General features: G+C 33.4%; 328 protein-coding genes, 6 tRNA genes, 2 pseudogenes, 1 riboswitch and 1 other annotated feature (1 of these 338 only partly in view). Of the genes and pseudogenes, 35 read left to right on the forward strand and 301 right to left on the reverse strand.

Annotated features, from left to right (window positions below; translation table 11 throughout):
- From DWZ69_RS02010 to DWZ69_RS02185, 38 genes are all read right to left on the reverse strand, one after another.
- The coding region (locus DWZ69_RS02010) for a glycoside hydrolase family 76 protein (protein WP_147364247.1) at window positions 1-3,264 on the reverse strand (3,264 nt) is incomplete at its 3' end.
- Between the two features lie 252 nt (window positions 3,265-3,516).
- Window positions 3,517-4,410 (reverse strand): polysaccharide deacetylase family protein, encoded by an 894-nt coding sequence (locus DWZ69_RS02015; RefSeq protein ID WP_158561140.1) that lies wholly within the window; start codon window positions 4,408-4,410, stop codon window positions 3,517-3,519.
- 33 nt (window positions 4,411-4,443) lie between these two features.
- Entirely contained in the window at window positions 4,444-5,304 is an 861-nt protein-coding gene (locus DWZ69_RS02020; protein WP_118000883.1) for an RsiV family protein, read from the reverse strand.
- A 25-nt stretch (window positions 5,305-5,329) separates the two neighbouring features.
- Window positions 5,330-5,818, reverse strand: coding sequence for an RNA polymerase sigma factor (locus DWZ69_RS02025; protein ID WP_243002625.1), 489 nt, complete (start codon window positions 5,816-5,818; stop codon window positions 5,330-5,332).
- 306 nt (window positions 5,819-6,124) lie between these two features.
- A complete protein-coding gene (locus DWZ69_RS02030) occupies window positions 6,125-7,444 on the reverse strand; it encodes an IS30 family transposase (RefSeq protein WP_158561141.1) in 1,320 nt (439 codons plus the stop codon).
- A 688-nt stretch (window positions 7,445-8,132) separates the two neighbouring features.
- Entirely contained in the window at window positions 8,133-8,354 is a 222-nt protein-coding gene (locus DWZ69_RS02035) for a type II toxin-antitoxin system MqsA family antitoxin (RefSeq protein WP_336302302.1), read from the reverse strand.
- Window positions 8,355-8,362: 8 nt separating this feature from the next.
- The gene (locus DWZ69_RS02040) at window positions 8,363-8,596 is read right to left on the reverse strand and encodes a DUF4258 domain-containing protein (RefSeq protein ID WP_243002626.1); all 234 of its coding nucleotides are present in this window, start codon (window positions 8,594-8,596) and stop codon (window positions 8,363-8,365) included.
- A 59-nt stretch (window positions 8,597-8,655) separates the two neighbouring features.
- Window positions 8,656-8,811, reverse strand: coding sequence for a hypothetical protein (locus DWZ69_RS12005; RefSeq protein ID WP_158561142.1), 156 nt, complete (start codon window positions 8,809-8,811; stop codon window positions 8,656-8,658).
- Window positions 8,812-8,836: 25 nt separating this feature from the next.
- Window positions 8,837-9,130 (reverse strand): AAA family ATPase, encoded by a 294-nt coding sequence (locus tag DWZ69_RS11960; RefSeq protein WP_147364248.1) that lies wholly within the window; start codon window positions 9,128-9,130, stop codon window positions 8,837-8,839.
- 84 nt (window positions 9,131-9,214) lie between these two features.
- On the reverse strand, window positions 9,215-10,918 hold the full coding sequence (locus DWZ69_RS02050; RefSeq protein ID WP_243081029.1) for a recombinase family protein: 1,704 nt from the start codon (window positions 10,916-10,918) through the stop codon (window positions 9,215-9,217).
- 114 nt (window positions 10,919-11,032) lie between these two features.
- Complete coding sequence (locus DWZ69_RS12010; protein WP_158573348.1) at window positions 11,033-11,197, reverse strand: hypothetical protein; 165 nt, start codon at window positions 11,195-11,197, stop codon at window positions 11,033-11,035.
- Window positions 11,175-12,023, reverse strand: coding sequence for an ATP-binding protein (locus DWZ69_RS02055; RefSeq protein WP_118435954.1), 849 nt, complete (start codon window positions 12,021-12,023; stop codon window positions 11,175-11,177). Before DWZ69_RS02055 ends, DWZ69_RS12010 begins: the two co-directional genes overlap by 23 nt.
- Window positions 12,023-12,523: a replication initiator protein A gene (locus DWZ69_RS02060; RefSeq protein WP_118435956.1), complete on the reverse strand. Its 501-nt coding sequence runs from the start codon at window positions 12,521-12,523 to the stop codon at window positions 12,023-12,025. The genes DWZ69_RS02055 and DWZ69_RS02060 overlap by 1 nt, the downstream gene beginning before the upstream one ends.
- Window positions 12,524-13,083: 560 nt before the next feature.
- A complete protein-coding gene (locus DWZ69_RS02065) occupies window positions 13,084-13,461 on the reverse strand; it encodes a protein-export chaperone SecB (protein WP_118435958.1) in 378 nt (125 codons plus the stop codon).
- 10 nt (window positions 13,462-13,471) lie between these two features.
- On the reverse strand, window positions 13,472-13,735 hold the full coding sequence (locus DWZ69_RS02070; protein WP_118232044.1) for a hypothetical protein: 264 nt from the start codon (window positions 13,733-13,735) through the stop codon (window positions 13,472-13,474).
- A 1-nt stretch (window position 13,736) separates the two neighbouring features.
- Window positions 13,737-14,315 carry a hypothetical protein gene (locus DWZ69_RS02075; RefSeq protein WP_118435960.1) on the reverse strand — a complete coding sequence of 193 codons (579 nt, stop codon included), beginning with the start codon at window positions 14,313-14,315 and terminating at the stop codon, window positions 13,737-13,739.
- Window positions 14,316-14,370: 55 nt separating this feature from the next.
- Window positions 14,371-14,898: a macro domain-containing protein gene (locus tag DWZ69_RS02080; RefSeq protein WP_199640859.1), complete on the reverse strand. Its 528-nt coding sequence runs from the start codon at window positions 14,896-14,898 to the stop codon at window positions 14,371-14,373.
- 84 nt (window positions 14,899-14,982) lie between these two features.
- Complete coding sequence (locus DWZ69_RS02085) at window positions 14,983-15,459, reverse strand: NUDIX domain-containing protein (RefSeq protein WP_118435964.1); 477 nt, start codon at window positions 15,457-15,459, stop codon at window positions 14,983-14,985.
- A gap of 150 nt (window positions 15,460-15,609) precedes the next feature.
- Complete coding sequence (locus tag DWZ69_RS02090; RefSeq protein ID WP_347497434.1) at window positions 15,610-15,870, reverse strand: inorganic pyrophosphatase; 261 nt, start codon at window positions 15,868-15,870, stop codon at window positions 15,610-15,612.
- A 52-nt stretch (window positions 15,871-15,922) separates the two neighbouring features.
- On the reverse strand, window positions 15,923-16,354 hold the full coding sequence (locus DWZ69_RS02095) for a GNAT family N-acetyltransferase (protein ID WP_118435966.1): 432 nt from the start codon (window positions 16,352-16,354) through the stop codon (window positions 15,923-15,925).
- Window positions 16,355-16,384: 30 nt separating this feature from the next.
- Complete coding sequence (locus tag DWZ69_RS02100; protein ID WP_207721430.1) at window positions 16,385-16,870, reverse strand: NUDIX domain-containing protein; 486 nt, start codon at window positions 16,868-16,870, stop codon at window positions 16,385-16,387.
- 48 nt (window positions 16,871-16,918) lie between these two features.
- Entirely contained in the window at window positions 16,919-17,656 is a 738-nt protein-coding gene (locus DWZ69_RS02105) for an HAD family hydrolase (RefSeq protein ID WP_158573349.1), read from the reverse strand.
- 65 nt (window positions 17,657-17,721) lie between these two features.
- Window positions 17,722-18,282 carry an NUDIX hydrolase gene (locus DWZ69_RS02110; RefSeq protein ID WP_118435972.1) on the reverse strand — a complete coding sequence of 187 codons (561 nt, stop codon included), beginning with the start codon at window positions 18,280-18,282 and terminating at the stop codon, window positions 17,722-17,724.
- Between the two features lie 9 nt (window positions 18,283-18,291).
- A complete protein-coding gene (locus DWZ69_RS02115) occupies window positions 18,292-18,756 on the reverse strand; it encodes an adenylate kinase (RefSeq protein ID WP_118435974.1) in 465 nt (154 codons plus the stop codon).
- Between the two features lie 25 nt (window positions 18,757-18,781).
- Entirely contained in the window at window positions 18,782-19,294 is a 513-nt protein-coding gene (locus DWZ69_RS02120; protein WP_118435976.1) for an NUDIX domain-containing protein, read from the reverse strand.
- A 37-nt stretch (window positions 19,295-19,331) separates the two neighbouring features.
- The gene (locus DWZ69_RS02125; RefSeq protein ID WP_118435978.1) at window positions 19,332-19,814 is read right to left on the reverse strand and encodes a GNAT family N-acetyltransferase; all 483 of its coding nucleotides are present in this window, start codon (window positions 19,812-19,814) and stop codon (window positions 19,332-19,334) included.
- A 64-nt stretch (window positions 19,815-19,878) separates the two neighbouring features.
- A complete protein-coding gene (locus DWZ69_RS02130) occupies window positions 19,879-20,631 on the reverse strand; it encodes a radical SAM protein (protein ID WP_118435980.1) in 753 nt (250 codons plus the stop codon).
- A 126-nt stretch (window positions 20,632-20,757) separates the two neighbouring features.
- Window positions 20,758-21,111 (reverse strand): NUDIX domain-containing protein, encoded by a 354-nt coding sequence (locus DWZ69_RS02135; RefSeq protein WP_158573357.1) that lies wholly within the window; start codon window positions 21,109-21,111, stop codon window positions 20,758-20,760.
- Window positions 21,112-21,795: 684 nt separating this feature from the next.
- Window positions 21,796-24,429, reverse strand: coding sequence for a pyruvate, phosphate dikinase (ppdK, locus tag DWZ69_RS02140; protein WP_118435983.1), 2,634 nt, complete (start codon window positions 24,427-24,429; stop codon window positions 21,796-21,798).
- A 236-nt stretch (window positions 24,430-24,665) separates the two neighbouring features.
- The gene (locus tag DWZ69_RS02145) at window positions 24,666-26,042 is read right to left on the reverse strand and encodes a glycoside hydrolase family 30 protein (protein ID WP_118435985.1); all 1,377 of its coding nucleotides are present in this window, start codon (window positions 26,040-26,042) and stop codon (window positions 24,666-24,668) included.
- 601 nt (window positions 26,043-26,643) lie between these two features.
- On the reverse strand, window positions 26,644-28,041 hold the full coding sequence (locus DWZ69_RS02150) for a glycine--tRNA ligase (protein WP_118435987.1): 1,398 nt from the start codon (window positions 28,039-28,041) through the stop codon (window positions 26,644-26,646).
- 57 nt (window positions 28,042-28,098) lie between these two features.
- A complete protein-coding gene (locus DWZ69_RS02155; protein ID WP_118435989.1) occupies window positions 28,099-28,728 on the reverse strand; it encodes a hypothetical protein in 630 nt (209 codons plus the stop codon).
- Window positions 28,729-28,789: 61 nt separating this feature from the next.
- Complete coding sequence (gene recO / locus DWZ69_RS02160; RefSeq protein WP_118435991.1) at window positions 28,790-29,533, reverse strand: DNA repair protein RecO; 744 nt, start codon at window positions 29,531-29,533, stop codon at window positions 28,790-28,792.
- On the reverse strand, window positions 29,478-29,663 hold the full coding sequence (locus tag DWZ69_RS02165) for a hypothetical protein (RefSeq protein WP_022165701.1): 186 nt from the start codon (window positions 29,661-29,663) through the stop codon (window positions 29,478-29,480). Before DWZ69_RS02165 ends, recO begins: the two co-directional genes overlap by 56 nt.
- Before the next feature lie 160 nt (window positions 29,664-29,823).
- Complete coding sequence (era, locus tag DWZ69_RS02170) at window positions 29,824-30,726, reverse strand: GTPase Era (RefSeq protein ID WP_118435993.1); 903 nt, start codon at window positions 30,724-30,726, stop codon at window positions 29,824-29,826.
- 9 nt (window positions 30,727-30,735) lie between these two features.
- On the reverse strand, window positions 30,736-33,660 hold the full coding sequence (locus DWZ69_RS02175; RefSeq protein WP_118435995.1) for an insulinase family protein: 2,925 nt from the start codon (window positions 33,658-33,660) through the stop codon (window positions 30,736-30,738).
- Window positions 33,661-33,787: 127 nt separating this feature from the next.
- On the reverse strand, window positions 33,788-34,186 hold the full coding sequence (locus DWZ69_RS02180) for a DUF1284 domain-containing protein (protein ID WP_118000065.1): 399 nt from the start codon (window positions 34,184-34,186) through the stop codon (window positions 33,788-33,790).
- A complete protein-coding gene (locus DWZ69_RS02185; RefSeq protein WP_118000067.1) occupies window positions 34,167-34,730 on the reverse strand; it encodes a biotin transporter BioY in 564 nt (187 codons plus the stop codon). Before DWZ69_RS02185 ends, DWZ69_RS02180 begins: the two co-directional genes overlap by 20 nt.
- A gap of 251 nt (window positions 34,731-34,981) precedes the next feature.
- Here DWZ69_RS02185 and DWZ69_RS02190 point away from each other — a divergent pair, with 251 nt between their 5' ends.
- Window positions 34,982-35,959, forward strand: coding sequence for a biotin--[acetyl-CoA-carboxylase] ligase (locus tag DWZ69_RS02190; RefSeq protein WP_118000069.1), 978 nt, complete (start codon window positions 34,982-34,984; stop codon window positions 35,957-35,959).
- A gap of 116 nt (window positions 35,960-36,075) precedes the next feature.
- Here DWZ69_RS02190 and DWZ69_RS02195 read toward each other — a convergent pair whose 3' ends face one another.
- The 10 genes from DWZ69_RS02195 to fucO all read right to left on the reverse strand — a co-directional run bounded on the left by DWZ69_RS02195 (window position 36,076) and on the right by fucO (window position 45,587).
- Window positions 36,076-36,444 carry a hypothetical protein gene (locus tag DWZ69_RS02195; protein ID WP_022165594.1) on the reverse strand — a complete coding sequence of 123 codons (369 nt, stop codon included), beginning with the start codon at window positions 36,442-36,444 and terminating at the stop codon, window positions 36,076-36,078.
- Window positions 36,441-39,140 (reverse strand): hypothetical protein, encoded by a 2,700-nt coding sequence (locus tag DWZ69_RS02200; RefSeq protein ID WP_118435997.1) that lies wholly within the window; start codon window positions 39,138-39,140, stop codon window positions 36,441-36,443. The genes DWZ69_RS02195 and DWZ69_RS02200 overlap by 4 nt, the downstream gene beginning before the upstream one ends.
- Window positions 39,130-39,474, reverse strand: coding sequence for a hypothetical protein (locus tag DWZ69_RS02205; RefSeq protein ID WP_022165592.1), 345 nt, complete (start codon window positions 39,472-39,474; stop codon window positions 39,130-39,132). The genes DWZ69_RS02200 and DWZ69_RS02205 overlap by 11 nt, the downstream gene beginning before the upstream one ends.
- Window positions 39,475-39,477: 3 nt before the next feature.
- Window positions 39,478-39,882, reverse strand: coding sequence for a hypothetical protein (locus tag DWZ69_RS02210; protein WP_118000073.1), 405 nt, complete (start codon window positions 39,880-39,882; stop codon window positions 39,478-39,480).
- Window positions 39,883-40,029: 147 nt separating this feature from the next.
- Entirely contained in the window at window positions 40,030-40,170 is a 141-nt protein-coding gene (locus tag DWZ69_RS12015) for a hypothetical protein (RefSeq protein ID WP_022165590.1), read from the reverse strand.
- Window positions 40,171-40,345: 175 nt separating this feature from the next.
- Window positions 40,346-41,659 (reverse strand): hypothetical protein, encoded by a 1,314-nt coding sequence (locus DWZ69_RS02215; RefSeq protein ID WP_118435999.1) that lies wholly within the window; start codon window positions 41,657-41,659, stop codon window positions 40,346-40,348.
- A gap of 16 nt (window positions 41,660-41,675) precedes the next feature.
- Window positions 41,676-42,683, reverse strand: coding sequence for an ATPase, T2SS/T4P/T4SS family (locus DWZ69_RS02220; protein WP_118436001.1), 1,008 nt, complete (start codon window positions 42,681-42,683; stop codon window positions 41,676-41,678).
- Window positions 42,684-42,733: 50 nt separating this feature from the next.
- Window positions 42,734-42,916, reverse strand: a complete 183-nt coding sequence (locus DWZ69_RS02225; RefSeq protein ID WP_118000080.1) for a hypothetical protein — start codon at window positions 42,914-42,916, stop codon at window positions 42,734-42,736.
- A gap of 434 nt (window positions 42,917-43,350) precedes the next feature.
- Window positions 43,351-44,256, reverse strand: coding sequence for a Precorrin-6B methylase 2 (locus DWZ69_RS02230; RefSeq protein ID WP_118000082.1), 906 nt, complete (start codon window positions 44,254-44,256; stop codon window positions 43,351-43,353).
- A gap of 182 nt (window positions 44,257-44,438) precedes the next feature.
- Window positions 44,439-45,587 (reverse strand): lactaldehyde reductase, encoded by a 1,149-nt coding sequence (gene fucO, locus DWZ69_RS02235; RefSeq protein WP_118436003.1) that lies wholly within the window; start codon window positions 45,585-45,587, stop codon window positions 44,439-44,441.
- 176 nt (window positions 45,588-45,763) lie between these two features.
- Here fucO and nth point away from each other — a divergent pair, with 176 nt between their 5' ends.
- On the forward strand, window positions 45,764-46,396 hold the full coding sequence (gene nth, locus DWZ69_RS02240; protein WP_118000208.1) for an endonuclease III: 633 nt from the start codon (window positions 45,764-45,766) through the stop codon (window positions 46,394-46,396).
- Between the two features lie 91 nt (window positions 46,397-46,487).
- Here the strand turns inward: nth and DWZ69_RS02245 are convergent, their stop codons facing one another.
- Complete coding sequence (locus DWZ69_RS02245; RefSeq protein WP_118436005.1) at window positions 46,488-52,946, reverse strand: Ig-like domain-containing protein; 6,459 nt, start codon at window positions 52,944-52,946, stop codon at window positions 46,488-46,490.
- Window positions 52,947-53,304: 358 nt separating this feature from the next.
- Between DWZ69_RS02245 and DWZ69_RS02250 the strand changes: the two genes are divergently transcribed.
- Window positions 53,305-54,027: a family 43 glycosylhydrolase gene (locus DWZ69_RS02250; RefSeq protein WP_118000088.1), complete on the forward strand. Its 723-nt coding sequence runs from the start codon at window positions 53,305-53,307 to the stop codon at window positions 54,025-54,027.
- Window positions 54,028-54,057: 30 nt separating this feature from the next.
- The gene (locus tag DWZ69_RS02255; RefSeq protein ID WP_118436007.1) at window positions 54,058-55,326 is read left to right on the forward strand and encodes a hypothetical protein; all 1,269 of its coding nucleotides are present in this window, start codon (window positions 54,058-54,060) and stop codon (window positions 55,324-55,326) included.
- Window positions 55,327-55,569: 243 nt separating this feature from the next.
- Here DWZ69_RS02255 and DWZ69_RS02260 read toward each other — a convergent pair whose 3' ends face one another.
- The 20 genes from DWZ69_RS02260 to pcrA form a co-directional block, all read right to left on the reverse strand.
- Window positions 55,570-56,943, reverse strand: a complete 1,374-nt coding sequence (locus DWZ69_RS02260; protein ID WP_118436009.1) for a sodium-dependent transporter — start codon at window positions 56,941-56,943, stop codon at window positions 55,570-55,572.
- A gap of 152 nt (window positions 56,944-57,095) precedes the next feature.
- Window positions 57,096-57,353: a heavy-metal-associated domain-containing protein gene (locus tag DWZ69_RS02265; RefSeq protein ID WP_022165582.1), complete on the reverse strand. Its 258-nt coding sequence runs from the start codon at window positions 57,351-57,353 to the stop codon at window positions 57,096-57,098.
- A 63-nt stretch (window positions 57,354-57,416) separates the two neighbouring features.
- Complete coding sequence (locus DWZ69_RS02270) at window positions 57,417-58,184, reverse strand: SDR family oxidoreductase (protein ID WP_118436011.1); 768 nt, start codon at window positions 58,182-58,184, stop codon at window positions 57,417-57,419.
- A gap of 193 nt (window positions 58,185-58,377) precedes the next feature.
- Entirely contained in the window at window positions 58,378-58,587 is a 210-nt protein-coding gene (locus DWZ69_RS02275) for a hypothetical protein (protein ID WP_243081030.1), read from the reverse strand.
- 153 nt (window positions 58,588-58,740) lie between these two features.
- Window positions 58,741-59,037, reverse strand: a complete 297-nt coding sequence (locus DWZ69_RS02280; RefSeq protein WP_118000096.1) for a hypothetical protein — start codon at window positions 59,035-59,037, stop codon at window positions 58,741-58,743.
- A gap of 354 nt (window positions 59,038-59,391) precedes the next feature.
- A complete protein-coding gene (locus DWZ69_RS02285; protein WP_118436013.1) occupies window positions 59,392-59,763 on the reverse strand; it encodes a hypothetical protein in 372 nt (123 codons plus the stop codon).
- Entirely contained in the window at window positions 59,760-60,380 is a 621-nt protein-coding gene (locus tag DWZ69_RS02290; protein ID WP_118436014.1) for a methylated-DNA--[protein]-cysteine S-methyltransferase, read from the reverse strand. Before DWZ69_RS02290 ends, DWZ69_RS02285 begins: the two co-directional genes overlap by 4 nt.
- Before the next feature lie 49 nt (window positions 60,381-60,429).
- Window positions 60,430-60,888 (reverse strand): hypothetical protein, encoded by a 459-nt coding sequence (locus tag DWZ69_RS02295; RefSeq protein WP_118436016.1) that lies wholly within the window; start codon window positions 60,886-60,888, stop codon window positions 60,430-60,432.
- Window positions 60,867-61,217, reverse strand: a complete 351-nt coding sequence (locus DWZ69_RS02300) for an arsenate reductase family protein (protein ID WP_118436187.1) — start codon at window positions 61,215-61,217, stop codon at window positions 60,867-60,869. Before DWZ69_RS02300 ends, DWZ69_RS02295 begins: the two co-directional genes overlap by 22 nt.
- A gap of 32 nt (window positions 61,218-61,249) precedes the next feature.
- Window positions 61,250-61,702, reverse strand: a complete 453-nt coding sequence (locus DWZ69_RS02305; RefSeq protein WP_118000105.1) for an 8-oxo-dGTP diphosphatase — start codon at window positions 61,700-61,702, stop codon at window positions 61,250-61,252.
- Window positions 61,656-61,874 carry a hypothetical protein gene (locus DWZ69_RS02310; protein ID WP_022165574.1) on the reverse strand — a complete coding sequence of 73 codons (219 nt, stop codon included), beginning with the start codon at window positions 61,872-61,874 and terminating at the stop codon, window positions 61,656-61,658. Before DWZ69_RS02310 ends, DWZ69_RS02305 begins: the two co-directional genes overlap by 47 nt.
- Window positions 61,875-62,173: 299 nt before the next feature.
- The gene (locus tag DWZ69_RS02315) at window positions 62,174-62,728 is read right to left on the reverse strand and encodes a hypothetical protein (protein ID WP_118000107.1); all 555 of its coding nucleotides are present in this window, start codon (window positions 62,726-62,728) and stop codon (window positions 62,174-62,176) included.
- 3 nt (window positions 62,729-62,731) lie between these two features.
- Complete coding sequence (locus DWZ69_RS02320) at window positions 62,732-63,010, reverse strand: helix-turn-helix domain-containing protein (RefSeq protein WP_118000109.1); 279 nt, start codon at window positions 63,008-63,010, stop codon at window positions 62,732-62,734.
- A gap of 206 nt (window positions 63,011-63,216) precedes the next feature.
- The gene (locus DWZ69_RS02325; RefSeq protein ID WP_118436018.1) at window positions 63,217-64,725 is read right to left on the reverse strand and encodes a hypothetical protein; all 1,509 of its coding nucleotides are present in this window, start codon (window positions 64,723-64,725) and stop codon (window positions 63,217-63,219) included.
- 210 nt (window positions 64,726-64,935) lie between these two features.
- Complete coding sequence (locus DWZ69_RS12320) at window positions 64,936-65,058, reverse strand: hypothetical protein (protein ID WP_278286624.1); 123 nt, start codon at window positions 65,056-65,058, stop codon at window positions 64,936-64,938.
- An 80-nt stretch (window positions 65,059-65,138) separates the two neighbouring features.
- Window positions 65,139-65,429 (reverse strand): hypothetical protein, encoded by a 291-nt coding sequence (locus tag DWZ69_RS02330; protein WP_118000113.1) that lies wholly within the window; start codon window positions 65,427-65,429, stop codon window positions 65,139-65,141.
- Between the two features lie 408 nt (window positions 65,430-65,837).
- Window positions 65,838-67,208 carry a 23S rRNA (uracil(1939)-C(5))-methyltransferase RlmD gene (gene rlmD / locus DWZ69_RS02335; protein WP_118436020.1) on the reverse strand — a complete coding sequence of 457 codons (1,371 nt, stop codon included), beginning with the start codon at window positions 67,206-67,208 and terminating at the stop codon, window positions 65,838-65,840.
- Between the two features lie 82 nt (window positions 67,209-67,290).
- Window positions 67,291-67,545, reverse strand: a complete 255-nt coding sequence (locus DWZ69_RS02340) for a hypothetical protein (RefSeq protein ID WP_118436022.1) — start codon at window positions 67,543-67,545, stop codon at window positions 67,291-67,293.
- Between the two features lie 27 nt (window positions 67,546-67,572).
- Complete coding sequence (locus DWZ69_RS02345; RefSeq protein WP_022164518.1) at window positions 67,573-67,809, reverse strand: hypothetical protein; 237 nt, start codon at window positions 67,807-67,809, stop codon at window positions 67,573-67,575.
- 68 nt (window positions 67,810-67,877) lie between these two features.
- Window positions 67,878-70,199: a DNA helicase PcrA gene (gene pcrA, locus DWZ69_RS02350; RefSeq protein ID WP_118436024.1), complete on the reverse strand. Its 2,322-nt coding sequence runs from the start codon at window positions 70,197-70,199 to the stop codon at window positions 67,878-67,880.
- A gap of 369 nt (window positions 70,200-70,568) precedes the next feature.
- On the opposite strand from pcrA, the gene DWZ69_RS02355 reads away from it, so the two are divergent.
- Entirely contained in the window at window positions 70,569-71,150 is a 582-nt protein-coding gene (locus tag DWZ69_RS02355; protein ID WP_118436026.1) for a DUF1836 domain-containing protein, read from the forward strand.
- 180 nt (window positions 71,151-71,330) lie between these two features.
- Here DWZ69_RS02355 and DWZ69_RS02360 read toward each other — a convergent pair whose 3' ends face one another.
- The 3 genes from DWZ69_RS02360 to DWZ69_RS02370 form a co-directional block, all read right to left on the reverse strand.
- On the reverse strand, window positions 71,331-71,642 hold the full coding sequence (locus tag DWZ69_RS02360; protein WP_118436028.1) for a YerC/YecD family TrpR-related protein: 312 nt from the start codon (window positions 71,640-71,642) through the stop codon (window positions 71,331-71,333).
- A 229-nt stretch (window positions 71,643-71,871) separates the two neighbouring features.
- Window positions 71,872-72,747 (reverse strand): Hsp33 family molecular chaperone HslO, encoded by an 876-nt coding sequence (gene hslO / locus DWZ69_RS02365; protein WP_117998718.1) that lies wholly within the window; start codon window positions 72,745-72,747, stop codon window positions 71,872-71,874.
- 16 nt (window positions 72,748-72,763) lie between these two features.
- Window positions 72,764-73,510 (reverse strand): class I SAM-dependent methyltransferase, encoded by a 747-nt coding sequence (locus tag DWZ69_RS02370; RefSeq protein ID WP_118436030.1) that lies wholly within the window; start codon window positions 73,508-73,510, stop codon window positions 72,764-72,766.
- Window positions 73,511-73,679: 169 nt separating this feature from the next.
- On the opposite strand from DWZ69_RS02370, the gene DWZ69_RS02375 reads away from it, so the two are divergent.
- Window positions 73,680-74,648, forward strand: coding sequence for a hypothetical protein (locus DWZ69_RS02375; protein WP_118436031.1), 969 nt, complete (start codon window positions 73,680-73,682; stop codon window positions 74,646-74,648).
- A 147-nt stretch (window positions 74,649-74,795) separates the two neighbouring features.
- On the opposite strand, the gene DWZ69_RS02380 is transcribed toward DWZ69_RS02375, so the two are convergent.
- Window positions 74,796-75,305: an SEC-C metal-binding domain-containing protein gene (locus DWZ69_RS02380; RefSeq protein ID WP_117998338.1), complete on the reverse strand. Its 510-nt coding sequence runs from the start codon at window positions 75,303-75,305 to the stop codon at window positions 74,796-74,798.
- A 190-nt stretch (window positions 75,306-75,495) separates the two neighbouring features.
- Here DWZ69_RS02380 and DWZ69_RS02385 point away from each other — a divergent pair, with 190 nt between their 5' ends.
- Window positions 75,496-75,696 carry a hypothetical protein gene (locus tag DWZ69_RS02385; RefSeq protein ID WP_022165650.1) on the forward strand — a complete coding sequence of 67 codons (201 nt, stop codon included), beginning with the start codon at window positions 75,496-75,498 and terminating at the stop codon, window positions 75,694-75,696.
- 296 nt (window positions 75,697-75,992) lie between these two features.
- Here DWZ69_RS02385 and DWZ69_RS02390 read toward each other — a convergent pair whose 3' ends face one another.
- The gene (locus DWZ69_RS02390) at window positions 75,993-77,267 is read right to left on the reverse strand and encodes an adenylosuccinate synthase (protein WP_117998341.1); all 1,275 of its coding nucleotides are present in this window, start codon (window positions 77,265-77,267) and stop codon (window positions 75,993-75,995) included.
- Between the two features lie 214 nt (window positions 77,268-77,481).
- On the reverse strand, window positions 77,482-78,297 hold the full coding sequence (locus tag DWZ69_RS02395) for a MerR family transcriptional regulator (RefSeq protein ID WP_022165893.1): 816 nt from the start codon (window positions 78,295-78,297) through the stop codon (window positions 77,482-77,484).
- Between the two features lie 339 nt (window positions 78,298-78,636).
- On the opposite strand from DWZ69_RS02395, the gene DWZ69_RS02400 reads away from it, so the two are divergent.
- The 4 genes from DWZ69_RS02400 (at window position 78,637) to gltA (ending at window position 82,773) form a co-directional block, all read left to right on the forward strand.
- The gene (locus DWZ69_RS02400; protein ID WP_243081031.1) at window positions 78,637-79,494 is read left to right on the forward strand and encodes a cation transporter; all 858 of its coding nucleotides are present in this window, start codon (window positions 78,637-78,639) and stop codon (window positions 79,492-79,494) included.
- Between the two features lie 133 nt (window positions 79,495-79,627).
- Entirely contained in the window at window positions 79,628-80,014 is a 387-nt protein-coding gene (locus tag DWZ69_RS02405; protein WP_118436035.1) for a hypothetical protein, read from the forward strand.
- A 522-nt stretch (window positions 80,015-80,536) separates the two neighbouring features.
- Window positions 80,537-81,388 carry a sulfide/dihydroorotate dehydrogenase-like FAD/NAD-binding protein gene (locus DWZ69_RS02410; protein ID WP_022165896.1) on the forward strand — a complete coding sequence of 284 codons (852 nt, stop codon included), beginning with the start codon at window positions 80,537-80,539 and terminating at the stop codon, window positions 81,386-81,388.
- On the forward strand, window positions 81,388-82,773 hold the full coding sequence (gene gltA / locus DWZ69_RS02415; protein ID WP_118436037.1) for an NADPH-dependent glutamate synthase: 1,386 nt from the start codon (window positions 81,388-81,390) through the stop codon (window positions 82,771-82,773). The genes DWZ69_RS02410 and gltA overlap by 1 nt, the downstream gene beginning before the upstream one ends.
- Window positions 82,774-82,822: 49 nt before the next feature.
- Here the strand turns inward: gltA and DWZ69_RS12020 are convergent, their stop codons facing one another.
- The gene (locus DWZ69_RS12020; RefSeq protein ID WP_158561022.1) at window positions 82,823-82,987 is read right to left on the reverse strand and encodes a hypothetical protein; all 165 of its coding nucleotides are present in this window, start codon (window positions 82,985-82,987) and stop codon (window positions 82,823-82,825) included.
- A 152-nt stretch (window positions 82,988-83,139) separates the two neighbouring features.
- Here DWZ69_RS12020 and DWZ69_RS02420 point away from each other — a divergent pair, with 152 nt between their 5' ends.
- Both DWZ69_RS02420 and DWZ69_RS02425 read left to right on the forward strand, forming a co-directional pair.
- Complete coding sequence (locus tag DWZ69_RS02420; protein ID WP_243081032.1) at window positions 83,140-83,556, forward strand: transcriptional repressor; 417 nt, start codon at window positions 83,140-83,142, stop codon at window positions 83,554-83,556.
- A gap of 56 nt (window positions 83,557-83,612) precedes the next feature.
- Window positions 83,613-84,158, forward strand: a complete 546-nt coding sequence (locus DWZ69_RS02425) for an NADH peroxidase (protein ID WP_117998361.1) — start codon at window positions 83,613-83,615, stop codon at window positions 84,156-84,158.
- A 227-nt stretch (window positions 84,159-84,385) separates the two neighbouring features.
- On the opposite strand, the gene DWZ69_RS02430 is transcribed toward DWZ69_RS02425, so the two are convergent.
- The 28 genes from DWZ69_RS02430 to DWZ69_RS12035 form a co-directional block, all read right to left on the reverse strand.
- The gene (locus DWZ69_RS02430; protein ID WP_118436039.1) at window positions 84,386-85,381 is read right to left on the reverse strand and encodes an Rpn family recombination-promoting nuclease/putative transposase; all 996 of its coding nucleotides are present in this window, start codon (window positions 85,379-85,381) and stop codon (window positions 84,386-84,388) included.
- A gap of 221 nt (window positions 85,382-85,602) precedes the next feature.
- The gene (locus tag DWZ69_RS02435; RefSeq protein WP_147364251.1) at window positions 85,603-86,262 is read right to left on the reverse strand and encodes a hypothetical protein; all 660 of its coding nucleotides are present in this window, start codon (window positions 86,260-86,262) and stop codon (window positions 85,603-85,605) included.
- A 1-nt stretch (window position 86,263) separates the two neighbouring features.
- Window positions 86,264-86,536 carry a hypothetical protein gene (locus DWZ69_RS02440; RefSeq protein ID WP_118436043.1) on the reverse strand — a complete coding sequence of 91 codons (273 nt, stop codon included), beginning with the start codon at window positions 86,534-86,536 and terminating at the stop codon, window positions 86,264-86,266.
- Between the two features lie 159 nt (window positions 86,537-86,695).
- The gene (locus DWZ69_RS02445; RefSeq protein ID WP_118436045.1) at window positions 86,696-87,796 is read right to left on the reverse strand and encodes a hypothetical protein; all 1,101 of its coding nucleotides are present in this window, start codon (window positions 87,794-87,796) and stop codon (window positions 86,696-86,698) included.
- Between the two features lie 229 nt (window positions 87,797-88,025).
- Window positions 88,026-90,410, reverse strand: coding sequence for an AAA family ATPase (locus DWZ69_RS02450; protein ID WP_118436047.1), 2,385 nt, complete (start codon window positions 90,408-90,410; stop codon window positions 88,026-88,028).
- A gap of 14 nt (window positions 90,411-90,424) precedes the next feature.
- Window positions 90,425-91,552, reverse strand: coding sequence for a metallophosphoesterase (locus DWZ69_RS02455; RefSeq protein WP_118436049.1), 1,128 nt, complete (start codon window positions 91,550-91,552; stop codon window positions 90,425-90,427).
- 112 nt (window positions 91,553-91,664) lie between these two features.
- Complete coding sequence (locus DWZ69_RS02460) at window positions 91,665-92,270, reverse strand: hypothetical protein (protein WP_118436051.1); 606 nt, start codon at window positions 92,268-92,270, stop codon at window positions 91,665-91,667.
- 43 nt (window positions 92,271-92,313) lie between these two features.
- Window positions 92,314-92,496, reverse strand: coding sequence for a hypothetical protein (locus DWZ69_RS02465; RefSeq protein WP_117998382.1), 183 nt, complete (start codon window positions 92,494-92,496; stop codon window positions 92,314-92,316).
- 290 nt (window positions 92,497-92,786) lie between these two features.
- Window positions 92,787-92,966 (reverse strand): hypothetical protein, encoded by a 180-nt coding sequence (locus DWZ69_RS11965; protein WP_147364252.1) that lies wholly within the window; start codon window positions 92,964-92,966, stop codon window positions 92,787-92,789.
- Window positions 92,967-93,261: 295 nt separating this feature from the next.
- Window positions 93,262-93,405 carry a hypothetical protein gene (locus DWZ69_RS12025; RefSeq protein WP_158573350.1) on the reverse strand — a complete coding sequence of 48 codons (144 nt, stop codon included), beginning with the start codon at window positions 93,403-93,405 and terminating at the stop codon, window positions 93,262-93,264.
- An 8-nt stretch (window positions 93,406-93,413) separates the two neighbouring features.
- On the reverse strand, window positions 93,414-93,977 hold the full coding sequence (locus tag DWZ69_RS02475) for a leucine-rich repeat domain-containing protein (protein WP_118436055.1): 564 nt from the start codon (window positions 93,975-93,977) through the stop codon (window positions 93,414-93,416).
- Window positions 93,978-94,759: 782 nt separating this feature from the next.
- Complete coding sequence (locus DWZ69_RS02485; RefSeq protein ID WP_118436056.1) at window positions 94,760-97,972, reverse strand: leucine-rich repeat protein; 3,213 nt, start codon at window positions 97,970-97,972, stop codon at window positions 94,760-94,762.
- A gap of 28 nt (window positions 97,973-98,000) precedes the next feature.
- Window positions 98,001-98,153 carry a hypothetical protein gene (locus DWZ69_RS12030; RefSeq protein ID WP_158573351.1) on the reverse strand — a complete coding sequence of 51 codons (153 nt, stop codon included), beginning with the start codon at window positions 98,151-98,153 and terminating at the stop codon, window positions 98,001-98,003.
- A 150-nt stretch (window positions 98,154-98,303) separates the two neighbouring features.
- Window positions 98,304-100,481 carry a leucine-rich repeat domain-containing protein gene (locus tag DWZ69_RS02495; protein ID WP_118436060.1) on the reverse strand — a complete coding sequence of 726 codons (2,178 nt, stop codon included), beginning with the start codon at window positions 100,479-100,481 and terminating at the stop codon, window positions 98,304-98,306.
- 572 nt (window positions 100,482-101,053) lie between these two features.
- Window positions 101,054-101,893, reverse strand: coding sequence for an Ig-like domain-containing protein (locus DWZ69_RS02500; RefSeq protein WP_117998411.1), 840 nt, complete (start codon window positions 101,891-101,893; stop codon window positions 101,054-101,056).
- Window positions 101,894-102,093: 200 nt separating this feature from the next.
- A complete protein-coding gene (locus DWZ69_RS02505; protein ID WP_118436062.1) occupies window positions 102,094-103,509 on the reverse strand; it encodes a leucine-rich repeat protein in 1,416 nt (471 codons plus the stop codon).
- Entirely contained in the window at window positions 103,510-104,313 is an 804-nt protein-coding gene (locus DWZ69_RS02510) for a leucine-rich repeat domain-containing protein (protein ID WP_118436064.1), read from the reverse strand. It lies immediately after the preceding gene.
- Window positions 104,314-104,557: 244 nt separating this feature from the next.
- Window positions 104,558-105,103 carry a TIGR01440 family protein gene (locus DWZ69_RS02515; RefSeq protein WP_117998418.1) on the reverse strand — a complete coding sequence of 182 codons (546 nt, stop codon included), beginning with the start codon at window positions 105,101-105,103 and terminating at the stop codon, window positions 104,558-104,560.
- 319 nt (window positions 105,104-105,422) lie between these two features.
- Window positions 105,423-105,953, reverse strand: a complete 531-nt coding sequence (locus DWZ69_RS02520; protein WP_118436066.1) for an ECF transporter S component — start codon at window positions 105,951-105,953, stop codon at window positions 105,423-105,425.
- A 159-nt stretch (window positions 105,954-106,112) separates the two neighbouring features.
- Entirely contained in the window at window positions 106,113-107,603 is a 1,491-nt protein-coding gene (glpK, locus tag DWZ69_RS02525; RefSeq protein WP_118436068.1) for a glycerol kinase GlpK, read from the reverse strand.
- A gap of 287 nt (window positions 107,604-107,890) precedes the next feature.
- Window positions 107,891-109,516 (reverse strand): serpin family protein, encoded by a 1,626-nt coding sequence (locus DWZ69_RS02530; protein ID WP_118436070.1) that lies wholly within the window; start codon window positions 109,514-109,516, stop codon window positions 107,891-107,893.
- A 10-nt stretch (window positions 109,517-109,526) separates the two neighbouring features.
- On the reverse strand, window positions 109,527-110,507 hold the full coding sequence (locus DWZ69_RS02535; protein WP_118436072.1) for a hypothetical protein: 981 nt from the start codon (window positions 110,505-110,507) through the stop codon (window positions 109,527-109,529).
- Window positions 110,504-111,193 (reverse strand): hypothetical protein, encoded by a 690-nt coding sequence (locus tag DWZ69_RS02540; protein WP_117998433.1) that lies wholly within the window; start codon window positions 111,191-111,193, stop codon window positions 110,504-110,506. Before DWZ69_RS02540 ends, DWZ69_RS02535 begins: the two co-directional genes overlap by 4 nt.
- The gene (locus DWZ69_RS02545; RefSeq protein WP_118436074.1) at window positions 111,190-111,699 is read right to left on the reverse strand and encodes a sigma-70 family RNA polymerase sigma factor; all 510 of its coding nucleotides are present in this window, start codon (window positions 111,697-111,699) and stop codon (window positions 111,190-111,192) included. Before DWZ69_RS02545 ends, DWZ69_RS02540 begins: the two co-directional genes overlap by 4 nt.
- Before the next feature lie 410 nt (window positions 111,700-112,109).
- Window positions 112,110-112,889 (reverse strand): peptidoglycan DD-metalloendopeptidase family protein, encoded by a 780-nt coding sequence (locus DWZ69_RS02550; protein ID WP_117998442.1) that lies wholly within the window; start codon window positions 112,887-112,889, stop codon window positions 112,110-112,112.
- A gap of 63 nt (window positions 112,890-112,952) precedes the next feature.
- The gene (locus tag DWZ69_RS02555) at window positions 112,953-113,981 is read right to left on the reverse strand and encodes a SpoIID/LytB domain-containing protein (RefSeq protein WP_118436076.1); all 1,029 of its coding nucleotides are present in this window, start codon (window positions 113,979-113,981) and stop codon (window positions 112,953-112,955) included.
- Window positions 113,982-114,265: 284 nt separating this feature from the next.
- Window positions 114,266-114,460 (reverse strand): hypothetical protein, encoded by a 195-nt coding sequence (locus DWZ69_RS02560; RefSeq protein ID WP_117998453.1) that lies wholly within the window; start codon window positions 114,458-114,460, stop codon window positions 114,266-114,268.
- Between the two features lie 123 nt (window positions 114,461-114,583).
- Window positions 114,584-114,748: a hypothetical protein gene (locus DWZ69_RS12035; protein WP_158561026.1), complete on the reverse strand. Its 165-nt coding sequence runs from the start codon at window positions 114,746-114,748 to the stop codon at window positions 114,584-114,586.
- Window positions 114,749-114,848: 100 nt separating this feature from the next.
- On the opposite strand from DWZ69_RS12035, the gene DWZ69_RS02565 reads away from it, so the two are divergent.
- Window positions 114,849-115,280: an AsnC family protein gene (locus tag DWZ69_RS02565; protein ID WP_117998457.1), complete on the forward strand. Its 432-nt coding sequence runs from the start codon at window positions 114,849-114,851 to the stop codon at window positions 115,278-115,280.
- A 374-nt stretch (window positions 115,281-115,654) separates the two neighbouring features.
- On the opposite strand, the gene DWZ69_RS02570 is transcribed toward DWZ69_RS02565, so the two are convergent.
- From DWZ69_RS02570 to DWZ69_RS02630, 14 genes are all read right to left on the reverse strand, one after another.
- Window positions 115,655-117,643 carry a reverse transcriptase domain-containing protein gene (locus DWZ69_RS02570; protein ID WP_118024986.1) on the reverse strand — a complete coding sequence of 663 codons (1,989 nt, stop codon included), beginning with the start codon at window positions 117,641-117,643 and terminating at the stop codon, window positions 115,655-115,657.
- A 168-nt stretch (window positions 117,644-117,811) separates the two neighbouring features.
- A complete protein-coding gene (locus tag DWZ69_RS02575; protein WP_118024987.1) occupies window positions 117,812-118,561 on the reverse strand; it encodes a hypothetical protein in 750 nt (249 codons plus the stop codon).
- Window positions 118,562-118,822: 261 nt separating this feature from the next.
- Window positions 118,823-119,368: a hypothetical protein gene (locus tag DWZ69_RS02580; protein ID WP_118024988.1), complete on the reverse strand. Its 546-nt coding sequence runs from the start codon at window positions 119,366-119,368 to the stop codon at window positions 118,823-118,825.
- Between the two features lies 1 nt (window position 119,369).
- Window positions 119,370-120,416: a hypothetical protein gene (locus tag DWZ69_RS02585; RefSeq protein ID WP_118024989.1), complete on the reverse strand. Its 1,047-nt coding sequence runs from the start codon at window positions 120,414-120,416 to the stop codon at window positions 119,370-119,372.
- 17 nt (window positions 120,417-120,433) lie between these two features.
- Window positions 120,434-121,726, reverse strand: coding sequence for a DNA cytosine methyltransferase (locus DWZ69_RS02590; RefSeq protein WP_118024990.1), 1,293 nt, complete (start codon window positions 121,724-121,726; stop codon window positions 120,434-120,436).
- A gap of 9 nt (window positions 121,727-121,735) precedes the next feature.
- Window positions 121,736-122,617 (reverse strand): hypothetical protein, encoded by an 882-nt coding sequence (locus DWZ69_RS02595; RefSeq protein WP_118024991.1) that lies wholly within the window; start codon window positions 122,615-122,617, stop codon window positions 121,736-121,738.
- Between the two features lie 10 nt (window positions 122,618-122,627).
- Window positions 122,628-123,101 (reverse strand): ASCH domain-containing protein, encoded by a 474-nt coding sequence (locus DWZ69_RS02600; protein WP_118024992.1) that lies wholly within the window; start codon window positions 123,099-123,101, stop codon window positions 122,628-122,630.
- Window positions 123,102-123,266: 165 nt separating this feature from the next.
- Window positions 123,267-123,875, reverse strand: coding sequence for a hypothetical protein (locus DWZ69_RS02605; RefSeq protein WP_118024993.1), 609 nt, complete (start codon window positions 123,873-123,875; stop codon window positions 123,267-123,269).
- A gap of 138 nt (window positions 123,876-124,013) precedes the next feature.
- Entirely contained in the window at window positions 124,014-124,172 is a 159-nt protein-coding gene (locus DWZ69_RS12040; protein WP_158573352.1) for a hypothetical protein, read from the reverse strand.
- A gap of 12 nt (window positions 124,173-124,184) precedes the next feature.
- On the reverse strand, window positions 124,185-125,270 hold the full coding sequence (locus DWZ69_RS02610) for a plasmid recombination protein (protein WP_118436078.1): 1,086 nt from the start codon (window positions 125,268-125,270) through the stop codon (window positions 124,185-124,187).
- Between the two features lie 349 nt (window positions 125,271-125,619).
- Complete coding sequence (locus DWZ69_RS02615; protein ID WP_118024995.1) at window positions 125,620-125,865, reverse strand: complexin-2; 246 nt, start codon at window positions 125,863-125,865, stop codon at window positions 125,620-125,622.
- Window positions 125,866-126,232: 367 nt separating this feature from the next.
- The gene (locus tag DWZ69_RS02620; protein ID WP_118025088.1) at window positions 126,233-127,570 is read right to left on the reverse strand and encodes a virulence-associated E family protein; all 1,338 of its coding nucleotides are present in this window, start codon (window positions 127,568-127,570) and stop codon (window positions 126,233-126,235) included.
- A gap of 167 nt (window positions 127,571-127,737) precedes the next feature.
- Window positions 127,738-128,790: a site-specific integrase gene (locus DWZ69_RS02625; RefSeq protein ID WP_118024996.1), complete on the reverse strand. Its 1,053-nt coding sequence runs from the start codon at window positions 128,788-128,790 to the stop codon at window positions 127,738-127,740.
- Between the two features lie 3 nt (window positions 128,791-128,793).
- Window positions 128,794-128,994: a DNA-binding protein gene (locus DWZ69_RS02630; protein WP_117900690.1), complete on the reverse strand. Its 201-nt coding sequence runs from the start codon at window positions 128,992-128,994 to the stop codon at window positions 128,794-128,796.
- A gap of 165 nt (window positions 128,995-129,159) precedes the next feature.
- On the opposite strand from DWZ69_RS02630, the gene DWZ69_RS02635 reads away from it, so the two are divergent.
- A complete protein-coding gene (locus DWZ69_RS02635) occupies window positions 129,160-129,651 on the forward strand; it encodes a helix-turn-helix transcriptional regulator (RefSeq protein WP_118024997.1) in 492 nt (163 codons plus the stop codon).
- Between the two features lie 381 nt (window positions 129,652-130,032).
- Here DWZ69_RS02635 and tuf read toward each other — a convergent pair whose 3' ends face one another.
- The 7 genes from tuf to asnS form a co-directional block, all read right to left on the reverse strand.
- Window positions 130,033-131,220: an elongation factor Tu gene (gene tuf / locus DWZ69_RS02640; RefSeq protein ID WP_117998461.1), complete on the reverse strand. Its 1,188-nt coding sequence runs from the start codon at window positions 131,218-131,220 to the stop codon at window positions 130,033-130,035.
- Window positions 131,221-131,345: 125 nt separating this feature from the next.
- On the reverse strand, window positions 131,346-133,463 hold the full coding sequence (gene fusA / locus DWZ69_RS02645; protein ID WP_117998465.1) for an elongation factor G: 2,118 nt from the start codon (window positions 133,461-133,463) through the stop codon (window positions 131,346-131,348).
- Between the two features lie 323 nt (window positions 133,464-133,786).
- Window positions 133,787-134,257, reverse strand: a complete 471-nt coding sequence (gene rpsG / locus DWZ69_RS02650) for a 30S ribosomal protein S7 (protein WP_117998469.1) — start codon at window positions 134,255-134,257, stop codon at window positions 133,787-133,789.
- 158 nt (window positions 134,258-134,415) lie between these two features.
- Window positions 134,416-134,829, reverse strand: a complete 414-nt coding sequence (rpsL, locus tag DWZ69_RS02655) for a 30S ribosomal protein S12 (RefSeq protein ID WP_022165471.1) — start codon at window positions 134,827-134,829, stop codon at window positions 134,416-134,418.
- Between the two features lie 206 nt (window positions 134,830-135,035).
- Window positions 135,036-137,306 (reverse strand): HAMP domain-containing sensor histidine kinase, encoded by a 2,271-nt coding sequence (locus DWZ69_RS02660; protein WP_117998472.1) that lies wholly within the window; start codon window positions 137,304-137,306, stop codon window positions 135,036-135,038.
- Between the two features lie 16 nt (window positions 137,307-137,322).
- Window positions 137,323-138,015, reverse strand: a complete 693-nt coding sequence (locus DWZ69_RS02665; protein WP_117998475.1) for a response regulator transcription factor — start codon at window positions 138,013-138,015, stop codon at window positions 137,323-137,325.
- Window positions 138,016-138,114: 99 nt separating this feature from the next.
- Window positions 138,115-139,500, reverse strand: a complete 1,386-nt coding sequence (gene asnS, locus DWZ69_RS02670) for an asparagine--tRNA ligase (RefSeq protein WP_117998478.1) — start codon at window positions 139,498-139,500, stop codon at window positions 138,115-138,117.
- Window positions 139,501-139,798: 298 nt separating this feature from the next.
- Between asnS and DWZ69_RS02675 the strand changes: the two genes are divergently transcribed.
- Entirely contained in the window at window positions 139,799-141,154 is a 1,356-nt protein-coding gene (locus DWZ69_RS02675) for a sodium-dependent transporter (protein WP_117998481.1), read from the forward strand.
- Window positions 141,155-141,440: 286 nt separating this feature from the next.
- On the opposite strand, the gene DWZ69_RS02680 is transcribed toward DWZ69_RS02675, so the two are convergent.
- The 9 genes from DWZ69_RS02680 to DWZ69_RS02720 all read right to left on the reverse strand — a co-directional run bounded on the left by DWZ69_RS02680 (window position 141,441) and on the right by DWZ69_RS02720 (window position 148,316).
- Complete coding sequence (locus DWZ69_RS02680; protein ID WP_117998484.1) at window positions 141,441-142,874, reverse strand: sodium:alanine symporter family protein; 1,434 nt, start codon at window positions 142,872-142,874, stop codon at window positions 141,441-141,443.
- A gap of 260 nt (window positions 142,875-143,134) precedes the next feature.
- Window positions 143,135-143,578: a hypothetical protein gene (locus DWZ69_RS02685; protein WP_117998487.1), complete on the reverse strand. Its 444-nt coding sequence runs from the start codon at window positions 143,576-143,578 to the stop codon at window positions 143,135-143,137.
- Window positions 143,579-143,678: 100 nt separating this feature from the next.
- Window positions 143,679-144,611 (reverse strand): thiamine pyrophosphate-dependent enzyme, encoded by a 933-nt coding sequence (locus tag DWZ69_RS02690; RefSeq protein ID WP_117998490.1) that lies wholly within the window; start codon window positions 144,609-144,611, stop codon window positions 143,679-143,681.
- Entirely contained in the window at window positions 144,611-145,804 is a 1,194-nt protein-coding gene (porA, locus tag DWZ69_RS02695; RefSeq protein ID WP_117998493.1) for a pyruvate ferredoxin oxidoreductase, read from the reverse strand. The genes DWZ69_RS02690 and porA overlap by 1 nt, the downstream gene beginning before the upstream one ends.
- A 1-nt stretch (window position 145,805) precedes the next feature.
- Entirely contained in the window at window positions 145,806-146,108 is a 303-nt protein-coding gene (locus DWZ69_RS02700) for a 4Fe-4S binding protein (RefSeq protein ID WP_022165480.1), read from the reverse strand.
- Complete coding sequence (locus DWZ69_RS02705) at window positions 146,108-146,680, reverse strand: 2-oxoacid:acceptor oxidoreductase family protein (RefSeq protein ID WP_022165481.1); 573 nt, start codon at window positions 146,678-146,680, stop codon at window positions 146,108-146,110. The genes DWZ69_RS02700 and DWZ69_RS02705 overlap by 1 nt, the downstream gene beginning before the upstream one ends.
- Window positions 146,681-146,905: 225 nt before the next feature.
- Complete coding sequence (locus DWZ69_RS02710; protein WP_117998496.1) at window positions 146,906-147,232, reverse strand: hypothetical protein; 327 nt, start codon at window positions 147,230-147,232, stop codon at window positions 146,906-146,908.
- Between the two features lie 30 nt (window positions 147,233-147,262).
- Window positions 147,263-148,099, reverse strand: a complete 837-nt coding sequence (locus DWZ69_RS02715) for a hypothetical protein (protein WP_117998499.1) — start codon at window positions 148,097-148,099, stop codon at window positions 147,263-147,265.
- 25 nt (window positions 148,100-148,124) lie between these two features.
- Entirely contained in the window at window positions 148,125-148,316 is a 192-nt protein-coding gene (locus DWZ69_RS02720; protein WP_022165483.1) for a helix-turn-helix transcriptional regulator, read from the reverse strand.
- Window positions 148,317-148,616: 300 nt separating this feature from the next.
- On the opposite strand from DWZ69_RS02720, the gene DWZ69_RS02725 reads away from it, so the two are divergent.
- Entirely contained in the window at window positions 148,617-148,946 is a 330-nt protein-coding gene (locus DWZ69_RS02725) for a helix-turn-helix transcriptional regulator (protein WP_117998502.1), read from the forward strand.
- A 291-nt stretch (window positions 148,947-149,237) separates the two neighbouring features.
- The gene (locus DWZ69_RS02730) at window positions 149,238-150,602 is read left to right on the forward strand and encodes an MATE family efflux transporter (protein WP_117998506.1); all 1,365 of its coding nucleotides are present in this window, start codon (window positions 149,238-149,240) and stop codon (window positions 150,600-150,602) included.
- Window positions 150,603-150,781: 179 nt separating this feature from the next.
- On the opposite strand, the gene DWZ69_RS02735 is transcribed toward DWZ69_RS02730, so the two are convergent.
- The 40 genes and pseudogenes from DWZ69_RS02735 to DWZ69_RS02930 all read right to left on the reverse strand — a co-directional run bounded on the left by DWZ69_RS02735 (window position 150,782) and on the right by DWZ69_RS02930 (window position 194,616).
- A complete protein-coding gene (locus DWZ69_RS02735; RefSeq protein ID WP_117998510.1) occupies window positions 150,782-151,501 on the reverse strand; it encodes a queuosine precursor transporter in 720 nt (239 codons plus the stop codon).
- Window positions 151,502-151,660: 159 nt separating this feature from the next.
- Entirely contained in the window at window positions 151,661-152,389 is a 729-nt protein-coding gene (locus tag DWZ69_RS02740; RefSeq protein ID WP_118436079.1) for a radical SAM protein, read from the reverse strand.
- Window positions 152,390-152,671: 282 nt separating this feature from the next.
- Window positions 152,672-156,499, reverse strand: coding sequence for a DNA-directed RNA polymerase subunit beta' (gene rpoC / locus DWZ69_RS02745; protein WP_118436081.1), 3,828 nt, complete (start codon window positions 156,497-156,499; stop codon window positions 152,672-152,674).
- A gap of 18 nt (window positions 156,500-156,517) precedes the next feature.
- Window positions 156,518-160,351 (reverse strand): DNA-directed RNA polymerase subunit beta, encoded by a 3,834-nt coding sequence (locus DWZ69_RS02750; protein ID WP_117998522.1) that lies wholly within the window; start codon window positions 160,349-160,351, stop codon window positions 156,518-156,520.
- 355 nt (window positions 160,352-160,706) lie between these two features.
- Window positions 160,707-161,072, reverse strand: a complete 366-nt coding sequence (gene rplL, locus DWZ69_RS02755; protein ID WP_022165489.1) for a 50S ribosomal protein L7/L12 — start codon at window positions 161,070-161,072, stop codon at window positions 160,707-160,709.
- Window positions 161,073-161,149: 77 nt separating this feature from the next.
- Window positions 161,150-161,644: a 50S ribosomal protein L10 gene (gene rplJ / locus DWZ69_RS02760; protein ID WP_022165490.1), complete on the reverse strand. Its 495-nt coding sequence runs from the start codon at window positions 161,642-161,644 to the stop codon at window positions 161,150-161,152.
- Between the two features lie 59 nt (window positions 161,645-161,703).
- Window positions 161,704-161,862, reverse strand: a sequence feature (ribosomal protein L10 leader region).
- A 101-nt stretch (window positions 161,863-161,963) separates the two neighbouring features.
- Window positions 161,964-162,668 carry a 50S ribosomal protein L1 gene (gene rplA / locus DWZ69_RS02765; protein WP_022165491.1) on the reverse strand — a complete coding sequence of 235 codons (705 nt, stop codon included), beginning with the start codon at window positions 162,666-162,668 and terminating at the stop codon, window positions 161,964-161,966.
- Window positions 162,669-162,750: 82 nt separating this feature from the next.
- On the reverse strand, window positions 162,751-163,176 hold the full coding sequence (gene rplK, locus DWZ69_RS02770; RefSeq protein WP_022165492.1) for a 50S ribosomal protein L11: 426 nt from the start codon (window positions 163,174-163,176) through the stop codon (window positions 162,751-162,753).
- Window positions 163,177-163,294: 118 nt separating this feature from the next.
- On the reverse strand, window positions 163,295-163,816 hold the full coding sequence (gene nusG / locus DWZ69_RS02775; RefSeq protein ID WP_022165493.1) for a transcription termination/antitermination protein NusG: 522 nt from the start codon (window positions 163,814-163,816) through the stop codon (window positions 163,295-163,297).
- A 24-nt stretch (window positions 163,817-163,840) separates the two neighbouring features.
- Window positions 163,841-164,041 carry a preprotein translocase subunit SecE gene (gene secE / locus DWZ69_RS02780; RefSeq protein WP_022165494.1) on the reverse strand — a complete coding sequence of 67 codons (201 nt, stop codon included), beginning with the start codon at window positions 164,039-164,041 and terminating at the stop codon, window positions 163,841-163,843.
- An 18-nt stretch (window positions 164,042-164,059) separates the two neighbouring features.
- On the reverse strand, window positions 164,060-164,209 hold the full coding sequence (gene rpmG, locus DWZ69_RS02785) for a 50S ribosomal protein L33 (RefSeq protein ID WP_022165495.1): 150 nt from the start codon (window positions 164,207-164,209) through the stop codon (window positions 164,060-164,062).
- 257 nt (window positions 164,210-164,466) lie between these two features.
- On the reverse strand, window positions 164,467-165,180 hold the full coding sequence (locus DWZ69_RS02790) for a ComF family protein (protein WP_117998529.1): 714 nt from the start codon (window positions 165,178-165,180) through the stop codon (window positions 164,467-164,469).
- An 11-nt stretch (window positions 165,181-165,191) separates the two neighbouring features.
- Window positions 165,192-167,462, reverse strand: a complete 2,271-nt coding sequence (locus DWZ69_RS02795; protein WP_118436083.1) for an ATP-dependent RecD-like DNA helicase — start codon at window positions 167,460-167,462, stop codon at window positions 165,192-165,194.
- Window positions 167,463-167,530: 68 nt separating this feature from the next.
- Window positions 167,531-168,532, reverse strand: a complete 1,002-nt coding sequence (locus DWZ69_RS02800) for a rod shape-determining protein (RefSeq protein WP_117998536.1) — start codon at window positions 168,530-168,532, stop codon at window positions 167,531-167,533.
- A gap of 502 nt (window positions 168,533-169,034) precedes the next feature.
- The gene (spoIIID, locus tag DWZ69_RS02805) at window positions 169,035-169,316 is read right to left on the reverse strand and encodes a sporulation transcriptional regulator SpoIIID (protein ID WP_022165499.1); all 282 of its coding nucleotides are present in this window, start codon (window positions 169,314-169,316) and stop codon (window positions 169,035-169,037) included.
- Window positions 169,317-169,393: 77 nt separating this feature from the next.
- A pseudogene (locus tag DWZ69_RS02810) lies at window positions 169,394-169,645 on the reverse strand (ATP-binding cassette domain-containing protein); the annotation flags it as partial.
- Entirely contained in the window at window positions 169,635-171,476 is a 1,842-nt protein-coding gene (locus tag DWZ69_RS02815; protein WP_117998542.1) for an aminopeptidase P family protein, read from the reverse strand. The gene DWZ69_RS02815 and the pseudogene DWZ69_RS02810, both read right to left, overlap by 11 nt.
- A complete protein-coding gene (locus DWZ69_RS02820) occupies window positions 171,463-172,011 on the reverse strand; it encodes an inorganic diphosphatase (protein WP_117998545.1) in 549 nt (182 codons plus the stop codon). Before DWZ69_RS02820 ends, DWZ69_RS02815 begins: the two co-directional genes overlap by 14 nt.
- 127 nt (window positions 172,012-172,138) lie before the next feature.
- Complete coding sequence (locus DWZ69_RS02825) at window positions 172,139-173,062, reverse strand: DMT family transporter (protein ID WP_117998719.1); 924 nt, start codon at window positions 173,060-173,062, stop codon at window positions 172,139-172,141.
- Window positions 173,063-173,106: 44 nt separating this feature from the next.
- Complete coding sequence (locus DWZ69_RS02830; RefSeq protein ID WP_022165503.1) at window positions 173,107-173,733, reverse strand: hypothetical protein; 627 nt, start codon at window positions 173,731-173,733, stop codon at window positions 173,107-173,109.
- Window positions 173,734-173,760: 27 nt separating this feature from the next.
- Window positions 173,761-174,750 (reverse strand): WYL domain-containing protein, encoded by a 990-nt coding sequence (locus DWZ69_RS02835; RefSeq protein ID WP_117998549.1) that lies wholly within the window; start codon window positions 174,748-174,750, stop codon window positions 173,761-173,763.
- 11 nt (window positions 174,751-174,761) lie between these two features.
- Entirely contained in the window at window positions 174,762-175,259 is a 498-nt protein-coding gene (gene greA / locus DWZ69_RS02840) for a transcription elongation factor GreA (protein ID WP_022165505.1), read from the reverse strand.
- A 161-nt stretch (window positions 175,260-175,420) separates the two neighbouring features.
- Window positions 175,421-176,782: a citrate/2-methylcitrate synthase gene (locus DWZ69_RS02845; RefSeq protein WP_117998552.1), complete on the reverse strand. Its 1,362-nt coding sequence runs from the start codon at window positions 176,780-176,782 to the stop codon at window positions 175,421-175,423.
- 20 nt (window positions 176,783-176,802) lie between these two features.
- On the reverse strand, window positions 176,803-177,681 hold the full coding sequence (locus DWZ69_RS02850) for a diacylglycerol kinase family protein (RefSeq protein ID WP_117998556.1): 879 nt from the start codon (window positions 177,679-177,681) through the stop codon (window positions 176,803-176,805).
- Between the two features lie 106 nt (window positions 177,682-177,787).
- Entirely contained in the window at window positions 177,788-178,597 is an 810-nt protein-coding gene (proB, locus tag DWZ69_RS02855; protein WP_117998559.1) for a glutamate 5-kinase, read from the reverse strand.
- 102 nt (window positions 178,598-178,699) lie between these two features.
- Entirely contained in the window at window positions 178,700-179,578 is an 879-nt protein-coding gene (locus tag DWZ69_RS02860; protein ID WP_117998562.1) for a YitT family protein, read from the reverse strand.
- A 139-nt stretch (window positions 179,579-179,717) separates the two neighbouring features.
- Window positions 179,718-179,936 (reverse strand): hypothetical protein, encoded by a 219-nt coding sequence (locus DWZ69_RS02865; RefSeq protein ID WP_117998565.1) that lies wholly within the window; start codon window positions 179,934-179,936, stop codon window positions 179,718-179,720.
- A 22-nt stretch (window positions 179,937-179,958) separates the two neighbouring features.
- Complete coding sequence (locus tag DWZ69_RS02870; protein WP_117998568.1) at window positions 179,959-181,188, reverse strand: transglutaminase domain-containing protein; 1,230 nt, start codon at window positions 181,186-181,188, stop codon at window positions 179,959-179,961.
- 30 nt (window positions 181,189-181,218) lie between these two features.
- A complete protein-coding gene (locus DWZ69_RS02875) occupies window positions 181,219-182,994 on the reverse strand; it encodes a tetratricopeptide repeat protein (RefSeq protein WP_117998571.1) in 1,776 nt (591 codons plus the stop codon).
- A 156-nt stretch (window positions 182,995-183,150) separates the two neighbouring features.
- The gene (locus tag DWZ69_RS02880; protein WP_158561027.1) at window positions 183,151-184,416 is read right to left on the reverse strand and encodes a glycoside hydrolase family 16 protein; all 1,266 of its coding nucleotides are present in this window, start codon (window positions 184,414-184,416) and stop codon (window positions 183,151-183,153) included.
- 198 nt (window positions 184,417-184,614) lie between these two features.
- Entirely contained in the window at window positions 184,615-185,604 is a 990-nt protein-coding gene (locus DWZ69_RS02885) for a 2-hydroxyacid dehydrogenase (protein WP_117998577.1), read from the reverse strand.
- 100 nt (window positions 185,605-185,704) lie between these two features.
- On the reverse strand, window positions 185,705-186,391 hold the full coding sequence (locus DWZ69_RS02890; protein ID WP_117998580.1) for a V-type ATP synthase subunit D: 687 nt from the start codon (window positions 186,389-186,391) through the stop codon (window positions 185,705-185,707).
- A 283-nt stretch (window positions 186,392-186,674) separates the two neighbouring features.
- Window positions 186,675-188,051 (reverse strand): V-type ATP synthase subunit B, encoded by a 1,377-nt coding sequence (locus tag DWZ69_RS02895; protein ID WP_117998584.1) that lies wholly within the window; start codon window positions 188,049-188,051, stop codon window positions 186,675-186,677.
- 1 nt (window position 188,052) lies between these two features.
- Window positions 188,053-189,825: a V-type ATP synthase subunit A gene (locus DWZ69_RS02900; protein WP_117998587.1), complete on the reverse strand. Its 1,773-nt coding sequence runs from the start codon at window positions 189,823-189,825 to the stop codon at window positions 188,053-188,055.
- A 24-nt stretch (window positions 189,826-189,849) separates the two neighbouring features.
- Window positions 189,850-190,167, reverse strand: a complete 318-nt coding sequence (locus DWZ69_RS02905; protein WP_022165518.1) for a V-type ATP synthase subunit F — start codon at window positions 190,165-190,167, stop codon at window positions 189,850-189,852.
- Window positions 190,160-191,128 (reverse strand): V-type ATPase subunit, encoded by a 969-nt coding sequence (locus DWZ69_RS02910; RefSeq protein ID WP_117998589.1) that lies wholly within the window; start codon window positions 191,126-191,128, stop codon window positions 190,160-190,162. The genes DWZ69_RS02905 and DWZ69_RS02910 overlap by 8 nt, the downstream gene beginning before the upstream one ends.
- Window positions 191,129-191,154: 26 nt before the next feature.
- Window positions 191,155-191,748, reverse strand: coding sequence for a V-type ATP synthase subunit E (locus tag DWZ69_RS02915; protein ID WP_117998591.1), 594 nt, complete (start codon window positions 191,746-191,748; stop codon window positions 191,155-191,157).
- 40 nt (window positions 191,749-191,788) lie between these two features.
- Window positions 191,789-192,277: a V-type ATP synthase subunit K gene (locus tag DWZ69_RS02920; RefSeq protein WP_022165521.1), complete on the reverse strand. Its 489-nt coding sequence runs from the start codon at window positions 192,275-192,277 to the stop codon at window positions 191,789-191,791.
- A gap of 2 nt (window positions 192,278-192,279) precedes the next feature.
- On the reverse strand, window positions 192,280-194,292 hold the full coding sequence (locus tag DWZ69_RS02925; protein WP_117998593.1) for a V-type ATP synthase subunit I: 2,013 nt from the start codon (window positions 194,290-194,292) through the stop codon (window positions 192,280-192,282).
- A 15-nt stretch (window positions 194,293-194,307) separates the two neighbouring features.
- Entirely contained in the window at window positions 194,308-194,616 is a 309-nt protein-coding gene (locus tag DWZ69_RS02930; RefSeq protein WP_117998595.1) for a hypothetical protein, read from the reverse strand.
- Between the two features lie 402 nt (window positions 194,617-195,018).
- On the opposite strand from DWZ69_RS02930, the gene DWZ69_RS02935 reads away from it, so the two are divergent.
- The gene (locus DWZ69_RS02935; RefSeq protein ID WP_117998596.1) at window positions 195,019-196,125 is read left to right on the forward strand and encodes a fibronectin type III domain-containing protein; all 1,107 of its coding nucleotides are present in this window, start codon (window positions 195,019-195,021) and stop codon (window positions 196,123-196,125) included.
- Between the two features lie 321 nt (window positions 196,126-196,446).
- Window positions 196,447-197,172 carry a class I SAM-dependent methyltransferase gene (locus DWZ69_RS02940; protein WP_158561028.1) on the forward strand — a complete coding sequence of 242 codons (726 nt, stop codon included), beginning with the start codon at window positions 196,447-196,449 and terminating at the stop codon, window positions 197,170-197,172.
- 151 nt (window positions 197,173-197,323) lie between these two features.
- On the opposite strand, the gene DWZ69_RS02945 is transcribed toward DWZ69_RS02940, so the two are convergent.
- Window positions 197,324-198,166, reverse strand: coding sequence for a DegV family protein (locus DWZ69_RS02945; protein WP_117998598.1), 843 nt, complete (start codon window positions 198,164-198,166; stop codon window positions 197,324-197,326).
- 145 nt (window positions 198,167-198,311) lie between these two features.
- Between DWZ69_RS02945 and DWZ69_RS02950 the strand changes: the two genes are divergently transcribed.
- Window positions 198,312-198,830, forward strand: a complete 519-nt coding sequence (locus DWZ69_RS02950) for a TetR/AcrR family transcriptional regulator (RefSeq protein ID WP_117998599.1) — start codon at window positions 198,312-198,314, stop codon at window positions 198,828-198,830.
- A gap of 271 nt (window positions 198,831-199,101) precedes the next feature.
- Here the strand turns inward: DWZ69_RS02950 and DWZ69_RS02955 are convergent.
- The 19 genes from DWZ69_RS02955 to DWZ69_RS03045 all read right to left on the reverse strand — a co-directional run bounded on the left by DWZ69_RS02955 (window position 199,102) and on the right by DWZ69_RS03045 (window position 220,558).
- Window positions 199,102-199,172, reverse strand: a tRNA-Trp gene (locus tag DWZ69_RS02955).
- Window positions 199,173-199,219: 47 nt separating this feature from the next.
- Entirely contained in the window at window positions 199,220-200,575 is a 1,356-nt protein-coding gene (radA, locus tag DWZ69_RS02960; RefSeq protein WP_118436085.1) for a DNA repair protein RadA, read from the reverse strand.
- A 71-nt stretch (window positions 200,576-200,646) separates the two neighbouring features.
- Window positions 200,647-201,060, reverse strand: a complete 414-nt coding sequence (locus DWZ69_RS02965) for a hypothetical protein (RefSeq protein WP_022165531.1) — start codon at window positions 201,058-201,060, stop codon at window positions 200,647-200,649.
- Between the two features lie 123 nt (window positions 201,061-201,183).
- The gene (locus DWZ69_RS02970) at window positions 201,184-203,712 is read right to left on the reverse strand and encodes an ATP-dependent Clp protease ATP-binding subunit (RefSeq protein ID WP_117998601.1); all 2,529 of its coding nucleotides are present in this window, start codon (window positions 203,710-203,712) and stop codon (window positions 201,184-201,186) included.
- 115 nt (window positions 203,713-203,827) lie between these two features.
- Window positions 203,828-205,414, reverse strand: coding sequence for a cadherin-like beta sandwich domain-containing protein (locus tag DWZ69_RS02975; RefSeq protein ID WP_118436087.1), 1,587 nt, complete (start codon window positions 205,412-205,414; stop codon window positions 203,828-203,830).
- Between the two features lie 46 nt (window positions 205,415-205,460).
- A complete protein-coding gene (purD, locus tag DWZ69_RS02980; RefSeq protein WP_118436089.1) occupies window positions 205,461-206,732 on the reverse strand; it encodes a phosphoribosylamine--glycine ligase in 1,272 nt (423 codons plus the stop codon).
- A gap of 124 nt (window positions 206,733-206,856) precedes the next feature.
- On the reverse strand, window positions 206,857-207,450 hold the full coding sequence (purN, locus tag DWZ69_RS02985) for a phosphoribosylglycinamide formyltransferase (protein WP_118436091.1): 594 nt from the start codon (window positions 207,448-207,450) through the stop codon (window positions 206,857-206,859).
- 122 nt (window positions 207,451-207,572) lie between these two features.
- Complete coding sequence (purM, locus tag DWZ69_RS02990; protein ID WP_117998605.1) at window positions 207,573-208,598, reverse strand: phosphoribosylformylglycinamidine cyclo-ligase; 1,026 nt, start codon at window positions 208,596-208,598, stop codon at window positions 207,573-207,575.
- Between the two features lie 155 nt (window positions 208,599-208,753).
- A complete protein-coding gene (gene purE, locus DWZ69_RS02995) occupies window positions 208,754-209,254 on the reverse strand; it encodes a 5-(carboxyamino)imidazole ribonucleotide mutase (protein WP_022165537.1) in 501 nt (166 codons plus the stop codon).
- Window positions 209,255-209,493: 239 nt separating this feature from the next.
- Entirely contained in the window at window positions 209,494-211,497 is a 2,004-nt protein-coding gene (locus DWZ69_RS03000; RefSeq protein ID WP_199640860.1) for an aminopeptidase, read from the reverse strand.
- Window positions 211,498-211,538: 41 nt separating this feature from the next.
- A complete protein-coding gene (locus tag DWZ69_RS03005; RefSeq protein WP_118436093.1) occupies window positions 211,539-211,901 on the reverse strand; it encodes a hypothetical protein in 363 nt (120 codons plus the stop codon).
- 45 nt (window positions 211,902-211,946) lie between these two features.
- Window positions 211,947-212,402: a VanZ family protein gene (locus tag DWZ69_RS03010; RefSeq protein ID WP_118436095.1), complete on the reverse strand. Its 456-nt coding sequence runs from the start codon at window positions 212,400-212,402 to the stop codon at window positions 211,947-211,949.
- A 20-nt stretch (window positions 212,403-212,422) separates the two neighbouring features.
- Window positions 212,423-213,103, reverse strand: coding sequence for an orotate phosphoribosyltransferase (gene pyrE / locus DWZ69_RS03015; RefSeq protein ID WP_118436097.1), 681 nt, complete (start codon window positions 213,101-213,103; stop codon window positions 212,423-212,425).
- Between the two features lie 237 nt (window positions 213,104-213,340).
- Window positions 213,341-214,342 carry a glycosyltransferase family 2 protein gene (locus DWZ69_RS03020; protein WP_118436099.1) on the reverse strand — a complete coding sequence of 334 codons (1,002 nt, stop codon included), beginning with the start codon at window positions 214,340-214,342 and terminating at the stop codon, window positions 213,341-213,343.
- 129 nt (window positions 214,343-214,471) lie between these two features.
- Window positions 214,472-215,374 carry a dihydroorotate dehydrogenase gene (locus tag DWZ69_RS03025; RefSeq protein ID WP_117998608.1) on the reverse strand — a complete coding sequence of 301 codons (903 nt, stop codon included), beginning with the start codon at window positions 215,372-215,374 and terminating at the stop codon, window positions 214,472-214,474.
- On the reverse strand, window positions 215,374-216,141 hold the full coding sequence (locus DWZ69_RS03030; protein WP_117998609.1) for a dihydroorotate dehydrogenase electron transfer subunit: 768 nt from the start codon (window positions 216,139-216,141) through the stop codon (window positions 215,374-215,376). The genes DWZ69_RS03025 and DWZ69_RS03030 overlap by 1 nt, the downstream gene beginning before the upstream one ends.
- 91 nt (window positions 216,142-216,232) lie before the next feature.
- Entirely contained in the window at window positions 216,233-217,150 is a 918-nt protein-coding gene (gene pyrF / locus DWZ69_RS03035; RefSeq protein ID WP_117998610.1) for an orotidine-5'-phosphate decarboxylase, read from the reverse strand.
- Between the two features lie 40 nt (window positions 217,151-217,190).
- The gene (locus DWZ69_RS03040; RefSeq protein WP_118436100.1) at window positions 217,191-218,468 is read right to left on the reverse strand and encodes a dihydroorotase; all 1,278 of its coding nucleotides are present in this window, start codon (window positions 218,466-218,468) and stop codon (window positions 217,191-217,193) included.
- Between the two features lie 263 nt (window positions 218,469-218,731).
- Window positions 218,732-220,558: a DUF2079 domain-containing protein gene (locus DWZ69_RS03045; RefSeq protein WP_118436102.1), complete on the reverse strand. Its 1,827-nt coding sequence runs from the start codon at window positions 220,556-220,558 to the stop codon at window positions 218,732-218,734.
- A 211-nt stretch (window positions 220,559-220,769) separates the two neighbouring features.
- Between DWZ69_RS03045 and DWZ69_RS03050 the strand changes: the two genes are divergently transcribed.
- Window positions 220,770-221,648, forward strand: a complete 879-nt coding sequence (locus DWZ69_RS03050) for a DegV family protein (protein WP_118436104.1) — start codon at window positions 220,770-220,772, stop codon at window positions 221,646-221,648.
- A gap of 144 nt (window positions 221,649-221,792) precedes the next feature.
- Here the strand turns inward: DWZ69_RS03050 and DWZ69_RS03055 are convergent, their stop codons facing one another.
- From DWZ69_RS03055 to DWZ69_RS03070, 4 genes are all read right to left on the reverse strand, one after another.
- Window positions 221,793-222,446 carry a DUF308 domain-containing protein gene (locus DWZ69_RS03055; protein WP_158561029.1) on the reverse strand — a complete coding sequence of 218 codons (654 nt, stop codon included), beginning with the start codon at window positions 222,444-222,446 and terminating at the stop codon, window positions 221,793-221,795.
- A 352-nt stretch (window positions 222,447-222,798) separates the two neighbouring features.
- Window positions 222,799-226,554, reverse strand: coding sequence for a phosphoribosylformylglycinamidine synthase (locus DWZ69_RS03060; protein ID WP_118436106.1), 3,756 nt, complete (start codon window positions 226,552-226,554; stop codon window positions 222,799-222,801).
- A gap of 138 nt (window positions 226,555-226,692) precedes the next feature.
- Window positions 226,693-227,463, reverse strand: a complete 771-nt coding sequence (locus DWZ69_RS03065) for a TIGR03915 family putative DNA repair protein (RefSeq protein ID WP_118436107.1) — start codon at window positions 227,461-227,463, stop codon at window positions 226,693-226,695.
- A complete protein-coding gene (locus tag DWZ69_RS03070) occupies window positions 227,463-228,770 on the reverse strand; it encodes a putative DNA modification/repair radical SAM protein (RefSeq protein ID WP_347497449.1) in 1,308 nt (435 codons plus the stop codon). Before DWZ69_RS03070 ends, DWZ69_RS03065 begins: the two co-directional genes overlap by 1 nt.
- 269 nt (window positions 228,771-229,039) lie before the next feature.
- Between DWZ69_RS03070 and DWZ69_RS03075 the strand changes: the two genes are divergently transcribed.
- Together DWZ69_RS03075 and DWZ69_RS03080 are read left to right on the forward strand one after the other, a co-directional pair.
- Window positions 229,040-229,843: a zinc dependent phospholipase C family protein gene (locus tag DWZ69_RS03075; protein ID WP_117998617.1), complete on the forward strand. Its 804-nt coding sequence runs from the start codon at window positions 229,040-229,042 to the stop codon at window positions 229,841-229,843.
- A gap of 10 nt (window positions 229,844-229,853) precedes the next feature.
- Window positions 229,854-230,147, forward strand: a complete 294-nt coding sequence (locus DWZ69_RS03080; RefSeq protein WP_022165774.1) for a helix-turn-helix transcriptional regulator — start codon at window positions 229,854-229,856, stop codon at window positions 230,145-230,147.
- A gap of 33 nt (window positions 230,148-230,180) precedes the next feature.
- Here DWZ69_RS03080 and DWZ69_RS03085 read toward each other — a convergent pair whose 3' ends face one another.
- From DWZ69_RS03085 to gatC, 13 genes are all read right to left on the reverse strand, one after another.
- Window positions 230,181-231,275: a glycoside hydrolase family 25 protein gene (locus tag DWZ69_RS03085; protein ID WP_158573353.1), complete on the reverse strand. Its 1,095-nt coding sequence runs from the start codon at window positions 231,273-231,275 to the stop codon at window positions 230,181-230,183.
- A 96-nt stretch (window positions 231,276-231,371) separates the two neighbouring features.
- Window positions 231,372-232,559, reverse strand: coding sequence for a bifunctional phosphopantothenoylcysteine decarboxylase/phosphopantothenate--cysteine ligase CoaBC (coaBC, locus tag DWZ69_RS03090; protein ID WP_118436193.1), 1,188 nt, complete (start codon window positions 232,557-232,559; stop codon window positions 231,372-231,374).
- Between the two features lie 36 nt (window positions 232,560-232,595).
- On the reverse strand, window positions 232,596-232,991 hold the full coding sequence (panD, locus tag DWZ69_RS03095) for an aspartate 1-decarboxylase (protein ID WP_118436111.1): 396 nt from the start codon (window positions 232,989-232,991) through the stop codon (window positions 232,596-232,598).
- Window positions 232,992-233,340: 349 nt separating this feature from the next.
- On the reverse strand, window positions 233,341-234,183 hold the full coding sequence (gene panC / locus DWZ69_RS03100) for a pantoate--beta-alanine ligase (protein WP_117998621.1): 843 nt from the start codon (window positions 234,181-234,183) through the stop codon (window positions 233,341-233,343).
- Between the two features lie 218 nt (window positions 234,184-234,401).
- A complete protein-coding gene (gene panB, locus DWZ69_RS03105; RefSeq protein ID WP_118436113.1) occupies window positions 234,402-235,229 on the reverse strand; it encodes a 3-methyl-2-oxobutanoate hydroxymethyltransferase in 828 nt (275 codons plus the stop codon).
- Window positions 235,226-236,065: a Rossmann-like and DUF2520 domain-containing protein gene (locus DWZ69_RS03110; RefSeq protein ID WP_118436115.1), complete on the reverse strand. Its 840-nt coding sequence runs from the start codon at window positions 236,063-236,065 to the stop codon at window positions 235,226-235,228. The genes panB and DWZ69_RS03110 overlap by 4 nt, the downstream gene beginning before the upstream one ends.
- A gap of 593 nt (window positions 236,066-236,658) precedes the next feature.
- Entirely contained in the window at window positions 236,659-237,840 is a 1,182-nt protein-coding gene (locus tag DWZ69_RS03115; protein WP_118436117.1) for an FKBP-type peptidyl-prolyl cis-trans isomerase, read from the reverse strand.
- 245 nt (window positions 237,841-238,085) lie between these two features.
- Window positions 238,086-238,949, reverse strand: a complete 864-nt coding sequence (locus DWZ69_RS03120; RefSeq protein WP_117998628.1) for a phosphoribosylaminoimidazolesuccinocarboxamide synthase — start codon at window positions 238,947-238,949, stop codon at window positions 238,086-238,088.
- 353 nt (window positions 238,950-239,302) lie between these two features.
- The gene (purB, locus tag DWZ69_RS03125; protein ID WP_118436119.1) at window positions 239,303-240,733 is read right to left on the reverse strand and encodes an adenylosuccinate lyase; all 1,431 of its coding nucleotides are present in this window, start codon (window positions 240,731-240,733) and stop codon (window positions 239,303-239,305) included.
- A 121-nt stretch (window positions 240,734-240,854) separates the two neighbouring features.
- Window positions 240,855-242,297: an amidophosphoribosyltransferase gene (gene purF / locus DWZ69_RS03130; protein WP_199521859.1), complete on the reverse strand. Its 1,443-nt coding sequence runs from the start codon at window positions 242,295-242,297 to the stop codon at window positions 240,855-240,857.
- 197 nt (window positions 242,298-242,494) lie between these two features.
- Window positions 242,495-243,928 carry an Asp-tRNA(Asn)/Glu-tRNA(Gln) amidotransferase subunit GatB gene (gatB, locus tag DWZ69_RS03135; protein ID WP_117998726.1) on the reverse strand — a complete coding sequence of 478 codons (1,434 nt, stop codon included), beginning with the start codon at window positions 243,926-243,928 and terminating at the stop codon, window positions 242,495-242,497.
- An 11-nt stretch (window positions 243,929-243,939) separates the two neighbouring features.
- Window positions 243,940-245,412 carry an Asp-tRNA(Asn)/Glu-tRNA(Gln) amidotransferase subunit GatA gene (gatA, locus tag DWZ69_RS03140; protein ID WP_118436121.1) on the reverse strand — a complete coding sequence of 491 codons (1,473 nt, stop codon included), beginning with the start codon at window positions 245,410-245,412 and terminating at the stop codon, window positions 243,940-243,942.
- Window positions 245,413-245,477: 65 nt separating this feature from the next.
- On the reverse strand, window positions 245,478-245,771 hold the full coding sequence (gatC, locus tag DWZ69_RS03145; RefSeq protein ID WP_117998631.1) for an Asp-tRNA(Asn)/Glu-tRNA(Gln) amidotransferase subunit GatC: 294 nt from the start codon (window positions 245,769-245,771) through the stop codon (window positions 245,478-245,480).
- Window positions 245,772-246,161: 390 nt separating this feature from the next.
- Here gatC and DWZ69_RS03150 point away from each other — a divergent pair, with 390 nt between their 5' ends.
- The 5 genes from DWZ69_RS03150 to DWZ69_RS03170 are packed head-to-tail and all read left to right on the forward strand — an operon-like array spanning window position 246,162 to window position 253,110.
- Complete coding sequence (locus DWZ69_RS03150; protein ID WP_118436123.1) at window positions 246,162-248,078, forward strand: hypothetical protein; 1,917 nt, start codon at window positions 246,162-246,164, stop codon at window positions 248,076-248,078.
- A 45-nt stretch (window positions 248,079-248,123) separates the two neighbouring features.
- On the forward strand, window positions 248,124-249,098 hold the full coding sequence (locus DWZ69_RS03155) for a glycosyltransferase family 2 protein (RefSeq protein WP_022165753.1): 975 nt from the start codon (window positions 248,124-248,126) through the stop codon (window positions 249,096-249,098).
- Window positions 249,099-249,106: 8 nt separating this feature from the next.
- Window positions 249,107-251,419 (forward strand): polysaccharide pyruvyl transferase family protein, encoded by a 2,313-nt coding sequence (locus tag DWZ69_RS03160; protein WP_118436125.1) that lies wholly within the window; start codon window positions 249,107-249,109, stop codon window positions 251,417-251,419.
- 12 nt (window positions 251,420-251,431) lie between these two features.
- Window positions 251,432-252,409: a lysylphosphatidylglycerol synthase domain-containing protein gene (locus DWZ69_RS03165; protein ID WP_117998634.1), complete on the forward strand. Its 978-nt coding sequence runs from the start codon at window positions 251,432-251,434 to the stop codon at window positions 252,407-252,409.
- A gap of 53 nt (window positions 252,410-252,462) precedes the next feature.
- Window positions 252,463-253,110 (forward strand): phosphoribosyltransferase, encoded by a 648-nt coding sequence (locus DWZ69_RS03170; RefSeq protein ID WP_199521860.1) that lies wholly within the window; start codon window positions 252,463-252,465, stop codon window positions 253,108-253,110.
- Between the two features lie 126 nt (window positions 253,111-253,236).
- Here the strand turns inward: DWZ69_RS03170 and DWZ69_RS03175 are convergent, their stop codons facing one another.
- From DWZ69_RS03175 to glnA, 4 genes are all read right to left on the reverse strand, one after another.
- Entirely contained in the window at window positions 253,237-253,992 is a 756-nt protein-coding gene (locus tag DWZ69_RS03175) for an NYN domain-containing protein (protein ID WP_117998635.1), read from the reverse strand.
- 256 nt (window positions 253,993-254,248) lie between these two features.
- Window positions 254,249-255,463, reverse strand: coding sequence for an LL-diaminopimelate aminotransferase (locus DWZ69_RS03180; protein WP_118436126.1), 1,215 nt, complete (start codon window positions 255,461-255,463; stop codon window positions 254,249-254,251).
- A gap of 31 nt (window positions 255,464-255,494) precedes the next feature.
- Window positions 255,495-256,043, reverse strand: a complete 549-nt coding sequence (locus tag DWZ69_RS03185; RefSeq protein ID WP_117998637.1) for an ANTAR domain-containing protein — start codon at window positions 256,041-256,043, stop codon at window positions 255,495-255,497.
- 14 nt (window positions 256,044-256,057) lie between these two features.
- A complete protein-coding gene (gene glnA, locus DWZ69_RS03190; protein WP_022165746.1) occupies window positions 256,058-257,389 on the reverse strand; it encodes a type I glutamate--ammonia ligase in 1,332 nt (443 codons plus the stop codon).
- A gap of 207 nt (window positions 257,390-257,596) precedes the next feature.
- Between glnA and DWZ69_RS03195 the strand changes: the two genes are divergently transcribed.
- Together DWZ69_RS03195 and DWZ69_RS03200 are read left to right on the forward strand one after the other, a co-directional pair.
- Window positions 257,597-258,484: a L,D-transpeptidase gene (locus DWZ69_RS03195; protein WP_158573354.1), complete on the forward strand. Its 888-nt coding sequence runs from the start codon at window positions 257,597-257,599 to the stop codon at window positions 258,482-258,484.
- Between the two features lie 63 nt (window positions 258,485-258,547).
- On the forward strand, window positions 258,548-259,222 hold the full coding sequence (locus tag DWZ69_RS03200) for a ribonuclease H family protein (protein WP_118436130.1): 675 nt from the start codon (window positions 258,548-258,550) through the stop codon (window positions 259,220-259,222).
- 204 nt (window positions 259,223-259,426) lie between these two features.
- Here DWZ69_RS03200 and DWZ69_RS03205 read toward each other — a convergent pair whose 3' ends face one another.
- From DWZ69_RS03205 to DWZ69_RS03260, 12 genes are all read right to left on the reverse strand, one after another.
- Entirely contained in the window at window positions 259,427-260,080 is a 654-nt protein-coding gene (locus DWZ69_RS03205; RefSeq protein WP_118436132.1) for an HAD-IA family hydrolase, read from the reverse strand.
- Window positions 260,081-260,228: 148 nt separating this feature from the next.
- Window positions 260,229-261,020 carry a hypothetical protein gene (locus tag DWZ69_RS03210; protein ID WP_118436134.1) on the reverse strand — a complete coding sequence of 264 codons (792 nt, stop codon included), beginning with the start codon at window positions 261,018-261,020 and terminating at the stop codon, window positions 260,229-260,231.
- A gap of 167 nt (window positions 261,021-261,187) precedes the next feature.
- A complete protein-coding gene (gene aspS / locus DWZ69_RS03215) occupies window positions 261,188-262,945 on the reverse strand; it encodes an aspartate--tRNA ligase (protein ID WP_118436136.1) in 1,758 nt (585 codons plus the stop codon).
- Window positions 262,946-263,667: 722 nt separating this feature from the next.
- Window positions 263,668-269,256 carry a hypothetical protein gene (locus DWZ69_RS03220; RefSeq protein ID WP_118436138.1) on the reverse strand — a complete coding sequence of 1,863 codons (5,589 nt, stop codon included), beginning with the start codon at window positions 269,254-269,256 and terminating at the stop codon, window positions 263,668-263,670.
- A 14-nt stretch (window positions 269,257-269,270) separates the two neighbouring features.
- Window positions 269,271-273,608 carry a cadherin-like beta sandwich domain-containing protein gene (locus DWZ69_RS03225; protein ID WP_118436140.1) on the reverse strand — a complete coding sequence of 1,446 codons (4,338 nt, stop codon included), beginning with the start codon at window positions 273,606-273,608 and terminating at the stop codon, window positions 269,271-269,273.
- A gap of 2 nt (window positions 273,609-273,610) precedes the next feature.
- On the reverse strand, window positions 273,611-275,731 hold the full coding sequence (locus DWZ69_RS03230; protein WP_118436142.1) for a transglutaminase-like domain-containing protein: 2,121 nt from the start codon (window positions 275,729-275,731) through the stop codon (window positions 273,611-273,613).
- 17 nt (window positions 275,732-275,748) lie between these two features.
- Entirely contained in the window at window positions 275,749-276,735 is a 987-nt protein-coding gene (locus DWZ69_RS03235) for a DUF58 domain-containing protein (RefSeq protein WP_118436143.1), read from the reverse strand.
- A 28-nt stretch (window positions 276,736-276,763) separates the two neighbouring features.
- Window positions 276,764-277,711, reverse strand: coding sequence for a MoxR family ATPase (locus tag DWZ69_RS03240; protein ID WP_118436145.1), 948 nt, complete (start codon window positions 277,709-277,711; stop codon window positions 276,764-276,766).
- A 153-nt stretch (window positions 277,712-277,864) separates the two neighbouring features.
- Window positions 277,865-279,949 carry a DUF4430 domain-containing protein gene (locus tag DWZ69_RS03245; protein ID WP_118436147.1) on the reverse strand — a complete coding sequence of 695 codons (2,085 nt, stop codon included), beginning with the start codon at window positions 279,947-279,949 and terminating at the stop codon, window positions 277,865-277,867.
- 149 nt (window positions 279,950-280,098) lie between these two features.
- Window positions 280,099-280,282, reverse strand: a riboswitch (cobalamin riboswitch).
- Window positions 280,283-280,397: 115 nt separating this feature from the next.
- Entirely contained in the window at window positions 280,398-282,752 is a 2,355-nt protein-coding gene (gene feoB / locus DWZ69_RS03250; RefSeq protein WP_118436149.1) for a ferrous iron transport protein B, read from the reverse strand.
- 434 nt (window positions 282,753-283,186) lie between these two features.
- The gene (locus DWZ69_RS03255) at window positions 283,187-286,321 is read right to left on the reverse strand and encodes a CotH kinase family protein (protein ID WP_118436151.1); all 3,135 of its coding nucleotides are present in this window, start codon (window positions 286,319-286,321) and stop codon (window positions 283,187-283,189) included.
- Window positions 286,322-286,554: 233 nt separating this feature from the next.
- Window positions 286,555-286,833 carry an acylphosphatase gene (locus DWZ69_RS03260; protein WP_199521861.1) on the reverse strand — a complete coding sequence of 93 codons (279 nt, stop codon included), beginning with the start codon at window positions 286,831-286,833 and terminating at the stop codon, window positions 286,555-286,557.
- Window positions 286,834-287,025: 192 nt separating this feature from the next.
- On the opposite strand from DWZ69_RS03260, the gene DWZ69_RS03265 reads away from it, so the two are divergent.
- Window positions 287,026-287,877 (forward strand): patatin family protein, encoded by an 852-nt coding sequence (locus DWZ69_RS03265; protein WP_118436195.1) that lies wholly within the window; start codon window positions 287,026-287,028, stop codon window positions 287,875-287,877.
- A gap of 165 nt (window positions 287,878-288,042) precedes the next feature.
- On the opposite strand, the gene DWZ69_RS03270 is transcribed toward DWZ69_RS03265, so the two are convergent.
- From DWZ69_RS03270 to DWZ69_RS03290, 5 genes are all read right to left on the reverse strand, one after another.
- On the reverse strand, window positions 288,043-293,118 hold the full coding sequence (locus DWZ69_RS03270) for a glycosyl hydrolase family 18 protein (RefSeq protein WP_118436153.1): 5,076 nt from the start codon (window positions 293,116-293,118) through the stop codon (window positions 288,043-288,045).
- Window positions 293,119-293,420: 302 nt separating this feature from the next.
- Window positions 293,421-295,130 (reverse strand): InlB B-repeat-containing protein, encoded by a 1,710-nt coding sequence (locus DWZ69_RS03275; protein ID WP_118436155.1) that lies wholly within the window; start codon window positions 295,128-295,130, stop codon window positions 293,421-293,423.
- A 58-nt stretch (window positions 295,131-295,188) separates the two neighbouring features.
- Entirely contained in the window at window positions 295,189-295,680 is a 492-nt protein-coding gene (locus DWZ69_RS03280) for a GtrA family protein (protein WP_118436157.1), read from the reverse strand.
- 41 nt (window positions 295,681-295,721) lie between these two features.
- Window positions 295,722-296,651, reverse strand: coding sequence for a glycosyltransferase family 2 protein (locus DWZ69_RS03285; RefSeq protein WP_117998656.1), 930 nt, complete (start codon window positions 296,649-296,651; stop codon window positions 295,722-295,724).
- Between the two features lie 86 nt (window positions 296,652-296,737).
- Window positions 296,738-298,096, reverse strand: a complete 1,359-nt coding sequence (locus DWZ69_RS03290) for an MATE family efflux transporter (protein ID WP_243081034.1) — start codon at window positions 298,094-298,096, stop codon at window positions 296,738-296,740.
- Between the two features lie 122 nt (window positions 298,097-298,218).
- Here DWZ69_RS03290 and DWZ69_RS03295 point away from each other — a divergent pair, with 122 nt between their 5' ends.
- Complete coding sequence (locus DWZ69_RS03295) at window positions 298,219-299,013, forward strand: polysaccharide deacetylase family protein (protein WP_118436159.1); 795 nt, start codon at window positions 298,219-298,221, stop codon at window positions 299,011-299,013.
- Window positions 299,014-299,078: 65 nt separating this feature from the next.
- On the opposite strand, the gene DWZ69_RS03300 is transcribed toward DWZ69_RS03295, so the two are convergent.
- From DWZ69_RS03300 to DWZ69_RS03325, 6 genes are all read right to left on the reverse strand, one after another.
- A complete protein-coding gene (locus DWZ69_RS03300; RefSeq protein WP_158561033.1) occupies window positions 299,079-299,885 on the reverse strand; it encodes a M15 family metallopeptidase in 807 nt (268 codons plus the stop codon).
- A gap of 120 nt (window positions 299,886-300,005) precedes the next feature.
- The gene (locus DWZ69_RS03305; RefSeq protein WP_117998661.1) at window positions 300,006-300,740 is read right to left on the reverse strand and encodes a hypothetical protein; all 735 of its coding nucleotides are present in this window, start codon (window positions 300,738-300,740) and stop codon (window positions 300,006-300,008) included.
- Entirely contained in the window at window positions 300,741-302,144 is a 1,404-nt protein-coding gene (locus tag DWZ69_RS03310) for a HAMP domain-containing sensor histidine kinase (protein ID WP_117998662.1), read from the reverse strand.
- A 54-nt stretch (window positions 302,145-302,198) separates the two neighbouring features.
- Window positions 302,199-302,852 (reverse strand): response regulator transcription factor, encoded by a 654-nt coding sequence (locus DWZ69_RS03315; protein ID WP_118436161.1) that lies wholly within the window; start codon window positions 302,850-302,852, stop codon window positions 302,199-302,201.
- Window positions 302,853-303,088: 236 nt separating this feature from the next.
- The gene (locus DWZ69_RS03320; protein WP_117998664.1) at window positions 303,089-303,373 is read right to left on the reverse strand and encodes a hypothetical protein; all 285 of its coding nucleotides are present in this window, start codon (window positions 303,371-303,373) and stop codon (window positions 303,089-303,091) included.
- A 1-nt stretch (window position 303,374) separates the two neighbouring features.
- On the reverse strand, window positions 303,375-304,043 hold the full coding sequence (locus DWZ69_RS03325) for a peptidoglycan recognition family protein (RefSeq protein ID WP_117998665.1): 669 nt from the start codon (window positions 304,041-304,043) through the stop codon (window positions 303,375-303,377).
- A 131-nt stretch (window positions 304,044-304,174) separates the two neighbouring features.
- Here DWZ69_RS03325 and DWZ69_RS03330 point away from each other — a divergent pair, with 131 nt between their 5' ends.
- The gene (locus DWZ69_RS03330; RefSeq protein ID WP_117998666.1) at window positions 304,175-304,852 is read left to right on the forward strand and encodes a TIGR00266 family protein; all 678 of its coding nucleotides are present in this window, start codon (window positions 304,175-304,177) and stop codon (window positions 304,850-304,852) included.
- Between the two features lie 315 nt (window positions 304,853-305,167).
- Here the strand turns inward: DWZ69_RS03330 and DWZ69_RS03335 are convergent, their stop codons facing one another.
- From DWZ69_RS03335 to DWZ69_RS03450, 23 genes are all read right to left on the reverse strand, one after another.
- Window positions 305,168-305,638, reverse strand: coding sequence for a flavin reductase family protein (locus tag DWZ69_RS03335; RefSeq protein WP_118436163.1), 471 nt, complete (start codon window positions 305,636-305,638; stop codon window positions 305,168-305,170).
- Between the two features lie 59 nt (window positions 305,639-305,697).
- Window positions 305,698-305,979, reverse strand: coding sequence for a hypothetical protein (locus DWZ69_RS03340; RefSeq protein WP_118436165.1), 282 nt, complete (start codon window positions 305,977-305,979; stop codon window positions 305,698-305,700).
- 33 nt (window positions 305,980-306,012) lie between these two features.
- Window positions 306,013-307,773 (reverse strand): Na/Pi cotransporter family protein, encoded by a 1,761-nt coding sequence (locus DWZ69_RS03345; protein WP_118436167.1) that lies wholly within the window; start codon window positions 307,771-307,773, stop codon window positions 306,013-306,015.
- Window positions 307,774-307,795: 22 nt separating this feature from the next.
- Complete coding sequence (locus DWZ69_RS03350; RefSeq protein ID WP_117998670.1) at window positions 307,796-308,458, reverse strand: response regulator transcription factor; 663 nt, start codon at window positions 308,456-308,458, stop codon at window positions 307,796-307,798.
- 353 nt (window positions 308,459-308,811) lie between these two features.
- Window positions 308,812-310,107, reverse strand: coding sequence for a [FeFe] hydrogenase H-cluster maturation GTPase HydF (hydF, locus tag DWZ69_RS03355; protein WP_118436169.1), 1,296 nt, complete (start codon window positions 310,105-310,107; stop codon window positions 308,812-308,814).
- 96 nt (window positions 310,108-310,203) lie between these two features.
- Window positions 310,204-311,652: a [FeFe] hydrogenase H-cluster radical SAM maturase HydG gene (gene hydG, locus DWZ69_RS03360; protein WP_347474991.1), complete on the reverse strand. Its 1,449-nt coding sequence runs from the start codon at window positions 311,650-311,652 to the stop codon at window positions 310,204-310,206.
- A 47-nt stretch (window positions 311,653-311,699) separates the two neighbouring features.
- The gene (gene hydE, locus DWZ69_RS03365; protein ID WP_117998673.1) at window positions 311,700-312,785 is read right to left on the reverse strand and encodes a [FeFe] hydrogenase H-cluster radical SAM maturase HydE; all 1,086 of its coding nucleotides are present in this window, start codon (window positions 312,783-312,785) and stop codon (window positions 311,700-311,702) included.
- A 364-nt stretch (window positions 312,786-313,149) separates the two neighbouring features.
- Window positions 313,150-313,824: a phosphate signaling complex protein PhoU gene (gene phoU / locus DWZ69_RS03370; protein ID WP_117998674.1), complete on the reverse strand. Its 675-nt coding sequence runs from the start codon at window positions 313,822-313,824 to the stop codon at window positions 313,150-313,152.
- A gap of 3 nt (window positions 313,825-313,827) precedes the next feature.
- Window positions 313,828-314,577, reverse strand: coding sequence for a phosphate ABC transporter ATP-binding protein PstB (pstB, locus tag DWZ69_RS03375; protein WP_022165870.1), 750 nt, complete (start codon window positions 314,575-314,577; stop codon window positions 313,828-313,830).
- An 87-nt stretch (window positions 314,578-314,664) separates the two neighbouring features.
- Entirely contained in the window at window positions 314,665-315,516 is an 852-nt protein-coding gene (pstA, locus tag DWZ69_RS03380; protein ID WP_118436171.1) for a phosphate ABC transporter permease PstA, read from the reverse strand.
- Window positions 315,516-316,346, reverse strand: coding sequence for a phosphate ABC transporter permease subunit PstC (gene pstC / locus DWZ69_RS03385; RefSeq protein ID WP_118436199.1), 831 nt, complete (start codon window positions 316,344-316,346; stop codon window positions 315,516-315,518). The genes pstA and pstC overlap by 1 nt, the downstream gene beginning before the upstream one ends.
- A 147-nt stretch (window positions 316,347-316,493) precedes the next feature.
- Entirely contained in the window at window positions 316,494-317,369 is an 876-nt protein-coding gene (locus DWZ69_RS03390) for a substrate-binding domain-containing protein (RefSeq protein ID WP_117998677.1), read from the reverse strand.
- Window positions 317,370-317,593: 224 nt separating this feature from the next.
- Window positions 317,594-318,184, reverse strand: a complete 591-nt coding sequence (locus tag DWZ69_RS03395; protein ID WP_117998678.1) for a hypothetical protein — start codon at window positions 318,182-318,184, stop codon at window positions 317,594-317,596.
- A 228-nt stretch (window positions 318,185-318,412) separates the two neighbouring features.
- Complete coding sequence (locus tag DWZ69_RS03400) at window positions 318,413-319,474, reverse strand: leucine-rich repeat protein (protein ID WP_118436173.1); 1,062 nt, start codon at window positions 319,472-319,474, stop codon at window positions 318,413-318,415.
- 124 nt (window positions 319,475-319,598) lie between these two features.
- Window positions 319,599-320,024, reverse strand: a complete 426-nt coding sequence (locus tag DWZ69_RS03410) for a hypothetical protein (protein WP_118436177.1) — start codon at window positions 320,022-320,024, stop codon at window positions 319,599-319,601.
- Between the two features lie 34 nt (window positions 320,025-320,058).
- Window positions 320,059-320,496, reverse strand: coding sequence for a GatB/YqeY domain-containing protein (locus DWZ69_RS03415; RefSeq protein ID WP_117998681.1), 438 nt, complete (start codon window positions 320,494-320,496; stop codon window positions 320,059-320,061).
- Window positions 320,497-320,655: 159 nt separating this feature from the next.
- Complete coding sequence (locus DWZ69_RS03420) at window positions 320,656-321,993, reverse strand: leucine-rich repeat domain-containing protein (RefSeq protein WP_158573356.1); 1,338 nt, start codon at window positions 321,991-321,993, stop codon at window positions 320,656-320,658.
- A 195-nt stretch (window positions 321,994-322,188) separates the two neighbouring features.
- Window positions 322,189-324,180: a YgiQ family radical SAM protein gene (locus tag DWZ69_RS03425; RefSeq protein WP_117998682.1), complete on the reverse strand. Its 1,992-nt coding sequence runs from the start codon at window positions 324,178-324,180 to the stop codon at window positions 322,189-322,191.
- 149 nt (window positions 324,181-324,329) lie between these two features.
- Window positions 324,330-326,765, reverse strand: coding sequence for a DUF4125 family protein (locus DWZ69_RS03430; protein WP_118436181.1), 2,436 nt, complete (start codon window positions 326,763-326,765; stop codon window positions 324,330-324,332).
- A 14-nt stretch (window positions 326,766-326,779) separates the two neighbouring features.
- Entirely contained in the window at window positions 326,780-327,589 is an 810-nt protein-coding gene (locus DWZ69_RS03435; RefSeq protein WP_117998684.1) for a metal ABC transporter permease, read from the reverse strand.
- On the reverse strand, window positions 327,582-328,286 hold the full coding sequence (locus tag DWZ69_RS03440) for an ABC transporter ATP-binding protein (protein WP_117998685.1): 705 nt from the start codon (window positions 328,284-328,286) through the stop codon (window positions 327,582-327,584). The genes DWZ69_RS03435 and DWZ69_RS03440 overlap by 8 nt, the downstream gene beginning before the upstream one ends.
- Before the next feature lie 105 nt (window positions 328,287-328,391).
- Window positions 328,392-329,453 carry a metal ABC transporter substrate-binding protein gene (locus DWZ69_RS03445; RefSeq protein WP_243002551.1) on the reverse strand — a complete coding sequence of 354 codons (1,062 nt, stop codon included), beginning with the start codon at window positions 329,451-329,453 and terminating at the stop codon, window positions 328,392-328,394.
- 77 nt (window positions 329,454-329,530) lie between these two features.
- On the reverse strand, window positions 329,531-329,947 hold the full coding sequence (locus DWZ69_RS03450) for a transcriptional repressor (RefSeq protein WP_117998687.1): 417 nt from the start codon (window positions 329,945-329,947) through the stop codon (window positions 329,531-329,533).
- A gap of 188 nt (window positions 329,948-330,135) precedes the next feature.
- Between DWZ69_RS03450 and DWZ69_RS03455 the strand changes: the two genes are divergently transcribed.
- Complete coding sequence (locus tag DWZ69_RS03455) at window positions 330,136-330,687, forward strand: hypothetical protein (protein WP_117998688.1); 552 nt, start codon at window positions 330,136-330,138, stop codon at window positions 330,685-330,687.
- 136 nt (window positions 330,688-330,823) lie between these two features.
- Here the strand turns inward: DWZ69_RS03455 and DWZ69_RS03460 are convergent, their stop codons facing one another.
- From DWZ69_RS03460 to DWZ69_RS12155, 40 genes and pseudogenes are all read right to left on the reverse strand, one after another.
- Complete coding sequence (locus DWZ69_RS03460; RefSeq protein WP_117998731.1) at window positions 330,824-331,642, reverse strand: Cof-type HAD-IIB family hydrolase; 819 nt, start codon at window positions 331,640-331,642, stop codon at window positions 330,824-330,826.
- Window positions 331,643-331,937: 295 nt separating this feature from the next.
- Window positions 331,938-333,674: a proline--tRNA ligase gene (locus DWZ69_RS03465; protein WP_117998689.1), complete on the reverse strand. Its 1,737-nt coding sequence runs from the start codon at window positions 333,672-333,674 to the stop codon at window positions 331,938-331,940.
- A gap of 375 nt (window positions 333,675-334,049) precedes the next feature.
- Window positions 334,050-334,925, reverse strand: a complete 876-nt coding sequence (gene rfbA / locus DWZ69_RS03470; protein ID WP_117998690.1) for a glucose-1-phosphate thymidylyltransferase RfbA — start codon at window positions 334,923-334,925, stop codon at window positions 334,050-334,052.
- A 2-nt stretch (window positions 334,926-334,927) separates the two neighbouring features.
- On the reverse strand, window positions 334,928-336,679 hold the full coding sequence (locus DWZ69_RS03475; RefSeq protein ID WP_117998691.1) for a glycosyltransferase family 2 protein: 1,752 nt from the start codon (window positions 336,677-336,679) through the stop codon (window positions 334,928-334,930).
- Window positions 336,669-337,763, reverse strand: a complete 1,095-nt coding sequence (locus tag DWZ69_RS03480; protein ID WP_117998692.1) for a DegT/DnrJ/EryC1/StrS family aminotransferase — start codon at window positions 337,761-337,763, stop codon at window positions 336,669-336,671. The genes DWZ69_RS03475 and DWZ69_RS03480 overlap by 11 nt, the downstream gene beginning before the upstream one ends.
- A 6-nt stretch (window positions 337,764-337,769) precedes the next feature.
- Complete coding sequence (locus tag DWZ69_RS03485; protein ID WP_117998693.1) at window positions 337,770-339,056, reverse strand: ATP-grasp domain-containing protein; 1,287 nt, start codon at window positions 339,054-339,056, stop codon at window positions 337,770-337,772.
- A 1-nt stretch (window position 339,057) separates the two neighbouring features.
- Entirely contained in the window at window positions 339,058-341,874 is a 2,817-nt protein-coding gene (locus tag DWZ69_RS03490) for a CDP-glycerol glycerophosphotransferase family protein (protein WP_158561034.1), read from the reverse strand.
- A gap of 188 nt (window positions 341,875-342,062) precedes the next feature.
- Entirely contained in the window at window positions 342,063-343,082 is a 1,020-nt protein-coding gene (gene rfbB, locus DWZ69_RS03495; RefSeq protein ID WP_022164778.1) for a dTDP-glucose 4,6-dehydratase, read from the reverse strand.
- A 156-nt stretch (window positions 343,083-343,238) separates the two neighbouring features.
- A complete protein-coding gene (locus tag DWZ69_RS03500; RefSeq protein WP_117998695.1) occupies window positions 343,239-344,951 on the reverse strand; it encodes a S8 family peptidase in 1,713 nt (570 codons plus the stop codon).
- Between the two features lie 119 nt (window positions 344,952-345,070).
- Window positions 345,071-346,255 carry a leucine-rich repeat domain-containing protein gene (locus tag DWZ69_RS03505; protein ID WP_117998696.1) on the reverse strand — a complete coding sequence of 395 codons (1,185 nt, stop codon included), beginning with the start codon at window positions 346,253-346,255 and terminating at the stop codon, window positions 345,071-345,073.
- Between the two features lie 159 nt (window positions 346,256-346,414).
- The gene (locus DWZ69_RS03510; RefSeq protein WP_117998697.1) at window positions 346,415-347,458 is read right to left on the reverse strand and encodes a leucine-rich repeat domain-containing protein; all 1,044 of its coding nucleotides are present in this window, start codon (window positions 347,456-347,458) and stop codon (window positions 346,415-346,417) included.
- Between the two features lie 115 nt (window positions 347,459-347,573).
- The gene (locus DWZ69_RS03515; RefSeq protein WP_117998698.1) at window positions 347,574-347,852 is read right to left on the reverse strand and encodes a hypothetical protein; all 279 of its coding nucleotides are present in this window, start codon (window positions 347,850-347,852) and stop codon (window positions 347,574-347,576) included.
- A 111-nt stretch (window positions 347,853-347,963) separates the two neighbouring features.
- Window positions 347,964-349,406 carry an ISLre2 family transposase gene (locus DWZ69_RS03520; protein ID WP_117998699.1) on the reverse strand — a complete coding sequence of 481 codons (1,443 nt, stop codon included), beginning with the start codon at window positions 349,404-349,406 and terminating at the stop codon, window positions 347,964-347,966.
- A gap of 100 nt (window positions 349,407-349,506) precedes the next feature.
- The gene (locus DWZ69_RS03525) at window positions 349,507-350,640 is read right to left on the reverse strand and encodes a leucine-rich repeat domain-containing protein (RefSeq protein WP_117998700.1); all 1,134 of its coding nucleotides are present in this window, start codon (window positions 350,638-350,640) and stop codon (window positions 349,507-349,509) included.
- An 18-nt stretch (window positions 350,641-350,658) separates the two neighbouring features.
- Window positions 350,659-350,952 (reverse strand): hypothetical protein, encoded by a 294-nt coding sequence (locus DWZ69_RS03530; RefSeq protein WP_118436183.1) that lies wholly within the window; start codon window positions 350,950-350,952, stop codon window positions 350,659-350,661.
- Window positions 350,953-350,976: 24 nt separating this feature from the next.
- Entirely contained in the window at window positions 350,977-351,885 is a 909-nt protein-coding gene (locus DWZ69_RS03535) for an MBL fold metallo-hydrolase (protein WP_118436185.1), read from the reverse strand.
- A 15-nt stretch (window positions 351,886-351,900) separates the two neighbouring features.
- The gene (locus DWZ69_RS03540) at window positions 351,901-352,893 is read right to left on the reverse strand and encodes a leucine-rich repeat protein (protein WP_117998702.1); all 993 of its coding nucleotides are present in this window, start codon (window positions 352,891-352,893) and stop codon (window positions 351,901-351,903) included.
- Window positions 352,894-353,298: 405 nt separating this feature from the next.
- Window positions 353,299-354,798, reverse strand: coding sequence for an ATP-dependent Clp protease ATP-binding subunit ClpX (gene clpX / locus DWZ69_RS03545; RefSeq protein WP_117998703.1), 1,500 nt, complete (start codon window positions 354,796-354,798; stop codon window positions 353,299-353,301).
- A 215-nt stretch (window positions 354,799-355,013) separates the two neighbouring features.
- The gene (locus tag DWZ69_RS03550; RefSeq protein ID WP_117998704.1) at window positions 355,014-356,444 is read right to left on the reverse strand and encodes a trypsin-like peptidase domain-containing protein; all 1,431 of its coding nucleotides are present in this window, start codon (window positions 356,442-356,444) and stop codon (window positions 355,014-355,016) included.
- Window positions 356,445-356,544: 100 nt separating this feature from the next.
- Window positions 356,545-357,876, reverse strand: a complete 1,332-nt coding sequence (locus DWZ69_RS03555; RefSeq protein WP_117998705.1) for an LCP family protein — start codon at window positions 357,874-357,876, stop codon at window positions 356,545-356,547.
- Window positions 357,877-357,904: 28 nt separating this feature from the next.
- Window positions 357,905-358,927, reverse strand: a complete 1,023-nt coding sequence (gene galE / locus DWZ69_RS03560) for a UDP-glucose 4-epimerase GalE (RefSeq protein WP_022164769.1) — start codon at window positions 358,925-358,927, stop codon at window positions 357,905-357,907.
- Between the two features lie 17 nt (window positions 358,928-358,944).
- Window positions 358,945-360,210 (reverse strand): CdaR family protein, encoded by a 1,266-nt coding sequence (locus DWZ69_RS03565; protein ID WP_117998706.1) that lies wholly within the window; start codon window positions 360,208-360,210, stop codon window positions 358,945-358,947.
- Complete coding sequence (cdaA, locus tag DWZ69_RS03570; RefSeq protein ID WP_243002552.1) at window positions 360,185-361,069, reverse strand: diadenylate cyclase CdaA; 885 nt, start codon at window positions 361,067-361,069, stop codon at window positions 360,185-360,187. Before cdaA ends, DWZ69_RS03565 begins: the two co-directional genes overlap by 26 nt.
- A gap of 148 nt (window positions 361,070-361,217) precedes the next feature.
- Window positions 361,218-362,180: a hypothetical protein gene (locus tag DWZ69_RS03575; protein WP_117998707.1), complete on the reverse strand. Its 963-nt coding sequence runs from the start codon at window positions 362,178-362,180 to the stop codon at window positions 361,218-361,220.
- Window positions 362,180-362,617, reverse strand: coding sequence for a hypothetical protein (locus DWZ69_RS03580; RefSeq protein ID WP_117998708.1), 438 nt, complete (start codon window positions 362,615-362,617; stop codon window positions 362,180-362,182). The genes DWZ69_RS03575 and DWZ69_RS03580 overlap by 1 nt, the downstream gene beginning before the upstream one ends.
- A gap of 183 nt (window positions 362,618-362,800) precedes the next feature.
- Complete coding sequence (locus DWZ69_RS03585; protein ID WP_117998709.1) at window positions 362,801-363,397, reverse strand: histidine phosphatase family protein; 597 nt, start codon at window positions 363,395-363,397, stop codon at window positions 362,801-362,803.
- 105 nt (window positions 363,398-363,502) lie between these two features.
- The gene (locus tag DWZ69_RS03590) at window positions 363,503-364,369 is read right to left on the reverse strand and encodes an aldose 1-epimerase family protein (RefSeq protein WP_117998710.1); all 867 of its coding nucleotides are present in this window, start codon (window positions 364,367-364,369) and stop codon (window positions 363,503-363,505) included.
- 214 nt (window positions 364,370-364,583) lie between these two features.
- Window positions 364,584-365,438, reverse strand: coding sequence for a cysteine ABC transporter substrate-binding protein (locus DWZ69_RS03595; RefSeq protein ID WP_117998711.1), 855 nt, complete (start codon window positions 365,436-365,438; stop codon window positions 364,584-364,586).
- 212 nt (window positions 365,439-365,650) lie between these two features.
- Entirely contained in the window at window positions 365,651-366,397 is a 747-nt protein-coding gene (locus DWZ69_RS03600; protein WP_117998712.1) for an amino acid ABC transporter ATP-binding protein, read from the reverse strand.
- Between the two features lie 11 nt (window positions 366,398-366,408).
- The gene (locus tag DWZ69_RS03605; RefSeq protein ID WP_117998713.1) at window positions 366,409-367,086 is read right to left on the reverse strand and encodes an amino acid ABC transporter permease; all 678 of its coding nucleotides are present in this window, start codon (window positions 367,084-367,086) and stop codon (window positions 366,409-366,411) included.
- Window positions 367,067-367,726 carry an amino acid ABC transporter permease gene (locus DWZ69_RS03610; protein ID WP_022164761.1) on the reverse strand — a complete coding sequence of 220 codons (660 nt, stop codon included), beginning with the start codon at window positions 367,724-367,726 and terminating at the stop codon, window positions 367,067-367,069. The genes DWZ69_RS03605 and DWZ69_RS03610 overlap by 20 nt, the downstream gene beginning before the upstream one ends.
- Window positions 367,727-368,232: 506 nt before the next feature.
- Entirely contained in the window at window positions 368,233-368,979 is a 747-nt protein-coding gene (locus DWZ69_RS03615) for a Fic family protein (RefSeq protein ID WP_347474992.1), read from the reverse strand.
- A pseudogene (locus DWZ69_RS12375) lies at window positions 368,980-369,168 on the reverse strand (helix-turn-helix transcriptional regulator); the annotation flags it as partial. It lies immediately after the preceding gene.
- A gap of 124 nt (window positions 369,169-369,292) precedes the next feature.
- Window positions 369,293-370,210 carry an FAD-dependent oxidoreductase gene (locus tag DWZ69_RS03620; protein ID WP_117998715.1) on the reverse strand — a complete coding sequence of 306 codons (918 nt, stop codon included), beginning with the start codon at window positions 370,208-370,210 and terminating at the stop codon, window positions 369,293-369,295.
- A gap of 238 nt (window positions 370,211-370,448) precedes the next feature.
- The gene (locus DWZ69_RS03625) at window positions 370,449-371,738 is read right to left on the reverse strand and encodes a chloride channel protein (protein WP_117998716.1); all 1,290 of its coding nucleotides are present in this window, start codon (window positions 371,736-371,738) and stop codon (window positions 370,449-370,451) included.
- Between the two features lie 417 nt (window positions 371,739-372,155).
- Window positions 372,156-372,228 (reverse strand) — tRNA-Phe (locus DWZ69_RS03630).
- A gap of 6 nt (window positions 372,229-372,234) precedes the next feature.
- Window positions 372,235-372,308: transfer RNA gene (locus tag DWZ69_RS03635), tRNA-Met, on the reverse strand.
- 42 nt (window positions 372,309-372,350) lie between these two features.
- Window positions 372,351-372,432, reverse strand: a tRNA-Tyr gene (locus DWZ69_RS03640).
- Between the two features lie 205 nt (window positions 372,433-372,637).
- A tRNA-Thr gene (locus DWZ69_RS03645) sits at window positions 372,638-372,710 on the reverse strand.
- Between the two features lie 204 nt (window positions 372,711-372,914).
- A tRNA-Val gene (locus DWZ69_RS12155) sits at window positions 372,915-372,975 on the reverse strand; it runs 64 nt beyond the window's last position.

The raw sequence follows: 372,975 nt of genomic DNA on the forward strand, positions 1-372,975 counted from the left end.
CCTGTTAACCTTACCTACATCGCTTCCTTCTCCAATTGCTACTGTTGAAGTTTCACTCTGTGTTGTAGGCGCCATTGTTGTTGGTGCCTCTGTTGTTGGGGCTATTGTTGTAGGTGCCTCTGTTGTTGGGGCTACTGTAGTAGATGCAACCGTTGTTGGTGCCTCTGTAGTCGGAGCTACCGTTGTTGGTACCTCTATCGTTGGGGCTACTGTTGTTGGTACCTCTGTCGTTGGAGTTACCGTTGTTGGTCCCCCTGTCGTTGGGGCTACCGTTGTTGGTACCTCTGTTGTTGGCGCAACCGTTGTAGGCGCTGCTGTTGTAGGTGCCTCTGTCGTTGGGGCTACTGTAGTAGTTGCCTCTGTTGTTGGGGCTACTGTTGTTGGTTCTTCACTAAATAAGAAATAATCAATATTTCCAACATATGTCTTTCCGCTGTCAGGAGTAAATTTAAGATATACCTTATGAACTCCTGCACTTATCTCTTTTTCCAAAGCAAACTTTTTTTCAACATATGTATCCCAACTATCTTCAGCAGTTTCAGTCAGATACAATTCTCCAACAGGTGTCGTATCCAAACTATCTAAATATAATGATACTTTTCCTGTGGCAATCCTACCTCTTACAGAGTAATTCATTATAATACTCTTTGCGGTTTTGGTAAACCTTACACTATCATATCTTGCCCATTCACCGTCATTGGTATTTCCTAGGTATGTATCATAATTAATTGTTCCATTATAGTCATCTGTTCTCTCTGCTTCAATTTTTGAAAATGCATCTCTATATGCACTATCCGCAAGAATAGTTCCGTCAGGCACTATCCATTCTCCATTTACGGTTTCCATATGGAAAGTTTCCCCTAAGCCACCTATAGTAGTTGAAGTTGAAAGAACCGCCTTGTCGCCATTTGGATCAACACACAAATACTTTCTATTTGCAATTGACCTAATAGCAAAATGTTTATTTTTACTTGTATCTTCCTTGTATCTTTCTATAACAAATTTTTCTCCGGTATATATTGCGGAGGTGCTTGCTGTAAGATATGCTCCTTCACTTACCATACATATATATTTTCCTGACACTAATGATTTGAAAGAAACTGTTCCATCATCATTTTTAATTATTTTAAACTGTTCCCACTCATCTCTATTATCACTTGTTGCAACAATTGTTGTATCACTGCTTCCGTTTTTACACACTGCATACTGATTTGATGCATCTGACTTTAGGAAAAAGTATCCCTGATCATCCTTTGTTGCCTTAGTAAATTTAAAATAATCAAAATTACATACATGTGGTGTATCTGACTTAAACACTATGTATACGTTCTGTACTCCGGTAATGCGGGCTGTATCAATTGTCACTTCCTTCCAGTTCTGCCATGTTCCTGTATTTTCAATGCTTGCCTTTGCAATAAGTGGTCCTGTTGTGCTTCCAAGCCTAAATTCCAGTGTTCCTTTTGCATCTTCTTTTTCAGTTTCTCTTGAATATTTAAATGTAAGTTTTGACGCACCTGTCTCACCAAAATCAATATTGTAGTAAGCAGCATAGTTGCCGTTCTTCACACCACCAAGACTTCTGCCACCACTTGTTCCGCCGGAATTTTCTGAAATAAGCCCTTTACAATAATCTAAATCTTCTGCTTCAATATTTGAATAAGCATCTCTTTGTAAACTATCTGCATATGTTGGCATGTTCGCCATAAGTGAAATGGCGTTATATGCCGCAAATGAATCCCATGTTGCGTCTTCAGATGCTTTTCCCTGCCATGCACATTGCATAATTCCTTTTGAATTACTATTCATCCATGCAACTCTTGCATTATCTTTAAAGAATGAAAGATACTCACCCTTATTAAAATCTACAATGAATTTTCTCATATACCTCATGAGAATTCCTCTCATACCTGAAAGGTCACCTGAATTTGTATTCTCTTCTTTTAAAATATTGTTATAGCATAAGTTTTTTACTGTATTTGCCATGACATTGCATGCATCATCATAATACTGCTGTGTTCCATATTTTTCATAAAGCATGATTGCTGCTCCAAGGAAAGTTCCCTGATTATAAGTAGAACGCCAGGCGTTTCCTGCACTATCCCATACATGTCCTGCATCATCGCCTTCACGTACATACAGTGAACTGTTTCTCCATGCATCAAATACCCTTTTAGCTTTTGTATAGTAACTGTCATCGCCCGTGGCAATTGCCAGATAACATGCACCTACTGTTGCAGGTCCGTTAATGCATGACAATGTTCCGTCGCCTCTACCATTTTCATGAGACCATCTGATCATTCCGTCTGTTCTTCCTTCTGTTCCTCTTTTATACATAAAGTCCCAGTTTTTCTTGGCAATGTCTAAATAACTCTGATCACCAAACAACAAATATGCTCTTACGGAATCAAGCACTGCCCAGGCTATATCATCATTAAAATCATTATTTGACCAATAATCTCCATTTCTTGCTATAAAATCCTTATATGTATTTTGAAACATATCCCTGTAAATTGATTTTCCTGTTGTTTCATATCCATCAAGCATAGCCTCCATAACTTCTGCAATTCCCCAGAATCCACCACCTAAGCTGTCATATCCGGTTGTTGAATTTTTAACATAATATTTGTTCTTAAATGCTTCTAAAGCTTTGTCTGCCATTGCTTCAGTAAATGATGAATTCTCAGCATCACTCTTTTGTATTCTCCAAATCTGGCGAGGCTCATAATCTACACTTTTTGCCTTTGTCCATAATCTGACCTGTGCGCCATCCTTATTTTTTTTGTCATCATCACTAATAATTTCAGCATATTCTTCTTCACCATTATCATTTTTTACAGCTGAAACAATATAGTAACATCCGGAATATGTTCCTGATGTAATTGGCACTAACTTCCATCTGTAGTTATCGGAATTATCATTGCCATTTAAGTCCATATTATCACCACTGTTTTTACCGGTTATTTTTATACTTTTACCGGATACTACATTGGTAATATTATAATAATCCCCTGTTTCCTTTAATGTCCATCTTGCCAAATCGCTCATTGCATCTGTGTTCCAAACCACACAATTTGCATAAAATGTTGAAAGGTCGGTCTGTGTTATTGCCTTACCATTATATGCCGATACAATTGTATAAGTTGCACCATTAGTTATTCCTGCAGTTGCAGCTTTTACTTCAACATTTTGACCAAAATTCATACCTACCCCAAACGTGCTAACCATAACTACTGTTAGCAAAATTGAAATAAATCTTTTTAGCATGTTTCCCTCCTATTTTTACTCTTTTTTGTAGGTTATCACCTTACAAATTAAGGCTCAATGTAATATAAAATTTGGTTACCATTTCTAAAAAATGCACACCAATTTTAAGTTGGGACAGATAATACTTTTAGCCTTTATTTAATTGTTTTTGTATCTGGTTCTATCTGGTTATTTATCTCCTGTGAAAAGTTAATTTTTTGCATATAAAAACCACAATGCTAAGTTTTTAATTTAACATAACGGTTCATATATCTAGAAGAATTCAAAATATGGCTTTCTATTTTCTAGTTTGTAGCCTTTAGCCTCTGCCATTTCAGATACTGTAACTAACTGATATCCCTTTTTTAGTAGTTTTGGAACAATCTTTTTTACTGCATCTACTGTCCATCCATGAATGTCATGCATCAACACTATATCTCCATCATGAGCATCATTCATAACAGACCTTATTGTTTCCTTTTTGCTTTTTGTCTTCCAATCCAATGTATCCACAGACCAGCAAACCATAGGTGCATTTACATATTTACTTACCTTCTTATCCCTGATTCCTGCTCCGTAAGGTGGTCTCACAAATTTAGTTCCATGTCCAACATGCTTCTTAATCAAATCATTAACCCCTTCCACTTCCCATTTGATTTTTTTCGAGGATAATGTTAGCAATGACTGATGATCCATCGTATGATTTCCCATGTCACATCCTAATTCATCCATTTTCTTTAAAATTTCTTCCACCTTTATATCGTTTCTGGAAAGACTTGTACCACACATAAAAAACGAAGCTCTAACTTTATATTTTTCCAATGTTTCCAGCAATTCCAATGTTCTCTCCCCCGGCCCGTCATCGAAGGTTAATGCAATCATAGGTTTATTAGGATCAATTACTCTTTTATTATCTTTTGTTGTTTTCGCTTCGGTTTTACCGTTTTCTTTCTTTGTTTCAGTTGAAGCCTTTTCACCATTAGCTGCAACATTCTTTGTATTTTCAACAACTCCACCATTAACTCTTACAACTATTTTACTCCCTTTGTTTTTTTCTATTAAAGTATAACCGCCTACTCCGATTACTAAACACAATATTAATAACGTGGATACTACACGCATTTTAAGTTGTCTTATTCTCTTTTGTTTTTTTTCATCTCTTGTCATCTTTTTCATCTCCATCATCTGTATTTATGTTTCTTAATTATTTAAAATATTTTTTACTATATCTTTTGATATTACAAACTTAGGCGTACCTGTACATCCTGGTCCTACCTCGTACTCATCAAATGCAATTACTATATTTCCCTCATTATTTATATAGTAGTTTTGATTGCCTGATATTTCTTTAAATCCTGTAGAAATACCATTATCTTTAATAAAATATACAACGTCTTTAGTCAACATTTGTCGTTTCATTTGTCGTTTTATATCATTACTTATAATCTTTATATAATCAGATTTTTTCTTAAACATATCTTTTAGACTAACAATCTTTCCACTTGATTTATCTATATTGTAATATCTATGAAATTCGTATCCACTTGCTCTGGTTTCATTTATTGTAAATGCTATTGTAAACCACTTATCATTATTAACAACAATTTTATAATCCATATATAAATCACTAAATCCACTTGAACCTAAATCTGCTTTATATTGATTCACTATCTTGTTTGTATATTTTTTTATATCATTATTTAACTTTTCAACTGTTTTTTTGTTTTTAATATCTCCATTAGAATCTACTTTTGCCATATTAACTTTGATATTTTTATCTTTATCATATTTTCTAACTGTTATTACAGTAAAAATATTTCCCACCAAAGGTATATTTTCCAAAGATGATGCCAATGTTTCATTTGTATTTGGCATAATTACAACTAACAACAATGCAGCAACAGAAATCATCCATCTTGCAATTATAACTTTTTTCCTTTTTCTTTTTTTATCAATCTTAGCATACTCTAAAACTTCATTTAATTTCATTTTTTCATCATCAGGAACTTCGACTCCAATATATTGACTTTTTAGTTTTTTTAACATTTCATCATTTACCATCTTAATTTCTCCTTCATATCACAATTTATTTAACTATCATATACTCTTTTAACTTCTCAAGTGCCCTATATATCCTACTTTTTACTGTACTTAAGTTTTCACCTAAAATGTACGCAACATCATTTAAACTCATTTCTTCAAAATATCTTAACACAATTACAGCCCTTTCTTTATCTGTTAATTTGTTCAACGCCTGTTTCAATTCAATCTTATTATCTTCAATCTCAAACATATCTTTTTCATCTTTCATTTCACTTACAATATCTCTATCCCAATTAAACCTGTTTTTTTTAATATAATTAATTGCTTCATTTATAATAATTTTGCATATCCATGTGTCTGCATATTTTACCTGACGTAATTTTTTCGAATTATATATAGCCTTATACGCTCCTTCTTGTACTATATCCTGTGCATCATTTTTATTTTGAGCATAGCTATATGCTATATGATAATATTTGTCATAATTATTTATAAGAAGTTTGCTAATTATATCTTCTTTTTTCTCTTTCAATTTTATCTCCTTTACGCTTTATACTATTTAGACTATTCAAAGTACCAAAAAGTTTCATTTTTTTATAAAAAGAATGCAAAACTAACTTCTGGTTTGCTTTTTCCATTTTCATTTTGCAGAACTAACTTCTGGTTTCGTCATTTTTTGCATGTTTATCTGTTGTTTTTTCCCTTTATCAATTCTATAATTAAGTTAAATCAGTGGATTTTTGAGCATACTAACCAGGCTCCCAGAAATCACAGTGCAAGAGTAACTTCTGGATGCCTGTGGATTTGGCTATCCTTTTCGTATCCTCCTGCCTGTTTTTTACATCAATAGATCAGGCTTCAGGTGGATCTCATCCGGCAGGATGATTTCCAGCCCAAGCTTTTCCATTGCATTTTTATCAAATGACTTCAAGGCCTTATTTATTGGTGTCTCACCATTAAATTTTGGTCTTGATGTGCTATTGATATGATTTACCATTAACTGAACCTTTTCCTGTGTAAGTTCATCAAATGATGTTTTCTTTGGCAATACATATCTTATGTATTCATGATTCTTTTCAAGTTCACCTTTTTGTTCTGAATGTCTTGCCTCACAATAGTATAATCTTGTTCTTTTTTCTCCGTTTATTCCTTTTTCGAACTTTTCAGGATCTGCAAACTCACTCCCATTATCCGTTAGAATAATCGGAAACAATTCCTTAAATTCTTCTATTCCTATTGTTTCTTCTATATAATCAATCACTCTTACTGTGTTTGACATTTCCTTACTGTCTATTAGAAATGCCAACATCAGATTGTTCTCCGGCCACAGAAATGTCTGTAATAGCTTTCCGCCTTTTACACCTTCCACTGTGTCCATCTGGACTATTCTTGTTCCGGGATTTTCTTCAATATATTTTAAAAAGTCATTATGTCTATGACCTAGCTTCTTTCTTGAACTTACCTTTGGTGTTTTCTCTTGCTTTGTTCTTTTCTTGTATCTTACAGTTCTGTGCATGTCTATGTTTCTTGCTGATAAATAACATTTATCAATATATTCATATACCGTTCTCATGCTGCATGGAATTTCTTCTTTATGATTCTCATATATATGTGCTATGGGCTGTCCCATTTTTATTAACGGACTTATTAGTTCATCCAGTTCTATGAGTTCTGCCTTTGTTATGTCTATTCCTTCTCTTGAACTTTTTAATGTTTCAAGATACTCATGATGTGCACAATTCGCATTATACAGATATTTACCATATCTGCATGTGGAAGATTTTTCACATGCATTACAAACATATGGTGCCTTGTGTTCTATTGGACAGCTATGTGGTTTGTATGCATCACACAAGTCCATGCACTTATAACACTTCTTACATTGTATTCTACAATGATATCCTTTTTTCTTATTACACAGATTTCTTTTTTTACACTTTTCTTTGTATTTACAGTCATTTACTCTGTTGTAGTTTCCTGCAAGTTTTGTTCTTTCTTTAAAATATCTATGTTTTCTTATTTCTTTGGATATGGTGTCCGGTGAGCAGCCAATAACGTCAGCAATTGCTGCAAAGCTTAAATGATTTTTTAATCCTAATTGAATCTCCTGTCTGTTTTCCCAGGTTAAGTGTTGTCCTTTTTTTCTTTTTTCAGGCATTTTTCCTCCAATCCCAGGAGGATACATACCTATTATATCATTGCAGAACTAACTTATGGGTTAGTTGTATAAAACAGAACTTTGAAATTCATTTAAGTAAAAATACTTTTTTATAATTATATCTGTCATAGGGCAATCTCTTTCATTCTGTTTCGGGGCAAAGTTTTTATCCTGTGTAAATTCTTTGTCCTTCAGAGATTTCCCCTATCCATTCATGTTTCAAACATAAAATAGATTGCTTCAGAGTAATACCCTTTAACTCTGTATTACATTTTCTGTTCCTCATAAAATTATGATTTTATGTGTAACTCAAGACCCTTGAAAGCCCTTAAAATAAGGTATTTCTCCAATTATTAAAAACTGCTGTCAATAGCCTGTTTTAAGCCTATTTATTAGCAAAAAAGACCCTGACGGTCTGTATTTCTACAGAACCATCAAGGTCATTCTTTATGCTTGGACACTCTCACAACTCATGTGAGTTTTATTTTTGCCTACTGGCACTATTGATTCAGTTTTACATTACTGATTCAAATTGATTCATTACTGGCTGAAAACTTTGCCCCAAAAGTGGATAAAAGTGTTTGCCCTGTAATACTTACTAGTGTATTTATTACTTGTTAGCAATAGCTGCCTGAGCCGTTACATATCATAGGCTTACTACAGCCACTCCTATTTCTGCTTTATCTTTTTATGCTACCTTTGAATAATCTAGCACTGCAATTTCCTGCATCATTTGCTTTGCTAAATTAACCATCTTTTCTAACTGTTCTGCTACTTCGTCTGTATAATATTTTTCTCCACACTGCTCACATTCTTCACAAGGAACATTTTTAATTACAATGATACTATTTTTGTAATTAACAACATGAGTTGTAGTACTTTGTTTAACTGTATCACATTTGCAAAACATACACATATCTATTTCCTCCTTGTCTTTAAATCTTTTTCAAACTTGATTGTATTTGGAAAGTATGCTGTAATAATATAAATATATTTTCCATCACTTCCAGCAACAACATATATTATTTTATCATTTATAGTATATCCAAAAATTAAACAACTAGGATGTGGAAAATCATCTGGATAATCTTCAATTATTTCACCTTCCAAAACACATTTTTTAACATCTGCTCTTGAAATGTCTCTTTCCAAATAAGTCTACGACTTTTGTTCTATATTTACATTATACTTATCCGTGTGTTAAATATCAATTAAACATTTTTTCTTTTCTCCCCCCTTTTGTACACAATAGTAATGCTATATTCTGTAGCTGAAATATATAGTTCAGAAATCCACTGTTCACCCTTGTTTTCAACTAATATATCTTTAAACTCACAATCTTCTTTGTCTACAAAATATTTTTTCATTATTTTGCTATGTTCCTTTTCTTCATCAGATATTAATAGGAAAACACATCCTCCATCTTCTTCTAAGCTTCTTTCGCTTCCATAATTCAAATCTACGGGTTAGTACATTTTTCCCCATTACTTCTATACCATACATATCATCTCCATCGTCATTTCTTCCTATATAGTACAACAAAAAATACTCATCTTTTACACTTTTCTTTTTTATCGAATTTTTCAATCTATCTTCTCTATCCATTCCTAATATGTCCAATATAGTGGTTTTACCTGAACCATTTTTACCTACTAATACAGAAATATTACTTATATTTTCTCCCATAAGATATTATAATTTTGATTTTACACTATTTTATGTGAAAAAAAACTCCTGCACACCATTTCCGGTATACAGGAGTTCATTATTTTAAGTAATTATATTCCTTTCACTTATCAGTGTATTACTTGTTCGCAATAGCTGCCTGTATTGAGTGGCAACCTTGTGGGAGTCGTTTTCTAAAAAAATAATAGTGTTATCTTTTTCGTTTCCTTCCACTTTACATAGCACCGGTTCTGTGGATGTTCTAAGTCTCCATTCAAAATAATCATCATGAACAACTATCTGATCTATGAATGTTTCCACTATGTCTTCAGGAATATCTCCACTGATAACATCATACTTTTTTCCCAGCAAATCCGTAAGTAATTGAATCTGCGTTTTTACATTTGAAACTATTGCGGAATTTTTCACATCACGCTTCAATAGCTCTGAATCAATGTACCCAATCTGCTTTTTGAAGGCTCCTTTCTTTTCCTCATAAACTTCTTTGGAAATATCTCCTTCAACACGAAGTTCAACAAGATTGGAAAGTTTTTCTTCATATTTCTTTCGTTTTTTATTTAATTCTTTTACTTCATCAGTATAATCTACAACATTTTCATCTTTAATTGTTGCATTTAACATTTCTATTGCTCTATTAATAATTTTGTCTCTTTCTTTCCATAAATCATTAAATAGCCAATGTGCAACTATCTTTAATTTCCACTCTGGAAACATCTTGGTTGTACAGCAACCTGTTGTATCTAATCCTTTTTTAAGTCTGGTACGATATGATCCATGATTTTTCTGTTTATAACATTCAAAGCCATATCGTATTCTGCCATCCTTGTATTTATGCCATTTTCTACGTTCAAAATTAGAACCGCATTGGCATTTTAGTATTCTTGCATAGGCACTTTTTGGTGGATTAATTGCATGCTTTCCTCGCAGTCTGTTTACAGTTTTCGCATCTAATCTTCTCTGACAATCATTAAACAATTCTTCCGAAATAATTGGCTCATGTTTTCCCGTAATTTCAATTTTATCAACCTCGTCATAATTGTTGATTTTCTTTTGTTCAAGATAGTCAGGAACATATTGTTTTCTATAAACAATTTTTCCACAATAGAATGAATTTCTAAGTAAGCGCGAAATTGTTCCCGGTTGCCAATGCGTAAGCCCTGTGGAAGTAACTCTTCCTCTTTTCTCAAGCTCATATGCTATCTGCTTACATCCCATTCCATCATGATACATATTAAATATCATTTTTACTGTTTCAGCCTGTTCCGGATTCACAACCAGCTCTCTTCCAACTCTGTCATATCCAAGAATATTTCCATTGCCATACAAGACTCCGTTTTCAAAAGAAATCTTCTGTCCTGCCTTAACTCTTACAGATGTTTTTTTGCTTTCATTCTGTGCTAATGTAGCCATCAATGTAAGTCTTAACTCTCCGTCTGTATCATCAGACGTTCTAATATTATCTTCTGTAAAATAAACCTCTACTCCGTAAGATTTCAGTTTTCTTGTTTCTTGTAACGTATCTACAGTATTTCTTGCAAATCTACTAACTTCACGAGTTAGGATTAATGAAAACATGCCATTTTTAGCATCCTCCATCATCCTCAAAAAGTTTTTTCTCTTTTTAACAGATGTTCCTGTAATTCCTTCATCAATGTATCTTCCAACAAGTTCCCATTCAGGATTCTGTGTCAAAATATTGTCATAGTACTGAATCTGATTTTCAAGAGCATTAATCTGTGCTTCATGCTCTGTTGATACTCTGGCGTATATTGCAACTTTTCTCTTCATAATTTACTCCTATCCACCAGGTTATCAAATATAGATTTTAGCATAGTATAGCATCATAACCTGGTTAATTCAATATTTACAAAGCCAAGGTGCAAAACATCTTGGCTTTTTGAACTATTCGTTATCATATTTTATTTCCACTGCTCTAACTAATTCTTCCGGTATGTTTTTGTCCCTGCCAAGTTCTTTTATTAAACATAAGGCAAGAATGTCCACTCCTTTGTTTCTATCCTTATCGTTAAATTTAACTTTAAATTCATTCTGAATTTTTGTTCTCATTAGTGCCCTCATCAATTACAAGTAATTCTGTAATTCCTCTTGAATTATGTTCAATAGAATCTTCCTGTCGCAGATTTCTATTTTCCATTCCAATAGGGATACAAACCTTTCGCAGCCTGTCATAAATTCTTTTATATGTAATATTCTCGTCAAAATTACATTTATCCAAATTTAGATTAATTGTTATTATAATTGGCTTCTCAGCTGCAGTTCTCTCATCAATAACCCAATAAACATTTTCTAACGAATAGTCCGTATTTCTCTCTGTACCAATATCATCAAGAATAAGTAAATCGTAATCACACAATTTTTCCACATAAGCATTTTTATCTGCGGCACTAAAAATGTCATTTCTGATTTTTATAAAATTCGTCATCTTCACTGTATAACCTTGATTTGTTAATGAGTTAGCTATGCAGGCAGCCATATAACTTTTCCCACTGCCAACATCTCCAATAAACATCAAACCATAATTCTGCTCCATCATGGTCTCCCACTTTAGAACGTATTTTTGTGCAATTTCCATTTTAGAATTTCGACCATCATCATTGTCAAAATTCCAACTCCACATTGCCTTATTGCTAAAGCAATCGTTTTTCAATTTTGTTACCTGCTCCTTTCTCTTTCTCTCTTGCTCTTTATTAATTTTATCCTGCTTGGCTTTTTCATCGCAATCACATCTGCAACGAACCAACCTTGATTTTTTGTCCCAGAAATTAAAGCGTTTTGTTATTGGTTTTCCACACACTTTGCAATATTCTATTTGTTCTGATTGGTTGTTTTTTATTTGTTCTAATTCATTGATATTATAATTTTGTTTTTCCATTACAATCTGTCTCCTTGTCTATATTTATAATTATTTTCTATATTATTTTTATTAATATATTTATTAGTATTAGGATTACTTAAGGTTGTTCCTTTTGATTCCTTAATGTCATATTTATCGTTTTCTTTAGTACCCGTATTAAATTTGTTTAAGTCCTTACTTACATTTTCTTTATATGGTTTAATCTTTACATAAATATGATTAGGATTTCCTTTGCCTGAACTTTTCCTCTCTATTAATCCTTTTTCTTCTAACATTTTCAGTGCAGCATAAATCGGTGGTTCCGACCTGGACAGTTTTTCTGCCATATGCTTTACTGTGTAAATTACATACACTCTTCCCTGCTCATCAATCATATCGTTTTGTTTCGACAATGAAACTCTTCCAAGCAAAAGAGTATATACTGAAATAGCCAAGCTTGATAAACCTTCATTCCAGATAAATCTGGGACATGGATCAAAGTCCGCTAATCTTGTTTCTTTTTTTATGTATTGTTTCATTTTTCCCTCCTGTGCTTCGTATTTTTTAGTGGTGTAAATATATATTGCAAGATACGCATTTGTGGCCACAAATGCATTCTTGTTAGGGACACCCTAATACCCTGATAACAACAAACGCCAAGAGTAAAACCTACTTTTTCTGTAGATTACTTCTTGGCGTTTTTTATTGTTATTAAATTGTCTTTCCCAGGTCTGACCTAATTAGTTTAACATAAAGATTTTTTTATTCATAAAACTGTAACTGCTAAAATTTTTTTATTTTCACAGTGGGAATGTGAAAATAATAGTTTTATAAAATGCACTTCCCGACATAATGTCGCAAAGTTAAAGTTTGTTCTGCTAAACTTTTTGTTTGTTATTAAATCTTTATGGCTATATTTTACTCTATTAATATTGCAATGTCGAATTCTAGGATGGTCTATTTTTGTAGAAAAATTCATCTACTATGGTTTATTTTTTAGAAATAATAAAAAAATGGGCTAACCAAAATCTTTTAGGGTCCCCCTAAAAGTTGACCCTAAAAGATTTTGGTTAGCCTTTTAATCACTAAGGCCTATCTATTAATTAAATTTTTGTGTATTAATTGGTGGTAATACAATAGGTGCCATACCTGGTTGAGACGTCAATAAAGTAACTTGACTTCGAACAAACGGAAACATAATTGCAATTGTATTCGCATTAATTATTGTTTCCTCATTCCCATAATCATCAGAGCTATAAATAAACTCTGCATTCGCTTCAACCTCCAATTTCATATCCTCTTTCAAAATCATTGTTTTTAATGAAACTCTATATATATGCTCATCTATTTTATCTATTTTTTTTTGAAGATCGATATTGTATTCCCCATCTGCAATTATTGAATCTCTAGAAAAACTACAATTACTAAAATAAAAGTTTTTCATTTTTAAATTTGATTTCATTTGATTAATGTTCATTTCTACCTCACTATGCAGCTACAGCAATATCTTGCTGCAAATCAATTACTTCATCACATGATATTTCTACACAATTAACTTTTGCAATATTGTTGCTATATGACACATTTTCCTGATGTCCTTCCGGCAAGAAAATTTCTTCATCCTTCTGGTTAATAAAACTCATACCAAACAACGATTCAAACGTATCCGGAGTTGAAGATTTTTCGAAAGAAATATCATAACCAAACTGTTCTTTAGCATATTTTTTGAATGCTTCCATCATATCTTTCATATTAATTACCTCCTAAACGAATATTACTAATTATGTTTGTATCTTTCACGCAGTATATTGTTTCTATTCCAAAAACAATATCAAGCGAATCAGCAAATTGTATCGCATGTTCATATAAAGGCTGCGGGCGCTGTCTAAAATTCCCTATTACTAACTTACTATTTTTTTCATCAGCAAAAAAAGAGATTAACATTGCTCTCAACTGTATACATCTTTCAGTATCATCTTCTATGTTGTCAATTAAAATACGATAAGAATCGTCCAATACTTTCACAGTAAATTTTTCAAATTCATCTAGATTATCTTTAACTCTCAAATCAAAAATGTCATTCTTGGATATTTTTTCAATATCAGCTAAAATGATAGTAGGATTAATTTTTTTGTATTGTGTTTTTTTTATTTCTGAACATTTTCTTTTTGCAGCCCACCATGCTTTCCCTTTTATGTCGTAGAAATACACTCCTTTACCACACCAACTTGTTGCATCACCTTTTATAGAAAATCCCTCTTTAACAATATTCTCTGCTGAGTGTTGGTCTGTACCATGGCTTAAACTGTAATAGCTTTCTGTATATTCCATTACTTTCTCCATATGCCTAGTAGTTCATTTATTATACTTCAAAATATCAAATATTTCAAATACATTCTTCAAATTGCTTTATAATATCTATATATGCTCTATATGTCTTATTGTCAAAAAGTACCCATGTTATATTTAAATTATTTATATTGTTAATACTAATATAATCTACAACTGTGTCATATGCAATCTTTGCAGCTTTATTTACAGGATAGTTATATTTCCCCGTAGAAATAGATGGTATAGCAATATTATGAATTTTATACCTTACTGCTAGTCTTAATATACTTCTATAAGATTTTTTTAACAAATTTTCTTCATTATGATTTCCACCATACCAAACTGGTCCTACTGTATGAATTATATATTTACAATCAATATTATAAGCTTTTGTTATTTTAGCTTCTCCTGTTTTGCAGCCTTGTAATAAAATACATTCTTTTAACAAATCAGGACCAGCTGCCTTATGAATAGCACCATCAATGCCACCACCACCTAGTAATGTATTGTTAGCAGCATTAACAATTGCATCATACCCTATCACTTTTGTAATATCACCTCTTATTGCACTAATCATAAACATTGCCACCTTCAACAATATACATAATATTATTATGTATATTAACAAACAATTAATTCCTACTATGATAATAATATAAAATGAATATTATTTCAATTTACTTATTTTTATCCTCCACAAATTCTTATTTATAAATATCCTCTGTTTTTTTGCTTCTTTAATTAATTGAGGTTGAATTAAAGGATAAGTCAAATTTTCAACTAAGTTATCCGTAATTAAAATTTTCTCTATTTCACTATGTATTTCTTGAAAAGAAAATACCTCTGCAAAGAAAAGCATGCCAAATGTTTCATCGTTTATATTTTCCATCATATTTGTTTGTCCTTTAACCGAATACGCACAGATTGGTTTGATGGTAAAATCTGTCGCACCCGTTTCCTCCATCAATTCCCGCTTAGCAGTAGCTAAAATATCTTCGCCACTTTCCCTATGCCCGCCTGGCACTTCATAAGTATCTCTTTCTTTATGTTTACAAAATATCCATTTACCATTTGTTTTAGAAATGATAACTGCAAATTTTAGAAATTTATCATCTATACTATCATAAAATTTTACTTCTACCATTTATAAACTCCTCTGTAGTTTCTTATTTACCCAATCGCATAATTCTAATTTTTCTATTTATTTTATTAGTTCAAAAATACTTATGTTTACATTATTGTTTCAGAATCAAAGTACTGTTCTGTAAACAAAACTTTTTCCCATATTTGTTCTTTAGTAAATATCATATTTTGAGGTGCAACGACCCATTTTTTCCTCTACATCATTATTGCGATGTATTATTGCAATAATTCTTCCAACAAATTCCTTTACAGGTTCATCTACACCTATAATATACGCATCTTGTTCTTCTCCATCTGGAGCAATTATTCCTTCAATATATCCATAATTAATCGGATAATGCATATCTTTATGCTTAGGATGATAACTTCCAAGTGGTCTGTCAACCACTACTTTTACAATATCGCCAACCACTATATTTACCTCCTCTAACTTCAATTCTCCTACCGTAGTAATTTGCTATTATCTACAAATTCTTCATCATATAGCGTTCCCGATACTCCACATAGCCATGTTTGGGATAAAATATTTTTGATTCCTCAAAGCCATCTCCTCCCAGATGAATTCTTACCACTTTCTTTCCTTGATTTGCTATATAATTTTCTGCCATTTCTAACAAAGCACTTCCAATACCTTGTCTTTTCAAATTGTATTTTACAAACAAACGATGCAGCCAAACCTCATCGGTGTCTCTTATAGAATTATATCCAATACTTCCTATAACTCTGTCTTGTTCATTAATAGCCAACCAAAACATATCTCCTGCATCCAAGTAGTTCCTTTTAATATCCAATAAATCCTCATTTAATCCCGGAACTCGACCTAAAGCATTTTTTGCTTCTAATATCATAAAAATCATATCATCACGATACTTGTCTTCATACTTAATTATTTTCATAATACTTTCCTTTAATCTTGTTATTGTCTATTATCGTAATTCCTCAATAAAAAGCTGCATTCTTCTTGTTACCAATTCATTAGATTTCATATTTTTCAAAGTATCTTTATCTACCCACTTATAATCCTGTGTTTCTCCTTGTTGAAGAATAATGTTAGACTTGTCCCAATCCGTAATCACAATATAATCAACATATATTGAATGATGATTATGTTGAACAACCCTTCCTAGCTCCACTAAATTTGTTTCATTTATTCCTGTTTCTTCTCGCAATTCTCTTATTGCACATTCAAGTGGATTTTCTCCTTGCAATGCTGAACCTCCTGCTGTAGCTTCCCAATATTCACCATAATGCTTATTTTTGTCTCTTTGCATTAACAAATATGTACCATCTGTATGTTTAACAATAACCTCACACACTAAATGGTACATTCCATCTGGTACGGCTTCACCTCTTATTAATGTTTTATCTTTAATTTTATTTAAATTCATGTCATATGCATCCCAAAGTTCCATAATTCACGTCCTCGTACATATTACTAATATTCTAGTTTATTTCCTATTCTATATTGTTTCAATTTTTTCTATCAATTCATCCCAATTATTAATTTTAAAATAATCAAAATCTATCTCGTCTCCCTCGTTTTGACCCTCAAATGAGTTCTTTTCTTCTGTTTTTCCTTCATACAAAACTGGAAATATTCCTGCATTATGTGCTCCATAAATATCCGCTTTTACACTATCTCCACAATACCACACTTCTTCTGCATTTAGTCCTGCTCTATTCAGCGCTATCCCAAATAGCATTTTATTTGGCTTTTTAAATATATAATCCCCAGAAGTAATTGCAAACTCCAGTTTGTTATTCGGAAGTAATCTGTTCAATCTGTCTTTCAAAGATTTTCCAGACCAACACATATTACTAATGACTCCACTCCTAATGTCATTTTTATTCAGATAATCTAATATTTTATTTGCATTTGGCATAATATCACATTCTGATACACCATTCCATATAATGCTTTCTGCCTCTTCCAATGAAACAGATAATTCAATGTTCATGTATCCATATACTAATCGCAAAAAATTTTTCTCACAAATATCAATTCCATTGCCACACTCATTTATCTTTTTAAATGTGCTATTTACTATTTTATTAAATTCTTGAAATGAAATATTTTTAGGATTACTTTTTATGTATTGGTATATTGCTTTATTCCCCATTTCTGCATTATGTCCAATCTCATACAATAATGTATGTCCATAATCAAATAATATCATCTTCGGTTTCTGTATACTCATCTTTATATTCTCCATATATTAAATCTAAAAGTCTTCTCCATAAATCTTAATTTAGTAATTCTTATCTAAATATCAACTATTTCTTTTACACGATGCAACACCGGCAATTCTCTATTGGCTATAATTTTCCCTAATCTTGTATTTGACCTATATTCATACTCTCTAACAGCTTCTTCATAAGATAATTTCAATGTTGATAAGTGAAAATTATTTATTTCATCTTCTGTCAGTTCTTTTTCACCAAAGGATTCAACTTTGCACAAAAAATAGTTATTAATATTATGTCTATGAATCAGATTATAATAATCGCTTACAACTCCGATTTTGCAGATTACATCTACTTTTACACCCAATTCTTCTTTAAGTTCTCTTTTTATTGCATCCTGCAATTCTTCTCCTTCTTCAACACCCCCACCTGCTGTTTCTATAATTGTTGCCTGTCCGAAATCATCATTTCTTTCAGCTCTTACAAAATAAAAATTTCCATCCTCATCATACACTATTGCCCTGGCAATATTTCTGTTATGATCAATATATTCCATTTGCCATTGGTCATCCTGCAACTCTATATTAAGTTCCGTGGTATGAATTGTAATATTCTTATTTACATTCTTTTTCAATTTCATCAAGTATTTTTACTTATCTTCTCTACAAGCAAATCTAATTATTTTTTTATATTTGTATCGTTCTAATATTTTTTCTATTTGAGGCAATGTATCTTTTCTAAAATCCATAATCCATTTTTGAAAATCAGGGTCCAATTTTGTTTCTATCCACGGAATATCATCACGCTTTACACCAATTCTTGATTTAACTCCTTCTAAGCAATCTTTAGTTTCATAGTCGAAGAAAAATATCGTGTCCGCAGCTTTTATTCTTTGCTCAATAGTTGATATATAATTTCCATCAAGAATCCATTCTGATTGACTTATTATTCGATCTACCGCGCTAATCAATTCTCCCCTACTAATATGCGTTTTATCTTTCTTCCAATATATATTATCCATATGAAAAAGTTCTATTTGCAAAATTTCTGACAACTGTTTTGCAAAATAAGTTTTCCCGCTTCCCGGACATCCGATTATAATTATTTGTTTCAATTTTTTTACTCCGTATTATGTATAATTATTTAACAAGCATATCGCTAATAAATTTTATTTTACTATCTATATTTTCAAAAGTACTAAAATGGTGCTTACCATCAAATTCCAACATATCACAAACTCTTTTCTTTATATCAGGAGCAGTAATTTTTTCTTTTGCAATGTTTGGAGTAAACCATCCTACTTCAATACTTTCATCTGATACATTTTCATTTCCATCTATATATTTACAAATAAATGTCAAATTCACAACAGGAGGTAAAATCATTCCTTCAAGGGGACCATATCCATCTTTAGTATTCAATCTCTGATATAGACCAACAAACTTTTCCGGCTCGACAACAATGCCACTTTCCTCAAATATTTCTCTTTTTAAGCCACTTATTATATCCTCTCCCTGTTCTACCACTCCGCCAGGGATTTCCCATCCTCTACGTTTTGATTTAATCAATAAAACTTCATCGCCTTTATATACTAATCCTGCAACAGATATAAAATGTAAAGGTAAGTTTCTTGTTTTTAACCATTCGTCCATCGCTTCTCTCCTTTTCGCCTCCTAATACTAAATTTCTCTACAATTCCTTTTTCATATATCCACATGTAAATGGAAAAAAATCATATTTCTTTGTTCCAATATGTATTGCTCCATTCAACTCATACCATTTACGAAGAACTCTGTTTTCTTCTACAATAGCTATATTAATAATTCTACAGCCTAATTCTTTTGCTATATTAAAGGAATGAGCTAATAATTGTCTTCCAATGCCCTTATGTCTATACTCTGGCAATACTGCAAGATTATTAAGTTCACATTCTCCATTTCCTTGTAACAAAAGTGAATAATATCCACACAAAGCACCATCTTCTTCAAATACATACATTGGCCTATGCTCTCCATCCATATGCCAATACAATCTATCTTGCGTAGTCGCAAAAGCTGTAAACCTAGGAGCATTTTCCTCCGTAAAACCATATTCATCTGCAACTGTCAAAAAACTTTTTTTAATAATTTCCACACATACTGGTATTTCTTCACCTCTTACTTTTCTTATCATTGCCACACCTCATAAATTCTAAATTTGTTTTACTATTTCTTAAAAAAAGAAATGTATCTTTATTCTAAACTTTGTATTCCTCAATTATCTCCATAATTGATTTTTCATAAATATTCCCATTCAACACATCCCCATTTTCTGAAAAACTAATTGTTCTAACATCTATTGGATTCTCCTCATATGGATTTATATATTCCTTGTTCTTATCGAAGTAATCACTTAGATATTTCACTGCATTTCCATTTGGAAAAATAACATTTCCTTTTGCCTGTGGAATATTTAAATCCTCAAATTCAGAAATAATTTTCTTTGTCTTTTTGTTATATTCATTATCATCTTCTTTGCTCACAAGCCAAGCAGGATTTAATTTAATTTCTACACCACTCTCTTTTATGCACATTGCAAAATATTTCACTATATCAAGCGGTATAGTCTCTTGATGAAATGAATCAACAGATAATAACACTTTTTGAACTCCACTATATGACAACATTTGCGCCACTTCTCTTACTCTTTCTTTGTCTTTAGAAAAAAATCCGTTAGTGATTATTGCCCTATCCTTTATGTTCATTTCTTTAGCAGTTTTATGAATGTTGCAAACCACTTCCGGATATATCAAAGGTTCTCCTCCAAAAGTCATTAAAGATTTAATATCATAGTTATTACATATATCAATAACTGCTTGCACTGCTATGTCTCCATCTATGTGTTTTCCACTTGATTTATGTTCTCCCTCTGAACAATGTATGCATCTTCCTGTGCATGCCATTGTTACAACAAACTCTATTCTGTTTAAATTTTCTAAATACTTGTTCATTCTTTTTTACCTCATTTGCTAATAGCCCTAATTTTCAGCCTATATTTCAAAATCTAGAGCTTATGACAAGCTTACAACTGCAACACACTACAATTTTGTTGTATTTAAATCATAATATGAATATTCTTAATTTAATGTTCCTAATTTAATTTTACTATCTAATTCCCATAACGCAGTTTTATTACTATCATATCTAAGTCTTTTTAATGCAGTTTTATAATCAACCCATTCATATTTTGTATGCTCTTGAGACAATTCCAAAATTGTTGTATCCATCCTAGCAGCAAATGTATATTCAGGAATAACTAAACAATTTTCACCCCATATTTTTCTTGCTTCTTTAAAACAGTATGTTGGTATGCTATTTTGTGTATCAAGTACAGAATATTTACAATCCATACCTATGTTTGCTTCTTCATATGCCTCTCGTTTTGCAGATATTATTATAGTTTCATCCTCATCTTCTCCACCACCTGCTATAAATTGCCTTTCATATCATTTCTTTTAAATATGAAATATTTTACATTGCCGTTTTCAATATGATATGGAATGACTAATACCTAATATTTTGCTCTTGCCAATATATGTTCACCTCCCTAAATTTTAATTTATCATCTACCCAATTTTCTATTTTATACACAGTGCCATTAGTGTTTTATCACGCTATACTCGTGTTATTATATTTCGCTCAACATTTATACAGCTATATTCTACCATATCTATAATCAAATTGATATTTCATTATTTTATCAATTACAAAATTTCAGTTCAAATTATTTAGAATATTTGTGTCCAATTGACATCTCCTCAAAGCAGATGCACCCGCCAATACAACATTTGAGATATAGAGGTTTTAGGATTCTTCCTAACAAGAATGTATTTGTATATACAAATGCGTATCTTGCAATAGACCCGCCTCCATTTTCTTAATCTACTTTTGACAACCTGGATTTAATATTTTTCTTTTTTCAAACATACAAAAAGGGAACCATACTTTAAAAGTATGATTCCCTGATTATTTTTTATCAAACCGTAATCGTTACGTTGATGTCTTCCCATTTACCCGCTTTTTTCATGTTTTTATCGAACTTTTTGTACTCTTTCAAGTAGTCCTTAGAAATCGTGAAATTGCCGATGTTTAGGGGCTTTTGACACCATAAACGATTATTTCCCACTTTCTGCAATAGCTGCCTGAGCTGCTGCTAATCTTGCGATAGGTACACGGAATGGTGAACATGATACATAATCAAGACCAATCTTATGACAGAATTCTACTGAAGATGGATCTCCACCGTGTTCTCCACAGATACCTACGTGAAGGTTAGGGTTAACTGGCTTACCAAGCTTGATAGCTGTTTCCATTAACTTACCAACACCAACCTGATCTAACTTAGCAAATGGATCGTTTTCGAAGATCTTAGCATCATAGTAAGCATCTAAGAACTTACCAGCATCATCTCTTGAGAATCCGTATGTCATCTGTGTTAAATCGTTTGTACCGAAGCAGAAGAAGTCTGCCTGCTTAGCGATTTCGTCAGCTGTTAATGCTGCTCTAGGGATTTCGATCATTGTACCAACCTGATATTCAAGTTCAGCACCTGCTGCTGCGATTTCAGCATCAGCTGTTGCTACTACGATATCCTTAACATATTTTAATTCCTTAGCATCACATGATAATGGAATCATGATTTCAGGCTTAACTGTCCAATCAGAATGTTTCTTCTGAACATTGATAGCTGCACGGATAACTGCCTTAGTCTGCATCTTAGCAATTTCAGGATATGTAACTGCAAGACGAAGTCCTCTGTGTCCCATCATAGGGTTGAATTCGTGAAGTGAATCAATGATAGCCTTGATTTCTTCTACTGATTTGCCCTGAGCGTCTGCTAACTTCTTAATGTCAGCTTCTTCTGTAGGTACGAATTCATGAAGAGGTGGATCTAAGAATCTGATTGTTACTGGACATCCTTCAAGAGCTTCATATAAAGCTTCGAAGTCTCCCTGCTGATATGGAAGAATCTTTTCAAGAGCTGCTTCTCTTTCTTCTACTGTATCAGAACAAATCATTTCTCTAAATGCAGCAATTCTGTCTTCTTCGAAGAACATATGCTCTGTACGGCAAAGACCGATACCTTCTGCACCAAGTTCTCTAGCTTTCTTAGCATCTGCTGGTGTATCAGCATTTGTTCTAACCTTAAGAGTTCTGTACTTGTCAGCCCATCCCATAATACGTCCAAATGTTCCAGCGATTGTAGCATCAACTGTTTCAATGATACCATCATAAATATTACCTGTTGAACCATCGATTGAGATGTAATCTCCTTCATGGTATTCTTTTCCAGCTAATGTGAATTTCTTGTTTTCTTCATCCATTGTGATATCTCCACAACCAGATACACAGCAAGTACCCATACCACGAGCAACTACGGCTGCGTGAGATGTCATACCACCACGAACTGTTAAGATTCCCTGTGAAGCCTTCATACCTGTAATGTCTTCTGGAGATGTTTCAAGACGAACTAAAACAACCTTTTCTCCTCTTGCATTCCAAGCTTCAGCATCATCTGCTGTAAATACAACTTTACCACAAGCAGCACCAGGTGAAGCACCAAGTCCCTTACCAGCTGGTGTAGCAGCCTTAAGAGCAGCAGCATCAAACTGTGGATGAAGTAATGTATCTAAGTTTCTAGGATCGATCATAGCTACAGCTTCTTCTTCAGTTCTCATACCTTCATCAACAAGGTCACAAGCGATCTGTAAAGCAGCCTGAGCTGTTCTCTTACCATTTCTTGTCTGTAACATATATAATTTTCTATTTTCAACTGTGAATTCCATATCCTGCATATCTCTGTAATGGTTTTCAAGTGTTTCACAAACCTTTACAAATTCTTCGAATGCTTCTGGGAATTCCTGTTCCATCTGAGCGATTGGCATTGGTGTTCTAACACCGGCAACAACGTCTTCACCCTGAGCATTCTTTAAGAATTCACCCATAAGCTTCTTTTCACCAGTTGCTGGATCTCTTGTAAATGCAACACCTGTACCACAGTCATCACCCATGTTACCAAATGCCATTGACTGTACATTAACAGCTGTTCCCCATGAATAAGGGATATCGTTGTCACGACGGTAAACGTTAGCACGTGGGTTATCCCATGAACGGAATACGGCTTTAACAGCACCCATTAACTGTTCCTTAGGATCATCTGGGAAGTCTTCGCCAATTTTTTCTTTATATTCTGCCTTGAACTGTCCAGCTAATTCCTGTAAATCTTCTGCTGTAAGTTCAACGTCCTGCTTAACACCTCTGTCAGCTTTCATTTTGTCGATAAGTTCTTCAAAGTATTTCTTACCAACTTCCATAACTACGTCTGAATACATCTGAATGAATCTTCTGTAGCAGTCCCAAGCCCAACGAGCATTTCCTGATTTTTCAGCAATAGCTTCTACTACTGTCTCGTTAAGACCAAGGTTAAGGATTGTATCCATCATACCTGGCATTGAAGCTCTAGCTCCTGAACGAACAGAAACAAGTAAAGGATTTTCCTTATCACCGAATTTCTTTCCTGTGATTTCTTCCATCTTAACGATGTATTCGTTAATCTGTCCCTGAATTTCTTCATTGATTTCTCTGCCGTCCTCATAATACTGAGTACAAGCTTCTGTTGTGATTGTGAATCCCTGAGGTACTGGAAGTCCTAAGCTTGTCATTTCTGCAAGGTTAGCACCCTTACCACCAAGAAGTTCACGCATGTTAGCATTACCTTCGCTAAAAAGGTATACCCATTTGTTTGCCATGTTTCTTTCCTCCTAATTAATTAGTATTTTATGTCATGAGTCCTATGGAATATGGCCATCATAAGTAACTCATACACTCTATTTTTGATGCCGCCCAGTCTTTTTAATAATATTCCTGTGTAAATTTACAGGCTGAAAAAGGGCGCATTTGCACCTAAAGTTAATTATAACATACGCACTTTTATAGTCAATAAAAAATTCCACTTTTTTCCTTTGTTATAAGGGGTTTTTGCGTATTATTTGTCGACTATAAATGTTGTAATTGAATGTGCAGGTACTTCAGTATTAATACCCTTACCATCCACTGCCACTGCAAGTCTGTGACGTTTGCTTAGTTCATTTTGAACTACAACAATAATCTGTCCGTTGGGATTCTTATACGCAACAGAATAAATTCCCTTGTCTGAATCATTTAAACAAAGTATTCTTTTTGCTCCCGGCTTAATATATTTTGAAAAATGTCCAATATAATAATATGAAATATTGTAAATAACTTCATTTGTTTCTGTATTTAACATAATTGGTGCTTCACAATAATTTCCTACATAGTTAGGACCACCCTTTTCGTCTAATACAAGATTCCAGTCAATCCAACCTTCTGTATAGTTATTGAAATCATTTATCATGTTGTGACCATAAATCTCACCATGTTTCCAAGCACCTATCCCTGCCTTAGAGCTTGTGTTTCCTGAATTGTTTACTAATTCAACACAACCTTCTGTAAAAATAAGATGCTGCTTAGGATATATTTCGTGTGCCATTGTAAGAATTTCAGATTTATCCGAGCCATACCAATGGTAAGCAATTCCCCAAATAATATCTTTTGCGTTCTTATATGCCAATGTTTCACGAACACGTCTAAACATTATGTCTCTGTTATGATCTAAAATTACAATCTTAACTTTTTCTTCAAGACCTTCTTTTTTCAACTCTTCATACATATAGTCAACAGCAAGCATTGCTTCCTCTGTTGGATCATATTTACATGAAGCCCATGTCTGTTTAGCCTCTGGTTCATTTTGAACACTGATTGTTAAAATATTAATTCCTCTGTCAAGCATTCCCTTAACATACTTAACCATATACTTAGCCCATGTTCCATAATACTTTCTTAAAAGTCTACCACCATGGTTCATGTCCTTATTGTTTTTCATAAATGCTGGTGGACTCCAAGGAGCACAGAGAATTCCAATGTCTTCTCCTGCCTCTTCGCTTGCCTGTTTTATGAAAGGAACTACATATTTGTCTTCTCTTTCCATATGGAAAGTTTTAAGTTCAACATCTTCATCCTCTACGTATGTATATGGTTCTAATGAAAAGTCACATCCATTAATAGATGTTCTTCCTAAATTGTAAGCTAAACCTGTTTCCTTATTAAAATATGCTTTTAAAATTTCTTTTCGTGCTTCTTCACTTGCGTTTTCCATAACGTACGCTGCCGCTTCTGTAAACGCTCCTCCAAATCCTAAATGTGTCTGAAACTCCTGGCTACTGTCTACAACAACTGTATCCATTCTGAAACTAAAATAATCTCTTAATTCCTGTTCACCTAAGTTTCTCCATTTTACGTCATCACCTTGGACTGTCTGAATCATTTTGATTGTTGGTTCCATTAAACTACCTCATTTCGTAATAAAATGCATAACTTTCGGCATGTTATGCATTAGCATATTTTCATGTATAGTAGGTAACTCCAAAGTATTCTTTCAATTTCCCTGTATTGATTAGATTGAGTAATTCTTCTAATCCTAATCGTGCGAATCGTTACAGTTTTGCACTATCACAATCCTGTAAAAATTATAACATTTTACCCCTAAATGTATATTGTAATATTTATACAAATAATTTTTATTATTTTTATGAAAGTTGTATAAAATCGTTTCAATATGCTATTTTATGGGATTTTTGATTTTTCTCTTTATGTTGCTTCACACCTGTGTGATTAGCTTTTTGATATAACGCAAAATAAAAAAAAGATTTCTTCGCTACACAAAAACAGACAGCCATATCTTTACTGTTGATTTCAAAAAATCTTAAACAGTTTCGATATTAGCTGTCTGCTTCTGCTAGTGTTATCTTTAATATTAATATCTTAAATATTTTTATCTTTAATATTAAACATCATCTAGTATTCTCTATCGTTTAATATTATTTAAGCTATTTATTTTTCAATATTTAAGATATTTATCATTTACTTTCTTTATGACTTATTATTTAAAATGCCATCTTTTCTTCAAAGTATGCTTTTAAATCTTCAATCTTAATTCTTTCCTGTTCCATTGTGTCACGGTCACGAACTGTAACCGCTCCATCTTCTTCTGAATCAAAGTCGTATGTTACGCAGAAAGGTGTACCGATTTCATCCTGACGACGATATCTCTTACCGATAGCTCCTCTATCATCGTATTCACAGTTGTAATATTTGCTAAGTTCAACAAATACTTTTTCTGCACCTTCATTTAATTTCTTTGATAATGGAAGAACTCCAATCTTAACAGGTGCAATTGCAGGATGAAAATGAAGAACTGTACGTGTGTCAGGCTTTTCAGGTGTTCCAATTTCTTCTTCATCGTATGCTGCACAAAGGAATGCTAATGTTACTCTGTCTGCACCAAGTGATGGTTCAATAACGTATGGCACATATCTTTCATGCTTTTCATCATCAAAGTATGTTAAATCTTCTTTTGAAGTTTCCATGTGTCTTGATAAATCATAATCAGTTCTATCAGCAATACCCCAAAGTTCGCCCCAACCAAATGGGAATAAGAATTCAATATCAGTTGTTGCCTTTGAGTAGAATGATAATTCTTCTTTTTCATGGTCTCTTAATCTCATTTCGTCTTCCTTAATTCCAAGATTAAGTAACCAGTCACGACAGAAACCTCTCCAGTATTCAAACCATTCTAAATCTGTATCAGGTTCACAGAAGAATTCAAGTTCCATCTGTTCGAATTCTCTTGTTCTAAATGTAAAGTTACCCGGTGTGATTTCGTTTCTAAATGACTTACCAATCTGACCAATACCAAATGGAATTTTCTTTCTTGATGTTCTCTGTACATTCTTGAAGTTTACAAATATACCCTGAGCTGTTTCAGGTCTTAAATATACTGTATTCTTAGCATCTTCTGTAACACCCTGGAATGTTTTAAACATAAGGTTAAATTCTCTAATGTCTGTAAAATTATGTTTTCCACATGATGGACAACAAATATTATTTTCATCAATGTATGAAGCCATCTGCTCATGTGACCATGCATCAACTGATTCTTCAATTTCAATTCCGTTGTCTGCCATGTAATCTTCAATTAACTTGTCTGCTCTAAAACGTTCGTGACATTCCTTACAATCCATTAATGGATCAGAGAAACTTCCTAAATGTCCTGATGCTACCCATGTCTGTGAGTTCATAAGAATAGCACAATCAACACCAACGTTGTATGGATTTTCCTGTACGAATTTTTTCCACCAGGCTCTCTTTACGTTGTTTTTTAATTCAACACCAAGATTTCCATAATCCCAAGTATTAGCTAAACCTCCATAAATTTCTGAACCCGGATAAACAAATCCTCTACTCTTTGCCAATGCTACAATCTTATCCATTGTCTTTTCCATTATAAAATCCTCCATTTTTATGTATTGTTTATAAGCCATTTAGCTTTACATTAACATTTAATATACAATGTAACTCTTTTCCTTGTCAGAAGTTGTTACAATTCCATCTTCATCTACTTTGCAATTTGAGCTAATGTATTTTACATCACTGCCAATTTCCACTTTGTATTTTGAATCTACTATTAGAATGTTGGCATTGCTCATTTTCTTGATTTCTTTTGCCTTTAATGTTTCCTTTTTGTCAGGAGAAGTAAATTCACCTTTTATTTTGCAGTCACCTCGCTCTTCAATTGTTCCTGCATAAAAAGTACCCTCTTCTGCTTTGTTGTAATTCTGTATATATGAATTAAAATCATACACCGTAGCTAATTTTAAAATCAAATAAGCTTCTTTATCTTCAACTTCAAACTTATCCACTGAAATAGCATCATCAACTGATGCTGTACTACTACTGTTGTATTTTTTCACTTCATCATTAATGTATTTTTCAAGCGCATCTTTGTCATAGTCTTTGTCAGCGAACTTCTCTGTTACGCCGTAACTGACTGCGCCATCCTCATCAATGTAAATTGCATTAACGCCACTGTCTAACTTAATGTCCCCAACCTTTTTTCCACAGGCTGTAAAACTTAAAGCCATGGCAAGCACTAATGACAACGCACAAACCCTCTTTAAAATATATCTCATAATGTCCCTCCTGTATTTTTGCATACCTAAATAGTAATTTTAAACTTTATGAGAACTAATTTCAATATAAATTTTCCAGAAATTCTAAAGAATTAAATTTTTTATGAATTATCTTATTTATGTAGCTCTCAATTACCTGTTTTAGTTGCGCTAATACTTCTTCTTTTACATTAAATGAGAAAAGCTTATTTATTTTTGCTGTTACAATATACTGTAATGCATATACAGTTGACGGATTAAGAATCTTGTTTTTGCGTATTTTGCCATGGCAATTACTGCAAATTACCGAATTGTGTTCCAAATCAAAGTAATCAAGATTTTCTGTGTTACCGCATTTTCCACAATTAAAAACATTTGGATACTCACCGTTAATAACCAACGTACGCAATTCATATATACATCGAATCAGGTCAATGGGAATGGCTTTTTTGCCTAGCTGTTTCATTGCAATATACAAAAGCTCTAATGTATCTTTCGCCTCTATGCCTTCTCTTCCATAATAGTCGGCAAGTTCTAAAAAATACATTCCCATATACATACTGTCAATATCATTCATGGAGTTGCTGAAATACTCATTAATTTTCATTGCCGTAACTGTATATGCATTTCTCCCTCTATACAATGTAAACTCTCCAAAAGCCATTGGCTGACTGCCACCAAGAAATGGGCTTGTAGGCTTTCTTGCACCTCTTGCAAAAGCTGTTATTTTACCAAACTCTTTTGTGAGTATTACAAGTCTTTTATCGTATTCACTTATAGGTGTCGCTGAAATCACCATACCTACCGCTGTTATTGTCTCTACCATTTCTTTCGCCTTCTATTTTTGAAATAAAATTTTCTCTTGCTTTATTAATTTTTTTCTCTTTAGCATACTGTAAATAATCATCTATTTTTCCTGTGGATTCAAACATTCTCCAACTCTCTAAATTATCCATCTTATCCTCCCTGTAAATAGTTGTATGATTATAGTGTCAAAAGATAGGATTATGAGAGTGCTTTGCACATAACAATCCGTTTAATTATAATCACAGTGTTTTGACACCCGCATCTATATAGTTAGGATTTACAATAGAAGATTTTGTATGCATTATTTAATTATCTTTCTTCCTTGTAGCCATAATTTTTCATTAGCAATTCACTGTCACGCCAGTCTTTACGGACTTTTACCCAAAGTTGTAAATTTACTTTCATGTCAAGCTGCTGTTCAATTTCGTATCTGGCATTTGTGCCGATTTTCTTTAGCATGCTGCCTTTTTTACCAATAATAACTCCCTTGTGAGAATCTCTTTCGCAAACGATAGTTGCCTCAATATCATAAATGTCCTTGTGACGTCTTTTCTTCATTCGCTCAATTGTTACAGCTATACCATGTGGAATTTCTTCATCTAATGCATGAAGGGCTTTTTCTCTTATAAGTTCGGCAACAATCTGTCTCATTGGTTGGTCTGTAACAGTATCTTCATCGTAATACATTGGTCCTTCAGGAAGATATTTAAAAATCTGCTCAATAACTGTATCCACATTATTTCCTTTAAGAGCTGATGCCGGAATAATTTCATCAAAATCCATTATCTTTCTGTAGGCATCAATAAACTTAAGAATTTCTTCCTGCTTTACTGTATCTGTTTTGTTGATTACTAAAATAACAGGAACGTCAATGTTCTTTAACTGTTCTGCAATGTGCTGTTCACCTGCTCCAATAAAAGTATCAGGTTCAACTAACCACATAATTAAATCAACTTCTTTTAATGTTTTTTCTGCCACATTAACCATGTATTCACCAAGTTTATTTTTTGCCTTATGAATTCCCGGTGTGTCCAAGAAAACAATTTGCCCTTTATCACATGTATAAACTGTTTGAATTTTGTTTCTTGTTGTCTGTGGTTTCTTTGATGTAATTGCTATTTTTTGTCCAATGATTTGATTCATTAAAGTTGACTTACCTACATTTGGTCTACCAATTAATGCAACAAATCCTGATTTAAAATTCTTATCCATTTGTACCTCTTATCCTAATTCCTTTACTTCTTTTAAAATTTCCTGGTCTCTTGTTATTGCAGTTTTTCCACCAACTACACAAATGTAATTTTTATCCAACGCCTTCTTAAATTTAGGTGCCAGACTTCTTATTTTTTCAACAGTTGTTGTAAGCACTGCTTTTCGTTCATTAACTAATGTTTCAAATTTAACCTGTGCCATGTAGCTTGCAAATTCTCTTCCACTTCTGTCAGCCGCACTCATTGGGGTGTCTATGCCACTTATTGTACCGATAATATATTTTCTCATTTCCCTTTCACTTGCCTGGAAATTCCCAATATAGTTGGGTGCATCTAAGTAAACATCACTTGTTCTCTTACAATTTGGATCTCTGTAAGATGTAAACATAATGTCGCCTCCTCTGCTTACAGAGCAGCCACAACCATAAGCACCACCTAATACTCTAATGTTATTCCACAGGTATTCGCTACTCATAATGCTTGATAAAACCTGCATACTACCGTCGAATTGTTCATCTGTGCTGTCCTTGTAATTACCACAACGTGCCACATACTGAACCTGACCTGAAGTAGTGAAGCCTTCATTCTTTTCGTTCTTTTCAAAAGTCCAGCCGTCAAATGATTCTTTAAAGTCTACAGGCTCATTCATTTTACGCTGAAGATTTGAAACTAAAGCTTTTACTTTTTCAAAGCTTTCCTTATTTCCTGCGTAGTTAATAGTTATGTTATCTTTTCTAAATACATATTTAACCGTATCAGAAATCTTCTTCGCTATTTCTTCCTTCTTATTATCAAAATCATCTAGCAGTTCTTCAACAAACTTGTAAAAAGCAATGCCTGATAATAATTCCCTAATATATGACTCGCTGCCATAGTAAGACATGGTTCTCATTCTACTTGCAACATTACCTGACTGAATAATTGACTTATTTAGTCTTGACTTTGTTTCTTCTAAAATTTCTTTTAGACGTTTGTAATCATCAAATTTTGTTTTTGTAAGAACTTCTTCAATTATGTTTACTGCTTTCTCAAGGTTGTCGTAAAGGGCTTTTGTATGAACTTCCATCTGGTATTTTGATGTATTGTTATAACTGTTTACATAAATTCCCGTTCCAAAACCTAAACCACCAAGATTCATATCAATGTCAGTATTTAAGTCTGTGTAAGTTCTTTCTGTATCCATGTAACTTAAAACATATTTAAACAAACCTACATATGGAACATAATCAATTGGCAATTTTTCGAAATTAAATGTCACATCCAAATATCCAATACCATTAGTAAATAATTCATTATATACTGCCGTAAACTCAGGCAACTTTTCTTCCTTGTAAATAAATGGTCTTGGACTTTCATTAATGTCTTCAATTTCCAGTAAAGGTATTGTCTCAAGTTCCTCCGGTGTTGAAGGTGTTTCCTGATAATTCTTTAATTCCTTTGTTTTAATAATTAACGCTTCAATCTCTTCATCTGTCATCGAGTCTTTTAAACTCTTAAGTTTTACTTCTAACTGCTTTTCTTTTTCCTCTGTTAAACCTTTTTTAGGTTCCATAATTACAGTTGAACGATGATTATTGTTAATCATGTATTTTTCTATAATTTTTTCAAAATAATCTGTGTCAATTTTTTCTCTTAATAAATCAAAAATCCTGTTTGTTTCCAAACTTGCAAATGGATTTTCTTCATTATAAATCCAGGCACCCATTAGATTAAGTCCCCAAATTAAGCCTTTTGGAAAACCTCCAAAATCTGCTTCTTTTTCTTTAAATTCCAAACTGTTAAGACCTGCACGTAAAGCATTTTTGCCAATACCGTTCTTAACAATTTCTTTTAATGAATTATTGATTATTTCATTAAATCTGTCACTGTCCTTTTGATTAGCATATTTAGCTGTAATTGTATAAATTGGCTGTAAAACATCATCCTCGTATGAGCCTGAAATATCTTTTCCAATTTTTGCATCAATTAAAGCCTGCTTAAGTGGGGCTCCTGGCATTTCCATTATTGCATATTCTAAAATCTGAAAAGCGATACTTAACTCTGTATCTAAGTTGTCGCCAATTACAAAGTTGGAAATTAAGACTGCACTTTCATCTTCGTTCTCACTATCTGAAATTGCATATTCCTTTGTAACTGTTACCGGCTTATCAAAAGGCTTTTGATATTTTATTTCTGAATCAACTTCTAAATAATCGTATTTTGATAAATAATTTTCATCTATCCACTGTAATCTTTCAACTACATCCATATCTCCATACAAATAAATATAGCTGTTTGATGGATGATAATATTTTCTATGGAAATCTAAATACTGTTCATATGTTAATTCAGGTATAAAATCAGGATCTCCACCTGACTCATTACTGTAGCCGTTGTCCGGGAATAATGATTGAAGTGAAACTCTTGCACCTAAACCGTCAACTGATGAGAATACTCCCTTCATTTCATTATATACAACACCGTTTATTGTAATGTTATCATCTTTATTTTCTAATTCGTAATGCCAGCCTTCCTGCTTAAAGATGTTTTCTTCCTTATAGATATTCGGATGAAAAACAGCATCCATGTAAACATGCATAAGATTGTTAAAATCTTTGTTGTTGTAACTTGCCACAGGATAAACTGTTTTGTCAGGATATGTCATTGCATTAAGGAATGTGTTAAGTGAACCTTTAACTAATTCCATAAATGGTTCCTTTACCGGAAAATCGTCTGAACCACATAAAACAGTATGTTCTATAATATGTGGAACTCCTGTGTCATCTGTTACCGGTGTTCTAAAACCAATATTAAAAACTTTATTGTCATCATCGTTTGATAAGATAACAACTCTTGCACCTGTTTTTTTATGTTTTAGTAAGTATGCATTTGAATTAACTTCTTCAATATGCTTATTTATAATAATTTCGTATTGTTGTAAGTCTTTTACTTCCATTGTCTACCTCTCTTTGTCAAAAATCTCTAGTGTATATACTAACATATTTTTTATTTTCTATCCATTATATATAAAAAATCTCTCCATACAGATTGGTTGTCTTCTGTACAAAGAGATTTTCTTAATATTATTTATTTTTGTTGTAAGAATCACATATATCTGACCATCGACATACTCCGCAAACTGCCCGTAACTTATTAACATCAATAATGCACTTGTGAACCATCTCTGTTAATTGGTTCCATGTAAGGTCACCTTTTTGTTTTTTCAGTTCATCCTCTATTGCTTCGTATGTGCGTCTATCATTACCTGAAACTGATTTTTCCTGAGTACATATTCCATTTTCATTATTAGGACAGTTTTCGCATATATCATCTGCCCCTTCTGTTAGTTCAACATAAGGATTCTTACTTAACATTTCATTATGAATTTTTGTCATATTTTCCACAAATCCATTGCTATACCCTTTTCCTTCAAAAAACTGAAGGCATAATAAATGGTGTGGTCTAATTGAATATCTGCACATATTTCTTAACTCTGTTTGCAATAATTGTTGCTACAACTATTTTTGCAATATCTGGAATAATGTATGGAATAACACAGTATGTTAAAGCAACTGCTACTGTATTATTTGTTACAACCATAAACCAAACTGTTCCTATTGCAAAACATGCTACATCGCCTAATACCATTGCAACTACTGTAATAACAAGTTTAACAACTTCGCTTTTTCCATTTGCTAAATTCATTAATAAACCAATAATAATTGCTGTTAAAATAAAGCCTACGATGAAGCCGCCTGTTGGACCTGCGATTACTGATGGGCCGCCTGTTAGTCCTGCAAATACAGGTACACCAATTATTCCAAGTAAAATATAAACCACAACTGCTATTGTGCCTCTCTTAGTGCCAAGTAAAGCTGCTGTTACAAAAACTGCAAAAGTCTGTAAAGTAAATGGAACAGGACCTGCAGACACGCTAATCCATGAACAAATTGCCATTATTGCTGTAAATACAGCTATTAGTACCATATCCTGAACTGATAAAAATTTCTTCTGTGTGTTACTCATAATTTCCTCCTAAATACATAACATTTTTTTGCGACTAAGTCATTGTAAGTCAGTTTCTTTTGATTGTCAACCTATTTTGTTATTTGGGTGACGTTTCTTTTCTGTTATGTTGAAGCCCCAAAAAAATAATGTTATACTTGTTTCTAGTTCTTATTAATTTATGGAAGGAGCATGTGTGCCTATTAAACCGGCAATGAACTAAAGGATTAAACAGCAATGCAAATGGTTAAATAGCAACACACGAAAATATTATGAGTGTAAAAGATGAAGTTCTAAAAGAACTTGAAAATAACAAAGGTGACTATATTTCAGGTGGCCAACTTGCTGACAATCTGGGTGTCAGCCGTAATTCTGTCTGGAAGGCAATTAAAGCATTGGAAAAATCAGGTTACGAAATCAATGCCATACCAAACAAGGGTTATTGCCTTGCAGAAAAAAATGATATTTTATCTTCATACAGTATTAAACAACATTTAAAAAATCCCCATTTGGATATATCTGTTTTTTCTTCTGTTACATCCACTAATACCATTTTAAAGGAAATGGCTGAACAGGGTGCAAAAGAAGGTACTGTTATTATTGCTGAAGAACAAACTGCCGGTCGTGGAAGAACCGGAAAACAATTCTATTCTCCTAAGGGTACCGGAATTTATATAAGTATTCTTCTTCGACCTGATATACCCGCAGAGGAATCATTATTTTTAACTACATCTGCTGCCGTTGCCACAGCTAGAGCTATTGAAGATGTAAGTGACAAACGTGCCCTTATTAAATGGGTTAACGACATTTACCTTGAAGATAAAAAAACCTGTGGAATTCTTACTGAAGGTGCCTTTAACGTGGAGACCGGAAAACTTGATTATGCCATAGTTGGAATCGGTATAAACGTTTGCATTCCTGATGGTGGTTTTCCTGACAACATTAAGGATATTGCCACTGCAATTTTTGACAAACAAACAGATTCCATTAACAAACGTAGTATTTTGATTGCCAATCTCCTTGACTATTTTATGGAATATTACAAGGATTTCAAATCAAAATCCTATGTAAAAGAATATATTGAACGTTCAATGATTATCGGTAAAACTATTACCGTAATTGAAGGTTCTAAAACTTCCGTTGCCAAAGCAATTGATATTGACAAAAACTGCCGTCTTAAAGTTCAATTTGAAGACGGTACTACTAAATGGCTGTCATCCGGAGAAGTCAGCACAAAAATTCATAAATAAATATTTGTAGATGGTATTTTTGCATACCACAACTGCACATTATTTATTACGTTTTCTAAAAAGAACTATTTGATATTATTTTTGATATTATTTTTTATATAATATTGTTCATATTTTTATTCATAAATGGCGCATTTTCTTACGGAAACTGTGCCATTTTTTCCTGTTAAATATTCAAACTTTTCCAGAACATACACGTCTAACAAGCCTTCTTTGTAATCCACTCCCATAACCTTTACTGATATGTCGCCTTTTGCCTTTAATGATATGCAAACATTTTGAACAAAATTTGCAATCATGTCTTTATCTGATTTTATTATTTTCTGTTCCTTAATCTGGCTATCTTTTACAGTTTGTTTAACTGCTGCTGCAACAACTCTCTCCAACTCATCTTTTCTGTCCTGCTTACTTTCAACTGAAAGAATTGTAAGAGCCGTAATTAAAATAACCACTATAAATCCTGATACAATAACTGTCTGTTTCATAGTCCTAATTTTCCTTTTATTATACTTGTTAAATTCTCACTGTTTTTGTAATTGTTTTCCTTTACCTTGTCTCTAATATTGTTTCTTTTGCTATCAGAAATTTCTATATAATACTTTGCCTGACTGCTATTTGTTCTTTTTATAGAATCTTGCAACTTGCCACTTAAGCTTCTACTCCATTTGGAATTAGCATCTAAAGTTCCAATATATTTTTCAGATATAAAGCGTACTCTCTGCCCACTTAAATCTGTATTTAACACATAGACTTTCATTGTTCCATAGGCTGTCACTTTTTTATCTGCCGAATTAGTTACAATCTTAATTGTATATTCTTTTATTTCATTAGTATTCAGGTAATTTTCTGCCTGTATGTCATTGCCTGTAACCAAGGCTGTATCCATATTTCTTTCTTTAATACTTACTACTTTTAAAACATATTTATAACCTGTATGTAAGTCATCATCTACTTTTACTTTCTTTAAAATCTCGTCTTTATTTAAAACTATCTTTTGACCGACCACATAATAACGGTCTGTGGTAGTAATGTATATTTCCTTCACAGTTATTTTTTCCCATATTGCATGTAATGTTAAATCTGCATTTCCACTATAAATACTTCCCGGACTATACTTTATTCCGTTACCATTTTCACTTGTGTTCCAATGTTTTTGTGTATTTAATTCATAACCTGCTCTTTCAACATTTTTTGTACTAAGATTAATATTTTCATTCCAGTATTTGTGCTGACTATTAGGCATCCCCGTCACTATATCCTGACAGTTTTTTTCATACCTTATGGAATACTGCCGGCTTATAATAATCCAATTGTCCTCATAGCCACTTACTTCGTCTGTAGGACGTAATATTTTAGAACTACCATTACTTGTGCAGGTATATTTTTCTTCTCCATTTGCATAATATAATTCATCACTCCCCTTTTTATTTCCATAACCTACTTTTATGATTTTTGTACCGGGAGCTTCTTCTTCCGAATTAATTTTTGCAATAAAGCCACTTTTTCTACTTAAACTGCCCGTAATTTCCACATACTTATTTTTCTTTAAATATACATTGTTATTATCATTAAAATAAATACTTCCTTTGATTTTTAACAAACCATTTACATATATTCCCTGACCGTTATTGCCTGTTTTGTTTCCGTATATTTCACCGCTTTTAAAAGTCACATCACCATTATTTATATGAATTCCACCACCACTTTTTACCCCTTCATTATTAGACAACGTGTTTTTTGAGAAAATGACTTTGTTAGCAACTACAAGACCACCGCCTTTTCCTTGTGCGTAATTATTATCAATAACAGAATCTGTTATTTCTACATAGTCATTGTCGATACCTACTAACTTGCTTGGAAAATTAATGGCTCCGCCATCATTTACACTTTCATTTTGAGAAATATTTGTATTTTTAATTATTATTTTTGAAGAACCTGAGCTTCCACCATTTCCACAGGATATGCCGCCACCATTATCCTTAGTTAAGTTATTAGAAATTGTTCCACCATAGATTTTTGTTTCTCCGCCGGCATTCTTTCCACTACCACCGTTGCACCTGATTGCTCCGCCATTACCTTTGGCATTGTTTGAACTTATTAAAGGACCTTTTCCATTTTTTCCAATAGTTAAATTTGCCCCATATCCTGAAAATATGGCTCCACCTGATAAACCTGCACTATTCTGTTTTATTGTGCCGTTCTCAACTGTACAATTTGAACTACCACTTACAAATATTGCTCCGCCCTCTTCTTCTGCTACACAATTAGATATTGTTCCACCATTAATTTTGATGGTACAACCATCCATGCCAAAAATGCCACCGCCTTCTGTATATGATTTGCACTGATTAATTACAGCATTATTATTTATTGTTACACTTCCTTTCTTCACTCCAATGGCCCCGCCGTCAGAACCTTCACAGTTTTCAATAGTTCCATTTAAAATTAAAGTTCCAAAAGTGCAAATTGCAGAACCGCCGTCCTCTTCCTTATTATTCATTACATTTTTCACTACGCAATTACTGTTTATTGTTGCTTTAGTTCCGCTTTTTAAATAAAGCCAGCCTGAGCTTCTCTTTTTAGTAGAAAAATTACTTTTGTTTCCACCTAAAGTTAAAGTCTTACTTTTTATGGCCGTAACACCCATGTCTATCTCGGCAGTTCCACTTAAAGTCATACAATATTTAGGATACTCGCCTCCATTTATTGATTTTTCTCCATCTGATGTTCTTTTTAATGTTACATTGCTATCATAGGCATAAATTTTAAATTTCCCCTTACTAATTGCTATGTTCCTTGTTATTGTTATTGATTTTTTTACACCCACGTAAACCCATGACTTTGTAAATTTTGTAAGCAATACATCTCTTAGTTCATCCTCAATTGATACAATATACGGATCTTTTGCCGTACCTGAACCAGCTAAAGCATACACACTATTAAAGAAAAATGCTGTACTAAAGCCTAAAGCCAAAATAGTCACTATACTAATTTTGATACCAGTCATTTTCATACAGTTTATTATATATTTTTTTAAATTCGCCTTTTTGTTTTCTATTATTTCTAATAGATCCACCTTTATTCTTTTTAACAAATTCATTCCCCAATTTATATTTACATTTCGATTTTTTCTTTTATCTTTTCTTTTACTTTTTCTTTGTTTTTCAACTTTATCTGGCATACCCCTCAATCACCCCCTGCTTGCTTAAGCCATTACCAAACAGGCTAAACACCGGCATTGTAATGCTGTATTTTAATATTACAAGTCTGCTTGGCTGTTCATTGTAAATAGTCAAATCTTCTATCTCCAAAGTGTATCCTTTTTCGCCTGCCTCACTTTTACACTGGCTTATAACCTGGTCATTACAGTTACTATCCTCTATTCTATTTACAGCCACATTATAAAAATCTCTTGCATTAGATACCTGATTGTTGCTGCTAATAAAAGAAGCAAACAATATGCACCCTAAAGTTATTGCAATTACAATCGAAAACATTTCTATTGCTACTCTCATATTTCACTCCACTATTACGTTTATGTATTTTGTGCATGCAAGTCCATTGTCTGACTTAACAACACATTTCAGTTTATAAATTCCCTTTTTTTTAAAATCTATATTTCCGTATACTTTGATTTTGTTTGATATGTCTTTTCCTGTATAATCTTTTGCTTTAATATATTTCGAATAATCAAATTCCTTACTTAAATACTCAAGATATATAACCTCCTGGCCTTCAATAACAGGATATTTGTCTTTACTTTCTTTTAAAAATTTTTCATTGCTTTGACTTTTTTCATTTTTGTATTCAGGTGTTATTTGGTTCCATTTGTTTTTACATAACCCACAGGTTATTACAACAACCATAATTCCAATTAGACCATATAAAATTATTTCTCCATGCTCGCTTAAAAAATTCTCCATACCTAATCACCTTGCACCTTATACTTTTTAATAATCATCTTTTGTTTTTTCAAAAAACAACACTTTATATTTCTTCCTAACTACTAACATCTTCTATTTTCTCATCTTTTATTTCCTTATCTTCTATCTTCTTAAAATGCTAATATATTACTTTCCAATAACAGAATTTATCTCATATTCATCCATATTTCCTACTGCTGCCATGGCTGCCAAAATCAAAATAATAAGTAATACCGATATAATTCCGCTAATTAATGTTTGTCCATGTTCTGATAAAAATTCTTCCATATAACCTTTTCTCCCTTCTCCTATTTTTCAAATATCTTTAACAAAACTATCCTGTTACTTTTTCTAATATTTGGTAAAATCCTGTTATTATAATCACAAATAAAACTCCATATATTATGCATTGACCTGCCTCTGATAATAATATTTTCATTTGCTCACCACCTTCCTTAACACCTTAACCATTGATAACATTTGCCACTGACGAGGTAAACACAATAATCATTAAAATCATGTCAATCATAATTTTCACTACGCCAACTGTCATTGGAACTGCTGTAAACATTGCTGCCGCTCCTATTTTGTCATTATTCTTCATCTGTTCACCCTGTTGTGTAAGCTTATTGTTCCTGTCAATAATCGAATTAATCTGTTTATCCGACTGCTCTTTTCCTAACTGATTCATTGAATAAAACATTTTAAGAGATGATTTAATATCCTCCAATTCCAGTTCCCGTAAAAAGTTATCATAAGGCTCAATCCCTACCGGATATTGCTCAAAATCTATTAGTAGTTTTCTAACTGGTCTTTTTAAAACAAAAGGTAGATTTCCATAAGAATTTTCTATTGCCGACTGCACTGTCTCATTCTGTAAATTAATTGCCACTTCTCTTATCCAGTCCGGAAAAACCTTCTTGATTTCATTTTCCAAAGTTTTCTTTGCTTTTTTGTATGTAAGTCTTTCCATAATACTTAATTTTTCTTTGTCATAGTACGCCTTCTCAACTAAAATATAATATTTTACAACCATATTATCCTGCAGAGATTGTTTCTCCTTTATCCAGTCAAAATTTAATTTTTTCATAATAAGCAAATAAGAAAATAGCATCAATAAAATTACAACAGTTGAACAAATTTGATAAACAATATGATTAGTATATCTGTATTCTGCCGGAATTAAATATGCCATAAAACCACAGGTTATTAGCGTTGAAAAAATGGATATTATTACATTCCTTTTTACCCTGTTTACATTTTTTATAAATAGAGATGTTCTATCCCCCCACTCTTTTATATCTTCTAAAAGAATGTCTAAATAATTTTCATATTCACCGCCATGCTGTTCTATTTTAATCAGAAATTCATGTAGGGACCTTAATCGTTTACAATCATATTCCCGTCTTATAATCTCTAAGGATTCTTCATATATTTTGTCAGTCATTTTTGAATCTATGTTTACTATAACTTCCTCAATGATTTCTTTCATTCTGTTTGAACTTACCTTCTGCGCATCTGACAGGGCAAGTCGTATTTTCGGTTGTTTCTTAAAGGAATAAATCATCTGTTCCATGTAAAGAAGCACATCATGGAATTTTCTTAAATAACCTTCCCTTTTTCTTTCTTCTTTTTGAAAAAAGAAATTAAATGCTATGGCTGCCAACAGACAAACAGCTATACCCAAAGGATCTAGTTTATAGACTAAACACACAATAATTACTACTGCCAGAATCTTCGCCGAATCCTTTATTATCTGCAATATTTTTTCTTTCACTCATTTCCTCCCTTTTCTATCTTATAAATGGATTATCAATACCTTGTAATTTAAACTTTCGCAATATATCTTCCGGTATATCCTTAGTTAAAATTTTTCCATACTCATATATCATAACTTTTTCATTTTTTTCGTTATGTCTTGATAAGCACATAACCTGTGCTATGTGTCTTGTTATTTTTTCTCCCTGTTTAACATTTGAATGTAACACTACACCAATATCTATGAAAGAATACACATCATTCTCATTTATGTTTTCTCCCATATTTCTTAATCGGTCAGGAATTTTACCGGCATCATCAAGATGAATTGTTGTTAAACAGTGAACTCCTGCTGATATATTTTCTAAAAGATATTTAACTTCTTTTCCTCTTGCCTCAGCCAGTAAAACCCAAGTTGGCAACTGTCTCTTGCTTGCCTTCAATGCCTCTGCATAACCAAAGTTTTCACTTACTTTTATTTCAACACAATCTTTATCCGGATTTATTGCCGCATATCTAAGCTCCAAATTATCTTCTATCGTGTAAACTCTTTCATATGCCGGTATATAACCGGTTAAATATTTTATGTATTCTGTTTTTCCCACTCCCGGAAGCCCTCCTACAATCACTGTACAATGAGCTTTTATTGCATTCTCCATAAATGCGTCAATCTCCTCTGTGCAATATTCTTCCGAAATTAATCTGTCCTTATTAATTCTTCTTATTGCCGGAGTTTTTCTAATACTAATACTTATTCCTGTATTCGTCACAGAGTCGTGTAGTATGGATATTCTTAAATTCTCTGTTTCCGCTTCTAATAAAGGGTTATTTTGATTAAACTGAACATTCATTAGGTTGCTTATTCGTGTATAAAACTGTTTTATAAAAATATCATCTAATTTGAAATTGTTAACTTTATATCTTCCTTTTTCCAAATGATTAATCCATAATTCCCTACTCCAATTAATGTCCGTTATATTATCGTCTAATATATATTTTAATAAATCGCCAAAGGCTCTATCCGGTAATGACAGTTTTCTCATCTTTCTACTCCTGACCTCTTAATATTAATTGTTACACAAATGCTATTTCTTTAATTTCCCGAAGGAATCTTCCCGGCTACTGAACCAAATGTTACAGATGATGAGTAGCTCTCTACAACGTCCTTCACTGCATTACTGATAATCGGTCCTATTACATAGGCAACACCAACTAACAGTAGAATACAAACTGCGATAAAAATCGTTTTTCCGTGTTCTTGTAGGAATACATCCATATATATCTACCTCCTTTTTTATTCCAAATAAATTGCCCTTAGGGGATTGATTTTTATAATAGACTAACCAGCTATAAAAATCACATTTTCCTTGCTTTGTTTCATCATATACACTACGTTGCTATTTATTCGGTGTTTGTATATTATCACGTTTTATTTATATAGTCAACATATTTTTATGTTTCTTTTTTTCTAAACGCACTTAATTTAGAACAAAACCAATCACTGGCGTAATTCTTTGCCCCCGCTATGCCTCCGTTCACAACTATTTTCTTCTCGCACCAGGGTGCCTCCCTAGTGGACATTCATTTATGTAATAAGAATTTATGAAGGAATTTCTTATTACACAAAAAAACTGTGCATCAGCTAGTTACATAATTCTTTCACTAACTAATACACAGTTTTTATAATTTTATATTTTATTATTTTGTAATTTATTTTTCACCTGTAATAATCCATGGTGATGGTTGTGCCACAAATATGCTGTTCTTGTCTGTTTTTGATACTGTTATCTGCATTACCTCAGTTACATTAATTCCATGTTTTTCAAGGATGTATTTAATGTCTGATAAAATATCCAACTCCAATGTGTAGAACATTAATTTAATGTTAGGATTAATTGCAAGCAAACTTATAATATCATCCTCAATATGTTCTTTAGTTGCAACAATAAAAGCAATTCTTGGTGTTGGCAGATTCTTTAATGTTTCCTCTTTCAAATCAGAGATAATCTCAATGTTATGTACACCAAATTTGTCCACATTTTCTTCCATTGTTCTGTATGAACCTGCATCTCTTTCATCAGCAATAATAACGCCTTCATAAGCAACCATTGAGGATTCGATAGCTATACTTTCTGAATTTACCATTAACGCTACATCACTTACGTCTAATTCCAACTTATTCATAATTACTGAACGGATTTCGTGACCAACGTATTTTACAGTTCCCATTGAAAAATTATCATTCTTCATACCGAAAATCATTGATTCTCTTGTATTTTCATTAACTATAAAAATAACTGTTGGGCCTGAAATTCCATCATCCATTAAGTCGCTTACCTTACAGTGTTTCATTTCTGATGGTTCATAGCCTGTACCATAGTACATTTCATAATCACCATATCCTGCTTCCCAACATTTATATAACATATTGCTGTGTGTTTCATCTGCAAAAATTAAAATCATTTTGTGTGTAGCGATTGTTGCCAAAATGTTACGTCTTTTTCCACATGTGTTTAACATTTTAATTTTTTCAGGACTAACTTCCTTCAAATCAGCTACATACTCCATCCACTTCAACATTTGGGATGTTGTAAATTGTACTTTGTTATTTTCCATTATGTTCCTCTTTCTATTGCCTTGTCTTTTATGTAATTTCATTTAACCATCAACATGCAACTCTTTCTCATTTTTCGAAGAAGAGTTGCATGTAATGCTTCCTGTTCACTCACTACCTTATGGTAAAAATTATATTTACTTCTGCCCTCTATACTATTAAGGTCCAATAATGAGTCGCGAAATTATAATAATGACTTATATAATTCCTTAATTTCTTCTACAGATGTATCTCTTGGATTGCCCGGTCTGCATGCATCATCATAAGCTGACTGTGCTAAGAAATCTAAATCTTTTGGATCTACAATTTCCTTTAAGTCTACTGGAATTCCTACATCCTTTGATAACTGTTTTACAGCATCAATTGCTGCTTTTCTGTATTCTTCAACAGACATTTTTTCAGTTCCTTCAACGCCCATTGCTGCTGCAATATATTTATACTTGTCGCCTGTAGCTTCTGCATTATATTCCATTACAGTTGGCAAAATAATGGCATTTGCAACACCATGTGGTGTATCATAAACAGCGCCTAAAGGATGTGCCATTGAATGAACTATTCCTAAACCTACATTTGAAAATCCCATACCGGCAACGTACTGACCAAGAGCCATACCTTCTCTTCCTTCAGGTGTGTTTTCTACTGCCCCTCTTAAACTCTTTGATATAATTTCAATTGCCTTAAGATGCATCATGTCGGTCATTTCCCAAGCAGCCTTTGTTGTAAAGCCTTCAATTGCATGTGTTAATGCGTCCATTCCTGTAGCTGCTGTAAGTCCTTTTGGCATTGATGACATCATGTCCGGATCAATAAACGCAACAACCGGTATGTCGTGTGGGTCTACACAAACCATCTTTCTATTCTTTTCAGTATCAGTGATTACATAATTAATTGTAACTTCTGCTGCTGTTCCTGCTGTTGTTGGTACCGCAAAAGTAGGTACAGCCGGCTTAGTTGTAGGTGCCACGCCCTCTAAGCTTACAACATCTGCAAAATCAGGGTTATTAATAATAATTCCTATAGCTTTTGCTGTGTCCATTGATGAACCGCCACCAATGGCAATTATGTAATCCGCACCTGATTTCTTAAATGCTTCAACACCTGTTTTTACATTTTCAACTGTTGGATTTGGCTTGATGTTAGAATAAACTTCGTATACTAAATTTGCTCCTTCCAAAACATCTAAAACCTTCTTTGTTACACCAAACTTAATTAAGTCCGGGTCTGAACAAACAAATGCTTTTGCAAAGCCTCTTCCTTTTGCTTCTGTAGCTATCTCGCCAATAGCTCCTGCTCCGTGATAAGATGTTTCATTTAAAATAATTCTATTTACCATATATACTCCTTTCCGTGACTAAAAATCACTATGGTACGTTCTTTTTTATAAATATAATTATAACACTCTTTTTAAATAAAAAAACTAAAAATACTGTGAAATATTTATTAAAGCTATGGTATAATTCAATGTACAAAAACAAGATTTATATATTTATTTTCACAAAGGATTTTATTATGAAAAAAAAAGATTTAGCTTTAGAAGTTATTAAAAGATTAGAAAAAGAATACCCTGATGCTGATTGCACTCTTGATTACAACGATGCCTGGAAGCTGTTAATTAGCGTTAGACTAGCTGCACAATGCACCGATGAACGTGTCAACAAAATCGTGCCGGCTCTTTACGAAAAATATCCAACTATTGAAGCCGTTGCCGATGCACCCGTTGAAGAGATAGAAAAAATAGTTAGACCTTGTGGTCTTGGCAAAAGTAAAGCAAGAGATATTAGTCTTTGCATGAAAATGCTAAAAGATGAATTTGACTGCAAAGTGCCTGACAATATGAAGGATCTTTTAAAATTACCAGGTGTAGGAAGAAAAAGTGCTAATTTGATTATGGGTGATGTTTTTGGAGAACCTGCAATCGTTACAGACACACACTGCATTAGATTATGTAATAGAATTGGACTTGTAAATGGAATTAAAGAACCTAAAAAAGTAGAAATGGAACTATGGAAGATTATTCCTCCTGAAAAAGGAAGTGATTTTTGTCACAGACTTGTTTACCACGGAAGAGAAGTCTGTACAGCTAGAACAACACCTCATTGCGAAAGATGTTGCCTTGAAGATATTTGTAAGAAAAACATATAATTTATTATTTGTTAATTAAGATTAACATAAAAAGGAATGCCCTTTTAACCTTATGGTTTTAGGACATTCCCTTTTTTATATATAAAGGAGTCTACTTTACAATAATTACAATCTTTGCTTTTTTCTTATTATAAGTCTTTGCTGTAACTACTGTCTTTCCTTTCTTAATAGCAGTAATTCTTCCCTTCTTGTCAATCTTAACAATCTTCTTGTTCTGAACTTTGAAGGTTACTTTACCTGCACTATTTTTAGAAAGTTTCACTTTAAGTTTCTTCTTTTTGCCCTTTTTGATTTCAATTGACTGAGCCTTAAACTTAACGTATTTTGGTGCTTTCTTCACAGTAATATTGCAAATTGCTGTTGCTCCTTCATCTGTATATGCAATGATAATAACTTTGCCCTTCTTCTTAGCCTTAACTACGCCCTTGGCATTTACTGTTGCTATCTTTGCATTGCTTGACTTAAACATAACCTTTGACTTCTTGCCGGTAAGTTTAACTTTAATCTTAAACTTCTCTTTCTTTCCAAGTTTTTTCTTAGTTACATTTAACTTGATTTTCTGTGAAACGCCCTGCTGCTTTGCAGTAGTTGTTTCCTGCTGATTACTAGCTGTTGTAGTCTGATTGCCTGTTGTCTGCTGACTACCTGTTGTGGTCTGATTACTTGTTGTCTGCTGACTAGCTGTTGTAGTCTGATTGCTTGTTGTCTGCTGACTACCTGTTGTTGTCTGATTACTTGTTGTCTGCTGACTACCTGTTGTTGTCTGATTGCTTGTTGTCTGCTGACTAGCTGTTGTAGTCTGGTTGCTTGTTGTCTGCTGACCACCTGTTGTTTCCTGGTTGCTTGTTGTCTGCTGACCACTTGTTGTCTTTTCAGCCTTTACAAGATTTGTAATTGCCTGTTCAATAGCCTTAACAGCATCGTCCATTTCTTCCTGAGTACATGTATTAGGAAGATTTTTTGCAAAAGTAATTGTGTTCTGAAGATTTGCCCAGCTTTCCTGAGTATAATCACTTTGAACTAAATTATTTACCTTTTCGTTAACCTTGTTTAACTCAGTTTTATTAACACTATATGTAGGGTCATCTTCTAAAATAATGTCATCATAATATGCCTTGAAGTCGCCCTTGTTTCCAGTATATGAAAGTGCAATACCTACAATCTTTCTTCCATTCATACTTGATGCAGGCATTTCGTAAGTGCAATCTGTCCACTTTCCAACTGTTAATGTCTGTGAAGGTTTTGCAATAATCTTAGAATTGTCATCACATAACAATACTACTCTTGTGTTCTTGCCAGCTTCATTTGCCGCATAAACTGAATATGAAAGTTTTAAGCCCTTCTGCATATTAATCTTTGTTTCAGACATTCTGTATAAATAATTTGCATTATCCTTACTAGCATTACCACCAATTGTTACCATGTAATCACCTGTTTTTGCAAGTGTATTTTTCTCAATAGTAGTTGTTGCTGTTACGCCATCATTTTCTAGCTGTGTATCATTTTTGAAACATGGATCTACTGCATAGTCTCCATTATACTTGCTGTTTTCTGCCGGACATTTTACATACTTACTTTCAAAACTATTTCTGTAGTAAATTGGTCCTTCTGACTGTGGTACAGGATTTTCCTTAACAGCTTCTCTTTCTCCCTTAACCATCTTGATAGATTCTCCAACTGTTCTTAACTGGAAGTCCTGTGAACACCAATATCCATCACAACTTGCAGTTACGAACCATTGATCCTTAGGAATATCAAAATAATCACTGGCATTCTTAGCAATAGCTGTACCTTCGTCATATTCATCAAACATTGCTATATAGAATGATGGGATTCCCATTTGTTTAAGTTTGTATGCCTGATACCAGAAGTTCTGTCCCGCATTTCTTGGCATTGCATTTGGCTTATCGTTTGGATCTCCATGCCATAATGCCCATGAGAATCCTGAGAATAGTACAGGATAATAATCTACATTATTAGCCTTACACCAAGCCCAATGTTTCTCAATAAATGAAGAATATAAACTATCTATTGATTCTTTTGTACTAATGTTAGATCCAACCATCCAAGGTGAAATCATGTCAACCTGTTTAAAGATATTTTCATATTTTGCCATTGTTGCTGTATTTGTACTCCAATCTCTTCCAACACCAAAGATTACATAACATCCCCTCTTATGGAAGAAATCAATCATTTCCTGATAATCAACAACTCTGTCAGGTCTTCCTGATACTGCAGTTCCCCATAAGCAAACTACAGGTTTTCCATCAACTGTTGCATAAGCATCTGAATTAGTCATTTGAAGCTGTTTTTCAATATTGTATACCCAGTCAAATTTAATATCCTCTACCCAGCTACTAATTGTTGTGTCATCTGTTTTATCTTTAATCTGGTCACCACCACTAATATCATACATAATGTAGAACAGACTGTTATTATTTTCAGCGGCTGTTTTCATCTTGTATAATAAAGTATCCTGTGGATCATTATATAATGTACGACCCTTAATTGTTCCTGCAAATCTCTGAATTGCAGCACCATCAATTCCGTACTGATTCATCCATTTGAAATGTGTGTTAATTACATTTTCATTTGTTGAATCATATAACTTAGTTGGTTCTCCACTTCCAAGATTATCAAAACCTGTCTGTGCTAATGCACTTTCATCATAATCCTTTACATATGGGAAGTAGTCGATTGAAATATGGTCTTTTCTTGGCCAGCTTGTTCCATCTTCCTCTGCCTTACCATAATCATAATGTCCCCAACTTGTTTTCTGTGTTCCTGTTCCGAACCATGCCTGATATCCTGCGAAACTCTTTCCTGTAAATTCAGCATGTTCTGTTTTTCCTCTTCTGTTAGTAATTGCTTCAGTATCAGGATTTACTGATTTCTTAATTACTTCGACCTTTGAAATATATGTTCCGGCTTGTCCGTTACCATATATTCTAAAATCATATGTATTAAACTGCGCATGTCTAAATGAAGCATCACTTAAGCAAATTGTAGTTGTAACCCATTTATTAGTACCACCACGCATAACTGATGCTGTTTTGAATTTAGTGTCACTTGTTTCAGCTGCTAATGTACCATCATATAAAGTATTGTACTGCATTCCGAAATATGCATTAGTATTATCGAAATATGTTATTCTAATCATTAAGTTACTGTCATTTTCTGTAACTACATTACTATCAACAGCAAAGTGAATATATTTGTACTGACCTAAATTAACACATTTCTTACCATCTTTTTCAATAAACCAATCTGTATAATTACTATTAGTTTTTAATTCACCACATTTCATATTGATGCCTGATGGTGTATCGCTGTCAAAATTGTATGATGCAACAGGTTCATCACTTTCTTCTACATCTGTAGAAACCTTCTTTATTAAACCAAATGAAATATCATCTACATTAACACTACCCTTACCGGATGTTTCAAAAACAAACTTCATATCTGTAATATTATTCCAAATATCAGATGTGTTTGTTACTTTAGTATTTCCATCCATTAATGTTGTCATGTCAAATGTAACTTCATTGAATGATTTATTATTTGCTAAAGTAACTTTGTTGTTCTGTATTTGCTGTCCTGCTTCAGGCACAACAGTATATGTTTTGTTTCCACTTACTATTGTTAATGCAACTGATTTGGCAGTATTAGTCTGATTGCTAATTTTTGCACTTATAGTTTTAAAGTTACCATAAGAAATCTTTTCGCTTTCATATGTAACAATTGGTCCAACTGAAGATGTTCCTGCTCCAGTGTAAGCTAACTTAACTGATGCCTTTCCTTCTGCCTTATTTGTTGAATCATATGAATAGGTTCCATTGGTTGTCTTCCATGCAGGTCTATAGCCTAAACATCTGTTATCATCGTCATCATTATTAACTTTTACGTTAGTTGGATCGTATACCCACTCATCTTCATCAGCATAAATCCAGTCATTTGCTGTAAAATATGTAATGCCTTTTGCTGGATTTAAAGTTGTATCAACTTCTTCAATTGTTTTTGTTCTAAATGGTGATGCTGGAATTCCTGCACTATTCATTAAGTTAGCATTGCAATTAAAGTTATTAAAAGCATATATTACTTCTTTTGGATTTTCTACACGGTCACTATACACTTTTACCCTGTTCTTACTAACAATTTCAGCCTTAGCATTTACATAAATTCCATCACTTCCTGCAATTGTGAATCCATGTAATGTATTTCCTGAATTTTTAATTATAGACAAACCTTTTCCTACACAATTAAATGTAATATAAATTGCATTACCTTTAATTTCTTTTGCCTTGTATACCGGTGCCGTGTAAACATCTCCACCCTTATAAACCATATTCATTGCAGCCTTAGCAAATCTTTCACCAACAGGTGTTTTTGTACGTGGGTGAATTGGGTCTGAAGACACTTTGTTTTTAACATGATACAATGGGCAATCATAAATTGTAAGCATTGCCATATTGTTCTTTATGTTTTCTTTAAATGCTCTTTCCATTGCACTAGCTAAGTATCCTAAATGTTCTGTACCTGTATTATAATGATGTGGTGCTACCTGTGTGAATATAAATGGCATTGAATTATTTTCAAATCCAAATTTTTCACTCCAGCTCTTCTTTAATAAAGACAATTCTCTATCGTAAATTTCTGATCTACCACTATTACTTTCTCCCTGATACCAAATTGCACCTGCAATGCTGTAATTTGTTATAGGTCCAATTTTCTGGTTGTAAAGTGTTGACATTGTTCCTGCTGTATCTGACCAGAAATCCTCTTCATAGTAAAGTCCTCTCTTTTCTAATTCCTTTACTAATGTTGCATCTCCCTGAATTGCCTCTCTTGGAAGCCATCCTTCTATTACAGTACCACCAATTGGTGTATTTAAAACAGCAACAGGTACATTTAACTGAGACTGTAATTTCTTTGCAAAAGCATAAGCTACGGCTGATGTTTTATTTACAGCATCCTTATCATTTCCGCTTCCCCAGTATGCACCTTGAACGTCATATGTTGGATCATATAGCTGAGTTCCTGTCTGTCCATATGGGTATGTAGGCTCTAGGAATATACGGATATTGTCATTTGTAGCATTTGCTAAAATGTTTTCGCTATCCATATCACTTCCTACATTCAATGCCATATTTGACTGACCACATGCTAACCAAACTTCTCCAATTAATATATTATTAATAGTTTTTACTGAATCCCCATTATCAAGGATTTCCATTTTATATTTAGTATAACTTCCTGCCTGCTTGTCTAATTTTGTTTTCCAGGATCCGTCAGTTCCTACTTTAACTTCTTTGCTTGTTACAGCTGTACCATCTGCTTTTGAAATCTTAACAGTAATCGTGTTACCAGGTTTTGCTGTACCCCAAACTGATATATCCTTATTCTGCTGTAACATCATTCCATCACTGAAAATAGAAGGTACAGTACATATATTTGTGCTATCAACAATTTTAACATTGCTAATCTTCATATTAATTTCATCAGAAATAAATGTATGTGCAAAGAAAACTCTCATATAGTTTATCTTTGATAAATCTATCTCACCATCTTTACCATTTTCATAACTTGAGAAGTCAACAGTATATGTAGCTTTTCCATTCTTCCAAGCCACTTTTCTAATGTACCACTGAACCATGTCCTTGTCGGCACTTCCACTACTTGATAACTGGATGAAAGCATAACCACCATTATCCATTAATGGTGCTACATTTCCAGGATCTGTTGTATTTGATAATTCCGCATCGAACTTTAATTGTAATTTTGCAGGATTGTGCTTTGATGCATCAATAGGTGTATCAAGCTTCTTCTCTGCTATAACAGTAGTATCCTTCTTTGTAGTTATATCGCATGTAAAAGGAATGCTTCCTACATTATATGTTGTGTCCCAATTTTTAACTTCCGGTGTTTCTTCTTTTTGTGCAGCTCTTGATGTATCAACAATACATACGTCCTTTAATCTGAATGACTGGTATCCTGTATCGCCTGCAAGATATGCCAAACAAAGTCTGAACCATGTAATTTTTGACTTATCAAACGATGCTTTCTTTGTTCCTGTTGAAAATGGAATCAATACATCGTTCCATTCTCCCGGAACTAAATCCTTGCCATCTGCTCGTTTTAAGCCTTTTACCTTCAAATTTAAATAACTTTCAGTATTTAGTTGTGCATTAGCCAACTCTAAGAATCCTAGGCCGTTACCCTCCTTGAAAATATCTAATGGGGCTCTTATTCCTTCAATTTGTTTAACGTAAACTTTCATGCTTAATGCAAGTTTACTGTCATCTACACTGGATAAATCTATGTTTAAATTTCTAGTATATACCTGATAAGTCACTGTGCCATTTGTATTTTCAATTCTAGGCACTTGGATTTTTTCGTATATTGTAGATAAAACATAGTTATCTGTAATATCTTTTGCTGCAACATCTGTGCAGAATCTGCTTGTATCAAAAATCAGTGTGGTTGCAATAATTGCCAAAACCATTGAAGCTAAAACTACTAATTTCGATACCATAGTATTTAACTTTTTCATTTTTCCCTCCTTCTTTTTTATGATTGTTAAATTACTAGATTGTATATTTTTTCTACACATTTGGCGATTTGTACATCCGTTTTGTTTCATCAAAGAAACATATGTCAACTTTTGTAACAACATGTATTTTAATATACAATATAATATTTTAGTTTAATAAAGCGTTAAATTATAATACATTTTTCATTATATTCTTATATAATTTTTTGTATGAAATGCTGTTTTATATCAAATTTTATATAGAAAACGTTTTCCATATAGAATTTTGTATTGTTCAATTTTTTTATTCAACTTATACTTAACGAGTTGTTAAATATTATTATTTTGTCGATTACAATCGGCAGGTTAGGAGGGAGAAATGAAAAAACAACTTTTGAGTATTGCACTATCTTTAACGCTTATTGTGCAAACTTTTCCAGCCTTAGGTAGTACAACTATTCAGGGCAATAACACTTTTAATGCTATCAGCACTAATTTAACAAACGAAACTGAATACAAGGCCGGTAATCCAATCATTACAAATATTTTTACCGCTGATCCATCCGCTCATGTTTGGGAAGAGAATGGTAGAATTTACATTTACGCTTCGCACGATATGATGCCGGCAAAAGGTTGTGGAAACATGGATAAATATCATGTTTATTCTTCCGACAACATGGTTACATGGAAGGACGAAGGAGAAATTCTTTCAGCTGCTGACGTATCATGGGGACGTAGCAAAGGTGGTTTAATGTGGGCTCCTGATACTGCACATGTCGATGACACATACTACTTCTATTTTCCACATCCAACTGGAAACGATGATTGGAACAGCACTTGGAGAATTGGTGTAGCGACAAGCAAAAAACCTACTTTAGATTTTACATGCAAAGATGACGGATATGTAAAAATGAAAGACGGCAGTCCTTATGTAACAAAAATTGATCCTTGTATTTTTAAGGATGATGACGGTTCATACTATCTTTATACCGGTGGTGGTTCTAAATGCTATGTTGCCAAGTTATGTAGCGATATGCAGACCTTAGCAGAAGATCCTGTAGAAATTGATGAAACTCTTGAAGATTTCCATGAAGGAATGTGAGTATTTAAAAGAAATGGAATTTATTATGCAATGTATGCTGACAATACATCAGGCCATAACTTAATGAGATATTCTACTTCAAATTCACCTTATGGACCTTTTAAAGATGGTGGTGTTATTTTAGATGCAACAAGTTGTGACACTACACACGGTTCTATTGTTGAATACAAAAATCATTGGTATATGTTCTATCACAATTCTGATCTTTCAGGACGTGGTAACTTACGATCTGTTTGTGTAGATGAAGTATTTTTCAATGAAGATGGTTCTATTCAAAAAGTAAATCAGACAAAAGATGGCGTATCTGCTGTTGGTCCTATTGTTCCTAATGAATACGAATCTTTACATAAGACATATGACAAATCAGAATTTGTAGAGAAAACTGATTACGGGCTTACAAATGTTGAAGTTAAAAACGCCAACTTTAATGGTAAAACCATTTCAGGTTTTCACATTGACAATGCCACTGCAAACACTGGTTATTTTTTAAGATTCGATCCTACTACAACTTGGAACGATTACACTGGTGTTGCAACATGTATAGTTGACTTAAATCCTGGAACAAACAATACAATTAAACTTACAGGCAGCATGGGCGGTGTTAATATTAACGGATTCTCTGTATCACTCCTAGATCAGACAATTCCTGAAACTACTACAACTGCACCTGCCACAACAGTTCCACCTACTACAACACCTACTACAGCACCTACTATTACACCAAAGGCTACAACTGAGAACCCTGGCACTTCTCAAACTACATCAGCCACTGAAAGTAGTTCATTGGAATCAGTTACATCTACCAGTAGTAATGTAACTTCAGATGTAGTTACATCCAGTGATGAAAATGCTTCTTCAGACGTTGCTACATCCGTTGATGAGAATGCTTCTTCAGACGTAGTTACATCTAGTAGTGAAAATGTTTCCTCAGACATAGCTACATCTGATAATGAAAGCGTTTATTCAAATGTGACTACTAAGACTGATAAAGCTACCTCGAAAATTGTTGTAAAGAAATCAAAGGTTAAGAAAGCTGTTAAAAAACGTAAAGCTGCAAAAATTAAAATTACTTTAAAGAAGGTTTTCAAAGCTAAATATCTTGTTAAGGTATCTACTTCTAAAAAGTTTTCAAAGAAAAAAACTGTAACTAAAATTGTCAAAAAAGCTTCTTTTGTTTTCAAAACCAAAAGGTTTCGCAATAAGAAAAAGTTATACGTTAAAGTTAGAGCCTTAAAAAAAGTCGATAACACTATAATTTACAGCAAATGGTCTAAACCAAAGAAAATAAAGCTTAAATAACAAGAAAGAATGTTGTTTGCGACATTCTCCGCAACCAGTGCGTGTTGTCATACAACTATTTTCTTTTTGCACCAGGGTGCATCCCTAGTGGATTGTTTTTTATATAATAAGAAATTACGAAAGAATTTCTTATTATATAAAAAAACAGATTACAGAGTAACTTCTCCATAATCCGTTTTAACTTATCTATTTATTTTTTTTAACCTATAAATTTATTGTTTTAAATCTGCCTGTATATTACTTTTAACCTACAAACTTATCGTAAATTCCAATTGCAAATATAAAAATAATTATTAAAGGCAATACATATGTTAAATAAGCTCTCATCCAATTATGTATTTTTACACCTTTTCCTGTATTTGCTTCTTCCTTGAAATTGTTCCAGCCCCAGCCTGATTTTCTTGTACAGAATAAAAGGAATACTAATGAACCAAGTGGAAGTAAAATATTACTTACTAGGAAATCTTCCAAATCAAGTATTGCTCCACCAAAAACATCTAACCATTTCCACTGCCATACGTTGTATCCAAGTACACATGGAAGTGATAATAAAGTAATAACGATAAAGTTTATAAAACTTGATTTCTTTCTGCTCCAGTGTGTAAGCTCGCTTACGCATGCAATAATATTTTCAAATACAGCAAGCACTGTTGAAAATGCTGCGAATGTCATAAATACAAAGAACAAGCTTCCCCACATTCTTCCTAATGGAATATTATTAAAAATATTTGGAAGTGTGATAAAAACCAAACTTGGTCCCTGAGTTGGATTAACATTAAATGTGTAACAAGCCGGGAAAATTATTAAGCCCGATGTAAGTGCCACAAATGTATCAAGACAGGCAATGTTAACTGACTCCCCTAACAATGAATGGTCTTTTCCAATATAGCTTCCAAAAATTGCCATGGCACCAATACCTACACTTAAAGTGAAGAATGCCTGATTCATTGCCGAAACAACGGTGTTCATAATTCCTGCTTCTTTCATTCTTCCAAAGTCTGGAATTAAGTAAAAGCTTAACCCTTCTTTTGCTCCATCCATAAAGAAACTATTTACAGCAAGCACTACCATAATTAAAAGTAATGCCACCATCATAACCTTTGTTACTTTTTCAAGTCCATTCTGTAAGCCTCTTGAACAGATAAAAACTCCAACTGCTACAACAATTACCATGCACACACCCATGGTTACAGGTTGTCCTAACATTTCATTAAATACATTTCCAACCTGCTTTGAATCTAAACCTTCAAATTTTCCTGTAGCTGTTAAATAAAAATAATATAGCATCCAACCTGCAACTGTTGTGTAAAACATCATAAGTGCATAGTTACCAAATAACGCTATATATCCATGTATGTGCCATTTTGTTTTTGGCTTTTCCAATGCTTTATAAGCTCTTACCGGTGTTTTCTGGCTGGCTCTACCTATGGCAAATTCCATTGTCATAATAGGAAGACCAAGTAAAACTAAAAATATTAAATATATTAATACAAAAGCTCCACCTCCACCTTGTCCTGCAACATAAGCGAATTTCCATACATTACCAATACCAATGGCACACCCTGCTGAGATTAGCAAGAATCCCAATCGTGATTTTAATTTTTCTCTTTCCTGCATCTTTTGTCCCTGTTTTAACAGTAACTGTTAAATTGCCACAAGGGCATCCTTTCTTTGAAATTTTCTATTATATGAAAAAAATCCTCTAGCGCAAAAAAGCGCCAAAGGACATTTTAACATTAATATTAATTTCTGTCATTATTTTTTAACTCTTAATTTCTGTGGAATAATGAAAAACCTTTCTTTTCATATTCTTCTGTATTAATAGATGTCATTGTGTAACCAGTATCAGCAACAACCTGCTTTAACTTATCTTCGTCTAACTGACCTTCTGAAATAATTTCTGTAGTCTTATTTGCATGTGAAGAATTAACCTTCTTTACCTTGAAATTATTTCTAATTGCATCATTCATGTGGCTTTCACACATGCCACACATCATACCATCTATTCCTAATGTTGTCTTAATCATAATAACCTCCTAAACATTCTTTATGTAGGAAATTATATACCCCCTATGGGTATATGTCAAATGTTATTTGCCTTGTTTTCTTTTTTGTTGTTTTGCAACAATTTTCAGCAAAATACATTCTGGTAAAAGTTTCTGTCCTGTAACGGCAAGCTTCATTTTTAAGGATGGCACTATTATTGTCTTTCTATACTTCATTCCTATTAAAGCTTCCTTAACGCAATAATCTGCTGTAATTCCCTTTAATGCAAAAACTACATCTGCATTGTCATTAAACTCTGTGTCAACAGGTCCCGGACAAAGAGCGCCAACATATATATTGCTTTTTCTTTCCTTTAATTCCTGTACCACAGCTTTGGTAAGGCTAACTACATACGCCTTTGTTGCATAATAAGTAGCCATGTAAGGGCCTGCCGGAAGAAGTCCTGCTGATGATGCCACATTCAAAATTCTTCCATGTCCCTGCTTAAGCATTTTCTTAAGGACTTTCTTAAATAAAATATGCATTGCTTTAATATTTACATTAATCATTGAAAGTTCTTTTTCAAGTTTTGTGTCACTGAAGTTTCCACAGTCACCGAATCCTGCATTATTAATAAATACATAAATATCTTCATCTGCTATTTCTTCAAGTAACTCGTAGCAACCTGATTCTTTTGACAAATCTGCCGGAATTATTCTACATGGAACGCTAAGACTTTCGCTTAACTGTTCTAATCTCTCCACTCTTCTTCCTGTTAAAATAAGTCTGTAGCCCATATTCGCAAATCTCTTTGTAAACTCCATTCCAATACCTGATGTTGCACCTGTTATAAGGGCTGTTTTAATTTTCATAAAATTTACCTTCTTTCTGTTATTTAAGTTTTCTACTAAAATAATTATTGTTCCTCTTCTCTAAGAATTATTTTTCATCTTATTTAAGAATTATTTTCTATCTTCAATAATAAATATTTTTCCTCTACTTAAATAATTTACCACATTTCGTCTAAGATAACACCCTATGAATAATTTTTTATTCTGAAATATGTTATTTCTTTTCATCTAACAACATTACGCCTTGTTTTGGATTTGTTTTTATTGCCCCTACAATTGGATGTGGCACATATAACTCCTCTAAATAATCAACGTCCTCTTTTGTTAATTTTACATCTAATGCACCTACTACATCATCAATATAACTTTTCTTCGTTGCACCAATAATAGGTGAGGCTACGTCTTTTGCCCAATGCCATGCCAACGCTACCCTGTGACATTTTGCAGTTATATTTTTCTGCTGTGCTTCTAATCTTTTTTACAAGATTAAAAGTTTTCTCACCTTCATATTCAGCATCAACTGAAATAACCATTCTTGTATATTTGTCTGAACATAACTTTGAATAAATTTCCTTATCTAAGTAACTTTCAGGTATTTCTGTTCCCACTGTATCAACATAGGATATAATGCTTTTTCTATCTTCGCCGTATCTGCTCCCGTTTTTGTTTTCTCATTAAAAATCTTTGATGCCCCATAACTAAAGCTGTTCGAATTTGATGCTAAAAATGATGGCACAATTACAATGACGAATATTACGAAAACAGGTATCATTACTTTTCTTACAACATTTCCGAAACCTTTAAATGATGGCACAAATGGTCTGTATTCAAATTTATCAAGCCACTTATAAGTAGCCAAAATAAGACATGGCATAATTTGTGCAAATACGGACAAATATTGTTAGAGATACAGAAGCAAAATACACTGCTAAAATAACCGACCATTTTAGGTTTTTCTTATGCAATTTTTATACTGAAGCATTGGCTGGTATGTTAATTAACTTATTTCAGAATCCAAACAAATGCGACCAAACAGAATTGTTTGAGTATTTTTCAGTTATTTTGTATAACTCACTACCAGCTGTAATTTGTTCCCAAAATACTGAGAAGAGTGATATGTAAGATTTTTTTCTGCACAATAAAAGAGGTAATTACAATTTTCATAATCAAATCATAATTACCTCTTTTTTCAATATTTAACTTATATAATCACAAATACTTTTTATATTTATTTTTCTCTAACCCAAACTCTTCTCTTAGGGCTCCATGGACCATATTTCTTTCCAACTTTTGCACGAACAGAAATACCATAGTATTTATCACCTTTTAACTTTTTTGATACATAAGATGTTTTCTTAATTGTTTTTACTTTACCACCAATTTTAACCTGATATTTCTTTGCGCCTGAAACTTTTTTGAATTTTGCTCTAACTTTCTGACTTTTCAATCCTTTAGTTTCTGTTACATTAACACCATTAACTGGTTTCTTTTTAATAGTAAGTGAAATTCTTTCCGGACTTGGGCAATTATGCCAATCAAAGTAAGAATAAAATGACATCTCTGCAACTACTCTGTACTTTCCCGGTTTAACATTTTTCATATTCCATACTTGGACAAATCCACTTTTCCATCTACAACTTCAACGCCATCCTTAATAAGCCGTCTAGCCTGCTCATCTTTTCCGCCAAAGGCAAAAGCTCCCGAAAGTTCTCCTTTTGAATTAACCACCCTAAAGCAAGGTATGTTTTCCGGGTCTGGATTCTTGTGTAGTGCGTTGCCAACAGCTCTTGCCATTTTCGGTTCTCCTGCCATCTCGGCAATTCTGCCGTAACTTGCTACATGACCCTTCGGTATCTTTTTTACAGCTTCATATATTCTCTTGGTTGGACTGTCAGTGATAATATCGTAACTTTCAGCTATCATTCTTTTTACTTCTTTATCAGGTACACTTCCATCTAAAATTATAGTATTCCAATGTTCCTTGTTCTGATGGTAACCGGGGATTACGGATTCATAAGTCTGCCTCCAAAAATCTCTCCACTGGGGGTCTACCTTTACATTCAAATTCACAAAGCCATCTTTCTCGTACACCCAAAGGAATGCCTTTTTGCTGCCTTTAACTCTTATAAGTTGCCAATTAATGTCTTTGAAAGGTGTGTCTAAATATGTATTTTCAAATGTTAAACCAAAATCTGTTGCCTGTTTTCTTGTTTTCATGGTTGCACCTCTTTTTTATAAACCTTTCTTGAAGTTGCTCTATTTTTTATTAATCTAAATCCTCTTTTTTTATAGGTCTTTTAGAATCAAACAAAGCTACATAATACACTGTGTCTCCTCCTGTTATCTTGGCGCTTCTTAGAAAGCTTATACCATTTTTCCAATATGCATCTTCTCCAACATATTTTACTTTAATGGCGTATTCACATTCAATTCCATTAACAGCTTTATTATATGCAATATCCTTTATAGTTCCTGCTTTCTCCATTCCACCATCTTCTTCCCAGTAAAAAGTGATACCTTTAGATAAATATCCATCTGCATCTATGTATTTTACTCCACCATATTCAATGACATCATCCGAATTAACAGTATATGATTTTATACTTGCTCCATCTTTATTTTCTGAAACTTTAAATCTATTTTTCAGTAATTTATATTTTGAAGCTTTCTTTACCAAAGCAAATCGAACACTAAAAGCTTTCTTTACAGAAGTTTCTCTGTCCACTCTGCTTCTCTAAATCCAGTCAATACCTGACCTTCACCCACAACTAACGGACGTTTTACTAACATACCATTTGTCGACAATAACTGTATTTGTTCATCCTCGCTCATTGTTGGTAGCTTATCTTTAAGATGCATTTCTTTATAAAGCATCCCACTTGTGTTGAAAAATTTCTTTAATGGCAATCCACTTTCGGTGTACCATTTTTTCAATTCATCATAAGAAGGATTCTCTTCTACAATATGACGTTCTGTATATTCTATACCATGCTCATCAAGCCACTTTTTAGCCTTCTTACATGTTGAACATTTTGGGTAACAAATAAATAACATTTTCTTCACCATCCTTTTCATTATTTTGTTTACTATTTTAGTTCGTGTTTCCATTGACCATTTTCCACAGTGTAATGGAACTCACTAATATCATCTTCCAGAAAAACTTTCAGCATATCATCCATATCCATTGCAAGATTTCCTTTTTTCATCTCCTCCAGTGGAATCCATTTTACTTCTCCTTCCTCAGAAGATTTTAGCTCTCCACTAAACTTATTTGTCTTATAAAAAACAACTATGTATCTGCTGCCATCTTTTTCCATCCAGTCCTTTATCCCACAAATTCGTGGATTTTCTATTTTCAAACCTGTTTCTTCGTATACTTCACGTATGACCGAATCCACAAAAGATTCGCCCTTTTCAATATGACCACCCGGAAATGTTAAGCCTCCCCAATCGTTGTCAACTTTATCCTGTACAAGCACATTGCCGTCGTCATCATACACCATACACATGTTGGTAAGCGTTACCTGCTCCGTTCTCATTTGCTACTCCTGTTCTTTTGTTATAATTTTTTTGGATATCCAGTAAATCTTCATTAAGTCCCGGCACTCTTCCTAAAGCATTTTTTGCTTCAAGAATCATAAAAATAAGGTCATCTCTATACTTATCTTGATATGGAATTATCTTCATTATTATTTTAGCTTTATCCAGCATTAGCGTCCTCTCTTATTGCTATTTATAATCTTATTGTAACATTCATATGGGTGAATTAAGCCACACATACTCTTTTAAAACAGTATAACATAAAGTAATATAATGGCTGTTATTTTTCTTCAATTTCAAGTAAATTTAATAATAATTTTCTATTCCCATTGTTCAATAGATTTTATCCATTGCGATATCTACATAGTAGATAAATTTATATCTGCTCTGTAACAATCACTATTCTTTTTTGTTTCCATCTTGACAATTGTAAAATAAACTGCTATCATTTAATTAAGAAATGGGTTTTCTCACTGAGTAAGGTCTTGTGACTGGAAAAGGTTGCTCGTTTCTTTTTTTATATTCATAATATCGTATAAATATTTCTTTCCATCTCTAGCATGACGCACTAACATCGCCACATGAAATACATTAAATCTCAATATCTCACCATCTTCACCAAATACAGGTAATGCGAATCTTGATTCATACCTATACCAACCATATTTTGCATCGTTATTATGTTTTTTCTTTTTATTTGGAAAATATTTTAATCCCGATGAAATTTTAATTAATTCGGGAATACCTTGTACTGCATTGGCTTTAGCCTTAGCATTTGCACCCTTTAAAATATTAGTATATTCTGAATGTGCATACTCATCTGGCAAATCTGCTCCTATATAAACCACTTCGTTAGTAGCTACTATTGTGTACAATTCCCCAACATATCTCATCAAATATTTTTCAACATCTTTCCAACTAATGGATTTTTTCCCCTTAAAAACAATATCATTAATTATAACAATGTTATTTCCATTTAAATCTTTAACAATAGATACATTTCTTGAATTTTGTTTTTCTTCCATAAGCTATTTGTTCTCCTTCACACTTTTTAATTCATCATAATAAGCTTTATACCGATATGCAGTTCTCCTACTAATATCGCCTTCTTCTACAATTTCGTTAATAGTCATACCACTCTCATATTTACCGGCAAAATCATTATAAGCAGCCATCCATGCCTCGTTATGTTTCTTTCTTCCACCGTAATTTCTGTTTCTATAATATTCCAATTCCGACAACAACTTCTTGTTCTCTTCTTCCAGTTCCTTAATGCGTTCTAATGCTTCCTCCAATGTTTTTATCATGACTATCTCCTATTAGTTTATTTTGTGCCACTTTGATATTTGTCACAACAATAACATTAATTTTATTTAGTGTCAATTTTGATTTTTGACATTTTTTTAAGTATTTCACAAAGAAAACAACCATTCATTTTCAACTTTTTTGAAAACGAATGGTCGCCCAAATTACTTACTAAATCTATATTTTTCTTTTATGTGCTCTAACATTTTTACATATTAAGTCTTTTTATCATTCTTTCAATCATCTCTCTCCCTGTAACAGTTTTTCGATTTTGAAAACTACCTATCCATTCTTTTAAATTATTCACATATTCATACATTACTTCAACGTATGACTCGTATACAGCATTCGGAAAATCCGCCTCTGCGTCATAAATAATACTTTCATATGCATCAACTAAACTTTCACATGCGCTATCAATATAAAAACTATAATCGTCTTCATACCCTTCACAATATTCGCATTTTTCAAATAATTCCTTAATACCAGGTACTTCTTTTTCCTCTTCATCGAACGATTTTTCAATAGCTTCTGCAAATGCTTTTTGACATTTTTTTTGGATTTGTTCTTCCCAACTTTCGTCTGGTTTATTAACTGAAGTCTTTAAATCATCAATTTTTCTTTCAACGTACCCTTTCGTATTGCCTGTACAATAGACATCCGCAAATGCCTCACAAGATTCAAAAAATACATTTTTCAAGAATGCTGCAATTGAAAATGTTAATTCTTTATAGCATATTTCTGTGGTATCTATTAATTCTTTTTTTACGTTCTCATATAATCTTTTAACCTCAAATACTGCTCTTGACAGTTCCTCCTTACATGCAGCTTTTGCTTTCGCTTTTATGTAATAACCCGAATCATTGTAATCATCAGCCTCACACTCAATAGAACCGTCATATTCATATAAGCCTTCTTCTTCGTTTTCAAACGCTTCATCTACAAACTCTTCTAAAATTTCACTTATGTTATCCACAAATTCGCTTATCTCATCCAAATCAATATTACTTAATGCTTGACTATCATTCGATTTTTCTTGGCATTCCGATTCTGAATCAAAAATATCATTAAAGATATCAAATTTACTATCCGCCTTGTTTTCTTTGTTCTCTGCTATTACTGACAAATTCTTTTCTTCTGCGCCTACTATCTTCCTATATTTCTCATCAAATTGACAATTTACAAATGAAATGGATTTTGATTCAAAATCAACAGGCTGTTTTGCCTCTATCACAACCTCAACTCCATCAATAATTCCAATATACTTTGTATTACCTTTAGATATCGGCACTGGAAATCTTTTACCACACAAATAAATTTCTTTTGCGTTCTCATCAAGTAAATCGTATAAATCGTCCTGATCAAAAGCTACATAGTCAACATTCTTTGCATATTTCATAGCATCAGGATATTCCTTAAGCAGCTCTAATTTACGCTTTCTTTCTTCAGCCATACCTTCTTCTTCAGATGTATTTTCATCATATTTTACATCTAAAACTTCACAAATTTTCTTTTCAACATCCTCTTCGTTTGGATTAATTGCTGCGATTTCTTCTGCAATAGTATTTTCATACCTGTCCTGAAGCCATGTTACAAGCCTTCCATCATTAAAGTATTCCAATACTCTTGATAATGAAAAATTATCACGTAATTCTTCCATACTTCTTACTTCAACACCATCTTCCATTTCTAATGGAAATCTAACTTTTTTTGCCATATTTATTCCTCCGTATCTTTGACACAAATCATTAACTTTTACATTTTCATTGTAGTTTGACACAAGGACATAATATGTCATTGCACTATTTTTCTCAAAAATTAGTATGTTGATTGTACATTTCGTCTGTTAAATCTTCTCCTTCTTCAACACCCCCACCTGCCCTTTCAATCAATGTTGCTTTTCCAAAATCATCATCACGTTCTGCTCTTACAAAAAAAATTGTTCTTTTTCATCATAAACAATTGCTCTAGCTATATTTCTATCATGATTAATATAAGCAAGTTTCCATTCTGTATCCTGCAAATTTATTTTTAATTCAGTGTTTTGCATTGCTATCTCCTCATTTCATCTAGCATTAATCTAATTTTTTATCCTGCACCCATCTACATCTATTTTTTCCATAATTACCACTATTGGAAATTATTATTTTTCTTATCTGCAATTGTAATCACATTTGCCAAAATCAAAACGATAGCATACACACACAATATTACAAGCGTTGATGGCATAACATCCATTAACGCTGTCCAGTCTTTTTTATTAACCCAATTTAATGCCATTTTGTACTGAACCAAAAGTGTAGCTATCACAAATGCTAACGAGCAGACTGCTGATAATACCGCCCTATCATTTTCTTTAATTTTTAATATCCAACCACCAATACAAAATATAATGCTGATTGCTCCACAAATAATCCACATATTTCATTCTCAGTATATCGAAATGACTCATTAATCATTTATTAATATACCTTCTCCTCCTTGTTCTTTCATCCCCAGTAAAGTGACTTTTCTCATCTCTTACAATCACCATTCCACATATCATTATTTCTTGAAAATGATTTATAAAATTGCCTCTCTATCTTTCTGCATCCATCGGTAGCTCCCACCTAAGTGGGAGCTACCGATGGATTTCCAAATCCACCACATCTAAATCAATTTTACCAATCAATCACCAGATTGACCACACCTGTAAATCAGATTTTATATTATATAAATAATCAACGGAAAATATCTATTAATTTTTAATATAATCTATTTTTCCTTACAATGATTTAATAGTGTTTTCCTTTGACTTAATTATCCTTCAAATCCACGAAACTCCTTTATTTATCGGCTAAGTTTAACCACCGTTTCCACATGCACTGTATTAGGAAACATATCCACTGCACATGCCTTTTCTACTCTATATCCCTGCTCCTGTAACATTTCTAAATCTCTTGCAAGGCTTGTAGGTTTACAACTTATGTAAACCAAATTATTTACACCAAAATCAATTATTTTCTGCAATGCTTTTGGATTAATTCCATCTCGTGGTGGATCAAGAATAATCATATCCGGCTTGTCCTCAATTTCATCTATAACTTTCAAAACATCACCGGCGATAAATTCACAGTTATCAAGACCGTTTAAGCCTGCATTAACTTTTGCCGCCTCAACGGCTTCTTCAACGATTTCAACACCAACTACTTTTTTAGCAACAGGTGCGATAATCTGGGCGATTGTTCCTGTCCCACTATAAAGGTCAAACACTGTCATATCTTTAGTGTCACCAATGTACTCTCTTGCTTTAGAATAAAGAACTTCTGCTCCTAAAGAATTTGTCTGGAAAAATGAGAAAACTGAAATCTTAAATCTTAATCCAAGCAACTCCTCATAAATATATTCATCACCAAATAAAATTCTTGTTTCGTCACTTTGAACCACATCAGCTAAACCGTCATTAATAATATGTATTACTCCGCAAAGTTTTGCTGACAAATCAAGGTTCTTTAAAATTTCAACTAACTCAGTCCAGTTTGCCTTCTCTTCCATTTCCTTGTCCGATGTTGTGACCACCGCAACAAGTAACTGTTTTGTAATTGTTGTTCTTCTTACCAAAAGGTGTCTTAAATATCCTTCATGACGTAATTTTTTGTAAAAAGGTAATTCTTTACCGGCACAAAATTCCAACACAGCATCAAGAATTTTTCTGTAATCACTATCTACAATTTGACACTCATCAACTGTCACAATATCATGGAAACTATTGCGCTTATGCATTCCAAGAGCAAGTGGACCATCTTTTACTTCATCTCCAAAAGAGAATTCCATCTTGTTTCTATACTCCCACTGCAATGGACTTTGCAAAATTCCCTGAAATTCGTATGACTCATTAATTGCGTTATCAAGAATTCCCTTAACTGTATCTTTCTTTAATTTTAACTGGTTGTCATAGCTCATTGTTTGATAAGAACAGCCACCGCAAAATTCAAAATGCGGACACTTTGGAGAAACATCTTCAAGTTCAGATTTTTCAACAACTTCCTTTAATCTTCCAATGGCATTTCCTGATCTCTTTTTTGAAACTACGAATTTGACAGTTTGTCCCGGTACTGTTCCTTTAACTACTGCCATTCCTTCTTCTCCACAATCAACTTTTCCCTTATTAGGAAATGTAAGTCCCACAACTTTTCCTGTGTATTCAACACCTTTTTTCATCTATATAATCTTGCATAATCCACCATTCTTTACAGACAATGGATTACTCTCCTTTCTCTAAAATCCTAAAGTATAAACTAATTTAATACTTTTTAACTTTTACTAATTTATTTACTATTTTCAACTGATTCCCCTTATCTGATTTTTTACTAATTTCTTCTCTTAATTCTTTTTTAACTAATTTGGTAACTAATTTTTGAGAATTTACCAAAATTGACTTTTTTAAACTTAATCCTTTATTTTTACAAAGAAAGAGTTTCAAAATGATACTTTCAAATAAAAAATCTATAATAAAAATTCTTCCATAAGAAACATACCAATATTGAAACTCTTTCATAAAGATTAACTATTCAAAGAAAAACGATTAATCTTCAAAATCATCTTCATCTTCTTCATCTTCATCAAATAAATCATCAAAGTCATCTTCGAAATCATCATAATAATCTTTGTTAATTAATCTATAAATTCCATAAGCTGCACCTGCTACTGCTGCAATTGCTGCGATAACACCAAGAACAACTGCTACGATTTTGCAAGTTTCCTTCTTCTCATCTTTTCCAATGAGTTTTCCGATTTTTACACCCTTCATTAATTCGTCCATATTATTCACCTCTTTTTGTTTAATTTCGTTTTTAATAGTAATATTATATCATCAATCATGGTCTTTTACTACACTTTTTTAAGTTTAGCAAATGATGCCATCATAACCTTTTGACCTACTAAATCAAAATTAACTGTTACCTGATAATCTCTTGGTCCATCCTCAATTCCAAGCACTGTTCCTTCACCAAACTTCATGTGCTTCACTCTATCTCCCACATGATAATCTATGTCAGCTTTGGTTACTACAAACTCTTTTCCAAAGCTAGGTTTGCTACTTGGTTTACCATAAGCAGGCTTCTTGGACATAGCTCGATATGAGTTATCTTTCCAATCACTTCCATATCTCTTAGAACTTCCCATATAACCACCGCCATGACTTAGTGAACCTTCATAACCGCCAAAGCCACTAAATGAAGGTTGCTTCTTCTCAACACCTGCTGCTCTTGTATCTGTCACATTCTTGCTATTAACAATCATTGGTGGAATTTCCTTAACGAATCTTGATACAATATTATATTGCATTTCTCCACGAACCATACGCTTCTTTGCGTAACTAATTGTCAAATGTTTCATGGCTCTTGTTATTGCCACATAGCAAAGTCGTCTCTCTTCTTCTAATTCCTGTGCATCATCAGCCATAATGCTCATATAGCCTGGGAACAGACCATCTTCCATGCCACATAAAAATACATACGGAAATTCCAATCCCTTTGCACTGTGAACTGTCATTAGCACAACATAACTACTGTCTTCATCAAGATTATCGATTTCTGCCACTAAAGCAACTTCTTCCAAAAATTCTGATAAAACAGGCTCATCAGTATTTTCTTCATATTCAATAATTTTATTAATTAATTCTTCAATATTTTCAATTCTGCCATTTGCCTCGTCAGTATTTTCAGCAACCAAATCACCCATATAGCCTGTGTCTGTCAAGATTGCATTTACTAATTTTAGAATATCATTCTCGTATTCTTCTGTCTTATAACCTTCAATTAAATTAGTAAATCCTTTAATTTTCGAAACTGCTCTTGAAAGTCCCGGAATATTCTCAACTTCTAAAAAAGCATCATACAAATCCATTCCGTATGCTCTTGCGTAATCCTTCACACGCTCAACAGTTGTTGCACCTATTCCTCTTTTGGGAACATTTATTATTCGCTCTACTGCAATATCATCTGTTGGATTACTTATAATCCTTAAATATGCAATAATATCCTTAATTTCTTTTCGCTGATAGAAATTCTGACCACCAATAATCTTATAAGGAATGTTCTTCATCATTAATTTTTCTTCCAAAGCTCTTGACTGTGCATTAGTTCTGTACAAAATTGCATAATCATTATAATCTGCTTTTCCGTAATCTACTTTTTCTTTTATCTCACTTGCAACCATTTCTGCTTCAGCATAACCGTCTTCTGCCTGATATAAATCAATCTTATCTCCCTGCTCATTGTCACTCCAAAGAGTCTTGTCTTTTCTTCCGGCATTGTTATGTATAACCGAATTGGCAGCTTCTAATATGTTCTTTGTAGAACGGTAATTCTGTTCCAGTTTGACCACCCTTGCATTTGGAAAATACTTTTCAAACTGCAAAATATTTGTAATATCAGCCCCTCTGAATTTGTAAATAGACTGGTCATCATCACCAACTACACATAAATTCTGATTCTTAGAAGCCAACTGTTTAATAAACGCAAACTGTGCCGCATTAGTATCCTGATACTCGTCCACCATAATATACTGAAGTCGATTCTGATACCCTTCCAAAACTTCCGGACACTTGTTAAACAACTGCACTGTTTTCATTATTAAATCATCAAAATCCAACGCATTATTTTTCTTCAAGGCTTCCTGATATTCATCATAAATCTTAGAAATATTCACCATCTTGAAATCATTTCTTGCCATTGCCGCCACATCACCTGTGGTAATAAGCTTGTTTTTAAAATCAGATATCTTTCCAAGCATAGCATTTTCTTTGTAAATCTTTGTGTTAAGGTTAAGTTCCTTAATAATATTCTTCATTAATCGTTTCTGATCATCTGTATCATAAATTGTAAAATCTGTGCTATAACCAATTCTATCTATATATCTTCTAAGAATTCTCACACAGGCTGAATGGAAAGTGCTAACCCAAACCTGCTCAGCACCAAAACCAACAATCTTATTTACCCTACTTCTCATTTCCGCTGCCGCCTTGTTGGTAAATGTAATTGCCATAATGTTGTATGGATTCACACTTTTTTCTTCTATTAAATATGCAATTCTATGAGTAAGAACTCTTGTTTTTCCTGAACCTGCACCAGCCAGAATCAACAACGGACCATCTGTGTGAAAAGTTGCCATCTGCTGCATGTCATTTAAAGTATCATATATTTTGTTCATTTATAAACCTCGTCATATAAAAATCAAACAAATGTTTGTCTCTCTATTCTAACATAATCCTAATAATAAATAAATTCATTTTTTACAATTTAAATTCTTTCTTTTTGTTTTTTTCTCTAATCATATCCCCTAATTATTTCCCATTTTTCTCTAATTATTTTATTTAATCAAATTATATAATTTCACATAACCCTTTTTTGTACCATCTCTCCATATTTTGAAAAGCATATTAATACATATTTTTTTACTTTATGCATTATTTTTATACTTTTTTCACATCTTGTATTTATTTTTTGCATGATGAGTTTTATTTTTTGTATCTTGTAGTTTTCATTACTAGGTATTATACTATAGAGAGGAGGAGATGTTATGCATTCAGAAGATTTTATTAAAAAGATACTAGATGATATAGACACCTTTAATATTGATGATATTCCAAACATTGATTTATATATGGATCAGGTAACTACCTATCTTAATGATAAATTTGCCAATACTAAAAGGCACGAAGATGACAAGCTTATGACTAAAACAATGATTAATAACTATGTCAAGAGTCGTCTGCTTCCATCACCTGAAAAGAAAAAATACACTAAGGACCATATGATGGTTCTCATTATGATTTATTTTTTCAAGAATATTATTTCCATCAATGATGTAAATAAACTTATTACCCCATTGCTGGATTCATATTTTCACAATGAGGAAATTCCTCTTGAAAATATAATAAATACTTTTTTAACTTTTGCGAAACAGTGTAATTTAACTGACACTATTTTAACTGAATATAATGAATGTCGTGAAATTTTCAAAGACGCAGATGTTAAGGACAAAGAATATCTTGAGACAATGGGCTTGATTACAATGTTAAGTTACGATACTTTTGTTAGAAAAATTGTTATTGAAAAACTAATCGACTCATTACCTGATACAGAAAATACTGAAAAATAATACAAACGCAACAATCCCGTAAACATACATTTCACCTGTACGTTTACGGGATTATTTTTTAATAAAGAACGTTGCTTTCCATATTATATAATATACAAAATGCATTGCCACGCATACTCTTTATTCTACACAGCAAACATGCCATCACGCATATGCTTTATTTTACATTTCAACATTTGCCTAATTGTTTTTATTTTCAGCTTCTTTTTCATGTACACGTTCAAGAACCAAATCATATCCATCGTTTCCATAATTAAGTGAGCGATTAACTCGGCTAATAGTTGCTGTTGATGCTCCTGTAGCATTTGAAATATCAAGATATGTTTGTCCTTCTCTTAATAATTTTGCTACTTCATATCGCTGTGATATTGATAGTAATTCATTAATTGTACACACGTCTTCAAAAAAAGTATAATACTCTTCCTTATCTTTTAAGGTAAGTATAGCTTCAAATAAATGATCTACTTCCGTTCTTCTAATATTCTTACTCATAATATACCTCTCAATTGTCAGGTTTCTTTACTTTTAGATTTTAGCACTCTAAAGTTTGAAAGTCCAGTATATATTGTTATTTTGTTGCAAGTATTTTGCTGCAAGTCCAAACTTAAAATTTGAAATTAACTCTCCAAATTTCACGGTAGAATTTTATTTTACTATCTACTGCCTATCACCCAAACTATTGAATCACATAAATTACCTAAACTGTATTTAGTCACCTAAATTATCTGAACTGTTTTCTCAAAGTCTGTAATTCTTCAACACTAAACTTGTATGTTGTGTTGCAGAAGTCGCATTTGACTTCAATTTCCTTACCGTCATTAATAATTTCATCCATATCTTTTTTGCTAATGCCTGCTAAAGCTTTTGCAATTTTTTCCTTACCGCAGTTACAAACAAAACCTGTCTCAATTTTATCTGTAAATTCAACATCCATGTCACCCATTACTTCTTTTAAAATATCCTCAGGTGTCATTCCTTTTTCAAGCATTTCTGTTACTGAACTAATGTTGTTTACTCTTTCTTCTAATTTATTTATTACTTCTTCATCAGCAAATGGCATAAGCTGGACAATAAACCCACCTGCCTGTTTTACTGTATTATCCTTTGACATTAAAACACCTAATCCTACAGCAGAAGGAACCTGTTCTGATGACGCAAAATAATATGTTAAATCTTCAGCTACCTCGCTTGTTCCCAAAGGCACCTGACTAACATATGGTTCTTTTAACCCCATGTCCTTAATTACTGTAAGTGTTCCGTATCCAATTGCTGCACCTACATCAAGTTTTCCTGCGTAATTTGCAGGAATAAGTACATTAGGATTTCCTACATAGCCTTTTACATTTCCTTTTGAATCAGCGGTAACTGTCACTCCGTTAATTGGGCCGTCACCCTTCATCATTAAAGTAAGCATGTCCTTTTCCCCCTTCATCATTACACCCATCATTGCACCGCCTGTTAATAATCTGCCAAGTGCTGCTGTTGCAACTGGACTTGTATTGTGGTGCTGTCTTGCTGTTTCAACCATTTCTCTTGATGTAATGGCAAATGCTCTAATCTGTTTATCTGCTGCTACTGCTCTAACTATATAATCCATTTTGTTGTTCCTTTCTTTATTTAGCATTACTTTTTCTAACTACCACGTACACTCTGTCATTTTCTTCAGTTCCTTCATTATCAGTAAAAGCTTCATATATTTTTTCTAATTTAAGTCCTGATTTTTCAACTGCTTTTTTCATTTCATTTAAAGTATACCCTCTTTGAAAATGCTCCTCTTCATATTTGTCATATCTGCCATCTTCAGCCCTAACAAATACTGACAAATAATATTCATTAATATTTGTCTCTTCATCAAAATAATTTTCCCAAATAAAACTGCTGTCTTCCCTGTCCTCAGCTATGGTTTTCTCACCAATATCAGAAAAATACTTCTTTGTTTTTAAATCAAAAACAAATACTCCGTTATCTTCTAAATACTCATTAACTCTCTCAAGAACTTTAGTAAAATCACCATAATCTGTAATATAGTTCATTGAATCACCAATGCTCACCATTGCAGGCACTGCATATGGAAGTTGAAGATTAGTTGCATCCTGTAAAACATACACGATTTCTTCCTCTTCCTTTTTACTTTCAGCAATTTCAAGCATTTCCTGGGAAAGATCTATTCCTATCATATTATAACCTTTTTCGTGAAACAGCATTGTACCCGTTCCTGTTCCACAACCTATTTCAACCAAAGTGCCGTCTTTTGCACCATATTTTGCTAATAACTTTGCTGCATAATCACACCATTGATGATAATCTACATTGTCCATAAATTCATCATAAACCTGTGCGAATCCACCGTATGCTTCCATTTTATTCTCTCCGATTTCCTTATATTTAATTTTTACAACATAGTGATTTTACCAACAATCACTGCTAAACGCAACCTTGATTAATGCCACCTGCTCATTTATACTATTTAAAGAATTAGGAATAATATTTATGTTACTATTTTCTTTAATTAATAATAGGAGAACTTCAATGACAGTTAGTATATATAATAAAATTAAAATATCCTCAAAAAAACAATTTGAAAAATACATTTTACTTTTAATTGCTTGCATTATTATTTTTTTAAATTGTCCATTTATATCTGTTTTTCACCCAACAGAAATAAACGACATAAGCACAGTAACTTCAAAAGACAAATATGTTAAAATTACCACATCAGATTTGCATTACACCGGTTATACCTTCGAGAAAATCGGTCACAAAAAATATGGCTATTACTACACCATAAAAAATAGCAAAAGTCTTTTTGTGCTTCTTCCGGTTGACTCAACTCCCAAAGAAACTTTAAGTAATTATTCTTTTAAGGGAAAAGTCACTAAACCGAACAGAACTTACAAAAAGATGCTCTCTATGTTAATTAAAGATTTAAACTGGAACGAAGCTTCAATGAATGATGTAAATAAAGATTTTTTCATTAGCAATGCAGACTATAATATTATTCCCTACATTATTTTATTTTGGCTTTTAATTTTTATTTTGCTTACTACTATATATAAGCTTATAAATTATGCCTTATATTTTGCAAAGCCTTATACTTACAACGTCTGTCCTTTTAAAAGTAAAGATGAACAGCGCTATTTAATTAAAAATGCCAATATTGAACTTAACAGCGACAATTACATTCAAATTAACAGTATGTATATAACAGAAAATTATCTTGTGGATTTAACCATTCCAAGAATTTATGTTATTCCACTTAACGATATAATTTGGTGTTATCGTGTGGGGAAATTTGCTTTTAATTCTAAAAAGACTGCCACTGAATTTTCACTTGTACTTACTTCTTTTGATGGAATTACAACAACACTCAGGCACAAAACCAGTGACGAAGCTTTGGAGCTTTTAAATACAATTCGTGCAACAGAAGCCAACATTATCATTGGTTTTTCTGACTCAAAAAAGCACGAAGTAAAACAAATTATTGCATCTAATAAATAAAAAAAGATAATCTAGTTTCGGTATTTCAGTATTCTCTATAAATCAGACTTTTAGGTCCGGACTTTTGAAATCCTGTTCGAAATTAAATTATCTTTTTTATTAATTGTCTAATATAAATTTTGTACTCTTTTATCTAATAATCTTAAATTATCTTCCACAACAATGTTTATATTTCTTTCCTGAACCACATGGACAAGGATCATTTCTACCAATCTTCTTTTCCTTAACGATTGTTCCTGAACGTTTTTCTTCCTTGTATAATTCCTTCTGTCTTTCAGGTGTAATGATATCGTTCCATTCTTCTAATTCGTATAACCACTGTGCCTTAGCAGCTACCATGTTCTTATATAATAATTCAGGTTCATAATCTAATGAAACTTCTGTTGTTTCAGTAAGCTGGTCCATTGGATTTTCTTTTTTAAGGCTTTCGCTAATACCATCTAAAAATCCTACCATTGTAAGAACTTCCATGTCGTACTTCTTTGCAAGTTCTTCAACTGTGCCTGAAACTACTGTGCCATAATTTTTAAGAATATCCTTATATACTTCCTTTTCCTGTAAAAAATATGCATTCCAGAAATCGTTGTACTGCTGCTGAGTCTGTTCCTGATTGTATGCTATTTCTCTCCATGTTTCTAATAAATACTTATCTGCCATTTTTTCCTCCAAAAGTAATTATTTTAGTTTATCCTCTGATAGACATTCAACTTATTAGATTATACTTATTTAAAACAATAATTGCAATATATTATTGGTCTGTTATAATCTTTTATGTTGAATAATTTTAATATAAGCTTCTATTTTTTAGGCTTATATTGTAGTAGAAAGGATTCGTTAGGTACATAATATGGAAAAATTAAAAAGAATCATGGCACTGCTTGGTGTTATTGTCGTCGTTGTATGTGCATTACTTACTTTAGTGTTTGCATTGTTGGGATATAGTACACTTTGGAAAGCTTCAGCCTATTGTATGGTTGTAATTCCGGTGATTATTTATGTTATGATGTGGCTTGCAAAGCTTTTAGAAAATCGTGGAAACAAAAGATAGGCATTGAGCCTCTGTACTCATAGACCTTCGGTCTATTTCGTCAGCGGCTTTCGCCTTTGATTGATAAACTTATACAGATAGGCATTGAGCCTCTGTACTCATAGACCTTCGGTCTATTTCGTCAATGGCTTTCGCCTTTGATTGATAAACTTATACAGATAGGCATTGAGCCTCTGTACTCATAGACCTTCGGTCTATTTCGTCAGTGGCTTTCGCCACATCAAATAAAAAACACAGCCGAAAAATTGTGCAAGCACATTTTTCGGCTGTGTTTTTTATTTGGCGAGGCTCAATGCCTATCTGTATATGATTTCATGTCTGCCTGGTCCGTTACTTACCATTGTGATTGGAACTCCGAGTTCTTTTTCGATGAACTCGATATATTTACGGCAATTCTCAGGTAATTTGTCATATTCTGTTATTCCACGTATATCTTCTTTCCATCCTGGAAGTGTTTCGTATACTGGTTTTGCTTTCTTTAACTGTGACGTTACTGGGAAGTCTTTTGTTACTTCTCCGTCGATTTCGTATCCTACACATACTGGGATTTCATCTAAGTAACCTAATACGTCAAGAACTGTAAGTGCTACTTCTGTTGCGCCCTGCATTCTTACACCGTATCTTGAAGCTACTGCGTCAAACCATCCCATTCTACGTGGACGACCTGTTGTGGCACCGAATTCGCCACCGTCACCACCACGACGTCTTAATTCGTCTGCTTCTTTACCAAAAATCTCACTTACGAATTCTCCACCACCTACTGCTGAAGAGTAAGCTTTTACTACTGTAATAATATCTTTGATTTCATAACATGGGATACCTGCACCAATTGCACCATAAGATGCAAGTGTTGATGATGATGTTACCATTGGGTAAATACCAAAATCAGGATCCTTTAATGTTCCAAGCTGTCCTTCTAAAAGAATTGTCTTTCCTTCTTTGATAGCGTTGTTTAAGAATAATGAAACATCTGCTACATAAGGTTTTACAATATCTCTGTATTCATGTAATGTTTCTAATAATTCATCAGGATCGATAAGTGGCTTGTGATACATGTGTTCAAGAAGAATATTCTTCTGTTCTGCAATTCTTACTACTTTTTCTTTTAATGTATCTTCGTCAAATAATTCTGATACCTGGAATCCAATCTTTGCATATTTATCTGAATAAAAAGGAGCGATACCTGACTTAGTTGAGCCGAAAGCTTTTCCTCCAAGTCTTTCTTCTTCGTATGCATCAAAATCAATGTGATATGGCATAAGAATCTGTGCTCTATCTGAAACTAAAATATGTGGCTTTGGCACTCCCTGTGAAACGATATCATCAATTTCCCTCTGAAGATATGGAATATTAAGTGCTACACCGTTTCCAATAACACATGTTGTATGCTGATAAAATACTCCTGATGGAAGTAAATGTAATGCAAACTTTCCATATTCATTTATTATAGTGTGTCCTGCGTTACTACCACCCTGGAATCTAACGATGATATCTGACTTTTCGCCAAGCATATCTGTAATCTTACCTTTTCCTTCGTCACCCCAGTTGGCACCAACAATCGCTCTAACCATTTGGTTTCCTCCTACTTTGTGTTGTTCGTTAATAATTATCTTTCGCTGCTTACTAGCAGACCACTAAACATTATACTATCTAGCCGAAAAAAATGCTAGTGCATTTTAAATATAATCCCTATTTTCAAAATTAAAATTTTAAATTTCACTCTCCACCTCACAGTATAATTTACTTTTACATAAATCCTATTTAATTCACACTCTATTTAAACCTTTATTTAATAGGAAGCTGAATTTCCGTTAAACATTCATCATCTATTGATGTTTCATAATCATCAATATGACAAAATTCTATAGGATCACCTACTATTTTCATATGATGCTCTTTTGCAAAAGTTATTAATTTGTCTACAGCAATTTTTGTTCTGGTGGAAGGTCCCTTATAAAATATTGACAAATATTTTCCTGCCGGCAGAGAATAATTACTATTGTAAAGCAATGTATCTGAATAAAAAAATACGCCTTTGGTTTCAAAGGAATTACCATCATCACTTACTTTTGACGTATCTAACACGTAGCAATCACATGCACCAATTGTGTCAACTTTGTTTTTGTGAGACTGCATGTATTTTACAAGATAGTAATCCACATCATCATCGTCAAGATTTGACTCGCTTATCATTACGCAATGGCGTTCATCAAATTCTTTTACCCTTATATTGCCTAAGTCTGTATGGTTTATATTTTCCTCTAACGATTTTATTCTCGCCTCAATACTTACCTTCTTTTCAAATAACTCAACAATACTTTTATTTACTATATTAAGTTCCTCTGATAAAAGCATTTTGGTTGTTTCCACATTTTGATTCTTATCAAATTCCTTAATTCTGTCTGTGGAAAAGCTAAGTCCCAACAGTTCTCTTATCATTGTAAGTTGCCGGATATCCGATAAAGTATATACTCTGTAGTTGTTTTCCTGATTTCTGGTTGGTTCCAAAATTCCAATTTTTTCATAATATCTTATTGAATCAGCGCTTACGTTAAAAAGTCTTGATACTTCCCCAATGTTAAAAGTCTTCTTTCTCTTCATATTTATCCTTTTCCAAATTTGCTTCTATATCTGTTGTTTTAATAAAAATTCTTCTTATAACATTTTCCAGCACTCTTTTTTATAGCTGCTCTCTAACATTAGCATAATACCAATGTTTTTATGAAATTATAATTATATTTTCTTTTATTTTAGCACTTTAGTATAACAATTATATGTGTTGACATTTGTATTATACCAGACTTTATTATATTTATGAATTAAATTTACATAAACATAATTATTTGTGTAATCGTAATTATTTATATAAAGTAGTTATTTATTGAGAAAGGATTTTAACTTATCATGCATGATAAAAAATATAAAATGGAAAACAAAATTTTGAAACTATCACTTACAGGAACAATTATTTTTACTGTAGTAGAAGTAATCGCTGCAGTTTTACTGGGTTCAAAAACCGTTATAGCTGATGGCATTTTCGACTTGTTTGATTTAATGCTTCTGCTACCAATGTTCATTCTTGTTCCATTTTTGTACAAGCCTGTTTCCGAAAACAAGCCTTACGGATTTTCTCAGATAGAATCTCTACTTGTTCTTTTAAAATACACTGTACTATTAGTTGTGGTTATTAACATGATTGTTTCAAACATAAAGATTTTATTAAACGGCGGGCACACCGTAGACGCCTTCAGTGTTTTAATGTATGAATCAACTCTTTGCTTTTTCTGTATTTTAATGCTTCTATTCTTAAGGCACCTAAGCCGAAGCTATTCTTCACTTATGATTCAGTCGGAATTATATTTATGGAAGGTAGATGTTGTAAGTACACTTGGTATATCTGTTGCTTTTTTATTCCAGCTATTGCTTGCAAATACAAAACTGAAATTCATAATTCCATACATTGATTCTTCTGTAGCCATTGTGGTTTCACTGTTTTTGTTAAAAGAACCTGTTGTTCAGATTTTTAAAACTTTAAGAGAGCTTGTTCTGTTCTCACCTGAGAAAAAAATTATGGATGAAATTCGTATCGTTGTTAAAGAAGACATTAAAACTTATGATTATAGCTTAGATTTTCTTGACGTTACTCAGACTGGTCGAAAAACCTGGATTGAAGTATATGTGAAAAGTAAATCTGATATTATAAAAGTTAAAGATTTTAAAAATATTCAGGAACACATTACAAAAGATTTAGAAAATAAGTTCGACCAGATTTCCGTTGAAATAATTCCCGCAATATAATATTGCGTTCATTTAGAACTACTTTATTTAGAAGTGCCTAAAAAAATTAGTTTATTAAAAAAGTATGGATTATTTTTAATTATAGTGTTATATTTGTTGTAATTTATTTTAACTTATCGGGAGGCGAGGTAATATGAAACAATGCAATAGAAAAAATCTCATATGTTATCTTATTTGTATTAGTCTCGTTTTCTCATGGGTTACTTTCGGTATTTCAAATACCAGCGAATTATTCTCATCATCTTCCAAAGATGATTCTTGTACTTTTCAGGTAATTAAAGATGCATTACCTGCAACAGTATCTACAAGAAGCGAGTCAGGAAGTTCAGCCTCACTTGCACGTTTACGCAATGCAAACAATACCTTTTCAGGATTTGGCGGTATTTTTGCAGTTCTTTTAACTTCACCCTGCTACAAATTTTTTGTGGTATTACTTTCTCTAATACTGGTTAATACTGCAATTATATATAGTAGGACTACAATTCTAAATTATATTCACCAAAAGGATGGTAAGAAGTAATATGTACAGCCTTTTTGTAAGGTTTTATTTTGGTACAAAAAAATAAGGAGGTACATATTATGGAAACAGGTATTATCGTTGCAGTTATGGCTGTTATCGTTGTTGCTGCAGGAATTTATGCATGGTATATCTCAAGAGACTAATTTTTATACCTGGCATAATTTTATAGGTTAGATATTATGCCGGAATGTAAAGCTTTTTTCATATTATATATATGATTGTTAATGTAGTAAGCACAACAATCCAATTAAGATTAAAATGTCGGGGGACCATCTTAATCTTTTAATGAAATACTCACTGGAATATTTGAAGTTTTTAAGTGTGGGGGGAGACTAAAAGACTTTCATATTCCTTTGAGTATTTTTTTTTTCTGCTATTTTTTCTGCTATTTTTTCTGCTATTTTTTGTTTATACTGATATTTTTTATAATTGCTATAATCACAACGCTATGATATACTGTAGAGTGACTTTTTATGAGTTTGAGATTAAGTTTTTAAGAACATTAAATCGGGAGGAATACAAATGTACAAGATTGTCAAAAGACAGCAATTAAACGATACTGTTGTACGCTTAGATGTTCAGGCTCCTTTTATAGCTAAAAAGGCTAAAGCCGGACAGTTCATTATTTTCAGAATTGATGAACATGGTGAGCGTATTCCACTTACTATTGCTGATACAGATGCAGAAAAAGGAACTGTATCTATTATTTTTCAGATTGTTGGTCAATCAACAATGCTTTTATCACAGTTACAGGAAGGCGATGCTATTTTAGATTTTGTTGGTCCACTTGGTGCAGCAACAGAGTTTGGTGATGCAAAGAAAGTTTGCGTTATCGGTGGTGGTGTTGGTAATGCCATTGCTTATCCTTCTGCAAAAGCTTTATTTAACATGGGAGCTGACGTAGATGTTATCGCCGGATTTAGAAGCAAAGATATTGTTATTTTAGAAGATGAATTCAAGGCTGTATGTAACAGACTTTTCATTACTACAGATGATGGAACTTATGGAGAAAAAGGATTTGTAACCAACAAATTACAGGAATTAATCGATGCCGGTAATAACTACGATTTAGTTATTGCAATCGGACCAATTCCTATGATGAAGTTTGTTTCAAAGGTTACAGAACCATATAACATTAAGACATTAGTTTCACTTAACCCTATTATGATTGACGGAACAGGAATGTGCGGTGGTTGTCGTGTTACTGTTGGAGGCGAAATCAAGTTTGCCTGCGTTGACGGTCCTGATTTTGATGGTCACAAAGTTGATTACGATGAATTAATGCAGCGTAATTCTACTTATAGAGAATTTGAAGCTCACGATAAAGAACACTGCCGTATGTACAAGGCAGCTGATATGGGAGGTGCGAAATAATGCCTAATATGACTTTAACAAAGGTACCTATGCCTACACAGGAACCTAATGTAAGAAATAAAAACTTTGACGAGGTTGCTTTAGGATACACTGCTGAAATGGCTATGGAAGAAGCAACAAGATGTATTAACTGCAAGAATAAACCTTGTATGAGTGGTTGTCCTGTATGCGTTAGAATTCCTGAATTTATCGCACAGGTTGCTGCAGGTAATTTTGACGAAGCTTACAATATTATAACAAGTACAAATGGTCTTCCAGCTGTATGTGGTCGTGTTTGTCCACAGGAAAATCAGTGTGAAGGAAAGTGTATCCGTGGTATTAAAGGTGAACCTGTTGCCATTGGTCGTTTAGAAAGATTCGTTGCTGACTACCATATGGCTCACAGCAATGATGACGCCGTAAAACCTGAATCAAACGGTATTAAAGTAGCTGTTATCGGTGCAGGTCCTGCCGGACTTACATGTGCAGGCGACCTTGCAAAACTTGGTTATGAAGTTACTATTTTTGAAGCTTTCCACAAAGCCGGTGGTGTTTTAGTTTATGGTATACCGGAATTCAGACTTCCTAAAGATATTGTACAGAAGGAAGTTGATAACCTTACAAAACTTGGTGTTAAGGTTGAAACTAACATGGTAATCGGTCGTGTACTTTCAGTTGATGAAATTATGGAAATGGGATTTAAGGCAGTATTTATTGGCTCAGGTGCCGGTCTTCCATCATTTATGGGTATTGAAGGTGAAGCTTTAGTTGGTGTATATTCTGCAAATGAATATTTAACAAGAGCTAACCTTATGAAAGCTTACTTAGATGATTATGATACACCTGTAATTAAGAGTAAAAACGTTGCTGTAGTTGGTGGTGGTAATGTTGCCATGGACGCTGCAAGAACAGCTCTTAGACTTGGTGCTGAAAATGTATACATTGTATATCGTCGTGGTATGGAAGAACTTCCTGCACGTAACGAAGAAATCGAACATGCTGAAGAAGAAGGAATTATCTTTAAAACATTACATAACCCTGTAAAACTTAAAGGTGATGAAAACGGTCGTGTATGTAAGATGGAATGTGTTAAGATGGAACTTGGCGAAGCTGATGCTTCAGGTCGTCGTCGTCCTCTCGCCATTGAAGGAAGTAACTTCGATATTGATGTTGACACAGTTATCATGTCAATCGGTACAAGTCCAAACCCACTTCTTAGAACTACTACAGAAGGTTTGGAAGCAAACAAATGGGGTTGCTTAGTTGTTAATGAAGATACTTTAGAAACAACAAGAGACAACGTATTTGCCGGTGGTGATGCCGTAACAGGTGCTGCTACAGTAATCCTTGCAATGGGAGCCGGAAAACAGGCTGCTGCAAGCATCCACGAAAAATTAAGTAAATAATTTATTTTAAAATAACATTATTAAAAAAGGTTTCGGACTTTAACATATGTTAAAATTCGAAACCTTTTAAATTGAGTAATTCCCCTACACAATATTTTGCATAGGTGAATTTTTTTGCCGTATCTGCATTTACCCCCAAATTAATCTGTGGCACAAAAGTTACTACCATTGCTATAGTAAATACTACTGCAATCATTTTCTTCAATCCTTTCATAATAAAAGCCCCCTTTTATTAGATAACAATATTCAATTTAAAACGTTCAATCCTTATTAATTAAGTTATATATATAAAACGTTTTTAAAACAATAAACATATTCAATAAAAAAATATAAATAATTGTTGACAAATAGTTTTTTTCTGATAAAATGATAATAGTTACTATTATTGATAAGGAGAAAGACATGGTTAAGAAAAGTTTTCAACGAGAAGCCATCAGGCAAAATCTTTTATCCAGATACGACCATCCTACTGCTGATATGGTTTACAACAGCGTCAGGGAAGAACTTCCCAACATTAGTTTAGGAACAGTTTATCGTAATCTGAGATTTTTGGTTGACCAGGGAGATGCCCTTTCCCTGAAACTGGGTGATGGACGTGAACATTTTGACGGTCATGTTGAACCCCACTACCATTTTATTTGTAGTGAATGTGGTGCTGTGGAAGATATATTCATGGATGAATTAAACATCTGTGAACAGGCTTCCAAACATTGTTCCGGTGAAATTCACGGACACCGCACCTACTTTTATGGTTTATGCAATAATTGTAAGTCCAAACATTAATGGTATACCCATTTATATTAATATTATTAAAGTTTTATTTTTAGGAGGAAGAGAAAATGGCAAAATTTGTATGTTCAGTATGTGGTTATGTACACGAAGGAGATGAAGCACCAGAAAAGTGCCCAGTATGTGGTGTTCCTGCAGATAAGTTTAACAAGGTAGACGAAGGTGAAAAGACATGGGCTGCAGAACATGTAGTTGGTGTTGCACAGGGAGTAAGCGAAGATATTTTAGCTGACTTAAGAGCAAACTTTGAAGGAGAATGTTCAGAAGTTGGTATGTACCTTGCAATGGCTAGAGTGGCTCATAGAGAAGGATATCCTGAAATCGGATTATATTGGGAAAAAGCTGCTTACGAAGAAGCAGAACATGCTGCAAAATTTGCAGAATTGCTTGGTGAAGTTGTAACAGACTCAACAAAGAAAAACCTTGAAATGCGTGTAGACGCAGAACACGGTGCAACAGCAGGAAAATTTGATCTTGCAAAACGTGCAAAAGCTGCAAACCTTGACGCAATCCATGACACAGTACATGAAATGGCAAGAGACGAAGCAAGACACGGCAAAGCATTTGAAGGATTACTAAAGAGATACTTTGGTTAATTACGAGCCGAGCAAATATAAAATAAAAGTAGTTGGAAGAGGATGCTTGCATACTCAAACAACTACTTTTTATTTTATAATTATTGGGCGACAGCCCACATCGAGATGTGACGAAGTGGAATCGAGCTGGAGATTGCTCGTAATTATAAGCTAGAATCCCAGCAAATATAAAATAGAAGAGTCCTTATAAGAACTCTCTTACTAGAAAACACTATATGATAATAACTCTACTTGTAATATTTCTTCACTGCCTGAACAGCTTCATCTTTTGACAAATTAAATTTTTCTTCCACTTTCTTTTCAATTATATCTGTTGTTGCACCTAACTCTTTTGCCACTTCTATGAGTGCCTTTATACCTTCTTTTATACCCTCTTGTATACCTGCCTGCATTCCTTCCTCTATGCCCTGCTGCTTGCCCTCAAGAACCATGTCTTCTAATGCCTTACACATATTAACTTTCTCCTTATTTTTCTCATACTGCTTCATATCTATCTCTACCTTTCCAAATGTTTTTATCATTCTAGCAGATTCAATGTCCATATGTAAATAATATTCATGATTGTTTTCCAAAATTTCTTTAACTTTTGCCACGCTGTCTGATGCATTGATAAACTCTAACACTTTTCCCAGTTCGGTTTTAAATTTTGAGAAGTCCTTTATGTCTTTTGGCTCTATTATATTGATGTGATAATCATTTACATATCTTAAAATATCCAGATCTGTTTCTTTAAACATTTCATATAAACTTTTCGGTCCATCCCAGGCTTCATTGCCCCAATATAGCACCAATGTTATAACAGGTGTGATTTTATCACTCTTTGTTATTCCTGACAGATATTCTGCCGGGCTTAATTTATCTTTTTTCTTTTTGTGATCTTTTTCTATCCTGTTGACCTGCCCTGAATAATTCAATGCATCATAAAGTATGTTTCTTACAGGCATTGCATAATGAACCTCTGACTGATTCTCTATTCCCAAAAGAAAATATGTATAATGGTTGTCACTTTTTATTACACACTTTTTAATAATGTCTCTATACTTTTCAACAAAAGTGTTTTTATACTTCTCACTGTAGGGAAGGGCTATTTCGCTTATGCTTTCTTCTTTTAAGTTTTCTGACTTTATAACCTGCTTTCCATTGTATAAATAATAATTAAACACATCTGCAAACTTTTCATTGTCTGACATGTACTTTTTTGCTAACAAATCCTGTTTTCCCATACCATAACCTTTCTTTACTCATCTAATTATTGTTTCTTGTTTCATTTTATCACAAATTGTATAAGTATACATGTGATATAGTATTTCTCTTAGTTTGTCAACATATTATTTTATATTAGCAACATATTATACAAGAGTTTGTGTTTTTTACAAAAAAATACCTGCCACATTTCTAATATGGCAGATATTTTAGGTTATCTTTCTATTTAAAATATAAATTGTTATTCTGTTGTTTCATCTTTCTCATCACTATGTACATCTTGCTTTTTACCCATTTTAATGCACAATATCAAAGAAACAACGTATATCGCCAATGGTATTATAGTATATAACAGCAAACTAATTATGCTCATATCTATTTCCATCATCCATTTTATATTCATTTCCGGTAATAAATTCCATATATAATAATCACTTCTTCCTATTGTAACATGCATAGGGAAAATATCATATAATAATTGTGTAGAAATTACATTTGATAATACTCCTATTGATATTACAAAAATGCTCAATACCATTTGTACATTTTTAATTATATAGCCTTTATGAGATGTATATATTTTGGTAATGAATAGTATTGATATAATTAACGGTATAATCAGACACGTACTATTCCTTAAAATATATAGTAGTCCTACAATCACATCTAACATCGACAATATTGCATCATAACTTATCATATATACCATATACAAGATAATCCTGATTATTATACACGCTATGGTTAAAATCAATGGTATATATTTTTCTTTTCCAAGTTTTCTTAATTGATGTTTTTCTATCTTCTGAACTTTTTGCTTTTGAATTTCTTTTTCAATGCTTTCTTTATCTATTGCCTTTCCACAATGAGGACAAGTTGTTGCAAATTCAGAAACTGCCATATTACAATTCGGGCATTTGATCATCCTCTTCGTCCTCCATATTCTTTTCCAAAAGTTCTATTATACGTTGATTCTGTTCCTGTGTAACTTTGTCCGGAAGACTTAGCACATAAATATATCCAAATATTCCAAGCCAGAAGCACCATGCCCACGCATGAACTTCATCTCCATATCCTTTCATTGCAGCCACTTCAGACATTTTATATGCCAACACAATATTAGCTACAAAAATTGCAATTATCACACCATAAATAAATATTATTAGTTGTTCCATATTTTTTCTCCTTTTTCTATTGTATTTTATTGATAAAACTATTTTAACATATGACATATACTGTTTTTTTCAACAACTGACCCCTACAAAATCATTCAACTAAAATATTATTTGCTATTTTTGTAGGTAAACCTTTTATTGAAACTTTTGTTTTTCCGACTACATATTATCTTTGCATAAATCATATACTTTATTATAGTCACTGAATCGTTCAGTATGTTTTATCTGTTGCAAATATTTAATTGCCACAAAGCCATTATCATCAGCATACAAACTCAGTTGTGCCTGTATATAACAATATGTATCATAATCGCTATTTTTAATTTCTTCAGCTTTTTTCTCTACTTCAGATTTATGATTCTTAGCTAAATCTTCTGTTAACACTCCATTGTCAGAAAATTTTTCTAAATCCATACTTACCTGCTCTTCTTTTGTTGGTGGTGTTACAGCCTTGTATATTGCATGTCCGCCAAAAATTATTACAAGCGCCGAGGCAATTATGGCAAAGGTTTTTATAGATTTTTTTCTTCGTCTTTCTTCTTCTATTTTTTTGATTGCACGTTGTTCTTCTTCTATTCTTTGTTTTTCAAGTTCTTTTTCTTTCTCAGCTTTACGTCTTGAATCAAACTGTGATTGTAAATATTTTTCATCTACTTTTTTATTCCACCATTTCACTGTTTTTCCACAATTATAGCATGGCTCCTCTACTTTATCAGTCTCATTGTAATTATAAGCTCCACATCCACATACATCTATTTTCCCCAATTTTTGTGGAACATAAATTCCATGTTTCAGAGTTATCTCAGGAATGTTTTCGTAAAACTTTAACTGCTGCAAGCATTCTTCATTTAATATCTCTTCGGCAAATTTCATATTACTTTTTTCAAAATGTTTAGTGCCATCTGAAGTCCATACACTTCCATCTTCATATACAACTTTTGTACATGTAATAATTATCTTTCTAGTATATGCATTCTGAAAATATATAGGTTCCCTGCCTCCGAACTCTTCTCCTCTGGCAACTACTTTGTCCTGATATATATACTCAATGGGTTCTCCTAACTCATGATTTTCTATGTCAAAACATTTAACATTAATGTATGTTGCCAAAATATTTTTCATCCCAATATTTCTTAACTTGATCTGTGCAAATATACTGTTTTTAACATTGTCTTTTGTCAATGCATATTTTTCAATAAACAATGGGCAATCCGGCATGTAATATTTTTCATAAATATATAACTGTTTATAATGTTCCATTTTTATTCCTCCCTTTTGCATATATTTGATGATAATATTTTAACATATGACATATACCGTTTTTTTCAACAACTGACCCCTTAGTACTTTTACACATTTTAGCAAGTGCATTTTTCTAAGATATATTGATATTTTTTTATAGGAATTTCTTATTCGCTATTTTTCATATTAGCTAACCTCCTTTTTTATTCTTATACTATACCTTTAAATACTTTGTTGTATTAACTTCCTACAGTTCCACTATATTTCCTGAAAGCATATTTTTATATTTATTATCACAAGTTACAAAAATAACCTGGTTACCGGCATCAGCAAATTTCTGAACCAACTTACACGCTTGCTCTGTTCTGTTTTCATCCATCTCTGTAAATGGGTCGTCAAAAACTACAAGACCGCCTCCATTAGGAAATAAATGTTCAAGTATTGCCAGTCTAAAGGCAAGGGCAATTGTATCTTTTGTACCCTCTGAAAGAATTTCATAAGTCATGTGATTATTACCACTTTGAATATTCACATCCATATTTTCATCCATAGACTTAAGATTAATTCTGCCATCAGTAATTACAGAAAGATACTCTGCAAACCTATCCTGAACATCAGACATTGTACTTTCGCCAGCCATATTCTCACGAGTCGCTTTAAGAACTGCTAAAATATGATTCCATCTTTCGCAGTCATCCTTAAGTTTCTGAAATTCTATTGTTGCATCATCAATTTGAGTTCTCAAATCCTCAGGTGCCACATCACCAAGCTCTTTTTCATGCTCACTGAGAGCTTCCTTTGCCTCTTCAATCTGGTTGGTAGCATCTTCAATATTGGAATTAAGTGTTTCTTTGTAAACTTTGGCATCTTCAATATCACGATACTTCTTTGGAATGTTTTCAACGTCACCCTGTTGCGAATCGATCTCTGCAAGTTTGTCTTCTGCTTCTTCAAGTTTTTTCTTCATGCAATCAACAGGTGCTTCGGCATCGTATTCTCCTTCTATGGAATTGCACTTCTGTTTTAACATTGCTTCATAAGAATCTATTGATTCAGAACCGCAAAGTTCCTTAATCTTCTTATCAAGTCCCTCCAGTTCTGAAGACTTTTCCTTATGATGTTCATAATCTTCATCAAGCTTATCAAGATCTATGCCTTCTATAAGATTATCATAATCTTTCTGAGCAACACTTAAATTATGATATGCTTCTGTATACTCCTCTCTCTTAGTTCTAAGTTCATCAAGATCCTTTACTTTGCATTTTGAAAGAAGTACTTCTCTTTCCTTATTATTTTCATCAAGCTGTCGCTTAACATTTTCCACATCTACGCCCTTTGCTGCAATTGTCATACTCATAACACCTGGAACTGTAATCTCTACAGTTTCATTAATATCAAATTCACCGGCAGAAATATCTACGTCCTTGCCTGTAGCAACTGATTTGACCTGAATGTCGGTGTTTCCAAGCTTCTTAATATTAGCTACAAGATTAAGATTAGAAAGCTGTGCTTGCAAACTGTTAATATCTGACTCAAGATCAACAAGCTTTTTATCATCTTCAGCGGTTATTTCTGTCTTCCCTTCGATTGTTTTTTTTGCCTCATCAAGACTATCTTTTGCTTCCTGGATTTCTTTATACTGCGAAATTATAGTCTGAGCCTTAGCAAGCGTCTTTAAATGCAAAGCTTCTTCATAGTCTTTGAGAAGCTGTGGATATTCCTTTAAATCTGCAGAAATTTTGTTTCTCGCCTTTAAATACTCATCCTTAAGTTTCATATTACTATTATAAGTAGCAAGCGCTACTTCATAACGCGCATACTCTTTCTCTTCATTCTTGTAATTTTCCAGCTTTTCTTTAGCTTCATTGATTTTGTTATTGTCATTATCAATAGCTTTTTCAGCAAGTTCACTCTTCTGCAAAGTACCCTCAAGTTCTGCTTTAGTATAATAAGCCTCCAGAATAGCTCCTACACCTTGAACCCATTTATTTTCAATTCCTCGTTTTTTATCAGGACCATCATTTACAAAATCCCAATGTCCACTAAGTGCATCAATCTTTTCCTGAATAATCTTTTCAATTTCTTCCGGAGCAATCCCTTCTGTTGATGACATTCCTTCGGACGCAATAATAGAAACCAAATCCTGTTTTACAAGTGCTTTTTTGTCTAGCTTGTTTAAAATGTGTTCAACCACATTTGCCTGACTTTTTTGAGATGCAAAAACCACATCATCATAAAGCCCCCTCTTGTAAACCAATTCACCATCAATTATCTCTCTAATCTTTTTCTCATTTGCAATAATTCCGTCGTTTGAAGACTCTAGTTCACACATCTCTGAAGCCCCCCACTTCTTCTGAAGGGTATACAGACCATCATCTGTAGCGAACACTAACGTTCCATCTACAACATCTCCCTTGGAATCAGAAGGCATAAATCTTGCAATGAAATCTTTGTCTTCTTTCTTACTCCTACTAAGCTTAGAGTCTCTATATAAAGTCTGATAAATAAGCTCAACCATGGTACTTTTACCAGTCTCATTATTACCAACCAATACATTTAGTCCTTCTTCAAATTCAACCTCTTTATTCTTAATACCTGCAAACTGTCTAGTTTTAACTGATTTAATATTCATATGTACAACCTCCTCTATTTCAATGATTTCACAATATCGTACGCCATCTGAAGCTCCACCGGATCATCCAATAACCCTTTCAAAAATTTGGCTGCAAAACCAATCTCTGAAAATTCATTTTCAATCTTTTCACTGGTAATTTTCTCACTTAGATCATTATCATAAATCATGTGATCCAAGAATCTACTAAGTTGAGCCTCGTAAATTGCTTCTTTTTTCTGATATTCAGATGCATCTATACTTCCGGAGATTGTCAGTCTTACAATTGAGTTGCTAGAATAATCTTTTACCAATTCTTCGATAGTCTTTTCTAAAGACTTATTGTCTGTAGCATTAAAAGCCAACTTCTCATCGTAGTATCTTATTCTTCCGGTTACTACACGCTTAGCCAGAATTTTCTTAATTCCATCATTGTTCTGCAATGTAATCACAAAGGCATTACCTTCTGTATTATTGTGCAAATCAAGTTGTTCATGTGTTCCGGCATTAAAAATAGTATAGCCGGTCTTTTCCTCATTAGCTGGAATTGCAGGTTCTGTCACATGAGCATGTCCCAATAACCACACATCCATTGGAATACTGTCAAGCTCAGTTCTAGTCATTGGAAAATACGCCCCTTCTGTATCAATTGCAAGTCCTTCCAAAGCGCCATGAGCAATACCAATATTATACTTGCTCACACCATCAATATTCTCTTCCTTTATCCAATCCAAGCGATTAGTGTCACTATGCTTACTATCGCAATAAGCAGGATAAAAAGCAGCCGGTCCATCACTACTATCAAATTCATACGGCTGATATTCATTAAGTACAATAATATTGCTATGAGCATCTGCCATAGTCATAAAATCATTCCACAGCTGTTCATTACCTGAATAAAAATCGTGATTTCCGGGAAGCACCAAAACATTCTGATTAAAACCTGCAAGAATCTCAACTACACGTTTAACATCCTTTTTTGTTATTGCATAAGTATTATCAAAAAGGTCCCCTGTAATAACAAAGAACTCACATTGCTCTTTTTCTGCAGTTTCAATCATATCCTTAAGACAAGTGAATCTGCTTTCTACCAACAGATTTTTAATACTGTATTTATCAAATTTTCTTCCTATGTGATTATCACCTGTAACAAATAACTTCATTCCGCTATCCTCCTACTATCTTCTATTTTTCGTCATTTTATTAACTAGCTCTTCCAGACTACTGCACTCGCGTGCATCCAGTATGTATTAAAGGCTGTCTGAATAATTAATTTCAATTTTTATTAAAAATCAATTCTACCGGGTCATCCCATCCCGGACTCTTATCTGTCATTCCCTCATATCTTATATAAATCGTATCTCCTTTTCTTTTCATAAATTCTTCCAATGGCATAATATAAGGATCGGGACCAGATATTTGTCTTACTCTACTGCATACAAATTCGTATTCATCTTTTGCCTCATCTTCGTTACTAAAATAAATATCATAAGACGAAACTTCTTCTTCCTCTTGCATTGTTACCTTGCCATTATTTCTCTCTATAATAACATCATGTGAAAGACCACAATAACAATCAAGTATTGTCGCATATACTTCATAATGAAAATTTCTAAATATTTCCTTGTCCGCTTCCGATTCCTGCAGCTCTGCAAGTTCATCTATATAGCTATTTATTTCTGCCACAAGGCTTAGAACAGTATTCTCAAGACCTCCTGATGCTTCATCAAATATTATGCTTCTATTCTCTGAGTCATATTCGTCAACACTATAAAAAACATATTTCTGATTTAGTATTTTGTGTTCCAAAATTTCCTTTATTATTTCAAATTCTTTGTCAGTATTTGCATCCAACCTAAAGTCACAATAAACTTCTGCCATATTTTTATCTCTCCTTATCTCGCATTTTTCCGTTCTTAACACTTTATTTTTCATATTTTCCTAAATTGATTCTTTCCCTTGCAGCAATTTCAATCAGTCTGTCATCTGATGCACTTTCTACATCCGACAAGCCACCCATTGCCATACCAGCACCTCCAAACATAGCCGTACCATAATAATCTTCCAAATCATTTCTTAAAGCATCGTAATCCATATCTTTGTTCATAACTTTCTCCCTTCTTCCATATTTTCCCTCTGTCTCATAGTAATATTTTACCATGTTTTTTGTTAGTTTTTTTCAAAATTTGACCTTTTTGCACAATTTTTTTCATATAAATTTTCACTAATTGATAAATACCTTTTATGTAATAATTATTTCAACAAATTACTTATTACATAAAAAACAGTCCTACAAAATTTTTCAACTCTGTATTTCTTCTTTTCATAAATGATAATAAATAAAGAAATGCCTGTTTAAATTCTGTAAAACTGTTTCTTACGTTGTATAGTTATATTCTATTTTTTAACTTTTCTTGTTTTAGACCAACGGCTATGAATTTTTCTTCCATTAACTATAGCGTAGGTTCTTATTTTAAATAAATAAGTTCCTTTGGATTTCAGCCTGCTTACATCAGCCGTCATTCCTGTAGCACCTTTTTTCTTTTTGCTCTTTTTTATGTTTTTAATTGTTTTCACTTTTTTAAATTTTCCTTGGGTGCCTTTTCTCATATACACCTCAACGCCTTTGCTGTTGTCTTTTATTACTCCCCATGACAAAATCCATATGGTTTTGCTTTTTCTTAAAGTTAATTTAGGCTTTTTAGGCACGCCTCTAACATATGTTGACCAAATGACTGACCAGGTTACTTTATTATTTTTTCCATGACAATTTTACAGAATGGTAATTCAGTTCTTTTACACTTTTTATTTTGAATTTGCCTGATGGTGTAATATCAAAATATCATTTCGTAATTTTAGTATTATTCCTGCCTTACGTTGTCTGATTTCCTGAATCTTCTGTTGGGTTTATATCAGATGTACTATTTGGGCTTGTTTCTGTTGGTCCAACCGGTGTATTTTCCTTAGTTTCAGATGTTTCAGACTCACCAGATTCTGTTGATGTATTGTTAGTCACTTCCGTTGTTACATTACCGCTTGCCTCTGTTGTTGTATTATCTGATGTCTCTCCATCATTGTTTTCAAATTCATAGGCATACCTTTTTTTGCCAGTTCAATATTGGGATTTTTTATTGTCATAGTAGTTAATTCAGGGCAATTAGCAAAAATTTGATCCTTTATCTCTGGTACCTTACTTGGAATTGTGATTTCTTTAAGTTTTGCATCACATTGAAACGCATAATTTTCAATGTATTCAATACTTTCAGGCAGGTAAACATATTCAAGTTCTCTTTTATAACTCATCCCTGATGTCTCAATTCCTTCAACTCCATTACCTATTATTACAGTTTTACAGCCTAACTCCGGCAACATAGTTTTTTTAATAATAACACCTTTATTACCAACAAAATAGAATCCAGCCGTATAACCTACCACATTTTCCCCACCATCAGGCCATGATTTTGGAAAATTTACTGCATATCCTGTTGTTACGTCTTTCATATTATTACATCCGTAAAAAGCATTATCTTCAATTGTTCCACATGGAATTTTATCGTAACCTCCATTTGGATTTGCGTTAGATGGCAAAAAATGTATACAGATTCAAGTCCCGTACAATTAAAGAATGCCTAGTCAGACACTCTGCTTATATGCTTAAGTAATACTATTTCTCCCCTCCTGCCACGCATAACCTCTTATTAAGTTCTATAAATATAAGATCTTTCGTGTTATTTTACGCTTGTATTTTATATATAAATTATATCACACCATACCACTATAGTCATTTTTACTGCAACTATTTATATATAAAAATACCTGCCACAATTCGAATGTGACAGGTATTTCAAACTGATTTTTCATTTTATACATGTTTTTTCTTTTTTATTTTACCCTTGCTAATAAAAGAATACTTATGTTGTTCTCCCTTGATGGTTTTAACTTTATGTCTTTCCTCTCAACCTAAGTATCTACCTATATAGTATCTATAAATACTAAATTATAATATCCTGGTTTCAAGTCCGTACTAATATAACCATATGCATCAGTAAAACTCTCTCCCACTGCTATATCAGGTGAATATACTGTTCCTGTTTCAACTACACTACCATTTGAATCATATAATTTCCATCCAACAGGTACATATGAACTATAATTTGATCCATTAGCATCGTAAGTTTTCTTTCCTGAAACAAATAATTTAACACTAAACTCATTATCAGAACTATAATAATCTTTTTCATATAATATATGGCGTTTTTTTCAACAACTGCCCCCTCACACATCATTTTTTCCACTCATTCAACTTTAATAAAAAATAGCTGATTGAGAACACAATATTGTTATATGAACTCAATCAACTACTTTTTTCTTTACTGTACTATAAACGTATATCCATTTTCTTTTGCCCAGGTTTCTGCAAACGAACCTTTCACTCCCTTTATTTCCGTTAGGGCATTACAATTTAAAAATGTACCTTCACCTATAGCAGTAACGCTACTTGGAATTGTTATACTTGTTAAATTAATGCATCCTAAGAATGCTATAGTCCCGATACTCGTTACACTCTTTGGAATTACTATACTAACAAGACTGATACAACCAAAAAATGCACCATTAGCAATACTTGTTGCCCTATCTGGAACTATGGCGTTTCTTAATTTTTTACAATTTTTAAATGCATTATCTCCTATACCCACCACATTATTTGATGTTTTTATACCTATTTGTACATCAGATGTAATAATTTCAGTAAGATCTGTACATTCATCAAATGCGCTATTTCCTATATAGGAAACCTGTTTGTTAATAGTGATACTTTCCAAACTACTACATTCAGAAAATGCCAAATTCCCTATATCTGTTACGCCTTTTGCTGTGACATTAACTAAACTTTTACAACCTTTAAACGCAACTTCTCCTATGCTTGATACAGTATTTGGAATTGATATATTCCTCAAATTACTACAGCAATAAAAAGCGCCAGTTTCAATTCCTGTTGCATTATCTGGTGTTGCTATTTCTGTGATACTATCTGAAACTATAACTCTATTCAAACTAGTACATTGATTAAATGCATAATGTTGTATAGTTGCTACACTATTTGGAATCGTAACGCTAATCAATCCACTACATCCCGAGAAAGTGCCATCGGATATACTCGTTAAGCCTTCCGGAATTATTATACTTTCCAAATTAATGCAATTTCTAAATGCATCATTTCCAATGTAAGTCATTGTTTTGGGCATATCTATATTTTTTAAATTAGTACATTCTTTAAATGCCAAGCCACCTATACTTATAACACTATCTGGTAAGGTTATATTTCTTAAATTAGTACATTTATAAAATGTTGTTCCACCTATACTTGTCAGGCTCTCTGAAATTGTTATATCATCTAAATTGCTACATTGAGAAAATGCTCCTGCACCTATATCGGTTACACTGTTTGGTATTGTGATACTTTTCAAACTGCTACATTCAGAAAATGCTCCTTCACCTATATCGGTTACACTGTTTGGTATTGTGATACTTTTCAAACTGCTACAAGTTCTAAATGCTCCTTCACCTATTTGAGTTACCCCATTTGGAATTATCACTTTTTGCAAATTATAACAATTCTCAAACGCTCTCAGACCTATACTTGCACCACCATCTAAATCTGTTTCTTTTGCAAATTTATTTGAATTTGTTATACTCTTCAAACTACTACAACCCCTAAACGCACTATATCCTATATTTATTTTTCCATCCGTTAATGTAATATTTTCTAATTTACTACATTCACAAAAAGCTACATCTCCTATACTTGTCACACTCTCTGGTATTTCTATATCAATTAAATTTCTGCATTGAGAAAATGCTCCATCCCCAATACTTATCAAATTATCGGGAAGTATAATCCTTGACAACTCACTGCAATAATCAAATGCACCACTTTCTATCTTCTTTAAACTATCAGGAAGCGTCATGTTTTTTAAGCTGCTACATCCACTAAATGTGTTTTTTTCTATACTTGTCACACCTTCAGGAAAATCAATTTTTATTAGTTTATAACATCCTTCAAATGCACTTTCTCCTACCCTTGTCAGACCATTGGGGATTGTTATATCAGTTAAATTTGAACAGTACTTAAATGTACCATTTTTTATATTTGTCACTCCTTTTGGTATGATAATTGAATATAATAATTTGCATCCACTAAATGCACTTTCTCCTATATTGGTTACACTTTCAGGTATAGTAATTTCACTTAATGTACAACATTCATTAAATACATTATCTCCGATGCTTTTTAAACTATTTGGAAGAATAATTTTTTTCAGACCATTACATTTATAAAATGCTTCATTCCCTATACTTACAACCCCATCTGGTATTGTGATACTTTCTAATTCGCTATATCCAACAAATGCACGTTCTCCAACAGCAACAACTTTTTTCCCATTGATTGTATTTGGTATGACTACATTACTGTCATATCCTTTGTACCCAGAAACTTCTACACCACCATACACTTCTTTTGTTTTAAATGGTGTCGCCTGAGTTGTAGGTTGTTCTGTCGTAGGTTGTTCTGTTATGGGTTCCGTTGGTTTGACTGTCGTAGGTTGTTCTGTTATGGGTTCCGTTGGTTTGACTGTTGTAGATTCTGTTGGTTTGACTGTTGTTGGATGTTCTACATTATTATTTGAATCCTTAATGTACGGTAATTTGACCGCAACATCTCTGTTATAATCAGTCATTCCCAAATTTGCCAACGATATTTTAACTTTGCCACCTATTACTCTATCCATCAAAACAAAATTTAATCTCAAATAAGTATTTGCATAATCTTTAATTTCATCTTCAGAAGATGCACCTCTATTACTATTTATTACATAACCTACAGTAGTATTTTTGTTTTTAGTATATTTTGCTCCCTCAAAATTAGACTGTGCTGTATAGTTAAAAAAAACACTTGATATTTCATATTTAATAATTGGAGATTTACTCATATTAAACCATATTGTGCCCTTTTCACTCATATTTGCCACAACTTCAAATCTATACATATCTGTATTTTTATTATATATTAAGCTACATTCATAAATAAGATCATTATGATATATTTGCACATATTTATTTTCAAAATTATTACTTGCTAGCCCATTTGAAATAATAAAATTTTTCAACTTATTGTAATAATCAGTAATTGACAATTCTTGTTTCGAAGGTTTAGTTATTGGTTGTTCCGTCTGCTTTGTAGTTGGCTGTGGTCTTATATGTTTTGTAAATTTTTTCCTTATCGTAACCCTGCATCGATACTTTTTCTTTCCTACTTTTGCAGTAATTGTTGTTTTGCCGGCTTTCTTCCCCTTAACCTTACCTTTTTTTGTAACTGTAGCAATATTTCTGTTAGATGAACTCCATCTTACTTTATTTTTGTTATTTTTTAACTTCAAAGTAACTGTCTTTCCTACATAAATAGTTACAGTTGTCCTACTTAATTTTACTTTTTTTGCTGCACTTACATCCATTGTTGGTATCATCGATATTGACAAAATTAATGTTAGTACAATAGCTATTTTTTTCTTTATCTGTTTCATAGTTTGACATTTCCTTTCTCTATTTTTCCTAATACTTCATAAGTTCGTTTACTTGTAATCCCTTTTCACAAAGTACACGAACAGCTTCAATAAATGATGGCAATTTTTGTTCTTTTTGAAAATCTTCTATCCTTTTTACTAATTCTAAATCTTTTTCTCCAAATTTAACTTGCTTAGCCATATTACTACCTCTTTCTACAATTTCAATGATAAAACTATTATACCATACACTCTTTCCCACTTTTTTCAACAACTGACCCCTCTCTAACCAATTTTCCCACAAAAAAGATATGCTATCTACCACTTTGATAGATAGCATATCTTTTTACTTTTATCCTTTCATTTTCTTTACCTTAGACCATCGGCTGTAAACCTTTTTGCCATTTACAACTGCGTAGGTTCTTACTTTAAAGAAATATGTAACTTTTTTATCCAAAGAACTACGGCTACCGGACATACCGGTTATACCTTTTTTGTTCCTTTTCTTTTTAAGTTTATTAACTTCATTTACCTTTACAAATTTACCTTTTTTGCTGGTTTTCATGTACACCTGCAATCCTTTGCTGTTATCACCAATTATCCCCCATGTCAGTGTCCATTTACTTTTGGTCTTTTTTATGGACAACTTAGGTCTGTTAGGTGTACCCTTTACATAAATTTCTTTAGTACCTGACCATATGACTTTACCATCATTTGAAGTAGTTTTTATTTTGTAAAAGTATTTCTTTCCGGCCTTAACTTTTGAATCGGAATAAACACCACTTTTCAGTTTCTTAACCGATATGTATTTTCCCGACTTCTTTTCAGCCCTATATATCTCATAATCCTTTGATGTGTTTATCTTTTTCCATATCAATCTGACTGTATGATAATTTTTCTCTTTTACACGGCTTAATGAAAGTTTTTCTTTTCTGCCAGTTTCGCCGGATGTCACAACTTCAAAAGATTGTTTTTCGGTTATAATTGTAGTAGAAAATATTTTATCGGTAGTTAAATCTGATGTTGATTCTTCCGAAAAACTCTCATTTGTTTTGCTTTCTTCTGTTGTTGTACTGACATCTGCAGATGTAACATTGACAGTTGTTGAATTCATAGTAGTTTCTTCTGTTTCAGTTGTATTTTCAGTCGTTTCTACTTTTTGGTCTGTTACAGTTTCTGATATTTTAGGAACAGTAGTGGACCCTGCTGTAGTCTCTGATGTAATTGAATCAGTGATAAGTTCTGGCGTTGTAATCTGACTTGTAGTTGTAATCGTTGTAGCCTGAGTAGTTGATTCCGTAGTAGTTGTTTCCTCTTCCTTATCAATATCAATACTGATAAACTCGATCCCATTTTCTTCAGCATACTGCTGTGCTGTAGAATTTCTAAAGCCATATATTGTTTTCAAATTCATAGGCATACCTTTTTTTGCCAGTTTGATATTAGGATTTTTGATTGTCATAGTAGTCAATTCAGGGCAATTATCGAAGGTATGATTTTCTATCTTGGGTACCTTACTTGGAATTGTGATTTCTTTAAGTTTTGCATCATATTGAAACGCATAATTTTCAATGTATTTAATACTTTCAGGCAGGTAAACATATTCAAGTTCTCTTTTATAACTCATCCCTGATGTCTCAATTCCTTCAACTCCATTGCCCATTATTACAGTTTTACAGCCTAACTCCGGCAATATATCTTTTTTAATAATAACACCTTTATTACCAACAAAATAGAATCCATCCGTATAACCTACCACATTTTCCCCAACATCAGGCCAGGTCTGATATTCAGAACTTTCAAATTTTATTAAGGTAATTCCATGTTCTTTTGCATATGATGCTAAACCTGATCTAAAATTTGCATGTATTTCTTCTACACTATCGGGCCATGATTTTGGAAAATTTGTTGTATATGCTGATGTTATTTTTTTTATATTATTACATCCATAAAAAGCATTCTCTTCAATTGTTCCACATGGAATTGTATCATAATGTCCATTTGGATTTGCGTTAGATGTTAAAAAAATGTATACAGATTCAAGCCCCGTACAATTAAAGAATGCATAGTCAGACACTTTGCTTATATGCCTGAGTAATACTATCTCTTTCAAACTTTTACAGTTTGCAAAAGCATTCTTGCCTATGATTTCAAGACCATTTGGAAGCTCAACTTCTTTAATATTTTTATAGTTTTTAAACATTCCATCAGGTATATTTGTAATTTCATTGTCCATGACAACTTTTAAAACCTTATCAGAGATTTCTGCCTTTTGAAGGTCATCAAACTGTTCTATATCTATCTCTCCCGTACCTGTAATACGCAGTGTTCCATCCTTTTCCAATTGAAAATAAGTCTGTGGACCACATTGACCTTTGATGTTTTTGTAAATTAAAGAATCTTCTGTAGTATTTTCCGATGTATTCTCTTCTTCTGCCTTTACAAAAGATGTAGGAACTACTCCTGCTACAACCATACTTAATATTACTAAATATGTAATTGTCTTTTTACAGCTCTTAAATATGTTCATAATCTTTCTACCCTCCTGCCACGAATAACCTCTTATTATGTTCTATAAATTTGAGATTTTTTGTGTTATTTTACGCTTATTTTTTATATATAAATTATATCACACAATACCACTATAGTCACTTTTACTCCAACCTAATATGTTATTTATATATATAAAACAGTCACAATTCGAATGTGTTAGATGTTTCAAAACTTTCATGCTTAGACAACAACTTTTTATTTTAATTTTGCGACAATCTCAATCGAAAATTAGGAAAGCTGATTTAAGCTGGTGGTTGCTCATAAGTTGTATAATCAAAATACTCTTGAAATATCAATAACCATCTGCTACTATAATATTACAAAAGGTACTACCGATAGACGGTTAGTCCTGATTGTTTTGGTTAAAAAAGTAACCGCCACTATTTTCAGGCTAGATGGCGGTTACTTTTTATATTATCTGACAGCAGTGCTCTACGAAATAGCCAGTGGGGATATGAATGAGCTTGACTGTCACGTGGAGTGTATATTTTTGAATCAATTCTCATGTCTTCATAAATATCTCTTAATTTTTAATATGATTATAAAATTTTAATAAAATCCTAAATCTGCTGATGTTACACCCACGTTATATGATAACATGATTTGTTCAAACACAGTCAACGCTAATCTTGCTGATGTAGTAGTTAATTTTTCTGCAGTATCTTCCAATGTGTATGACATGTTTGTATCATAAAAGATTACAGCTGACTCTTCATCCATTAACAGTTTGTACATTATACCATTACCATAATACTGTGAATCTCCATCATAAAAAGTAACACTGCATGTACTGTCGCTTACACTTTCAATATCGAAATATACCATAATGTTCATATTAGATCTATCATATCCACTTAAATTATTTATCCTAATAATATCTGTGCTTGGATAATATTTAACCTGTGTATATACACACATATTAGTGCTTTCATTAATTGCATCTAAATAATAATATGAGCCGTTTGAATCACTACTATACTTGCCGTATTTTTTGCAGGCATTTGCTATTTTCTGTTTTACCGAAGTCTTTGTATATGTAACAACAGGTTTCTTATTATTCGCTTTTTTGACACTTTTTTGTTTAACAGTAATTTTGCATTTTAGTTTCTTATTTCCAACTTTCGCAGTAATAGTTGCCTTGCCGGCTTTCTTACCTTTGACTTTTCCTTTGCTACTTACTGTTGCAACTTTCTTGTTAGAAGATGACCATTTAACTTTTTTTCTATTACCTTTTACCTTAAGTTTAACAGTTTTTCCAACATAAATTGTTGCTGATTTTTTGTTTAGTTTTGGTTTTTGTGCTGCATTTGTATTTGTTGTTGGGATTAATATAAGTGACATCACTATTGCAACTACAAATACTGATAATTTCTTCATGTACTTCTCCATAAGCTTTTTCTCCTTTTCACTTATTCTAAAGTAGTATATCTGGCTCGTCTAACATACTACTTCTTGCACTTACTTGTGCCCATTTCATTACCATATATATTACTTTAGAATCTTTTTATAATACGTTTCCGATAACGTAATTATATCACAGCACTATATACCATTTTTTCTCAAACTGACCTCTTGTTCTCTCTTATATTCTATTTTTTAACTTTTCTTGTTTTAGACCAACGGCTATGAATTTTTCTTCCATTAACTATAGCGTAGGTTCTTATTTTAAATAAATAAGTTCCTTTGGATTTCAGCCTGCTTACATCAGCCGTCATTCCTGTAGCACCTTTTTTCTTTTTGCTCTTTTTTATGTTTTTAATTGTTTTCACTTTTTTAAATTTTCCTTGGGTGCCTTTTCTCATATACACCTCAACGCCTTTGCTGTTGTCTTTTATTACTCCCCATGACAAAATCCATATGGTTTTGCTTTTTCTTAAAGTTAATTTAGGCTTTTTAGGCACGCCTCTAACATATGTTGACCAAATGACTGACCAGGTTACTTTATTATTTTTTCCAGTTGCCTGTATTGTGTAAAAATATGTTTTACCAGGTTTTACCTTTGAATCAATAAATATGTTGCTTTTTGTTTTTCCGATTAATTTGAACTGACCATCTTTTTGTGCTTTGTATATTTTGTAACTATTGCCATTCTTTATTTTTTTCCATGACAATTTCACAGAATGGTAATTCAGTTCTTTTACACTTTTTATTTTGAATTTGCCCGATGGTGTAATATCAAATGGTGCTTTAGTAGTTTCAGTATTATTTCTGCCTGATGTTGTCTGGTTTCCTGGCTTCTTACCTGTGGTAGCACTAACAGGTGTTATCTGACTTTCTGCATTTTTATCCGTAGTTGTAACTACTGGTGTTGTCTGACTTTCTGTAAACTCTACATTTTTATCTGTAGTCGTAATTTCAGGTGTAGTCTGGCTTTCTATATTTTCTGTTGTACTTATATTAGATGTTCTATTTTCAGTTGTTACAGTTGGCTTAACTGATGTATTATCTTTAGTTGTAGATGTTTCCGATTCACCGGATTCTGTCGCTCCTGTTGATATATTACTTTTTGTCTCTGTTGTTCCTGTTGATACATCACTGCTTGTCTCTGTTGTACTATCTGTCACTCCTGTTGTTCCATCACTGTTAGTCCCTGTTGTTGTAGCCGATGTTTCTGTTTCTCCATCATTGTTTTCATAATCTAAATCTATGCTTATAAAATCTATTCCGTTTTCTTTTGCGTAAGTCTCTGCTGTAGAATCTTTAAAACCGTATATTGTTTTTAAATTTACTGGCATATTTTCTTTAGCGATTTCAATGTTTGGATTTTTAATTGTCATTGTTGTTAATGACGTGCACTCATCAAACGCTTTTCCAGCGATTTTTGTTACTTTACTTGGTATTGTAATTTCTTTTAATTTTGAATCACCTCTAAAAGCACCGTATTCTATTCTTTCAATACTTTCAGGTAAATAAATTTCCTCTAAATTAGTATAGTTTTTGAATCCTCCTTCCTCTATTGCAGTTATATCACCACATACAATAACTTTTTTTGAATTACAGGATATTTACGTATCTATTACCCCCTCATTATTTATAATAGAAAGTTCATCACCGAAAATAACATAATTTATACTATCCGAAGGAGTAGATGCAGCGCTAAGTTTAATTTTTTCTACATTCTCACCTGTATATTGCCATATTTTACATCTTTTGTTGCCATAAGCTTTTTCTATTGTTTCAGGCCACTGCTGTGGCATTTTAGACGGTTGACTAACACCTGTTAATACTACTTTAATATTGTTACATCCATAAAAAGCATAATCACTTATGGTTCCTGCTTCGTAATTTGTATAACTTTTCGTGTAAGTACATAACAACATATACACACTCTCAAGACTTGTGCAATTAAAAAAAGCATAATCATCTACTGTCTTTAGCCAGCGCGGTAGAATTATTTCTTTCAATGCAGTACAGTTTGCAAAGGAGTTCTTCCCGATTGTTTCCAAATGATTTGGCAATTCAACCTCTACAACTTTTGTATAATTTTTGAATATTTCGTCAGGAACATTTTTAATATCTTTCTCAAGAACAATTCTTATTGTTTTATCCTCCAAATGTGCATCCTGCAAATCCTGAAACTGGTTAATATCTATGTACCCACTACCTGTAATTCGTAATGTTCCGTCTTTTTCTAACTGAAAATATGCTGTAGGTCCACACTGACCTGATATTTTATTTTCTTTTGCCTTTACCAAGCTATTAGGTAGTGCATATGTAACAACCATACATACAATAAGCAGATAAGATATCATTTTCCTATTTTTCAATATTTTCATCTGTTCTTTACACGATGTATTCTTAAAATACAACCGCCTTCTCCCTTCTTTTAATAATAAAGAATGTCGCTTGCGACATTCTACGCAACCAATGCATGCCCGTCCGCAACTATTTTCTTTTCACGCCAGAGTATATCCCTAGTGGAACGTTTATTTATGGAATAAGAAATTCCGGAGAAATTTCTTATTCCATAAATAAAAAGCAATTCTGTATCATTATTCCTTTAAGTTAAGTCTACGAATTGCTTTCTAAGTAAATTTATTTAATTAAAACTTTTTACATTAAATCTTTGTTATACACTGCTCTTTCTCCGCCAATGAATTTTGGTCTAACTCTTGCAGCAAGAACGTTTGCTTCACCGATTTTGTTATGTTCTAACTTAACAGGAACGGCAACCTTCTTAATGTGCATGCCGATAAGTGTTCCACCTATGTCAATTCCTGCATCAGCTCTGATTTCTTCAACTGCAACAGGATTTGCAAATGTTTTGTATGCAGTTGTTCCAAAAGAACCACCTGCCTTTGGTTGAGGCACAACATTAACTATGTCTGAAAAAGGTACTGCATCTCTCTCAACGATAATTGCTCTGTTAAGATGCTCGCAACATTGGGCTGCTAAATATATGCCCTTTTCCTGTAAAACCTGATAAATTCCCTTAAATACAGCCTGTGCCACTTCAAGGTTTGAATTAGTTCCAATTTTGTCTCCGCAAATCTCACTTGATGAACAGCCTACTACGAAAATCTGTCCCTTTGTAAGTCCTGCTTTTTCGACAATCTCTCTTGTAACTTCTTCTGCCTGTTTTGTAAGTTCAGTATACATTCTACGCCTCCTAAAGTTATAAAAAATAACTTTTTAATCTTAATATCTTTTTATATTTTATACCAATATTATATTATTTACAAATATATTTTCCTTTAATAAGAAAGTAACTCCATAATATTTTCAACATTTTCCATGTTTAATCTGCTATTTATAATTACTAAAACTTTTTATATGCTTAACAAACTGTTTCTAATTACACATTTTTATATCTGGTACTCCACAATATTTCTCCCTAACGTAAAAGCAAAGGTTGAAATAAATTCAACCTTTACCTTAAAGTTTTATAAAAATGGTTCTCACCATTGGGGGACTTTATCTACACGTATTTTTTAAGTAAGTTTGGAACTTTTGCGCCTTCTAAAACTCCGATTGCAATGTAACCAATTACTAAGCATGTTCCAGCCTGAATGGCGTTACTTGGAATTGAAGCTGCTGCTGCAAGTCCATATCCTAATATTGTGCTTTCATATAAGAAATAACCAAATACCATAATTAATTCTGCAACTACACCACTTACAATGTAAGCTACAACTTTGTTAATATTTGTTTTCTTAAATGCTGTAAAAATTAAATATGCAACAAGTGCCATTAAAAACTTAATGATAAATGTTCCCGGTACATAAGTTACATACTGTGCTAATAGATCAGCTAATGCTGAACCGATTCCAGCTGCAAGTGCTCCATAAACACCACCAATAAGCCATGCACTTAATAATACAATGGTATCTCCAATATTTATATAACCTTGAGTTCCAAATGTAGGATATCTGATAATTGAAGTTGCAACATAAACTAATGCCGCAAAAAGTGCTGTTAATACAATCTTTGATACTACTTTACTATTCATAATTTTCCTCCTAATGTAAGTAATTCATATATGGTTAATATGAATTTTATATCTGTTCTGATTATATCAGCATATGGTATCATTAATATAGTCATTTTATTAAAAACTTATAAGACCAGATTGTTATTGTCAAAACAACAATCCGGTCTTACTTTTATCTTATTCTTCACTATAAATAATTGCACACTTTACAGCTTTGTTCCAGCCCTTTAGTTTTTCCTGAACGTCTTCTTTACTCATCTGTGGAACAAACTCCTTATCTATTGACATGTTTCTTTTTATCTCTTCTTTGTTTTTCCAATAACCTGTGGCTAAACCTGCCAAATATGCTGCTCCCAGCCCTGTAGTTTCTATCACTGAAGGTCGCTTAACTTTCTTCTGGGAAATATCTGCCTGAAACTTCATTAACAGATTGTTAGCACAGGCACCGCCGTCTACTTTTATTGTATTAATTGGCTGTCCCATATACTGTTCCATTGCCTGTAATACATCGTTAGTCTGATATGCCAAAGACTCCAAAGTTGCCCTTACAAAATGTTCTCTGCTTGTACCTCTTGTTACTCCAACTACCATGCCTCTTGCATCCTGTTTCCAATATGGAGCACCCATCCCCGTAAATGCGGGAACTACATAGACACCGTTTGTATCCGGAACTTTTGAGGCAACATCCTCGCTCTCTGCTGCACTGTCAACCAAATGCATCTGGTCTCTAAGCCACTGAATCGCTGCCCCAGCCACAAATACACTGCCCTCTAAAGCATACTCAACTTTATCTGTTGATGCGGCTATTGTTGTGATTAATCCATTTTTTGATTTAACAATTTTGTCACCTGTGTTTGCAAGCAAAAAGCACCCTGTGCCATATGTATTTTTTACGTCACCTTTTTCAAAACAACACTGACCAAACAAAGCTGCCTGCTGGTCCCCTGCCACACCACTTATTGGGATTTTTGCATCTAATAGTTCCGCTGTTGTGTACCCGAAAATTCCACTTGACGGCATAACCTTTGGTAGCATTGATTTCGGTATATTTAACAGTTCAAGCAACTCTTCGTCCCACTTTAAATCATTGATATTATAAATCATGGTTCGACTTGCATTTGTATAGTCTGTTGCGTGAATTACACCGCCACTTAATTTCCACATAAGCCATGAGTCAATTGTTCCAAAAAGAAGCTCGCCTTTTTCAGCCTTCTCTCTCGCTCCTGCTACGTTATCAAGAATCCACTTAATTTTCGTTCCCGAAAAATAGGCATCAGGTACAAGTCCTGTTTTAATTTTTATTGTATCTGTCAGTCCATCTGCCACTAATTTATCCACAATGTCAGAAGTTCTTCTACACTGCCAGACAATTGCATTGTAAATTGGTTTCCCAGTGTTTTTGTCCCACACAACGGTTGTTTCTCTTTGATTTGTAATGCCTATTGCTTCAATGTCAGTTCCGTCAATTCCTGCCTCTCGCATTACCTCTCCCATTGTTAAAACCTGTGTCATCCAAATTTCTTCTGGGTTATGCTCAACCCAACCTGCCTTTGGAAATATCTGTTCGAATTCCTTATTTGCCTGACAAATTATATTGCCTCCTTTGTCAAATAAAATTGTTCTTGAGCTTGTTGTTCCCTGATCAAGCGCCATTATGTACTTTCCCATTTTGTCCTCCATGTATGTAATTTTATTCATTTATTTTCTATATTTTCATTATTTTCCGTACAATAATATCTCTTCTATTTTATCTTTTTTATGGCACTATTACAAGAAGTTTACAATATATCTGTGGTCAATCGAGTAGGCTGACTCCTACTCGATTGCAGATAGCAGGCATCTCAAAGCATAGCTTTTCGATGTTCTTACGCCTGACAAATGATATTTCGTGCAAGCACGATATCGCTTGTCAGGCTTTTGCTACAAAAAAAGACGCAACTTAATGCGCCTTTTTACTATTTCAATGTTGGATCAACTACTTTTCCAATAAAAAGTATTTCTCCTGTTTTGTTATTTTTTATTATGTAAGCAAACGGTCTGTCCAGCAGTATTTTATTTGAACACGTTCTAATTGATGTTGCTTTAGCAACAGCTGCAGTTACGGCGGCCGCTTTCGTTCCGTCAGTATTCATTTCAATGGCTGTGCTATGAATTATCTCATCCACATATTTGTTACTCGAATCTGCGTCATCAAACATTGGATTTAATGCAGGTATGTATTTGTTAAAAATTTCTTTTACTCCGGCACTTACTAATGAAGACTTTATATTATTCTTCCAGGCATATTCGAATTTCGGAATTCCTATTTGAACCTGATCTTTTTTCTTTTTCTTCAAAAGTTCCTCAATATTAAGGTTTTCCAGTTTAAAACTTCCTTTTGCTTTTGGCAATATACCAATAAATGAGTATTTCTTATCTTTTTCATAAGTTTTTTCAAAAGCTAATGCATAGTCATTTTCGTAATAACTATTGCTTTCCTCTTCCATCATTTCAACGTTTACTTTTTTTCCGTTAAATTTTTTAAATTTTTTGCTCTTAACATCTGATGTGTCAAATTTCCATGTCCACTTTCCGTTAAAAAGCGTTGCATTTAATATGTATGCATAGGCACTCTTGTCAATATTATCTATGATTTTATCAATCATGCCATCTGTGTTGTCATTCACCCATTTGTTAATTTGATCCGCCCCTGTATTGTCAAATGGAATTTCATTAGTTGTGGCATAGTAGTATTTTTTCACTGCATTTTCAAAAGTATCACTTAGTTTAATTCCACTTTTGTGCCATATTGAATTCGCTATTTTTAACGTGGAGTTATCTTTTGCGTCCATTATTTTTTTAGCATAATCGTTGTATTTATCTAATTTATTTCCGAGATATTTTTCGACTTCACTTTTGGGAGTTACATAAACCTGCTGGTTTCTTTCTACATTGCTAGGACAAAAAACATTTCCTTTTGCTCCATTAAGAACCATTCCAAGAGCCATGTTTATTGAAGTAGGACTTATTAATGTATTTTTATCAGAAGCATAGTAGTCATTAATAAATATGCCCTGCTTCAACTGAGAACCACCCACGCTCTCCCCCTTGATTTTCAATGGTTTCTTAACTTTTATTTTAATCTGGTATTTTGTCTTTTTGACTTTGGCTGTTACTGTTGTCTTACCTGTTTTTAACCCTGTCAAAATTCCCTGCTTAGAAACTTTTGCGACTTTTTTCTTTGAGCTTTTCCACTTGATTTTTTTTGCTTTCCCCATACCTTTAAAATAAAGCTGCTTTGTTTGATATACTCGTATGGTTTTAGTTTTTTTGCTACTTTTAGTTCCTGACTTGTAGAGATATATCTTATTCGTTTTGCTTCCCTTGTTTGCTGGGCATTTCGTTGTTGTAGTTTTCGTTTTGTTTCCCTTGTTTACAGGACATTTTGTTGTTGTAGTTTTCGTTTTGCTTCCCTTGTTTGCTAGGCATTTTGTTGTTGTAGTTTTGGCATTTACATTTTGATAGCCTACGTATGGCATTACAGTTAAAAGCATGCCTGCCACTATTATCATTGCCGTTATTTTTTTCATTGTTCTTTTCATACGATACCTCCTATTTGAATTTTACAGTATTTGATGCATACGTGCTGCTCTCTTTCACTGTTCCTTTAACCGTTTTCTTGTATCTGCTTATTTTCACAACCATTTTGTATTTTCCTTTTTTCTTCAATTTAAAAGTTTTATTTATAAAAGCTATATTGCTTTTTTTCGTTTCAACATATTTTTTACATACTTTAAATCCTTTTTTGTTTTTCCGTTTTATTATTACTTTTATTTTTGTTTTGTATGTATCTTTGTAGCTGTTCTCCGAAAAAATAACAATATTGCTTTTTCCTTTTTTGTCAATTCGAAAATCCCTGTTTAAAAGGATCTGACCTAAATGTTGTTTGGATTTAGTATTTGTTATGTCCTTGTTGGTAATATTAGCTGGGATGTATTTATTATTGTTACCGTCATTATTCTTGTCATTATTACCGTTGTTGTCAATGCCACCATTATTATTCTGGTCGCCATTTCCGTCATTATTAATATCACCACTATTATTGTCGTTACCACCAATGCCACTATTATTCTTGTCACTACCATTATTGTTATTAATGTTGCTGGCAGTTTTTTTGTCATTTTCCGACGGCACGACTTTTTCAACATTTAAAGGTATTGTTTTAACAACTTTTTTCTTATTGAAAATAAAACTTAATTTATACTGACCAGCTTCTTTTTTTAAAGGAATACTTGTATACTCTGTCTTCCCTTTTGGAATTTTGCTTTTATTAGAAGGTAGTTTGTACCTTTTGTTCTCACTGTCAGTTAGCATTATACCTTTTAACTGTATTGTTTTTGAATTCTTGTTTTTTATTCTTATAACAATTTCAGAAGTATTTGTGTCAACATAACTGTTTATTAGTTTTATTTTTATGGCATTGCTCTGTACTTTGCTAGTGCCTGCTTCTTTTGCTTTTACACTGTCAAATGAAAAAGTAAAAACAGTAGTAAATGCCAGCAAAAATATTATTAGTCCTGTAATTTTTTTCATTTTCGTGCCTCCAGTTCAGAAATAATGTTTATGACAAATTCTTCGTCTGCATCTGTTCCCTGTACCTCAACTGTGTGACAATATTTGTCATCAGTGTACATGGCAGTTATATTTTCAGCTCCAAAAGATATCAAAACTTCTTTGGCACCTACTGTTACAGTTTTCGTTTTTTCAGCTTTTGCTTTAATCTTAGCTGTGTCACTTACCAAACTTTCCGTATAACTAATCGTTCCACTGTCACTTACAAAATGTTGAACCGACAATTCTTCTGAAAAATACTCGCTTTCTTTTTTGTAACCGTCAGGGGTGCTACTTATCATCATTCTGCTTCCTTTTGCAACCTTACTATTATCATTTTCAGTTTGTGTAAAGTCCACATTGATAAAATTTTCAGTTTGTGTAACTACCATCTGCCACAAATTTATGTCAAAAGCTTTTACAAAAGTAACATTGACAACAACTAAACATAAAACGAAAGTTGCAATTTTTGAACAATATCTTGTACACCTTTCCATTATCATGTTTCCGCCAAACTTCTTCTGCGCCCTACTTATTCTTCTTATTTTCTTTTCAAATCTATAAGAAAAATTGTGCGTATTGATAATGTCAGAAATTTGCTCCATTGTCTCCTGATTATGTAAAACAAGTGCCTGTTTCAATACGTCATCATTTAGTTTCACTTTCATTCCTCCTCCAACATAGACTCCAACAATTTTCTTCCTTTAAAAAGTTGTTGCCTTACATTTGTTTCACTTAAACCTGTGATTTCAGCTATTTCTTTTCCCGAATATCCCATCACATACTTAAGTGTTAATAAAGACGAGTATTTGTACGGCATTTTCTCAATGGCAAATTTAACAACATTAACCATTTTCGCCTCTGAAACTCTCACTTTTTCCAGTTCAATGTCTGTGTCCTCATCTCTCTTTTTTCGTTTGTTGTATATTTTCATAGCTTCTCTTTTTGTAATTAACACCACAAAATTTTTCGTTTCACTGCTATATGTATCAGAAATTTTCGCTATGTTTTTTGCCACACGAAGAAACGCTTCCTGAACTGCATCTTCCGCATCTCTTTCATTTTGCAAAATTTCATAAGCTATGTAATATAGCAAATTTCTATACTTGTAATATACCTGTTCAAACTTGTCTTTTTGTTCTTCATCTACTAATGCTAAATATAGCGCTATCATTTATTCCTCCGTTTTTTGAAGCTTCTATACATAATAATCCTGCGTTTTTCTGAAATGTTTTTTTTTCAAAAAATTTTTCCATTTTTTTCCATTTGTTTTTTTCCATTTGTTTTTTTGTTTTTTCACTGTTTTAAAAAAATTTTAGGGTGGTTGAATGCAAAACTAACTTCTGGTTTGCTTTTTCCTTTTTCGTTTTCCAGAACTACTTTCTGGTTTTGCTTTTTCTGTTTTCTTTTTATAGAACTAACTTTTGGTTTTGTTTTTTCATTTTTGTTATGCAAAACTTACTTCACTTAAATGTATTATAACAGAAAATGCCGACCACTAATGAAAGATTTGTAATCTTACATTTATGGTCGACATATAGAATTTTTTACAAATATTTTTTTACAAATAATTTTTTATGGCACTTAATCTTCGTAATTAATGTAATTTAAAGGATCTATTGGATTTCCATCTTTTGCGATTGCAAAATAAATGTTGTCCCCTTCCTTTGAATAGTATCTTGTTGGTTCATTAACATACGCAATTGTCTGACCTGCTTCAACATAATCTCCTGCTGCGACTTCCGGATTAATAACCTGACCGTAAGTTGCAATGTAGCCGTTTCCGATCGCCTGATTTATGCAAATTCCCAATTCTTCATCTTCATCAAGAGTTGTCACAACCCCATCCGCTGCTGCTTTAATTGGCTCGCCTTTTTTGCTACCAATTACAATTCCCGGATTAGTTCTATATTCACCTAAAGTTGAAAAATACACTGTACTTTCCATATCATAAGGCATTACAATATTTCCCTGTACCGGCCACAACAACTGACTGTTTTTATTAAATTTCAGTTTTTTAATTTGAGCCGCAGCTTCAGATGACAAACCATACATGTATTCATCTTCTTTTACATTTGACTCTGTGTTGGCTTCAACTACCTGATTGTTTGCTACAATCTCGGTTTCACCTTCTGTACTTCCCCTATAAGTGCTATCATCAGCAACTCTGTCACCTTCAGTAGTTTCCTGAATTTTGTCCTGAGCTACCTTAACATTTTCCTCTGCCGTTGTCGCGTCATTGTTTGCTTCTCTTAAATTTACAACATTGTCCCTGCCTTTTTGACCAATGAAATATGTTCCACTTGCCACAGCCGTTAATGCTACAACACAAACAATAACTGCAGTTATAAATTTCTTATCCATACTTATCACCTCACTGATAGTATGACCTGTAAAATGAAAGTTATTCAAAAAATGAAGATTTTTTCAATTATCTACTATAGAACAGTCATAAAACTTTCGTAAAATTTCTTTCCAGTTTGCCCCTTCCTTCGCTAAATGATTCCCGAAGGATAAACTCATTCCAAAGCCATGACCTATGCCTTTTGTAGTAACTCTAATTCCCTTTTCGCACTCATCAATTTGCAAACTGGTTGATTGAAGCCCCAATGCCTTAGCAAATAAATCCCCACTTATTTTCGTATCACCAATTTTTGCCCATAATAAATAACCCTGTTCATCAACATTTTTACAGTTAATAATATTAAGAAGATCCTTTGAATCCATTTTGGAATAGTCAAACTTCTCTTTTTTATCCTTATATACCACTATCCCATTTTTGTTAAGAGTATCTATAAACTCTTTTACTGTAAAATATTTTATGCCTATATAATCGTTTTTCTGCAAATCACTTTTACACGCTACCTCCTTTAGATAACCATAGTCCTGCCCCAATATTTTTTCGCCACTTCTGGTATTGCCATTACTAGTCAAATGAAACAAAGGCAGAACAATTTTTCCGTTACTTTTTAAAACTTTCCCTCTCGTACTCTTCATTATGCTATCCCAGTAATGGAGATTTTCTTCCAGGCACCTGCTTTTACCAAGCCCTGTTAAATTATAAAAAAATCCTCTAGGAGTATTTGCTTTTTCGCCACAAAACTTTCTGTACCAAATTTCTTCCAACTTACAGTATGGAATATACGACAAACCCAGTTGCGTAGCCTCAATGCTTTGAGAATTTTTTATACAATAATATATATACGTTCTAATCACAACACTCTGTGCTTTTATTAACTCACTGGAAAACTCGCTTTTCTCCATCTGTGCCATTAAAACACATGGTATAAAGTCCTCTACATCCATTTTTATTGTATATCCGTCATTTTCAATTATAACAGTTCGTCCACTTTTGAATCTCTCGGTTGTTTCTTTATTCGCCATTTTCACTATTACTGTTATTATAACTGGAAATACAATCAAAAAAATCAAAATCCATTTATATTTTTTGACCATAATTTTTTAAAGTATTTTTTTATATTATATGATTTTTTAAAATATAAATTACAAAAAATTGCTACCCCATCACAACAATGAAATAGCAATTTTATCTTTAACTGCAAATTTGAATATTACCGACGCCCTTGCCTTTAACATCCCACATTACAGTGTAGCTTCGATATTTAATTTTGTCCGACCTTTATGTTGATTTAAGTATAACACAAAGACAGGTTTATTTTGTTTTGAAGGTTGTTAAGAAAATTAGTAATTAGCTTTCTTTTTTATTAATAATTCCCTATCTATTTCTTTCGATATATTTTATAGCCTTTATCAAATAACTCATCTATATTTTCCTGTCTCACAGATACTTTTCCTGTACCTCTGGTTGCATCAATAATAATAACCTTCTTTTTATCTTCACCTGCAAACTCTTTGAAAAACATAACATGATTTTTATTCAGTTCTCTTATATAATTATCCTGATTGCTTTTCATCTTTATACTACCTTCTATAAAATTTTATGTTAATTATATCTTTTTATCAATTTTATGTAAACAATTATAAAATTCTTCCATGTCCTACTCTACTTACCCTGTAATTACTGCATTATATTCCATCTAATGGTTCTCCCTAAATTTTGCAAATACCTCTGCAGCACTTCTTACATTACCTGCTTCTGCATCTGTGTAGCCTCTTTGTAACTTTTCGTGAATTTCTTCATCTGTCATTATTGCAGTATTTACTGATATCGGAATTTTAGGTAATATTACTATTTTCTCCATCTTCAAACACCTCCTGTATATACATAAAGTAACGCTTTTGGTGTTATTTTACAATATTTAACAATTATATTCCTATATAAATCATTAGGAGGAAAAAACAGTGAAAACTAATAAATCACATGATATTAACGAATGTTTCTATTTATATTATAAACATAATCAAGGCAGAACTATTAAAGTTTTAGCAGAAGAGGTATCCTTAAGCGAATCAACCGTTTACAGAAGAATAAAACATACGAAACAAATTATTGTAAATAATTATTCTGGAATGACTTTAAAAATTCCTTTAAGTCATTTAAACATTGCAAAACCTAATAATTTTATGCTTGCTACTAATTCTTTATATCTAACATCGCATAAAATATGTAATTTAACAATATATGATCCTTCCTATGGAGAAATAAAAATGTATGAAAAAATCTATTACGATAACTCAGTAATGAAATATAAGTTTTCTCAATACTCTTTATTTTATAAAATATTGGCAGATCTATTTGCAAGAATAGATTCTAACGATAATTCAAACTTTTAAGAAATTGATTCGTCGATTGAATTGATAAGTTGAGAGGTAACTGCCAAAGAGCCTAAAATAATGGCACTAAAGAAAAAAAGTCAAACAAAGTGGTACCATTTTAGTACCACTAAAAGAAAAGGAACTTAGGGAAATCCCCTAAGTTCCTTTATTTATAGGCTATTCGCCATTATATCGTATTATTCGATAATTGTAGCTACCTTACCTGAACCTACTGTTCTACCACCTTCACGAAATTATCTCATCATTGTTTAGTGTTTTTTATTTAGTTTTCATTGCATTTCCTGCTTATTTTGGTTGTCTGTGCTGTCATTATTTCTATTTGCAAAGAAAAATGACGACTGTTTGACGACTAAGTTAAATAATATCCTTCACTAAATCTTTTCTAAATCTATATCCACATATTTTTCTAACCTTTTCTTTAATCTCTTACACCCTTTATCACCTTCTATCTGTTTTAAAAAAGATACTTTTCCGATAATCGCCATTCTTCTATAAAACACATTTTTCTTTAATTCTTCTAGTTCTTCATCAGATTCACTGGATAATTCACTATTTAAAACATTTACTTTGTCCATATATTTTAAATATTCTTTTGCAATACTATATATATACTTCTTTCCAACTGACAAATAATTGCCATTAATCCCCTGTACAATATTTACACCAACGTATCTAATAAAATTACATTTACTATTGAAAGTTACAAAAACACTTTTCTTAACATTCAATATTAGATTAACTTTCACTAATTCATCTGTTACCATTTTGTTTATCTCATGATATAATTTTTCATCTATAATTTCTTTGCTAGATATCATAATATCATCAGCATATCTACTATATGTAATCCCTTTTTCCTCTAGTTGCCTTGAAATTGTATCGTCAAATTTTTTTAAATACATATCAGATAAAACAGGAGATAAAGTGAGTCCCAAAGGCAATGTATTTTCATAAAAGCAACTGTTAAATATCCTTTTCAACGCACCAATAAAACGTTTATCTATTCCAAATATATCTACTAAACATTTGTACAAATTTTCTTCCTTTATACTTTCAAAGAATTTTTTTATGTCATACTTAATAAAACTTTTTCCTTCGATATGTTTATTAACGCACTCTTTTATACTTTTCCCTTTTTGATATGCATATGAATTATCATTAAATCTATAATAACTATAGATTTTTTTTAATATATATTCATGTATTTTCTTAGCATTATCTCCATCATTATTATTTATATATTTTATAATTTCTCTTTTCTTCTTATTTTTTTCAATTACAATTTTTTCATAATATTTATCTTTGTCATTATTTATATCCTGTAACAAATCCAACTGACTATCGGATAATTGTAACAATGTATATGGATGATTTCCCACTTCTATTTTCCTTATAATTTTGCCTATTGGTTTTTCCATTAAATAAACAGAATGAAACTGTGAATATAAATAATATATATGCGCAAACTTTACAATATGCTGGATTATTTTTTCTATTTTATGTTTTGAAACAGTATTTATATTAATTTCATCAATTGTATTTAAATCTTTATTTGTCTTTTCTGAAAGAGAGTTAATAATTATACTCTTAACTTGTTCAATAATCTTATTAATATCAAATACAGAAAAATTTTTTTCTTTTATATCATTCTTATATTCAATAGAAATTACCGATATAGTTATATAGAATAATATTTTTATTGATATATTAACATCAATTTTATTATTCCTTATTTGGTAACATATTTGATAAGGATTATCTGGCATCATATTAGAATCTAAATATTCTATAAAATGTTCATCACTTTCATTGAATATTTCATCATTTCTAATATCATCCTCGATATTTTTAGGTAATTGATTATTTACAAACTTATAATATTCTAAAATATAATCTGTGGCAATTGCATTTCTTTCAACTGCAGGTCTGTATTCTAAACACTCTATTTTGTCTGAATGTTTCATTAATACAACATCTCGAACAAAATATCCAACATTACTTTTGTTGTATATATCGCTTTTTTTGGGAATATATACCTTTATTTTATTAAAAAAAGCGCTATTTGCAAAAATTCCCAATTCTGCTGCTGATGACATTGTATCTAAAAAAATATATGTTTGAGCAGAAACTGCTGCACAGATTTCCTCCATCAATTGAATATCAATGGTATTATCTTTTATATTTTTTTCTGTCAAAAAATCATCAATAACTAATGGCAAAAATTTGTTCTTATGTATTTCATATATTTTTTCTTGTAAAATCAATCTTCTATCGCTTTTATTATTTTTATTATAATACGGTCCACACAAAAATAATATTGGTCTTGTAATTTTTATATTTTCTAATAATGTATACTCCATAATTTCTCCTAAAAAAAAGAATCCTACTGTGGTTAAAGAGTAAATAAATCATTATGCACGCTCAGCGAGCCACGCTGCGAGCGGTTAAAGCGGGTGTAATGATTTATTTACTCTTTAACCACTCTCGAAAAAAAACTATTTATTTACCTTCTTCGTCATAGACGAATGCTAGGATTCTTTGTTAATTATATTATTATAATCATCTTCTGTCAAATAATACTTACTTTTATTTATTTCTTTGTCTCTCTTTACATCTAAAATATATTTTTCATTGTCCTCATCATACTTCCATCCTTTTTGTAATAATATTTCCATATCTTCATTATTTGAAAGCAATACAATAAGTAATCTCATTAGTCCATTAACATATGTCTTATCGTTTTCTCTCCATAGAAATAATGTATTACTTTTTTCCTGTATTAAATTTATTAACGTAAAAAATTCTTGATATGTAATTTCAACAGAACTGTCTTTTGGATTAATTTTTCCATCTTTTTCTTTGTCTATCTCCACAGTTTTTTTTATGTAATATTCAACCCCTCTATACATAAATTTTTCTTGGTTTACTATTTGTTTTTCTTTGGTTTTACTGTTCTCTTTCTCTTCAATTTTTATGTTAGCTTGTTCTTTTAATATATCAATAACAAATTTACTTCCTTCACGAATTGCTATATTATATAGTTCCTCATATATTTCGTAAATCGAAAAAAATGTATTAGAACCATCTTTAATAATATAAAAATATATTTCTCTATTATTTGCTTCTACTCCAAAATCGAAAGTACACTTTGGTTGTAAAGTCCTTATTCTGTCTATTAAGCGATATTCTTTCTCGTCTGCAATAAAATAATTTAAGTTTTTATACTTATTAATCTCTCTCTTTCTATCCGTCCTAATAATTGGTATGAATCTATTCAAATTTATACTCCCATCTATTCTTAATATTTTTCTGCATATATTTACTTAAAATCAAGTTTTATATTCATTTTGCCACTCTATTTGTTCTAGTGGAAAAATATTTCTATTTACCGATTTTATTTTTAATTAGCATTATCCAATGTATGCTTAAAAAATCATAAAATTCTACTACTCTCGCTACATCTTTTGTAACATTTTGTCAATACCATTTTATTATACCTGTTTTTTATATTGCATTACTACTCTCTAAGCCATATATAACTATTTCATAACCTTGTCTTTACCAATATAAAACCTTTCATTTAATTTTAATTTTCTAACTAACTTATTATTTTCTTCTATTAAAGCATTATGTATTATTTTATCTTTATTGTAGTCATTAATCTTCATGTCAAACCAAAAATCTGAAGTAATAGCAATTCCTGTAATATCATATTTTATCTGATTTGCCAACAATGGATATATTGCTAACATCCTATATTTATTCACTTGTAAGACTTCTAAATAATTCTCTTTTTGCAAAAGTGCAGTTATTCTTATTGCGTCTTGTGAACCATATGCATATATTGTAGTTAAAAGTTTATTAAAATCTTCCACTGTAACATTTTCAACCTTATTTTTATTATCGTTTCCCTTATTCATAAGGTCTAATATTGTATATGGAATCTCCGTCATTCTATCTATATGCAACCCTGTCTTTCTACTCATTAATTCATTTTTTAAATTTAATCTAATTCCCAAATACGTTATAACAAATCCTAAAATAGTTATTATACTCTGTATTACAAACATAACAATCTGTTCCATTTCATTTTCTCTCCATTTTTTGTGTACTTTCCTCTTTCAAGAATTTCTTCTCATCTATCATTTTATACTTTGATAATATTTTATATAATTTTTCAAATTCTTCATTTGCTAATGTCTCCTCCATACATTCCTCATTATTCTTCTTATATGCCAAATATATTTCCTTCTCATTAATATATAATTTTCTATCATAAATATTTTCTGCTTTTTCCATGCATAAATCAATCTTGCTTAATTCGTCAATATCCTCCAATATTGCATTATTTTTTTTATATTTTCTATCTTTATTTTTTTTACTTACTAATTCTTTTAATGCAACATATTGAGTATATATGTATTTTTCATTATCATTAGATATTATAAGTCTATTTTCTAACTTTGATATTTTTTCTTCCAATTTAGAAATCTCATATTCATATACTTGATTTAGACAAATTCCTCCTTGTCCTCGATACACATATTTGGCAAAAACTATAACAAAAAAAGACCCTATAATAAATATCATTGCCACTAACTTTACAAGCCGCCCACTATCATCTGTTAACTTCCCTCCTAATAAAGCGACAATTATTGAAATAGCAAATGAATTAAACAAGTTTATAACATCCTCATACAAATTTTTTTGCTTATGTAAAAAATCATTTCTTAATAATAATTTTTCAATCTGATTATCTTTTTCTAATTTGTCGATTGGACCTCCTTCTCTGTAGTACAAATTTATAATTCTTATTAAGTTTATATAATAAAGATTACTTTCCTTATAACAATACGTGTACTTATCTATTTCAGCAAATAATTCATCATCACAATATTTTATATTATGATACCCTTTTTTTACAATTTTTACCCCAGCAAAAACAAATAGGATAATCTCTTCTATTATAACTAATAAGCACAAAGTAATGGCTAATAATGCAACTATTTTTATATTTTCCAATTGTATATTAATTATTTGTTCTTTATTTAAGTAAATTATTATTGCACAAACTACTGCAATAAAAAACTCTACAATCGCTGATATACGCAATCCTCTTTGTATTTTTTCCATATTTTTCCTCCTCATTATTATGCCATCATTCGTTTATCTTCTCCAACATTATGAACAACTACATATGCTTTTTCTTCCTTCTCCAACTGCTCTTTAGCAAATTCTGCTATTGGTTCTGCAACAGCCAATGCCAATCTTACCGGTACAGCATTTCCAATTTGCTTATAAACTAAATCTAGTTTCGAATTTGCGTTTCTATTACTTGTACCTCTGCTAAACTCATACCAGTCTGGAAATGTTTGAATTCTTGCAATTTCCTTAACTGACAATCTTCTATTATTCTCTTCTCCATCACTAAATATATATTTGTCCTTACCTACCTTTGCCATAGGTTCTCCACCCGGATGTATAGGTGCCTGTCGTCCTGATGCTTGAATTGTAAAACTTGGCTGACTCCACATTTTTTTTCTATTACGTGACATAAAAATAGTTGAATAAGATCCAACAAAATAATCACCTGGATTTTCTTCCAAATCTCCTATAGCATCACGTAATGTTACAACCTCTTCTAATCCATCAACATTATATCCGTGTGTAGCTTCAGGATGAACATATTCAAAATCTATATCATTCCTTACTCCAACCAAGATTACTCGTTCTCTAATCTGTGGCACTCCATACTCTGCTGAATTGAGAAGTTTATGATAAATTTTATACCCAGCTGCTGCAAAATCCTGAACAATCTGTTTAAATACTTCTCCTTTTCCAAGAGTCATCATTCCCTTAACATTTTCAGCAACAAATATTTTAGGTTTACTCTGCATCAAACAACGAATAAAATGCAAATATAAGAAATTTCTTTTATCATCTACTAATCTAGGACCAGCTTCTGAAAATCCCGGACACGGAAATCCACCTAACACAATATCTGCTTTTGGAAATTCTTTAATTTTTCTTATATCACTTTTGTCCATATAAATATATTTGCCAGCATTTTGAGCATAGGTTTGTCTCGCTTCGTCAAAGATATCATTTACATATATTGTATTAAAGACATTGTTATTAATATTTTCATCAAAAACTCTTTTATCTCTAAACGCGTCCTCCATTACAGGCTTACCCATCACTGCTTGTAATCCTGCTAGTTCAAATCCTAAATCTAATCCTCCACATCCTGAAAATAATGATACTAAATTCCACTTTTTAGAATCATAGCTAAGTTTGTCAAATTCAATTTCTTCACTGCAATTTTCAAATGCTTCTCTCTCTTCTTCTATTTTCTTATTAAGTAATTCTCTAACTTCATTTACATTATACTCTGGTGCAGGCTTAAATTTACCTCTACCACGCTCTTCTAAAATAACAGCCATGTCTTCTCCTCAACTTATTCTATCTGTTCCTGCATTGTCTTCATCAATATCATCTGTATTTTCTATATTCAACGTTTTCATATAGTGTATTAATCTATTCGCGACCTCATTTCCTTTAACAGTTAAAGGATGGTCAAAACTTAACTCAGGAATTAATTTATTATGTTTAGCACTCCAATTTACTTGTACAGAAAGTGGTCTATTACCATCCCATTTTTTGGCAAATGATCTATAATTAAGTGCTTTGCAAGCAAAATAAATATCAGGATGCATTTTTACATAATCCTTTATAGGAATCATCTTATCAATTATATCCTGTGCCGAATTAATGTTCTCATCCATTAATAAATAATTTGCAACACCACTATTCTTGATTACTTTTCCATTAACCATAGCATTTCTTTTATCTTCTGCTAAATTACTTCCTGCATAAACATCAATTACTTGATCCTCCGTTAACTTCATTTTTCCAGACAAATCACCACTGATTTTATTTAATAATTCAAATTTCCATCCTAGTGTTATTGCACCTTTTTCGGTTCTTTTAAATTTGTTTTTGTATATTAACATTCTCTCTTCAAATCTATTCATAATAGATGTGGTTGAATCTTCAATAATCTTTGCCCAATTTTTTCCAAATAATTGCTCTGCTCTTTCAGCGCTCATTTTATTTTCTATAAAATCTGCATTTTCCTTTTTATATGATATTTTTATTTCTTTTTCATCTAATGATGATTTTGCCAAAACATAAATATCTGTCTTCGGCTCTCCTTTATGACACGTTGGTTTTCCTGATAATTCAACTACATATTTTCTATCTTCAAACTCAAATTCGGTTCCTTCTACCATAAAAGATAAAATTTTTCTTTCTGCATCGCCAAAATCTCCCATAATGTACCTCCTAGTATTCTTGTCTACATATATCTTCTTTACTAATTTTATCAAATGAATTAACTTTTAATTTACCTATTTCTGAAGCATTTGTCTCTATAAATTCAAACAATTTTGGATAATTTTCTAAATAATAATACATTTGTGGACATACAAATTTTGAATCAAACTTTCGTAAAGTTTCTAAATTAATTTCTTTGGTCATTTGAAAAGACAATATTGGCATCGCATATGTGTGTTTTTCTAAATATTCGTCTATTCTTTCAGAAACTTCACCATCATCTTTATACTTTTCTTTCCATGTATTAATATCAATTTTTCGTCCTAAACGGATCTTTCCAACGATTTGCTTCATTGGACTACTCACATACATATAAGCCATTATTTCCTCATCTGGAAATGTTCTCCTATATTCAAATATTTTGCTTCCATCCTTAATTAAGTTGTACCATTTAGGTTTAAAGCTTAATAACATTGTTCGCATAACAAAAAATTATTCTCCTTGTAAAATACATACTTTAATTATATTATATAGTATTTTCGAACGCAAGTTCTATTTTTCCACAAAGCACTCACCTCATATATCCAGTATCAATTCGAAACTTATTCTTATATAATTTGCTTCTTTTCAACTCATACTCCAATTTCACTATCTCTTTCGATATATTTTATATCCTTTGCCCAATAACTCTTCAACGTTTTCTTGTCGCACAGAAACTTTACCTGTACTTCTAGTAGCATCAATAATAACAGCTACTTTTTGATCTTCACTTGCAAACTCTTTAAAGAACATAACATGACTTCCAATTTTGGCAAATACATCTCCTTGTTGTATCTCTTCTATTCTTTCTACAATATTAGCATAATCAGGTATTACTCTTGTTGAAATTTTTTGTGGTAAATTCCAACATATAGTCAGCAGACCTGAACAATCAACTCCAACACAATCGTAACTTATTCTTCTAGATTTGTCCTCTGGTACATTGCCTGCATATTTTCCTGAATCAAGTCCATTTTCAAACTCCTCTAACGTAGAATCTAATCCCCATCCATATGGAATTCCTATATTCTTTTGATTAACTTTCCACCAACCACAATTAAGTTTTTCTCCCTTCCATGTGACATCAGGCGAATCAACCTCTATACCATTACTATCTATTCCATGTTTTACATTTTTCTCCGTAGCATACCATTCATAATTTGCATATTCCAATGCTTTATTTATAACTTTTTTTCCCCATTCGCTTGTTTTATTCATATTTATTACCTCAATAATTTTATTCTGTATAATCTAAATATATCTACATTTTATCATAACACCCTCTCCAAATAAACATAATTCTTTTGCAAACCAACTACCTTTAGTAGTCCCATTTGTACTAGAACTATCGTATTTCTAACGAGTAAATCTTTTATTCTCTCTTTCCTCCTTCCCCATCTCTACAATCCTTTCATAATCTTCATTCCTAACAAATCTTCTAAAATATTCCAGTATAAACTCTGACTCTTCCAACTCATAGATTCTTTCAGTTTTTTCATCAATCTCCTGATCCATGCACTTTACTCTTCATCTAAGAGTTTCGTTTACTTCTGCCAGCCTTTCTCTGTCTTCATTTGCCTGCTCCAATTTCTTCCTCAATTCTATTGATTCTGCAAAGCAGCTTTTTGCCATTTTAACTATTCTTTTAAATATCTTATTTAAGCCTGCAAGAAACGGCATAACAATCTTTTCTCTATAAGATTTTGCACTCATCAGTCCTTTAGGCTCTTCCGGACCTTTTGCCACCTTATTTTCAAATTCCTTAATGTCTTTTATTCCCCATTGTGCCACGGCATCAGCTTCTTTTATTTCTTTATATGTTTCCTCCAGCTTCTTATCTGCGATTTGTTTTTCAGCAGTCTTTTTAAGGATTTCATTATTCAGATTTTCAACCTCTTTTACTGCTTTTTCATATTTTTCATTTTGCTTTTTTACCTTATATTTCTTAACTGCCAAATCATTATTGCGACCTTTTTCCTTTCTTTTCAGAAATTCTCCAATCCATATGAATGACCTGCCCTCTGCATATTCTCTTATTCTGCCCTGCAGTACTTTTTCAAGAAATTCCTTTGTGCATACTTTTCGCTTTGATACCTGCTTTGACATTCCCTTTTTAAATCCGTCAGCTACGGGAACTGCCACCACGTGCATGTGTGGACTTGCCTCATCATAATGTACCACAGCATTTGCTACAACAAGGTTTGGTGCTTCCTTCTGTAACAGATTAAGCATTTCCTTAAAGGCTGCATCCATCCTTCTTCGCTTTTCAGGATTCTTATCCCAGAACTCCTTTTCTCCTATCTGAAAAATAAGTTCCACTGCCATGTCTTTGTTTGACTTTGCAGTCTTTTCAAAATAATCATCAATCTTTCTGTCGTCCCTTGTCTGCTTTTTGTTGTATTCCCTGACTGCTTCGTCAAACTGTTCCTTATATACTTTTTTTACATCCTGCACTAATTTATCCGTACCCCATAAAATTACAATGTTCTCCTTATCGTATTCCAAGGAGCGGTACTTTCGTAAATTGTGCTTTGCAACACCTGAGAGTTTTGCCTTACTGTTAATGGCACTGTTCTTCTGACTCAGGTGTGCTGAATATGATAATCCTGCCATAATCCCACTCCTTTTTTCTTTTATTGTTTTGATACGTGCGGTGACACCTGCACGTTGTTAGTCTTTAGTAGTCTGCCCGAGGCTGTTGAAAACGGGTGGATCTTATCAATTTGGCTCTGCCATAATTGATAACCCCCTAGCAGTTCTGTCATAGACACAACTGCGGGGGCTCTGCCGAGGGCTTTAACTGCTACCTTTACGGCATCAATTTTGCTCACCGTTTTATAAAATATTTATGTGTGAGCAGACGTAACATCCAATCCGTTTTCTCTTTCCGTCGTTTTTATAACCGGCTTGATGTTACCATTACCTGCGGGTGTCACCCACAGGTCTTAATCATCAAAGGCAACTACCAACGGAAATCCTCCGGTATTCCTTTACGATTAAGATAAGCTACCCTGTTACTCTCTCTTTCTTCATCCGTACCAGCCGTTAAGCTCTTCGTATATAAATCTCTAGTAATAAGCCTGTCCATCTTTTCAACCAGTCCTTCACTGATTTCCTCACGCAAATCTTCTCTGTCATAAATAAAATACTGATACAGCATTCTGAACAAATCTTCATCTATCATCATTTTCTTATTTTTCTTTTCCATTTTTTCTCCAATCTAACCCAAATTGTAAACACCTAATAAAACAATTTATTTTTTTAGTTTTCTCATCACTGTTTACAGTTTGCCGTTTACATTAAATCCATATTTCCCGTAAATAAAAGGATTGCTCACTGTTTTCATATAAACAGTCCGATTTTTCAGTCAGTGTTACTGTTTACAAATTAACTGCCATTTCCAAAATCTCAGACTGTTTACATTCACTGTTTACAAATATTAAACATCTTACTGTCACTTGCACTCCTGTAATATTCAGCCTCGTGACTTCAGGTCCCGAGGTTCCAACTCCAAAAGGAAGTGACATCATGTCACTAACTTTTACTTTGCGACATCATGTCGTGAAGTTTCAATTCTACACATCAAAAGGCAGCTGAACATTTTCATCTACTTCCACAAATTCATCAATATGTTTTCTCTTCCATCCTCTCTGGGTTCCATACTTTTTAAATCGATGAGTTGATATTGATTCCCAATCATTTGAAAATTCATTTCTCATAATTGCTCCGATTTCTTTTGATTCATAAGGCTTAGGTTCTTCATTTTCATGGTGAAATGCCAGTTCATAAATCATTGAGGAACATACATAATCCTCTTTCGTTGTTTCAAGGAAATTTCCAATTATGCCAACCTTTGTGTCTTCCGGCATACAGTTCTTCTGCATTTCAATCAATTCTTCCGTAAGTTCCTTATTAAATACAAGTTTTGTATTTACACCCCTGTGATACATGTCCATGATTTCTGCCCAACACTGTTCCATATAACTTCTTGTTTCATTCTCATCTTCAAGGGGATGATGCTCTGCCTTATCCTTATCAACAAATACAGGTATAAATCTTCTGTTACCTGACCTGTCAAAAGGTAAAAAGTCAGCATTGTTGGACGAACCCACAAATATGCACTGTCTTGGTCTGTCTTCCGGATGTGTTTCATAGGGAACCTTATATGTTTCACTCTGACGGCTTAAAAATGACTTTATTTCCTCAACACTTCTTGCGTTGCAGGTTGCAAGCATTTCTGCCATTTCAATAATCCAGTGTCCCTGTATCTTTCTGAATACATTTTCGTCATCAAGTTTTCTCAAATCATCTGAAAACCATTCGTTTTCCATTGTGAGAAATCTTAAAAAACTGGATTTTCCTGCTCCCTGTCCGCCAACTAAACAGACCATATATTCAAACTTACATCCGGGATTATATACTCTTTGTACCGCTCCCATCATCATTATTCTTGTAGCCTCGTAAATATAATCGCTTTCCTCTGTCCCAAGATATTTTGGAAGAAGATGTCTTACTCTCACAACTCCATCCCATTCAAGACCTTCAAGCTTTTCAATAATGGGATGGTAATGATTGTTGTTACTAACTATATCAACGGCTCTCTTAACATTCTTATCTCTGGTAATTCCATATCTCTTTTCCATACGGAGAAGAATGTTGTTAAAATCTGTATCCGTAAATGATTTAGAACGTCTGCGCCAGTCCATTTTCTTAACAATGTCTGTCTGACATGAGAGTTCATTTCTCTTAATTGCCCCTTTAAATTCAGGGTCATTTTCCAATACAATAATTGCATTACTAATGGTCTGTCTTGTTGTACCATCCTTTCTCTTTTCAAGGCTTTCGTAAACAGCCTTAATTTCGTTATTTAATTCTTTATTATTTTCCTCTGCATTAGAGGAACCATTATTCATGTAATAATTCATAGCAATTTCCTCCTAACATATAATTATTAATCTTTAAATTTTAATAACAAACCTCTTGTTGTCGGAAGAAACACTTGCTATAATTCAATTGTCAGTTAAATGTAGCAAGGGAATCTTCCCGGTTACAACCTGCCCCTAGCTTTGTGCCGGGGGCTTTAATTATGATTATTGTCAATTAAATCAGCGACACTTCTCGCTTTATTAGGATACAAGTGTCCATATGTATTAAGGGTAATTCTTATGTCTTTGTGACCTAACCTTTCTTTAATCAGCAATGGTTCCACACCTTTTTCAATAAGGTATGCTACATGACTGTGTCGCAAGTCATGGACCCTTATTCTCTTAACACCTGCTTTTTCTATTTGTCTGCGCATTTTATTTTGTACTGCCCGACATCCTACCGGAAATAACCTTACATTATCAGGTAATCCATATTGTCTGTCGCACCATTCCTTTATTTCCTCTTTTAGAAAAACCGGAATTTCAACAACTCTTACAGACTGCTCTGTTTTAGGTGTTGTTATCATATCCTGACCATTTGCCCTAAAATAAGTTTTTGAAATATTGATTCTGTTATTATAAAAATCAATATCCGACTTTGATAAAGCAAGCAGCTCACCTTCTCTTATTCCTGTCCAAAATAAGATTTCAAACATGATGTAATATCTGTCTAATTTGTCAACCGTACTTATAAACTTCTTATATTCGTCAACAGTCCAAAAGGTTAAGCTTCGCTTATCATCTTTTCCCATTCTTTTGACCTTTTTACATGGATTATTAGTCAGGTCGTAGATTTTTGTTGCATGCGTAAATAAAGCCGTCAACTGGTTTTGAATCATTCTCATATATGATTCCGATAGATTCTTTTTATAGATTTCATTCTGCCATGCTATAATCTGTGCAGGTTTTATGTCTGACATTTTCATATCTCCAAAATATGGTATAAGATAACTGTCAATCATATATCTCTTATTTTGCTTTGTTCTTGATTTAAGCTCATTTTCCTTATCCTGAAAATACTGCTCCACAAATACTTTCATACTCATTTGAAGATTTCCCTGCTTCTTTAGATTTCTGTCACATTCATATTGTTTTGCTTCTCTTTGTGTCTTAAATCCACGTTTTTTCTTCTGTTTATTCACACCATAAACATTAGGTTCATACCATTGCGCAACCCATTTTCCTGTTTCTTTGTCTTTAAATGCCATCACTTAGTTCTCCTTTTCTGATTCTTTTAATCCAAATAATTTCTGCTCCAAATAGGCTTTCGGAATTTTTCCTGCAACTACAAGATATCCGCCTTTAGCAAGTTCTTTATTTAAATCTCTTATAACTCTATATGCATGACTGTTAGAACAATGTAGTAACATTCCAACATCATTTACATCTAATAAATACTTTTCATATATCATACACCCATCTCCTTTCTGCATACGTTTTTCGTACGGTTGTGTCCACATTATAATGTACGAACTTCGTACTGTCAAGTGTTTTTCGTAATTATTTTTATTTATAGTGTACTTTTTTCGTACACTATGTTATACTATATAAAAAATTAGAAAGGTTGGTACCTGCAAATGGGTGATGGAAAAAACCTAAAAAAAATCCTTGATGAACAGAAAAAAAGTGTAAGATGGCTGGCAAAAGAAACCACAATCAGCCCTACAACACTTTATTCTATTATTCAAAAAGACACTGCTATCAGATTTGACTTTGCACTTAGAATAGCTAATGTCCTTAATGTTGAAGTTTCTGACATATGTTCCGATTCAGCCCTCAAAGCTGAAAACTGGTCCGATGAAAGCAAGATTATATTACCTGAGCTTCCACATGGATTTGATAAAGTTCTGGACGGAAACAGAATCAAAACTTATTTAAAGAATTCTCTTTATCCATTAATGGAATTGTTTGGAAAACAAAGTATGCCTAAATTAGATGAACATTTAACTAATTATTATCAGCTAACTGATGAAGGCAGACGTGATGTAGATAGTTTTATTGAAGCTCAACTTCAAATCAAAAAAGATCCAAAAAGGGCTGCAGATGTAAAGAAAATTACAAGATGGTAAGTATGAACTCCGAGTAAATTCGGAGTTCTTTTTTGTTTGCAACAAGTCCTCATTCTTACTTTTAGGTGAATTTTGACGACACTTTTGACGACACTTTTCTGAAATTCATCTTGTAAGAACGAAAAAAAGGCATCCCCGAAAATTTCGGGAATGCCTGCGAACCCTATAAATAAAGGAAAACCACGGTTTCGTGTAAACACGACCGTGGTTTTCTTTATTTATAGGGAGCTTGCGCTCTATTCCGAGAACACCTCTATTTCACTGACGCTTCATCTCGGTCGGGACTGTCGTCCCATAAATAAGCAAAAGAAAGTCCATTTGAATGCAAGCACTCAAATGGACTTATTTTACTTATTTATTGTTCTCTTAGTAAAACGAAAATTATTCAATAATTGTAGCAACCTTACCTGAACCTACTGTTCTACCACCTTCACGAATAGCGAATCCAAGACCCTGTTCCATAGCGATTGGGTGAATAAGTTCAACTGTGATTTCTACGTTGTCACCAGGCATGCACATTTCTGTACCTTCTGGTAAGTTACAAACACCAGTTACGTCAGTTGTTCTGAAGTAGAACTGTGGTCTGTAGTTGTTGAAGAAAGGAGTATGACGTCCACCTTCATCCTTTGTTAAAACGTAAACCTGAGCAGTAAACTTCTTATGGCATGTTACTGTACCTGGCTTAGCAAGAACCTGACCTCTTTCGATCTGGTCTCTGTTGATACCTCTTAAAAGAGCACCAATGTTATCACCAGCCTGAGCTTCATCAAGAAGCTTTCTGAACATTTCGATACCTGTGATAACTGTCTTCTGTGTTTCTTCCTTAACACCGATGATTTCAACTTCATCGTTTAAGTGAAGTGTTCCTCTTTCTACTCTACCTGTAGCAACTGTACCACGACCTGTGATTGTGAATACGTCTTCTACTGGCATTAAGAAAGGCTTATCTGTATCTCTTTCTGGATCTGGGAAGTATTCATCTACTGCATCCATTAATTCCATAATCTTGTCTCCCCATTCTGATGATGGATCTTCAAGAGCCTTAAGAGCTGAACCCTTAATGATTGGTGAATCTTCGAAACCATATTCGTCAAGAATTTCTGTAACGTCCATTTCTACTAATTCTAATAATTCTTCATCGTCTACCATATCACATTTGTTCATGAATACAACGATTTTTGGAACACCTACCTGACGTGAAAGTAAGATATGTTCCTTTGTCTGAGCCATAACACCGTCAGTAGCAGCTACAACAAGGATAGCACCGTCCATCTGAGCAGCACCTGTGATCATGTTCTTTACATAGTCAGCATGGCCTGGGCAGTCAACGTGAGCGTAATGTCTCTTATTTGTTTCATATTCTACGTGAGCTGTTGAGATAGTGATACCTCTTTCTCTTTCTTCTGGAGCCTTATCGATGTTAGCGAAATCTACAGCATCATTTCCTTCTACTCTTTCTGATAATACCTTAGTAATAGCAGCTGTTAATGTAGTTTTACCATGATCGACATGTCCGATTGTACCAATATTACAATGTGGTTTTGTTCTTTCAAACTTAGCTTTTGCCATTTTTGTAATCCTCCTAATTTGATTAAATATTATAATTTTACTATACGACCGCAATGGTCTTATTCAAAAGGCTATCCCCATTATATTTTATAATGGGAATATTTTCAAGCCTTATTTTGTTTTTACTAGTTAGCCTTTGAAGCGACAATCTTGTCCTGAACTGACTTTGGAGCCTGTTCATATTTTTCAAAGAACATTGAGTAGTTACCACGACCCTGAGTCTTTGAACGAAGGTCTGTTGAGTAACCAAACATTTCTGAAAGTGGAACGAATGCTCTTACGATCTTTCCTCCACCAAGGTCATCCATGCTTTCGATTCTACCACGACGTGAGTTAATGTCACCAATAACGTCACCCATGTATTCTTCAGGCATTGTTACTTCAACCTTCATGATAGGTTCAAGTAATACTGCATCACCCTTGTTCATAGCATCCTTGAATGCCATTGATCCGGCAATATGGAATGCCATTTCTGATGAATCGACTTCATGATATGATCCATCGTATACAGTAGCATGTACACCAAGAACTGGGAATCCAGCGATAATACCTGTCTGTGCAGCTTCTTCGATACCTGCTCCTACAGCTGGGATGTATTCCTTAGGAATGTTACCACCAACTACAGTAGATTCAAACTTGAATGTTTCTTCACTGTTTGGATCCATTGGTTCGAATTTAACTTTACAGTGACCGTACTGTCCACGACCACCAGACTGCTTAGCATATTTGCTATCTACGTCTACAGCCTTAGTAAATGTTTCTTTGTATGCAACCTGAGGTGCACCAACATTTGCTTCAACCTTGTATTCACGAAGAAGTCTGTCAACGATAACTTCCAAATGAAGTTCACCCATACCAGCGATAATTGTCTGACCAGTTTCCTGATCTGTATGAGCTCTAAATGTAGGATCTTCTTCAGCAAGTTTTGCTAAAGCTTCACCCATCTTACCCTGATCATTCTTTGTCTTAGGTTCGATAGCAAGCTCGATAACTGGTTCTGGGAATTCCATTGATTCTAAGATAACCGGATGCTGTTCATCACAGATTGTATCACCAGTAGTTGTAATCTTGAAACCTACAGCTGCTGCGATATCACCTGAGTAAACTTTATCAAGTTCTGATCTTGTGTTAGCGTGCATCTGTAAGATACGACCAACACGTTCCTTTTTATTCTTTGTAGCATTTAATACATATGAACCTGAGTTTAATGTACCAGAGTAAACTCTGAAGAATGCTAATTTTCCTACGAATGGGTCTGACATAATCTTGAATGCTAATGCAGCAAATGGTTCGTCATCTGATGACTTACGTGTTACCTCATTACCATCTTCGTCAGTACCTGTGATGTCAGGGATGTCTGTTGGAGCTGGCATAAATTCGATTACACCATCTAACATCTTCTGAACACCTTTGTTCTTGTAAGCTGAACCACAGTATACAGGAACTGCTTCACAAGCGATTGTAGCTCTTCTTAAAACTTTCTTAAGATCGTCTACTGAAGGTTCTTCACCTTCTAAATACTGCATCATAAGGTCATCATCTAATTCACAAATCTTTTCGATTAAGTTATCATGCCATTCATTAGCAAGATCCTTTAAATCATCAGGGATTGTTGTGATTTCGATATCTTCACCCTTATCATCTTTATAGTAATATGCATCCATTTCAAATAAGTCGATTAATCCAATGAAATCGTCTTCTTTTCCAATAGGAATCTGAACTGGGATAGCATTTTTGCCCAAACGATCAATGATTGTCTGAACTGAATAAAAGAAATCTGCACCCATCTTGTCCATCTTATTGATGAAAGCCATACGAGGTACATTGTATGTGTCAGCCTGACGCCATACGTTTTCTGACTGAGGTTCTACACCAGCCTTAGCATCGAATACACCTACAGCACCGTCTAATACACGAAGTGAACGTTCTACTTCAACAGTGAAGTCAACGTGTCCCGGTGTATCAATGATGTTGATACGATGTTCTTTTGCTCCAGCCTTTGGTTTATGATGATCTTCTAATGTCCAATGGCATGTTGTAGCAGCAGAAGTAATTGTGATACCTCTTTCTTTTTCCTGTTCCATCCAGTCCATTGTAGCATTACCATCATGAGTATCACCAATTTTATAGTTAACACCAGTATAGTATAAAATACGCTCTGTTAATGTTGTTTTACCAGCATCGATATGAGCCATAATACCAATGTTTCTTGTTCTCTCTAATGGATATTCTCTTCCAGCCAAGATTTTTTCCTCCTCTTTTTAGTCTAAAGCTTACGCTTTTAGTATGTCATACATTTCTGTATATTAATCAAATTTGTTATTGTCGCCCGTATTGCTAGCTCGATTTTGCTTTGTTTCGTCTCTCGCCGCTCTTCTAAAAAAGAATAGCTAGCTCGATTCTGCTTCGCTACATCGCTAGCTTCTTCCTAAAAAGGAATCGCTAGCTCGACTTCACTGCGTTTCGTCTCGCTAGAGTCTGGCGACTCATAACCTCTGCAAAACAATTATGTATTTGTGCAAGCACAATACATACTGTTTTTTGAGGTTGCGATTCTTGTAGATAACTAGAATCTATAATGTGCGAAAGCCTTGTTAGCTTCTGCCATCTTATGCATGTCTTCACGCTTCTTAACTGATGAACCAGTGTTGTTAGCGGCGTCCATGATTTCATTTGCTAATCTTTCTACCATTGTCTTCTCGCTTCTCTGGCGTGAGTACAATGTAATCCAACGAAGTCCTAAAGCCTGTCTTCTTTCAGGTCTAACCTCAATAGGTACCTGATAAGTAGCACCACCAATACGTCTAGCCTTAACTTCTAAAGCTGGCATAACATTATTCATAGCTTCTTCGAATACTTCGATAGCATCTTTTCCTGTTTCTTCAGCAATCTTATCGAATGCTCCGTAAACGATCTTCTGAGCTACACCTTTCTTACCATCTAACATGATGTTATTGACAAGCTTTGTAACTACGATGCTACCATACATAGGATCTGCTAAAATTTCTCTCTTCTGAGTATGTCCTTTACGTGGCATGTTACTTCCCTCCTTAATCAATTTTAAATTAAATCTTCGGTACTCACAAAAGTTGTGTCTTGCTCACGGCTTTAGACTGTATATCTACATAATTCTAATAACCGTTACAAATCATTCAACCTGTGACTGACTATTAAAAGTCATCCTACTTATTGAGCCTATTTTTTAGGTCTCTTAGCGCCGTACTTAGAACGTGCCTGGCGTCTGTTAGCAACACCTGCAGTATCTAATGTACCTCTAATGATATGATATCTTGTACCTGGTAAATCCTTTACTCTACCACCACGGATAAGAACAACACTATGTTCCTGAAGGTTGTGACCTTCACCTGGGATATAACTTGTTACTTCGATACCATTAGATAAACGAACTCTGGCGATTTTTCTAAGAGCTGAGTTAGGCTTCTTAGGTGTAGCAGTCTTAACAGCTGTACATACACCACGCTTCTGTGGAGAAGCTGTGTCGTTCATCTTCTTATTTAAAGAATTGTATGTCTTTAATAAAGCTGGTGCTGTTGACTTCTTAACCGCTGACTTACGTCCTTTTCTTACTAACTGGTTAAATGTTGGCATTCCTTTTTCACCTCCTGTTATTAGAATTACGTGTTTCTTCTTTACACTAACATGTCGCAAAGGGGCATAATTACACCTCCACGCATGCTTTTCCATTATAGAAAAAGGGGCTGAACTTGTCAACCCCTTAATTTTTATTAAATTTTGCATTTAATTGTATGCCCATATTTTTATTTAATTCAACATTTAATTGTATGCCCGGATTTCTATTTAATTGCTATTACAACTTTAAATAAATCTCCATCAAGAATTATTTCCATTGTTCCATCGTGTCTTTCTATAATAGTCTTTGCAATTGATAGTCCAAGACCACTTCCCTCTGTACTTCTTGACTGATCGCCTCTTACGAATCTATCCATTAATTCGTCCGGGCTTATGTTTAATGCTTTCTCGGAAATATTCTTTATTCCAATAACAATTTCTCCATTATGTTCTTCAACGTCCACGTAAACTCTTGTGCCTTCCATTGCGTATTTAAAAATATTTCCATAAAGATTTTCAAACACTCGCCACATTCTTCTGCCGTCGGCATTTATATAAATAGCTTTATCCGGGATAGTTTTTACTACTGTTAAATTTCTTTGGTTAAACTTCTCGTTATACTCTCCCAGACTTTGGTTAATTAATTCCACAATATTTATTTTTTCTTTGTGGAGTTCAATTGCACCTGATGTTAGCTTTGAAGCTTCCACCAAATCTTCTGTCAGATTCTTCAGTCTTTGAGATTTTTTGTCTAAAATATCAAGATACTTATTAGCATTTTTGCTGTCAACGCCTTCTGTTTTTAACAAATCTACATAATTTATTATAGATGTTAATGGTGTTTTCAAATCATGAGAAACATTCGTTATTAAATCTGTTTTCATTCGCTCACTTTTCATATTTTCTGCAACGGCATTCTCAATTCCATCACCGATATTGTTAATTGTATCTTTTAATTTTCTATTTGAAGGATATTTAAAAGTCCCAGTTATTTTGTGGTCAACTTCTCCTTCTGTAATTTTTTCTGCCTCGTTTATTATTTGTTTTTTTTCTTCGAAATATTTAATTAAATATTTGCAAACCAATAGAATTGGTATTATCCAGAAAAATAACATTCCCCAATATTCATAGGATTGAACAAACAGGAAAGCAATTATGTTCCAAACCAAACATACAATTCCCGCTGCTGTTACCTTCGCCCACATTTTTCCATTATTTATAAAGCCTAAAATTATTATTTTGATTTTGCTGTAAATCCAGTATAGTAAAGTGCTTTTAATTAACATTCTGGATTTTATTCTTCTGGCAAAGCTTTCAGCACACTGTATAAATACCTCAATATAAATCAGACAGAAGAAGCCGCATAGCACTACATAGCCGATAACGCCTGTTAAACCTGATATTGGATTTTGGAATGCACCTTCACAAATAGACATTGCCATGCTTATACCAACCATTATCATTATAACTGTCAAAACATCTGCCCAGATTTTATCAAATTTGTTTGTATAAGGTATGTCTCCTTTTCTCTTATGACCTGCAATAATTAATAGCATAATAAACGGAATTAATGATAAAAGCATACATGCCACACATATAACAAGCCCTGTTATGCACAATCTTTTTTGCGCTGAAATTTCTTTAGCACTCAATGCTTTCTCAGCCTTTATAAGTTCATGCTCCAACGAAAAACCATCTTTGTCATTTCTCTTAAAGCCTATTTTCACTGTGAACTTGCTGTCATTTAAGCTGTTTGTATGTAAGTCATCATCATACGTAGGAAAATATTCTTTAAAAAGAGATTTATAGCTTTCTTCCTGCAAATAATTATTTGCAACAATTGTTGCTCCTTTTGAATTTGCAGTTACAATATCCATATACTTATTTTCTTCTGATATTGTCTGGTCTTTTTCCTGATTTGTAAACTTATAAGTTTTTCCATTTAACACATATGTAGCCTGAAATTCAACATTCTCACTTAATATGTATTCATCATCAATTCGTGTTAAAGCTTTATCCTGTTCTTTTTTTGACTTATTACCTAATTCATTTAAAGCATCACATTCATCTACAATACTAAAATATAGATTTGCGGTATCTGCAATTTTCTTATAATATTCATACTCTTCTTTCTTTCTGGCGCTGGAATTATATTTCAATTCTTCCTTTGTATTTTCTGCCATTATAGCATAGAAAGAAAGTTTTTCCTCTGACTTTGCAATTTTTACAATATCTGAAACTTTAATTGTTTTAAGCTTGTAAGCTTTGGCAACCACTTTGTTAGGATCCATGAAATTTTCTCTATAAATCCTATTGTCCACAATTTCTTCAATTACCCCTGAGGTAACGCTTGCGTAGTTTTCTGTATACCTATGTAAACAATTCTCTTTGCTGTCATAGTACCTTAAATGATAAATTCCATAGCTGCCACTTGCTATACTGACAATCGCTAATGCAAGTATAGCTAAGTGTAATAAAATTCTTTTTGTTTTCATAATTTCCACCTATCCTTTACATTTTCTCGATTTTATATCCAACGCCCCAAACTACTTTCAGATATCTTGGTTCCTTTGGATTAATTTCGATTTTTTCGCGGATATGCCTGATATGTACTGCTACTGTATTATCTGCTGCAATGGCTTCTTCTTCCCAAACATTTTCATAAATTTGTTCGATTGTAAAAACACGTCCCTGATTTTTCACAAGAAGCAATAAAATCTTATACTCATAAGGTGTTAGTTTCACACTTTCCCCGTCAACGGTAACTTCCTTGCTGTCATCGTTTACCTCAAGTCCACCTACTGTATACACATTACTTTTTTGCCCTGCCATTGTGCCAAGTTTTGTGTAACGTCTAAGTTGTGATTTTACTCTTGCTATTAACTCTAAAGGGTTAAAAGGTTTTGTAATGTAATCATCAGCTCCAACATCAAGTCCTATAACTTTATCTGAGTCTTCTGACTTTGCAGATAAAATAATGATTGGTATACCACTTTTCTCTCTTATTTTTAATGTTGCCCTTAAGCCGTCAAGCCTTGGCATCATTATGTCAATTAACAATAATTGAATATCTTCTTTTTTGAGAATTTCAATTGCTTCCAAACCATCATAGGCTTTGATTACATTGTAGCCTTCTTTGGAAAGATAAATTTCAACAGCCTCAACTATTTCTCTGTCATCATCGCAAACTAGTATGTTGTACATTTTCAAGCCCTCCGCCTTTACACTATTTCTTTGTGTGTATAAAGGATATAATTTATTTTTTAATATATTTTGTGGAAATTTCTTAAGATTCTCTTAAGATTATAATTCACAGTTATTAACTGTACGTGGAAATGGAATTACGTCCCTGATATTTGACATGCCTGTTAAGTACATAATCATTCTCTCAAATCCAAGTCCAAATCCTGCATGTCTTGCTGTGCCGTATTTTCTTAAATCTAAATAGAATCCATAGTCTTCTTCATTAAGACCTAATTCCTTCATTCTGTTTTTAAGAACAGCCAAGTCTTCTTCTCTTTGGCTACCACCAATAATCTCGCCAATGCCTGGAACTAAACAATCCATTGCTGCCACTGTTTTTCCATCTTCATTTAACTTCATATAGAAAGCCTTAATTTCCTTTGGATAATCAGTTACAAAAACAGGTCGTTTAAATACTTCCTCTGTTAAATATCTTTCATGTTCTGTCTGTAAATCTGTTCCCCAGCTTACTTTATATTCAAACTTATCATTATGTTCTTCTAAAATTTTAATTGCTTCTGTGTAAGTTACGCGACCAAAATCAGAATTCATTACATGATTTAATCTGTCAAGCAGTCCCTTATCCACAAATGAATTAAAGAAATTCATTTCCTCAGGTGCATTTTCAAGTACATATTTAATAATGTATTTTATCATTGCCTCTGCAAGCTCCATATCGTCTGCTAAATCTGCAAAAGCTATCTCCGGCTCTATCATCCAGAATTCTGCTGCATGTCTTGTTGTATTTGAATTTTCTGCTCTAAAGGTTGGTCCAAATGTGTATATCTTCTTAAATGCCATAGCATATGTTTCGCCATTTAACTGACCTGAAACTGTAAGGTTTGTTGGCTTGCCAAAAAAGTCTTCTGAGAAGTCCACATCACCCTGATCTGTTTTTGGAACATTATTTAAGTCCATTGTTGTAACCTGAAACATTTCTCCTGCCCCTTCACAGTCACTACCTGTAATTAACGGTGTGTGCACGTAAACAAAGCCCTGCTCCTGAAAAAACTTGTGAATTGCATAAGCGCATAAAGAGCGCACTCTAAAAACTGCCTGAAAAGTATTTGTTCTAGGTCTTAAATGTGAAATTGTTCTAAGGTACTCGAAAGTATGTCTCTTTTTTTGTAATGGATAATCAGATGTACTTTCTCCTTCAATAAAAACTTCATCTGCCTGAATTTCAAAAGGCTGCTTTGCATTTGGTGTTTCAACTAATATACCTTTAACAATTAAAGCTGCACCAATATTTACTTTTGAAACTTCCTGAAAGTTATCCATTTTGTCATTGTAAACCACCTGTACAGGCTGAAAAAATGTACCATCGTTTAAAACTATAAAGCCAAAAGTTTTTGAATCTCTGATACTTCTAACCCAGCCACCAACTGTAACTTCCTTATTAATATACTCTTCTGTGTTCTTAAATAACTCTTTTACTTCTACCATTTTATTTGCCCTTTCTCTTATATATAAATTGTATATTACTCTTTTTTGCTAATGTATTCTCTGTTTACATTAAACATATCGTTATATATATTATTTTGCAAATAACCTATGACTTTTTCCACGCATTTTATAGGTTTTTATTTGCAATAAGTTTTTCACACATATACCAGCACACATTTTACATTATTTTCAATGTATAGTAAACATATATTATTTATTGTTGTGTCATTTGTTCTTTTATTGTATAATTCTAACATTGTTTTTAAGTTTTTGTAAATTAAAGTGGAGGATTTATATTATGGAAAAAAGAGGAAACTTTTCAAACAAAATAGGATTCGTACTGGCTGCTGCCGGTTCCGCTGTAGGTCTTGGAAATATTTGGAGATTTCCATACCTTGCAGCTAAATACGGTGGTGGAACATTTTTGCTAGTATATCTTATTTTAGCAGTAACTTTTGGTTTTTCTTTGATGATTGCTGAAATTGCAATCGGTCGAAAAACCGGTTTAAGTGCAATTGGTGCTTTTAAGGCATTGGACAAGCGTTTTGGGGCAGTGGGATATCTGGCAGCTATTATCCCAATTATTATTTTCCCATACTACTCAGTAATCGGTGGTTGGGTAATTAAGTATCTTGTAACATTTTGTAGCGGTGGTGGAATGGCTGCTGCAAATGATAATTACTTTGGTACATTTGCTGCAGGAACCGCCGAACCACTTATATACTTTTTCATATTCATTGCTTTTACAGCTTTAGTTGTTTGGTTCGGTGTTGAAAAAGGTATTGAAAAAGTAAGCAAAGTTATGATGCCAATTTTGGTTGTTCTCACAATATTTATTGCAATTTATGGTCTAACAATCGACGGAGCAAAAGATGGTCTTATTTATTACATAAAACCACGTTTAAGTGATTTTACTTTTAAAACTGTTATTGCCGCCATGGGGCAGTTGTTCTACTCCATGTCACTTGCAATGGGTATTATGATTACTTATGGTTCTTATATGAAAAAAGAAAACAATCTTGAAAGTTCAGTAAGACAAATTGAGATTTTTGATACAGCAATTGCATTTCTTGCCGGATTAACGATTATCCCTGCTGTATTTGCTTTTTCAAGTGGCGACAAGGCTGCTCTTGGAAAAGGTCCATCACTTATGTTTGTCACATTACCTAAAGTTTTTGACAGCATGCCTTTTGGTAGCGTTATTGGAACAGTATTTTTCGTATTAGTTTTATTTGCAGCATTAACATCTGCTATTTCACTTATGGAAACTATCGTTTCTATTTTCAGTGATAAACTTGGCTGGTCAAGACATAAAGCCACATTGATTGTTTTCATTTGTGCAGTTGCAATTGGCGTTTTACCTTGTCTTGGTTTTGGAGTTTTAGATTTCATTCACATTGGTGCAATGACAATACTTGATATTATGGACTTTGTAAGTAATAGTATTTTAATGCCTATCTGTGCATTGTTTACATGTATACTTATTGGCTTCGTTGTTAAACCTAAAGCAGTTATTGACGAGGCTACAAGAAACGGCGAGAAATTCAAATCAAGAAACCTTTTTGTAGTTGTGATTAAATGGGTATCACCTATATGCCTTGTTTTAATTTTAATCAGCTCAATTCTTGATGCACTTGGAATTTTTACAATCTAATGATTGCCAGAATTTAATATATGAAACATTTTAGGTAATCATTTTGTCAAAAAGTTATACCCCGGTTGTGCCTGCACAATAGCGGGTTAATAGCTTTGGAACATAAAAAGCAGTTAAATCAAATAAGTTATGTTTAACAAACATTTCTTAAATTGATTCAACTGCTTTTTATTTTTTACTTTATTTTTTGTAGCCTGTTTTTTCTTTTTTACTTTATTTTTTGTTGCCTGCTTTTTTGCTAACTGCTTTTTTCTTGCTTTTTATTTTCATTCCTTGATTTAGGATTTTATTTTTTCTTTTTTGCCGCCTTCTTTTCTTTATCCAAAATAGGCTGGAATCGTTCAACTTCTTTTGCAATAACCTTGCTCATTACAAGAAGACAAATCAGGTTAGGTATTGCCATTAAGGCATTTGCTATATCCGAGAAATTCCATACAACCTGTAATGTTGTAGTTGCCCCCACAAATACAACTAACGAGAAAATAATTCTGTACGCCATATTATATTTATGTGTTCCAAATATGTACTCAAAAGCCTTTTCTCCATGATACTCCCAACCTAAAATTGTTGAAAATGCAAAAAGGGCGATTCCTATTGTTACAAGTATGGCTCCAACTTCACCTAAAGCCGATTTGAAAGCCAAAATTGTAAGAGCTGCACCCTGTACTAATTCCCCGTCATCTCCAACAGTTCCAAGAACTCCTGATGACGCAATACAAAGACCTGTAATTGTACAAACTACAATTGTGTCCCAAAATGTACCTGTCATGTTAATGTAACCCTGACGAACAGGATCATCTGTTGTTGCTGCGGAAGCTGTTATGGCTGCTGAACCCATTCCTGCTTCATTTGAAAATACACCTCTTGCAACACCATATCTCATTGCATTCATTACGCCCGCAGTAATCACGCCGGCTCCACCACCTGCTACAGCCTGTGAGCTAAATGCCATTTTAAATATCATTACAATACCTGATGGCAGGTTCTGTATATTCATAACAACAACAATTAAACCTGCAATTATGTAAAAAATAGCCATCAGGGGAACTACAATTGAAGATACCTTTGAGATAGTCTTAATACCACCTACAATAATTACCAATGCTAAAACTGTTAAAACCACACCTACTATTTTCTCATCAAAATTAAATGTACTCTTTAATGATTCTGAAATTGAATTTGCCTGTGTCATGTTTCCAATACCGAAAGATGCTATAACCGCAAACACTGCAAATAACATTCCTAGAAAAGCCCCTATTTTTTTGTTTTTGAAGCCTTTCTTCATGGTGTACATTGGACCACCTGACATTTCTCCCTTTTCATTAACCTCTCGATACTTTATGGCTAACATACATTCACTGAATTTTGATGTTAAGCCAAAGCATGCTGAAATCCACATCCACACTAAAGCTCCCGGACCACCTGATACCATGGCTGTGGCAACACCTACAATGTTACCTGTTCCTATTGTTGCCGCAAGAGCCGTTGTTAGCGCTGAAAAAGGGGATACATCGCCTTCACCTCTCTTGGTTGTTCTTGCCTCTTTACTTAATGTGCTTTTGATGGCAAAGCCAAGATTTCTCCATGGTCTGAATTTTAATCTTATTGTAAGAAAAATTCCTGTTCCAACAAGTAGCACCAACATCACCGGCCCCCAAACAAAATCATCCACTTTCACAAGTGTGTCTGAAATCCAGTTACCAACACTTTTCCAATCCATAATTTTTTCCTCCTACTTTTTATTTTTCCAAATTCCAACACCATATTTTATTAATACAAATTTGAAATTTACAGTTACCATTTTAATCACTAAAAAAAAGAGCTACTTAAAAAAGTAACTCTAAAGATTCGTAATCATAATCAATTTGAAACTCTCCCCATATCTAATGTATGCCTTGCCTGCATTAGATATAACCTTGGGTTCTCTAGAGATTCCTCCACCTTTAGTTTCGCCATTGATTAAAAGATTTCATAGGATATTTATTTTTTATTTAAGTTATTTAAAAACTCTGTAATATGTTCCCTGTCGGGTTTTGATTTTACCAATACTACAGCTATTAAAATAATAAGTAATACTGTAACGATACCGCATAGAAGCATATTATCTTTTTGCATATTATATAACGAAAATCCAAATCTTACAACTATAAGTATTGCCGCCACTATTACTAAAGTATACAAATAAAAGCCATAAGTAAACTTTCCTGTTAGTGTGCTACCTTTATCGTTGTCGGAAATTTTTCCCTTGAAGATAACAGGAACAAGCCCTTCGCCCTGCTTTTTCCCGTCATCTCCTAAAGATATTTCTAACTTTATAGCCGGATGTTTTTTATCCTGCTGCACTACTTTTATATTGTTCTTTTTTCCTTTGGACTTCATTACTTTAACAGTGCCTTCACTGTTTCGGTTATAGTTAAAATCCACAATCTGTCTCCTATTATTGCCTGTTAGTTTTAAATTTTAAAGAATATTATTAAAAATATTTCCATTTAAAGCTTTAAAAATACATCTCTAAGTAAATTCATTATCTGCTACATTTAAATAATAAGTCTTCCCATCTTCTATCAACTTCCTTCTGGAATTTCTCAATAAGATGTTCATTTTCAGGCTTAAATAAATGTTTGAATCTGCCCTGTGGTCTCAAAAAGTCTTCAATTGGAAGTCTGTTCTTTGGTTCATAGTTAAGAATCCACTTGCCGTCTACAACTTCATATAAAGGCCAATAATTTGTTTCTACAGCTAATCTGCAGATTTCCATAATATCATCTTTCTGATATTTCCAACCTGTTGGACATGGTGCACATACATTTAAGAATGCAGGACCCTCTGTATAAATAGCTCTTTCAGCTTTTGTATGAAGATCCTTAAAGCCTTTGAAATATGTAGTCTGTGCAGCATATGGAACATCATGTGCTGCGATAATTGCCGCTAAATCTTTTCTGTACTGTTCCTTACCATTACACTGACTACCAACAGGTGTAGTTGTTGTATCAGCGTACATTGGTGTAGCTGATGAACGCTGTGTACCTGTATTCATATAAGCACCGTTGTCATAACAAACGTATGTATAATTTGTACCACGTTCCATTGCTCCTGATAATGACTGAATACCTATATCATAAGTACCACCATCACCACCAAAGCAGATAAACTTATAATCATCTTTTAACTTGCCTTTTCTTTTCATCGCCTTGTATGCACCTTCAACACCACTCATTGTTGAACTTGCATTTTCAAAAGCACTATGAATGTAACTGTCTTCCCATGCTACATATGGATACTGGAATGATGATACATTTAAGCATCCTGTTGCACATCCTATAACTGCCTTGTCGCCTTCATGAAGCCCACGAAGTACATTTCTTGCACAAATTGTTGCTCCACAACCGGCACACATTCTGTGACCTGGAGCAAAACGTTCAGGCTTATTCATTGTTTCTTTAAAATTGTAACCCATTATTTTGCCTCCTTATCTCTAAGTCCCATATATCTGTATGTAGGACCGGTCTCACCTGTTTTTGCAATTTCTTCAAGAGTATCATAAACACCTCTCATATCGCCTACAGTAACATCTCTACCACCAATACCATACATAATATTGATAGCTTTTGCAGTACAGCCATTTGTGTACATAGCCTGCATTGTTTCAGCACCTACAGGACCACCGTTTGTTGAAAATGATTCACATCTGTCCATAACTGCAACAGCTTTACACTTCTTAAGTGATGTTGCAATTTCTTCTCCTGGGAATGGTCTAAATGATCTTATTTTTATAATTCCAACCTTTTTGCCAGCCTCTCTCATTTCATCTACAGCTTCCTTTGCTGTACCTGCTGCTGAACCAATAATAACCATTGCATATTCAGCATCATCCATTTTATATTCTTCAATCAAGCCATACTTACGACCTGAAATTTTTTCAAAATCTTTTGCTACATCTAAAATAACCTGTTTTGCATTTTCCATTGCATGAGCCTGTGCTTTTCTTGATTCCATATAGTAATCAGATACAGCATAAGGTCCAACTGCAAATTTTTCTTCAGGATTTAAAAGATAATCAACAGGTTCTCTTTCGCCAACAAATTCTTTTACAGTCATGTCGTCTAAAATTTCCATGTTCATAACTGCGTGGCTTGTAATAAATCCGTCCTGACAAATCATAATTGGAAGCATAACATCTTTATTTTCAGCGATGTTAAATGCCATAACCATGTTGTCGTAAGCTTCCTGATTATCTTCTGCATATAACTGAATCCAGCCTGAATCTCTTGCACCCATTGTATCCGAATGGTCGCAGTTAATGTTCAACGGTCCTGTTAAGGCTCTACAAACTGCTGCTAAAGCAACAGGTAATCTACTTGATGCTGCAACTCCTAAAACTTCCCACATAAATGCAAGACCAGCTGATGATGTAGCAGTTAAAGCTCTTGCTCCTGCTGCTGAGGCTCCCATTGCTGCACTCATTGAACTATGTTCAGATTCTACAGTAATAAACTCTGTGTCAACTAAACCATTTGATACATAGTTTGAAAAATACTGAGGAATTTCAGTTGATGGTGTAATAGGGAATGCCGGAAAAACATCAGGATTAATCTGTCTAAGTGCTGTTGCTACAGCTTCATTTCCTGATAAAAATACTTTCTTATGCATACTATTTCACCTCCATCTTAATTGCATTAAATGGACATGCCTTCACGCATATTCCACAACCCTTGCAATGATCTAAATCTATTGCCTGTCTCTTATAATCCTTTACAGGAATACAGCTGTCCGGACAAACCGGTACACATAAAAGACATTGTTTACATTTTTCTTCGTCAATTACAGGTGCTACACTTGTCCAATCTCCTGTAATAAACTCTCTTGTTGTGCCTGAACCGACAATTGTGTTACCTCTTGTAACATCCTGCCAGGCAACGTCCTGACCTAATTTTGTTATATCTGTCTTTGCCATTATTTAACCTCCCTTAAAGCTGTTCTAAGTGCTTCCATGTTTCCTTTGATTACTTCAGGCTTCTTGGCAAATTTGTGCTTAAATGAGCCTTCCATTTCGTTAAGGAATGTTTCATCTTCAATAACTCCTGTAACTTTTACAATTGCAGCAAGCATTGGTGTGTTAGGGAAGTTCTTTCCTAAAGTATCCATAGCGATTTTCTTTGCATCTACTGTGTATACTTTTCCTTTGTAACCTTTTAAGTGTGGAATAATCTCGTCTTTACTTCTTGATGTATTAATAAGTATTGCTCCATCTTCTCTTAATCCGGCAGTAACATCAACAATTTCTAATAAAGTTTCATCAACAACTACTACATACTGTGGATCATAAATATTTGAATGTACGCGAATTGGGTGGTCACTGATTCTGTCGTAAGCAGTGATTGGAGCTCCCATTCTTTCAGGTCCATATTCTGGAAATCCCTGTGCATTTTTTCCTGTTTTGAAAGCCACTTCTGCTAAAAGAAGGGCTGCTGTTTTGGCACCCTGACCGCCTCGGCCATGCCATCTGATTTCAAGAGTATCTTTCATATTTGTTATTCCTTCTTTACTATTTTTTCGTGTTAATGCATTAAAGTGCATTAATATTAATTATAAGTCAAAGGTTTTGTAGTTTCAACTAGAGATTTGGGAAAATTTAGAATATTTTGTTTATTTTCTCTGATGATTGTTGGTTAAATTAGATATGGAAAGAAAAATACCTTTAAAACAGTTTTTTCTGCTTTAAAGGTATTTTGGGGTTATGTAATTGTGTAACTAAATTTCCTGCATATCGTCATTAAACAATGCCATAATGTTAGACATTCTTGCATCTGTAAATTCTTCATCATCTAAATTACTTGGTCTTACTACTAGTTTTTCATAAAGATATTCTATGCCACCTCTTGCATACGAATTAAACAAATCCATATTTTTTGTATACTGATATTCAGTTTTCGGACTTGTGTCAAAAGCTTCTCTTACTTTTTCTTCTGCCAATGATTCTGCCTTAGTTATTGCATAGTCAGCCTTTAACCACTCGTTATGTATGTTAGTCAGGCTTACATTATCTTTTAACAAATTTTCAAAATAGTCATATACCATATCAACTATAATTAAATCTTCACTTCCTTCTTAAATGGCAGTGATAACTGTTCCTTTTTCCTCGTTTGCAATAAACGTAAAAATACTTCTCTCGTTCTGTGCAACTTTTTCGCTTATGTTAAGGAGACTGTAGGCTGTTAAAGGAAGCATCGGAAAACGACCCTCTGCTACAATTTCCTTATAGTCTTTTTCGGTAAACATACTTTCAAAATATGGTATTTTGTATGACTTTTCTATAATTTCATTATTTACATCATTGTTGTAAATAAAATCTTTAAAACTGTCATCAATCTTGTTAATTGCGTGCTTTATTATTTCAAAATTATTCTGTGCCGATACAAGGAATCTGATTTCCTTTAAACGCCCCTCAACACCTGTAAAGGCGTTAATCATTTCACTTGGCAAGGCACTTCCGTATTCTTTTATGCTTTTGTTAGCAGAAACAAATTTGTCCATGCATTGGTTAAAGCTGTCATAAGAAATTGCATCAGCAAACTTTTCATATTGTTCTCTGACCTTATCTGCATCTTTTTCTTTTAAATCTTTTACGGAAAATTTAATTCGTTCCCCATCTATTAAATATTTATTACCTGCACAATTCCACACTGATGAATTGTCGTATGTTCCTATTTCTTTATCCAATAATATTTCCAATAAAAGTCTTTCTTCAGGAAATACTGGTCTTATATCAGTTGTAATTCTTCTGCCCTTGCTACCACAACACTCACATGTTTTGTCATACAATGGAACTTTGCAGTTTTCACACCAGTATATATCTGATTTTTCAAGTTCTGTTCTATCCCCACAAACCGGACAAACACTACTCTTTGTTCTAATGTTGTCTTTCGTGCATATATATTTAAGCAATATTTCTTCCCCTGTTTTTATAATGTTATTTAAACGATTCCGGTGACACATTCAAATAAGAACATAATTCCAAAAATTCCGATGCTGTAAAAACCACATCGGTCTTAGATAATTTAAAGCCACTAACTCCCGTGTCTTTTGAAATCTGCTCTATTGAAATATTATTCTGTTTTATGTATTCAACTAATTTTTCTGAAACATTATCTTTCTTTTTCATTTATGCCACCATCTGTGTTCTATTAAAAAATAAATGCTCCTATCGTCGCGCTTATTTTTCTGCTCTTTTATAGATTTTATTTTTCTTTTTGCTTTGCAAAAAAAAGCACTTCATGCTTCCAAAAATAAAATTAAGGTATGAGGTAAAAATAAATGCTCCTATCGTCGCGCTTATTTTTCTGCTCATACCTTATTATATTCTCTGTAGTCGAGAATTTCAATCTTTTGTTTCTTGTTTTGAAAGAATAGTTTGACGTAGTTATACGCATCATTTATTATAAGGAAAGAGGTGTTTTTTATAATGAAAAATGAAAATATTGCAAAGGTGCTTAAAGCGTACCGAAGAAGAAACAACTTAACAGTTCACCAGGTTTCTATTTTGCTTGAAAACCAAAATATTAAGGCTGCCGACAAAACTATATATGGCTGGGAAAGTGGTCAGACGCAGCCTAATGCTGATACTTTGCTTACGTTGTGCGACATATATAATATTCACAACATTTTAGGAACTTTTGGTTATAATCGTGATTTAAATTTTAATATAACAAAGCATGAGGAAGAACTGGTTAAGCAATACAGACGCAATCCTAAATTGCAAAAAGCTGTAGACAAATTGTTAGATATTGAGTAATTGTTTTTCTTTTAATACGAGAATTTCAATGGGAAGATTTTAATCTGAATATACATCTTAATGCAAGATTTTCAATATTAAGATTTTAATGTGAATATAAAAATCTCAATATAGGTATTTTAGCAACAGAATATAAACATTTAAAAGAATTAAAACAACGTTTTAGTTCTTTTTTTTCGGCATATTGTGTAAATAGTGTTATAATATTTCTACAACGATTTTTCATATACACTATTCTTATAGTATTTATTTTCAAATTTTTTTATTATACTTGGGAAGGAAATTTTTATCATGAAACGAATAGATTTTGAGAATGGTTCTGTTACAGGAAATATTTTAGGTGCTGCATTACCTATGCTTGTGGCTCAGGTTTTAAGCCTCCTTTACAACATTGTTGACAGAATATATATTGCAAGAATTCCACATGTGGGAACAACAGCTCTTGGTGCTGTTGGACTTTGTTTTCCAATTGTTGTAATTATAACTGCATTTAGCAATCTTTTTGGAAGTGGCGGTGCACCTCTTTTTTCTATTAAACGTGGCATGGGTGACTCAGAGAGAGCTAGAACTATTATGAATACCTCTTTTTCAATGCTATGTGTTAGTGCCTTTCTTATTATGACTCTTGGCATGGTTTTCGCAAAACCTCTATTAGTTATTTTTGGTGCTTCAGAAATCGCCCTAAAATATGCTTATCCATATATGATGATTTATCTTATTGGTACTTTACCATCAATGATTTCAACAGGTATGAATCCTTTTATTAATGCCCAAGGTTATGCCACTACCGGTATGTTGTCAGTTGCCGTTGGTGCTGTATCCAACTTAATATTAGATCCTATTTTTATATTCGTTTTTGACATGGGTATTAAAGGTGCTGCCATTGCAACTGTGATTTCACAGATTTTCTCTGCTTTATTTGTATTTTATTTTCTTGAGAAAAAAGCTGAACTTAAAGTTAGATTTTTAAAAAGAAATGAATTTAGAAACTCCATTGACTACGCAAAAAACATCGTCAGTCTTGGTACAGCAGGCTTTATTATGCAATTAACCAACAGTCTTGTTTCTATTTGTTGCAATCATGTGTTGTCAATTGTTGGTGGAGACGTTTACATTTCCGTTATGACAATTGTGGCAAGTCTCCGTCAGATGATTGAAACACCTATTTATGCAATTAATGAGGGAACTTCTCCTATTATTAGTTATAATTATGGTGCAAAAAGACCAAAGCGTGTCAAAAAAGGCGGTGCTGTTTTAATGACTCTTGTAATTGCATACACAATTGTTTTATGGAGTGTTATTATCATTGCACCCAAATATCTGATACTTTTATTTACATCAGACACTAATTTAATGGCAGATGCAATACCTGCTTTAAAAATGTATTTTGCTGCATTTATTTTTATGGATTTACAATATATAGGTCAGACAATATTTAAGTCTCTTAACAAAAAGAAACAGGCGATCTTCTTTTCTTTATTAAGGAAAGTCATTATCGCAATTCCTTTAACTTACATACTTCCTTTTATGATGAAGCTTGGTCCACAGGGTGTTTTCATTGCGGAGCCAATCTCCAACGTAATCGGCGGTAGCATCTGTTTCACAACAATGCTACTTACAGTATTGCCTGAACTGAAAAAAATGGAAGCCAATTAATTTTGACTTCCATTTTTATATTTATATTTAATACAATATTATTTATATAGATATCTATTTCTATATGTATCTATTTCTGTGTGTATTTTTTTCTGTATGTATATATTTCTGTGTGCATATTTTTCTATATACATATTTATTTTATTTGTTATTATAAATTTCTATGCTATTTTAACACTCTACTCTTGTTTAGCCTCTACCTTTTTCATTTCTGACTTATGCATTCTTCTTGCCAAATAAACAAAAGGTGTATCAAGTAAACTTGTCACAATAAAAATAACATAACTTGATATTACAATATTAAGAATAGTTTTAACGCTATGTACTCCCCAGAAGGCAGCAAAAGTAAATAATAAGTTATTTAAAAACTGAGAAATTAATGTTGAACCATTGTTTCTTAACCAAAGAAATTTTTCCCTTGAGCCAAATTTCTTTTCAGTCCAATCCCACCATTTGTGATATGCCCACACATCAAATTCCTGTACAATTGCGTATACAAGCATGCTGGCAATCATTAATCTTGGTGTATTTGAGAATATTGTTTTCATTGCAGGCATTGCAAAATCTGATTTTGCAGGTGTGTAAAGTAACCACCACTGTGACAAAACTATAAAAAGTATTGATGTAGCTATACCAATATGAACTGCTGTTTTTGCCTCTTTCTTTCCATATATTTCGCTGATAATATCAGTCACAAGGAAAGTTGATGCAAATAGTACATTTCCTAAAGTCATTTCCATTCCAAATGCAATAACTACGATTAAAACTTCAATGTTTGCTGCAATTGTTGCTATTGATGTAAAACAATATAACCCCTGCTTCCCAAACACTTTTAAAAAAATTAGTGTGCTTCCATAAATAATTAAAACTGAAAGTAACAATAAAACTTCATTAGACATAATACTTATCCTCCTCTTTTTTGTAATTTACAGCCATCGCATTAATTTCTCTGCGAGCCGGTATAATGTCTTTATTTTTTCTGTGATTTTATCATCTGCATATTTGCATTTTTTTCACAGCAAAAAAACAATTTATTATTTTCTATTTTTCACCTGTATCTACTCTTTGTTTTCTCCCACTCCGAAATCAGTGTTATTTAACAAAATATCCACTCTTTTATTGTTCTTATACTTAGGATAAACTTCATTCAGAAATTCTTTAATGACTTTTTCATCAGGCTTAACAGGCATACCGTTTTCAATCATAATATTTACACATATACGTTTAAAATATTTAAGCCCTATCTCGATATCATTAATCATGGATTCTGCCGTCTGCCCTGTTATTCCCTGTAGCAAATTTATTTCGTCAAAATATTTAGCAATTTCCTTAGGATTTTTCTCTTCAATTCCTTTTATCAAAATATTTTCCCTTAAATTGTAGTCAAAAGTTTCAAGACCTAATTTAATAATGCATTCTACACCAATGTTTTCAAATTTTTTCTTAAATTCCTTTACATCATCTTTATGCATATAATGACATTCAAAATGAATTGTTTTAATATTTTTCTCTAAACAAATCTTCTTAATTAAAGAAATTGTCTTTTCATCTAAATCAACAAAGCTACCAGAATTAATAACTTCTAATTCATTATAAAGTCCTGTAACCTGCTCTAAAGCTTCTTTGTTAATCTTGTAGTTCGCCTCAATATCCAAACTGCTGTCTAAATGATAATCGCAAAATCTGCACTTACGCCACTTGCATCCATCCCCTACCAGCATAACAATTTCTCTTGAATTTTTATCTTCTATTACTGAGTATCTTACAGGATTAAATCCTTCTACCATAACCTTAAACCTTTCTATCATGCAAGAAAGAATGTCGCTTGCGACATTCTACGCACCGAGTGCCTGTTGCCGCGCAACTATTTTCTTTTCGCACCAGTGTGCATCCCTAGTGGAACGTTTTTCATATAATAAGAAATCACAAAGGAATTTCTTATTATATAAAAAGAGTGCCTCTAGGGCACTCTTTTAAAACCACATGTGTGATTGTCTCCCTAGTTTTATTTATAGACAGGATGGTTTCGAACTGTCTTATTTAATTAGTGTCAGATTAATAATCCTCTACTATTCTTCTGTAACTTCAATTGTTTCAGAAACTTCTAATGTTTCATTTCCTTCTGTATCTTCAGAAACAGCTAAAACTTCTTCGTCTTCTGAAACTGATAAAACTTCTTCGTCTTCTGAAACCTGATTCTTATCAGTGCTTAATTTTACTGAACGATATCTTTCAATACCTGTTCCGGCTGGAATTAACTTACCAATAAGTACGTTTTCCTTAATACCAACAAGTGGATCAACCTTACCGCTAATAGCAGCTTCTGTAAGAACTCTTGTTGTTTCCTGGAATGAAGCCGCTGACAAGAATGAATTTGTAGCAAGTGAAGCCTTTGTGATACCAAGCATAATCTGTGTACCTGTTGCTGGTTCCTTACCTTGTGCTTCAAGTTCTTCGTTTACTTCATTGAAATTAAGAACTTCAACAGTTGTTCCAGGTAAGAATTCTGAATCTCCTGCTGTGTCTACCTTAATCTTCTTAAGCATCTGACGTACAATAACTTCAACGTGCTTATCATTAATTTCTACACCCTGTAAACGGTAAACTCTCTGTACTTCACGAATCATATAATCCTGTACAGCACGAAGTCCCTTAATCTTTAAGAGATCGTGTGGGTTGATACTACCTTCTGTAAGTTCGTCACCTGCTTCAAGCATTGTACCATCAAGGATTTTAATTCTTGAACCATAAGGAATAAGATATGCCTTTGATTCTCCTGTTTCTTCGTTTGTTACAACAACTTCACGTTTCTTTCTTGTTTCTTTAATTTCAGCTCTACCACCGAACTCAGCAATAATTGCAAGTCCCTTTGGTTTTCTAGCTTCAAATAATTCTTCTACTCTAGGAAGACCCTGTGTAATATCATCACCGGCAACACCACCAGAGTGGAATGTTCTCATAGTAAGCTGTGTACCAGGTTCACCGATTGACTGAGCAGCAATAATACCAACTGCTTCACCAACCTGTACTCTCTGGCCTGTAGCCATGTTTGCACCATAACATTTAGCACAAACACCTACATGTGACTTACATGTAAGAATTGTTCTAATCTTAACTTTATCAACACCTGTAGCAATAATAGCTGCTGCTCTCTTAGGTGTAATCATATGATTTGCTTTAACAATTACATTTCCATCTGCATCATACATTGTTTCTGCTGCAGTTCTGCCTGTAATTCTTTCTTCAAGGCTTTCGATAACTTCGCTACCATCCATTAATGATTCAATTTCCATATATGGAATTGCCTTGCCTTCACAACAATCAACATCACGAATAATTAAATCCTGTGATACGTCTACAAGTCTTCTTGTAAGGTATCCTGAATCGGCTGTTCTTAAGGCTGTATCTGACATACCCTTTCTAGCACCATGGGCTGAAATAAAGTATTCCAATACGTCAAGTCCTTCACGGAAGTTTGACTTAATAGGAAGTTCGATAGTCTTACCTGTTGTATCAGCCATCAAACCACGCATACCGGCAAGCTGTTTAATCTGCTTGTCAGAACCACGGGCTCCTGAGTCAGCCATCATAAAGATGTTGTTGTATTTATCAAGCCCACCAAGAAGGGCTGTTGTAATCTGGTTATCGGCTTCCTGCCATGTTTCGATTACTTCTTTGTATCTTTCCTCGTCTGTTAAGAAACCTCTGCGGAAATGCTTTGTAATCTGATCTACTGTCTTTTCAGCTTCTGCTAAGATAGTCTTCTTAGCTTCAGGTACTGTCATATCTGAAATAGATACTGTCATGGCTGCTCTTGTTGAGAACTTGTAACCCATAGCCTTGATGTTATCAAGAACTTCTGCAGTCTTTGTAGCACCATGATTGTTGATTACTTTTTCAAGAATCTGCTTTAAGCCTTTCTTTCCTACGTGGAAATCAACTTCGAACTTAAGGTAATCTTCATCAGTTTCTCTCTTAACAAAGCCTAAATCCTGTGGAAGAATTTCATTGAATAAGCAACGTCCAAGTGTTGTTGAAATAACGCCTTCAACTTCTTCTCCCTTACCGTTAAATACTTTTCTCTTAACTCTAATCTTCTGATGAAGAGAAATATCACCATTTTCATAAGCTAAAATAGCCTGGTTTTCATCACTAAAGTAATGTCCTAAAACGTCAATAGGTTCACATACTACAATTCTGTCTCCAGCGTCATATCTGATATAATCATGTGTACCTAACTTACCTGCATCTAATGCTTCCTTAATTTCTTCTTCTGAACTGTAAAGCTTATCACCTGCCTGTGAGACAATTTCTTCATCCTTAGAATGATCAACCATTTTATCCATTGTTAAATAGTAAATTCCAAGTACCATATCCTGTGAAGGAACCGCTACAGGAGCACCATCTGATGGCTTCAACAAGTTGTTAGGTGAAAGAAGTAAGAATCTACATTCTGCCTGTGCTTCTACTGAAAGTGGAAGATGGACAGCCATCTGGTCACCATCGAAGTCGGCATTGAAGGCTGTACATACTAATGGATGTAACTTAATAGCTCTACCTTCTACTAATACAGGTTCAAACGCCTGAATACCTAATCTATGAAGTGTAGGGGCACGGTTTAACATAACAGGATGTTCCTTAATTACTTCTTCAAGTACATCCCAAACTTCTGTCTGAAGTCTTTCTACCATCTTCTTAGCAGCCTTAATGTTATGTGCTGTACCCTGTTCTACTAATTCTTTCATAACGAATGGCTTGAATAATTCGATAGCCATTTCTTTTGGAAGACCACACTGATAAATCTTAAGTTCAGGTCCTACTACGATAACTGAACGTCCTGAGTAGTCAACACGCTTACCAAGTAAGTTCTGACGGAAACGCCCCTGCTTACCTTTAAGCATATCTGAAAGTGACTTAAGAGGTCTGTTACCAGGTCCTGTAACCGCTCTACCACGTCTACCATTATCAATTAAAGCATCAACAGCTTCCTGAAGCATTCTCTTTTCATTTCTGATAATGATTTCAGGTGCGCCTAATTCAAGAAGTCTCTTTAGACGATTGTTTCTGTTGATAATTCTTCTATATAAGTCATTTAAGTCAGATGTAGCAAATCTACCACCCTCTAACTGAACCATAGGTCTGATATCTGGAGGGATTACAGGAATTACATCCATAATCATCCATTCAGGCTTGTTTCCTGAGCTTCTAAATGCTTCAAACACTTCAAGTCTCTTAACAATCTTAGCCTTCTTCTGACCTGTAGCTTCGAATAATTCAGCTTTTAATTCTTCAGCTTCTTTTTCAACATCGATGCTCTGAAGCAATTCTTTAACTGCTTCAGCACCCATGCCTACTCTAAACTTTCCACCAAATTCTTCATAAGCTTCTCTATATTCTTTTTCTGATAAAACCTGCTTATATTCTAATGTTGTATCCATTGGATCAAGCACTATATACGAAGCAAAGTATAATACCTTCTCTAAAATTCTTGGTGAAATATCAAGGATAAGTCCCATTCTTGAAGGGATTCCTTTAAAGTACCAAATATGTGATACAGGAGTTGCTAAAACAACACAACCCATACGTTCACGACGTACACTTGATTTTGTTACTTCAACACCACATCTATCGCAGACTACACCTTTATATCTGATTTTCTTATATTTACCACAATGACATTCCCAGTCCTTATTAGGTCCGAAAATCTTTTCACAGAATAAACCGTCCTTTTCAGGCTTTAATGTTCTGTAGTTAATTGTTTCCGGTTTTGTTACTTCGCCTAAAACTTCTTTGTCGCCTACTTTTCTAGTAGCCCACTTTCTGATTGTTTCCGGTGAAGCAAGACCGATTTTAATTTTATCGAATGCAAGCTGTTCACTTACGTTTACATCTGCCATGATCAAATCTCCCTTCTATTAATTTTCCTGACCGTCTTCAAATACTGTTCCATCAGCATTAACTGTCTGAAGTTCTTCTCCAACAAATTCCTGTGTATGATATCCAGCCTTAGCAAAATCCTGGCTGTCTTCTTTATTCTGACTATAATTCTTGCTGTCGTTATTTAAGATAGCATTAAAGCTTGTTTCACCATAATCAATGCTTTCCTTTAATTCAACAACATTGTTATCTTTGTCTAATACGTTAATATCAAGTGCTAATGCCTGAAGTTCTTTTACAAGTACCTTGAATGATTCAGGAACACCTGGCTGAGGGATGTTTTCACCCTTAATAATTGCTTCGTAAGTCTTAACACGTCCTACAACGTCATCTGACTTAAATGTTAAGATTTCCTGTAATGTGTATGATGCACCGTAAGCTTCAAGTGCCCAAACTTCCATTTCACCGAATCTCTGTCCACCGAACTGTGCTTTACCACCAAGTGGCTGCTGAGTTACTAATGAGTAAGGACCAGTTGAACGAGCATGAATCTTATCATCTACTAAGTGGTGAAGTTTCAAGTAATGCATGAAACCGATTGTTACAGGGTTATCGAAATATTCACCTGTTCTACCGTCTCTAAGTCTAACCTTACCATCTCTAGCAATTGGAACGCCCTTCCATTCTTCTCTATGATCAAGGTGTTCTTCTAAATACTGCATAACTTCCGGTTTTAATACGTCTTTGTACTTAGCAACAAAGTCTTCCCATTCTGTATTTGCATAATCGTTTGCAAGTTCAAGAGTATCCATAATATCATACTCGTCTGCACCGTCAAATACAGGAGTTGCAATGTTAAATCCTAATACCTTAGCTGCAAGGCTTAAATGGATTTCCAATACCTGTCCAATATTCATACGTGAAGGTACACCTAATGGGTTAAGTACAATATCAAGTGGTCTACCATTTGGTAAGAATGGCATATCTTCAACTGGTAATACTCTTGAAACTACACCCTTGTTACCATGACGACCAGCCATCTTATCACCTACAGAGATTTTTCTCTTCTGTGCAATATAAATACGAACTGATTCGTTTACGCCTGGAGCTAATTCGTCTCCGTTTTCTCTCTTGAATACCTTAGCATCAACAACGATACCTGTTTCACCATGTGGAACCTTAAGTGATGTATCTCTTACTTCTCTTGCTTTTTCTCCGAAAATAGCTCTAAGTAATCTTTCTTCTGGTGTAAGTTCTGTTTCACCCTTTGGTGTAACCTTACCAACAAGAATATCACCTGCTCTTACTTCAGCACCAATTCTAATGATACCTCTTTCATCAAGGTCTTTTCTTGCTTCATCACCAACACCCGGTACATCATTTGTAATTTCTTCAGGTCCAAGTTTTGTATCTCTTGCTTCTGTTTCGTATTCTTCTATATGAATTGATGTATAAACATCATCCTGAACTAATCTTTCACTAAGAAGTACAGCATCTTCGTAGTTATAACCTTCCCATGTCATGAAACCAATAAGTGGGTTCTTACCAAGAGCGATTTCACCGTTTGATGTTGAAGCACCGTCAGCGATAACTTCGCCTGCTTCTACATGGTCACCCTTGAAAACAATGTTTCTGTGGTTATAGCAGTTACTCTGGTTACTTCTTGCAAACTTTGTTAAATGATATGATTCTTTTTCTCCATTATCATCATACTTAATAACAATTTCTCTTGCTGTTGACTTTTCAATTACACCTGCACGTTTTGCAACAATACAAACACCTGAGTCAACGGCTGCCTTTCCTTCCATACCTGTACCAACTACAGGAGCTTCTGTAGTGATAAGTGGAACTGCCTGACGCTGCATGTTTGATCCCATAAGGGCACGGTTAGCATCATCGTTCTGTAGGAAAGGAATCATTGATGTAGCTACAGAGAATACCATTCTAGGAGAAACGTCCATAAGATCAATTCTCTTTCTGTCAAACTGTGAAGTTTCTTCTCTGAAACGACCTGATACGTTCTTATTAATGAAGTAGCCGTTTTCATCTAATGGTTCGTTAGCCTGTGCTACTGTATATGCATCCTCTTCATCTGCTGTAATATATACAACTTCATCTGTAACTCTTGGGTTTTCAGGATCTGACTTATCAACAACTCTGTAAGGAGCTTCAATAAATCCATACTCATTTAATCTTGCGAAAGATGCAAATGAGTTAATAAGACCGATGTTAGGTCCTTCAGGTGTCTCAATAGGACACATTCTTCCGTAGTGAGTATAGTGAACGTCTCGAACCTCAAATCCGGCACGATCTCTTGAAAGACCACCAGGTCCTAATGCTGATAAACGTCTCTTATGTGTCAACTCACCAAGTGGGTTATTCTGATCCATGAACTGTGACAACTGTGAGCTTCCGAAGAATTCCTTAACAGCTGCAGTTACAGGTTTAATGTTAATTAATGTCTGTGGAGAAACTCCTTCAAGATCCTGTGTTGTCATTCTTTCACGAACAACTCTTTCCATTCTTGAAAGACCAATTCTGTACTGGTTCTGAAGTAATTCACCTACAGCACGAATACGTCTGTTTCCTAAGTGGTCGATGTCATCAACACTTCCGATACCGTATTCAATGTTTAATAAGTAGTTAATTGATGCAAGGATATCTTCCTTTGTTATATGCTTTGGAACTAATTCGTGTGCATTTCTCTTAATAGCATCCTTTAACTCTTCTTCTGTTTCATTTTCTGCTAAAATTTCAGCAAGTACAGGATAGTAAACATTTTCTAAAATTCCTAATTCCTTGCAATCAAAATCAACATAAGCGTTAATGTCAACAGCCATGTTTGATAATACTTTTTCATTCTTAACGTCTGTCTGAATCATTACTGATGGAACAGCTGCATTCTGAATGTCTGTAGCAAGTTCTTTTGTTACTTTAGTTCCAGCTTCTGCTAAAACTTCACCTGTTGTTGTATTAATAACATCTTCTGCTAAAAACTGACCAACAATTCTGCTCTGGAAAGCAAGTTTCTTGTTGTATTTATATCTACCTACTCTGGCAAGATCATATCTTCTTGCATCAAAGAACATGCCTGAAATAATAGCTTCAGCACTATCAACACTAAGTGGTTCACCTGGACGAATCTTCTTATATAATTCTAAAAGACCGCTTTCGTAATCATCACTTGAATCCTTTTCAAAAGTAGCAAGAAGTTTTTCCTCTTCACCAAATAAATCAATAATTTCTGCATTTGTTCCAATACCTAATGCTCTAATAAGAACTGTTACAGGAACTTTTCTTGTTCTATCTACACGTACATAGAAAACATCATTAGAATCTGTTTCGTATTCTAACCATGCACCACGGTTAGGAATTACCTGTGATGTGTATAATTCCTTACCTACCTTATCGTGTCCAATAACATAGTATATACCTGGTGAACGAACTAACTGGCTGACAATTACACGTTCTGCACCGTTGATTACAAATGTACCTGTTGCAGTCATAAGTGGTAAATCACCCATGAAAATATCATGTTCTGTAAATTCACCTGTTTCCTTGTTGTGGAGTCTTACTTTTACCTTTAAAGGTGCAGCATAAGTTGCGTCTCTTTCTTTACACTCTTCAATAGTGTACTTTTTATCTTCTTCACATAATTTGAAGTCAATAAATTCAAGACTTAAGTTTTGGGCATAATCCTCAATAGGGGATATATCATCCAATACTTCTTTTAGACCTGTAGTAAGAAACCATTCATATGAATCTCTTTGAACTTCAATAAGATTTGGCATTTCAAGAACTTCTTTTGATCTTGAATAGCTCATACGAATACCTTTTCCTGCCTTAACAGGAGTGATTCTGTTCTTCTCCATCGACGTTACTCTCCTTGTCTTAATATAATTAAAAATTTTGTTGCTATCACTTAATTTTATTAGTTCTTTGGTTTTTATGTAAACCAAAATGCTCTCATTTGGGCGCAATACGCCCTTTAATGCATAGCATATTTGAATTTACCATTTTTTTCTTAAAAAGTCAAGACTTTATTTTTTTTGACTTCCCTAAAAATCGCAAATTAAAATTTGCAAAAATTATCATTCTACTCAATTGTATCTATTTTATGTGAGGGATTACTCCCAAGCTTGGCAAAGAGTCTCTTTTATACGTAAAAAGGGAACCGGATATTCTCCGATTCCCTTAAATTCTCTTTTTTATCAGATTAGTTTATAACTACTTAAGAGTTACAACTGCTCCAACTTCTTCTAACTGGCTCTTAAGTGCTTCAGCTTCTTCCTTAGAAACACCTTCCTTAACTACCTTAGGAGCTCCGTCAACTACTTCCTTAGCTTCCTTAAGTCCTAAACCAGTTGCATCCTTAACTGCCTTGATAACCTTAACCTTCTGATCACCAACTTCTGTTAATTCAACGTCGAATTCTGTCTTTTCTTCAGCTGCTCCGCCTTCTGCACCTGCTGCTGCAACTACAACACCTGCTGCTGCTGATACACCAAATTCTTCTTCACATGCCTTTACAAGGTCATTTAATTCTAATACTGTTAAACCTTTAATTACTTCAATGATTTCTTCTGTTGTCATTGTAAATTCCTCCTAATTATTCTAATTTTATTGAATGTTCATAAACTTATGTCCATTGTTTAATTGTTTCTTAATTTCTATGCTGCTTCTTCGTCTTTTTCAGCAATCTGCTTAATAACACGAGCGAAGTTTGTAATTGGTGACTGCATAGAACCAAGTAATTTTGAGAGAAGTACTTCTCTTGATGGGATAGATGCAATCTGAGCAATTCCTGCCTGATCATAGTAAACACCATCTACTACACCACCCTTGATTTCTAAAGCTTCAGCTGTCTTAGCGAATTTTGCTAATACTCTAGCTGCTGCTGTAGCGTCATCTTTGCACACTGCAATAGCAGTAGGTCCTTCAAGATGCTGAGCTAAATCTGCAAATTCAGTATCCTTAATTGCAAAATTAATCATTGTGTTCTTGTATACTTTGTATACAACACCAGCTTCTCTTAACTGCTTACGAAGTTCTGTATCTTCAGCAACAGTTAATCCACGATAATCAACTACAACTGCTGTAGCTGCGCCATTAAGTAATTCTGAGATTTCTTCAACGATAGGTTGCTTTAACTCTACTTTTGCCATGAATGTTTTCCTCCTTATTTATTTTAGGTCGTCAACTTCATTGCACGAATTTATATTTCTTATAATATAAGAAACCTCTCTGCCTAAAGACAGAGAGGTATAAAGTCTTGTTTGTTAACTTAATCCCTCGGTAGGCGACAATCATTCTCGCACTTACATTCGTAGCTGATAAATCAGCGACAAATACCTACTGTCTTCGGCAATTGGTTTTCAACCACTTGTGCATATTAGCACAATATTATTTTATTGTCAACTAAGTTTACAATATTTTGTCAGTGTGCATTAGAAACACTTTCTAATGCAATTAGGCAAAATCTAATTAAGCATTAGCACTTGTAAGCTTTGTTGGGTTAACCTTTACTCCAGGTCCCATTGTTGATGTAAGTGTAACAGTCTTAAGGTAAGCACCCTTAACTGCTGCAGGCTTAACTTTAATGATAGCATCCATTAATGCGTTGAAGTTTTCTGTAAGCTGTTCTTCTGTAAATGAAGCCTTACCAACTGGAACGTGAATAATGTTAGCCTTATCAAGTCTGTATTCAATCTTACCAGCTTTGATTTCTTCAATAGCCTTTGTTACATCCATTGTTACTGTACCTGCTTTTGGGTTAGGCATTAAGCCCTTAGGTCCAAGTACACGACCAAGTCTACCAACAACACCCATCATGTCAGGTGTAGCTACAACTACGTCAAAGTCGAACCAACCTTCATTCTGGATCTTTGGAATTAATTCTTCGCCACCTACGAAATCAGCTCCTGCTGCTTCTGCTTCATCAGCCTTAGCACCTTTAGCGAAAACTAAAACCTTAACAGTTTTACCTGTTCCGTTAGGTAATACTACAGCACCACGAATCTGCTGATCTGCATGACGTCCGTCACAACCTGTTCTGATGTGACATTCTATTGTTTCATCAAATTTTGCAACTGCACTTTTCTTTACTAAAGAAATTGCTTCTTCTGTATCATACTGAGCAGCTCTATCAATAGTCTTTGCTGCATCAATATACTTCTTACCTCTCTTCATTTAAACCTCCTCGTGGTAATAACGGATATACCTCCCACGTTTTTTCAATTCTTTTTTCGATTAAATTATTGCCTTTAGTCGATTAGTCTTCAACCTTAATTCCCATGCTTCTAGCAGTTCCTGCGATCATGCTCATAGCTGATTCAATGTTTGCAGCGTTAAGATCCTGCATCTTTGTTTCAGCAATCTGCTGTAAGTCTGCTTTAGAAATTGTAGCAACCTGTTCTTTTAATGAATTGCCTGCACCCTTTTGGATTTTACAAGCCTTCTTTAATAAAACTGCTGCAGGTGGAGTCTTTGTTACAAAACTAAAACTCTTGTCCTGATATACAGTGATAACTACAGGAATAATCATTCCAGGCTGATCAGCTGTTCTTGCGTTGAAGTCCTTTGTGAACTGAACGATGTTTAATCCCCACTGTCCAAGTGCTGGACCAACTGGTGGAGCTGGTGTTGCTTTGCCAGCTTCGATTTGCAATTTAATGTATCCTTCTACTTTCTTTGCCATCTTTCGGCACCTCCTAAAAATTGTGGTATTATCGGGAACCCCTCCCACTGCTTCACGATGCACCGTGAAACATTCTTCTATAAGTGTAATTATACACTTTCATAAAACCTAAATGGCTTTATTTCAACTTTTTAACTTCGTTAAAGTTTAACTCTACCGGAGTTTCTCTACCAAACATGTCCACATTAATTGTGACTGTCTGTCTTGTTTCATCAATACGTTTGATTTCTCCGGCTGTTCCGGCCCAAACGCCTGCGATAACATTAACCATTTCTCCCTCTTCAAAATCAACGTTGATTCTTTCGTTAGTTTTGACACCAAGAGTCATCATTTCATCTTCTGTAAGAGGAACTGGCTTTGACCCCGGACCTACGAATCCTGTAACACCTCTGGTATTTCTTACAACATACCATGTGTCATCATTCATAACCATGTTTATAAGCACGTATCCAGGGAAAAGTTTCTTTTCCGAAACTTTCTTTACTCCATTTTTCAATTCTACCACTTCCTGTGTTGGAACTGATACTTCTAATATCTGATCCTGCAATTTTCTATTTTCAATAGATTGCTCGATATTAGTCTTTACTTTATTTTCATAACCTGAATAAGTATGAACTACATACCAATTTGCCTCTGCCATTTACTCACCTCTTATATATTCTTATTAACCAATAATTCCATTAAGACCGAACTGTATTAACTGATCGATCAAACCAATAAGAACTCCCATAATAAGAGTGACTATTACAACAACAACAGTCTGTCTTACGATTGATGCTTTTGTTGGCCAGATAATTTTTGAAAATTCAGCTTTTAAACCAGTAAACCAATTTTTTAAGCCTGATTTTTTCTTTGCTTCTGCCATAATCCCACCTCCAATAGACTATTTTGTTTCTTTGTGTAATGTGTGCTTCTGACAGAATTTACAATACTTCTTTGTTTCAACTCTATCTGGATGTGTTTTCTTATCCTTAGTTGTATTATAATTTCTCTGTTTGCATTCTGTACATTCTAATGTAATCTTTGTTCTCATGAGTTTCACCTCCGCTTTATTCTATCCTAAGGGTACTTCTTTGTAATATTTAGCAATAAATTATTGCAAAAAAAAAAGACCCCCTCTTCTCTTGCTACATAAATATATCATATCATTTTATTTACGTCAATAAGTTTTTACTTACATTTAGAGAAATTAGTTTTCAGCAAATAATTTTATACTTGTATTCTGCTTACTTACATTCAGAGCATCTTTTTTCAGTTTATATTTTTCCTTTGTTTTTTATCTTCTATTAATTATTTGTCAATGCCTGTTGCTATGCACATAAAATAAACATCTTTTACACCGGCACTTTTTAGAAGTCTGCTGCATGCGTCCATTGTGCTGCCTGTTGTGTATATGTCATCTACAAGCAAAACTGATTTCACCCCTTTTAATGTTTCAGGTTTAATTGCAAATGCATTCTTAAGGTTACTGCTTCTTTGACTTCTACTTAATCCTTTCTGAGGTTTCGTATCACTTACTCGTATTAGTGATGTCTTGTCTAAAGTTATATTAGAGTAGTGACTTAAGTATTTTGCAAACTCCTCTGCCTGATTGTATCCTCTCTGTTGCACTTTACCCTTGTACATTGGAATTGGCATAATTCTGTCTATTTTCCATTGTTTTAGTTTGCTCCTATACTTTCTGTTTCCTACATAAGCAAAGAAATCCCCATAACACCTTTTGTTATCATATTTAAATCTGTATAAAGTTAATTTCATTTCTTCTACATATTGAAACACGCAGACGCCTTTGTTAAATTCATGCTTGGTTTTTGCACAGTCCTGACAATACAATGCATTATTACTTGTTAGCTGCTTACCGCACATTTGACAGGCTGGCGTTTTTACTATTTTAATTTTATCCCTACATTCTTTGCATATTCTTTGATTCATTCCTATAACCTGATTGCATATAGGACAAACATTTGGATAAAAAATTTTCTGTATTATTTTTCTATATTTCATGTTCCCCTTATTTATTGTTCTTCATTATAATAATTAACAAGCTGCCATTTCAGTCCCGAGTATCTTCTATGCTGATCCTCATTTGCAATCATTGCCGAAAATGTTTCTTTTCGACCAACAATACAAACACACTTTTTTGCTCTTGTAACACCTGTATATAGAAGATTTCTTGTCATAAGCATTGAGACACCTGAAACCAAAGGCATAATAACTGCAGGATACTCGCTACCCTGTGACTTATGAATAGTTATTGCGTACGCAAGTTCTAATTCCTCAGCCTGTTTAGAATCATATATAACGTATCTGTCATCATCAAAAACAACTTCCATAGTGTTAGTTGTATTATTAATAGTAGTAATTATTCCCATGTCGCCATTGAAAATTCCAGTTCCACTATCATATATTCTTCCACCCTCACTTCGCTGCTCCCATTCAAGCTGATAATTATTTTTTATCTGCATTACCTTGTCGCCTTCTCTAAAAATAATGCCTGCGATTTCTCTTTCACGTTTATTTTCATCCTGAGGATTAATGTATTTCTGCAGTTGTTCATTTAAAGAATTTACACCTAAAATTCCACCACGCATAGGTGTCAAAACCTGTATGTCCATTGGTTTTGCTTCTACATATTGAGGTAATTTAGACATCATAAGACCAATTGTAGCATTTAATGCCATCTGTGCATTTTCTCTTTCTATATATAAGAAGTCGCCCATGCTATTATCCAACGCTACCTGTTCACCTTTATTAATCTTATGGGCATTGGTTACAATTCCACTTTCCCCTGCCTGTCTGAAAACTTTTGTAAGTCTTACAACGCTAAATTGTTCCGACTCTATTATATCCCTTAAAACGTTACCCGGACCAACACTTGCAAGCTGATTAATATCACCAACAAAAACAACTCTTGTTCCTATTGTTATGGCCTTCAGCAACGCATGCACAAGAAAAGTGTCTACCATAGACATTTCATCAACTATGATTACGTCTGTTTCCAAAGGATTTTGTTCATTTCTGCCAAATTTTGCATCAATTTCATCTCTGCCTGTTTCCTCTGATGCTCCACCTGAAATTTCCAATAATCTGTGTATTGTCTTAGCTTCATGACCTGTTGCCTCATTCATTCGTTTTGCTGCTCTTCCTGTTGGTGCCGCAAGACTAACTTCCAACCCATCAGCTTCAAACATTTGTATAATGGCATTTATTGTAGTGGTTTTACCTGTACCCGGTCCACCTGTAATAATTGTAATACCATTGTTTTGTGTTTCTATTACAGCTTTTCTTTGCAAATCATCTAATTCTACTCCTGAAAGTTTTTCAATTGTATCTAACTTAACACCCATTATATAATCATCTTCCGGTGTAGAAATATTTAATTCCAACAACATTCTGGCAATATTTAATTCTGTGTAATAGTATGTAGATAGAAATACTGCATCTTTTTCTTCAATATTTTTTAGTATTAATTTTTTCTCTAAAACCAACTCCGTAAAACAATTATCCAGTAAATCCATATTATAAGTTCCGTCTGCATTAAGATACTGATCCCTTAAGCCTAACAGATTAATTGTTTTCTCAACTAATTTTTCTTTTGGTAAATACGTATGTCCTGATAACGATGCATCCGACAGGGCATAGCACATGCCACTTTTAATACGAATAGAAGCATTTACTTCCACACCTGCACGACGTGCAATTTCATCTGCCGTTTTAAAACCAATGCCTGATAGGTCATCTGCCAACTTATAAGGATTAGTTTTTATAATGTCATAAACTTTCTGACCATACATTGTGTAAATCTTATTACTTAATGTAGGACTGATTCCATATCCCTGAAGGAAAATCATAACATCACGCATGTCTTTTTTCTCTTCAACCTGCTCACAAATGTCCATTGCTTTTCTTATGGTAATGCCTCTTATCTCTGCAAGTCTTTCAGGTTCTTCTTCTACTATTCTAAGAGTATCCTCGCCAAATTTATCAACTATACGATTAGCAAGCACTGCACCCAAACCTTTAATTGCACCTGAACCAAGATATTTTTTCAACGACAATTCATCTGTTGCAGGAATTACTTTATAAGAAGTTACTTTAATCTGTTCTCCATAAATATCGTGAAAAACTTCTTCTCCCTCTATTTCTAAATATTCACCTTCTGAAATATATCCAAAATTACCAGTGCATTTTATTTCTTTTTTTCCATAAGATAAAGTTAAAACCGTATAACCATTCTCTTCATTTCTAAAAGTTATGCTTTCTACATATCCACTTAATGATTTCATATTGTTCCTTTTATCAAAACAAGGCTGCCCCTATGTTTCTTTGGACAGCCTTTATGTTTAATTTTATTTTACTTTATTTTTTCTGCATCTTCTTCGTCAATATATTCTAAATACTGACCTGTACCTATGGCTACAGCAGTCATTGGATCTTCCGCTGTCATAGTATTAATACCTGTCTTTGCTTCAATCAACTGATCCAAGCCATGTAATAAACAGCCACCACCTGTTAAAACAATCCCTCTTACAGCAATATCTGCTGCAAGTTCCGGAGGTGTCTGTTCAAGCACACGATGCACAGCATCTACAATACTTGTTGTTACATCGCTAAGAGCTTCTTCTGTTTCCTCTGATGTAACTTCTATTGTTTTTGGAAGTCCTGTAACAAGATTTCGTCCACGCACTTCCATCTTCTTATTTTCTGATTTGTTATAGCATGTACCAATTCCAATTTTTATTTCTTCAGCAGTTCTGTCACCGATTAAAAGATTATGTTTCTTTCTCATGTATCTTACAATTGCCTCGTCAAAGTCGTCACCGGCAACTTTAACTGATGTACTTACAACTGTACCGCCTAAAGAAATAACAGCAATATCTGTTGTACCTCCACCAATGTCCACAATCATGTTTCCACATGGCTTCTTTATTTCAATACCAGCTCCAATTGCTGCTGCTAAAGGTTCTTCTACAACGAAAACTTCTCTTGCTCCAGCCTGAAAAGCCGCATCCTGAACTGCCTTTGTTTCAACTTCTGTTGCACCACTTGGAATACAAACACAAATACGTGGTTTTCTGTATGAACGCTTTCCAACTGATTTCTGTATGAAATATCTAATCATTTGTTCAGTAACTGAATAGTCAGAAATTACACCCTGCTTAAGAGGTCTTACTGCAACAATATTGTCAGGTGTACGTCCAATCATTAATCTTGCTTCTTCACCAACAGCCTTAATCTTTTCTGTATCGCGATCTATAGCCACAACTGATGGTTCTTTTAAAACCACGCCTTTTCCTTTAATGTAAACAAGTATACTTGCTGTTCCTAAATCTATTCCTATATCTGTATTAAACATTTAGTTCTCCTTTGGTCATTCATTTTTCCATATATAAAATATACTTCTATATTTTAGAATATCCACACTAAAGTAAAGTATAACAACTTTTTTTTATAATGTATATGTTTTATTTCCAATTTTAATGGAAAAATCTACACAGTTTTTCATCAGCATTTTCCGATTTTTTATTATTTTTTATTATTTTCGCCGATTTTCGAGTTTTTTTACATTTTGTTCATATTTTATTCATATTCGTCCCTTACTATAACAGAGTACTACCTAGAGTGGTGCACATAGTTTGTATACGTCATACCCTATAATGACGTATTTTAAGTTTTTCATACTCAACCTAGCGGGTGAGATTCCCGCTAGGTCCCCCGTAAACAACAGCCATATGCCTAGCATATGGCTTTAATATATTCAACACGTTAACCAAGCACATAAAAAGAAAAACACAGCAAAAAAGATGCTCCCATACTTTTTGCTGTGTTTTTCTTTTTATGTATCCTGGGAACCCAAATTAGCGAGAAGCAGCAGATTTATCTTTTAAACTTCTCTCACGCTTATATTTCTCTCTTGTTGCAATCCCACCACGTATATGTCTTTCGCATTTATTTTTCTCTAAAATTTTTCTTACTTTAGCTGCTAAAGCAGGATCTATTTCTACTAACCGTTCTGATACATCTTTATGCACTGTAGACTTGCTAACTCCAAACTTCTTTGCTGTTTGCCTTACTGTGGCTTTTGCCAAAACCAGATATTCTCCTGCAGCCACAGCTCTCTTTGCAATATAATCATTCATGGGGCTTCTCCCATATATTCGTTTGTTCTATATTATGATTATTAATTGCAAAATATAACTAAACCGTTTATTTATTCCTACGCAAGCTTGTAAACCACATCTGACTGCTCAGATACTTCTTTGGAATGTGTAACTAGAATTATGCATTTATTCTCTTTATGTGCCAATTCCTTAAAGATTTCTATAATCTCTGCCTGAGTTTCCTTGTCTAAATTTCCGGTTGGTTCATCAGCTAAAATAATTTCCGGTCCATAAGACAATGTTCTCGCAATAGCAACCCTTTGCTGCTGTCCTCCCGACAATTTTAAAATTCTTCGTTTAATGTTTCTCGTTCAATGTTTCAAGCCATTTATTTTCTTCCGCTGTCAGGTAAGGTTGCAAAGCATCTGTTATTCTTCTGTTATACTCAAAAATAAGTTCCTTTTCTTTTTCTGTGAGCATTGTTTCATCTATTAGTTCTATATCATAAGGAACTAAAGTTAATGTTTCAAAGCATAAAAATTCTCCAAACTCATTGTTTTCTTTTTCTTTACAAAGAATCAGATTTTCTATTCTTATGCCAAATTCATTTTCAAGATAAATTCCAGGTTCGTTACTTGTAATCATTCCAGCTTTCATTTCAGGATTTAGTTGCGGATTATTAAGTATTCTATATCTTATTCCGTTTGGTGGTTCGTGTACACTTAACAAATAGCCTACACCATGACCTGTTCCATGGTTATAGTCAAGCCCTAAGTCCCAAAGTGGTTTTCTTGCAAGAATATCAAGAGTTACTCCTGAACTGCCTTTTTTAAATACAGCATCTCCCAGTGCCAAATGGCCTTTCAAAACCGCTGTGTACATTCTTTTCATTTTGTCACTAACTTCACCAAGACTAATTGTTCTTGTTATATCAGTTGTGCCTTCTAAATAATGTCCACCAGAATCAATTAAAACAAGTCCTTTGTCTGTAATGGTATAATTTGTTTCTTCTGTTGCACTGTAATGAACAATAGCTCCATGGTCGTTGTAACCTACGATGGGTTCAAAACTTGGTTCCACATAACTTTCTGTTTTTGTTCTAAAATATTCCAGCTTTTCGCCCAACATTACCTCATCCATAGGCTCTTTTCCTACATTGTGTTTTAACCAGTATATAAATTTTGTCATTGCAATTCCATCAAGCAAATGTGCTTTTCGAGTATTTTTGATTTCAGTAGAATTTTTTATTGCCTTCATTGTTAGTGCCGGTGACATTCTGTTGTATATCCTATTATTATTTTTCAGAGTCTCAATTATTCTGTAATTAGCTGATGACTTATCAAGCCAGACTTTTTTATCTTTTAACTGTTTTAAATCATTATAAATTTCAAAATAATCTTTTATATTAACTTTATTCTCTTTAAGGTATGACTCTGTTCCTGCTGTCAAACTTTGTTTCTGTATATATAAAGTTACATTATCACCTGTTATAGTTAGAAAGCTTAAAAATACAGGCGTGCATTTTACATCATTTCCTCTCAAATTAAGTGTCCAAGCAATATTTTCCAAACATGTATCAACTAAAATATCGCAATCATTGGCTACTATTTCTTTTTGTATCTTTTTTATTTTTTCCTTTAGCGATTCTCCTGCATATTGTTCCTGTAAAATCCAAACAGACTCATGAGATATTTCAGGTCTGTCTTTCCATATATCTCCAATTAAATCCAAATCACAAACTACATTAATATTCGGTAGTTTTTCAATGTGTTCTGCAAGGTCAGATGGTATTGTTCTGCCGTCAAATCCAACTGTCGTCCCCCAGTTTTCTTTATTTTTTTCTCTGGATAATTTATGGCAACTTTCTTTATTTTTTTCTATTGTTTCTCTATTATATTCTTCAATAAACTGTACAGCTGTAGGTACTCCATTTTCTCCCTGCTTCATAAGTTTATAGCTGTCATTTAGCTGACTTTCAGCCTGAACAAAATATCTTCCGTCTGTCCATAAATACGCCTTGTTCTTAGTTATTACTGCCGTACCTGCTGACCCTGTAAAGCCGCTTATAAATTCTCTTGTTTTAAAATAGTCTCCTATATACTCCGAACCATGAAAATCACAAGTAGGCACAACATAGATGTCTATGTCATGCCTACTCATTTCACTTCTCAGGTCGGAAAGTCTTTTATTTATTGTCATGACTTTCTCCTTCAAATTCTTCGTTATATAAGTCGATACATTTGCAAATAATCTTTGCCGCATCAATTGGGCCACCAAATTCATCAACTTTTGTTTTCTTACCTTCTAATGACTTGTAGATGTTAAAGAAGTTTCTAATTTCATCAAAAATATGTGATGGTAACTGTTCAATGTCAGTATAACAATTGTAAGTTGGATCTCCATATGGGATAGCAATAATCTTGTCGTCCATGTCATCACCATCAATCATATACATTACTCCGATTGGATAACATCTTACAAGTGACATCGGTTCAATAGGTTCCGAACAAAGCACCAATACGTCAAGTGGATCACCATCTTCATCTAATGTTCTTGGAATAAAACCATAATTGGCAGGGTAATGAACTGATGAATAAAGTATTCTGTCAAGAATCAGAAGTCCTGTTTCCTTATCTAATTCATATTTTTTCTTGCTTCCTTTTGTAATCTCAATAGTAGCAATAAAATCCGAAGGTGAAATACGTTCCGGATCAATGTCGTGCATAATGTTCATATCTTCCTCCTTCTGCAATAGCTAAGCATGTATTCTTGCTGTTTGCAACTCTTTATAACATTATTAATAATGATTATATTTTATCACAGTAAATTCCATATAAAAAGAGATTTATCCATATATTTCCTTACTTATTTTCACGATTTACCACGTAAATTCCTGCACACACGAGAATAAGTGCAATTACTGTCTGGATTCCTAACTGGCTCTTCTCCTGCAAAATTATAAATGACAGTACAACGCCAAATAAAGGATTCATAAATTTATAAGCTGAAATCTTTGATACGTTATTGTATTTAAGTAAGATACTCCAAATTGTATACGCTGCCGCTGAAATGAATCCCATATAGCAAAGAAGTACCCAGCTATATGGTGCCACACTGTTTAATCTACCTCCTGCTATGAGACCAATTGTTGCCATGACAACGCCACCAAAGAAAAACTGATAGCCACTAAGCATTACAACATCGGTAGTCTTTGAAAATCTTTTAATAAAAGCAGACGAAAACGCAGATGATATTGTAGAAATCAAAATAAAGCCTTCACCTAAAAGAGTAAAACTCAAATCAAAACCATTTCCAACAACATTTACGATTACAATTCCTAAAAATCCTAAAACACTACCTATAATCTTTTTCCCTGTTAATTTTTCCTGTTTAAAAATAAGACATGATATAAGTATTGTTATAAAAACCGCCGAACCGTTAATAATGGAAGACTTCACTCCTGTAGTATGAGCAAGTCCTATATAAAACGGCACATACTGCAATATTGTCTGAAACACGCTTAACGTTGCTATTTTTCCAGGACTTGATGGCTTGATAAATTTTCTGTTTATTATACTGAAAGTTATTATTACCATTGCCCCTGCAATTGCAAATCTTGTTCCGGCAAATAAAATCTGAGAAGTTGTCTCTCCACTTTCTATTCTAAAAAATTTGTAACCTAGCTTTATACACGGAAAGGCCGAGCCCCAAAGCAAACAACATACCCCTGCTAAAAGAATTACTATTGGCGTCCATGATAATTTGATTTGTTTGTTATTCTCCATTGTATTACCGCTTTGCATAATTTTATTATTTTATCCTTCCGTTCTTATTCATTTCTTTCTACTACTGTTACTTTATCACCATATTTTTTTAGAATCTCCAAGCTGACTTTTCTATAGCTTTCCAATATGTCTCTTCTAAAATTTTTTTTCATTATACCGCTTTTCATATATCTTTTATTAAATAAATTTCCGTTTTTGAAATCCCTGATCATAAGTTCAGGTCTTCTGTCTATAAAATATATTTCATCTGCCATATCAAGAAATTTAGACGGTACCATGTTTTTTACACCAATACCGCTTATCTTCTTAAACTCAGGATTAATACTGTCAAATCTTTTGATGTTAATAGATGTAAACACATCAATGTCATTATCTAATAACAGTTCAATTATTTCATAAATATAACCATGATTTTTCGACCTCATGCCCATTTCATCCAGCACAACTATGTCCGGTTTTTCTTCTAATATCTGTTTATACGAAAAACCTTTTCCGTTATAAATTGCGCTATCTATATGATTTTTTTCTTTTATTAATTCGATATTTCTATGACCACCATTTAGAAAGCCAATTAAAACTTTTTTACCTTTTGCCTGCTCCGCCATTGCTTTTTCAAGCATGGCATAACTTTTTCCGGCTCCCGGTGTATAACTTGTAAATATTTTTAGCATTTAACTCTCCAATTGTTTAATTATTAATTACTTATATTGTTCCTTAAGTCTCTCGGTTATTTGTTTAACTTCATCAACTACACTTTCAGGTTCAAGTATTTTGGCACCATCTCCAAGTCCTATTATCCAACCTAAAAACATGTTGCTTACTTTTACGTTTACATTCACAACAAATTGGTCCACGCCTTTTGGAATAATCATAATATCCTGACCAAATCTGTCAATTACAACTCCAATAAGTTTGTTGGCAAACTGTATTTTCACACGTTGTTCATCACCTGTAAACATACCAAAAACTTTCTTTGCATATTTTGCTGCATCAAATTCCTCGAACTCTTCTCGTCCGTCTCTTGCTTCATCTAGTATTTCTATTTTTCGCATTTTATCAACACGGTAATGTTTTATGATTCCACTATTTCCATCAAATGCAACCAGATAATAATTTTCATCATCCCAAGCCAACGACCATGGACTAATATCATTCTTGTGACCGTTCTTTCGCAAAACCATCTCCTTTGAAAGATTCCACTCATAATAGTCAAATTTTATTTTTCTGTTTTCGTTAATTGCAAGATTTAATTCATCCACATTGTAGTAAACATTTTCGTAATTTGTTTTTATACGATTACTTACAAAAACCTGTCGTTGTAACTGCTTTGCCTGATAAACACTGGCTAAGTTTTCTATTTTCTTTATTAACTCACTGGACTTTTTTGCAGATATAAATTTTGACGCCTGAACAGCATCAACTAACAGTTTCAATTCCGGCAACTGAAAATCACGATCCAAAAGAGTATAATAATAATTTCCATCTTTCTTCTCTTTTGAAATTTCATAACCATATTCTTTTAGGGTATTCAAATCAGCATAAACAGTTTTTCTTTCTGCCTTTATGCCATGCTCTGCCAAATAGTCTATAATATCAGATGTTGTTACACCATGTTCCTCATCTGTTTTGCTTTTAAACAAGTCAAGCAACACTAAAATTTTCTGTTTTTGATTTTCAGATTTTGCCATATTCCTTCTCCTTAGTAAGTTCTTATAGTATCTGTTTCTTCTTCTCCGGTATTTACGATTTCTTTTATGACTACATAATAACTATAGCTGTCATTTACTTTTATTTCAACTCTATCTCCCACTTTGTGTCCCATAATTGCTGCTCCAATAGGTGATTCATTACTTATTCTCCCCTTAACAGAGTCCCCGCGCATTGTACTTACAATCTTAAAAGTTTCTTCTTCATCATCTTCCTCAAAATAAATCTTTACAGTATTATTTAAGCCTACTTCATCATCTTCTGACTGGTCCGAAATAATTGTTGCTGTTTTCAAAATTCTTTCAAGGTATCTAATTCGTCCTTCGTTTTTATTTTTGTCTTTTTTTGCTGCATAATATTCAAAATTTTCACTTAAATCTCCCTGGGCTCTTGCTTCTTTTACAGCCTCAATTGCTTCTTTTCTAACAACCAATTTTCTATGTTCTATTTCTTCTTTAATCTTATCTACATCGCTTTGTGTTAATTTCATTTTAATTTCCTCCACTTTCTTAATCTCTATCATTAAACACTATTAAACACTTAATCTATATTGTACTATTCATTGCCGGCTCTGTTTTCGGCTTTACACTTTCACAAGCCTATTATAAAAGCCACACTATATAAAATAGCATGGCTTTAAACTTTGTCAATTTATCTTTCGCTAATACTCTTATATTCATTGAAATCACAGTTGCTTACATAAGCAGGTCTCATAATCTTATCAGCATTAACTAACTCTTCTATACGATGAGCACTCCAACCTACGATTCTTGCAATGGCAAAAATAGGTGTAAACAATTCTTCCGGTATATCAAGCATACTGTACACCAAACCACTGTAAAAGTCTACGTTTGCACTAACACCTTTGTACATTTTTCTTTCTTCAGCAATTACTTCAGGTGCTAAATGTTCAATCATGCTATATAAAGCAAAATCTTTCTGTCTACCTTTTTCATTAGCAAGTTTCTCAACGAATGACTTAAATATTTCAGCTCTTGGATCAGAAATTGAGTATACTGCATGGCCCATTCCATATATAAGACCTTTTTTGTTAAATGCTTCTTTATTAAGTATTTTTCTTAAATATTCTTTAACTTCTGTTTCGTCCTTTGTGTTAGATACATTTTTCTTAATGTCCTTAAACATTTCAACAACCATTATATTAGCCCCACCATGACGTGGTCCTTTTAAAGAAGATAGGGCTGCTGCAATAGTTGAATATGTATCTGAACCTGATGATGTAACTACCCTTGTTGTAAAAGTTGAGTTGTTTCCGCCGCCATGTTCCATATGAAGAACTAACGCCAGATCTAAAACTTTTGCCTCTAAGACTGTATATTTTTTGTCAGGTCTCAAAATTCTAAGCAAATTCTCACTTGTAGAAAGCTCCGGCTTTGGTCTGTGAATATACAAACTCTTGTTTCTCTTATAATGATTATATGCCTGATATCCATATACAGATAGCATTGGGAATAATGCAATTAACTGAATACACTGTAAAATAACATTTTCTAATGAAGTATCTGAGACATTTTTATCGTATGATGCCAATGTAAGAATACTCTTGGTTAATGAGTTCATAATATCTGAACTTGGTGCTTTCATAATAACATCTCTTACGAAGTTAGTTGGAAGTCTTCTACAGCCTGCTAACATTTTCTTAAATTCCTTCAACTCGTCTTCACTTGGTAAATTACCAAACAGTAACAAATAAGCTGTTTCTTCAAAACCATATCTTCCTTCTTCCATAAATCCCTTAACTAAATCTTTAATGTTGTATCCTCTATAATACAAACTTCCGGGACACGGAACACTTTTACCATCTACAATTTTCGATGACTCAATTCTTGAAATATTTGTAATACCTGTTAAAACACCTTTTCCGTTTAAGTCTCTTAAACCTCTTTTTACACCATACTTTGTAAATAATTCTTTGTCTACACTATCGTTTTCTAAGCACACTTTGCTGTATTTTTCTGTAAATTCATAAATATCTTCTTTTTTTAATGTCATAAATACCCCTCTTACTTCTTTTAGTATATAAAATTAACTGCATCGTGAATTACTTTAAAGTCTATTATTGCATGGCCATTTTCTTTTTCACCGTCTAAGGACCAGTCAATATCTGTAGAGTCTGTAATTCTTGCTTTTTTTATTTGTTCTAAAGTTATTTTACCTGTAAATTTCTGTGTCAGTATTTTTACTACTAAATGACAAAATTCGGCAATATTCTTTGGAAACTCAACTAGCATAAGTTCGAATACCCCATCGTTAAATTCTACTAAATTTTCATCAAGTTTCATGATGCCGCCAACTTTGGTCGCATTATTTATTGCCACAAATATATATTTTCCTTCATAGGTTTTGTCTTCTAACTCGATTTTTAGCTTGAGACTTCTTATATGAAACAACTCTCTTGCTCCATGCAGAATATAAGCAAAATGCCCTAATCTGTTTTTCATCTGCTGGGGAGTTGAATAAGATGTCTTTGTAAAAATACCGGCTGATGCTGTGTAAACAAAATAACGGCCGTTAAACATACCCATATCTAATGGTTTTGCTGTTCTATTCACAATATATTCTGCTGCTTCCTTTGGGCTCGTCTTTAAGCCTAAGCTTGTAGCAAAATCATTTGTAGAGCCTGCCGGTATATAGCCTAAAGGTGTACCGCTTTCTGATTCAATAATACCCTGTATTACTTCGTTCAAAGTTCCGTCACCGCCCATACAGACAACCAAATCCGCTTTTTTGCTATATTCTTTTGCTATGTTTGTTCCATCTAATCTTTTTTTAGTAAATTTAATACCAACCTTATAGCCTGCATTTTCAAAAATTTCCACAGACTCATCTATAAAGTGTTTGTTCTTTTTTAATCCTGCTTTTGGATTAATTATAAATAACAATTTTTTCATATTAAACTCCTTAGTAACTTCTCTACTATAATATATATTTGTATGTACCCTTATTAATTAAAATTTAAAATTTTGTGAACTTGATGTTTTTTATCATAAGTAAAATTTATTCAAGCTCCAACTGTTTACTCTCTTTAGCTACAAAAAATGTTCCTACCTGATGGCCTTCTAACACTCTGTAAATATTCTCTGCATCACCACCATTTAAAACCATTGTGTCAATGCCTGCTTCCGTTGCAATTTCAGCCGCATGTAACTTAGTAACCATGCCTCCCGTTCCAAATTTTGAACCTTTTCCACCTGCAATCTTATATAATTCATCTGTAATTTCAGTAACTACAGGTATAATCCTTGCATATTCATCTTCGTTAGGATTTCCTGTATATAATCCGTCAATGTCAGTTAAAATTAAAAGTGCATCTGCTCCAATTAATTTTGCCACTATGGCTGACAAGCTATCATTGTCACCATATACAATTTCTTCTATGGCAACTGCGTCATTTTCGTTGATTACAGGAATTGCACCTAAGTTAAATGTTTCTTCAAAAGCATTTATAAGATTTTCTCTACATTCTAAGTTGTCAACATCTCTTTTGGTAATTAAAAACTGTCCTATTGTGTGACCATATTCTCCAAACATCTTGTCATACATAAACATTAATTCGCACTGGCCTATTGTAGCAGCTGCCTGCTTTCCTGCTGTTGTGTTAGGTCTCTCTTTTAAGCCAAGCTTACCGGCACCAACTCCAATTGCTCCTGATGTAACTAATGCTACCTGCTTGCCTGAATTAACAATATCAGAAATAACTGTCACCAGTTTCTTCATCTGTCTTATATTAGCTTTTCCTGTGTCATGTGCTAATGTGGATGTTCCCACTTTTATAACTATTCTCTCCACATCTTTCAAAGTTGCCATTTTTATCCTCCCCTTAGTCTAATAACCTTTCCGTTTATTTTAAAACAATATCGTCTTTTTGTAAATTAATAAAAATTTACTTTTGTCGCATATTTATGCATTCTATACTTCGTTAGTAAATTGTGATTTGAACCCTTCTCCAAATACCTCATTAGCTGTTGTTACTATCATAAATGCATCAGGATCAACTTCTTTTAAAATATTTCTTACTTTTACTAACATTTGTTTTCTCATTACGCACATAATTATTTCTGTTGATTTGTTAGTATAAGCACCCCTGCCCTGAAGCATTGTTACTCCTATGTCTAATTCCTGAAGCATTCTTACTGATATAATTTTTCTTTGTTTACTAATTATATAAACAAGTGTTGCTTCGTCACCAACGTAAATTGCCTTATCCATTGCCAGTGAAGAAACATAAATTGCAATTGCTGCAAAAAGAGCAACTTCCACGTTATTAAAAGCAATGGCTGACGCAATTAAAATTGCCACATCAATAATCATGTATATCTGACCTGTTTTCATATGTGGATGCTTCTGCTTGATAATTTTCACAATAATATCAAGCCCACCTGTTGTTGTATCCATTCTGAACAACACCCCCATTGCAAAACCAAACAACGCACCACCAATAACTGAAGCAAGCATTAAATCGTTAGTTACTGCGTCAATTTTAAATATTGCAGGGAGCGCGTCAATTGCAACTGATGAAACAATCAGTGAATATAAGGTTGATAAAAGAAATTTCTTTCCAAATTTCCATGCCCCTAAAATCATTATTGGCACGTTAATTATAATAATTAACACACCAACTCCCGGCAGCATTGGAAATACTTCTTTTAATATAATGGCTATACCGGAAATTCCTCCAGGTGCCAACTGATTGGGATTTAGAAAAAGTCCTATTCCCAAACCATACATAATTGCTGATAATGTAATAACAACATATCTTATAATAAATTTTACTACTTTATTCTTCATCTTAAATCTCCATCTAAATATAATTCTATTTTTCTTAATCCCTTCCGGTTAATTCTTCTAATATTAAACTAAAAGGCTTATTATTAGAACATCCACATTCTATGAACAAATCCTAATAATAAGCCTTAAAAATAACTAATTACATTTTATCGTCATCAGGTAATTCTATTGTTGGCATGCAACAAGGCATTGGATTTATTGAATTTTCAGCACTTCCTCTTGTAACTGACTTTTCTTCTCTTATTTCCTTCGGATCTTCTTCCACTTCGTTTACCTGCACATTAATATGGCCATCGCCTTTTTTCACGCTTCCATCAAGCATTGCCACTATGTCTTCTATCATTTTATCTTTGTCCATAAGAATACCTCCTATTTATGTACTAATTCTCGATAACAAAAGTATCTGACCAGTTCGTTTTTCTTAACTTGCCTTTGATTTTTTTTGTTCCACGGTAACGTACATAATATACCTTATCGTTTTCTAAATTATTTAACTGAACAGTATTTCCTGTTGTAGTAACAGTTTGTCCACTTTTGAACTTTTTATTTACTGAGTATTCAACTGTGTATTTTGACTTTTTTGCAAGTTTTTCAAATTTCAATGTATTATCTGTAAAACTTAAAACCTTACCTTGTTTCATTGCATACTCACAAATCTGACTTTTTTTACACATCTTCGCCTTGCCACTTCCATAAGCATTGGCTGCCATTAAATACTTGCCATAAAAAGTATCCGTTTTGTACTGTTTAAATCTTTTATGATTCTTAAATTTATCACCTTTTAAAAAGTAATGATATTTATAGTTATTCTGCAAATAAGTTGCATCCCATGTAGAATCAATGTTGTAATAATATTTGCCAACTTTTACAATATTCCATCCATGAAGCTGATTACTTGAATACCCTGGAATTAATCTTGTTTCAAGTCCTAGTTCTTTAAAGAACTTGTATGCCAAAAGGGCATATCCCTGACACACAGCTTCCTTGTTAAACAATGCGGCATAGGCTGTGTAATTAATTCCTTTGCTTGTATTTTTGGCATAGGTTACACTTTTGCAAATATAATCATATACTTTTTTTACCTTTTTGTAGTCACTGGTTTTCTTCTTCAGTTTTAATTTCTTTATAATAGATTTTACTCTTTTATCAACTTGGTTTTGTTGTTTAAGAGTAATTCTATATTTAATATTTAATCTAAAATCGTAATAATAGTATTTCTTTCCATCATTCACTACTGTATTGTAATAATACTTTGCAGAACTGCTTTTAAAATTCCAATACATGTAGTCTCCGCTGTTGCTGTCGCTTGTTTCCCTTATCATTCTTTTACGGATTTTTTCAAAAACAACATTGGCTGAGCTTTCAGTTGTTTTTATGTACAATTGAATATTAGAATTGTGAAGCAAGGCTTTTTTTCTTGCCACATCACCTGCCTGATTAATTGTTAAATACTGCTTTTTGTTATTAACAAGAAGCTTAACATTCTCCTGCGCCGGTATCACAGCAAATTGTTCTTTTTTTTCAGCCGCTCCTGCACTGACAATCCCACTTAAAGACAGCGAAATTGCCAACACAGCTATTATTACTTTTTTATAAATTCTATTAACCATTAGCAGCTCCTTTTAGATGCTGGGAACTTTTTATTTTGCCAGTTTTTTAAACTTTGTCTCGTATGTTACACCACCATATCTAAGCTGTCTTAACATTTTCTTGCCACCCTTTAAAACATAATTATTTTTCTGGTTATGGTATTTCTTAAGTTTGAAATGTAACTGGTATGTTCCTATTGTTATCTGTGTAACCTTATTTTTGCTACTAATTACAGTATCATATCCTAATGTCTTATTATTCTGATCCTTAATTCTTAAGCAAGGTTCTCCTTTAAACAATACAGTTGAAATATAAATTTTGAAAATCTTCTTCTCACCATTTACCGTACCTGTATGTTTCCATGTTCCTGTCCAAAATCTTACTTTGTGTTTAAACTTCTTCATTTGGTTATAAAGAGTTGCGGCCTTCTTGTTATTGCCTTTAATTGAATTAAGCATTGTCATAGCTTCGTCATACTTACCACTCTCTCCAAGTTTCACAGCCTGAGCATAAGTTGAGTCACTTAAGTTAGCTCCATTTGTGAATTTTGAAATACTGTTGTAAAGTTTTAAACCTTCCTCTGACTTACCATTATTAATTAAGGTTTTGGCATACGCATAACCATAAGTTCCATATTCACTAGCGTATGACTTGTCCTTTGCATAAACATTCTTAATAGTATTCCATGCGGTAGTATAATCCTGCTTTAAGTAATATACTTTTGCCATGCCGGCACTTGCCTTATTTACTAATGTAAAATCTGATGCCACATTGGCACTATTCTGGAATAACTTCATTGCCTTGTCGTAATCTTTGCTTTCAAGTGCCTTATTTCCATCATAGTAATCTACAAAAGCTCCTGCCATTTTACCGTATTCTGAACTCTTGTCTGTCTTATAACTTTTTGTAAAATATTCTTCTGCCTTGGTTTCATCTTTTGAATCTAAAGCCTTAAGACCTAAGTTATAATAAGCCTCTGCCAAATATCCTTCACTCTTTAAGAATCCATCCAAATCAGAAAATGACTTAGCTGCCTGTTCGTACTTCTTGTTATCAAGTAATTTCTTTGCTGCCTTGTATTTGTTATTAGGTACTGAAAATACTGCAAAGCCACCGCCTACTGCCGCTAAAATTGCTACAACCACTACACCTGTAATGACATATTTTTTCTTTACAGATTTTCTTCTGTGGGCTTTCTTCTTTTCCACACTCTGACGTCTTTCTTCTGCATTCTTTAACAAAAGATATTTCTGTTCAGATGTTTTTAAAATCTTAGCTGAATCCTTATACCATGAAATACGTTTTAGAATTTCAATGCCGTTTCCCATGTTAATGTAGTCTTCTTTTGCCAAATCTTCTTTTGCTATAACATAATTGTCTTCATAATCTTTAAGTTTTGCTTTTGCAAAAATATCTAAATTATCAATCTCGCCTGTGCTTTCCCATACAGATTCTTCCTTTGACCAAACGCCACCGTTTTCAAAAATAATTCTGTCAATCTGTATTTTAATATCCTTTGTATTTTTGTTAAGCTTAATTAATATATCATTTCCTTTTGACTGTAAATAACCTAAAGCTAAATCAGTATAACTTTGATTTATTGTTTCCTCTTCGCCTTTTTCATTTGTAACAATCAGTCTTAAATTAATTTCTTTGATCGTTTCCTGAAATATATTTGCAAATGTCAAAGTCAAAGAAACTGATTCTTCATCTACCTCCGGAGTTATTTTTCCTTCCTGAAAAATAATAGGGCTACCATATGTCCATAGGTTCTTCTCCAAGTCTTTTGGAATATTTGTCTGTTCAATGTTCTTATTCTCTTCCATTTTTATGCCTCCTATATCAATTTCTCATTTTACCATATTTGAATGTAAAAAAAAAGAACTACCACCAAACATTTTTCAAATGTCTTAGTAGCAGTTCTCTATGATTTACTCAAATTTACTTTTTATACAATTATTAACTTTTAAGCTGAAAAAGGTTTATTTTTTAATCTTTACCTTCTTTGCTTTTGACCATGCGCCGTAAATTTTCTTGCCCTTGTAAACCTTGTACGCTCTAACCTTTACATAGCATGTTTCTTTTTTTCTAAAACCTTTAAGTGTAACTTTTGTCTTTGTTGTCTTTTTATCTACATAACCCTGGAATTTCTTATTGTCACATGTACGAACAATATAACCCTTTGCAGTTTTAACTTTCTTGATTGTTACCTTAACTTTTTTGCCTTTAACATTTTTTATTGAAATTGAAGCCTTTGCAGGTTTTGCCTTTGCAGCTTTCTCTGCTGCAGCCTGCTCTTTTGCCTTTTTGTCTGCTTCTTCCTGTTTTTTCTTTTCTGCGGCAATTTCTGCAGGACTTTTTTCTTTGTAGTATCTTACATAATCGACTTCCATTGTTCTGTTCCAGCTTGTATCATAAGGCGGATTTCCCTGTGCAAGATTACCTCCACAAGCTACGTTAAACAATAAATAGTAATCGTCATTTAAAACACTTCTCCGTCCTGCATAAGTGCCAGTATTTAAATCTGCTGTTGAGAATGTTTCGTTGAAATCTGTTATTCTTACATACCTGTCTGTCCATGTGCCATATACACTTAACAACTGACCATCAATGTAGAAAGCACAAATCTTTCCATCTCTGTAACATCCATATGTATGCCATTCTGTTTTGTTATCAACATTTTTGTTTGTGTAAATGTACTGATCAGCTCCATTCCATTTTGGATAATGAATTGTACTTTGAATATCTGATCTTGTATTGAAAGCTTCCATTATGTCAATTTCACCACATGCAGGCCATTTCTTGCCATTAGTTCCAAGCATCCAAAATGCCGGCCAAATTCCCTTTGATGATGGAATCTTTATTTTTGCTTCAACATACCCTAATCCAATATTAACTTTTCCTGTTCCCGTAATTCTAGCCGATGTCCAATTGTATGTGGTTCCATTAGCTTTTGTTTTTTCAGTTTGCGCTTTGATTTTCATAGTTCCATTAGAGACAGAAACATTTTCTGCCTTGTAGTATTCTTTTTCATTGTTTCCCCAGCCACGGTTTCCATATTCTATACCGTTACCAATTTGTGGTGTCCAATAAGCATCATTTAATGAAGTTCCATCAAATTCATCTGACCATGATAGCTTAAAATTATTTAAGTTAACATCTGATGGTACAGAGTCTGCTGCTGAAACACCAACACACATTGCAAGTGTTGCAACCATTGAAGCTGCTAACAAAACTATTTTTCTCATTATATGCCTCCTAAAATCTAAAACCCTTTCGTAAAAAGAGAGTAACATATAAAAATGTTTTTTTCATTATTGTCTAAAAAACGATACCCTTTTCTAAAAAAAATGTACCTTATCTAAATATAAAAAACCGGCGATTTCAGATGCTCTGTTTTTAATAAACAGTGCTAATCCTCGTCTCCGGTTCTTCATAAGTGTATGTTATTTTACAATGTTACTTTCAATTAAATTGCCTTCCATAAAAGATTTTGCATTCTCCATTGTTGTGTAACTAATTGCCTCTAATGCTTCATCTGTTAGGAATGCCTGATGAGAAGTTACAATTACATTTGGGAAAGACAATAATCTTGAAGTAATTGATGACTCTAAAATATCATCTTCTCTGTTTTCAAATACATTGTCCGTTTCCTCCTCATAAACATCCAAACCTATGCTGTGGAATTTATGCTCTCTTATTCCCTTTATTAAGTCTTCTGTATCAATTAAGGCTCCTCTTGATGTGTTTACTAAAACAACATTATTTTTCATTTTCTTAATTGTCTTTTTGTTTATCATATGGTAAGAATCATCTGTTAAAGGACAGTGAAGGGATATCAAATCACTTCTCTCTAACAGTTCGTCCAATGTTACATACTCAACAAAATCAAGGTCAGGGTTTTCATATATGTCATAAGCAATAACTTTCATGCCAAAACCTTTGCATATACGACACATTGCTGCGCCTATTTTTCCTGTACCGATTATACCTGCTGTCTTGTTATGGAAATTAACACCTGTTAATCCTACCAGACTAAAATTATTCTCTCTTACCTTAATGTATGCCTTATGAATATGTCTGTTACATGCAAGAGCTAAAGCCATTGCGTGTTCAGCAATTGCCTCCGGCGAATATCCCGGCACTCTAAAAACTGTTATACCCACCTGATTACATGCCTTAATATCCACATTATTAAAGCCTGCACATCTTAGGAGAATCAACTTAACCCCATTTTCAGCCAAAGCTTTTATAACATTTTCACTTAAATTAGAATTTACAAATGCACAAACTCCTTCAAACCCTTTTGCATATTTTGCAGTTGCCTCCGAAATATCTGAATCTGTGTATTCTATTTCTATGTTCTTATATTCTCCGGCTACCTTGTCAAAAGACTCTTTGTCATACTTCTTTGCATCATAAAATAAAATCTTCATAATATGCCTCCTACTGCCTCTTTCATAGATTTGTACTTTGTCTGATGATTAAACCCTGGTATTACTACCTTAACCTTACAAAGAAAAGTATAACATTTTTCTATTTTTTGTATGTTGCAAATGCAACATTATCCATGATTTTCTTTTCTTGAATATTTTCTTCAATCATCATATCTTTAACTTTCATTAGACGAATTTGTGTGCTTCGTTCATTTTCATCTAATTTCATTGTTATATATTTTATATTGTCCAAAGCTTCAGGAATTATTACATGCTCAAGCGCATTTACCCTTCTTCTCGTTTTTTCTATTTCTGATGCCATTAGCTGACAGGATTTTTCTACCTGAGCAAGTTTTAACATATCTTCAAACACAGAAGATAATGAATATACTGCATCGTCTAAGTCTCCTGCTGTAAAAGCATATCCGTAAGAGTAAATGTCATTTCCCTTAATATCATTTTTTGTCTGAAATTCAGGAATTTCGACACTCATAACGTTTTTAAACTGCTGCTTTATTTCTAAAGTTTTCCCAGTAGCCATTAATGCGGTGTTTAACACCTGTTCACTCATGCCCGCTCTTGCTACCGCAAATTCCATATTAGCAGCTTTTAATCCTTTTTCAACCTTTAATCTTAAGTCCATGTTTTCTTTTATTAAATCCATAAACTGACGGACAAGTTCGTCTCGTTTATCTTTTAAAAGTTTATGGCCTCTTGTGGCTGACAAAAGTTTCTTTTTTTGTTTTGTTAGTTCCATACGGGTTGGATTCACTCTTGTTCCTGCCATACTCTACCTCGCTTTAAAATCCACTACTTCATTCAACATTCCTTTTCAAGCGATATTCAATTTAACGAAAGCACGCTCCCGCTGCTTCCACCTCGTAGCGGTTCTATCAAGCCGACTTCGCTGCCTTGATGAACCGACGGGTTCCAAGCACTTTCTTTTAAATTTGAATATTGCTTGAAAATATATTGTTGAACGTAACTATTTAATTTGGTTTTAAAATAATCATGCTTATACTTTTTAATATCATTGCTATATGATTTGATTGGATTTTATTCTACATTCTCTATTTGTTGCCTTTGTAGTATTTTTCTAAATATTTGTCGTCTATTCGTTTTAGTTCTGATTTTGGTAGCATTGATAATAGTTCCCAACCTATGTCCATTGTTTCTATTATGGTTCTGTTGGTATCGTAGCCTTGTGATACATATTTTTTCTCGAACTCATCTGCAAACTTGGCATATATTAAGTCTATGTCGGATAAAGCTGCCTCGCCTAAGATTGTCATTAGTTCTTTGGCATCTTTTCCTCTTGCATAAGCTGAGAATAACTGGTTCATTACGTTGCTGTGATCTTCTCTTGTTTTTCCTTCGCCGATACCTTTGTCTTTTAATCTTGATAGAGATGGTAAAACATCAATTGGTGGTGTAATGCCTTTTCTATATAATTCTCTGCTTAAAATAATCTGACCTTCTGTGATATATCCTGTTAAGTCAGGGATTGGATGAGTCTTGTCATCTTCTGGCATTGTTAAAATGGGTATCATTGTTATACTACCGTTTGAGCCTTTTCTTCTTCCTGCGCGTTCATATAAAGTTGCCAGGTCAGTGTACATGTATCCCGGATAACCTCTACGTCCCGGAACTTCTTTTCTTGCTGCTGAAACTTCTCTTAAGGCATCAGCGTAGTTTGTAATATCTGTTATTATTACAAGAACATGCATGTCTTTTTCAAAGGCTAAGTATTCGGCTGCTGTTAGTGCCATTCTTGGTGTGGCAATACGCTCAACTGCCGGATCATTTGCCAGGTTCATAAACATTACTGTTCTGTCAATTGCCCCTGTTTCCTTAAAGCTGTTTACAAAATAATTTGACTCTTCAAATGTAATACCAACTGCTGCGAATACTACTGCGAAAGGTTCATCTGTTCCTATAACTTTTGCCTGTTTTGCAATCTGCGCTGCCAGGTTAGCATGTGGCAAACCTGAGGCTGAAAAAATTGGTAGTTTCTGTCCTCTAACCAATGTGTTCAAACCATCAATTGCAGAAATACCTGTCTGAATAAATTCTGACGGATAATTTCTTGCTGCCGGATTCATTGCAATACCATTAATGTCTTTTCTTTCATCAGGTAGAATGTCCGGTCCTTTATCTATTGGATTTCCAAGTCCGTCAAATACTCGACCAAGCATATCCATTGAAACTCCAAGTTCCATGCTTCGTCCAAGAAATCTTACTTTACTGTTAGAAAGATTAATACCTGTAGAAGCTTCAAACAACTGAACTAATGCGTTAGTTCCATTTACTTCCAATACTTTACAACGACGGGTTTCACCGTTTGCAAGTTCAATTTCACCTAATTCGTCATAGGTTACCCCTTCAACATCTCTAACTAACATTAAAGGGCCGGCAACTTCCTGAATAGTTCTATATTCCTTTGGCATATTAGTCTTCCTCCTTACTTAAAGCATTTGCGATTTCAAGAGATAACTGATTATTAATTCTGTCAAATTCACTCTCAATATTATCTTCGTGTGTATATTTAAAACGACCAATGGCTTCTCTTACAGGCATTTTTATAAGGTCATTTATATTTGCACCTTTGTTTAGTGCATCCATTGCCTCCTCATAAAATCCCATAACCAATTTCATCATCATGTTCTGTTTTTCCAAAGATGTATAAGTGTCAACTTCATGGAACGAGTTCTGATGTAAATAATCCTCTCTTATGGAACGGGCAGCTTCCATTTTCAAACGGTCAGGTGCAGACAAGGCATCCATACCTACCATTTTTACTATTTCTTCCAACTCTGCTTCTTCCTGAAGTAAAGTCATTAACTTTTGTCTTAAAATAAGCCAGTCCTTATCAACATTTTCCGTAAACCATGAACCAATACTGTCAATATAAAGTGAATAACTTGTAAGCCAGTTAATTGCCGGGAAATGTCTCTTGTAAGCCAAGGCTGAATCAAGTCCCCAGAATACTTTTACAATACGAAGTGTAGCCTGTGATACCGGTTCTGAAATATCACCACCTGGAGGTGATACGGCTCCAATAACTGACAAGGCTCCGTCTCTGCCTTCTTTTCCAAGTGTTACAACGTCACCTGCTCTTTCATAAAACTGTGCAAGTCTACTTCCTAAGTATGCAGGATAGCCTTCCTCACCGGGCATTTCTTCAAGTCGGCCTGACATTTCACGAAGAGCCTCTGCCCATCTTGAAGTTGAATCAGCCATAAGGGCTACTGAATATCCCATATCTCTAAAATATTCTGCAATTGTTATACCTGTATAAATTGAAGCCTCTCTTGCCGCTACAGGCATATCAGATGTGTTTGCAATTAAAACTGTGCGCTCCATTAACGATTCGCCTGTTTTTGGATCTTTTAACTCAGGAAATTCATTAAGTACGTCAGTCATTTCATTTCCACGCTCACCGCAACCAATGTAAACTACAATGTCTGCCTCTGCCCATTTTGCCAGCTGATGCTGGATTACTGTTTTACCACTACCAAAAGGTCCGGGAACTGCTGCCACACCACCTCTTGCTATAGGAAATAATGTATCAACAACTCTCTGTCCTGTAATTAATGGCTTGTTAGGATTTTTCTTTTCCTTGTAAGGACGTCCCTTTCGTACAGGCCATTTTTGCATTAATGTGATTTCCTGCTCACCTTTTTCAGTTTTAATTGTGGCAACTACATCTGTAACAAAATAATTTCCTGACTTTATGCTTGTTACTTCACCTTTCACTCCGTATGGAACCATTATTTTCTGTGTAACCACAGGAGTTTCTTTTACTGTACCTAAAATATCCCCTTCTTCAACTACATCTCCAACCTTTGCAGTTGCTTCAAAATCCCATTTCAATTCACGTTTAAGAGATGGTACCTGAACTCCTCTTTCTAATAGGCTACCCGACACTTTCATAATGTCATCTAACGGTCTTTGTATACCATCATATATACTTCCAATTAGTCCGGGTCCCAATTCTACAGACATAGGCGCTCCTGTTGAAACTACAGGTTCACCGGGACCAAGCCCTGCTGTTTCTTCATAAACCTGTATTGACGCCTGATCACCATGCATTTCTATAATTTCACCAATTAGTTCTTTGTCACTAACACGAACCACATCAAACATATTGGCATCACGCATTCCATCAGCAATAACCAATGGACCTGCCACTTTTCTGATTACTCCCTTGCTATATTCCATATTCTGTCCTTTCCGGTTCAAATATTATTTTCCAAAAACAATATCTGAGCCAATTGCCTTTTCTACCGAATCCTTAACTCCTTTAACTCCTGCGCCTGTGTTGCCTTTAACTCCCGGAATTAAAATAATTGCCGGAGTAACTAATTCACTAAATTTTTCAATTTCACTTTTTATTTCTTCCGCCAGCGATTCAGTAATATATATTATCGGATAGTTTCCATTTGCCAGCTTTTTAAGTATTGCTTCCGCCTTTGCCTTTTCATCCACCGGGTAAATATCAAGCCCCAATGCCTGAAAACCATATATACTATCGTAATCGCCCATTACTGCTACTTTAAGCATACATTTCCCTTACCCTTTCTTTTATAAAGTCATTGTCAAAACCGTTTAACTTTCCTGACATGATAATTTTCACTGTTTTAATTTCATTTTCTCTTGCAATAACATACGCAACTATTGGACCAACGGAAAAAGAATTATATTTTTCACTTTTTATATCTTCAATAATTTTGTTATCGCACCAACATTCGAAAACTGATTTTGATTTTTTTAGTGCTATAGCAAGATCTCCAAAGCCTGAATTTTCCAAGTATTCAAGAACACCTTCAAGGCCACCGTCAACTGCTTTTATTAAATCAGTTATGCTTACTCCGTTACATGGAACAAGGCATTTTTTTACAAACTCGCTGTCCTTTCCTGTTGCTGCACATCTTACGGCAATTTTGATATTAGCAATTGTTACCTGAGAATCTGCGTATTTTCTAATTAACTGATTATCAGACTCATTGCCAGCCTTTTTTATAGCCTCTAAAGTTGCCTTATCAATTAACACATCACACAACTGACCGTTGCCTGATTTTAAAAGAATCTCCGTTGCTTCTTTTGCAACTCCTGCCATGTTATCAGGTAGTTTGCCGTATTCTCCCTGACGGATTACATCCTTTAAGAATTCAGGTTCAATCTTACAGCCTGCCATAAAAATATTTTCCGTTTCATCTTCTGTGCAAACCTGTTTTATTGCTGCCTTTAAATTGTGGAACTCATCCTTGATTGTCAGTATGGAAACTACTTTTTCATCTTTTACCAAATCATCCAAAACTCTTTTTGTCTTCTCTGATTCTTCATTAAGCATATGTTCCAAAGTTTCATCTAAATGACCTTCTCCCCAACCTTTGTCTCTCAAAAATGTCATGCACTGGTCATAGGTTTCCAAATTCAACAAAGCCTGTATGGTGTCATTGCCAAACAAACTACTTTCAAGGGCTCGTATTCTTGCAACACCGTAGGTATAATCCATTTCCATAGTGTTTCCTCCTAATATATTTTCTCCTATCCAAATAGTTCTCTGTTAGCTATGTCTTTTAACCTGTCTAGCTGACCATTAAACAAAGCTTTAATCTGACAGTTTTCTTCAATGTCTCCGTAAACAAGAACAAAGCCGTTTTCTACATTGTCCCTGCTATCTTCAATGGTAATACTGCCATTTTTTTCTTTTGCTATCTTCTCTATTTTCTTAACAAAATCTTCAGGCATTCTGTCTTTGTCGCTTGTGCTAATGTACATTACACCCGTGCCACTTTGCACATTTTTATTAAATAACTTTTCAAGAAAATCAAAATATTCTGTTGCGTCTAAATTTTCTATTTTGCAAATTGCACTTTCGATTACATCGTTTATACATTTTTGTTTATTATTTAGAATTGCATTTCTTTCTCTAAAACCGGCAGAAGATTTTGTTTTTTCTTTGTATAGCTTTCTTGAGGCAAGAGATTTTTTTTCAAATCCCTTAATTTCTTTTTCAATCTCAATTTTTGCCTCTTCCATCTGTGCATTACAGAAATCATCTGCTTCTTTTAAAATAGCATCTGCTTCTTCTTTAGCACTTGCCTGGATTTCTTTTATAATATTATTCAATCCACTCATACACTTCTCCCATTTACTCTAATATGTTAATGTGTAATTTTTATAATGCGATACCGTTAATTGCAAGGAATGAAATAAGTAATGCAAGAATTGCATAAGTTTCAACCATTGCAGGGAAAAGCATTGCCTTTGCAAACTGTTCCGGTCTTTTTGCTATAATACCAATACTAGCGGCTGCTGTTTTGCCCTGATGTTTTCCAGAAACAAGACCAACAATTGCAATTGGTAAACATGCTGCCAAAATTTCAAGTCCCTGTAACGCTGAAATACTTACTGCATTTCCACCGATAATTCCGATTTTTGATAAAGTTACGAAGCCGATTAACAAACCATAAAGTCCCTGAGTACCAGGTAGTAACTGCATTACTAATACTTTAGCAAACTTTGATGGATCTTCTGTCATAACGCCTGAGGCAGCCTGACCTGCCGTACCTACTCCAATTGCTGAGCCCATACCTGCCATTAGCACTGCAAGAGCCGCTCCTAATAAAGCATAAAATAAACCTAAATTATTAAAAAATTCTCCCATAACTAATTCTCCTTTACTTTCACGTATTTTGTATTTTCCTTAAATGGCTTAAACTCTCTACTTCCACCTTCAAAGAATTTTCCGAAAAATTCCACATACTGAAGTCTGTTTGTATGAACATAAGCACCTAATAAATTAATTGCCATATTAAATGTATGACCAATAATGAAAATAACAATAAACATTATCACACCAACTACCGACTTGCCGCCCATGGCTGCCATTGTATTAATAACCTGTGCAATTACACCTGTCGCAAGTCCCAAAGCCAAAAGTCTTGAGTACGATAACAAATCACTAAGCCAGCTTGTTGTATCATAAAGACTATATGCTCCAAGTAGTAATCTCTTAACAGGGTTCTTTGCCCTTCTTCCTGCCATTAAAAGTATTCCAACCATGCCACCAATAGCCATAACCTTTGCCAGCATATTAGCCCAAGCCGGAAATACTATTGTTGTTCCTGCAAGAGATGCAAAAATTGATGTTGGCACTAACAATAAAATTAAGCCTATTAAAAATACATACCAAAGCACTACGTCACATACAAATGACATAACATCTTTTTGTTTTAGCATCATGTAGCCTTTAATTCCAAGGCCAACAAACAAATGTATAATTCCGAAAATCATGCAATAAATCAACATTCTCATTGGTTGCTCTATAGGAGTAAACCACAATGCGGGTATTGTTATTTTTACACCAAAGAAGGTGCTACCAATAACAGTTATTGCATCACCAAAATATCCACCAAAAAGTATGCCCCATATTAAAGTTGAAATTCCACAGTTCTTAAACATTCGTAATGTTTTCCCCATGGATTCTTCCATGTTAGGAAACTTTTTAAGCGCCCATAAACAACCAAGAAACATAAGCAAGCCGTAAGCTGCATCACTTAACATTATTCCAAAAAAGAAATAATAGAAAAATGCCGTAATTAATGTTGGATCAATTTCTGTTTTTGTTGGATAACCAAAAGAAGTTACAACTCCTTCAACTGCTCCTGCTGTTTTACTGTTAGATAAAAGAACAGGTACATCTTCGTTATCCTTTGGTGCTTCCACATCTATTGCCACAGTGTAGTCATTTTCCAAGTTCATTCTTAAACTTTCAATCTCTTTCTTTGGAATAAAACCTGTAACAAAAAATGTATGTTTTGTTTGAAGAATTTCTCCCAAAGCTCTATATTTTTCGGCTCTGATTGTGTAATAATCTGAAATTTCCTTTAGTTCAATTCTTCTTTCACTATATTCTTTTATTTTATTTTTGATTTCCTGTATTTCATTATCAAGAATAGTAATAACTTTTTCTCTCTTTTTTACCGATTCTTTTGGAAGATGGCTGGTCATAATAGGTGGTCTGTTAAAGCCCACCCCCCTAAGTGCCTTCTCCGTTTTTTCTTCGTCCTGTTTCAGAAATACTACTGCTATATAAGTTTGAAACTTATCTGAACTAAAAATCTGAGCGTACGTGGACTTTGGCAGTTCCTCCAAGCTCTCTAATCTGTTAATCAGTTGATTCTCCGTATAAGTTCCTAAAATAGTTCCAAGTAAAAATCCTGTTTTCTTTGTTCCTTTATAATTCATTGGAACATCAAGTTCTGCCCATGGCTTAAGGGCTTCTATTTCGTCATAACGTCTTGCTTTTTCAGCAATCTTTTCATCTACCGCTTTATTTAACTGAATAATATCTTTTGCCACACTCATTATTTCCTGTTGATTCTCAGTAGACTTCTTAAATTCACTTATTCCAATTTCTTTCTTTCCTTCTAAACTTGAAAACATTGATGTTTTTTCCGGATAGAATTTTTCAAGAATGTTAAGTGCATTTTCCGCTAATGCCGCATTCCTTTGAAAAATTGAAATCTGTGTTGCTGTATTTACTTTTTGAAAAACAGAGTCTTTATTTTCAGTTTCATGTATTTCCAGACAGCCTTTTCTCTGTAAAAATTCAAGAATTTTCTTTCTATCCTTTTTTAAAGCACAAATGTTTATTTTGCGCATTTCTAAAACTGCCATAATACCTCCTAACTTTTAAGCCAATGCCTGTATTACTGCTTTAATTGCGTTGTCCTTCCTTTCTTTTGCCAAATCTCTAAGTTCCATTACCTTCATTTGGATTTCCTTGTCCATTTCCAAATCATAGTTTTTGCATTCTGAAACTACTTCATCCATTGCCTTCTTAGCTTCTTCCTGTGCTTTCGTCAACTTTTCTTTTCTAAGTTGTGCCTTCATTGAATCTAATTCTGCTTTCCTTCCTGCTGCGTTATCCTTTGCCACCTGAATCTGCTTCTCCGCTTCCATCTCAGCTACTCGTACAGCATCAATAGTTTCCTTTATCATACTTATCCCTTCCTTTCTAAAAATCCTTCGCTTATACTCCTCCTAAAGTTACCTTATAAATTTTATAATAGTCTGTCTCTTTTTTATATACAAGTTCCAATTTACGTCAATTGTATATAAACCTTACATATTGTATATTTTGTCTTTTATCCGTACCAAATTCTTGTTTTATTATATCATAATTTAGTTTTTTTATGTGGTTATTTTTAATATTATGGGAGAATTTATGTGAGTTTAAAAGCCTACCTATATAATTTTTAAGCCTATATTTTCTTTATTTTCCGCCAAATTGTAACATTTTCTTTCTTGTTTGTAATATTTTTGTAATATTTGTCTTGATTTTGTAACAAGTATGTGTTAGTATATGGCTAATTCATTTAAGAAAGAAGGTTAGGAATTAATATGAGCAGAAAAATGCATATCATACCATCACTAACAATGTCGTTAGTTCTTATGACATGTGTAATTACAAAAGCAAATGACAATTCTAATAATACAAATATTTTAATTAACGAAAATGTAACGGCTACAAGCCATACTGATGGAGTAACAACTCTCACAAACATTGAAGCAACCACTAATGAAAATACTACAACTAATACGTATGACACCTTTGCCCCTAAAACTTATGTTAAAGGCATTTCCGATACAAAAACCGGAATCAAAATCACTTGGAAAAAGGTCAATGTTTCAAAGTACAAAATTTACCGAAGCAAAAAAAAATCAAAAGGCTACAAGCCTGTAAAAACTATTAAAAGTAAGAAAACTACAAGTTACACAGACAAAAGTATAAAGAGTAACACAACTTATTATTACAAAATAAAAACATATAGTCCAAACACTAATACTTCAGTTTCTAAGCCTGTAAAATACAAGACATCTTACAAGAAACTGAAAATCAACTTTAATAAACAGTTAAAGAAATTAATTACCAATAATGTAAACAAACATTATCCATGTAATGTTTTAGTGAAAAAATATGTTGAGTCATCTGGCACAAAAGTTAAAACTTCAAAGGAAGTTACTAATTTCAAATTACAGGGCAGTCCTACTGCTAACAGTTGGAAAAACGGCTACGCAAAAGTTTCTTATAATTATTCATTAAAACAAAGCACTTATAAGAAATCAGGAAAAGTCAAATCCACTACATATCCTGTTAAATCATCAGGTTTAACCCACACTGCTGTTACTTCTACTAATGATATTGATTCATTAGATGCGGGAGATATCATTGCCTATAGTAAAGGCGGCCGGGCAACACACGTTGCTGTCTATATTGGTCGCTTTGATTCTAAATCAGACCTTGTTGAATATTTAAACACTGAAGTTGGTATTAAATGTTCAAAGAATACAAGTTGGATTAAGTCATGGAATGGCAACTGCAAGCACTGGGTTATCCAGGGTGGTATGGGAAATGGTAATCAGGTTTATATTTGCAACAACGCTAACACTACTACAACCGGTAGCGGAGCAAGCACAATTTCTCATTCAATTTCATTGTTGAAATAACACCAGTGTATTACTCAATAATAATAATAATAAATGTTAAGTAACTACACAATTTTGTAACTATATTCATAGTTTCATAAAAGTAAAAAAGAACCACAGCAATAACTATATCCGGAATTTTTTCTAGTTATGGTTATTCCCTTGGTTCTTTTTTATATGCTGTTTTTTATGCATTATTTCTTTATATATATATATATATTTTTTTTTTTTTTTGGCAGATTAGTTCTTTATACATTATTTTTTGCAGATAACTTCCTATTTCATAAAGAGAAAACAAATGCTACAATAATATATGAAAATGTTAGAAAAGAGGTATTTGTGATGAATAATGAATATGAACAAGCTGAACCTAAAAAGAACATTGACGAAAAAATAGAACGTGATTACGACAGGTCTATTAACATGTGGAATGATGTTTATTCCAAATGCCAAATCATAGATTTAAAAGGTAAGTCTCTTTCTGTTGAGCCAATGTTCGATATATGTCTGGATATTTTTGCAAGCAAATGCAAAAACATATTAGATTTTGGTTGTGGTACAGGGGATGTTCTTTTCCAATGTTATGAATTTGGAAACATGGATTCAGGTCTTGGTATTGATTTATCTGAAACAGGCATCAATTTTGCCAAAGAATTTGCAACCGTAAACAAATACACTAACCTTAATTTTGAGATGGGAGATATTTCATATTTTGATAATTATAACGGCAAACCTTTTGACGGAATCATACTGTCAAACGTTCTAGATGTTATGCCAAAAGATATTGCCTTAAAGACTTTTAAAGGTCTTACAAAACTTCTCGCCCCAAAGGGACTTATGTTTGTAAAATTAAATCCATTTTACGAAAAGACAGATATGAAGCAGTGGGGGTTTACTCAAATTAAAGATAATCTTTTTGAAGAAAACGGTATTCTTCGCTATAGAGAATTAGACACTGCCTCCTGGAAACAAAGTTTTGAGAAGCACTATGAAATCATAAGATATCTGGAATTTCCATATCCTTGGCAGGAAGGCATGAATCGCCTGTTTTTATTACAGAAGAAATAATTTACATAAAAGTACCGATCCTTAGTTATATGAACATGTATTGAAATCAGCATATCCATACCTAATAAGGGTCGGTACTTTTTATTATAATATTCTATTATTCCAATCTTCTAAAATTCTTATATTGCACTATCTCAATTCTATAAAACTCTTATATTTCATAGGCTAAAATTATGCCACCCATTTCAGCATAAAAACTACATAACCCACTTGTTGGCATGGTTTCTACCTTGCCAACTTCTGTGTGTTCACGTAAATTGTCTAACAAGAACTGAACTTTTTCTTTGTTAAAGCACTGACTTATAACAAGATTGCCACCCTTATATCCATTGGCAAGCATATCCTGAACAGTCTTTTTGTAAATAGCATCTTTTCCTCTAATTTTTCTTAACAACTCGATTTTTCCTTCACTTGAACCCTGACCTAAAATCTTAATGCCAAGCATTCCTGCAAGTTTGCCACTTAAGGCACTTACACGACCATTTTTTACAAGATTGTCGATTGATTCCAAAATAAAGAATGTTTTAATTTTTGTTTTATACTCTTCAACTGCTTCAACTATTTCTTCAAAAGATTTTTCTTTTGCGATCAGTTCCTGAATCTTTCTTACAATAAGTGTTAAGCCGGCTCCTGCTGACTTCGAATCGAATATGTGGATTTTCTTTTCAGGCTCATCTTCTAATGCCATGTGTTTTCCAACTGACGCACTACTATAACTGCCTGACAACTCACCTGAAATAGTAACCGCAAACACTTCATCTGCCTGCCTAAAAGCATTATACCATTCCTCAGGACTTGGTGCTGCACTCCCACTTGTTCCATGATATGATTTCATGTCTTCCATAAAAGATTTAATGTCCAAATTAAAATCGTCTACATATTCCCTCTCCCCTACTCTTAATCTAAGTGGAACTCTATCCATGTATATATTATTTTCAGTTTTATTTTCTATTACCAAATCGCAACTTGAATCCACGATTACTGCATATTTCATATTAGTCTCCTCTCGACAGCAATATTATCTTTTCTACAAAAAATATGTGATGTAGTATTCATTACTACATACTATTGTACTATTATCTTTGTTATGCTACAATTTACATAAATGTCAAAAATGTAAACTTTTGAAAGGAATTATCATGAATAAATTATCTATTAGTAATTACACAAAACGAAATAAATTCACACGAATGTGTATAGGCGAGGCAATGGTTGCCCTTATGAAAGAAAAATCATATAGTAAAATAAAGATTTTAGATTTAGCTGTAAAAGCAGGCGTTTCAAGAATGACATTTTATAAATATTATCACACAAAAGACGAAGTTCTTAATGATTACCTTAACGAAATTATTTCCGGGTATATAGATATTTATGATACAAGTACTTCAAGTACATTTCCAAACTACGAAAATATATTAAATGCTCTAATATATTTCGACAAATATTCTAATTTTTTTGTTGCACTATGTAACGCCGGATTATATTCTCTATTAATCAACGCCACTAATGAATATATGGAAAATATAGTAGTTCCTAAATACGGAATTTCATTATACAAAGCCTACTATTTTGCCGGAGCCATTTTAAATACATTTATTAAATGGGAAGAAAATGGCAAAATAGAAAGCCCTGAAAAAATTGCTCATCAATTGTGTTAATTCACAACTAATAAGCAATTTATAAATTGCAATTTATTTATTATTCCGTTAAAATCCTCTCAACTTCTTAATTTCTCTTTAAAGCAATATTGTAATCGAGTAGGCTGGCTCCTACTCGATTGCAGCCAGCAGATATCTCAAAGCATAGCTTTTCGATGCTCTTACGCCTGACAAATGATATTTCGTGCAAGCACGATATCGCTTATCAGGCTTTTGCTACAAAAAAAAGATATTATTTAAAGGAAACTCTAAATAATATCTTTATAAATAACAGGGGCACTAGGAATCGAACCCAGCTCTGGAGTTTTGGAGACTCTTATTCTACCGATGAACTATGCCCCTATTGCGTTTAAGCACAAGTATATTTATACCATAACGCACCTAATATGTCAAATATTTTCTCCAGCTTCTTTTATGTTTTTTACGCCTACTAATTCAATTCCTTCAACGTCTTTTAAAGATTTCACTGATACTGCCGGAAGTATACAGCGTTTGAAGCCCAATTTTTTAGCTTCCATAACTCTCTGTTGTACATTTGATACTGCACGAACTTCTCCCGAAAGACCTACTTCTCCAAACACTAATGTTGCCGGATCTATTGCCCTGTTTTTGTAACTACTAATTAGTGCCATTACCAATGCTAAATCCATTGCCGGCTCATTTACTTTCATACCCCCAGCCACATTAACATAGGCATCGTAGTCGCCCATTTGTATACCCATTCTCTTTTCAATAACTGCCATAAGCAAATTAACTCTGTTATAATCCGTTCCAACTGCTGTTCTTCTTGGCATACCGAAAGCTGTATGATTAATCAATGCCTGCACTTCAACCAAAATAGGTCTTGTTCCTTCCATTAAACACGCAACCACTGAGCCTGACGCGTCAGTAGGGCGTCCCTCAAGCATAAATTCAGATGGATTTAAAACCTGTCTTAGTCCTTCCTCTCTCATTTCAAAAACACCAATTTCATTGGTTGAGCCGAATCTGTTTTTTACACCTCGCAAAATACGGTACGCAGCATGTCTGTCTCCTTCAAAATACAAAACCGTATCTACCATGTGCTCTAAAACTCTAGGTCCAGCCACTACACCTTCTTTTGTAACATGACCAACAATAAAAATCGGAATGGTCAGTCCTTTTGCTATTTGCATTAATGTGTTAGTGGATTCTCTTACCTGACTAACACTTCCCGGTGCTGAACTAATATCTTCCCTATAAATTGTCTGAATAGAGTCAATTACTACTGCATCAGGCTTTGTTTCCGTAACAACTGCTTCAATATTATCAAGACTTGTTTCTGATAATAAACTTAAATTATTGCTGAACTCTCCCATTCTGTTTGCCCGAAGCTTAATTTGCTTTAAAGATTCTTCTCCTGAAATATATAATATTTTCTTTCCTGAAGCTGACATGTTTCTACAAACCTGAAGAAGCAATGTTGATTTTCCAATACCAGGATCACCACCAACTAAAATTAAACCTCCCGGCACAACACCACCTCCGAGAACCCTGTCTAATTCACTAAAACCTGTGCTTATTCTTTCTTCATCATCTGCCTTAACTTCATTGATTGTTACAGGCATTGAACTTGTTACATTTCTTCTTATTGTTTTATTTTTAGGACCTTTGGGCTCTTCCACAAAAGTCCCCACCTCTTTACATCCAGGACACTGACCTAGCCATTTTGCTGATTCATATCCACATTCTTTACAAAAAAATACTGTCTTATCTGCTTTTGCCATTTACTTCCCCTTATTCTATTTTTGAATATTAAGAAAGGCCCTTACGGACCTTTACTTAATCATATATTTAATTACGCTGCAACGACCTTAACTGTTGTCATTACACCTTTCTGTAAGTCTACATCAAATGTAAGCTTTCCACCAATATCTGTCTTTGAAACTCCAAGATCTTTATCATTAACAAATACTTTGTATTCCTTGTTTGCTTCTAATTCTAAAGTAATCTGAGTCTGTCCCATTCCATCTACGAAGAAACTTACTTCATCAGCAGTCTCCTTAAATACGTTTACTGCTGTTCCCGGAAGTGATTCATATACGAATGTTCCGTTTCTTTCTAATTTGGTAATTTCATTCCATGTTTTTACCTTATACATATCTCCTGAAACTTCAAAATCTGACACCTTCTTCTTTGCATCTAATTCGTAATTTCCAAAGCTAATTGTTCCATTGCTTTCTTTCTTTATTAATTCCTTAATGATTGCCATTTCTTCCTCCTGTAATTATTCGCCGATGCGATTTATCTTAAAATCATTCTATCACACTTACCATATTTTTTCATTAGCTTTCTAGTGTAATAGTCTTGATTTTTTTTATTCAATTAGGGAATTTTAGTCCCTCCATTTTTTCTCTGATTTTTTCTCTGACTCTTTCTTAGATTCTTCCTTAGGCTCCTCTTTTACTTTGAATGCAACCTTATTGCTCTTATAGCCAACAGTTACTTTATCTCCTGCCTTCACTTTTTCGGCAAGTACCTCCTCAGCAAGCATATCCTCAACCTTATTCTGAATCATTCTTCTAAGTGGTCTTGCGCCAAACTTCTTGTCGTAACTTTCTTTTGCAAGATAAGTTTTAAGAGATGACGTGAAAGATAAAGCTATATCCATCTGTTCTTTAACCTGCTTTGCAAGATTTTTAAGCATTAATGATACAATACTCTTTACTTCGCTTTCACTTAATGTATGGAATACAATAATGTCATCAATTCTGTTTAAGAATTCAGGTCTGAACATTAGCTTAACTTCTTCCATAACATTTGCCTTCATCTTTTCGTAGTCGGCTTTTTCTGTATCACCCTGACTGAAGCCTAAATGCTTAGGATCTACTATTCTATTGGCACCGGCATTACTTGTCATTATGATAATTGTATTCTTAAAACTTACTTTTCTTCCTTTAGAATCCGTAATATGACCATCATCTAATACCTGTAAAAGTACATTAAATACATCCGGATGTGCCTTTTCTATTTCATCAAAAAGCACTACAGAATATGGGTTCTGTCTAACCTTATCGCTTAACTGACCGCCATCTTCAAATCCAACATATCCCGGTGGTGAGCCAATTAATTTTGACACACTATGTTTCTCCATGTATTCAGACATATCAACCCTGATAATTGAGTCTTCTGTTCCAAAAACTGCCTCTGCCAAAGTTTTAGACAATTCAGTTTTTCCAACACCTGTAGGCCCTAGGAAAAGGAATGAACCAATAGGTCTGTTAGGATTTTTAAGTCCTACTCTACCTCTTCTTACAGCCTTAGCAACTGCACTTACGGCTTCTTCCTGCCCTATCATTCTCTTGTGTAAAACTTTTTCCAAATCAAGAAGTCTCTTCTGCTCATTTTTCTCAAGTCTTGTTACCGGTATACCTGTCCACATTGCAACAACTTCCTCAATTGAGTTTTCTGTTATAATAGGGCGAAACTCTTCTTCTGTGCCTTCCCATTTTGCAATTGCCTTGTTTAACTTGTTCTGAGCCTTGTCCAGCTGCTTCTTTATTTCTGTTGCACTCTTAAAATCAGCATGTCTTACACACATTTCAAGTTCTAAGTTAAGTTCTGCAACATCAATTTCCTTATCTTTTACAGACTTTGGTTTTGGAACTTCCCTAATTCGCATTTTTGAACATGCTTCATCAATTAAATCTATTGCCTTATCAGGTAAATTTCTGTCGTTAATATATCTTGATGATAATTTTACCGCTGCCCTAATTGCCTCATCTGAGATTGTAACGTTATGAAAATCTTCATAAGCAGATTTTAGACCTTTTAGTATTTCCACGGCCTGTTCTTCAGTTGGTTCCTCAACTGTTACCGGCTGAAACCTTCTCTCTAAAGCTGCATCTTTTTCGAAATATTTTCTAAATTCAGAAATTGTAGTTGCCCCAATCACCTGCAAATTGCCCTTAGTTAATGAAGGTTTCAAAATATTTGACGCATCCATTGAGCCTTCTGCTCCACCGGCACCTACTATTGTATGAATTTCATCTATAAATAAAATTATGTTTCCTGAATTTTGTACTTCATCAATTATGTTTTTTAATCTTTCTTCAAACTCACCTCTGTATTTGGAACCAGCTACTGCTCCTGATAAATCAAGGCTGAAAATTCTTTTGCCAGCCATTGTTTTGGGAACTGTTCCTTCACAAATACGCCATGCAATGGCCTCAACAATTGCAGTCTTACCAACGCCAGGTTCACCAATTAAGCATGGGTTGTTCTTTGTTCTTCGGCTTAATATCTGGATAATTCTTCCTATTTCATTTTCACGTCCAACTACAGGATCAAGTTTGTTCGCCTTTGCCTCGGCTGTTAAATCCCTACCGTACTTTTCCAAAGTAGGTATGGGACTTGCCTGAGCTGCACTTCTGCCCCTCTTTGCAGGCTTAATGTAGTTTTTAACTTCGTTTGCATCTCTATTTGTCAAATTAAGAATATCCACACAAACTTTTTTTAAGTTAATGCCGAAGCTTGCTAATATGCAATGTGCTTCACAATCAGGATCAGCTAATATTGCCAAAAGAATATGTTCTGTTCCTATTTGTGGAATCCCCTGACTTGCAGCTTCCTCAGCAGCTCTGCCAAGTAATACGTGTGCTCTGTTTGAAGGCATTATATTTTTTGCTCTGGTTTTTGAACGTACCCTTGATTTTATTTCCATATCGTCTTCGATTGCGTTAATAATATCCTTGTACATTAAGTTGTAATTATATAAAATATTGGCAGCCACTCCATCTGTAACTTTTGCAATACCTGCCAAAATATGCTCTGTTCCAATGTAATCCATTCCCAAGTCAATTGCCACATCTTTTGCATATCCGATTGCTTCAATTGTCTGTCTGGTAAATCTACTACTTTCCATATGCATCCCTCCATATTAGTCTAGGATTTTAATATACTCTAAAAATGTGTACATTATTTTACAATTTTTTAAATAAAGGGCAATTCTCATGAAAGAATTGCCCTTTAATCTTACGTTAATCTAAATCGATAAATTCGAAATCATCATCATCGTCATCGTCATCAAAATCAATTTCTGAATCATCGTATGCATCGATTTCTTCTGATTCATTTACCTCTTCAGCACTGTTTTCTGCGCTATCATTAATCTGTTCTGCATCAGTAGTAATTGTATTATCATTTGGAAGTTCCTCTACAGGTTCATCAATTTTCTTCGCTACTTCGTTTGCTATCTCTGCTTCTAAAGCTTTTTCGATATCAACAAGTTCATCTGAATCAATGTCAACTTCCTTTAATTCTTCAACTTCTTCAGGAGCTTCTTTTACTTCTTCTTTTGAAGGTTCAGCAACTTTCTTTGCTTCTGCTTCCTCTTCTTCAATTGATACTCCTGAATCAATATCATCTTCGTCTTCTTCGTATTTTTTCTTTTTGTTTTCTTTTTTAGCTTTCTTTTCAGCCTTCTTCTGGGCTTTCTTTTCTTTCTTTGGATCTTTTAATTCATCCTCTGAATATGTCTTTTTAATCTTCTTTTCTTTTTTACTTATACCTAAATTAATAGATACAAAAATTAAAATAATGATTACTACTGCTAATCCGCATAAAACTTTAATTAAAACATTGTACTTATCAACTAACTGGTTGTACTGTTTCTGTAAATTATTATATGCCTTAGCCGCTGCCTCTGACTGCTGGTTTGCGTCTGATGATGTTAAATATCTCTGGAAACATTTTTCGTTATCATCGTAGCTGTATAAATTAGTATCACCATTCCAGTTCATTGCATACACAAGATACATACCTTCATCTTCATCAAGTACCCATGCTTTAACTTCCTGATCAATAATTGTAACTTTCTTTTTATCGTAAGCTTTTACAATTCCGTCTACCTTCTTAGGCTGTACAATTGTGTACATTCTGCTCTTTATTTTAATATTGCTCATTGGGTAGAACTTTTTCTGGCTCTTATCATAAATATAAAAACCTGATGTTTCATCACCCTTTAAATAAAAAGCTGTTAATTCCTTAACGTCTCCCTTAATGCAAGTATAACTGTTTCCATTATACTTTGCTGTACTCTTTGAAAATCCTTCAGGAATTTCTGACTTTTTAAATGATTCTGAAATAGTAAATGTATTCTTTCCAACCTTTACTGTAGAATCAGTTGCAGTTTTCTTTGAAGTTTTCTTTTTTTTACTGCTTGGTTCTTTATATGTTGCATCTTCTGCTTCTGTTAACTTCTTTGTGTTCAAAGTATATTTCTGAACAGCTCCTGTTGATGATGTAACATCAACTATTGTTAAGTTATCACCGGTATCCATTATAGTATTGATACCATCTTTTTCTACTGACCACTGTGATGTGCTGTCCTTTGCAGTTGCCTCGATCTTAATTGACTTTACTGTTGACTTAACTGTTAAGTTATATTCGTATGTAGTTGAATTAAAATCTAAAGGCACCTCTGTCTGATTTCCTGAATTGTCAATCGCATAAACCTTTAAATCTGACAAGTCAGTTGTTTCATCAGCGCTAACTGTAAAAATCATTGTAATCATCATAGCAGACATTGCCGCTATCATAATTAACAGGCTTTTTAACTTCTTCATTTTTATTTCCTTTCTTCTCCTGTATTTTATACAAGCTTTTTAATTATTATGCTTCATCAATTGCTTTACCAATATCATTACGCATATATTTATTTTCAAAATCAATAAGTTTTGTTGCTTCGTAAGCGTTTGCTCTTGCCTCTTTTAAGTCTTTACCTTTTGCTGTAACACCAAGAACTCGACCACCATTAGTTACTATTTTTCCATTATCTAATTTTGTTCCTGCATGGAAAACATAATAACCTTCCTTGTTTTCAAACTTCTCAAGACCTTTGATTTCAAATCCTTTTTCGTAAGAAACAGGGTAACCATCACTTGCAAGTACAACACAAACTGCTGCGTTATCTTCAAACTGTAAATCAATCTGATCTAATGTTCCATCAATACAAGCTTCAAATACATCAATAATGTCATTCTTCATTCTTGGAAGAACTACCTGTGCTTCAGGATCACCAAATCTTGCATTGTATTCTAATACTTTTGGTCCATCTTCTGTGAGCATTAAGCCAAAGAAAATAATTCCCTTGAATTCTCTTCCTTCTGACGCCATGGCATCAACTGTAGCCTGGTAAACATATTTCTTACAAAACTCGTCAACTTCTTCTGTATAGAATGGACTTGGTGAAAATGTTCCCATACCCCCTGTGTTAAGTCCCTGGTCGCCATCTTTTGCTCTCTTATGGTCCTGAGCTGATGTCATAATCTTAATTGCTTTTCCATCAACAAAAGAAAGAACTGAAACTTCACGACCTGTCATAAATTCTTCAATAACAATTGTGTTACCTGCATTACCGAATTTTTTGTCTAACATTAATTCCTTAACGCCATCCATTGCTTCTTCTTTTGTATTACAAATTAAAACACCTTTTCCAAGAGCTAATCCGTCAGCCTTTAAAACAATAGGATATTTTGAAGTTTCAAGATACTTCATTGCTTCTTCTGGTGTATCAAAATTTTCATAAGCTGCTGTAGGAATATTATATTTCTTCATTAAGTCCTTTGAAAATGCTTTTGAACCTTCTAATATAGCTGCATTTTCTCTTGGACCAAACACTCTAAGTCCTGCTTCTTCAAACTTATCAACAATTCCTCCAACTAAAGGATCGTCCATACCAACAACTGTTAAATCTATTTCATTATTTTTTGCAAATTCTACTAATTTGTCAAATTCCATTGCACCGATGTTTACACATTCTGCGATTTGTCCTATGCCGGCATTTCCCGGTGCACAATATATTTTGTCCACCTTTGAACTTTTGGCTACTGCTGTTGCAATGGCATGTTCTCTTCCGCCGCTTCCTACAATAAGAACTTTCATTTAAAACTCCTCTCTTTTTGTTTCCCATACGTTTTACAAAAAGCGTATCACGAAAGCACGCTCCCGCTGCTTCCGAAATATATTTTTTGATAAATGTAAACCTAAAAGTGTACTATATTTGTGTTTACAATAAATTGTTTGCAATTGCGTTGATGGCTTGTGGAAGTATTTTCCACTCTGCCTGTTCCATTACACGTTTCTGCAAAATTTCAGGTGTATCGTCAGGTAAAACTTCTACTGCCTTCTGATAAATTATTGGGCCAGTGTCTGTTCCTTCATCTACGAAATGAACTGTAGCTCCTGTAACTTTTACTCCGCGTTCTAATGCTTTTTCATGTACATGTAATCCATAGAAACCATTTCCACAGAAAGATGGTATAAGTGATGGGTGTACATTTATAATTTTATTTCTATATTTTGCTATTAATTCCGGTGGTAATACTACTAAGAATCCGGCTAACACAATTAAGTCTAAATTGTATGAATCAATTTTTTCAATTAATGCTTTGTTGAATTCTTCTCTTGTTTCGTAATCTTTTACACAAACACATTCTGCTGCAATGTTGTTTTCTTTTGCTCTTGTTAATGCGTATGCGTCTTTTTTGTTACTTATAACAACTTCTAATGATGCATTAGTTATTGTCTTGTTTTTTACGGCATCAATAATTGCCTGTAAATTAGTTCCACCACCTGAAACTAAAACTCCTACTCTAATCATAATAACCTCTTTTGATTAAATGCTGTTTGTTTCAATTATGTGTCAATTACAACTATCTCAAGCTAATTCAAAACTAATCTGAAATTAATTTAAAGCTCGACTAAAGTTAATTTTAACTTATTTTAAACTAATTCTACGCCCTTTTCGCCTTCAACAACTTCACCTACTACGAAGCACTTTTCTCCTGCTTTTGTGATGGCTTCCATTGTCTTATCTACGTCAGCTTCATCAACAGCTAATAACATACCAATCCCCATGTTATATGTGTTGTACATCATTTCTTCTGCAATATCACCAGTCTTCTGAAGTAATTTAAAGATTGGTGGAATTTCATAAGAATCTTTCTTAACTACTGCCTTAACATTTTCAGGAAGCATTCTTGGAATGTTTTCATAGAAGCCACCACCTGTAATATGGCTGCAACCATGAATCTTAACACCTGCGTCCTTAATTGAGTTAAGGGCTTTTACATATATAATTGTTGGAGCAAGTAAAGCTTCTCCTAAAGTTGTTCCTAATTCATCATAGTATTTGTTAAGTGACTCTTCTGTCATGTCAAATACTTTTCTTACTAATGAGAATCCGTTACTATGTACACCTGATGAAGCAATTCCAATAAGTTTGTCTCCAGGCTTAATGTCTTCTCCTGTAACTAAATCCTTCTTATCTACAACACCTACTGCAAATCCTGCTAAATCATAATCATCTTCAGGCATAAGTCCCGGATGTTCTGCTGTTTCTCCACCGATTAAAGCACATCCTGACTGTTTACAACCTTCAGCAACACCTTTTACAATCTCAGCAATCTTTTCAGGATAGTTTTTACCACATGCAATGTAGTCTAAGAAGAATAATGGTTCTCCACCACCACAAACTATATCGTTTACGCACATAGCTACACAATCAATACCGATTGTATCATGTTTATCTAAAACAAAAGCAAGCTTAATCTTTGTTCCTACGCCGTCTGTTCCTGATACTAAAATTGGTTCTTCCATATTCTTAAAAGCACTCATGTCAAATGCACCGGCAAAACCACCAATACCACCTAAAACTTCAGGTCTTACTGTTTCTTTAATAGAACCTTTAATTAATTCTACTGACTTGTAACCTGCTTCAATATCTACGCCTGCCTTCTTGTAATCCATTTTCTTACTTCCTCCTAAATGTTGATTTAAAATAATAATGTTGTTTAAATAATATTCTTGTTTCAATAATATTCTCTAAGCAATTATGACTTAATGGCTCCAACGCCTTAATCTCTTAATTTATCTCAGAAAATATTACAAGGTTATATAATGCCTTAGTATGCTTTATATCCTACTTCTTTTAATTTAGCGTCTTTTGCTACTACTTCAGATTTCATTTCATCTGCGTAATTTTTTATTTTTTCTAAAAGAGCATCATCTGATGTTGCTAAAATCTGTGCTGCTAAAATACCTGCGTTCTGACCACCGTTAATTGCAACTGTTGCAACAGGTACACCTGATGGCATCTGAACTATTGAATATAAAGAATCAACTCCACCTAAATCTGATGTTTTCATTGGAATTCCAATTACAGGCATTTTAAATAATGCTGCACACATACCAGGTAAATGAGCTGCTTTTCCAGCTCCTGCGATAATAACTTTGATTCCTCTTTCTTCAGCACCCTTTGCCCATTCAAAGAAAATATCAGGTTCTCTATGAGCTGAAATAATTGTCATCTCATATTCAATACCAAATTTTTCCAACATGTCTGCTGCCTTGCTCATGATAGGCATGTCTGAATCACTACCCATTACAATACCAACTTTTGCCATTTTGCTCTCCTTTTTCTCATAAACTTTGTATAGTTAAATTTATAGTTAAATGCTTGTTATCTAATAAACAACAAGCAAAAATCATCTTTTATTTTATCATAAAACCACTATTTCGAAAAGATAATATAATGTTTATTACAAGATATTTTCTTTATTTTTGTATACATTTTCGTTTAAATGTATTGTTTTCTTTATTTAATTTGTTTTCCCTATTAATTTGTTTTCTTTATTTTTAAATTTTATTTAAGTGGTTCATTTAACAATTCGCAACCTGCTAAAACAAATCTGCCATCTCTTATTATGTCAATTTCTTCTCCGTCTCTAGTTACAGCAACAATTTCTCCTAACTCATCATAAGGAATTGTTATATCTGTATGGCAACTGAAATATGCCTTGTCAATATCTGTTTTTCTAAGGGCTGAAACTTCGTTTTCTTTTGCAATAATTTCTTTTCCATTAGGATTGTGAAGTTCCACATCTTCCTCGAAAGAATAGCATGTATCACCTACTGCAAAATGAGGGCCCATTTTTTCAACAATTAATATTGGAAGTTTGTACACTACATCAAACTTATTTGCAATTGCATAAGCTGTAGTATTCGTTCCAATGGCAAACTCTCCAATAGGAAGTGTTTCGTGGTTGTACATTACATTCTCTTTAATGTACTTTTTGTTTTCCTCTTCTGTCTGGAAATTTTTGCAGGCATAGTCTGCAATCATTCCATCTTCAAATTTTATTTCTAAATCTTTATATTTCAATTCACCTAAATAAACTTCACTTACATGTAATATACCATTTGTTCCCTTTAGAACAGGTGATGTAAATACTTCACCTAAAGGAATGTTTACGTCGGCAAGACAATTTTCAAAATTAGTTTCTTTTTCAGGATTGTTAAGTTCATGTAGTTTTACATTAATATAGGTTCTGTTATCTCCTTTGCCCACAACCCTTACATAATCTGCTTTGTCTAATTCATCAATTATTTTATTCTGAATTATTTCGTATTTCTCTGAATCAAGTGTATTAATCTTCACTGTTGCATCAAACATTTCCTTAAAGTTGTGGCCAAACTCAGGGATTGGAAAAGCAATAATTGTAAAACTTCTCTGGTCTCCCGGAATATGTTCCTGCACGATTCTCTGGTATTCATTAATATAGCCTGCACTTAATTTCTGCTGTTCCTTTGTTAACTTGTAAGCTTCTTTTTTGCTTTCAGGCTCAAATGGATTTTCACCAAATATTTCTATAACAGCCGGGCCTGCCATCTTTAGTGCCAAATCTTTTCTGTTTTCAAAAGCCTGTTTTGCCACTTCTAACTTGCGCTTAACAAAAGCCTTATCAAGATATAATGCCTCATCAAACTTATGGTCAAACCAATACTGTTTATTGCACATTGTGCTTCCATATCCTAATGGATAAATTATTGGTTTAAGCCCCATTTTTTCAAAATCTAATATTGCTGATTTAATAATCCTCTCAAAACCAATATTATATCTAATATCTACGGTATCCTTAATTGACAAATCTTTCCCTGCAATAACGAAGCCTTTTCTATAGCCTTCTGTGTAAACATGCGCCAAACTATCAATCTCACTTTGGCTCAAGCTGTTAAGATACTGTGCCATTCCAATTTCATTTGCACCAATATGCTCTCCATACATGTACAAATATCTAATGTCATTTAAATCACTGTTCATTACAATATCAACTGCAAAAGTTCTTTTCGGATTAACTCTCCAGTCAACCATGTCATCAACAAAAATTTCTGTATTATCTTTTTCAAATGAATACACAGCCTCTTCTATGCTTCGATATTCTAACTCTTCAGAATTTTCAAAATAATAGAATAGCTCTATAAATAACTCAATTCTTAAAGTTACAATTTCAATTTCCTGTCTATACACATTGCCAATTAAATCTCTGATTTTTTTGTAAACATAGCATAGAATTCTGCCGTATTCTTCTCCCAGTTCTTCACAGGCAAACTTTGGATTAGCCAAAGATGTTTCATAATTTTCTTTATAAATGTCTTCATAAAGTTCGTAATTTAATTGTTCTAATTGCTCTGTGGTATATTCCTTTAATCTGCCACTTTCAATTTCATCTTTTACAGAATTTAATTTCAAAATAAATTTAGCAACCTTACTAAAATATTCCTGATATTTTTCATTGCTAATATTTTCTGTTGAAATTTCTTTTATTCTTTCAATTGCAATCTCATAACGCTCTCTAACTATATCCATTTCATTCCTCTTTGCTTAGTTTTATTTTTTAATAAGTTGAATTATACATAGATTAAATAAAGTCCTAAAATAAAAATCCATATTACGGCATTTCCTATTGTACCTATGTATGTATATCTTAAAAATCTGTTTTCTTCACTAAAACTCTTTAAACCTACTGCGAACCCCCAGGCTGAAACAATGAGAGAAACAAAAACCATAAGTCCTACGTAAACACCTGCCTTGCCTTTTAACGCTATTGATATTGCCACTGCAAGCACAATTATTAAAAGACTAATAAGGCCCATAACTGTAGACTTCTTGCCACCTTTTGTATATTTTCTAAGTGGTATATGTTTCTCTGGTTTGTCCCCTTTTTCATCTAATTTTATTTTTTTCTTTTTATCCCAAAATTTTATACTCATATCTTTACTTCTTATAAGCCGGCTTTTATCTAAGTAAAAACAAGCTTATATATGTTTCCTTAATTTAGTAAATTTCAAGAAGATATATCCTAATAAACCTCCTATAGTATTAAGAAATATATCATCAACATCAAATGCTCCTACTTTTGTAACTAACTGTGCTGTTTCTATTCCTATACTAAAAAGCATTGCTAAAAATGTAACACTTAAAAAATTTTTAAATACACTTCTTTTTGATACCATTGGAAGTAAAAATCCAAATGGCATAAAACATACAACATTTCCTAAAAGATTAATTATTGTTATATTCCATCCATAAGTATGACGCATATTCCAAAAACGTGTAATCTCTTTAAATAATGTGAGATTATATCGGTACTGATCACTAACCATGGTTCTGTCTAGCGTTTCAGAAAAAAACATAAAATAAAGCGCCAATATCATGTATGCCACAAAAAATATTCTTCCAAAAATGCGAACTTTTCTAGTTGCCTTTGTCACTTTTTTATTCTCCTAATGGATTATTTTGCACCATACTGTGCATAGTATTTGTCAATTGCTTCTTTTATTTCATCATCAATTACAACTTTTCCATTACATTCCTTATTGTAAAGATGCTCTACAACATCAGACATTGTAACAATTGCATTTGTTTCAAATCCATAAAGGTCTTCTACTTCGTCAAGAGCGCACTTCTCTCCGCCCTTACCAACTTCCATTCTGTCAAGAGAAACCATAAGACCAACAATTGTCACATCTGCTGCACCTTTTACCTTTGGAACTGTTTCTTCCATTGACTTACCTGAAGTTGTAACATCTTCAATCATTACTACTCTGTCACCATCTTTTAAATTGCTACCAAGGAAGTTTCCTTTGTCTGCACCATGGTCCTTTTCTTCTTTTCTGTCTGAACAATAACGGATTTCTTTTCCATATAATTCATTAAAAGCAATTGCTGTTACAACTGCAAGTGGAATTCCCTTGTATGCAGGTCCGAAAAGCACATCAAAGTCATCACCATATCTGTCATGAATTGCCTTTGCATAATACTGACCTAATCTGTGAAGCTGTGAACCTGTTACATAAGCTCCTGCATTCATGAAAAATGGAGACTTTCTACCACTCTTAAGTGTAAACTCTCCAAATTTTAAAACATCACTTTCTACCATAAATTCTATAAATTCCTTCTTATATGCTTCCATTATATTAATTTCTCCTTTATCTTTAGGCTCTTTGACCTTTTTATTTCAACTTATCTGATATCTTCTGCTAATTTTGATATAATTTTCTCAATTTAGCATTAGCCAATATATCCTTTTTATCTTACCACGAAAAGCTAAGTTTCACAATGCGTTAAAAATTGTATTTTTTCTAACAAACAAAAAAGAACCATAAAACTTATTTGTCTTACAGTTCTTTTTTTACTTTATTATATGTAATTATTTAATTTTCTTTATATCCTCTCCATTTGTTTCACCAATTATAAAATGTGGTCTTTTCTTAACTTCCATGTATGTTTTTGACAAATACTGTCCCATAATGCCCATACAGAAAAGTTGGATTCCACCGATAAAAGTAATTATGCAGGCAAGTGATGGCCAACCGTCTACGGGATCACCCCATATTGCTTTTCTAACTATAATTAAAACAATTGCAATAAAAGAAACAAATGTAAACAGTAATCCTATAACTGATGCAATTTGTAGTGGTGCATTGGAGAAGTTGAAAATTCCGTCAAGTGAATATTTAAATAATTTCCAAAAATTCCACTTTGTTTCTCCTGCTGCTCTCTCAACATTTTCAAATGGTAACCACTTTGTCTTAAAGCCAATCCAACCAAAAATTCCTTTTGAGAATCTGTTCTGTTCTCCCATTGCCACAATGGCATCCACCATTTCTCTTTTCATTAATCTAAAATCTCTTGCTCCGTCCACTACGTCAGCATCAGAAATTTTGTTGATTAATTTGTAAAATTTGCGGGCGAAAAAAGAACGGATTTTTGGTTCTCCCTGTCTTGTAACTCTTCTTGTTGCAACACTGTCATATTCACCGCTTTCAAGGTAAGTTACCATTTCAGGTAAAAGTGCCGGTGGGTCCTGCATGTCCGCATCCATAACCGCAACATAATCACCTGCTGCATTGCAAAAACCTGCATACATTGCAGCTTCTTTTCCAAAGTTTTTGGAAAATGATAAATACACAACTCTGTCATCTTCCTTAGCCATCATCTTTAATATTTCAAGAGTTTTGTCCTTTGAGCCATCATTTACAAACAAAAATTCAAAATTATATTGTGGCATTTTGCCCGTAACTTTTTTCAATTCTTCATGTAATATTCCAAGTACTTCTTCTTCGTTATAGCATGGAATTATTAAAGATATTATTTTCTTTTTAATTTCATTTTTCTTTTCGATTTTATTTTTTTCTTTTAGTTCTTCCATTTTAAGCCCTTCCATTTTCTTTTTGATTAATTGTATAATTTAATTCTTAATTTTTTCTTATTTTTTTATTATTTCTTTATTATTTTTCCTTATTATTTTCTTGTTTTTGTTTTCTTTTTTCTTTTGCAATTATTTTACTAAGCCAATAAGACTGTTAATGTCTTCAACATTATGGCGTTTCATGTAGTCTTCAATTCCCTCAATTACATCAATTGTTGTATGCGGATTATTAAAATTAGCTGTTCCAACAGATACTGCTGTAGCTCCTGCTAAAATAAATTCCATTGCGTCTTTTGCATTTGTAATTCCACCCATACCGATAATTGGAACCTTAACTGCATTTGCCACCTGATATACCATTCTTACGGCAACCGGCTTAATGGCCGGGCCTGATAAACCACCTGTCTTGTTAGCCAAAACAAATTTCTGTCTTTCAACATCGATTTGCATACCTGTTAATGTATTAATCAAAGATAGTGCATCTGCTCCACCGGCTTCTGCCGCTTTTGCCATTTCTGTAATATCAGTTACATTTGGGCTAAGTTTCATAATAACAGGCTGTTTAGCAACTTTCTTTACTTCCTTTGTAATAGCTTCAACAGCTTTTGGATCCTGGCCAAAAGCAATTCCACCATGTTTTACGTTTGGACAGGAAATGTTGATTTCTAACATATCCACCTCTTCATGACCAAGCTTTTCTACAACGTCTATATAATCTTCTGTTGTTCTTCCACATACATTTACGATAATGTTTGTGTCATATTTCTTTAAATAAGGAATATCTCTTTTTGCAAACAAATCATAGCCTGGATTCTGAAGTCCTACTGCATTAAGCATTCCACCATAAGTTTCTGCAATTCTAGGTGTTGGATTTCCTTCCCATGGCACATTTGCCACACCTTTTGTTACTACGGCACCAAGTCTGTTTAAGTCAACAAACTCGTCATATTCTGCACCTGAACCAAAAGTTCCTGAGGCAACCATAACAGGATTCTTAAATTCTACACCTGCAATATTTACTTTTGTATTCATTATAAGTCTACCTCCTCTGCTAAAAATACCGGCCCATCTTTACAAATACGTTTGTTATTAACATTTGTGTGATGGTCTTTGTTTGTTGATTTACAAACACATGCCAAACATGCACCTATACCACATGCCATTCTTTCTTCTAATGAAAGCTGACATTCGATTTTCTTTTCAAGAGCATACTCTTTAATTGCCTTTAACATAGGTGTTGGTCCACATGCGTAAATAACCGCCCCTTCAACGTTCTGTTCTTTTATTGCATCAATAACAGTTCCTTTTGTTCCTGTGCTTCCATCTTCTGTAGCTATAAAAAGTGTACCATTGCTTTCTAATTCTTCAGTTAAAAATAATTCATTTCTATAACCGGCAACTATTTGAACTTCAGCAATATCTTTTAATTCCTTTGCTAATTCAACCATTGGTGGAATTCCGATTCCACCACCTATTAAAATAGCTTTCTTACCTGCTCTTTTTACAAATCCATTTCCTAATGGTCCAATAATGTCTATCTTATCTCCTGCTGTATAAGTTGAGAACTCTTCTGTCCCACCACCTACAACACGATAAACCACACGAAGTGTACTCTCTTGCTTGTTTACCTCACATATACTAATTGGTCTTGGAAGTAATTTTGTCTTGTCGTTACAATACATGGAAATAAACTGTCCGGCTCTTGCCTCTTTTGCAGCTTTTGTTTTAATTACCATGCTATAAATATCTGTACCAATAGATTCCTGGCTTACTACACTTGCAGTTTCCTTTTCTCTCATTCCTATCTCCATTCTTTCCAATTCCCCATAACAAAAACAGTTTAGTTTAAGCTGTTAATTGTTATACGGTTATTTTTAATTTTTTATTGCATTAAAAAATTGAGTTAATGTCTTCAATCATGTCAATTACTGCCTGTCTTGATGCGTCTGCGTAATTTTCAGCGCCAAACTTAGCATACTTGTCCTGCTTATAAGCGCAGATGATTCCTCTTGATGAGTTTACAATTGCTCCTAAACCATCTTCGTTAAAATATGGCTTAAGACCTTCTGCAGTACCACCCTGTGCACCGTAACCAGGCACTAAGATGTAGCTCTTTGGCATAACCTTACGAAGAACCTTACCCATTTCAGGATATGTAGCTCCAACTACTGCTCCAATGTAGCTATAGTCGTTACCCATGTGGTCTTCACCCCATTTTGCAACCTGTTCACCAACCCATTCGTAAAGTGGTCTTCCGTCAATTAATCTGTCCTGGAATTCTCCACTTGAAGGATTTGATGTTTTTACTAAGATAAATAATCCCTTGTTTTCTTCTTTACATACATCAACGAAAGGCTTGATGCCGTCAGTTCCAAGATATGGATTAACTGTTGCAAAATCTTCATCAAATAATGAATACTTCTTGCTTCCCACCTGAACTTTTCCTAAATGTCCAACTGCATAAGCGGCTGAAGTTGAACCAATATCTCCACGCTTAACATCACCAATTACTACTAAATCTTTTTCCTTAGCATAATCAACTGTTTTCTTAAATGCCTGAAGTCCCGGCACACCAAACTGTTCATACATTGCAATCTGTGGTTTTACAGCTGGGATTAAATCATAAGTTGTATCGATAATTCCCTTGTTGTACTGCCAAATTGCTTCTGCTGCACCCTCTAATGTTTCACCAAATTCATCAAAAGCTTTCTTTTGAATGTGTTCAGGTACATAGCTTAACATTGGATCAAGTCCAACTACTACTGGTGCATTTGTTTTTTTGATTTTGTCAACTAACTTATTAATCATCTTATATCTCCTTTATGATGTATATAATTATTGTAAAATTTTATTTATTTTCGTAAACGATTTTTCCGCCAAGTATTGTAAATTCTACCTGACCGTTTACCTTGTAGCCGTTAAATGGTGTATTCTTTCCCTTTGAAGCAAATGTGTTTGCATCTATTTCGTATTCTGTGTCAGGATTAATTACTACTACATCTGCAACTGCATTTTCATTTAAAGTTCCCTTATTAGAGCCTAAAACTTTTGCAGGATTATAGCTCATCTTTGCAGCCATTTGTAATGGTGTAATATGTCCCTTTTTAACTAAGTTTGTAATTGTTAAGGCAACTGATGTTTCAAGTCCAACAATTCCAAAAGGTGCATGTTCTAAATCTTTTGCTTTTTCTTCCGCACTATGTGGAGCATGGTCTGTTGAGATTACATCCATTATGTCATCTGACAAACCTTTAATTAATGCTTCCATGTCTTCTCTTGCTCTAAGAGGTGGATTCATTTTAAAATTGCTGTCATTACCTGTAATATCATCTGAACACATTGAGAAATGATGTGGACAAACTTCTGCTGTAACCTTTATGCCTTCTTCTTTTGCTCTTCTTACCATCTCAACGCTGTCTTTTGTTGAGCAGTGGCATAAGTGAAGGGTTGCATTAGTTTCTTTTGCAAGCATAATGTCTCTCATCGCGATAACATCTTCTACTGCATTACTTATTCCCTTAACACCTAATTCCTGTGATTTGTCACCAAGATTAATAACTCCGCCTTCAACTAAATTAATATCTTCGCAGTGAGCCATAACCGGTATGTTAAGTCTTGCGGCTTCTTTCATTGCCTTTCTATAAACGCCTGAATTCATTACTGATTTTCCATCTTCACTAATTGCACAAATTCCGGCATCTTTTAACTTGCTAATGTTTGTAACTTCCACACCTGCCATATTCTTTGTGACAGCACCCACAGGAAGAACATTAGTAAGTCCTACCTTCTTACTTTTGTTAATTACATATTCAACAGTTTCCACGTTGTCAATTACAGGCTTTGTATTTGGCATACAGCATACTGTTGTAAAGCCACCTTTAGCAGCAGCCCTGCTTCCTGTTTCAATGTCTTCTTTGTATGTAAGTCCCGGGTCTCTAAAATGTACATGTAAATCGATTAATCCCGGCATCACGTAACATCCCTGTGCATCAATTTCTTTGTCTGCATCACACTGAATGTTTTCTGCTTTCTTCTTAATTAAACCATCTTCAATTAAAACATCCATTACTTTGTCCATGTTTTCTGAAGGATTTAAAACTCTTCCGTTTTTAATTAAAATTGTCAAGTATACACCTCTGCTTTCAAATAAAAATCATAACTTGTAAGTTACTTTATTTTTGCCTAGTTACACAAATTAAAGTATACCAAAAAAATAAGAATACGTGAAGTGCCTAGCGTACTTATTTCAAATCATTGTAAATCATTAGATTTTGATTCTAATTTTTAAAATAGTATTCGTATGCCCACTTCCACATATTCTTATCTTTGTATTCTTATTTTTCTATTCTTGTCTTTGCTTTTTTGTCTTTATATTTTTATATCCATCTATTATTGCTTTTTGTGATATACACTTATCAGGTTATCTTCATGATATATAAGTTCATATTTTCCTGTTGCCAGAACTTCGTCAAACTTTTCCTTTTCTTCCTGTCCTCTTTCGTCAACAACAAGATATTCCATTTCTTTAACTTCCTCTAAATGAGTCTGATCATACACATCAAGATTTCTTGATAAATGTGGCATAAAGAATCCTGAAACTGCAACAGATGCCGTTCTCGGAACCATCTCAATACCTTTATTAATTTTTTCTATTTTAGCTTTATCTGTACTATATTTTTCACCGTAATAATTAATCCTTGGATATGTTGTTCCAAAAAACATAATGCTTGTACAAATCACAGAAATGCCAGCTACAGTTCTTGCTTTTTTATAATCCATTTCGGAAATGTTCATAATTGCCAAATACATAAATAACGCAATCACACCAAAGTTATACTGAAAACCAACATCATGTAAATATAAATATGTTGTAAAAACATTAAACACCAAAAATGGTGCCATTAAAATATATCTTGAGTATTTCTTTCCTGTTGCAAACAACATTGTCGCCATCGGAACAATCATCAAAAGTAAATACTGTATTTTGTCCATACCTGTTGCGTCAGTATTTGAAATCATCTGGGCAATTACGTATGCCGGATTTGTAATTATTGTTTTGAAAACCTGTCCTAAGCCGCCATTTGGATCTGCATATAAATTTGCAAATCTGTCGTCTAGAACTCCTAGTCCATAACTGTTTACTACTGATAATGCTACCACAAAATAAATAGCTGACAAAATTATCATTATAATTCCACGTTTCTTATCCCTTCTTGAAAATAAGAAATATGCACCCACAATCATTATATATGCTGCTGCATCTTCTTTTACCAAAAATACTAATAGCATGCAGATAATTGCCGGTATGTCTTTCTTTTTCTCAACAAAATAAATTGTCAGCAATAAGAAAAATGTTAAAAAGCAATTTTCATGTATGTCGTAAAATGTTCCACCTGCCGTAGCCGGATACAAAGCATAAATTAATGTAACTGCAACCGTAATCCAATTAGACAACTTATAGTGTCTGCATAATAACACTATTGGAATAATCGGTAATGCCACCATAATCGCCTGTATAACCTGAACAGTTATTGCACTTGGAAAAATCATGTATATTGGTAGACCTATATAAAATATAGGTGAGAAATGTACTCCAAAATGTGACAATAATGTATTTCTTTCAACTGTTGTTGTCATTTTTCCTGTCTGCTTCATGTACTCATACATCTGAGCAAAAATCCCAAAATCATAAGTTGAATTACTATATGATTTATATCTTAAAATTGTAATCATCGATATAAATATAAATAAAGAAATTCCTATTATTGCAAATAATATGTTAGATATTTTTCTATTTAACTTCATATATCCAAACATCTGTATCACTTCATCTTTTATATATAAGAAAGCTAATACTGTAATAAAACATAACATGCACAAAAAGCACACATTACCGATTTCATTTTTATTTGCAGTCTCCCATGTTACCTTATAACCGGAAATTGCACACAATATTGCATATATGTAAACACTAAAAAACATTAATATTTTTGCAATAAATTTTTCTTTGTAATATACAATTCCTACAATAATTGTTAATAAGCCAATCACTACTATTAGCATTGGGAAATTTACTTTTGAAACTCCATCCAAACTACTTATGCTTCCATATGTTCCTCGAAATATAGATGTTAATCCCCATGCAGTCAAAATGCTAATAAAAAATCCTTCTATTATCTCTTTTTCATTTTTTAGTAAAGTTTTTAATTTATCCATATAAACCCCTCCGATTATTATTGCCTATAATTGTATCATAAAATCATTTATAAAAAAATAATGTAGCTAATTTTATTTTTTGCCATCTTTTCAATAAAATTTGTTAAATAACTGTTAAACTTTCTTTATTTGATTTAAATGTATTGAATTATCTTTTCTAAGTGGTATATTATATAGTATTGAATACTACATGAAGGAGTTATTGGAATCTATGTTTAAAATAGTTAGCGATAGTGCCTGTGATTTATCTCAGGCTTATATAAACGAAAACGATATTGATATTGTACCTTTGTCAGTTTCATTTGATGGAGAACAGTATTTTTTAGATGGAGTTGATATTACTCGAAATGAATGCTATCAAAAAATGGTAGACAACCCAAAGACTTATCCTAAGACATCTCTACCAAGCGTGGACCTTTATTACAAAACTTTTGAAAAATATGTAAAAGAAGATATTCCTATTGTATGCTTTACTATTTCTTTAATATTTAGTGGTTCATACAATTCTGCAAGAAATGCAAAAGAACTTATTCTCGAGGAATATCCAAATGCTGAAATTCATATTATTGACTCGAAGCAAAATACTGTTACTCAAGGCCTTATTGTTGATCAAATGGTAAAAATGAAAAAGAACAACTTGCCTTTGGAGACAGCATTAGAAAAAATTGAAAAAGTCATTGCATCTGCACGTATTTTCTTTACAGTCGGTTCACTTGATTATTTACAAATGGGCGGTCGAATCGGCAAAGTTGCAGCAGCAGCCAGCAAGATTGATGTGAAACCAGTTATAATTATGAAAGACGGGGATATTGGTCTTGGTGGCATAGGTCGTAACAGAAACAAATTAAAGAAAAAAGTATTGGAAGTTGCCGATAAATATTTAACAGAAAACGGAAAAGATAACTTTGTTATCTCAGTTGGATATGGCTATGATGCTTCTGAAGGTGTAAGTTTTATGAACCAGTTAGAAGAAACACTTAATGTAAAACTTCAAAGCGAAACTAACGTGGCAATCGGCATTGTTTCAGGTGTACATACAGGTCCTCACCCAATCGGTCTTGGAGTTGTAAAAAAATATGAGACAGTTTAAAAAATGTATTTTTATATCATCATCTTTTTTAACACTGTACATATTAATATAATATTAAATTTGATTTTTACAAAAAGGACAGAGTCTTATTTTAACGACTCTGTCCTTTTTCATTGTATGTCTTAATCTAATATTAATCGTATTCTATTGTACTATTTCATCATCGTCATCATTATCCTCTACAATTTCCTCCTCAACAATTTCATCGTCTACGATGTTTGCAATCTGGCTGATTGTCCATCTTTTAATTTTTCCTGAAACTGTTAAGGTTGTAATTAAATCAATCAATCCTGTTACTGCCAAAATGATTCCTGAAACCTGAATAAAGAAATCTCCCGCTGTTGTTGTGCCATTATCATTATGATCCATAGGCATCATCAAAACTGATATTCCTAAAATAATACATATTATTGCAAAAATCATCAACGGAATCCAATGGCATCTCATCCTTTTCAAGTCTAAAGAGTTCTCCACCTTCATTAATCCACTAATAATTATTATAATTGCGATAACATATGTGATAATTGATAAAATCCAATCCATACAACATAAAACCACTATTCCACCAATTATTAAAGCTATTGATGCAACAAGTTCATATTGATAATATTTTCTGATAGAGTTTGTTCTTTTGTATTCTATAAAATATCTTATACCCATAATAAACAAAATCACTGCAAGAATTATACATGCTGTTTTAACAATTTGTTTTGGATACAACCACATTAAAACTCCAAGAACAATACTAATTAGTGAAAATAAAATCATTTCCCATTTTAAATTTTTAAAATAATTCATAGCATTTCTCCTATTCTTTTCTGTTGTTATAACTATTTGTTTTATAACCATATTTTCTACGCTTTTATAAAACATATTCTAACATATATTTATATCTTATTAAAATGAAACTTCTGTGACATTTACCAGAAAGCAAGCTTTCGGCAAAGCCATGCAGCTCGATTTCACTTCGTTCCATCTCGCTGTCGGGCTGTGCCTTTTAGCTGCCCTTACAAATGCAAAGCCATGCAGCTCGATTTCACTTCGTTCCATCTCGCTGTCGGGCTGTGCCCTATATAAACAAACAACGGAACTCTCTTTCGAAAGCAAGCTTTCGACGAGCGTCCCGTTGTTTGTTTATACATGGCTTTGCTTACGCAAAGTAGTGTACGCCTGATTCAAAGACTTTGAGGTCTTGTTCTCCGTAGATGTTTGTTGCTACGGATGTTCCTTTACGTTCAATATGAGCCATCTTACCGAAGCATCTTCCGTCTGGGCTTGTGATACCTTCGATTGCCATATATGAACCGTTTACGTTCCATTCTTCGTCCATTGTTGGCTGTCCCTGCTGATTTACATATTGTGTTGCTACCTGACCATTTGCAAATAACTGTTCAATACATTCTTTTGGTGCTACGAAACGTCCTTCACCATGTGATGCTGGATTTACATATACACCACCGAGTTCAGCTTCCTGTAACCAAGGTGACTTGTTTGAAACAACCTTTGTGTATACCATCTTTGATACATGACGGTTAATTGTGTTGTATGTTAATGTTGGAGCATTAATATCCTGTCCTGTAATCTTTCCGTTTGGTACTAATCCTAACTTAATCAATGCCTGGAAACCATTACAAATACCAAGTGCTAAACCGTCTCTTTCATTTAATAATTTATGTACAGCTTCTTCAATCTTTGCATTTCTAAATGCTGTTGCAAAGAACTTAGCTGAGCCGTCAGGTTCATCACCTGCACTAAATCCACCTGGGAACATAATAATCTGTGCCTGATTAATTGAATCTTCAAATATTTTAACAGAATCTCTAATGTCTTCCGGTGTAAGGTTCTTGAATACCTTTGTAATAACATTTGCGCCAGCATTTTCAAATGCTTTTGCTGTATCATATTCACAGTTTGTTCCTGGGAATACAGGAATAAATACTGTTGGTTTTGCAACTCTGTTCTTGCATACATAGATACTTCCCTTATCGTAAATTGGTGTATCTAATACTGTCTTATCATTATGGCTTCTTGTTGGGAATACTTTTTCTAATGGTTTCTCCCAAACCTTAAGTGCTTCATCCATTAGAATTACTTCTTCGCCATACTTAAACTCAGCTTTATCTGTTGTTTCACCTAATAATACATAACTTGCTGTTACATCACCAATTTTATCTGCAGGTACTTCAGCAACAATATCACCGAATGCAGGTGCAAATAAATCTGCACCTGGAATATTTCCACTGATGCTTACACCAATTCCGTTACCAAATGCCATCTTACTTACAGCCGGAATTACACCCTTAGCGTCTAGGGCATAAGCTGAAACAATCACACCATTCTGAATCATCTCATGAATCTGGTCATACAACTTAATGATTTCTTCATATACAGGCTTGTCATACTGATCCTTGCTGATTTCAAATTTAACAATCTTATTTCCTGCCTTCTTAAATTCAGGAGTGATAATATCTTTTTCTTTAGCTACATCAACTGCAAATGAAACTAATGTTGGTGGTACATCTATATCATTAAATGTTCCTGACATACTATCTTTACCACCAATTGATGGAAGACCAAATCCCATCTGTGCATCAAATGAACCAAGAAGTGATGCAAATGGCTGACTCCAACGACGTGGATCTTCTGTCATTCTTCTAAAGTATTCCTGATATGTCATACGAATCTTCTTGTAGTCACCACCATTTGCAACAATCTTTGCAATTGAATCTACTACTGCATACATTGCTCCATGATATGGACTCCAACTTGATAAATATGGATCAAATCCATAACTCATCATTGTTACTGTATCGCATTTTCCTTTAAGCACTGGAAGTTTTGCAACCATTGCCTGTGTTTCTGTCTTCTGGTATTTTCCACCATGTGGCATAAATACTGAACCTGCACCGATTGAACCGTCGAATTTTTCAACTAATCCCTTCTGTGAACATTCATTTAAGTCAGCAAGTGTTTCTAACCATTTTTCTTTTACGTCTGCTACTTCAGGTTTCTTGAAGAAGTTTGCATCCTTTTCAGGCATATCTACTTCAACTGTTGTTTCCTGATGTGCACCGTTTGTATCTAAGAATGCACGTGAAAGATTTACAATTTCCTTTCCTCTCCATTCTAATACTAATCTAGGATCCTCTGTAACTTCTGCTACTACTGTAGCCTCTAAATTTTCTTCATTAGCATATTCTAAGAATTTTTCTACATCAGAAGGATCAACTACTACTGCCATTCTTTCCTGTGATTCAGAAATGGCAATTTCTGTTCCATCTAAACCTGCATATTTCTTTGGAACTTTATCTAAGTTAATATGAAGTCCGTCAGCCAACTCACCAATAGCTACTGAAACACCACCGGCACCGAAATCATTACACTTCTTGATAATGTGACTAACTTCTTCTCTTCTAAATAATCTCTGTAATTTACGTTCTGTAGGTGCGTTACCTTTCTGTACTTCAGCACCACATGTTTCAATAGATTCTTCTGTATGAATCTTTGAAGAACCTGTTGCTCCACCACATCCATCACGTCCTGTTCTACCACCTAAAAGTACGATAATATCTCCTGGATCTGATGTAAGTCTCTGTACTGCACGTCTAGGAGCTGCTCCCATAACTGCACCAATTTCCATTCTCTTTGCAACATAATCAGGATGATAAATTTCTTTTACTAAACCTGTTGCAAGACCAATCTGGTTACCATATGAACTATATCCATTTGCAGCTCCCTGAACAAGTTTCTTCTGTGGAAGCTTACCACTTAATGTTTCGCTCATTGGCTTAGTAGGATCTGCTGCACCTGTTACACGCATAGCCTGATATACATATGTACGTCCTGATAATGGATCTCTAATAGCACCACCTAAACATGTTGCAGCACCACCAAATGGTTCAATTTCTGTAGGATGGTTATGTGTTTCGTTTTTGAAGTTTACTAACCATTCTTCTGTATTTCCGTCAACTTCAACAGGAACTACAATACTACATGCATTGATTTCATCTGATTTTTCCTGATCATCTAACTTGCCTTCCTTCTTTAACTTTCTCATTGCAATAAGGGCTAAATCCATAAGGCATACAAATTTGTCTTTTCTTTCTCCAAAAACATCTTTTCTTGTTTCAAGATATTCTTCATATGTTTTGACAATTGGTTCATTATAAAAACCATCATCGAACTTAACATCTGTAAGTTCTGTATTAAAAGTAGTATGACGACAATGATCTGACCAGTAAGTATCTAATACTCTGATTTCTGTCATTGATGGATCTCTGTCTTCTTCAGATTTGAAATAATTCTGAATATGTTTGAAATCCTTAAATGTCATTGCTAATCCAAGTGAATCGTAAAGTTCTTTAAGTGGAGCATCATCCATGTCCTTGAAACCATCAAAAATAATAACATCTGCCGGTTCCTCAAATTCTGTTACCAAAGTTTCAGGTTTTTCTAATCCTGTTTCTCTTGAATCTACAGGGTTGATACAATATGACTTAATCTGTTCAAACTGTTCCTCTGTAATATCTCCAACTAAAACGTATGTTGTTGCAGTCTTTATTTCAGGATTCTCATCCTCGTTTAAAAACTTAACACACTGTACAGCAGAATCAGCTCTCTGATCAAACTGTCCCGGTAAAAATTCTACGCTGAAAATCTTTGATTCAGCTTCATCATAAGGAAATGTTTCTTCATAAACATCATCAACCGGTGGTTCTGAAAATACACATGTAAGAGCTTTCTTATAAGTATCTTCTGTAAGATTTTCTACATCATATCTTACTAATTCTCTTACTTCTTTTAATCCGTCAATCCCAAGATATCCCTTGATATCTTCTGTTAATTCCTTTGCTTTTACAGCATAAGGTTTCTTTTTTTCCACATAAACACGCTTAACTTTACTCATAGATTCCTCCTGATTAGTTCTATTCTGTTTTCCTTTTGTAATGTGTTAAACCACACCCGCTAGTATATCATTAATAAGAAAAAAAGTGAAGAGTGACGAATAAAGTAAAGATTTTGTGGTTATTCGGTATACTTTTGCTTATTTTTCCTTTACAAATTCGGTCATATTTTCTCTAAACCATATTGGAAGTTGTGTTCGCTGACATTTAGGATTCTTCCTTGCATCGATTCCAATAGTATCAAAAAATATCTTCCACAATTCTCTATACTCATCGTTATACTGTAAGTCTTTGGTCAATGCCTCCACATCCTGTCCTTCAACAATAATCGTATCTGTTTCATGCTTGTGTACTGCTGCTTTCTTTCTTTTTGAATCATATATTATCCAATCTTCTTCCGGAAATCTGTCCTGAAAATGATTAATTATTAACGGAACCACATCGCATTTTGGTTGTATTCTACTGTAAAGGACCCCACCCTTTAATTCATCAAACCTTACAAATCCCTTAAACAAATGTGCTTCATTAACTGCCTTTCTACTTAATTCAGTAACCCGTAACACATGAGGATTCGTTAGCATTTTCGTCACTCTGGCTCCGACTGCATATCCTAATTTTAAAAATCCAAATATTTCATTGCCCTTGTCATTATCAAAATGCATACAGGCTCTGTAAACCATCATGTATGCTTCAATGGAAATCTTTATTCTTATGGATTTTGCCACTCTAACAGACTTGTCTAAATCAGTATCAATTGTTATAAATTCTGAAAAAAAAGTTGCCGAATAATCCTTTCCCGGATGTATGTTAACTATGCAGCCTTTGTTCATTAATACCCAGCCGTCATAAATTGCCGTCATTATCCCATCAAAAGTATCATCGCATACCAATGTTACATTTTTATTCTTCATTAAGCTTTCGCCTCCAAATCCAACAACGTCATCTGCCTGTACGTTGTATCTTCTTCAATTGAAAATAATTGCTTTCTGTCATCTGCTGCTATAGACCTTGCAATAAAATCTTTATCCAGTCTCAGTGGAAACATTGTTTTACCATTGCATGTAATAAAATATGCAGCTCTTTTCAGTACAACTCCCATACGTTTCAAACTATCAAAATCAATAACACCATATCTTCTTGCTGACATAATGCGCCTTGCAGACTTCACTCCAAGTCCCGGTACTCTCAATAATGTATAATAATCTGCTCGCATTATTTCAACAGGAAACAACTCCAAATGATTAACTGCCCAATCACATTTCGGATCTAGTACCACATTAAAATTAGGATGATTTTCATTCAGTAATTCCTTCACATTAAATCCGTAGAATCTAAGCAGCCAGTCTGCCTGATATAATCTATGCTCCCTTAATAACGGATTAGGTCCAACCAGTGCCGGTGCATCAATATTGTGGTTCACATCTACAAAAGCTGAGTAAAAAACTCTCTTCATCTTAAACTGTTTATACATATATTCAGTTACTGACATTAACTGATAATCAGTTTCCGGTGTTGCCCCTATAATCATCTGCGTGCTTTGTCCTGCTGGGACGAACTTTGACTGCTTCTTTCTTCCTGTTTTTGTAATCAAACTATACCCATCACCTGAAGACGGTATAAGGTTTCCTGAGCCAATCTGTATCTGTTTCATAGACATAAGCATATTCTTATGACTCTTATTCGGTGCTAATTCCTTAAGACTCTCCTTTGTAGGCAACTCCAAATTAGTACTCATTCTATCTGCAAGAAATCCTATTTTCTCAATAATTTCAGGAGAGGCTCCCGGTATTGCCTTTACATGAATATATCCAAAGAAATGATGTTCGTTGCGTAATTTCCACAAAGTTTCATATACAAGCCCCATTGTAAAATCCGGGCTTTTCAAAATTCCTGAACTTAAAAATAATCCTTCAATATAATTGCGTCTATAAAATTCCATGGTAAGCTTACAAACTTCATTGGGTGTAAAACTGGCTCTTGGAACATCATTTGACTTTCTGTTAATACAATACTTGCAGTCATAAATACATTCATTTGTATAAAGTATCTTAAGTAGCGATACACAACGGCCATCTGACGCAAAAGTATGACATATTCCACACGCATGAGCATCTCCCATTCCTTTTCCCTTATTGGAACGGTCAACACCACTACTGGTACATGCAACATCATACTTGGCCCCATCTGTTAAAATCTTCAATTTTTCAGATAAATCCATATTCTGCTGTATATTAATGTTCCTCACCTCGTTTCAATCGTCTTAAAAATTAATAGTTGCGATCAGATAAAATTAACGTTTCCTATTATCTTAAAATTAGCAGTTGACTTTTTTTCGAACATTTGTTCTATCGTTATGATAACACTTTTAAAAATTAATTGCAACAGTCAAAATATGGTTATTCGAAATAATATTTAGTTATTTGTATTTTTACATTTCAAATGTGTTAAACTGTAGTTATAAATATTTTTACATAGGAGGTGTTCATTATGCCAGCACTTTACGCACATAACAAATTTGGCAAACTTGTTATTCCAAAGTTGCCTTCAACAATAAAAGAAACTGTGAGAAAGTATCCTAATGAATTTAGAATGGGATTACAGGGACCTGATTTTTTATTTTTCTATTTAACCAGAAAAGATATTACTAAGATTGGCGTTACAATGCATCACAGCGATGTGTATCCTTTTATGGAACATGCCGCAGAGATTATAAAAGAACTTGGAATTACCAGCCCTGAATATAGTTATATGTTAGGATTTATATGCCATTTTACTTTGGATAACGCCTGCCACCCATATATAAACAAGTTTATGAAGGAAACAGGTTGTGGACATGTGGAAATAGAAGGGGACTTGGAGCATTTGTTAATTACCAAAGATAGCTTCAATCCTGAAAGTTATCCTATTTACAAATTAGTCCCTGCAACGTATAAGGTAGCTATTGCCATGGATTCTTTATATCATTATGTTTCTCTTGAAGATATTTATCATAGTCTTCATATGATGAAAAAGGTCAAAAAAATATTTGTTGCTCCTAATTGTTTGAAAAGAAGCCTTTTGGACCTATCCATGCACGCAACTTTTCATTATAAGCAGTTAAAAGGACATGTGATTTTTCCTAACGTCAATATGCAATGCCGAAAAGAAAGTGAGATTTTGTGTAATATTCTATACAATTCAGTAGATGATGCTGTTAATTTAATTAACGACTTTACCATTTCCACTTTAAGTGGTAGTATTTTACCTACTGAGTTTCTCAGAGATTTTAATGGAAACCACTTTTCATTTTAGGAGGACACCAATGATTAAAGATTTACCGGAAAAGTTACGACTACTTAGATCAGAAAATAAATATACTCAAAAACAATTGGCTGAACTTTTAGATGTTTCGCCTTCAATTGTTTCTGGATATGAAACAGGAGAGCGAACTCCCAGTTTGGAGAATTTAATAGCCCTTGCACAACTATATGATTGTAGTACAGACTATCTTCTTGGATTACACCATGAAGAACCATCAATTACAATCGATGCACAAGGGCTTACCATACACCAGATTACAGTGTTGCAGGATTTAATTTCTGTTATGAAAGAGTAGATTTTCTTATCTACTCTTTCATTTACTGTTTTTTTATTTTATGTAGGCGCTTTTAACCTTGCACCATTTTTTTGAGTAAACTTTTTTAGTTCCATTAAGTTTATAGGCTCTGGCTCTAAAATAATATTTTTTCTTGGATTTTAAACTTTTTATTGTAGTTCTTGTCCATTTAATATATTTTGACTTTTTACCATGGAAGTTTTTCTTTGTTGAATATTGTATCTGATAACCTTTTGCCCCGGAAACCTTCTGGAGTTTTAATTTAGCTTTTTTCTTACCGGCAGTAACTGATACTATAGGCGCTTTAGCCGGTCTGGTTACCTTTGTAACTTTTATGACAGGTGCTGCATTTAATTTTACGTTTCTTGCATTGTAAGTTGTTGTTCTAACTTTATCAAACCAGAAATTCAAATCAACTTTTCCTCTTATACCACTTACAGTTCCTTTATCACTACACTGCCACATCTGATAAACACCTGTGTATGTTGTACCTATGTTGTTGTACTGTGCCACCCATTTAAACCAAGTTTGGTTGCTTGCTACAGATTTATCAATATAGTTAGTCCACCAGTTAAGATTAGCATAAATTCCAACCTCGTATCCCTGATTATGTATTTCCCTAACAAATGTATTAATAATATCAGTTAATTTACTTTTTGATAATTTTGCCTGGTCATCTTCTTCCACATCAAGATAAATAGGAAAATTCAGTTTATGATTTTCAACCAATCTAAGAACATGCTTTGCTTCACTTTTTGCCTGAGAAACACTTTGAGCATAAGAATAAATATATACACCATAAGGAATATTGTTATCTTCGCATCCTTTTACATTTGTTTCCCAATATTTGTCATCCTGACTTGTGTAGTTGTCTCCAAAACCACATCTGATAATTGCATAATCAACATCTGATGCAGCAACTTTTTTCCAATTAATATTTCCATTCCATTTGCTAACATCAATGCCCTTCATTGTGGCACCTTCCATTACTTTGCCGTTACCATCTACAAACTTACCGTCAGAGTTTTTGGACCATGCCTTCGTAGCAGCGCTAACATCATTAATTACAAACGTAAAAGTGGCCATAAAGCATGCCACTACAGTGAGTATTCTTACTAATCTTTTCATTGTAATCTCCTTTTGTATCTTATAATTCATATGGTACAACCTAACTATGATACAAGTATGTGAGTCCATAGTCTCATGCTTTACAGCCACCTGGCTTTATATTCTGTTATTTATTTCAGTTAAAATTTCGTTTGCCACCTGTTCTTTTGACATAATTGGCAACTGTCTGCTTTCATTCTCTGTTATTAAAGTAACAACATTTGTGTCTGTTCCAAATCCTGCCCCTTCAACTTTAAGATTGTTAGCACAAATCATATCAAGATTTTTCTTTTTAAGCTTGTTCTTAGAATTTTCAAGCATATGCTCTGTTTCCATTGAAAAACCACAAAGGAACTGGTTCTTCTTTCTCTTTGACATTGTTCCAAGAATGTCGTCGGTTCTCTCAAGTTCAATGGCCATTTCCCCATCATTTTTCTTAATTTTTTCATCAGCTACTGTCTTTGGTCTGTAATCAGCAACTGCTGCACTCATTATAACAATATCCTGACTGTCAAATTCTTTATCAACTGCATCAAACATTTCTTTTGCACTCTTTACATCAATAATTTTTACAAAGTCAGGCTTTTCAATATATGTTTTTCCAGTAACAAGTGTTACTTCAGCACCACGTTCCATCGCAATCTTTGCAAGGGCATAACCCATCTTACCTGTTGAGTGATTGCTGATAAATCTAACCGGATCAATGGCTTCCATTGTTGGTCCTGCAGTAATTAAAACTTTTTTTCCTGCCATATCTTTTTCCATGGCAATATTCTTCATTATATAACTTTCAAGAACTGTAGGTTCAGGCATTTTTCCTGCCCCTGTGTCTCCACAGGCTAAATATCCACTTGCCGGATCAATAACTTCGTAACCGTAATTTCTTAATTTTTCCAGATTATCCTGAACAATAGGATTTTCAAACATATTTGTATTCATTGCAGGTGAAATTACTTTGTGACACTTGCATGCCATAATTGTTGTTGTAAGCATATCATCTGCTATACCATTTGCAATCTTTCCAATAACATTGGCACTTGCAGGGGCTACCATAAATATGTCTGCCTGCTTAGCCAAAGATACATGTTCAACGCTAAATTCAAAATTTCTGTCAAATGTATCTACTAAACATTTATTTCCTGTTAATGTCTCAAATGTAATTGGATTAATAAAGTTTGTAGCATTTTTTGTCATTATAACATGTACATTAGCGCCTTTTTTCACAAGACTGCTTGCAAGGTTAGCAATTTTGTACGCCGCAATACTTCCTGTAACTCCTAATACAACTGTTTTGCTCTTTAAAATTTTTTCCATAATAAATTCACTTTCATAAAAGAAAAATTATTTTTCTAAGTCAAATAATTTTCCATGTTTTTCGTAATTTGTTACTCTTGTAATCTTATTGTCATCATCTACAAATACAACTTTTGGCTTGTTGTCTTTTATTTCTTCCGGTGTCATTTGAGCATAGCACATAATTATAATCTTGTCACCTAAGCTTACCATGTGCGCTGCTGCACCATTTAAACAAATCATGCCGGAACCTTTTTCACCTGCAATAACGTATGTTTCAAATCTGTTTCCATTGTCAACGTCTGCAATTTGAACTTTTTCATATTCATATATTCCTGCTGCTTCCATTAATTCTTCATCAACAGTGATACTTCCTACATAGTCAAGTTCTGATTGAACAACTGTAGCTCTGTGTATTTTACTTTTTAACATATTAACTTGCATTTTTTACCTCTTTACTTATTTATTTGTATATTTTAACTTTGTGCTCCTTAGCCACGCAGCTATAAGCCACGCCATCAGCTCGTAACACTTCGTGTTCCTTCGTGCGTGGCTTCCTTCGACATTTCCTTAGCCACGTAGCTATAAGCCACGCCATCAGCTCGTAACACTTCGTGTTCCTTCGTGCGTGGCTTCCTTCGACATTTCCTTAGCCACGTAGCTATAAGCCACGCCATCAGCTCGTAACACTTCGTGTTCCTTCGCTGAGGGGCTGCGCCCCATACCCCTAAAATAATTTTTTCATGTTTGCAAGGGAGCTTGCACATGTAAAATTATTTTAGGAGTGCGTGGCTTAATCCAAAATCATGTTGTCGATTAATCTTGTTTTTCCGATGTATACAGCCATTGCAATAAGCATTGGTGCTTTTATTTCTTTCTGCTGCTGCATTGTAAGTCCGTTTACGGCTTTTACGTAATCAATTTTTGCCATTGGTTCTGTTTCGATGTTTTCTTTCATTTTTGCAACTACAACATCAGCGTCTTTTTCTCCTGCATCAATTAATTCTTTTGCTAATTTTACTGTTTTGCTAAGAATTAAAGCTGCTTTTCTTTCTTCTGGTGAAAGATATGTGTTTCTTGAACTTTTTGCAAGGCCGTCTTCTTCACGAACAATTGGACAACCTACTACGTTAATGTCCATGTTTAAATCCTGAACCATGTGTTTAATAATTGCAAGCTGCTGTGCATCTTTCTGTCCAAAGTATGCGTTGTCTGGCTGAACAATGTTAAATAATTTTGTTACAACTGTACATACACCTCTAAAATGAACAGGACGGCTAAGACCACATAATTCTTCTGTTAAAACTGACATATCAACATATGAACTAAAGTCTTCATGATACATTTCTTCCGGTTCTGGATGGAATATTAAATCAGCTCCAAGGCTTTCGCAGAATTTACTGTCTTTTTCTAAATCTCTTGGATAGCTGTCTAAATCTTCTGTTGGTCCAAACTGCATTGGATTAACAAAAATACTTACTACTACTTTGTCATTGTTTTCTCTTGCCTTTGTAATAAGGCTTCCATGACCTTCATGTAAATATCCCATTGTAGGAACGAAACCTACTGTTTCTCCATTTTTCTTCCATTCTTTTACTAATTCTCTAACTTCTTTTATTGTACCAACAACCTTCATTTTATTAAACCTCTCTTTATATCTTCATTTACACTTTGTGTGTATTATTTTCAAACTAACCGTTTCTTAATATAATACTTTAAAAGTAATTAGTAAAGTAAGTTATGCATTACTTTTAAAATAATTTTTCTCCTTTGTGTAGGCATAGGTAAAATAGAACCTGTCTGCACTTAAATAATTAATTATTTGTTATCCTATACTTAATTTTCTATAGTAAATTAGTATAATTTATTAATTATTTCATCATCAATTTTGTATGTGTTCTCTTCGGCAGGGAAGCTCTTATCTTTTACAGCCTTGATATAATCGCTGAATGCACCTTTCATTACTTCACCTACATTTGCAAACTGACGTACAAATTTTGGAACATAATCAGTAAACATTCCAAGCATATCCTGGTAAACTAAAACCTGTCCGTCACAGCCTGCTCCTGCCCCAATTCCAATAGTTGGTATGTCAAGAATTTCTGTAACTTTTGCTGCAAGTTTTGCAGGTACTGCTTCTAAAACAACCATTGATGCACCTGCTGCCTGAACTGCTTTTGCATCTTCAATTAACTTCTTTGCTGCTGCTTCAGTTTTTCCCTGAACCTTGAAACCACCAAATGCATTAATTGACTGTGGTGTAAGACCGATATGTGCACAAACTGGAATTGATGCTTTTACAATTGCTTCGATTTGTGGTGCAACTTCCACGCCACCTTCAAGTTTTACCATATTAGCGTGACCTTCCTTCATAAGTCTGCCTGCGTTTACAACTGCATCGTAAACTGATGTCTGATATGACATAAATGGCATATCGCAAACTAAAAGAATATCTTTGATTCCTCTTGAAACTGCTGCGCAATGGTGAATCATGTCTTCCATTGTTACCTGAATTGTATCTTCATATCCAAGCATTGTATTTCCAAGTGAGTCACCAACTAAAATTGTGTTTACACCAACTTCTTCCATTAACTTTGCTGTTGAGTAATCATAGCAAGTCAACATTGTAATTTTATCTCCGTCCTGTTTCTGTTTTAATAATGTATTTACTGTATTCTTCATTTTAGAATATCCTCCATTTCACTGTAATCTCTATCTTTATTTTTATTTTTAGCAACGTCTAAAACCTGTCTTGACACTGCTTTATAAATTTCTTTGCTGTTTCCACTTAATGTTTTCAAATGTTTCAAAACTGTTGTTGTGTCATTTCGCTCAATTGGACCGGTTAATGCAGCACTGCAACCATCATTCAAACAATGTTCAACATTTCCTCTAATAATCGGGGCTAATGCAGTATCGGCTGAATCTTTGTCAAAGCCACATTCAAGTAACAACTGCTCACTTAAACTAATAAGCCCAACAACAAGATTACTTGCAATTGCCGCTGACGCATGATATTTAACTTTGTTTTCCTTGGAAATAACACAAACATTGTTTCCAAAACTTTCAAGCCATTGTTTTACAAAGTTAATTTTTTCTTCTGATCCTTCTACTGTGAAATAACTTTTTGACAACTCTTTGTAAGAACTATATTTGTCGCTCACTGCAAAGAGTGGGTGAATAGAAACTCCAAAACCACCACGTTTTGAAATATCCGAAAAGACTTCTGATGATAATGCGCCACTTGTGTGACAAATAATTTTTCCACTTAGACTAAAATGTTTTATACTACTCCAAACCTTTCCAATTACACCGTCCGGGACCGTAATAAAAACAATCTCACTATCCTTTACTAACAATTCAACATCCGTATAACATGCCGAATTAGTAAACTTCGATGCTTCTTTTGCATCTTCTGTAAATTCACTGTAATAACCAATAACTTTCTGATTATTATCTGCTAAATATTTTCCCAGAGAAAATCCAACTTTCCCTGCTCCTATAAATCCAACTTTCATGGGCATCCCTCCTTTTAATATTTTTTGACTTATGTCAACTAAATATTATAGTTTTGGGACAATGAGTCTCATTCCTTCAAGATATAAGCTACGCTCCAATCTTTATAGTGAAAAATATTTTATTCATCAGTATAGTTTCATTTCGAATACCATCCGCGAAATAATTTAACACAATTAGGAAATTAATGCAAATCTTTTTGGCTATTATCTAATCACATTTTTTCATTATAACAAATACACTGTTATATATAATGTAATAAAAATTCCATTAAACTTTCCTATAACGTACTAAAGATTATCGTTTGCAACATTTCACGTAACCAGTGCGTATTGTTTCAACAACTTTTTTTGCATCAAGATATATCCACAGCCGAAGGTTTTTTATCAAATAATAATTTCGATTCTTTTTAATAACTAAAAAGACATCTGTAACAATATCTTTATACTGCTACAAATGTCTTTCTATTTTTAACAATTTAATTTTCTTTGTGTTTGTACTATTTCAAAACTTTAACTTTGATTTTAATTTACTATTGCATACAAAAAGAGCCATTGAAAAACTTCAATGACTCTTTCATATATTTACTTCTTGTTTATTTTTTTGTTGTTTCAGCTGCCTTTGTTGTTTCTGTTGAAGCTGCTGTTGTAGAAGCTGCTGTTGTTGTTTCAACTGTTGTAGTTGGAGCTGAGCCCTTCTTTGTCTTAACATTTTCACAGATGATATCTCTAACCTTCATTAATAAAATATTAAGTTTAAGAGTATCTTTTACTGTTGATTCTCCGTAGTTCTTTGCTAATGTCTTAACATCTGCTCCGTAGTATTTCTTAGCATATGCATCGCCTTCGCTCTTGTAAATCTTGTCTCCATCAAGACCTTCTTCCTTAGCAATAGCGTAAATTACCATTCTACTCTTGATAGCTTCTTTTGACTGCTTATGCCAATCACTTTCTGACATGCTGCATGCTTCTAAGTATGTCTTAATGTCTTTAATACCGTATGATGAATACTGAGCTACAATCTGTGATTCAGCCTGTGATTCGTACTGTGTTAACTGTTCCTTATTGTATTCTGAAACCTTACAGTCAGCAACATAATCCTGCCATAAGCCGTTCATAATCTTGTTGTACTTTAATTCTTTTTTCTGATATTCTTTGTAAGCCTTAACTGTTGTCAACTTGTCTGATGAATAGTTTTTCTTAACAAATTCGTCATTTAATTCAGGTGTGTTTGTTTTCTGTAAAGCTGTAATCTTGTATGTAAACCATACTGACTTACCAGCTAACTTAACTTTCTTACTATTAACTGTTGTTGTTCCTGTGTAGTTTGAAGGGAAATTTAACTTCTTAGTAAATGTATCTCCAACCTTGTGTCCTTTAAGTGCATCAACAAAACCATCAATCATCTTGCTTCCACCAACTGTCTTAGCTGACATATCTGCTACCTGATCTGTTGCTGAGCCACCGTCAAATGCTACCTTCTTACCTTTTGATTCAATCTTTCCTGTATAATTAAATACTACAGATGAATCCTTCTTAACAGAACCTTTTTTAATCTTTTCTGTTGTCTTATGTGATGATAAATCCTGATCAATTGTCTGCTGTAATTCACTGTCTGTAACCTTAATATCATCTTCGTAAGCTGTTAATCCTTTGTATTCAGCTAACTTAATTGAGCCTAAATCTGTCTTTACTGTTCCTGATGTTGTGCTACCACAACCTACAAGACCTAATGCCATAGTTGCTGATAATGCAACTGCTAAAATCTTCTTATACATCTTATATTTTTTCTCCTCTTCTATTTTTTGTGTTAAAAGCAAAATCAGTCGTACGCCCTAACACGCATACAACTGATTCTATCACAATAACCTTATTATTTAAAGTCTATTTTCAAAAAACGTTTTAATTCACAAAATTATCACACTTTTTTACTTTTGAAATTAGGAAGTTCTATTTAACTTATATCCCCATTTACCTGATAATCTGCATAAAACTATTTTCAAAATAATTTCCAAACAAAATTTTAAACTAATTTCTTGCCTGTAATCTTTTCATAACCTTCTAAATAAATAGCAATTGTTTTATCTTCTACTTCTTTTGGAAGTGTCCAGTTATGATTGTCGTTTGCTTTTAACCAGTCACGTGCAAACTGTTTGTCAAATGATGGCTGACCATGTCCAGGTTCATAAACATCTGCAGGCCAGAATCTTGAGCTGTCAGGTGTAAGCATTTCATCACCGATTACGATGTTTCCATTTTCATCAAGACCAAATTCAAACTTTGTATCTGCAATAATAATTCCACGTTCTAATGCATAGTCTGCACACTTCTTATAAAGAGCAATTGTGTATTCTTTTAATTTTGCAGCATATTCTTCACCCTTACCTGGGAACTGTTTTTCTAAAACTTTAATGCTTTCTTCATAAGAAATATTTTCGTCATGATCACCAATTTCTGCCTTTGTTGAAGGTGTGTAAATTGGTTCAGGAAGCTTATCTGATTCTTTTAAGCCCTCAGGAAGTTTTATTCCGCAAACTGTTCCATTTTCCTGATAGCTTGCCCAACCGCTACCTGTAATATATCCACGAACGATACATTCGATTGGAAGCATTTCAAGTTTCTTACACATCATGCTGTTTCCATCAAATTTTGGCTGTCTGAAAAATTCAGGCATATCGTTTACGTCTACTGAAATCATGTGATTAGGAACGATATCTTCTGTCATGTCAAACCAGAACTTTGACATCTGTGTAAGAACTGTACCCTTCTTTTCAATTACATTTTTTAAAATTACATCAAAGCAACTAATTCTGTCAGTTGCTACCATAATTAAGCTGTCTCCGTTGTCATAGATTTCTCTTACTTTTCCTTCTTTAATTGGCTTCATCTTTTTCCTCTCCTTTACACTCTCATTCACCGAAGGTAACTATTGTCGAAAGCACGCTCCCGATGCCAAACGCTGGTAGCAGTTCTATCAAGCCAGCTACGCTGCCTTAATGAACCGACCGCGTTAGAGCACTTTCTCCAATAGCTTACCTTCGGCGAATGTTTTTATAAATCAATAGTCTTTTTGTAAATCCACGAAGTGCTCCGTTACTTGGTAACTTTCGCCCTTCTGCACACATGCGGATTCTCGAAATTTTCTTTCGAAAATTTCTCCATCCTTATGTGTTTTCAGGTTGTTAATAAAACAACTTTTCTCAGCAAACTGGAAAAGTTATTTTATTTCAACCTTTGGATTTACACGTTTATTTCTGCACTTAATCCTAAGATGTCTTTATTTGCATCTAAGATTGGCTTTATTTCTTCTGCTAAGAATTCATCTACCTGTTCAGGTGAACGTCCTACATACTTGCTTGGATCCATTGTTTTCTGAAGATCTTCAAGTGACATATTAAATGCGTCATCATTTGCAATAAGTTCAAGTAAGTTGTTATCAAGACCTTTCTGCTTAACATTTGCTCCGGCTTCCATTGAAAGTTCACGAATCTTTTCGTGTAATTCCTGTCTGTCCCCGCCAGCTTTTACAGCATCCATCATAATATTTTCTGTTGCCATAAATGGAAGTTCGCTCATAAGTCTCTTTTCAATAACCTTATCGTATACAACCAAACCGTCTACTACGTTAAGATATAAATCTAAAATTCCATCAATTGCAAGGAATGATTCAGGCACACTAAGTCTCTTGTTTGCTGAGTCATCTAATGTTCTTTCAAACCACTGTGTAGCTGATGTAATGGCTGGATTTAATGCTGTAACCATTACATAATTTGCAAGTGATGCAATTCTTTCGCTTCTCATAGGATTTCTCTTGTAAGCCATTGCTGATGAACCAATCTGATTCTTTTCAAATGGTTCTTCAATTTCCTTTAAGTGCTGTAATAATCTAATGTCATTAGAGAATTTATGAGCACTTGCTGCAATACCTGCTAAGATGTTAAGCACTCTTGTATCCATCTTTCTTGAATATGTCTGACCTGATACAGGGAAGCACTTATCAAATCCCATTTTGTTTGCAATTTTCTTTTCAAGTTCTTTGATTTTTTCATGATCACCTTCGAAAAGTTCTAAGAAACTAGCCTGTGTTCCTGTAGTTCCCTTACTTCCAAGAAGCATCATGTTATCTAAAATATAATCTAAATCATCTAAATCTAATTTTAATTCCATAAGCCATAATGTAGCTCTTTTACCTACTGTTGTTGGCTGAGCAGGCTGGAAATGTGTAAATGCTAAAGTTGGCTGTGATTTGTACTTGTCAGCAAACTTTGCAAGTTCATTTATAACATTAATTAATTTCTTACGAACTAACTTAAGACCTTCTGTCATAATGATAATATCAGTGTTATCCCCAACGTAACATGATGTTGCACCAAGATGAATAATACCTTTTGCCTTTGGACACTGTTGTCCGTAAGCATAAACGTGTGACATTACATCGTGGCGAACTAATTTTTCTCTTTCTTTTGCAACATCATAATTAATGTCTTCAGCGTGAGCTTTTAATTCATCAATCTGTTCCTGTGTAATGTTAAGTCCAAGTTCCATCTCTGATTCAGCAAGTGCAATCCATAACTTTCTCCATGTTTTAAACTTCATGTCAGGTGAAAAAATGTACTGCATTTCCTTACTTGCGTATCTTTCTGACAACGGGCTGTTATATCTGTCGTTCATAAAAACCTCCTTGATTTTTAAATAGTTTGTATATATTAAATTTCTTTAATACCGAATAAATATTTGTCTGTGCCGGCTGATTTACAAATCAACTTAAGCCTTATATTTTAGTAAATATATTTTATTTCTTATATTCACCACGAATATCTTCCTTAGGTGGTTCAAGGGGATATTTTCCTGTAAAACATCCCATACATATTTCCTGTCCTCTTGAAAGTTCCTTCAAGCGTTCCACTTTAAGGTAACCTAAAGAATCTGCTCCAATAACATCATTGATTTCTTCAACTGTTCTGTTATGAGCTATTAACTGTTCCTTAGAAGGAATATCTGTTCCAAAATAACATTCGCTAATAAATGGTGGAGAGCTTATTCTCATATGTACTTCTGTAGCACCTGCTTCTCTTACCATCTGTACAATTCTATCACTTGTAGTTCCTCGTACAATTGAGTCATCAATCATAATAACTCTCTTGCCCTTAACTACTTCTTTTAACACGTTAAGTTTTACACGAACACTTGACTCACGACTCTTTTGCTGTGGCTTAATAAATGTTCTTCCAACATAACTATTCTTTACAAAAGCTGTTCCGTAAGGAATTCCTGCCTGCATTGCATATCCCATTGCAGCAACATTACCTGATTCAGGTACACCTACAACAATATCAGCATCTACAGGGCTGTCCATTGCTAAAAATTTACCTGCCATAATTCTTGAATCGTAAACACTTACTCCATCAAAGTAACTGTCAGGTCTTGCAAAATAAATATATTCAAATATGCATCTTGCCTGATCTTCCGGCTTAACACAAAGTGATTTGTCTGACTTAATACCGTTTTCGTCGATAGTTACAACTTCTCCCGGTTCTACATCTCTAACAAATTCTGCATCAATTGTGTCAAGTGCACAGGACTCAGATGCCAAGATGTAGGCATTGTCTCTTTTTCCAATACATAATGGCTTAAATCCGTATGGATCTCTGGCGCCAATTAATTTTCTTGGACTTGAAACTACCAATGCATATGCACCTTTTAATTTTTTCATTGCATTTACAACTGCTTCTTCTGCTGTTTTACTTTTGATTCTTTCTCTTGCTACTAAATAAGCAATAACTTCAGAATCAATAGTAGTCTGGAAAATAGCACCTGTATACGCTAACTCATCTCTAAGTTCATTAGCGTTAATTAAGTTACCATTATGTGCCATCATTAATGTACCTTTTACATAATTAATAACTAATGGCTGTGCGTTGCTAATTACACTGTCTCCGGCTGTAGAATATCTAACATGTCCTACACCGATATTACCCTTTAGACTTTGAATCTTTTCCTGATCAAACACTTCATTTACAAGGCCCATTCCCTTATATAAGTCTACTTTTCTTGGGCCACTGGTATCTGATACAGCAATACCACAACTTTCCTGTCCTCTGTGCTGTAGTGCAAAAAGACCATAGTATATGGAAGAAGCCACGTCATTTCCGTCAAAGTCATACATTCCAAACACACCACATTCTTCGTGTAATGCATCAGGTTCCCAACTCATACTTACATCTCTCTGATTCATTATAATCTCCCTTGAAAATAAAAAAATGAAGGTAAAAATGAAAACATATATTATATGTATTTTTTCATTTTCCTCCTTCATATTAAAATTCGCTATTGTGACATTTAGAAAAAAAACGCCACGCGTACATTATAAAACGAAGAAAAGAGAAAATCAACACAGATTTTCTCTTTCCCACACTTTATTACTTTATTTAACTAAATAAGTTCTTTTAATAATTTGTTTACAACACCCGGATTTGCTTTGCCCTGTGTTGCCTTCATTGTCTGACCAACTAAAGCTCCAATAGCTTTTCCTTTTCCTGAACGGACATCCTCTACTGCCTTAGGATTTTCTTCGATTACTTTTTTAACGATTTCTCTTAAAGCATCCTCGTCATTATCCTGTTTCATACCATGTTCTTCAACATATTTTTCAGGATCAACATCTGACTTGAACATTTCTTCAAAGACTTCCTTAGCAGCACCACGGTTAACTACGCTATCTTCAATTAACTTAATTAATTTTGAAAGGTTGGCTGCTGAGAACTTAATCTGGTCAGGATCAATTGACTCTTCCTTGCAAAGTCTCATTGTTTCACCCATGATCCAGTTACTAACTTCTTTTGGTTTATTTCCAAGAGCAACTGTCTCTTCAAATAAATCTGCAAGTGGCTTGTACTGTGTAATAATATCTGCGTCATATTCAGGAAGTTCAAATTTCTCAATGTATCTTGCCATCTTTTCGTCTCTAAATTCAGGCTCACGTGATTTTACTTCCTGTAACCATTCTTCACTGATTATAACAGGTACTAAATCAGGATCAGGGAAGTATCTGTAATCCTGTGCATCTTCTTTTGAACGCATAGCGTAAGAATACTCTTTTGTATCATCCCAACGTCTTGTTTCCTGAATTACTTCCTTACCAGCTTCTATTAAGTCAATCTGTCTTTCTCTTTCGTTTTCTATAGCTCTTGCAATTGCCTTAAATGAGTTAAGGTTCTTCATTTCAGTTCTTGTACCAAATTCACTGGCACCAACTTCTCTTACTGAAAGGTTTACGTCAGCTCTCATTGAGCCTTCGTTAAGCTTACAGTCAGAAGCTCCAAGGTACTGAATAATCATACGCAATTTTTCAAGATATGCTACTACTTCGTCAGCACTTCTCATGTCAGGTTCTGACACGATTTCAATAAGTGGCACACCTGAACGGTTTAAGTCCACTAATGAACAATCGTAAAAGTCATCATGGACTAACTTACCTGCATCTTCTTCCATATGAATTTCATGAATTCTAACCTGCTTTTTCTCACCATCATCACCTTTGATTTCAACATATCCATTAGTACAAATTGGTTTGTATAACTGTGAAATCTGATAGTTCTGTGGATTGTCAGGATAAAAATAATTCTTTCTATCAAACTTCCCGTTTCTTGTAATGTCGCAGTTTGTAGCAAGTCCAACTGCCATTGCATATTCTACTACCTGTTTATTTAATACAGGAAGTGAACCCGGCATACCTGTACAAACAGGGCATGTATGTGTATTTGGTGCTCCACCAAACTCTGTTGAACAGGAGCAGAAAATTTTTGTTTTTGTTGCTAATTCCACATGAACTTCAAGTCCTATGACTGTCTCGTACGCTTTTTCCATTGCTGCTCCTCCTAATCTCTGTTCTTTGCTACTTTGCATCTTTCATAGTCTCTTGACTGTTCATATGCATAAGCTGCTCTGATAATATTATTTTCTTTGAAACAATCTCCAATAATCTGCATGCCAATTGGAAGTCCCTTACTGTCTGTCCCACAAGGAACACTGATTCCCGGAAGTCCTGCTAAGTTTACTGAAATTGTATAAATGTCACCTAAATACATCTGAATTGGATCTGATAAGCTCTCACCAAGTTTTGGTGCTGTTGTTGGAGCTGCAGGTCCGATAATAACATCATATTTTGCAAAAGCTTCATCAAATGCCTTCTTAATTAAAGCCTTTGTTCTTAATGCTTTTAGATAATATGCATCATAATATCCTGAACTTAATACGAAAGAACCAAGCATAATACGTCTCTTAACTTCCGCACCAAAGCCTTCGGAACGTGTTTTCTTGTACATGTTGTGTAGTCCTTCGTACTCAGGTGTACGATAACCGTATTTTACACCATCAAATCTTGCAAGGTTTGAGCTTGCTTCTGCTGCTGCGATAACGTAATATGCAGGAATTGCATAATCTATTAAATCTAAGTCAAATTCTTCAACAACAGCTCCCTTTTCTTTAAGAACTTTTACACCATTAAGAATTGCTTCTTTAACTTCGCTGTCAAGACCTTCACCAAAATAGCCCTTTGGAATACCAATCTTTAAACCTTTTACATCATCTACCAAGGCACTTGTAAAATCATATGATTCTCTTTTTACTGATGTAGAATCTTTTGGATCATAGCTTGCTATTGTCTCTAAAATTGTTGCACAGTCTGTAACATCCTTTGCAACTGGTCCAATCTGATCAAGTGATGAACCGTAAGCAATAAGACCGTATCTTGATACTGTACCATATGTTGGCTTAATACCTGTTACACCACAAAATGAACTTGGCTGTCTAATTGATCCACCTGTGTCTGAACCAAGGGCATATGAACATTCTTCTGCTGCAACGGCTGCACAGCTACCACCTGATGAACCACCTGGTACATGTTCATTGTTCCAAGGATTTTTTGTTACCCCGTAATGAGAAGTTTCTGTTGTACTGCCCATTGCGAACTCATCCATATTAGTCTTTCCTATTATAATGGCTCCTGCTTTTTCCAAATTCAAAACAGCCTCAGCTGTGTATGTTGGATTAAAGTTTTCTAATATTTTTGAACTACATGTTGTTAAGACTCCTTCTGTACACATGTTGTCCTTTATTGCCACAGGCACACCTGCTATAGGTCCTGTAAGCTCTCCTGCATCTATTTTTGCCTGAACTTCCTTTGCCTTAGTTAATACTTTTTCTTTTTCTAACACAGTTACATAACTGTTTATATCGCTTTCCACTGCTTCAATCTGTGCAAAAGCATCAAGAACGGCATCTTCAACTTTCACTTCACCGCTTTTGATTTTTTTACCTAATTGAACAGCTGTAAGATTCATTAAACTCATATTTGTTCCTTTCGATAAATTACATTAATTCTTTCTGAAACTTTAATTTATAATTTTCCTTATTATTAATCAAATGTTTTTGGTACAACAAATGCGCCATCTTTTTCTTCCGGTGCATTCTTTAATATATTCTCTCTATCGTCACCATTAGTAACAACATCTTCTCTGAAAACATTGTTTACAGGGAATACGTGACTCATAGGTTCAACGTTGCTTGTATCAAGTTCATTAAGTTTGTCAATGTAATCAAGCATTTTTCCCATATCTTCTTTTGCTTTTTCTTTTTCCTCGTCGGACAATTCAAGCTTCGCTAAAATACCAACATATTCAATTGTTTCGTCTGAAATAACGTTAGCCATTGAAACCTCCTTCTATCTTAATACCTCTGTTTTGGGTAAAATTTACATATAGTCTATATTTTACATAAAAACAATGCAAAAATCAATTAGCTACAAAATATAACTAATAATCTTCACAATATGCTTTAAAATTTGATGGCAATATGTGTTATTGCTGCTTTTATTGACTTTTTATTACAACTATCTTATACTTTGTTTGTTATTTATTTATACCTATTTAATATTGATTATTTCCTATTATAATATGTTTAAAAAAATAACATTTGACTTAAGCAAAATTACTTAATAATTTTTCATCAGGTGTTTGCAAATATTTATATATCTGCAAACCCTTTTAATGCTGTCAAAAAACAATTTAATATTTTTATAACACGAAAGGATTTATAGCATATGAAAAGTTTTCTTAAAAACATGTCTGATAGAGATGTGAAGATACTGATTTACGCTGTTTTTGCAATAACAACTGTTTTCTTTGCCTCAACACTATCACTTCCGTATGTACTTGATGAAACAGGTACAGTTGCCAATACAGCTTTTATGGCAGGAGATGATTGGAGCTTTTGTGTACAAACAATGGGAGGTTTTTATTACAAATATGCATTTTCTGCTTTATATTATCCTATTTATATAGCATTCAGAAGCAATCCTGTTTATATGTACAAGGCAATGATATCATTTAACATGCTTATTATGAGCTTTATACCTGTTATTTCATATCACATTTGCAGAAAGCATTTAAAAATCGAATCAAAAATACAGGCATTATTAATATCCGTACCTGCAGTTGGTATTTCTTCAATTTGGTTATATGCAATGTATGCCCGTTGTGATGTTATGCTTATATTTTTACCATGGCCAATTTTACTTGTAATATTAGAATTATCTTCAACAACAAGTAAAACTGTTAGAAATGTTCTTTCAGCAGTGTTGGCATTTGTGACAGTATATGCTTATATGACACATACAAGAGGTGTCGTTTTAATTATTGCGGCATTTATGACTGTAGTTTTAATTTCTGCAGTTTACAAACACAAAACAGTTAATTATTTTATATACGTTCCTGTCTCAGGAGTTTTAATGGTTATCGACAAATTCCTGGCCGCTTTCTTTAAAAATGGCGTTTATGGAATTTATGGTACAAGACATGGTAGTATTGATGTAATCGACATGGAAACTCTTGGTAAATTATTTACACTTAAGGGCATGTTAATCGAACTTAAATTAGTTGCCGGCTGGTTATTTAACCTTTTTGCCTCAACTATGGGACTTGTTATCATTGGCTTCTTTGCAGCATTAATAATATTATTTATTAATTTGAAAAAAGCTAACAGAAGCAAAAATATAGGTGAAACTATTTTATCTTTATTTTCCGCTTTATGCTTAATGGGAACTTTTGCGCTGGGAGCATTATTCTTCTTCCCAAGTGCATACGAACTATTTACAGGAGTTGAACTTAAACGAGCTGATCGTATTGTTTTCGGTCGTTACACAGTTGGTGCTGTGGGACTTATAGTTTTAATTGCCCTTTATTCTTTAGTTATAAAGAAGGGAATTATTATTAAGTGGAAGGCTAAAGTTTTAGCTGTAGTGTCTTACGTTTTAGTATTTGTTTATTTTATAAAGAAAGTTAGTCCTGTTTTGGCTACTGTTCCAAAAACAAATACAAGATACTTCATTTCATTAACAAAGTTCTTCAACGTGGAAGACGGAATCACAACCGGTACTTACCCACAGATGACGGAAGCTTTCACAAAAGCAGGCTTCCTATCATTAGGTTTGTTACTTGTAATATTAATACTTACAAGTATTAACAAAATACAGGTTATTTACAGCGCTACTGTTTTAATATTTGTTCTCTCCGCTCTTAACTACAGATATGTAGCTTCAGAAGTTAGAGGTGGACGTGATGAATTAGTATATGAAAGAACTCACAACATCATTGACTATATTGCAGAAATTGATGAAAAAACAAACGTGTCAGAAAAATATCCTGATATTTACTATCATAAGAGTGCATATTTGGTTAAAACATATCAATTTGGTCTGCCACAGTTTAATATAGGAACATTAAAATATTTACGTGACGACAAGAAACAGAAGGAATTTATTGTTATATGTGATAAAGCCAGTGTTAATATTGCTATTGAGGACGCTAATGATATTTACGGCGACAATGATAAGTTCTATACTTTTAATACATTTAAGAATATTGTAGGTGTTCCTGATACAATTCTTGTAAAAGGAAAAAATTTAGCTAAATTTTTAAAGAGCAAAGGTTACGCTCTTTCAGAATATAAGGTACAATAGATTTAAAGTACAGTAGAATATAAAAATACAGTAAGGAGATTTGAAATGAAATTAATTATTCAGGTACCATGTTATAACGAAGCAGAGACTCTGGAAATTGCGCTTAATGATTTACCAAAGCACATTGACGGAATTGATGAGATCGAATACCTCATTATTAATGACGGTAGTGCCGATAACACTGTGGAAGTTGCAAAAAAATGGGGTGTTCACTATGTAGTAAACTTTAAACAGAACAAGGGCTTAGCCAAAGGATTTATGGCAGGTCTTGATGCATGTTTGCGAAACGGTGCAGATATTATTGTTAATACTGATGCTGACAACCAGTATAACGGTGATGACATTGAGAAATTAGTAAGACCTATTTTAGATGAAAAGGCAGATATCGTTATTGGTGAAAGACCTATTGATAACACAGCTCACTTTTCTCCTCTTAAGAAGAAATTACAGCACTTTGGAAGCTGGACTGTTCGTGTAGCTTCTAAATCAGACATACCTGATGCTCCAAGTGGTTTTAGAGCATACAGCAGAGAAGCTGCTTTAAGATTAAATGTTGTAAATGAATACACATACACACTTGAAACTATTGTCCAGGCAGGAAGAACTAAGATGGCAATGACATCTGTTCCTATTAGAACAAACCCTGAACTTAGAAAATCACGTTTGTTCAGCAGTATGTTTGGATATGTAAAAAGATCTATGGTAACTATTGTCCGTTCATTTATGATGTACAAGCCATTAAAATTCTTTGGAATCATTGGAGGCATCCTTTTCGCATTAGGACTTGCACTTGGAATCAGATTCCTTGTATATTATGGCATGGGTGCAGGTAGCGGACATGTTCAGTCACTTATTTTAGCAAGCACATTTTTACTTATGGGTGTACAAACATTTATTATTGCACTCCAGGCAGACATTATTGCTGCTAACCGCAAGATTTTAGAAGATGTTCAGTACCATGTAAGAAAAATCGACTATGATAATGATGCTAAAAACAAAGAAGACAAAGAAAGCAAATAGGAGTAATCATGAGAGATATAACAATTGCTATTACAGCAGCAAGCTACAGCGGCAACAAAGGTGCCGCTGCTATGCTACAAAGTTCAATTAAACAGTTACACGATGTTTACGGAGACAGACTAAATATTAACTTAATGTCTGTTTATCCAAGCGAGGACAAGAAACAATTACCTTTTGACTTTATTAATATTACAAGCACAAAACCGGAACAGCTTTTATTTATAGCTTTTCCACTTGCTATACTCTATAAGCTTTTTAAATGGTGTCCACCTATTAAAAAGCTTCTTTTAAAAAATAAAATATTAAAAACTTACACAAACACAGACCTAGTTGTTGACGAAGCAGGTATTTCTTTTGTTGACAGTCGTGGTTTTGTAATGAATACTTACGCTTTTGTTTGTGCAGCAGTTCCACTTTTAGTTGGCACTCCTGTTGTTAAGTATTCACAGGCTTTAGGTACATTCAAGAATCCTTATAACAAATTCCTAGCAAAATGGATTCTTCCAAAGCTTAAGCTTGTTTGCGCCAGAGGTCAGAAAACATACGATAACCTTATGGGTATTGGCGTAAAAGACAATGTTAAGTTATGTGCTGACGGTGCTTTCTCAATGGAAGACAGCGAATACTGGAACAACGAAATCAATAGAATCTGTAGCGAAGACAGTTTTTACAATGACAATGTTGTTGGCCTTTCAATTAGTTCTGTAGTTGAGAAGAAATGCGAAAAAATGGGGATTCCTTACAAGGATACAATGGTTTCCTTTGTAAACTACTTAAACGAAAGCGGTTATAACGTAATTCTTATTGCAAACGCGGCAAGAATTAACAGTGAAAAGTCAAGAAACAACGACCTTATGGTTGGAGATGCAATTTATAACGACGTTTCTAACAAAGACAAAGTTCGTTGGTACCATGAAGAAATGGATGCAGAACAGATTAGAGCTTTCATTGGAAAATGTAGATTTTTAGTTGCTTCAAGATTCCATGCAATGATCGGTTCCCTTGAACAGAAAGTTCCTGTTCTTCTTATTGGTTGGAGCCACAAATATCAGGAAGTTCTTGATATGTTTGAACTTGGTCAGTACGCAATAGACTTTTCAAAATTAGAATTATCAGAATTAAAGAAAAGTTTTGAGGACTTTGTTTCTCACGAAGATGATATTAGAGCTAAACTTAACAAAAACCTTGATTCTGTTTTAGCAAGTTCAAGAAACAACATTAAATATATTAGCGAAATTATAGATGATGTAACAAAAAATCCAAAAAAAAAATGTAAATTATTAGATTTTAACAATCCTGATAAATACATTGGTTCTCACATTGGCTGTAAAAAAGGTTATTCAACAAACGAAGACATTCGTGGCAACGCAGCTTCAGGCGGTATGGTTACTGCTCTTCTTTGCAATATGTTAAAGAACAAAGAAATTGACGGCGCCTGGGTAACTAAGACAGCTTTTGAAAACGGCGAATTAACTTACAAAACATACATTGCAACTACAGAAGAAGAAATCAGAGATGCTTCATCAAGTGTTTATATGAACATTCCTATTCTTAAGCACATTGATGTAGTTAGAAATTTTGACGGAAAAGTTGCTGTTGTAATGACACCATGTATGTTAAGAGGTTTAGATACAATAATGAAAAAAGATCAATCACTCAAAGATAAGATTGTTCTTAAACTTGGTTTGTACTGTAGTGGCAACCATTCTCCTAAGGCAACTACCCTCTCAATGGAAAAGTCAGGTGTTACAAGTGAAAATGCCAAACGTCTTTACTACAGAAGAGGACATTGGCGCGGAATTTCCAGTGTGATCTACAATGATGGCAGCACAAAGGAATTCTCTTACTCAAAAACAATTTGTTCCTACAAAAATGCCTATTTCTTTGAAAAAGATAGTTGTATGACATGCCAGGATCACTTTGGTGAATGTAGCGACATAAGCTTCGGTGACATTTGGCTTAAAGAAATGAAGGGTAACCCTATAAAGCACACAAGCTGTGTTATTCGTTCACAGAAAGCGTATGATGCTCTTAATCAGGCTATTGCTGATGGAGATATTTACGCAACACATATTAGTGACAAAGACATGGTTAGAAGCCAGAAACGTGCTCTTGTATTCAAATTTAACCTTGCAAAAGCAAAGAAAACAACTGCAAAATTAGATACAAGTGATAAATGCAAATGGAACCACAAACTTGCATTAAAGTTAGCTGAACATAACAAAAAATATTCAGAAGAACATTATGATAAGTTAGCCAAAGTTCCTACTAAAGTAATTTATTACTACATGTGCTTTATTCGTGTGCTATTAAGTTTTTAGGAGTTTTAACAAATGAAATCAAATAAATTCAACAAAAAGAATATAATGAAAATCTGCAAGATACTTTTTTTAGTTCTTGTAGCAATATTCCTTGCAAAATATTTTTATACAAGTTGGGATGATATCAAAAAAATCGACTGGGGCAAATTCAACTGGGGCATATTTATTTTATCAATATTCCTATACTTTGCTTACAAAGTTACATTAGCTTCATTGTGGCACTACATTACAAAATTAAATAAATGTAGCATTAAATACACTAAAGCCGTAACAAGCTATCTTTACTCAATTTTAGGTAAGTATATACCGGGAAAAGTATTTATGCTTGCGGCAAGAATTCCGGGATATCAGGAAGAAGGCGTTCCAATGCGAAAGGTTACAATATGTTTCTTCCTTGAAAACATTTGTACACTACTTGGAGCAGCATTTTTATTCTTAATTTCACTGTTCTTCTTTCCAAATGAATTATTAGCTAACTACAAATGGGCAACTATTGGTTTAGTTATTCTGTTTTTTATTTGCATTAATCCTAAAATCATTAATTTCTTCCTTTCAAAGCTTGGAAAATTAATGAAGAAAGATGATATGGAAATTACAATAACTTACCCACAAATGATTAAAGTTGTTCTACTATTCATTTGTAACTGGTTGATCGTTGGTACAGGTTTCTACATTTTGGTAGTTTCACTTTACCCTAGCGTTGGATTTTCACAGTGGCTATATGTTGGTGGAATTTACGGTTTATCAGCAATTATCGGTATTCTTGCAATTTTTACTGTTTCAGGACTTGGTGTAAGAGAAGGCATCTTAATCGCCGGATTAATTCTTATTATGCCAAAAGAGTATGCAGTAATTATTTCAATAGTTTCAAGACTTTGGGCAACAGTTGCTGAACTTATATTAATTTTAGTAGCTTTTATAGCTAATAAAATTATTGATATTAAGTCAAAAAAAACTAATCCTACACTTGAAAATCAGTCAACAAAATAATAAGATAGTATTATATTGTTGAACGGATTTTAAAAAAGATAGGAGGCGGTTATATGATACAAAGCAGAATAGTTAAATACTACGCAAAAAAAGATCCTAACATCGCAATTAAGGTAATTCCGGGACATTTTGTTTCAACACATTCACACCTTAACAATTACCTTGATATGACAACCATGAAGACACGTCAGAACGAGGCTGAACGAATAGCCATCGCAATGAAAGATTACTACAATGTGATGGGCAAGCCTATTGACACAATAGTCTGTATTGAAGGCTGTGAAGTCATTGGTGCATTTCTTGCAAGTGAATTAAGCAGAGCAGGAATTTTATCAATGAATGCTCACAAAACAATTTATGTTGTAACACCTGAATTTAACAATAATGGTCAGATGATTTTCAGAGACAATCTGAAACCTGAAATTGCAGGCAAAAACGTACTTTTGCTTCTTGCTTCAGCTACAACAGGCAAGACAGTTCGTAACAGCATAGAATGTATTCAATACTACGGTGGAATTCTTCAGGGAATTTCTTCTATCTTTAGTGCTGTTGATTCTATTGACGGACATAGAATTGATGCATTGTTTAGAGCCGATGACATTCCAAATTATGAAGCGTATACTCATAATGATTGTCCTCTTTGTAAAGCCGGCAAGGCTGTGGAGGCAATTGTCAACGGTTATGGATACAGTGAATTATAATTTTATACAAAAAGATTTTTTATAACAGAAAAGCTTAGGTTGTTAACACCTAAGCTTTTTGTCATTATATAAAAATATTGTTTTTCATATAAAATGTTCTCATATAAATTGCTTCCAAATAAAATACTATGCTTTTTCTTTCCACAAACCGTCAGCTTTTAATTTGTTCCAATCTGCTTCTAGAATTTTTGGCTTTTTACCATGGTATTTCTTTTCAGTCATATTCAAATACTTATTATTCATTAAATCGTCTAATGCAGCCTGAATTCGCTCTCTAGACACACCACTGTGTGCTGAAACGTTCTCAACAGTTTTTGAATAAGTTGCCATTTTGCGTCTTTTCTTTAAAATATATAAAGACTGTAAAATTGCGTCATAATAATATTTTCTTTCCTGATTTGATCTTGGCATCTCCACATATGAATTTGCTGAAGCTTTAAGCTTGTTGCTAAGTGAATGTTTTACACCATATACAATAACTTTTTTCTTAAGCTCTCTTAAATATTTTATTGCTAAATTAAAATGTGCATCCCCCGTAAATATTATAAATACTTCTGGTGAATTCTTCTTAGCAGCTTCACGATATATCGCATCCAAAATAATAAAATCTGTAAAGTCCTTGTCCACACCATCTTTTGTGCTGGCCGTATGGACAACATTTTTTGATAACTTTTCTAATCTTTCTAAATCTCTTTCAATGGAACTTCCATGAAAATCTCCGAAAAATGTAATTGACTTAACATTATATTCTTCTTTAAGTTCCTTGTACCATTCCTCAACGTTTGGACGCATTGCAAAAATATTTTTGTATCCATAATACCAGTGTTCGTAATCTACAAATACTGCTGCGGTACTTTTATTGCTAAATAATCCGCCTAACATGTTCTCCTCCTTTCTGTTTTTCTAGGCAAAATCTCATTTACCTATTATATTGATGTGCCAAACACCTATTATATTATAACAGAAAAAAGAAGCTAGGCAACATATAAGTCCTTTTGAGGCTAATGATGCTGAAAGCTCCTTTGCCATTTTCACCGAAAAGAAACAGCTATGGGCCCATATCAATGCTCATAGCTGTTTTGCTTTTAGGAGAGTTTTTTACCTCCCCTTAATATTTAGTCTATTTAATTATTCAAAATTATAAACTCTTAATTCTTTCAATTGCTTTAAGTGTATTTTCGTAAGTACCAAATGCTGTCAGTCTAAAGTATCCTTCTCCACTTGGTCCAAATCCTGAACCTGGTGTACCAACTATATTTGCATTTGTAAGAAGATGATCAAAGAACTCCCATGATGACATTCCATCAGGTGTTTCAAGCCATACATATGGTGCATTTACACCACCACTTACTGAGAAACCTGCGTTCTTTAATCCATCCATAATAACTTTTGCATTGTTCATATAGTAAGCAACCTGTTCTTTTGTCTGAGCCTTTCCTGCTTCTGAGTAAACAGCTTCTCCTGCTCTTTGAATAATATATGGGGCTCCGTTGAATTTTGTTCCATGTCTTCTTGCCCATAATGAATTTAACATAACGCCATTTGATTTTAATTCTTTTGGAATAACAGTGAAGCCAAGTCTTGTTCCTGTAAATCCGGCATTTTTAGAAAAACTTCTAAGTTCAATTGCACATGTTTTTGCTCCATCACATTCATAAATTGTGTGAGGCACATCGTCTTCTGAAATGTATGCTTCATAAGCTGCATCGTAAATAATAACTGCACCAACTTTATTAGCATAATCAACCCATTCCTGAAGCTGTGATTTTGTAATTGTAGAACCTGTAGGGTTATTTGGAAAGCAAAGATAAATAATATCCGGTGTCTCCTTTGGGAGTTCAGGTGCAAAATTTGTTGCCTTTGTACATGGCATGTAAATTACGTTGCTCCATCTTTCCTGTTCTGCTATGTAATCACCTGTTCTGCCTGCCATTGCATTTGTATCTACGTATACAGGATAAACCGGATCACATACAGCAATTTTATTATCAACTGAGAAAATATCACCAATATTTCCTGAATCTGACTTTGCTCCATCACTTACAAAAATTTCATCAAGAGCAATGTCAACACCTCTTGCCTTGTAGTCATTATCTCTAATTGCACTTCTTAAAAATTCATAGCCTAAATCAGGGGCATAACCATGAAATGTTTCTGCATTTGCCATTTCATCAACAGCCTTATGCATAGCGTCAATTACAGCAGGGCAAAGTGGCTGTGTTACGTCACCTATTCCTAAACTGATTACATCCTTATCAGGATTTGCTTCCTTGTAAGCAGCTACTTTTTTTCCAATATTAGAAAATAAATAACTTCCAGGTAATTTTAAATAGTTCTCATTAATTTTGTACATTTTTTTCAGTCCTCCTAAATATAAAATTAATTTAATCTTTATACATAATTTTCAGAATTGACTCTGCAGTTTCTACCATAGTTCTGCCACTATCCATGGCAGACTTCTGAACGTATCTGTGAGCTTCATTTTCTGACATATTATTTTTCTCCATTAATACTGCCTTTGCCTCATCCACAATGCTTTGCTCTTCTTTTGTTCTTTTTGGGGGTGATTTCTTTTTTCGTGAAAACTTTGCGTAAATATTATTTTGCATCATTTCAACTGAATTAAGAAAATCTCGAACTTTTATAGGCATCTCAACCATTGCCACTCCTCTTTCATCTTCAAGAAGTTTCTGTCTTGATGCAACCAAAAGCATTTCGAATCGTCCTTCAACATAATCCAAAATATCCGTGTACGGCATATCTGGCATTCTAAATCCACTGATAATTACTCCCTCGCCCAATGAATCTGCCAAAGTTATTGCTTTTGCCCCTGTGCTACAATGAAACACATTATCATAACCATTGTGCACAAGTAAATTACGAATAGCCTTGCTGTCTTCATTTTTTGGGAACACTACTATAATTCCTGCCAACTTTGCCTCCTACACTAAATGCGGTCCAAATATCTGTTAATTTCCCAATCTGTTACCTGTGAAGTATATTCCATCCATTCCTGTTCCTTTGCATTAATGTATTTTTTGTATACTTCTTCTCCAAGTACCTCTTTCATAAATGGCGATTTTCTCATTTCTCTTACAGCTTCATAAAGGTTCTTTGGTAAATTTTTAATACCAGCCTCTTCTCTTTCTGCATCTGTCATTGAGAAAATATCTTTTTGAACACTTTCCTTTGGTGTAAGTTTTCTCTTAATTCCATCTAAACCTGCTGCTAAACATACCGCAAATGCAAGATATGGGTTACAAGCACAGTCAGGGCATCTAAGTTCAATTCTTGTACCTGTTCCTCTTGCAGCCGGTACTCTAATAAGTGGGCTTCTGTTTGTTGCAGACCATGCAATATATGTAGGTGCTTCAAATCCCGGCACAAGTCTCTTGTATGAGTTTACAATTGGATTTGTAATAGCTGACATTGCACTCATATGTTCCATAATACCTGCTATGAAACTGTATGCTTCTTTGCTTAATCCATTTTCATCACTTGCATCTGCAAAAATATTATTTCCATGGCTATCCCATAAAGACATATTAATATGCATTCCTGAGCCACACATGCCATACTTTGGCTTTGGCATAAATGAAGCATAAAGTCCATGTCTTTTAGCAATAGTTTTTACAGTAAGTTTATATGTCATAATTCTGTCTGCTGTTTTTAATGCTTCACCATATTTAAAATCAATTTCATGCTGAGCAGGGGCTACCTCGTGATGAGATGCTTCAACTTCAAATCCCATTTCTTCTAAATTAAGAACCATGTCTCTACGTGCATTTTCACCTAAATCTGTTGGTCCTAAATCGAAGTAACTTCCATGTTCATGACTAATTGTTGTTGGATTTCCATTATCATCTGTATGGAATAAGAAGAATTCACATTCAGGACCTACATTAAATGTATAGCCCATGCTTGCTGCTTCTTTAATTACTTTCTTTAAAATATATCTTGGATCATTTTCAAGCTGTTTTCCATCCGGCTTGTAAACGTCACAAATAAGTCTTGCAACTTTTCCCTGATGTGGTCTAAATGGTAAAATTTCGAATGTATCATAATCAGGATATAGATACATGTCAGATTCCTCGATTCTTGCGAATCCTTCAATGGATGATCCATCAAACATTATCTTGTTATCTAATGCTTTTGCTAACTGACTTTTAGTAATAGCCACATTTTTCAATGTTCCAAAAAGGTCAGTAAACTGGAGTCTGATAAATTCTACATCCTCAGTTTCTGCTATGTTTAAAATTTTCTGTTTAGTGTATCCCATTTTTTACTCCTTCCAAAATAAAAATTTTTAATAAGATTAAGGGACAAGGTAACTAATATACCTTTTTGCGCTTACCCGCGATTTTAATTATAAACTATATTTTCCCTGTTTTCAAACTATATTCACTTTCCATATATATTCTATTGCAATTAGTTTAATTAAATTATAAAATATATCCTGACAAAAGAAAAAATGGAGAAAATATTAATGATAAATAGAAATAGAAAACAACTAGGGCTTGCAGCCTTTATTACCATAATTGTAGTAGCTCTTTTTTTGGCATTTACGCATGCCCCTGAAAGCAATAACAATGTTGCCGATAATGATTCTAACAATAAAATAATTACAGCAAATGATAAATTTACAGGCAATTTTAATCTAAAGGAAACTACTACAGAAGTTGAGTCTACTACGGCAAAAATGAAAGTTCACAAACTTTCAAAAAACAAAAAAGCAGCCAAAAGACTACTTAAGAAAACTGCCAAATACCGAAAGAAGTATAAAGACCGTTTACCATACATGATTACTGTTAATAGGGACGAAAACTTTGTTACTGTTTACACATTAGATAAAAACGGTGAATGTACCATACCATACAAAACATTTTGGTGTTCAACAGGTCTAAATCCTGAAGATACACCTCTTGGCACATACTCAATATACCAAAGATATGATTGGCGTTTAATGGTTGATGGAACTTACGCCCAGTATGCTGTTAGAATTTACGGACAGATTATGCTCCACTCTGTTCCTTACACTTCCGACTCTTATGACTCATTAGAGTATTGGGAATATAACAAAATCGGAAAACCGGCGTCCCTTGGTTGTGTCAGATTACAAGCTGGAAACATCAAATGGATATACGATAATTGTCCTGATGGAACAATTGTTACAATTTATAGTCAAAAGGGTGAAAAACCACTTATAAAAATAAAAAAAATTAAGAAGATTAAAAAGAAAAACAAAAACAGAAATTGGGATCCAACTGATCCACAAGAGAACAATCCTTGGTTAAAAAAAGAACCTGAGGAAATTACAACTGTTGCAGAAACAACAACTGCTGAATCGAAATTTAAAATAAATAACTCATTTTAAAATCATAGCGGTGTCTTTTACATTTGGCACCGCTTTAATATTATATTAGAAAGGGGATTTTGCATGGCAACTAAATATTACGCAGTAAAAGTTGGAAGAACTACCGGAATTTTTGAAACATGGGATCAATGTAAGGCCAGTGTAAATGGCTATCCGGGTGCTTTATACAAGAGCTTTAAAACTAAAACTGAAGCTTACAACTATATGGGTTGGAACGGAGAACAAATGGATATTTTCAATATGAATACTTTTGACCAAAATGACACTACTCCTATTGAAAATGAAAAACCTGTAGATAATGATATTCCTTTATCAAGTAGCACAAAAGCTGTGGCCTATGTTGACGGAAGCTTTAACTCAGTTACAAAGATTTTTGGATATGGTGTCGTTTTATTTCATAACGGCAAAGAAATTAAATTATATGACAGAGGCAATGATCCAAGCCTTGCCACAATGCGAAATGTTGCCGGTGAAATATATGGTGCCATGGCAGCAATGAAATACGCAATAAACCATAATATAAAATATCTATCTATTTATTACGACTACATGGGAATCGCCAAATGGTGTACCGGTGAATGGAATGCCACTAAAGAAGGCACAATCGCCTACAAGAAATTTTATAATAAAGCAAAAAAACACGTAAATATCACTTTTTGTAAAGTCAAAGGACATTCCGGCGACAAATACAATGATATGGCTGATGCTCTGGCAAAAAAGGCCTGCGGTGTGGAATAATCTTTTTGGAATCCACTCCAATTATTTGTTAGAAAGTCAAAAAGGTCTGTTAAATATTTAGTAAGACTCTAAATATTCAACAGACCTTTTTATTATTCATTCAATTATACAAGCCGTTATTTTACCTTCGCCTGTATAATTGTAAGTAATCAACTTTAAGACACATCCCAATATGTACATAAAAGTTGATTTACAACTTCTCTTTTATTCCTGTACAAACTTCAACAATTCTTCCGGCTTGTCAATAATAGCCATTGGCTTCAAACTTTCAAGTAGTGAACGTTCTCTAAATCCCCAACTACATGAAATACAATCCAAACCTGCATTCTCAGCTGTGGCTCTATCCACCTCTGAATCACCTACATAAATTGCTTCTGACTTCTCTGCCCCTAATAATTTAAGTGCCTGATTTACACTGTCAGGTGCCGGTTTTTTCTTAATGCCTGCTTCCTCATTTTCCCCAATAGCCACCTCAATATAATGTTTAAAATAAATATCATTTAATTCGCGAACTGCTTCATGGGCCTTATTTGATACTATTGCCATCTTAATTCCCATATTATGTAATTCTTTTAATAATTCCATAATTCCAGGATATGCACATGTTTTTATCTGACAGTGTTCCTGATAATAATCCTTCTGACACTTAAACATTTCTTCAAACTGTGGATTATCCTGACCATCCGGAACCGAACGCTCAACTAAAAGTCTTAATCCATTTCCTACATGCTGTCTGACAGTATCTACACTGTCTTCTTTCAATCCATATTTTCTCTGCATGTAATTAACAGAATCCGCAAGATCCTCTATTGTATTAAGTAACGTTCCATCTAAATCAAAAATAATTGTATTGTACATTGTTTCCTCCTAAAGTTATTATTATTTTTCTTTATATTCAATATTTAAAAATTAATTTCTAATCAACAATACCTTTATTTACTCCCCTGTTTGCTTTTTATTTCTTTTTTGAGTATAGCAGAAAAAGGTTCTTCGGTAAACTCGTTTTCTATTCGCTTTTTCCATTAAATTCTATCTTTTCAATCTTGGATATATCCAAAAGATTTTTGAACTTTAAAATGTACTGATAGCTTTTAGACTTACCCTTATATACCTCTGAGCTTTCGTGTGCATTTGTGCCAATGTCTTTCTTTGTGTTGATAAGTTCTTTCTTTCCTTTATCGGTGTAAACAACAAGACTCATTCCTGCACTCTTTTCTTTTGCTGAAATTGAAACGCCTAAAGGTGAAATTTCTACTGTTGTATCCCCATCCTTATAAGTTTTTACATAATTTGTGTCTTTAATATTAAAATTATATTCTTTTCGTGTTTGGTAATCCCCTAATTTCACATAGAAATCCTTATCCTTATCTTTAATAAAATCCATATATGCGTATAAAGTATTGCCTTTGATTTCATAAGTTGTATTATTTGATGCACCCACTTCAAAATATAGTCTTTGATTTTCACCAAATCCTATACCTGAGCATTGCCCTGAATCGTTTAAGTTAATTTCCGGTACACCGTTCTCTTTTTTTATTTTAAATAGTAAATAGCCTACCCCTGTTTTGCTATCATACAATTGCTGGTCTAATTCTATAGAATATTTCCCTATTTTTTTAATTTCATGAGGTGATTCTAACAATTTACCAGCTACATTGGAATCTTGTCCTTTAAAGAAAACCGAAAATATACTTTTGTTTCCAACGTTATATGTAATAATTTTTGTAATAACCAGAATTGCAATTAAAATAATTGCTACACTTCCAATAATTTTTATAGTTTTTTGTTTATTCTTCATTAAATTTTCTCCCTCAATTTCGTGGGAATTTCCTATTACAAAAAACAAGTTGCCTGAATCTGCTAATGCTGCTTTAATTCAACATTTCTATGCATATCAAACAACCTGTTTTTTAATATTTATAGTTTATACTTCACTTTTAATTAAAGCTTATATATCTATTTAATTTACTGTCTAACTTTAATATGTGTTTCTCTTAACTGCTGTTCTGTAACTTCGCTTGGAGCACCACACATTAAGTCCTGAGCATTACCATTCATTGGGAATGGAATAACTTCACGAATGTTTTCTTCATTTCTAAGAAGCATAATCATTCTGTCCACGCCTGGTGCCATACCTGCATGTGGTGGAGCACCAAACTGGAATGCATTGTATAAAGCTCCGAATTTTTCCTTTAAGTCATCTTCTGTGTAACCTGCAATTTCAAAAGCCTTAACCATGATTTCCATATCGTGGTTTCTAACTGCACCTGATGATAATTCAACACCGTTACATACAATGTCATACTGGTATGCAAGAATATCTTCAGGATCCTTTGTCTCCAGTGCCTCAAGACCACCCTGTGGCATTGAGAATGGATTATGTGTGAAAATCATCTTCTTTTCTTCAGGATCATATTCATACATTGGGAAGTCATTAATGTAACAGAACTTATATGATTTCTGATCAATTAAGTCAAGTCTCTCACCAAGTGCTGTACGAATCTGTCCTGCATAAATTGATGCAGTCTTTTCTGTATCTGCAATAAAGAAAATTGTGTCTAATGCTTTAAGACCAGCCATTTTTCTAATTTCATCTTTCATTTCAGCAGGAATAAATTTGTCAATTGGTCCCTTATATGAACCATCTTCTAATACTTCTAAGTAACCAAGTCCACCCATACCAATGCTCTGTGCAAACTTAAGCAACTTCTCGTGGAAGCCTTTTGATAACTTCTGTTCAACCTTAATTGCACGAACTGTCTTTCCGTGGAAAGGCTTAAATGTACATCTTTGGAAGAAATCAGTTACATCGATTATTTCTAATGGGTTACGAAGATCAGGCTTATCTGTTCCGTACTTAAGCATAGCTTCTTTGTAGCTGATAATTGGGAATGGAGTCTGTGTTACTTCATAACCTTCAGGTGCAAACTTGTTAAATGCGTCTGCTAATACTTCTTCACCAACTCTAAATACATCTTCCTGTGTTGCAAAACTCATTTCAAAGTCTAACTGATAGAATTCTCCAGGAGATCTGTCAGCTCTTGCATCTTCATCTCTAAAGCAAGGTGCAATCTGGAAATATTTATCAAATCCTGACACCATAAGTAACTGCTTATACTGCTGTGGTGCCTGTGGTAATGCATAGAATTTTCCTTTAAATTTTCTACTTGGAACAATGTAATCTCTTGCTCCTTCAGGTGATGATGCACAAAGAATAGGAGTCTGAATTTCTAAGAATCCCATTTCTGTCATCTTCTGTCTTAAATAAGAAATAACATTTGATCTGAAAATCATGTTATCTTTTACTTTTGTATTTCTAAGGTCAAGATAACGATATTTAAGTCTTACGTCTTCTCTTGTTTCCTTTGATGTCATTACTTCAAATGGAAGCTGTCTGTAAGTCTTACCAAGTACCTTAACTTCCTTTGCTTCTAATTCAATTGTTCCTGTTGGAATCTTTGGATTGTATGTTTCTTCATCTCTATGTTCAATAGGTCCTTCTACTGAAATACAATCTTCCTTACTAAGTCCTTCAAGAAGTGATGTGTCACGCATAACTACCTGCATTACACCATACATATCTCTAAGGTCAATAAATGATACTCCACCATGGTCACGAATGTTTTCAATCCATCCGGCAATTTTCTTTGTTTCACCAACGTTTACTTCGCTAAGCTGGTCAATTGTCACATCACGATAGATGTTGTTTGTGTTTACGTCCATTAGTTTTCTCCCTTCAAATTGTTAATGAGTGTTTTTGTTGTTTAATTGCCTGTATGTAACAGAAAGATGAAACTCAACTTTGCTTATATATTTATTTGAAGTTTTAAGTTTAATATTATTAAATTTAATATTATTTAAAGCAAGAAAGATTCATCCCTTTTCAGAATGAATCTTTCTTAATTATATCTATATCATTCATCCTGAAAACAATTATTCAGGACGAACATGTTGTCCGCGGTACCACCTGATTTACTGCCATGCAGCCACTCTCTGGTTTAAAAACCTTCCGATTATCGCTCGGTGACGGCTCTCCTACTAAAACACATCTGCTTCTACAACTATTTCCAATTCTGTTTCAAAAAACTGTATTCAAGTTATCCGTTATAAATATTATCCGGATACTCTTAAATATCCAATTAAATATGTTCTTTCAGATTGCAGCTCCGGAGTGTTATTCACATTAATTCATTCTACAGAAATTCCACCATCTTCTGCTCTCTATAAGCGATAATTAAAGCTACTTCTCTCTTTCAACGCCATTAAAACTGATTATATTATAATAAAAAAACATTGTCAAGGTATGCAATCCCTGTGTAGCGGTCCTTAAATGTCCCACCACACAAAGGAAAACCACATTCTTCCCTGACAATGTTTTTGTCTGTAAAATTCATTTAGCTTTTCAATTGATTTTTACATTTTAACTTTAAAATTATTTTTAATTTTTACTTAAAAGTTACCTTTTTAGCCTTACCCCATTTTCCGTAAACTTTCTTGCCTTTTATAATTCTATAGAATCTTGCTTTTACATAATATTTCTTATTTGGTTTAAGTTTCTTATAAACAAAGCTTATTTTCTTTGTTCTAATTTTGATAACTTTTTTACCTGTAAATTTCTTGTTTGTAGCTATTCTTACTTCATAGCCTTTTGCACTCTTAATTTTCTGTAACTTTATGGAAATCTTCTTTGATGATTTCTTCTTTACAGCCTTTTTAACTTTAACAATCTTATTTATAACTTTCTTTGTTACCTTAGGTGCTTTTGTAGTAGGTGTCTTTTTGCCTGTTGTTACAACCTTAGATGTTGTTTCAGCTGTTGTGCTAACTACCGATTCTGTAGTTGTGTTGTCTTCTGCGCTTGTTGTTTCCACTGGTGTTACATTATCTTCCGTACTTGCCGGTTCTGTAGTTGTGTTGTCTTCTGCGCTTGTTTCTACCTTTGTTATATCATCGCCTGTTGTTTCCACTGGTGTTACATTATCTTCCGTACTTGCCGGTTCAGTAGTATTTGATGTCACATTTTCTGCAGTTGTATCTGCTGATGTTGCCTTTTCAGTTGTTGTTTCTTTCTCAACTTCAATTTCCACTGTCTTACCTTCTGTTTCGAAGCCATTTAACTCAGCTGTAATCTTAATAGTATGTTTACCCGGTTTGTCAAAAGTATATGTAATTGTAGAAGCTGCAGGATATTTGTTATATAGTCCACCGTCTACATAAACATTGTAAATCTGTCCTAATCTAATCTGTTCTAAATCCTGTTTCCACATAACTGAAACAACATTTTTATTCTGCTTAGCAACAGCAACACCTTTTACTTCTAAAGGTTTAGCCCACTCTACATTAATTACTGCCTGTGACATAAGAATTGGTGTTTTACCTTCACCATCAACATAAGCTGTAACAAAATATTTTCCTGCCTTGTCAATATTTACGCTGGCATTACCGTTTTTATCTGTTACAACATTCTCAAGTGTTTCCATTTCTCCTGTTGTAACATCAATAATTGCTACTTTAGCCCCTTCAATAGCATGTGTATTTGCATCAATTTTAGACTGTTCACAAGCTCCGTACCATGCATAATTATATCCCTTTAATGATAAATTAAATGACTTATCAGTTGTAATTTCATTAGTGCTTAATGTAATTGTTGAAAGGTCATCACTGTAAGATGCATCTTGTAAGAAATAGAAATCTGCTGTATCTCCATCGCTTACTTTTGCCTGGTCTACAGTGTAGCCTGTATAGTATCCATCAACCAATGTATCATTATGTGGATATTTTTCATTAACTGCATACATAAATGTTGACGCATCTTTTCCGAATGCTTTTGAAACCATAGTTCCATACTGGTTTGCACTAACTACAAGGTACTCATCTGCTGTACTTTCAGTAAATTTGTCACCGTATAACTTTTCATGTTCAGCAACAAGTACGTCTAATGCTGATACACTATCCTCTACTGAATCTGTAAATCCATAAGATTCAGCTAAATAGCCGTTTACCACAATAGTGTCTGAAACTGCAATATATTTATTTTCTGATTGAACTCTTACTGTTACTCTTGCATTTTCATTTTCTAATATACATTTATCAAAGTTTTCATTAGAAATTTCTGCCAAACCATTTAATAAATCTTCTGTGCTATTATCACTTAAAATTAATTCTTCATATTTTGAAGTAATTTCCTTTATGTCCTGTTTAGCATTTTCACCACAGTCATCTAAATCTTTTCCTGTAGCATATTTGTATAACAAGGCATCATTATTATCAAAAGTATAGCAGTCTTCTTCTTTAGTATTACTTGCCACTGTACCGCATGTAACACCATCTTCTGAGATACCATAGCAATTCTTAGCTGTACCATATTTTAATGAACCTACAACTGAACCAACTGTAGTGCTGTTTACTTCTGTTGTTACTTTTCCAAGAGAAATACAGTTTTCAATAACAGATGTTGTAGAACCATTTCCATAACCTACAATACCACCAATTGTGCCACCTGTTTTGCTTTCAACAGCTCCTGTATTAATACAGTTTTTAACAGAACCTGATGACATTTCTGCTACTATACCACCTGCAAATCCTACAGTTGAATATACTTTACCTTTGTTTACACAGTTTTCAATATTACTGTTTGTTCTGCCAACAATACCTGCTGCATTTCTATTTCCTGTAATATTTCCTAAGTTCTGTGAGTTTTTAATAACTGTTGTTCTTGCATAACCTGCAATACCACCAATATAATTCCATGTTCCTTTTTCGTAATCTTTAATAGATACATTTACATTTGATGTTATGTTTGTGAGTTCTGAGCTGTCAGCATAAGCTACAACACCACCTGTGTATGCAGATGAAACTGATACTGTAGAAAGAGCTGACACTAAAACTTCACCATCTACTGAAAGGTTAGTTATTTTTGCTCCCTTTATGTAACCGAATAAACCGCCATAAGCTCCTGTTGCTACCTTGGCTTTTTTCTCAAATCTAAAATTATAAATCTTATGATTATTTCCTTCAAAGTTTCCTCCGTAGTAAACATATTCTGTTCCACCGTTGAAATAACCAATCTGTGGGAAATTATGGCTTGCAAGGTCAATATCCTTTGTTAATTTTCCATTAATTGTTGATGTTGACTTAGCTGCCACTGAATTTACTTCCTGTGCGAACCATGCAAGTTCTGCACCGGTGCTAATTAAATATGTACCATCTTCATCTTTTTGTGGTTCAGTAAATGTCTGACCGTCCCACGCATTTTCAGTTGCCTTCTTTAATACAACATTAACTGTATATGTACCATCTACAGTTTCAGTCTTTGAACCTAATGAGAATGTGCTGTTTGAAACTACATAGCCCTTTGCATCAATTGTATAATAGTATTTTCCATAACCAAGTGCTGTAAAGTTAGTAACGTCTTCATCAGCATTCTTGTCATGAACATTTATGTCATAATCTTTAATTTCATTTCCCTGTTCATCTGTAACTTTAAAATTAACCCCGTATGTTACTTTTCTTTTTACAGGAACGCCAAAATCTGCAATTGTAGAATGCTGACCTGTTACATTAACTGCATTAAAACATGTGCCTGCACCTGCATCTGTTAATGTATACATAAATGCCCATGCATTTGCATAACTATACATGGACTGTAAATTAACAAATCCATTATTTATTTTGTACTCTGTCTCTTCTTTACCTTCTTCAAATGTAACATCTTTTGGTACTGTAATTTCCAGTGAACCATTATCTGCAACCTGATACTGTGAAATTAAACCAGTGTACTGATTGTTGTCTTCATCATAACCTACAACCTGTAATATTACCGGATTAAAAATTCCTGAGATTTTAGGAATTGATCTGTATAATCCGTTAAAAGTAATTTTTACTTTGTCACCTGGCATAATGTCTTCACCTGGATTTGACATATTTTCATAATTGATTTTGATTTTTGCAGCTCTTACTACCTGATAGTCAACAGAGCCATTATTAGAAGTAACCTTAATAATATTGTTTCCATCTTCAAGTTTAACATTATACGTGCCATCTTCATTAGCTGTTATTTCTTCACTATCACCTAAACTACTGTTCAAATCATCTGTTGTTTTAACAGGTGTAACTTCAACTTTGGCAATTCCACTTTTCGCTGTTGGAGCAATGTTCATAGTTCCTTCTTCTTTGTCAAAGAAAAATGTGTCATAATTCCAACACCAATTTTTACCGTTATTATTTTTTACACCAACGTCTAAAATATCAGAATCCTTATCTCCAACATTAATTACAACAATACCTGTTCTCTTTGGAGAAATTGCAGGGTAAAATCCGCAACTTGCTGAACCTTCCACATCAATTGCATTGTATGTAACAGCAATTACTGCTATGCCGTCTTTTACACCTGTAATATCTAACCAGTTGCCTTTTCCATTAGTTCTGTTATCTTCTACTTCCTTAATGTTAATGCAGTCTTCCCCTGATAATACCTGATAATTAAAGTCAGGCTCTATCATAATATTTCCTGCATCGCTGTTTATAATTTCCCAAACTCTGTAAGCTCTAAGTCTGAATGTATCATTTACATTTAGATTTTTTACATTCTTATCACTTACATTCATAATTAAGTTTGCTTCATCCCTTTTAATAACTGTGCTACCTAGCTTGCTAAAATCATGACTGGTAACATCTTTTCTGTCTAAATCAACTGAAATCTTAGCTGACTCTTCACTACCAAGGCTCATATAGCCTGCCTTAGTTACATAACCGTCTTTTGATACACGATAAGAATAATTTCCATTTGATTTTGGCACATAGAATGACCAGGTTACTGTTCCATCTGAATTTGTTTTCTGCTTATAGCTTTCAATTTCCCTGTCATTAAAGTTATTCATCTGGAAGAAAACCTGCGCCTTTGCTTCATCAGGTACTGTAATCTCTGATGTAATTCTTTTAGCCACTGCTGCATTCCATGTATCTACAGAATAACCTTTATTTACTGTCTTGTTTATTCCATATCCATACATAAGATCATAATTGTCTGCAACATCATCATTTGGATTTGAAAAATAATTATAAAGACAGGCATTGCCCTGCGCAATAAGCATATAAGGATAATATGTAATATTATTTTTTACAATAGGTGTGCCCGGTGTTGCAATACAATTATAATATGGACATACTACCTGCGTTGTGTACTGGTCTTCTGTTAAATAATTAGTTCCATCGTATTTACTGTTTGAACCAACATTTGCACATTTAATATACACTGACTTTGAGTCATAACCTGACTGGGTAACGTTTGATGCCATTGGAATATTAACATTCATACCACCCATTGGCACAGTATAGTCATCTGTGCTTTCATCATAGCCATAAGCTCTGTATGAATATGTGGCTCCAAGTAAAGAAGTAGTGTATACTCTATACTGGCCGCTGGCATCTATACCATTGTCAGTAATTTCTATTTCATCATCTTCATTAAATGTATCATATCCATCTCCATCATGACCTGTTGTTTTGTATAATTTAATTTTGGGATTTTTATTTTTTCCATTATTATCCTGTCCAACATAAAATGTCATGTTATATACTGTTGTTTTAGGATCTTCCACTGTTAAATCCACAGTGTAAGTTTCCTTAGAAAATTCTCCTGTTGACTTACAATACGCCTTCCAAGTGTACTTATATCTGCCTGGAGTGTTTTCTGTTACGGCATATTCTGACAAACTACTTGCAAAACCTATTACGATTTCTGAGAAGTCTGATGCTTCTGACCATTTTCCACTTTCTTCATCGTAAACACTTCTGCTTTCATAATAAACCAGACTATGTTTTTCACTATCTGTAAATTTTGCTCCTAAATTTGGCTTGTAACCATTGTAAATATAAGTTGTATCCTCAACTTCACTTTTCACATTTTTACTTAATGTAATACAAGCCGCCGTTGTTTCTTCTGCACTTGCAATTGTCACGTTGTTAAATGACATCCCTGATAGCATTGATAATACTAACAGTAAAGCAAGTAGCTTTTTTCCTACATGTTTCATCTCTTTCTCCTTTTTTATTTTTTTATTTTTAAGCTTTTAATAGCTGAAAAATCACCATAAATTTTCTTTCCACTAACAATTCTGTATCCTCTAATTTTGTAAGAATACTTTTTGTTAAGTTTCACTTTTTTGTCTAAATATGTAATCTTTTTGTTAGTGGTTACTGTTTTAACAACTTTAAATTTCTTACCTGTTTTTTTGTAAATTACATATCCGCTACAGTTTTTGTTTCCCTTCCATTTAATTTTTATGTATTTCTTCTTTGCTTTAGAAAGCTTCACTCTCTCTGTTTTTCCTAGCTTTGACTTTGCCTGTATAGCAGAAGCTTTACCTAAAATTATTCCCATCTTGCTATTTGAAATTTTTATGTATGGAATAACTTTATATTTGTAAGTTTGTCCAACTATAGCTGTTGTGTCTTTGAAATTTAACTTTGTTATGTTTGCAACTTCCACATACTTTCCTGCTGAATTCAATTTGTAAACTAAATATCCATCAGCCTGTTTTAAACTATTCCAACTTATGTTTATTGTTTGGAATAACTTATTATCCCATTTTGTTTTCAACGGATTTTGGCTGAAATATTTAGCTGCTACCTGTTTGAAAGTTGCCTCAGCTTTTGTTAGTTTTCCGTAGTTGCTAACAAGAAATTCTAATGAACTATCTAAACTGTTATAAGCATTTCTTGCATTAAAAATTGCCTGTTTGGAATTTATTGTAATATTGTCGCCAATTAAGTTGATTTTGTTTACAACATTTGATGCCTGCTTTTCCCCTGCCTCGTCAATGACAGTTATGTCTACTGTGTCAATTAAAGGCTCAAATTTTTCATAATTCTTTAATTCATCGTTATACAAAACATGTTCAAATGACACTTCTATGTCTGTCATGTTGGCTGTTAATTTTTTGTTTTCCACAGTAACGTATTTTGTAATATCTCTTGTTTTTCCATTTGAATAAAAAGCCGTAACTTCCATACCTGTAGAGTCAAATGTTTCACCAGCCTTATAAACTAATTTGTCAGGCTTCTTTGTAACCATTATTTTGGTTATTTTACTGCCAAGAGCCATCATATATGCCGAGTCATTTTTGAAATACATTGTTCCGTATTCATCAGTTATCAAACTACATATTGCATAGTTTGCCTGTTCACCCTTTGGTGAAAACAAAACATTGTAGTCATTTTCGTCTTCGTACTCGCTGTCCCTTGTTATAATTGCTGAGCTTTGACCCGGTTTATCTTTCAGAACTCTTACCTTACCTGGCTCATAGTTATCTATAAAATAAACATAGGTATAGCCGTCCTGTTGTTCATAGCCTGTTGTGGCAAGTCCACTTGTCTGTGGATAACCTCTTGTTAAAAGGCTGTAAGCTATGCTCATATTCTCTAAATCTATAACTGCAATGTGGTGCCCTGAGTTTACTCCAAACTGCTCGTTACCCTTTACACCAACATATGCCCGCCTGTTTGCAATTACAGGTGTGGATGTACTTGCGCTACCAAGGTCTGTTTTCTTAATCTCTTCTATATTTCCTTTGGAGTCAATTTTTGCACAACAGAAATCTCCTCCTTTTGATGTAAAATAAAATCTGTCAGTATCTTTATCATAGGTAATGGTGCTTCTCACATCACCTCTAATGTCACTGTATTTTGAAATTACTTTTCCTGTTAATGGATTTAATACAAGCAGTGAGCCATTTCCTGTCTCGTCTGCACTGGCTCCATCATCTGTTCCAACTACCAGATAATTATCATTAACATAACTGCCTGCCCAGTAAAACCCACCTTTTGAAGTATATGTCCAGGTTGCTTCTTTGCTTTCAGTCTGATTACCTGTATTTTCATCTGTAGCAGAAAGACAAACATAATTAGCAACGCCTGTTTCACCATTCCAAAATCCCGTGTACACATAACCATCGTGATATGTAATTGGCGAATTAGGTTGACCATGTAACGGATCTTCATAAACCCACAAAGATTCCAATGTATCCGCATTAAACACCTGTACGGCACCACTTGCCAGTGCCACAAAAATCATTCCATCTCCATAAGTTGGTGGTGTAATATTAAAAGCTGAAGTTCTAATCATGTGGCCACTTTTAATTACCTCTCCTGTAATTGTATTAATTTTTACAACTGATGTTGCTGTAGTATAAACCAAATCTTCCCCCACAAGAATTGGTGAACTTGGTGCTCCACTGCCATAGCCCTTGCCTACTTTTTTTGCCCAATACAACATTGAGTTTTTGTAATCTGTAGCAGTTAATGAATCTGTTACTGCATTATTGTCACTATTACCTCTGAAATTACTCCACTGAGATTTAATATTTTTGTTTATTGTTTCATTATTCTGAGCTTCCCTTAAAATTCCATTAATACTTGAAACTTCCCCTGCTTTAAAAGTTCCATTTTTAGATACATAGCCATTTTTTGTGATTACATAGGAGTACTCTTCGCCCTGAAGTAAATTCTCAAGAGTATATTTATCTTCAGTAACTTTTTCACTAACAATTGTTTCTTTATTTGAATTTTTTACCTGTAAAACACTTTCTTTCGTCAATTCAAAATCTACACTTACAAGTTTTGTTTTATTAATTTTTAAGATGTATAAATTACTTTCACAGCCATCCTTTTCAAGCTTTATTTCTACATTGTTTTCTGTGCTAACTGTGTAATCATTGCCACTCTCTGTTTCTTTTCCATTTATGTAAACCTTGTATTGATTTTTCATATAAGGAACTGCCGTTAAAGTAATTTCCTTTAAACTTTCAGGTATGTTTATTTCATATTCATTTGTGTTTTGGTCAAACTGTGGTTGTAAATCAATGTCGTTATCCCTACTTTTTACAGACAGATTTTTCAATGACAGCTTCCTTATAATATTAAAAGTGTAATTTTCTTTTTTATTTTTATAAGTTGCTGTTATTGTAAATTGATTTCCACCTGCTCCTGTTTCAATTATCCTGTTAAGTTTCTTTCCAAGTTCATCGTCTCCAACAATTGAAACTACCCTGTTTTCTCCATTTATGTCTGTATAATTTACTACTATCTCTGCGTCATTAATTCCACTGTTGTCTAACGCTGCTCTCACACAAACTGAGTTCTCATAATCGGGTATTGTAATGTTATATTCATTTCTATTGTTTTGAAACTGAGAATCCAGGCTATACTTTAATGCGTTATCTGAAACACCATTACTTATTTCTATGTTTTTTATAATGTTGCCGGTGTAGTCTTCCACATTTTCTGTAGTTACATCAGGATTTTTTGTTCCTGTTTCAGTATTAGTCTCCTGACTGCCCGTACTTTCCTGTGGTGTTGTACCTGTTTCACCTGTATCTTTTTCAGTAGATGTTTCCGTTACTTCCCCGCTGTCATCACTTACATTTATTACTGCAATAGGCGGTGCCACACAGGCATTTCCTGATGACAAATTATAATTTTCATAAAGGGATGTAGATGACACATAGTAGGTTCCCGGCTTATCAAACGATAAATTAATCTGACCCTTATCATCTGTTGTGCCAAACCTTTTCCAATTATCATTGTTATAATCGGCTACTGCCTGAGACTGTTTGCAATACACAACATCTTCCCCCGGCATCTTTTCTCCCACAAAAGTTGAGCTCCCATCATTTGCCGCATTAGTTGCAGTGCCTCTCATTGTAAGGCTGATGTTTTCATTGGTTTTAATATTGTATATTCCTGAGTCGACACTATTTGTACTTTCACTTGTAAAATAAGCAAATGCCCCTGTGTGGTAAAAGTCCCAATCAGAAAACATTGCCACATCAATTTCCATACCATCTTCTAACAAAATATAGTCTGATGTAGAACCCCATCCTGCTGCCTGTAATGGATAAGAATGATTTACATAATACATAAGGTTTTCATCATGGCCCCAGAATCTTGTCATGTACAGACTTGTGGCAGAACCTGATATGCTCATTGCATCCTGAGTGCTGTCATTAGGAATGAATTTTTCTCCATTAGGCAAATAATATTTTTCCAACATTTTTATAAACAAGTGTAGTAATGTTGGCTGTTCAACAATCTTATCGCTGTTATATCTTCCGCCATCTTCAAATGAATCTGCTTCATATCTGTAATAGTCTTCCAAACCATACTCTGCCAAATCAAAATAGCTTATGGTTACCGGAACATGACAAAGAACTGTTTCATTATCATCATTTCCCGTTACAAATTTTCCATCTTCACTTAAAGTAAAATAAACGGTAACTGTTTTCTTACTGCCTTCCGTTTCAGCCGCTGACACATTACTGTAACCGGAAAAGCATGTTGTAACTACTAATATTAAAATTAACAGCAAAGAATATATTCTTTTTTTCATTACTACCTCCTATTTGTAAAGCTTCCATATTTTGAAACAAACTTCCATCTGAACTTTTGAACCGGCTTTAAACCTGCATACATATTAAACCTTACATTATTAACATAAGCTTTAACTTTGTTCACTTCATTCACATATGTTTCTTTGTTACTGTATCTTGCCTTTTCATATAAATTGACAATTTCTAAATATGTGTTATTGTCTCCTGACTGATACTTAGCTAATGTTTTTTTATACTCACTTATGTTGCCACATTGAACTTTTGCAAATATACGCAATGTGCTAACCATAAATGAAACATAATTAATAACTGTTCTGTTATTGTCCCCATTTTCAAAGCTCTGTCTGATTTTTCTTCTTAGTATATAGAGCCTGATTTCATAAGCTACCACAAAAAGTATTAACAAATTCAATAAGGCAACAATAGAATAAATTAATTTCTCCTCTTTATTATCTTTAACCTTTTTTTCTTCTACTTCATCATCTAAATGCTTATCCTTATTTACGTTTTGAATTGTCTGCTTATCACCACTATTAGAATCATTATTGTTGCCTGAAATACTATCATTTGTTCCCATTAAATCTCTATATTTACTGTTAGTTTCAAATGGAATCCAGCCGATTCCATCCTGATAATACTCTGCCCAGCAATGATAATTAGATTGTTTAATGTTAATTGTTTGATTTGCCTTAACATTTTCTATATCTTTTTTGGTAATTAAATAACCTTTTACATATCTTGATGGAATTCCAAAATACCTAAACATTAAAACTGTAGCTGTTGCAAAATCTTTATTATTACCGGTTTTGTTTTTCTCTAAAAACTCTGTAAGAAAACTTCTATAATCTTTTATTTCTTCTGACTTTTCATCATAAGCTATATTTTTATTAAGAAAATTTACAATTGCAGATTTTGCATCACCATAAGATTTTCTTTCAGTATTGTTTTTCAAGTATGTACTTAATAATTGCTTTTCAGTATTAGTTAATTTTAAATAATTCTCATATACAAATTGATTGTAATACTTTTCCTTTACCATATAATCTGTTTTGGTTTGTAATCTATTTAATTTATCAACCATTTCAGAAAAATTATTAACTATGTTTTCACTTACAATAAATGTATAGTTTTTCTTTCCATAAACACCTTTTGACTCAAGACTTTCATCGCCAATTCTGTTTTTATTTTTTAGTTTTTCATTATCAGTAATATATTCATAAGGCGTGTATATGTATTTAGATGATGCCCCTACAACACTAACTGTCATTTTGTTTTCTGACTTTTCTCCAAGTAACTCCTGTTTTCCATTTGCTAACTGGCTTTGTCCATAGAAGCTGTCTTTATGTAACCAATAAAATAAATTTGAATATTTGTATAAAGTCTTTTTGTCTGTGCTTTCCCAGCCTTTGTCTGTAAAATCACCTGCCACAAATCCTTTTAAATAATAAACCTCAGGCTTAGACATTTTCACTTTTAAGGCTATGTTGTTCTTTCTGTTGTATCTAAAGTTATCTATTTGTTCTGTTAAAATAGAATTTACTTTCTTTATACTGTTTGCCTTACCACCATTCTCATTCCATAAAATATTGGATATGGGATTTATTAACACACCTATTATTAGCACTGTGCCAACTACTATTATTTGTGCTTTCCACCTAATGGTTGCCTTACCAATTGTTTTATTTAAATAAATTGCCATGTTTGCAAATAGAACAATGGTCATCCAAATTGTACTTTTGTTATTTCCAAACACCCCCTGTAAAACCAAAATACTAATTCCAACAATAAATAAAGGTAATAGTCTTTCGCTGCTTATCAACACATGCAGTGTTAAAATTAACAGCAAAATAAGTACAAGAAATATTACATCCATACTTCCATTAGAAGTCAGCTTATATTGTGAAGTTATCACTCCGAATTTTTCTCCAACCATATTTCCAATTTTATTTAGAAATACTTTTCCATTCAGACCAAAGGATGTGATTTTAAAATCTAATAAAGTTATCAAAAATCCACCTGTTCCTATTAAAAGAATAAGTTCCAAAACGTTTCTCAAAATAGCTGTTGATTTACTAGCTTCCGTATTTAATTTTTTTAAATCAACTGTACTTTGATTTCTCATTTTTTCACCTTTCTGTGTTAGTTAGAAACAACAATCACATTTTCATAATATAGTTTTTGTTCCTGTAGCTTCTTTTCAAAATCCACAAAATAATCCTTATTGCTGTCAACATCTAAAACTTTCAAAAGATTTCCTGTTAAGTCTTTTTGCTCTGTTATTTTATAAGTTATCCATTTTCCTTTGCTACACCAGGAAACACTATGAGATATATTTTTTTCAATTAAACTTTTGCTAAGGGAAAACAAGCGTTGTCCTAACTTGTCCCAAGCTTCATAGCTTTCCTGTTCATCTACATTATTAAAAAGTATCATTACCAGGTCTTCTGTCTCTTTTGACATTTTCTTAACCATAGGTGTTTCATATTTACCTGTTAATTTCCAATGAATATTTTTTATGTTATCTCCCTTAACATACTCTCTAATATCGTACATTTCACCGGAAGAAGCACTGTTACTTTCCACAAATTTCCATGAATCTATGGCAGTTGTTCCACTACTTTCTTTTATTTTTATATTTGTTGTCTCTGGCAAAATAAACATTTTACATATATTGCCTAATATTCTTCTGTTTGAAAAAATCCCCCACAAATCAACTATCTCTATATTCTCAACAGCTATGTTTATGCAACCACAATATTCCCTGCTAAGTCCTAATGGGATTTTCTCTGTTTTCTTCATGCCCATAAAAGTGCTAATTGTTACGGCTTTTTCCTCTCCGGTAAACTTATTTTTTATTTTGCAGTTAGCCTTAATTTCACTTAAAGGCAATAAATACTTTAATTTAATTATTAATTTTCCTTTTGTTTCTTTTTCCTTACCGGCAATTCCCGGAAACTTTAAATCTACACTAAGTCTCTTAAGGGCAAATCTGCCATACAATAAGGAAAACACTTCTAATATTATTAGTACCAATGCAATTGTGAGAAATAATGATTTTTCACACAAAATTCCCAACAGCAAAAGAAAAATTAAAAATAATATCCATAAGATTTTTTTTATTTTCATAAGGTTCCTATCTTTTTTTAATGTTGTTTTAAATATTAATTGTCACACTGTTTAGAATTTCTTTTATGACTTCCTTAGAATTTTCATCATCTAACGGACTATTATTAAACACCATTCTGTGGCAACACACATCTTCAAATACATAGTCAACATCTTCCGGCACAACGAAATCTCTGCCTTTCATTAAAGCTCTCGCCTTTGCCATTTTGCAAATTGCCAAAGCTCCTCTTGGGCTTACACCTAGACTTACCAGTTCATATTCTCTTGTTTTTTCCACAAGACTGCTTATATATTCATAAATTTCCTGAGATACGAAAATATTTTCTGCAAGGTTTTGTATGTCAATTAATTGTTCTCTTGTGACTACTGTTTTAACTTTTTCTAACGGATTTTCATGGTGTCTGTCTTTCATAATTTCTATCAGACTCTCTCTACTTGGATAGCCCATGTTAAGTCTTACCATAAATCTGTCCAACTGAGATTTTGGAAGACTTTGTGTACCAATCCAGCCTGTTGGATTCTGAGTTGCAATTACAACAAATGGATTACCTGTTTCTCTTGTGACTCCGTCCACTGTGATTTTTCTTTCTTCCATTACTTCCAACAATGCCGATTGAGTTTTACTTGAGGTTCTGTTAATTTCATCTGCCAACAAAAGATTTGTCATTGCACACCCTTCCATATACTCAAAACTTCCGCTTTCTTTGTTATAAACTGTAAAACCTGTTATATCTGAAGGCACGCTATCCGGTGTAAACTGCATTCTTTTATAATCAAGTCCTAAAACCTTACTAAAAGTTAAAGCTAAAGTTGTCTTTCCCACTCCCGGCACATCTTCCAATAAAACGTGCCCTTTGGAAATTATTGCCATTAAAACTTTTTCCACAATTTGATTCTTTCCTTTAATTACTTTTTCAGCTTCAGTAATTATGTCTTTTAACTTTTCATTTATTTCCTGATTTGTTTTTTCAATCATACTTATGTCCTTTCATTAATTACACCCAATCTTATTCTTTTATTTGAGATATTTTCACCTGTTGTGCTTCATTACTTTTCAAATAGGTTTTATATATTTTTTCATCTTATTACTTCAAGACACTTTTCCTTTAATTCTGAATAAAGCTCTACTTTAATATGTAATATCGTACTTGTCTTTTATTCCATAGGATGTGCCTGACTGATTATATCCACCAATATCTTTGCCATAAGCCAACGTATATCTAATGAGAATATTGTCCCCATCCTTTGGCTTATATTCTGACATGCCATACTCCTTAAATTCACCATTTACGCAATATGTCCAACCTGAACCCTGACAAAAATCAAACTCTGACAGACTATCCATATCGTATACATATTTTCCGGTTGCAGGATCTATATTAAACTGTAAACCGTCTTCTTGAATTTCTTTCTTTAGTTTATCGTCAATTTTCCAACCTTTTAATATCCCTGGTCTGCCAATTGACTCCAAATAAAATCCTGTGCCTGTTGTCCCTGTGTTAGTAAATGTAAAGCCACTTCCATCCATTGCTCTTTCAAACACATCTGCTGCACTGTCACCATAATAAATGTCAACTTTCTTAGGTTTAAGTAAAACGCCTAAATGTATAACCTTTGCATCTATGCTGACCGTTGCAGTTCCTATTACTGTTCCCTGATCTATGTATGTACATTTAACTTTATAAGTAAATACTTTATATCTTCCCTGATTGTCGGTTAGCTTAATTTCCAAATTATTAATTCCATTTTGTAAATTAAGTAAATAACCAACATATTTTGCAGACCAGCGATATTGAATCTTTTTGCCATTTAACTTAACTTCTATTCCATCATAGTAAATCCTGTTATCTTTATAGTCCTTGGCGCCAATGTACAACGTAAAAGTTTCTCCATTAATATCCATTCCATCTTTTATATTTATGTACTCAAGAATTGGTTCTGTATCTTTTGTAGCCAATGGCACATATTTAACCGTGTATGTTTTATTTATTGAAACACCACCTGTGTCCACTGCTTTCAGTCGTATGGTGTTGTTTCCAATTTTTAACTTCGTACTGTAAGCATTTTGGCTACCTTCAATAATATCTCCATTGACAATTACTGAAAGTTTCGCCTTACTACTTCCATTTCTAACAAGTGCAAAAAAGCTTATTTTATCTGCATTAACTGTCTGATTTTCCAAATCTGTTTCGATTCCGAAACCTTCCTGATACTTTAAAACAATTTTAAAAGTTTTTGTTATTTCATATTTGCCATACTTTCCTTTGGCAATAATTTCATTTTCCCCTTCTTTTAATACAACAGAATATTTACCATTTTCTCCAGTTATATTTTTGCCATTTAAACTAAGAAACATTTCTCCATTATTGTTTCCCATTTTTGCCAGTGCAAAAAATTTAAAAATCGGTGATGATACTGTTTGATTTTTCAAATCCGTAGATATAAAAAGATTTTCTGTGTCTACGTTTACTGTATATTTTTTCTGTGCATTTATTTCCTGACCATCTTCAGTTCTGTATGTAATGCTAATTCTTATTTCATTTGCGCCCTCTTTTAGCACAACTCTGCCATCAAAATTAGTTACAACCATTTCATTTACATAAACCAGTTGTTGCTCAACTGTAAGACTATCTATTAAATGCTTTATCTTAAATGAATATTCATAAGTTGATATTGTTTCTCCATCCTTAATGGTTGTGGAAAAATATTCTTTCTTAACTTTTTTATTTTTTACGTGGGATACATATTTTCCGCCGTCTTTTCCCGGCCCGGTATTAGAAGGGTTGCTTCCTCTTGATTTTTTGGAAGTGTTATTTAGATTTGTGTTCTTATTACCTATATTTTTTGTATTCTGATTGCCTTTATTATTATTGTCGTTTCTATTATTCTCTACATCGTTACTTCTGTTATCAGTATTGTTACTACTATCGTTATCTGACTTATCACTTTTATTGGCAGTATTGTAATCGCTGTTGATATCTGACTTATTACTTTTATTATTTGTGTCTTCCTGATTTTGTGAATTATCTATATCATATAGATTCAGATTACTGTTTTCATAAACTTTGGACGTATCTGCCAGTTTATCTTTCATTGGATTGTCCGGCACATCCCCCCGATTATTAATTACATTAAATGTAGTAACAATAACAGCAATAACCGTAATTATAACGACTATATTATTTATTAAATTTTTGTATTTTTTCTTATCCATAGTCGCTCCTGATTACTTTTATCATAACAATTAGCTAAGTTGTAAATTCTCTTACATAGATTAAATCTCTGCTTATCAAAAACTATATTTTTGAAATAATTTACTATAAAAAGGCAACAAAAAAACACATCCTCCTCACCCGGAAAATATATTTAAACCACATATATGGCAGGTCTCCTGACTCAGCTTCATCCTTAAAAGCGCCTTCCCAGTTTCCCAGTGACATAATTGCTTTCTCGTCTGCATTACAGTAGTGGTGACTGCTTCGGGTTCTAACCGAATTCCCTTTTAATCGACACAAACGTTTTATTTACCTTAGAACCTGTTAGATTCTGTAAGTAAATAAAACCTTTTGCCCAACCATATACTGATATTCAATTAAATTGTTTTTATAATAGCATTATTTATCCTATATTTCAATGGACATAACTTACACAAAAATGTATATTTATACAATCATAAGCACCATCTTAAACAAAAATGCTATTATCCAGGCAATTACACATTGTAAAACCACAAATCCTATTGCCCATTTTCCGCCTAATTCTCTTTTTACAGAAGTAACAGCGGCTACACATGGTGTATAAAGTAAAGTAAATACTAAAAATACTATTGCACTTTTCACATTAAACATCGATGTTATGGCTCCACCACCTAACAATACTTTTAGTGTACTTACAACACTTTCCTTTGCTGTAAATCCTGTGATTAATGCTGTTGATGCTCTCCAATCTCCAAATCCTAATGGTGCAAATATTGGAGCTATCACTCCACCTATCATTGCAAGCATGCTATCTCCTGCATCTTTTACTAAGTTAAAATGTATGTCGAATGTCTGTAGGAACCATATTATCATTGAAGCTAAAAATATAATTGTAAATGCTCTTGTTATAAAGTCCTTCGCCTTATCCCACATTAATCTTAAAACACTTTTGGCACCAGGTAATCTATAGTTTGGAAGTTCCATTACAAATGGTACCGGTTCTCCCTTGAATTTAGTTTTATCTAAAATAACAGCATATAAAATTGCCACAATTATTCCTGTAAAATATAAGCCTACCATTACCAAAGCTGCATTGTGACTGAAAAACGCAGCTGCGAAAAATGCATAAATAGGAATCTTTGCTGAACAACTCATAAATGGTGTAAGTAAAATAGTCATTTTTCTGTCTCGCTCTGATGGCAATGTTCTTGTTGCCATAATTGCAGGAACTGAACAACCAAATCCAATTATCATTGGTACAAAGCTGCGTCCTGACAAACCTAATTTTCTAAAAGGTTTATCCATTACGAAAGCTATTCTTGCCATATAACCACTATCCTCAAGTAATGACAAAAAGAAAAACAATACAACTATTATTGGAAGGAAACTAAGTACACTTCCCACACCAACAAAAATTCCGTCAATTACTAATGATTGCAATACTTCGTTAACATGTGCCCCATTCATTGCATTTTCACATAAGTTGCTTAAATAGGTTATTCCCATATTCATAAGGTTTTGAAGCCATGCTCCTACCACACTAAATGTTAACCAGAAGATCATTGCCATAATAACAATGAATGATGGAATTGCTGTGTATTTTCCTGTTAAAACCTTATCAATTTTTTTGCTTCGTATTCTTTCCTTACTTTCCCTTGGTCTGACAACTGTCTGTTTACATATTTTGTCAATAAATGAAAAACGCATCTTTGCCAAAGCGGCATGTCTGTCCATGCCACTTTCTTTTTCCATTTGGATAATAATATGCTCTATCATTTCTTTTTCGTTTTGATCTAAATGAAGTCGGTCAATTACTTCCTGATCACCTTCTATAATCTTACTTGCTGCAAAACGTATTGGGACTTCATTTTTATGGGCGTGGTCATCAATCAAATGCATAATTGAATGAATGCCTCTATGTACTGCACCACCATCTTCTCCCTCAGAATCACAAAAATCCATTCTTCCCGGACGTTCTCTGTAAATTGCCACATGCATTGCATGCTCAATTAACTCATCCACACCTTCATTTTTTGCCGCTGAAATTGGCACAACAGGTATTCCTAAAGAAGCCTCTAACTTATTTACATCTATTGCTCCTCCATTGGCAGTAACCTCATCCATCATGTTAAGTGCAAGAACCATAGGAATATTAAGTTCTATTAATTGCATTGTCAAATAGAGATTTCGTTCAATATTGGTAGCATCCACAATGTTAATAATTCCTCGTGGTCTGTCATCTAGAAAATATTGGCGGGACACTACCTCTTCACTTGTATAAGGTGACATTGAATATATGCCCGGCAAGTCCACAACCATTGTATTTTCCTGGCCTCTAATTGGGCCATCTTTTCTGTCTACAGTAACTCCGGGAAAGTTTCCAACATGCTGATTTGCTCCTGTTAGTTGGTTAAACAATGTTGTTTTACCACAATTCTGATTTCCTGCAAGACCAAATGTAATTAACTGACCTTTAGTTATTTTTTCTCCTCTTTGTTTAACATGATAAATTCCCGGCTCCCCAATATGAGGATGCGTTGTTTTGTTATATGTTGCATTACTCTCTTTTTGATATTGTTGCTCTATGACCTTTTCATCTACAAGTTCTATATCAATACATGCAGCATCATCCTTCCTAAGAGTCAATTCATATCCCCATATTCTATACTCTATAGGATCTCCCATTGGAGCTGTTTTCATATATTCAATCCCTGTTCCTTCAATAAGTCCCATGTCCAAAAAATGCCTTCGAAGTTGTCCTTCTCCACCAACATGTATAATTTGACCATGTTCCCCTTTTTTTAACTCAGATAATTTCATAATTTTCTCTTTTCTTTCCGTAAAATAAAATTACAGTGCCTATTTTATTTCCTCTGCTATTATGCTGATAAAACTTAAACACACACTATAATAAGTATAAAACATATTTTTTGTTTTACAAATACATATACAATAATTCATTATATTTTTCCAAAATAATATATAATTAACTTATCAATATGGACTTTGCTTTTCCAAAATTACTTAATCGCTGTAAATTTTTTGTTAATTATATTTTAAGTTATATAGTATTATTGTGCAAATACCTATAATTAATAACTTTCCATGGGTAGAAAGCATAAAAAACTACACCACAAAAATAACACCTTTCATAAAATTTCAGGAAACAATAGGCAAATAAGAAAGTCTACGGCTTTAGTGTTTCTAAAACCATAGACTCTTTGTTAATAAACTAAATTTCCATATTAAGTAGTTTATTCATTATTTTTTGCCTTCTTTTTATCAGTTTTCTTTTTTGTAGTCTTCTTTCTGCTATGAGATGTCTTTTTTACTGTTTTCTTAGGTTTTACAACTTTAACCTTTTTAGAAAATGTTCCCTTTGCTATTTTTGTTTTTCTGGCTTTCAAAACAATTTTTTTAAGTTCCTTATTTTTTGCAAACATCGTTTTTGTTAATTTTGCTACGTTCTTGCCAATTGTAATTTTCTTTACATTTGTTAAATTAGCAAATGCTTTATTTTCAATGGCAGTTACCTTGAAAGTTTTATTGCTAATCTTAACATTTCCGGGAACTTTAACACTCTTTACTTTTTTATTCTTTACGCCTACAAATGTTACTGTATTTTTCTTGCCTGTATATGTTACCTTGTAAATGTTGCCCTTAACATTGTACAGACTACCTTTCTTTACAACATTCTTAGATTTGTCTACAACATTAACTATGCATGTTGAAACGTCGCCATCTTTTACCATAACAACTGCAGTTTTTCCTTCTGCAACAGCATGTATAACTCCACCTACTCCAACTTCTGCAATAGACTCATCAATTCCGATAAATGATGGAAATTCACTATAAATTGCATTGTCAGGTGTACTTGTAATGTTTAGTTGTCTGTATTCACCAACATTCATTGTAATTTCATTGTCATCTAATAAATAACTTTCATAGTCAAAGTCACGTGTTTCCTGCTGGTTGCATACATGAACTTTACATGTTGCCTTAACTCCGTTATCTGTGCTTACAGTAACTACTGCGTCACCTGGTGCTACTACATTTAGCATACCATCATCTACAGTTACAACATTTTCATCACTTGATGACCATTTTAAATTAGAGAATGTTGTGTCAAAAGGTGCAACTGTCGCAATTAAAGTAGCTACACCTATATCTGTTGAAATATTCACTTTTGTTTTATTTAAGTAAATTTTCTTTGCTTTTACAACTTCGTTTTCAGGTATATATTTTGCTGTTAATGTAATTGACTTTGGAACAGCATCATATGTATCAAAATCACCTTCATAGTCATAACCTTTTTTCTTAATATCTTCTAATTCAGCCTTTGTCTCATCATCTAAATCGTCCGTACTCAAGTCTGGATGGAGTATTATGTATTCATCATAAGTAAGATGATATTTTGTTGTCCAGCCTGCAAACTCATAGCCTTTTTTCTTAGGGACTGTTGGTACATTGCTTAATTTTTTGCCAATGTATTCTTTACCAGTGTAAATTGTTTTACCGTTTGCTACATATTTTACTGTACAAGGTGTAGGTGACAAAGTCTTAATATTGTTATCAACCCAATTAAGTCTTTCCTTTATCCAGCTTCTTAATCTTTCAACTTCCTGGTCATAAGTTAAATTAACAGCAGAATCACCCTCGTTGTAATTAATAGGTGATATACCCCATTTTTCAAAATTGTATAAAGCTGACTGTTTAACTTTCTCCTTATATTTATCAAGCTGTCCACCGTCTTTTATAAGTTCTTCAACAGCAGCCTTTAACTCTGGCCAGCTATCTACAACTTTTTTAGAAAAGCTTTCATCTTCAAATAATCTTTCCAACCACATATTGCTGTTTTCTGTCCAGCCTGTAGTTGAAAATTCACCATATTCTGTTGAGCCCCATGCCACATAATCAAAATCCCAAAGTGGTCCCCAGAATAATTTGCCGTTTCTTGGTTTGTATAAATATGTACTTGTTGAAACATATCCATCGCCATTCATGGAAAATTCCTGAACTAAATAATAATAAACTGTTGATGCCACGTCCATCAAATCTGAATATGAAACACCCTTTTCATTTTTGAAATTCTTTCCGTAGATAGCATCTTCAACACTTTGGACATAATTTTTTATGTAATTGTATTGTGTTTCATTGTAGTAATCTTCAAAGGAAGGGCTTTCAATTAAGAAAGTGTTGCTCTTCTTTGTTTTAAAAGATTTTTTTTCTTCATTACCATAAGGTTCAAGTGATAATAAATAACCACCTGTTATAAATGGTTCCTGTGTTTCATGCATTGCATCTTCATTTGCTTCTAAATCATCAATGTTTACTCTAGTTTTCCCAACTCTTACATGTTCACACAAGAAATAGCTTCCATAATATTCACCATTCATTACCACGTCAACGGGTTCACTTTTTGGTGTAAATGGCATATTCAATTGACTGCCAAGCCAATATGTAATCTTATTTCTTAACAAACTATTGTCATAATAGTTTGCAAGTAAAACCCAATGTTTATTCTTGCCCATACCAAGTAAATCAGCTTTTTTGTCTAACTTAATCTTGTAAGGTTTCTTGTCCACACCCCACGTGGAATTTCCTCTACCTCTAATATATTCTAACTGATAAGTTCCGCCCTTTGCTTTTTTACCTGTATATTCACATGTGTAATTATCAGGAACTGTCATTGTCATGTTGCCATAACATTCTGCACTGTGGTCAGATGAACCATTCATTTCAGCAATTGTTCCCTCTGATTCATCAATGTTAAAGTAAATTGTTGGAACTGTGCTTTCAACAAATTCAATAGAACTAATATGAAATTTAACATTATCTGCAGAAGCATCTAATACTTTAAGTTGAACTGTATGCTCACCTATTAAGTTCAAACTTGAAATATCTATTGAAATATTCTTTGGGTTTCTCCAATCATTTTTCTTCTTCTGTCTGTTAAGAACTGTTTTGGCAATTGGCTCACTTGCACCATCAACATAAATTCCTAACGTTACTGTTGTTCCTTTTTCTGACATAGCATCCAGACTAATTCTGTCAATTTTTGAACCATTGAAATTAAGTGTCTTATCAAGAACAATCTGATTTTCTAATAAGTTTTCTTTTGTACCACTGAAAATAACTGATTTTGATTTTTCATCTTTTGTCATTTTAATTGTATTATTATCATTTTTAAGTTTTCCCTGATCTAACAGCACTGACATATACTGTCTGAAGTAATCACCCTCAATTTTTAGTTCATCCTTTTTGTCTGTGGCTGTTACATTGCCATTAACGTCTGCTTTTGTGGTTACATTGCTAAACACTGTAGCAGGTGCGACCATACAAACAGACATCAATATTGCCACCGCTTTTACTACTTTTTCCCTTCTCATATTTTTATTCCTTTCAGTCTTATTTGGCTGATTGCTTCCTTTATTTACAATCAACCATCTACTTATCAAATCACACCATACTGTGAGCCTTTAAATTTTGATGCAATTGTGATGCACTATCATAATAGCACCCCACTCTTTATTGTCAATATCTGTAACGTTTTTATTTTAAATGTTATTGTATATTTTTATTTTCTCTGTTCTTTCGTTGTTTGTGCTTTTCACTTTTTTGCCTATTTTATCTGGAAACAGCTTTCTTCCTTAACTTTCATATCCGTCACTTCCGCCTCATCCACTCTAATAAAATAATCCCCCTGCTTTATTCTAAAAATATACATTTCAACATCACGATAATCTCCCTGTACTTCCATTTCCACGTTGCCATCGTATAAATTTCGGACATAACCTGTTAAGTTCATCTTATTTGCCTCTGTATAACAAAAATATCTAAAACCTACTCCCTGTACTCTGCCCTTAAAAATAATATGTTTTCTAACTAATTTTATTTCCATTTTTATCTTCCTTTCATATTCTAAACTGCAAAATCATCAAAATAGCATACTTATTTTTCTTTTTCATTTTAACATTCTTCCCTATTTGTGTTAAGATACTCTTGATTACAGTGTATCAAAGTCATTCCACATCTGTGCTTGTACTATGATGGGGATATGACTTTGAGACACGACTTTAGAAAGGATTGTGTTATGAAAACAGGACTTGTACTAGAAGGTGGTGCCATGCGTGGCATGTTCACTGCCGGCGTTTTAGACGCCATGATGAATAACAATATTACAGTAGACGGAACAATTGGTGTTTCAGCCGGAGCAACTTTTGGTTGCAATTTCAAATCCAAACAAATTGGTCGTACTATAAGATACAATATGAAATATTCTAAGGATCCACGCTATGTTGGAATTCGTTCTTTAATTAAAACAGGAGATTTATATGGAGCCGATTTTTGTTACAGAGAAATCCCCGAAAAGCTGGATGTTTTTGATACCAAAACCTATCAGGAAAATCCAATGGCTTTTTATGTTGTTGCAACAGATGTAAATACAGGAAAACCGGTATATCACCTTTGCCCTACAGGAGAAGCTGATGATATTGAATGGTATAGAGCTTCAGCATCAATGCCCTTAGTTTCACGTATTGTAAAAATTAATGGTCTTGAACTTTTAGATGGTGGTATTTCAGATTCCATACCAATAAAGAAATTTAAAGAAATGGGCTACGAAAAAAACATATTGATACTAACCCAGCATGACGGCTATCGCAAAACCAAAAGCAGTATTCTTCCATTATTAAAAATGAAAATGGGTAAAAAATATCCCAACCTTATTCACGATATGGAAATCAGACACAATGAATATAATAAAACATTGGACTATATTAAAGAACTTGAAAAAGAAGGTTCTGTTTATGTTATCAGACCTAAAAATCCAATTACAATTAAACGAACTGAACGTGATCCCAACAAGCTTAGACTTCTTTATAATGTAGGCTACAAAGAAGGGCTTGAACATATTGAAGCAATGAAAAAATTTCTAAATCAATAAAATATATTTTAAAATTTCTTTTCGCACCAAGGTGCTTCCCTGGTGGAACGCTTTTTATCTAATAGAAATTCCAGTGGAATTTCTTATTACACAAAAATCACAGGTAATTTCACTTTTGTGAAATCCCTGTGATTTTTTTATATGGCTTACATTATTTATGTATAACTATTTTATCTTCTGCCATACATCCCACTGACCTGACTTTTCAGGATTTTCTCCCTTTGTCCACCATTTTGCTCTATATACGTGTCCGTTATATGAAACATAATCGTCTCCTAAATATATAGTTGATGCATCCCAAGTTGGATACTGACTAGGTTTCTGTGTTGTTGTTTCAGGTGCCTTTGTTGTAGGCTGCTCTGTTGTTGTCTCAGGTGCTTTAGTTGTAGGTTCTTCTGTTGTTGTTTCAGGTTTCTTTGTTTCTTCCTGATTATTTCTTAATGATGCAAGGAATGCTCCATTTTCTTTTGCAAAAGAGTTATTGTTCTGACTTGAATCCCAGTTAATTGACCATGTCATAATTCCTCTTAAGCCCGGATACTTATTATTAAGTTCTGTAAATGCACTTTGAAGATCCTTATTTGCAATCTGTCCACTACCTGCCGCACTTACTGATGATGGAACACCAATGACAACCTGATCTGGTCTAAGTGGAGCAAAGTATGTTGAAGCATCTGTTGAATTTGTATAATATGCACCTACATGGAATCCCTTTAAGAGCATTTCACACATTGCAACTGTGCTTTCCTTTGTACCCATGCTATAAGAAGTTCCATCAAGTCCTGTAATAGGTGCTGAATTATATAACTGTACATGTACATATGATGTTTCGTTTCTTAATGCATTAATCATAGGTAAATATACCCCTGCTCTGCTATCACAGTATTGATTAATTCCACCATAGAATGAGTAACCTAACTGTACATAAAATGTTTCAGGTGCCCATGATAAAATGAAATCATCACCATAGCTACTACAAATAGTTCTAATTGCTTTAATCATATTTACAATCTTTGGAGATGTAGGATTGTTAATGTCCCTATCATTTCCACTTTCAAACTGTACTGAAGACTGTTCTAAATCAATATCAATTCCATCAAATCCATATTCATCTACAATAGATTTAATGTCACTTACAAACTGATTTACCGCACTCTGTGATGTTAATGAGAAGTAGCCTTCATAACCACCAATTGATAATACAATCTTCTTGCCCTGTGCCTGAAGTTCCTTAACATCTTTCTTGAAATCTGCTTTTGTATAATCAGCTGTTAAACCTGAAATATTGAACTGCATTTTTCCGTCTGTGCTACCTGCACTTACAGGTTCTGCAAATGAGATTTTAATTACATCCCAGTTTTTATCAACATCTCTTAGTTTAATAAATGGATTTCCACCGTTATTCCATGTATGATAATAACCAATTAATAATTTTGATGAAAGTCCTGTTGATGGTTTTACATCTGTACCTGTTGACTGTTCCGGTTTAGTTGTAGTTTCTTCCTTCTTTGTTGTTGTCTGCTCAGGTTTCTTTGTTGTAACTTCTGCCTTTGTTGTAGGTTCTACTACAGGTTCTGTTACCTTTGCTGTAGTTGTTGGTTCCACAACAGGCTCTGTAGTTACCTGTGTTGTTGTATTTTCAAGACCTGTTACTACTACTTCAAGTTTCTGACCTGCTGTTTCTTTTCCGTTATAAACAGCCGTAACCTTAATTATATGATTTCCGTTAGTTGCAAATGTATAATTAAGCTGAGTTGCAGTATTGTATGTTCCAAATAACTGGCCGTCTACATATATGTTATATGTCTGACCCAAAGCCATCTGTTCATTAGTCTGTCCCCAGGCAAATGTTACATCTCCCTTGTTCTGGGAAATCTTTGTTAAACCAATAACTTCAATTGGCTGTTTTCCGTCAACTGTTGTAACTTCTTCTGCCTTCTTGGAAGTTGTTGTTTCCTGTGTTGTTGTAGGTTTAACTGTTGTAGTCTGTTCTGTTGTTTTAGTTGTTGTTTCTGTAGCTTTTGTTGTTGTAGGCTGCTCTGTTGTTGGTAGTTCGTCCATTGTCTTATCCATAGCCTTAGCCCACGCATAGTTGTTAGTTGCATCCCAGTTAATTGACCATGTCATTACACCCCTAAATGACTGGTACGCTCTTGGTGCAGTAAAACTTCCTGATGATGTTCCGTTCACAAGTGCTTTTACAGCAGTATTAATTACATCAGTTGATACATAGCCACTTCCTGCTGCTTTAGCAGTTGATGGTAAGCCCAATGCTACCTGATCAGCTCTTAATCCGTTCTCTAATAATAAAGTTGCAAGTGATGTTAAGAAATCTGCAGTTCCAACCTGTGCATTAAATCCGTTATAACCAATCATACCACCTGAGTTATAGAACTGTGGATAACAGATTGTAAGAATATCCTTAATCTTGTATGCAAGTCTGTAGTATGCTGATGTTGCTGCTGTTCCATTTGGATTTGTATCCTGGAAATAATATGTTTCCGGTGCCATTGTTATAATAAAATCATCTCCGAAATGATTATGTACTGTTCTTAATGCTTCAGCAATATAATCTGTTCCTGATACTGCACTACCTTCAAAGTCAATATCAACACCTTCAAATCCATATTCCTCAATCATTGAAATAAGGCTCTTTGCAAATTCATCTGCTGCTGCCTGATTTGTAATATAAGTAGTTCCTTCAGCGCCACCTACTGAAATAATTACATGCTGTCCTTTTGCTTTTGCATCTTTGATGTCCTGAATAAACTGTGCTTTTGTATAGCCACCTAAGGCATTGCTTAAATCCTTATCAAGCTCAAAAGTAACCTTACCAGGTGTTGTTGATGAGTTTGCAAAAGATACACAAATCATGTCATAGTAACTTGGAACATCTGAAATCTTTAATGCTGTTGAACCATTAAGGAAGTTATGCCAATAGCCTGTTACCATGTGCTGTGGAAGTTTTGAATTAACTGTGTAATTATTTTCAACAGTTGTTGTTTCTTCTACAGAACTTCCTCCCTTAGTTGTTGTTTCGATTTCTCCTGCTACTAAATCACTTCTAAGTTTCCACAATGTAAATGCTTCTGTTGGTGTCCAACCTGAATTTGAAGTATGTGCAAATGTACATTCATATACATTTCCCTGATACTGAACAAGGTCTCCTATGTTGTAAAGAACACTGTTTGGTGACCATTCAGGATATGCACCTGTTGAAGCCTTCTTTGTTGTTGTCTGTTCCGGTGCAGTTGTTGCAGGCACTTCAGGAACTGTTGTTGCCTGTGTTGTCTTGCTTGTTGTTTCAGGCGCTTTTGTTGTTGCCTGTGTTGTTTTACTTGTTGTTTCAGGTGCTTTTGTTGTAGTAACTTTTTCTGTTGTTGTTTCTACAACACCGCTTTCATTATTTTCATATAAAACATTTCTTGAAATAATGCTACCACTTGAAACCGCTTTCTGTCTAAGTGTAACTGACTGAATATTGGATAAGCTTGCAGTTCCTTTACCTGACTTAAGTGTAAATGTTAATGTATCACCAGGTGCCACTGCTTTTGAACTCCATTCAGGTGGTGTAATTACTGTATTTCCATTTTCAGTTGTAATTGTTCCACCTGCACTCCAGTCTCCTGTTAAAGTTTCACCGTTAATTGTTTTAATTTCTAATGAAGGATAGCTTAAAGTCTTGCCAAACTTTTCTGCCCATGGCATAACCGAAATATCTTTTGCTCCACTTGGAAGTGTTACTTTTGCATTTGTATTCTGCAAATTCAAAGTATATGACTCTCCTGAAGCCTGCACATCTAATTTAATGCCATCCATTTTTGGTGTAGTAATTTCATTAGTTGGAAGTGCCTCTGAACCATATAAAGATTCCTTCATTGCCTTAGTAACTGAATTTGTACTATCCAATGATGCCATCCATGAAATAAGTCCGCCTAAATGTTTACTCTTTACATATTTTCCTTTTTCAGCTACTGATTCTTCAGTATCACATGTAAAGAACATACCTGTTGACTCACTATAAAAATAGTTTGCCTTTGCTGTATCATCCCAATATTTCTTTAAGTTATACTTGCTTATTAAAGAGTTAATGTCTCCGTATGCATAAGTTACGCCATTTTCTCCTGTTGCGTCTGCATATAAGCCCGGATTCTTAGGATCTCTTCCTGTTTCCTTTTTAACTTCTTTCCAACCTCTTGTGTAAGGTGCAATACCAACTACAATCTTTGAATAATCAATGCTGTCACCGTATTTATTTTCAAGATACTTAATGCATGAATCAACTGAAAGACCTGCGTCCCCTTCATCATATGCAGGATTTGTATAAAGCGCTGTCTGGTGAGCTGTAAAACCTCCCCAGGCACCATTTAAGTCATATGTCATCATATTTGCAAAGTCTACAATTTTTAATACCTTTTCGTATTCTATTGCAGCCATCATCTTTGGTGATGCTGACATTGCCACTGATAATTCATAATACTTTCCATCAGCTTCTCCATAGCTGTCTAATGCATCTCTAATTGCCTGTAATAACAGTGTATAATTCTGTGTGTCTGCTGCTGAGCCCTTGCATCCCTTATCAATGGCAACGCCATTGCCTTCAGGATCAGGATCTCTGTCCGCTGTTGGATATTCCCAGTCAATGTCTACAAAATCATATCCATAGTAATGAACAAATTTTGCAACATTATTTGCAAAGTTCTTTCTTGTCTTTTCTGACGCTGCAAGTTTTGGGAAATCCCCTGATCTTGTCCAACCACCAACAGAAATACCAATCTTCATGTTAGGATATTTTTGTCTTAATAAAAGCATACCTCCTAACACGCCTGCGTATTTGTTGTCTGTGCCAACTGAATATCCTACATTTGGATTTTCATAGTCCGCCCATGTGTCTGTTGTGATTAAATCACCATTTTCATCTGCATCCATAAATGCAAAATTCAAATGTGTTATTAAACTACCGTCAATCTTATCAGGTGTAAAATTTTTCTGACCTGAATAAATTGACCAGTCACCGTAATACATTACGTTACGGTATGGTGCCTTATTTGCTTCGGCTTTTTGTGCTGCTACCTGTGATGCCTTTCTGGCTTCCTCAGTAACTTGTGCTTTAGCTGCGCTATAACCATACATAAGGTTTATTACCATTACCAATGTTAAAGCGATTCCGCTAATTCTACGAAGCAAACTTTTTTTTGATATAGATTTTTTGAAATTCATTGTACCCTCCCATTTTTTCATAAATCTAAAGCTTCTCCTCCACTAAAAATTCTAGACTAAAAACATTTTTAAGAAAACGTAGGCTTATTTTATTGGGTACTCTTTTTTCTAAAATCATTTTTGAAAATATTTTCATCCACAAACTTTATGTGAATATATTCTTGTTAAGTTCACTGGCATTGCACGTGATAATGTAATAAAAAAGAACCAATATTGAAAAAAAACATTTCAATACCAGTTCATTTTTTTAATTTTAAAATGTCAATAGTTTATGCACAAACGTTGAAAAAAATGACACAAATGTTGATTTTTTAGAATTGTTTTTATTGTAAATCGTATATTTTTGCTTCCGTAAAGAAATTTGTGTACATGTTTGGATTGTAAAATCCTCTATGCCATAAGAATACTTCTTGGTTTATATCTACAATTGGTCTGGCATTTCTAACAAATGAATTTCCTGTTAATTCAGAAAAAAATTCCTTGTTTAACTGAATTTCTTCCTCATCATAATTGTAAATTTCTATTTTATCAAATCCATTTTCTTCCCTGCCTAAAACTATCCTGTTATCTCCTATAAAGGATGCCCCCAATTGGTACTTAGGATTCCACAATGGATTTCCACCGTTGCATATTTCCAAGGATTTATCTGTGTCATATAGATTATAGACCGAATTCTTTGTTGCAAAGTCATATTTAAAAGTAGCATACAATATCATAGGCTTTTCAGGTTCTGTTACCGCAACATCTAATAAACGTTGAGACTGACCTAAAGGCTTACTTACTATAATATCAAATTGGTCTGAAGGAATATTTGCTTTTCCTAACAATGTTTTATTATCAGAATTATATATTTCATTTGTATCCAAATTCATAAATCCCATTCTAATATTTGCATCTTCTGCATCAGGATTAGATGTCATACAAATTCTAATAACACCATTTGTTGTTGTAGGCATAAATTTACAATAATACTGCATTTTTGCTGTTATTATTATTTTTTCTGCACTCCATTTTGTTCCATTAGGTGAATAACGGTACGCCCAGCTTTTATTACTTACTCTGTAAAAAATATAATATTTATTCTCATATTCAATAATCTGACTATAACAGGTTTTACCTGATGATCTAAGAACCACATCTGTGTCAAACCTATGTATATTCTCCTGCTCATTTGATATTCTCACATGTATCTCATTATCATCATTATGACCGCCGGAATAGACGCACATAATTCGACCGTCATTCATAACAGTAACCGCCACTCCATTATGGTCATCAACTTCCGAAATTTTTTTAAGTAAAGTTTTTGTGGTTTTATGACTTACATTATTATATTCAGCTACTCCGCTATAGCCTTCGCTTGTAGTAAAGCCCCAATATACATTGTCTTGCAAATTATTGTAGGATATAACTTGTGGATAAGACCACCAGCTCCAAATCATGTCACTAGCGCCTTCCCTGTTAATATTCAAAGCTTCTAATTGCCACTTTGCGTATAGTCTTATGTTACCTCTTGTGCCTTTTTTTAGCTTTTTAACTTTTTTAGTTAACTTTTTATCCTTGTACCAGCCTACAAAAGTATAATTCTCCTTTGTTGCCGGATATAATTTTACACTCCTCTCACAAGTATATTTCTTCTTATTTCTATAATCATTTACACCACCATTAGAAGTGTATGAAAGCTTATATTTAACAGCCTTCCATAAAGCATAAATCCGTTTGTTTCCCTTAGAACCTTTTTTTATTTTTCTAATACGCTTTGCATAATTTTTGTCCTTATACCATCCCTTAAAAGTATAGCCCTTTCTTTTAGGCGAATATAATTTTGTATTTTTAGTTGATTTATATTTTTTAGTATTCTTCTTATTATTGGTTCCGCCTTTTAAAACATATGTAATCTTGTAGGTTTTAATCTTTGTTTTTGCCGAGATGTTATTACTAAAACCTAACACTAATGCCAAAGTCAGCACTATTACTGTATAAAATCCTATTTTATTTTTTATTTCATTTATAATTACTTGTTTTTCACTCATTTTTCTTCCTTTCAAAAACCGCTCTGCCAACTGACAGAGCGGATGTTATTTTAATATTCTATTCTTCTTCGTTTTTGTCTTTTTTGAAAATAACCAGCTTGCTAAATACGTAGTTTAGTAAAACTACAAAGAATGACATTGCTATCTTACAAACACTGCCTCGTAAGCCGAAGATTGCCTGATCAAATCCATGGTCCACAAGGAACGGAACGCCGAAAATTTCTATTAAACCTGTTAGAATTCTGGCTGATAAAAACAAACCAAGTTCTTTCATAACAAATTTAAACTTCCAGGAATAACTTCTAAATACCCATATTTTATTTGTAATATAAGCAAATATTACAGCAACTGTCCACGCTACAATATTTGCAATAAATACATCTATTGTGTTTGCTGATATTTTCAAAAGTCCTGACAGGCTTTGTCCCGGATGGCAAATCGTAATCATTATGCTATATGTAACCCAGTTGACTACTGTTGTAGCACCGCCCATTATAAGATACATTATTATCTCTTTGTATTTATTAAATAATTTTATTAATGATTCCATTAAATTTCTCCCAAGTATATAGTTTATTACACCCCCACTAACTATTTTCCAACTTTTTTTGATATTAAATAACGAGGTCTTCCCTTTACTTCCTCGTAAATCTTTGCAATATAGTAGCCGATGATTCCTAAACTCATCATTATGATACTACCTATCATCAACACCAAAAGTATAACTGTTGTAAAGCCTGCAACTGCATGTCCCATACAGAATTTTACAATTGTCTGTATTCCCAAAATAACTGCCAAAATAAAAACTATCACTCCAAGAATTGTTACAATCTGCATTGGTGCTGCTGAAAATGCAACTATATTTGTAATTGCATACTTTACCAATGACCATGTTGACCATTTTGACTCGCCTTCTTCACGCTCTCTTACATCAAATTCAACACTTGTTGTCTTGTACCCAATCCATGATGACAATGCTCTAAAGAAAGCATTTTTTTCAGGCATATTCAGAAGTGATTCTACTGCTTGTCTATCCATCAATTTAAAATCAGAGGCTCTTGACATATCAATCTTAACAGCCTTAGAAATTAATTTGTAGAACAAGCCTGCGCTCATCTTATGTAAGAAACTTTCCTTACCTCTGCTATGCTTAACACCTTCAACAACTTCGTAGCCCTGCTGCCAAAGTCTATACATCTCCACTAAAACCTCTGGTGGATGCTGTAAATCACAATCCATAACTGCACAACAGTCGCCATTAGCATTAGCAAGTCCTGCAAAAAGCGCTGATTCCTTTCCAAAATTTCTTGAAAAATGAATTCCAACAATATGCTCATCTTCTTTTGATACTGCTTCAATCTGATTCCATGTATCATCCTTTGAACCATCGTCCACAAAAATAATTTCGTATGGAATAGATGCTCCATTTAAAATAGAACCTATAACATTTGCAGCTTTTTTTATTATTTTTTCCTCGTTAAACGCAGGTAAAATAATAGATAATAAACCTTCTTTTTTCATTGGTTACTCTTACTCCTGTTCCTATACTCAAAACCTGTACAAGTATAACACACTAAAATTGCTCTGTACATATTAAAACCCTATTTTTACACATACTCTTTTTTCCGAATAATAAAATACGTTCCTATTACCAACAGGCTTGTCACTACCCATGTAAACGGATAAACTGCCATTAATATTTCAAATGAACTAAACATTTTGAATATTGTATTTATCCACACAATTCTTAACACACATGAGCCAAAAACTGTAAGCACAGCTGGTGTCATGGAGTGACCTATACCTCTTAAAGCACCACCTGTCACCTCATATAATGGTGGCAAAGCTGTTAAAAGACCTACTCTTATTAATCTCGCCACACCATACACCATTGCATCTTTATCTGTTGTGTATATGCCAATGAAAAATTCTTTTCCGAGAACAAAGACAATACTCATGCAGGCTGTGCATACCATAGCAAGTACAAGGCTTACTCTCAATATTTTTTTGCATCTGTCATATTGCTTTGCCCCATAATTCTGACTTGTAAATGTTATACACGCCTGTGTGAAAGCACTCGTCACAAAATAAGTAAAAAATTCATAATTTACTGCAGCCGCAGAACCTGCAATTCCTGCTGTCCCAAAACTGTTAATTCCAGCCTGAATACAAACATTTGACAATGAGAATACCATTCCCTGAAGCCCTGCCGGTGCCCCAATTTTTACTATATTGATTACCTCATCTTTGTTAAGTGATAATTTCTTTATATCCAGTCTGATTGTTTCATCTGCATGAATTAAGAAGAAAATAATCATTGATGCACTTATTGCATTTGCCGTAACTGTGGCAATTGCCACACCTGCAACTCCAAGGTCGCACACAATTACCAAAAACAAATTAAGGGCAACATTTATAACACCTGATACTAAAAGACAATATAATGGCTTTTTTGTATCACCAATACTTCGAAGCACAGCAGAACCAAAATTATAAACCATAAAAAACGGCATGCCACAAAAATAAATTCTAAGATATTCCACCGCCAAAGGTAATACATTATCAGGAGTATCCATCATACTTAATATTGGTGCTGCCACTACATTCCCTATGAATATTAAAGCTATACCACAAATAATTGCTAAGGAAATTACCGTATGTGCTGCTCTGTTTGCTTTTTTCTTATTACCCTGTCCTATTGCATTGGCAATAACAACATTGGCCCCAATGGAAAATCCTACAAACAAATTAACTATTAGGTTAATAACCGGACTGTTGCCACCAACGGCTGCCAAAGCCTCGCTACCTGCAAATCTTCCTGCAACAGCAACATCTGCTGAGTTAAACAACTGTTGCAAAATACTACTTGCTGCCAAAGGAAGTGCAAATAATATAATTTTATCTGCAAGGGAACCGCGTAACATGTCCACCTGCTTTGACTTCTTTTGTTTTACTCTTCTATTCATTCTAAACCTCATTTTTCTCTATGCTAATTTTTCCTATAACATTATAGCATCCCTGTCAAGAGGCACTCATATTCCCTTGATTTATGCATAAACTGTAGTAATAAGTTTTTTGGAGAATTGTTATGTCTAATTCACAACAAGTTTCCTTATTAAAGCGAAGTATTTTATGGCTTTGCGTTCTAATTGCAGTCGTTGGTCTTACATACTACTATCAGGAAAATCTGTTTAAGGACGGCTTTGATGCAATAACCGCCTCTAATACAACCAAAGAGCTTCCAATCTATAATGTCCAAACTAATAAAAAGCAGGTTGCGCTTTCATTTGATGCAGCTTGGGGAAATGAAGACACACGAAAAATACTTGATATTCTAAAAAAGTACAAAATCAATGTAACTTTCTTTATGACCGGTGGTTGGGTTGAAAGCTATCCTGATGACGTAAAGGCCATAAAGAAAGCCGGGCACGATTTGGGTAATCACAGTGAAAACCATAAACACATGCCTACACTTAGCACTTCCGAAATGTGTAATGAATTAACCAAAGTAACTGATAAAGTAAAAAAACTTACAGGTACTACTATGTGCCTTTTCCGTCCACCTTACGGAGACTATGACAACAATTTGATTATTCAGGCAAAAAACTGTGGCTACTATACAATTCAATGGAATGTTGATAGCCTTGACTGGAAAAATTACGGTGTAGACTCTATTGTAAACACTGTCCTAAATCACAAGGACTTAAAGAATGGCTCTATTATCCTGATGCATAATGGTGCCAAATATACCGCCCAGGCACTACCGAAGGTTATTGAAGGGCTAAAAGAAAAAGGCTACGAAATCGTACCTATTTCCAAGTTGATTTATAAAGATAATTTCCATATAGAACATGACGGCAGTCAGGTAAGTGATAAGAAATAGATTGCAAGCTGATAATGGGCTATTACTTTAACGATTACGAATTGTAAAAGTAACAGCCCATTTTTTTATTCCAAATATTCCTCCAGACACAAATTGTTTTTCATTATCATTTTGGCATTTTCTTTTCCTACAAACCTGTAATGCCATGGTTCGTAAATTACCCCGGTTATTTCCTGTTTATCTTTTGGATATCTGAGAATAAAGCCGTATTTCCAACAGTTTTTCATTAACCATTTTTGTGTTTCAGTTTTCTCCTGATTCTCTTCAAGTAGCTGATACTTCACATCTACAATATCAACTGCAAGACCTATTTCATGCTCACTTGTTCCGGGAAGCGCCACAACTGTTCCTGCTTTTTTCTTTGCCTCTTTTCTTGTATAGCCTTGCCCGATAAAATCTTTGATTTTGTTTTCAAACAAAAGAACCTGCTTTTCATGACTTCTGTAGGAGGAGCATATTACCGGATTATACCCTGCATTCCTGCAATCATTAATCATATTCTTAAGATTGTCATAGCATCTCTCATCAATTGCCTGAGTATACCCAACAGGTGTTACGGTAATATCATAGTTTTCCTTTATTTTATGTTTTCCATTCACTAAAACAAGCATCCAGTCGTTTTTATTAATCATTCTTTTCTCTTTATTTTTTTTATTATTTATTCCGTCTGTTTTTGTTTTATTACTTATTTTTTCCATTTTTTCTTTTTCGTTAGCACTTTGGTCGCTTATTTTAGGATTCTCCAAAATATTTGCAAACATAACGGCAGTCATAATTACGGCTAATATTGTTATAATTATTATCTCATTTTGTTTGCGCCTCTGAGAAATTTCACCTTTCCTTTCTCTGCCTGTTCCTTCACTTTGGTACATAAAAAACACCTCCCTATAATCACAAAAAGTCATTAGTTAAATTTCTTTAACTTAACTATTGTAATAATAGCAAGGTGTTTCACATAAACTGCTACATTTTGGCATCATTTTGGCATCATTTTAATCCACCAGATAATTATTGAAATACGTTCCGCTATTGGTAGCCTCTCCAACAACAATGCTCCCCTTTGCTTTTTCTTTAGAATCTTTGTCGTACAAAGTTATGTCAAAATTCTGTTTATCTACAGTTTCAATTTGTGCACTTACTTCGTAATATTCTTCAAAAAATTTTTTCATTTTATTTACTTTTTCAAAATCAAACAAGCTCACTCTTAATTTTTGTTTATACATATAGAACGATATTACTTTTCCACTTTCATCATCTAATTTTAATTCAATTTTAAAACCACTTTCTGTTTCAAAAGAGCAGGTCCAAATTTTATATTTTTTTGCCAGAGATTCATCATCCGCCACCGTACTCATAGAACTTATAATACTTTCTGATAAATACAAACTTGCAGATTCCTTGTAATTTATAATTTTTTCGTAGTCCACCTGATACTCTGCATATTTATTTAAAATACTGTAAAATTTCTTAATGGATTTTAATACCTCATCCCTACTTAATTTTGTATCCTTAATGGAGTCCTTTGCCTTATAAAAATTACCACTTGTATATGCATCTAAAGTATTTAAAATTTTATTTTCTGTTTTAAAATCCTTTTGGTCAATATCATATGTAAAAGTTTTATTTTGTAAATTTTTATCCTGATATGTTAATACTATTTTTGGAAAAAGAGTCCCAATTGTAACAGATACCATTAACAACGCAATAACCGCTATTTTGTTTTTCATCTATTCTCTTCCTCCTTTCAACTCTACATTAACTATTGTTCCTACATTTTCTTTACTTTTGAAATTAATATTTCCATTATGAAGTTTTATAATGTTTTCGCATAAGGCAAGTCCTAATCCTGCTCCTCCCTGCTGTCTTGAGCGGGATTTATCCACGCGATAGAATGCCTCTGTTATATGGGCAATGGCATCTTTGGGCATTCCTCTTCCATTATCTTTTACCTGTATAATACAGCCCTTATCTGTCATTGTTGTCTGAACATAAATATGTCCACCGTTTGTCATTGCCTTTCGTCCATTATCTATTAAATTAATAACAAGGGAACGTACTAAATCCGGTTCTAACATGCATGTTCCTTCTTCACATTTGCAACTTAATGAAATTCCTTTTTTTAAATAATTATTTTGTAAATTTGAAATAACACTTTCTACGATTTTCTTTGGCGATGCTACTGTAAGGTTAATTTCTGCATTATCTGTAACAAATATATCCAACAATTTTAAAGACAATCTTTCTAATCTTTTTCCCTCTGAATAAATATAATTTATCGCCTCAATCTGCTCCTGTTCGTCTAAAGACTGAGTTCTAATTAAGTCAGCATAGCCAATAATTGATGTCATCGGTGTTTTTAATTCATGGGTAAAATTTCCAATAAACTGATTTTGGCTCTCCATTGTTTCTTTTAAGTCATTAATATTTTTTTCTAACTGATCAGCCATGCAATCAAATTCTTTTGATAACTGTCCAATTTCATCATTTGTTTTTACTTTTGAACGTGATGACAAACTACCTGCTGCAATTAATTTTGAAGTTCTTGCCAGTTTTGTTAAAGGTCTTGTCATTAAAAACGAATTACTATATGACACAATTCCGCATATAACAACCAATAACGCAAATATTTCGTAATAAATATGCACTAATTCTTCTCTCTCTTTGTATATAGAAGAAACGTCATATAGGATATCCAAATATGCAACTTCTTCTCCTACCTGCAACGATCCTGAAATTTGTAAATATCTACTTGTTTCGTCCGGTGATAATACTTTTATCTTGCATGTTTTCTCATTTACACTTTTCCGCATATTTACAAGATAGTCTTTTTTTTCTCCTGACTTATATAATATCCTGTTTTTTTTACTTACTCTAATGGCAACCCAGGAAGCATTTTTCTGCCTTGTCATTTCCTTAATTACCGTTGATAAATCTTCACTATCTGTCCATGTTTTAGCTTTATTAACAACCTTTAGTGTGCTTAGCATCATATCATAAGACTGCTTGGCACTTATTTTTTCCCGATCCAATGCACTACTATATGAATTATAAATTAATACACTTGAGCCCGCTCCAAATACAATTGCAAGCATACTTACCATATAAACTACTACCTTGGTTCTAAATTTCATATTTTCTCAACTTTCCTTAATTTTATTTTAAGAATTTCAAACTTCGAAAAATTCTTATACTTCCAACCTGTAACCAACTTTATTTACGGCTTTCAATATTTTTTCCCAGCCAACCTTTTTTCTAAGACGCTGTATGTGCAGGTCAACTGTTTTGGTTCCGTATTCAAATTCCTCACCCCACACACGCTCATAAATTGTTTCTCTATACAAAGCCACATTTGGGTTATGTACAAATAAAAGTAAAATATTGTATTCTTTTGGTGTTAAAAGTATCTCTTTATTGTCCCTTGTCACCTGCATTGAAACCTGATTAATTGTCAGTCCGCCAATAGTAATGACTTCTTCTGTTTTCTTATATCTTCTAAGAACCACATCAATACGTGCCAACAACTCCGTAGGTTCAAAAGGTTTTACAATATAGTCTTCTGCTCCCATTCGAAGCCCTTTTACCTTATCTTCAACTGAATTTTTTGCTGTTAAAAATATTACCGGTATTTTCAATGGTTCTATATACTCTAAAATTTCAAAGCCATTAACTTTTGGAAGCATTATATCCAATAGTATTAAATCAAATTTTTTCTCATTTATTTTTTCAAGTGCAGCTTCTCCATCGTATGCTGTGTCACAAAAAAAACCTGTTCTCTTAACTGTCAATTTAATTAAATTTGAAATTGCCTTGTCATCTTCAACAATTAATATGTTTATCAATTTGTCTCCTCCAATGTGTCTTACATATCTTCTCTAATTTATATTCCGTCTACTCTATGTTCTATAGTCTGTTTTTTCTTATATATAATTAACCCTGTTTAATTATCGTTTAACTTAGTATCCTTCACCTGTATATTACATCAAAATGTCATCAAAAAAGCATCATTGAAATTGTTTGTTAGTACAGTTAGTACAATTTTTCTAATTACAATGACGCTTTATACACTCTATTATTTTTATTCCCATGAGGAATTTAGTGCTTCATCCCATTTTTCTTTGTCTTTTTCATATTTTTCGTTAAGCCAATTAATACATTGATCTACCCCTTCCTCAGTATATGGAAAGGTAATTGTTTCTTTCAATTCTTCCTTAGTATGTTCAAAACTGTAAGGTTCCGGATAAACATACACAGTTATATTTTCCTTGTCATAGGTCTTCATGAAAAATCTCATTCCCTTATAACTTCCTGAAAAACCGTCTCCTGCTAAACCTTTAAATGGTACACCTATTTTTGTAATCATTTTACTCCTCCTGTATTTTCAATCTTTGTTTCTTTACTTTCTTCTTAAATGTTTCCCATGCATCATTATTTTTCACAAAATATCTTGGACATTCTTTTCCTGTAATATCATAATGCCTAATAACATGTTTCTCTGTTAAACCACATTTATCCTCAAGCCACGCCACTAATCTAACTAAAGACTTGTAAGTTTTGTTTGTAAATTTACCTGTTGAATCAGGATGGCATGTTTCTATTGAGATAGTGTCATTGTTTCTCCAGTTACTTGCAGCCGACATTTCATTTAAAGGAATGCACTGAATAATTTCTCCCTCTATTCCCACAACAAAATGAGAACTTACATTTGACTGACTTCCTGCATAAAAATCCCTATTTTGTTGTGCAGTGCTTCCCGGATTGCCAACATAATGTATTACTATGTCGTTTACTTTGATTATTTTCTCACCGTTTCTGGAAACCCCGTCTACAGGAATTATCTGCTTACTAATCCAGTGCGGCTTCTTGGCATTTTTCAAATTAGAAATCTGTCGTTGATTAGCAAGGTACTGCCACCCTAATGCCCCTAATATAATTACAGCTACAATTAATATTGCAAGTAAAATTCTATTTCTTATCTGTTTTCTTCTTCTGGCTTTTGCTGTCATCCTTTTATTATTTCTTTTTGTTTTCATTTTAGTTTTTCCTTTTGTATTTTATTACTTCTTATGCACCTATTATACACCATTGTATGTTATACTGCATATGTAACTGTTTATCAACATAATGATATAAGGACTACTATTTATTTATAAGGAGAAAATTTATGAGATACTCGATTAAAGGTGATACTTTACCTGTAGTAATTTGTGAGCTTGATGAGGGTGAAAAAATTATTACTGAAGGTGGTGGCATGGCATGGATGTCACCAAATATGAAAATGGAAACAACTGGTGGTGGCATTGGAAAAATGTTTGGCAGAGCTTTATCAGGCGATACAGTTTTTCAAAATATTTATACTGCTGAACATACAAACGGCATGATTTCAATTGCTTCATGTTTTCCAGGGTCAATTAAAGCTTTCGAAATTTCACCGGAAAATGAAATTATTTTGCAGAAATCTGCTTTTCTTGCATCTGAGGCCAGCGTTGAACTTTCAATGCATTTTAGAAAAAAACTTGGTTCAGGGCTATTTGGTGGAGAAGGTTTTATTATGCAAAAACTTTCAGGCAACGGTATAGCTTTTGCAGAGTTTGACGGTCACGTAATTGAATACAATTTACAACCCGGACAGCAGATTGTCATTGATACAGGTCATTTAGCTGCCATGTCAGGAACATGCCAAATGGATGTCAAAACTGTTCCCGGCGTTAAGAATATATTTTTCAGTGGCGAAGGCGTATTTAATACAGTGGTTACAGGACCTGGTAGAGTGTGGTTACAGACTATGCCTATTTCAAATATGGCAGGTGCGTTGATGCCATATCTTCCTTCAACAACGTAATAACTTATTTAAAAAGTAAAAGCTGTGAGTCTGTGAAATAATTTCTATTTACATACATTATTTCACAGACTCAATTTTTAAAACATTTCTTTATTTTATTAGAGCAAATAAAAACGTATAATGTTTACCCTCTTGCCCCATTTTGTATGGACTTTCTTCCTGCCTTTCTCTCTACCTAATTGTTGTTATATATGTATAACGTTAAATTTTCCTATTTTATTACATGAAGAAAAAAATCATCCTTCAGATTTCAAATGCATTGATAATATTTAGCGCATTTTCTTTCTAAAGAATGATTTCTCAAAATTTATTATTTTAAACACCTTTTACTACCTTTTGATAGTAACTATATGTCATCGGGATTCTGTTGTTCCCAAACATTTTACTTTCTATTACTTCGCCTAAAAATACTGTATGGGTTTCTGTTTCAAATTTGTTTATTACTTTGCAAACTGCGTATCCACAAGTATCTGTCAATACAGGAATCTCTTTTACAATTTTAAAATCCACATCCTGAAATTTATTTGCATCTCTTCCTGAACAGAACCCAAATCTACCAATCAATATTGGATTTGAGTCCTCTGCAATTAAATTTATTGCAAACAAGCCACACTCTGCTATGCACTGGTGTGTGAAATTTTTTCTATTAATACTAATTGCCACTGTTTCCGGCGATACATTTATTTGCATTGCCGAATTTACAGCACAACCTGTCGCTCTCCCACTGTCCATTGTTGACACAATATAAATTCCATAAGACATTTTTCTTAAAATATTTTTTTCCATGTTAAGTCCTCCATTTTTAGTATTGTGTCCTAAAAAAATGTAATTATTAACGTGGAGAACTATTTTATATCTTTAGGTTCTGTATTCCTAAGAATATACATTATGCCGCCTGCAAAACCGATTATCATTGCAATATAGGCTGCAATAACAATCTGCCACTTAACAAGGCTCATGCCACTGTTCGCCAAACAGAGGATTCCCGAAATAACACCACCTGCTATCAGCCCTATAACTGCCCACAATGCTGTGCTGTAAAACAGGAACCATGATCTGTTTGTAAATGGAAAAACTCTATCTGTTTTGTCTGCCACATTCCAAATTTTTTTATATACTTCATGCATATTCTCACCTTCTTTTGTAAGTTAAAATTCAAACTAGATTATTCTTTTTTCCAAACTATATTTCTCTTTGTATTTTTCATAAATACTTCTAAATTCATTAGTTTCGTCTCTACGAATGTCTCTATTGTATGCGTGAATGTCCAAGCTTCCATGCCCGATTTCTTCCACACAACTTGCTATGTTAGAACAGTGGTCGGAAATTCTTTCCAATGAAGTTATAATGTCTGTCATCACAAAGCCATGCTCGATTGTACACTCGCCTTTTTTCAATCTGTCAACATGGCGCTTCTTCAACTGATGTTTCAATTTATCAATAACACGTTCCATTGCCTCAACATCCATTGCCAGATTTGCATCGTCTTCTAAGAAAGCATTTTTTGATTCCTGAAGGATTTCTTTTACAGCTTTAATCATAACTGTAATTTCCCCCTCTGCCTGATTAGAAAACTTTAACTTCTTCCCGCTAATCTCCTGGGCTGACTTTGCAATAGCCACTGAGTGGTCGGAAATTCTTTCCACGTCACCAATTATATGGAGAATTTCACTTACTTCTCTACTGTCCTGTTCGCTTAAATTCTGCTTACTAATCTGTACTAAATATGTTCCAAGCTGGTCCTCGTACTTATCTACTTTCTTTTCTAATGAAACAACTTCTTCCATTGTCTTATCTGAATAATTGATAAGCATATTGCAGGCTTCAACTACTCCTAACTCTGTTTTTTCAAACATGGATTTTACAACCTTCTTACACTGTTCCAATGCAATTGAAGGTGTTGCCATAAGTCTTGTATCCAAAACTTCTTCTGCATCTCCAACTTTTGCATCTCTTATAATGAAGCATGCTAATTTTTCCAACTGATTTGCAAATGGGAATAAGATTATTGTGCAAAGAATATTGAATACTGAATGTATAATTGCAATTCCCATTAAACTTGCACTGTCATTTATAAATGATAAATGTACTACTCCATTTACAACACAGAATACTGTAAGCCATACTGCTGTACCGATAATGTTAAATGTTAAATGCACTACTGCTGTTCGTTTTGCGTTTTTGTTTGCTCCAAATGAAGAAATGATTGCTGTTACACATGTACCAATGTTCTGTCCCATAATAATTGGAATGGCACTGCCATAAGTAACCACGCCTGTTGAAGCTAATGCCTGTAAAATACCTACAGATGCTGATGAACTTTGAATTACTGCTGTTAAAAATGCTCCTGCCAAAACACCTAAAATAGGGTTGCTAAACATTGTTAAAATGTGCTGAAATTCAGGTACGTCTCTAAGTGGTGACACAGCGTCTGACATTGCTTCCATTCCAAACATCAATACTGCGAAACCTAATAAAATCATTCCTGTATCAACACTTTTTCCACTTTTCTTTCTCATCAATAAAATAATTCCTATTAAGGCTAATATTGGTGTGAAAGATGATGGCTTTAATAAACTTACTAAAATATTTGAACTTTGAATTCCTGTTAAACTAAGTATCCATGATGTAATTGTTGTTCCTACATTGGCACCCATTATGATTCCAATTGCCTGTTTTAAATTCATAATGCCTGAATTTACAAAGCCTACAACCATTACTGTTGTTGCTGAAGAACTTTGAATTACCGCTGTTACTGCTGCGCCTAACAAAAATCCTTTAAATCTACTTGCTGTTAATTTTTCCAGTATTCCTTTTAAACTACTGCCTGCTCTTTTCTCTAGGGCTTCTCCCATAACATTCATTCCAAATAGGAATAATGCTAAGCCCCCTATTAATGATAAAACATTGAATATGCTCATTGCAGTTCCTCCTCGTATAATATTAAATCTTGTAGCCCACGCCTCGAATTGTTTTAATTGCCTCTGCTGCTACGCCTAATTTCTGTCGTAAAGTTCTAATGTGAACATCTACTGTTCTGCTTTCGCCATCAAATGAGTATCCCCATACTTTATTTAATAGCTGGTCTCTTGTTAGAACAATGCCCTGATTTTGTAAAAGAATACATAACATTTCGAATTCCTTTAATGTTAATGTCACATCTTCTCCATCAACTTTTACAACATGTTTGGCTGGACAAACATACAAATGTTCCAAAGAATAATCTTCCTGATTTTTAGTATGTTCAGTACGTCTTAATAGTGCTTTGACTCTTGCCACCATTTCAAGCATACTAAATGGCTTTGGAATATAATCATCTGCACCATTATCCAATCCTGCAATTCTGTCATATTCACTTGTTTTTGCTGTTACCATTATTATAGGTAATGCTTTTGTATCTACTCTTTTCCTTAATTTTTTTAGAATATCAATTCCATTTTCTTCAGGAAGCATTATGTCCAGCATAACCAATGTAGGTATTTCACTATCTAACTGATCCCAAAAGTCAGATGGTTTCTCAAAGCCTACAGTTTTCAGATTCATGCTGTTTAGAGTATATACAATTAACTCTCTAATACTGGTATCATCTTCTACTACATAAATCATGATTATCCCTCCTACATCTTCATAATAATTTCACAATGTAATATTCAAGTTATCCTAAAGTAAAATTCGGGTAAAATATGGGTAAAAGATTCGCTGAGTTTTAATTGTTTGTGGGAGATTTGTTCTTGGGGGAATTTACTTTTGAGGCATCCCTTTTGATAAGATTAAGTTTGTTTTGGATGCCCTATCACCATTTAATTTTTATCTTGAGCAACACCGGTTTCTAACACATTGCAGATTTTGTTAGATAGTGTTTGGATAGTTGCATTCTGAAAATGCATATTCTTTTATCTTGCTTACATTATTTATTTCTACTCTAAATTTATCACACAGCAATTTACTACAGTATTTAACTACAGCATTTCTGTGCAGCGTTCAAGTATGCCGTTTAGATGTGAAATAATGATTCCGTAGTTTGTCATTGGGATACCCTGAGTTTTTGCCTGAGCAAGTCTTGATTGCATTGTCTTTTCATTTAACATGCAACCTCCACAATGAATTATCAATTTGTATTTTAACAAATCTTTGGGGAATTCGCCCCCTGACGTAAATTGAAAGTCAATTTTCCTGCCGGTGTACTTTAATATCCAATTAGGAAGTTTAACAGTTCCTATGTCGTCACATTGTCTATGATGGGTACAACCTTCTGAGATTAAAACCTTGTCACCATCCTTCAATTTTTCAAGCATACTTGCACCTTCAAGAGCATCTTGCAATGTGCCTTTGTATCTGGCAAGCAAAATCGAAAAAGATGTGAGGGAAATACTTTCAGGCACAATTTTTGCAACCTGATTGAATGCCTGAGAATCTGTAATTACAAGCTTAGGCTTTTGATTAATTGAATTCAATGTTGCCTCCAACTGCTCAACCTGAGTTACAATTGAAATTGCTTGTGTATCAAGAATTTCTCTTATTACCATCTGTTGTGGTAAAATTAATCTTCCCTTTGGAGCTGCAGAATCAATTGGCACAACTAGAACAACCATGTCCCCTTCCTCAACTAAACCTTCAAGAATTTTTTTGTCTTTGTTTAGTGTGGCTTTAGAGATTTTGCCAATTAATTCTTTTAATTCATAAATGCCCTTATCTGTTAATGCACTAACGAATATTTCATTAGCCAATTCGTCTGTGCCATTTTTGCATCTTTCGCCATTATTAAAAGCTTCATTAAGCGGCTGGCTATTCTTTTTACTGTCCTTAAAGGATTCATCATTCAACTGGCTGTTTCTTATTACTTCTTTGTCTGTTTCATCAATCAAATCGCTTTTGTTATAGGCAATAATATATGGGATACTTTTTTCTTTAAATGAAGCTATTAGCTCATTATCCTTTTCTTTTAAACTGGATGTTGCATCAACAACTAAAACGGCAATGTCCGTTTCGCCTAAAACATCTTTTGCCCTTTCAACACGCATTTTGCCAAGTTCTCCTTCGTCGTCAATTCCCGGTGTGTCAATAATTACTACAGGACCAATTGGAAGAAGCTCCATTGTTTTTTTCACAGGATCTGTTGTAGTTCCCTTGTTGTCTGAAACCAAAGATAATTCCTGACCTGTCACTCTGTTTACAACGCTAGATTTTCCTGCATTCCTTAACCCGAAAAATCCTATATGAACTCTCTCACTTGCCGATCTGTCATTTAATCCCATATTAATTATCTACCTCTCTGTCTTTTTTGATGCCTTACTGTTTTTTGACTGCCTTTTTAATCTGTCTGTGTTAAACTAACTTTCCTATTTAAAAAACTAAAATCTAAAGTCTCGTCTGTTTGACTCTTTGATATTCTTAATATTTTCTACTGCTATGCTGTGAACCTTTTCGTTTGGAATCTTTTTAAGTTCATCTTCTATTAATTTGAAACCTATTTCTTTTGTTTCCTTTGATGCATAGTCTACAAGATATTCTGCTAATGTCATTAATGCATTTGGATGACAACAGTTTAAGATTTGTCCGTTTTTGCAAAGTGACATAAATCTGTCTCCTGTTCTGCCTTCTCTGTAACAGGCAGTACAAAACGATGGTATAAAACCTTTTTCCATCAGCCATTTAACTACTTCGTCCAAAGTTCGCTGGTCTGAAACGTCAAACTGCTCTGAATCGTGTGGACGTTCCTCTTCGCAATATCCACCAACAGAAGTTCTTGAGCCACCACTAATCTGTGATACTCCAAGAGATAACATTTTTTCTCTAACTTTCTGATTTTCTCTTGTAGAAATTATCATGCCTGTGTATGGAACTGCAATTCGAATACATGCAGCAATTTTTTCAAATATTTCATCTTCCAAGCCGTTATCAAATTCATCCGGATCAATGTCATCGGCTTTTTTTACTCTTGGAACACTGATTGTATGCGGACCTACACCATGCACTGCCTCCAAATGTTCTGCATGCATAAGCAGTCCTGCAAACTCATATTGATAGCCTTCAAGTCCAAACAAAACGCCAAGCCCAACGTCATCAATTCCACCTTCCATTGCTCTATCCATTGCTTCTGTGTGATAATTGTAGTCATGCTTTGGCCCTGTTGGATGAAGTTCTAAATAACTTTTTTTGTTGTATGTTTCCTGAAAAAGAATATAAGTTCCAATTCCTGCATCTTTTAACTTTCTGTAATTTTCAACTGTAGTTGCCGCAATGTTTACATTAACACGACGTATATCTCCATTTTTGTGATGCACTGAATATATAGTTTTGATTGAATCCAAAATATACTCAATTGGATTATTTACCGGGTCTTCTCCTGCTTCAATGGCAAGACGTTTATGTCCCATGTCCTGAAGTGCAATAACCTCTCTCTTAATGTCCTCCTGAGAAAGTTTAATTCTTGAAATATGTTTGTTCTTCATGTGATAAGGACAATATACACATCCGTTTACACAATAATTTGATAAATAAAGTGGAGCAAACATTACAATTCTATTGCCATAAAAAGCCTGCTTAATTTCTTCTGCCAACCTGTACATTTCCTTATTTTTTTCCGGTATGTCACAAGCAAGCAAAACCGATGCCTCTCGGTGTGTAAGACCTTTGCAGTGAGTCTGCTTTCCATCTGCAGACTTAACCGGCTTTGCCTTTTCTAAAATACTGTCAATTAACTCCACATTTCTCTTGTTCTCTTCTGCATACTTTATTGTATCTAATATTTCCTGATGATTAATAAATTCATCTGCAATCATTGACTCTTTGTTATAAATAGCCATTTTCTACCTTCTTTCTTAAATGCTGTATATTAATCTTCTTACTAAAGCGATTTCATGTCCCCTGGGTCAGTAACAATTTTATACCCGATTGACGCCATTCGTCCACTTAAACATTGTTTGCATTGCGCTGATTCGTCCCCTGTGCAAATTTTATTATCATACAAGGCATATTTTTTTCTTTCAGAAACCGGAGACAAATTAGGCATTACCACATTAGCCCCTGCCTTAATTCCCATTTCTCTTCCTAACGGATGAATTGTGCCAAGTGCCGTTGTTGCCGGCAATAAAATATTGTTTTTTATCAAACGGATAAGTGATAATAAATACACCGTCTGTTCCATTGTTCCTGATGGCTGGTCTTTAAACTCCGTATCCTTCTGAGAAATAAAAGGACCAATTCCACACATGTGGGGGCTGAATTCTTCAATGAATTTCAAATCTTCTGCAAGACATTCTGACGTTTGATAAGGGGAACCAACCATAAAGCCGCAACCAACCTGATAGCCAATTTTTTTTAAATTCTGTAAACATTCCATTCTGTTATCAAAAGACATTTCCTTGGGATGAAGTTTTTCATAATGTTCCCTATTAGCTGTTTCGTGGCGAAGCAAATATCTGTCTACACCCGCCTCATACATTTTCAAATAATCTTCTTTCGAGCATTCGCCTAAAGATAAAGTTACAGCTACATCACTGTGTTTTTCTTTTATTTCTTTCACAAGCTGACACACATCATCTACCTTTACAATGCCCTCGCCCCCTTGCAATACAAAAGTCCTAAAGCCCAGTTCATAGCCTTCCTGACAACATTCCATAATCTGTTTCTTTGTAAGCTGGTATCTGTCACAATTATTGTTCGACTTTCTTATTCCACAGTAATAACAGTCATTAGTACAATAATTACCAATCTCAATTAAACCTCTTACATAAATTTCATTGCCATATATTTCACGTCTTACCTTATCAGCAAGCCCTGCTGCATAATCTGCAAGCTCCTGATTTTGATTTTCTATTAGAAACTTATATTCCGAAACTGACAAATTATGTGTTGCTGCCAGTCTGTCTATTAATTCTTTAGCCTTAATATTTATTTTTTCATTACTAATACTAAACTTATTACACTCCATTATTTTTCCTTTTAATTCCTGCTATTCTCAATTGTTTTTTATTTTTAATACTTTTAATTTTTTCTTTATCCCTGCTATCTTCAATTATTTTAATTCTTACTAATCTTAATTTTTTCTACTTTTAATTATTTTCATTTATTTATTACTTCTTATTCCGAATTATATTTTAAAACAAAAAAAGAACTTAAACAAACTGTTTTTAAAAAACTAATTTGTTTAAGTCTTCTATAATTGTTATGGTGTTAATCACATAGTATTTCCTATAAATAGAATCTGAATGTTTAACTCACAAATCTTATTTATCTAAATAATAAATTTACTATTCATTAGAATAATAAAAATCTTATAATAGAAATACTATTTACTACTTATTCTCATCTAAATCTTTATCGATTTCTTCATCGTGCTTTCCAAGAATTGAATATTCAACCCACTCGGCAATATTTGTGGCATGGTCGCCAATTCTTTCTAAGTATTTTGCAATCATAAGTAAGTCAATAAACTCTTCACCTTCACCATCTGTTTTGGCTATTAAGGCTATTAACTTTTTCTTAATATCATCAAAATAGTTATCAACAATATCGTCAGATATTATCACAGTCCTTGCTAAATAAAGGTCTTTGCTTACAAAAGAGTCAACACTACCTGTTACCATTTTAATAACTTCCTTGGACATTTCATCTAAATGAATTTCGTTTTTAATTTTGCTACCTTCCACATATTTAGATAATTCAACTATATCTGCTGCCTGGTCGCCTATTCTTTCCATGTCGGAAATCATTTTAAGAGCTGATGATATTACTCTTAAGTCTCTTGCAACCGGCTGTTGTCTAAGCAAAAGTTTCATACAGATATTTTCAATTTCTCTTTCTTTTCTGTCAATTTCTGAATCAGTTTCCAAAACTTCATGGGCAAGTTTTCCATCTTTATCTGACATGGTAACTTCAATTGCTCCGCTGATTACTTTTTCACAAAGGTTGCCCATTTCTACCATTTCTTTATTTAGATAATCTAATTGTTCATCAAATTTATTTCTCATACTTTAACCAAACCTTCCTGTAATATAATCCTCAGTTCTCTTATCCTTAGGCATAGAGAACATCTGCTCTGTATCACTGAATTCGATAATTTCTCCCAAAAGGAAAAATGCTGTTTTGTCAGAAATTCTTGCTGCCTGCTGCATATTATGTGTAACCATAATTACTGTATAATCTTTCTTTAACTCTACTGCCAGGTCTTCTATTTTTGAGGTTGAAATAGGATCAAGGGCTGATGTAGGTTCATCCATTAATATTACTTCCGGATTAACTGCCAAAGCTCTTGCAATACAAAGTCTCTGCTGCTGACCACCTGACATTGCCAAAGCACTTTTCTTTAATTTATCCTTTGTTTCATCCCAAATTGCAGCCTGCTTTAAAGTTCTCTCAACTATCTCATCAAGCTTCGCTTTTGAGTGAATCCCATGAGTTCTTGGTCCATAAGCAATGTTATCGTAAATACTCATTGGAAAAAGATTTGGTTTCTGGAAAACCATACCAACTCTTTTTCTTAATTTATTTACATCTATATCCTTGTAAATGTTCACACCATCTAATGTAATGTTACCTGTTATTTTACATTCAGGTACTAAATCATTCATTCTGTTTAAAGATTTAAGCACTGTAGATTTTCCACAACCTGAAGGTCCAATAAACGCTGTAATTTCATTAGGTGGAACACTTAAATTTACATTTTTAATTGCATGGAAATCTCCGTAATAGAGATCCATATTTTCTATATCAAATTTTCCCATCTTTTTTCCTTTCCGGATTATACTAAGTAACTTTTCATGCATAAAACTAAAGTTACCTGTTTCACGTATTATTTTTTACTTTAATTTCTACTGTTTTCCCTTGCTAACTTTTTTAGCCGCACTTTGTGATAATCCGTTGATTATTAAAATTATTAAAAGTAATATTACTGCTGTTGCATAAGCCTGATTTATGTACAAACCTTCTGACAATAAACAATACATGTGAACTGCCAAAGTTCTTGTTGATGCAAATAAACTGTCAGGCACTGCTGCCATTGAACCTGCAGTAAATATTAAAGCTGCACTTTCGCCTACAATTCTACCTATTGCCAAAATTACACCTGACAAAATTCCCGGTACAGCTGACGGCAAAACAATTAAGAATATTGTTCTTAATTTTCCGGCACCTAATCCATAGCTTCCTTCTCTAAATAAATCAGGTACTGCTATTAGTGATTCTTCTGTTGTTCTTATAATTGTTGGAAGAACCATCATTGCCAAAGTTAAAATTCCTGCAAGCATTGAGTAGCCCCATTTAAAAGCAATTACAAATGATAAAAATCCAAACAAACCAAAAACAATTGATGGAATTCCCGCCAAAGTTTCTGTAGTTACTCTAATTACTTTTACAAGTTTAGAACCTCTTTTTGCATACTCTACTAAGTAAATTGCTGCTGCAATTCCTACCGGCACTGCTATAACTAATGTTAATACAACTACAATTATTGTATTTATTATTGCCGGTGTCATTGACACATTCTGGGAATTATATTTCCATGCAAACAAGTCTCCATTAATGTATGGTATACCATTAATTAATATATAAATTATCAGGTATAACATGGATACTAAAGTAATTGCTGTTGCCAAATAAACCAATGCTTTCATTATGTAGGACTTTGATTTTCTTAATTTTTCTCTGAAATCATTATTATTCATTATTCAGTCCCCCTTCTATTTATAAGTGAAAAGCATACATTTATTATCAAAATAAATACAAACAACACAACTGCTGTTGCTATTAATGCGTTTCTATGAATTCCCTGTGGTGCATAAGCCATTTCCAAAACAATGTTAGATGTTAATGTTCTTGTACCACTTAAAATACTATCCGGTATCATTGCCTGGTTACCTGCAACCATAACTACCGCCATTGTTTCACCTATGGCTCTTCCCATGCCAAGGATAATTCCTGACATTACACCAGACTTTGCTGCCGGAATAACAGTCTTAAAAATACTTCTTTCTTTTGTAGCACCTAGTGCCAGAGCGCCTTCATAATAACTCTCCGGCACTGCAGTAATTGAAGATTCTGCTGTATTAATAATTGTAGGAAGAATCATCATTCCAAGAAGAAGCGATGCTGCCAGAATCCCCTTGCCAGAGGTGCCAAATATATCTTGAATGGCTGGTATAATTACTACTAAACCAAAGAATCCGTAGATAATTGATGGGATCCCAGCCATAAGATTTATAATTGGTTTTACTAATTTATAAATTTTTTCAGGACAATATTTTGCTAGAAAAACTGCTGTAAGTAAGCCAATTGGAACTCCTACTACCATTGCTCCTGCTGTAACATAGATACTACCTATAATCATAGGACCAATTCCAAAAATTCCCTGAGTCGGTCTCCATTCTGTACCAAATATGAATTTAAAGAAACCTATCTCCTTTATTGCAGGAACACCATTGGCAAACATGAACACGCAAATCATAATTACTGCCGCAATTGAAATACATGCACATAGCAAAAATACTATCTTCATTATTACTTCTGATGCTTTATTCAAAGTTTTCTCCTTTAAAATATTAACAATATATTCTATTGATTTTGACTAATCTAACTTTTAAATAATCCAGGATACTAACTTTTAATTAATATCCTGGAGTTTATTTTATCTTCGGCTCATTTACTATTTAAGTTTATCCCAAGTTGTTGTTTCACCTGTGTAGATTGACTTAACCTGGTCGCTTGTGATGTTATCTAATTTGTTTGCTTTATTTATGATTACTGCGATACCGTCCATTGCGATTTGCTTTGATACTAACTTAGAAACTTCTTCATCTTTTAATTCTCTTGATGACATTCCGATTTCTGTTGCACCTTCAATTGCTGACTGGATACCTGCTGATGAACCTGATTCCTGAATTTCAATTGATACATCCGGATTCATCTTAATGTATTCATCTTTAAGTACATCCATAAGTGGTGCTACTGATGTTGAACCTGCTAAAGTAATTTTGCCTTTAAGCCTGCTTGCTTTGTATGAACCTTCTGAATCAACACTAATGTAGCCTTCCTTATCTACAATCTTCTGACCTTCATCACTCATTATGTATTTAATAAAGTCTTCATCAAGCTTTGTTAATTTACCATCCTGATAAGCTAAGTTAAATGGTCTTGCTACTTTGTACTGACCTGACTTAATGTTTTCTGTTGTTGCATCAACTCCGTCTACCTTTAAAGCCTTAACATCTGTTGATAATGAACCAAGTGAAACATAACCGATTGCTTTTTCATTCTGTGCTACTGTACTAAGCATTACTGATGTTGAGTTTGTTACTTCTGCTGTCTGTGTTGTAATGTCGTTATCATTTTCATCAACGATTCCCATCAACTCTACAAAAGCTCCTCTAGTTCCTGAATTTTCTTCTCTGGAGATAACATTGATTTCTCCGGTTACTCCTTTATCTGAACCACTTTTACTTTCATTTGACTTTCCGCATCCTGTAAATGCTAATGTTGTAATTACTGTTGCAGCTACTACTGCTAAAATTTTCTTTCTCATCTTTTTACTCCTTCTTCTCTCTAATAATTACTTACTCTGTGTGGATGTTCTCCCCAACACACCTATATACTATTTCTTTAATGTAAAATCAAAAGTCTTAGAAATGTTAAACCAATGTAAAATCAAAAAAAGTCCACATTGTGATATTTTTCCTTTTGCAGATACCATTATCTGACTCTAAAGAACCATACATCACAATGTGAACTTATTTATATTTAACTACCTTATTTAATTTTAAACTTACCTGCTATCTTATCCTCATGAGAACTTCCACCAATAATGTCCCTGTCCCACAGATAAACATATCCAGGATTTTGTACTTTGTCCCCTTCTATTTCATACTTATAATAAACAAACAATTTCTTTTTATTTTTTATAAATCCAAAGTACTCTGATATTGTACCTTTCTTTACTTTCGGATTAACAAAAAATGAAAATCTTCCATACCCATCCTTTTCCTCACCAAAAGTTTGTTGATTACTAGGCTGTGTATTAATGAAAATCTCTCTCATGTTTGTATTTTCTTTACTCACAGAAAACTTTAAATATCCCTTATGTTTGTTCTTATCTATTACTGATTCCATTAACACAATTTTATAATTTTTCCAATTAATATATGTATTTGTGTAAGTCTGCTTCTCTTCATTAGTTGTGCTTAAGTTAAAATATGTTTCCAAATCCTGTTCCTTGTAAATCACATTATCTTTTACAACACCTATCAAGGTATCATTCACACTAAACTCTGTTATAAGGTTTACTAATACTAAAACAATAATAGCACCACAGACTAGACGTAAAATTCTTTTCATCATCATCTCTACCTCCCATATTTTTGTACATGCATTATTCTATCATCATTCATTAGCTAATTTAAGTTTAGTTTTGTCAAACTATTTCTAATATAATAAAGAAACAATTCGTATTATTTTTTATTCTCTTAATAATTTAAGTTTTAAGTTCCAACCTACCTGTCAGCTTTTGAATTTGCTCTTTTCCTTGCAAAAAAATAAACTGCCTTCCACATTTGGAAGGCAGTTTATTTTCTAATTTTTCTCCACTGTTATCTCACTTTCGTCGTATGCTCCCTGTTTTACATTTTGGCTTCCGCCCTGTAGCACGACGTTTTTAACTTTTGAAAAAGAGAACGCTCCGGTTTCAATAGTTTTGACACTTGCCGGCACAATGACTTTTTCTGTATTTAAGCCTCTGCTAAAATCTGCTGAAAAAGCATTTTCTCCAATTGCCTTTACTGAACTTGGAATTGTTACTTCTTTTAAATCACCGTTATATGCAAGAAGCACGCCATCTTCATCAATTGCAAATCCGTTTTCATCAAACATACCTGACTTTTCATAATAAGCATTTGTCTGATAATTATAATCCAACTGATTTGCCGCATCATCCTCTTTCTTAAAGTAATAAATTTTATTACCCTGATTATCAATTACATAAAAATAATTCTTTAAATCGTAGTTGCCTTCATTTTCATCCAGCATATCTTCATAGTCTGATTTTTCATTAACATATTTCATTGAATATACTTTGTTGTTAATCTTCATTGCATGATTTCCAACCTCATAGGTTCCTTTGTTTGATTTTTCATGGAACACATCTTCTTCCTGAAAATTTTCATCAGTGAATTTCACAACATACATGTCATCAATATCAACTTTGTACCATGTACCATTTAAAGATATGTTTTTGTAATCACCTTTATCTGAAAAAGCATCTCTGTTTCTGCACTTAACAAACAAAAACATTCCTAATATAATCACTAACATAACTATGTCAATGATTATTATTCTTTGACGTTTTACTTTTTTCTTTCTATTGTCCATATCTTTTCGTCTTCGCTCTTCACTGCCTGCTTCCCCTATTTTTATATTTAATCTGTCACTATTTTCCTTTTTCTTATTAGAATTCCTTAATAATGAAATTCCTTCAAAAGAGAGTTGCTTATTAGAATCATTATTTTTTTTTCTAGATTTCTTTGGAGTTTTTTCTTTTTCATGAAGAATTGGTTCATTATTTTTTTCTTCATTTTCCAGTTCATTAAGCAATTCTAATATATCTTCTTTTGGTATCCTTGTTGTTTTATCACTCATTTTTATTTTTTCCTTTTGATCTTTAGTTTCTTTGTTATGGACCACTTACCATATACTCTTTCACCAAACTGATATCCATATGCTCTTACACGAATATAATAAGTTTTCTTATTTTTCAACTTACTTATTGTGTATTTAGTATTTTTTGTTCTTTTTGTTTTTGTCGCTTTAAATTTTTTGTCATTTCCATACTGAATTTCATATTTATAAGCGTTTGGTATTTTTTATATTTTATTTGTGTTTTATATTTTTTAGACTTTTTGTAAATCTTTTTAGACTTTCCAATTTTGGTAATTTTTGTTTTGTTTATTTTTATTATTTCCTGTGGTTTGCCCTTGTCATCAGCCCAATATAGTTGATAATCTCCCGGAGTGGTTGTGGATATTGTGATTTTTCCACTAGCCATTCCCGGTTCATTATTTAAGAAATCATAATTAATTGAATTAACTTTCGCCTCTGCAGTTACTTTATTATGACTTGGTACTACTGTGATTAGCATAGTTCCTGCGATAAAAAAAGCTGTTACTTTTTTTATCGTTACTTTTTTCATATGTATCTCCCTAATTATTTTTCCGAAAAATTAATTACTGGCAAAGTTTTGCTACTAACTGATTAATAACCTTTCCATCTGCACGTCCTTTAAATGCAGGCATAACAGTTTTCATAATCTGACCTTTATTCTTAGTTGCTAAAACATCTGCGTATTTTTCCTTTAGTTCCGCTTCAACCTCTGCCTCACTCATTAGCTTTGGTGCATACTCGTTAAATACGTCATATCTTGCCTGATACTCTTCCTTTAAATCTGTTCTGTCAGCAGGACATGTATCTATCTGTTCTCTAACTGTTTTTAATTCTTTTAAAATTACTTTATTAACCATTTCTTCAGGAATATCATCTCTACAACCTGCATCAATTGCTGTTTTCTTTACTGCCTGAATAAGTGCTGAAATTGATTCTTTTCTTGCCTTATCTCTTGCCTTCATTGCTGCGATCATATCTTTTTGTAATGTCTTAATATCCATTTTCTAATCCTCCCTGATAATTTTAAAATTTCCACCTTTAAGTGTACTATATTTAGTTAGAAAAGTCCATTTATGGAACATGATTATGTAATAATAAATAGCTGCAAGCCCATTTTTGAACTTACAGCTACGTCACTTATTCCTGACTTTTTAATATTCTTATTTTACTTTTATCACAACTTTATATGATTTTTTTGCTTCTTTTATTTTTCCTACTATGATAGTGCCATCTTCACTAATCCCTTTATATTCGTAACTTTCAGGCTTTGTCATAAGTGTTACATAAATTGTTGCGACACCTCTCTTTTTGGCTTTTACCTTTCCTTTAGAAGAAACAGTTGCGATTTTAGGATTAGAAGATTTAAAACTTAATATGTTTGTGCCTAACGCTCCGTTCTTTATTAGTTTTTTGTTAATGTACACCTGAGTTTTTAAGCTGACAGACTTTCCTTTTTGTAAAGTCTGTTTCTTCTTTCCTTTTATTTTGGTAATCTTTTCTTCTTTGTAAACTCTCTTTTTCTTTTTATTCTTTACTGTAGTTGTCACTGTGGCTTTTGCACAATAATAATCCTTATCTGCAACAGGACTTAAGTATGAAGCCTTCTTAATTTTTGTTGTTTTAGGAAATGCATTTTTTCTCATCTTTACAACTGTATTCGGAATTTCAACTTTCTTCAGCATACTGTTATCCGAAAATGCAAAAGATTCAATATACTTTAATCGTTTAGAAAGTTTTAAGTTTTTGATATTACATTTAGAAAATGCACTGATGCCTATGTAAAAAACAGTATCTGGAATTTTTACGTTTTCAAGACTACTGCACTCAAAAAAAGCTGTGTTACCTATTTGTTGCAATGTTTTGTTCCAAACAATTGTTTTTAATTTTTTACACTGAGCAAAACTAAATTCTCCCAAAATTACTATATTTGATGGAATTACAATTTTCTCTAAGTTCTGACAACCGGAATATGCAAAATCTTTTATTACTTTATTTTCCTTATTACTTGAAAAAGTCCATTGTTTTACATATTTATTGTTGTTTGCGCCTTCACTTTTGATAACACTGGCAGGTTCGACATATTTCTCATCCTTTTTTTCCGTAGGATATATTAACAATTTTGTTTTGTCCTTGTTAAATAAAACACCATTTTCTGCAGCAAAAGTAGGATTGTCTTCCACTACCTCGTAACTTTCAGTTGGCAGTGAACTGCTAACTCTTTCTACATATTTAGATAATCTTATATTTGTAATTTTCGTATTACTGCCATCAAGTTTATATATACTTACAACCTTTTCTCCTGCTATTGTTTCCGGAATATCTACTATTTCATTTGTTCCTGTATACCCACAAATCACAACTTCCTTCTCTTTATTGTTATTAGTGGATATTTCATATTCAAAATCTCCATACGACTGTACTTTGCCATCTGCTTTTGTATATGTGTTCGGAATTAATAATAATGAACATATAAGCAAAAATGATATTATTCTCTTCATAATAGTTGTCCTCCTGTTCTTTCTTTTAGTACTCATTTATTTGTATCCTCCTTGTATGCATCATATCATACTTTTCAGCTATTTTTTTACTTTTGCGATAAACGGTACTTTTTTTGGAATGAACGACACTTTTTTATCCTATTTTTATAAAAAGTCTCGTAACAAATGTTTTCACATCTGCTACGAGACTTTTTATTATCTTTTTCTATTTTGCTTCTTTGAGTTCTTTGTTTTTGCATTTCTGCCTTGGTTTCTTTCAGGATGTTTTCCTGAATTCTTACCAGAACCATTTTTAACAGAGCCATTCTTGCCGAAACTCTTCTTGTTATCTTTTTTGCCTGAATTGTTTTTTCCTTTGTAGTTTTGATAGCGCTCCCTGTCTTTCTTAAACTGTCTAGGTTTTATCAGGCATTCAGGTCCAAAGCCGATTAAGTCTTCACGTCCTGCAATATGCAATGCTTCCTTTACCAATTCATAATTGGCTGGATTTCTATACTGCATTAATGCCCTTTGCATTGCCTTCTCATGTGGATTCTTAGGTGTGTATACCGGTTTCATTGTTCTTGGGTCAACTCCTGTGTAGTACATTACTGTTGACATTGTGGACGGTGTTGGATAAAAATCCTGTACCTGCTGCGGGTTGTAACCAATATCTCTAAGATATTCTGCAAGTTTTACCGCCTCTTTCATATCAGAACCTGGATGTGAACTCATTAAATATGGAACAACAAACTGTTTTTTTCCTGCTTTTTCGTTTAATTTATAATACTTATCTATAAAGCTTTCATAAACACAATTTTCAGGCTTTCCCATATATGAAAGTACCTTATCAGAAATGTGTTCCGGTGCAACCTTTAACTGTCCACTAATATGATATTGAACCAATTCCTTAAAGAATGTACTGTTCTTATCCTTGTCTGCCATAATATAGTCAAATCTTATACCTGAACGGACAAACACCTTCTTCACCTTTGGCAGTTCTCTAAGCTTACGCAAAAGTTTTAAGTATTCGCTGTGATCTGTGTCCAGATTTTCGCATGGTTTTGGCCATAGGCACTGCTTGTGTTTACATACACCATGCTTTAACTGCTTTTTACAAGCAGGATGATAGAAGTTGGCTGTTGGACCGCCTACATCATGAATGTAGCCTTTAAAATTAGGCATTTCTATAATTTTCTTTGCTTCTTTTATGATTGATTCAGGACTTCTTGTTTGTATAATTCGTCCCTGATGGAACGTAAGAGCGCAAAAACTACAGGCACCAAAACAGCCTCTACAACTAATTAACGAAAACTGTATCTCCGCAATTGCCGGCACTCCGCCGTCTTTCTCATAAGATGGATGATAAGTTCTTTCGTATGGTAAATCATACACATCATCCATTTCCATTTTTGTTAATGGCATCTGTGGTGGATTCTGAACCACATACATACCGTTAGGATATGGTTCCACTAATGTTTTACCGTTAAAAGGATCTGTGTTTTCACTTTGAACTCTAAAGCTGTCGGCATACTTTAACTTGTCTGCTTTCATGTCTTCATAAGCCGGCAGTACAATTGGATCATATGCCAGCGACAAATCCTTTGTCTTGTAAACTGTTCCCGGAATATAAGTTATGTCTTTTACATCCATGCCACTATTTAATGCATCTGCTATTTCAACAATTGACTTTTCACCCATACCATATGAAATAAGATTTGCCTGTGCATCCAGTAAAATAGACCTTTTAAAACTGTTGCTCCAATAATCATAATGAGCCATTCTTCTAAGGCTGGCTTCAATACCACCTATAATAATAGGTGTCTCCTTATGGGTATGTCTTATAAGATTGCAGTATGCCACAACCGCATGGTCAGGACGTTTTCCTATAACACCGCCCGGAGTGTAGGCATCACTGTCTCTTCTTTTCTTCGATACATAGTAATGGTTTACCATAGAGTCCATGTTTCCACCCATTACCAAAAAGGCTAGTCTTGGTTCTCCCAATATATTAATGCTATCGTCATCTTTCCAGTCAGGCTGTGAAATAATACCAACTGTATATCCATGTGCCTGTAACACACGACTGATTATTGCGTGTCCAAAAGAAGGATGGTCTACATAAGCGTCTCCAATTACAAATACAAAATCCAGTTGCTCTATACCCTGTTCCTTCATATCCTTTTTAGAAATCGGTAAAAATCCCATAATACTCTCCATTCATCTATATGCCATAAACTGACATGATTTTCGTTATTTTTGTCCTCAGTATTTCTCTATAATATCCTATTAACAATTACAAAAAACACTCCTGACCATATGCAGTTTGCAGTTTCAATTCCTTTAAAAACTCAAATTTATTTAAGGCTTTCTTCAGCCTTTCTTAAACTATCATAGCCTTGCAATTTAGCTGTATTCTCTATGGTTAATTTTGCAAGGTTTTCATTTCTGTTATACAAGTCAATTATAAACTCAGCGTACATCTTAAGTAGCGTATCTGAATATGTGAGTAATTCTCCTTTTAAATATGTTTCATAACTTGTGTCATATACAGAGTCTGTCTCACTTGTAATGTTTCTTGCCTGTGATGCAAGTTTTGGATATTCTTTCGCAAAATCTTCCATCCACTGAACCTGTATTTCAGCAATTTGGGCTACTATGGCTCTTGTTTTGTCTGACTTTTCAGGAAAGTATTTAGCAAGCTCCTTGTATTCTTCAGGGCTTGTGCTTTCCATCATTCTGCCATATTTCTCGGTAATCATGTTCCAACCTTTTTGCTTGTTTTCCAGCCACAAATCTCTAATACACAAAAGCATGTCATCAGTCCATGTTAAATACTGGCTTTTTCTCATCAAATAAAAATATGGCCAATTATTCTGACATTCTGCTCTTCCACCCACATTTTGAACTTTGTCAAAAGCCTCAAATTCCAGATGAATTATTTCGTCAATTAATTCTCCTCTGTTGTAATTTGCTTTTTCCATTATTAATAAAACATAATCATTTAGGAAATTTGAATTAACACTTACTATTATTTTCTGAGATTTCAGTTCGTTAATAATAAGTCTTGCTATCTGTTCAATTACAACAGCCTTCTGATCATTTTCATTTACTGAAGTATTGTTGTATTGATATTCATTCCACATTTCCCTTTGATCCGGCAATCTTGCCAAATCATTAATCATTATTGCAAGCTCAGGTAAAATAGATAATTTTTCTATTCCTTTAAAAAGCCATTTGTAATATGGTGCATACTTTTTATTAATAATGTAAAGACATTTCATTGCATGCTCCATAAACTGTCCAATGCACAAAGTCGCAGTTACATAGTCCTTTCGTCCCATGGATCTACCATAATTTACCTGACCTGTCTGTGCCATTGCAGATATTTCTCTTGCAAGTTTTACAAGTCTTGCTTTTTCAGGCTGCATCATAAAATGATTTCTTATATCTGTAAAAATTCCTAAATCATCTCTAAACACTTCGCCGTTTGTTACTGTGGCAAGCTTATAATCGTCTATGTTAATCCAATCTTCCACCTTTTCAGGGCTTTGTCTAAAGCCTGTATACTTTTCATAGAAATCACCAATTAGCTGTACTCCCACTCTTCCCTGTGCCATAAGAGTGTTAATTCTAGTAATTCCCATATATGTTGTTGGTAACTTATCATATTCTTCCTGTAACTGCTCACCAATTTCACTATAAACAGTTTTTGTAACCCACATACAAAAGCCCGGTCCAAAATCATGGTCAATTGAATATTGGTCATCAAAGCCGAATCTTTCTGAGCCTTCACCAACAAAACCAACTGCTATTTTATCCTCATATTCAGGGAACTTTTCGTGTATCATTTTAGCTCCCACTTCTTCATAAAACTTTTTCGCCAGCTGCAGACCTGAAAGATTTTCTTTCTCTATCTTTTCTTTTTTATCATTAATTTCTTCCTGTTTTATTTCCTCAGGATTTTCCTGCAACTTTTCTGTTTTTTCTGCCTGCTGTTTTTCGTAAGCTTCTTTTGCTTTTTCAAGGTTATCCTTTGTTATTTCATAGGCACTGCCTTGGCCCATATTTATTTCTATTTCAGGCAATGCTTCTTCATACAACTTAATTGCGCCGGCATAATCTTCCTTCTTACATTTGACTGCTGCCATTGCAGATAATGCGGCACTATAATGAAAATTCTTAACTGTGTCTTCCTTAAAAATCTCCAACGCCTTATTTAAACATTCTTCAGCTTCCTGTATTTCTTCTATTTCAAGCAATGAAGCCCCAAGATTAGACAATGTTGTGGCAACTTCAATTTCTGCTCCTGGAATTTTTTCTATAATGGCTAACGCCTTTTTCAAATGCTGGGCGGCCTTCTCGTAGTTTCCCATTTCCTGATAAAGCAGTGCTATATTGTTATTTAAACTTGCGAAACGATAATCTCCAGGCTCAATATTTTCTTCATAAATTGCAAAAGTCTCCATGTAATAATTAAGAGACTCTTCAAGCAAACCTGCTGCCCTATGAGCGTTTGCAATATTTTGAAGAGCTGTGGCATAATCCACTGTTCCCTCAATATTCATTTCTTTCATAAGACCAATGCATTGCTGGCACGCCTTTATGGACTTGTCATATTCACTTGTATCCCTATAAAATCCCATCATTTCATTTAAAATAGTAAACTGGGCTGACTTGTCTTCTTCTTCTGTAGCCTTGTCCATGCTTATGCGCAAAAAAGGCTCAACATCATTTATATTTTTTTCTTCAAATAGTCGGTCAAGTTCTTCAAGAAATCTATTAATATCCATTTGTTTTCCTCCAACTACATTGTTTTCACTTTTGCAACTATTGCAAAAATAATATACATAATCAAATTAGCAACTACAACGCTTGCACCTGCCGGTATTGAAAATCCGTAGGAACATATAAGTCCAATTGTAAAATTCACTACTGACAAAATTGCCGAACAGATAGTTACTGATTTAAAACTTTTAAAAATTCTCATTGATGTTAATGATGGAAATACAATTAAACTTGATATAAGCATTGCCCCCATCATTTTAATTCCTACTACTATAGTAATAGCTGTGAATATAGAAATCAATGTATTATACATTCCAACTTTTACACCTGTGGCTTTTGAAAAGTTTTCGTCAAAGGTTACAGCAAAAATCTTGTGATAGCATGCCACAAACATTATTATTACGATTACTGATAATAAGCCGCTTACTACAACATCATCTTTTGACATTGCTAAAATGCTACCAAACATATAACTGTAAATATCTGTGCTTAATCCTGTTGTAAGTGATGTTACGATTACACCAATTGCAAGTGACGAAGCCGATACCATGGCAATCGCCGCATCACTTCTCATTTTGCCGTTTTCTGCTAATCTTAAGAGCAAAAATGCTGCAACAATTACTACAGGAATAGCAAATTTAAGTGGTGCAATCCCACAGGCAATGGCAATTGATAATGCTCCAAAAGATACATGAGATAAGCCGTCACCAATCATTGAATATCTTTTCAACACCAGACTAACTCCCAAAAGAGCTGCACATAATGAAACTAAAACGCCACCTAAAAATGCTCTCTGAATAAAATCATAAGATAACATTTCACTAATCATTCTGTCCACCTCCTAAAAAAGAATCCGATATTTTTGACTTTTTGTATTCTTTGACAGTTCCAAAAAATTCCTTGCCCTGTTCTAAATGCAAAATATGTGATGCATAATTAAGGGCATTTTTTATGTCATGAGTAACCATTATAATAGTTACTCCTTCATTGTTCAACTTCTTGATTTCATCGTACAAATCAATTGACGCACTTGGATCAAGACCTGTCACCGGCTCATCCAATATTAAAAGATTGTCTGTTGCGCACAATGCTCTTGCCAACAATACTCTTTGCTGCTGACCACCTGACAATTCTCTGTAGCATCTTTTTTTCAAACGAGCGATTCCTAATTTGTCCATGTTAGACAGCGCTTCTGCCTTTTCCTTCTTTGAATAAAAAGGACTTTTATGCCCGCTATTTAAAAAGCCTGACAACACAACTTCCATAACACTTGCCGGGAAATCTTTTTGGGCTACAGTCTGCTGTGGTAAATATCCTATTCCTTTTTTACTCTTGTCCAAATTAATTGTAATCTTTCCTAACAACGGCTTAATTAATCCTAGTAAAGTTTTTACAAGGGTACTCTTTCCTGCACCGTTTTCACCAACAATACATAGGTAGTCCCCTTTCTTTATTTCAAAATTAATGTCCTTTGCCACTGTTTTGTTTTCGTAGCCTAACACTACATCTTTAAACTGTAAAATCATTGTTTCTCTCCATTTTGATATGAATAAAGGTTAATTAATTCAATAGTTTCTTTGCTACCTTTACATTTGCTTAACTCAATGTTTTCCTGAACTGCTTATTTTTACTTAATTCAACGCTTTTTTAAGCACCTTAACATTTTCTTCCATTAAGCTTACATAAGTTACGCCATTCTTAAACTGATTAAAGGTAACATTGTGGCATGAATTAAACTGGTATTTCTTAGTTCCCGTATCATCGCAAATAGTATCTGCCATAGCAGTACTACTTAGTTCCAAATAAAAAATTCCTTTCACATCTGCCGCCTTAACCTTGTCAATTAAAAAAGCTACTGTTTTGGCACTAGGTTCTGTATCTCCACTACAGCCGGCAAAAGCTGCATAATATTTAAGACCATATTCTTTGGCAAAATATTTCAGTGGAAATTTATCTGCAAAAATTATTTCCTTATGCTTGGCACCGGCAACAACTTCTCTAAATTCCTTATCTATTTTTTCAATCTTCTTAATGTAAGCTTTCGTATTATTCTGAAATTCAGCTTTATGCTCCGGCACTAGCTTGCATATTTCATCAGAAATCGCCTGAACGAGCAAAGCTGCCTGAACAGGTGAAGTCCAAATATGCTCGTCATATTCCTCGCTATGTTCATCTTCGCTGTGTTCATCTTCATCATGATTAGCTTCGTTATCTTCGCTGTGGTTATGCTCCTCTTCACTATGAGAATGTTCATCATGATCATGCTCATTTACAGCAAAAACTCCTTCACTTTCTTCCTCTGTTAAAAGCTTGTGGTCATCTATATAGTCCATCATTCGCATCGCTGTCTGATTCTTGTTGTCAAGAGATTTAAGCACCTCTTCCACCCAGTTTTCTATTGAGCCACCATTATAAATAAACAAATCCGCCTTATTAATTGCCACAACATCTTTTGGCGTAGGTTCAAAAGAATGATCGTCCTGCCCCGGTGAAACCAAAAGTTCCAAATCTATATCTTTGACATCTCCGATTACGGCTCTTGCAAAGTCATAATACGGAAACAATGTAGTCATTATTGTTAACTTGGTATTCTTTTTGTTTTCTTTAGTATTAGTTGTGGTGTTGCAACCAACCATAGATACCATCAAAACAAAAATCAAAGCCAAGTCCACGATTTTTTTTACTAACTTCATATATGCTCCTTCTTGATTTTCATACAATTTAGTTTTCCCCATTCTTCGTATATGCTCCTTCTTGCTTTTCATACGATTTAGTTTTCCTCATCCTTCATACAGCACTTGTCGCACTTACCATAAAACACTGTCTTTCTTGGATTAATATTAAAATGATGGTCAGCATTCACATGATTATATAACTCTGCCAAATGATGACATGACATCTTCGTAACCTGTCCACACTTCTCACATTCAATATAGAAGCAATCCTGATTTTTGCCCTCTTCTACATACTGATAACAGGCTCCCTGCTGCTTCTCCACATTAATCCTTGCAACAATGCCATCCTTTTCCATTTTGTCCAAGTGTCGGTAAATGGTCGTCAGCCCTACAGCACAACCTTTATCTTTTAAATATTTTTCTATATCTGTAACTGTTACGTATTCTTTTTCCTGTAATTTCAAGCAATCTAAAATAGCAGATTGTTGTTTTGTTTTATATTTTCCTGCCATATTAACACTCCTTTACCAATTTGAAAACTATTTTCATTTTAGCCTCTTTATTTTACTCTTGAGTCTATAAAAAGTCAATGAATTTGAAAAAGATTTTCATTTTGTATTTTGTTTTATATTGTAATATAATATTGTTATATTTTACGAAAGGACAATAATACTAAAAATAGTATTCTAGGACAACAACTATGAAATTTGTAAGGTTAAGTTCAAATTTTCCTGTTACTAAAGTGGAAAATAATTTGAAAAAAGCCAATTATTACAAAGATGGCGATGAAGCTTATACCCTATGGGATGTGGGTGATTTTGATAAAAACCAGTTAGGAATCCATTTATCCTACAACAGTGATAAGAAAAAAATTGTTGCATATTATGAAGATGGCGTAGAGCACAAAAACTTTTTTGCACCAATTACAGAAGTTTTTACAGGAAAGATTGTAGAAAAGGATGGCAAAACATCTGTTAAAGGAGTTATTCGTATGTCTCCTGTTTTTAATATTACTATTATTCTTTGCTACATTGCCATCATTGGTTTATTTATCGGTCTTAAAGACCAACGTGCCAATATAGCAGTCATTGCTTGCGTATTTGTCGTTTATTTTATGTATGCCAAAAAAGCTTACAGAGACAACATGACAAAAATAGCAATGTTTTTAGGTTCCATTACAACCGGTACTCAAAAAATCAAAAAGGCAAACCCTAACAAGAAAAAAGGTAAATGGGCAGGCAAGCATTATTAGAAAAAATTTATCTTTGATTTTTCTCAAATTCAAATAAAGCCCCGATGGTTAGATTAAAAATCCAACTAACGGGGTTTTATATTTCCAAATCTTTGTTTCTCAGCACTCACGCAATTTTTACTAAGCATTAAAGAGCTTAAAGGAGCAGATATTTTTCAATTGCCTGCACACAACCATCATGGTCACAGTCTTCAACTACTACATCTGCTATTTTTTTCACATTGTCATTAGCATTTCCCATTGCCACTGAGAGGCCTGCTCTTTTTAAAACATCTAAATCATTATCAGCATCGCCTACAGCAATTGCTTCATCTATTGATATGCCAAGATGCTCGCACAATTTCTGCAATCCCAAGCCTTTTGTTGTATTCTTAGCTGAAACTTCAAGGGAAGTTGTCTCTGCATTTGCTAACACAACGTCCAACCCTTCTATGGCTTTTCTTGTTTCTTCTCTGTCTTCACTACTTGTATGGTAAAGATTCAGTTTTGCAACCGGTTGTTTATTGTCATTGTAAAAATCAAGCATATTCTCTACTTTCACCGCCACTTCATTGAACATTGGCTTGTATATTCCCATGTGGAAATCTTCCATATGCTCATAATCTTTTTTCTGAACAATGGATTCTTTTGTAATCATTTGAGGCATAATGTCTTTATCCTTAATGTAATTTAAAATTTCGTCCATTATCTCAACTGAAATTTCATTTGCATAAATATCTTTCTTTTCTTTTATGTCATAGACAATTGCTCCACTTGTCATAACCATATATCTCATTCTTGGAATTAATTCTATATACTCTTCCAGTTCAGCTAACGCTCTACCTGTACATAAAATAACTTCTTTTCCCCCATCAAAAGCCTTATTGATTGCATCTAAAGTTTCTTTTCGTACTTTCTTTTGTGAGTTAAGAAGCGTGCCGTCCATATCAAAGGCTATCATTTTATATTTACGCATAATTGTTTGCTCCTTTCTGTCCATTCTTGTATAATTATACAATTTTGTCACAGATTTTAGCAACAAATTCTTCCTCTAAAAAGCCCGATATAAGTAGCTCATTTTCACTTATAACAGTGAAAAATCCTTAAGATTAAATACTTCTTATAAATGAAATATTAATCCTAAGGATTTTTAATTTAAGTTCTTTTTTAAATTCTATTTTTATTTTTGTTATAAAGCTTTGTTTTAGATTCTGTTTTGAATCTTATTCCAAAATTAATTTTTTTGAAATTTAATTTATTTAGCATTTCGATTATTTTACATGCTCGTAAATATCGTCTGTTAATTTCTTAATAATTCTTTCAACTTCTGCAACTGCATCGTCCATTGGTGTCTTCTGCTTGTCAATCTGCTTATCTCTTGTTGAGATTTCAACAGCATTTTCTTTTAAGTTACGTGGGCTGACAACAACTCTTACAGGTACGCCAAGTAAATCTGCATCAGCGAACATTGCACCAGGTCTTGCTTTTCTATCATCATAGATTACTTCAATTCCCTTGTTCTGTAATGTTTCATATAACTTATCAGCATATTCTTTACATTCAGCATCATCTGAACGTAAGCAGCAAAGGTGAACCTGCCATGGGGCAATTGTAATTGGCCAAATTGGACCGTAATCATCATGTCTTACTTCACAAATTGAAGCTGCCATACGACCTACACCAATTCCATAACATCCCATAATAGGATATTTTTCTTCACCATTTTCATCTGTATATTTGAAATTCATTGCCTTTGAATACTTTGTTCCCAGCTGGAAAATATTGCCAACTTCAATACCTCTTGAAATTGTGATTGTGTGCTTGCCACATTCAGGACAAGTTCCACCTTCTGTAATTTTTGCAAGGTCTAAATATTCAACTTCGCCATAATCTCTTTCAATGTTAAATCCAACATAATGCTTATCAACTTTGTTTGCACCAGTTGCAAAATTATCAACACCATTTAATGAATTGTCAAATAAAACTGTAATCTTATCTGATAAACCAACAGGTCCGATAAATCCTGCATTTAATTCACAATCTGCTGTGATTTCAGCAGGGTGAATGTCACATCCTAATGCATTAACCAATTTTGTTTCATTTATGTCTAAGTCACCTCTGATAAATGCAACTATGTAGCTGTCATCTTCATTTTTCTGGTAAACTACAGCCTTGCAGGTATTTTCAGCAGGAATATTTAAGAATTCACATAAATCTTCAATAGTTCCCACACCTGGTGTTTCAACTTCTCTCATTTCTTCTTTTGGAAGCTTGTTTTCGTTATGAACGATACTTGGTGCTGCTTCAACATTGGCACTGTATCCACATTCAGGACAAATAGCAATTGAATCTTCACCAGCCGGTGTTAATAACATATATTCATGTGAAAGGCTACCACCCATCATACCTGAATCTGAAGCTACAACAGCTACTTCAGGAATACCACATCTTGCAAAAATTCTGTTATATGCATCATAGCACTTCTGATAATACTGTTCCAAATCTTCCTGTGATGTATGGAATGAATAAGCATCCTTCATTGTAAATTCACGTACACGAATAAGTCCTGCACGAGGTCTTGCTTCATCTCTAAACTTTGTCTGAATCTGGTAAATCATAAATGGATATTTTGCATAACTGTTGGCATATTCTCTTACTAACTGAACTGATGCCTCTTCATGAGTCATACCAAGAACCATCTTGCTTCCTGTTCTGTCTGTGAATCTTAACAATTCTGAGCCAACGCTTTCATATCTTCCTGACTCTTCCCAAAGTGAACCTGGAAGTGCAACAGGGAACAAAACTTCCTGTCCGTCAATTTTGTCCATTTCATCTCTGATAATTGCCTCTATTTTCTGTGAAATTCTTTTCATCGGCGGGAACTGTGAGTAAATACCGTTTGCTACGTTTTTAATATATCCACCTCTTACCATTAATGCATGACTGTCAATTAAGCAGCCCGCAGGTCTTTCTTTAAATCTGTCTCCCACTAATTTTGATAATTTCATCTTTTTTCTCCTAACAATAAAATTTGGTTAGCAGACATAAGCCCACTAACCAAATAATTTTAATATATATTACCTAAAAAATCAACATTACTATGTATTATTATGATACTATTTACTTTTCAATATTGTTTCCACTCACATAATTTTTTATAAACGGAACCATACCATATGCTACAGAATATTTTCCAAGTGGACTATATCCTGCTATCAGAAAAATACTATTAATTGTAAAAAGATAAAAAATATACTTTACAAACAAATTACACCACTTTAATAAAGTTATCTCCCGTTCCTCTTCTCTTTTTCATATTTATAATTTGTAAACAAAACAAGGGATAAAACTATTGAATATAGTTCTATCCCTCTTTTACAACATTAAAATTTTTCTTTGTTTAACACTTTTTTCAAGTGAGCACCATATGGAGATTTTCCATATTTTTCAATTGCATTCTGTAATTGTTCATCACTTATCCAACCATTGTTATAAGCAATTTCTTCCGGTGATGATACAATTATTCCCTGTATGCTCTCTATCTGCTTTACAAATAATCCTGCATCTAAAAGAGAACTTACTGTACCTGTATCAAGCCATGCAAAACCTCGTCCTAAAAGTTCTACATCCAATAAATCTTCTTCTAAATACATTTTATTAAGATCAGTTATTTCCAATTCTCCTCTTGCACTTGGTTTAACTCTCTTTGCTTTTTCTACAACAGTATTATCATAGAAATACAAGCCGGTTATTGCAAAATTTGACTTTGGATTTTCAGGTTTTTCTTCTAACGAAACCACCTTCAAATCATCATCAAACTCAACAATTCCAAATCTTTGTGGATCATCAACTAAATATCCAAAAATTGTAGCTCTTCCAGTATTTTCATATGCTTTCTTTAGTCTTTTAACCAGACCATGACCATAGAAAATATTATCCCCTAAAATCATAGCACAACTATCATTACCAATGAATTCTTCACCTATAATAAATGCTTGCGCCAACCCATCCGGTGATGGTTGAACTTTGTATGATAAGTTAATTCCGAACTGACTTCCATCACCTAATAATTTTTCAAAATTAGGAAGATCCTCTGGTGTTGATATAATCAAAATATCCTTAATTCCAGCTAACATCAATGTTGACAATGGATAATATATCATTGGCTTATCATAAATTGGTAACAATTGTTTACTTGTAACACTTGTTAATGGATACAGTCTTGTACCACTTCCTCCTGCTAAAATTATACCTTTCATATTTACACCTCAATTTCCACTCTTCCGCTAATTATAACTTCGTCAAACAAATCTTTATCCAAATTGCTATTTGTCATTTCCTGTTTTCTAACTGTAGTATAATTACCATCCTGAGTTTCGTACATTAAAATATTATCTCCAGGCTGAAGACTCTCCTTACTAAAAGTATAAAAATCTCCTTCCTTTGTTACATCATATTTTTTATTATTTTCAATATTGAAGAAAAATAATTTCTTTATATCTTCTGACTTATTTACTCCCAATAAATATTTGTTTCCATCCTTCAAAAGAGTAAATCTGTTCTTTTGCTGAATAGTCAGAATTGAATATCTTGAATTGAAAGTAATAATCTTATCTCCAACTGTTAATGTTGTTACTTTTGCAAGTTCTTCTGTCAGTCTTGGAGTGTAATAAGTTTTTTCTTCATCCTTTATACAAATTGTGTTAAGAACGTATGTTGAGCAAGGCAACTCTGTTATGTCTACCTTTCTATCCACCTCATTATATGGCAACTCTATCTTCTTCTGATTAAAATATCTGGTATATACAAATACATTTTCAACAGAGATTTTTTCTTTATCTTCTAATCCAACATAAATTTGCAAATCAATATATATTCTATCATTTTCATTTGAAATGCCTTTTACAGACAAAATACTGTTACTTCTCAACACACTGTTATATACATAAGGTTCAAGTGTCTTTACATTCAAGTCGGTAAACCATTTCTTTTCACGAATAAAGTTGTAAATCTGCTTATATCTTTTTGCAAAAATTCTATCTGTTATATACTTTGTAGTAACCGGCATATCAGAGTTTCCCAGTAAATGTATAAAGAACGCTTTATACTGCATCAGGAAAAATCTGTAACGGTTACAGGCATCAACAAAATCCTGATATGTATTTTCTTCATTTTCTTCATCTGCAAGATTATACAGCGGATAGTACAATCGAATTACACTATGTTCCCATATAGCTTTATTATAATCAAGATTTTTCTCAAAATCCTGTATACTTAGCTTTATCTGTGATTGAAATGAATCACATCTATCTGATATCATATGATATTCTGCTGTTTGGTCTGTTAATGAAATTTTTTCATCGTTTTTCTTTTTTCTCCAAAAGTATACGACATCTGTCAAAACACTAATTTTTTTTGCTCTCATAGCTGCTTTATACACAAATATTCTATCAGCTATAAGAAGATTTGCTGGCATTTCTATATGGTTACTTCTCAAGAAATCTGTTTTATACACAGCATTCCAATAAAAAACCTGATTTGTAAAATTTTCTATTTCTTCATCAGTAGAAAGAACTCTATTTTCTACAAATACATTATTTTCATCTGGTGAAATTAAAAAAGTATTCATAAATGCATTTGTTAATTTCATTGGTAAGCCTGATGCAAAATCTGAGCCATCCTGTTCAATTCTGGCAATAAGTTTTTTGTATGCACCATCTGCTACTATATCATCAGAATCAACTAATGCTAAATATTTACCATTGGCTTTTGCTATCCCTATTTGTGAAGAAATAGCACCACCTGAATTTGGTTTTACAATAAGATTAAACTGTGGCTTATCTTTAATATATTCTTTTATAACTTCCACTGAATTATCAGTACTTGAGTCATCTATAACAAATACTTCATATGAATCAATTCCCTGTCTTTCAATAGAGCTTAAGCAATCTTCCAAATACTGTTCATTATTATAGCTTAATACTACCACCGAAAGTGTTACTTTATTTTCCATTCTGAAAATACTCCTTTATCTTACTACATATAAATAATGCCTGTTCTTCTTCTAAATCAGCATATAGAGGTATACATAATATTTTCTTAGATATTTCCCTTGCAATAGGTGTTTCGTTGTAATCTTTAAACAACGGCATGTCATTTATTGCCGGGTAAAAATATCTTCTTGGGTAAATTTCGTATTTCTGTAAATATTCAGTTAACTCATCGGCTGAATACTCATCACCCTCTACAACTATCGGATAATATCCATAATTATACTTAACATTCTCTTTCTTTTTAAGTAGAACAAGCTGTTTTACTTCAGCTAATTCTCTATCATAAACTTCTACAATATGTTTTCTTTTTGCAATGTTATCTTCAAGGTGTCCCATATTAACAACACCCATTGCTGCAACAAACTCATTCATCTTTGAGTTTACTCCCTGATAAATTGTTTCACCATTTGACAAACCAAAATTAGATCTGGAAACAATTTCATCCAACATTTCCTTGGTTTTCAAAACAGCCATTCCACCTTCAACAGAATTAAATACCTTTGTTCCATGAAGGCTAAACATAGAAGCATCTCCAAATTTTCCAATATCAGTTCCATTCACCTGAACATTAAATGCATGCGCCGCATCATATACCACTTTTAGATTATACTTGTCTGCAATTTTCTGAATTTTTTCTACATCACATGGAGAACCATATACATGAACAGGAACGATTGCAACAGTTTTAGGTGTTATTAATTCTTCTATCTTATTAACATCAATATTATAATCTTCCCTAGTAATATCGCAAAAAACAGGTGTATGACCTGAATTTACAATTGCTAATGTCGTAGAAACAAATGTAAAAGAAGTTGTAATCACTTCCCCTGGCTCTATGCATGACAAAATATTTTGTAAAGTCATATGCCCATTACACTGTAAATCTATATTTTCATAGTCAAATTTTTTCTTCAATAAGTCTATAAACTTATGATACTTAGGTCCGAAATTTGTAATATGCTTTGTTTCCCATATAGATTTTATTTCTTCTGCATATTCCTCATATTCAGGCATTGCCGGTCTGGTAACAAATATCTTTTCCATGATTAATTAATACCTCCAATCAATTAAAGCACTCACACTGTCTAAGTCAAAAACTGGTATTTTACATTTTTTTGAAACATCATATCGCTCTCTAAATGCATCATCAATAAATATTGCATCTTTATGTTTTATGTACTCGCTTTTTAATGTTTCGTCTTTTATATGAATTATTTCATCGAATATAGTTTCATCTATATGATATTTCTGCAAACTTTCGTGAATATTTTCTGCATGACGTGTTAAAAGCTTAATCTTTTTGTTTTTATTTAAACATTGATAAATAAATGCCATTACTTCTGTATTAACAGTCTGCTTATAAGTTATCGTATCATCAAAATCCATATACACATAATTATAATCAATATTCAATACATATTTATTAGATAATGCTCGGTCAACTTCTGCATAATCTAATAAGTTATCAATTGCTTTAATATCATAACCCATAAGCTGATATACAGTATTTAAAATATAATTAAATCCTCTAACTCGGCTTGTAGACATACTTCCGGCTACTCTTGGTGCCATTTCAAGCAATTTATAATGACCGTTTCTGTCTAGTTTTACCTGAAAGAACCATACGCCGTCAAATACAATTTTTTCATTGATTGCATCAGCTATTTGTTTCACTTCTGCCGGTAGTTCAACAATTACTGAATTTACACTAATACCGGTTTTTATTCTTTTTCGCATTCGCATTGATGCAACAACCAATTCTCCTTTACGGTTCGTGAAACAATCAACGGTATACTCCTGTCCCGGCAATAATTCAGAAATAATGTATTCATCATCCTTTCCCTTTAGCTGGTTCAAGTCTTCCATTTTTTCTATTCGCATTATTCCCTGTGATCCTTGACCAATATCAGGTTTTGCAAATAATGGTAAATCCTTTTCTGTTATCTGACTCACTTTAAATGTCTCAGGTATGTACCATTCTCCCTGTAGAACTTCATAAGTTTTTCTCTTGGATCTTGCAATATCACAAGTTGTCTTATTTGATGTGGCAAGTTTACACTTTAGTTCATCTCTATGCTCTGATAAATATAATATTACATCGTCATACGCAGGAATTAACACATCTATATTATTATCTTCTATTATTTTATTAAGTTCTTCCATAAAAGTATCACTTGTTATAAAGGAAATTCCTTCTATGTAATTCTTGTATACCACACGTCCATGTGATGAAACTGAACTTAACCCTACCAGGTTAATATGTTTATCATATTTTAAAGCATTATGGACTTCCAAGCCAATTTCAGAACCACATGGAAACACTAAAACATTAATCATCTTAATCCTCTTTCAAAACTATATTTAATACTTTTTCACATGAATGTCCATCGCAATATTTTGCCATTTCATCACAAAAATCACGTAACTTACTATCATGTTCATAATCATATTGTTCAATATTTTCAATTGCATTTACTAAACTTTCATTGTCCTGCAATATTGGTCCTGGTAATGTATCCATTCCCACATACAACCCTCTTGTTTCATTAATATACTCATCTAAATCATAGGCATAGAACAAGATAGGTTTCTTTGCACTGGCGAAATCATAGAATACACTTGAATAATCAGTAATTAAAATATCAGCTATACATAACAATTGCATAATATCCTCTTCACCACTAACATTTAATAAGAAGTTTTTGTACTTATCATCTATTTCTAAGCTATCAGCAATTAAATGATGCAGTTTCACTAATACTACATATTCATCACCAAACTTTTCATACAACTGTTCCACATTAAATGGTAATTCAAAGTCATAACCTCTTACATAATCTCCCTGTAAGTCTCTCCATGTTGGTGCATAAACAATTACTTTCTTTCCTTCTATTGCCGGATAATCTTTATGCAGTCTTTCTACTGCAGCATCTTTTATCTTATCATTATAAAAGATATCATTTATAGGATATCCTTCCTTAATTAATGTTTTCTTAAATCTAAAAGCATTAACCAACTTTTCAGCACCATAGTCATTGTCTGCTAAGAAATAATCCCAATTCTGACTTTCTTTATACAAATTACCAAAAGCCTGTTTTTCAGGTCCCTCGCATTCGATATCAAATCCCAATTTTTTAAGTGGTGTGCCGTGCCATGTTTGAAGATAAATTGTTTCTTCTCTTTTCTTTTTAACAGGGAACAATATGTTATTTACCCAATATTTTGCTTTTGCTAAATAATAGAAATATTCTGAAGTTCCTCTTTCTACCAAAGTAACATTGCCTGGTATATTTTTGCTATCAGTATCAGGATATGCCCATACATACTTATATCCATCATACTTTGGATTACTTATCATATATTCGTATAAATATTTGGGATTTCCTGTATAATTCTTTCCTAAATTTGCTTCAAAGAAAATCAGCTTTTCGTCAACTTCCTCTGTCTTTAAAGTTTCAAAATACTTTTCTCTGCCTGTTTGGAATCTAATTCCTTTTTCACATTCGTCCTTTGACGTATAGTATATATTTAAGTTATATTGATTTTCACCTAAATAAAACGCCATCACTAATCCCTGATCTAATTCTTTAATATATAAATATCTTTCTTTTGTTGAATAATCAGCGAATTTCTTAACTAAAAATCCTGTTTCCTTAAATCCACCAACGTATTCTACACCCAATCTGAAGTTTAATCTTGCATTATAATACAAATATGGCAATAACTTGTCCATATCAATAATAACACTTCCCTCAACAATTCTTTCAGGGTTATCTATTGCTATATTATCAATTTGTATACTATTTTTTGAATAATTGTCTGTTAAATAGATATGTATTCTTTGAATCTTTGATAATAGTGAGCATACCTTAAAATTCAAAACAATGTTTCCGTTTTTCTCTTCTACATTACAATCAGAGGTAAAGGTATTTGTACCTAAATCAAAATCATACTTTTCGCCATAAATATATTGATTATCTTTATTGCTAATTAACAAAATCTGTCTGTCAAAAAAAGTAAGAACATTGCCATATGCTTCTGATAATACGTAATCTTCTACATTTCTTGTTTTAGGTAGAACTAACTTTAACCAGTTTGTTTCTAATTTCTTACTATTTTTTCCATATATCTCAAACTCAAATATATATCTGTCTATTAAATTTATTTCTCTATTTAAGAATTCATTTACATTATCAATTATTATTTGCTGTCCTATTTTGTACTCTGCAACTTTTTCTCTATCATTTGTTTTTAATGCTTTAATGTACAAAACAAACTTGTCGCATTTTTTTGCATCTTTGTTGAAGTTGATAATGAATTTGTTATCACTTGCCTCATATGAAATTCTTTCAATATATTTGTATGCAGGCTTTATATTCTGTATCTTCACCTTTAATTTACTTGGTTCAAATTTATAATTGTTATTATTTGAAGAAATATATATTTTCGAGAACTCTTCTCTTACAGACATCTTATTATTTGTTATGGATGTTGTGCTAACAGGATAATAAATTCCATTTCCAATACATACAACCTGTAATTCACCATATTCTTCAAAAAGTTCAGCATAATTATCTAGATTTATTTTTCCAGTTAAATCTTTATCAAAAATAACATTATACTCTTTATCTACTAATACGAACTTAATGTTATTTGATTTGTTATCAAGCGCATAAATTTTTGTATTAATTTCCAATGCATCTTCTAATGTTGAAAATTCAATTAAAACATATTCATCATCAGCTTTATTGTATGTTTTTCCACTAATCTTTAAAACTGCATCTTTTACTTCTATATTATCTAATTCTTCACCTTCAAAAGATGCTGTTTTTGAATATCCATTAACCAATGCTTTAAAATCATTGTTTCTTACTAATTTAAGAGTGCTATTGTTTAAACTAAGTCTTACCTGACCATTTTCACTTTCGACTTTATTGTTAGCTTTTCCCCAAATAAATGTCCATTGAGAATACTTGCTATTTTTGTTCTCAATAATAATATCTTCATTTTCAATGTATGCTACTAAGTGTGGCATCAAGTTTTCTCTTAATTTTCTACCAAATTTACTTTTTATTATTTTTAAGTAAACCTTTTTAATTACTCTCTTAATCATTCTTCTTCCCACTTCTATTTTATTATCTTTTTTAATACGCATATAAGCACATATCCAATGAATTATACCATATTTTAGCATTGTTTACAATGTTGCCAGGTTATAACCCAATGAATGATGTATATTATACTATGACCAATATCAGTTTATGACCAACGCTCCTATAAGGCAAAAAGATTAGCAGATTCTTTTGTAGTATCCGCTAATCCTTTAATATTTCTTATTATATGTTATCTATTCTCATACATTTCTTTATAATAATTCTGATATTCACCTGAAATAATTGTCTTCCACCACTCCTTATTATCTAAATACCACTGAATAGTCTTTTTAATTCCGTCTTCAAATTTTGTTTCAGGAAGCCAACCTAATTCATTATGGATTTTTGTTGGATCAATAGCATAGCGCATATCATGCCCTTTTCTATCTGTAACGTAAGTAATCAAGCTTTCAGGTTTTCCAAGCTCCTTGCATATAATTTTTACAATGTCTATGTTCTTCATTTCATTATGACCACCTACATTGTAAACCTCGCCTACTCTACCATTTCTAATAATTAAATCAATTGCTCGACAATGATCTTCAACATATAACCAATCACGCACATTTAATCCCTCACCATATACTGGTAAAGGTTTATCTGCCAACGCATTTGCTATCATTAATGGTATCAATTTTTCTGGAAAATGATATGGGCCATAGTTATTAGAGCAACGACTAATTGTCACCGGAAGTCCATATGTTCTATGATATGCAAGAACAAGTAAATCCGCTGCAGCCTTAGAGCTACTATATGGGGAACTTGTATGAATTGGTGTTTCTTCAGTAAAAAATAAATCAGGTCTGTCTAATGGCAAATCTCCATAAACTTCATCTGTACTTACCTGATGATATCTCTTTATTCCATACTTTCTACAAGCATCCATCATTACCGCTGTTCCCTTAATATTTGTATCTAAAAATACTTCCGGATTTTCAATTGAACGGTCTACATGTGATTCTGCTGCGAAATTCACAACTATATCAGGATGTTCTTCCTCAAATAGCTTATAAATCTCCTCCCTGTCACATATATCAATTTTACAAAAACGGAAATTAGGATTATCCATAACCGGTTCAAGTGTAGATAAATTTCCAGCATATGTAAGTTTGTCTACGCAAACAATTCTATCTTCCGGATGTTCTTTTAACATATAAAAAATAAAATTACTTCCAATGAACCCTGCTCCACCTGTCACAATAATTGTCATTTTATTTCCTCCAAAACATAATAATTTTCTCTTTAATCTTTTCATATTTTAACACGAATACTATTAAGTGGCAACACATCTTACATTATTAAAAAAGCACATAACTTACATTGTTTTGGAAAACTGCTCCTCTTGCTTTACCTGAAATCAGTCCATTTAACTTCTTGTTAATATAAGAAAACTGTTAAAAACATCCACCTCGCCATACCCCCACTGTCTGTTTGGATAGTCTATATTCCTTCCTCGCCTTGCTCCCCTAATTAAATAATTCTTCACCGATATTCCATTCATATAAGGATCATTGCCATTTACCATTCCCCACTGAAACATTTGTGCGCAACAACCGGCAACCAAAGCTGTACTTACCGAAGTCCCTGTTTTTCTTGTAAAACCACCCTGTAGTATTGCCTCTCTTCCCACAGTCGGTCCAAAAACATTTACCGCAGGTGCTACCATGTCAGGCTTCACTCTATCGTCAATTGTAAAGCCCCTTCCGGATTTGCTGTAAATACTATTGGCAAAATTATCATATCCCCCTACCGATATAACTCCTGTGGCACTTGATGGAACTGTCAGCGTCGTGTCAGGATTAGGTTTTAGAAAATAAGTATCATTAACCATATACTGCCTTAAATTTGTCCATATATTAAACTCGCCATTAAGAATATTACTTCCATAAACTTTTATGGTCCAAATGCCTGGTGTTGGATTTATCACTCTCATAAAAATAAGTTCTTTTCCACTACCGAATTCCACAAGTTTGTAAAAAACCTCAATTACAGTATTTTCCAAAAGGAAACTTACTCGCTCACTTGTGCCCTTTCTTGAGGGGATTCTTGGAATGTTTTCTCCCAATGGAGAAGTAAATCCTACCGAAAAAATATCCGGGGAATTTGCCCACAATTCCAAAACAAAACCTCTGGCATTTTCACCTACCTGTATTTCCACATCGTCTGTTTCATCCTCTAAGATTTTCCCTTGATAGTGCAAACGTTCATTACTTTCATTTCCTGTAGGAACAACAACACATTCACCAATGTATTTTCCTAAATCGCTTAAAAATCTTGCCCCCGGTGTTCCTCCTGCCCTATCACCATTAGCACTCCCCAGTCCAAGCACAATTACAAGTGGCATATCATATTTAATTCTAAGGCTCCTTAAATAAGCTGCCGCCAGCATAATGTCATTTTCCTGAAAAGCGATTTCATCATTTTCAACTAAATAGTATTCCTTTAAATATCTTTTTGCCGGTTTTAATTTAACCATGGCAATTACACTTTCCGGTGCACTTCCAATAAAATCCTGCTGCTCATTATAACTTCCGCAGGCAACACCAGCCAAAAAAGTTCCATGACCGTTTTCATCTGTATGGTTGACAATTTCCAACGGATTCTCATTTTCTAAAGCTTCGTTTATTTCCTCCATACCATATTCCGTTCCATATAAAAAACCTTCAGGTGGATTCCCGCTATTAACGGTTTGATCCCATATATTAATTATCCTTGTTCTTCCAACGGAATTTTTAAAAGCATCATTTGTATACTCAATCCCCGTATCAATAAAACCAACTATCACGCCTCTCCCCGTCAGTTCAAAACCTGTCTGATTTTGCAGTCTTACTGCACCCGTTGCAGAAACGGAAGTAGAATCCATTAAGCCGTACAATTTTGGTATTGCCGTATAAGGATAGTCCCGTTGTTCAAAACCGGCTACGTTTTCCAAGTTCTCATTTACTACAAAATATCTATCCCCAATTATTTGTGGACAGTAGTCCCTGTATTGTTCAATTGCATTTTCTCCTCTACCATCAAACTCTACAATATAATCCCCATATTCCTCGGACATTATACGTTCTCTACAATCTGCCATTGTAACTCCCTACATAAATAATTCTTTACATTATATTTTCTAAAAAAACATTTATACATCCATATTTATGCAAAAAGAGCCATGGCAAATTACATTTGCCACAGCTCCATTGAATGTTTCTATTTAAATAGAAATTCATTAGTTTTGCTCCACTTTGTGTAAATCTTTTTCTTGCCCTTGTACTTATATGCTCTTATTTTTATTTTGCACTTAGCTGCTGTTTTCACTTTCAGCTTCTTGGCTGTTGCAGTTATCTGCTTTCCAAGTTTAGTGTAAGCACCGACATACTGAGCTTTCTGATTAACCTTCAAAGTCTTTTTGCTCTTTTTAGTTTTTCCATAAACTGTTACCTGTACCTGATAGCCTTTAGCTCCTGAAACTGCATTCCATGTTGTACCATATAACAAATATGGTTTAATCTTATTGAAGTTCGCCTTATATTTAATCTTAGTTGTGCTATCAAGTGCTTTCTCTTCAAGCTTTAAGCCCGGTTTCAAAGTGACACTGGCTATTTTTGTCTTATGGAAAGCTCCTGCTTTAATAGTCTTTACACTCTTTAAATCAATCTTCTTAAGTGCCACACAATTTTCAAAAGCCTGCTCACCGATATCAGTTGCTTTTTCTAAATTAATTGTTGTCAATTTTTGATTTCCATAGAAAGCCATTTCGCCTACAGTTGCAATCTTGTCACCGACTACTTTCTTCAAATTTGTACATTCAAGAAATGTAAGTTCTCCAACCTTAGTAACATTATTCAAGTCAACTTCTTTTAACTTCTGGCAGCCACTGAAAATTGCATCGTCTAACTCAGTTATTTTTGCGGGTACCTTAAACTCTTCAATTTCACTTTTACGAAATGCTAATGCGTTGATTTTCTCAATATTATCATTTAAAGTAATATGGCTGATTTTTGCATCGTTAAATGCATATTTCCCGATTTCTGTTACTTCCTTTGGTACTTCAAAAGTTCCTTCTTCATTCTTTGCTGCCGGATATAGTAATAGCTGTTTTCCATCTTTTGAGTACACAACACCATCTATTGATTTATATTTCGGATTATCCTCCGCCACAGTTACTTTGTCTAAATATTTCAAATGTGAATCAATGCTGTCACCATCAGGTAATTCTCCTGTATAATCCTTGTCAATATATAGCTTAGAATAAAGCACGTCATCTGTATTCTTTAAATAGTTGTTGATGTTTACTTCCTTGCCCACATATTTACTTGCCTTTACCATCTGTGGTTCAATAACTAATGCCAGTGCTAAAATAAATATCATTATTTTCTTCATATACTTCTTCATATTCAAGCCCTCCTCTCTACTACACTAAATTCATTTTATATTCCTTACTTCTACTAATAAATTGTCCGTCTGAAAATAAACTTACTTTTATTAAGAAGTTATTCATCTGCAAATAAGCTTTCTCCTATTAAGAAATTATTCTCCTGCAAATAAATTTTGTTAATCAACAACTGCATATTTGCTTCTGTATGTGCTCCATTTTGTATAAACTTTTTTGTTTTTCTTAAGTTTATAGCCTCTAATTTTTACTTGGAAATTAATTATTTCACTGCCATTAATTTTTGCATTAACTTTAAGCACTTTCTTTTGTAATTTCTTGCTAAGCTTGTTACCCTTAAGTGTAGATTTAATGTAAACCTTATTTTTAGGAGCATTTTCATCAATTACTTTTATTGTTACCTGATAACCTTTTGCACCTGTAATTTTATTCCATCTCTTGTAGCTTAGAAGATATGGTTTAATGCTTGTAAAAGTTTTGTTGTAGTTTAATTTAACATTTGTGTCAAATGCCATCTTTCCAAGTTTCATGCCTGTCTTTAAATTAACTGATTTAATTCCTGCGCCACTGAATCCATATTCACCTATTTTCTTAATCTTACTAAGGTCAATTTTTTCAAGTAATTCACATGATTTAAAAGCATTGTCACCAATAACAGTTACATTATTTAAATTAACTGTCTTTAATTTCTTGCATCCACTAAAAGTTCCATCGTTAATCTTTGTCACATTTTTAGGAATAACAACATCCTGAATTTCAGTTAAAGCAAAAGCTCCTTCTTTAATTTCCTTAATATTGTCTGTAAATGTAATCTTACTTAATTTTGTTCCTGCAAATGCACCGTTCCAAATACTTTCAATGGTATCAGGTACAGTAAATTCTGAAAGTTCTTTTTGTTTTGGGTAACCATATAATCTCTTTCCGTCCTTTGATACTAAGGCTCCCTCAACAACTTTGTACTTTGGATTATCCTCAGATACAACAATGTTTTTCAAATTTGTCATATCAGGTATAGGTCCAATATAGTTTTCGTCCAAATACATTTGTGTATATGTTACGTTTTCTTCCATATTCTCAATGTTAGTAAGTTCCTCAACATTTTTTGTTTCTGCTGCTGATAACTTAAGCCCCCATTCTCCTGTTGCTGTTATTGCCAGTGCAAATGCCAACATAACAGATAACATTTTTTTAGTTACTTTTTTCATGGTCCTCTCCTCCTTCTTTTTATGTTTAACTATTATACGTAATGTAATACTATTTTATTGCAGTCATTAAAAGTTTTTTTATATTTTTTGCTTTTTTATTTCAACTTTCCTTTTTTTAATTTATATATGTAAATACTTGTGCACCATATGCTGTCGATTTTATACAACCACTTCCATATTTACTTTTCAAGAAAGTATTTCTATCAATAGCACCTGTTCCCCAACCATTAGTTCCATTTGCATCTGGTTCTTTTCTCGAATTAGATATAACAAATCTATTTGCCTTGAATCCATCAGTGTATTGACTTTTTATAGTATCGTTAAATGTAGACAAAATACCATGGTGTTGAATTTTTAAGTCATTTGCGGCCAATTGAACATTTTTATTTCCCATTTTGTTTGTGTCAAGTAATCGTTGGCAACTTTCCTTTTCTCTTTTTCTATACGATTATTATCTACTTTTTTGTATGCCAAATAAACCCTGTCGGGTTTCTCTTTATGTTTTTTAACAGAATACTTTCTTAAATATTTTTCTTGATTCAGTCTGCACTGCATCCCTTATCGGTACATTTCCATTCATTAAGTCAATGTATCTGTTTCCCTTTCCGTCTTTTTTCGGAGCCTTTGCTGCACTTATGGTTTCTATTATTTCCTGCATCTGCATCGTGAATACCAGTCCGTCTGTATATCTGTCTATAGTTTCTATCAATTCCCTGTTTTCCCTTCGATACAATGCCTTTGCCAGGTTATTTGCTCCTGATTTTGACCATCTCATTCTACGATGTTTCATTCTTAATGTTATTACCGTACAGTTCTGGTTTTCCTGAACTCCCAACCCCTTATATACCATTCCTTTTGGTGGGGCAGATATTTCTATTCCCCTTTTGTCATAAGGTAACAGTCCTTCTTTGTTATTGGCAAGATATTTATATAACTTCATTGCTTTATTACTTCGGTTGTCTTTTTCATCCGGACTTTCAACACTTGTTGCGTATATCTGGATGTATTTAAGCATTTCTTCCATTTTCTCTTCCTCAAACAGTTGCCTTATGTCTGTCTGTGCCTTCTTATCCGTTATTTTTCTCAGTATTTCCTGATATATGTGATAACGGTCAAGCTGAAAAATTACATCAGGATCGTATTCGTCTTTTATCCAACTCCCTCCATCTCCGTTAAGTATTCGCTGTCCGATTTCATCAGCATTGTATTTCTTTCTGATGCATGCCTCACGTTTTTGGTGAAACTCACTGCTTTCTTCCATTCCCGCAAGCATGTGTTTTCCCACAAGAGTGCTTCGTTTCTGTTTTTCCTTTTCCTCATCCCAACCTTCATACATCGTGAAAACTTTCATTTCCTGCTTCTTTGTCTTTTTATGCTTTTTGTCCTGCATGTTCAGCCACACACCGTCCATTTCCTCAAACAGCACTGGTATCTCCCTTTTCCCTTCCGACTGATCCGCATTCATCTGTTTTACCGCATGTTTTTCTTCCTCACTTATTTTTTCTCCAAGACGCTGTATCACGTTCCACACACCTGCGGCACTTATGCTCTGACCGCACGTACTGCTTATTGTTTCCGCAGTTACACGATATGGTGTCTCCGTTACCGCCATTACAATCTTTTCCGCAAGATTTTTGGAAATCATACCTATCTTATCCATCTGCATTGCCTCATCCAACAGATATACATATGCCTTTTCTCCATCCGGTGTGATTGTTCCGTATATTCTCCGACTGTATTCAACAGTACCGTAAACTGTCTTTATGTTGGTTTTTCTTTTTCCCTTATCCCTGTAAGATTTTCTTTCTCTTTGTTTTGCAAGCTCGTCATCATATGTTTCCAGAATCATCTTTGTAATTTCACAACCAAGTTCACATACATGTTTAAACACTTTTTTCTCTAACTCCTTGAAAGAAATCTCTTTTTCAGCTAAACTATTAAACATCATACAGCCTCCTTTACGTATTTTTCTGAGCAGTTAATATCATAAATAAAAAAATGGGAAGTGGTTTTTTCTACTTCCCATTTTTTTATTTATTTTTTGCCAACTAAAATTTTACACTAACCTCCCTTCTGTTCGTTGTTTCGTTGCTCCACTTTGTATAAATTTTCTTTTTGTTCTTTTTAGTGTATGCCCTAAAGCTAAATTTTGCATCTGCGTTTTTTATCTTCCACTTTTTAACTATCTTATTCATTTTCTTTTGAGTTTTTCCATAAGCCCGCATGTAACTCTTTTTTGTATTAACAATCAGTGTTTTGTTTTTTTTCTTATTCTTGCTATCAAATATTTTTATTTTAAGCTGATATCCCTTTGCATTGGCAACCTCATTCCACATGTATCCTGTAAACATATATGGTTTTATTTTTTTGAAAGAAATACCATAGTCAAATGTTGGCATACAGTCAAATGTATCCGCACCTATTTTGATTCCATTTGTTAAGTACACCTTTTTTAAATTAGTTTTTCCCCAAAATGCAAAACGACTAATCTTTTTTAATTTTTTTCCTGTTACCGTTTTTAAGTTTTTGCATGAATAAAAAGCACTTTTTCCAATACTCTCAACATTTTTTAAATCTATTGTTTTTAGTCCATTACAATAATTAAAGCATCTTGATTTTATTTTTTTTACATTATTAAGGTCTATGTTCGTTATTTTGCTGCTTGAAAAAGCCGCAGCCCCTAATGTTTTAACTTTATCCGGAATCTTAACTTCTAAAATGCTACTACCGTCAAACGCCTTTTGAGAAATAGTATTAATCTTATTCCCCATTTTCACTTCTTTTATTGCAGTTTCCTTAAAAGCCATCTTTCCTATTTTTTCAACAGTTTCCGGTATTGTGTAGCTGCCTCCTACATTTTTCTTCCTTGGGTAATATAATATCTGTTTCATGTCTTTTGAAAAAACAACGCCATCAACTGATGCATATTTAGGATTGTCTTTATCTATTGTGATTTTTTCTGTGCTATTTATGAAAACATGAAATAACTTTTCCAGACTTCCTGTGTAGTTTTTTCCGATTACTATTTCCCTGTAATCTCCCGGATTATTCAACTGGTCAATTTTTTCAATATTCACACTATCATAGATTCTTTCAGAGGCATTTGCCAAATTTGGTTTCATAACCAAAGAAGTTACTACTGCCATAAACATTATAAAACTACTTTGTAATATTTTTTTCATATTATCACCTGCTTTCCTTTAATTAGTATAAGAATATTCATCTATCTTGGTTTTATTTGCAGTAATTGTAAGTAAAAAGTCACTTCTATTACCAAATACACTTCGAATCATATCATTTCTAAACTTTTCCGGTTCTTCAAGCTGATCCATTGTTCTGGCATTTGTAATGTAATATCTGGATGCATTATATTTATTCTTATATATATCATTGGTTTCTTTGTTTGGTTTAAGATTAGCATTTTCTTTTGTGTGTTCTATATAATTAATAATTATTCCATGATGCTGCAGTTTTAAAACATTTGTATTCAACATCTTTTTAGCATCATCTTTACTGACCTACGAAACTATTCTATTAATTATTTTGTTATAAACATCTCCGGTAAATAAATATTTTCTTGTTCCACATTCCAAACGACACATAATCGAACGATTATTTTCGTACTGATTAGGTTGTTTTTTTGCAACATCTGCATCACTAGCCAAGCGAAACGGTCTGTAAATATACAATGTTGCATCCCCTATTTTTTTCTTTACCGTTTTTGTTTCAGTCTTTGCATCCTTCGCATTCAATGTATATATGTACTCTAAGTTTTTAAAATTAGTTTTTGCTTTATTTAAGTTATTGATTTTGGTTATTAAGCTTTTATAGCCACTCTTATTACAGCCTTTGTTAGCAGTTATGTCATCGTGATTTTTCTGTCTTATAAATGTCTGTATCTCTATATTGGGATTGGCTATAATTGAATTTAATCCGTTATAATGATCATTATGATGATGTGTTAATATCATGTATTTAATCTTTAATTTACTTAAGCCTCTTTTTTTCCTTAGACTCTCTAAATATTTTTCACACTTGGAATCAACACCTGCATCTATCAAGGCATATTCACCATTATTCTCAATTAAAATTGCATCTCCTCTTGCAATTTTCTTTTCATTATCTTCTATAATCTCTTGACCACCATTTGCAATAAAATGAACCCTTGTGGTATATTTAGTAGCCTGCGTTGCAATTTTGCCATTACCACTAGTTCTTATAATTTCTGTTTCGCAAGGCGATTCCTCATCTTCCGACATTTCATTAATTTTTTCTATTTCCTGCTCACTATAATCTCCTTCTCTGTCCTGTACTATACTAGCTTTTGTATCCTCCTGATATTCCTGTACTGCCTCTACATTAACATTACCACTTATCATGCACATAGCCATTACCGATATTACAGTTCTTTTTAGTATCTTTTTCATATTATCACCTGCTTTCTAACACCATTCAGAATCAACTGTGTCATATGTCATATAATCGCTCCAATTTGTATATATTTTCTTATTTTTCTTATACTTAAAAGCTCTTACTTTTGTTTTTATGATATATTCTTCGTATTCAGAAAAGAAATATATTTTTCCAAATTTGTTGATAGTAAAATTATATTGAAGCTCTTTCAATTGCTTTGTCATTTTTCTTTCAATTTTATTATCAAACTCATTAGATTTAACTGTTCCCTTTACGGTTCTTTTATCTTTTGGGCATGACATGTCTTTTATTATTACTTTAACTTCATATCCTTTAGCTGCCTTGATTTTATACCATTTATAACAGCTATAAACATATGGTTTTATCTGGGTAAAACTCTTTTTATGCTTAATTGAAACGTTGGATTGAATTGCATGAATCTCTAGTTTTACTTTTTGCTTAATAACAATCTTTTTTAACCCTGTATTTTCAATTCCATGGCGGTCAACTTTTTTAACATTATCCATTTTCAAATTTTTTAGTTTTTTACAATATGTAATTGCTTTATATCCTATATATTTTACTTCAGACAAATCCAGACTTGTTAGTGTTGAGCAATTATAAATAGCATCTGATTCAATACTTTCAACACCATTAGGCACAACAAAGCTGTTTGTTTTTTCACTTGGAAGATAATATAGTTTTTTTCCGTCTTTTGAATAAAGTACCCCATCAATTGCCTTATACTTAGGATTATCCTGTGATACAACAAATGATTTTGTACAATTTACAGTTACCTGATTTAAGTTAGTCCTAATATCATAAACATAATCTTTATCAATATATATTTGATCATATAATGTATCATCTTTTATGTTTTCGATATTAGTCAATTCTTTAACTCTTTTCACCCCTTTTCCTTTAACTTCCGTAAATGGTGCAATTATAATACTTAGTGTACAGATTATCATTGCTAAAACATTAATAGTTGCTAATAGTTTTGCTGATTTCTTATTCTTCATGACAATACCTCCTTTTGTTTATACTTTTTAAACGTAGATAACGACCAAAATATTGCAGCGAAAATTTTTTTGCAAAAATTTTTTTTGAGTTTTTTTAGCAAAGGTTTAGTAAATTTTTTAGTAAAATTTTAAATTTGCTATAATTGGTTAAAAATCTTACGTTACAAAAAAAACCACAATCTCTTTATAAAGGGACTGTGGTTAGGTTAATTTAGTATTACATATACTTTTTAATTATAAAATTCAAGCCTTTCACATCCCATTTTCTATTTCTCCGTTCACTTTTAATGTACTTAAATATTACCATTTTTTTCCATATATGTATACCATTTTTTATTATTTTCTTTTGTTCCAATAAGTCTCCACAATAAAAGACTGCCGCTAAGCGACAGCCTCCTTATTTTTTTATTCTATTAAATCCTGTCCACGCATTCCAATTTTAGGTCCGCCTGTTCTGTTAATATATTCCTCTGTTACTGTAACTGTTCCAATGTGTGGATCCTTTGGAATTTCGTACATTATATCCAACATAAATTCTTCAATAATAGATCTTAATGCTCTTGCACCTGTGTCTTTTTCAATTGCCTTTTTCGCAATTGTTTTAAGTGCTCCTTCTGTAAATTCAAGTTTTACTTCATCAAGTTCAAGGAGTTTTTGATACTGTTTAATAATGGCATTCTTTGGCTCTGTAAGAATCTTTACAAGCATTTCCTCGCTTAATCCATCTAAAGTAAATACAATCGGAAGTCTTCCAAGAAATTCCGGTATCATACCAAATTTTCTTAAATCTTCTCCTGTTACTTTTTTCATTACAGACTTATCATTGTCGTATTTGTCGCTTAAGTCGCCTAAGAAACCAATTGCTGACTGTTTGTTCAAACGTTCTTTAATAATACCCTCTAAATCAGGGAACGCGCCACCACATATAAACAGAATGTTTTTTGTATTAACTGTTGCAAGTGGCACCATTGCATTTTTGCTTGTTGCACCAACAGGTACTTCCACTTCGCTACCTTCTAAAAGTTTCAACATTCCCTGCTGAACAGACTCACCACTTACATCACGACTTCTGGCTGAATCTTTCTTGGCAATCTTATCAATTTCATCAATGAAGACAATACCTGTTTCTGCTCTTTCCACATCGTTATCTGCTGCTGCAAGAAGTTTTGATATAACGCTTTCTATATCATCGCCAATGTATCCGGCCTCTGTAAGAGATGTAGCATCTGTTATGGCTAGTGGCACATCCAATAATTTTGCTAAAGTTTTAACTAAATATGTTTTACCACAACCTGTAGGTCCAATCATTAACATATTAGATTTTTCAATTTCGATTTCGTCCATTGTGTTTGTTGCAACTCTCTTGTAGTGGTTGTATACTGCAACAGACATTACTTTCTTTGCATAGTCCTGACCAATTACATAATCATCCAATTTTTCTTTTATAATATGAGGTGCAGGAATTTTATTTATATCAAATATCGGTTTGCTTTCTTCGCTTTTTTTCTTTTTCTTTAACTTCTGTTTATTAGGAATTTCCCTTTTAAAATCCTCAGGGTTCATCATGTGTATGCCCGGCATATTTAAAAGATTCTTCAAATCTTCATCGCTAATTTTTACATTCATTCCCATTCCCATATTCTGAAAACTGTCAAAACTTTTCTGAAGGCAGTCTGCACATACACAAATGCCTCCCGGCATATCTATCATTTTACCTGCTTTGCTTTCAGGTCTTCTACATACATAACAAATTTTTTCATATTCATCTTCCTTGTTGTCTTCACTTTGAGAATTATTATCACTGCTCTGTTGTTCAGTTACTTTTTTATCAGCATCCTTATCCTGTGATTCATTAATTTCATTTTCATTTTTTTCAAGTTCTTTATCTAAATTCTTATCGCTCATATAAGTACCTCTCTTTTTGTCTTTTTCACCTATGGAGTTTATCACATTTTTTAATACAGAAAAAGACTAAGTTATTCATTTTTTCTGAACTAACTTAATCTTTTTCCACATATGATATATTTAAATAATGAATTCTATTACTAACTCTCACTCAAGATGCAAGTTTCAATTAAATTCTAATAAGAAATTGTAAATTTGTGATTTCTCATTGTAATTTACTGCTCTGCCTGAGTTTCTGAATTTGTTACATCGCTTCTCTTTCCAAGTGTTACTGTAACTTCTTTTTCCTTGTAAGTTCTTCCACTTGCGTAGGCAATAGTAACTTTAATCTTTTCTCCCGGCTGGTAGTATTGAATAATGCTCTGAAGTGATTCCATTGAATCTACTTCCTGACCATCAAATTTTCTAATAATGTCGCCAGACTGGATTCCTGCCTTGTCTGCAGGGCCGTTCTTTGTTGTTTCATATACATAAACACCTGTTGGCATCTGATATGCTTCTGAAATATCTGATGTTACATCATACTTACTTGTTATACCAAGATATCCCTGCTTGTCGGCAGCTAATTTCTGTCTTGTTGTCTTTGTTTCAAGATTGCTGATGATGCTCTTAACTGATGTAATAGGAATTGCAAATCCCATTCCTTCTACACTGGCACTTGTTGATGAACCACTTGATGAATATTTTGCAACGTTTATTCCAATAACTTCACCTTTTGAGTTTAATAATGCTCCACCACTGTTACCACCGTTAATAGCTGCATCTGTCTGTAAAAGCTTCATTGTTTTATTTTCAATATTTGCTTCTCTATCCTTAGCACTAACGATACCTGTTGTAACTGACTGGCCATATCCTAATGCATTACCAATGGCAACAACGCCTTCGCCAACGCTTACCTTGTCTGAATCTCCTAATGTTGCTTTCTTAATTGTATTTAAGGTAGCCTTTGGTATATCTTTTAACTTAACTGCTACTACTGCAACGTCCTTAGTTGAGTCTGTTCCTTTAATATAACCGTCAACTGCCTTGTCTGAACTCATGCCATCAAACTGAATTTTTAAGCTGTCAGCATCTTCGATTACATGGTTGTTAGTTACGATTAATAATTCGCTATCTGTCTGGTCAACAATAATTCCTGAACCTGCTGCCTGCTGTTCGTATGTGCTACCTTTGCTGTTTCCATCACCACCGCCAAAGTAATAATCATAAATTGAATCATAATTATTTGACTGCATAACTGTTGTACTTGTAATTGCAACAATTGATGGCATTGTGTTACTAACCACTTTTGATACATCTGTTACAACAACTGAACCTGACGTACTTGATGAATCTGAAGTATCAGTAGAATTAGTTGATCCTATATCAGCATACTTCTCAGCAGTTGTTTCCTTTGTTGATGAAATATTTGTTGTCCCTGAGTTTACGCCTAAAATAAAAGTAATTGCTGCAGTACATCCAACTATAATAACTACTGCTGCTACAGCTATTATTACTGCTATCATTCCTTTATTATTTTTTTTGTTGTTCTGTCCATTATTTTGGTTGCTGTCCTGGTTGTTATAATAATTATTGTTATCCTGATTCTGATAATAATTATTATTGTCACCGTTTTCATAATATCCGTTTGTATTCTGCTCTGACATGGTAACCAATCTCCTTTCACACTTTATTGTTTATCGTATATCTAGAAGTATAAAGTCGATATGTGATTATTTTGTGTTTTAAATGTTAAAATAAAACGTTTTAGTAAAAATCACTTTTCCCTTTGTCATCATAGTCAAAGCTACTTTCAGTTGTTTCAGGCTGCTTGCCATCTTTAGAAGTAGAAGTTCCATCTACTTTTTCTGTTGGATTAAATCCTGCGCTGTTTTCACTAATTCCTGTTTTTGAAGTTACTGCATAATCTACAGAATTAACATTCTCTGTAGGAACATAATTCTTTTCACCATAAAGATACTCATGCAATTTAGAAACATTATTGCTTAATCCACTTGCCACAACATAACTTGTGCGATCAAATGTTCCTGTCTGTAATGTTGATGGGAAACCTGTACTTCCTGACAACTTAAAATCAAAAATGATTGGTAACAAATTAACAATTTCATCAAATTTAAAACTTGTTGTAATAATCTGTCCCTTTGCATTTTTATCATTTAATACTGTTTCGACCATTCCCTGAAGTTCGCTTACGCCGGCTTTTTTAGCTTTTTCTACTAATTTTTCCATTACAGAACGCTGACGTGCTGCTCTTCCGAAATCGTCTGAAACAGGCTCGCCTGTCTTTGGATCGTAGAATGTTGCTTTTCGTATTCTACAATATGTTGTTGCCTGTATTCCATTTAACTTAATATTTTTTCCGCTATGTGCAACCTGTGGTGCATACTGACCTGTTGAGCTAATTGTACTCTTTAAATGGTGATTAAGCTGTGCAAGTTCATCGTCAGTTAAATTAACTGTTATACCACCTAATTTAGTAATGATGTCTGCAACGCCACCGAAATTAACTGTTACATAATCTTTCAAGTCCAAATCTAAATTCAGATTCAAAGTGTTAATGGCACCTTCCGGACCACCGTAAGAATATGCTGAATTAACTTTGAAGTATTGGTTAATTGTTCCTGTCTTGTCACAAATTCCAAGCATTGTGTCCCTGTAAACAGATACCATCTTAACTTCTTTTGTTGTGTTGTGAATACTAACAATTAAAATAGAATCACTGTTTGATGTGTCAACTTCACCTTCTCTTGAATCTACACCAAACAAAACAAAGTTTGTGTATTCCTGTGAATAGTTGTATTTTAATTTGTTAGTCTTTAAATTCTTGCTGTTAAAATTCTTATCTAATACGCTGTCTGCATACGCCTTGCTTCCCATCCAGGATATAAACTTCTTTCCTATAGAAGTTGTTGCTGCTGCTTTTACCAATTCTGTTTTAACACCTGGTACAAACATAACTACTGCAACTGAAATAAAAATTATTCCAAAAATCACTTCTAAGGTAGTCATTATTCTTCTGAATATCTTTAGTTTTTTTAATTGTTTACCTGGATTTTTAATAGTCTTATTAGAACTCACCGGCTTTCTCCTATCATATGTTTTTTATTTATTTATCATTATATCCATTTGGATTCTTTTTCTGCCAATTCCATGAATCTTCGCACATTTCCTTGATTCCGTTTTTAGCTTCCCAGCCAAGTTCTTCCTTAGCTAATGTTGCATCTGAATAACATTCAGCAATATCGCCTGCTCTTCTTGGTGCAATTACATACGGAATTTCTTTTCCTACAGCCTTACTTACATTGTTAATTACATCAAGTACGCTGTATCCTTTTCCTGTACCTAAGTTGTAAATCTTAAGACCAGGATTTTCTTCAATCTTCTTAATTGCCTTAACATGACCGTCTGCTAAATCTACAACATGGATGTAATCTCTTACGCCTGTGCCATCAGGTGTTGGATAATCATTTCCAAAAACATTAACCTGTGGCAACTGACCAATTGCAACCTTCATTACATAAGGCATTAAATTGTTTGGTATACCATTTGGATCTTCACCCATTAAGCCACTCTTATGTGCACCAATTGGATTAAAGTAACGAAGTAAAATAACATTCCATTCAGGATCTGCTTTCTGAATATCTGTTAAAATCTGCTCAAGCATTGACTTTGTCCAACCATAAGGATTTGTACACTGGCCCTTTGGACATTCTTCTGTAATAGGTACTTCTTCAGGATCACCGTAAACTGTTGCTGATGAGCTGAATATAATATTCTTAACACCATATTCTCTCATAACTTCACACATATTTATTGTTCCTGAAATATTATTCTTATAATATTCTAATGGCTTTTCTACAGACTCGCCTACTGCTTTTAAGCCTGCAAAATTGATTACTGCAAAAATTTTATTTTCTTCAAAGATTTCTCTCATCTTTGGCTGGTCTGCAACATCTGCCTCATAGAATTTTACATCTTTTCCTGTAATCTGTTTAACTCTATTAAGCGATTCCTTTGAAGAATTGCTTAAATTGTCCACAACCACTACATCATAACCTGCATTTAATAATTCAACACAAGTATGACTTCCAATATAACCTGCACCACCTGCTACTAAAATTGTACTCATACAACCTTTCCTCCTGTTTACTCTTTACCGGTTGCTGTAACATCTTTTTCTTTAATTTCAACCGGTACCTTTACCTCTTCAGTTACAATTACTTTGTCAGGTAAAGTTAGCTGAACTACAACATTATGTTTTCCTGTTGCTAACTTTTCTACATTGATAGTTGCCGTAATATCACTTGTTTTTAGTTTAGATATTGCATCACTATCACCCTGCACTGTGAACTTAACACTATCTAATACTTTAGCGTTAGTATTATCTTCATTTATAATTTTAATATTTGAAGATTTTATAGTAATTTTCTTAGTTGCTAATTTACTTATTTCTATTTCAACTGTAACGTTAGAACCACCTGAAATAGTTATTCCCTCAGGAATGTATTTTGTTAAATCAATAGTTTTTGAATAATTTTCAGTTTCTTTTGATATATCAATATCATCACTTAATGTTATCTTATCAATTGTAGCTAACACATCACTGCTACCAACTAACTTAACTTTGTTTGTTGAAAGCAAGGTGCTCTTTACTTCATAGCCTTCAGGTGGATTGCCAATTTTTCCAAGTTCAACAGGTACTTCTTTTTCCTGGGCAATATCTACTGTTACCTGAACTTTTTTGCTGGACATTGTTACATGACCTGTTTTGATAACATTACCATCATTATCATACATAACCAATGGGCATTTCTTTGTAAAGGTTGTACTATTGCCTTCTAGTTCACATTCAGCCACTACCTTTGAAATATTCTTCAATATTGAAGTAGGTGCCTTAATAGAAATAGTATTCTTTGAAAGGGTATAACCATTTGCTACATAGCCTGAAGCAGCACTTCCGCTATACTCAACATGAACATCAAAATTCTGCTTTTCCATCTGTTCAACATTAATCATCAAAGTTTGCATAGACTGTTTCTCAATGGTCACTTTTCTGGCAATTGAGCCCTGCTTAGCTGATACTTCAATTGGAACTGAATTAACTTTTGATAGTTCCTTTAAAGAAGCAATAGCCTTAAAATCATCTGCTGATAAATTTCCAACAACAGATCTTTTGCCTGAAATAGTTATGTTTACATATTTATCGTTTTTAACTTCATATACCATGTCCAAATCACTAATAGCCTCTTCATGTGTCACCGTTACCGGTACGCCATATATAACTACAGTTTTTTCAGGATCAGTTATATTTATTACAGTAAGCCAAATTAATGTGGCAATAATCACCGCAACAATTTTAACGCCTACATTATGTGTTAATGATTCTTTAATCTTCATCATCATTTTTTTCATTGCGGTCCCTTCCTTTCCAAAATTTCTTCTTATCTTTTGTTTCAACTTTGTCCTGGGCCTTTATTAATTCATTTTTCAATACTGCGGTGTCTGCATATCTTATAAGCTTGCCATCTCTTGCAATAGAAATACTACCATTTTCTTCAGACACAATAATAACAACACAGTCACTAACTTCGCTTAAGCCTAGTCCTGCTCTATGTCTTGTACCTAAATCCTTGCTTAAGGATATGCTGTCTGATAATGGCAAATAACATGTTGCCGCTGTAATTCTGTCTCCTTCAATAACAACTGCACCATCGTGTAATGGTGTGTTCTTCTCAAAAATATTTACAATCAACTGGCTTGTAATTCTTGCGTCCAGTCTGATTCCTGTTTCAATATACTGGCTTAAGTCGTGATCTCTTGAAATTACCATCAACGCTCCAGTTTTTACCTTTGCCATTTCGAGAGTCGCTCTTGTAATTTCTTCGATTGTCTTGTCACTAAATCTCTCATTTTCTAAATTATTTCCTAATTTGAACAATTTGAAGAATACATTTTTCTTTCCTAATTCTTCCAGTGCTCTACGAAGTTCAGGCTGGAAAATTATTACAATTGCTATTATTCCTGCACTTAATGTTTTATTTATAATCCATTGAAGAGTTGTGAGGTGGAAAATAGTTGTTATTACCATAAAAATAACAATCATAAAAATTCCCTTTAGTAAAGTCCAGGCTCTACTTTTTCTAAACCATAAGATTACATAATAGCAAAGTACGGAAATAATGACAATTTCAAAAATATCACTTGGATATATCTCCGGAATTGTAAGATATTTTTCAAAAAAATTATGTATATAATCTAATGCTGTTCCCACTGTTCTCTCCTTTCTTCTTATTCAAAACCAATAAATATCTATATTATTACTTAATTATACTTTTCCACCAACATATTTATTTCACATAAATATATTTATTTTATGAAATATAAGTAAACTTTTTTGCTGTCCCATAAAAAGTATTAAATTAAGCTCTCTTGTTTCCTTTTCCTTTTTTTCTTCTTTGAGCATTGATTCTCTTTACATTCATCTCAGGTGCTGCCACATTCATCTTTGGTACAGCCTTAACGTAATAGTAATACTCATCATCTTCAAACTGTGTATGCTCAGTTCTTGAATAGTCCACTGAAAATACAAAGAACTGCACTACAAAGGCAATCACCAATGAAATAAGTGTTCCGATGACCGTCCATGCAACTGAATTGTCATTTTTTAAGACTAAATTGCCAACTAAAATAACAACAAATTCAAGCACACTTCCCGTAATTATGGCAATTGTCCACGCATTGTCAATTGATAATCTTTTAATTGAATAAACTACCAACGTTGTAATTGTAAAGGCTATAATTGCCAAAATCATTTCAGTGTTACTGTTAATCATATTAATAATTGAATTAATGTTTGCAGTGCTTATTGCTCCGCTTGAGCTTCCTGTTAAAGCAGAAAGATTCTCACTAATTATATAAATTATATAGTAGATAATTGTTCCAAATATAACCGAAACAACTGCTGCCGGAGTACAAACCAAACCGGCAATAATAGGTACTATATAAGGGATTTTTAAGAAAAATGCCAAAGGCACAAATACTAAAAGCATCCCCTGTTTTGGTGAAAATCTGAAAAATAACAAAAACATAATCATCATTATGATTGCAACCATACCACCAAGTTCCACAGATACTGCAAATATATTCATAACTATATCCACAGCCAAAACTAAAGTAATGGCTCCCCAAGGAAGAAATGCGCATATAACAGCTACGCCAAGCACTACAATCCATGAGGATAACAAATCCATATAACCTACGTTTGCCTTTATAAGTAGTAATGAAATCAATCCGGCAAGGAATCTTATAATTGGTCTAACTACAAATTCATAACTACCATAAAAATTTTTAATCTTCTCTTTTAACTCAATAAGGGATGTCATTATTCTTCCCTGCCTCCTTCTTCTAATTCATTAATAATCGCGTCATATTCTAACTCTTGTATTCTATGGAGTGTTTTCAAATCTCCGTTGTATTCTTTAAGGTTCTTTCTTGTTTTCCTAAACTTATGTGAAAAAAATGCATAACTAAACATCATGTACACCACAGTTGCTGCAATGTAAATAATTACTAAAACAGTAACCAATGCTACTATTTTTCCTGTAGTTGTCAGCGTGGATATCATTCTGTCTGAGCTGTACATAATCCATAATGCTAAGCAAAGCAAGTAAGCAAATGTTATACAAAAAAATGAACTTACCATTTTTAATAACATATAATCACTTTTAAAATACTTGCTTGATTTTATTTCTTTTTTCCCATTTTTCTGTTCGTATAGTGACAATTTTGTCATTAAAGTAATTTTTTCGTTATTTAACATATACCTTATACCTCAGCATTTTTTCAAATGGGCACAAAAACCCATAGTTATTTTCTATTTTAGCATAAGCCTCTTTTTAGTGCAACAAATAAGCGTATCCAAAGATCAATCTCCATTACTAACTTAATAACAGTTACCTTTTAGTACGCTTATTTTTCTTAATTTCATATTTCTTTTTTAATTTTATATTTCGCCTATTTTTTCATAACCATTTTCATCTAACTTAACAATGATGATACCACAGTTTTTCTGCAGACCGCCACTCCAATATTCCTTAATAGGATGATTTACAACATGACACATTATTCCTTTATTCATTGCGCCATGCCCTGCAATAAGAACATTGCTTAACTTATCTTTCTGTGGCTCAATAATTTCTTCCATAAACTCTTTGGTTCTCTTGCACACATCATGTAGCGACTCTCCACCTTCCGGTGGCTGATAATTGCCCGGGTCCTCGAAAAATTTGTATATTGGACTGTTCTTATCTTTCTTTAACTCCAAGGAACATTTTCCTTCATTAATTCCAAAGTTCACTTCTCTTAATCTGTCGTCCTTAATAATCGGTATATCCCTATCACCTCTTAGTATACAGGCTGTTTCGTAGGCTCTTTTCAATGGTGAACTGTACACAATGTCGAAGTCAACATCTGCTATTTGTTTTGCTCTCTCGTATGCAATCGCTCTACCGTCATCGCATAATTCAATATCTCTGCTTCCCTGAAGTAGTCTTGACTTGTTCCAAATTGTCTCGCCATGTCTTGCAATATAAATATTCATTTCTGTAATCTCTTTTCTGTTAATTTTGTCAATTATAATCCTAAATATTCTTTAGCACGAATATTAATTCATTTGTAATTTCGTATATTTGTCATTGTTAGTAATTTAACCAATTTTTATTGTATATTCTTTTTGGAATTTTTCTTTTGGTTCAACTAAATTAATGCCCGGTTTAGTGGCAAGTTCTTTATCAAAGCCATAATTATCACAACGACCTACCCATGGTTCTAAACATACAAAAGGTGCATCTTTAACTGACCAGATTCCGTAATTTGGAAAATCTTTTGCCAACATTCCAACACGTTTTCTGCCGTCTTTGTAGCACAACCAAACTTCTTCTATCTGTGTATTATCAAAAACTAATGCATCATTTTCAAACATTTCGTCATTTAATGGGCATGTTTCGTCTTCAAGTTCAAGCTGATAAACTTTGTCAGGCAAAGCTGTTCCTGTTTCCTTATCTAAAAGAATATAGTCAAGCTGCTTTTTGCCCGGGAATTTCAAAACATAATCTGTTTTCACATCTCCTTCTTTAAACATAAATGCCGGATGTCCTCCAATTGTGAAAGGTATTGTCACACTGTCAGTATTTTCCACTTTCCAGTTTACATGTATGTCTTTATCCTTAATTTCATAAGAAATAGTCAATATAAAATCAAAAGGATAAGCCTTCTTTGTTTCCTCTGTAGCTTCTAACTTAAATACACCTTTATTTTCACTGCTTTCAACGCTCTTAAAAACATTATCTCTTGCAAAACCATGTTGAGAGGTTTCGTAAATCTTTCCATTAATCAGGACCTTGTTTCGAAAATTCTTTCCTACATTTGGGAATAAAATTGGAGAATGTCTCTTCCAAAATTTAGGATTTCCATCCCACAATATTTCTGTTTTATTTTCCTTATCATAAATTCTTGTTATTTCTGCCCCAAGTTCATTTACTTCAACTAATATTAAATCATTTTCAATTATCATAAAAATATCCTTACCCTTTCTTCGATGTTTAACTCATCTAACTTTTCATGCCATTACTTTTGCACAATTCCATTACTCATATACAACAATGTATAGCATAAAACCGCTTTTCTCTATTATTAGTCTACATAATTTTTCCCATATATACAATAGTGGTGATGTTATTTCCTAACACCACCACTACTTATTACTTAATATAATTTTAATTGCTAATTTATTCTACTTTCCCACCTTCAACAACAAGGTCGTCAGGATTTACCTGATCACCATATACAGGTTCAAGTGTTTCCTTGTAATCCTTGTGGAAGAATTTTTCTTTTGCTAATGCCTTTGTTTCATCGTTAAGCCATTTTAATAATGAGCTGTTACCCTTTGATACAGCAGGTGCAATTGTCTGAGTTTCTCCAATTGACTGAACTCCTACAGAGAAGCCTTTGTTCTTAAGAGCCCAAGCTAACACTTCTGTGTTATCTGTTGACATTGCATCTCCTCTGCCGTCTAATAAAGCATTGTAGGTCTCTGTATACTGGTCAAATTTTACTAACTGTACATCAGGGTAATTCTTTTCGAAGTAAGCTTCTGCTGTTGTTCCCTTTGCGACAATAAGTTTCTTGCCTTTTAAATCATCAACTGACTTAATAAGTGCCTTGTCTGGCGATACAACACCTAATGCAACTTTCATGTATGGAAGTGCGAAATCAACTGACTCTGCACGTTCATCTGTTACTGTAAAGTTTGCAAGTATAATATCAACCTTACCTGTCTTTAAATATTCAACTCTGTTAGCTGCTTCTGTTGAAACAAATTCTAACTTAACGCCTAAGTCTTTTGCTATTCTTTTTGCAAAGTAAATATCGTATCCCTGATACTCACCTTTTTCATCTACGTAACCGAATGGGTTCTTGTCGCTGAATACACCAATTTTGATTGTTCCACTTTTCTTGATTTCATCGACTGTACGGTAAACCTTACCATTGTCTGTTTTTGCATCATTTTTAGAACCACATGCTGTTAATCCTGTCACAACTAAAACTGCTGCTAGTGCTAATGCTAAAATTTTCTTCTTCATAATTCTCTCTCCTTTTTGTTATTAATTTTTTATTTTATAAAAAACTGTATCTATATCCACGTACCAATTGCCTAATTATAAGAAAGTGCTTGGAGCCCGTCGGTTCATCAAGGCAGCGTAGTCGGCTTGATAGAACCGCTACGAGGCGGAAGCAGCGGGAGCGTGCTTTCGATAATTATGCAATTGGTACGTGAAAGATGGTTACAATTTATTTATTCAAAAACAAATGTGTTTAGGAATTTTCCTGCACGTTCTGTTTTCGGATTACTGAAGAACTCTTTTGGTTCCCCTGTTTCTACAATGTTTCCTCCATCTAAGAAAACAATCTTATCTGCTACAGCTTTTGCAAATTCCATTTCGTGAGTAACGATTAACATTGTTGAACCCTGTTTTGCAAGTTCTAACATAACGTCTAATACTTCTCTAACCATTTCAGGATCTAATGCTGCTGTAACTTCATCAAATAAAATTATTTCAGGATGCATTATTAAAGCTCTTACAATGGCTACTCTTTGCTTTTGTCCACCTGACAACTGTCTTGGATATGAATCTTTCTTATTTAAAAGTCCAACTCGATCAAGCAACTGTTCAGCTTCTTTGATTGCTTCCTGCTTATTTCTTTTTTGTGCTTTCACAGGTCCTAATATTACATTATCAAGAACTGTCATGTGTGGAAATAAGTCATAGCTTTGAAATACCATACCAATTTTCTGTCTGACCTCTCTCCAGTTTGCTTTTTTACCTGTGATTTCTTTACCGTCTAATAAAATCTTTCCTGACTGAATTTCTTCAAGACCATTGATACATCTGAGAAGTGTACTTTTTCCACATCCTGATGGTCCTATTAAAACAATAACGTCTCCTTTATATACATCCAGTGATACTTTATCTAACACCGGGCCATTACCATAATCTTTTACTAAATCCTGTATTTCTAACAGTTTCTCTTTTTCACTCAAATCTTTTCACCTTAATCCTTCCATTTTTTCTCAAGTCTGCCTGCCAACAATGAAATAGGCCAGCAAACAATAAAATATAGAAAAAATATTGTTCCATAAATCCACAAAGCTGCATCCGGTGCTGAGTATCTGTTTGCCTCAATAATCTGCTGTGCAACCTTCATTACTTCTACAACGCCAATTAAAACAATTAAAGAAGTTGTTTTAATCATTCTTGTTGTAAGGTTAATTGCTAATGGAATTAAACGTCTCAATGTCTGTGGAATAATAATATATCTGTAAATCTGTATTTTGTTTAATCCAATAGCCTCACCACTTTCATACTGATGCTTTGGAATTGATATTAATGCACCTCTTACTAAATCTCCCATTTCAGCAGTTCCCCAAATTGTAAATACAATTATTGAAGATGCTTCCCCTGATAAATTTATTCCGAAAGATTTTGTTAAACCGAAATAAACTAAAAACAGTAAAACAAGCTGTGGCATAATTCTTACAAATTCCAAATAAATTTTTGTTAAGGCTTTTGTAACCGGGTTCTTAATTGTCATCACCATTCCAAGAAGTACACCTAATATAATTGAAAGTACAACTGAAATTAATGAAATTCTAACTGTAACCCAAAGTCCTGAAAGAAGTCTTGCAAAATTGTCACCCATAAAGAGGACCCTAATTCCCAAATCCTGCATATCTTAATCTCCTTTCAAGTATTGTAGCAATAATTGATATAGGTAATAACAAAATTAAATATGCCACTACCAACATTAATAATGCTTCATCTGTTTTATAGTAAAGGGCTATAAGGTCTTTTGCCACATACATTAGATCTGCCAGTGCTACTGCACTAAACACTGATGTTTCCTTAATAAGAAAAATAATGTTTGCGCAAATTGCGGGTACCGACACTGACATTGCCTGTGGAATTATGATATTTTTCATAATCTGCGGCTGTGTAAGACCTATGCTTAACCCTAACTCTAACTGTGTCTTGTCAACTGATTCCAAACCACTTCTAAAACTTTCAGCCATGTAACTGCCACCTAAGAATCCAAGACCTACAATGGCACATGTTACTGAATCAAGTACAATGCCTGCCTTTGGCAAGCCAAAGTATAATAAAAATAACTGTACAATAAGTGGTGTATTTCTTGATAGCTCTATATAAATAGAAACTATTCTTTTTAATACAGGAACTTTATAATATTGTATATTTGCACAAATAAGTCCTACTACTACGGAAATTATAATTCCCACAACAGCTATGCCTAAAGTTAATTTAGCTGCTTCAACATACATAGGTATATATTCTTGTATAAATTCAATATCCACTGTTAAACTTCCTTTCACTTTATTGTTTTTATTGCATATCTGAATAGTATGATTTATCTGCATAAAAATTGGGAAGTTTAATTATAACTTCCCAAGATTGTAATCATATTTATTTGACAAATTAGTTTCTAATTTCTGACAAGTACAAATAAGGTATGACATAATCCTGGTGACAACACATCATACAACAACAGCAACTATTATTAATTAATGTATTCACTGTACTCATCAAAATTTCCTCCTAACTAACTTACTTCCAAAATTAATGTAGATTATAAAGAAATTCTCTTTTAAAATTTATATTCTGCATTGTGGATTACCTTAGCAGATGCATCACCTACTTTGACCAACCACTATATTTTATATAAATATCAATAAAAAATCAATTCCTTTATTTCCTACCAACTATATAGGATTATAATATCATAGTTCTACATTGTCAAGAAAATATTTAAAAAATTGGTGTAATCTCCTGAACTTTTATTCAAATATTTTTTTTGCGACTTTTACTTATATTCAATTTGAAAATAATCCAAATAAACTTTGTATCTATCCTGTGCTGTTAAACACGTGTCCGTTAAATAGCCTTTTTCATTGTTCCATTCTTTTAATCCACGATAGTAAAACATTTTCAAATCATCTTCTATGATGAAAGGCACAATATTATTTTTTAGACACTCTTTAAAAATAATCAATCTTCCAACACGACCATTTCCATCTTGAAAGGGATGTATTCTTTCGAACTTAACGTGAAAATCCAAAATATTTTCAAGAGACACTTTATCTATTCTATTGTATTCAAATAGCAACTTAGCCATTTCTTCCTGTACATTCTCCGGCAACGTTGTAGGTGTGTCACCCACCATGTTTCTTTGAGATTTGTATTCACCTACATTAAACCATTCCAATCTGCTATCGGAAGTTCCTGATTTTAATATTTTGTGTGCATTTTTTATCCATCTTTCATCTAATGTATCAAGTGCCGAGTCAATTAAAAAATCAAAGCATTGAAAATGATTAACTGCTTCTAATATATCATCAACATTTGCCGGTTCCTGCTCAACTCCAACTGTATTTGTTTCATATATATATCTGGTTTGTTCTTCTGTAAGCCTGCTTCCTTCTATGTGATTAGAATTATAAGCTAATTTGATTTGTGTCTGATGATAAATTCCACCCTTTAACTTTATCGCCTTTTCTTCTTTTAATTTTGCCAATAGAATATTTTCATCACATACTCTTTCTATTTCTATTAGTTCCCCTGGCTGACAATTTAAATAATTACAAATTAGTATAAGAGTGTTCATTGAAATAGGTTCATTTTTTGACAACTTTGCTAATGTTGCAGATGATAAATCTATCGCTTCCTTCAAAGCTGTCTTTGAAATATTTCTTTCTTTAAGCATATTAAAGAGTTTTTTATAAGATATTTTCATTATCATCACCTACCTTTATTTTATTATAGCATAAAACTTCACAAGCATAAACTTTATTTGATTTAATGTTTATATTTGTGAAGTTTTTTCCTTATATCCTATATATGTTTTTCTACTTGTATTTTATCTTTTATTTATTTTTATCCTGCTCCAATGAGTTAATTGCCACAGCTCCGTCTGCTACAGCAGTTACTACCTGTCGCAAGCTTTTTGTTCTAATATCCCCTGCTGCGTATATTCCGTCTATATTAGTTCTGCAATCTTCTCCTGCTATAACGTAGCCATTTTCGTTTGTTGCCACAACACCTTTTGCAAAATCACACTGGGGTTCCATACCAACAGCAATGAATATTCCTGAAATTTCTAATTCCATAGTTTCATTTGTCTTGTTAAATAAAGTAATTTTTTCTACCTTGTTGTTACCTGCAATTTCCCTTACCTGATATTCAGGCATAAACTGAATTTTTTCATTTTTTAAAACTTTATCCTGTAAGATTTTTGCTCCTCTTAATTCATTTCTTCGATGAATGAGATAAACTTTTTTGCAAATGTTTGCAAGATATAAAGCATCTTCAAGGGCAACGTCGCCGCCACCAACAACTGCTACTGTTTTATTTCTAAAGAAGGCTCCATCACATGTGGCACAATATGAAACGCCTGCTCCTGTTAATTCTTTTTCGCCTTTTACACCAAGCACTTTGTGTTTTGCACCTGTTGCAATTATTATGGCTTTTGTATTTATAACGTCACCATTTACCAATGTTATTTCTTTTATCTCGCCCTTATCTTCTATAGATGTAACCTGTCCCTCTACAAATGGCACCTTTAATTCATCTGCATGTTGTCTGAACTTAACGGACAAATCATAACCGTTTTCACCATACAAACCTAAATAATTATCAATTCTGTCTGTCGTAACAATCTGACCGCCACTAAACATTTCTTTTTCTATAACTACCTGGTCTATCATTGCCCTGCTGGCATATACTGCCGCTGAAAGTCCTGCGGGACCACTTCCAATAGTAACTAAATCTTTTATATTTTCCATATTACACCGCCTTATATTTTCTAATAATTTCTGCTGTTTTTTCCAAATCTTCCTTAGTATGTGCCGCCGAAATAAACATTGCCTCAAACTGTGATGGTGCTCATTACCGCCTCAGTTCCTGAGCTTACCATTCTTGTCATTTTCATTGATGGCATCAACTCTCTAATAAGTTTTGCTATTTCATATTCTTTTATCTACTGCCGTTCTTTAATCACAATTCTTTCATTACAATTTTTCATTACCTTGCTTTTTTATTTACATACTTTGCCTTGTATTTTGAATAAACAATTGTCTGATCTTTGTATAAACTGTAATATCCTGATAACGAGTAACTAACAGCAATGGCTATCAGATAATATGATACTCCGGAAAATCCAAACAATTCAAAGGCTATTAACATAGATGTGATTGGACAGTTTGTAACACCACAAAAAACAGCTACCATTCCTGAAGCTGTAGCAAGTGACGGTGGAAATCCTAAAATCTGTCCTGCCAGACAGCCAAATGTTGCTCCTACGCAAAAAGCTGGTACAATTTCACCACCTCTGAATCCTGCACGCATTGTGATTGCCGTCAAAATAATTTTCCAGAAAAAATCTAATGGGCGTACTTTTCCATATTCAATAGCTCTCGCGATTAATTCACTTCCGGCTCCCATATAATCTTTCGTATTCAAAAGAATCGTAATTCCAATAACAATTAAACTTGCAACAAATACTCTTATATAAGGATTTTTCAAATATTTTGTATACATCCCTGCAGCAAATTTTAAAGCTACACAAAACAAAATGCTAATCAAACCACACCCAGCAGCTATTATTAACATTTTAATGCCACTTTCAACACTAAGTTCCGGAATATTTACAACATGAAAGGATTCCGGATGAATCCCTATACCCGCAGCAAATTCTGAAGCAATAATTGATGCAACAACACATGGAAGCAACGCAGCGTAATACATTACACCAACACTAACAACCTCCATTGCAAACACCGCAGCCGCCATCGGTGTACCGAAAACAGCCGAGAATGCCGCACTCATACCGCACATTACCATAACATGATGGTCAAACTCATCTAAATGCACAATTCTTCCCAACTGATTTCCAATGCTTCCGCCAAATTGGATTGCCGCTCCTTCTCTTCCTGCAGAACCACCGGTTAAATGAGTAAGCAATGTTGCCACAAATATCAAAGGAGCTGATCTAAGAGGCACATCATCTTTCGATCTAATCGTTGATAAAACCTGATTCGTTCCTCCATCGTACTTATCAATCTTCTGATACATAAAAACAATAACCAGTCCTGCTATAGGCAAGCATAAAAAAAGCCATGGATTTTCACCTCTTGTTTTTGTAACCAGCTTTATACAACCGGCAAAAAAACTACTTGCTCCACCAACTACAACTCCTACAATAATTGCCAAAACAATCCATTTAACAAAATTGTTAATATCTCTTTTAATTCTCCCTGAATAAAATCTGTATAAAACTCTATTTCGATTTATTCTGTTTGTATCTTTTTCCAATTTTTCTCATCCTTTTCGTTTTTCCATATATAAAAATGCTTTAGTGTTACTTAATATTAATTTTCTTTCCTATTATATATTATTTTATAAATTTTATATATTATTTTATATATTCTTTTCTATATTCTTTTTTATTTTCTTTTTATATTTGCTTTTCTATATTTGCTTTTTTACATTTGCTTTTTTATTTTAGCATATAGTTTATATTTTTCCCATAATTAAGAACATATATCATTATTTAGTCAAAATCAATCGGAAAATTTATTTTACACAAAACTTCATTATTGACTAAATACTATTCATTTATGTACCTATTAATATATCTGTATCACTCTTTTACTTTTAACTTTTATCATTTTAACATAAAAGAAAAACTGTAGACATTACCGGGTAACATCTACAGTTTCACATAACAAATGCCCAGTTCCGGAATCGAACCAGAGACACGAGGATTTTCAGTCCTCTGCTCTACCAACTGAGCTAACTGGGCATTGAGTTGCGGGAATAGGATTTGAACCTATGACCTCCGGGTTATGAGCCCGGCGAGCTTCCAGACTGCTCCACCCCGCGCTGTTATTCTATTGTATTTCTTTTCTTGCTTTTTTGCAATACTGGGCAGAGAAGGATTCGAACCTTCGAAGGCGGTGCCAACAGATTTACAGTCTGCCCCCTTTGGCCACTCGGGAATCTGCCCATAATAACTTAGAAAGCGCTTTGCTTTTTTTAATGAACTTTACATGCTTGCTTGTATAAGTTTATTAAAAAAGGTAATGTCATTTGCAAAGCAAATGACAGTGAGCAAACACTGTTTGCGAACTGCCTTTCTAAGATTCCCTTTAAATCATCATTCATGACTTCTGAATCTTTGGCTTTTCTTAATGACTTTCTCTTTCCAAGAAAGCCGATGAACGGACTCGAACCGTTAACCTGCTGATTACAAATCAGCTGCTCTGCCAATTGAGCCACATCGGCGTATTTATTTTTTATCAACCTTTCTGCTCAATTGGCAGAGCCAAGCTTCCCTTGACCGCTCTCCTCTTATTGACAAAGTCAATAAGCCTGAATTGAGCCACATCGGCGTATTTATTTTCGATTGCGTGCCACTTGGAAACATGGTTTTCTTTTGGGATGCAATCATCTTCGGAAATGTATTCCACAAGGCATTTCTGCATTTAGTTGGACCTACAGGGCTCGAACCTGTGACCCCCTGCTTGTAAGGCAGATGCTCTCCCAGCTG

This window comes from Eubacterium sp. AF34-35BH, assembly GCF_003477765.1.
Lineage (GTDB): Bacteria > Bacillota > Clostridia > Lachnospirales > Lachnospiraceae > Eubacterium_G.

What these genes read in the sequence shown, in the direction of transcription:
- DWZ69_RS02095 (WP_118435966.1), bottom strand. Translation starts at nt 16,354, where the DNA reads ATGAAAATAATTAAGTATGAAGACAAGTATCGTGATGATATGATTTTT.
- DWZ69_RS12030 (WP_158573351.1), bottom strand. Translation starts at nt 98,153, where the DNA reads ATGGCTAAGCAAGTTAAATTTGGAGAAAAAGATTTAGAATTAGTAAAA.
- DWZ69_RS03620 (WP_117998715.1), bottom strand. Translation starts at nt 370,210, where the DNA reads ATGGAAAATATAAAAGATTTAGTTACTATTGGAAGTGGTCCCGCAGGA.
- DWZ69_RS03535 (WP_118436185.1), bottom strand. Translation starts at nt 351,885, where the DNA reads ATGAAAAAGATACTAAAAAGAACTGTAATATCGGTAATGGCTATGTGC.
- DWZ69_RS02660 (WP_117998472.1), bottom strand. Translation starts at nt 137,306, where the DNA reads ATGAAAACAAAAAGAATTTTATTACACTTAGCTATACTTGCATTAGCG.
- clpX (WP_117998703.1), bottom strand. Translation starts at nt 354,798, where the DNA reads ATGAGCGATAAGAATTTAGATAAAGAACTTGAAAAAAATGAAAATGAA.
- gatB (WP_117998726.1), bottom strand. Translation starts at nt 243,928, where the DNA reads ATGGAAAAAGCGTACGAGACAGTCATAGGACTTGAAGTTCATGTGGAA.
- DWZ69_RS02585 (WP_118024989.1), bottom strand. Translation starts at nt 120,416, where the DNA reads ATGGAAAAAATACAAAGAGGATTGCGTATATCAGCGATTGTAGAGTTT.
- DWZ69_RS03410 (WP_118436177.1), bottom strand. Translation starts at nt 320,024, where the DNA reads ATGAAAAAAGTAACGATAAAAAAAGTAACAGCTTTTTTTATCGCAGGA.
- DWZ69_RS02340 (WP_118436022.1), bottom strand. Translation starts at nt 67,545, where the DNA reads ATGAAAGAGTTTCAATATTGGTATGTTTCTTATGGAAGAATTTTTATT.
- DWZ69_RS02570 (WP_118024986.1), bottom strand. Translation starts at nt 117,643, where the DNA reads ATGGAGTATACATTATTAGAAAATATAAAAATTACAAGACCAATATTA.
- DWZ69_RS03020 (WP_118436099.1), bottom strand. Translation starts at nt 214,342, where the DNA reads ATGGAAGAACTAAAAGAAAAAAATAAAATCGAAAAGAAAAATGAAATT.
- DWZ69_RS02445 (WP_118436045.1), bottom strand. Translation starts at nt 87,796, where the DNA reads ATGGAACATTATAAACAGTTATATATTTATGAAAAATATTACATGCCG.
- DWZ69_RS03205 (WP_118436132.1), bottom strand. Translation starts at nt 260,080, where the DNA reads ATGTACAATACAATTATTTTTGATTTAGATGGAACGTTACTTAATACA.
- DWZ69_RS02200 (WP_118435997.1), bottom strand. Translation starts at nt 39,140, where the DNA reads ATGCCAGATAAAGTTGAAAAACAAAGAAAAAGTAAAAGAAAAGATAAA.
- DWZ69_RS03320 (WP_117998664.1), bottom strand. Translation starts at nt 303,373, where the DNA reads ATGATTACAAAAATAGGTGTACCATTTAAAGGTTTAGCAGGAGACGGT.
- DWZ69_RS03055 (WP_158561029.1), bottom strand. Translation starts at nt 222,446, where the DNA reads ATGAATTATTTTAAAAATTTAAAATGGGAAATGATTTTATTTTCACTA.
- DWZ69_RS03530 (WP_118436183.1), bottom strand. Translation starts at nt 350,952, where the DNA reads ATGTTGAATACAAATGTTTTAAAACTGCAGCATCATGGAATAATTATT.
- glnA (WP_022165746.1), bottom strand. Translation starts at nt 257,389, where the DNA reads ATGGGATACACTAAACAGAAAATTTTAAACATAGCAGAAACTGAGGAT.
- DWZ69_RS02935 (WP_117998596.1), top strand. Translation starts at nt 195,019, where the DNA reads ATGAGCAGAAAAATGCATATCATACCATCACTAACAATGTCGTTAGTT.
- DWZ69_RS02540 (WP_117998433.1), bottom strand. Translation starts at nt 111,193, where the DNA reads ATGAAAGTGAAACTAAATGATGACGTATTGAAACAGGCACTTGTTTTA.
- DWZ69_RS03540 (WP_117998702.1), bottom strand. Translation starts at nt 352,893, where the DNA reads ATGAAGAATAAGAAATCAGCAAAACTATTAGCAACTATTAATGTTTTA.
- DWZ69_RS02030 (WP_158561141.1), bottom strand. Translation starts at nt 7,444, where the DNA reads ATGCCTGAAAAAAGAAAAAAAGGACAACACTTAACCTGGGAAAACAGA.
- DWZ69_RS12040 (WP_158573352.1), bottom strand. Translation starts at nt 124,172, where the DNA reads ATGGATCAGGAGATTGATGAAAAAACTGAAAGAATCTATGAGTTGGAA.
- DWZ69_RS12015 (WP_022165590.1), bottom strand. Translation starts at nt 40,170, where the DNA reads ATGGAAGAATTTTTATCAGAACATGGACAAACATTAATTAGCGGAATT.
- DWZ69_RS02605 (WP_118024993.1), bottom strand. Translation starts at nt 123,875, where the DNA reads ATGAATAAAACAAGCGAATGGGGAAAAAAAGTTATAAATAAAGCATTG.
- DWZ69_RS02310 (WP_022165574.1), bottom strand. Translation starts at nt 61,874, where the DNA reads ATGCTGGATAAAGCTAAAATAATAATGAAGATAATTCCATATCAAGAT.
- DWZ69_RS03340 (WP_118436165.1), bottom strand. Translation starts at nt 305,979, where the DNA reads ATGCATGAAGTATATAAAAAAATTTGGAATGTGGCAGACAAAACAGAT.
- DWZ69_RS03000 (WP_199640860.1), bottom strand. Translation starts at nt 211,497, where the DNA reads ATGGATATAGTTAGAGAGCGTTATGAGATTGCAATTGAAAGAATAAAA.
- DWZ69_RS03150 (WP_118436123.1), top strand. Translation starts at nt 246,162, where the DNA reads ATGAAAAGTTTTCTTAAAAACATGTCTGATAGAGATGTGAAGATACTG.
- DWZ69_RS02710 (WP_117998496.1), bottom strand. Translation starts at nt 147,232, where the DNA reads ATGGTATATGACTATTTTGAAAATTTGTTAAAAGATAATGTAAGCCTG.
- DWZ69_RS03590 (WP_117998710.1), bottom strand. Translation starts at nt 364,369, where the DNA reads ATGATAATTGAAAATGATTTAATATTAGTTGAAGTAAATGAACTTGGG.
- DWZ69_RS02870 (WP_117998568.1), bottom strand. Translation starts at nt 181,188, where the DNA reads ATGGTTAATAGAATTTATAAAAAAGTAATAATAGCTGTGTTGGCAATT.
- DWZ69_RS02370 (WP_118436030.1), bottom strand. Translation starts at nt 73,510, where the DNA reads ATGGAAGCATACGGTGGATTCGCACAGGTTTATGATGAATTTATGGAC.
- nusG (WP_022165493.1), bottom strand. Translation starts at nt 163,816, where the DNA reads ATGGCAGAGGCAAATTGGTATGTAGTTCATACTTATTCAGGTTATGAA.
- DWZ69_RS03415 (WP_117998681.1), bottom strand. Translation starts at nt 320,496, where the DNA reads ATGGATATTAAGACATTACAAAAAGATATGATCGCAGCAATGAAGGCA.
- DWZ69_RS03295 (WP_118436159.1), top strand. Translation starts at nt 298,219, where the DNA reads ATGTCTAATTCACAACAAGTTTCCTTATTAAAGCGAAGTATTTTATGG.
- DWZ69_RS03565 (WP_117998706.1), bottom strand. Translation starts at nt 360,210, where the DNA reads ATGAAAAAAATGATGATGAAGATTAAAGAATCATTAACACATAATGTA.
- DWZ69_RS11960 (WP_147364248.1), bottom strand. Translation starts at nt 9,130, where the DNA reads ATGGGAGAAAATATAAGTAATATTTCTGTATTAGTAGGTAAAAATGGT.
- DWZ69_RS02905 (WP_022165518.1), bottom strand. Translation starts at nt 190,167, where the DNA reads ATGCTTAAAGTAGCAGTAATGGGCGATTACGATAGTATATATGGTTTT.
- DWZ69_RS03450 (WP_117998687.1), bottom strand. Translation starts at nt 329,947, where the DNA reads ATGGCAGGAAAATATAAAACAAAACAACAATCTGCTATTTTAGATTGC.
- DWZ69_RS02435 (WP_147364251.1), bottom strand. Translation starts at nt 86,262, where the DNA reads ATGGCAGTTTCTGAATTTGCAACAACTTGTCCTCATTGTGGAAAGGCA.
- DWZ69_RS03285 (WP_117998656.1), bottom strand. Translation starts at nt 296,651, where the DNA reads ATGAAAAAAGAAGGTTTATTATCTATTATTTTACCTGCGTTTAACGAG.
- rlmD (WP_118436020.1), bottom strand. Translation starts at nt 67,208, where the DNA reads ATGAAAAAAGGTGTTGAATACACAGGAAAAGTTGTGGGACTTACATTT.
- DWZ69_RS02450 (WP_118436047.1), bottom strand. Translation starts at nt 90,410, where the DNA reads ATGAATATTAAATCAGTTAAAACTAGACAGTTTGCAGGTATTAAGAAT.
- DWZ69_RS02080 (WP_199640859.1), bottom strand. Translation starts at nt 14,898, where the DNA reads ATGTTTATGATTAGTGCAATAAGAGGTGATATTACAAAAGTGATAGGG.
- DWZ69_RS02305 (WP_118000105.1), bottom strand. Translation starts at nt 61,702, where the DNA reads ATGAGAACGGAGCAGGTAACGCTTACCAACATGTGTATGGTGTATGAT.
- DWZ69_RS02590 (WP_118024990.1), bottom strand. Translation starts at nt 121,726, where the DNA reads ATGGCTGTTATTTTAGAAGAGCGTGGTAGAGGTAAATTTAAGCCTGCA.
- DWZ69_RS02380 (WP_117998338.1), bottom strand. Translation starts at nt 75,305, where the DNA reads ATGGCAGATAAGTATTTATTAGAAACATGGAGAGAAATAGCATACAAT.
- DWZ69_RS02405 (WP_118436035.1), top strand. Translation starts at nt 79,628, where the DNA reads ATGAAACAATGCAATAGAAAAAATCTCATATGTTATCTTATTTGTATT.
- DWZ69_RS02065 (WP_118435958.1), bottom strand. Translation starts at nt 13,461, where the DNA reads ATGAACATTAATCAAATGAAATCAAATTTAAAAATGAAAAACTTTTAT.
- DWZ69_RS02950 (WP_117998599.1), top strand. Translation starts at nt 198,312, where the DNA reads ATGAATAAATTATCTATTAGTAATTACACAAAACGAAATAAATTCACA.
- recO (WP_118435991.1), bottom strand. Translation starts at nt 29,533, where the DNA reads ATGGTAGAGACAATAACAGCGGTAGGTATGGTGATTTCAGCGACACCT.
- DWZ69_RS03080 (WP_022165774.1), top strand. Translation starts at nt 229,854, where the DNA reads ATGATTAAAGATTTACCGGAAAAGTTACGACTACTTAGATCAGAAAAT.
- purF (WP_199521859.1), bottom strand. Translation starts at nt 242,297, where the DNA reads ATGAATCAGAGAGATGTAAGTATGAGTTGGGAACCTGATGCATTACAC.
- DWZ69_RS03325 (WP_117998665.1), bottom strand. Translation starts at nt 304,043, where the DNA reads ATGAAAACAAAAAGAAATAATAAAAGGATGACAGCAAAAGCCAGAAGA.
- DWZ69_RS03245 (WP_118436147.1), bottom strand. Translation starts at nt 279,949, where the DNA reads ATGGATAAGAAAAAATACAAAAATTTAATAAATAATATAGTCGTTATA.
- DWZ69_RS03030 (WP_117998609.1), bottom strand. Translation starts at nt 216,141, where the DNA reads ATGAGAGAAAAGGAAACTGCAAGTGTAGTAAGCCAGGAATCTATTGGT.
- panC (WP_117998621.1), bottom strand. Translation starts at nt 234,183, where the DNA reads ATGAAGGTTGTTGGTACAATAAAAGAAGTTAGAGAATTAGTAAAAGAA.
- DWZ69_RS02835 (WP_117998549.1), bottom strand. Translation starts at nt 174,750, where the DNA reads ATGGCAAAATCTGAAAATCAAAAACAGAAAATTTTAGTGTTGCTTGAC.
- pstA (WP_118436171.1), bottom strand. Translation starts at nt 315,516, where the DNA reads ATGAATAATAATGATTTCAGAGAAAAATTAAGAAAATCAAAGTCCTAC.
- hydE (WP_117998673.1), bottom strand. Translation starts at nt 312,785, where the DNA reads ATGGAGTGTAATAAGTTTAGTATTAGTAATGAAAAAATAAATATTAAG.
- DWZ69_RS02860 (WP_117998562.1), bottom strand. Translation starts at nt 179,578, where the DNA reads ATGAAGAATAAAGTAGTAAAATTTATTATAAGATATGTTGTTATTACA.
- DWZ69_RS03300 (WP_158561033.1), bottom strand. Translation starts at nt 299,885, where the DNA reads ATGTACCAAAGTGAAGGAACAGGCAGAGAAAGGAAAGGTGAAATTTCT.
- DWZ69_RS02895 (WP_117998584.1), bottom strand. Translation starts at nt 188,051, where the DNA reads ATGCCAAAGGAATATAGAACTATTCAGGAAGTTGCCGGCCCTTTAATG.
- DWZ69_RS03025 (WP_117998608.1), bottom strand. Translation starts at nt 215,374, where the DNA reads ATGAATACAAAAGTAAATATTGCAGGTGTAGAATTTAAGAATCCTGTT.
- DWZ69_RS02125 (WP_118435978.1), bottom strand. Translation starts at nt 19,814, where the DNA reads ATGATAAGAAAAGTAAGAGGTGAAGAAATACCAGTATGTGTGGAAATT.
- DWZ69_RS02410 (WP_022165896.1), top strand. Translation starts at nt 80,537, where the DNA reads ATGTACAAGATTGTCAAAAGACAGCAATTAAACGATACTGTTGTACGC.
- DWZ69_RS02885 (WP_117998577.1), bottom strand. Translation starts at nt 185,604, where the DNA reads ATGAAGATTTTATTTTATGATGCAAAGAAGTATGACAAAGAGTCTTTT.
- DWZ69_RS02720 (WP_022165483.1), bottom strand. Translation starts at nt 148,316, where the DNA reads ATGAAAAAGAAAGATAATGTTTCAGAAAAATTAGTTGAATACATAAAA.
- DWZ69_RS02035 (WP_336302302.1), bottom strand. Translation starts at nt 8,354, where the DNA reads ATGTTTTGCAAATGTGATACAGTTAAACAAAGTACTACAACTCATGTT.
- panD (WP_118436111.1), bottom strand. Translation starts at nt 232,991, where the DNA reads ATGCAAGTTAATATGTTAAAAAGTAAAATACACAGAGCTACAGTTGTT.
- DWZ69_RS03170 (WP_199521860.1), top strand. Translation starts at nt 252,463, where the DNA reads ATGATACAAAGCAGAATAGTTAAATACTACGCAAAAAAAGATCCTAAC.
- DWZ69_RS02145 (WP_118435985.1), bottom strand. Translation starts at nt 26,042, where the DNA reads ATGGAACCAACAATCAAAATGATTCAGACAGTCCAAGGTGATGACGTA.
- DWZ69_RS02520 (WP_118436066.1), bottom strand. Translation starts at nt 105,953, where the DNA reads ATGAATAGTAAAGTAGTATCAAAGATTGTATTAACAGCACTTTTTGCG.
- rpoC (WP_118436081.1), bottom strand. Translation starts at nt 156,499, where the DNA reads ATGGCAGATGTAAACGTAAGTGAACAGCTTGCATTCGATAAAATTAAA.
- DWZ69_RS03595 (WP_117998711.1), bottom strand. Translation starts at nt 365,438, where the DNA reads ATGAAGAAGAAAATTTTAGCATTAGCACTAGCAGCAGTTTTAGTTGTG.
- era (WP_118435993.1), bottom strand. Translation starts at nt 30,726, where the DNA reads ATGGATAAGAATTTTAAATCAGGATTTGTTGCATTAATTGGTAGACCA.
- DWZ69_RS02890 (WP_117998580.1), bottom strand. Translation starts at nt 186,391, where the DNA reads ATGGCAGGAACAAGAGTGAATCCAACCCGTATGGAACTAACAAAACAA.
- DWZ69_RS02050 (WP_243081029.1), bottom strand. Translation starts at nt 10,918, where the DNA reads ATGAAGAGAAAAGTTGCAATATACGCCAGAGTATCAACAGAGCATGAA.
- rplK (WP_022165492.1), bottom strand. Translation starts at nt 163,176, where the DNA reads ATGGCAAAGAAAGTAGAAGGATACATTAAATTGCAAATCGAAGCTGGC.
- DWZ69_RS02205 (WP_022165592.1), bottom strand. Translation starts at nt 39,474, where the DNA reads ATGAGAGTAGCAATAGAAATGTTTTCGATTGTAATTGCAATAACTTTA.
- DWZ69_RS03390 (WP_117998677.1), bottom strand. Translation starts at nt 317,369, where the DNA reads ATGAGAAAGAAAATTTTAGCAGTAGTAGCTGCAACAGTAATTACAACA.
- DWZ69_RS02665 (WP_117998475.1), bottom strand. Translation starts at nt 138,015, where the DNA reads ATGTACAACATACTAGTTTGCGATGATGACAGAGAAATAGTTGAGGCT.
- DWZ69_RS02155 (WP_118435989.1), bottom strand. Translation starts at nt 28,728, where the DNA reads ATGAGATATATTTTAAAGAGGGTTTGTGCGTTGTCATTAGTGCTTGCC.
- DWZ69_RS02440 (WP_118436043.1), bottom strand. Translation starts at nt 86,536, where the DNA reads ATGGAACAACTAATAATATTTATTTATGGTGTGATAATTGCAATTTTT.
- DWZ69_RS03235 (WP_118436143.1), bottom strand. Translation starts at nt 276,735, where the DNA reads ATGAAAATAAAAAAAATCTTATGGATATTATTTTTAATTTTTCTTTTG.
- DWZ69_RS02100 (WP_207721430.1), bottom strand. Translation starts at nt 16,870, where the DNA reads ATGGAACTTTGGGATGCATATGACATGAATTTAAATAAAATTAAAGAT.
- DWZ69_RS03220 (WP_118436138.1), bottom strand. Translation starts at nt 269,256, where the DNA reads ATGAAACATGTAGGAAAAAAGCTACTTGCTTTACTGTTAGTATTATCA.
- asnS (WP_117998478.1), bottom strand. Translation starts at nt 139,500, where the DNA reads ATGGTAGAAGTAAAAGAGTTATTTAAGAACACAGAAGAGTATATTAAT.
- DWZ69_RS02060 (WP_118435956.1), bottom strand. Translation starts at nt 12,523, where the DNA reads ATGAAACAATACATAAAAAAAGAAACAAGATTAGCGGACTTTGATCCA.
- DWZ69_RS02250 (WP_118000088.1), top strand. Translation starts at nt 53,305, where the DNA reads ATGAAAAAACAACTTTTGAGTATTGCACTATCTTTAACGCTTATTGTG.
- DWZ69_RS02110 (WP_118435972.1), bottom strand. Translation starts at nt 18,282, where the DNA reads ATGAAATTGAAAAAGAATGTAAATAAGAATATTACAATTCATACCACG.
- DWZ69_RS03425 (WP_117998682.1), bottom strand. Translation starts at nt 324,180, where the DNA reads ATGGGATTTTTACCGATTTCTAAAAAGGATATGAAGGAACAGGGTATA.
- DWZ69_RS03420 (WP_158573356.1), bottom strand. Translation starts at nt 321,993, where the DNA reads ATGAAGAGAATAATATCATTTTTGCTTATATGTTCATTATTATTAATT.
- DWZ69_RS02795 (WP_118436083.1), bottom strand. Translation starts at nt 167,462, where the DNA reads ATGAAATCATTAAGTGGATATGTAGAAAGCATAACTTTTAGAAATGAA.
- DWZ69_RS02630 (WP_117900690.1), bottom strand. Translation starts at nt 128,994, where the DNA reads ATGATATATGAAAAGTATTTATTAGATGTAAATGATGTTGGAATGTTA.
- DWZ69_RS02420 (WP_243081032.1), top strand. Translation starts at nt 83,140, where the DNA reads ATGATAATAGTTACTATTATTGATAAGGAGAAAGACATGGTTAAGAAA.
- greA (WP_022165505.1), bottom strand. Translation starts at nt 175,259, where the DNA reads ATGAAATTAACACAAAGCGATGTAGATAAGATTAAAGAAGAAATAGAA.
- DWZ69_RS03350 (WP_117998670.1), bottom strand. Translation starts at nt 308,458, where the DNA reads ATGATTTATGTAGTAGAAGATGATACCAGTATTAGAGAGTTAATTGTA.
- DWZ69_RS02300 (WP_118436187.1), bottom strand. Translation starts at nt 61,217, where the DNA reads ATGTTATTTATTTGTTACCCAAAATGTTCAACATGTAAGAAGGCTAAA.
- DWZ69_RS02495 (WP_118436060.1), bottom strand. Translation starts at nt 100,481, where the DNA reads ATGAACATATTTAAGAGCTGTAAAAAGACAATTACATATTTAGTAATA.
- secE (WP_022165494.1), bottom strand. Translation starts at nt 164,041, where the DNA reads ATGGCAGAAGCAAAGAAAAAATCAGGCTTAAAAAATTGGTTTACTGGT.
- DWZ69_RS02675 (WP_117998481.1), top strand. Translation starts at nt 139,799, where the DNA reads ATGGAAAAAAGAGGAAACTTTTCAAACAAAATAGGATTCGTACTGGCT.
- DWZ69_RS03005 (WP_118436093.1), bottom strand. Translation starts at nt 211,901, where the DNA reads ATGAGTATAAAATTTTGGGATAAAAAGAAAAAAATAAAATTAGATGAA.
- DWZ69_RS02690 (WP_117998490.1), bottom strand. Translation starts at nt 144,611, where the DNA reads ATGGGTTACAATTTTAAAGAAACAATGAATAAGCCTGAACGTTTTGCT.
- DWZ69_RS02830 (WP_022165503.1), bottom strand. Translation starts at nt 173,733, where the DNA reads ATGCTAAAAATATTTACAAGTTATACACCGGGAGCCGGAAAAAGTTAT.
- DWZ69_RS03490 (WP_158561034.1), bottom strand. Translation starts at nt 341,874, where the DNA reads ATGCGTATTAAAAAAGATAATAAAATAGAAGTGGGAAGAAGAATGATT.
- nth (WP_118000208.1), top strand. Translation starts at nt 45,764, where the DNA reads ATGAAAAAAAAAGATTTAGCTTTAGAAGTTATTAAAAGATTAGAAAAA.
- DWZ69_RS02280 (WP_118000096.1), bottom strand. Translation starts at nt 59,037, where the DNA reads ATGCCATGTCTTATTTTGGCTACTTATAAGTGGCTTGATAAATTTGAA.
- feoB (WP_118436149.1), bottom strand. Translation starts at nt 282,752, where the DNA reads ATGAAATTATCTGAGTTAAAAAAAGGGGAACATGGTCAAATTATACAT.
- DWZ69_RS03515 (WP_117998698.1), bottom strand. Translation starts at nt 347,852, where the DNA reads ATGGGAAATAAAAATGTTCAATTGGCCGCAAATGACTTAAAAATTCAA.
- DWZ69_RS03115 (WP_118436117.1), bottom strand. Translation starts at nt 237,840, where the DNA reads ATGTATAAGAAGATTTTAGCAGTTGCATTATCAGCAACTATGGCATTA.
- hydF (WP_118436169.1), bottom strand. Translation starts at nt 310,107, where the DNA reads ATGGGATTAAATGACAGATCGGCAAGTGAGAGAGTTCATATAGGATTT.
- DWZ69_RS03310 (WP_117998662.1), bottom strand. Translation starts at nt 302,144, where the DNA reads ATGAAATTTAGAACCAAGGTAGTAGTTTATATGGTAAGTATGCTTGCA.
- DWZ69_RS03075 (WP_117998617.1), top strand. Translation starts at nt 229,040, where the DNA reads ATGCCAGCACTTTACGCACATAACAAATTTGGCAAACTTGTTATTCCA.
- phoU (WP_117998674.1), bottom strand. Translation starts at nt 313,824, where the DNA reads ATGAGAAATAAATTTGATGAACAATTAGATTATCTAAATAAAGAAATG.
- DWZ69_RS03070 (WP_347497449.1), bottom strand. Translation starts at nt 228,770, where the DNA reads ATGGATTTATCTGAAAAATTGAAGATTTTAACAGATGGGGCCAAGTAT.
- DWZ69_RS03525 (WP_117998700.1), bottom strand. Translation starts at nt 350,640, where the DNA reads ATGAAAAAAATATTACAAAGTAGTTTTATAATGTTTATGGCAGTAGTA.
- DWZ69_RS02015 (WP_158561140.1), bottom strand. Translation starts at nt 4,410, where the DNA reads ATGACAAGAGATGAAAAAAAACAAAAGAGAATAAGACAACTTAAAATG.
- DWZ69_RS02245 (WP_118436005.1), bottom strand. Translation starts at nt 52,946, where the DNA reads ATGAAAAAGTTAAATACTATGGTATCGAAATTAGTAGTTTTAGCTTCA.
- DWZ69_RS03290 (WP_243081034.1), bottom strand. Translation starts at nt 298,096, where the DNA reads ATGAATAGAAGAGTAAAACAAAAGAAGTCAAAGCAGGTGGACATGTTA.
- DWZ69_RS02620 (WP_118025088.1), bottom strand. Translation starts at nt 127,570, where the DNA reads ATGAATAATGGTTCCTCTAATGCAGAGGAAAATAATAAAGAATTAAAT.
- DWZ69_RS03395 (WP_117998678.1), bottom strand. Translation starts at nt 318,184, where the DNA reads ATGATGATGAAAAGAATTTTACGTCTAGTCTGTGGTGCTATTATTGTT.
- DWZ69_RS03435 (WP_117998684.1), bottom strand. Translation starts at nt 327,589, where the DNA reads ATGATTAGTGAAATGTTATCTTATGATTTTATTCAGAGAGCATTTTTA.
- DWZ69_RS02320 (WP_118000109.1), bottom strand. Translation starts at nt 63,010, where the DNA reads ATGATAAAAACATTGGAGGAAGCATTAGAACGCATTAAGGAACTGGAA.
- DWZ69_RS03550 (WP_117998704.1), bottom strand. Translation starts at nt 356,444, where the DNA reads ATGTCAGAGCAGAATACAAACGGATATTATGAAAACGGTGACAATAAT.
- DWZ69_RS03225 (WP_118436140.1), bottom strand. Translation starts at nt 273,608, where the DNA reads ATGAAAAAAAGAATATATTCTTTGCTGTTAATTTTAATATTAGTAGTT.
- DWZ69_RS02845 (WP_117998552.1), bottom strand. Translation starts at nt 176,782, where the DNA reads ATGACATTAAAAAAAGAAGATATTTATGAATTTACAGAAAAATACAGC.
- DWZ69_RS12010 (WP_158573348.1), bottom strand. Translation starts at nt 11,197, where the DNA reads ATGAGAACAAAAATTCAGAATGAATTTAAAGTTAAATTTAACGATAAG.
- DWZ69_RS03305 (WP_117998661.1), bottom strand. Translation starts at nt 300,740, where the DNA reads ATGAAAAACAAAATAGCGGTTATTGCGTTGTTAATGGTATCTGTTACA.
- DWZ69_RS02820 (WP_117998545.1), bottom strand. Translation starts at nt 172,011, where the DNA reads ATGAACATTATGCACGACATTGATCCGGAACGTATTTCACCTTCGGAT.
- DWZ69_RS03065 (WP_118436107.1), bottom strand. Translation starts at nt 227,463, where the DNA reads ATGAAGAATAAAAATGTAACATTGGTATGCGATGATACTTTTGATGGG.
- DWZ69_RS02600 (WP_118024992.1), bottom strand. Translation starts at nt 123,101, where the DNA reads ATGCGAACAATGTTATTAAGCTTTAAACCTAAATGGTACAACTTAATT.
- proB (WP_117998559.1), bottom strand. Translation starts at nt 178,597, where the DNA reads ATGGCAACTTTGAAAGATGTGGAGAGAATAGTTATAAAAGTGGGAACA.
- DWZ69_RS02945 (WP_117998598.1), bottom strand. Translation starts at nt 198,166, where the DNA reads ATGAAATATGCAGTAATCGTGGATTCAAGTTGCGATTTGGTAATAGAA.
- DWZ69_RS02740 (WP_118436079.1), bottom strand. Translation starts at nt 152,389, where the DNA reads ATGGTAGAAGGATTTAATCCTGTAAGATACTCAGTAATAGAAGATAAA.
- DWZ69_RS02455 (WP_118436049.1), bottom strand. Translation starts at nt 91,552, where the DNA reads ATGAAGTTATTTGTTACAGGTGATAATCACATAGGAAGAAAATTTGAT.
- purM (WP_117998605.1), bottom strand. Translation starts at nt 208,598, where the DNA reads ATGGATTACAAGAAGGCAGGCGTAGATATTGAAGCAGGTTACAAGTCA.
- DWZ69_RS03465 (WP_117998689.1), bottom strand. Translation starts at nt 333,674, where the DNA reads ATGAAATTATCAAAATTAGTGGGAGACAGATTTAAAGAAAGACCTGCG.
- DWZ69_RS03330 (WP_117998666.1), top strand. Translation starts at nt 304,175, where the DNA reads ATGAGATACTCGATTAAAGGTGATACTTTACCTGTAGTAATTTGTGAG.
- rpmG (WP_022165495.1), bottom strand. Translation starts at nt 164,209, where the DNA reads ATGAGAACAAAGATTACATTAGAATGTACAGAATGCAAACAGAGAAAT.
- DWZ69_RS02975 (WP_118436087.1), bottom strand. Translation starts at nt 205,414, where the DNA reads ATGAAGAAGTTAAAAAGCCTGTTAATTATGATAGCGGCAATGTCTGCT.
- DWZ69_RS02165 (WP_022165701.1), bottom strand. Translation starts at nt 29,663, where the DNA reads ATGGATAATTTAGAGAGTTGGAGAATGTTTGAATCCACAGGAAAAATA.
- DWZ69_RS02515 (WP_117998418.1), bottom strand. Translation starts at nt 105,103, where the DNA reads ATGTATACTGAACTTACAAAACAGGCAGAAGAAGTTACAAGAGAGATT.
- DWZ69_RS02345 (WP_022164518.1), bottom strand. Translation starts at nt 67,809, where the DNA reads ATGGACGAATTAATGAAGGGTGTAAAAATCGGAAAACTCATTGGAAAA.
- purE (WP_022165537.1), bottom strand. Translation starts at nt 209,254, where the DNA reads ATGGCAAAAGTTGGTATTGTAATGGGTAGTGATTCAGACATGCCTATC.
- DWZ69_RS02610 (WP_118436078.1), bottom strand. Translation starts at nt 125,270, where the DNA reads ATGGCAGGATTATCATATTCAGCACACCTGAGTCAGAAGAACAGTGCC.
- DWZ69_RS03275 (WP_118436155.1), bottom strand. Translation starts at nt 295,130, where the DNA reads ATGAGTGAAAAACAAGTAATTATAAATGAAATAAAAAATAAAATAGGA.
- DWZ69_RS03180 (WP_118436126.1), bottom strand. Translation starts at nt 255,463, where the DNA reads ATGTACAAAATTAATGAGAACTATTTAAAATTACCTGGAAGTTATTTA.
- DWZ69_RS02150 (WP_118435987.1), bottom strand. Translation starts at nt 28,041, where the DNA reads ATGGAAAAGACAATGGATAAGATTGTAGCATTGGCAAAGAGTAGAGGA.
- rfbB (WP_022164778.1), bottom strand. Translation starts at nt 343,082, where the DNA reads ATGACAATTATTGTGACAGGTGGAGCAGGGTTCATTGGAAGTAATTTT.
- DWZ69_RS02265 (WP_022165582.1), bottom strand. Translation starts at nt 57,353, where the DNA reads ATGATTAAGACAACATTAGGAATAGATGGTATGATGTGTGGCATGTGT.
- DWZ69_RS02210 (WP_118000073.1), bottom strand. Translation starts at nt 39,882, where the DNA reads ATGGAGAATTTTTTAAGCGAGCATGGAGAAATAATTTTATATGGTCTA.
- radA (WP_118436085.1), bottom strand. Translation starts at nt 200,575, where the DNA reads ATGGCAAAAGCAGATAAGACAGTATTTTTTTGTAAAGAATGTGGATAT.
- DWZ69_RS03480 (WP_117998692.1), bottom strand. Translation starts at nt 337,763, where the DNA reads ATGGAAAAGATATTTGTTACCAGACCGGCAATGCCTGAATATGAGGAA.
- DWZ69_RS02725 (WP_117998502.1), top strand. Translation starts at nt 148,617, where the DNA reads ATGAAAAATGAAAATATTGCAAAGGTGCTTAAAGCGTACCGAAGAAGA.
- DWZ69_RS03430 (WP_118436181.1), bottom strand. Translation starts at nt 326,765, where the DNA reads ATGGATATTAATAGATTTCTTGAAGAACTTGACCGACTATTTGAAGAA.
- DWZ69_RS03580 (WP_117998708.1), bottom strand. Translation starts at nt 362,617, where the DNA reads ATGTTAAATAACGAAAAAATTACTTTAATGACAAAATTGTCACTATAC.
- DWZ69_RS02390 (WP_117998341.1), bottom strand. Translation starts at nt 77,267, where the DNA reads ATGGTTAGAGCGATTGTTGGTGCCAACTGGGGTGACGAAGGAAAAGGT.
- DWZ69_RS03200 (WP_118436130.1), top strand. Translation starts at nt 258,548, where the DNA reads ATGGCAACTAAATATTACGCAGTAAAAGTTGGAAGAACTACCGGAATT.
- purD (WP_118436089.1), bottom strand. Translation starts at nt 206,732, where the DNA reads ATGAAAGTTCTTATTGTAGGAAGCGGCGGAAGAGAACATGCCATTGCA.
- rfbA (WP_117998690.1), bottom strand. Translation starts at nt 334,925, where the DNA reads ATGAAAGGTATAATTTTAGCAGGAGGAAGTGGTACAAGACTGTATCCA.
- DWZ69_RS03585 (WP_117998709.1), bottom strand. Translation starts at nt 363,397, where the DNA reads ATGAATATTTATATTGCAAGACATGGCGAGACAATTTGGAACAAGTCA.
- DWZ69_RS03345 (WP_118436167.1), bottom strand. Translation starts at nt 307,773, where the DNA reads ATGAGCATATTCAATGTTTTATCATTAATAGGGGGCTTAGCATTATTC.
- DWZ69_RS02940 (WP_158561028.1), top strand. Translation starts at nt 196,447, where the DNA reads ATGAATAATGAATATGAACAAGCTGAACCTAAAAAGAACATTGACGAA.
- DWZ69_RS02555 (WP_118436076.1), bottom strand. Translation starts at nt 113,981, where the DNA reads ATGGTCAAAAAATATAAATGGATTTTGATTTTTTTGATTGTATTTCCA.
- DWZ69_RS02635 (WP_118024997.1), top strand. Translation starts at nt 129,160, where the DNA reads ATGGGTGATGGAAAAAACCTAAAAAAAATCCTTGATGAACAGAAAAAA.
- DWZ69_RS02900 (WP_117998587.1), bottom strand. Translation starts at nt 189,825, where the DNA reads ATGGAATATAGCAAGGGAGTAATCAGAAAAGTGGCAGGTCCATTGGTT.
- rplL (WP_022165489.1), bottom strand. Translation starts at nt 161,072, where the DNA reads ATGACAACAGAAGAAATCATTGAAGTAATTAAAGGTTTAACAGTATTA.
- DWZ69_RS02120 (WP_118435976.1), bottom strand. Translation starts at nt 19,294, where the DNA reads ATGGACGAATGGTTAAAAACAAGAAACTTACCTTTACATTTTATATCT.
- DWZ69_RS03120 (WP_117998628.1), bottom strand. Translation starts at nt 238,949, where the DNA reads ATGAAGCCAATTAAAGAAGGAAAAGTAAGAGAAATCTATGACAACGGA.
- DWZ69_RS03050 (WP_118436104.1), top strand. Translation starts at nt 220,770, where the DNA reads ATGTTTAAAATAGTTAGCGATAGTGCCTGTGATTTATCTCAGGCTTAT.
- DWZ69_RS02680 (WP_117998484.1), bottom strand. Translation starts at nt 142,874, where the DNA reads ATGGATTGGAAAAGTGTTGGTAACTGGATTTCAGACACACTTGTGAAA.
- DWZ69_RS02615 (WP_118024995.1), bottom strand. Translation starts at nt 125,865, where the DNA reads ATGGAAAAGAAAAATAAGAAAATGATGATAGATGAAGATTTGTTCAGA.
- DWZ69_RS02315 (WP_118000107.1), bottom strand. Translation starts at nt 62,728, where the DNA reads ATGGAAGAAAAACAAAATTCAAGAAATGTATCTATTGTTAAAGATTTA.
- DWZ69_RS03175 (WP_117998635.1), bottom strand. Translation starts at nt 253,992, where the DNA reads ATGTTAGGCGGATTATTTAGCAATAAAAGTACCGCAGCAGTATTTGTA.
- DWZ69_RS03440 (WP_117998685.1), bottom strand. Translation starts at nt 328,286, where the DNA reads ATGATTTTACAGTTTAAAGATGTAGTGTTAGGCTACGAAAACAAAACA.
- DWZ69_RS02800 (WP_117998536.1), bottom strand. Translation starts at nt 168,532, where the DNA reads ATGTTTAATACAGATATAGGAATAGATTTAGGAACAGCAAGTATACTT.
- DWZ69_RS03155 (WP_022165753.1), top strand. Translation starts at nt 248,124, where the DNA reads ATGAAATTAATTATTCAGGTACCATGTTATAACGAAGCAGAGACTCTG.
- pyrE (WP_118436097.1), bottom strand. Translation starts at nt 213,103, where the DNA reads ATGGAAGCATATAAGAAGGAATTTATAGAATTTATGGTAGAAAGTGAT.
- pstC (WP_118436199.1), bottom strand. Translation starts at nt 316,346, where the DNA reads ATGAAGATAGTATTTTTGCTATGTGCATGTATTTCAATTGCGGCAGTA.
- DWZ69_RS12020 (WP_158561022.1), bottom strand. Translation starts at nt 82,987, where the DNA reads ATGAAAGGATTGAAGAAAATGATTGCAGTAGTATTTACTATAGCAATG.
- DWZ69_RS02595 (WP_118024991.1), bottom strand. Translation starts at nt 122,617, where the DNA reads ATGGGAGATTTTGGCGATGCAGAAAGAAAAATTTTATCTTTTATGGTA.
- DWZ69_RS03210 (WP_118436134.1), bottom strand. Translation starts at nt 261,020, where the DNA reads ATGAAGAATAAACAAAAAACTATAAAAATTATTGGAAGTGTAGCAATT.
- DWZ69_RS03270 (WP_118436153.1), bottom strand. Translation starts at nt 293,118, where the DNA reads ATGAAAAAATGGGAGGGTACAATGAATTTCAAAAAATCTATATCAAAA.
- DWZ69_RS02395 (WP_022165893.1), bottom strand. Translation starts at nt 78,297, where the DNA reads ATGAAGAGAAAGAAGACTTTTAACATTGGGGAAGTATCAAGACTTTTT.
- glpK (WP_118436068.1), bottom strand. Translation starts at nt 107,603, where the DNA reads ATGGGAAAGTACATAATGGCGCTTGATCAGGGAACAACAAGCTCAAGA.
- DWZ69_RS02285 (WP_118436013.1), bottom strand. Translation starts at nt 59,763, where the DNA reads ATGAAAAATGTTAAACCGGGAAAGTACAGAGTAGTTGCAGAGATGTCA.
- DWZ69_RS02085 (WP_118435964.1), bottom strand. Translation starts at nt 15,459, where the DNA reads ATGGTAGAAGTAAAATTTTATGATAGTATAGATGATAAATTTCTAAAA.
- DWZ69_RS03165 (WP_117998634.1), top strand. Translation starts at nt 251,432, where the DNA reads ATGAAATCAAATAAATTCAACAAAAAGAATATAATGAAAATCTGCAAG.
- DWZ69_RS02190 (WP_118000069.1), top strand. Translation starts at nt 34,982, where the DNA reads ATGAGTGTAAAAGATGAAGTTCTAAAAGAACTTGAAAATAACAAAGGT.
- DWZ69_RS02965 (WP_022165531.1), bottom strand. Translation starts at nt 201,060, where the DNA reads ATGGCAATCATTAAGGAATTAATAAAGAAAGAAAGCAATGGAACAATT.
- DWZ69_RS02920 (WP_022165521.1), bottom strand. Translation starts at nt 192,277, where the DNA reads ATGGGAGAATTTTTTAATAATTTAGGTTTATTTTATGCTTTATTAGGA.
- tuf (WP_117998461.1), bottom strand. Translation starts at nt 131,220, where the DNA reads ATGGCAAAAGCTAAGTTTGAAAGAACAAAACCACATTGTAATATTGGT.
- DWZ69_RS02815 (WP_117998542.1), bottom strand. Translation starts at nt 171,476, where the DNA reads ATGACAATAAATAAAAGACTTTCCGACCTGAGAAGTGAAATGAGTAGG.
- gatA (WP_118436121.1), bottom strand. Translation starts at nt 245,412, where the DNA reads ATGAGTTTAATGAATCTTACAGCTGTTCAATTAGGTAAAAAAATCAAA.
- DWZ69_RS03510 (WP_117998697.1), bottom strand. Translation starts at nt 347,458, where the DNA reads ATGAAAAAAGTAACTAAAAAAATGTTATCTGTTATGTTGGCATTTGCA.
- rplA (WP_022165491.1), bottom strand. Translation starts at nt 162,668, where the DNA reads ATGAAGAGAGGTAAGAAGTATATTGATGCAGCAAAGACTATTGATAGA.
- panB (WP_118436113.1), bottom strand. Translation starts at nt 235,229, where the DNA reads ATGAAGAATACAGTAAATACATTATTAAAACAGAAACAGGACGGAGAT.
- pstB (WP_022165870.1), bottom strand. Translation starts at nt 314,577, where the DNA reads ATGGGAAAATTTGATATAGAAAATATGGATCTCTATTACGGAGATTTC.
- DWZ69_RS03160 (WP_118436125.1), top strand. Translation starts at nt 249,107, where the DNA reads ATGAGAGATATAACAATTGCTATTACAGCAGCAAGCTACAGCGGCAAC.
- DWZ69_RS02625 (WP_118024996.1), bottom strand. Translation starts at nt 128,790, where the DNA reads ATGGCATTTAAAGACAAAGAAACAGGAAAATGGGTTGCGCAATGGTAT.
- DWZ69_RS03485 (WP_117998693.1), bottom strand. Translation starts at nt 339,056, where the DNA reads ATGATTAATGTTTTAGTGTTTCCATGTGGTTCTGAAATTGGCTTGGAA.
- DWZ69_RS02735 (WP_117998510.1), bottom strand. Translation starts at nt 151,501, where the DNA reads ATGTCTAATGAAGTTTTATTGTTACTTTCAGTTTTAATTATTTATGGA.
- DWZ69_RS02705 (WP_022165481.1), bottom strand. Translation starts at nt 146,680, where the DNA reads ATGAAAGATACTCTTGAAATCAGATGGCATGGCCGAGGCGGTCAGGGT.
- purB (WP_118436119.1), bottom strand. Translation starts at nt 240,733, where the DNA reads ATGAACGACAGATATAACAGCCCGTTGTCAGAAAGATACGCAAGTAAG.
- purN (WP_118436091.1), bottom strand. Translation starts at nt 207,450, where the DNA reads ATGATTAGAGTAGGAGTTTTAGTTTCAGGTGGTGGAACTAATTTACAG.
- DWZ69_RS02375 (WP_118436031.1), top strand. Translation starts at nt 73,680, where the DNA reads ATGACAGTTAGTATATATAATAAAATTAAAATATCCTCAAAAAAACAA.
- DWZ69_RS02385 (WP_022165650.1), top strand. Translation starts at nt 75,496, where the DNA reads ATGGAAAAATTAAAAAGAATCATGGCACTGCTTGGTGTTATTGTCGTC.
- DWZ69_RS02925 (WP_117998593.1), bottom strand. Translation starts at nt 194,292, where the DNA reads ATGGCAGTTTTAGAAATGCGCAAAATAAACATTTGTGCTTTAAAAAAG.
- spoIIID (WP_022165499.1), bottom strand. Translation starts at nt 169,316, where the DNA reads ATGAATGATTATATTGCAAAGAGAGCTGTGGCTGCAGGAGAATATCTG.
- DWZ69_RS03575 (WP_117998707.1), bottom strand. Translation starts at nt 362,180, where the DNA reads ATGACATCCCTTATTGAGTTAAAAGAGAAGATTAAAAATTTTTATGGT.
- DWZ69_RS02290 (WP_118436014.1), bottom strand. Translation starts at nt 60,380, where the DNA reads ATGAAAACAAGAAAACAGGCAACAGATTTTGGTTTAACATTTGAAAAT.
- DWZ69_RS02270 (WP_118436011.1), bottom strand. Translation starts at nt 58,184, where the DNA reads ATGAAAATTAAAACAGCCCTTATAACAGGTGCAACATCAGGTATTGGA.
- DWZ69_RS03400 (WP_118436173.1), bottom strand. Translation starts at nt 319,474, where the DNA reads ATGAGTGATAAAACAACAAGGATACCAAAAGAAGATATATTAGAATTG.
- DWZ69_RS12035 (WP_158561026.1), bottom strand. Translation starts at nt 114,748, where the DNA reads ATGGAGAAAATAGTAATATTACCTAAAATTCCGATATCAGTAAATACT.
- DWZ69_RS02875 (WP_117998571.1), bottom strand. Translation starts at nt 182,994, where the DNA reads ATGGAAGAGAATAAGAACATTGAACAGACAAATATTCCAAAAGACTTG.
- DWZ69_RS02185 (WP_118000067.1), bottom strand. Translation starts at nt 34,730, where the DNA reads ATGAGTAACACACAGAAGAAATTTTTATCAGTTCAGGATATGGTACTA.
- DWZ69_RS02180 (WP_118000065.1), bottom strand. Translation starts at nt 34,186, where the DNA reads ATGTGCAGATATTCAATTAGACCACACCATTTATTATGCCTTCAGTTT.
- DWZ69_RS02730 (WP_117998506.1), top strand. Translation starts at nt 149,238, where the DNA reads ATGAAACGAATAGATTTTGAGAATGGTTCTGTTACAGGAAATATTTTA.
- DWZ69_RS03605 (WP_117998713.1), bottom strand. Translation starts at nt 367,086, where the DNA reads ATGCAGGATTTGGGAATTAGGGTCCTCTTTATGGGTGACAATTTTGCA.
- pcrA (WP_118436024.1), bottom strand. Translation starts at nt 70,199, where the DNA reads ATGAACAAAATATATGATACTTTAAATGACATGCAGCAGATGGCAACT.
- DWZ69_RS02220 (WP_118436001.1), bottom strand. Translation starts at nt 42,683, where the DNA reads ATGAGAAAACTGTCATTACCGGATAGAGCCTTTGGCGATTTATTAAAA.
- DWZ69_RS03260 (WP_199521861.1), bottom strand. Translation starts at nt 286,833, where the DNA reads ATGGAAATAAAATTAGTTAGAAAACATATTATTTTTAAGGGCAGAGTA.
- DWZ69_RS03045 (WP_118436102.1), bottom strand. Translation starts at nt 220,558, where the DNA reads ATGGATAAATTAAAAACTTTACTAAAAAATGAAAAAGAGATAATAGAA.
- pyrF (WP_117998610.1), bottom strand. Translation starts at nt 217,150, where the DNA reads ATGATTAATAAGTTAGTTGACAAAATCAAAAAAACAAATGCACCAGTA.
- DWZ69_RS03335 (WP_118436163.1), bottom strand. Translation starts at nt 305,638, where the DNA reads ATGGAAAAAAATATTTTAAGAAAAATGTCTTATGGAATTTATATTGTG.
- DWZ69_RS02130 (WP_118435980.1), bottom strand. Translation starts at nt 20,631, where the DNA reads ATGAACAAGTATTTAGAAAATTTAAACAGAATAGAGTTTGTTGTAACA.
- DWZ69_RS02260 (WP_118436009.1), bottom strand. Translation starts at nt 56,943, where the DNA reads ATGCAGGAAAGAGAAAAATTAAAATCACGATTGGGATTCTTGCTAATC.
- hslO (WP_117998718.1), bottom strand. Translation starts at nt 72,747, where the DNA reads ATGGATTATATAGTTAGAGCAGTAGCAGCAGATAAACAGATTAGAGCA.
- DWZ69_RS03475 (WP_117998691.1), bottom strand. Translation starts at nt 336,679, where the DNA reads ATGGAAAATAAAGTAACACTTTCGGTGGTAGTATTAAGCTATAATAAT.
- DWZ69_RS02865 (WP_117998565.1), bottom strand. Translation starts at nt 179,936, where the DNA reads ATGGACAAAGATAAAATGATAGAAGACATAGTGGCAATGCTTGATGGA.
- DWZ69_RS02330 (WP_118000113.1), bottom strand. Translation starts at nt 65,429, where the DNA reads ATGTGGATTATTTGTGGAGCAATCAGCATTATATTTTGTATTGGTGGT.
- DWZ69_RS02500 (WP_117998411.1), bottom strand. Translation starts at nt 101,893, where the DNA reads ATGGAGAAGTACATGAAGAAATTATCAGTATTTGTAGTTGCAATAGTG.
- DWZ69_RS02850 (WP_117998556.1), bottom strand. Translation starts at nt 177,681, where the DNA reads ATGAAAAAATTGTTATTTATAATTAATCCAAAAGCAGGATTAAAAAAG.
- DWZ69_RS03110 (WP_118436115.1), bottom strand. Translation starts at nt 236,065, where the DNA reads ATGAAAGTTGGATTTATAGGAGCAGGGAAAGTTGGATTTTCTCTGGGA.
- DWZ69_RS02230 (WP_118000082.1), bottom strand. Translation starts at nt 44,256, where the DNA reads ATGGAAAATAACAAAGTACAATTTACAACATCCCAAATGTTGAAGTGG.
- DWZ69_RS02930 (WP_117998595.1), bottom strand. Translation starts at nt 194,616, where the DNA reads ATGATAAAGGAAACTATTGATGCTGTACGAGTAGCTGAGATGGAAGCG.
- DWZ69_RS02175 (WP_118435995.1), bottom strand. Translation starts at nt 33,660, where the DNA reads ATGGAAGTAAAAGACTTACAACAATACGAAATTATTATAAATAAGCAT.
- DWZ69_RS03445 (WP_243002551.1), bottom strand. Translation starts at nt 329,453, where the DNA reads ATGAAGTTAGTAAAAAAAATCGTGGACTTGGCTTTGATTTTTGTTTTG.
- DWZ69_RS02825 (WP_117998719.1), bottom strand. Translation starts at nt 173,062, where the DNA reads ATGGAGAATAACAAACAAATCAAATTATCATGGACGCCAATAGTAATT.
- DWZ69_RS03520 (WP_117998699.1), bottom strand. Translation starts at nt 349,406, where the DNA reads ATGATGTTTAATAGTTTAGCTGAAAAAGAGATTTCTTTCAAGGAGTTA.
- DWZ69_RS03460 (WP_117998731.1), bottom strand. Translation starts at nt 331,642, where the DNA reads ATGCGTAAATATAAAATGATAGCCTTTGATATGGACGGCACGCTTCTT.
- DWZ69_RS02915 (WP_117998591.1), bottom strand. Translation starts at nt 191,748, where the DNA reads ATGAGTGGATTGAATAATATTATAAAAGAAATCCAGGCAAGTGCTAAA.
- DWZ69_RS03240 (WP_118436145.1), bottom strand. Translation starts at nt 277,711, where the DNA reads ATGATTGAAAAAACAAATCAGGAAATAAATGAAAAGTTAAAAGACATA.
- DWZ69_RS02700 (WP_022165480.1), bottom strand. Translation starts at nt 146,108, where the DNA reads ATGGCAAAGACAGATATAACAAAATTAGGTCAGGACGTTGCCTGGCAG.
- fucO (WP_118436003.1), bottom strand. Translation starts at nt 45,587, where the DNA reads ATGGTAAATAGAATTATTTTAAATGAAACATCTTATCACGGAGCAGGA.
- DWZ69_RS03085 (WP_158573353.1), bottom strand. Translation starts at nt 231,275, where the DNA reads ATGAAAAGATTAGTAAGAATACTCACTGTAGTGGCATGCTTTATGGCC.
- DWZ69_RS03505 (WP_117998696.1), bottom strand. Translation starts at nt 346,255, where the DNA reads ATGAAGAAGTATATGAAGAAAATAATGATATTTATTTTAGCACTGGCA.
- DWZ69_RS02790 (WP_117998529.1), bottom strand. Translation starts at nt 165,180, where the DNA reads ATGAAATATAGAAAAATAATACAGAAAATTTTTTATCCAAATGTTTGT.
- DWZ69_RS02465 (WP_117998382.1), bottom strand. Translation starts at nt 92,496, where the DNA reads ATGAACAAAGATATGGATTACGATGCTTTAAGAAATGATTTGGAAGAT.
- DWZ69_RS03280 (WP_118436157.1), bottom strand. Translation starts at nt 295,680, where the DNA reads ATGGAATCATTAATAAAATTATTTAATAAATACAAAGAGATAATAATG.
- gltA (WP_118436037.1), top strand. Translation starts at nt 81,388, where the DNA reads ATGCCTAATATGACTTTAACAAAGGTACCTATGCCTACACAGGAACCT.
- DWZ69_RS02225 (WP_118000080.1), bottom strand. Translation starts at nt 42,916, where the DNA reads ATGGATGTATTCCTACAAGAACACGGAAAAACGATTTTTATCGCAGTT.
- DWZ69_RS02535 (WP_118436072.1), bottom strand. Translation starts at nt 110,507, where the DNA reads ATGAAAAAAATTACAGGACTAATAATATTTTTGCTGGCATTTACTACT.
- rpsG (WP_117998469.1), bottom strand. Translation starts at nt 134,257, where the DNA reads ATGCCACGTAAAGGACATACTCAGAAGAGAGAAATTTTAGCAGATCCT.
- DWZ69_RS03455 (WP_117998688.1), top strand. Translation starts at nt 330,136, where the DNA reads ATGAAATTTGTAAGGTTAAGTTCAAATTTTCCTGTTACTAAAGTGGAA.
- DWZ69_RS02545 (WP_118436074.1), bottom strand. Translation starts at nt 111,699, where the DNA reads ATGATAGCGCTATATTTAGCATTAGTAGATGAAGAACAAAAAGACAAG.
- DWZ69_RS02075 (WP_118435960.1), bottom strand. Translation starts at nt 14,315, where the DNA reads ATGGAATATACAGAAAGCTATTACAGTTTAAGCCATGGTACAGACCAA.
- DWZ69_RS02970 (WP_117998601.1), bottom strand. Translation starts at nt 203,712, where the DNA reads ATGGAAAGTAGTAGATTTACCAGACAGACAATTGAAGCAATCGGATAT.
- galE (WP_022164769.1), bottom strand. Translation starts at nt 358,927, where the DNA reads ATGAGTACAATTTTAGTAGCAGGTGGTGCAGGTTATATTGGAAGTCAT.
- DWZ69_RS12320 (WP_278286624.1), bottom strand. Translation starts at nt 65,058, where the DNA reads ATGCAAAACACTGAATTAAAAATAAATTTGCAGGATACAGAATGGAAA.
- DWZ69_RS03500 (WP_117998695.1), bottom strand. Translation starts at nt 344,951, where the DNA reads ATGGCAGATTGTAGAGAACGTATAATGTCCGAGGAATATGGGGATTAT.
- DWZ69_RS03265 (WP_118436195.1), top strand. Translation starts at nt 287,026, where the DNA reads ATGAAAACAGGACTTGTACTAGAAGGTGGTGCCATGCGTGGCATGTTC.
- ppdK (WP_118435983.1), bottom strand. Translation starts at nt 24,429, where the DNA reads ATGGCAAACAAATGGGTATACCTTTTTAGCGAAGGTAATGCTAACATG.
- DWZ69_RS02880 (WP_158561027.1), bottom strand. Translation starts at nt 184,416, where the DNA reads ATGAGAAAAATAGTTTTGTTAGCAGCTTCAATGGTTGCAACACTTGCA.
- DWZ69_RS02530 (WP_118436070.1), bottom strand. Translation starts at nt 109,516, where the DNA reads ATGAAAAGAACAATGAAAAAAATAACGGCAATGATAATAGTGGCAGGC.
- DWZ69_RS03195 (WP_158573354.1), top strand. Translation starts at nt 257,597, where the DNA reads ATGATAAATAGAAATAGAAAACAACTAGGGCTTGCAGCCTTTATTACC.
- DWZ69_RS02460 (WP_118436051.1), bottom strand. Translation starts at nt 92,270, where the DNA reads ATGGCAGAAGTTTATTGTGACTTTAGGTTGGATGCAAATACTGACAAA.
- DWZ69_RS02195 (WP_022165594.1), bottom strand. Translation starts at nt 36,444, where the DNA reads ATGAAACAGACAGTTATTGTATCAGGATTTATAGTGGTTATTTTAATT.
- DWZ69_RS02560 (WP_117998453.1), bottom strand. Translation starts at nt 114,460, where the DNA reads ATGAAAAGCAATCAGGATAATTATATAAGAGAACTGAATAAAAATCAT.
- DWZ69_RS02355 (WP_118436026.1), top strand. Translation starts at nt 70,569, where the DNA reads ATGCATTCAGAAGATTTTATTAAAAAGATACTAGATGATATAGACACC.
- DWZ69_RS02055 (WP_118435954.1), bottom strand. Translation starts at nt 12,023, where the DNA reads ATGGAAAAACAAAATTATAATATCAATGAATTAGAACAAATAAAAAAC.
- DWZ69_RS03255 (WP_118436151.1), bottom strand. Translation starts at nt 286,321, where the DNA reads ATGAGAAGGGAAAAAGTAGTAAAAGCGGTGGCAATATTGATGTCTGTT.
- DWZ69_RS02255 (WP_118436007.1), top strand. Translation starts at nt 54,058, where the DNA reads ATGTATGCTGACAATACATCAGGCCATAACTTAATGAGATATTCTACT.
- DWZ69_RS02425 (WP_117998361.1), top strand. Translation starts at nt 83,613, where the DNA reads ATGGCAAAATTTGTATGTTCAGTATGTGGTTATGTACACGAAGGAGAT.
- DWZ69_RS02550 (WP_117998442.1), bottom strand. Translation starts at nt 112,889, where the DNA reads ATGGATAAGAAATTTATAACTGCAGTTATTGTTTGTGTTGTAGCATTA.
- DWZ69_RS03230 (WP_118436142.1), bottom strand. Translation starts at nt 275,731, where the DNA reads ATGAGAAATCAAAGTACAGTTGATTTAAAAAAATTAAATACGGAAGCT.
- rpsL (WP_022165471.1), bottom strand. Translation starts at nt 134,829, where the DNA reads ATGCCAACATTTAACCAGTTAGTAAGAAAAGGACGTAAGTCAGCGGTT.
- gatC (WP_117998631.1), bottom strand. Translation starts at nt 245,771, where the DNA reads ATGGCTAACGTTATTTCAGACGAAACAATTGAATATGTTGGTATTTTA.
- DWZ69_RS02430 (WP_118436039.1), bottom strand. Translation starts at nt 85,381, where the DNA reads ATGGGAAAACAGGATTTGTTAGCAAAAAAGTACATGTCAGACAATGAA.
- DWZ69_RS03060 (WP_118436106.1), bottom strand. Translation starts at nt 226,554, where the DNA reads ATGAGTAAAGTTAAGCGTGTTTATGTGGAAAAAAAGAAACCTTATGCT.
- DWZ69_RS02325 (WP_118436018.1), bottom strand. Translation starts at nt 64,725, where the DNA reads ATGGCAAAAAAAGTTAGATTTCCATTAGAAATGGAAGATGGTGTTGAA.
- DWZ69_RS02750 (WP_117998522.1), bottom strand. Translation starts at nt 160,351, where the DNA reads ATGGAGAAGAACAGAATCACTCCTGTTAAGGCAGGAAAAGGTATTCGT.
- DWZ69_RS02580 (WP_118024988.1), bottom strand. Translation starts at nt 119,368, where the DNA reads ATGGAACAGATTGTTATGTTTGTAATACAGAGTATAATAACTATTTTA.
- DWZ69_RS02910 (WP_117998589.1), bottom strand. Translation starts at nt 191,128, where the DNA reads ATGGAAATGGATTATACCTACGGTGTTGCAAGAATACGAGCCCTTGAA.
- DWZ69_RS02070 (WP_118232044.1), bottom strand. Translation starts at nt 13,735, where the DNA reads ATGAAAGATATGATGGAAGCATTCAAAAAATATGCTAAAGAACAGTTT.
- aspS (WP_118436136.1), bottom strand. Translation starts at nt 262,945, where the DNA reads ATGGACGTAAACACAAACAACATCTATCGTGATGTGACAATTGACCAG.
- DWZ69_RS12005 (WP_158561142.1), bottom strand. Translation starts at nt 8,811, where the DNA reads ATGAAAAAATATTTTGTAGACAAAGAAGATTGTGAGTTTAAAGATATA.
- DWZ69_RS02485 (WP_118436056.1), bottom strand. Translation starts at nt 97,972, where the DNA reads ATGAAACAGATAAAGAAAAAAATAGCTATTGTACTAACATTAATTTTG.
- DWZ69_RS02105 (WP_158573349.1), bottom strand. Translation starts at nt 17,656, where the DNA reads ATGAGTATACAGAAACCGAAGATGATATTATTTGATTATGGACATACA.
- porA (WP_117998493.1), bottom strand. Translation starts at nt 145,804, where the DNA reads ATGCATAAGAAAGTATTTTTATCAGGAAATGAAGCTGTAGCAACAGCA.
- DWZ69_RS02020 (WP_118000883.1), bottom strand. Translation starts at nt 5,304, where the DNA reads ATGGTAAATGATGAAATGTTAAAAAAACTAAAAAGTCAATATATTGGA.
- DWZ69_RS02360 (WP_118436028.1), bottom strand. Translation starts at nt 71,642, where the DNA reads ATGAGTAAGAATATTAGAAGAACGGAAGTAGATCATTTATTTGAAGCT.
- rplJ (WP_022165490.1), bottom strand. Translation starts at nt 161,644, where the DNA reads ATGGCAAAAGTAGAGTTAAAGCAACCTATCGTTGAAGAAATCTCAGAA.